Annotated in this window: 430 protein-coding genes, 8 tRNA genes, 1 other RNA gene, 4 pseudogenes and 1 riboswitch (2 of these 444 only partly in view); of the genes and pseudogenes, 259 read left to right on the forward strand and 184 right to left on the reverse strand. The window is 68.6% G+C overall.

Annotated features, from left to right (window positions below):
- Both flhB and TSH58p_RS15640 read left to right on the forward strand, forming a co-directional pair.
- Positions 1-295 carry the final stretch of a flagellar biosynthesis protein FlhB gene (gene flhB / locus TSH58p_RS15635; protein ID WP_109070593.1) on the forward strand. Its footprint begins 782 nt before the window's first position, so only the last 295 of its 1,077 coding nucleotides appear in the window; its start codon lies beyond the left edge, outside the window; its stop codon occupies positions 293-295.
- Positions 296-345: 50 nt separating this feature from the next.
- Positions 346-2,871, forward strand: a complete 2,526-nt coding sequence (locus tag TSH58p_RS15640) for a PAS domain-containing sensor histidine kinase (protein WP_109070592.1) — start codon at positions 346-348, stop codon at positions 2,869-2,871.
- A gap of 24 nt (positions 2,872-2,895) precedes the next feature.
- On the opposite strand, the gene TSH58p_RS15645 is transcribed toward TSH58p_RS15640, so the two are convergent.
- The gene (locus TSH58p_RS15645) at positions 2,896-3,399 is read right to left on the reverse strand and encodes a class I SAM-dependent methyltransferase (protein ID WP_109070591.1); all 504 of its coding nucleotides are present in this window, start codon (positions 3,397-3,399) and stop codon (positions 2,896-2,898) included.
- A 245-nt stretch (positions 3,400-3,644) separates the two neighbouring features.
- Between TSH58p_RS15645 and recA the strand changes: the two genes are divergently transcribed.
- A complete protein-coding gene (gene recA / locus TSH58p_RS15650; RefSeq protein WP_109070590.1) occupies positions 3,645-4,724 on the forward strand; it encodes a recombinase RecA in 1,080 nt (359 codons plus the stop codon).
- Positions 4,725-5,173: 449 nt separating this feature from the next.
- Positions 5,174-7,843, forward strand: a complete 2,670-nt coding sequence (gene alaS, locus TSH58p_RS15655) for an alanine--tRNA ligase (protein ID WP_109070589.1) — start codon at positions 5,174-5,176, stop codon at positions 7,841-7,843.
- A 23-nt stretch (positions 7,844-7,866) separates the two neighbouring features.
- Here alaS and TSH58p_RS15660 read toward each other — a convergent pair whose 3' ends face one another.
- Positions 7,867-8,271, reverse strand: a complete 405-nt coding sequence (locus TSH58p_RS15660) for a DUF962 domain-containing protein (protein ID WP_109070588.1) — start codon at positions 8,269-8,271, stop codon at positions 7,867-7,869.
- A 116-nt stretch (positions 8,272-8,387) separates the two neighbouring features.
- Between TSH58p_RS15660 and TSH58p_RS15665 the strand changes: the two genes are divergently transcribed.
- From TSH58p_RS15665 to TSH58p_RS15680, 4 genes are all read left to right on the forward strand, one after another.
- Positions 8,388-9,233 carry a MoxR family ATPase gene (locus TSH58p_RS15665; RefSeq protein WP_014240958.1) on the forward strand — a complete coding sequence of 282 codons (846 nt, stop codon included), beginning with the start codon at positions 8,388-8,390 and terminating at the stop codon, positions 9,231-9,233.
- Positions 9,234-9,588: 355 nt separating this feature from the next.
- Positions 9,589-10,587 carry a threonine/serine dehydratase gene (locus TSH58p_RS15670; protein WP_109070587.1) on the forward strand — a complete coding sequence of 333 codons (999 nt, stop codon included), beginning with the start codon at positions 9,589-9,591 and terminating at the stop codon, positions 10,585-10,587.
- Between the two features lie 111 nt (positions 10,588-10,698).
- Complete coding sequence (locus TSH58p_RS15675) at positions 10,699-11,037, forward strand: hypothetical protein (protein ID WP_109070586.1); 339 nt, start codon at positions 10,699-10,701, stop codon at positions 11,035-11,037.
- A 111-nt stretch (positions 11,038-11,148) separates the two neighbouring features.
- A complete protein-coding gene (locus TSH58p_RS15680; protein WP_109070585.1) occupies positions 11,149-11,646 on the forward strand; it encodes a DUF6803 family protein in 498 nt (165 codons plus the stop codon).
- Positions 11,647-11,695: 49 nt separating this feature from the next.
- On the opposite strand, the gene ccoG is transcribed toward TSH58p_RS15680, so the two are convergent.
- The gene (ccoG, locus tag TSH58p_RS15685; RefSeq protein ID WP_109070584.1) at positions 11,696-13,153 is read right to left on the reverse strand and encodes a cytochrome c oxidase accessory protein CcoG; all 1,458 of its coding nucleotides are present in this window, start codon (positions 13,151-13,153) and stop codon (positions 11,696-11,698) included.
- A 147-nt stretch (positions 13,154-13,300) separates the two neighbouring features.
- Positions 13,301-13,852 carry an HD domain-containing protein gene (locus TSH58p_RS15690; protein ID WP_109070583.1) on the reverse strand — a complete coding sequence of 184 codons (552 nt, stop codon included), beginning with the start codon at positions 13,850-13,852 and terminating at the stop codon, positions 13,301-13,303.
- A 67-nt stretch (positions 13,853-13,919) separates the two neighbouring features.
- Between TSH58p_RS15690 and TSH58p_RS15695 the strand changes: the two genes are divergently transcribed.
- The 4 genes from TSH58p_RS15695 (at position 13,920) to TSH58p_RS15710 (ending at position 18,497) form a co-directional block, all read left to right on the forward strand.
- Complete coding sequence (locus tag TSH58p_RS15695; RefSeq protein WP_109070582.1) at positions 13,920-15,113, forward strand: VWA domain-containing protein; 1,194 nt, start codon at positions 13,920-13,922, stop codon at positions 15,111-15,113.
- Positions 15,114-15,528: 415 nt separating this feature from the next.
- Complete coding sequence (locus tag TSH58p_RS15700; RefSeq protein WP_109070581.1) at positions 15,529-17,220, forward strand: methyl-accepting chemotaxis protein; 1,692 nt, start codon at positions 15,529-15,531, stop codon at positions 17,218-17,220.
- A 140-nt stretch (positions 17,221-17,360) separates the two neighbouring features.
- The gene (locus TSH58p_RS15705; protein WP_146205892.1) at positions 17,361-18,065 is read left to right on the forward strand and encodes a hypothetical protein; all 705 of its coding nucleotides are present in this window, start codon (positions 17,361-17,363) and stop codon (positions 18,063-18,065) included.
- Between the two features lie 111 nt (positions 18,066-18,176).
- Positions 18,177-18,497, forward strand: coding sequence for an antibiotic biosynthesis monooxygenase (locus tag TSH58p_RS15710; protein WP_109070579.1), 321 nt, complete (start codon positions 18,177-18,179; stop codon positions 18,495-18,497).
- Between the two features lie 22 nt (positions 18,498-18,519).
- Here the strand turns inward: TSH58p_RS15710 and TSH58p_RS15715 are convergent, their stop codons facing one another.
- Positions 18,520-18,999, reverse strand: coding sequence for a phosphate-starvation-inducible PsiE family protein (locus TSH58p_RS15715; RefSeq protein WP_014240946.1), 480 nt, complete (start codon positions 18,997-18,999; stop codon positions 18,520-18,522).
- Positions 19,000-19,249: 250 nt separating this feature from the next.
- Between TSH58p_RS15715 and TSH58p_RS15720 the strand changes: the two genes are divergently transcribed.
- From TSH58p_RS15720 to TSH58p_RS15735, 4 genes are all read left to right on the forward strand, one after another.
- On the forward strand, positions 19,250-20,695 hold the full coding sequence (locus TSH58p_RS15720; RefSeq protein WP_109070578.1) for an NADP-dependent isocitrate dehydrogenase: 1,446 nt from the start codon (positions 19,250-19,252) through the stop codon (positions 20,693-20,695).
- Between the two features lie 104 nt (positions 20,696-20,799).
- A complete protein-coding gene (locus tag TSH58p_RS15725; RefSeq protein ID WP_109070577.1) occupies positions 20,800-21,366 on the forward strand; it encodes an RNA polymerase sigma factor in 567 nt (188 codons plus the stop codon).
- The gene (locus TSH58p_RS15730) at positions 21,366-22,157 is read left to right on the forward strand and encodes an anti-sigma factor (protein ID WP_109070576.1); all 792 of its coding nucleotides are present in this window, start codon (positions 21,366-21,368) and stop codon (positions 22,155-22,157) included. The genes TSH58p_RS15725 and TSH58p_RS15730 overlap by 1 nt, the downstream gene beginning before the upstream one ends.
- A 175-nt stretch (positions 22,158-22,332) precedes the next feature.
- Positions 22,333-22,716: a GcrA family cell cycle regulator gene (locus TSH58p_RS15735; RefSeq protein WP_094302970.1), complete on the forward strand. Its 384-nt coding sequence runs from the start codon at positions 22,333-22,335 to the stop codon at positions 22,714-22,716.
- 103 nt (positions 22,717-22,819) lie between these two features.
- Here TSH58p_RS15735 and TSH58p_RS15740 read toward each other — a convergent pair whose 3' ends face one another.
- The 4 genes from TSH58p_RS15740 to TSH58p_RS15755 form a co-directional block, all read right to left on the reverse strand.
- Complete coding sequence (locus tag TSH58p_RS15740; RefSeq protein WP_109070575.1) at positions 22,820-23,428, reverse strand: exopolysaccharide biosynthesis protein; 609 nt, start codon at positions 23,426-23,428, stop codon at positions 22,820-22,822.
- 88 nt (positions 23,429-23,516) lie between these two features.
- Positions 23,517-23,897: an oxidoreductase gene (locus TSH58p_RS15745; RefSeq protein WP_109070574.1), complete on the reverse strand. Its 381-nt coding sequence runs from the start codon at positions 23,895-23,897 to the stop codon at positions 23,517-23,519.
- 157 nt (positions 23,898-24,054) lie between these two features.
- Positions 24,055-25,278 (reverse strand): NADP-dependent isocitrate dehydrogenase, encoded by a 1,224-nt coding sequence (locus TSH58p_RS15750; protein ID WP_109070573.1) that lies wholly within the window; start codon positions 25,276-25,278, stop codon positions 24,055-24,057.
- Positions 25,279-25,518: 240 nt separating this feature from the next.
- Positions 25,519-26,103 carry a TIGR00730 family Rossman fold protein gene (locus tag TSH58p_RS15755; RefSeq protein WP_109070572.1) on the reverse strand — a complete coding sequence of 195 codons (585 nt, stop codon included), beginning with the start codon at positions 26,101-26,103 and terminating at the stop codon, positions 25,519-25,521.
- 142 nt (positions 26,104-26,245) lie between these two features.
- Here TSH58p_RS15755 and TSH58p_RS15760 point away from each other — a divergent pair, with 142 nt between their 5' ends.
- Entirely contained in the window at positions 26,246-26,455 is a 210-nt protein-coding gene (locus TSH58p_RS15760) for a hypothetical protein (RefSeq protein ID WP_109070571.1), read from the forward strand.
- A gap of 170 nt (positions 26,456-26,625) precedes the next feature.
- A complete protein-coding gene (locus TSH58p_RS15765) occupies positions 26,626-27,702 on the forward strand; it encodes a LysM peptidoglycan-binding domain-containing protein (RefSeq protein ID WP_109070570.1) in 1,077 nt (358 codons plus the stop codon).
- Positions 27,703-27,721: 19 nt separating this feature from the next.
- Here the strand turns inward: TSH58p_RS15765 and TSH58p_RS15770 are convergent, their stop codons facing one another.
- Positions 27,722-28,186, reverse strand: a complete 465-nt coding sequence (locus TSH58p_RS15770; RefSeq protein ID WP_109070569.1) for a hypothetical protein — start codon at positions 28,184-28,186, stop codon at positions 27,722-27,724.
- A gap of 127 nt (positions 28,187-28,313) precedes the next feature.
- Between TSH58p_RS15770 and TSH58p_RS15775 the strand changes: the two genes are divergently transcribed.
- Positions 28,314-29,012, forward strand: coding sequence for a phosphatidylserine decarboxylase (locus TSH58p_RS15775; protein ID WP_109070568.1), 699 nt, complete (start codon positions 28,314-28,316; stop codon positions 29,010-29,012).
- Positions 29,009-29,917 carry a CDP-diacylglycerol--serine O-phosphatidyltransferase gene (gene pssA, locus TSH58p_RS15780; protein WP_109070567.1) on the forward strand — a complete coding sequence of 303 codons (909 nt, stop codon included), beginning with the start codon at positions 29,009-29,011 and terminating at the stop codon, positions 29,915-29,917. Before TSH58p_RS15775 ends, pssA begins: the two co-directional genes overlap by 4 nt.
- A 36-nt stretch (positions 29,918-29,953) precedes the next feature.
- Here the strand turns inward: pssA and TSH58p_RS15785 are convergent, their stop codons facing one another.
- The gene (locus TSH58p_RS15785; protein WP_109070566.1) at positions 29,954-30,292 is read right to left on the reverse strand and encodes a hypothetical protein; all 339 of its coding nucleotides are present in this window, start codon (positions 30,290-30,292) and stop codon (positions 29,954-29,956) included.
- A 257-nt stretch (positions 30,293-30,549) separates the two neighbouring features.
- On the opposite strand from TSH58p_RS15785, the gene TSH58p_RS15790 reads away from it, so the two are divergent.
- Complete coding sequence (locus TSH58p_RS15790; RefSeq protein WP_109070565.1) at positions 30,550-31,140, forward strand: GNAT family N-acetyltransferase; 591 nt, start codon at positions 30,550-30,552, stop codon at positions 31,138-31,140.
- Here the strand turns inward: TSH58p_RS15790 and prmB are convergent, their stop codons facing one another.
- Together prmB and arsC are read right to left on the reverse strand one after the other, a co-directional pair.
- Positions 31,141-32,082: a 50S ribosomal protein L3 N(5)-glutamine methyltransferase gene (gene prmB / locus TSH58p_RS15795; protein WP_109070564.1), complete on the reverse strand. Its 942-nt coding sequence runs from the start codon at positions 32,080-32,082 to the stop codon at positions 31,141-31,143. It lies immediately after the preceding gene.
- Positions 32,083-32,424 (reverse strand): arsenate reductase (glutaredoxin), encoded by a 342-nt coding sequence (arsC, locus tag TSH58p_RS15800; protein ID WP_109070563.1) that lies wholly within the window; start codon positions 32,422-32,424, stop codon positions 32,083-32,085. It abuts the gene before it with no gap.
- Between the two features lie 199 nt (positions 32,425-32,623).
- On the opposite strand from arsC, the gene serA reads away from it, so the two are divergent.
- Both serA and TSH58p_RS15810 read left to right on the forward strand, forming a co-directional pair.
- Positions 32,624-33,880 (forward strand): phosphoglycerate dehydrogenase, encoded by a 1,257-nt coding sequence (serA, locus tag TSH58p_RS15805; RefSeq protein WP_199230146.1) that lies wholly within the window; start codon positions 32,624-32,626, stop codon positions 33,878-33,880.
- A gap of 209 nt (positions 33,881-34,089) precedes the next feature.
- Positions 34,090-34,683 carry a hypothetical protein gene (locus tag TSH58p_RS15810; protein WP_146205891.1) on the forward strand — a complete coding sequence of 198 codons (594 nt, stop codon included), beginning with the start codon at positions 34,090-34,092 and terminating at the stop codon, positions 34,681-34,683.
- A 16-nt stretch (positions 34,684-34,699) separates the two neighbouring features.
- Here TSH58p_RS15810 and TSH58p_RS15815 read toward each other — a convergent pair whose 3' ends face one another.
- The 3 genes from TSH58p_RS15815 to carA form a co-directional block, all read right to left on the reverse strand.
- Positions 34,700-35,005, reverse strand: a complete 306-nt coding sequence (locus TSH58p_RS15815; RefSeq protein WP_247874086.1) for an HNH endonuclease — start codon at positions 35,003-35,005, stop codon at positions 34,700-34,702.
- 25 nt (positions 35,006-35,030) lie between these two features.
- Entirely contained in the window at positions 35,031-38,102 is a 3,072-nt protein-coding gene (locus tag TSH58p_RS15820) for a response regulator (RefSeq protein WP_146205890.1), read from the reverse strand.
- 236 nt (positions 38,103-38,338) lie between these two features.
- Positions 38,339-39,514 (reverse strand): glutamine-hydrolyzing carbamoyl-phosphate synthase small subunit, encoded by a 1,176-nt coding sequence (carA, locus tag TSH58p_RS15825; RefSeq protein WP_109070560.1) that lies wholly within the window; start codon positions 39,512-39,514, stop codon positions 38,339-38,341.
- A 443-nt stretch (positions 39,515-39,957) separates the two neighbouring features.
- Here carA and TSH58p_RS15830 point away from each other — a divergent pair, with 443 nt between their 5' ends.
- From TSH58p_RS15830 to TSH58p_RS15850, 5 genes are all read left to right on the forward strand, one after another.
- Positions 39,958-40,419, forward strand: a complete 462-nt coding sequence (locus TSH58p_RS15830) for a GatB/YqeY domain-containing protein (RefSeq protein WP_109070559.1) — start codon at positions 39,958-39,960, stop codon at positions 40,417-40,419.
- A gap of 38 nt (positions 40,420-40,457) precedes the next feature.
- Positions 40,458-42,392 (forward strand): DNA primase, encoded by a 1,935-nt coding sequence (gene dnaG, locus TSH58p_RS15835; protein WP_109070558.1) that lies wholly within the window; start codon positions 40,458-40,460, stop codon positions 42,390-42,392.
- 185 nt (positions 42,393-42,577) lie between these two features.
- Positions 42,578-44,539, forward strand: a complete 1,962-nt coding sequence (gene rpoD / locus TSH58p_RS15840; RefSeq protein ID WP_094302951.1) for an RNA polymerase sigma factor RpoD — start codon at positions 42,578-42,580, stop codon at positions 44,537-44,539.
- Between the two features lie 165 nt (positions 44,540-44,704).
- Positions 44,705-44,780 (forward strand) — tRNA-Ile (locus TSH58p_RS15845).
- A gap of 111 nt (positions 44,781-44,891) precedes the next feature.
- Positions 44,892-47,210 (forward strand): glycosyltransferase family 41 protein, encoded by a 2,319-nt coding sequence (locus tag TSH58p_RS15850; RefSeq protein ID WP_146205889.1) that lies wholly within the window; start codon positions 44,892-44,894, stop codon positions 47,208-47,210.
- On the opposite strand, the gene arsN2 is transcribed toward TSH58p_RS15850, so the two are convergent.
- Positions 47,179-47,691, reverse strand: a complete 513-nt coding sequence (gene arsN2, locus TSH58p_RS15855) for an arsenic resistance N-acetyltransferase ArsN2 (RefSeq protein WP_109070556.1) — start codon at positions 47,689-47,691, stop codon at positions 47,179-47,181. The two genes, TSH58p_RS15850 and arsN2, sit on opposite strands and share 32 nt — an antisense overlap.
- Before the next feature lie 143 nt (positions 47,692-47,834).
- Positions 47,835-47,911, reverse strand: a tRNA-Arg gene (locus TSH58p_RS15860).
- A 257-nt stretch (positions 47,912-48,168) separates the two neighbouring features.
- Between TSH58p_RS15860 and TSH58p_RS33130 the strand changes: the two genes are divergently transcribed.
- The 5 genes from TSH58p_RS33130 (at position 48,169) to nth (ending at position 54,273) form a co-directional block, all read left to right on the forward strand.
- Positions 48,169-48,615: a hypothetical protein gene (locus tag TSH58p_RS33130; protein ID WP_158282618.1), complete on the forward strand. Its 447-nt coding sequence runs from the start codon at positions 48,169-48,171 to the stop codon at positions 48,613-48,615.
- A 23-nt stretch (positions 48,616-48,638) separates the two neighbouring features.
- Positions 48,639-49,292, forward strand: a complete 654-nt coding sequence (locus TSH58p_RS15865; RefSeq protein ID WP_158282617.1) for a phosphatase PAP2 family protein — start codon at positions 48,639-48,641, stop codon at positions 49,290-49,292.
- A gap of 185 nt (positions 49,293-49,477) precedes the next feature.
- Complete coding sequence (locus tag TSH58p_RS15870) at positions 49,478-52,861, forward strand: DEAD/DEAH box helicase (RefSeq protein WP_109070554.1); 3,384 nt, start codon at positions 49,478-49,480, stop codon at positions 52,859-52,861.
- 108 nt (positions 52,862-52,969) lie between these two features.
- A complete protein-coding gene (locus tag TSH58p_RS15875) occupies positions 52,970-53,509 on the forward strand; it encodes a hypothetical protein (protein ID WP_109070553.1) in 540 nt (179 codons plus the stop codon).
- Positions 53,506-54,273: an endonuclease III gene (gene nth, locus TSH58p_RS15880; protein ID WP_247874085.1), complete on the forward strand. Its 768-nt coding sequence runs from the start codon at positions 53,506-53,508 to the stop codon at positions 54,271-54,273. Before TSH58p_RS15875 ends, nth begins: the two co-directional genes overlap by 4 nt.
- A gap of 143 nt (positions 54,274-54,416) precedes the next feature.
- Here nth and TSH58p_RS15885 read toward each other — a convergent pair whose 3' ends face one another.
- A complete protein-coding gene (locus tag TSH58p_RS15885; protein ID WP_109070552.1) occupies positions 54,417-54,677 on the reverse strand; it encodes a hypothetical protein in 261 nt (86 codons plus the stop codon).
- 191 nt (positions 54,678-54,868) lie between these two features.
- Between TSH58p_RS15885 and TSH58p_RS15890 the strand changes: the two genes are divergently transcribed.
- On the forward strand, positions 54,869-57,520 hold the full coding sequence (locus tag TSH58p_RS15890) for a glycosyltransferase (protein WP_109070551.1): 2,652 nt from the start codon (positions 54,869-54,871) through the stop codon (positions 57,518-57,520).
- A 65-nt stretch (positions 57,521-57,585) separates the two neighbouring features.
- Here the strand turns inward: TSH58p_RS15890 and TSH58p_RS34560 are convergent, their stop codons facing one another.
- The 5 genes and pseudogenes from TSH58p_RS34560 to TSH58p_RS34025 all read right to left on the reverse strand — a co-directional run.
- A complete protein-coding gene (locus TSH58p_RS34560) occupies positions 57,586-58,458 on the reverse strand; it encodes a hypothetical protein (RefSeq protein ID WP_109070550.1) in 873 nt (290 codons plus the stop codon).
- 102 nt (positions 58,459-58,560) lie between these two features.
- On the reverse strand, positions 58,561-58,902 hold the full coding sequence (locus TSH58p_RS15900) for a hypothetical protein (protein ID WP_109070549.1): 342 nt from the start codon (positions 58,900-58,902) through the stop codon (positions 58,561-58,563).
- An 87-nt stretch (positions 58,903-58,989) separates the two neighbouring features.
- Positions 58,990-59,439 carry a hypothetical protein gene (locus TSH58p_RS15905; RefSeq protein WP_038526988.1) on the reverse strand — a complete coding sequence of 150 codons (450 nt, stop codon included), beginning with the start codon at positions 59,437-59,439 and terminating at the stop codon, positions 58,990-58,992.
- Positions 59,440-59,670: 231 nt separating this feature from the next.
- Positions 59,671-61,560: a DNA topoisomerase gene (locus TSH58p_RS15910; RefSeq protein ID WP_247895506.1), complete on the reverse strand. Its 1,890-nt coding sequence runs from the start codon at positions 61,558-61,560 to the stop codon at positions 59,671-59,673.
- A gap of 72 nt (positions 61,561-61,632) precedes the next feature.
- A pseudogene (locus tag TSH58p_RS34025) lies at positions 61,633-61,875 on the reverse strand (hypothetical protein); the annotation flags it as partial.
- 80 nt (positions 61,876-61,955) lie between these two features.
- Here TSH58p_RS34025 and TSH58p_RS15915 point away from each other — a divergent pair.
- The 8 genes from TSH58p_RS15915 to TSH58p_RS15950 all read left to right on the forward strand — a co-directional run bounded on the left by TSH58p_RS15915 (position 61,956) and on the right by TSH58p_RS15950 (position 71,652).
- On the forward strand, positions 61,956-62,744 hold the full coding sequence (locus TSH58p_RS15915; RefSeq protein ID WP_247874084.1) for a serine protease: 789 nt from the start codon (positions 61,956-61,958) through the stop codon (positions 62,742-62,744).
- 112 nt (positions 62,745-62,856) lie between these two features.
- Positions 62,857-63,204 (forward strand): RidA family protein, encoded by a 348-nt coding sequence (locus TSH58p_RS15920; RefSeq protein WP_014240903.1) that lies wholly within the window; start codon positions 62,857-62,859, stop codon positions 63,202-63,204.
- A gap of 229 nt (positions 63,205-63,433) precedes the next feature.
- The gene (gene fusA / locus TSH58p_RS15925; RefSeq protein WP_109070547.1) at positions 63,434-65,578 is read left to right on the forward strand and encodes an elongation factor G; all 2,145 of its coding nucleotides are present in this window, start codon (positions 63,434-63,436) and stop codon (positions 65,576-65,578) included.
- A gap of 221 nt (positions 65,579-65,799) precedes the next feature.
- Complete coding sequence (locus tag TSH58p_RS15930; protein WP_247874091.1) at positions 65,800-66,348, forward strand: tetratricopeptide repeat protein; 549 nt, start codon at positions 65,800-65,802, stop codon at positions 66,346-66,348.
- Positions 66,349-66,468: 120 nt separating this feature from the next.
- Positions 66,469-68,025 carry a DegQ family serine endoprotease gene (locus TSH58p_RS15935; protein ID WP_109070545.1) on the forward strand — a complete coding sequence of 519 codons (1,557 nt, stop codon included), beginning with the start codon at positions 66,469-66,471 and terminating at the stop codon, positions 68,023-68,025.
- Positions 68,026-68,203: 178 nt separating this feature from the next.
- Complete coding sequence (locus TSH58p_RS15940) at positions 68,204-68,881, forward strand: winged helix-turn-helix domain-containing protein (protein WP_109070631.1); 678 nt, start codon at positions 68,204-68,206, stop codon at positions 68,879-68,881.
- 31 nt (positions 68,882-68,912) lie between these two features.
- The gene (locus TSH58p_RS15945; protein WP_109070544.1) at positions 68,913-70,310 is read left to right on the forward strand and encodes a HAMP domain-containing sensor histidine kinase; all 1,398 of its coding nucleotides are present in this window, start codon (positions 68,913-68,915) and stop codon (positions 70,308-70,310) included.
- 259 nt (positions 70,311-70,569) lie between these two features.
- Positions 70,570-71,652: an AI-2E family transporter gene (locus TSH58p_RS15950; protein WP_109070543.1), complete on the forward strand. Its 1,083-nt coding sequence runs from the start codon at positions 70,570-70,572 to the stop codon at positions 71,650-71,652.
- Between the two features lie 21 nt (positions 71,653-71,673).
- Here TSH58p_RS15950 and TSH58p_RS15955 read toward each other — a convergent pair whose 3' ends face one another.
- Positions 71,674-73,215 carry an MDR family MFS transporter gene (locus tag TSH58p_RS15955; protein WP_109070542.1) on the reverse strand — a complete coding sequence of 514 codons (1,542 nt, stop codon included), beginning with the start codon at positions 73,213-73,215 and terminating at the stop codon, positions 71,674-71,676.
- 128 nt (positions 73,216-73,343) lie between these two features.
- Here TSH58p_RS15955 and TSH58p_RS15960 point away from each other — a divergent pair, with 128 nt between their 5' ends.
- The 3 genes from TSH58p_RS15960 (at position 73,344) to TSH58p_RS15970 (ending at position 75,038) form a co-directional block, all read left to right on the forward strand.
- Positions 73,344-73,949 carry an ATP-binding cassette domain-containing protein gene (locus TSH58p_RS15960; protein WP_109070541.1) on the forward strand — a complete coding sequence of 202 codons (606 nt, stop codon included), beginning with the start codon at positions 73,344-73,346 and terminating at the stop codon, positions 73,947-73,949.
- Positions 73,950-73,953: 4 nt separating this feature from the next.
- Complete coding sequence (gene fetB, locus TSH58p_RS15965; protein ID WP_109469267.1) at positions 73,954-74,751, forward strand: iron export ABC transporter permease subunit FetB; 798 nt, start codon at positions 73,954-73,956, stop codon at positions 74,749-74,751.
- 74 nt (positions 74,752-74,825) lie between these two features.
- Positions 74,826-75,038: a hypothetical protein gene (locus TSH58p_RS15970; RefSeq protein WP_109069582.1), complete on the forward strand. Its 213-nt coding sequence runs from the start codon at positions 74,826-74,828 to the stop codon at positions 75,036-75,038.
- Between the two features lie 203 nt (positions 75,039-75,241).
- On the opposite strand, the gene TSH58p_RS15975 is transcribed toward TSH58p_RS15970, so the two are convergent.
- Together TSH58p_RS15975 and TSH58p_RS15980 are read right to left on the reverse strand one after the other, a co-directional pair.
- Positions 75,242-77,788, reverse strand: a complete 2,547-nt coding sequence (locus tag TSH58p_RS15975) for a PAS domain S-box protein (RefSeq protein WP_109069583.1) — start codon at positions 77,786-77,788, stop codon at positions 75,242-75,244.
- Complete coding sequence (locus tag TSH58p_RS15980; protein ID WP_109069584.1) at positions 77,785-80,841, reverse strand: chemotaxis protein CheB; 3,057 nt, start codon at positions 80,839-80,841, stop codon at positions 77,785-77,787. Before TSH58p_RS15980 ends, TSH58p_RS15975 begins: the two co-directional genes overlap by 4 nt.
- Positions 80,842-81,485: 644 nt before the next feature.
- On the opposite strand from TSH58p_RS15980, the gene TSH58p_RS15985 reads away from it, so the two are divergent.
- Positions 81,486-81,731: a hypothetical protein gene (locus TSH58p_RS15985; protein WP_109069585.1), complete on the forward strand. Its 246-nt coding sequence runs from the start codon at positions 81,486-81,488 to the stop codon at positions 81,729-81,731.
- 139 nt (positions 81,732-81,870) lie between these two features.
- Here TSH58p_RS15985 and sppA read toward each other — a convergent pair whose 3' ends face one another.
- Together sppA and TSH58p_RS15995 are read right to left on the reverse strand one after the other, a co-directional pair.
- Positions 81,871-83,622 carry a signal peptide peptidase SppA gene (sppA, locus tag TSH58p_RS15990; RefSeq protein ID WP_109069586.1) on the reverse strand — a complete coding sequence of 584 codons (1,752 nt, stop codon included), beginning with the start codon at positions 83,620-83,622 and terminating at the stop codon, positions 81,871-81,873.
- Positions 83,623-83,664: 42 nt separating this feature from the next.
- Complete coding sequence (locus tag TSH58p_RS15995; protein ID WP_109069587.1) at positions 83,665-84,237, reverse strand: peroxidase-related enzyme; 573 nt, start codon at positions 84,235-84,237, stop codon at positions 83,665-83,667.
- 214 nt (positions 84,238-84,451) lie between these two features.
- Between TSH58p_RS15995 and TSH58p_RS16000 the strand changes: the two genes are divergently transcribed.
- A complete protein-coding gene (locus TSH58p_RS16000) occupies positions 84,452-85,546 on the forward strand; it encodes a response regulator (RefSeq protein ID WP_109069588.1) in 1,095 nt (364 codons plus the stop codon).
- A gap of 9 nt (positions 85,547-85,555) precedes the next feature.
- Here the strand turns inward: TSH58p_RS16000 and TSH58p_RS16005 are convergent, their stop codons facing one another.
- The 4 genes from TSH58p_RS16005 to fabI all read right to left on the reverse strand — a co-directional run bounded on the left by TSH58p_RS16005 (position 85,556) and on the right by fabI (position 89,512).
- Positions 85,556-86,149, reverse strand: coding sequence for a hypothetical protein (locus tag TSH58p_RS16005; RefSeq protein WP_109069589.1), 594 nt, complete (start codon positions 86,147-86,149; stop codon positions 85,556-85,558).
- A 5-nt stretch (positions 86,150-86,154) separates the two neighbouring features.
- On the reverse strand, positions 86,155-87,231 hold the full coding sequence (gene aroC / locus TSH58p_RS16010; protein ID WP_109069590.1) for a chorismate synthase: 1,077 nt from the start codon (positions 87,229-87,231) through the stop codon (positions 86,155-86,157).
- A gap of 96 nt (positions 87,232-87,327) precedes the next feature.
- Complete coding sequence (locus tag TSH58p_RS16015) at positions 87,328-88,464, reverse strand: hypothetical protein (RefSeq protein WP_247873980.1); 1,137 nt, start codon at positions 88,462-88,464, stop codon at positions 87,328-87,330.
- A gap of 199 nt (positions 88,465-88,663) precedes the next feature.
- On the reverse strand, positions 88,664-89,512 hold the full coding sequence (fabI, locus tag TSH58p_RS16020) for an enoyl-ACP reductase FabI (RefSeq protein ID WP_109069592.1): 849 nt from the start codon (positions 89,510-89,512) through the stop codon (positions 88,664-88,666).
- Positions 89,513-89,648: 136 nt separating this feature from the next.
- On the opposite strand from fabI, the gene TSH58p_RS16025 reads away from it, so the two are divergent.
- Positions 89,649-91,013, forward strand: a complete 1,365-nt coding sequence (locus TSH58p_RS16025; RefSeq protein ID WP_109069593.1) for a YihY family inner membrane protein — start codon at positions 89,649-89,651, stop codon at positions 91,011-91,013.
- A gap of 34 nt (positions 91,014-91,047) precedes the next feature.
- Here TSH58p_RS16025 and TSH58p_RS16030 read toward each other — a convergent pair whose 3' ends face one another.
- A complete protein-coding gene (locus tag TSH58p_RS16030) occupies positions 91,048-92,064 on the reverse strand; it encodes a radical SAM/SPASM domain-containing protein (RefSeq protein ID WP_109069594.1) in 1,017 nt (338 codons plus the stop codon).
- A 137-nt stretch (positions 92,065-92,201) separates the two neighbouring features.
- Here TSH58p_RS16030 and TSH58p_RS16035 point away from each other — a divergent pair, with 137 nt between their 5' ends.
- The gene (locus TSH58p_RS16035; protein WP_109069612.1) at positions 92,202-93,338 is read left to right on the forward strand and encodes a sialidase family protein; all 1,137 of its coding nucleotides are present in this window, start codon (positions 92,202-92,204) and stop codon (positions 93,336-93,338) included.
- Positions 93,339-93,411: 73 nt separating this feature from the next.
- Positions 93,412-94,587 (forward strand): phosphoserine transaminase, encoded by a 1,176-nt coding sequence (locus TSH58p_RS16040; RefSeq protein WP_109069595.1) that lies wholly within the window; start codon positions 93,412-93,414, stop codon positions 94,585-94,587.
- Positions 94,588-94,647: 60 nt separating this feature from the next.
- Here TSH58p_RS16040 and TSH58p_RS16045 read toward each other — a convergent pair whose 3' ends face one another.
- Together TSH58p_RS16045 and TSH58p_RS16050 are read right to left on the reverse strand one after the other, a co-directional pair.
- Positions 94,648-96,123, reverse strand: coding sequence for a TrkH family potassium uptake protein (locus tag TSH58p_RS16045; RefSeq protein ID WP_247873981.1), 1,476 nt, complete (start codon positions 96,121-96,123; stop codon positions 94,648-94,650).
- 121 nt (positions 96,124-96,244) lie between these two features.
- Positions 96,245-97,951 (reverse strand): hypothetical protein, encoded by a 1,707-nt coding sequence (locus TSH58p_RS16050; RefSeq protein WP_146205852.1) that lies wholly within the window; start codon positions 97,949-97,951, stop codon positions 96,245-96,247.
- Between the two features lie 291 nt (positions 97,952-98,242).
- On the opposite strand from TSH58p_RS16050, the gene TSH58p_RS16055 reads away from it, so the two are divergent.
- The 4 genes from TSH58p_RS16055 (at position 98,243) to TSH58p_RS16070 (ending at position 103,595) form a co-directional block, all read left to right on the forward strand.
- Positions 98,243-99,406, forward strand: coding sequence for an ATP phosphoribosyltransferase regulatory subunit (locus TSH58p_RS16055; protein ID WP_109069597.1), 1,164 nt, complete (start codon positions 98,243-98,245; stop codon positions 99,404-99,406).
- 88 nt (positions 99,407-99,494) lie between these two features.
- Positions 99,495-100,787, forward strand: a complete 1,293-nt coding sequence (locus TSH58p_RS16060) for an adenylosuccinate synthase (protein WP_109069598.1) — start codon at positions 99,495-99,497, stop codon at positions 100,785-100,787.
- 203 nt (positions 100,788-100,990) lie between these two features.
- On the forward strand, positions 100,991-103,033 hold the full coding sequence (locus TSH58p_RS16065; RefSeq protein WP_109069599.1) for a serine/threonine protein kinase: 2,043 nt from the start codon (positions 100,991-100,993) through the stop codon (positions 103,031-103,033).
- Between the two features lie 34 nt (positions 103,034-103,067).
- Positions 103,068-103,595, forward strand: a complete 528-nt coding sequence (locus TSH58p_RS16070; protein ID WP_109069600.1) for a hypothetical protein — start codon at positions 103,068-103,070, stop codon at positions 103,593-103,595.
- Positions 103,596-103,633: 38 nt separating this feature from the next.
- Here TSH58p_RS16070 and rpoH read toward each other — a convergent pair whose 3' ends face one another.
- The gene (gene rpoH / locus TSH58p_RS16075) at positions 103,634-104,518 is read right to left on the reverse strand and encodes an RNA polymerase sigma factor RpoH (protein WP_109069601.1); all 885 of its coding nucleotides are present in this window, start codon (positions 104,516-104,518) and stop codon (positions 103,634-103,636) included.
- Positions 104,519-104,701: 183 nt separating this feature from the next.
- A complete protein-coding gene (locus tag TSH58p_RS16080) occupies positions 104,702-105,751 on the reverse strand; it encodes an RluA family pseudouridine synthase (protein WP_109069602.1) in 1,050 nt (349 codons plus the stop codon).
- Between the two features lie 46 nt (positions 105,752-105,797).
- On the opposite strand from TSH58p_RS16080, the gene TSH58p_RS16085 reads away from it, so the two are divergent.
- The 4 genes from TSH58p_RS16085 (at position 105,798) to TSH58p_RS16100 (ending at position 107,443) form a co-directional block, all read left to right on the forward strand.
- Complete coding sequence (locus TSH58p_RS16085; protein ID WP_109069603.1) at positions 105,798-106,124, forward strand: hypothetical protein; 327 nt, start codon at positions 105,798-105,800, stop codon at positions 106,122-106,124.
- On the forward strand, positions 106,121-107,185 hold the full coding sequence (locus tag TSH58p_RS16090) for a low specificity L-threonine aldolase (RefSeq protein ID WP_247873982.1): 1,065 nt from the start codon (positions 106,121-106,123) through the stop codon (positions 107,183-107,185). Before TSH58p_RS16085 ends, TSH58p_RS16090 begins: the two co-directional genes overlap by 4 nt.
- A 68-nt stretch (positions 107,186-107,253) precedes the next feature.
- Positions 107,254-107,329, forward strand: a tRNA-Glu gene (locus TSH58p_RS16095).
- Between the two features lie 38 nt (positions 107,330-107,367).
- Positions 107,368-107,443, forward strand: a tRNA-Glu gene (locus TSH58p_RS16100).
- A 77-nt stretch (positions 107,444-107,520) separates the two neighbouring features.
- On the opposite strand, the gene TSH58p_RS16105 is transcribed toward TSH58p_RS16100, so the two are convergent.
- On the reverse strand, positions 107,521-108,279 hold the full coding sequence (locus tag TSH58p_RS16105) for a class I SAM-dependent methyltransferase (RefSeq protein ID WP_109069604.1): 759 nt from the start codon (positions 108,277-108,279) through the stop codon (positions 107,521-107,523).
- 85 nt (positions 108,280-108,364) lie between these two features.
- Positions 108,365-109,375 (reverse strand): transglycosylase SLT domain-containing protein, encoded by a 1,011-nt coding sequence (locus TSH58p_RS16110; protein WP_109069605.1) that lies wholly within the window; start codon positions 109,373-109,375, stop codon positions 108,365-108,367.
- A gap of 622 nt (positions 109,376-109,997) precedes the next feature.
- On the opposite strand from TSH58p_RS16110, the gene TSH58p_RS16115 reads away from it, so the two are divergent.
- Entirely contained in the window at positions 109,998-110,702 is a 705-nt protein-coding gene (locus TSH58p_RS16115; protein ID WP_109069606.1) for a sigma-70 family RNA polymerase sigma factor, read from the forward strand.
- Between the two features lie 203 nt (positions 110,703-110,905).
- Here the strand turns inward: TSH58p_RS16115 and TSH58p_RS16120 are convergent, their stop codons facing one another.
- Complete coding sequence (locus TSH58p_RS16120; protein ID WP_035674837.1) at positions 110,906-111,070, reverse strand: DUF1328 domain-containing protein; 165 nt, start codon at positions 111,068-111,070, stop codon at positions 110,906-110,908.
- A 330-nt stretch (positions 111,071-111,400) separates the two neighbouring features.
- Here TSH58p_RS16120 and TSH58p_RS33135 point away from each other — a divergent pair, with 330 nt between their 5' ends.
- On the forward strand, positions 111,401-112,060 hold the full coding sequence (locus tag TSH58p_RS33135) for a hypothetical protein (RefSeq protein WP_158282585.1): 660 nt from the start codon (positions 111,401-111,403) through the stop codon (positions 112,058-112,060).
- An 18-nt stretch (positions 112,061-112,078) separates the two neighbouring features.
- On the opposite strand, the gene TSH58p_RS16130 is transcribed toward TSH58p_RS33135, so the two are convergent.
- The 3 genes from TSH58p_RS16130 to tldD all read right to left on the reverse strand — a co-directional run bounded on the left by TSH58p_RS16130 (position 112,079) and on the right by tldD (position 116,392).
- Positions 112,079-114,154, reverse strand: a complete 2,076-nt coding sequence (locus tag TSH58p_RS16130; RefSeq protein WP_109069607.1) for a YjbH domain-containing protein — start codon at positions 114,152-114,154, stop codon at positions 112,079-112,081.
- A 119-nt stretch (positions 114,155-114,273) separates the two neighbouring features.
- Entirely contained in the window at positions 114,274-114,798 is a 525-nt protein-coding gene (locus tag TSH58p_RS16135) for a glycine cleavage system protein R (RefSeq protein WP_109069608.1), read from the reverse strand.
- 160 nt (positions 114,799-114,958) lie between these two features.
- Positions 114,959-116,392 carry a metalloprotease TldD gene (gene tldD / locus TSH58p_RS16140; RefSeq protein WP_109069609.1) on the reverse strand — a complete coding sequence of 478 codons (1,434 nt, stop codon included), beginning with the start codon at positions 116,390-116,392 and terminating at the stop codon, positions 114,959-114,961.
- A 168-nt stretch (positions 116,393-116,560) separates the two neighbouring features.
- Here tldD and TSH58p_RS16145 point away from each other — a divergent pair, with 168 nt between their 5' ends.
- From TSH58p_RS16145 to TSH58p_RS16210, 15 genes are all read left to right on the forward strand, one after another.
- Positions 116,561-117,922 carry a DUF3422 family protein gene (locus TSH58p_RS16145; RefSeq protein WP_109069615.1) on the forward strand — a complete coding sequence of 454 codons (1,362 nt, stop codon included), beginning with the start codon at positions 116,561-116,563 and terminating at the stop codon, positions 117,920-117,922.
- A gap of 483 nt (positions 117,923-118,405) precedes the next feature.
- Complete coding sequence (coxB, locus tag TSH58p_RS16150; RefSeq protein WP_109069610.1) at positions 118,406-119,266, forward strand: cytochrome c oxidase subunit II; 861 nt, start codon at positions 118,406-118,408, stop codon at positions 119,264-119,266.
- A gap of 66 nt (positions 119,267-119,332) precedes the next feature.
- Positions 119,333-120,946, forward strand: a complete 1,614-nt coding sequence (gene ctaD, locus TSH58p_RS16155) for a cytochrome c oxidase subunit I (RefSeq protein WP_109069611.1) — start codon at positions 119,333-119,335, stop codon at positions 120,944-120,946.
- A gap of 82 nt (positions 120,947-121,028) precedes the next feature.
- Positions 121,029-121,958: a heme o synthase gene (cyoE, locus tag TSH58p_RS16160; protein WP_109469268.1), complete on the forward strand. Its 930-nt coding sequence runs from the start codon at positions 121,029-121,031 to the stop codon at positions 121,956-121,958.
- Positions 121,955-122,089, forward strand: a complete 135-nt coding sequence (locus TSH58p_RS34435; RefSeq protein ID WP_256380051.1) for a hypothetical protein — start codon at positions 121,955-121,957, stop codon at positions 122,087-122,089. The genes cyoE and TSH58p_RS34435 overlap by 4 nt, the downstream gene beginning before the upstream one ends.
- Before the next feature lie 45 nt (positions 122,090-122,134).
- A complete protein-coding gene (locus tag TSH58p_RS16165) occupies positions 122,135-122,758 on the forward strand; it encodes a cytochrome c oxidase assembly protein (protein WP_109469269.1) in 624 nt (207 codons plus the stop codon).
- 88 nt (positions 122,759-122,846) lie between these two features.
- Entirely contained in the window at positions 122,847-123,725 is an 879-nt protein-coding gene (locus TSH58p_RS16170) for a cytochrome c oxidase subunit 3 (RefSeq protein WP_247874335.1), read from the forward strand.
- A gap of 80 nt (positions 123,726-123,805) precedes the next feature.
- Positions 123,806-124,180: a DUF983 domain-containing protein gene (locus TSH58p_RS16175; protein WP_109469270.1), complete on the forward strand. Its 375-nt coding sequence runs from the start codon at positions 123,806-123,808 to the stop codon at positions 124,178-124,180.
- Positions 124,181-124,182: 2 nt separating this feature from the next.
- On the forward strand, positions 124,183-124,920 hold the full coding sequence (locus TSH58p_RS16180; protein WP_109469271.1) for an SURF1 family protein: 738 nt from the start codon (positions 124,183-124,185) through the stop codon (positions 124,918-124,920).
- 12 nt (positions 124,921-124,932) lie between these two features.
- Complete coding sequence (locus tag TSH58p_RS16185) at positions 124,933-126,429, forward strand: carboxypeptidase M32 (RefSeq protein WP_109469305.1); 1,497 nt, start codon at positions 124,933-124,935, stop codon at positions 126,427-126,429.
- A gap of 412 nt (positions 126,430-126,841) precedes the next feature.
- On the forward strand, positions 126,842-128,167 hold the full coding sequence (locus TSH58p_RS16190; protein WP_109469272.1) for a glycoside hydrolase family 5 protein: 1,326 nt from the start codon (positions 126,842-126,844) through the stop codon (positions 128,165-128,167).
- 357 nt (positions 128,168-128,524) lie between these two features.
- Complete coding sequence (thrC, locus tag TSH58p_RS16195; RefSeq protein ID WP_109469273.1) at positions 128,525-129,937, forward strand: threonine synthase; 1,413 nt, start codon at positions 128,525-128,527, stop codon at positions 129,935-129,937.
- Positions 129,934-131,190 (forward strand): pitrilysin family protein, encoded by a 1,257-nt coding sequence (locus TSH58p_RS16200; protein ID WP_109469274.1) that lies wholly within the window; start codon positions 129,934-129,936, stop codon positions 131,188-131,190. Before thrC ends, TSH58p_RS16200 begins: the two co-directional genes overlap by 4 nt.
- A gap of 27 nt (positions 131,191-131,217) precedes the next feature.
- Positions 131,218-131,808: a GNAT family N-acetyltransferase gene (locus tag TSH58p_RS16205; RefSeq protein WP_109469275.1), complete on the forward strand. Its 591-nt coding sequence runs from the start codon at positions 131,218-131,220 to the stop codon at positions 131,806-131,808.
- A gap of 119 nt (positions 131,809-131,927) precedes the next feature.
- The gene (locus TSH58p_RS16210) at positions 131,928-132,131 is read left to right on the forward strand and encodes a hypothetical protein (protein ID WP_109071253.1); all 204 of its coding nucleotides are present in this window, start codon (positions 131,928-131,930) and stop codon (positions 132,129-132,131) included.
- Between the two features lie 105 nt (positions 132,132-132,236).
- On the opposite strand, the gene TSH58p_RS16215 is transcribed toward TSH58p_RS16210, so the two are convergent.
- The gene (locus tag TSH58p_RS16215) at positions 132,237-132,812 is read right to left on the reverse strand and encodes a YqgE/AlgH family protein (protein WP_094302889.1); all 576 of its coding nucleotides are present in this window, start codon (positions 132,810-132,812) and stop codon (positions 132,237-132,239) included.
- Between the two features lie 158 nt (positions 132,813-132,970).
- On the opposite strand from TSH58p_RS16215, the gene TSH58p_RS16220 reads away from it, so the two are divergent.
- Together TSH58p_RS16220 and TSH58p_RS16225 are read left to right on the forward strand one after the other, a co-directional pair.
- A complete protein-coding gene (locus tag TSH58p_RS16220; RefSeq protein ID WP_109071254.1) occupies positions 132,971-135,055 on the forward strand; it encodes a protein-disulfide reductase DsbD in 2,085 nt (694 codons plus the stop codon).
- Between the two features lie 29 nt (positions 135,056-135,084).
- Positions 135,085-135,567, forward strand: a complete 483-nt coding sequence (locus TSH58p_RS16225; protein ID WP_109071255.1) for a peroxiredoxin — start codon at positions 135,085-135,087, stop codon at positions 135,565-135,567.
- A gap of 149 nt (positions 135,568-135,716) precedes the next feature.
- Here the strand turns inward: TSH58p_RS16225 and TSH58p_RS16230 are convergent, their stop codons facing one another.
- The 5 genes from TSH58p_RS16230 to ispH form a co-directional block, all read right to left on the reverse strand.
- Positions 135,717-137,315: an AMP-binding protein gene (locus tag TSH58p_RS16230; RefSeq protein ID WP_109071256.1), complete on the reverse strand. Its 1,599-nt coding sequence runs from the start codon at positions 137,313-137,315 to the stop codon at positions 135,717-135,719.
- 110 nt (positions 137,316-137,425) lie between these two features.
- Complete coding sequence (rnhA, locus tag TSH58p_RS16235; protein ID WP_109071257.1) at positions 137,426-137,917, reverse strand: ribonuclease HI; 492 nt, start codon at positions 137,915-137,917, stop codon at positions 137,426-137,428.
- A 4-nt stretch (positions 137,918-137,921) separates the two neighbouring features.
- Positions 137,922-138,905: a homoserine kinase gene (locus tag TSH58p_RS16240; protein WP_109071258.1), complete on the reverse strand. Its 984-nt coding sequence runs from the start codon at positions 138,903-138,905 to the stop codon at positions 137,922-137,924.
- A gap of 95 nt (positions 138,906-139,000) precedes the next feature.
- Positions 139,001-139,573 carry a Uma2 family endonuclease gene (locus tag TSH58p_RS16245; protein WP_109071259.1) on the reverse strand — a complete coding sequence of 191 codons (573 nt, stop codon included), beginning with the start codon at positions 139,571-139,573 and terminating at the stop codon, positions 139,001-139,003.
- 32 nt (positions 139,574-139,605) lie between these two features.
- Positions 139,606-140,586, reverse strand: a complete 981-nt coding sequence (gene ispH, locus TSH58p_RS16250) for a 4-hydroxy-3-methylbut-2-enyl diphosphate reductase (RefSeq protein WP_109071260.1) — start codon at positions 140,584-140,586, stop codon at positions 139,606-139,608.
- 228 nt (positions 140,587-140,814) lie between these two features.
- On the opposite strand from ispH, the gene TSH58p_RS16255 reads away from it, so the two are divergent.
- Positions 140,815-141,321 carry a hypothetical protein gene (locus tag TSH58p_RS16255; protein ID WP_247874159.1) on the forward strand — a complete coding sequence of 169 codons (507 nt, stop codon included), beginning with the start codon at positions 140,815-140,817 and terminating at the stop codon, positions 141,319-141,321.
- A gap of 72 nt (positions 141,322-141,393) precedes the next feature.
- On the opposite strand, the gene TSH58p_RS16260 is transcribed toward TSH58p_RS16255, so the two are convergent.
- The gene (locus TSH58p_RS16260) at positions 141,394-142,275 is read right to left on the reverse strand and encodes a hypothetical protein (RefSeq protein WP_109071262.1); all 882 of its coding nucleotides are present in this window, start codon (positions 142,273-142,275) and stop codon (positions 141,394-141,396) included.
- Positions 142,276-142,529: 254 nt separating this feature from the next.
- On the opposite strand from TSH58p_RS16260, the gene TSH58p_RS16265 reads away from it, so the two are divergent.
- From TSH58p_RS16265 to gcvPB, 5 genes are all read left to right on the forward strand, one after another.
- Positions 142,530-142,775 (forward strand): CDGSH iron-sulfur domain-containing protein, encoded by a 246-nt coding sequence (locus tag TSH58p_RS16265; protein ID WP_109071263.1) that lies wholly within the window; start codon positions 142,530-142,532, stop codon positions 142,773-142,775.
- Between the two features lie 248 nt (positions 142,776-143,023).
- Positions 143,024-143,123: riboswitch (glycine riboswitch) on the forward strand.
- A 174-nt stretch (positions 143,124-143,297) separates the two neighbouring features.
- Complete coding sequence (gene gcvT, locus TSH58p_RS16270) at positions 143,298-144,410, forward strand: glycine cleavage system aminomethyltransferase GcvT (protein ID WP_109071264.1); 1,113 nt, start codon at positions 143,298-143,300, stop codon at positions 144,408-144,410.
- 47 nt (positions 144,411-144,457) lie between these two features.
- Positions 144,458-144,832 carry a glycine cleavage system protein GcvH gene (gene gcvH / locus TSH58p_RS16275; protein WP_109071265.1) on the forward strand — a complete coding sequence of 125 codons (375 nt, stop codon included), beginning with the start codon at positions 144,458-144,460 and terminating at the stop codon, positions 144,830-144,832.
- Between the two features lies 1 nt (position 144,833).
- Positions 144,834-146,174, forward strand: coding sequence for an aminomethyl-transferring glycine dehydrogenase subunit GcvPA (gene gcvPA, locus TSH58p_RS16280; protein ID WP_109071266.1), 1,341 nt, complete (start codon positions 144,834-144,836; stop codon positions 146,172-146,174).
- Positions 146,174-147,751, forward strand: coding sequence for an aminomethyl-transferring glycine dehydrogenase subunit GcvPB (gene gcvPB / locus TSH58p_RS16285; protein WP_109071267.1), 1,578 nt, complete (start codon positions 146,174-146,176; stop codon positions 147,749-147,751). The genes gcvPA and gcvPB overlap by 1 nt, the downstream gene beginning before the upstream one ends.
- Before the next feature lie 125 nt (positions 147,752-147,876).
- Here gcvPB and TSH58p_RS16290 read toward each other — a convergent pair whose 3' ends face one another.
- The 5 genes from TSH58p_RS16290 to efp all read right to left on the reverse strand — a co-directional run bounded on the left by TSH58p_RS16290 (position 147,877) and on the right by efp (position 152,947).
- A complete protein-coding gene (locus TSH58p_RS16290; protein WP_109071268.1) occupies positions 147,877-149,196 on the reverse strand; it encodes a peptidoglycan -binding protein in 1,320 nt (439 codons plus the stop codon).
- A gap of 51 nt (positions 149,197-149,247) precedes the next feature.
- Positions 149,248-150,387: a flagellar motor protein MotA gene (locus TSH58p_RS16295; RefSeq protein WP_371732426.1), complete on the reverse strand. Its 1,140-nt coding sequence runs from the start codon at positions 150,385-150,387 to the stop codon at positions 149,248-149,250.
- 103 nt (positions 150,388-150,490) lie between these two features.
- A complete protein-coding gene (locus tag TSH58p_RS34565) occupies positions 150,491-151,282 on the reverse strand; it encodes an OmpA family protein (protein ID WP_109071270.1) in 792 nt (263 codons plus the stop codon).
- A 161-nt stretch (positions 151,283-151,443) separates the two neighbouring features.
- Positions 151,444-152,289, reverse strand: a complete 846-nt coding sequence (locus TSH58p_RS16305) for an inositol monophosphatase family protein (protein WP_109071271.1) — start codon at positions 152,287-152,289, stop codon at positions 151,444-151,446.
- A gap of 91 nt (positions 152,290-152,380) precedes the next feature.
- On the reverse strand, positions 152,381-152,947 hold the full coding sequence (gene efp, locus TSH58p_RS16310) for an elongation factor P (RefSeq protein ID WP_014240821.1): 567 nt from the start codon (positions 152,945-152,947) through the stop codon (positions 152,381-152,383).
- Between the two features lie 167 nt (positions 152,948-153,114).
- Between efp and epmA the strand changes: the two genes are divergently transcribed.
- Positions 153,115-154,167 (forward strand): EF-P lysine aminoacylase EpmA, encoded by a 1,053-nt coding sequence (gene epmA / locus TSH58p_RS16315; RefSeq protein ID WP_109071279.1) that lies wholly within the window; start codon positions 153,115-153,117, stop codon positions 154,165-154,167.
- Between the two features lie 27 nt (positions 154,168-154,194).
- Here the strand turns inward: epmA and TSH58p_RS16320 are convergent, their stop codons facing one another.
- From TSH58p_RS16320 to TSH58p_RS16350, 7 genes are all read right to left on the reverse strand, one after another.
- A complete protein-coding gene (locus TSH58p_RS16320) occupies positions 154,195-155,190 on the reverse strand; it encodes an MDR family oxidoreductase (RefSeq protein ID WP_109071272.1) in 996 nt (331 codons plus the stop codon).
- Between the two features lie 121 nt (positions 155,191-155,311).
- Entirely contained in the window at positions 155,312-156,658 is a 1,347-nt protein-coding gene (locus TSH58p_RS16325) for an OmpP1/FadL family transporter (RefSeq protein ID WP_109071273.1), read from the reverse strand.
- Between the two features lie 179 nt (positions 156,659-156,837).
- Positions 156,838-157,644, reverse strand: coding sequence for a TSUP family transporter (locus TSH58p_RS16330; protein WP_109071274.1), 807 nt, complete (start codon positions 157,642-157,644; stop codon positions 156,838-156,840).
- A 19-nt stretch (positions 157,645-157,663) separates the two neighbouring features.
- A complete protein-coding gene (thiE, locus tag TSH58p_RS16335; RefSeq protein WP_109071275.1) occupies positions 157,664-158,302 on the reverse strand; it encodes a thiamine phosphate synthase in 639 nt (212 codons plus the stop codon).
- A gap of 12 nt (positions 158,303-158,314) precedes the next feature.
- The gene (locus tag TSH58p_RS16340; RefSeq protein WP_109071276.1) at positions 158,315-159,244 is read right to left on the reverse strand and encodes a class I fructose-bisphosphate aldolase; all 930 of its coding nucleotides are present in this window, start codon (positions 159,242-159,244) and stop codon (positions 158,315-158,317) included.
- Positions 159,245-159,479: 235 nt separating this feature from the next.
- Entirely contained in the window at positions 159,480-159,725 is a 246-nt protein-coding gene (locus tag TSH58p_RS16345) for a hypothetical protein (RefSeq protein WP_247874160.1), read from the reverse strand.
- An 87-nt stretch (positions 159,726-159,812) separates the two neighbouring features.
- Positions 159,813-160,280: a hypothetical protein gene (locus tag TSH58p_RS16350; protein ID WP_146205906.1), complete on the reverse strand. Its 468-nt coding sequence runs from the start codon at positions 160,278-160,280 to the stop codon at positions 159,813-159,815.
- 95 nt (positions 160,281-160,375) lie between these two features.
- Between TSH58p_RS16350 and TSH58p_RS16355 the strand changes: the two genes are divergently transcribed.
- Complete coding sequence (locus tag TSH58p_RS16355; protein ID WP_014240811.1) at positions 160,376-160,720, forward strand: type II toxin-antitoxin system HicB family antitoxin; 345 nt, start codon at positions 160,376-160,378, stop codon at positions 160,718-160,720.
- 101 nt (positions 160,721-160,821) lie between these two features.
- Here TSH58p_RS16355 and gap read toward each other — a convergent pair whose 3' ends face one another.
- Both gap and tkt read right to left on the reverse strand, forming a co-directional pair.
- The gene (gene gap, locus TSH58p_RS16360; RefSeq protein ID WP_109469277.1) at positions 160,822-161,829 is read right to left on the reverse strand and encodes a type I glyceraldehyde-3-phosphate dehydrogenase; all 1,008 of its coding nucleotides are present in this window, start codon (positions 161,827-161,829) and stop codon (positions 160,822-160,824) included.
- A gap of 144 nt (positions 161,830-161,973) precedes the next feature.
- Positions 161,974-163,986, reverse strand: a complete 2,013-nt coding sequence (gene tkt / locus TSH58p_RS16365; protein WP_109069616.1) for a transketolase — start codon at positions 163,984-163,986, stop codon at positions 161,974-161,976.
- Between the two features lie 331 nt (positions 163,987-164,317).
- Between tkt and TSH58p_RS16370 the strand changes: the two genes are divergently transcribed.
- From TSH58p_RS16370 to pal, 16 genes and pseudogenes are all read left to right on the forward strand, one after another.
- Positions 164,318-164,542 (forward strand): hypothetical protein, encoded by a 225-nt coding sequence (locus tag TSH58p_RS16370; protein WP_035673986.1) that lies wholly within the window; start codon positions 164,318-164,320, stop codon positions 164,540-164,542.
- A gap of 3 nt (positions 164,543-164,545) precedes the next feature.
- Positions 164,546-164,860, forward strand: a complete 315-nt coding sequence (locus TSH58p_RS16375) for a cell division protein ZapA (RefSeq protein WP_109069617.1) — start codon at positions 164,546-164,548, stop codon at positions 164,858-164,860.
- Positions 164,861-164,873: 13 nt separating this feature from the next.
- A non-coding RNA gene (ssrS, locus tag TSH58p_RS16380) (6S RNA) lies at positions 164,874-165,033 on the forward strand.
- Between the two features lie 39 nt (positions 165,034-165,072).
- The gene (locus TSH58p_RS16385) at positions 165,073-165,681 is read left to right on the forward strand and encodes a 5-formyltetrahydrofolate cyclo-ligase (RefSeq protein ID WP_109069618.1); all 609 of its coding nucleotides are present in this window, start codon (positions 165,073-165,075) and stop codon (positions 165,679-165,681) included.
- Positions 165,682-165,693: 12 nt separating this feature from the next.
- Positions 165,694-166,515, forward strand: a complete 822-nt coding sequence (locus TSH58p_RS16390; RefSeq protein ID WP_109069619.1) for a TIGR00282 family metallophosphoesterase — start codon at positions 165,694-165,696, stop codon at positions 166,513-166,515.
- 201 nt (positions 166,516-166,716) lie between these two features.
- A complete protein-coding gene (locus TSH58p_RS16395; RefSeq protein WP_109069620.1) occupies positions 166,717-167,469 on the forward strand; it encodes a YebC/PmpR family DNA-binding transcriptional regulator in 753 nt (250 codons plus the stop codon).
- A 29-nt stretch (positions 167,470-167,498) separates the two neighbouring features.
- Positions 167,499-168,020 (forward strand): annotated as a pseudogene (gene ruvC, locus TSH58p_RS34040) (crossover junction endodeoxyribonuclease RuvC); the annotation flags it as partial.
- 75 nt (positions 168,021-168,095) lie between these two features.
- Positions 168,096-168,554 carry an endonuclease domain-containing protein gene (locus TSH58p_RS34045; RefSeq protein WP_247873994.1) on the forward strand — a complete coding sequence of 153 codons (459 nt, stop codon included), beginning with the start codon at positions 168,096-168,098 and terminating at the stop codon, positions 168,552-168,554.
- Positions 168,551-169,180, forward strand: coding sequence for a Holliday junction branch migration protein RuvA (gene ruvA, locus TSH58p_RS16405; protein WP_109069622.1), 630 nt, complete (start codon positions 168,551-168,553; stop codon positions 169,178-169,180). Before TSH58p_RS34045 ends, ruvA begins: the two co-directional genes overlap by 4 nt.
- On the forward strand, positions 169,177-170,268 hold the full coding sequence (gene ruvB, locus TSH58p_RS16410) for a Holliday junction branch migration DNA helicase RuvB (protein WP_109069623.1): 1,092 nt from the start codon (positions 169,177-169,179) through the stop codon (positions 170,266-170,268). Before ruvA ends, ruvB begins: the two co-directional genes overlap by 4 nt.
- Positions 170,261-170,740, forward strand: coding sequence for a tol-pal system-associated acyl-CoA thioesterase (gene ybgC, locus TSH58p_RS16415; protein ID WP_109069624.1), 480 nt, complete (start codon positions 170,261-170,263; stop codon positions 170,738-170,740). The genes ruvB and ybgC overlap by 8 nt, the downstream gene beginning before the upstream one ends.
- A gap of 5 nt (positions 170,741-170,745) precedes the next feature.
- The gene (gene tolQ / locus TSH58p_RS16420) at positions 170,746-171,468 is read left to right on the forward strand and encodes a protein TolQ (protein WP_109069625.1); all 723 of its coding nucleotides are present in this window, start codon (positions 170,746-170,748) and stop codon (positions 171,466-171,468) included.
- Position 171,469: 1 nt separating this feature from the next.
- Positions 171,470-171,952 (forward strand): protein TolR, encoded by a 483-nt coding sequence (tolR, locus tag TSH58p_RS16425; RefSeq protein WP_109069626.1) that lies wholly within the window; start codon positions 171,470-171,472, stop codon positions 171,950-171,952.
- 28 nt (positions 171,953-171,980) lie between these two features.
- Positions 171,981-173,126, forward strand: coding sequence for a TonB C-terminal domain-containing protein (locus tag TSH58p_RS16430; protein ID WP_109069627.1), 1,146 nt, complete (start codon positions 171,981-171,983; stop codon positions 173,124-173,126).
- 2 nt (positions 173,127-173,128) lie between these two features.
- Complete coding sequence (gene tolB / locus TSH58p_RS16435) at positions 173,129-174,481, forward strand: Tol-Pal system beta propeller repeat protein TolB (RefSeq protein WP_109069628.1); 1,353 nt, start codon at positions 173,129-173,131, stop codon at positions 174,479-174,481.
- Between the two features lie 148 nt (positions 174,482-174,629).
- Positions 174,630-175,106, forward strand: a complete 477-nt coding sequence (pal, locus tag TSH58p_RS16440) for a peptidoglycan-associated lipoprotein Pal (protein WP_109069629.1) — start codon at positions 174,630-174,632, stop codon at positions 175,104-175,106.
- 305 nt (positions 175,107-175,411) lie between these two features.
- On the opposite strand, the gene TSH58p_RS16450 is transcribed toward pal, so the two are convergent.
- The 6 genes from TSH58p_RS16450 to TSH58p_RS16475 all read right to left on the reverse strand — a co-directional run bounded on the left by TSH58p_RS16450 (position 175,412) and on the right by TSH58p_RS16475 (position 181,853).
- A tRNA-Thr gene (locus TSH58p_RS16450) sits at positions 175,412-175,486 on the reverse strand.
- Positions 175,487-175,648: 162 nt separating this feature from the next.
- Positions 175,649-177,631: a nucleoside-diphosphate sugar epimerase/dehydratase gene (locus TSH58p_RS16455; RefSeq protein WP_109069631.1), complete on the reverse strand. Its 1,983-nt coding sequence runs from the start codon at positions 177,629-177,631 to the stop codon at positions 175,649-175,651.
- Between the two features lie 71 nt (positions 177,632-177,702).
- A complete protein-coding gene (locus TSH58p_RS16460; RefSeq protein ID WP_109069632.1) occupies positions 177,703-178,656 on the reverse strand; it encodes an NAD-dependent epimerase/dehydratase family protein in 954 nt (317 codons plus the stop codon).
- On the reverse strand, positions 178,656-179,672 hold the full coding sequence (locus TSH58p_RS16465) for a glycosyltransferase family 4 protein (protein WP_109069633.1): 1,017 nt from the start codon (positions 179,670-179,672) through the stop codon (positions 178,656-178,658). Before TSH58p_RS16465 ends, TSH58p_RS16460 begins: the two co-directional genes overlap by 1 nt.
- Complete coding sequence (locus tag TSH58p_RS16470; protein ID WP_247873983.1) at positions 179,669-180,859, reverse strand: glycosyltransferase family 4 protein; 1,191 nt, start codon at positions 180,857-180,859, stop codon at positions 179,669-179,671. Before TSH58p_RS16470 ends, TSH58p_RS16465 begins: the two co-directional genes overlap by 4 nt.
- Positions 180,860-180,869: 10 nt before the next feature.
- Positions 180,870-181,853 carry an SDR family NAD(P)-dependent oxidoreductase gene (locus TSH58p_RS16475; RefSeq protein ID WP_109069634.1) on the reverse strand — a complete coding sequence of 328 codons (984 nt, stop codon included), beginning with the start codon at positions 181,851-181,853 and terminating at the stop codon, positions 180,870-180,872.
- Between the two features lie 191 nt (positions 181,854-182,044).
- Between TSH58p_RS16475 and TSH58p_RS16480 the strand changes: the two genes are divergently transcribed.
- From TSH58p_RS16480 to TSH58p_RS16490, 4 genes are all read left to right on the forward strand, one after another.
- Positions 182,045-182,383 carry a hypothetical protein gene (locus TSH58p_RS16480; protein WP_014240524.1) on the forward strand — a complete coding sequence of 113 codons (339 nt, stop codon included), beginning with the start codon at positions 182,045-182,047 and terminating at the stop codon, positions 182,381-182,383.
- Positions 182,384-182,398: 15 nt separating this feature from the next.
- On the forward strand, positions 182,399-184,384 hold the full coding sequence (asnB, locus tag TSH58p_RS16485) for an asparagine synthase (glutamine-hydrolyzing) (protein ID WP_348981724.1): 1,986 nt from the start codon (positions 182,399-182,401) through the stop codon (positions 184,382-184,384).
- The gene (locus TSH58p_RS33140) at positions 184,381-184,530 is read left to right on the forward strand and encodes a hypothetical protein (RefSeq protein WP_158282586.1); all 150 of its coding nucleotides are present in this window, start codon (positions 184,381-184,383) and stop codon (positions 184,528-184,530) included. Before asnB ends, TSH58p_RS33140 begins: the two co-directional genes overlap by 4 nt.
- 92 nt (positions 184,531-184,622) lie before the next feature.
- Positions 184,623-185,552 carry a DMT family transporter gene (locus TSH58p_RS16490; RefSeq protein ID WP_109069635.1) on the forward strand — a complete coding sequence of 310 codons (930 nt, stop codon included), beginning with the start codon at positions 184,623-184,625 and terminating at the stop codon, positions 185,550-185,552.
- On the opposite strand, the gene TSH58p_RS16495 is transcribed toward TSH58p_RS16490, so the two are convergent.
- Positions 185,521-186,000: a GNAT family N-acetyltransferase gene (locus tag TSH58p_RS16495; RefSeq protein WP_247873985.1), complete on the reverse strand. Its 480-nt coding sequence runs from the start codon at positions 185,998-186,000 to the stop codon at positions 185,521-185,523. The two genes, TSH58p_RS16490 and TSH58p_RS16495, sit on opposite strands and share 32 nt — an antisense overlap.
- Positions 186,001-186,232: 232 nt before the next feature.
- Here TSH58p_RS16495 and murA point away from each other — a divergent pair, with 232 nt between their 5' ends.
- The 4 genes from murA (at position 186,233) to TSH58p_RS16515 (ending at position 189,610) form a co-directional block, all read left to right on the forward strand.
- Complete coding sequence (murA, locus tag TSH58p_RS16500) at positions 186,233-187,537, forward strand: UDP-N-acetylglucosamine 1-carboxyvinyltransferase (protein ID WP_109069636.1); 1,305 nt, start codon at positions 186,233-186,235, stop codon at positions 187,535-187,537.
- Between the two features lie 44 nt (positions 187,538-187,581).
- Entirely contained in the window at positions 187,582-188,046 is a 465-nt protein-coding gene (locus tag TSH58p_RS16505; protein ID WP_109069637.1) for a DUF2948 family protein, read from the forward strand.
- Positions 188,047-188,059: 13 nt separating this feature from the next.
- The gene (locus tag TSH58p_RS16510; protein ID WP_094307333.1) at positions 188,060-188,479 is read left to right on the forward strand and encodes an OsmC family protein; all 420 of its coding nucleotides are present in this window, start codon (positions 188,060-188,062) and stop codon (positions 188,477-188,479) included.
- 99 nt (positions 188,480-188,578) lie between these two features.
- Positions 188,579-189,610 carry an SDR family oxidoreductase gene (locus TSH58p_RS16515; protein ID WP_109069638.1) on the forward strand — a complete coding sequence of 344 codons (1,032 nt, stop codon included), beginning with the start codon at positions 188,579-188,581 and terminating at the stop codon, positions 189,608-189,610.
- 4 nt (positions 189,611-189,614) lie between these two features.
- Here TSH58p_RS16515 and sugE read toward each other — a convergent pair whose 3' ends face one another.
- From sugE to TSH58p_RS16540, 5 genes are all read right to left on the reverse strand, one after another.
- Positions 189,615-189,932 carry a quaternary ammonium compound efflux SMR transporter SugE gene (gene sugE / locus TSH58p_RS16520; RefSeq protein ID WP_109069639.1) on the reverse strand — a complete coding sequence of 106 codons (318 nt, stop codon included), beginning with the start codon at positions 189,930-189,932 and terminating at the stop codon, positions 189,615-189,617.
- Positions 189,933-190,084: 152 nt separating this feature from the next.
- Positions 190,085-190,258: a hypothetical protein gene (locus TSH58p_RS16525; protein ID WP_158282587.1), complete on the reverse strand. Its 174-nt coding sequence runs from the start codon at positions 190,256-190,258 to the stop codon at positions 190,085-190,087.
- An 83-nt stretch (positions 190,259-190,341) separates the two neighbouring features.
- The gene (locus TSH58p_RS16530; RefSeq protein ID WP_109069640.1) at positions 190,342-190,887 is read right to left on the reverse strand and encodes a hypothetical protein; all 546 of its coding nucleotides are present in this window, start codon (positions 190,885-190,887) and stop codon (positions 190,342-190,344) included.
- Positions 190,884-191,456 carry a hypothetical protein gene (locus TSH58p_RS16535; protein ID WP_109069641.1) on the reverse strand — a complete coding sequence of 191 codons (573 nt, stop codon included), beginning with the start codon at positions 191,454-191,456 and terminating at the stop codon, positions 190,884-190,886. The genes TSH58p_RS16530 and TSH58p_RS16535 overlap by 4 nt, the downstream gene beginning before the upstream one ends.
- Positions 191,457-191,475: 19 nt before the next feature.
- On the reverse strand, positions 191,476-192,525 hold the full coding sequence (locus TSH58p_RS16540) for a hypothetical protein (RefSeq protein WP_146205854.1): 1,050 nt from the start codon (positions 192,523-192,525) through the stop codon (positions 191,476-191,478).
- 295 nt (positions 192,526-192,820) lie between these two features.
- Here TSH58p_RS16540 and TSH58p_RS16545 point away from each other — a divergent pair, with 295 nt between their 5' ends.
- The 4 genes from TSH58p_RS16545 (at position 192,821) to TSH58p_RS16560 (ending at position 196,786) form a co-directional block, all read left to right on the forward strand.
- Positions 192,821-194,596 carry a DUF3369 domain-containing protein gene (locus TSH58p_RS16545; protein ID WP_109069643.1) on the forward strand — a complete coding sequence of 592 codons (1,776 nt, stop codon included), beginning with the start codon at positions 192,821-192,823 and terminating at the stop codon, positions 194,594-194,596.
- 155 nt (positions 194,597-194,751) lie between these two features.
- A complete protein-coding gene (locus TSH58p_RS16550) occupies positions 194,752-195,315 on the forward strand; it encodes a SiaB family protein kinase (protein ID WP_247873986.1) in 564 nt (187 codons plus the stop codon).
- 26 nt (positions 195,316-195,341) lie between these two features.
- The gene (locus tag TSH58p_RS16555; RefSeq protein ID WP_109069732.1) at positions 195,342-195,740 is read left to right on the forward strand and encodes a DUF1987 domain-containing protein; all 399 of its coding nucleotides are present in this window, start codon (positions 195,342-195,344) and stop codon (positions 195,738-195,740) included.
- A complete protein-coding gene (locus tag TSH58p_RS16560) occupies positions 195,737-196,786 on the forward strand; it encodes a sensor histidine kinase (protein WP_109069645.1) in 1,050 nt (349 codons plus the stop codon). Before TSH58p_RS16555 ends, TSH58p_RS16560 begins: the two co-directional genes overlap by 4 nt.
- A 22-nt stretch (positions 196,787-196,808) precedes the next feature.
- On the opposite strand, the gene TSH58p_RS16565 is transcribed toward TSH58p_RS16560, so the two are convergent.
- The 6 genes from TSH58p_RS16565 to TSH58p_RS16590 form a co-directional block, all read right to left on the reverse strand.
- Complete coding sequence (locus tag TSH58p_RS16565; protein ID WP_109069646.1) at positions 196,809-197,540, reverse strand: response regulator transcription factor; 732 nt, start codon at positions 197,538-197,540, stop codon at positions 196,809-196,811.
- A 137-nt stretch (positions 197,541-197,677) separates the two neighbouring features.
- A complete protein-coding gene (locus TSH58p_RS16570; RefSeq protein ID WP_109069647.1) occupies positions 197,678-199,252 on the reverse strand; it encodes a SpoIIE family protein phosphatase in 1,575 nt (524 codons plus the stop codon).
- On the reverse strand, positions 199,249-200,061 hold the full coding sequence (locus tag TSH58p_RS16575; RefSeq protein WP_109069648.1) for an ABC transporter substrate-binding protein: 813 nt from the start codon (positions 200,059-200,061) through the stop codon (positions 199,249-199,251). The genes TSH58p_RS16570 and TSH58p_RS16575 overlap by 4 nt, the downstream gene beginning before the upstream one ends.
- Positions 200,062-200,172: 111 nt before the next feature.
- The gene (ftsH, locus tag TSH58p_RS16580) at positions 200,173-201,963 is read right to left on the reverse strand and encodes an ATP-dependent zinc metalloprotease FtsH (RefSeq protein WP_109069649.1); all 1,791 of its coding nucleotides are present in this window, start codon (positions 201,961-201,963) and stop codon (positions 200,173-200,175) included.
- Positions 201,964-202,151: 188 nt separating this feature from the next.
- Entirely contained in the window at positions 202,152-203,117 is a 966-nt protein-coding gene (locus TSH58p_RS16585) for a DnaJ C-terminal domain-containing protein (protein WP_109069733.1), read from the reverse strand.
- A 48-nt stretch (positions 203,118-203,165) separates the two neighbouring features.
- Complete coding sequence (locus TSH58p_RS16590) at positions 203,166-203,621, reverse strand: RT0821/Lpp0805 family surface protein (RefSeq protein ID WP_094302341.1); 456 nt, start codon at positions 203,619-203,621, stop codon at positions 203,166-203,168.
- Between the two features lie 181 nt (positions 203,622-203,802).
- Between TSH58p_RS16590 and pdxH the strand changes: the two genes are divergently transcribed.
- The 9 genes from pdxH (at position 203,803) to TSH58p_RS16635 (ending at position 213,682) form a co-directional block, all read left to right on the forward strand.
- Positions 203,803-204,414 carry a pyridoxamine 5'-phosphate oxidase gene (gene pdxH / locus TSH58p_RS16595; RefSeq protein WP_109069650.1) on the forward strand — a complete coding sequence of 204 codons (612 nt, stop codon included), beginning with the start codon at positions 203,803-203,805 and terminating at the stop codon, positions 204,412-204,414.
- A gap of 34 nt (positions 204,415-204,448) precedes the next feature.
- Positions 204,449-205,384: a cation diffusion facilitator family transporter gene (locus TSH58p_RS16600; protein WP_109069651.1), complete on the forward strand. Its 936-nt coding sequence runs from the start codon at positions 204,449-204,451 to the stop codon at positions 205,382-205,384.
- A gap of 161 nt (positions 205,385-205,545) precedes the next feature.
- Positions 205,546-206,937 carry a methyl-accepting chemotaxis protein gene (locus TSH58p_RS16605; RefSeq protein ID WP_109069652.1) on the forward strand — a complete coding sequence of 464 codons (1,392 nt, stop codon included), beginning with the start codon at positions 205,546-205,548 and terminating at the stop codon, positions 206,935-206,937.
- 216 nt (positions 206,938-207,153) lie between these two features.
- On the forward strand, positions 207,154-208,188 hold the full coding sequence (locus tag TSH58p_RS16610) for a methyl-accepting chemotaxis protein (protein WP_109069734.1): 1,035 nt from the start codon (positions 207,154-207,156) through the stop codon (positions 208,186-208,188).
- A gap of 99 nt (positions 208,189-208,287) precedes the next feature.
- Positions 208,288-208,521: a hypothetical protein gene (locus TSH58p_RS16615; protein ID WP_109069653.1), complete on the forward strand. Its 234-nt coding sequence runs from the start codon at positions 208,288-208,290 to the stop codon at positions 208,519-208,521.
- Positions 208,522-208,728: 207 nt separating this feature from the next.
- Positions 208,729-209,553, forward strand: a complete 825-nt coding sequence (locus TSH58p_RS16620) for an MBL fold metallo-hydrolase (protein WP_109069654.1) — start codon at positions 208,729-208,731, stop codon at positions 209,551-209,553.
- 81 nt (positions 209,554-209,634) lie between these two features.
- On the forward strand, positions 209,635-210,921 hold the full coding sequence (locus TSH58p_RS16625) for an SLC13 family permease (protein WP_247873987.1): 1,287 nt from the start codon (positions 209,635-209,637) through the stop codon (positions 210,919-210,921).
- Positions 210,922-211,071: 150 nt separating this feature from the next.
- Complete coding sequence (locus TSH58p_RS16630; RefSeq protein ID WP_109069655.1) at positions 211,072-212,088, forward strand: glycosyltransferase; 1,017 nt, start codon at positions 211,072-211,074, stop codon at positions 212,086-212,088.
- 10 nt (positions 212,089-212,098) lie between these two features.
- Positions 212,099-213,682 (forward strand): hypothetical protein, encoded by a 1,584-nt coding sequence (locus TSH58p_RS16635; protein ID WP_109069656.1) that lies wholly within the window; start codon positions 212,099-212,101, stop codon positions 213,680-213,682.
- A 110-nt stretch (positions 213,683-213,792) separates the two neighbouring features.
- Here the strand turns inward: TSH58p_RS16635 and TSH58p_RS16640 are convergent, their stop codons facing one another.
- The 4 genes from TSH58p_RS16640 to TSH58p_RS16655 form a co-directional block, all read right to left on the reverse strand.
- A complete protein-coding gene (locus TSH58p_RS16640) occupies positions 213,793-214,989 on the reverse strand; it encodes a GTP-binding protein (RefSeq protein ID WP_109069657.1) in 1,197 nt (398 codons plus the stop codon).
- On the reverse strand, positions 214,959-215,465 hold the full coding sequence (locus TSH58p_RS16645; RefSeq protein ID WP_109069658.1) for a Fur family transcriptional regulator: 507 nt from the start codon (positions 215,463-215,465) through the stop codon (positions 214,959-214,961). Before TSH58p_RS16645 ends, TSH58p_RS16640 begins: the two co-directional genes overlap by 31 nt.
- Before the next feature lie 243 nt (positions 215,466-215,708).
- A complete protein-coding gene (locus TSH58p_RS16650) occupies positions 215,709-217,742 on the reverse strand; it encodes a PhoX family phosphatase (protein ID WP_109069659.1) in 2,034 nt (677 codons plus the stop codon).
- A gap of 135 nt (positions 217,743-217,877) precedes the next feature.
- The gene (locus tag TSH58p_RS16655; protein WP_109069660.1) at positions 217,878-219,335 is read right to left on the reverse strand and encodes a deoxyribodipyrimidine photo-lyase; all 1,458 of its coding nucleotides are present in this window, start codon (positions 219,333-219,335) and stop codon (positions 217,878-217,880) included.
- A gap of 267 nt (positions 219,336-219,602) precedes the next feature.
- On the opposite strand from TSH58p_RS16655, the gene TSH58p_RS16660 reads away from it, so the two are divergent.
- Complete coding sequence (locus TSH58p_RS16660) at positions 219,603-220,091, forward strand: fasciclin domain-containing protein (RefSeq protein ID WP_109069661.1); 489 nt, start codon at positions 219,603-219,605, stop codon at positions 220,089-220,091.
- Positions 220,092-220,194: 103 nt separating this feature from the next.
- Here TSH58p_RS16660 and pdeM read toward each other — a convergent pair whose 3' ends face one another.
- The 6 genes from pdeM to TSH58p_RS16690 all read right to left on the reverse strand — a co-directional run bounded on the left by pdeM (position 220,195) and on the right by TSH58p_RS16690 (position 226,696).
- Complete coding sequence (gene pdeM / locus TSH58p_RS16665; protein WP_109069662.1) at positions 220,195-220,878, reverse strand: ligase-associated DNA damage response endonuclease PdeM; 684 nt, start codon at positions 220,876-220,878, stop codon at positions 220,195-220,197.
- Between the two features lie 5 nt (positions 220,879-220,883).
- Positions 220,884-223,364 (reverse strand): ligase-associated DNA damage response DEXH box helicase, encoded by a 2,481-nt coding sequence (locus tag TSH58p_RS16670; RefSeq protein WP_109069663.1) that lies wholly within the window; start codon positions 223,362-223,364, stop codon positions 220,884-220,886.
- Between the two features lie 519 nt (positions 223,365-223,883).
- Positions 223,884-224,723: a class I SAM-dependent methyltransferase gene (locus TSH58p_RS16675; RefSeq protein WP_109069664.1), complete on the reverse strand. Its 840-nt coding sequence runs from the start codon at positions 224,721-224,723 to the stop codon at positions 223,884-223,886.
- A gap of 2 nt (positions 224,724-224,725) precedes the next feature.
- Entirely contained in the window at positions 224,726-225,052 is a 327-nt protein-coding gene (locus tag TSH58p_RS16680; protein WP_109069665.1) for a hypothetical protein, read from the reverse strand.
- A 192-nt stretch (positions 225,053-225,244) separates the two neighbouring features.
- Positions 225,245-225,574: a hypothetical protein gene (locus TSH58p_RS16685; protein WP_236778094.1), complete on the reverse strand. Its 330-nt coding sequence runs from the start codon at positions 225,572-225,574 to the stop codon at positions 225,245-225,247.
- 156 nt (positions 225,575-225,730) lie between these two features.
- Positions 225,731-226,696: an alpha/beta fold hydrolase gene (locus TSH58p_RS16690; RefSeq protein ID WP_158282588.1), complete on the reverse strand. Its 966-nt coding sequence runs from the start codon at positions 226,694-226,696 to the stop codon at positions 225,731-225,733.
- Positions 226,697-226,966: 270 nt separating this feature from the next.
- Between TSH58p_RS16690 and TSH58p_RS16695 the strand changes: the two genes are divergently transcribed.
- Positions 226,967-227,512, forward strand: coding sequence for a MarR family winged helix-turn-helix transcriptional regulator (locus tag TSH58p_RS16695; RefSeq protein WP_109069667.1), 546 nt, complete (start codon positions 226,967-226,969; stop codon positions 227,510-227,512).
- 31 nt (positions 227,513-227,543) lie between these two features.
- Positions 227,544-228,713, forward strand: a complete 1,170-nt coding sequence (locus tag TSH58p_RS16700) for a DUF2336 domain-containing protein (protein WP_109069668.1) — start codon at positions 227,544-227,546, stop codon at positions 228,711-228,713.
- A 15-nt stretch (positions 228,714-228,728) separates the two neighbouring features.
- Here the strand turns inward: TSH58p_RS16700 and TSH58p_RS16705 are convergent, their stop codons facing one another.
- Complete coding sequence (locus TSH58p_RS16705) at positions 228,729-230,195, reverse strand: mechanosensitive ion channel family protein (RefSeq protein ID WP_247873988.1); 1,467 nt, start codon at positions 230,193-230,195, stop codon at positions 228,729-228,731.
- A 245-nt stretch (positions 230,196-230,440) separates the two neighbouring features.
- On the opposite strand from TSH58p_RS16705, the gene TSH58p_RS16710 reads away from it, so the two are divergent.
- The 5 genes from TSH58p_RS16710 to TSH58p_RS16730 all read left to right on the forward strand — a co-directional run bounded on the left by TSH58p_RS16710 (position 230,441) and on the right by TSH58p_RS16730 (position 234,454).
- Entirely contained in the window at positions 230,441-230,890 is a 450-nt protein-coding gene (locus tag TSH58p_RS16710) for a DUF4399 domain-containing protein (protein WP_109069669.1), read from the forward strand.
- A 41-nt stretch (positions 230,891-230,931) separates the two neighbouring features.
- Positions 230,932-231,510: a DUF4399 domain-containing protein gene (locus TSH58p_RS16715; RefSeq protein WP_247873989.1), complete on the forward strand. Its 579-nt coding sequence runs from the start codon at positions 230,932-230,934 to the stop codon at positions 231,508-231,510.
- A gap of 32 nt (positions 231,511-231,542) precedes the next feature.
- Entirely contained in the window at positions 231,543-233,108 is a 1,566-nt protein-coding gene (locus TSH58p_RS16720) for a DUF4384 domain-containing protein (RefSeq protein WP_109069670.1), read from the forward strand.
- Between the two features lie 110 nt (positions 233,109-233,218).
- Entirely contained in the window at positions 233,219-234,103 is an 885-nt protein-coding gene (locus TSH58p_RS16725) for an OmpA family protein (protein WP_158282589.1), read from the forward strand.
- A gap of 24 nt (positions 234,104-234,127) precedes the next feature.
- Positions 234,128-234,454, forward strand: coding sequence for a hypothetical protein (locus TSH58p_RS16730; RefSeq protein ID WP_109069672.1), 327 nt, complete (start codon positions 234,128-234,130; stop codon positions 234,452-234,454).
- 171 nt (positions 234,455-234,625) lie between these two features.
- Here TSH58p_RS16730 and TSH58p_RS16735 read toward each other — a convergent pair whose 3' ends face one another.
- Positions 234,626-234,862 (reverse strand): DUF1150 family protein, encoded by a 237-nt coding sequence (locus tag TSH58p_RS16735; RefSeq protein ID WP_109069673.1) that lies wholly within the window; start codon positions 234,860-234,862, stop codon positions 234,626-234,628.
- 356 nt (positions 234,863-235,218) lie between these two features.
- On the opposite strand from TSH58p_RS16735, the gene TSH58p_RS16740 reads away from it, so the two are divergent.
- From TSH58p_RS16740 to TSH58p_RS16750, 3 genes are all read left to right on the forward strand, one after another.
- On the forward strand, positions 235,219-236,403 hold the full coding sequence (locus tag TSH58p_RS16740) for a DUF4384 domain-containing protein (protein WP_158282590.1): 1,185 nt from the start codon (positions 235,219-235,221) through the stop codon (positions 236,401-236,403).
- A gap of 86 nt (positions 236,404-236,489) precedes the next feature.
- Positions 236,490-238,286, forward strand: coding sequence for an adenylate/guanylate cyclase domain-containing protein (locus tag TSH58p_RS34570; RefSeq protein WP_282183611.1), 1,797 nt, complete (start codon positions 236,490-236,492; stop codon positions 238,284-238,286).
- 145 nt (positions 238,287-238,431) lie between these two features.
- Positions 238,432-240,999, forward strand: a complete 2,568-nt coding sequence (locus tag TSH58p_RS16750) for an SUMF1/EgtB/PvdO family nonheme iron enzyme (protein WP_158282591.1) — start codon at positions 238,432-238,434, stop codon at positions 240,997-240,999.
- 145 nt (positions 241,000-241,144) lie between these two features.
- Here the strand turns inward: TSH58p_RS16750 and TSH58p_RS16755 are convergent, their stop codons facing one another.
- Positions 241,145-241,855: a Crp/Fnr family transcriptional regulator gene (locus TSH58p_RS16755; RefSeq protein ID WP_014240588.1), complete on the reverse strand. Its 711-nt coding sequence runs from the start codon at positions 241,853-241,855 to the stop codon at positions 241,145-241,147.
- 239 nt (positions 241,856-242,094) lie between these two features.
- Here TSH58p_RS16755 and TSH58p_RS16760 point away from each other — a divergent pair, with 239 nt between their 5' ends.
- The 5 genes from TSH58p_RS16760 (at position 242,095) to TSH58p_RS16780 (ending at position 247,377) form a co-directional block, all read left to right on the forward strand.
- Positions 242,095-243,729, forward strand: coding sequence for an acyl-CoA synthetase (locus tag TSH58p_RS16760; RefSeq protein WP_109069677.1), 1,635 nt, complete (start codon positions 242,095-242,097; stop codon positions 243,727-243,729).
- A 142-nt stretch (positions 243,730-243,871) separates the two neighbouring features.
- Positions 243,872-244,633 carry an SDR family NAD(P)-dependent oxidoreductase gene (locus tag TSH58p_RS16765; protein ID WP_109069678.1) on the forward strand — a complete coding sequence of 254 codons (762 nt, stop codon included), beginning with the start codon at positions 243,872-243,874 and terminating at the stop codon, positions 244,631-244,633.
- Positions 244,634-244,680: 47 nt separating this feature from the next.
- Positions 244,681-245,877 carry an acyl-CoA dehydrogenase family protein gene (locus tag TSH58p_RS16770; protein ID WP_109069679.1) on the forward strand — a complete coding sequence of 399 codons (1,197 nt, stop codon included), beginning with the start codon at positions 244,681-244,683 and terminating at the stop codon, positions 245,875-245,877.
- Positions 245,878-245,881: 4 nt separating this feature from the next.
- A complete protein-coding gene (locus TSH58p_RS16775) occupies positions 245,882-246,988 on the forward strand; it encodes a phosphotransferase family protein (RefSeq protein WP_109069680.1) in 1,107 nt (368 codons plus the stop codon).
- A complete protein-coding gene (locus tag TSH58p_RS16780; protein WP_109069681.1) occupies positions 246,988-247,377 on the forward strand; it encodes a DUF6285 domain-containing protein in 390 nt (129 codons plus the stop codon). Before TSH58p_RS16775 ends, TSH58p_RS16780 begins: the two co-directional genes overlap by 1 nt.
- Positions 247,378-247,617: 240 nt before the next feature.
- Here TSH58p_RS16780 and TSH58p_RS16785 read toward each other — a convergent pair whose 3' ends face one another.
- A complete protein-coding gene (locus tag TSH58p_RS16785; RefSeq protein WP_109069682.1) occupies positions 247,618-248,415 on the reverse strand; it encodes a ferritin-like domain-containing protein in 798 nt (265 codons plus the stop codon).
- Complete coding sequence (cysQ, locus tag TSH58p_RS16790) at positions 248,409-249,182, reverse strand: 3'(2'),5'-bisphosphate nucleotidase CysQ (protein WP_109069683.1); 774 nt, start codon at positions 249,180-249,182, stop codon at positions 248,409-248,411. Before cysQ ends, TSH58p_RS16785 begins: the two co-directional genes overlap by 7 nt.
- A gap of 120 nt (positions 249,183-249,302) precedes the next feature.
- Here cysQ and TSH58p_RS16795 point away from each other — a divergent pair, with 120 nt between their 5' ends.
- The 9 genes from TSH58p_RS16795 to bfr all read left to right on the forward strand — a co-directional run bounded on the left by TSH58p_RS16795 (position 249,303) and on the right by bfr (position 264,386).
- On the forward strand, positions 249,303-249,800 hold the full coding sequence (locus tag TSH58p_RS16795; protein WP_247873990.1) for a GNAT family N-acetyltransferase: 498 nt from the start codon (positions 249,303-249,305) through the stop codon (positions 249,798-249,800).
- Between the two features lie 156 nt (positions 249,801-249,956).
- Entirely contained in the window at positions 249,957-250,391 is a 435-nt protein-coding gene (locus tag TSH58p_RS16800; protein WP_109069685.1) for a bacteriohemerythrin, read from the forward strand.
- A gap of 352 nt (positions 250,392-250,743) precedes the next feature.
- Entirely contained in the window at positions 250,744-252,036 is a 1,293-nt protein-coding gene (locus tag TSH58p_RS16805; protein ID WP_146205856.1) for a hypothetical protein, read from the forward strand.
- A 180-nt stretch (positions 252,037-252,216) separates the two neighbouring features.
- Positions 252,217-255,540: a maltose alpha-D-glucosyltransferase gene (gene treS / locus TSH58p_RS16810; protein ID WP_109069687.1), complete on the forward strand. Its 3,324-nt coding sequence runs from the start codon at positions 252,217-252,219 to the stop codon at positions 255,538-255,540.
- A gap of 106 nt (positions 255,541-255,646) precedes the next feature.
- Entirely contained in the window at positions 255,647-257,911 is a 2,265-nt protein-coding gene (glgB, locus tag TSH58p_RS16815; protein ID WP_109069688.1) for a 1,4-alpha-glucan branching protein GlgB, read from the forward strand.
- A gap of 177 nt (positions 257,912-258,088) precedes the next feature.
- Positions 258,089-260,239 (forward strand): glycogen debranching protein GlgX, encoded by a 2,151-nt coding sequence (gene glgX, locus TSH58p_RS16820; protein ID WP_109069689.1) that lies wholly within the window; start codon positions 258,089-258,091, stop codon positions 260,237-260,239.
- Positions 260,240-260,326: 87 nt separating this feature from the next.
- Positions 260,327-261,364, forward strand: coding sequence for a two-component system response regulator (locus TSH58p_RS16825; RefSeq protein ID WP_109069690.1), 1,038 nt, complete (start codon positions 260,327-260,329; stop codon positions 261,362-261,364).
- Positions 261,365-261,589: 225 nt separating this feature from the next.
- Complete coding sequence (malQ, locus tag TSH58p_RS16830) at positions 261,590-263,779, forward strand: 4-alpha-glucanotransferase (RefSeq protein ID WP_109069691.1); 2,190 nt, start codon at positions 261,590-261,592, stop codon at positions 263,777-263,779.
- A 121-nt stretch (positions 263,780-263,900) separates the two neighbouring features.
- Complete coding sequence (gene bfr, locus TSH58p_RS16835; RefSeq protein ID WP_109069692.1) at positions 263,901-264,386, forward strand: bacterioferritin; 486 nt, start codon at positions 263,901-263,903, stop codon at positions 264,384-264,386.
- A gap of 19 nt (positions 264,387-264,405) precedes the next feature.
- Here bfr and TSH58p_RS16840 read toward each other — a convergent pair whose 3' ends face one another.
- The gene (locus TSH58p_RS16840) at positions 264,406-264,795 is read right to left on the reverse strand and encodes a hypothetical protein (RefSeq protein WP_109069738.1); all 390 of its coding nucleotides are present in this window, start codon (positions 264,793-264,795) and stop codon (positions 264,406-264,408) included.
- 213 nt (positions 264,796-265,008) lie between these two features.
- Positions 265,009-265,449 (reverse strand): hypothetical protein, encoded by a 441-nt coding sequence (locus TSH58p_RS16845; RefSeq protein WP_247873991.1) that lies wholly within the window; start codon positions 265,447-265,449, stop codon positions 265,009-265,011.
- Between the two features lie 525 nt (positions 265,450-265,974).
- On the opposite strand from TSH58p_RS16845, the gene TSH58p_RS16850 reads away from it, so the two are divergent.
- Both TSH58p_RS16850 and TSH58p_RS16855 read left to right on the forward strand, forming a co-directional pair.
- A complete protein-coding gene (locus TSH58p_RS16850) occupies positions 265,975-266,553 on the forward strand; it encodes a hypothetical protein (RefSeq protein WP_247873992.1) in 579 nt (192 codons plus the stop codon).
- A 98-nt stretch (positions 266,554-266,651) separates the two neighbouring features.
- Complete coding sequence (locus TSH58p_RS16855) at positions 266,652-267,977, forward strand: exonuclease domain-containing protein (RefSeq protein WP_109069694.1); 1,326 nt, start codon at positions 266,652-266,654, stop codon at positions 267,975-267,977.
- Positions 267,978-267,996: 19 nt separating this feature from the next.
- On the opposite strand, the gene TSH58p_RS16860 is transcribed toward TSH58p_RS16855, so the two are convergent.
- A complete protein-coding gene (locus tag TSH58p_RS16860; protein ID WP_109069695.1) occupies positions 267,997-268,464 on the reverse strand; it encodes a YaiI/YqxD family protein in 468 nt (155 codons plus the stop codon).
- 123 nt (positions 268,465-268,587) lie between these two features.
- Here TSH58p_RS16860 and ettA point away from each other — a divergent pair, with 123 nt between their 5' ends.
- Positions 268,588-270,264 (forward strand): energy-dependent translational throttle protein EttA, encoded by a 1,677-nt coding sequence (gene ettA, locus TSH58p_RS16865; protein ID WP_109069696.1) that lies wholly within the window; start codon positions 268,588-268,590, stop codon positions 270,262-270,264.
- A gap of 51 nt (positions 270,265-270,315) precedes the next feature.
- Here the strand turns inward: ettA and TSH58p_RS16870 are convergent, their stop codons facing one another.
- The 3 genes from TSH58p_RS16870 to TSH58p_RS16880 form a co-directional block, all read right to left on the reverse strand.
- On the reverse strand, positions 270,316-271,797 hold the full coding sequence (locus tag TSH58p_RS16870) for a pentapeptide repeat-containing protein (RefSeq protein ID WP_109069740.1): 1,482 nt from the start codon (positions 271,795-271,797) through the stop codon (positions 270,316-270,318).
- Positions 271,798-271,989: 192 nt separating this feature from the next.
- Positions 271,990-272,607: a phospholipid-binding protein MlaC gene (locus tag TSH58p_RS16875; protein ID WP_109069697.1), complete on the reverse strand. Its 618-nt coding sequence runs from the start codon at positions 272,605-272,607 to the stop codon at positions 271,990-271,992.
- A 93-nt stretch (positions 272,608-272,700) separates the two neighbouring features.
- The gene (locus TSH58p_RS16880; protein ID WP_109069698.1) at positions 272,701-273,477 is read right to left on the reverse strand and encodes a VacJ family lipoprotein; all 777 of its coding nucleotides are present in this window, start codon (positions 273,475-273,477) and stop codon (positions 272,701-272,703) included.
- Positions 273,478-273,886: 409 nt separating this feature from the next.
- Between TSH58p_RS16880 and TSH58p_RS16885 the strand changes: the two genes are divergently transcribed.
- From TSH58p_RS16885 to TSH58p_RS16915, 7 genes are all read left to right on the forward strand, one after another.
- Positions 273,887-274,870, forward strand: a complete 984-nt coding sequence (locus TSH58p_RS16885) for a metalloregulator ArsR/SmtB family transcription factor (RefSeq protein WP_109069699.1) — start codon at positions 273,887-273,889, stop codon at positions 274,868-274,870.
- Entirely contained in the window at positions 274,867-275,748 is an 882-nt protein-coding gene (gene metF / locus TSH58p_RS16890) for a methylenetetrahydrofolate reductase [NAD(P)H] (protein ID WP_109069700.1), read from the forward strand. Before TSH58p_RS16885 ends, metF begins: the two co-directional genes overlap by 4 nt.
- A 53-nt stretch (positions 275,749-275,801) precedes the next feature.
- Positions 275,802-276,281, forward strand: a complete 480-nt coding sequence (locus tag TSH58p_RS16895; RefSeq protein ID WP_109069701.1) for a DUF29 domain-containing protein — start codon at positions 275,802-275,804, stop codon at positions 276,279-276,281.
- Between the two features lie 53 nt (positions 276,282-276,334).
- Positions 276,335-279,826: a methionine synthase gene (metH, locus tag TSH58p_RS16900; protein WP_109069702.1), complete on the forward strand. Its 3,492-nt coding sequence runs from the start codon at positions 276,335-276,337 to the stop codon at positions 279,824-279,826.
- A 140-nt stretch (positions 279,827-279,966) separates the two neighbouring features.
- The gene (locus tag TSH58p_RS16905; protein ID WP_109069741.1) at positions 279,967-280,461 is read left to right on the forward strand and encodes a thioesterase family protein; all 495 of its coding nucleotides are present in this window, start codon (positions 279,967-279,969) and stop codon (positions 280,459-280,461) included.
- Between the two features lie 80 nt (positions 280,462-280,541).
- Positions 280,542-281,054 (forward strand): pentapeptide repeat-containing protein, encoded by a 513-nt coding sequence (locus TSH58p_RS16910; RefSeq protein ID WP_109069703.1) that lies wholly within the window; start codon positions 280,542-280,544, stop codon positions 281,052-281,054.
- 120 nt (positions 281,055-281,174) lie between these two features.
- Entirely contained in the window at positions 281,175-282,212 is a 1,038-nt protein-coding gene (locus TSH58p_RS16915) for a GGDEF domain-containing protein (RefSeq protein ID WP_109069704.1), read from the forward strand.
- A 24-nt stretch (positions 282,213-282,236) separates the two neighbouring features.
- On the opposite strand, the gene TSH58p_RS16920 is transcribed toward TSH58p_RS16915, so the two are convergent.
- Together TSH58p_RS16920 and TSH58p_RS16925 are read right to left on the reverse strand one after the other, a co-directional pair.
- Entirely contained in the window at positions 282,237-283,331 is a 1,095-nt protein-coding gene (locus TSH58p_RS16920; protein ID WP_109069705.1) for a nitronate monooxygenase family protein, read from the reverse strand.
- 117 nt (positions 283,332-283,448) lie between these two features.
- Positions 283,449-285,500: a molybdopterin oxidoreductase family protein gene (locus TSH58p_RS16925; RefSeq protein WP_109069706.1), complete on the reverse strand. Its 2,052-nt coding sequence runs from the start codon at positions 285,498-285,500 to the stop codon at positions 283,449-283,451.
- 223 nt (positions 285,501-285,723) lie between these two features.
- On the opposite strand from TSH58p_RS16925, the gene TSH58p_RS16930 reads away from it, so the two are divergent.
- The 3 genes from TSH58p_RS16930 (at position 285,724) to TSH58p_RS16940 (ending at position 288,611) form a co-directional block, all read left to right on the forward strand.
- Entirely contained in the window at positions 285,724-286,479 is a 756-nt protein-coding gene (locus tag TSH58p_RS16930) for a transporter substrate-binding domain-containing protein (protein ID WP_158282592.1), read from the forward strand.
- An 84-nt stretch (positions 286,480-286,563) separates the two neighbouring features.
- Positions 286,564-288,135, forward strand: a complete 1,572-nt coding sequence (locus TSH58p_RS16935; protein ID WP_109069708.1) for a methyl-accepting chemotaxis protein — start codon at positions 286,564-286,566, stop codon at positions 288,133-288,135.
- 119 nt (positions 288,136-288,254) lie between these two features.
- The gene (locus TSH58p_RS16940) at positions 288,255-288,611 is read left to right on the forward strand and encodes a zinc ribbon domain-containing protein YjdM (RefSeq protein ID WP_109069709.1); all 357 of its coding nucleotides are present in this window, start codon (positions 288,255-288,257) and stop codon (positions 288,609-288,611) included.
- Positions 288,612-288,702: 91 nt separating this feature from the next.
- On the opposite strand, the gene TSH58p_RS16945 is transcribed toward TSH58p_RS16940, so the two are convergent.
- The 3 genes from TSH58p_RS16945 to TSH58p_RS16955 all read right to left on the reverse strand — a co-directional run bounded on the left by TSH58p_RS16945 (position 288,703) and on the right by TSH58p_RS16955 (position 291,826).
- Positions 288,703-290,001 (reverse strand): TRAP transporter large permease, encoded by a 1,299-nt coding sequence (locus TSH58p_RS16945; RefSeq protein ID WP_109069710.1) that lies wholly within the window; start codon positions 289,999-290,001, stop codon positions 288,703-288,705.
- Positions 289,998-290,696, reverse strand: coding sequence for a TRAP transporter small permease (locus tag TSH58p_RS16950; RefSeq protein ID WP_109069711.1), 699 nt, complete (start codon positions 290,694-290,696; stop codon positions 289,998-290,000). The genes TSH58p_RS16945 and TSH58p_RS16950 overlap by 4 nt, the downstream gene beginning before the upstream one ends.
- 119 nt (positions 290,697-290,815) lie before the next feature.
- Complete coding sequence (locus tag TSH58p_RS16955; RefSeq protein ID WP_109069712.1) at positions 290,816-291,826, reverse strand: TRAP transporter substrate-binding protein; 1,011 nt, start codon at positions 291,824-291,826, stop codon at positions 290,816-290,818.
- 150 nt (positions 291,827-291,976) lie between these two features.
- Between TSH58p_RS16955 and TSH58p_RS16960 the strand changes: the two genes are divergently transcribed.
- From TSH58p_RS16960 to TSH58p_RS16970, 3 genes are all read left to right on the forward strand, one after another.
- Positions 291,977-294,007, forward strand: coding sequence for a sensor histidine kinase (locus tag TSH58p_RS16960; protein WP_109069713.1), 2,031 nt, complete (start codon positions 291,977-291,979; stop codon positions 294,005-294,007).
- Positions 294,000-294,602 carry a response regulator transcription factor gene (locus TSH58p_RS16965; protein WP_109069714.1) on the forward strand — a complete coding sequence of 201 codons (603 nt, stop codon included), beginning with the start codon at positions 294,000-294,002 and terminating at the stop codon, positions 294,600-294,602. Before TSH58p_RS16960 ends, TSH58p_RS16965 begins: the two co-directional genes overlap by 8 nt.
- A 132-nt stretch (positions 294,603-294,734) precedes the next feature.
- Complete coding sequence (locus TSH58p_RS16970; RefSeq protein WP_109069715.1) at positions 294,735-296,498, forward strand: sensor histidine kinase; 1,764 nt, start codon at positions 294,735-294,737, stop codon at positions 296,496-296,498.
- A 25-nt stretch (positions 296,499-296,523) separates the two neighbouring features.
- Here TSH58p_RS16970 and TSH58p_RS16975 read toward each other — a convergent pair whose 3' ends face one another.
- Positions 296,524-296,844 carry a hypothetical protein gene (locus tag TSH58p_RS16975; RefSeq protein ID WP_109069716.1) on the reverse strand — a complete coding sequence of 107 codons (321 nt, stop codon included), beginning with the start codon at positions 296,842-296,844 and terminating at the stop codon, positions 296,524-296,526.
- Between the two features lie 539 nt (positions 296,845-297,383).
- Positions 297,384-297,665, reverse strand: a complete 282-nt coding sequence (locus TSH58p_RS16980) for a bacterioferritin-associated ferredoxin (RefSeq protein WP_109069717.1) — start codon at positions 297,663-297,665, stop codon at positions 297,384-297,386.
- A 217-nt stretch (positions 297,666-297,882) separates the two neighbouring features.
- Between TSH58p_RS16980 and TSH58p_RS16985 the strand changes: the two genes are divergently transcribed.
- Complete coding sequence (locus tag TSH58p_RS16985; RefSeq protein ID WP_158282593.1) at positions 297,883-298,845, forward strand: dienelactone hydrolase family protein; 963 nt, start codon at positions 297,883-297,885, stop codon at positions 298,843-298,845.
- A 9-nt stretch (positions 298,846-298,854) separates the two neighbouring features.
- Entirely contained in the window at positions 298,855-299,814 is a 960-nt protein-coding gene (locus TSH58p_RS16990) for an SAM-dependent methyltransferase (protein ID WP_109069719.1), read from the forward strand.
- 8 nt (positions 299,815-299,822) lie between these two features.
- Here the strand turns inward: TSH58p_RS16990 and TSH58p_RS16995 are convergent, their stop codons facing one another.
- Entirely contained in the window at positions 299,823-300,878 is a 1,056-nt protein-coding gene (locus TSH58p_RS16995; RefSeq protein ID WP_109069720.1) for a patatin-like phospholipase family protein, read from the reverse strand.
- Positions 300,879-301,192: 314 nt separating this feature from the next.
- On the opposite strand from TSH58p_RS16995, the gene TSH58p_RS34440 reads away from it, so the two are divergent.
- Entirely contained in the window at positions 301,193-301,321 is a 129-nt protein-coding gene (locus TSH58p_RS34440) for a hypothetical protein (RefSeq protein ID WP_256380053.1), read from the forward strand.
- Between the two features lie 32 nt (positions 301,322-301,353).
- On the opposite strand, the gene TSH58p_RS17000 is transcribed toward TSH58p_RS34440, so the two are convergent.
- The 4 genes from TSH58p_RS17000 to TSH58p_RS17015 all read right to left on the reverse strand — a co-directional run bounded on the left by TSH58p_RS17000 (position 301,354) and on the right by TSH58p_RS17015 (position 304,203).
- On the reverse strand, positions 301,354-301,977 hold the full coding sequence (locus tag TSH58p_RS17000) for a LysE family translocator (RefSeq protein WP_109069721.1): 624 nt from the start codon (positions 301,975-301,977) through the stop codon (positions 301,354-301,356).
- Between the two features lie 19 nt (positions 301,978-301,996).
- The gene (locus TSH58p_RS17005; RefSeq protein ID WP_109069722.1) at positions 301,997-302,452 is read right to left on the reverse strand and encodes an Lrp/AsnC family transcriptional regulator; all 456 of its coding nucleotides are present in this window, start codon (positions 302,450-302,452) and stop codon (positions 301,997-301,999) included.
- Positions 302,453-302,502: 50 nt separating this feature from the next.
- A complete protein-coding gene (locus TSH58p_RS34680) occupies positions 302,503-302,796 on the reverse strand; it encodes a rubredoxin (RefSeq protein WP_109069723.1) in 294 nt (97 codons plus the stop codon).
- Between the two features lie 87 nt (positions 302,797-302,883).
- Positions 302,884-304,203 carry a pentapeptide repeat-containing protein gene (locus TSH58p_RS17015; RefSeq protein ID WP_109069724.1) on the reverse strand — a complete coding sequence of 440 codons (1,320 nt, stop codon included), beginning with the start codon at positions 304,201-304,203 and terminating at the stop codon, positions 302,884-302,886.
- Between the two features lie 428 nt (positions 304,204-304,631).
- On the opposite strand from TSH58p_RS17015, the gene TSH58p_RS17020 reads away from it, so the two are divergent.
- Positions 304,632-305,159, forward strand: coding sequence for a DUF882 domain-containing protein (locus tag TSH58p_RS17020; RefSeq protein ID WP_244439297.1), 528 nt, complete (start codon positions 304,632-304,634; stop codon positions 305,157-305,159).
- A gap of 85 nt (positions 305,160-305,244) precedes the next feature.
- On the opposite strand, the gene glmS is transcribed toward TSH58p_RS17020, so the two are convergent.
- Together glmS and glmU are read right to left on the reverse strand one after the other, a co-directional pair.
- Positions 305,245-307,071 carry a glutamine--fructose-6-phosphate transaminase (isomerizing) gene (glmS, locus tag TSH58p_RS17025; RefSeq protein WP_109069725.1) on the reverse strand — a complete coding sequence of 609 codons (1,827 nt, stop codon included), beginning with the start codon at positions 307,069-307,071 and terminating at the stop codon, positions 305,245-305,247.
- Between the two features lie 57 nt (positions 307,072-307,128).
- Positions 307,129-308,484, reverse strand: a complete 1,356-nt coding sequence (gene glmU / locus TSH58p_RS17030; RefSeq protein ID WP_109069726.1) for a bifunctional UDP-N-acetylglucosamine diphosphorylase/glucosamine-1-phosphate N-acetyltransferase GlmU — start codon at positions 308,482-308,484, stop codon at positions 307,129-307,131.
- A 306-nt stretch (positions 308,485-308,790) separates the two neighbouring features.
- On the opposite strand from glmU, the gene gph reads away from it, so the two are divergent.
- Together gph and TSH58p_RS17040 are read left to right on the forward strand one after the other, a co-directional pair.
- Positions 308,791-309,471: a phosphoglycolate phosphatase gene (gph, locus tag TSH58p_RS17035; RefSeq protein ID WP_109069742.1), complete on the forward strand. Its 681-nt coding sequence runs from the start codon at positions 308,791-308,793 to the stop codon at positions 309,469-309,471.
- Between the two features lie 145 nt (positions 309,472-309,616).
- Positions 309,617-309,910 (forward strand): hypothetical protein, encoded by a 294-nt coding sequence (locus tag TSH58p_RS17040; protein WP_109069727.1) that lies wholly within the window; start codon positions 309,617-309,619, stop codon positions 309,908-309,910.
- Between the two features lie 4 nt (positions 309,911-309,914).
- On the opposite strand, the gene TSH58p_RS17045 is transcribed toward TSH58p_RS17040, so the two are convergent.
- Positions 309,915-310,781, reverse strand: a complete 867-nt coding sequence (locus TSH58p_RS17045) for a DUF3108 domain-containing protein (RefSeq protein ID WP_247873993.1) — start codon at positions 310,779-310,781, stop codon at positions 309,915-309,917.
- Between the two features lie 165 nt (positions 310,782-310,946).
- On the opposite strand from TSH58p_RS17045, the gene TSH58p_RS17050 reads away from it, so the two are divergent.
- The 6 genes from TSH58p_RS17050 (at position 310,947) to TSH58p_RS17075 (ending at position 314,921) form a co-directional block, all read left to right on the forward strand.
- Positions 310,947-311,021, forward strand: a tRNA-Val gene (locus TSH58p_RS17050).
- Between the two features lie 132 nt (positions 311,022-311,153).
- Positions 311,154-311,228: transfer RNA gene (locus TSH58p_RS17055), tRNA-Val, on the forward strand.
- A gap of 232 nt (positions 311,229-311,460) precedes the next feature.
- Positions 311,461-311,625 carry a sugar tyrosine-protein kinase gene (locus TSH58p_RS17060; RefSeq protein WP_109068284.1) on the forward strand — a complete coding sequence of 55 codons (165 nt, stop codon included), beginning with the start codon at positions 311,461-311,463 and terminating at the stop codon, positions 311,623-311,625.
- Between the two features lie 177 nt (positions 311,626-311,802).
- Entirely contained in the window at positions 311,803-312,693 is an 891-nt protein-coding gene (panC, locus tag TSH58p_RS17065) for a pantoate--beta-alanine ligase (protein WP_109068283.1), read from the forward strand.
- Between the two features lie 140 nt (positions 312,694-312,833).
- Positions 312,834-314,327: an NADP-dependent succinate-semialdehyde dehydrogenase gene (gene gabD, locus TSH58p_RS17070; RefSeq protein WP_109068282.1), complete on the forward strand. Its 1,494-nt coding sequence runs from the start codon at positions 312,834-312,836 to the stop codon at positions 314,325-314,327.
- A 186-nt stretch (positions 314,328-314,513) separates the two neighbouring features.
- The gene (locus TSH58p_RS17075; RefSeq protein ID WP_247873847.1) at positions 314,514-314,921 is read left to right on the forward strand and encodes a flagellar basal body-associated FliL family protein; all 408 of its coding nucleotides are present in this window, start codon (positions 314,514-314,516) and stop codon (positions 314,919-314,921) included.
- 140 nt (positions 314,922-315,061) lie between these two features.
- Here TSH58p_RS17075 and TSH58p_RS17080 read toward each other — a convergent pair whose 3' ends face one another.
- Positions 315,062-316,447 (reverse strand): class II 3-deoxy-7-phosphoheptulonate synthase, encoded by a 1,386-nt coding sequence (locus TSH58p_RS17080; RefSeq protein ID WP_109068280.1) that lies wholly within the window; start codon positions 316,445-316,447, stop codon positions 315,062-315,064.
- Between the two features lie 216 nt (positions 316,448-316,663).
- Between TSH58p_RS17080 and TSH58p_RS17085 the strand changes: the two genes are divergently transcribed.
- Positions 316,664-318,007: an AmpG family muropeptide MFS transporter gene (locus TSH58p_RS17085; RefSeq protein ID WP_109068279.1), complete on the forward strand. Its 1,344-nt coding sequence runs from the start codon at positions 316,664-316,666 to the stop codon at positions 318,005-318,007.
- A 142-nt stretch (positions 318,008-318,149) separates the two neighbouring features.
- Here the strand turns inward: TSH58p_RS17085 and TSH58p_RS17090 are convergent, their stop codons facing one another.
- The 3 genes from TSH58p_RS17090 to TSH58p_RS17100 all read right to left on the reverse strand — a co-directional run bounded on the left by TSH58p_RS17090 (position 318,150) and on the right by TSH58p_RS17100 (position 321,220).
- Positions 318,150-319,046, reverse strand: a complete 897-nt coding sequence (locus tag TSH58p_RS17090; protein WP_109068278.1) for a manganese catalase family protein — start codon at positions 319,044-319,046, stop codon at positions 318,150-318,152.
- Between the two features lie 169 nt (positions 319,047-319,215).
- Positions 319,216-320,568, reverse strand: coding sequence for a glutathione-disulfide reductase (gor, locus tag TSH58p_RS17095; RefSeq protein WP_109068277.1), 1,353 nt, complete (start codon positions 320,566-320,568; stop codon positions 319,216-319,218).
- Between the two features lie 154 nt (positions 320,569-320,722).
- A complete protein-coding gene (locus TSH58p_RS17100) occupies positions 320,723-321,220 on the reverse strand; it encodes a flagellar basal body-associated FliL family protein (protein ID WP_109068276.1) in 498 nt (165 codons plus the stop codon).
- 362 nt (positions 321,221-321,582) lie between these two features.
- Between TSH58p_RS17100 and TSH58p_RS17105 the strand changes: the two genes are divergently transcribed.
- Entirely contained in the window at positions 321,583-322,746 is a 1,164-nt protein-coding gene (locus tag TSH58p_RS17105) for a nicotinate phosphoribosyltransferase (protein ID WP_014240665.1), read from the forward strand.
- 88 nt (positions 322,747-322,834) lie between these two features.
- On the opposite strand, the gene TSH58p_RS17110 is transcribed toward TSH58p_RS17105, so the two are convergent.
- From TSH58p_RS17110 to TSH58p_RS17120, 3 genes are all read right to left on the reverse strand, one after another.
- The gene (locus tag TSH58p_RS17110) at positions 322,835-323,167 is read right to left on the reverse strand and encodes a ferredoxin (protein WP_109068275.1); all 333 of its coding nucleotides are present in this window, start codon (positions 323,165-323,167) and stop codon (positions 322,835-322,837) included.
- A gap of 99 nt (positions 323,168-323,266) precedes the next feature.
- On the reverse strand, positions 323,267-324,565 hold the full coding sequence (egtB, locus tag TSH58p_RS17115) for an ergothioneine biosynthesis protein EgtB (RefSeq protein ID WP_109068274.1): 1,299 nt from the start codon (positions 324,563-324,565) through the stop codon (positions 323,267-323,269).
- Positions 324,566-324,741: 176 nt separating this feature from the next.
- Positions 324,742-325,338 carry a hypothetical protein gene (locus TSH58p_RS17120; RefSeq protein ID WP_109068288.1) on the reverse strand — a complete coding sequence of 199 codons (597 nt, stop codon included), beginning with the start codon at positions 325,336-325,338 and terminating at the stop codon, positions 324,742-324,744.
- A 199-nt stretch (positions 325,339-325,537) separates the two neighbouring features.
- Between TSH58p_RS17120 and TSH58p_RS17125 the strand changes: the two genes are divergently transcribed.
- The 4 genes from TSH58p_RS17125 (at position 325,538) to TSH58p_RS17140 (ending at position 331,395) form a co-directional block, all read left to right on the forward strand.
- The gene (locus TSH58p_RS17125) at positions 325,538-326,329 is read left to right on the forward strand and encodes a crotonase/enoyl-CoA hydratase family protein (RefSeq protein WP_109068273.1); all 792 of its coding nucleotides are present in this window, start codon (positions 325,538-325,540) and stop codon (positions 326,327-326,329) included.
- Positions 326,330-326,461: 132 nt separating this feature from the next.
- Positions 326,462-326,764 (forward strand): succinate dehydrogenase assembly factor 2, encoded by a 303-nt coding sequence (locus TSH58p_RS17130; RefSeq protein WP_109068272.1) that lies wholly within the window; start codon positions 326,462-326,464, stop codon positions 326,762-326,764.
- 10 nt (positions 326,765-326,774) lie between these two features.
- Positions 326,775-330,407 (forward strand): transcription-repair coupling factor, encoded by a 3,633-nt coding sequence (gene mfd, locus TSH58p_RS17135; protein WP_109068271.1) that lies wholly within the window; start codon positions 326,775-326,777, stop codon positions 330,405-330,407.
- 52 nt (positions 330,408-330,459) lie between these two features.
- Positions 330,460-331,395 (forward strand): ACT domain-containing protein, encoded by a 936-nt coding sequence (locus TSH58p_RS17140; protein ID WP_247873846.1) that lies wholly within the window; start codon positions 330,460-330,462, stop codon positions 331,393-331,395.
- A gap of 2 nt (positions 331,396-331,397) precedes the next feature.
- Here TSH58p_RS17140 and TSH58p_RS17145 read toward each other — a convergent pair whose 3' ends face one another.
- Positions 331,398-333,314 (reverse strand): AI-2E family transporter, encoded by a 1,917-nt coding sequence (locus TSH58p_RS17145; RefSeq protein WP_109068269.1) that lies wholly within the window; start codon positions 333,312-333,314, stop codon positions 331,398-331,400.
- A 158-nt stretch (positions 333,315-333,472) separates the two neighbouring features.
- Here TSH58p_RS17145 and TSH58p_RS17150 point away from each other — a divergent pair, with 158 nt between their 5' ends.
- Positions 333,473-333,916 (forward strand): PRC-barrel domain-containing protein, encoded by a 444-nt coding sequence (locus TSH58p_RS17150; RefSeq protein WP_109068268.1) that lies wholly within the window; start codon positions 333,473-333,475, stop codon positions 333,914-333,916.
- A 119-nt stretch (positions 333,917-334,035) separates the two neighbouring features.
- Here TSH58p_RS17150 and arfB read toward each other — a convergent pair whose 3' ends face one another.
- Positions 334,036-334,455, reverse strand: coding sequence for an alternative ribosome rescue aminoacyl-tRNA hydrolase ArfB (arfB, locus tag TSH58p_RS17155; RefSeq protein ID WP_109068267.1), 420 nt, complete (start codon positions 334,453-334,455; stop codon positions 334,036-334,038).
- A complete protein-coding gene (locus tag TSH58p_RS17160; RefSeq protein ID WP_109068266.1) occupies positions 334,455-335,108 on the reverse strand; it encodes a DsbA family oxidoreductase in 654 nt (217 codons plus the stop codon). The genes arfB and TSH58p_RS17160 overlap by 1 nt, the downstream gene beginning before the upstream one ends.
- A gap of 163 nt (positions 335,109-335,271) precedes the next feature.
- On the opposite strand from TSH58p_RS17160, the gene TSH58p_RS17165 reads away from it, so the two are divergent.
- Positions 335,272-335,730 carry a hypothetical protein gene (locus TSH58p_RS17165; protein WP_109068265.1) on the forward strand — a complete coding sequence of 153 codons (459 nt, stop codon included), beginning with the start codon at positions 335,272-335,274 and terminating at the stop codon, positions 335,728-335,730.
- Between the two features lie 30 nt (positions 335,731-335,760).
- Here TSH58p_RS17165 and TSH58p_RS17170 read toward each other — a convergent pair whose 3' ends face one another.
- The 3 genes from TSH58p_RS17170 to TSH58p_RS17180 form a co-directional block, all read right to left on the reverse strand.
- Entirely contained in the window at positions 335,761-336,153 is a 393-nt protein-coding gene (locus tag TSH58p_RS17170; RefSeq protein WP_109068264.1) for a hypothetical protein, read from the reverse strand.
- 65 nt (positions 336,154-336,218) lie between these two features.
- Positions 336,219-336,494, reverse strand: coding sequence for a hypothetical protein (locus TSH58p_RS17175; RefSeq protein WP_109068263.1), 276 nt, complete (start codon positions 336,492-336,494; stop codon positions 336,219-336,221).
- 86 nt (positions 336,495-336,580) lie between these two features.
- Complete coding sequence (locus TSH58p_RS17180) at positions 336,581-337,576, reverse strand: PHB depolymerase family esterase (protein WP_247873845.1); 996 nt, start codon at positions 337,574-337,576, stop codon at positions 336,581-336,583.
- A gap of 162 nt (positions 337,577-337,738) precedes the next feature.
- On the opposite strand from TSH58p_RS17180, the gene cobU reads away from it, so the two are divergent.
- The 6 genes from cobU to TSH58p_RS17210 all read left to right on the forward strand — a co-directional run bounded on the left by cobU (position 337,739) and on the right by TSH58p_RS17210 (position 344,609).
- Complete coding sequence (cobU, locus tag TSH58p_RS17185) at positions 337,739-338,263, forward strand: bifunctional adenosylcobinamide kinase/adenosylcobinamide-phosphate guanylyltransferase (RefSeq protein ID WP_109068262.1); 525 nt, start codon at positions 337,739-337,741, stop codon at positions 338,261-338,263.
- Positions 338,260-338,886: a cob(I)yrinic acid a,c-diamide adenosyltransferase gene (cobO, locus tag TSH58p_RS17190; protein ID WP_109068261.1), complete on the forward strand. Its 627-nt coding sequence runs from the start codon at positions 338,260-338,262 to the stop codon at positions 338,884-338,886. Before cobU ends, cobO begins: the two co-directional genes overlap by 4 nt.
- A 3-nt stretch (positions 338,887-338,889) precedes the next feature.
- Positions 338,890-340,347 carry a cobyric acid synthase gene (locus TSH58p_RS17195; protein ID WP_109068260.1) on the forward strand — a complete coding sequence of 486 codons (1,458 nt, stop codon included), beginning with the start codon at positions 338,890-338,892 and terminating at the stop codon, positions 340,345-340,347.
- Between the two features lie 375 nt (positions 340,348-340,722).
- Positions 340,723-342,804 carry an ATP-dependent DNA helicase RecG gene (gene recG, locus TSH58p_RS17200; RefSeq protein ID WP_109068259.1) on the forward strand — a complete coding sequence of 694 codons (2,082 nt, stop codon included), beginning with the start codon at positions 340,723-340,725 and terminating at the stop codon, positions 342,802-342,804.
- Between the two features lie 392 nt (positions 342,805-343,196).
- Positions 343,197-343,355, forward strand: coding sequence for a calcium-binding protein (locus tag TSH58p_RS17205; protein WP_109068287.1), 159 nt, complete (start codon positions 343,197-343,199; stop codon positions 343,353-343,355).
- 438 nt (positions 343,356-343,793) lie between these two features.
- Positions 343,794-344,609, forward strand: a complete 816-nt coding sequence (locus tag TSH58p_RS17210; RefSeq protein ID WP_146205820.1) for a hypothetical protein — start codon at positions 343,794-343,796, stop codon at positions 344,607-344,609.
- Positions 344,610-344,663: 54 nt separating this feature from the next.
- Here TSH58p_RS17210 and TSH58p_RS17215 read toward each other — a convergent pair whose 3' ends face one another.
- On the reverse strand, positions 344,664-345,389 hold the full coding sequence (locus TSH58p_RS17215; protein ID WP_109068257.1) for a DUF502 domain-containing protein: 726 nt from the start codon (positions 345,387-345,389) through the stop codon (positions 344,664-344,666).
- A gap of 166 nt (positions 345,390-345,555) precedes the next feature.
- Here TSH58p_RS17215 and TSH58p_RS17220 point away from each other — a divergent pair, with 166 nt between their 5' ends.
- Both TSH58p_RS17220 and TSH58p_RS17225 read left to right on the forward strand, forming a co-directional pair.
- A complete protein-coding gene (locus TSH58p_RS17220) occupies positions 345,556-346,605 on the forward strand; it encodes a type III polyketide synthase (RefSeq protein ID WP_109068256.1) in 1,050 nt (349 codons plus the stop codon).
- Between the two features lie 11 nt (positions 346,606-346,616).
- Positions 346,617-347,156, forward strand: a complete 540-nt coding sequence (locus tag TSH58p_RS17225) for an isoprenylcysteine carboxyl methyltransferase family protein (protein ID WP_109068255.1) — start codon at positions 346,617-346,619, stop codon at positions 347,154-347,156.
- Here TSH58p_RS17225 and TSH58p_RS17230 read toward each other — a convergent pair.
- Positions 347,128-347,541 (reverse strand): hypothetical protein, encoded by a 414-nt coding sequence (locus TSH58p_RS17230; protein WP_109068254.1) that lies wholly within the window; start codon positions 347,539-347,541, stop codon positions 347,128-347,130. The genes TSH58p_RS17225 and TSH58p_RS17230 overlap by 29 nt on opposite strands.
- Before the next feature lie 190 nt (positions 347,542-347,731).
- On the opposite strand from TSH58p_RS17230, the gene TSH58p_RS17235 reads away from it, so the two are divergent.
- Positions 347,732-348,439 carry a Crp/Fnr family transcriptional regulator gene (locus TSH58p_RS17235; protein WP_109068253.1) on the forward strand — a complete coding sequence of 236 codons (708 nt, stop codon included), beginning with the start codon at positions 347,732-347,734 and terminating at the stop codon, positions 348,437-348,439.
- A gap of 27 nt (positions 348,440-348,466) precedes the next feature.
- On the opposite strand, the gene TSH58p_RS17240 is transcribed toward TSH58p_RS17235, so the two are convergent.
- Together TSH58p_RS17240 and TSH58p_RS17245 are read right to left on the reverse strand one after the other, a co-directional pair.
- Positions 348,467-348,880, reverse strand: coding sequence for a response regulator (locus TSH58p_RS17240; protein ID WP_109068252.1), 414 nt, complete (start codon positions 348,878-348,880; stop codon positions 348,467-348,469).
- Positions 348,881-349,113: 233 nt separating this feature from the next.
- On the reverse strand, positions 349,114-349,848 hold the full coding sequence (locus tag TSH58p_RS17245; protein ID WP_247873844.1) for a Crp/Fnr family transcriptional regulator: 735 nt from the start codon (positions 349,846-349,848) through the stop codon (positions 349,114-349,116).
- 300 nt (positions 349,849-350,148) lie between these two features.
- On the opposite strand from TSH58p_RS17245, the gene TSH58p_RS33145 reads away from it, so the two are divergent.
- Entirely contained in the window at positions 350,149-350,433 is a 285-nt protein-coding gene (locus tag TSH58p_RS33145; RefSeq protein ID WP_146205819.1) for a hypothetical protein, read from the forward strand.
- A 122-nt stretch (positions 350,434-350,555) separates the two neighbouring features.
- On the opposite strand, the gene TSH58p_RS17250 is transcribed toward TSH58p_RS33145, so the two are convergent.
- Complete coding sequence (locus TSH58p_RS17250) at positions 350,556-353,165, reverse strand: glycosyltransferase family 2 protein (RefSeq protein WP_109068250.1); 2,610 nt, start codon at positions 353,163-353,165, stop codon at positions 350,556-350,558.
- Positions 353,166-353,605: 440 nt separating this feature from the next.
- Between TSH58p_RS17250 and TSH58p_RS17255 the strand changes: the two genes are divergently transcribed.
- The 3 genes from TSH58p_RS17255 (at position 353,606) to TSH58p_RS17265 (ending at position 354,499) form a co-directional block, all read left to right on the forward strand.
- Entirely contained in the window at positions 353,606-354,019 is a 414-nt protein-coding gene (locus tag TSH58p_RS17255; protein ID WP_109068249.1) for an HIT domain-containing protein, read from the forward strand.
- Between the two features lie 121 nt (positions 354,020-354,140).
- Positions 354,141-354,317 (forward strand): CsbD family protein, encoded by a 177-nt coding sequence (locus TSH58p_RS17260; RefSeq protein ID WP_109068248.1) that lies wholly within the window; start codon positions 354,141-354,143, stop codon positions 354,315-354,317.
- Positions 354,317-354,499 carry a hypothetical protein gene (locus TSH58p_RS17265; RefSeq protein WP_109068247.1) on the forward strand — a complete coding sequence of 61 codons (183 nt, stop codon included), beginning with the start codon at positions 354,317-354,319 and terminating at the stop codon, positions 354,497-354,499. Before TSH58p_RS17260 ends, TSH58p_RS17265 begins: the two co-directional genes overlap by 1 nt.
- 35 nt (positions 354,500-354,534) lie before the next feature.
- On the opposite strand, the gene TSH58p_RS17270 is transcribed toward TSH58p_RS17265, so the two are convergent.
- Positions 354,535-355,011 (reverse strand): OsmC family protein, encoded by a 477-nt coding sequence (locus tag TSH58p_RS17270; protein WP_109068246.1) that lies wholly within the window; start codon positions 355,009-355,011, stop codon positions 354,535-354,537.
- 124 nt (positions 355,012-355,135) lie between these two features.
- Complete coding sequence (typA, locus tag TSH58p_RS17275) at positions 355,136-356,962, reverse strand: translational GTPase TypA (RefSeq protein WP_109068245.1); 1,827 nt, start codon at positions 356,960-356,962, stop codon at positions 355,136-355,138.
- Positions 356,963-357,233: 271 nt separating this feature from the next.
- On the opposite strand from typA, the gene TSH58p_RS17280 reads away from it, so the two are divergent.
- The 4 genes from TSH58p_RS17280 (at position 357,234) to TSH58p_RS17295 (ending at position 365,398) form a co-directional block, all read left to right on the forward strand.
- Positions 357,234-359,162, forward strand: coding sequence for an autotransporter assembly complex family protein (locus TSH58p_RS17280; protein WP_247873843.1), 1,929 nt, complete (start codon positions 357,234-357,236; stop codon positions 359,160-359,162).
- Between the two features lie 113 nt (positions 359,163-359,275).
- Entirely contained in the window at positions 359,276-363,595 is a 4,320-nt protein-coding gene (locus tag TSH58p_RS17285) for a translocation/assembly module TamB domain-containing protein (protein WP_109068285.1), read from the forward strand.
- Between the two features lie 127 nt (positions 363,596-363,722).
- Entirely contained in the window at positions 363,723-364,421 is a 699-nt protein-coding gene (locus TSH58p_RS17290; protein WP_109068244.1) for a rhomboid family intramembrane serine protease, read from the forward strand.
- A gap of 92 nt (positions 364,422-364,513) precedes the next feature.
- Entirely contained in the window at positions 364,514-365,398 is an 885-nt protein-coding gene (locus TSH58p_RS17295; RefSeq protein ID WP_109068243.1) for an S-methyl-5'-thioadenosine phosphorylase, read from the forward strand.
- Between the two features lie 78 nt (positions 365,399-365,476).
- Here TSH58p_RS17295 and TSH58p_RS17300 read toward each other — a convergent pair whose 3' ends face one another.
- Both TSH58p_RS17300 and TSH58p_RS17305 read right to left on the reverse strand, forming a co-directional pair.
- Positions 365,477-365,890: a hypothetical protein gene (locus tag TSH58p_RS17300; protein WP_035674528.1), complete on the reverse strand. Its 414-nt coding sequence runs from the start codon at positions 365,888-365,890 to the stop codon at positions 365,477-365,479.
- 107 nt (positions 365,891-365,997) lie between these two features.
- Positions 365,998-366,921, reverse strand: a complete 924-nt coding sequence (locus TSH58p_RS17305; RefSeq protein WP_109068242.1) for a pseudouridine-5'-phosphate glycosidase — start codon at positions 366,919-366,921, stop codon at positions 365,998-366,000.
- A 149-nt stretch (positions 366,922-367,070) separates the two neighbouring features.
- On the opposite strand from TSH58p_RS17305, the gene TSH58p_RS17310 reads away from it, so the two are divergent.
- The 3 genes from TSH58p_RS17310 to TSH58p_RS17320 all read left to right on the forward strand — a co-directional run bounded on the left by TSH58p_RS17310 (position 367,071) and on the right by TSH58p_RS17320 (position 370,540).
- The gene (locus TSH58p_RS17310) at positions 367,071-368,057 is read left to right on the forward strand and encodes a ligase-associated DNA damage response exonuclease (protein ID WP_109068241.1); all 987 of its coding nucleotides are present in this window, start codon (positions 367,071-367,073) and stop codon (positions 368,055-368,057) included.
- Entirely contained in the window at positions 368,054-369,631 is a 1,578-nt protein-coding gene (locus tag TSH58p_RS17315; RefSeq protein WP_109068240.1) for a cisplatin damage response ATP-dependent DNA ligase, read from the forward strand. Before TSH58p_RS17310 ends, TSH58p_RS17315 begins: the two co-directional genes overlap by 4 nt.
- 135 nt (positions 369,632-369,766) lie before the next feature.
- Positions 369,767-370,540: a hypothetical protein gene (locus TSH58p_RS17320; protein WP_109068239.1), complete on the forward strand. Its 774-nt coding sequence runs from the start codon at positions 369,767-369,769 to the stop codon at positions 370,538-370,540.
- A gap of 15 nt (positions 370,541-370,555) precedes the next feature.
- Here the strand turns inward: TSH58p_RS17320 and TSH58p_RS17325 are convergent, their stop codons facing one another.
- The 5 genes from TSH58p_RS17325 to TSH58p_RS17345 form a co-directional block, all read right to left on the reverse strand.
- Positions 370,556-371,005: a GNAT family N-acetyltransferase gene (locus TSH58p_RS17325; RefSeq protein ID WP_109068238.1), complete on the reverse strand. Its 450-nt coding sequence runs from the start codon at positions 371,003-371,005 to the stop codon at positions 370,556-370,558.
- 8 nt (positions 371,006-371,013) lie between these two features.
- Positions 371,014-371,478 (reverse strand): DUF488 family protein, encoded by a 465-nt coding sequence (locus TSH58p_RS17330; RefSeq protein ID WP_109068237.1) that lies wholly within the window; start codon positions 371,476-371,478, stop codon positions 371,014-371,016.
- Positions 371,475-371,894, reverse strand: a complete 420-nt coding sequence (locus tag TSH58p_RS17335) for a hypothetical protein (RefSeq protein ID WP_109068236.1) — start codon at positions 371,892-371,894, stop codon at positions 371,475-371,477. The genes TSH58p_RS17330 and TSH58p_RS17335 overlap by 4 nt, the downstream gene beginning before the upstream one ends.
- Positions 371,895-371,968: 74 nt before the next feature.
- Positions 371,969-372,391, reverse strand: coding sequence for a hypothetical protein (locus tag TSH58p_RS17340; RefSeq protein WP_109068235.1), 423 nt, complete (start codon positions 372,389-372,391; stop codon positions 371,969-371,971).
- Between the two features lie 113 nt (positions 372,392-372,504).
- Entirely contained in the window at positions 372,505-373,017 is a 513-nt protein-coding gene (locus tag TSH58p_RS17345) for a ferritin-like domain-containing protein (protein ID WP_109068234.1), read from the reverse strand.
- A 128-nt stretch (positions 373,018-373,145) separates the two neighbouring features.
- On the opposite strand from TSH58p_RS17345, the gene TSH58p_RS17350 reads away from it, so the two are divergent.
- Together TSH58p_RS17350 and TSH58p_RS17355 are read left to right on the forward strand one after the other, a co-directional pair.
- Entirely contained in the window at positions 373,146-373,388 is a 243-nt protein-coding gene (locus TSH58p_RS17350; protein WP_109068233.1) for a hypothetical protein, read from the forward strand.
- A gap of 326 nt (positions 373,389-373,714) precedes the next feature.
- Positions 373,715-374,026 carry a hypothetical protein gene (locus TSH58p_RS17355; protein WP_247873842.1) on the forward strand — a complete coding sequence of 104 codons (312 nt, stop codon included), beginning with the start codon at positions 373,715-373,717 and terminating at the stop codon, positions 374,024-374,026.
- 194 nt (positions 374,027-374,220) lie between these two features.
- On the opposite strand, the gene TSH58p_RS17360 is transcribed toward TSH58p_RS17355, so the two are convergent.
- Entirely contained in the window at positions 374,221-374,664 is a 444-nt protein-coding gene (locus TSH58p_RS17360; protein ID WP_014240726.1) for a MucR family transcriptional regulator, read from the reverse strand.
- 537 nt (positions 374,665-375,201) lie between these two features.
- Here TSH58p_RS17360 and rpiB point away from each other — a divergent pair.
- From rpiB to TSH58p_RS17415, 11 genes are all read left to right on the forward strand, one after another.
- On the forward strand, positions 375,202-375,633 hold the full coding sequence (gene rpiB / locus TSH58p_RS17365) for a ribose 5-phosphate isomerase B (protein WP_109068232.1): 432 nt from the start codon (positions 375,202-375,204) through the stop codon (positions 375,631-375,633).
- Between the two features lie 54 nt (positions 375,634-375,687).
- A complete protein-coding gene (gene glyA, locus TSH58p_RS17370; RefSeq protein WP_109068231.1) occupies positions 375,688-376,998 on the forward strand; it encodes a serine hydroxymethyltransferase in 1,311 nt (436 codons plus the stop codon).
- 32 nt (positions 376,999-377,030) lie between these two features.
- A complete protein-coding gene (gene nrdR, locus TSH58p_RS17375) occupies positions 377,031-377,495 on the forward strand; it encodes a transcriptional regulator NrdR (protein WP_014240731.1) in 465 nt (154 codons plus the stop codon).
- A 160-nt stretch (positions 377,496-377,655) separates the two neighbouring features.
- On the forward strand, positions 377,656-378,774 hold the full coding sequence (ribD, locus tag TSH58p_RS17380) for a bifunctional diaminohydroxyphosphoribosylaminopyrimidine deaminase/5-amino-6-(5-phosphoribosylamino)uracil reductase RibD (protein ID WP_109068230.1): 1,119 nt from the start codon (positions 377,656-377,658) through the stop codon (positions 378,772-378,774).
- 113 nt (positions 378,775-378,887) lie between these two features.
- A complete protein-coding gene (locus TSH58p_RS17385; RefSeq protein WP_109068229.1) occupies positions 378,888-379,475 on the forward strand; it encodes a riboflavin synthase in 588 nt (195 codons plus the stop codon).
- Positions 379,472-380,596 carry a 3,4-dihydroxy-2-butanone-4-phosphate synthase gene (gene ribB, locus TSH58p_RS17390; RefSeq protein ID WP_109068228.1) on the forward strand — a complete coding sequence of 375 codons (1,125 nt, stop codon included), beginning with the start codon at positions 379,472-379,474 and terminating at the stop codon, positions 380,594-380,596. The genes TSH58p_RS17385 and ribB overlap by 4 nt, the downstream gene beginning before the upstream one ends.
- A 21-nt stretch (positions 380,597-380,617) precedes the next feature.
- Positions 380,618-381,082 (forward strand): 6,7-dimethyl-8-ribityllumazine synthase, encoded by a 465-nt coding sequence (locus tag TSH58p_RS17395; RefSeq protein WP_014240735.1) that lies wholly within the window; start codon positions 380,618-380,620, stop codon positions 381,080-381,082.
- A 33-nt stretch (positions 381,083-381,115) separates the two neighbouring features.
- Positions 381,116-381,688, forward strand: a complete 573-nt coding sequence (nusB, locus tag TSH58p_RS17400; protein ID WP_035674576.1) for a transcription antitermination factor NusB — start codon at positions 381,116-381,118, stop codon at positions 381,686-381,688.
- Positions 381,666-382,685 carry a thiamine-phosphate kinase gene (gene thiL, locus TSH58p_RS17405; RefSeq protein WP_109068227.1) on the forward strand — a complete coding sequence of 340 codons (1,020 nt, stop codon included), beginning with the start codon at positions 381,666-381,668 and terminating at the stop codon, positions 382,683-382,685. Before nusB ends, thiL begins: the two co-directional genes overlap by 23 nt.
- An 89-nt stretch (positions 382,686-382,774) precedes the next feature.
- Positions 382,775-383,233, forward strand: coding sequence for a hypothetical protein (locus TSH58p_RS17410; RefSeq protein WP_247873841.1), 459 nt, complete (start codon positions 382,775-382,777; stop codon positions 383,231-383,233).
- Between the two features lie 205 nt (positions 383,234-383,438).
- On the forward strand, positions 383,439-385,541 hold the full coding sequence (locus TSH58p_RS17415) for a sodium-translocating pyrophosphatase (protein WP_109068225.1): 2,103 nt from the start codon (positions 383,439-383,441) through the stop codon (positions 385,539-385,541).
- A gap of 115 nt (positions 385,542-385,656) precedes the next feature.
- On the opposite strand, the gene TSH58p_RS17420 is transcribed toward TSH58p_RS17415, so the two are convergent.
- Positions 385,657-386,124, reverse strand: coding sequence for an outer membrane protein assembly factor BamE (locus TSH58p_RS17420; RefSeq protein WP_109068224.1), 468 nt, complete (start codon positions 386,122-386,124; stop codon positions 385,657-385,659).
- 129 nt (positions 386,125-386,253) lie between these two features.
- On the opposite strand from TSH58p_RS17420, the gene TSH58p_RS17425 reads away from it, so the two are divergent.
- The 8 genes from TSH58p_RS17425 (at position 386,254) to TSH58p_RS17460 (ending at position 391,127) form a co-directional block, all read left to right on the forward strand.
- Entirely contained in the window at positions 386,254-386,805 is a 552-nt protein-coding gene (locus TSH58p_RS17425) for a ubiquinol-cytochrome C chaperone family protein (RefSeq protein ID WP_109068223.1), read from the forward strand.
- 131 nt (positions 386,806-386,936) lie between these two features.
- The gene (locus TSH58p_RS17430) at positions 386,937-387,545 is read left to right on the forward strand and encodes a DUF177 domain-containing protein (protein ID WP_109068222.1); all 609 of its coding nucleotides are present in this window, start codon (positions 386,937-386,939) and stop codon (positions 387,543-387,545) included.
- A gap of 105 nt (positions 387,546-387,650) precedes the next feature.
- Positions 387,651-387,836, forward strand: coding sequence for a 50S ribosomal protein L32 (gene rpmF / locus TSH58p_RS17435; protein ID WP_014240744.1), 186 nt, complete (start codon positions 387,651-387,653; stop codon positions 387,834-387,836).
- Positions 387,837-387,885: 49 nt separating this feature from the next.
- Positions 387,886-388,938 carry a phosphate acyltransferase PlsX gene (plsX, locus tag TSH58p_RS17440; RefSeq protein WP_094302201.1) on the forward strand — a complete coding sequence of 351 codons (1,053 nt, stop codon included), beginning with the start codon at positions 387,886-387,888 and terminating at the stop codon, positions 388,936-388,938.
- 4 nt (positions 388,939-388,942) lie between these two features.
- Positions 388,943-389,914, forward strand: a complete 972-nt coding sequence (locus TSH58p_RS17445) for a beta-ketoacyl-ACP synthase III (protein WP_109068221.1) — start codon at positions 388,943-388,945, stop codon at positions 389,912-389,914.
- A 138-nt stretch (positions 389,915-390,052) separates the two neighbouring features.
- Entirely contained in the window at positions 390,053-390,391 is a 339-nt protein-coding gene (locus TSH58p_RS17450) for an integration host factor subunit alpha (RefSeq protein ID WP_014240747.1), read from the forward strand.
- Positions 390,392-390,431: 40 nt separating this feature from the next.
- Positions 390,432-390,965, forward strand: a complete 534-nt coding sequence (locus TSH58p_RS17455; protein WP_109068220.1) for a MerR family transcriptional regulator — start codon at positions 390,432-390,434, stop codon at positions 390,963-390,965.
- Between the two features lie 85 nt (positions 390,966-391,050).
- Positions 391,051-391,127: transfer RNA gene (locus TSH58p_RS17460), tRNA-Pro, on the forward strand.
- A 252-nt stretch (positions 391,128-391,379) separates the two neighbouring features.
- Here the strand turns inward: TSH58p_RS17460 and TSH58p_RS34685 are convergent.
- The 28 genes and pseudogenes from TSH58p_RS34685 to TSH58p_RS17595 all read right to left on the reverse strand — a co-directional run.
- Positions 391,380-392,414 (reverse strand): annotated as a pseudogene (locus tag TSH58p_RS34685) (tyrosine-type recombinase/integrase); the annotation flags it as partial.
- A gap of 9 nt (positions 392,415-392,423) precedes the next feature.
- Complete coding sequence (locus TSH58p_RS17470; protein WP_158282538.1) at positions 392,424-392,786, reverse strand: helix-turn-helix domain-containing protein; 363 nt, start codon at positions 392,784-392,786, stop codon at positions 392,424-392,426.
- The gene (locus TSH58p_RS17475; RefSeq protein WP_109067696.1) at positions 392,779-393,534 is read right to left on the reverse strand and encodes a hypothetical protein; all 756 of its coding nucleotides are present in this window, start codon (positions 393,532-393,534) and stop codon (positions 392,779-392,781) included. Before TSH58p_RS17475 ends, TSH58p_RS17470 begins: the two co-directional genes overlap by 8 nt.
- A complete protein-coding gene (locus tag TSH58p_RS17480; protein WP_109067697.1) occupies positions 393,527-393,838 on the reverse strand; it encodes a hypothetical protein in 312 nt (103 codons plus the stop codon). The genes TSH58p_RS17475 and TSH58p_RS17480 overlap by 8 nt, the downstream gene beginning before the upstream one ends.
- Positions 393,831-394,637 (reverse strand): hypothetical protein, encoded by an 807-nt coding sequence (locus TSH58p_RS17485; protein WP_109067698.1) that lies wholly within the window; start codon positions 394,635-394,637, stop codon positions 393,831-393,833. The genes TSH58p_RS17480 and TSH58p_RS17485 overlap by 8 nt, the downstream gene beginning before the upstream one ends.
- A gap of 2 nt (positions 394,638-394,639) precedes the next feature.
- Positions 394,640-395,002, reverse strand: a complete 363-nt coding sequence (locus tag TSH58p_RS17490) for a hypothetical protein (protein ID WP_109067699.1) — start codon at positions 395,000-395,002, stop codon at positions 394,640-394,642.
- Entirely contained in the window at positions 395,002-395,742 is a 741-nt protein-coding gene (locus TSH58p_RS17495) for a hypothetical protein (protein WP_109067700.1), read from the reverse strand. Before TSH58p_RS17495 ends, TSH58p_RS17490 begins: the two co-directional genes overlap by 1 nt.
- Before the next feature lie 10 nt (positions 395,743-395,752).
- Positions 395,753-396,190, reverse strand: a complete 438-nt coding sequence (locus TSH58p_RS17500) for a hypothetical protein (RefSeq protein WP_109067701.1) — start codon at positions 396,188-396,190, stop codon at positions 395,753-395,755.
- A gap of 238 nt (positions 396,191-396,428) precedes the next feature.
- A complete protein-coding gene (locus tag TSH58p_RS17505) occupies positions 396,429-398,642 on the reverse strand; it encodes a DNA cytosine methyltransferase (protein ID WP_109067702.1) in 2,214 nt (737 codons plus the stop codon).
- Positions 398,643-398,644: 2 nt separating this feature from the next.
- Positions 398,645-399,127: a hypothetical protein gene (locus tag TSH58p_RS17510; protein ID WP_109067703.1), complete on the reverse strand. Its 483-nt coding sequence runs from the start codon at positions 399,125-399,127 to the stop codon at positions 398,645-398,647.
- An 8-nt stretch (positions 399,128-399,135) separates the two neighbouring features.
- Positions 399,136-399,513, reverse strand: a complete 378-nt coding sequence (locus tag TSH58p_RS17515) for a hypothetical protein (protein WP_109067704.1) — start codon at positions 399,511-399,513, stop codon at positions 399,136-399,138.
- Positions 399,513-399,851 carry a hypothetical protein gene (locus tag TSH58p_RS17520; protein WP_109067705.1) on the reverse strand — a complete coding sequence of 113 codons (339 nt, stop codon included), beginning with the start codon at positions 399,849-399,851 and terminating at the stop codon, positions 399,513-399,515. The genes TSH58p_RS17515 and TSH58p_RS17520 overlap by 1 nt, the downstream gene beginning before the upstream one ends.
- Positions 399,851-401,563: a hypothetical protein gene (locus TSH58p_RS17525; RefSeq protein ID WP_109067706.1), complete on the reverse strand. Its 1,713-nt coding sequence runs from the start codon at positions 401,561-401,563 to the stop codon at positions 399,851-399,853. Before TSH58p_RS17525 ends, TSH58p_RS17520 begins: the two co-directional genes overlap by 1 nt.
- 14 nt (positions 401,564-401,577) lie before the next feature.
- Positions 401,578-402,660: a recombinase RecT gene (locus tag TSH58p_RS17530; protein ID WP_109067707.1), complete on the reverse strand. Its 1,083-nt coding sequence runs from the start codon at positions 402,658-402,660 to the stop codon at positions 401,578-401,580.
- Positions 402,661-402,665: 5 nt separating this feature from the next.
- Positions 402,666-403,517, reverse strand: a complete 852-nt coding sequence (locus TSH58p_RS17535) for a PD-(D/E)XK nuclease family protein (RefSeq protein WP_109067708.1) — start codon at positions 403,515-403,517, stop codon at positions 402,666-402,668.
- 1 nt (position 403,518) lies between these two features.
- Positions 403,519-404,190, reverse strand: a complete 672-nt coding sequence (locus TSH58p_RS17540; protein WP_109067709.1) for a 3'-5' exonuclease — start codon at positions 404,188-404,190, stop codon at positions 403,519-403,521.
- Entirely contained in the window at positions 404,187-404,885 is a 699-nt protein-coding gene (locus tag TSH58p_RS17545) for a zinc-finger-containing protein (RefSeq protein WP_109067710.1), read from the reverse strand. The genes TSH58p_RS17540 and TSH58p_RS17545 overlap by 4 nt, the downstream gene beginning before the upstream one ends.
- Positions 404,882-405,097, reverse strand: coding sequence for a hypothetical protein (locus TSH58p_RS17550; protein WP_109067711.1), 216 nt, complete (start codon positions 405,095-405,097; stop codon positions 404,882-404,884). Before TSH58p_RS17550 ends, TSH58p_RS17545 begins: the two co-directional genes overlap by 4 nt.
- Positions 405,094-405,378 carry a hypothetical protein gene (locus TSH58p_RS17555; RefSeq protein ID WP_109067712.1) on the reverse strand — a complete coding sequence of 95 codons (285 nt, stop codon included), beginning with the start codon at positions 405,376-405,378 and terminating at the stop codon, positions 405,094-405,096. The genes TSH58p_RS17550 and TSH58p_RS17555 overlap by 4 nt, the downstream gene beginning before the upstream one ends.
- Positions 405,375-405,596, reverse strand: coding sequence for a phage tail assembly protein (locus TSH58p_RS17560; protein WP_109067713.1), 222 nt, complete (start codon positions 405,594-405,596; stop codon positions 405,375-405,377). The genes TSH58p_RS17555 and TSH58p_RS17560 overlap by 4 nt, the downstream gene beginning before the upstream one ends.
- The gene (locus TSH58p_RS17565) at positions 405,593-406,609 is read right to left on the reverse strand and encodes a phage Gp37/Gp68 family protein (RefSeq protein WP_109067714.1); all 1,017 of its coding nucleotides are present in this window, start codon (positions 406,607-406,609) and stop codon (positions 405,593-405,595) included. The genes TSH58p_RS17560 and TSH58p_RS17565 overlap by 4 nt, the downstream gene beginning before the upstream one ends.
- On the reverse strand, positions 406,602-406,991 hold the full coding sequence (locus tag TSH58p_RS17570) for a hypothetical protein (RefSeq protein ID WP_109067715.1): 390 nt from the start codon (positions 406,989-406,991) through the stop codon (positions 406,602-406,604). Before TSH58p_RS17570 ends, TSH58p_RS17565 begins: the two co-directional genes overlap by 8 nt.
- Before the next feature lie 6 nt (positions 406,992-406,997).
- Positions 406,998-407,174 (reverse strand): hypothetical protein, encoded by a 177-nt coding sequence (locus TSH58p_RS33150; protein ID WP_158282539.1) that lies wholly within the window; start codon positions 407,172-407,174, stop codon positions 406,998-407,000.
- A 5-nt stretch (positions 407,175-407,179) separates the two neighbouring features.
- Positions 407,180-407,422 carry a hypothetical protein gene (locus TSH58p_RS17575; RefSeq protein WP_109067716.1) on the reverse strand — a complete coding sequence of 81 codons (243 nt, stop codon included), beginning with the start codon at positions 407,420-407,422 and terminating at the stop codon, positions 407,180-407,182.
- 374 nt (positions 407,423-407,796) lie between these two features.
- A complete protein-coding gene (locus TSH58p_RS17580) occupies positions 407,797-407,988 on the reverse strand; it encodes a hypothetical protein (protein WP_199229998.1) in 192 nt (63 codons plus the stop codon).
- 546 nt (positions 407,989-408,534) lie between these two features.
- Positions 408,535-409,038 carry a helix-turn-helix domain-containing protein gene (locus tag TSH58p_RS17585; protein ID WP_109067717.1) on the reverse strand — a complete coding sequence of 168 codons (504 nt, stop codon included), beginning with the start codon at positions 409,036-409,038 and terminating at the stop codon, positions 408,535-408,537.
- A 49-nt stretch (positions 409,039-409,087) separates the two neighbouring features.
- A complete protein-coding gene (locus TSH58p_RS17590; RefSeq protein WP_109067718.1) occupies positions 409,088-409,372 on the reverse strand; it encodes a hypothetical protein in 285 nt (94 codons plus the stop codon).
- A 235-nt stretch (positions 409,373-409,607) separates the two neighbouring features.
- Positions 409,608-410,027, reverse strand: coding sequence for a helix-turn-helix transcriptional regulator (locus TSH58p_RS17595; protein ID WP_109067719.1), 420 nt, complete (start codon positions 410,025-410,027; stop codon positions 409,608-409,610).
- Positions 410,028-410,089: 62 nt separating this feature from the next.
- Between TSH58p_RS17595 and TSH58p_RS17600 the strand changes: the two genes are divergently transcribed.
- The 16 genes from TSH58p_RS17600 to TSH58p_RS17680 all read left to right on the forward strand — a co-directional run bounded on the left by TSH58p_RS17600 (position 410,090) and on the right by TSH58p_RS17680 (position 421,317).
- On the forward strand, positions 410,090-410,335 hold the full coding sequence (locus tag TSH58p_RS17600) for a helix-turn-helix domain-containing protein (protein ID WP_109067720.1): 246 nt from the start codon (positions 410,090-410,092) through the stop codon (positions 410,333-410,335).
- A 495-nt stretch (positions 410,336-410,830) separates the two neighbouring features.
- Positions 410,831-411,028, forward strand: coding sequence for a hypothetical protein (locus TSH58p_RS17605; protein ID WP_109067721.1), 198 nt, complete (start codon positions 410,831-410,833; stop codon positions 411,026-411,028).
- Between the two features lie 117 nt (positions 411,029-411,145).
- On the forward strand, positions 411,146-411,310 hold the full coding sequence (locus TSH58p_RS34070) for a hypothetical protein (RefSeq protein WP_247873795.1): 165 nt from the start codon (positions 411,146-411,148) through the stop codon (positions 411,308-411,310).
- Positions 411,311-411,372: 62 nt separating this feature from the next.
- On the forward strand, positions 411,373-411,768 hold the full coding sequence (locus tag TSH58p_RS17615; RefSeq protein ID WP_109067723.1) for a hypothetical protein: 396 nt from the start codon (positions 411,373-411,375) through the stop codon (positions 411,766-411,768).
- A gap of 1 nt (position 411,769) precedes the next feature.
- Positions 411,770-412,036, forward strand: coding sequence for a hypothetical protein (locus TSH58p_RS17620; RefSeq protein ID WP_109067724.1), 267 nt, complete (start codon positions 411,770-411,772; stop codon positions 412,034-412,036).
- 14 nt (positions 412,037-412,050) lie between these two features.
- The gene (locus TSH58p_RS17625) at positions 412,051-413,682 is read left to right on the forward strand and encodes a hypothetical protein (protein WP_109067725.1); all 1,632 of its coding nucleotides are present in this window, start codon (positions 412,051-412,053) and stop codon (positions 413,680-413,682) included.
- 4 nt (positions 413,683-413,686) lie between these two features.
- Positions 413,687-414,145, forward strand: a complete 459-nt coding sequence (locus TSH58p_RS17630) for a hypothetical protein (protein WP_146205802.1) — start codon at positions 413,687-413,689, stop codon at positions 414,143-414,145.
- Positions 414,142-414,408, forward strand: coding sequence for a hypothetical protein (locus TSH58p_RS17635; protein ID WP_109067727.1), 267 nt, complete (start codon positions 414,142-414,144; stop codon positions 414,406-414,408). The genes TSH58p_RS17630 and TSH58p_RS17635 overlap by 4 nt, the downstream gene beginning before the upstream one ends.
- A complete protein-coding gene (locus TSH58p_RS17640) occupies positions 414,405-415,775 on the forward strand; it encodes a DEAD/DEAH box helicase (RefSeq protein ID WP_109067728.1) in 1,371 nt (456 codons plus the stop codon). Before TSH58p_RS17635 ends, TSH58p_RS17640 begins: the two co-directional genes overlap by 4 nt.
- Complete coding sequence (locus tag TSH58p_RS17645) at positions 415,772-416,551, forward strand: hypothetical protein (RefSeq protein WP_109067729.1); 780 nt, start codon at positions 415,772-415,774, stop codon at positions 416,549-416,551. Before TSH58p_RS17640 ends, TSH58p_RS17645 begins: the two co-directional genes overlap by 4 nt.
- A complete protein-coding gene (locus TSH58p_RS17650) occupies positions 416,551-416,745 on the forward strand; it encodes a hypothetical protein (RefSeq protein WP_109067730.1) in 195 nt (64 codons plus the stop codon). The genes TSH58p_RS17645 and TSH58p_RS17650 overlap by 1 nt, the downstream gene beginning before the upstream one ends.
- Entirely contained in the window at positions 416,742-417,950 is a 1,209-nt protein-coding gene (locus tag TSH58p_RS17655; RefSeq protein ID WP_109067731.1) for a phosphoadenosine phosphosulfate reductase family protein, read from the forward strand. Before TSH58p_RS17650 ends, TSH58p_RS17655 begins: the two co-directional genes overlap by 4 nt.
- Before the next feature lie 3 nt (positions 417,951-417,953).
- Positions 417,954-418,454, forward strand: a complete 501-nt coding sequence (locus TSH58p_RS17660) for a GNAT family N-acetyltransferase (protein WP_109067732.1) — start codon at positions 417,954-417,956, stop codon at positions 418,452-418,454.
- Between the two features lie 247 nt (positions 418,455-418,701).
- On the forward strand, positions 418,702-419,718 hold the full coding sequence (locus TSH58p_RS17670; protein WP_109067734.1) for a DUF1376 domain-containing protein: 1,017 nt from the start codon (positions 418,702-418,704) through the stop codon (positions 419,716-419,718).
- 16 nt (positions 419,719-419,734) lie between these two features.
- A complete protein-coding gene (locus tag TSH58p_RS17675) occupies positions 419,735-420,325 on the forward strand; it encodes a hypothetical protein (protein WP_247895508.1) in 591 nt (196 codons plus the stop codon).
- Positions 420,322-421,317 carry a hypothetical protein gene (locus TSH58p_RS17680; protein WP_109067735.1) on the forward strand — a complete coding sequence of 332 codons (996 nt, stop codon included), beginning with the start codon at positions 420,322-420,324 and terminating at the stop codon, positions 421,315-421,317. Before TSH58p_RS17675 ends, TSH58p_RS17680 begins: the two co-directional genes overlap by 4 nt.
- 102 nt (positions 421,318-421,419) lie before the next feature.
- Here the strand turns inward: TSH58p_RS17680 and TSH58p_RS17685 are convergent, their stop codons facing one another.
- From TSH58p_RS17685 to TSH58p_RS17700, 4 genes are all read right to left on the reverse strand, one after another.
- Positions 421,420-422,235 carry a competence protein CoiA gene (locus tag TSH58p_RS17685; RefSeq protein WP_109067736.1) on the reverse strand — a complete coding sequence of 272 codons (816 nt, stop codon included), beginning with the start codon at positions 422,233-422,235 and terminating at the stop codon, positions 421,420-421,422.
- A 101-nt stretch (positions 422,236-422,336) separates the two neighbouring features.
- Positions 422,337-422,618, reverse strand: coding sequence for a hypothetical protein (locus TSH58p_RS17690; RefSeq protein ID WP_109067737.1), 282 nt, complete (start codon positions 422,616-422,618; stop codon positions 422,337-422,339).
- Positions 422,619-423,092: 474 nt separating this feature from the next.
- On the reverse strand, positions 423,093-424,238 hold the full coding sequence (locus TSH58p_RS17695; RefSeq protein WP_109067738.1) for a serine protease: 1,146 nt from the start codon (positions 424,236-424,238) through the stop codon (positions 423,093-423,095).
- A 55-nt stretch (positions 424,239-424,293) separates the two neighbouring features.
- Positions 424,294-425,388, reverse strand: coding sequence for a hypothetical protein (locus TSH58p_RS17700; RefSeq protein ID WP_162600042.1), 1,095 nt, complete (start codon positions 425,386-425,388; stop codon positions 424,294-424,296).
- A 777-nt stretch (positions 425,389-426,165) separates the two neighbouring features.
- On the opposite strand from TSH58p_RS17700, the gene TSH58p_RS17705 reads away from it, so the two are divergent.
- The 18 genes and pseudogenes from TSH58p_RS17705 to TSH58p_RS33155 all read left to right on the forward strand — a co-directional run bounded on the left by TSH58p_RS17705 (position 426,166) and on the right by TSH58p_RS33155 (position 441,900).
- Complete coding sequence (locus TSH58p_RS17705; RefSeq protein WP_109067740.1) at positions 426,166-426,876, forward strand: hypothetical protein; 711 nt, start codon at positions 426,166-426,168, stop codon at positions 426,874-426,876.
- A 1,318-nt stretch (positions 426,877-428,194) separates the two neighbouring features.
- Positions 428,195-428,509 carry a hypothetical protein gene (locus TSH58p_RS17710; protein ID WP_109067741.1) on the forward strand — a complete coding sequence of 105 codons (315 nt, stop codon included), beginning with the start codon at positions 428,195-428,197 and terminating at the stop codon, positions 428,507-428,509.
- 3 nt (positions 428,510-428,512) lie between these two features.
- Positions 428,513-429,043: a hypothetical protein gene (locus TSH58p_RS17715; RefSeq protein WP_109067742.1), complete on the forward strand. Its 531-nt coding sequence runs from the start codon at positions 428,513-428,515 to the stop codon at positions 429,041-429,043.
- Positions 429,040-429,348 carry a hypothetical protein gene (locus TSH58p_RS17720; RefSeq protein WP_109067743.1) on the forward strand — a complete coding sequence of 103 codons (309 nt, stop codon included), beginning with the start codon at positions 429,040-429,042 and terminating at the stop codon, positions 429,346-429,348. Before TSH58p_RS17715 ends, TSH58p_RS17720 begins: the two co-directional genes overlap by 4 nt.
- A 12-nt stretch (positions 429,349-429,360) precedes the next feature.
- Positions 429,361-430,071, forward strand: a complete 711-nt coding sequence (locus TSH58p_RS17725; RefSeq protein WP_109067744.1) for a hypothetical protein — start codon at positions 429,361-429,363, stop codon at positions 430,069-430,071.
- The gene (locus TSH58p_RS17730; protein ID WP_109067745.1) at positions 430,025-432,076 is read left to right on the forward strand and encodes a terminase gpA endonuclease subunit; all 2,052 of its coding nucleotides are present in this window, start codon (positions 430,025-430,027) and stop codon (positions 432,074-432,076) included. Before TSH58p_RS17725 ends, TSH58p_RS17730 begins: the two co-directional genes overlap by 47 nt.
- The gene (locus TSH58p_RS17735) at positions 432,073-432,312 is read left to right on the forward strand and encodes a hypothetical protein (protein WP_109067746.1); all 240 of its coding nucleotides are present in this window, start codon (positions 432,073-432,075) and stop codon (positions 432,310-432,312) included. The genes TSH58p_RS17730 and TSH58p_RS17735 overlap by 4 nt, the downstream gene beginning before the upstream one ends.
- Before the next feature lie 9 nt (positions 432,313-432,321).
- Positions 432,322-432,948: a phage portal protein gene (locus TSH58p_RS17740; RefSeq protein ID WP_162600043.1), complete on the forward strand. Its 627-nt coding sequence runs from the start codon at positions 432,322-432,324 to the stop codon at positions 432,946-432,948.
- Positions 432,949-433,196: 248 nt separating this feature from the next.
- Positions 433,197-433,445, forward strand: coding sequence for a hypothetical protein (locus tag TSH58p_RS17745; RefSeq protein WP_109069220.1), 249 nt, complete (start codon positions 433,197-433,199; stop codon positions 433,443-433,445).
- Complete coding sequence (locus tag TSH58p_RS17750) at positions 433,438-433,752, forward strand: hypothetical protein (RefSeq protein WP_109069221.1); 315 nt, start codon at positions 433,438-433,440, stop codon at positions 433,750-433,752. The genes TSH58p_RS17745 and TSH58p_RS17750 overlap by 8 nt, the downstream gene beginning before the upstream one ends.
- 17 nt (positions 433,753-433,769) lie before the next feature.
- A pseudogene (locus tag TSH58p_RS34690) lies at positions 433,770-433,931 on the forward strand (helix-turn-helix domain-containing protein); the annotation flags it as partial.
- Positions 433,932-434,517: 586 nt separating this feature from the next.
- Entirely contained in the window at positions 434,518-435,198 is a 681-nt protein-coding gene (locus tag TSH58p_RS17760; protein ID WP_146205844.1) for a hypothetical protein, read from the forward strand.
- Between the two features lie 378 nt (positions 435,199-435,576).
- On the forward strand, positions 435,577-436,062 hold the full coding sequence (locus TSH58p_RS17765; protein ID WP_109069224.1) for a MerR family transcriptional regulator: 486 nt from the start codon (positions 435,577-435,579) through the stop codon (positions 436,060-436,062).
- Complete coding sequence (locus TSH58p_RS17770; protein WP_247895509.1) at positions 436,046-437,806, forward strand: Mu-like prophage major head subunit gpT family protein; 1,761 nt, start codon at positions 436,046-436,048, stop codon at positions 437,804-437,806. Before TSH58p_RS17765 ends, TSH58p_RS17770 begins: the two co-directional genes overlap by 17 nt.
- A 250-nt stretch (positions 437,807-438,056) precedes the next feature.
- Positions 438,057-440,216: a phage tail length tape measure family protein gene (locus TSH58p_RS17775; protein ID WP_109069226.1), complete on the forward strand. Its 2,160-nt coding sequence runs from the start codon at positions 438,057-438,059 to the stop codon at positions 440,214-440,216.
- Positions 440,213-440,854 carry a hypothetical protein gene (locus TSH58p_RS17780; protein WP_109069227.1) on the forward strand — a complete coding sequence of 214 codons (642 nt, stop codon included), beginning with the start codon at positions 440,213-440,215 and terminating at the stop codon, positions 440,852-440,854. The genes TSH58p_RS17775 and TSH58p_RS17780 overlap by 4 nt, the downstream gene beginning before the upstream one ends.
- A 13-nt stretch (positions 440,855-440,867) precedes the next feature.
- Complete coding sequence (locus tag TSH58p_RS17785) at positions 440,868-441,197, forward strand: hypothetical protein (RefSeq protein WP_109469284.1); 330 nt, start codon at positions 440,868-440,870, stop codon at positions 441,195-441,197.
- Positions 441,198-441,315: 118 nt separating this feature from the next.
- Positions 441,316-441,900 (forward strand): hypothetical protein, encoded by a 585-nt coding sequence (locus TSH58p_RS33155; protein ID WP_146205845.1) that lies wholly within the window; start codon positions 441,316-441,318, stop codon positions 441,898-441,900.
- A gap of 140 nt (positions 441,901-442,040) precedes the next feature.
- Here the strand turns inward: TSH58p_RS33155 and TSH58p_RS33160 are convergent, their stop codons facing one another.
- From TSH58p_RS33160 to TSH58p_RS17800, 4 genes are all read right to left on the reverse strand, one after another.
- Positions 442,041-443,015, reverse strand: a complete 975-nt coding sequence (locus TSH58p_RS33160; RefSeq protein WP_146205846.1) for a hypothetical protein — start codon at positions 443,013-443,015, stop codon at positions 442,041-442,043.
- Positions 443,015-443,809: a HipA family kinase gene (locus TSH58p_RS33165; protein WP_162600024.1), complete on the reverse strand. Its 795-nt coding sequence runs from the start codon at positions 443,807-443,809 to the stop codon at positions 443,015-443,017. Before TSH58p_RS33165 ends, TSH58p_RS33160 begins: the two co-directional genes overlap by 1 nt.
- A 489-nt stretch (positions 443,810-444,298) precedes the next feature.
- Positions 444,299-444,604 (reverse strand): hypothetical protein, encoded by a 306-nt coding sequence (locus TSH58p_RS33170; protein WP_146205848.1) that lies wholly within the window; start codon positions 444,602-444,604, stop codon positions 444,299-444,301.
- Positions 444,605-444,632: 28 nt separating this feature from the next.
- Positions 444,633-444,842: a helix-turn-helix domain-containing protein gene (locus tag TSH58p_RS17800; RefSeq protein WP_109069230.1), complete on the reverse strand. Its 210-nt coding sequence runs from the start codon at positions 444,840-444,842 to the stop codon at positions 444,633-444,635.
- A gap of 159 nt (positions 444,843-445,001) precedes the next feature.
- Between TSH58p_RS17800 and TSH58p_RS33635 the strand changes: the two genes are divergently transcribed.
- Positions 445,002-445,329, forward strand: the start of a protein-coding gene (locus TSH58p_RS33635) for an AlpA family transcriptional regulator (protein ID WP_204165711.1). It continues 479 nt past the right edge of the window; 328 of the gene's 807 nt are visible here — the first part of the coding sequence; it begins with the start codon at positions 445,002-445,004; its stop codon lies beyond the right edge, outside the window.

A 445,329-nucleotide genomic window follows, 5' to 3' on the forward strand; every position in this document is an offset into this window, starting at 1 on the left:
GCCCGGTGCCGACGTGGTGGTGACCAACCCGACCCACTTCGCCGTCGCGCTGAAATACGACGCCCAGACCATGGGCGCGCCGATGGTGGTGGCGAAGGGCGCCGACGCCGTCGCCTTCAAGATCCGCGAGATCGCCGAGGAGAACGGCGTGCCGGTGATGGAGAATCCGCCCCTCGCCCGTGCGCTCTATGCCGCATGCGATATCGACGAGGAGGTTCCGTCCGAGCACTATCGCGCGGTGGCGGAAGTCATTACCTATGTCTTCAAGCTGAAAGGGCGCGCGGTGCGGAACTGAGGACCGTTCCCGGACCTTTCCTTGCGGCGAACGGCTGACCTGGAGTTCCGGTGGACGACACGACCTCATCCTTTGCCGACAGCGCTCCCGCCGGACGGCGCACCGATGGTGCCGCAGGGGTGGGGGAACGGCCCGGCGGCGCTTTCGCCACCGGGGTTCTGGCGGCCCTCCTTCTGGCCGGGCTGGTCGCGGCGGGGACCGGGGTGGTTCTCGACCGCGACCCCCTGGCCTGGGCCGGCCTGACCACCACGGGCGCGGGAGCGCTGGCCCTGGCGATCCGCATGGTCCGCGCGCGGCGGCGGGTAGCCCGCGTCGGCTCCCTGCTGGGCAGCGCGCTGGAGGGGCTTCCGTCGGGCCAGCTCGTCTGCGATGGGGCCGGGCATGTGGTGTTCGTCAACAGCACCTTCCGCTCGCTGACCGGCTGGAGCGAGGGGGAACCGCCGCTGCGCGCCCTGGAGCGCCAGTTCGCCGACGATCCGGACAGCGCCGACGCCTTCCGCCGCCTGTGCGAGCGGGTGAAAGGCGGCTATTCCGGTTCCATCGAACTCGCCATCCGCCAGCAGGGGCGCGCCGCCGAATGGCGCCGCATCCAGGGCCAGCCCATCGACGGGCACGCCGGGGCGGTGATGTGGCGCGTCGAGGACATCACCGCCCGGCGCGAGCTGGAGCAGGTGACCCGGCGCGAGCAGACCCAGCTCGTGGATTTCATGGACCACGCGCCGGTCGGCTTCTTCTCGGTGGACCAGGACGGCCATTTCCAGTTCGTGAACGCGACCCTGGCGAAGTGGCTGGGCTGCGCGCCGGAGGAGCTGGTCGAGGGCGGTCGCCGCCTTCACGACGTACTGGCCCACCCGCCCGCCGGCGCCGCTCCCTACGATCTCCTGGAGGGCGGCGGGCTGGAGCAACGCGGCGAGATCGCCATGCACGGGCTCCAGGGACGCCGCTTCCAGGCCTATGTCGCGCAGAGCGTGGTGAGGGGCGAGGACGCGCGGATCTCCCACACCCGCTCCGTCGTGCGCGACCTGACGCCGGAACGCGAGTGGCAGGAGGCCCTGCGCCTGTCCGAGCAGCGCTTCCAGCGCTTCTTCGAGGACGCGCCCATCGGCATCGCCCTGGTGGACGAAGGCGGGCGGCTGGCCGAATGCAACCAGGCCTTCCTGGCGCTGATCGGCAGCGAGGCCGGCAACGTCATCGGGCGGACCATGGCCGACCTGATCGTCCCGGCGGAGCGCGCCATGGTGACCGAGCGGCTGACCGCCGTGCAGGGCGGCGCCGATCCCGCCGCCCCGCTGGAGGTGCGGCTGACTGGTGGGCGCGAGCTGGTGGCCCAGCTCTACGCGCGGCGGCTGGGCGGGGTGGGGCCGGAAGGGGCGGCGGGGCTGATCCTGCATTTCATCGACATGACCGAGCGCAAGGGGCTGGAGGCCCAGTTCGCCCAGTCGCAGAAGATGCAGGCGGTCGGCCAGCTGGCCGGCGGCGTCGCCCACGACTTCAACAATCTGCTGACCGCGATGATCGGCTTCTGCGATCTGCTGCTGCTGCGCCACAAGCCGGGCGACCAGTCCTTCAGCGACATCATGCAGATCAAGCAGAACGCCAACCGCGCCGCCAACCTCGTGCGGCAGCTCCTGGCCTTCTCGCGCCAGCAGACGCTGCAGCCGCGCATCCTGAGCGTGACCGACGTCCTGGCCGAGCTTGGCAACCTGATGCGCCGGCTGATCGGCGAGAACATCGAGCTGAAGATGCTCCACGGCCGGGACATCGGCTACGTCAAGGTCGACCAGAACCAGCTGGAGCAGGTCATCATCAACCTCGTGGTCAACGCGCGCGACGCCATGGCCGGGGGCGGGCGGCTGACCATCGTCACCTCCAACCATGTGGTGGAGCAGGCGCAGCGCCGCGAGCACGAGACCATTCCGGCCGGCGAGTATGTATCCATCGAGGTGATCGACACCGGCTGCGGCATCCCCAGGGAGAATCTCCAGCGCATCTTCGAGCCCTTCTTCACCACCAAGGGCGTGGGGTCGGGCACCGGGCTGGGTCTGTCCACCGTCTACGGCATCGTCCGCCAGACCGGCGGCTTCGTGCTGGTCGAGTCGGAGAAGGGGGAGGGGACGACCTTCACCATCCTGCTGCCCCGCCACAAGGGCGAGGCCCGTCCCGACCAGGGCGAGCCGCGCGAGCGGCGCGGCAGCGACCTGACCGGCTCCGGCACCATCATGCTGGTCGAGGACGAGGACGCGGTGCGCGTCTTCTCCGCCCGCGCGCTGCGCAACAAGGGCTATCAGGTGCTGGAGGCCAAGAACGGCGAGGCGGCGCTGCAGCAGATCGGCACGGACGGCAGCCGCATCGACCTGCTGATCACCGACGTGGTGATGCCGCAGATGGACGGCCCGACCCTGGCCCGCCATGTCCGGCAGATGCGGCCCGACATGCGCGTGATCTTCATCTCCGGCTACGCCGAGGACCGGCTGGGCGAGATCGACGGGGTCGAGGTCGCCCACTTCCTGCCCAAGCCCTTCTCCCTGAAGCAGCTTGCCTCCAAGGTGAAGGAGGTCATCCGCGACGGCAAATAGCGGCGGGGGGAGCCGCGGCGGGGCCTATCCGACGCGCCAGCCGTGATAGGCCCAGCGTTCCGTTCCCGGCACGTCGAGGGCGTCCCACCCGTGACGCCCGGCGCCGATCGGGCGGTCCGACAGGACGAGCGCACCCGGCGCCAGGAACGGTTCGATCAGCCCGCCGATCCAGTGGCGGATGCCGTCCTCCTCGTCCTCCCGCGCGCTGCCGATGTCGGCGTGGGCCAGCCGAACCGCGCCGTGGAAGCGCTCCGCGGCGGCGGGCAGCGTGTCCCGGAAATCACCCAGGAACAGCCGGTCCTCGTCCGGCCGCAGGGAGGCGGGGACGCGCGCCCACAGGTCGAAGACCAGGATGTCGCGCGGCGGAAACAGGCCGCGCAGATGGTCGTAGGTGCGGCCTTTGCCCAGGCCGATCTCCATCACCAGGCCGGGTGTCCCCGCGACATGGCCGGCCGCCCAGCCGAGCGCCACGCGTTGCGTGGTGAGGCGGTCGATCATGCGGTCGAGCGTCGAGTGGGCAGTCTTCATGTCCGGCTTTTCGGGGCGTTGGTGGCGGGGCTTTTCATGTGAACCCGCCAGCCGGAATTCCGTTGCATCGCCATCGCATGGTCATTGCGCAGCGCCGGATCGTTCCTAACTTCCGACGAGAACATTCGCGGAACTTAGGGCTTTGCGCCGAGGAACAAAGCTGGTACATTCCCTCTCACCGAATGACCGTTGGTGAGATCGTTGGCCCTGGGGCCGCGGATGTGATCTAACAGGGGGAGACGGGCATGTCGTCCGCACAGCTTCGTTTGGTCGAGAAGGATTCCATGGATAAGCAGAAGGCCCTGGATGCCGCTCTGGCGCAGATCGAGCGCGCCTTTGGCAAGGGCTCGATCATGAAGCTCGGCGCCCGCGAGAACACGGTCGAGACGGAGGTCGTTTCCACCGGCTCGCTCGGTCTCGACATCGCGCTGGGCATCGGCGGCCTGCCGCGCGGCCGCATCATCGAGATTTACGGGCCGGAAAGCTCGGGCAAGACGACGCTGGCCCTGCACGCCATCGCCCAGGCCCAGAAGAACGGCGGCACCTGCGCCTTCGTGGATGCGGAGCACGCTCTGGACCCGGCCTACGCCCGCAAGCTGGGTGTCAACATCGATGATCTGCTGATCTCCCAGCCCGACGCCGGCGAGCAGGCGCTGGAGATCGCCGACACGCTGGTGCGCTCCGGCGCCGTCGACGTTCTCGTGGTCGACTCGGTCGCCGCCCTGGTGCCGCGCGCCGAGCTGGAAGGCGAGATGGGCGACAGCCACGTCGGCCTGCACGCCCGCCTGATGAGCCAGGCGCTGCGCAAGCTGACCGGCTCCATCTCCAAGTCGAACTGCCTGGTGATCTTCATCAACCAGATCCGCCTGAAGATCGGCGTGATGTTCGGCAACCCGGAGACGACCACCGGCGGCAACGCGCTGAAGTTCTACGCCTCCATCCGCCTGGACATCCGCCGCATCGGCGCGATCAAGGACCGCGAGACGGTGGTGGGCAACCAGACCCGCGTGAAGGTGGTGAAGAACAAGATGGCCCCGCCGTTCCGCGTGGTCGAGTTCGACATCATGTACGGCGAGGGCGTGTCGAAGGTGGGCGAGCTTCTCGACCTCGGCATCCAGGCCGGCGTGGTGGAGAAGTCGGGCGCGTGGTTCAGCTACGACGGCACCCGCATCGGCCAGGGCCGCGAGAACGCCAAGAACTACCTGCGCAACAACCCGGCCACGGCCGACGCCATCGAGGCGAAGATCCGCGGCAACGCCGGTCTCGTCGCCGACGCCATGATGGGCACCCCGGAGGCCGACGGCGAGGCTGCCACGCCGGAGTGATCCCGGACAGCAGGCCTGTTTCTCTGTGTGAAAGCCCCTCTCCGGTCCGCCGGGGAGGGGCTTTCGCCGTCTTGCCGGACGGCTGGAAAGACCTTACATTCAGGCTGGGCGGACGGGTGTTCCAGCACCCGTCCGCCGGCCCGGTCCTAGCGGTTCGGGATCTCAAGCAGCAGCTTGAGCGCCCGCAACAGCAGGATCAGGAGTTCGAGGATCTTTCTCATCCGTCGAGCCTCCTTATCGGCGGCGGGGCGGTGGCCCATTCCACCGCCCGTCCGCGCCGATGATCATGCAAATGTGTGGCGCTCCGTCCACGCGGCCTGTCGCCGCGCTGGAGCCTGTCGCGGGCACTCAGTGGACAGCCATCGCAAGTCACGTTAAAAGCACGGTTCGGCCGCGAACAAGGCCGCGCCGCCGATTGTAGCCGACCGTAGCCGGAGCCTGGACAGCTTATGAAGACCGCCAACGACATCCGCCGCACGTTCCTGGACTTTTTCGCGAAGAACGGCCACCAGATCGTGGAGTCGTCGCCGCTGGTTCCGCGCAACGACCCGACGCTGATGTTCACGAACGCCGGCATGGTGCAGTTCAAGAACGTCTTCACCGGGGCGGAGCAGCGGCCCTATTCGCGGGCGACCACCTCGCAGAAGTGCGTGCGGGCGGGCGGCAAGCACAACGACCTGGACAACGTCGGCTACACGGCGCGGCATCACACCTTCTTCGAGATGCTGGGCAACTTCTCGTTCGGCGACTACTTCAAGGACGACGCGATCGCCTTCGCCTGGAACCTCGTGACGAAGGAGTTCGGGCTGCCGGCGGACAAGCTGCTGGTCACCGTCCACAGCTCAGACGAGGACGCGGCGGGCATCTGGCGCAAGGTCGCCGGCCTGTCGGACGACCGCATCATCCGCATCCCGACCGACGACAATTTCTGGCGCATGGGCGATACGGGTCCCTGCGGTCCGTGCTCGGAGATCTTCTTCGACCACGGTCCGCACATCGCCGGCGGTCCTCCGGGCTCGCCCGACCAGGACGGCGACCGCTTCATCGAGATCTGGAACCTCGTGTTCATGCAGTATGAGCAGCGCGGTCCCGACGACCTGATCGCCCTGCCGAAGCCGTCGATCGACACCGGCATGGGTCTGGAGCGTCTGGCCGCCGTGCTCCAGGGCAAGCATGACAACTACGACATCGACCTGATGCGGGCGCTGATCGTGGCCTCCGCCGAGGCGACGAAGACCGCGCCGGACGGCGCGCACGCCGTCTCGCACCGCGTCATCGCCGACCATCTGCGCTCCTGCTCCTTCCTGATCGCCGACGGCGTGCTGCCGTCGAACGAGGGCCGCGGCTATGTGCTGCGCCGCATCATGCGCCGCGCCATGCGCCACGCCCACATGATCGGCGCTTCTGAGCCGCTGATGCACCGCCTCGTCCCGGCGCTGATCCAGCAGATGGGCGACGCCTATCCGGAGCTGAACCGCGCCCGCGCGCTGATCGTCGAGACGCTGAAGCTGGAGGAGACCCGCTTCAAGCAGACTCTGGAGCGCGGCCTGCGCCTGCTGGAGGACGAGGTCGGCCGCCTGGGCGAGGGCCAGCCGCTGCCCGGCGACGTCGCCTTCAAGCTGTACGACACCTACGGCTTCCCGCTCGACCTGACCCAGGACGTGCTGCGCACCCAGGGCCGTCCGGTCGATGAGGCCGGTTTCAAGACGGCCATGGACGAGCAGCGCCGCAAGGCCCGCGAATCCTGGGCCGGCTCCGGCGAGGCCGCGACCGAGAAGCTGTGGTACGAGCTGAAGGACGAGCTGGGCGCCACCGAATTCTTCGGCTACGACACCGAGGTCGCCGAGGGCAAGGTCACCGCCATCGTCAAGGGCGACGCCCGCGTCGAGCAGGCGTCGGCCGGTGAAGAGGTGCTGGTCATCGTGAACCAGACGCCCTTCTACGGTGAGTCGGGCGGTCAGGTCGGCGACGCCGGCGTGATCTTCTCCGCCGAGGGCACCGAGGTCGTGGTCTCCGACACCCAGAAGAAGCTGGGCGCCGTCTGGGCCCATGTCGGCACGGTCACCAAGGGCACGCTGAAGGTCGGCGACGTGGTGGAACTGCGGGTGGACACGGAGCGCCGCTCGGCCATCCGCGCCAACCACTCGGCCACCCACCTGCTGCACGAGGCGCTGCGCCGCCGCCTGGGCGAGCATGTCACCCAGAAGGGCTCGCTGGTCGCCCAGGAGCGCCTGCGCTTCGACATCAGCCAGCCGACCGGCCTGACCCCGGCGGACATCGCCGCGGTCGAGGACGAGGTGAACCGCCGCATCCTCGGCAACAGCGAGGTCGTCACCCGCCTGATGTCCCCGGACGAGGCCCGCGCGTCGGGCGCCATGGCCCTGTTCGGCGAGAAGTACGGCGACGAGGTGCGCGTCGTCTCCATGGGCGGCCCGCACGGCGAACTGGACCGCGACTACTCGATCGAGCTGTGCGGTGGCACCCACGTCCGCCGCACCGGCGACATCGGCCTGTTCAAGATCGTCGCCGAGGGCGCCGTCGCCGCCGGCGTGCGCCGCATCGAGGCGCTGACCGGCACCGGCGCCAAGGCGTGGCTGTCGGAGCGCGACCATCTGCTGACCGAGGCGGCGTCCGTCCTGAAGGTCCGTCCGGAAGACGTCCCGACGCGCCTCGCCGCCCTGGTCGACGAGCGCAAGAAGATGGAGCGCGAACTGGCCGAACTCCGTCGTCAGGTGGCGATGGGCGGCGGCGCCAAGGCGGACGGCGGCAACGAGGCCAAGGACATCGCGGGCGTCAAGTTCGCCGCCCGCGTGGTCGAGGGCCTGCCGGCCAAGGACCTGAAGCCGATGGCCGACGAGCTGAAGAAGCAGGTCGGCTCCGGCGTGGTCGTGCTGATCGCCTCCAACGAGGGCAAGGCGTCGATCGTCGTCGGCGTCACCGACGACCTGACCGCCAGGATCAGCGCCGTCGATCTGGTGCGCGTCGGCGCGGAGGCTCTGGGCGGGAAGGGCGGCGGTGGCCGTCCGGACATGGCCCAGGCCGGCGGTCCGGACGCCGCGCTGGCGCCCGCCGCCGTCGAGGCCATCGAGAAGGCCCTGGCGGCGAAGGCCGCCTCTTAAGAGTCTTCGGCGAAGGCCGCCTCCTAACCGCGCCTCTCCTCCGAGCGCACCGGCTCCAACACGGGGGTGGGTGCGTTCGGCGGATGCCGGCGGATCACGAGGCCGGGGCGGTCGGGGATGCCGTAGCGCCGGTATTCCCGCGCCAGCTGTCCGGTCAGGGCCAGCCCGGCCATGCGGACGTCGGCGGCCAGCGAGGCCAGCGGCGCGTCCAGCGTCTTGGGGCGGTTGCGCTCCACCAGGAAATGGCCCAGCCACGCCGCGCCATAGCCGACGAGCGGGGCGGCCACCAGCGCCCGCCAGTCGCGGCGGGCCAGCCCCACCCCCAGCAGCGCCGCCGCCGACAGTGTGCCGGCGACGTGCAGCGCCCGGTTCGCCGGGTCACGGTGCTGTTCCAGATAATCAGGCCAGAAATTCGGATCGGTCGCCATCACGGACTCCTTCCGCGGGGGAACGTCGGGCGGTCCCCGGCGGTTCCGTCTTGCATGACGCCCGCCGTGCTGGAAGGATGCGCGGGTCAACGAACGATACCGCGGAACCGACAGGCATGCGCTTCACCGGCACCGATTCCTACGTCGCCACCGACGACCTGATGGTGGCCGTCAACGCGGCCATCACGCTTGAGCGCCCGCTGCTGGTGAAGGGGGAGCCGGGCACCGGCAAGACCGTACTGGCCCAGGAGGTCGCCCGCGCCCTGAACAAGCCGCTGCTCGCCTGGCACATCAAGTCCACGACCAAGGCTCAGCAGGGCCTCTACGAGTATGACGCGGTCAGCCGCCTGCGCGACAGCCAGCTCGGCGAGGAGCGGGTGCACGACATCGGCAACTACATCGTGCGCGGCAAGCTGTGGGAGGCGTTCGAGGCGCCGGAGCCCCCCGTGCTGCTGATCGACGAGATCGACAAGGCCGACATCGAGTTCCCCAACGACCTGCTGCTCGAACTCGACCGCATGGAGTTCCACGTCTACGAGACGCGGCAGACGGTCAAGGCGGCGCGGCGCCCCCTCGTCATCATCACCTCCAACAACGAGAAGGAACTGCCGGACGCCTTCCTGCGCCGCTGCTTCTTCCACTACATCCGCTTTCCCGACCGCGACACGATGGAGCGGATCGTGGACGTCCATTATCCCGGCCTGAAGCAGGACCTGCTGCGCGAGGCGATGTCGCTGTTCTACAGCCTGCGCGAGGTGCCGGGTCTGAAGAAGAAGCCCTCCACCTCGGAACTGCTCGACTGGATCAAGCTGCTGATGGTCGAGGACGTGGACCCCGAGACCCTGCGCGCCAAGGACGCCCGCAGCCTGATCCCGCCGCTGTGCGGCGCTCTGCTGAAGAACGAGCAGGACGTGCATCTTCTGGAACGGCTGGCTTTTCTCGCCAAGCGGGAAGGGCGCTAGGAAGCGCTTGACCGCGGCCGGCCTTCTGGGGCAGCCTGAACCCATGCAATCGACCCCGCACCTGAACCGAATGCGAATTACCGCCCCGGCGCTCTGACAGAGGGCGCCGGACCGCGAGCGTTCGTTTTCGCAATCTGGTGTGGAGTGTGGCGTGTCCGTGCGCCCTGGGTCTTCCGGAACCCGCAATCCGGTCCATCACGATCCCCTGACCCGTTCCTTCTTGCGTCCGCAGCACCCTCTGGCGGAGCGAATGCGGGGCTCTGCGCGAATTATCGGCCCGGTCCGCTGACGCGGGCCGGGTTTCGCGCCTTCCTTTTCCGCCCCCGATCGTTCCCTCCGCCCGAGGATTCCCGCGATGCCGTCCGCGCACGCCACCCGTCTGCCTGCCTTTTCAACCCGCCGCGCCGCTGAAGACCGTAATACCGAAGGCCGCGCCACTGAAGACTGTCTGCCGTCCTGGCTCCCCCTCTCCGCCATCGAGGATGCCGCCGAGCGGCTGCACGGGCGGATCGTCCGCACGCCGCTGCTGCACGCTCCGACGCTGGGGCGTGACGTCTGGCTCAAGGCCGAAACCTTCCAGGCGACCGGCGCCTTCAAGGAGCGCGGCGCCCTGAACCGCCTGCTGCGGCTGACGGCGCTGGAGCGCTCGGCGGGCGTCGTCGCCATGTCGGCGGGCAACCACGCCGCCGGACTGGCGCTGCACGCCCAGCGGCTTGGGGTGGCGGCGACCATCGTCATGCCGGTCACCGCCCCGCGCTGCAAGGTGGAGCGGACGGAGGCCCTGGGCGCCGAGGTGGTGCTGTCCGGTTCGAATGTGGGGGAGGCGAAGGCCCGCGCGCTGCAACTGGCGGCGGAGCGGCGCCTGACCTTCGTGCATCCCTACGACGACCCGGACGTGATCGCCGGGCAGGGCACGGTGGGGTTGGAGGTGCTGGCCGACCGTCCGGACCTGGAGACGCTGGTGGTGCCGGTGGGCGGTGGCGGCCTGCTGGCCGGCATGGCGGCGGCGGTGAAGGCGCGCAAGCCCTCCGTCACCGTGGTCGGGGTGCGGCTGGCGCGCCGGCGGGGGCCGACGCTGGCCGACGGGATCGCGGTGGACGCGCTGGGCAAACTGCCGCAGGCCCTGCTGGCCGGCTTCGTCGACGCTCTGGTCGAGGTGGAGGAGGGGGAGGTTGCCGCGGCGATGCGCACCCTGCACGGCTCCTTCGGCATGGTGGCGGAAGGCGCCGGAGCCGCCGCGGTGGCGGCCCTGCTGGCCGGGAAGGCGCCGGCGGAGGGGCGGCGGACCGTCGCCGTGCTGTCCGGCCGCAACGTGGATTCCGACACTCTGGTGCGGACGCTCGCCGCCGCTTGATCGACATCAAAGACCGCAGGCTGGGACAGGACGCAGGATCAACCTGCGAGCGCATCGTCCGAAGGACGGTTGGCCTCGCAGGCAAAGCCGGTTGTCCCCGTGACTCGTCTGGTGTCCCTCCTCGCGCTTGTGGTTCTGGCCGTCGGGCTTCTCGGCGGTTCGGCATCCATGCGCATGCCGAACCTCTCGGAATCGCCTTGCGAATCCGCCGCGGCGCCGGAGGCCGCGGACTGCGACACCCACCATCCGACGGACAGCCCGGTTCCGGGAAAGACCCACGCGCACGGCACCGCCGGGTGCCTCTGCCTGAGCGGAGCCTGCGACCTGACCGGCCTGCCGGCGCGGATCGGCGTCCCATTCGGCCATCGCCTCGCGACCCTGCTTCCCGGCGCGGACGCCGAGCCCACCGCCGCCACCCACGCGCCGCCGCTGCCGCCGCCGCGCGTCTGACTCCCGCCGTTCCGTCGCTTTTCCCCCGACCTGCGGACGCGCCACGACCCGTGCCCGGATACCTGTCCGTCGAGGCACCGGCGCGCCCGCCGAACACGCGCGAGTCCTCCCATGACCATGACCCACTACATGGAACTGCTGGCCGTCAACCAGCCCTGGAATCTGCTGATCTTCATGGCGGTCCCCGTCATCCTGGCCGAGACGGTGGCGATCAGCGAACTGTACCTGCTCTACACCCGCGACTATGACGGCCCGGTGCGGCGGTTGAACCGCTGGGCCGGAATCACCGTCGGCGTCTATTTCACGGGCGTCTTCGTCCATCTGATGCAGAACGCGGTGGTTCCGCTGACCGTGTCCGGCGGCTGGCGCGGACCGGCGGACGTGCTGGCGGTGGGCTTCTATCTCGCCGGCATCGTCCCGCTCGGCGGCATCGCGCTGCTCGACCTCGGGCTGATCGGCCGGGGACGCGGCGAGCATGGCCGCATGGCGATCCACGCGGCTCTGGTCGGGCTGTTCCTGATCGTCGCGCACATCGCCATGATCTTCGGCATGCTGGACCCGACCCTGCTCACGGGTGCCGCCGCGGCTGGCGGGCACACCATGCACTGAACGGATGCTGACCGTCCCTCTCCCGCCTCGGGAGAGGGACGGTTCGCCGTCAGGGCGCCATGAACACGCTGCGGTGCCGGCCGACCTCGCCACTGGTCAGGTCGCGCGCCAGCACCGTCACGTCGGTGGACCCGGACGCTGCGCCCTGCGGCACGCGGACGAAGATGCGGTAGGTCGCCACCGAATCCGCCTCCGCGGCCAGGACCAGCGAACTCCCCGACTGGGCGTCCACGCTGGCGACCGACAGGTCGGCGTTTGCCAAACCCTCCACCGACAGGCGGTAGGTCCGCGCCTCGTGCGTCTTGTTGAGGATCTTGATGGTGTAGGCGTTCTGCACGTCGCCATTGGACTGCTGCACGTAGAGCGGGGCGCGGTCGCGCAGCACGCTGACGTCCAGCGTCGGGCGCAGCGCCAGGGAGATCGCGATGGCGCCGGCCACCACCAGGATGATGAGGGCGTAGATCACCGTGCGCGGGCGCAGCAGGCGCACCGGGGCGGCCTGGCCCTCCGCCTTGGCGACCTGGTTGGAGCGGGTGTCGAACAGAATCAGGTCGCCGGGCCGCCCGACCTGGGCCATCACGTCGTTGCAGGCGTCCACGCACAGGCCGCAGCCGATGCAGGAAATCTGCTGGCCGTTGCGGATGTCGGTGCCGGTCGGGCAGACATGGACGCACAGCTTGCAATCGATGCAGTCGCCCAGCCCCTCCGCCGTCCGCTCCTCCCAGCTCTGCGACTTGCGCAGCGGCGCGCGCCCTTCGCCGCGCCAGTCCTGGTAGGTGACGACGTAGGTGTCCTCGTCGACCATCGCGGCCTGGAAGCTGCGCCACGGGCAGACGTAGATGCAGATCTGCTCCCGCGCCCAGCCGGCGAAGAAATAGGTCGTGCCGGTGAACAGCCCGGCGAAGGCCAGGACCTTCCACGACACCTCGCCCGTCGCGATCTCGCGCAGCAGGGTCGGGGCGTCGTTGAAGTAGAAGATCCAGGCGCCGCCGGTGACCAGGGAAATCACTAGCCAGATGGCGTGCTTCGACGCCTTCAGCCCCAGCTTGCGCGCCGACAGCGGCGCCTTGTCCAGCCGGATGCGCTCGGTGCGCGGGCCTTCCAGCTTGCGCTCCACCCACATGAACAGGTCGGTCCACACTGTCTGCGGACAGGCGTAGCCGCACCAGATGCGGCCGAGCAGGGTGGTGGCGAAGAAGATGCCGAAGGCGCCGATGATGAGCAGGCCGGTCAGGTAATAGACCTCCTGCGGCCAGATCTCGATCCAGAAGAAGTAGGCGCGTCGGCCCACCATGTCGACCAGCACCGCCTGATCGGGAATGCCCGGCCCGCGCTCCCAGCGCAGCCAGGGCGTGACGTAGTAGACGCCGAGCAGAACGGCCAGCGCCAGCCATTTCAGGCGGCGGAAGCGGCCCTGGACGTCGGCGGCGTAGACCTTGGGGCGTTGCACGAACCAGCGCTCGCGCGGCTGGTCGGTGTCATGGGCGGCGGGGGAGGTGAGGGACATGGCGTGCGACCTTGCATTGACGCGACGGTCAACCTAGCCCCTCATTTATAAGCCTTCCGTGATGTAGTCACACTGCGGCAGATCAACCGCCTGCCATCAACCGCCTGCCATCAACCGCCCGCCATCAACCGCCCGGCCCGCCCGTGTTCAGACGGCTTCGCCGCGCAGTTCGGCCAGACCGTCCTCATAGGCGCGGTCGAACAGCGATTCCAGCCGGGCGTCGGTGCCGCGCAGGCCGGCGACGACCGCGTGCGCCCATTCGAAATACTCGATCTTGCGCTCCAGCGGCCAGTCGGCGGGCGGGCTGTGCGCCATGGAGCGCAGGTTGGACACCTTGTCGGCCAGCTTCACCAGCTTGGCGCGGGGCGACGCGGTGGGCGCCGCATCGATCTGCCGTTGCTTGCGCTCCGCCTTGCGCAGGCGCTTGTCGTCGGTGGTCTCGGCCACGACGCCGGCGACCTCCGCGCCGAAATGCTGCTCGATCTCCTCGTAGGAGGCGTCGGTGTCCTCCAGCGTGTCGTGCAGCAGGGCGGCGATCACCACCACCGGGTCCTTGCCCGCCGTCGCCTCGGCGCACAGGAACGCCACCTCCGACAGATGGTTGAGGTAGGGCTCGGCGCGCACGCCCTTGCGGCGCTGGTCGATGTGCTTGTGCGCGGCGAACTCCAGCGCGCGGGCGAAGTCGAGAAGGGCTGTCATGGCGTTCCTGGCGGGTCGGCGCTACGATATGGGCGGATGGGGGCGAAACCCCACGGGGGGAAGCGGCATGTTCACGGGTTTCTTCTTCGAACTGCGCAAGGCGGGCGTGCCGGTCTCGCTGAACGAGTACCTGACGCTCATGGAGGCCATGAAGCGCGGCACCGCCGCCTTCCGCGTCGAAGACTTCTATTACCTCAGCCGGGCCTGTCTGGTGAAGGACGAGCGCAATCTCGACCGCTTCGACCGCGTGTTCGGACAGGTCTTCAAGGGGCTGGAAGGGGCGGAGGGCGCCGCGGGCGACGAGATTCCGGTGGTCGACCTGCCGGAGGAATGGCTGCGCAAGCTGGCCGAACGCTTCCTGACCGAGGAGGAGAAGGCGCAGATCCAGGCGCTGGGCGGCTGGCAGAAGCTGATGGAGACGCTGGCGGAGCGGCTGGCCGAACAGAAGGGGCGGCACCAGGGCGGCTCCAAATGGATCGGCACCGCCGGCACCTCGCCCTTCGGCGCCTACGGCTACAACCCGGAGGGCGTGCGCATCGGCCAGAAGGAGTCCCGCCACCGCCGCGCCGTGAAGGTGTGGGACAAGCGGGAGTTCCGGAATCTGGACGATCAGGTCGAGATCGGCACCCGCAACATCAAGGTGGCGCTGCGCCGCCTGCGCAAGTTCGCCCGCACCGGGGCGGCCAGCGAGCTGGACCTGCCCGGCACCATCCGCGCCACCGCCAGCAACGCCGGCTGGCTCGACCTGAAGATGGTCCCGGAGCGGCACAACACGGTGAAGGTGCTGCTGTTCCTCGACATCGGCGGCTCCATGGACGATCACATCCGGCTGGTCGAGGAGCTGTTCTCCGCCGCGCGGGGCGAGTTCAAGCATCTGGAGCACTTCTACTTCCACAACTGCGTCTACGAGAGCGTGTGGCGCGACAACAGGCGCCGCCACGACGAGCGCACCCCGACCTGGGACGTGCTGCACACCTATCCCGCCGACTACAAGCTGGTCTTCGTCGGCGACGCGGCGATGAGCCCCTACGAGATCGCCTATGCCGGCGGCAGCGTCGAGCATTGGAACGAGGAGCCGGGACAGGTCTGGCTGCAGCGGATGCTGTCGGTCTACAGCCGCGCCGTCTGGCTGAACCCCACGCCGGAATCGCGCTGGGGCTACACCGAGAGCACCCGGATGCTGCAGCGGCTTCTCGGCGGACGCATGTACCCGCTGACCCTGCAGGGGCTGGATGCCGCGATGCGGGAACTGGTGCGGTAACGGCACCGTCCGGCGGCCACACCCGACAGATTTCGGTGCGCGCTGATTCGGACGACTCCGGTCGCCGTCCGCCGACGCATGTTCTTCTCAATCTCCGATTGATATTGTGGCGCGCAGATGTGCGTATTCACGCTGGATTGTCTCAGCAATTGAATGAATCTTCGGCCGTTTTCAGAGTCAAGACGTCCGAGTCGTTAAGTTAAGTATCTGAACATTCCTTGAGTTGGTATCTCTATGCGATACAAAACACGTCAAGTTTTCGTTTGTTTTAAACATTGATCGTCATTTTTGCGGCTTCCCGGCAACATTGAAAGGCAAAGGGGTGCCGAGAATCGTTCTGCCTTGAACGCATACGAGTGCATTACCGAGCATGGGCCTCTCGTTCACAGCATGCAGTCGATGAGGTCAGGGGAAAATGGAGGGTGTTCTTGCGCGCATCAGCATCAGCGGGAAAATCTACAGCGTTGTCGCGATCCTGGGAGTGGTGGCTGCCATCATTGGTGGTGTTGGCTCCATCGGAATGCAGACCTACGACGACAAGTTCGACCAGATCCAGAACTGGTCCCGGCGGGCGCTGATCAACGAGCAGATTAACGCTCTGATCTACAAGGTCGTCATGGACAGCCGTGGCATCTATGCCGCGGACGGAACGGCCGACGCCACGCCCTACGCCAAGAACATCCTCGGTGCCACCGGCGAGCTGGAAAAGCTCATGGGCAAGCTGGAGACCCTGCAGCCGCCGGAAAACAAGGCGGCCTTCGGCGAGGTCCAGCAGACGGCCCGCGCGTTCGTCCTGCACCGCAACGAGGTGGCCCGCCTCGGGATGGAGGCCGGCCCGGATAAGGCCCGCGAGCATGGCGACACCACCGAGGGCCGCGGCATCCGCACCAAGCTGGGACAGTTCATGGAGAAGGCCTCCGAACGCAACATGCAGGGCATCGAGAAGGCCAACGAGGAACTGACCGCGGTGAACAGCCTGATGACGACGCTCATGATGGTCGTCGGCATCGGCGGCGGCCTCGGGGCGCTGGCGTTGAGCGTCCTGGTCGCGCGCGTCGGCATCTCCCGTCCCATCGCCGGAATCACCGACGTCATGGCCCGTCTGGCGACGGGCGACACGTCGGTGACGGTCCCGGGCCTCGGCCGTGGCGACGAGATCGGCGGAATGGCCAAGGCCGTGGCGGTCTTCAAGGACAACGCCGTGGACCGCGAGCGCATGAGGGTTGCCGAGGAGGCCGAACTCCGGGCCAAGGAGCGGCGCACCCACGCCGTCGAGGAACTGGTGCAGTCCTTCGACCGGAACGTCTCCGGCATCCTGCGCACCGTCGCGTCGGCCGCCACGGAGCTGGAGGCCACGGCGCAGAGCATGCTGACGACCGCCGACCAGACCAAGGGGCAGGCGGCCAGCACGGCGGCCGCGGCCGAGCAGGCGTCGGTCAACGTGCAGACCGTCGCCGCGGCGACCAACGAGCTGAGCGCGTCGATCAACGAGATCAGCGGTCAGGTCACCCGCTCCACCAGCATCGCCAGCCACGCGGTGGGCGAGGCGCAGCAGACCAACGAACGGGTGCAGGGCCTCGTCGCGCAGGCGCAGCGGATCGGCGACGTGGTGAAGCTCATCACCGACATCGCCTCCCAGACCAACCTGCTGGCTCTCAACGCGACGATCGAGGCGGCCCGCGCCGGGGAGGCCGGCAAGGGCTTCGCGGTCGTGGCGTCGGAGGTGAAGAACCTCGCCAACCAGACCGCCAAGGCGACCGAGGAGATCGCCTCCCAGATCGCCTCCATGCAGGAGGCCACCGGCGGGGCGGCGGCGGCCATCAACGGGATCGGCGACACCATCGGCACCATCAGCGAGATCGCCACGATCATCGCCTCGGCGGTCGAGGAGCAGGGGTCGGCGACCGGCGAGATCGCCCGCAACGTGCAGCAGGCCGCGCAGGGCACCCATCTGGTGACCACCAACATCACCGAGGTCAGCGACGGCGCCACCCAGACCGGCTCCGCCGCCACCCAGGTGCGGGGCGCCGCCGGCGAGCTGTCGCGCCAGTCGGAGGTCCTGCGGACGGAGGTGGAGCGTTTCCTGGCGGGCATCCGCGCCGCGTAAGGGCCGCGTGAAGGGGGCGGGGGTGTGCGGGAACGCGCGCCCTCCGCCCATTCCCTCCTGAACGGACCGAACGGCGTTTGCTGGATCAAAATCCCGTTTTTATCGTCACCGCCAATTCGCATTCGAATGGAGGGGTGACCGTGGCGAAATCCTATCTGGCGTCCTGGAAGAAGGCGAAGGACGGCTTCGAGAAGGCGACGGGCAAGAAGAAGCCTGATCCCAAGAGCCGTTTCGGCAAGCTGTTCAGCAAGATCAGCTCGACCGGCCTGGAAAGCGCGCTGAAGAGCTACGACGCCGCAACCACGGTGAAGGACGCGCAGAAGCACGCCCGCGCCTTCCAATCGGCAGCCGGCAGCTACATCCCCACGCTCGACGCGGCGGGCAAGGCGGCCAAGCAGGACGGCGATGCGGTCTACGCCGAAGCCTGCGCCGACATGGTGGCGTCGTTGAACAAGATCGCCGGCGGCGTTGTGACGGATTTGGAACGGTTCGACGGCCTGCCGAAGACCATCGACGGCTATTTCAAGTCGCCATACTGGTTCAAGCTTCTGCACAAGGTCGCCAAGCAGGAAATGTCGCTCGAGAATGTCGAGCTGTACGACAAGATCCTGAAAGGCAAGCTGTCGAAGGCCGAGCCCGCGGAAGAGGCATACAAGGAATACGTGGCCGTCCGCTCACCCAAGGAAGTGAACATCGGATCGGGAACCCGGAGCGCCTGCAAGAAGTGCGCGGATCAGGGCGCTTGGACCGCCATGCCCTGGGACAAGGTGGCGAAGGATCTGGGCGTCAACCTGGCCGACACCATCGGACGCCTGCACAGCGCGCTCGCCAAGGGCGAGATCTGACGGCCGCCGGCCGGTTGATGTGATCAGGTTGATGTGATCAGGTTGACGGGGCGGGCCTCCGCCGTCACTTTGAGGGGCGGCCCTTCAAAAATGGTCTCGGGAGGCTCCGCCATGTACATCGCCATGAACCGTTTCCGCGTGCGTCCGGACTCGGAGCAGGATTTCGAGGACCTTTGGCTGAACCGCGAGGTCCATCTCAACAAGGTCCCCGGCTTCGTGGAGTTCCACATGCTGCGCGGTCCGCGTTACGAGGACCACCGCCTCTATTCGTCCCACACCGTCTGGGAGTCGGAGGCGGATTTCCAGGCCTGGACCCGCTCGGAGGAGTTCCGCGCCGCCCATCGCGGGGCGGGCGACCGCAAGCCGCTCTATCTCGGCCCGCCGCAGTTCGAGGGCTTCGAGGTGATCCAGACCGTGGGGCGCGAGGGCTGAACCGGCGCCGCCGCGCCTGCGGTCAACCTTTCAGCGCGTCCTCGTCGCCGATCAGGCGATGGGCGATGGCGACGGTGATGAGACCGGCGAGCAGAAGGCCGTATTGCCACAGGCTGGACCAGTCGCCCGTCTGCACGTCGCCCGCCACCGCCTGGACCGGGCGCACGATCAGTTGCCGCAGCAGCGTGATCATCGCCACCTCCAGGAAGACCCGCAGGTGGAAGCGGTTGGTCCGCACATAGTCGACCTCCGCGGAGATCAGCGCGGACAGGGTCCAGACGATGAACAGCACGCCGAGCGCGTGCAAAAAGCCGTGCGCCAACTGGTCCTTCTGGAAGGCCGCCCAGGCTTCCACGAAGAATTCCCAGACCACCATGGCGCTCGCGGCGACCAGGGCGATCGCCAGGACGACGTGCAGCAGCCCGTTGAAGGACTTCAGGGCGCGGATCAGGCCCTGTTCGAGAAGCGAGTTGGACGGGGCGCGGGGAAGCGATTGCAGCATCGGGGCGGGTCGCAAGGTCGAAGGGTGCGGGAAGATAGAAGCCCAACCCAGCGGACGCCCCCGCCGATTTGCGATTGCCGCCATGGGGAAAACGCAAGCATTGCAGATCAGCGTCAAGTCGCCGCATCAGTGGTCCCGGCTTTGCAGGTGGAAAAAAGCGCCGGCCATTGAACTTCGGCCCTGCTTTCGTCTAGGGTCGCTGCGGTCCCTCCGGCTTCGTTCCTTCGAGGGTTTCCCCAGGAGTGAATGGATGCGCGAAACCACCCCCATCACGGTCGCCCGCGGCGACGGCATCGGTCCGGAGATCACCGACGCGGTGCTTCACGTGATGGAGGCCGCCGGCGCCCGCCTGAAGGTGGAGGAGGTGCCGGCGGGCGAGCAGGTCTACCGCCGCGGCCATCTGGGCGGGCTGGACGCCGCCGGCTGGGGGTCGATCCGCCGCACCCGCGTCTTCCTGAAGGGGCCGATCACCACGCCCCAGGGCTACGGCAACAAGTCGCTGAACGTCACCGCGCGCACCACGCTGGGGCTGTTCGCCAACGTGCGGCCCTGCGTCTCGCACCATCCCTATGTCCGCACGCGGCACCCGCGCATGGACGTGGTGATCATCCGCGAGAACGAGGAGGACCTCTACGCCGGGATCGAGCACCGCCAGACCGACGACGTGATCCAGTCGGTCAAGCTGATCTCCCGGCCGGGGTCGGAGCGCATCGTCCGCTACGCCTTCGACTACGCCCGCGCCAACCACCGGCGCAAGGTGACGGCCTTCGTCAAGGACAACGTCATGAAGATGACGGACGGGCTGTTCCTGAAGATCTTCAACGAGATCGCCGCCGAATATCCGGAGATCAAGGCCGACCACCTGATCGTCGACATCGGCGCCGCCCGTCTGGCCGACCAGCCGGAGCGCTTCGACGTGATCGTGACGCTGAACCTCTACGGCGACATCGTGTCGGACATCGCCGCCCAGATCACCGGTTCGGTCGGGCTGGCCGGCTCCGCCAACATCGGCGACGCCTGCGCCATGTTCGAGGCGATCCACGGCTCGGCGCCGATGATCGCGGGGCAGGGGATCGCCAACCCGTCGGGCCTGCTGATGGCCGCGGTGATGATGCTGGTCCACATCGGGCAGGGCGACGTCGCGGCGCGCATCCACAACGCCTGGCTCAAGACCATCGAGGACGGCGTCCACACCGTGGACATCTTCAACCGCGGAGTCAGCCGCCAGCGCGTCGGCACCCACGCCTTCGCCGACGCGGTGGTGGAGCGGCTGGGCCAGATGCCGGTGACGCTTCCCACCGTCGGCTACGCCGTCACCGCGCGGGCCGCCTATGAATCCGGGGTGCGTCTGTCGCCCCGCCGCAAGGCGGTGAAGGAGCTGGTGGGGGTGGACGTGTTCCTGCACTGGCCGGGCGGCAACCCGGACGAGCTGGCCGGGCTGGTCCTGCCGGTGGGCACCCCGGCGCTGCGGCTGTCCAGCATCTCCAACCGCTCTCAGAAGGTCTGGCCGGAGGGCAACATCGGCGTCTTCTGCACCGATCACTGGCGCTGCCGCTTCCTGGCGCCGGAAGGGGTGGCGGTCGGCCATGCCGACATCGTCGAGCTGCTCTCGGGGCTCGCCCGCGCCGGGCTGGATTTCACCCAGACCGAGAACCTGTGCAACTTCGACGGCAAGTCCGGCTTCTCGGCCACCTGAACCGCGACGTGGTGGAAGAGATGTAAACCGCGAAGCGGGGGAATAATCGTCCCCGGCCGGGCGTCCAGACGGGCAGGACATCCTTCCAAGGGGAGCGCCGCCGCATGCCTCTGCCAAAGCCGCCTCCCGAACCTTCTCCAGCGAACGGCCCCCCAGCCACCCCCACGGTGGACGAGCGGGCCATCGCCGCGCAGGTGCCGCGGCTGCGCCGCTACGCCGCCGCGCTGGCCGGCAACCTGTCCGACGCCGACGACCTCGTGCAGGACTGCATCGAGAAGGCGCTCGCCAACCGGCACACGCTGCGGGACGTCACCCGGCTCGGCGGCTGGCTGCTGTCGATCCTGCACAATCTGCACGTCTCCGGCCTGCGCTGGCGCCGCCGCCGCGGGCCGGAGGTGCCGGTGGAGGATCTGGCCAACGATCTGGCGCTCAGCGCCGCCCCCGCCGACCGGGCGGAGGTGCGGGATTTCGTGCGCGCCTTCAACCAGCTGTCGGAGGAGCATCGGGCCGTGCTTCTGCTGACCGGATTGGAAGGGCTGTCCTACCGCGAGGCGGCGGAGGCGTTGGGCGTGCCTGTGGGAACCGTCATGTCGCGGCTGGCCCGCGCGCGGGAGCGGCTGCGCGTCCTGCTGGACGGCGGGACGGAACAGGCGGTGAGGAGGATCAAGTGATGGACACCGAACCGGACGCTCCGGTGACCGAAGCCGACCTGCACGCCTGGATGGACGGCGAATTGCCGGAGGAACGGCGCGGCGAGGTCGAGCGCCATCTCGCGGGCAACCCTGATCTGGCCCGCCGCTTCGACCGCTACCGCGCCCAGCGGACGATGCTCAAGGACACCTTCGGCCCGCTGATCGACCGCCCCCTGCCGGCGGCCCTCGTGCCGCCCTACGGCCGCGCGGCGGTCCGGCCGGCGGCGCGCCCGCGGCGATGGCTTCCGGCGCTGGCCGCCGCGGCGGTCCTGCTGGTCTTCGTCGCCGGCGGGGTGGGCGGCTGGTGGTTGCGCGGTTGGTCGGGCGGGGCGGGCGGCGGCGGCGCGGCCTTCGTCGCCGACGCGGTGGCCGCGCACCGGGTCTTCGCGGTGGAGGTCCGCCATCCCGTGGAGGTCGGGGCCGACCAGGAGGCGCATCTCGTGGGCTGGCTGTCCAAGCGCCTGGGCAAGCCCCTGCAGGCGCCGCGGCTGGCCGGGAAGGGCTACGATCTGGTGGGCGGGCGGCTGCTGTCCGACGCGCGGGGGCCGGCGGCCCAGCTCATGTACCAGGATGCGGCCGGTCGCCGCATCACCCTCTACATCCGGCCGGCCTCCGATGCGCCGGACACCTCCTTCCGGTTTGCCCAGGACGGCAACGTCCAGGCTTTCTACTGGCGGGACAACGGTTTGGCGTGGGCGGTAACGGGCGACCTCGACCGAGTGACCCTTTCGGCCATAGCCGAGGAGGTGTACGGCGCGTTGAACTCATAACACCCACAGACTTATGCACAGGAATGTTGCTCAAGCCCCCTATCCCTCTACCCGGCCATCTGGTAGGTTGGCCGGCGTTGGGCACAAAATATTGCGCCTTATGGAAAACGGCCGTCTGGTCGGAAGGTATATTGGTTAACCAAGTCACCGGTTACCGGACCACGGGAGACAGGGGATGAGTTGGACGGACGAACGGGTTCAGCAGCTTAAGGACCTCTGGGCCCAGGGGCTGAGCGCGAGTGAAATCGCGGACATCCTGGGCGACATCACCCGCAACGCGGTGATCGGAAAGGCGCACCGTCTCGGCTTGTCGGGACGCCCGTCGCCGATCAAGAAGAAGCCGACCCGCGGCGCGACGATCCTCGCTTTGACCGAGCGCATGTGCAAGTGGCCGGTCGGCGACCCGAAGCACCAGGACTTCCATTTCTGCGGCAAGCCCTCGCTGCCGGGCCTGCCTTACTGCGCCGAGCACGCGGCGGTGGCCTACCAGCCGGCGTCCTCCGGCAAGAAGCGCGACGAGGACCGCAACACCGGCGACCGCAACGTCGGCGCCGCCTAGACTTCGCCGGATTTCTCCGCCGGATTTCCGGAATTCGGGCGCTCTTCACGCGGGCGCCCGCCCGACGCGACCAGCGGCATGATCGCTTCGAGATCGGCGCCGATCAAATGGGCGCCGCGGTGATCGCCCACCAGCTTCCGGCGATCAGCATCGCCGACACTCCCGCCGCCGCCACGCCCAGCCCCAGACCGGCGGCGACCGCCAGACCGTCCTTCACGATCAGCCCCAGCGCGATCACCAGCACCGCCAAACCGGGCAGGGTGTTGCCGAACGGGATGGGCAGGGCGATCAGAACGCCCATCACCAATACGAAGATGCCCAGCGGCCGCAGCACCCCCTGATGGGTCAGCGACGGCCAGCGCGTGCGCAGCCGGGCCTCAAGCCGCTCGACCAGCGGCGTGCCCTTCTCCACGATCTTGTCAAGCGTGGTGCGCGCCACGCGGCGGCGGCCAAGCCAGCCCGGCACCTCCAAACGGTCGCGGCCGACGATCATCTGTATGGCCACCAACGCCAGCACCGTGCCGAAGATCAGACCCGCCGGCAGTCCCGGCGTCGGCACCACGGCGGGGATCGCCAGCGCCAGCAGCAGGAAACCCGGCGCGCGGTCGCCGAGATGGCCCAGGACCTCCCCCAGCGTCGGCTTGTCGCCGGTCATGCGCCCGCGCAGCTTTTTGAGCAGCGCGGACGCCCGTGCCGGGTCCTTCGTGTCCATGACCTGTCCCAACTCCCTGTTCCATCGTCGCCGCGTGGATGTGGTGGCGCGGTGGCGCAGAGGAAAGGGGGGCGGACACGGCGGGGGGTCAGTACTCCTCGACCTCGTGCTTCAGCTGGACGAGGCGGCCGCTCAGCAGCGACAGCATGAGCTGCACCAGCATCTCGTGGACGATCAGCGTGTGATTGTTGCCGCTGTCCTGCATGTGCTGGCGCAGCGCCTCGCGCACCTTCGGGACACCGGTCACGTCGATCAGCACGTCCACCGCCTCGCCGAGCCGGGCGAGGTCCATGAAGTCGGTCGTCGTGGCGACGCCGCGCTCGCGGGCGAGCCGCATGCCGGGCGCCTCGGCGTCGAGGTCGGCGACGCCGAGGATCTCGACGAAGGGAGCGTCCAGGAGCTGCGTCAGCAGGGGCGTTCCGGTTTCGCCGGCGCCGATCACGGCGATGCGGAAGATGTCCTTGGCCATGGGAAAAGTCTCGAGTTCCGGTTCATCAGGTCCGCGCCGGCATCGCGCCGCGCGGGCAAGAAAAAAGCGGGGAGCCGAAACTCCCCGCCGCAACCTTACATCGACCCGGCGTCCCGTTTGACCGGGACGCGTCGTCGCACCTGACGCGGAACTGGCGTTACGCCCAGGCGGCCATCTTCTTCTGCAGGTTCTCGTCCAGCTTGTCGAGGAACTGCTTGGTGGTCAGCCAGGGCTGCTCCGGACCGATGAGGATCGCGAGATCCTTGGTCATGAAGCCCGACTCGACGGTCTCGACGCAGACGCGCTCCAGCGTCTCGGCGAACTTCACGACGTCCGGCGTGTTGTCGAACTTGCCGCGGTAGGCCAGACCCTGCGTCCAGGCGTAGATCGAGGCGATCGGGTTGGTGGAGGTTTCCTTGCCCTTCTGGTGCTCGCGGTAGTGGCGGGTCACCGTGCCGTGGGCGGCCTCCGCCTCGACGGTCTTGCCGTCCGGCGTGATCAGCACCGAGGTCATCAGGCCCAGCGAGCCGAAGCCCTGCGCCACGACGTCCGACTCCACGTCGCCGTCGTAGTTCTTGCAGGCCCACACGAAGCCGCCTTCCCACTTCAGGGCCGAGGCGACCATGTCGTCGATCAGGCGGTGCTCGTAGACGAGGCCCTTGGCCTTGAACTGGGCGGCGTAATGCTCGTCGAACACCTTCTGGAAGATGTCCTTGAAGCGCCCGTCATAGGCCTTGAGGATCGTGTTCTTGGTGGACAGGTAGACCGGGTAGCCGCGCTCCAGGCCGTACATGAAGCTGGAGTGGGCGAAGCCCTCGATCGACTCGTCCAGGTTGTACATGCCCATGGCGACGCCGCCGCCGGGGAAATCGTACACCTCGTGCTCGATCGGCTCGCCGCCGCCTTCCGGCACCCACTTGATGGTCAGCTTGCCCTTGCCGGGAACGACGAAGTCGGTGGCCTTGTACTGGTCGCCGAAGGCGTGGCGGCCGATGATGATCGGCTTGGTCCAGCCCGGAACGTAGCGCGGAACGTTGGAGCAGACGATCGGCTCGCGGAAGACGGTGCCGCCCAGGATGTTGCGGATCGTGCCGTTCGGCGACTTCCACATCTTCTTGAGATTGAACTCCGTCACCCGCGCCTCGTCCGGGGTGATGGTCGCGCACTTGACGCCGACGCCGTACTGCTTGATCGCGTTGGCCGATTCGACCGTCACCCGGTCGTCCGTCTTGTCGCGGTTCTCGACGCTGAGATCGTAGTATTTCAGGTCGATGTCGAGGTACGGCAGGATCAGCTTGTCCTTGATGAACTGCCAGATGATGCGCGTCATCTCGTCGCCGTCGAGTTCGACGACCGGATTGGCTACCTTGATCTTCGTCATGGGTGCGAGTTCTCCCCGAACGGGTAGGGGTTGTCTTATGCTTGGACGCCGGGCGCGCTGTGCGAGGGCACGGGCCGGGGCGTCCATCCGAAGACGGGCCCCGGTTCCCCGGACGGAAACGGATGGCGGTTATATAGCACCGGGGCACTGCCGAAAGAAAGGACCGCGGGGCATCAAAACAGACGATATCGCGCTGAAAACGGCGCAATTTGCGCGATCTGGTCCTACCACTTGGCCTTTTCAGAGCTTTTGTGTGGGAATCTTCAACGCGGGCTCCGGTTCATGGGCCAGTGCGGCAAACACGTCATCCACGTCATCGACGACGGTGTACAGCGCGCGGTGCGCCGGCTGGGTGAAACCCTGCGCCACCGTATGGTCGATCAGGCCGAGCAAGGGGCGCCAGTAGCCGTCGACATCCACGATCAGCACCGGCTTGTCGTGCAGGCCCAGCTGCTTCCAGGTCAGGACCTCGAACGCCTCGTCCAGCGTGCCGAGGCCGCCCGGCAGCACCACGAAGGCGTCGGCCCGGTCGACCATCATGCGCTTGCGGGTGTGCATGCTGTCGACGACGTGCAGCTCGGTCAGGCCGGTGTGCTCGATCTCGGCGGCCTGGATGTGTTCCGGGATGATGCCGACGACCTGGCCCCCGGCGGCGAGCGCTGCGTCGGCGGCGATTCCCATCAGCCCGACCCGCCCGCCGCCGTAGACGAGCCGGATGCCCCGCTGGGCCAGCCCGTCGCCCAACATATGGGCGGCCTCCTTGTGGACAGCGGCGACGCGGCTGGATGAGCCGCAATAGACGCAGACGGAATTCAGGGCTTTCATCGCTCACCCTTTCTCGCCGGTTGGGTACACGTTCCGGTGACTGTTCCGGTGCGTCCGGCGGGGTCACCTAAAGCAAGGGAATAGCAAAGCCGGGGCGACGTCTACCCGGACATCGGACTTCAGCCCATCGGGAGGGATCATTATGGATTCGCGCGTCGTCAACGCCCTGGCCGCCATCTCGGTGGCCACGTTCCTGTTCCTCGGCTTCGGTGGCGGGATCGGCTTTCTGGTCGGCGGGGGCAAGGCGAACGCGGGCGGCGGCACGGCGGTTCAGGCCACGGAAACCAGCGTCTCCGCGGCCGACCTCTCCTCCGGCCGCCATTCCGAGACGGTCGCCAAGCTGGAGAAGTGAGTCTGGAGACGTGGGCGCGGGGACCGTCCCGCCCGACGGCGCGAAGGCGGTGCGCGGGTCCCGATGCGGCTATGCGTCTGCTCCATCGGCGGTGTTCAGTTCCACCGCCGCAATCTGCTATCCTTTCCGCAGGCCGGCGTGTCCGCCGGCAATGATGCGGCGGTGCTCCGGTGAAGCAAGCTCTCCTGTTCGGCGGTGCGGCGGCGGCGGCCGCCGCCGTGGTCGCGTATCTGGCCTTCGATCCGGCCCCCACGCCGGGCTCCCGCGCCGGAACGGCCGGGTCCGGAACAACCGTCGCGCTGGGCAGCGTGACCCCGGTCAAGCCGCCGGCCAACGCGCCCGCTCCGGCGAAGGCCGCGGAGGAGCCCGCCGGTCCACGCTTCGACATCGTGCGCGTCGCCCCGGACGGCGCCACCGTGATGGCCGGCCGCGCCACGCCGGGCTCCTCGGTGACCGTCCATGACGGGGAGCGCTCGCTCGGCTCCGTCAACGCCGACGCGCGCGGCGAGTGGGTCCTTCTTCCCGACCAGCCCCTGGCCCCCGGCGCCCGCGAACTGAGCCTGTCGGAGAAGGCGACCCCGGCCGCCGACCCGACTCCGTCGGAGCGCGTCGTGGTGGTCGTGGTGCCCGACCCGCCGCCCGCCACCGGCGGTGCGTCTTCGGAAGCGCCCACCGGGCCGCTGGCCGTCGCCATGCCGCGCGGCGGGTTGGGCGACGGGCAGGGCGGCAGCACCGTGCTCCAGGCACCGAAGGGGCCGGCCGCCCCCGCGACCCGCGGCGTGGCGGCCCCGCCGCCGCCGGGAGGCGTGTCGCTGGAAAGCATGGATTACGACGCTTCGGGGCAGGTCGCCATGGGTGGCCGGGCGCAGCCGGGCAGCGCCGTTCAGCTCTATCTCGACAATCTTCTGGTCGGGAGCGCCCACACCGACCCGAACGGCCAGTGGCGGCTGCGCCCGGAGCGCGCCGTGCCGCCGGGCGTCTACACGCTGCGCGCCGATCAGGTGACCGACTCGGGCAAGGTCACCGCCCGCGTCGAGCTGCCGGTTCAGGTGTCGGAGGTTCCGGCCAACCTGCCGGACGGTCGGTCGATGGTCGTCCAGCCCGGCAACAGCCTGTGGCGGATCGCCCGCTCCACCTACGGACACGGCGTGCAGTACACGCTGATCTACGAGGCCAACCGCGGCCAGATCCGCGACCCGGACCTGATCTATCCCGGCCAGATCTTCGCTCTGCCGGTTTCGAATTAGGCCGGTTTCGAACGAGGCTTTACAGATACGGGGCGAGCAGGCGCAGGAAGGGCCGTGCCTGCTGGAGCGCGACCACCGTCTGGTGGATCAGATCCTCCGGCGTCGCCTGCCCCTCGAACTCGGCTTCGGAGAACAGCAGGATCTTCTGGCCCTCCTGGACGAGGAAGCGCGTTCCCCGTCGGTCCTGGATGCCGCGCAGGATCGCCAGCAGCTGGCGCCGCCGCTCCGGCGACTGGGCGGTGTAGGGGATGTGGCCGATCTCCGCCCACACCTGCGAGCGCGACGTTTCCCCGTCGAAGCCCACGGCGATGCTGAAGGGCAGCCCGTCGGCCATGAAGTGCAACCGCGCCGGGCGCGGCGGCTGGGCGATGCCCAGGACGCCCTCGGGGGTCATCACGAAGGTGTCGGGGCTGAAGGGCAGGGCGGTCTGCGAGACCTGCGCGAGCGACGGCATGGCCTGAAGGCGGGCGGCGGGAACGGACACGGTGGCTCGCTCATTCCTGTGGTGTCGGTGGCGTCACTCTCCACCTTCCCTGCTAAAATTCTGTAAAGGGCGGGGGATGCTGTCTAGAATGCGCCGCTCCAACGATCCGAGGCTGAAGTAACCGGCGATGTCCGCCCTCAATACCGTAGTCGTTCCGATCCACCGCGCCGGCTGGCCCTTCATCGCCGCCTTCGCCGTGGTCTCCCTGATTCTCGGGCTTGCCGTGGCGAAGCCGCTGGGCTGGCTGGGTCTCGTGCTCACCCTGTGGTGCGTGTATTTCTTCCGCGATCCCGATCGCGTGACGCCGACGCGCCCCGGCCTGCTGGTCAGCCCCGCCGACGGGCGCGTGACCATGATCGTTCCCGCGGTTCCGCCGCCGGAGCTGGGCATGGGCGACAAGCCGCTGACCCGCGTCAGCATCTTCCTCAACGTCTTCAACGTGCACGTCAACCGCGTGCCGGCGGACGGCACGGTGGTCGCGGCGGAGTATCACAAGGGCACCTTCGTGAACGCCGCGCTGGACAAGGCCAGCGAGGAGAACGAGCGCGCCGCCTTCCGCCACCGTCTTCCCGACGGGCGTGAGATTGCCTATGTGCAGATCGCCGGCCTCGTCGCCCGCCGCATCCTCTACTGGGTGAAGGCCGGCCAGGAGGTCAAGGCGGGCGAGCGGTTCGGCCTGATCCGATTCGGCAGCCGCACCGACGTCTATCTGCCGGACGGCGTGGCCCCGCTGGTCTGCGTCGGGCAGACGGCGATCGGCGGCGAGACCGTGCTGGCCGACCTGACCACCACCGAACCGCAACGGCAGGGGGATGTCCGCCGATGAAGCGTCCGGTCTTCAAGCCGGCAGTGTTCCGCAAGCGCCGGGCGCGCCGTCCGCATCCGCGGCTGAAGGGGTTGTCGATCAACCATCTTCTGCCCAACGTGCTGACGGTGCTGGCGCTGTGCTCCGGCCTGACGGCCATCCGCTTCGCTATGCACGAGCGGTGGGAGCAGGCGGTGGTCTGCATCGTCATCGCGGCGATCTTCGACGCGCTGGACGGGCGGATCGCCCGCCTGCTGAACGGGCAGAGCAAGTTCGGCGCCGAGCTGGACAGCCTGTCCGACGTCATCAGCTTCGGCGTGGCCCCCGCCTTCATGATGTATCTGTGGGCGCTGAACGGCGCCGGCAGCCTGGGCTGGATCGCCGCCATGGCCTACGCCGTCTGCGCGGCGCTGCGGCTCGCCCGCTTCAACTCCCGCCTGGACGTCGACCTGCCGCCCTGGGCCTTCAACTACTTCACGGGGGTTCCCGCCCCGGCGGGCGCCGGTCTGGCCGTGCTGCCCATGGTCATCGGCTTCGAGGCCGGGCCGGACATCGCCGGCCACCCGGCCGTCGTCGTGCCCTGGACGCTGGCGATGGGCGGGCTGATGGTCAGCACGCTGCCGACCTTCTCCTTCAAGGGCATGCGGGTGCCGACCCAGTATGTGGTGCCGGGACTGGTCGGCGTCGGCCTGCTCGCCGCCTCGCTGGTCAGTCAGCCCTGGTGGACCCTGGCCTTCCTCGGGCTGGCCTATCTGGCGAGCCTGCCCTTCTCGGTGGCGCAGTTCCGCAAGCTGCAGCACGCCGCCCAGCTGATGCAGGAGGCGGAGGAGCCGCCGGCCGAGGAGGCCGTGGCCCCCGCTCCGGACGCGCCATCCTCGCCGGAAACGGCAAGGACGGCCGACGTCACGAAGACGGCCAACGACTGAACGGACAAAGACTGAGCGGCAGGCCCGCCGTTGCCGTCACTCGGCGGCGGCGGGCAGGTCCAGGGGGACGGTCCGCTCGGTCACGGCGACCGTCAGGACCATCGGGATCTGGCGCAGGCAATTGCCGACATGGTTCGATTCCGCGGTCACCATGCCGGTCACCTCGACCTCCACGGTCAGCGTTTCGCCCAGCAGGCGGCTGCTCAGCGACAGGGGGACAAGGCCGCGCTTGGCGAACAGCACCAGCACGCGGGGCAGGGTGCCGGGATCGGCGTCGGCCTGCACGGCGAAGCGGACGAGACGGTTCGGATCGGTCGGACGGGATTCGGCGGCGGGAGCCGCCAGCGTGACGGTTGAGAGCGTGACGGTTGACATGGATCGGTCTTGCCTAAGTCTTGAGTCGATGAGTGCAGGATCAGACCTGCAGACGTGCGAAAACCCCGGCTCTCACGCGAGAACCGGGCTGCTAATTCGCAGACCCAGGGTAAGGCAACGGTCCATCATGGGCGTCAGGATAGGGCGATGGGCGGCCATGGTCAATGGAGTCGGGGTGCGATAAACCCTCTCCCCAGAGGGAGAGGGGATATAGGCGGCGGCAACCATTAAATTCCATCCAACAGGACACGCGGGTCATGAATGACAACGGCATCCTCATCCGCCCGGCCGAGCCGGACGACGCGCCCGACCTGGCGCGGCTGATCGACATGGCCGGCGGCGGCGTCTACGAATTCCTGCTCGACGGGCTGGTGCCCGGCCAGACGGCGGCGGAGATGCTGGTGCCGGGGCTGGCGGGCACGTCGGGGTCGTTCTCCCACCGCCATTCGGGCGTGGCGGAGGTGGCGGGGCGCATCGTCGGGGTCGTCCACGCCTACCCTGTGGATTGGATCAAGACCCAGGACTACAGCGGACTGCCCGTCGACCGGCTGGCCCACATGGAGGATTTCAACCGCGTGCACGACTGGGGCAGCTATTTCCTGTCGGCGCTGGCCGTCGACCCGGCGTGGCGCCGCCAAGGCGTCGCCTCCCGGCTTCTCGCCTGGGTCTATGAGCGGGCGCGCCGCGGCCGGTTCGACCGGGTGACGCTGCATGTCTGGGCCGACAACGCCGACGCGCGCCGGCTCTATGCCAAGGAGGGCTTCGCCGAGATCGGCCGCGCCGACATCCCCTGGCACGAGCGGCTGCCGCACCAGGGGGGAAGCGTGCTGCTCCGGCGCGCGGTCTAGTTACCGGCCCGGCTTCAGCTGGTCGCGGGTCAGCCAGAAGACCTCGCCGAAGCTGTTGGCGGTCTCCACCCAGAAGAAGTCGAGGTCCGGGTACTCGGCCTCCAGGATCTCGCGGCCCGTGCCGAACTCGCAGAGCAGGCCGCCTTCCGGAGTCAGGTGCTTGGGCGCCTCCTTCAGGATGCGGCGGACGATGTCCAGCCCGTCCTCGCCCGAGGCCAGGGCCATCTGCGGCTCATGGCGGAACTCCGGCGGCAGGTTGGCCATCGCCTCGGCGTCCACATAGGGCGGGTTGGTGATGATGACGTCGTACTTGCGGTTCTTCAGCGGCGCGAACAGGTCGCCGTGGTGCAGGGCGATGCGGTCCTCGAACCCGCTGTCCGCCACGTTGCGCTTGGCCACCTCCAGCGCGTCGGCGGACAGGTCCACCGCGTCCACCTGGGCCTCCGGGAAGATCTGGGCGGCCAGGATGGCGAGGCAGCCGGAGCCGGTGCAGAGGTCGAGAACCCGCTCGACCTCCGTCGGGTCCTCCACCAGCGTGAAGTCGTCGCCGCCGATCAGGTCGGAGAACAGGATTTCCCCGATGTAGGAGCGCGGGACGATCACCCGCTCGTCCACATAGAAGGGGATGCCCTGGATGTAGGCCTTGTTCAGCAGGTAGGAGGCCGGCTTGCGCGTCTCCACGCGGGCGTGCAGCAGGTCGGCGACCTTGCGGCGCTCCGCCAGGGTCAGCCGGGCGTCCACATAGGGGTCGAGCTGGTCGATGGGCAGGCTCAGCCCTTCCAGCACCATGAACACCGCCTCGTCATGGGCGTTGGTGGTGCCGTGGCCGTAGTCCAGATCGGCCTCGTTGAAGCGGCTGACGCCGTAGCGGATCAGGTCGCGGACGGTGCGCAGCTCGGTCGCCGCGTCGGCGGGGGTGAGGTCCAGGGAGGGCTTGGTCACTTACAGGATCTCCAGAACGCTTTCCGGCGGACGGCCCACGCGGGCCTTGTCGCCCGTGACGACGATGGGCCGCTCGATGGCGGCGGGGTTGGCGGACAATGCGTCGATCAGGGCGTCGCCGTCGAGATCCTTGGCGATCCCGGCCTCCGCCGCCTCCTTGGCGCGCAGGATGTCGCGCGGGCCCTTGCCCAGCTTGCCCAGGATGGCCTTCAGCTCCGCCGGGCCGGGCGGGGTCTTCAGATACTCCACGACGGTGGGCTCGACGCCCCTGGACCTCAGAAGCTCCAGCGTCTGGCGCGACTTGGTGCAGCGCGGGTTGTGGTAGATGGTGACGTCGCTCATCCCGGTTTTTCCCTCGCTCTTGGCGGCCCAGTGATTGCCCGTGGCAGGAATACACCCGCCCCGCGTGCGGCGCCAACCCGCCATGCGGAATGGCGGCGGCAACGCAACATCCCTCGCGTGACAAGGCCGGCGCTTGGCATTACCTTGCGCGCTCGCATTATTGGCGGCCCGCCGCGTGCGGGGCCATTCATTTCGACGGATGCCGGCCGTGACGAAGCTCTCGCTCTCCAAGGACAAGATCAACATCCTGCTGCTCGAAGGCGTTCACGACAACGCCATCAACGAGCTGGCGCATGGCGGCTACGCCACCGTGGAGCGTCTGCCGCACGCGCTGGACGAATCGGAGCTGCTGGAGCGCATCGGGTCCGTCCACATGCTGGGCATCCGCTCGCGCACCCATCTGACCGCCAAGGTGCTGGAGGCCGCGACCCGCCTGTTCAGCGTCGGCTGCTTCTGCATCGGCACCAATCAGGTCGATCTGAAGGCCGCCCGCCGACTCGGCATCCCGGTCTTCAACGCGCCCTATTCGAACACCCGGTCGGTGGCGGAGCTGGTGATCGGCGAGATCATCATGCTGATGCGCGGCATCTTCTCGAAGTCGAACCTCGTGCATGGCGGCGGCTGGATGAAGTCGGCCAAGGACAGCTACGAGATCCGCGGCAAGACGCTGGGCATCGTCGGCTACGGCCACATCGGCACCCAGGTGTCGATCATGGCCGAGTCGATGGGCATGAAGGTCCGCTACTACGACGTCGTGAACAAGCTGGCGCTCGGCAACGCGCAGTCCTGCCACTCGCTGGAGGAACTGCTGGCGGTGTCCGACGTGGTGACCCTGCACGTCCCCGACACGCCGCAGACCCGCGACATGATCGGCGAGGCGCAGATCCGCGCCATGAAGAAGGGCGCCCACCTGATCAACGCCGCCCGCGGCAAGGTCGTGGTGATCGAGGCGCTGGCCGCCGCCCTGAAGGACAAGCATCTGCTGGGTGCTGCCATCGACGTGTTCCCGAAGGAGCCGGGCGGCGACAAGGAGGTGTTCGAGAGCGCGCTGCGCGGGCTCGACAACGTGATCCTGACCCCGCACATCGGCGGTTCGACGATGGAGGCGCAGGCCAACATCGGCACCGAGGTGTCGCAGAAGCTGATCGAGTATTCGGACAACGGCTCGACCATGGGTGCGGTGAACTTCCCGCAGGTCGGCCTGCCGGTGGTCCACGCCGGTTCCACCCGCTTCCTGCACGTCCACGAGAACCGTCCGGGCGTGCTGCGCAAGATCAACGAGGTCTTCTCGGGCCGCAACCTGAACATCGCCGCGCAGTATCTCCAGACCGACCCGGAGCTGGGCTACGTCGTGGTGGATGTCGACGGCGACGTGGACGAGAACGAGGTGGCGAGCGATCTGCGCGCCATCGAGGGCACGCTGAAGGCCCGCTTCCTCTATCCGGGCAAGCGCTGAGGCCCGGCATCGCGGCCCTTGCCGTCGGCGGGGGCCGCACCGACATAGGCGGAATGATCCTCCGCCCGTTTCGACCGCGTCTGCGCGCCGGCCTCCTGACGCTCCTGTTCCTGGGTGGGGGAGGGCTTGGCTTTTCGGCGCCCGCGGCCGCGCAAACCGCGACCGCACAGGGCGGGGTCGCGGCCTGTCCGGACTTCGCGCCGGCCCGCGTGGTCCTCGATCTGCAGATCGCCCCGCTGCGCACCGACTACAGCCAGTCGATCCGCCAACTGGCCCAGAAGCCGGGGCGGCGTCCCGTCGCGGGGCGGACCGCCAACTCCCACACGCTGGGGCTGGCGGCCATTCAATACAATCAGCAATGGCAGGCCGGCGTCATGACGGCGTCGCTGGGGCAGGGCCGCTACTGCGGCGCGGCGCAGACCCTGACCGTCACCTTCGGCTACGACGAGCGGACCGTCTATGTCGCCCGCGAACTGCCGCAGGGCAGCTGCATCCATGGCGAGGTGCTGGCCCACGAGATGCGCCACGTCACGGTGGACGAGCAGCTTCTGCGCGAGTATGTGCCGGTTCTGAAGCGCCGGCTGGAGGAAGTGGTCGGCCGCGCCCGCCCGGCCCAGGGGCGCTCCGAACGGCAGGTGATGGCGGCGATCGAGCAGCCGATCAAGGCGGCGATGCGCCAGTTGATGGAGGAGTTCGGGCGCGAGCGGAACGCGCGCCAGGCCGGCATCGACACCCCCGCCGAATACGAGCGCATCAGCCAATCCTGCAACGGCGAGATCAACCGCTACCTCGGGCGCGTCTGATCCACTGGATGCCGCGTCACCGCCGGCGCCCACGTCCGGAGGCGTGGCGGTCGATGAATTCCGGCGGCTTGCGGGACACCCAGCGCAGGAAGGCGGCGATGTCCGGGTGGGCACGCAGGCTGGCGATGGTGTGGTAGTGGTCGCGCAATTCCGCTTCGCTCAGCACCGCGTGGATCTTGGCGTGGCAGATGCGGTGCATGGTCACGGTGTCCCGCCCGCCATAGGTGCGCGGGATCAGATGATGCTCGTTCAGGCTGGGGCCGGGCACCATCGGGCGGCCGCAGAGGGGGCAGGGGGGAAAGGACGGGGCGTGCGGCGGCATGGAGCGTCCGGACGGGCGGCGGCCGTCAGGCAGGGGGCGGCGCGGGCAGGGCGGTGCGGATGCGGGCGACCAGCTCGTCGGCCTGATAGGGTTTCTGCAGGATGGGCAGCCCGTCCAGCGCCGAGGCCCGCTGGATCTCCGCATAGCCGGTGACCATCAGGACCGGCAGGCCGGGGCGCCGGGCGCGCAGCTCCCGCACCAGCTCCAGCCCCGTCATGCCGGGCATCGCGTAGTCGGTCAGCACGAGGTCCACCTCCGGTTCGCGGGCGAAGACGTCCAGCGCGTCGGGTCCGCTGGACGCCTCCATGATGCGGAAACCGGCATGCTCCAGAACCGTCGCGGTCGCCATGCGGACCAGCGCCTCGTCCTCCACCAGAAGGATGGTGGCGGGGCGGGGCGGGGCCTGGGCGGCGACCGGCGGCTCGGCGTCCCGGCCCTCCTCCTCCTCGGCGTCGGCCCGCGGCAGATAGAGCGTCACCGTCGTGCCGGCGCCCAGCCGGGTGGCGAGAACCACCGTCCCGCCGGATTGCGCGGCCAGCCCGTGCACCATCGACAGGCCCAGGCCGGTGCCGTGCCCGACGCCCTTCGTCGTGAAGAAGGGCTCGAAGGCGCGGGCCGCCGTCTCCTCGCTCATGCCGCTGCCGGTGTCGGCGACGGCGATGCACACGCAGTCCCCGGCGGCGAGGTCGAGCGGACGCCCTTCCGCCTCGTCCGGGCAATTGCGCGTGTGGATGGTCAGGGTGCCGCCCGCCGCCATGGCGTCGCGCGCGTTGATGGCGAGGTTGAGGATGGCCATTTCGAGCTGGTTCGGATCGACCCGCGCCGGCCACAGGCTGGGCTCCGTCTCCGTCACGATGCGGGTGGTGCCCCCCAGCGTGCGTTCCAGCAGCCCGCCCATGCCGGTGACCAGGGCGCCGACGTCGACCGTCTTCGGCTCCAGCCGCTGCCGGCGGGAGAAGGCCAGCAGATGCTGGGTCAGGGTGGCGCCGCGCTCCACCGCCTTCTCCGCCATGTCCAGGGCCTGGGGATGGCTGACCCCGCCGCTTTCCCCCGCGGCGCGCAGCAGGTAGAGCGAGGTGCCGATGGCCTGGAGCAGGTTGTTGAAGTCGTGGGCGATGCCGCCGGTGAGCTGGCCGATGGCCTCCATCTTGCGGGCCTGGTGCAGCGTCTCCTCGATCTCGCGCAGGGCCTGGCCGGTGCGCTCCCGCTCCTCGACGTCGCGGGCGACGTGATAGGCGCCGATGCGCCGGCCGCTGGAATCCAGGATGGTGCCGAAGGCCAGCTCATAGCGCTTGCGCTGCAGGGTGGGGTCGCCCAGCTCCTCCACGATGGTGAAGCGCTCCCCGCCGAGCGCGCGGCTCCACAGGGACTCCGCGGTGGCCTGGGCGGTGGGCAGATGCTCCATCATCTCCAGAAGGCGCTGGCCGATGGCCGGACGGTGGCCGTAGAGCGCCTCGACCTCCCGCTGGTAGGCGCCGTTGAAGAGGATGTAGCGGCACTCCTGGTCCACCGCGACGATCAGGTCGGTGGAGCTTTCGATGATCGCGGCGAACAGGCGGCGGTCGGAGGCGTGGCGGTCCACCAGCTCGCCCAGCTGCATCTCGTGGGCGCGCCGCCGCTCCGTCACGTCCTCCAGGATGCCGACGGCGCGGGTGGTGCCGTCCGGGTCGGTCAGGCAGGAGCCGCGCATGGCCAGCCAGCGCACCTGCCCGTCGGGCGAGCCGACGGGAAACTCCGCCTCCAGCTCGCCCTTCGACGGGTCGTCGCGGAAGAGGGCGGCGCGGATGGCGTTGCGGTGGTCCGCCGCGACGTTGCGGATCCAGGATTCGACCGAAGCGCCGTCGAGCACCGGGACACCCAGGAGGGCGGCGGTGTGGTCCGACCCGTGGAAGCGGCGGCTGCGCGTGTCGAAGCGCCAGACCCCCAGCCCGACGACCTCCATGACCAGCCGCTGCTGCGCCTCGCTGTCGCGCAGGCGGCGGGCCGCCCGGTTCAGCGCGCCGGCCACCGCGTTGACCTCGCGGATCGGCGTGGGGGCGGTCATCACCAGCGCGGCGTGCGGGCCGTCGCGCCCCAGCGCCAGGGCGGAGCCGGCGAGCGCCGCGACCGGGTCGGCGATGCGCCGCCCGACCGCCAGCGCCATCGCCAGGCTGACCAGCAGCAGGATGCCGCCGCCGCACAGCACCAGCGTGACCGAGCGGCGCATGGGCTCGGCGATCAGCTCCTGCGGGACGCCGACGGCGACGGTCCAGCCCGACAGCTCCGAGCGGGCGAAGGCGTTGAACAGCGGCGTGCCGTCCCGCGCCACGATGGCGAAGGTCCCGGAACTGGCCGAGGCGGTCCGGCGGAACACCTCGGCGGGGATCGGCGTGCCGGTGAAGGAGTCGGAGGCCGCGGTCCGGGTGATGACGACGCCCTGGCGATCCCACAGGGCGGCGACCCATCCTTCCGGAAGGCCCTGCTGGCGCAGCACCTCGATGAACATCTCGGCCGGGATGCTCATGGTCAGCACATGCTCCGAAGGGCCGTTCCGCGTGATGGGGAGGGCGACGGCGACCAGGGGGCGCTGGGCGACGGCGCCCGTGAAGATCTCGGAGATCTGGGTCTGGCCGCTGTCCGCCGTCCGCCGGATCAGGCCGGCCACCGCGGCGCGGGGAAGCGGCTCGCCGAAGGGGCGGCGCGTGTTGAGCATCTGCTGGCCTTGGGCGTTGCTCAGCATGATGTGGACGCCCTCGCGCCGGGACCCCTTGTGCTGAAGCAGTTCGGTGGCCTGCCGGTGGAAGGCGGCGAGATCGCCCTTGTCCAGATGGGGAGAGGTGGTCAGAACCTGGAGCGCCGTCTCCATCGCCATGAGTTCGCGGTCGACGGCGACGGCGAGCGTCCGCGCCAGATCCTGGCCGGACCGCTCGATGGCGGCGCTCTGCGTCTCGGCCATGCGGAAAACGGTCCAGCCGGCGAATCCCAGCATCGGCAGCAGCGCCGCCATGACCAGCAGCACCAGCCCGGTGCGGAGCGACAGGCCGCCGGTCCGGGGCTGGTCGTCGCCCGCCACGCTTTCGCCGGCGGGGGCGTCGTCATCCTGAGCGTGCACAGGCACGAAATGTCATGCTCCGGTATGAATAGCGCGAGACGCGTCCGTAACCATCGCAGAGTCCGGCGGCAAAGGACACACCTTTGACGGAGCAGGGTTTTTATCGAAAGGGGTGGAAATATCGGACAATCCGCCCGATCGGGTGACGGCGAGGGGGGAGCGATGCCCTCCCTGCGTCGGCAAAAGAAAAAGGAGCCGCAAGCGGCTCCTTTCCCGTCATCGTCCGGTGCGTGCGGCGGGCGTCAGGCCGGCTGCTTGCCGTCCATCAGCGCCACGAAGCGGTCGAACAGATAGTGGCTGTCCTGCGGGCCGGGCGAGGCCTCGGGGTGGTACTGCACCGAGAAGACCGGCTTGTTCTTCAGCCGGATGCCCTCGTTGGTGCCGTCGAACAGGCTGACGTGGGTCACCTCGGCGTCGGCGGGCAGGGTCTCCTCCATCACCACGAAGCCGTGGTTCTGGCTGGTGATCTCCACCCGGCCGGAGGCCAGGTCCTTGACCGGATGGTTGGCGCCGCGGTGGCCCAGCGGCATCTTCTTCGTCTTGGCGCCCAGCGCGAGCGACAGCATCTGGTGGCCCAGGCAGATGCCGAACATCGGCAGGCCGGTGTCCAGCAGGCCCTTGATCGTCGGCACGGCGTATTCGCCGGTGGCCGCGGGGTCGCCGGGGCCGTTCGACAGGAAGACGCCGTCCGGCTTGTGGCGCATCACCTCCTCGACGGTGGCGGTGCCCGGAACCACGGTCACCTTGCAGCCGGCCGCCGCGAGGCAGCGCAGGATGTTGCGCTTGGCGCCGAAATCGATCGCCACGACGTGGAAGCGCGGGCTCTCCTGCGTGCCGTAGCCGGCGCCGAGCGTCCAGGCGCTCTCATCCCAGCCGTAGGTCTGGCGGCAGGAAACGTCCTTGGCGAGGTCCATGCCCTCCAGCCCCGGCCAGCCCTTGGCCTTGGCGACCAGCGCGTCGAGGTCGAACTTGCCGTCCGGCGCATGGGCGACCACGCCGTTCGGCGCGCCCAGATCGCGGATGCGGCGGGTCAGGCGGCGGGTGTCCACCCCGGCCAGACCGACCAGCCCGTAGCTCTTCAGCCAGTCGTCGAGATGGCGGGTGGCGCGCCAGTTCGACGGGTCGGTGACGTCGGCGCGCAGGATCAGGCCGCGCGCGGCGGGGGTCACCGTCTCGATGTCTTCCGGGTTGGCGCCGGTGTTGCCGATGTGGGGGAAGGTGAAGGTGATGATCTGCCCGGCGTAGCTGGGGTCGGTCAGGATTTCCTGATAGCCGGTCATCGAGGTGTTGAAGCACACCTCGCCCACCGAATCCCCCACCGCACCGATGCCTCGGCCCTTGAAGACGGTGCCGTCGGCCAGAACCAGGACACCGGTGTAAGCGCCGGCATCGCCCGCCGGGAGAGTCGATTGAGCCATCCTTCAGACCTTATCAAGAGCCGCCGCGGGCCACATATTCCTGCTTCGCGGAACGTCGGCGCCGCGTCCCGTCCCGCTGGGCGCACGCGTCGTCGTCGGTCCGTGCCCCGCCATCCCGTTTCCTTGCGGTTCGGGTGTCTGAGCCTGGATCGATTAGTCGGGACGGGTGAGCCGGTCAACCGTATATGACGATTGGTACCCCGATTTCCAGCGGCGCGTTTGCATATTCGCCGTGCTTCACCGGTGGGGCTCGGCTGTTGGAGGGTGAGAAGCGGCCCTTCGGAATTGACGTGGCAATCCGGCGCAAATTTAGGAATATTACCGGTTCGCGCCGCGTCGCCCATGCCATGCCGCAAAGGGCCGGGCACGGCGCGGATGCTGCCGGGCGGCCGTTGATCGTTTCGACCTGACGAACACCACAGACGATACAAGGACACACAGCAATGCTGCGCACGCGCCTGAACGAGGCTTTGAAGCAGGCGATGCTCGCCAAGAACCAGCGCGCCGTCTCGACCGTGCGCCTGATCCTGGCCGCGCTGAAGGACCGGGACATCGCGGCGCGCTCGCGCGGCGTCACCGACGGCATCGACGAGGCCGAGATCCTCTCCATGCTGCAGACGATGATCAAGCAGCGCGGCGAGTCGATCAAGCTGTACGAGCAGGGCGGCCGCCTGGAGCTGGCCGAGCAGGAGCGCGAGGAGATCACCATCATCGAGGGCTTCCTGCCCAAGCAGATGTCGGAGGAGGAGGTGGCCGCCGCCGTGAAGACGGTGGTGGACGAGATCGGCGCCACCTGCATCAAGGACATGGGCAAGGTGATGGCGGAGCTGAAGGTCCGCTACGCCGGCCAGATGGACTTCGCCAAGGTCAGCGGCGCCGTGAAGCAGCAGCTGTCGGCCTGCTGACGGTGCGGTCTCCGATCTAGCACGGGAGCCGCCCGCCCATGGCCTTCCCGCCCCAGTTCCTGGAAGAACTCCGCACCCGCCTCGCCTTGTCGGACGTGGTGGGCAAGCGTCTGCGCCTGATCCGCGCCGGCCGCGAGTACAAGGCGCCGTGCCCCTTCCACAACGAGAAGTCGCCGTCCTTCTACGTCAACGACCAGAAGGGCTTCTTCCATTGCTTCGGCTGCGGGGCGCACGGCGACATCATCGGCTTCGTCATGCGCCACGACAACCTCGCCTTCCCGGAGGCGGTGGAGGCGCTGGCCGGCGAGGCGGGGCTGCCGGTCCCCCGCGCCACCGAGGAGGACAAGCAGCGCTATGAGCGGCGCAAGACGCTGCACGATCTGGTGGAGCAGGCCGCCCGCTGGTTCGAGCAGCAGCTCTACGCCCCGGCGGGCCGCGCCGGGCTGGAGTATTTCCAGCGCCGCGGGCTGGACACCGACGGCATGGCGCGCTTCCGCCTGGGCTTCGCCCCCGGCGATTCCGGCGCGCTGCGCAGCCAGCTGCTGAAGCAGGGCTTCTCGGAGGAGGACATGGTGACCGCCGGCCTGCTGAAGCGGCCGGAGGACGGGCGCACGCCCTACAGCTTCTTCCGCAACCGGGTGATCTTCCCGGTGACCGACCGGCGCGGCCGGGTGGTCGCCTTCGGCGGCCGCATCCTGGAGGGCGACGGCCCGAAATACGTCAACACCGCCGACACGCCGCTGTTCCACAAGGGCACGCTGTTGTACGGCCTGTCCCGGGCGCGGCAGGCGGCGGCGGACGGCAAGCCGGTGATCGTCGCCGAAGGCTACATGGACGTCATCGCGCTGGTCCGCGCCGGGTTCGAGGGCGCGGTGGCGCCGCTCGGCACCGCCCTGACCGAGACGCAGGTCCAGGAGCTGTGGAAGCTGATCCCCGACGCGGAGAAGGTGCCCTTCCTCTGCTTCGACGGCGACAACGCCGGGCGCCGGGCGGCGTGGCGGGCGGTGGAGCGCATCCTGCCGCACCTCGCGCCCGGCCATTCCGCCCGCGTCGCCTTCCTGCCGGAGGGGGAGGACCCCGACAGCCTGATCCGCCTGCACGGTCCCCGCGCCATGCAGGAGGTGCTGGGCGAGGCCATCCCGCTGTCCGAGGCGGTGTGGCGCATGGAGACCGAGGGCAAGCCCACCGACACGCCCGAATCGAAGGCGGCGGTGAAGGCCGCCCTGGACTCGCGGGTCGGGCAGATCGCCGACCGCGACGTGCAGTCCTTCTACCGCACCGAGATGCGCCGCCGCGTCGACGAGGCCTTCGCCCCGCCGCCGCGCCAGCGCAACGGCCGCGGCCCCTGGGTCCCGAACGGTTCCTGGCAGGGCGGGGGGCAGGGGGGCGGGCGTTTCGGCCAGCCGACGCGCCGTCACACGCCGGGCCTGCCGGGCCTGCGCACCGCGCCGCCGCCCGGCCACCGCCGCCGCAACCCCGGCAATCTCGCCGCCGCGCGGGAACGCGTTCTGCTCGCCGTGATCATTAACCACCCCGAACTGTTTGATGAGTTGGGCGAATCGTTGGGCATGCTGCCGTTTCCCGACCGGGAATTGGAGGAATTGCGCCAAGCGGTCATTGGATTGCTTGCTGAACGGCGGGAAAACGACTCGGGACTTGACGCCGCATCGCTTTGTCGCCACTTGTCTTCCGCCGGCTATGATACCATTGTCCGCTCTCTGCTCAGCGAGTCGACCTATGTCCATGCCGGCTTTGCACGCCCGGATGCGTCCTCCTTGGATGCGAAACGGGGGTGGTGGCCGACATGGCATCACCTGCATCACAGGCAGGTGATGGCCGATTTGAGAGAAGCGGAGGCGGCTTTGGCCCGTGACAACAGCGAGGCGAACTTCGCGCGGGTCGTGGCCCTTCAACAGGAGGTCATCAGGTCCGGAATGGGTATGACGGATGACGAGGATCTCGACGATGCCTAGCGGCCAGCGCCGCCGGGCGTGGTGCGGAAGGGAAGGGCCGGAGGGAATGAGACCCGGAAGGGTCAGACCGGACAGGCTCCGGTACGGTTCACAACCGGTTTAAGCAGGTGCGGATCGACAGCGGGGGGCCGCTGCGGTGCGCGCTATGGGTTTTTATTATGGGGTAATGCGGGGGCATCGATCGCATGGCCACGAAAGCTGCGAACAGCGTTGAAGTTTCCGAAGCCCGGGACGAGGCCGGCGACGGCCCGCTCATGGACGGCATGGGTCTTGCCGTCAAGAAGATGATCGCCCGCGGCAAGGAGCGTGGCTACGTCACCTATGACGAGCTGAACGCCGCCCTGCCGCAGGACACCTCGTCTTCCGAGCAGATCGAAGACACGATGGCCATGCTCTCCGAGATGGGCATCAACATCGTCGAATCGGAAGAGCAGGATTCGGAAGGCAACGCCAACGCCGACGGCGAGGGCGAAGGCCGGTCCGCCGGCAATCTGGACGATGACGACATCGGCCGCACCGACGACCCCGTGCGCATGTATCTGCGCGAGATGGGCTCGGTTGAGCTGCTGTCCCGCGAGGGCGAAATCGCCATCGCCAAGCGCATCGAGGCCGGGCGCGAGATGATGATCGGGGCGATCTGCGAATCGCCGCTGACCATCCGCGCCATCCTCGAGTGGCACGACGCCCTCATGGAAGGGAAGATGCTGCTGCGCGACATCATCGACCTGGACGCCACCTATGGCGGCGGCCCGGACGGTGAGGAAATCCCCGAAGGTCTGGCCGAGACGGTGGAAGCCGCTCCGGAGGAGACCGAGGAGGAGCGTCCGCCGCGTCCCGAGGGCGAGAGCGAGGAGGAAGGCGACGAGGACGGCGAGAACAGCCTGTCCCTGTCGGCCATGGAAGCCGCGCTGAAGCCGCAGGTCATCGAGACCTTCGAGAAGATCAAGGCCACCTACGACAAGCTGCACAAGCTGCACGAGGGCCGCATCGCGGCCATCCAGCGCGGCGAGGACGTGGCCAAGCAGTCGGACAAGAAGTACGACAAGCTCAAGACCGAGATGGTCGAGCTGATGAACACGGTGCGCCTGAACAACCAGCGCATCGAGCAGCTTGTCGAGCAGCTCTACGCCCTGAACCGCAAGCTGACCGGCTTCGAAGGCAAGCTGCTGCGCATGGCGACCGACTGCCGCGTGAAGCGCGAGGACTTCTTGAACCACTATTTCGGGCACGAACTCGACCCGAACTGGCTGGAGCGCATCCGCGGCCTGAACCCCAAGACCTGGGGCAAGTTCTACGACAAGTACGAGGCCGACATCCGCAAGACGCGCGACGGCGTGTCGAGCATCTCGGACGAGGCCAAGCTGCCGATCAGCGAGTTCCGCCGCATCGTCTCCACCGTCCAGAAGGGCGAGAAGGAAGCGAGCCGCGCGAAGAAGGAGATGGTCGAGGCCAACCTGCGCCTCGTGATCTCCATCGCGAAGAAGTACACGAACCGCGGCCTGCAGTTCCTGGACCTGATCCAGGAGGGCAACATCGGCCTGATGAAGGCGGTGGACAAGTTCGAGTACCGGCGCGGCTACAAGTTCTCGACCTACGCGACGTGGTGGATCCGTCAGGCGATCACCCGCTCGATCGCCGACCAGGCGCGGACCATCCGCATCCCGGTCCACATGATCGAGACGATCAACAAGCTGGTCCGCACCAGCCGCCAGATGCTGCACGAGATCGGCCGCGAGCCGACCCCGGAGGAGCTGGCGGAGCGTCTGATGATGCCGCTGGAGAAGGTCCGCAAGGTCCTGAAGATCGCCAAGGAGCCGATCTCCCTCGAAACGCCGATCGGCGACGAGGAGGATTCGCATCTCGGCGACTTCATCGAGGACAAGAACGCGGTGCTGCCGCTCGACGCCGCCATCCAGGCGAACCTGCGCGAGACGACGACCCGCGTCCTGGCCTCGCTGACGCCGCGCGAGGAGCGTGTCCTGCGCATGCGCTTCGGCATCGGCATGAACACCGACCACACGCTGGAGGAAGTCGGCCAGCAGTTCAACGTGACCCGCGAGCGCATCCGCCAGATCGAGGCGAAGGCGCTTCGCAAGCTGAAGCACCCGTCGCGGTCGCGCAAGCTGCGCAGCTTCCTGGACACCTGAGGGTTCCGGGGACGTCGGCGCCGCAGGCACTGCGGTCGTATGGAAAGCGGGGGACCTTCGGGTCCCCCTTTTCATTTTGGGTGCTTTCTTCATTTTGGTTGCGGCCTCCCTCGAACGGGGTTGCATAAGCTCCCGGTTCTGGGCACATTCGGCATCCCTTGGTGGGGGCCTGTAGTTCAGCGGTTAGAACGCGCCGCTCATAACGGTGTTGTCGTCGGTTCGAATCCGGCCGGGCCCACCAATCTTTCCAATGGGTTGCCGCCCAAAAGGTTGCCGCGCCGAAAAGCTGTCGGGACAGCAGCAATCCCCCTAGGCTGCTTTGATCGGTCAAGATGCGCGCGGGGGCTTCTCCATGGCGACGGTGCAGGAAGCGCTGGGGCTTGCGGTCGAGTATCACCTCCAGGGTGCACTGACGGAGGCCAGGGAGCTTTACGGACGAATCCTCGCCGTCGAGCCGGACCAGCCTCACGCGCTGCATCTTTCAGGCGTGCTCGACGGGCAGCAGGGCCGCCCCACGGAAGCGATGGCGCGGATTCGCCGCGCCATTGCCAGTGCGCCGGACATCGCCGACTTCCACGCCAACTTCGGCAAGCTGGCCGTGGCGATGGGCCGGACGGACGAGGCGGCCGCGCTCCACCGCCGGGCGCTGACGCTGCGCCCCGGCCACCCGGATGCGCTGGCCGGTCTGGCGCCGCTGCTGGCCGAAGGGCCTCCGACCGACGAAGCCGTGTCGGTGCTCCGGCAACTCCTCCGCCTGAGGCCCGAGGAGGGTAGCCTGTGCTTCTCCCTTGCGCGGATGCTGCGGGCGCGGGGGGAGGAGAGGGGGGCGGTGGCGGCCTATCGCCGTCTCATCGCGCTCGACCCGAGCCATGGCGCGGCCTGCAACAACCTGGGCAACCTCCTGCGCGCCGGCGGCGCCGTGGCGTTGGCGGCGACCTCCTTCCGCTGGGCCGCGCGGCTCTCGCCCGGCTCCGCGATGCTGCTGGTCAATCTTGGCGCCGCGCTCGCCGATCTCGGGCGCACCGAGGCGGCGATGGCGGCGTTCCGTCGGGCGATCGCCTGCCAGCCCGACAACGGCGACGCCTATTTCGGGCTGGGCAGCGCGTCATCCGGGCCTTGCCCGGCCGACCGTCTGCGGATGTTGAACCATGGGGTGCGCGCCGCCCCCGACCATGCGGGGCTGCTGCACGCCTTGGGGGTGCTCCACGCCAGCCGCGGCGAAGACGCTTTGGCCATCGGCTTCCTGACCCGGGGGGTGGAGGCCGCACCGTGGGACGCCGCGTGCCGGATGGCCTTGTGCGTCGCGCAACTCCGCCACGTCTACGCCGACGGGGCGGAACTGGGGTCCAGGCGCAAGGCCTACGCGCATCACCTCGCCGCGCTCGACGGGCTGATCGGCCCGGGCGCTCCGGCCGAGGCGCGGCGGAGCGCCGCGGACCTCGCGGGCGCGCATCTGCCTTTCCTGCTGGCCTACCAGGGCTTGGACAACCGGGCTTTGCAGAAAACCTACGGCGGCATCATGGCCGGGCTGATGGAGGCGCGTCTGGGGAGCCGCATCCCGGCCATCCCGGAAACGGCCCGTCCCCGGACGGTCCGGGCGCGGTTGCGGGTCGGGATCGTCTCGTCCTACTTCCACGACCATTCGGTGTGGCGGGCGATCCTGGCCGGCTGGCTCACCCAACTCGATCCGGAGCGCTTCACCCTTCTCGGATACCATGTCACCGGAGAGGAGGACGCCTGCACCGCTCTGGCCGCGTCGCGGTGCGCGGTGTTCCGGCGCGGCCTCGGCACCGTGGAGCGCTGGGCGGAGACCATCGTCGCCGACCGGCCCGACGTTCTGCTGTTCCCCGAGGTCGGCATGGAACCGATGACCCATCGGCTCGCGGCGCTCCGCCTCGCGCCGGTGCAGGCCGTGGCCTGGGGACACCCTGACACGACGGGGCTTCCCACGCTCGACCATTACCTGTCGGGCGACCTGCTGGAACCGCCGGATGGAGACGCCTTCTACAGCGAGCGCCTGCACCGCCTGCCCAACCTTGGTTGCTACGTCGAGCCCACGCGGCGACCCGTCGCGTCGGTCGCGCGCGGGCGGTTCGGCCTGTCCGACGGGGCGCCGGCCTTCCTGTGCAGCCAAAGCCTGTTCAAGTACCTGCCGCAGCACGACCATGTGTTTCCCGCCATCGCCGCCGCCGTGCCGGGCAGCCGGTTCCTGTTCTTCCGGCACAGCCAGCCCACCGTCACCCGCGTCTTTGAGGATCGGCTGGAGCGGGCCTTCGCTCTCCGGGGCATCGACAGCCGGGAGCGCTGTGTCTTCAGCGATCCGCTCGACCATGACGCGTATCTGGCGACGCTGCGGCTGATGGACGTCTATCTCGACAGCATCGGCTTTTCCGGCTTCAACACGGCCTTGCAGGCGGTGGAGGCGGGGCTTCCGGTGGTTACCCTGCGGGGGAACTTCATGCGCGGACGGCTGGCCGCCGCCCTGTTGGACCGCCTCGGCATGGCCGATGTGGTCGCCCAAAGTCCGGACGGCTTCATCGCCGACGCCGTTCGCCTGGGGCTCGACCCCGCGGCGCGGGCCATCCGCGGTTCCCGCCAGACCGCCGCTCTTCCCGTCGTCTATCGTGATCGTGCGACCATCACCGGACTGGAGCGATTTCTGACGGGATAGCCGTGGCGGCGTCCCTCGCGGCGGTTTCCGCCACGGGCGACGCAAGGTCGCGGCGCAGGCAGACGGCGCTGCCGGGGCAGAGGCTGGCGAATTGCGCGCTGGCCCGGACGTCCGGCGGGGCCTCGCTCCGTTCCGCACGCCTGAATCCGATGCGTTCGAAGAAGCCGGCGGCACCGATGGTCAGCAGCCACAGCCGGTCCAGGCCGAGCGCCATGGCCTCCCGGGAGATCGCATCCACGACCGCGTGACCGTTGCCCCGGCGGCGCCGTTCCGGCAGGACCACGACCGAGCGGAGCAGCCCGTCGCGCCCATAGACTTCCAGGCCGCCGTAACCCAGGAGCCCATCGGGGTCGTCGACGCGCCAGAAGCGCCGCCCTGCGTCGGCGATGTCCTGGTTCGGCAAGCCTTCCATGGCGAGAAGAGCCGCGAGAGCCGGCAACTCCGGCTTCGCCAGCGGCGTGACCGTCCGTGGTCCCGTCATGACGGCTTCCTCCCCTTCGGTCCGCCCACGGCGGGTGCGGACGATTTCCGAAAACTCCCGAAAACAAGAATAACGCCGTCGGATCAGCTGATCCAACCGCGTTCATCAATGCAGTAGGGAACAATCCTGCGGGAAGAGGAGAGTGGCGCGCCCGAAGAGATTCGAACTCCTGACCCCCAGATTCGTAGTCTGGTGCTCTATCCAGCTGAGCTACGGGCGCTTCTCTCTGCCGCGGCGTCGGCGAGGCCGTCGTCTGCGGTGGCGCGGTTTTTAATCGGGCCGTGGCCGGAAGGCAACCAAAATCGTCCGGCCCGTGAAATTTTTCCGGCAAGGGGATGTCAGCCCTTTGACGGACTACAGAATGGCGGCGGTTGGGCTTACCTTGGCGTGGAGAGCGACCAGCCAGAAGGGCATTTGAGAACAGCTATGGGCATGACGTTTCTGAGCCGCGCCGTTATGGGGCCGGCGGGGTTGCTGATGGCACTTTCCTTGTCGGCGGCGGCCGGTGCGGCCCAGGCGGCGGACGACCGGTCCGGCGCCGCGGTCCTGGTGTCCGCGGCCATCGGCAACGAGGTCGTCCAGATGGTCGAACTCGGCCCGAAGGTCATCCAGGTGACCGTCAACGACCGCGTCGTCTACGAGGACCGCGAGGGGCGCACCCTGTCCTTCGTGAACGCCTACAACATGGAAGGGCGCTGGCTGGTGCTGCTGCAGGAGAGCGTGGACGGCAAATGCGCCGCGCGCTTCCGCGTGCTCGACCTCGGCGGGGCCAAGCCCTCCGTCTCGCTGCCCTTCGGGACCTGCAGCGACGCGCCGAAGGTGGAGCAGGCCGACCGGACGCTGACCGTCTCGCTGCCCGTTTCCGATGGAAAGAGCACGGCGGCCTGGAACTACCGGGACGGGATGCTCGTTCGCATGCGCTGAACGGAAAGGGAGCCGCAAGGACCGTGGGACATCTGAACCTCTGGCACGTCAACAAGGCGATCTCGCTTCTCGGCAGCACGTCCTTCGTGCTGCCGGTGGCCGGCATCCTGATCGTGATGCTGTGGCGCCGCCATTCGGCCGTCTCGGCGGCGCGCTGGCTCGTCGTGCTGGGCATGCTGATGGGCTCGGTGGCGCTGCTGAAGATCCTGGGCCACGCCTGCGGCTTCCGCCTGTTCGACGACCGGCTGACCAGCCCCAGCGGACACGCCGCGCTTGCCGCGGCCGTCTATGGGGCGGTCGGTGTGATGGCGGCGCGCTCGCTGGACGGCTGGCGGCGCGGCATGGTGGTCCTGGGAGCCCTCGGGCTGGTGGTGGGCGTGGCGGCCTCGCGCATCCTGCTGCGCTACCATTCGGTGACGGAGGTGGTGGTCGGCCTCGGCCTCGGCGGGCTGGCGGTGGCCGCCTTCGCGCAGAGCTTCAACCGGATGGCGCCCTCCCGCCTGAACCTCAGCCCGCTGGTCCTGGCCCTGGTCGTTCTGTTCGGCGTCGCTACTTACGCGCTCGGCGACCGCACCAACGCGGAGCCGATGCTGAAGCATTTCGCCTATCTGCTGCGTGAGGAATCCCCGGTCTGCGGCCCGATGCCGCCGCTGAACAGTTTCCTGGAGCGGCTGTAGCGGGTGTTTTCCTTGCCGGATGCGGCCGTCGTCCATGGCTGGACTTCCCGGGACTTGGCAACCGGAATGTTTGCCTTGGGGCGTCGGTTGAGGGTTGAGAGCGGGCTTGCGACGGGGCATGGTGTGGGCTTATACCGACGCCCCCGTTCCTGACCCGTTCTGCTTTTCGGTATCCCTTCCGGCCCATGTCGCTGTTCGGCTCCCTTCCACGCGCCGCCGCCACCGCCAGCGCGACGGTCTCCTTTTCGCAGGAGGATCTGGCGCGCGTCTTCGATGCGAAGACGCTGCAGCGCGGGCGCACGCTCATCCTGACCGGGGCGGTGACGCTCCTGGAGGCGGAGGGGCGGATCGCCGCCACGGTGACCGACCTCGGGCGGACCCTGTCGGTGACGGTCGTCCCGGTGCGCGGGCGCAGCCGGGTGGTCTTCGACAAGAGCTGCACCTGCGGGCGCAACGCCTGCGCCCACATGGCCGCGGCGGCGCTGATGACCCTGGACGCCCGTCCCGAAGGGCGGCAGATGTCCCTGTTCGACGCGCCCCCGGCCGCGCCGCACCCCGTGCTCCAGGCGGTTCCCGACCCGGCCCCCGTGCCGCCGCCTCCTGCGGAGCCGACGCCTTCTCCTCCCCCACCGCCGCCGCCGCCCGAACCGGTGCTCAGCGTCCGCTGGACCCTGGAGCCGGGCAAGGACGACGCGGCGATGTTCGTCTCCGCCGTGATCGCGGTGGAAGGGGCGGGGGAGGGCGACGACGTATCCACCCCGGCCAGCCCGCGCGACGTGCTGGCCCGCGCGCCGCGCAGCCTGGACGGCGACGTGGACCGCGCCATCGCCCGGATGCTGGGCGGCGGCGGGGTGGTGCGCACGCCGGTCGCCAAGAGCCGCGGCGACGTGGTGGACCGCATCCTGCGCCGTCTGCTCGGCTGCGGGCGACTGCGCTGGCGCGGCGGAACAACGCTGGCGGAGGGGGCGGGGATGACCATCCGCGCCTTCCGCGACCCGGCGACGCGCAAGCTGCGCCCGACCGGCCTGCCGCCCGGCGCCGCGCTGATCAAGGGGCTGGGCTACTGGTGCGTCGATCCGAAGGCCGGCACCGTCTGCCCCGTCGAATTGCAGGTGGTGGAGGTGCCGAAGCCCAAGGCCGCCGTCCCGCCGCCCGCCGCGAAGGCGGTTCCCTCGAAGGCGGCGGCCCTGAAGGCCTCCATCCGGCCCGCGCCGTCCCGCTCCGCGCCGGAGCGCCCGGACTTTCCGGCGGCCTCGGCCTTCGCCGCGGGGATGCCCGGCGGCGTGCGCATAGGCTCCGACCCCGCCGCGACCATCATCGAGCGCGACCCGCGCGTCGTCGCCCGGCTGGGCCGGGTGGTGTCGCCGGACGGCGGGCTGGTGGACGTGCTGCGGCTGGCCTTCGACTATGGCGAGGAGGATTCGCCCTCGGAGATCGAGCCCGACGACCAGCGCCAGTTCGCCCGCGTCGAGGAGCCCGCCGGGGCGGTCTTCGTCCGCCGCGACAAGGCGCTGGAGCAGGGCGCGCTGGAGAGGTTGGCCGCCTTCGGCTTCGCCCAGGCGCGGATCGAGCCGCCCAAGGGCCAGTTGAACGCCCGCGGCACCCGCGTCCACTGGCTGACCGGCAAGGACGCCGACGAGCGGTGGTCGGCCTTCCTGACCACCGAGGTGCCGGCCCTGCGCAAGGACGGCTGGACCGTCGAGATCGGCGCCGACTTCGGCACCCGCGTGGTGGAGGCGAACGAGGAGGTGGCGGTCGCCGTGCGCGATTCCGGCGACGGCTGGTTCGACCTCGACGTCGGCGTGGAGATCGACGGGGAACGCCGCGCCCTGCTGCCGATCCTGGCGACCCTGATCGAGCGCGGCGGCATGGAGGCGACCCGCGTCATCGACGGGCGCGCCCATCTGGTGCTGGACGACGGCAACGTGCTGGCCCTGCCGGCGGAGCGGGTCGAGCGGCTGCTGAGCGTCCTGGAGTCCATGCTGGACAGCGGGCGGCGGCTGGACGACACGCTGAAGGTGCCGCTGACCGAGGCCGACGGGCTTCTGGACATCGACGACCTGATCGCCCGCCGCACCGAGGACACCGGCCAGATCGACCGCTACCTGCGGACCATCCAGGAGGAGGAGCTGCCGGCGGAGATGGACCCGCCGCCGGGCTTCCAGGGCACGCTGCGCGACTACCAGCGCGTCGGCCTCGCCTGGATGCAGGGGCTGCGGGCCAACCGGGTGGCCGGCATCCTGGCCGACGACATGGGGCTGGGCAAGACCGCCCAGACGCTGGCCCACATCGCCATGGAGGAGAAGGAGGGGCGGCTGACCGACCCCTGCCTCGTCGTGGTGCCGACCAGCCTCGTCCCCAACTGGGTGGCCGAGGCGCAGCGCTTCACGCCGCACCTGCGGGTGGTCGTGCTGCACGGTCTGGACCGGCACGAGAAGCTGGGCGACCTCGACCGCGCCCACATCGTGGTGACCACCTACGGCGTGGTCGGCCGCGACGTCGAGGTGCTGAAGCGCCGGGACTGGCATCTGCTGATCCTCGACGAGGCGCAGGCCATCAAGAATCCGGACAGCAAGGCGACCCGCGCCGTCTGCGCGCTGAACGCCCGCAACCGGCTCTGCCTGTCCGGCACGCCGGTGGAGAACAATCTCGGCGAGCTGTGGAGCCAGTTCGCCTTCCTGATGCCCGGCCTGCTCGGCGACCGCAAGGAGTTCGGGCGCCGCTACCGCACCCCAATCGAGAAGCGCGCCGACGGCACCCGCGCCAAGCAGCTGATGCGCCGCATCCGTCCCTTCCTGCTGCGCCGCACCAAGGAGGCGGTGGCCAAGGAACTGCCGCCGAAGACCGAGGTGGTGGTGCGCATCGACCTGGAACCGGCGCAGCGCGACCTCTACGAGACCATCCGCCTGTCGGTGAACGAGACGGTGCGGGCGGCGCTGGCGGTCAGCGGCGTGTCGCGCAACGCCATCACCATCATCGACGCGCTTCTGAAGCTGCGTCAGGTCTGCTGCGACCCGCGTCTGGTCAAGATCCCCGCCGCCGGCAAGGTGAAGGAGACCGCGAAGCTCGACGCGCTGACCGACATGGTGCTGGAGATGGTGCCGGAAGGCCGGCGCATCCTGATCTTCTCGCAGTTCACCTCCATGCTCGACCTCATCAAGCTGCGGCTGGAGGAGGCGAAGATTGGCTATGTCGAGCTGACCGGGCGCACGCTGGACCGTGCGGAGCCGGTCAACCGCTTCCAGAACCGCGAGGTGCCGGTCTTCCTCATCAGCCTGAAGGCGGGCGGGCGCGGCCTGAACCTGACGGCGGCGGACACGGTGATACACTATGATCCCTGGTGGAATCCGGCGGCCGAGGACCAGGCGACGGACCGCGCCTACCGAATCGGACAGGACAAACCGGTCTTCGTTTACAAGCTGATCGCCGCCGACACGGTGGAGGAGCGCATCCTCGACTTGCAACGGCGCAAAGGAAACCTGTCGGACGCAACCATCGAGGGCACCGGTCTCATCAGTGCACTTGAAGGCGGGGACATCGACTATCTGCTGGGTAAGGCGGCGGACTGACCGCACCCTCGGGGTTACCGCCCTTCCCGGTCTGGCCTTCGCGGCGTCATGGCATAGATCCTTGAGGACGAAAGCACTGCGTTCGTTTCCCTTGCAACGGGGAGGGCCATGGCATCGACGAAGCGGGACACCGCACCCGATCCGGAACGGCTCATCGGCGCGTGGCGCGATGCCGCCGCGGACGCCCGCCGTTGGCGTGACGATCCGGACCGCGTGGCCGCCCTGAGGGCGGCGCGCACCCGGCTGCATCAGCCGCCGCCACCACCGCCGCGCCCGCCCCAGCGGGTGCTGGCCGACGAGCTGCACGCCGCCCGCGCCGCCTGGGAGGAGGGGCAGGGGCTGGACGGCGCCGCCCGTGCCCTGGCCTACGCCAACCTCAAGCGCTGGGAGCCCGGCCTGTTCGGCTACAGCGAGACGCAGCGCTCCACCGCCGGCAAGATCGCCGCGTCGGAAGCGGCGGAGTCGCGGCGCGACGCGCAGGAGCGGGCGGAGGCCCAGGCCCTGCTCCGCGCCTTCCGCCGTGTCCAGGAGCGCGCGCGCAGCACCGCCCGCGCCGTTCAGGCCGATCCCCGCGCCCGCGCCATGGCGGCGGACGAGGGGCTGATGCTGCCGGACGGCGGCCGCTCCGGCGGCGTGACGGCGCCGTGAGGCGCCGCCTCAAGGCCAACGAAGACCAGGCGTCCTTCGCGCTGTCGCCCATTGCTTTGCCGGACGAGAAGCTGCTGGAGATCCACCGTCGGCTCTGCCTGATCTTCGGCTGTCCGATCGCCTATTTCCGCGCGCTCGACCCGCTCAGCGAACTGGTGTCGTCGCTGCTGTCGCACCGCACGCGCAACGCGGCGTCCGGGGCGGCCTTCCGCGCCTTGCGGGCGCGCTGGGGGGAGGGTTGGGCCGCCGTCCGCGACGCCGATCCGGGGGAGGTCGAGGCGGTCATCGCCGGGGTCACCTGGCCGGAACAGAAGGCGCCGCGCATCCAGGCGATCCTCCGGCGGATCACCGAACTGCGCGGCGAACTCTCGCTTGATTTCCTGGCGGAGATGACGGTGCCGGAGGCGCGGGCCTGGCTGCAGGCGCTTCCCGGAGTCGGCCCGAAGACCAGCGCCGCGGTGATGAGCTTCAGCAGCCTGCGCCGTCCCGCCCTGCCGGTGGACAGCCACCATCACCGCGTCGCGGTGCGCACCGGGCTGATCCCCTCCAGCGTGGCGGTCGGTCCGTCGCACACCGTCCTGGAGGCGCGGCTTCCCCAGGATTGGACGGCGCAGCAGATCTACGATCATCACGAGGTGATGATGCTGCATGGGCAGCGGGTCTGCTTTTACCGCAACCCGGCCTGTGAGCGGTGTGCGCTGCTGGATGTGTGCCCGGAGGGGCAGGGGCGTATGGCGGGCAGGGCGCCGGCGGAAGGGGCGTAGTCGCCCCTTGCCCCCACTCTCTTTGCCCCCACCCCCGGCCCTCCCCCGCTACGCAGGGGAGGGTGCCTTCCGCGAAGCGGCGTCCATTCCCTCCCCTGCGATAGCGGGGGAGGGTTAGGGTGGGGGCAAAGTTTGCAGAACGTTCAATTCACCAGCGGCGGGCGGCGCATGCCCGGCAGGGGGGAGGGGTTGCTGCGCTGCGGCCGTTCCCCGGTGGCGGCCTGCTCGGCGGCGTCGAGCATGGCTTCGGCCTGCTTCTGCACCGCGGCGGCGCGGGCCTGCTCCATGGGGTCGGTGCTTTCCTTCCGGACATAGCCGGCGGCCTGCTCGGCGAGGTCGAGGGTCTCGACCACCTCGTCCATCGTTTCCTCCAGCGCGGTCACATCGACCTTCTTGCCGGTCATTTCGTCGTCTCCCGTCGTTGCGGTTGGTGAAGCCAACAGGAGCGGGGCGTTCGCCGTTCCCAATTCGGTAATCCGTGCAGCCACCCGAAAAAAATCGGGAAGAGCGTGGGAATAGTTTTTTGCAGCGCACGTTCGTCTGTGTGTCCGGTGGCGCCCGCCACCCATCCTACCCAGGCTTGCGAAATCCCCACATGAGCAACCCGAAGCGTTCGATCCGGTCTGCGGCCTTGGCCGCGGCGATGCTCGCCGTGACTGCCGGCCACGCGTCCTTCTGGTCCTGGCGCAACGCGCCCACTCCTGTGGACGCCGTGCCGGGTCGCATCGAATCCGTCTCCTACTCCCCGTCGGGCCGCAGCTACGACCCGAACCACCAGCCGGTGGTCGACGCGGTGGAGCTGGACCGGGACATGACCGCCATCGCCGGCTTCGCCGACGGTGTGCGCACCTATTCCACGCTGGGCTCCCAGGGCGACGTCCCGGCCATCGCGGCCAAGCATGGCCTGGACGTCACGCTGGGCGTCTGGCTGAGCGACGACAAGGCCCGCAACGAGCGCGAGGTCGCCCGCGCCATCGTGCTGTCCCGCACCGTGCGCGGCATCGAGCGCGTCGTCGTCGGCAACGAGACTCTGCTGCGCGCCGAGCTGACCGACGCGGAGCTGGCCTCCTACATCCGCCGCGTCCGCGCCGGCGTGCCAAAGCACATCAAGGTCGGCACCGCCGACGTGTGGTCGGAGATCGTCAAGGCGAAGGAGACCATCGCGGCGTCCGACTACATGGGCGTCCACGTCCTGCCCTACTGGGAAGGCGTGCCGGTGGACAAGGCGCTGACCTGGATCCGCGACCGGCTGGACACCGTGCGCAAGGCGCATCCGGGCAAGCCGCTGTTCGTGGGCGAGGTGGGCTGGCCATCGGGTGGCGAGAACTTCCACGACGCCTACCCGACGCCGCAGGCGCAGGCCTTCGTCGTCCGCAACTTCGCCGCCGAGGCGGGGATGCTCGGCATCGACTACAACGTGGTCGAGGCGTTCGACGGTGTGTGGAAGTCCAGCATCGAAGGCTCGCCCGGCCCGACCTGGGGCGTGCTCGACGCCGACCGCGCCCCGAAATGGCCGCTGGCCGGCGACGTCCCGGCGCCCTGGGGCGACCGTGCGGGCGCCGCCGTGGCGCTGGCCCTCGGCCTCGCCCTGTCGGCCTTCGCCGCCTTCCGCCGCCGCACCAACATGACCTACGCGCTGGCCGCGTCGGTGGGCGCCAACATCGTCGGCTTCGGCGTCGGCTCGGCCGTCGCCGGCGCCTACGCCGAGTACTTCACCTTCGGCGCCGCGACCACCTGGGGCTCCGCCTTCCTGCTGGGCGCGCTGATGATGTCGGTGGCCTTCGCCGACCTGACCGAGGTGGCCCGCCGCCTGTTCACCGGCCGCGCCCCGGCCCTTCTGCCGCGGGTTCCCGCGGTGCCGGAGCACAAGCCGATGGTGTCCGTGCACATCGCCGCCTGCCGTGAGCAGCCGGACGTGCTGGCCGCCACGCTGACCTCGCTGGCCCGCGTCGACTATCCGGACTACGAGGTCGTCGTCCTCATCAACAACACCGAGGACGAGGCGCTGGTCCGCCCGGTCGAGGAGCTGTGCGCCGAGCTGGGCCCGAAGTTCAAGTTTCACTGGTACAAGCAGATTTCCGGTTTCAAGGCGGGCGCGCTGAACGCCGCGCTGCGCCACACCGACCCGCGGGCCGAGATCGTCGCCGTGCTCGACGCCGACTACACGGTCGAGTCGGACTGGCTGAACAAGCTGGCCCCGACCTTCGCCGACCCGCGCGTCGGCATCGTCCAGGCCCCGCAGGAGCATCGCGACGGCCATGAGACGCCGCTGAAGGCCGCCATGACCGCCGAGTACCGCCCCTTCTTCGACGTCGGCATGCAGGAGGGTCTGACCTCCCAGGCCTTCGTCTGCCACGGCACGATGATCATGCTGCGCCGCTCCGCCATGGAACAGGTCGGCGGCTGGTCGGAAGAGGGCATCTGCGAGGACACGGAGCTGGGCATCCGCATCCTGTCGGCCGGCTACCGCGCCGCCTACACCGACGAGCGTCTGGGCCAGGGCCTCGCCCCCGACAACTTCATGCAGTTCCGCAAGCAGCGCGACCGCTGGGTCTTCGGCTCCACCCAGATCCTGCGCGCCCACTGGCGGAAGTTCCTGCCCGGCGCCACGGAGCTGACGTTCGGCCAGAAGATCGGCTACCTGACCAACTGGGCGCGCTGGTGGTCGGACGCGGTGGGCGTGCTGGCCGCCGGTGCGGCGGTCACCTGGACCTTCGCGTCGCTGGTCCTGCCGCTGCACCTGCCGCCGGTCCAGGCCACCGCCGCGGTGCTGGGCGCCCTGGTCCTGCGCGCCGGGTCGAGCCTGCTGGCCTCGCGCTACGCCTCCGGCAACTCGTGGAAGGAGAGCTTCGGGGCCTGCGCCGTGGGCATGGCGCTGTCCACCACGGTGGCGCTGGCTGCGCTCCGCGGCGTGGTCCGCAAGCGCGACGCCTTCCGCGTCACCGCCAAGGGCGGCAAGCGGACCCAGGGCGCCTTCTGCGCCAAGCCGGAGGCCTGGCTGTCGGGTGCGCTGCTGGTCTCCGCCGTGACCGCGTGGTTCGCCAACCCGCTGGGCACCCTGTCGCTGGAGCTGTGGGCGATCCTGCTGACCGCGATGGCCGTGCCCAACCTGATGGCCGTGGGCCTCGCGATCGGCGACATGCTGCCCGCCGGCACCCCGCGCCCGGCGCCGCTGCCCGCCCCGCAGGGCGTGGTCCAGCCCGCCGCCGCGCCGGCCAAGGCCGCCAACGAGCCGGTCGCCGCGTAACCTCTCGACACCGAACGAAGAAAGCCCCCTTGCCGCCGGCAAGGGGGCTTTTCTTTTCCGGCGGTTCAGCGCTTGCCCTTCTTCCCCTGGATGCTGGTGATCTGCTGGGTGGCGAGGTTGCCCTGGCCGATGGCGGCGTTGAAGGCGCTGCCGACGTTGTTGAACTGGATGCCGCCGCTGGCCAGAGCCGCGGGCAGATGCGGCAGCGGGCCGAAGTTGCTCATCACCGGGTCGAAGAAGCCCTCGGGCGGCGGGCCGCCATTGCCGGTGGTGACGCCGGGCTGGGGCTTCGGCGCCGGAGCCTTGGCCTGCACGGGGGCCGGAGTCTGCACCGGTGCGGCGGCATGGGCCGGGGCGGGCGCCTGACCGACGGGGGCCGGCGCGGCGGCCTGTTCCGCGACATTGCCCCCAGCCACATTGCCCCCACCGCCCCCACCGCCTCCACCGCCGGCCGACCCGTCCGCGCCCTGGATGACGTACTGCTCCGTCACGTTGCTGTCGCCGAAGGACAGGGCCAGCGAGCTGTCGAAGTTGTTCACGATGAAGGGTGCGTCGATGAAGGTGAAGTTCGGCACGATGGGTTCCGGCGGCGGCTGGCGGCTGCCGGCCAGCGCCTGGCCCTTGTTGAAGCCGCCCAGGAAGCCGGCGTCGCCGCGGATCTTGGCGATGGCCTGCTGGTGCGTGGCCTGCCGGCTGACGTTGGGGTTGGTCACCGTCGCGCCCGGAGGCGCGCCGCGCCGGGCGGCGTTGACGAAGACGGGCTGGCGCGGCAGCAGGGGCGGCATCCCCATGCCCATGCCCATCGACATGCCGACCGCCGCGCCCAGCTGCGGGTTGACGGAGAAGCCGCCGGCATCCTGGGCGGCGGCAGTTCCGCCCAGCAGCGCCAGGGCGGCGAGGCCGGACAGCAGCGGCGCGAAGCGGCGGATGCGGATCATGGCGGGGCTCCTCTGTTCGGCGGTGTGCGCTGATCCTAGGGCGGCCAAGCGGGGAGCCGCTGTGAGGCGGGCCACAGGTGCCGTGATTTGTGCCCCCGCGCTTTACGCCTCTTCCTCAAAAGGGAAGTTCTTGCCGAAGGGATGGTCGGGCATCGGGGCGGCCTGCGGCGGCATCGGCATCGGCTTCAGGTCCGGCTGGGACGGGCCGCGGCGGCAGGCGGTGTGGCCGTTGACGGTCTCGCAGGTCAGCGCGCCCGGCCCGGTCACGCAGGTCGTCCGGTCGTTGACCGTCTGGCACGACAGCGAGCCCGAGCCACGGCTGCACACCGTCTTCCCGTTGACCGTCTGGCAGGCGAGATTTTCGGCGGCGGCGGTCTGCGGGGTTCCGGCCAGGGTCAGGATGGCGGCGAGCGCACCGAAGACCGGCAGGGCGAAGCGGAGCATGGCGGCAGTCCTCCCGTGAGGAATCCGGAAAGGGGCGCCGCCTTGCGGATCGGCGGCGCCGGATTGGGTGATCACTGGGCCTTGAGACTATTGGGCCTTCAGACCGAACAGATTCTGCCCGGCGGCGTTGCCGATGCCGGCGGCGACGTTGGTCGTCACCCCGACGTTGGTGTCGAGCAGGCCGCCCTTGCCGAAGCCGAAGGTGACGCCGGTGACGTTCTGCTTCGCCTTGTTGCCGATGCCGGCGGCGACGTTGGTGGCGACGCCGACGTTGGTGTTCACCAGCGACCCGCCGGTGCCCTGCTGCATGGTGAAGACGTTCTGCTTGGCCTTGTTGCCGATCCCCGCCGCGAGGTTCGTCGCAACGCCGACGTTGGTGCTGGAGAGCGAGGGTGCCGCGGCGAAGGGGCTGCCGAAGCCCGGCTGCATCATCATCGGGTTGACCGGCATGCCCCCGGTCTTGAGGTCGTTGGCGAAGGCGTGGGGGGCGGCGAGCAGCGTGGCGGCAGCGGCGGCGATCAGGGTCAGGCGGCGCATGGGCTGGGTCTCCTCCGGGGGTGTGGGGCCGTGTGTGGCTCGATGTCCGTGGAGGAGAGGGTAGGCGGACGCCGCCCCCGCCGCTGTGGTCTGGGCCACAGTCGGAGGGTGATTCGGGCGGTTTGTGGGAAGTCTTGCCCCCTCCCTAACCCTCCCCCGCTTCGCAGGGGAGGGGATCAATCTCCCTCCCCCGCCCAGCGGGGGAGGGCCGGGGTGGGGGCAAGCCGACGCTCAGCGCGCGTGCTGGTCCAGGAACTGGCGGCAGGAATCGAAGTCCTGGACCACCGCGTCCGGCAGTTCGACGCCCTTGCGGTCGGCGAGGCTGCGGGCAAAGGCGACCATCTTGTCGGTCGGGGCCTTGCGCCGCGCGCCGCTCGACGGTACCGCGGGGGCCGCCGGGAGGGCGTCGGCGACCGGGCTGATCGAGTCGGGGACCTCCGGCGCGGTCTTCGCCTTGCGGCTGCGCCGGGGCGTCTTCGGCGCTTCGCCGTCCACACCGACGGCGGCAACCGCCGTCTTGCGGCTGCGCGTGCGCGGCGCGGCACCGGCGGGGCGCGGGCTGGCGGAGCGACGCCGCCCGGCGCCCCGCCCGGCGCGGATCGGACCGCCGCGGACGCCGAGATCCACCGCGGGACCCCGGTTGCCGACCAGCACGCCGATCAGCCGCCCGGCCTCGTCGGCGATGCCGTCGATGACGCTGCGGAAGTCGGCGCGTCCCACGACCACCTCGTCCAGCCGCATCTCCCACAACGCGGTGGTGCCGGGATCGACCAGGGTGGGCGCGGCGCCGCGCAGCGTCTCGAACAGCTGCAATCCGGCGGGGGTGGGCACCAGCCACTTGCCGTCGGCGCCCAGCAGGTTCTGCCGCCGCAGGCCCTTGATGATCTCGGCGCGGGTGGCCGGGGTGCCGATGCCCTTGGCCTCCTTCAGCCGGTCGCGCAGCGCCGGGTCCTCGACGAAGCGCCAGGCGTTCTGCATGGCGTCGACGAGCGTGCCCTCGTTGTAGCGCGGCGGCGCCTGGGTCCGCTTGGCCTCGACCTTGGGGTCGGACAGGCGGGCGGGCTCCCCGTCGGCCAGCGGGGGCAGGGTCTGTTCCTCCTCCTTCTCGTCGGGCTTGCCGTCCGTCTCGGCGGAGCCGAAGGCCGCCTTCCAGCCGAGCTTCAGGGGGATGCGCCCGACCGCCCGGAAGACCACCGGTTTCCCCTCGACGGGCACGTCCATCAGGACGGTGGTCTGCCGGTACTCGTAGTCGGGCATGACGGCCGCGAGGTAGGAGCGGCAGATCAGCGCGTAGAGCCGCTTCTCGTCGTCGGTCAGCCGGTTCAGCCGGCTTTCCAGGTCGTCGAGTACGTTGACGTTGGGCACGATGGCGTGGTGCGACACGCCCTCCAGGGCCTTGTCGCAGAAATGGCCGGACTTGCCGCGGCGGATCACCGGGCGGGAAATGTCCAGATGGGCGAAGCCGCGCAGCCGGGTCAGCGCCCCGGTGATCGCCGGCACGTCGGCGATCTGGTTTTCCGACAGGTAGCGCGCCTCGGCGCGCGGGTAGGTGATGAGCTTCTTGCCCTCGCCGTCGTAAAGCTCCTGCGCGACCTCCAGCGTGCGGTCGGCGGTCCAGCCCCAGCGCTGGCCGCAGGTCTTCTGCAGCGCGGGCAGGTCGTAAAGCTTCGGCGGGGCCTGCCGCCGGTCCTCCACCGTCACCGACAGCGGGCCGCCGTGGCCGTCGGCGGCGCGGGCGATGGCCTCGGCGCGGGCGCGGTCCTTGATGCGGTCCTTCGGCGGCGGGGCGTGGCGCATCAGGAAGGAGCCGCCCGCGGCGGTGGCCGTCGCCACGACCTCGAAATAATCCTCCGGCTTGAAGTTGCGGATCTCCAACTCGCGCAGGCAGACGATGGACAGGGTCGGGGTCTTCACCCGCCCGATGCCGATCACGCCGCGCGTCCCCGGCGCCAGCAGCGTCTTGGTCGCCGTGCGGGTCAGGGACAGGTTGAAGATCTGGTCGGCCTGCTGGCGCGCCACCGCCGCCTCGTAGAGCGGGCGAAGCTCGGTGTTGGGCTTCAGCTTCGCGAAGGCGTCGCGGATCGTCTTGGGGTCCTGGGCGGTGAACAGGGCGCGCTGCACCCGCCCGCGGAAGCCCAGATGCTCCAGGATCTCCTGGCCGATCAGCTGACCCTCGCGGTCGCAGTCGGTGGCGAGGATGACGTGGTCGCAGCCCTTCAGCGCCGCCTTGATCGCCGCCAGCTTCGCCGTTTTGTTACCGCCGCTGTCCGGCCGGGTCGGGTAGAGTCCGTCCGGCTTCAGCAGGGTGGGCGCCCAGCGCTTCCAGTCCGGATTGACCTCGTCCGGTTCGGCCAGCCGCAGCAGGTGTCCCTCGGCCGGCAGGATGCGCCCGTAGCGATCCCCAGCGCGGCGCGCAGGTCCTTTGCCTGACTGGATTTTTCCGTGATGATGAGCGTGGCCATGACGGGCATGGTAAGACGAAAATGAAAACGTATCAAGAACGAGCGAGGGCCGTTTTGCGTGGACTTCTGGTCGCGGTGCCGCTTCTCCTGGCGGCCCTTCCGGCGGCGGCGCAGAACCCGCTGCTGCCGGGGATCGGGGCGAAGGACCGGCGGGTGGTGGTCGACGCCACCCACGCGCCGTGGAACAGCCTCGTCAAGGTGCAGAGCAATCTCGGCGCGCGCTGCACCGGGGTGCTGGTGGCGCCGCGCCGGGTCGTCACCGCCGCCCATTGCCTGCTGAACCGGGCGCAGCGCTTCCTGCCGGCCTCCTCCCTGCACGTCCTGTTCGGCTACGAGCGCGGGGAGTACCGGCAGCACCGCACCGTCGCCGCGCTGGAGACCGGCGGCCCCTATGACACGGAGCGGCGGCTCGACGGGCTGGTCGGCGACTGGGCGGTGCTGACGCTGGACGGCGACGCGCCGGAGGGGATGCCGCCGCTGCCGCTCGCCCGGGTCCCGCCGGACGCCGGCACGCCGCTGATGCTGGGCGGCTACAGCCAGGACCGGGCCCATCTCGTCACCGCCGACACCGCCTGCGCGGCGCGCGGCATCAACGACACCGACCGCGGGCCGCTGCTGGTCCACGACTGCGACGGAACGCGCGGGGTGAGCGGGGCGGCGCTGCTGGTGCGCACGCCCAGCGGGACTAGGGGCGGGGACGGGGGCGCGGACGGGACGGGGGAGGGCTGGGCGGTGGCCGGCATCGCGGTGGCCGCGGTCAGCGGTCCCAATCCCCGCAACATCGCCGTGCCGAGCGCCGCTTTCGTGGCCGCCGTGGAGGGAAATACGCCTTCTTTGCGGTGATGCACGGGCGCGGGGCAGCTTTGAGCGGTGGCGCCTCATTTTTTGCTAGGCCCCTGGGCGTGAATCGCATAGACGTACGCGCGTTCAAGACCCCGTAACCGGAGCCGTACCGATGTCGATCCAGCGCTTCCATTCCGGACCGCGCATGAGCCAGATGGTCATCCACAAGGACACGGTCTATCTGGCCGGCCAGGTGGCCAACGATCCGACTCCGGACGTGGAGACGCAGACCCGCCAGATCCTGGGCCAGATCGACGCCCTGCTGGCCGAGGGCGGCTCCGACAAGAGCAAGCTGCTGTCCGCCACCATCTATCTGACGGACATGTCCACCTTCGGCGCGATGAACAAGGCGTGGGAAGCCTGGGTCGATACGGCCAACCCGCCCGCCCGCGCCACCGTGGAAGCGAAGCTCGCCGCGCCGGAGTATCTCGTTGAAATTCAGGTGACGGCGGCCAAATAAGCTGCGTGACGGGGCGACCCGGCTCCCTCGGTTGGGGTTTGCCGGCGTGGCCCACCAGACTGTGAGGGCCGCGTGCTTCGAAAAAATCCGGAAGGCTTGACCTTCCGGATTTACAGAACGTTAATCACGCCTTAACAGATCATCCGTAAAACCCCGACCAACCTCTGCCGCCGGAGCGGACGACCGTCGTTGCGCTTCGATAGCTGCGTTACAGTAATGGATTCGCAACATGCCGCGCCAAACGCCTCTTTCTGACATCCGGAACATCGGCATCATCGCCCACGTCGATGCCGGCAAGACGACGACCACCGAGCGCATCCTGTACTATACCGGTCGTAAGCACACGATCATCGACGTGCACGAGACGAAGGACCTGAAGTCCTCGACCACGACCGACTACATGGAGCAGGAGCAGAAGCGCGGCATCACGATTCAGTCGGCTGCCGTCTCGACCTTCTGGCGCGGCAAGAAGATCAACGTCATCGACACCCCGGGCCACGTGGACTTCACCATCGAGGTGAACCGCTCGCTCCGCGTGCTCGACGGCGCGGTCGTCGTATTCGACGGCGTGGCCGGCGTGGAGCCGCAGTCCGAGACCAACTGGCGCCTCGCGGACAACTACAACGTCCCGCGCATCTGCTACGTCAACAAGATGGATCGTTCGGGTGCGAACTTCCAGCGTTGCGTCGGCATGATCAAGGCTCGCCTGAACGCCCGCCCGGTCTGCATCCAGGTTCCGCTGGGCTCGGAAGACAACTTCCGCGGCATGGTCGACCTGATCGAGATGAAGGCGTACGTCTGGTTCTCGGACGACAAGGACGCCAAGTGGGAAATCTGGGACATCACCGACGATCTGGCGAGCAAGCTCAACCTGACCGTCAAGGAAGACCTGGACAACATCGCCAGCATCCCGGCCCTGCGCGCCGAGCTGGTCGACACCGCGCTCGAGATGGACGACGCGGCGATGGAAGCCTACCTGGAGTCGGGTGAGGAGCCGTCGGCCGACGTGCTGCGCACCTGCCTGCGCAAGGGCACCATCACCAGCACCTTCACCCCGGTTCTCTGCGGCTCGTCCTACAAGAACAAGGGCGTCTGCCAGGTTCTGGACGCGGTCGTCGACCTGCTGCCGGCCCCGACCGACGTCGAGGCCATCAAGACGGTGGACGAGGACGGCAACCCGAACGGCGAGCGTCTCAGCTCCGACGACGCGCCCTTCGCGGCGCTGGCCTTCAAGGTGCTGAACGACACCTACGGCTCGCTGACCTTCGTCCGCGTCTATTCGGGCGTGCTGACCAAGGGCATGTCGGTCCTGAACACGACCCGCGGCAAGCGCGAGAAGATCGGCCGCATGGTCGAGATGTTCGCCGCCCAGGCCAACCCGATCGAGGAAGCCCGCGCCGGCGACATCATCGCGCTCGTCTCCCTGCAGGAGACGGACACCGGTGACACGCTCTGCGACGCCGCCCACCCGGTGATCCTGGAGCGCATGCGCTTCCCCGACCCCGTCATCAGCGTCTCGGTCGAGCCGAAGACCAAGGGCGAGCAGGAGAAGTTCTCCATCGCGCTCGGCAAGATGGTTCGCGCGGACCCGTCGCTGCGTCTGGAGACCGACCGTGAAACCGGCCAGACCATCCTGCGCGGCATGGGCGAGTTGCACCTGGAAGTGACGCTGGACCGTCTGCGCACGGAGTTCGGCGTGGAAGGCAACATGGGCAAGCCCCAGGTCGCCTACCGCGAGACGATCACCAAGCCGGTCGAGTACACCTACACCCACAAGAAGCAGACCGGCGGTTCGGGCCAGTTCGCCGAAGTCAAGATCGTCTTCGAGCCGCTGGAGCGTGGCGAGGGCTTCGTGTTCAAGGACGAGACGGTCGGCGGCACGGTGCCGCGCGAATACGTCCCGTCGGTCGCGAAGGGCCTGGAAATGCAGAAGGAAGAGGGCGTGCTCGCCTCCTATCCGACGGTCGACTTCCGTGCCCGCCTGGTGGACGGCAAGTACCACGACGTCGACTCGAACGCCCTGACGTTCGAAATCGCCGCCAAGGCCTGCTTCCGTGAAGCCCTCAAGCAGGCCGGCCCGATCCTGCTCGAGCCGGTCATGAAGGTCGAGGTCGTTACCCCGGACGATTACCTGGGCGACGTCATCGGCGACGTGAACCGCCGCCGCGGCACGGTGCTGGGCCAGCTTGAGCGTGGCACCAACATCGCCGTCGAGGCCCACGTGCCGCTGAACGAGATGTTCGGCTACATCGGCCAGCTCCGCGGCATGACCTCGGGCCGCGCGTCCTACACGATGGAGTTCAGCCACTACGAGCCGGTGCCGCGCAACGTCACCGACGAGATCGTGGCGGGCCGCAGCAACAAGGCCGCCTGATAAAGGCTGCTTGATAAAGGCCGCCCGGTAACGGGCTGCTTTCCGGGGAAGGGGTCGGCGAAGCGATTCGCCGGCCCTTTTTCTTTGTCCGGCGGGAACTTTGCCGGGGCCACCCCGGCGGGATGAGGGATTCTTCTTGCGGCGATACCGCTTTCGGATCAGTGTTGCCGGCATGTGACGCATCCCAGTTTTTGGGAATGACCCAGAGAATCCTCTTGCCCGTGGCCTTCCTGGCCCTTCTGCTCCTCGGCGCTACCGGCCCCGGTTCGCGGGCCTGGGCAGGGCAGGAGGACGCGCGACTCGGTGGCCTGTTCCAGGATCTGCGGACCGCCGGCGATGCGGTCGCGGCGGAAGCGGTCGAGGACCGCATCTGGGACGTCTGGCTGGAGCACCCCAGCGACGATCTGATCGTGCTGATGCACCACGGCGTGCAGAGCCTGAACGCCGACCGCTATGGCGAGGCGCTGGCCGCCTTCGATCAGGTGGTCGCCGCCGATCCGACCTACGCCGAAGGCTGGAACAAGCGGGCCAACGCCGAATACATGCTGGGGGATTACGACGCCGCGGTGCGCGACATCCGCCGGGTGCTGGCGCTGGAGCCGCGGCATTTCGGGGCGCTGGCCGGGCTGGGCCTCGTCTATCTCGCCATCGACCAGCCGGCCGGGGCGCTGCGCGCCTTCGACGCCGCTCTGGCCATCAACCCGCACCTCGACCGCGTCCGCCAGCAGGCCGCGACCATCCGCCTGCGCATGGCCGGCTCGGCCCTGTGAACGGCACGATGTTCTAATCCCTCCCTGAAAAACTTTTAATCCGCCCGCAAGCCCCCCGTGACTCGGCGCCCGCTACTTTCAGGGCAACGAACAACGCATGCCAGTCACGGAGAGCAACCGATGTCCACCCCCGCCAACGCCGGACCCACCCCGCGGTCGAGCCGGGTGCGGCGTACCATCGCCGCCGTCCTCCTCGGCACCACAGTGCTGACCGGTCCGTTCCTGATCGCCAACCAGTCCACCGCCGCGGCCGCCGAAAGCGCCGTGACGCAGAACATGCCGGGCAGCTTCGCCGATCTGGCGGCCAAGGTGTCGCCCGCCGTGGTGAACGTGTCGACCACCCAGCAGGCCAAGGCCGAGCGCGGCAACCCGCGCATGCCCGGCTTCCCGCCGGGGTCGCCCTTCGAAGAGTTCTTCCGCCAGTTCCAGGACCAGTTCGGCCAGAATGGCGATCAGGGCGGCGGTCCGGGCGGCGACGACCAGTCCGAAGGGCAGCCGCGCGGCAAGGTCGGCTCGCTCGGCTCCGGCTTCATCATCGACGCGGCCGGCTATGTGGTGACCAACAACCACGTCATCGACGGCGCCGACGAGATCAAGGTCACGCTCCAGGACGGGACGGAGCTTCCCGCCACGCTGGTCGGGCGCGACGCCAAGACCGACATCGCCCTTCTGAAGGTGAAGTCCGACAAGGCGCTGCCCGCGTTGGAGTGGGGAGACAGCGACGCCGCCCGCGTCGGCGACTGGATCATGGCCGTCGGCAACCCCTTCGGGCTGGGCGGCACGGTGACCAACGGCATCATCTCGGCCCGCGGGCGCGACATCCACAGCGGCCCCTACGACGACTATCTCCAGCTCGACGCCGCCATCAACCGCGGCAATTCGGGCGGCCCGACCTTCACCCTGGACGGGCGGGTGATCGGCATCAACACCGCCATCTATTCGCCCAACGGCGGTTCGGTCGGCATCGGCTTCGCCATCCCGTCCAACATCGCCAAGCAGGTCGTCGCCCAGCTCAAGGAGAATGGCCATGTCGAGCGCGGCTGGCTGGGCGTGAAGATCCAGGAGATTTCGCCGGAGATCGCCGAGTCGGTCGGCCTGTCCCAGACCAAGGGAGCCCTGGTCGCCGAGGTGACCCCGGACAGCCCCGCCGCCAAGGCCGGCGTGCGCCAGGGCGACGTCATCCTGGCCTATGGCGGCAAGCCGGTGAACACGCTGCGCGACCTGACCCGCCGGGTGGCCGACACCAAGGCCGGCGACACGGTGGACATGACCGTGGTCCGCAAGGGCAAGGAGTCGACCCTGACCGCCCACATCGCGCCGCTCCCCGCCGAGCAGCGCATGGCCGCCGCGGAGGGGACCGGCCCCGCCGCCGACAGCGCGGTGGAGACCGTCAAGGGGCTGAAGCTGGCCCCGCTGGATGGCGCGGCCCGCAGCCGCCTCGGCCTGGGCGAGGGCGTGAAGGGTGTGGTCGTCACCGCGGTGTCGTCGCAGGCCGGTGATCTGCCCGTCCGTCCGGGCGACGTGATCGTCAAGGTCGGTGACCACAGCGTGACCTCCCCCGCCGAGGTGACCAAGAGCCTGCACGAGGCCGAGAAGGACGGCCGCAAAGCGGTCCTGCTGCTGGTCAACCGCGGCGGCAACGAAAGTTTCGTCCCGCTGAAGCTCGGCAAGGCGTGACGCCGGAAAACACCGGCGATCCTCCCGTCGCCGGTGTGACGGGGTGGAGGGTGTCTGTCATGCGAACCCCCGCCGCGCGGACATCCTCCCCCTTCGTTTCGTTTGGCCCTTTCCCCTCCCCGGAGGGGCGGGGGCATTCACCTTTGGACTCGCGGAAGGATGCGGTAGACTCATGCTCATGAAAGTCCTCGTCATCGAAGACGACCAGCAGGCCGCCTCCTATCTGGCCAAGGGGCTGAAGGAGGCCGGGCATGTCGTGGATGCCGCCAACGACGGCAAGGAGGGGCTGTTCCTGGCCGGCTCCGAGCATTACGACGTCATGATCGTGGACCGCATGCTGCCGGGCCGCGACGGGCTGTCGCTGGTCGAGATCCTGCGCGCCACCGGCAACGACACGCCGGTGCTGTTCCTCTCCGCGCTGGGCAGCGTCGACGACCGGGTGAAGGGGCTGAAGGCCGGCGGCGACGACTATCTGACCAAGCCCTTCGCCTTCTCCGAACTGCTCGCCCGGATCGAGGTGCTGGTGCGCCGCCGCAGCGCCGCCCAGCCGCAGACCCGCCTGACGGTCGCCGATCTGGAACTGGACCTGCTGTCGCGCACCGTCCGCCGGGCCGGCAAGTCCATCGACCTGCTGCCGCGGGAGTTCGCCCTGCTGGAGTATCTGATGCGCAACGCCGGCAGCGTGGTGACCCGCACCATGATGCTGGAGAATGTGTGGGACTATCACTTCGACCCGCAGACCAACGTCATCGACGTGCACATCGCCCGCCTGCGCCAGAAGATCGACAAGGATTTTCCGACGCCGCTGATCCACACCGTGCGCGGCGCCGGCTACAGCCTGCGGGCGCCGCAATGAAGGCGGCGGCGAGGGGGGCAGGCGGGGGAGCGTGAAGGCGGCCATTCCCATCCTGCGCCTTCTGCGCACGACGCCGTTCCGGCTGGCCCTGCTGTATCTGGGCCTGTTCGTCATTTCGGTCGGGGTGATCCTGGCCGTCGTCTACCGTTCCACCGCGGGGTTCCTGGAGGAGGAGATCGGCGCCACCATCGCGCTGGAGGTCGCCGGGCTTCAGGACCAGTACCGCAGCGCCGGCCTGCGCGGGCTGGTCGATTCCGTGCGGGAGCGCAGCGGCTATTCGCACACCAACTCCATCTACCTGCTGACCACGCCGGGCGGGGTCATCCTGGCCGGCAACCTGTCGGGCTGGCCCGACGCCACGGCGGGGCCGGGCGGCTGGACCCATTTCAAGATTTCCGATTATGGCGGGGTGAACAACCGGCCCTCCACCGCGATGGCGGTCAGCTTCATCCTGCCCGGCCAGTTCCGCCTGCTGGTGGGCCGCGACATGAGCGAGCTGGACCAGCTCCGCGGGCGCATGGTCGTGTCGCTGCGCTGGGTCTTCCTGGTGACGGTGGTGCTGGGGCTGGGCGGCGGCCTGCTGCTGGCGCGCGGCGCCATGCACCGGATCGAGGCGATCAACCGCACCACCCACCGCATCATGGCCGGCGACCTGTCGGGCCGCGTTCCGCGCGGCGGCGGCGGGGACGAGATCGACCGGCTGGCCGGCAACCTGAACGCCATGCTGGACCAGATCGAGCGGCTGATGACCGGCATGCGGCAGGTCACCGAGAGCGTGGCCCACGACCTGCGCACGCCGCTGTCGCGCCTGCGCTCTCGCGTCGAACTGGCCTTGATCCGCGAGACCGACGACCCGGAGGTCTACCGCACCGTGCTGCAGGACACGATCCTGGAGGCCGACCGGCTGCTCGCCACCTTCACCGCTCTGCTGTCCATCGCCGAGGCCGAATCCGGCGCCAACCGCAAGGCGCTGGAGCCGGTGCGGCTGGCCGACGTGGTCCGGCTGGCCGCCGACCTCTACGAGCCGGTGGCGGAGGAGAAAAGCCTGACCCTGGTCACCGACATCCGGGCGGAGCCGACCGTGCGCGGGAACGAGCAGCTGCTCGCCCAGGCGGTGTCGAACCTGCTGGACAACGCCATCAAATACACGCCGGAGGGCGGGCGCATCACACTGCTGCTGGAGGGCGCCGAGCCGGGGCAGGCCGCCCGCGTCACCGTGGCGGACAACGGCCCCGGCATTCCGCCGGAGATGCGGGAGAAGGTGCTGGAGCGCTTCGTCCGGCTGGACGCCGCGCGGGCCTCGCCGGGGAACGGGCTGGGCCTCAGCCTCGTGGAGGCGGTGGCCCGGCTGCACGACGCGTCGCTGCGGCTTGAGGACAACGAGCCGGGCCTGAAGGTCGGCATCGTCTTCCCGCCGGATGCCGGCTGACGCTCCCGATAGGAGACGCTCCCGATAGGAGACGCTCCCCACAAGAAAAGAGCCCGCCGTTTCCGGCGGGCTTTTGAGGTGACATCAGCGAGAATGACTCCTTGGCGTCAGACATGATATGGGGCGCCAACCGTCCGCGCGCATTCGGATAAGCGTCTTAGCACGAAGGTGCTAGCGGGGTGGCGGTGCAACAGTTTCCTGCGGGGGGCGTTTGTCCATCGGACCGGCATGCCGGTGGCAAACACGGCGGGAAGAATCGATGGACGCGACCAGACAGGCTCCCATTCAGGCCCCCATCCAGGCCGGGGAGCCGGCAACCGCCGGGCGGAGCACCGCAACCGAACTGAAGCTGTTCACCTGGAAGATGCTGATCGCCGCCGGCGTGCTGGGGACGCTGTTCCTGGCCTGGCAGGTGGCCGACGCGCTGCTGCTGGTCTTCGCCGGCGTGCTTCTGGCGATCCTGTTCCAGCGCATCGCCGGTCTGGTGCGGCGCTACACCGGCCTTCCGCAGGGCTGGTCGCTCGGCGTCGTGCTGCTGCTTCTGGCGGTGCTTCTGATCGGCGGCGGCGTGCTGATGGGCCAGTCGGTGGTCAGCCAGTTCGACCAGCTCTCCCAGCAGATTTCCAGCGCCGTGCAGCAGCTTCCCGGCTCGCTGCGCGACCAGATCATGGAACAGGGGCGGGACGCCTCCTCCTGGCTGAACCGGCTGCAGAGCGTCGCGTCCAGCGTGATGTTCTTCCTGGGCGATCTGGTGGTGGTGATGTTCACGGCCATCTACCTCGCGGCCTCGCCCGGCGTCTACCAGCGCGGCGTCATCCTGCTGGTGCCGCCGCGCGGTCACGAGCGCGCGCGGGAGGTGCTGGACGTGATGGGGGACTCGCTGTGGAAGTGGCTGATCGGGCAGCTTTCGGCCATGGCCATCGTCGGCGTGCTGACCACCACGGGCCTGCTTCTGCTGGGCATCCCGAGCGCCCCGGCGCTGGGCCTGCTGGCGGCACTCCTGGAGTTCGTTCCGCTGATCGGCCCGTTCCTGGCGGCGGTCCCGGCGATCCTCATCGGCTTCGCCCAATCGCCGCAGGACGCGCTGTGGGTGGCGCTGCTCTACCTGACGATCCAGCAGGTCGAGGGCAACGTCGTCATGCCGCTGATGCAGAAGAAGGTGGTGGACCTGCCCCCGGTCATCACCATCGCGGCCATCGCGGCGGGGGGCGTGCTGTTCGGCCTGATGGGCATGTTCCTGGCCACGCCCTTCGCGGTCGTGATGCTGGTGCTGGTCAACATGCTCTACATCGAGGACAAGCTGGGGGAGGGGCGGCACTTCCCCAGCGAGGACAAGGCGTAGGGCGGCCCCCGATCCCGGTCCTCAGGCCGCCTCCGCCCCGGCCTTGGCGGCGTCGGCGGCGGAGCGCAGGGGAAGCTCCTTCAGGAACAGGGTCAGCACGAAGGACACCACCGCCAGCCCGGCGGCCAGCAGGAACAGCGTCGAGAAACCATGCTCGAACACCGACTGGGCGGCGGAACGGGCGCCGGGGGCCAGATTGGACAGGGCGGCGGGGCCGCGCTCCATCACCTCGCGCCCGCTGATGCCGGGCAGGCCGGCGGCGTTCAGCCGGGCCTCGACGTCGGCGGCGAAGACCGCGCCGAACACCGCCACCCCGACCGACCCGCCGAGCGAGCGGAAGAAGCCGACCGACGCCGTGGCCGCGCCCAGGTCGCGCCGCTCCACCGCGTTCTGCACGGCGACCGTCATCACCGGCATGACCAGCCCCAGCCCGATGCCCAGCGGAACCAGGATCAGCGTGGACCACAGCCCGCTCTCCGACACCGTCGGCGACAGGCCGAGCGCCAGATACATCACCGCCGCCAGCGCCAGCCCGGCCAGCGGGAAGACCTTGTAGCGGCCGGACTTGGAGATCAGCCGCCCGCCGCCCCCGGCGCCCAGCACCATGCCGAGCACCATCGGCAGCAGCAGGAAGCCCGACGTCGTGGCGCTGGTCCCGGCGACGAGCTGCGAACGCAGGGGCAGGTAGACGATGCCGGCGAACAGCACCATGGCCGACACCGCCACCACCGGATTGGCGACCGCCACCACCGGTTCCCGGAACAGGTGCAGCGGCAGGATCGGCTCCTCCACCCGCCGCTCGTGCCACAGGAAGACCCCGAGCATCATGAGGCCCAGGACGCACAGGCCGAGGATCGTCGGCGAGGTCCAGGGCAGGGCGACCCCGGCGCGCGACACCACGAACAGCAGCGAGGTCACCGTGCCCATCAGCAGCGCCGCGCCCAGATAGTCGATGGTCGGCTTCGCCCGCCCCGCCGGCAGGCGGTCGAGCGCCCGGCTGGTCATCAGCAGCGCCGCCGCCCCCAGCGGCAGGTTGATGAGAAAGATCCAATGCCAGCTCAGCCGTTCCGTGAAGACGCCGCCCAGCAGCGGCCCGGCCACGCTGGACAGGGCGAAGATGCCGCCGATGTAGCCCTGGTAGCGCCCGCGCTCGCGCGGGGCCACCACGTCGCCGATGATGGTGAAGGCCAGCGCCATCAGGCCGCCGCCGCCCAGCCCCTGGATGCCGCGGAACAGGATGAGCTGCCCCATGCTCTGCGCCAGCGCGCACAGCACCGACCCGACCAGGAACAGGAAGATCGCCACCTGCAGCACCCGCTTGCGCCCGTAGAGGTCGCTCAGCTTGCCGTAGATCGGCGTGGTGGAGGTCGAGGCCAGCAGATAGGCGGTGACCACCCAGGGCAGGTTTTCCAGGCTTCCCAGGTCGTGGGCCATGGTCGGCAGGGCCGTGGCGACGATGGTCTGGTCCATCGCCGCCATCAGCATCGCGAGCGCCACCCCGCTGAACACCCGCATGATCTCGCGGTGGGTGAAGACGGCGTGGTCGTTGGAGGCGTCGGTCATGGTCTCGGTTCAGGCCGGAATGAACGGTGGGGCGTACCATAGCCCCCGAGACGTTCCGCGCAAGGACTCCGCCATGAATGGCTGCTAATCTCCCCGCCCATCTTCCGGAATAGTCGCCGTAACCCGCCATGCTGAGCGTGCGCAACCTGTCCACGACCGTGCTGAAGCCCGCCAGTTTCCAACTGGAGGCCGGCGAGTGCGTCGCCGTGCAGGGGAAATCCGGATCGGGGAAATCCGTGCTTCTGCGCGCCCTGGCCGACCTCGATCCGTCGACCGGGGAGGTGCGGCTGAACGGTGAGCTGCGGGAGGACATGCCCGCGCCGCTCTGGCGCCGCCGGGTGACCTATGTGGCCGCCGAGTCGGGCTGGTGGGAGGATCGGGTGGGCGCCCACTTCGCGCGGCCGGACCGCGCCGCCGCGCTCGCCGGGGCGCTGGGCCTGCCGGGCGAGGTGATGGACTGGCCGGTCGCCCGCCTGTCCACGGGGGAGCGGCAACGGCTGGCGCTGGTCCGCGCGCTGGTCCAGGGGCCGGAGGTGCTTCTGCTCGACGAGCCGACCGGCCCGCTGGACGCCGAGGCGACGGGGCGGGTGGAGGCGCTGCTGCGCGGCGAGCTGGCCCGCGGGGCCGGGGTGCTGATCGTCACCCACGCGCCGGAACAGGCCGCCCGGCTGGCCCATCGGCATCTGCACGTCGCAGATGGCGTGGTGGCGGACGGCGTGGTGACGGAAGGGTAGGACGATGCTGGTATCCCTGCACTACACCGACCTCGCCGTGGCGGGGCTGCTCCTGCTGGTCAACGGCGGCCTGTCCATGGCGCTGGACCTGGGTCTGGCGCGGCCGTTGCTGGTGGCGGCGCTGCGGATGGTGGTCCAGCTGTCGCTGGTCGGGCTGGTGCTGACCCGGCTGTTCGCGCTGGAGTCGCCCTGGCTGACCCTGGGGGCGGCGCTGGTCATGCTGCTGTTCGCCGGCCAGGAGACGATGGCCCGGCAGGAGCGGCGGCTGTCCGGCTGGTGGTCCTACGGCATCGGCACCGGCGCGATGGGGACGGCGGCGGGGATCGTCCTGCTGCTGGGCCTGTCCACCGCGGTGCGGCCCGATCCGTGGTGGGACGCGCGCTACGCCATTCCGATGCTCGGCATGGTTCTGGGCAACGCGATGAGCGGGGTGGGGCTGGCCCTCCACACGCTGACCGCGACGGCGGCGCGGGAACGGTCCGCGATCGAGGCGCAGCTCGCGCTCGGCCGCTCCCGCTGGACGGCGCTGCGGCCCATTCTGCGCCACGCGCTGCGCACCGCGCTGATGCCGACGATCAACAGCATGGCGGCCATGGGGGTGGTGGCCCTGCCCGGGATGATGACCGGCCAGATCCTCTCCGGCGTCGATCCGGGAGAGGCGGTGAAGTACCAGATCCTGATCATGTTCCTGATCTCCGGCGCCACCGGGCTCGGCGTGCTGGCGGCGTCGCTGGCGACGGTGCGGCGGCTCAGCGACCGGCGGCACCGGCTGCGGCTCGACCGGCTGGTGCGGCGTCGCTGAGCGGAAGGAACCCGGACGGTCTCCCCGCCGTTGAACCCGTTTGGCATCCACCAACGGCGGCGGGGGAGCGGGTCATGGCGCACATCGTGGAAATCCGGAACGGCGCGATCGTCGGCAACGACGAGCCCACCGATGAGTATCTCCCCGTCGGAACCCACATCGCCCAGGCCGACGGCTTCTATCTCAGCTTCGGCATGGATGTGGAAGGCCCCTACGCCCGCAACGACGCCGAGGAGCGGCTGAACCACCTGAAGCGCGCCACCCAGGCCGATCTGGAGCGTCCCTAGCCTCTAAAGCGAACTTCCGTTCGCTTTCGATCCACATCGCCTCATTCGCCGGCTCTCAGCGGATGCCGATGGCATCCGCCTGCCGCCAGCGGGAACGATGGTCCCGCGAGAGGCAGGCTTCGGCCGCATGTGCGGCCAGGAGCGCCGTGGCCACATGTGCAGGCGGGACTGCCGTCGCGGTCCAAAGCGGATTGCGATCCGCTCTAGGTCGGCTCCGTCTCGGCGTCGCGGTGTTCCAGGCTGGCGCGCACGGTGCGGCGCAAGTCGTCGGGCTGGATGGGCTTGTGCAGCAGGGCGCATTGCGCGCCGACGGCCTCGCGCAGCCGGTCGGACGAGGTGTCGCCGGTCAGCAGCACCCCCGGCAGGTCGGAACCGAAGCGGCGGCGCAGCGTGTCCATCAGCATCAGCCCGGTGTCGCCGTCCGGCAGGCGGTAGTCGGTCAGCACGAGGTCGGGCACCAGCGTGCCGTCCACCAGCTCCAGCGCCTCCGCCACCGAGCCGGCCTCCGTCACGCGGTAGCCCCAGCCGTCCAGCATCAGGGCCAGCGCCATGCGGATCACCGCGTCGTCCTCGACCAGAAGGACGGAGGCGTCGCCGTCCGCCTCGCCGCTTGCCGAAGCGGAGTCCTCCGGGGAGTCGCCGCAGTGCCGCTGGTCGAGAATGGCCCCCTGCGGCAGGGTGACGGCGAAGCAGGACCCCTTGCCCGGCGACGAGGTCACCTCGATGGTGCCGCCCAGCATGTGGACGAGGCGCCGCGCGATGCTGAGCCCCATGCCCAGCCCCTCCCGCCGGTCGCGGGCGGCGTTGCCGATCTGGTAGAAGTCCTGGAAGATCCGGTCGATCTGGTTCTCCGGAATGCCGATGCCGGTGTCCCATACCTCGAACCGCAGGGCGCCGCCGCGCCGCCGCGCGCCGAACAGCACCCGGCCCTGCCGCGTGTAGCGGATGGCGTTGGTCAGCAGGTTGCGCAGCACCCGCTCCAGCAGCCCGCCGTCGGTGCAGGCGCCCAGCCGCACCGGCACGGTGCGCAGCGTCAGCCCGGAGGAGGCGGCGACCGCCCGGAACTCCCCGTGCAGCCGCTCCATGATCGACCCCACCTCGACCGGGGCGCTGTGGGGGGTGACGAGACCGGCCTCCAGCTTGGAAATGTCCAGCAGGCAGTCGAGCAGCCCGCCGAGCGAGGCCACCGTGTCGCGGAGCTGGGTGGCGATGCGCCGCGCGTCCTCCGGGATCGGCTCCTTCAGCAGCAGCCCGGACAGCAGGGTCAGGGCCTGGGCCGGCTGGCGCAGGTCGTGGCTGGCCGCCGCCATGAAACGCTCCTTGGCGTCCAGCGCCACGTTCAGGTCGCGCTCCATCGACTTGATGGCGGAGATGTCGGTGACGCTGGACACCACCGCCTCGGGCCGTCCGTCCGCGCCCGGCACCGGATGGCTGGAGACGCGCAGCCAGCGGGTGGGGGCCGCCGCCTCGTCGCCCTCGGCGATGCCGACGATCTGCTCGACCACCGGCTTCCCGCTGTCCACCGCCTTGGCGGTGGGCGGCAGCCCGGTCAGCCGGGTGCCGTCGGCGCCGATGAAGCGCCGCCGGGCCGCGCGGCCCGTCCGGTCTCCCGGCTTGCGGCTCTCGAAGGGGCGGGCAAGGGGATCGAGCAGCACGCCCGCCGGGCCCGCCATCAGCCGTTCCGCCATGGCGTTGGCGACCATCACCGTGCCGTCGCCCGAGCGCATGACCAGCCCTTCGGACAGGGATTGGACCAGCGTGCGGTGCCGCCGCTCGCTCTCCGCCAGCGCCTGTTCCGCGGCGCGGCGGGCGGTCACGTCGCGGAAGGCCACCACCGCCCCGGTGATCGCCCCGTTCTGGTGGATCGGGGAGACGGTCAGCTCCGCCACGAAATCGTCGGCGCCCTGGCGGCGCAGGCGCCCGTCGGTCACCTGCCGGACCAGCCCGTCGGCCAGCGACAGCGTCAGGGCGCGCCTTCCTTCTTCCTCCGCGTCGCCGCCGACCAGCGCCGTGAAGGAGCGGCCGACCAGCTCGCTGGCGCCGAAGCCGGTCATCGACTGGGCCGCGGCGTTCACGAAGGTGACGGCGCCGCGCGCATCCAGGCCGCAGATGCCGTCGGCCACCGCCTGAAGGATGTGATGGTAGGCGGCCCGGGTGCGCTCGGCCTCGTCGCGGGCGTCCTGAAGCTCGCTGACCCAGGCGTTGCGCTCCGTCACGTCGGTGATGGTCAGCAGGACGTCGCCCTTGTCGACACCGTCCGGTCCGGCCTCCAGCTCGACGACCCGGGCGTCGGTCAGCCCGTCGATGGCGCTGTGGGCGCCGACGAAGGCGTATTCCTGGCGCGTCCATTGCCCGGAATCGCGCAGCCGGGCCAGCGCCGTGAACAGGCGCCCATGGTCCAGCGACTCCACCATCAGGGTCAGCGGGCGGCCCTTCAGCCGGCGCAACGGCAGGCCGAACTGCCGCTCCGCGGCGACGTTGGCCTCGCAGATGATGCCCGCGGCATTGACGGTGAAGCAGGCCAGCGGCACCGACTGGAACAGCTGGAGATACTGGATGCGCGAGGCTTCCAGCGCCTGCTGTGCGGTGCGCAGCTCCTCGTTCTGGATCTCCAGCTCGGCCTGATGCACGTACAGTTCGTGCAGGACTTCCTTGAGCGTGGTCGCCGAGACCTCCGCCCCTTCGAAGCCGCCCGAGTTGAGAGCCTGTTCCGCGCGCTTGCGAAGCCGTTCGTTGCGGAAGCCGTTCACGCCGCGCCCCCGGCCACCGTGTCCTTTGTGTCCTTGTCGGGGAGCGCGCCCTGCCGGCGCTGGCCGTTCCGCCGTCCGCTCGCGCGCAGTTCCATCAGCTTGCGGTTGGTGATGTCGATGTGGCTGACCACCGCTCCCCCTGACAATCCGGCCAGACGGCAGGCGTGCATCATGAACCAGCGCTCCTCCTTGTCCGAATGACAAGGGTATTCGATGGTGAACTGCTCGATGTCGCCGGACAGGATCCGGCGCAGCCCGTCGTTCACGGCACGGGCGATGTCCTCGCCTTCGGTTCCTTCCTCGGCGTTGCAGACATCAAGATAATTGGTCCCCGGACCACAACGTTCCAGCGCCTGGGCGCCGTTCTTCTCGCCGAACGTGCGCCAGGCGTGGTTGACCATGGTGATGGCGCCGTCGGAATCGATCACCGCCACATGCTCCGGCAGGCTGTCCAGCACCGTCTGGAGCCGGTGCTCCGCCGCCTTGGCAGCGGTGACGTCCACGAAGGTGACGACCACCCCGGCCACCTGGTTCTTCTCGGTCAGATAGGGGAGGATCCGCGTCTGAAGCCAGCGGTCGCCGCGCACCGGGACGTGACGCTCAACCGGGGTGTGGTCGTGGAAGACCCGCTCGATGTCCTTGAGGAAATCCGGGTAGTCGATGTTGGTGGACAGGTGCGAGATCGACCGCCCGACGTCGCGCGGGATGATGTTGATGAAGCGCGCCGCCGCCGGGGTGAAGCGCCGGATCACCATGCCGCTGTCCAGGAAGACCGTGCCGATCTCGGTCGAGCGCAGCAGGTTGTCCAGGTCGTTGGTGACCTCCGTCAGCTCCTCCACCTTCGCCTGGTACTCGGCGTTGACGGAATACAGCTCCTCGTTGACGGATTGCAGCTCCTCGTTGGTGCTCTGCAATTCCTCGTTGGAGGCGAGAAGCTCCTCGTTGGTCGCCTGCAGTTCCTCGTTGGCGGTCTCCAGCTCCTCGATGGTGGCCTGGAGGTTCTCGCCGCGCGACACCAGCTCCTGCTCCAGCCCGCGGATGCGTTCCGCGGTGTCGGTGTCGAAGTCGAAGTCGCTGTCCGGCAGGGCCAGCGCCGGGGCGCTGGGGTCGAGCACGATCAGCGCGAAGCGCCGGCCGGTCTTGCGCGCGACGAAGGGCTTCACGCGCAGGCTGACGGCGGGCAGCCCCTCGCGGTCCTTCACCGGGATGTTGGACAGGGCGAACTCCTCGCCGGAGCGGAAGGCCCGCGTCAGCGCGGTCCCCACCACCATGGAGACCGAGGAGGGCAGCAGCTTCAGCGCGTTCAGCGTGGCCTCGCCCGGCGGCACCTTCAGGATGGACGACGCCTCGCCGAACACATGCATGATGTTCATCTGCTCGTTGACCAGCAGGCTGGGCGGCACATAGGCCCGCATCAGGGTCGAGATCGCCTCGTCGATGGCGGCCCCTTCCTCCTGCGCCTGCGACAAGGTCTCGTCGCCGTGGCGGTGCACCGGGGCGGCGACGGTGGGAACGAGCAGCCGCGACAGCCGGTGGGACCCGGTGCGCAGGCTCTGGAACAGCTTGTTCCGGCTGTCCAGGACGTGGAACTCGGCCGACAGGTCGCCCAGCGTCTCGCTGGTGCCGAGGAACAGGAAGCCGCTCTGCCGCAGTGCGTACTGGAACAGGCTGAGCACCTTCCGCTGAAGCGGCGAGTCCATGTAGATCAGCAGGTTCCGGCAGCTCACCAGATCGATCTTGGTGAAGGGCGGATCGCGCATGATGTTGTGGGCGGCGAAGACCACCATGCGGCGGATGTCGCGCGACACCAGATAATGGTCGCCGCGGGCGGTGAAGTAGCGGCTCAGCCGTTCGTGCGACACGTCCTCCGCGATGGAGCGCGGGTATTCGCCCAGGCTGGCGATCTCGATGCTGTCCTGGTCGATGTCGGTGGCGAAGATCTTGACGTCGAAGGACCGTCCCATCCGCTCCTGCGCCTCGGCGAAGAGGATGGCGATGGAATAGGCCTCTTCGCCGGTGGCGCAGCCGCAGACCCAGACGCGCACCATGTCGGTGGGGCTGCGCTTGGCCAGCAGGGTGGGGATCACCCGGTCGGCAAGGGAGGCGAAGGCGCCCTCGTCGCGGAAGAATCGGGTGACGCCGATCAGCATCTCCTTGTAGAGGCTGACCGTTTCGGCGCTGTTGCGGCGGAGCAGGGCGGCGTAGTCGCTCATCGAGTCGAGGCCGGCGGTGTGCATCCGCCGTTCGATCCGGCGCAGCAGGGTCGCCAGCTTGTAATGCGAGAAATCCACCCCGGTGACCGAGCGGATGGCCGCCACGATCTGCGCCAGCGGATCGTTGTCGCGGTCCTGCGGGCGGGGCGGGGCGGGCAGGTTGCGCGACAGCACCCGGCCGGCGTGTTCGATCAGGCAGCCCGGCAGTTTGTCCGGCGTCTTCACGGCGTCCACCTGCCCGGTGGCGATCGCGCTGCGCGGCATGCCGTCGAACTGTGCCGATTCGGGGTCCTGCGCCGCGGCGAAGCCGCCCGCCGACTTGATCGCCAGCAGGCCGCGCGTGCCGTCCGACCCGGTGCCGGACAGCACCACCCCCAGCGCCCGCGGCCCCTGGTCCTTGGCGAGAGCGGTGAAGAAGATGTCGATGGGCAGGCTCATGCCCCCGGTCGTGTCCTTGGCGGTCAGGATCAGCCGCCCGTCCTCGATGGACAGATGCTTGGCGGGGGGCAGCAGATAGACGGTGTTGCGCTCCACCGCCATGCCGTCGGCGGCCTGCACCACCGACATGGCGGTGTGCTTGGCCAGCAGATCGACCATCAGGCTCTTGTGGACCGGCGACAGGTGCTGGACCACCACATAGGCGAGGTCGCTCTCTCCCGGCACATTGTCGAAGAAGCGCTGGAGCGCTTCCAACCCGCCGGCCGACGCGCCGATGCCGACGATGCAGCAGACCCGATCCCGGCTTTCCGGGTAGGGGCCATAGACGGAAACCGTGTCCTCACCCTCGTCGGGTTGCGTGGGGGCGTCGGCGATGGGGTGATCGTTGTCTTCTGATTCCACGGAGCACTTCGGATCTGCGGGAGTAAAGGACGGTCTACTGAATTATTTGCCGTCGCACCGTGACATTCAAACCCTCCCTTGCGCGGCGCCTTTCCTTTTCCGTACGCGCCGGCAGCTTTGAAACGGCGAAGGGTCTAGCGGCTATATAGGAAGCGTTCCTGCCAGTCAATCCGGACAATCCGCCCCCTGAAGGTCCGCACAGCGCCGGCATTCCAAAGATCAGGCGCGGGGCGGGGCCCGCGCCGTCTTTAACGTTTCGCATATGACCAATGGATTTTTCATGATGCATTTAGCGAAGATCGAATTCGGTTTCCACGGACCGATCATCCGAGACTTTCGAATGTGTCGTAGTTTTCCATATTTTTTCCTTTCCAATGTCCTGGTGTCGGCTGCGTGAATTCATTGCGCCGCGGTGCCTCGCTCCTCTTTCCGAGAGACGGGCTTCATGGTGGGGGTGAAAGATAAAAATCGATGGGATTTGCCACCAGCGCACAGCTTACCCAAAAAGTATGATGTGATACGGGCACAACACTGTGCAGGATCTGTTGCCTCGTTCGCTTATGTCGCTTTACGCGATTGGCGCTTTGCGCAATCTTTAATCCGTAGCCACTAATCATGAAAAACGTAGGAAAGGAGTGCGCCAGATGGAGCGCGAGGACGAATGTGCTCTCGACCGATATATCGCGGCGATTCCGCTTAACCTGAGAGTAGTGGCCAGGGCTGCTTACGAGGAGCTGTCGAACAATCCCTTCCTGCCGGTCTTTTCGAAGGACGAAATCGCGCGGTTGGTCTGCTCGCCGGGATTTCAGAGTTACTTGGAAAGTGAAAACAGGACCAACGCCGGTCCGCTGATGATGCTCTGTTCAGCGGGGTTTGCGACGCGCCATTGACGACGTCCGCCCTATGACGACGCCCGCCCTATGACGACGCCCGGTTGACGAGGCGCCATCGTCACGACGCAACGCAGCCACTCTTCTGCAGGCCGGCGGTCGCCCCGCCGGCCTGAATTTTATCCCTTATCCAGGAGTCCTACGGTTCCAGTCCCAGCGGCGGCATGCGCGCCTCCACCGCACCGCCGCGGGCCGCCTTGACCAGCGGGGCGAGTTCGGCCAGCGCCGGCCGCAATCCGGCCAGCACCGCCACGGCTTCCACCAGATCGCCCTTGCCCGAGGCGAGGTCGAGGATTTCGCGGAGCAGCGGCTTCGGGCGCGGGTAGGCGGTCACGGTGACCGGATCGTCCGGCGCCAGCTTCGCCGCCTGCTTGGCGAGCGTCAGCGCGGTGGCGACACCGCCCAGTTCGTCGATCAGCCCGAGGTTCTTGGCCTGGGCGCCCGTCCACACGCGGCCCTTGGCGGCGTCCCGCGCCTGTTCGGGGGTGAGGTGCCGGGCCTCCGCCACGCGGGACAGGAAGGTGGAATAGCTGCTGTCGATGATCGCGTTCAGCCGCTCCTCCCCGGCGGGGCCGAAGGGGCGGAAGGGCGACCACAGGCCGGCGTTGGGCGCGGTGTCGAGGACGCCCCAATGCACGCCCAGCCGCTCCGACAGGCCGCCGACCGACATTTTGCCGGCGACCACGCCGATGGAGCCGGTGACGGTGGCCGGGGAGGCGACGATGCGGTCGGCGGCCAGGGCGATCCAATAGCCGCCGGACGCCGCCGTGCCGCCCATGGTGGCGATCACCGGCTTGCCCGACTGGCGGGCCTTGACCAGCGCGCGGCGGATCGTCTCGGACGCGGTCACGCTGCCGCCGCCGCTGTCGATGCGGAACAGGATGGCCTTGACGTCGGGATCGTCCACCGCGTCCTCGATGGCCGACACGATCGTCTCCGACCCGGCGGTGACCTCGCCCAGGCCGGGCTTGCCGCTGTCTCCGCCGGTGATCGTGCCGGTGGCGTGGATCAGTGCGATGGTCGGGCCGCTGCGGTTGGGCGGGCCGGCGATGCCCAGATAGTCCGCCGCCTCCATGGTGTCGGTGCCGGGCGCGGCCCCGGCGCGGCGCAACGCCTCCTCCCGCGCCTCGTCGGCGTAGCCCAGCCGGTCGACCAGCTTGGCGTCCAGGGCCTCGCGGTCGATCAGCGGCGCGCGGTCCATCGCCGCCTTGACGGCGGCGGGGGGAAGGCGGCGGCTCACCGCCACCCCGTCGACGATCTGGTTGGTCAGGTCGCCGAGCAGCGATTCCATCATCTCGCGGTGGGCGGGCGTGAAGTCCGTCCGCATGACGCTGTCGGCGAGGCTCTTGTACTCCTCGCGCTGGAACACCTGGGGCTGGATGTCCAGCTTGTCCAGGGCGCCGCGGGCGAAGGGGATCTGGGCCGACAGGCCGGTCAGGCCGAGCAGGCCGAGCGGCTGCATCCACACCTCGTCGAAGGCGCTGGCCAGCAGGTAGGAGCGGTTGCCCGCCCCGGTGTCGCCGTAGGATTCGGCGAAGGCGATGGCGAAGCGGCCCGACGCGCGGAACCGCTCCACCGCCGCCCGCAGTTCCTGCACCTGGGCGAAGCTGGCGCCGTCGCCGCCGAAGCGGGCCAGCACGCCCTTCACCCGCGGGTCGCCGCGCCCCCGCTCCAGCGCGTCGAGCACCTCCTGGAAGGTCGTCTCATGGCCGAGGAAGCTGCCCAGCCGGTCCACGCTGCCTTCCGCCAGCGGGTCGCGGAGGTCCAGCTCCAGCACCACGGTGTCGGGCAGGGAGGGCTCATGCCGGACCGTCAGGACGACCCCGGTGACCACGGCGGCCACCACGAGGAAGCCGATTAGGGCGAACAGGCGGACAAAGAACCTCAGCATCCGGGGGGCTCCGGTGGTTGCGCGGCGTCAGCGGTCCAGCGTTCAGCGGTCCAGCGTGTGGTAGTCGTGGTTCGGCAGCATGTCCACCGCGGAGGCGACGCGGTTCGACATGTTGTAGAAACCGGCGGTGTCGGCGATGTCGAAGATCTCCTCGTCGCCGAAGCCGGCGTCGCGCAGCGCCTGCCGGTCCGGCTCGCCCATCGTCCAGGGCTCCTTGGTCAGCTTCCACGCGAAATCGAGCATGGCGCGCTGGCGCGGCTCCAGCTTGGCGGCGCGGTAGTTGAAGGCGAGCATCTCGCCGAGTTCCGGATCGCCGGACAGCTTGCGCACCGCCTGCCCGTGGGCGACGAGGCAGTAATAGCAATGGTTGGCCGAGGACACGACCACGGCGATCATCTCGCGCTCCAGCTTGGACAGGCCGCTCTCGCCGACCATCAGCTCGTTGTAGAGCTGGGCGAAGGTGCGCAGCTTCTTCGGGCGCAGGCTGTAGGCGCGCAGCACGTTGGGGACGAAGCCCAGCTTCTCCTCGCACTTGGCGAAGAGCGCCGCCATGTCCGGGTCGAGGTCGGGCGTCTCGGGAACGGGCAGGGCCATGACGTGATCGGGCTGGGGCATCGCGGTGGTCTCCTCCGGTGTGTTGCGCCGTTGCGGTCGATGCTGTTTTGGCCGACAGGGTAGCCGGGCGGCGGCGCTTCGCAAAGCCCCACATCCGGTCAGGATGCCTGGAGCTTCGCCGGGGAGTTGCAACCCTGCCTTTCGTACGTTGTGTCTCGCCAAGGGCCGCCGCTCATGCGAAGACTTGACCCGTTGCAACGCAGTGGTTCCAGCAATGAACGATCCGGGCGGCAAGGGCGCGCCCAGGCTCGGCCTCCTCTCGGTTCTGGTGGTCGAGGACAGCGCCTTCATCCGCAACGTGCTGACCGCCACGCTGCGCACCATCGGGGTCGGCGCGGTGCATGCCGAGCCCGGCGGGGCGGAGGCCATCCGCTTCCTGGAGGAGCGGCGGGCCGCCCTGCCGCCCGGCACGGCGCCGGTGGACGTGATCATCTCCGATCTGGTGATGCCGGAGGTGGACGGGCTGATGCTGCTGCGCTGGCTGCGCTGCAGCCCGAGGTCGCCGGACCGCTTCCTGCCCGTGCTGATGCTGTCCGGCGCCGCCGACCGCCATTACGTGGAGCAGGCGCGCGACCTGGGCGCCACCGATTTCATCGCCAAGCCTTTTTCGGCGGCCATCATCGCCAGCCGCCTGCTGGCCGCCATCGCCCGGCCGCGGCGCTTCGTGCTTGCCAAGGGCTATTTCGGGCCGGACCGGCGGCGGACGCAGCGGGCGGTGGCGATGGATTGCCGGATGACCGGACCCCGCGAGATCCTGGTGGTGCACAGCGCGTCGAAGGCGGCGGGCATCGACCGCTTCCCCGTCGTCCATTTCGACCTGCCCAACCGGCTGGGCGCCAAGATGGGCATCGCGCCGAAGGACCCCATGCCGACCCTGCCCGAGGAGGTGCTGGCGGCGGCGGAGGCGGAGATCCAGAACCGGGCCGGCGACTACGCGACCTGGATCGCCGGGGAGGTGGACGAACTGGCCCGCCGCGTCGACCGGCTGCGCGAGGAGGCCGCCGTGGTCCCGGCGCTGATGGCGCAGATCAACCGTTCCGCCCACGAGATGCGCGGGCAGGGCGGCATCTTCGGCTACCCGCTGATCACCCGGATCGCCAAGTCGCTCTACGAGGCGACGCAGGGCGGCTTTCCCGCCGTCACCGGCAACGAACGCCTGCTGCTGAAGGCCCATGTGGACGCCATCAAGGCGGTGATGACCGGGCGGATCAGCGGCGACGGCGGGGCGACCGGCCAGCAGCTTCTGGCCTCGCTCGACCGCGCCAAGAAAAAGTACGCCAAGCCGGACGGCGAGGGCGACCCGGCCTGAACGCCGCCGCTACTTCCAGCGGATCCCCGCTTCGCGGCGGATCTCCTCCATGCGCTCCAGCGCCGGTTTGAAGCCGTTCAGGGAAAAGCGCACCTCCGCCTTGCCGCCCGCCGGGGCGGAGCCGACGGCGGCGACCTCCTTGCCGGGAGTCAGCCGTTCAACCAGCTTGGCGTTGGTCTCCGGATCGAGCACCGCGCAGGTGTTGGTCTCCCATTCGAAGCGTTCGCACGGGTATTCGGGGCGGAACAGCGCCCGGTCCACCCAGACGCGGACGATCTTCGACAGGTCCATCGTCCGCTCGTCCAGCCGGAAGCGCATCCCCTCCAGCCAGCGCTCGCTGGAGCGCAGCCAGACGAGGCGCGACCGCCGGTCGCTGCCGGGACGGGAGAGCAGCTCGCATTCGACGCGGCGCGGCTCGCTCCAGACCTGGCAGTAGAGGCGCCAGTCCTTGAAGGTTTCCGCATGCTCCCGGTAGGCCGGGGCCTGGGATTGGGTCTGGGATTGGGCCTGGGATTGGGCTGCGGCGGGAAGGGCGGCGATCAGCAGGAATCCCGCGATCACGCCGCCGCGCCATGCCGCCGCGATGCGGCCCGGTCCCCGCATCGGGCTCAGCCCCGCGCGTAGGCGCGGTGGCGCAGCAGATGGTCGGCCAGAACGCAGGCCATCATCGCCTCGCCCACCGGGACGGCGCGGATGCCGACGCAGGGGTCGTGACGGCCCTTGGTCAGGATGTCCGTGTCCTTGCCTTGCAGATCGACCGTCTGGCGCGGGGTGAGGATGGAGCTGGTCGGCTTCACCGCGAAGCGCACCACGATGTCCTGCCCGGTGGAAATGCCGCCGAGGATGCCGCCGGCCTGGTTCGAGAGGAATTCAGGTTCGCCGTCGGAACCGGAGCGCATCTCGTCGGCGTTCTGCTCGCCGGTCAGGGTCGCGGCCTCGAAGCCGTTGCCGATCTCCACGCCCTTGACGGCGTTGATCGTCATCATGGCGCGGGCGAGATCGCCGTCCAGCTTGTCGTAGAGCGGGTCGCCGAGCCCGGCGGGCAGGCCGGAGGCCACGACCTCCACCACGGCACCGATGGACGAGCCGCTCTTGCGGATGCCGTCCAGATAGTCGGCCCATTCGGCGGCGGCCTGCGGGTCGGGGCAGAAGAAGGGGTTGTTGTCGACCTCCGCCCAATCCCAGCGGCTGCGGTCCACCTTGTGCGGGCCGATCTGCACCAGCGCGCCGCGGACGGTCACGCCGTCGCCCAGCACCTTGCGCGCCACCGCACCCGCCGCCACGCGGCAGGCCGTCTCTCGCGCCGAGGAGCGCCCGCCGCCGCGGTAGTCGCGGATGCCGTACTTCTTCCAGTAGGTGTAGTCGGCGTGGCCGGGCCGGAACTTGGCGGCGATCTCGCTGTAGTCCTTGGAGCGCTGGTCGGTGTTCTCGATCATCAGCGAGACCGGCGTGCCGGTGGTCTGGCCCTCGAACACCCCCGACAGGATCTTGACCTGATCGGGCTCCTGCCGCTGGGTGGTGTAGCGCGACTGGCCGGGGCGGCGCTTGTCGAGCCAGGGCTGGATGTCCGCCTCGGTCAGGGAGAGCAGCGACGGGCAGCCGTCCACCACCACGCCGATCGCCGGCCCGTGGCTCTCGCCCCAGGTGGTGAAGCGGAAAAGCGTTCCGAAGCTGTTGCCGGCCATGGCGAGGACTCCCGATGCGACACGATGTTACCGCAAGTTTCGCGGTCGAGCGCGTTTCTTGCGGCGTTTCGGCCGGCGCGTCAAGCGCGAGGGGACTTAAAACGCACCCTTCTGCTCACGCCGGCGGTCGAGCGCGACTTCGAACTGGCGCAGCAGCTTCTGCGTGGCTTCGAAATAAAGCTTTCGCTGCGGGTTGTTCTTCATGCAGCGGGCGTCCAGATGGGCGACGCTGGTCAGTGCCGAGACGCAATAGCCGAGCAGCCAGTAATGGGAGCGGATCTTGCGCAGATAGTCGCGGAAGGGCTCGGGCTGGCCGGCCATGAAGGCGGAGAAGCTCGCCTCGTAATCGGCAAGGATCTGCCGGATGTCCATCAGCGTGGTTTCCAGCAGCTTGACCACCTTCTCGATGTGCATCAGAAGCTGGGTCTCGTAGGGCTTGTGCATGCGGATGTCGACCGGGATGCACTCCCGCGACTTCAGCCAGTTCAGGATGACCCGGGCCCGCGGCGCGATGCGGCGAAGCTGGTATTCGTAGAAGGTCGTGCCCTTCCAGGCGCTGAAGATCTGGTCCGCTTCGCTGCGGTCGATGCCGAAGGCCGAGACGAACAGGCCGGCTTCCTCCAGCTCCGGATTCCAGATCGCTTCGAGAAAGCGCTCGATGCTCTGGGCGCCGTTGCCGCCGCCGTCGATGGCCTTGCGGACGATGGGTTCGATGCGCGCCCGGATCAGGCGGCGGAGCTGCTGGTCCTCGGTGTCGCTGATCGCCCAGTGACGCTTGTCCACCGGCACCTTCTCGCCTTCGAAGCAGGCCTTCAGCAGGAAGGCGTCCAGCGAAGGCACGCTGTCGATCAACGTGAGGGTGCGCAGGTCCGCGGCCGCGGCTTCGCTGTTGGCCTCGCCGATGCCGAACTGTTCGGCCAGCAGGATGTTGCTGTTGCGGGCGCGCAGATAAATGGCGAGGCCGCCCGCTTCGGTGTGTTCGACGCTGTGCGGAATGTAGATGCCGGTCTCGACCGGGCGCGATGCGGCGTCGCCATCCTCATCCTCGTCGGCGATGGGGTTGGCGTAGTCGTCGGCGTCTTCGTCGAAATTCGGATACTTGAACAGAATGGCCTTGTTCAACCCGCGGGCACGGAACAGGCGGTTCTCTTCGGGGATCTCGCGGGTGATGGTGATCAAATTCATCGAGACGCTGGAGCCGCCGTAGAGAATTTGCTCCAGAATCGGGGACACCGAATCCGATTGCCGCCGTGCACGCATCCGACTGTCACCTTCCGCAACCTTCCGTAAGTGTGAAGAATAGCGGTATGCTGCGGCGCGCAAAAGTAGGTAATACGACGTTCGGTAAAAAATGTCCCAAATTGGGTAAGGGCGTTTCCGGCGGGCGTTCCGGAACGAACCGGACGCGCCCGCCGTCGCCAGAAGCCTTGGATCAGGCGGGTTTCGCCGCGCCGCCCAGCGACCCCAGGAGCTGCGACACCTCGGCCGCCGCGTCCACCGCGACCATGCCGACGGTGTGGTAGCCGGAGTCGACGTGCATCACCTCGCCGGTCACGCCGGTGCCGAGGTCGCTCAGCAGGAACAGGCCGGCGCCGCCGACCTCGCCGATGGTGACGTTGCGCTTCAGCGGGGCGTTCAGCTCGTTCCACTTCAGGATGTAGCGGAAGTCGCCGATGCCGCTGGCGGCCAGCGTCTTGATCGGGCCGGCGGAGATGGCATTGACGCGGATGTTCCGACCGCCCAAATCGACGGCCAGGTAACGCACGCTCGCCTCCAGCGCGGCCTTGGCGACGCCCATCACGTTGTAGTGGGGCATCACGCGCTCGGCGCCGTAATAGGAGAGGGTGAGCAGGCTGCCGCCGTCCTTCATCAGCGGGACGGCGCGCTGCGCCACCGCGGTGAAGGAATAGCAGGAGATGTCCATGGTGCGCAGGAAGTTGGCCCGCGTCGTGTCGAGATAGAGACCGTCCAGCTCGTTCTTGTCGGAAAAAGCGATCGCATGAACCAGGAAGTCCAGCTTGCCCCATTCCTTCTCGATGGCGGCGAAGGTCGCGTCGACGCTGGCCTCGTCGGTGACGTCGCAGGGCAGCAGCAGCGGGGCCTTCACCTGATCGGCCAGCGGCTTCACGCGCTTCAGCAGCGCGTCGCCCTGGTAGGTGAAGGCCAGCTCGGCGCCGTGCTGCGCCAGCGTGGAGGCAATTCCCCAGGCGATCGAACGATCGTTCGCCACGCCCATGATCAGGCCGCGCTTGCCGTCCATGAGCGGCTTCGGGTTGGACATCCGTACCTCGTGCATCCAGAGTATGCTTTGAAAAGTGGGCCGCATCCTACACGAAAGACCGGCCCGGTCAAACCAAGGCGGGAGGCGTCCTGTGGCTGAAACCGAAGGCACTTCGAAAGGGGCTTGGAACCCCTTTGTGCGCGTTCGGGAAATCGGCGGCTTCATCGCCTATTCCTCCATGCGCTTCTACAACGACAACTGTTTCCAGACCGCGGCCTCGCTGACCTACACCTCGCTGCTGGCGCTGGTGCCGCTGATGACCATCGGCTTCGCGATCTTTTCCGCCTTTCCCGCCTTCAACGCGCTGCAGTCGCGCATCCAGACGCTGCTGTTCAAGAATCTCGTGCCGGAGAACAGCGACGCCATCCTGCAATATCTGGCGGCCTTCATGGCCAACGCCGGGCAGATGCCGGTGTTCGGAATCATCGGGCTGGCGATGTCCGCGGTGCTGCTGATCTGGACCATCGAGGGGTCCTTCGCCACCGTCTGGCGGGTGCGGGAACCGCGCTCCTACGTGACCCGCATCCTCTCCTTCTGGGCGGTGGTGTCGCTGAGCCCGCTGTTCGCCGGCGCCAGCCTGTCGCTGTCCAGCACCCTGTGGGCGGTGCTCCAGTTCGCCCATCTGGAGGGCTTCGCCGACCCGCTGGTGGGGATCGGGGCGATCCTGCCCTTCATGCTGCAGCTGGTCGGCTGCACGCTGCTCTACGTCATCATCCCGAACCGGGACGTCGGCTGGATGGACGCCGCCTGCGGCGGGGCGGTCGCCTCGCTGCTGCTGGAGACGTCCAAGGCGGGCTTCGCCATGTACATGAAGGAGTTCCCCGCCTACCAGACCATCTACGGCGCGCTGGCGACCGTGCCGATCTTCCTGTTCTGGCTCTACATCGCCTGGTCGACGGTGCTGTTCGGCGCGGTCATCACCGCCTCGCTGCCCGAATGGCGGGCCGGCAAGATCACCCGCGGCGGGCCGGAGGGGCTGCTGCCCGCCCAGCGGCTGGGGCTGGCGCTGGCCGTCCTGCACGAGCTCCTGGAGGGGACGCGGCTCGGCGTGGGCCTGCGGCGGCGGACGCTGGTCGGGCGCGTGCCGGTCGGGACGGTGCTGATCGACGGCATCCTGGAGCAGCTTCGCGACGCCCATTGGGTGGCCCACACCACGCACAACGCCTGGGTCGTCACCCGCGACCTGAGCGAGGCCACGCTCTACGACCTGATGAAGGCTCTGGGCATCGGCCTGCGCGGCTCCGTCCGCGGGCTGGGCGGGCTGGAGCTGCCCTGGCAGGACCGCACCGCCCAGCTTCTGGAGCAGGCGGAGCGGACCCAGGAGGACATTCTCGGCGTGCCGATCAAGGACCTGCTGTCCGACCGGCCGCTGGAGGCGGGACCGCTCGAAACGGGGCCCCTGGAGACGGGAGCGCGGGAGCCGGAGCCGGAGCCGCGGGACACCGGGGCGGCGGGGGAGGGCTCCGGTGCGGTGCCGCTGCGCGCGAAGCGCTGGCCCTGAACGCTGGCCCCAAACACTGGTCTTGTGCCGACGCTCAAGCCCGGTATTTGGCGATGAGGTCCGCGGCGAAGCCGTCCAGGTTGTTGTCGGCGGGCAGGGTCTGGACGTAGGAGCAGCCGCGGCAGGCCTCGATCTCGTCGCGGCGGCCCTCCAGATGCTTCAGCCGGAAGTCGCGCAGGCGCTCGCCGTTCCAGATGTCGCGCAGCGACTCCTCGGCGACGTTGCCGACGATGGTGCCCATGCGCCAGTCGGCGCAGCAGACCGACACCTCGCCGTTGAAGTTGATGGCCAGCTTCAGGAAGGGTTCGGAACAGACCTTGCGGGCGGTGTCCGGGGCGGCGGCGAAGGCGCTCTCCTCGGCCAGCGCCTCGCCGTGCAGGGGGTGGACGAACAGGCTGTCGGCGATCGGCGTGAAGGTGTCGATGAAGCTCTGCCGCTCCTCCCCCGTCAGCTCCACGTTGATGATCTTGCAGTGCAGGTGGAAGTCGCGGCCCAGCTCCGTCTTGCGGCGGTAGAGATAGGCGACATTGTCCACGATGGTCTGGAAACGGTCGAAGCGCCGGGTGATGCGCTTGTACATGGCGTCGCTGGCCCCGTAGACGGAGACGCGCATGGCGTCCAGCCCGGCGGCCAGCAGCGCGTCCGCCCGCTCCGGCGTGAGCAGGGAGCCGTTGCTGGTCATCTCGACATGGCGGGCCAGACCCTGCGACTTCAGACGATGGACCATGTGCTCGATCCGCGTGTTCACCAGCGGCTCGCCGTCCTTGTAGAGGTGGACGGATTTGATCGGCGCGTCGAATTCGGCGATGTCGTCGGCGATCTTGCGGAACAGGTCGAACTTCATGGCGCCGCGCGGACGCCCGATCTCCTTCAGCAGATCGGAGTTGCCGGTGGCGCAGAAGACGCAGCGGAAGTTGCAACCGTTCGACGGGTCGATCAGCAGCGAGAAGGGGGTGGTCAGCGGCAGCACCTGCGACAGGTCGTTGCGGTCGCGGTGCCGGCCGTAGGGAATGTTCGCGGGGGCGGCCGCTTCGGTGCTCACTTCGGTCATGACCTTCGCCGGGCAGGGCTGCGGAAAGCGTTTGACTAGCAAGGGACCACGCGCACCGTAAAGGAATCCTTCATTCCGGCAACCGGACAGTGGCCGGACGTTTCCAATGCCGCGTGCGCCAGGCGGAATTCAAAGGCATGCTCGACACTCTTTCGCATCGTATCGTCTACAGCGACCGGCGCTTCTACGCGTCCTTCCCGTCCGCGGCGACTCTGGCCGACGGGCGGGTGCTGGTGGCCTTCCGGCGCGCCCGCGATCACCGCTGGCTGCACGGGGAGCCGGCGGAGGGCGGCGGCGACTTCACCAGCGTCGACCATGTGGATTCGCGCTCCCACCTCGTGATCCAGCGCTTCACCCCGGATTTCGAGCCGGAGGGCGCGCCGCAGCCCTTGCCCACCGATCCGGAGGCCGGCGACCAGGACCCCAGCCTGCTGGTCCTGCGCTCGGGGCGGATCGTCCTCGGCAGCTTCGGCTGGTACCCGATGTCGGCGCGCCACGGCCTGCGGCTGCGCGAGAAGGGCGTCCACCTGCTGGGCAACGCGGAGACGTCGGGGACCTTCTTCCTGTTCTGGGGCGGCAGCACCCGCGTCAGCGACGACGGCGGGCGGCACTGGTCGGCCCACCGCTACCTGCCGGAGTTGCCGGACCAGGGGCCGATCCTGCCCGGCCTGCGCCCGATGCTGGGCGGTGCGGTGCGCGGGCGGGCGGTGGAGGCGCCGGATGGCACGCTGCTGATGGCGACCTACACCGGCGGCCCCTACACCAGCTACCTGTTCGCCTCCCGTGACCGGGGGGAACACTGGGCTCTGCGCAGCACCATCGCCCGCGACCCGGCGGGCCGCGCCGGCTTCTGCGAGACCGCGCTGCACCTGACCGCGGACGGGCAACTGATTGCCTTCCACCGCACCACCGGGCTGGGCGACCGCCTCGCCACCTCCGTCTCGCACGATCTGGGGGAAAGCTGGGCGCCGTGGATCGAGAACGCCGTCATCGGACACCCCTACGACGCCTGCCCGCTGCCGGACGGGCGGCTGCTCGTCGTCTACGGCCACCGCCACCAGCCCTACGGCGTGCGCGCCCGCGTCTGGGACAGCCGGCGGGAGACGCTGGAGAGCGCGCCGGAGATCGTCCTCCGCGCCGACGCGCCGTCGCCCGACGTCGGCTATCCCTGGGCGACCGTGCTGGCGGACGGGCGGGTGGCGGTCTGCTACTACATCTGCGACGCGGCGGGCGTGCGGCACATCCAGGCGACGCTGCTGCGCGTGAGCGGCTGATTGACGGGCTCCCGCGCACCTCCTATCGTCCCCGGCCATACCGCAATCCCGTGTTTTGGGGAGTAGAGTGTCCATGAAGCCCGCCCGCCGGCCGTCGAACCCGCTGTTTTCCTCCGGCCCCTGCGCCAAGCGGCCCGGCTGGTCGCTGGACGCCCTGGACGGCGCGCTGCTCGGCCGCTCCCACCGCTCGAAGCCGGGCAAGGCGAAGCTGAAGGAGGTCATCGACCTGACCCGCGCCGTTCTGGCGATCCCCGGCGACTACCGCATCGGCGTCGTCCCCGCCTCCGACACCGGGGCGGTGGAGATGGCGCTGTGGAACCTGCTGGGTGAGCGGGGCGTGGACATGATGGCCTGGGAGAGCTTCGGCAAGGAGTGGGTGACCGACGTCACCAAGCAGCTCCGCCTGTCCGACGTGCGGACCATCCAGGCCCCCTACGGCGAACTGCCGGACCTGTCGCAGGCCGATTTCAGCCGCGACGTGGTGTTCACCTGGAACGGCACGACGTCGGGCGTGCGGGTGCCGGACGGCGACTGGATTCCGGCGGACCGCGAGGGGCTGTCGATCTGCGACGCGACCTCCGCCGCCTTCGCCATGGACATCCCCTGGAGCAAGATCGACGTCGCCACCTGGTCCTGGCAGAAGGTGCTGGGCGGCGAGGCCGCGCACGGCATGCTGGTGCTCAGCCCGCGCGCCGTGGCGCGGCTGGAGAGCTTCCAGCCCGACCGCCCGCTGCCCAAGATCTTCCGCCTGACGACGGCCGGGAAGGATGGCGGCGCCAAGCTGATCGAGGGCATCTTCGTCGGCGACACCATCAACACGCCGTCCATGCTGTGCGTGGAGGACGCCATCGACGGGCTGCGCTGGTCGCTGTCGGTTGGCGGCCTGACCCAGCTCATCCGCCGGTCGGAGCAGAACCTGCGCATCGTCTCGGAGTGGGTGGCGGCCTCGACCTGGGCCGGCTTCCTGGCGGACGATCCGGCGACGCGCTCCTGCACCTCGATCTGCCTGCGCTTCACCGACCCCGAGGTCACCGCCCTGACGCCGGAGGCCCAGGCGGATTTCGCCAAGAAGCTTTCCGCGCTGCTGGAGAAGGAGGAGGCCGCCTTCGACGCCGGCTCCTACCGCGACGCCCCTCCGGGCCTGCGCCTGTGGGGCGGCGCCACGGTGGAGAACGAGGACATGGAGGCGGTCCTGCCCTGGCTCGACTGGGCCTTCGCCACGGTCAAGGCGGAAACCTTCGGGCGCTGAACCGCCTGTGGTTTCAAAGGAAGGCCGCGCCATTCAGGCGCGGCCTTTTTCGTTTCCCGCTCAATCCCGCCAGAAGCTCGGCAGGATCAGCACCAGCACGGTGAAGACCTCCAGCCGGCCCAGCAGCATGGCGAAGCTCAGCACCCATTTCGCCGCGTCGGGCAGGGGGGCCATGGTGCCCGACGGGCCGACCACCGGCCCCAGCCCCGGCCCCGCGTTCGCCAATGCCGAGGCGACGGCGCTGGCCGCGCTCAGGTAATCCACGCCCATCGCGGCGACCAGGAGCGACAGGATGCCGAAGGCCGCCATGAAGGCGAAGGCGAGGTTGATGACCGAGCCGACCACATCCTCGTCCAGCACCTTGCCCTGGTAGAGCGGGACCAGAACCCGGTTCGGCTTCAGCATCCGCTGCATCTGGTTCAGCATCGACAGGGCCAACACCTGCCAGCGGAAGACCTTGATGGACCCCGCCGTCGACCCGGTGCAGCCGCCGATGAAGTAGAAGAAGAAGAAGGCGACGATGGCGAAGCCGCCCCAGGTCGAATAGTCGGTCGAGATGAAGCCGGTCCCGGTGATGATCGAGGTGACGTTCACCACCGAATGGCTCAGCGCGTCCGGGAAGGGCAGGCCGACCACGGTGAAGGCCCACAGGGTCATGGCGATCCCGGCCACCAGCAGGATCGCCAGCAGCGCGTTCACCTGGCTGTCGCCGGAGAGCGGCGCGTTGCGCTGGCCGCGCAGCAGGCGGATGTACCAGGTCAGCGGCAAGGCCCCGCCGATCATCGAAAAGGTCGCCACCCACAGCACCGCGTCGGAATTGAACCAGCCGAGCGAGGCGTCCTTGGTCGAGAAGCCGCCGGTGGCGATGGAGGCCATGGCGTGGTTGATCGCGTCGAACCACGTCATCCCGGCCAGATGGTAGGCGACCGCCGACAGGACGGTCAGAGCCAGATAGATCATGGCGATGGCGCCGGCGGTGTCCTGCACCGTGGCGAAGGGCTTGTCGCCCTTGTCGGAGGACTCGGTGCGGAACAGCTGCATGCCGCCGACCCGCAGGATGGGCAGCACCGCGATCGCCATGACGATGATGCCGACGCCGCCGAACCAGTTCAGCAGCGAGCGCCACAGCAGGACCCCCGGCGGGGCGTCGTCCAGCCCGACGATGACCGTGCCCCCGGTGGTCGAGAGGCCCGACATCGCCTCGTAATAGGCGTCGGTGAAGGACAGGCGGGCGGCGGAGATCATGAAGGGCAGGGCGCCGAAGGCGGCCAGCACGCACCAGGACAGCGTGGTCAGCAGGAAATGCTGCTTCACGGTGAAACGCGCGTGCTCCTTGCTCGACGTCGCCAGGACCATGCCGCCGCTGACCGCCAGCGTCGCCGCGCTGGACCCGACGAAGGCCGTCCAGTCGCTGTTGCCCGCCGCGGCGTCCGCCAGGGCGGGCGCCAGCATGCCCAGCCCAAGGATGGTCAGAAGGAAGCCGATGATGTGGAAGACCGGTCCCAGCGCAATTCCATTGCCGACGCCATTGCCCAAGGCTGTGCCCTTCGTCGCCGCGGGGGCCGGTGGCGCCCCGTCTTTTCCCGATGTGATGCGCTGATTATCCAAAGGGGCGGGTGCTGTCCATCCGCATCGGAGCGGCCGGCCCGTCCGAGGCTCACACGAAACCGGCTTCTCCCAACATGCGGTAGAAGTCGCGCAGGGCGCGCTGCTGCGCCACCGCATCGGGCAGATCCTCGACATATTTCCGGTCGAAGTGCGGTTGGCGGAGATGCTCGACCACGCGGCGCCGGACCATCTCCAGCGCCCGCCGGCTGCGCAGGATTCCCGGCGCGCAGACCTGCAGCAGACGGTTCGCGCGCAGCCGCAGCGCGTCGCCGGGGTCGTCCAGCCGCTCCACCACCCGCTCCTCGGTGATGTAGGCCACCAGGAGCGCGTCGAGGTCGCCGGTCAGGCGGGTCCGCGCCTCCTCCGGCAGCGCCGACTCGGCGGCCTGACAATAGAGCAGGGTCAGCGCTTCCAGATTGTCGCGGGGCGGCAGGCGGGAGTGGATGAAGCGGCCGTAGCCCGCCGGGGTGCCGGTCAGCGCGTGGAGCAGCCGGGCGATGTCACCGGCGTGCCCATGGCCGAGGTCGGAGTCGGCCAGCGCCAGCAGGAAGCGCACCCGGTCCCGCGCGTCGGGGATGCGGCCGGCCACCTCCGCGATGGCCTGCTTGCGGCCCGGCGCCCCGCCGCCTTCCAGGAAGCGCAGGTAGCGCAGGACCAGCGCCTCCGCCATCGGGCCGCCGCCGGCCGGCCCGTCGGGGCCGAGCGTGCGCTTCAGGATCTCCTGGAAGGCCTCCATCTCCAGCGACGGGTCGGAGCGGTAGAGCGGCTGCGTGCCCTTCAGCTGCCGGCGCACCAGATCCAGGATGACCAGCCGCGTCTGGTCCAGGTCGTGGAAGGCGAGAAGCTCGTTCAACTGGACGGCGCGGTCGTCCTCCGCCCGCTTGGCGGGGGACAGGCGGCCCCGCGACAGGTCGATCAGGTTGCACAGCGCCTCCGCCAGGCTGCCCTGGGCGCCGAGAAGCTCCTGCGCGACCGAAGGGGCGCCCAGGACGTCGGCGATCACCCCGTCGAGCAGCCCCAGAGGGCGGTCGGCCGCCGCCCCGTCCTCCCGCGCCAGTTCCCCCAGGAAATCGAGCTTGGCCAGCCAGTTGCGCATCTGCACCAGTTCGCGCGACAGCACGACGCGGGCGAGGAAGTCGCGCTCCTCCGCCGGCAGGCTCGAATCCAGCCGGTCGAACATGGGGCGGAAGCCGGTGGCGGCGATGGCCGGCAGGTCCTTGCGGGCGGCGGCGGCGCGCGCCCGGTCGGTGAGTTCGTGCATCAGCCGGTTCAGCGCGTCGCGCCGCCCGCGCCCGTCCGTCCCGGCCTTCTCCGCCTGGAGGGCGGCGACCCGCCCGACCGCGGTGGGCACGAGGTTGTCGGTGTTGAGCAGCCGCGCCAGTTCCGCGTGGTTGTGCAGCACCTCGGTCGGGGTGACCACCGCGCGCTCCACGTAGTTGCGCAGGACGCGGTTCATCGTCATGCGGCTCTGCACGCCGTAGCAATGGTCGAGCGTCAGGCAGAGCGCCGGCGCCTCGTCGATGGCGGCGGCCACCATGCGTGAGACCTGGCGGAACTCCACATGGACTTCCGTCTCGACATGGCGGCCGTCCGGGCGCCGCCAGTCGCGCACCACCCGCATGCCCTCGACCCTGCCGCCGGCCAGCGCCTTGCGGCCGAAGGCCAGCGCCTCCGCCTCGGTGTCGAAGCGGGCTTCCAGAACCCAGTGGTCCTGGGCGTAGATCTGCACTTCGTAACTGGCGGACGGGCGTGCCATGGCGCCATTCCCCGCTGCTGCCGGCACGGTTCGTACACAGGATGCCGGAGGTTTCGCACCAAACTCAACAAAGATTCGACTGGAATACAATTCTGTTTCGAACCTTTCCGGACGGGCGCCTGTCGTCGGCGCAGGGGAGACGGGCACGGGCTGCGGGGCTTTTCCGTTTGCATGAGGAAGGGGGGTGGGGTATTGACCCGCTCCGTATGCCCGAGCGCCGCATGCCCACCGGACTTGCGGGCTCTCGCCATGCCGACGGTTTGCCACTTATTCGACGAGACGACGCAGGCCATGCCCGCTGATTCCCTGAGCTCCGCCCTGTTGCCCGCCGGACTGCACGACGTGCTGCCGCCCGAAGCGGCGCACGAAGCGGCGGCGGTGGCGCACCTGCTGGCGGACTTCACGGCCCACGGCTATGAGCGCGTCGAGCCGCCGCTCGTCGAGTTCGAGGACAATCTGCTGTCCGGCTCCGGCGCCGCCATGGCGAAGCAGACCTTCCGGCTGATGGACCCGCTGTCGCAGCGCATGATGGCCGTGCGCGCGGACATCACCCCGCAGATCGTGCGCATCGCCACCACCCGCCTGAAGAACGGCGCCCGTCCGGTGCGGCTGTGCTACGCCGGGCCGGTGCTGCGCGTGAAGGGCTCGCAGCTGCGTCCCGAGCGGCAGATCACCCAGGTCGGCGTCGAGCTGATCGGCCCGCTGGAGGCCGAGGCGGACGCCGAGGTGATCCTGCTCGCCGCCCACGCCCTGGAAGGGGTGGGGGTGCGGCACCTGTCGGTGGACCTCTGCGTCCCGACCATGGTGGCGCGGGTCTGCCGCGGCCTGGGGCTCGGCGAGGAGGAGACCGCCCGCCTGCGCGAGGCGCTGGACAAGAAGGACGCCGCCGCGGTGACGGCGGTCGGCGGGCCGGCGGCCTCGCTGCTGCACACGCTGATGACCGCCTCCGGCCCGGCCGAGCGGGCGATGGAGGTCCTGTCGGCGCTGCCGCTGCCGGAAACGGCGGAGAAGGACCGCCGCCGCCTGACCGACGCCCTGCGCCTGCTGCGCGCCGCCCGCCCCGATCTGACGATCACCGTCGATCTGGTGGAGCATCGCGGCTTCGAGTACCAGACCGGCCTCAGCTTCACCCTGTTCGCGCGCGACGTGCGCGGCGAGCTGGGGGCGGGGGGCCGCTACCGCGCCGGCGTGCGTCCGGGCGTGGAGGAGGAGGGCGAGCCGGGGACCGGCTTCACCCTCTACATGGATACGCTCCTGCGCGCCGTTCCGGCGCCGGAGCCGGCCAAGCGCGTGTATGTGCCGCATGGCACCTCCTGGGCCGCGGCGGGCAAGCTGCGCGCCGAGGGCTGGGTCACCGTGGCGGGGCTGGCCCCCGTGGCGGACGCGGCGGCGGAGGCCCGGCGGCTGGACTGCGGCCATCGGCTGGACGGCGGCACGGTCACGCCGCTGACTTGAGACTTCACGAGAGGCGACCCCCGCGCCGCGGGGGCGCCTTTGCATGGGCAACGTTTTCTTTCTGCCTTCTTTTTTTGCGGAGACACACATGGCCAACGTGGCGGTGGTCGGCGCCCAGTGGGGCGACGAGGGCAAGGGCAAGATCGTCGACTGGCTGTCCAGCCGGGCCGACGTGGTGGTGCGCTTCCAGGGCGGTCACAACGCCGGCCACACGCTGGTGATCAACGGCGTGACGTACAAGCTGAGCCTGCTGCCTTCGGGCGTGGTTCGGCCCAACAAGCTGTCGATCATCGGCAACGGCGTCGTCTTCGACCCCTGGGCCTTCATCCGCGAAGTGACGGCGATCAAGAGCCAGGGCGTGGACGTGTCCCCCGCCACGCTCCAGGTCGCCGAGAACGTCCCGCTGATCCTCCCGGTCCACAGCGCGCTCGACAAGGCGCGCGAGGAGGCCCGCGGCGCCGGCAAGATCGGCACGACCGGCCGCGGCATCGGCCCGGCCTATGAGGACAAGGTGGCGCGCCGGGCCATCCGCCTGTGCGACCTCGGCGACGAGGCCGTGCTGAAGGAGAAGGTCGACGCCCTGCTGGCCCACCACAACCTGCTGCTCCGCGGCCTGGGTGCCCAAGAGATGAAGCCGGCGGACCTGCTGGACCCGCTGCGCGAGATCACCCCGCAGGTGCTGCCCTACGCGTCGGTCGTCTGGAAGACGCTGGACGAGCTGCGCCGCGCCGGCAAGCGCATCCTGTTCGAAGGCGCGCAGGGCCAGATGCTCGACATCGATCACGGCACCTATCCCTTCGTCACCTCCTCCAACACGGTGGCCGGCAACGCCGCCGCCGGCAGCGGCATGGGCCCGCGCGCCGTCGGCTATGTGCTGGGCATCTGCAAGGCGTACACCACCCGCGTCGGCTCCGGCCCGTTCCCGACGGAGCTGTTCGACGACGTCGGCGAGCTGATCGGCCAGCGCGGCAAGGAGTTCGGCGTGGTCACCGGCCGCAAGCGCCGTTGCGGCTGGTTCGACGCCGTGATGGTCCGCCAGGCCGTGAAGACCGGCGGCATCGACGGCATCGCCATGACCAAGCTGGACGTGCTGGACGGCTTCGACGAGATCAAGGTGTGCGTCGGCTACCGTCTGGACGGGCAGGAGCTGGATTACTTCCCGGCCAACGCCGGCGCCCAGGCCCGCGTCGAGCCGATCTACGAGACCTTCGAGGGTTGGAAGGACAGCACCCAGGGCGCCCGCTCCTGGGCGGAGCTGCCGGCCCAGGCGGTGAAGTACGTCCGTCATGTCGAGGAACTGATCCAGGCCCCGGTGGCCCTGCTGTCCACCAGCCCGGAGCGCGACGACACCATCCTGATGAACGACCCGTTCCAGGATTGAGGTTTGTTGGGCGGTCGCCTCGGCCCCCCCCTCCCGGCCTCCCCCCGCTATCGCAGGGGAAGGAGAAAAGCCCTCCCCTGCGAAGCGGGGGAGGGTTGGGTGGGGGCCCGGGGCGACCACTTCCCACCGCGTTAACAATTTGTTTGCCCTTTTCGAGCGACTAAGGCTGGCACACGCTCGCAGGCTCCGGGGATTCGAACGCCATGCCATCCGATGCCATGACCGCAGCCGCCGCGGATCGGATGATGGCCAACGCCGAACCGGTCAAGCTGGCCGAGCGGTACGAAATCCACCCCAACGCGCCGCTCGCCGCGCTCAACGCCATCGGCGGCAACGCCTACACGGCCAAGCCGCTGCGTGACAAGCGCTCCGAAGCCTTCGCCATCATCGGCCACGGCGCCACGCTGGCGCGCACCGACATCGCCGCGACCATCGCCAGCCTCGACAACCAGGCTCACATGCGGCTGCTCGACTGGGGCATGGTGGACTGGCCGGCGAGCCAGGGGCGCCGCCTCTGCATGATCTTCGAGCGTCCGGCGGGCAAGCGGCTGATGAACAGCCTGACCGAAGCCACGGACCCGATCCCCGAAGACCATCTGACCCGCCAGATCATCCATCCGCTGGTCGCGGCGCTGAAGGAGCTGTCGAGCCGCGGCGTGGTCCATGGCGCGATCCGCCCGACCAACCTCTACTACCGCGATCTGGCCTCCAGCAGCCTGATGCTGGGCGAATGCCTGTCCACCCCGCCGGGCTACGGACAGACGGTCCTGCTGGAGACGGTGGAGCGCGGCATGGCCTCGCCGGCCGGGCGCGGCACCGGCACCATGGCCGACGACCTCTATTCGCTGGGCGTCACGCTGCTGCTCCTGCTGCTGGGGCGCAACCCGGTGGGGGCGGCGGAGGACGAGGCGATCCTCCAGGCCAAGATCGAGCGCGGCTCCTACCCGGCGCTGGTCGGCCAGATGCGCCTGCCGCTGGCCATCAGCGAGGTGATCCGCGGCCTGCTGGTGGACGATCCCAAGCAGCGCTGGACGCTCCAGGACCTCGACCTCTGGGTCGCCGGGCGCCGCCTCAGCCCGAAACAGCCGCAGGTGCCGCGCCGCGCCGCCCGGCCGCTGGAGTTCCAGGGGCAGGACTACTGGCACTGCCGCACGCTGGCCCGCGCCTTCGCCCGCCATGTGGCGCCCGCCGCCACCGTCATCGAGGGCGGCGAGCTGGACAAATGGCTGCGCCGCTCCATGGGCGACGACGCGCGGGCCGAGGCGGTGGCGAACGCGGTGCAGACCGCCTCGACCACCGGCAAGGGCGGCAGCATGGCCGAGCGGCTGGTCGCGCGCGTCTGCATGGCGCTGGACCCCGGCGCGCCCATCCGCTACCGCGGCAAGGCGATGATGCCCGACGGCATCGGCACCATGCTGGCCGACGCCTTCCTGCGCGGCGAGTCGCCGCAGCCGTCGGCCGAGGTGCTGGCCAACCAGCTTCCCATGTTCTGGGTGAGCGTGCAGAGCGACTTCCGGCCGGAGTTCGTGCCGATGGTGCAGAACTTCGATCAGGTCCGCGGTCTGCTGGACCGCACGGGCCACGGGCTGGGGGTGGAGCGGGTGCTCTACGAGATGAACCCCACCATGCCCTGCATCAGCCCGCTGGTCGCCAAGCAGATGCCGACCAGCCCGGCGGAGCTGCTGCGCGCGCTCGACTGGATGGGGGCGGGGAGCGAGCGGCACAAGGACCCCATCGACCGCCACGTCGCCGCCTTCCTGGCGGTGCGGCACCGGCGGACCGACGAGATGCTCTACACCCAGCTCGGCTCCAGCATCGAGCCGATGCGCCGGGTGATCGCCATGCTGACCATCCTGGCCGACGTGCAGGCGCGCACCGGCACCGACGGGCTGTCGCACCTCGCCGCCTGGGTGGTCTCCCTGCTCGATCCGGCCTTCCGCCGCTTCCACAGCCGGCCGCACCAGGACAACGTGCGCAAGCAGGCCGACTCCGCCGCCCACAACGGGCGCCTCGGCGACCTGCTGAAGATCGTCGACGATCCGGAGGCGCTGCGCCGCGACAAGCTGGAGTTCGAGGCCGCCCAGATCGCCTACCGCGAGGCCGACGCCGAGATCAACAAGCTGCGGCAGAGCATCGGCGACCGGAACAGCATCATCGAATCCTCGGGCCGGCAGGTGGCGGCCATCGTGTCGAGCCTGCTGTCGACCCTTCTGGTCGGCGGCATCATCCTCTTCTTCGCCTTCTGACGGCGGCCTTCAAACCAAGGATCGGGTGGCACCCATGGCGCGCGGCGGCAAGAGCGGCGGAAAGAAGAAGAAGCGCAAGGGCAGCATGCTGACGCTGATCCTGCTGATCATCCCGGCGGGTCTGGTGGTGCTGCCCACCTCGATCCTGTTCGGCATCGGCATGATCCCGACCATCGTCGCCTACGTCACCGACCGCGACCCCGAGAAGTCGGCGCCGATCACCGTCGGCGGGCTGAACTTCTGCGGCTGCATGCCCTACGCCATCGAGCTGTGGAAGCACAACCACACCATCGGCGCCGCCGGCAAGATCTTCATGGACCCGCTGGCCTGGCTGGTGATGTACGGCGCCGCGGCGATCGGCTGGGCGCTCTACTTCGGCATTCCGCCGATGGTGGCGAATTTCGAGGTGATGCGCGCCGAGAAGCGGGTGAGCGCGCTGAAGGACGTGAAGGTCGGGCTGGTCCAGGAATGGGGGCCGGAGGTCGCCGGCGACCTGTTCGACGAGGCCGGCGGCCTGTCGCCGGACGAGCAGGACCAGTTGGCCGAACCCGCGGGGGCGTGAGGGAGTGCCCTCTCCCCGGAGGGGAGAGGGCTAAAAGATCAGCCGGCCAGCTTCTGCTCCACCGCGGCGTTGCGGATGGCCTTCTGGAGCTTCTCGAAGGCGCGCACCTCGATCTGGCGCACCCGCTCGCGGCTGATGCCGTACTTCTGCGACAGGTCCTCCAGCGTGGTCGGGTTGTCGCGCAGGCGGCGCTCCACCAGGATGTCGCGTTCGCGCTCGTTCAGGTTCTCCATGGCGGCGGTCAGCAGCTTGCGCCGCTTGCCCAGCTCCTCGCTCTCGGCGAGCGAGATTTCCTGGTTCGCCGTCTCGTCGACCAGCCAGTCCTGCCACTCGCCCTCGCTGTCGGCGCGCAGCGGCGCGTTCAGCGAATGGTCGGGGGCGCCCAGGCGGCGGTTCATGTTGACGACGTCCTGCTCCGGCACGTCGAGCGTCGTGGCGATGTGGCGCACCTGCTCGGGCGACATGTCGCCCTCCTCGATGGCCTGCATCTGGCCCTTCAGGCGGCGCAGGTTGAAGAACAGCTTCTTCTGGGCCGCCGTGGTGCCCATCTTCACCAGCGACCAGCTGTGCAGGATGTATTCCTGGATGGCGGCGCGAATCCACCACATGGCGTAGGTCGCCAGCCGGAAGCCGCGGTCGGGGTCGAACCGCTTCACCGCCTGCATCATGCCCACGTTGCCCTCGGAGATCAGCTCCGACAGCGGCAGGCCGTAGCCGCGGTAGCCCATGGCGATCTTCGCCACGAGCCGAAGGTGGCTGGTCACCAGCTTGTGCGCGGCGTCCGAATCCTCGATCTCCTGCCAGCGCTTGGCCAGCATGTACTCCTCCTCCGCCGCGAGCATGGGGAACTTGCGGATTTCCTGGAGGTAGCGCGAGAGGTTGCTTTCGGAACTGATGACCGGAACGCTGGATATCGTCGCCATGTTGGACCCTCTCCGACGGCTGTTGTTCGTGCCTTCTCACGGGCACACGGCCGTTCACTGTTCTGCGCCGCCTCGCCGTCCGCTTGCCCGTTCGATCCGCCGGGGATGGTCCCGGATGCAAGCGTGAGCGTGGGCGGCTGTTGACGCGAAGAATAACCGACTTCTGCGCGCGGGTATAGTGGATTACAGCGATTCTAAGAAATCTGACAAATCTTTAATATCCGTGGGTAGCGGCGCCTGGAAGCGGACCGTCTCCCCTGTTGCGGGGTGCCGGAAGGTCAATCCCACGGCGTGCAACGCCTGCCGTGGAAAGCCAACAAACCGCTCGCGATGGGGTTCCGGCAGGGCTGAGGCGTGCTTGCCGCCGGCGCGTCCGGCACGCCCCTTGCCGTAGAGCGGGTCGCCCACGATGGGGTGGCCGATGTGCGCCATGTGCACGCGGATCTGGTGGGTGCGCCCGGTCTCCAGCGTGCATTCGACCAGCGCCAGCGCGGTGCCGAAGGAGCGGACGACGCGGTAGCGGGTGGCCGCGTGCTTGCCGCCGGTGACCACGGCCATCTTCTTGCGGTCGGTGCTGCTGCGCCCGATGTTGCCCTCGATCCGCCCCTCGCGGGGGGAGGGGACGCCCCAGACGAGCGCCTGGTAGGTGCGGCTGAGCGTGCGGCCGGAGAACTGTTCCGTCAGCGCGTGGTGCGCGCGGTCGTTCTTGGCGACGACCATCAGGCCGCTGGTGTCCTTGTCGAGCCGGTGGACGATCCCCGGACGCCGCACGCCGCCGATGCCCGACAGGCTGTCGCCGCAATGGGCGAGCAGGGCGTTGACCAGCGTGCCGTCCGGATTGCCGGCGGCGGGGTGGACCACCATGCCCGCAGGCTTGTCGATCACCAACACGTCCTCATCCTCATAGACCACGTCCAGGGGTATGTCCTGGGCCTCGGGCTGTGCAGGTTCAGCTTCGGGTATGAAAACGTCGAAAGTTTGTCCGGGCTTGACCTTCACGGACGGGTCGGTGACCGTCCGCCCGTCGCCGTCCCGAACGCAGCCCTTCTCCAGCAGCGCCTGCACGCGCGACCGCGACAGGCCGGGAAGCCCCGCCGCCAGGGCCTTGTCGAGCCGCTGGCCGACGGCGTCGTCCGGAACGCTCCAGCGCTGCCGCGCGCCTTCGCCGGTTTCGCCGTCCGGCGTTCCGGTGTATTCGTCCTCATCGTCGTCGATTTCGGTGCGTTCGGGCATCGTTCGGCAAAACTCCTCACATTCGCGCGAGAGTGGACCCCAAACCGTGCAGTTCCTCAAGGCACTCATCGTCATCATGGGCGTGATGATCATCGCCGGCTTCGCGTTCCTCGGCGTCGAACTCTACAAGCGCATCAACGATCCGGAGCGCCGGTCCGGCGCCGACGCCGAGCGGGCCGCCCTGTCCACGGGCCGGACGGAGGAGGTCACGCTGGGCCTGCCGGCGGGCGCGCGCATGAGCGACCCGGTGGCGGTGGGCAACCGCGTCGTCTTCCGCGTCACCATACCGGACGCCGCCGACCGTCTTTATGTGATGGACCCGCGCACCGGCGCCATCGCCGTGACCGTCACCGCCGGAGCCGCCGCGCCATGACCGACGCCATGCTGACCGACGCCTTCCTGTACGACTTCCGCAGCGACAATGTGGCCGGCGCCGCGCCGGAGGTGGTCAACGCCCTGGCCGCGGCCGCGGTCGGGTCCGCCGACCCCTATGGGCTGGACCCGCTGACCGCCAGCGTGACCCGCCGCCTGTCGGCCCTCTTCGAGGCGGAGGTGACGGTGTTCCCGGTCGCCACCGGGACGGCCGCCAACGCGCTGGCCCTGTCGGCCCTGGTCCCGCCCTACGGCGCGGTCTACTGCCATCAGGAAAGCCACATCAACGTCGACGAGTGCGGCGCGCCGGAAATGGCGACCGGCGGGGCCAAGCTGGTGCCGCTGGCCGGGGAGGGCGGCAAGCTGACCCCCGCCGCCCTGACCGCGGCGCTGGCCGGGGCGGGGATCGGCGTGGTGCACCGGGTGCAGCCCGCCGCCCTCAGCCTGACCCAGGCGACGGAGGCCGGCACGGTCTACCGGCCGCAGGAGGTGGCGGCCCTGTCCGACGTCGCGCACGCCCACGGGATGGCCGTGCATATGGACGGCGCCCGCTTCGCCAACGCGCTGGCCCGGCTGGGCTGCGCCCCGGCGGAGGTGACCTGGAAGGCCGGGGTGGACGTGCTGTCGCTGGGCGGCACCAAGGGCGGCTGCCTCGCCGCGGAGGCGGTGGTGTTCTTCAACCCGGCGCTGGCCGAGGATTTCGGCTTCCGCCGCAAGCGGGCGGGGCATCTGGTGTCCAAGGGCCGCTTCCTGTCGGCGCAGCTCGACGCCTGGCTGGCCGACGATCTGTGGCTGCGGCTGGCCCGCCACGCCAACGCCATGGCCGACCGGCTGTCGCAGGGCCTCGCCGTCCTGCCGGGGGCGGAGCTGGCTTATCCGGTCGAGGCCAACGAAATCTTCGTGCGCCTGCCCGCCGCCGTGGCCGACGGGCTGGAGGCGGCGGGCTACCGCTTCTACCGCTGGGAGGGGGATCTTCTGCGTCTGGTCACCGCCTTCGACACGCCGCAGGCCGTCGTGAATTCTTTTCTGAAAATCGCCAAGGATCTGTCAGAAAAGGCTTGATCGGGCCGGGTGGGTTCGCTAAAAACCCGCCACGCCGACGACGCCACGTCGTCAGACGACGAAAGACTGTCCCCTTCGTCTAGAGGCCTAGGACACCGCCCTCTCACGGCGGTAACAGGGGTTCGAATCCCCTAGGGGACGCCACTTTCGTTCGGCTGGCAACCGAGCATCGCCCGATGAAGGTCCCCTTCGTCTAGAGGCCTAGGACACCGCCCTCTCACGGCGGTAACAGGGGTTCGAATCCCCTAGGGGACGCCATCCTTTCCGGCATCAACGATCCACGGCCCGCCTCTTGGCGGGCCGTCGTCGTTTCGGCGCCGTTTCGGGGTGCCCCGTCAGGTCTTGCGGATCAGGAAGGACATGGAGTCCGCCGTCTCGTAGAGCGGAACGCCGCAACGGCAGGCCAGCGCCGCGTAGTCGTAATCGTTGCCGCCGCATTTGTAGCAGCGCAGGGGCAGCCGTGTGCGCCGGTACAGCTCGATCCCGGCGATGTCCGCGTGCAGCGCCTTCACCTCCTCCACCGTGAAGAAATCCTTCGACGCCAGGCCCGCGGCCATCGCGTCGGTGAAGGGACGTCCCGCCGCCCGGATGTGCTGGAGGGCGAGCAGGACCTGAAGGCTGGTGGCCGGCGGCTGGGGGTAATCGGCGCAGTAGGCGCGGTAGAGGCTGTGGTCCGGGTGCGAGGTGTGGATGTCCTCCAGGATGTACAGGCCGCCGCTGCGCAGATGGGGCAGGGACTGGGTCAGGCACCACGCCTGATGCTGAGGGATGTGGCTGCCGTCCTCGATGATGAGGTCGAACTGGATGTTGTTGGCCCGCAGGCTGCGCCCGATGTGTTCGGGATCGTTCTGGTCGAACCGCACATACTGGATTCGCTCGTCCTGCGGCCATTCCGGCTGCGGTTCGAGGATGTCGGCGCCGATGATGAAGGCGTCCGGGAACTGGGAGCGCAGCCAGCGGATCGAATCGCCCCGGAACACCCCGTATTCCAGGATGATCCGCACCGGGCCCAGCGTCTGGAAGGCCTGACGGTAGGCGTCGATGTACTGGTGCCAGTAATGCTTGTCGGAGTTCGTTCCGTCCGCGCTGCTCATCGGTGGTCCCCGCTGTCGGCGATGCCGCATCATACGGGAAATCGCCGGGCGGGGCCGCCGAATTGAGCGCGGTCGGTGGGAGGCGTCAGCGTTTCGAAGCGCCGCCGGAGCGGGAGACGCTCAATTCGGCGACCTCCTCCTGCTTCGCGGCGGGCAGGCCGGCGGAGCGCACCACGCCGGGGTCGTGGGGATGGACGCGGCGCGGGTAGACGCTGTGGACCTTCACCACATAGTCCTGTGTCTCGCGGTAGGGCGGGACGCCCTTGTACTGGACCACGGCCCCTTCGCCCGCGTTGTAGCCGGCCAGCGCCAGCGTCACGTTGCCGTCGAAATAGGCCAGCAGCCAACGCAGATACTTCATGCCGCCGCGCAGGTTCTGCTCGGGGTCGAAGGGCTTGGTCACGCCGAAGCGCTCCGCCGTCTCGGGGATGAGCTGCATCAGCCCCATGGCGTTCTTTTCCGACACCACATCCACGCGGTAGCCGGATTCCACGGCGATCACCGCCAGCACCAGATCCGGGTCGAGCCCGTAGCTGGGGGCCATCTTGGTCACCATGGCGCGGATTTCCTTGGGCGGCATGCGGATCACGCCCCAGCGCACGCTCGGCGGTTCGCAGCGGTCAGGCGCCTTGCTTGCCGCGGCCTTGCCCGAGGCGCTGGCCGGCTTGACCATCTGCGCCGCGTCCTCGTTGCCCAGCAGGGCGGCGCGGCGCAGCCAGGAACGGCCAAGCTCCTCGTCCTTCGACACCGCGCCACGCCCGGCCATGTGCATGCGTCCGGCGCGGTAGGCGGCCTCGGCGTAGTCCTGGCGGGCCGCCCGGCAATAGAGGGAGAGGGCCATCCGCTCGTCCCGGTTCACGCCTTTGCCGACCTCGTAGCGCATCGCCAGCTCATACTGGGCGCGGGGGCTGCCCTTGCCGGCCAGCGCCTCCAGCGCGCGGATGGTGCGCTCGGTCGTGCTTTGGAAGGCGGGAGGCTGGGCCGCCGCCGTCTGAACCGACGCGTCCTGGGCCATGGCCGGAGACGCCGTCAGAAAGGACGCGATCAGCCCGCCGGCGGCCAGGGCCGCCGCGCTTTTCACCGCCTTGACGCGCATTCCTCCGATTGGTGAGGCCGACCGGTCTTTCGGCGTATGCGGGAAGATCGCCGCCTTAGCGCCAACGTCCGGCTGTCCACGAAAGACGTAATGCGATATGGTTCCGGCCAACAGAGGAAGCGGAACACAATGAAATAAGACTTCCGCTAAGGGACGGAAACGCCGCCTATACAGAGAAGAAGAACCGCTGGCAGCGGACCTGCGGATGGATGAATGAGCGAATTCATCGTTGGCCATAGACATGGCTATCCCGCAAAGGAGATTTGAGGTCGGTTGGTGAAAGCCAGCCGGCCTTTTCCTTTTGAGCAAAGTCATGAAGCCTCCCATATGTCCGGAGACGATACCTCATCCCCGATCGAATGCTATGGGAGCAATCGGACGATCCATGGCATGTTAGGGGTAATCTCGCCAAATTGTGAAGGGGCCTAGCCTTTTTCCCAACTGGCAGCCCCTGTGGTGCGCCATTACGTACTGATGGACCGACGATTGTCGTTGGAGAATCCGGTTATGCCCCGCGCGCTTTCGGCGCAAGGCGGGGACCGGAGCGATGGTTCGGGCGTTTCCAGACGCGCCCGGAGTGATCGGGACATCTTTCGGTACACAGGGAGGCAGCGTTCCACCGATGGCGAACCACGTCGCGAGTTCCTTGCGCCGTCCGGCAAGCAGCCCCGCGCCGCTTGACCCCGTCGCCCTCAAGCCGGTGATGGGAAGCCGCCGTGCGGACGAGGACGAGTTGAACGTTGCGGTCGAAGCCGAGGACGGCGTCGAAGCCGACGATCCGGCCACCGACGAGGCGGCGGAAACGCCGTCGGCGCCGCTGGCGCCCCCCGACCCGGCGATCATCGCGCAGATCGAGGCGGAAATTCCCCGCCTGCGCCGTTTCGCCCGCGCCATGGTGCGGGACGCCACGCTGGCCGACGACCTTGTCCAGGAATGCCTGGAGCGCGCCCTGTCGCGCCTGCATCTCTGGCGGCCCGGCAGCAATCTGCGCGCCTGGCTCTTCACCATTCTGCGCAATCTGCACATCAACGGCATCCGCCGCCGTCAGGCGGTCGTGGACATCGACGGCGAAGGGCAGGCGGCGATCGGCGCCGCCCATGGCGGGCAGTTCGTCCGGCTGGAGCTGCGCGACCTGAAGCGCGCGCTCGGCCTGCTGCCGACCGAACAGCGCGAGGTGGTCCTGCTGATCGGGCTGGAGGGCATCTCCTATGGCGAGGCCGCCGACATCCTCGGCATCTCCATCGGCACCGTGAAGTCGCGCCTGTCGCGCGGACGGCGCGCCCTGCGCCAGCTCATGGAAGGGAACAGCCCGACCGACGAGGACTGACCCGGTCCTCGTGCCGTCTCCTTCCACGCCGGGCGCACAGAGAAACCGGCAACGCTCCGGATGGGGCGTTGCCGGTCAGGTGCGAGGCTAACATCGAGAGGCTTTCGGGGTACTCACGCGTCCGGCCTGTCGAGACATGCAAGGCGGAACGCGGGCGCGCAGCGGGAAACGCCCGCCCGGATGGTTCCGGGCGGGTGCCGGGTCTAGCGGCGCCTGACCAGGCCCAGAATCAAACTCGCCGCGAACAGGATCAGGAAGAGGAAGAACAGGATTTGCGCTATGCCTGAAGAGGCCGAGGCAATCCCGCCGAAACCGAGTGCGCCGGCGATCAGCGCGATCACGAAGAAAACAAGTGCCCAATAGAGCATCCTAACCTCCCTCGCTCGGTCCGAAGCGCGTTACGGCTCGTCCGGCGCGCAGTCTGTTGAACGTCCTACTCTGTGAAGAGCGTGTCAGTATTGTGCAGAACACGGCGCCGCTCGGAAAGGTTCCCCGGCCCCGCTCCGGTAAAGAGCTTTTTTTGGGTAGGGTCGGTTCCAAAAGGGGGAGGGGCATCCCGATAACGCTGGCTTGACCGCAACAACCGCCGACGAGCGCTGTTGTCGGGGTCGCCAGCCTGCTTGGTTCCGGCCGGGCGGGCGAAAAGGCGCAGCACCGCTCCGCTGGTGCGAGACGCCGTATCGAGAGAAGAGGATGCCATGAACGCCAAACTGTCCCTCGCCGTTCTCGCCGCGACCCTGGCCGCCGCCCCCGCCGCGATGGCCCAGACCTACCAGAACAACGCACCGCAGGTCCCCTACGAGCGCTCCAGCCCGTCGGGGCTGCCGACCACCAGCCCGCAGGTGGAAAGCCTGCCCGGCGAGCGGGCCGACCCGTGGAGCGATCGGACCCAGAACCAGACGCCCGACGGCCGCATGCCCGACCGGGTGACCAGCGGCAGCGCCGAGTCCACCGTCGGCGCCGGAACCGCGGGCACCTATGGCAGCACCGGCACCTATGGCAGCACCGGCACCTATGGGGCGCCCGGCACCTACGGCTCGACCGGGAACATGAACAACACCATGCCGAACAGCGGCGCCATGGGGACCACCGGGTCGGGCACCGGCACCATGCAGGGCAACCGGCAGGTCATCATGAACGTCGACCCGAACACCGCCCAGCGCGCCGAGCGCGGCCAGAACCGCAAGGAGCTGATGCAGACCTCGCTGCTGAACTACTTCAGCGCCGCCGGCTTCACCTCGGTCCGCGACTTCCGCAAGCAGGGCGAGAACTATGTGGCGGAGGCCCAGTCGGCCAACGGCACCTGGAGCACCGTGCTGCTCGACACCAACACCGGGACGATCTCCGAAATGCGCTGACCCCCGGTCCGCGGCGGCTCAGTCCATCAGCCGCGGCCATGATCCGGTCAGGCGGCCGTAACCCGCCGTGACCGACGCGTCGTACAGGGGCAATGGCTGGCGCAGCCGTTGCCCCGCGTCGCGCCCGAGAGTGCGCACCGCGGTCGCCAACCGTCCGTCCGGCGGCCAGGAGCCTCCGGGGCCGAAGGGCACCGTCAGCGCGATGCCCTGTTCCAGGCGCCCGCCATAGCGGCTCTGCGCGCCCTCCGGACCTTCGGTCCACGTCACATGGGCGGACAGGCCGATGCCGCCGTCGAAGGCGCGCATCAGTTCGACCGTGCCGCCCCAATCCCCGCCGAGATAGCGGCCCAGCCGCAGCACGCCCGTGGTGACGGCCCCCGGCGCTTCCCAATAGACGCTGGCGTGCCCGGTGTTCCGCCCGCTTTCCGGGGCGAGGCGCAGCGCATCGTCGGGCGGGCGCTTCCAGACACGGTTGAGGTCGAGCCCGAGCGCCCAGCGCGCCGCCAGGGGATGGTACAGCGCCTCGCCCCCCACGCCGCCGAACATCTCCTCCATATGGCCGAGGGACAGGCGCGTGCTCCAGCTTTCCGAAGGACTGGCCAGCCACGCCGCGTACAGCCGCTCCACGGCGGCTCTGCGTTCGGCGTAGCGCGGCAGATCGCTGCGCACCGGTTCCGCCGCCGGAATGGCGTTGGTGTCGAGGAAATGGAGGTTGTGGCTGACGTTCAACCGCAGCCCGCCGCTGAGGACCAGCCCGCGCAGCGGTTCCGCCGTCAGCATCGCGTCGCCGTAGGTCCGCTGCACCAGCGGCGCGCTCTGTTCGAACAGGCTGACTTCCGCGGTCGGGGTGACGGTCAGGGCGAGGCGCGCCGCCCAGTCCGGCGGAGGGCCGGCGGCGCGGTCCAGGCGGGCGGTCCGCCAGATCTCCTCGGGGCTGCCGCGCTTGCCGGCCGCCTGCTCCACGGCGCGGCGCGACAGGGTGAGGGCGGAGCCGTCCAGCCCGCTGCTGCCGGTGACGACGGTCAGCCATTCGACCTCCGGCGGCGCGCCATCGGCCAGCAGGCGCGCGGCGCGCCCCACCTCCCGCGCCAGCGGCGCGGTGCCGGCGCCCGCCGGGTCCAGCCACAGGGCGGCGCGGTCACCGCTGACCAGCGCGGAGCGGGCGGGCAAGCGGTGAAGCCGGGCCAGGGCCGCGATGTCCGGGGCGGGCATGGCGGCGTCCGGCGACGCGGGACGGGCGCTGACCGCCGGTGGAGGTGTGCGCGGGGTGGTGTCCGCGTCCTCCCGCGGGTCGAAGCGGGCGGCGAGGCGCAGCATGGCCCGCGATCCCTGCTCGACGCCGGCCCCCACCTCCAGCCAGCGCCAGGGGCGGTAGGCGAGGCCGGCGTTCAGCGGCAGGCCGGGGCGGAAATTCGGATCGTCCTGCTGCTGGGCGCGGAAGCTGTCGGCGCTGTACTCCAGCTTGACGCTGAGCCCCTCAAGCGGCGTGTGCCATTCGACGCCGCCGAACAGGGCCACGCGCTCCCCGGTGAACCACGCCTCCGGCCCGCGGGATGACGCCTTCGCCGGGTCGCGGTCGCGCTTGAAGCGCCCGCCGAGGAAGCGCAGCGGGTTGCGGGCGTGCCCGTAGTCGCCGAGCCCGCCCCAGCCGATCCCCAGGCTGAGATCGGCGTCCCACCAGCGGCGCGAGACGACCAGATACTCCCCCGCGAAGCGGCCCTTGCCCGGCAGGTCCAGCCCGCTGCCGGTGACGTCCCGCCCGCCGACGGCCAGCGCCGGCCGCCACGGCCCCTCGCGCAGCAGGCGCAGCTTGGCGTCCACCCCCGGTTCGCTGAGGCCGTGCCAACTCGGGTAGGTGCTGTCGCGGAAGGTGATCTCCAGGCCGGGAAGAAGCTGCGCCCCGGCGAAGACATGCCGGTGCAGGCCACCGAGGGCGGTCAGTCCGGCGGCGACGGTGCCGTCCGGCAGGCCGCGCGCCGTCGGCGTCTGTAGCAGCCCGACGGTTCCCCAGTCGGACAGGCTGGGCGCAAGCCCCTCCGCCCGCGCGGGCAGGGCGGCGAAGGACAGCGCCAGGACGAGGAGAACGCGGTTCACGCCATGGTGGAGCTTGTCGGGAGGAATTCCCGATCCATGGCATTGTCATGCGTATGAATGCAACCCTAATCCCTCTCCCCGGAGGGGCGAGGGGATAAGCGGAGTGGGCGAATGGACCGCTACAGCGGTTCGGCGACGCAGGTCAGGCCCATGGTCTCCGCGGTGTTGGCGATTGCGGACAGGCAGATGCCGGCGCGTTCCGGCGGGATCGAGACGGCGAAGCGGATGGCGTAGCGCCCGCCCTCGCGCTCCGGCAGGGTCTGGGCGTCCAGCCGGACGATGTTCGCCTCGAACTGGGTGAAGATTTCCGACAGGCGGGCGATCAGGCCGGGCTGGTCGCCGCCCGACACCTCCACCCGGTGGGTGATGCGGGCCAGCGGGCCGGGGTTGGGGTCGAAGTCGAAGGGGGTGACCTTGATCTGCGCGCCCGCCAGTTCGGGCAGGCTGGCCAGCCCCTCCTGCACCTCCTCGACCGGGACGCCGTCCGGCAGTTCGCAGACCGCCGAGAACTCCGCCCCGGACCCCATCACCGCGAAGGTCGCGTCGCGCAGGTTGGCCCCCAGCCCGAACAGATGGCCGGTGACCGCCGAGACGAGACCGACGCGGTCGGGGCAGAATGTCGAAACCAGCGCGAGGGACGACACGGGCGGAATCTCCGATGCTGAAGCCCTCTCCCCCTGGGGAGAGGGTTGGGTGAGGGGGCGATGCGCCCGGCAGGGCGAAGAAAGACGCCGGATGAGTCGACGTGGCGCCTTCGGCGCCCCCCTCATCCTGACCTTCTCCCCAGGGGGGAGAAGGGAAACATCAGGCCGCCGTGCCGCCCACGGTCAGGCCGTCCAGGCGCAGGGTCGGCTGGCCGACGCCCACGGGCACGCCCTGGCCGTCCTTGCCGCAGGTGCCGACGCCGGGGTCCAGCTTGGTGTCGTTGCCGATCATCGACACGCGGGTCAGGCTGTCCGGGCCGTTGCCGATCAGGGTGGCGCCCTTCACCGCCGGGCCGAGCTTGCCGTCCTCGATCAGGTAGGCCTCGTTGGCGGAGAAGACGAACTTGCCGCTGGTGATGTCCACCTGCCCGCCGCCGAAGTTCTTGGCGTAGAGGCCCTTCTTGACCGACTTGATGATCTCCTCCGGCTCATGGGCGCCGGGGCGCATCACGGTGTTGGTCATGCGCGGCATGGGATGGCAGGCGAAGCTCTGGCGCCGGCCGTTGCCGGTCGGGCGCATGCCCATCAGCCGGGCGTTCATGCGGTCCTGCATGTAGCCGACCAGGATGCCGTCCTCGATCAGCGTCGTGCACTGGCCGGGGGTGCCCTCGTCGTCCACGGTGATCGAGCCGCGGCTGTTCTCGATGGTGCCGTCATCCACGATGGTGACGCCCGGCGCGGCGATGCGCTGGCCCATCAGCCCGGCGAAGGCCGAGGTCTTCTTGCGGTTGAAGTCGCCCTCCAGCCCGTGGCCGATGGCCTCGTGCAGCAGGATGCCCGGCCAGCCGTTGCCGAGAACGACGGTCATCTCCCCCGCCGGGGCGGGAACCGAGGACAGGTTGACGAGCGCCGAGCGCAGCGCCTCGTCCACGAAGGCGCGCCACGTCTCCGGCTGCATGTAATGCTCGTAGGTGACGCGCCCGCCGCCGCCGTAGCCGCCCGACTCCATGCGGTCGCCCTCGGCCACCACGACGGAGACGTTCAGCCGGACCAGCGGGCGCAGGTCGGCGACGCGCACGCCGTCGGCGCGGATGATCTGCACAGCCTGCCACTCGCCGCTGATCGAGCAGGAGACCTGCCGCACCCGCGGGTCCTTGGCGCGGGCGTAGGCGTCGATCTCCGCCAGCAGCTTCACCTTCGCCTCGAAGGGGACCAGGGGCAGGGGATTGTCCGGGATGTAGAGCGCGCGGTTGGTGCCGGCGGGCGGCTCGGCGAAGGTGCCGGCGTGTCCGGCCTGGACGGCGCGCACCGTCGCGGCGGCGCGGCGGATGGCGTCCTCGGACAGGCTGGAGGCGTGGGCGAAGCCGGTCGCCTCGTCGGCGATGGCGCGCAGGCCGAAGCCCTGGGTGGTGTCGAAGCTGGCCGCCTTCAGCTTGCCGTCGTCCCAGCCCAGCGATTCGCTCTGCGAATATTCGAGATACAGTTCGCCGTCGTCCGCCCCCCGCAGCGCGTCGGCCACCACCCCCTCGACACGGGAACGGTCCAGGCCGGCGCGGTTGAAGAACAGATCGTCGGTGACGGCAAGCGCGCTCATGGGGACTCCGGGGTATCGGTCTATCGTAGGACAACGATGCGGCACCGGCGCTCTCGCACCCGCACGCGCGATGTGGTCTAAGAACAGACTTATAGTGTGGCGACGGGCGGTCCATCCGGCAAGGCTCGTCGTCTGTGGCGGAAGGGGCTTGGAAGGGGAATGGCCGCGATGACCGACGACGCGCTGGCGATGGGCCGCACCGGCAACGGGGACGCCGCCCGCTCCCTGGCCCACCCCCTGAAGAACCACGCCCTGCGCGTGACCCTGACCAACGAGGTGCACACCCGCCCGCCGGAGGTGCTGTCCACCCCGGTGCGCGCCACCATGCTGGCGATGCTGTCGGGGGAGGGCGCGTCGGAGGCCGACCGGCTGCATCTGGAGAAGCTGTGCGACTGGGCCGGCGTGCCGCGCCCGCCCGCCGGGGCCACCCATTACAGCGGCTCCTTCGGCAGCTTCCGCCTGAAGTGGGAGCGGCACACCGAATTCTCCACCTGGACCGTCTTCCGCCCCAACACCACGTCCCGGGCGGGCGTGCTGGTCGATCCCTTCCTGGACCCGGCGCTGAACGCGGTGCCCAAGGAGTGGCTGGCCGAACTGCCGGGCGAGCTGATGGTCGGCGTCCATGTCGCCGTGCTCGACGCCGAATCGCCGGAGCCCTCGGCCAACATGCTGGCGGCGATGTTCGGCTCGCCAAGCTACATCGGCACGCGGATCTCCGGGCGGGCGGCGACGGCCTGGACCGACTTCCGCATCCATGGCGACGGCTTCTCGCGCATCCTGATCGCCGACCACGCGATGACCTCCAACCAGGCGGGCCGCGTCGTGCAGCGCCTGCTGGAGATCGAGACCTACCGGGTGATGGCGCTGCTGGCGCTGCCGGTGGCGCGCGGCGTGCTGCCGCGCATCGGCCCGATCGAGGCCGATCTGGCCGACCTGACGACCCGCATCGCCACCCTGCGCGGCCTGGACGACGAGCGGGAGCTGCTCGACCGGCTGACCCTGTTGGCCGCCCAGACCGAGCAGATCGCGGCGGAGACCGCCTACCGCTTCGGCGCGGCGCGCGCCTACTACAACCTCGTGGAAAAGCGCATCGTCGAACTGCGCGAGATCCGCATCGAGGGCCTGCCCACGGTGGGCGAGTTCATGGACCGCCGCCTCGCCCCGGCGATCCGCACCTGCGAGGCGGTGGAATCGCGCCTGCAGGCCCTGTCGCAGCGCGTGGCCCGCGCCAGCGACCTGCTGCGCACCCGCGTGGAGATCGCCGTGGAAGGGCAGAACGCCGAGCTTCTCCTCTCCATGGACAAGCGGGCGCAGCTCCAGCTCCGCCTTCAGGAGACGGTCGAGGGGCTGTCGGTGGTGGCGATCAGCTACTACCTCGTCGGCATCGTCGGCTACGCCGCCAAGGGGCTGAAGGGACTCGGCATGAAGGTCGATCCCGACCTGCTCGTCGGGCTGATGATTCCCATCGTCATCGCCTTCGTCTGGTCCGGCGTGCGCCGAATCCGCAAGGTCATCACCGGCGGACACTGACGGCCGCGGAGCTTTTCAGGCCTAACACGGTGGAGTGATACCGCAACGCGAACGGCGGCCGGATGGTGCGCCGCGCGCAAGGTCCCTTGCGTTCCACACCAGGGACGTGCAAGCCTAAAAACTTGATTTTCCGAGACAATTCGCTATACCATCAAACCGCGACAGCTTGTCGCAGTGCGAAGCCGATACGGAAACTCAACTTCTGTTCTGATGCGGGCTTGAAAGCGGCATTGCGCCTATGTCCTTCGTGTAGGGACACCTGACTTGTACCCAAGCGCAGTGCAGGGTTAAGCTCGCGCTGCGGGGACCGCGCCGCCCTCAAACGGCACGATCCCTGCATAGACCGGCACCGCCGCAACGCCCGGCTGCGCAACCGCTCGACAGGGGTGGAACGCAGCCGAGAAACAGGGGCGAAGGCGGGTCCGGCGGGAAGGGACGACCGCCGTCCGCGACCGTGGGCGGCGGGCAACGAAGAGGGTGGGGATGAAGACGCAGACCCTGAACGCTGCCGTTCTGGCGGCGCTGACATCTTTGTGTGGATTTGCCGCGACTGGTTCCGCCGCCGAACCCCACCCCTGGCAATTGGGGCTTCAGGAGGCGGCCACGCCGGTCAAGCACGCCATGGACTCCTTCCACGACCTGCTGACGGTGATCATCGTCGCCATCGTTCTGTTCGTGGCGGGCCTGCTGGCCTGGGTGGCGCTGCGCTTCAACGCCAAGAAGAACGCCGTGCCGTCCACGACCTCGCACCACACGGTGCTGGAGATCGCCTGGACGGTCATCCCGGTCATCATCCTGATCGTCATCGCGGTGCCCTCCTTCAAGCTGCTCTACCAGGCGGAGCGGGTGCCGGAGTCGGAGATGACCATCAAGGTCACGGGACGGCAGTGGTACTGGGACTACGAGTATCCCGACCACGGCAACATCGCCTTCTCCAGCTACATGATCCAGGATTCGGAGCTGAAGCCCGGCCAGAAGCGCCTGCTGGAGGTCGACAACCGCGTGATCCTGCCGGTCGGCACGACGGTGCGCGTGCTGGTCACCGCCGGCGACGTCATCCATTCCTGGGCGGTGCCGAGCTTCGGCGTGAAGAAGGACGCCGTGCCGGGCCGCGCCAACGAGACCTGGGTGCGGATCGAGAAGGAAGGCGTCTATTACGGCCAGTGCTCCGAGATCTGCGGCATCAACCACGGTTTCATGCCGATCGCGGTCGAGGCCGTGTCGAAGGAGGCCTTCAACCAGTGGGTTGAGAAGGCCAAGACCGCTTACGGGACCCCCGACACCAAGCGCGACGTCGCCCAGATGCCATCGGCCGGGCTGCCGTCCGCCGGGGCCGTCCAGTAAGCCTCACGCTTTGGATGCAGCGGCACCTCAAAGAAAAATCATTCCGCCGACGCGAGGGTTAGAGACATGGCAAACGCCAATCCGGGGGAAGCGCAGGGACACGGCCACGGGCATGACCATGACCACCACATGCCGGGCTTCGTCGAGCGTTGGTTCTTCTCCACGAACCACAAGGACATCGGAACGCTCTACCTGATCTTCTCGGTGATCGCCGGGCTGATCGGCGGGTTGTTCTCGGTCATCATGCGGCTGGAACTCCAGTCGCCGGGCATGCAGTTCGTCAGCGACGGGCAGGTCTGGAACGTGCTGATCACGGCGCACGGCCTGATCATGGTGTTCTTCGTGGTGATGCCCGCCCTGATCGGCGGCTTCGGCAACTGGTTCGTGCCGTTGATGATCGGCGCGCCCGACATGGCCTTCCCGCGGCTGAACAACATCAGCTTCTGGCTGATCGTCCCGGCCTTCCTGCTGCTGCTGGGCTCGGCCTTCGTGGGGCAGGGCGCCGGCACCGGCTGGACGATCTACCCGCCGCTGTCCTCGCCGCTGGGCCACAACGGCCCGTCGGTGGACATGGCGATCTTCGCCCTCCACCTCGCGGGCGCCTCGTCGATCCTGGGCGCGGTGAACTTCATCACCACCATCTTCAACATGCGCGCGCCGGGCATGACGCTGCACAAGATGCCGCTGTTCGTCTGGGCGATGCTGGTGACCGCCTTCCTGCTGCTGCTGGCCGTGCCGGTGCTGGGCGGCGCCATCACCATGCTGCTGACCGACCGCAACTTCGGCACCAGCTTCTTCAACCCGGAGGGCGGCGGCGACCCGATCCTGTTCCAGCACCTGTTCTGGTTCTTCGGCCACCCCGAAGTCTACATCATGATCCTGCCGGCCTTCGGCATCATCAGCCACATCGTCTCGACCTTCTCGCACAAGCCGGTGTTCGGCTATCTGGGCATGGCCTACGCGATGGTCGCCATCGGCGTGGTCGGCTTCGTGGTGTGGGCGCACCACATGTACACGGTGGGCCTGGACGTCGACACCAAGGCCTACTTCACCGCCGCCACGATGATCATCGCGGTGCCGACGGGCGTGAAGATCTTCTCCTGGATCGCCACCATGTGGGGCGGGTCGATCGAGTTCAAGGTGCCGATGCTGTGGGCGCTCGGCTTCATCTTCCTGTTCACGGTCGGCGGCGTGACCGGCGTGGTGCTGGCCAACGGCGGCATGGACATCGTGCTGCACGACACCTATTACGTCGTCGCGCACTTCCACTACGTGCTGTCGCTGGGCGCGGTCTTCTCGATCTTCGCCGGCTGGTACTACTGGATCGGCAAGATGTCGGGGCGCCAGTATCCGGAGTTCTGGGGCAAGGTCCACTTCTGGACGACCTTCATCGGCGTGAACCTGGTCTTCTTCCCGCAGCATTTCCTGGGTCTGGCCGGCATGCCGCGCCGCATCCCGGATTACCCGGACGCCTACGCCGGCTGGAACATGATCTCCTCGTTCGGCGCCTATCTCTCCTTTGCGTCCACGCTTCTCTTCGTGTGGATCGCGTACAAGACCCTGCGCAGCGGCGAGAAGGTCGAGGCGGCCTATTGGGGTCCGCAGGCGGGCACGCTGGAGTGGACCGTGAGTTCGCCCCCGCCGTTCCACGCCTTCGAGACGCTGCCGCAGGTGAAGTGAACGATCGTTTGTGACCATGACGCCGGGGGAGCCGGGAAGCTCTCTCCGGCCAGAGAGCCGAAAAGCCAGAGGATAGTGAAGTATGACGGACCTGAGCATTGAACGGGTCTCGACAGGTCCGGTCTCCGGATCGACGCCGGGTGACTACATCGAACTGCTCAAGCCGCGGGTGATGTCGCTCGTGGTGTTCACCGGGCTGGCCGGCATCGTGCTGGCGCCCGGTCACATCCACCCTGTGCTGGCGGCGGTGGCGGTGCTGTGCATCGCGGTCGGGGCCGGAGCCTCGGGCGCCATCAACATGTGGTACGACCGCGACATCGACGCGGTGATGACGCGCACCATCCGCCGCCCGATCCCCTCGGGGCGGGTGGAGCCGGAGAACGCGCTGGCCTTCGGGGTGATCCTGGCCGCGGCGTCGGTCGTGGTGATGGGGCTGGCGGTCAACTGGGCGGCGTCGGCGCTGCTGGCGATGACCATCGGCTTCTACGTCTTCATCTACACGATGTGGCTGAAGCGGCGGACGCCGCAGAACATCGTGATCGGCGGGGCCGCCGGGGCCTTCCCGCCGATGATCGGCTGGGCGGCGGTGACGGGCGGTGTGGAGTTGCCCTCCATCCTGCTGTTCCTGCTGATCTTCCTGTGGACGCCGCCGCATTTCTGGGCGCTGGCGCTGTTCCGCAACGGCGACTACACGCGCGCCGGGGTGCCGATGATGCCGGTGGTCGCCGGTCCGGAGGCCACCAAGCGGCAGATGCTGGCCTACACGCTGGTCCTGCTGCCGGTCGCCGTGGCGCCGTATTTCCTGGGCATCGGTGGCCTTGCCTATCTGATCGGGTCGAGCCTGCTGGGCGCCTTCTTCGTGCTGTGCGCGGTCCGCGTGCTGCGCGCCACCGACGACAAGCCGGCCAAGCAGATGTTCGGCTTCTCGATCCTCTACCTGTTCCTGCTGTTCGCCCTGCTGATGGGCGAGCATCTGGTGAGCGGAATCCTGACGACCGGAGGCGGGGCATGACGATCATGGACGAATCCCACGAGGAACGCCGCAAGCGGCTGCGCGGGCGCAACTACGCGGTGCTGGCCGCGCTGATCGGGCTGGTGGTGATGTTCTACGTCATCACGCTGGTGCGGATGGGCGGGCACTGACCACGGGACGTTGAGCGGACAAACGGCAGGGGAGGAAACGGCGCCATGAACGACCGGCCTGAAAACGACAAGGGGCTCCGGCGGAAGAACCGCCTGTTCATGGCCGGGCTGTTCGGCCTCGTCTTCGGGATGGTCGGGCTGGCCTACGCCTCGGTGCCGCTCTACGCGCTGTTCTGTCAGGTGACCGGCTTCGGTGGCACCACCCAGCGGGCCGATGCCGCGCCCGCGCGGCAGGTCGACCGCGTCATCAAGGTCCGCTTCAACGCCGATGTGAACCAGTCGCTGCCCTGGCGCTTCAAGCCGGAGCAGAAGGAGCTGACGGTGAAGCTGGGCGAGATGGGGCTGGCCGCCTATCAGGCCGCCAACCGGACCGACCGGGCCACGGTGGGCACCGCGCTCTACAACGTCACGCCGGACAAGGTCGGCAAGTATTTCAACAAGATCGAGTGCTTCTGCTTCACCGAGCAGGTGCTGGAGCCCGGTCAGTCGGTGGACATGCCGGTGGCCTTCTTCGTCGATCCGGCGCTGGCCGACGATCCGGCGATGGAGGACGTGACCACCATCACCCTGTCCTACACCTTCTTCCGCGCCAAGGACGAGACGCAGGTGCTGGCGCAGCACGCGACGCAGGCCGCGGGTGCGAAAGGCACCGGGACCACGGCGAACTGAGGACGCGATTCAAAAAGAGACAGTCTGAACGAGAAAATAGGGCTGAACGAAGAAATCGGGCGAAACAAACCGGGGTTGGAAAGAGACGATGGCCGACATCACGCACGCGCAAATGCCGCATCCCCCAGCCTCCGCGCACGGCGCGGGCGAGGGCTCCGGCATCCCGCATCCCTACCATCTGGTGAAGCCGAGCCCCTGGCCTCTTCTGGGCGCTTTCGCGGCCGGTCTGTTCGCGACGGGCATGGTCATCTACATGCACGGCGGCGGGTGGCTGCTGGCGGCCCTCGGCTTCGCGTCCATCCTGGGCGTGATGTTCGGCTGGTGGCGCGACGTCATCAAGGAGGCGGTGCGCGAAAAGGCGCACACCCCGGTGGTGAAGATCGGCCTGCGCTACGGCATGGCGCTGTTCATCGCCTCGGAGGTGATGTTCTTCGCCGCCTTCTTCTGGGCCTTCTACGACGCGGCGCTCTATCCGAAGGTGTTCGCCGAGAACCCGCAAGGCGTCTGGCCGCCGCCGAACATCACGGTGCTGGAGACCTTCCACCTGCCGCTGATGATGACGCTGATCCTGCTGCTGTCGGGCGTCACCGTCACCTGGGCGCACCACGCGATCCTTGAGGGCCGCAACAAGGAGGCGTCGCGCGCGCTGGGCCTGACCGTCCTGCTGGGGGTGATGTTCACCTTCTTCCAGGGCTGGGAATACGCCCACGCCGCCTTCGGCTTCACGCAGGGCATCTACCCGTCGACCTTCTACATGGCGACCGGCTTCCACGGCTTCCACGTCATCATCGGCACCATCTTCCTCGCGGTCTGCTGGTTCCGCACCATGAAGGGCCACTTCACCCCGCAGAGCCATTTCGGCTTCGAGGCGGCGGCCTGGTACTGGCATTTCGTGGACGTGGTCTGGCTGTTCCTGTTCGTGTCGATCTACTGGTGGGGATCGCTGGGCGCCGCCAGCGGCCACTGATCCCATCCCTGTCGCCTTGCGAAGCCCTTCTCCTCCACCGGGGGAGAGGGGCTTGCCGTTCCCGGAGGGAGGCGAGTCGTTTGAGCACCTATTACACCAGCCCGTCGCCCCTGACCGCCGGCCTGCGCTGCGCCTGCCCGCGCTGCGGACGGGGCAAGCTGTTCGACGGCTACCTGACGGTCAACGAGCGCTGTTCGGTGTGCAACCTGAACCTCGCCCGGCAGGACAGCGGCGACGGGCCGGCGGTGTTCCTGATCTTCATCCTGGGCTTCCTGGTCGTGCCGGTGGCGCTGTGGGTGTCGATGACGGTGGATTGGCCGCTGTGGCTGCACGCCATCGTCTGGAGCATCGTCGTGCTGGGGCTGGCGCTCGGCATGCTGCGCCCGGCCAAGGCCTATGTCGTGGCGCTCCAGTACCGCCACCGCCGCAACGAGCTGGAGGACCCGGACGAGTGACCATGACCGCCGCCGAACCCCGCCGCTTCCGCCCCTCGCTGTGGGCGACGCTGATCACCGTGCCCGCCGTCCTGGTCATGCTGGGGCTGGGGACGTGGCAGATGCAGCGGCTGGCGTGGAAGGAGGATCTGGTCCGCCGGGTGGAACAGCGGCTGCACGCCGCCCCCATTCCGCTGCCCACCGCCATCGCCGATCCGGAGACGCTGGAGTTCCGCCCGGTGACCGTCAGCGGGCGCTTCCTGAACGACAAGGACCTGCTGCTGGTCGCCCGGCCCCGGCAGGGGCAGGCGGGCTACGAGCTGCTGACGCCCTTGCAGCGCCCGGCGGAGGACGGCGGCGGCGTGGTGCTGGTCAACCGCGGCTTCCTGCCCATGGACAAGCGCCCCCCGGCCAGCCGCCCGGAGAGCCGGGTCGAGGGGCCGGTGACCGTCACCGGTCTGGTCCGCCTGCCGCAGCCCGCCGGCTGGCTCCAGCCGGGCAACCGGCCGGGGGCGGAGTCCTGGATGCGGCTGGACCCGCCGGCCATGGCGGCATCCGCCGGGCTGGAGACGGTCGCCCCGCTGGCGGTCGAGATGACCCCGGACCCGGCGCGCGGCAACGCGGCGCTGAACGGGATTCAGCCGCTGGTCGAGCTGCCCAACAACCATAGGCAATACGCGTTCACCTGGTATAGCCTCGCCGCGACGCTGGTCGTCGTCTATGTGCTGTCCCAACGCCGGAGGACCGGTCCGGCATCCTAGGAGTTGCGCTTCATGACCGCTGCCTATCGGGAATTGGAACGCCGTTTCGCCCGCATCGCCGCCATCGGCGACGCTCTGGGCATCCTGAGCTGGGACAGCCAGACCATGATGCCCGACGGCTCCAGCGACGGGCGGGCGGAGCAGACCGCCACCCTGACCGTGCTGGCCCACGAGCTGCAAACCGACCCCCGCGTGGCCGACTGGCTGGCGGAGGCGGATGGTGTCGGCGGGCTGGACGCGTGGCAGGCGGCCAACCTGCGGGAGATGCGGCGCACCCACCGCCACGCCACCGCCGTTCCCGGCGATCTGATCGAGGCGACCAGCAAGGCCATCTCCGCCTGCGAGATGACGTGGCGCACCGCGCGGGCGGAGAGCGACTTCGCCATGCTGCTGCCCAGCCTGTCGGAGGTGCTGCGCCGCGTGCGGGAGTGCGGGGAGGCCAAGGCGGCGGCCATGGGCCTGTCGCCCTACGACGCCATGCTGGACGAGCACGACCCCGGCGCCCGGTCGGAGCGGATCGATGCCCTGTTCGCCGGGCTGGCCGGCTTCCTGCCGGAGCTGATCGGGCGCGTCCTCGACCGTCAGGCCGCCGAGCCGGCGCCGCTGCGGCCCGTGGGGCCGTTCGCCGTCGCCAACCAGAAGGCGCTGGGCGAGCGGTTGATGCGCGCCGCGGGCTTCGACTTCACCCGCGGGCGGCTGGACGTGTCGCTGCACCCCTTCTGCGGCGGCGCCACCGGCGATGTGCGCATCACCACCCGCTACGACGAGGACGACTTCACCAAGGCCTTGATGGGGGTGATGCACGAGACGGGGCACGCCCTCTACGAGCAGGGCCGCCCGCGCGACTGGCTGCGCCAGCCGGTCGGGCTGGCCCGCGGCATGGCGGTGCATGAGAGCCAGTCGCTGATCGTGGAGATGCAGGCCTGCCGGTCGCCTGAGTTCCTGTGCTGGCTGGCCCCGGTCGCGCAGGAGGCGTTCGGCGGCTCCGGCCCGGCCTGGGAGCCGGACAACCTGCGCCGCCTCTACAGCCGGGTGGAGCGCGGCTTCATCCGGGTGGACGCCGACGAGGTGACCTACCCGGCGCACATCATCCTGCGCTACCGGCTGGAGACGGCGCTGATCGCCGGGGATCTGGCCTTGGCCGACCTGCCGGGCGCCTGGAACGACGGCATGAAGGAACTGGTCGGGGTGGTGCCGCCGAACGACCGGCTGGGCTGTCTTCAGGACATCCATTGGCCGTCCGGCGCCTGGGGCTACTTCCCCAGCTACACGCTGGGCGCCATGACCGCCGCCCAGCTGTTCGAGGCCGCGGCCAAGGCCGATCCGGACATCCGCCCGGCGCTGGCGCGCGGCGACCTCGGGCCGCTGGTGGCGTGGCTGGGCGTGAACGTGCACGGCAAGGGCTGCCTCTACGCATCGGGCGACGAGTTGCTGACGGCGGCGACCGGGCGTCCGCTCGACGCGGCGGTGTTCCGGCGCCATCTGGAGCGCCGGTATCTCGGCGCTTGAGCGGAGCCTTGCCCCCACCCTGACCCTCCCCCGCTTCGCAGGGGAGGGGACCGCTCTCCCTCCCCTGCGTCAGCGGGGGAGGGCCGGGGTGGGGGCGAGTAGGACGCCAAGTCGTGTTCTCTGGATCGAAAGAATCCGCAAAATCCGCCGAACGCAAAAGGCTGGCCGGTAACCCTCCTTCGTTTTCGAACGCCGCCGCACGCCGTCGGGCGATCGATCGGAAAAACAGCCTCAAGGCAGCGCAAGCACTCGACGCGCCTTCATTGTCTCAAATGTCTTCAAAATCCGCTCTTCCAGACATGGTCACACATGCCTTGGATTGCCGGAATTAAGCAACATTCCCGGCAATATTTCATTAACCATAAACCGCCAGCCTCCGGCCCAACGCGAATGGCAACGAGGGCTGAGCACAATGGGCATCGCCAAGGGCTTCCTGCACACGGACGGCAACCAGATCGTCGATTCGTCGGGTCAGAACGTCAAGCTGACGGGCGTCAACTGGTTCGGCGGCGAGGGCTTCGTCTTCAACCCCAACGGCATGGACATGCGCGGTTACTGGGGGATGATGGAGCAGATGAAGGAGCTGGGCTTCAACACCATCCGCCTGCCGTGGAGCGACGCGGCGCTGGACGCCGACCGGGCGACGGGCATCGACACCTCCAAGAATCCCGACCTCGCGAACAAGTCCCCGCTTGAGGTCATGGACAAGGTTATCGACTACGCCGGGCGCATCGGCATGAAGGTCATCCTCGACCACCACCGCTCCAGCGACGGTGCGTCGGCCAACGAGAACGGCCTGTGGTACGACGACAAGTACCCGGAGTCGAAGATGATCGAAAACTGGAAGATGCTGGCCGAGCGCTACAAGGGCAACGACACGGTCGTCGGCGCCGACCTGCACAACGAGCCGCACGGTCAGGCCACCTGGGGCGGCGGCGACAAGGCCACCGACTGGGCCTGGGCCGCGGAGCGCATCGGCAACGAGATCCAGTCCGTGAACAAGGATTGGCTGCTGCTGGTCGAGGGCGTCGAAATCCACCAGAACCAGTGGGAGTGGTGGGGCGGCAACCTGCGCGGCGCCAAGGACCGTCCGATCGAATTCGACAATCCGGGCAAGCTGGTCTACTCGGTCCACTCCTACGGCCCGTCCATTCATGAGATGGAGTGGTTCAAGGCCAGCGACTACCCGAACAACCTGCCGGGCCAGTACACCGACAACTGGGGCTGGCTGCTGAAGGAGGACAAGGCGCCCGTGCTGGTCGGCGAGTTCGGCGGCAAGCTGGAGACCGACCAGGACAAGGCCTACATGGCCAAGCTCATCGACTACATGAACGGCGACCTGGACGGCAACGGCACCAACGACCTGGGCGCCGGCAAGGAAGGGGCGAGCTGGACCTACTGGTCGTGGAACCCGAACTCGGGCGACACCGGCGGCATCCTGAAGGACGATTGGCAGACGGTCGACCAGACCAAGTACAACGCCATCAAGGAAGGCCTGTTCGACGGCGTCAGCCCGGCCAAGGCCGCCTGGGCTCCGGCGAAGGCGCAAGCTTTGGGCGAGGGCGACATCAACGTCCTGTCCCACACGGTGAACCAGCCGCAGCCGGTGGACCACAGCACCGCCGCGTCGGTGGCCGCCGCGCTCGCCGCCCAGACGGTGGAGCTTCCGCCGGTCGATGCCGCGCACGATCCGTCGGCGCTGCACCACGACCCGCTGGACGTCCACACCGGCGCCTGATCGGCGGGCGGAGTGATTGCCCTCGCCTCTCCGGGGAGAGGGAGGGGACCCACCGCGTCAGCGGTGGGGAGGGTGAGGGGGCCGGTGCGCCTGCGGCGCACCGCCAAGGGGCACTCTGCCCCTTGGCAATCCCCTGGCATGGGCTGATGCCCATGCTGCCCCCTCACCCTAACCCTCTCCCCAGAGGGGAGAGGGAATGACGGGAGCGATTGTCGCGAGAGTGTATTGCATAAGCGTATTGCATGAGAGGGAACCCGCCGCTTGCACGGCGTGTGGGAGGGCGCTAACTATGCCCGTTCCACAAGAGTCGCCGGCCCGCCACAGCGTCGGCCACCTTCAGGCGTCGGAGAGTGTGCGTTGAAGTACGTCAGCACGCGGGGCCAGGCCCCGGTCCTGGGTTTCGAGGAAGTCCTTCTGGCCGGTCTCGCGCGTGACGGCGGCCTCTATGTCCCGGAAAGCTGGCCGCAGTTCTCGGCCGACGAGATCCGCGCGATGCGCGGGCTTCCCTACAGCGAGATCGCCGTGCGCGTCATGCTGCCCTTCCTGGGCGGCGCCATCGCCGAGGACGACTTCCGCGCCATCGTGAAGGACGCCTACGCCAGCTTCGACCACGCCGCGGTGGTGCCGCTGGTGCAGCTCGACCAGCGCACCTGGGTGATGGAACTGTTCCACGGCCCGACGCTGGCCTTCAAGGACGTGGCGCTGCAGCTGCTCGGCCGCCTGTTCGACCATGTGCTGGCCAAGCGCGGGGAGCGGGTGACCATCGTCGGCGCCACCTCGGGCGACACCGGCTCCGCCGCCATCGAGGCGTGCCGCGACCGCCAGAACGTGGACATCTTCATCCTGCACCCGAAAGGCCGCACGTCGGAGGTGCAGCGCCGCCAGATGACCAGCGTCCTGTCGGACAACGTGCACAACATCGCGCTGCACGGCACCTTCGACGACTGCCAGGATCTGGTGAAGGCGCTGTTCAACGACATGGCCTTCCGCGACCGGATGGGCCTGTCGGCGGTGAACTCGATCAACTGGGCGCGCATCATGGCCCAGATCGTCTATTACTTCGCCGCCGCGGTGGCGCTGGGCGCGCCCGACCGCAAGGTGGCCTTCACCGTTCCCACCGGCAATTTCGGCAACGTCTACGCCGCCTACGGCGCGCGGGCGATGGGCCTGCCGGTGGAGCGGCTGATCGTGGGCTCCAACGCCAACGACATCCTGGCCCGCTTTTTTGCCAGTGGCACCATGTCGGCGGCCCCGGTCGTGCCCACATTGAGTCCCAGCATGGACATCCAGATCTCCTCAAACTTCGAGCGGCTGCTGTTCGACCTGCTGGGCCGCGACGGCGCCGCCGTGCAGGCCGCCATGGACGGCTTCCGCGCCGACGGCAAATTCGCCGTCACCGACGCGCAGCTGGCCGAGGCGCACGCGATCTTCGCGGCGGGCCGCGCCGACGACGCCCGGACCATGGACGTCATCAAGGAGGTCTGGGAGAAGACCGGCGGCTATCAGGTCGATCCGCACACCGCCGTCGGCATCCATTCGGCGGCGAGCGCCCCGGTCGATCCGTCGGTGCCGGTGGTGGTGATGGCCACCGCCCACCCGGCCAAGTTCCCCGACGCGGTGGAGACGGCCACGGGCCGGCGCCCGGTCCTGCCGCCGCGCCTCGCCGACCTCTACGAGCGGGAGGAGCGGCTGTCGGAGCTGCCCAACGACGTGGCGGCGGTCCAGGAGTTCGTCGTCGCCCGCGCCCGCGCCGCCAAGGAGGCCGCATGAGCATCCGCGTGACCACGCTGCCGAACGGGCTGCGCGTCGCCACCGACACGATGCCCGGCGTGCAGTCGGTCTCGCTCGGCTGCTGGGTCGGGGTCGGCACGCGCAACGAGTCCGCGAGCGTCAACGGCGTGGCGCATCTCGTCGAGCACATGCTGTTCAAGGGCACCGAACGGCGTTCCGCCTTCCGCATCTCCGAGGAGATCGAGAATGTCGGCGGCCAGCTCAACGCCTACACGACGCGCGAGCAGACGGCCTATTACGCCAAGGTCCTGCACGAGGACAAGGCGCTGGCGCTCGACCTCATCGCCGACATGCTCCAGAACTCCGTCCTCGACAGCGATGAGCTGGCGCGCGAGCGCACGGTGGTGCTTCAGGAGATCGGCCAGGCCGCCGATACCCCCGACGACATCATCTTCGACCATTTCCAGTCCACCGCCTATCCGGGGCAGGCGCTGGGCCGGCCGGTGCTGGGGGCGGCGGAGATCGTCGGCGCCCTGTCGCGGCCGGCGCTGGTCGACTACATCGACGGCCATTACGGCGCACCGGGCATCGTCCTGGCCGCCGCCGGGCGGCTGGAGCACGACCGGCTCGTCGACATGGCCCTGTCGGCCTTCGACGGCCTGTCCTCCCGCCCGGCGCCGGAGTCCGAGGACGCGCGCTACACCGGGGGCGACTTCCGCGAGGCGCGGGACCTGGAGCAGATGCACCTCGTCCTCGGCTTCGACGGGGTGGGGGTGCACGACCCGGACTACTACGCCCATTCGGTGATGTCGACGCTGCTTGGCGGCGGCATGTCCTCCCGCCTCTTCCAGGAGGTGCGGGAGAAGCGCGGGCTGGTCTATTCCATCTACACCTTCTCCGGCGCCTACCGCGACGGCGGGCTGTTCGGCGTCTACGCCGGCACCGGCGAGGACGAGGTGGCGGAACTGGTCCCGGTCGTCTGCGACGAGCTGATGCGGGTGACCGAGGACGTGACCGACGAGGAGGTGGCCCGTGCCGCCGCCCAGCTCCGGGCCGGGACGCTGATGGCGCTGGAAAGCTCCATGTCGCGCTGCGAGCAACTCGGCCAGCAGCTTCTGGTCTACGGGCGCCCGGTGCCGGTGGAGGAGATCGTCGAGAAGATCGGGGCGGTCGACCGCGAGGCCATCGTCCGCGTCGCCAAACGCCTGCGCGAAAGCCGCCCCACCGTGGCCGCGCTCGGCCCGATCGGGCGGCTGGAGGAGTATGACCGCATCGCCGCGCGGTTCCGGTAGGGGACGCGCCAGGGTGGGAGGGGCAGCATGATCCGCCTGCTCGGCAGTGGTCTCATCAGCCCGCCGTCGGTCCGGCTCGACGGGCCGATCTGCTACATCCGCCCGCCGCTGCCGCGGGACTGGCGGGAATGGGCCGATCTGCGTGCGGATTCCCGCGCCTTCCTCACCCCCTGGGAGCCGACCTGGCCGGCGGACGCCCTGACCCGCGCCGCCTTCGGGCGGCGGCTGCGGCGGCAGGCCCAGGAGTGGCGCGACGACCAGGGCTACAGCTTCCTCGTCTACGACCGTGCGACCGACCGGCTGGTCGGCGGGCTGGGGCTGACCAACCTGCGGCGCGGCGTGGCCCAGATGGCGACGCTCGGCTATTGGGTGGGGCAGCCCTACGCGCGCAACGGCTACATGTCCGGCGCGACCCGGCTGGTTCTGGATTTCGCCTTCGGGCAGTTGGGGCTGCACCGGGTCGAGGCCGCCTGCCTGCCGACCAACGCGCCCAGCCGCGGCCTGCTGGAAAAGGTCGGCTTCACCCACGAGGGTTACGCGCGCGGGTACCTGCGCATCGACGGGGTGTGGCGGGACCATGTCCTCTACGCCATCCTGCGCGAGGAGTGGCGGGGCTAACCCGTCCGGTCGGGGCGCCCCGACCCCAATTCCCAGGGTTTTGTCCCGCCCGGCTTAACCCGCGGTTAAGGGAGCGGGCGCAGGCTGACGGCATGCCCTTCCCATCGCGCGAGGCGGATATGTCGTTGAACCCCACCTGGACGAAAGAAAATTCCCTGACCTACGCCGTCGAGCTGGACGGACGCCGCGTCGATCTGCGCTATGAGGCGTCGGGCTTCCAGAGCGGCTGGGCGGTCTATGCCGGCAACAAGCTGGTCGAGCGGTGCAGCGAGCTGATGCAGGCCCGCGGCCTTGCGATGGCGATTGCCAGCAAGACGCCCTGAATCCTGATTTTGGGATCCTGATTTTGGGATGCTGATTTTGCGGTGAAGCCCCGCCGCGTGCCGTGCGGCGGGTGTATGGTCCAAGCGACAGAGCGGCGAACGCCGTCAGGCGTGCCCGGCTTCCGCCGACAGCATGGAGAGGCTGACGCCGAGCTTGGCGATCGAGCGCTCCCATTTGGTGTCCAGTTCGGGATCGAACAGCAGCGACTCGTCGCAGGGCACGTTCAGCCAGCCGTTGGCCTGGATCTCCGCATCCAGTTGCCCCGGTCCCCAGCCGGCATAGCCGAGCAGCAGGATGTTGCGGCGCGGCCCGCGGTCCTCGGAAATCGCGCGCAGGATGTCGATGGTCGCGGTCAGCGCCACCTCGTCGTCCACCACCAGCGTGCCGTCCCGCACGTAATCGGTCGAATGCAGGACGAATCCGCGCCCGGACTCCACAGGCCCGCCATAATGGACCGGCATGTTGGCCACCGGCTCCTGGATTTCGATCTCGAGCTGTTCCAGCAAATCCTCGAAAGTGACCGACCCGAACAGGCGATTGACGACGAGGCCCATGGCGCCGTCTTCGTTGTGGGCACACATGTAGATCACGGTCCGCTGAAAACGCGGGTCCGTCATGCCCGGCATGGCGATCAGCAACTGGCCGGTCAGATAGTCCGAGGACTTGGTCAGGTGCGGCATGGGCGCTATCCTTGTGTCGGGGGACGGGTGGACCGTTGGGCGGCCCGCCCGAAGCCGTCTTCGCCCGAGTGTGACAGCACGGGCCAAGCTTTGTCATCCATATACAGCCAGGGCCGATGGGCGGCCCGCTGCGTCTTGATATGAGAACAGTCGGTGCGATGAAAAGGTTTGTTCCATTCCTGCTCGCCATCCTGGCCTTGGCCGCACCCGGAATGGGGAGGGCGGAGACCGGCGCCTGGGTCAAGTCCGGCCCGGTGGAGGCCCGGCTCGTCGCGTCGGTGCAGGGGGTGGGCGATCTCGCCAAAATCCCGCTGGGCCTGGAGGTCCGGCTGGAGCCCGGCTGGAAGACCTACTGGCGCACCCCCGGCGACGCCGGATTCGCGCCGCGGCTGGACTGGTCGGAGTCGCGCAACCTCAAGGCGACGGAGCTGATCTACCCGGCGCCGCACCGCTTCACCGTGCTGGGCTTCGAGACGGCGGGCTACGACGCGGAAGTGCTGTTCCCCATCGCCGCCACTCCGGCGGAGCCGGGCAAGCCGCTGGACCTCGCGCTGAAGGCGGAACTGCTGGTCTGCTCGACCATCTGCGTGCCGGAGATGGTGGCACTCTCCCTGTCCATCCCCGAGGGACCGGCGGCGCCGGGGCCGTCGGCCAACGACATTGCCCGCGCCCAGTCCCTGGTGCCCGGCGACGGGCGGGCCTCCGGCCTGACCGTCACGGCGGTGCGCGGCCAGGGCGCCGCGCTGGAGGTCGAGGTGACCGCCCGCGAGCCGATGGTCGCCCCCGACGTGTTCGTGGAGACCGACCCGCCGGTGACCTTCGCCGCGCCCAAGCCCCAGTTCCTCGACGGCGACCGGCGGGCGATCCTGCGGCTGGACGCGACCGACCCGACGCCCGGCCTCGACCTCGCCGGGCGGGCGATGACGCTGACGGTGGTGGACGGCAACCGGTCGGTGGAGGCTCCGGCGACCGCCGCGGCCGGGCTGGGCGGAGGCGCCGGGGCGGCTCCGGCGGGGCTGCTGGCCATGCTGGGCGTCGCCCTGCTGGGCGGGCTGATCCTGAACCTGATGCCCTGCGTGCTGCCGGTGCTGTCGCTGAAGCTGTTGTCCATCGTCCAGCATGGTGGACGGGCGCCCGCGGCGGTGCGCGCGGGTTTCCTGGCCTCGGCGGCGGGCATCCTGACCTCCTTCCTGATCCTCGCCGGGGCGCTGGTCGCGGTGAAGGCGGCGGGTGGTGCGGTGGGCTGGGGCATCCAGTTCCAGCAGCCGCTGTTCCTCGTCTTCATGGTCGTCCTGGTGACCCTGTTCGCCGCCAACCTGTGGGGCCTGTTCGAGCTTCCGCTGCCGCGCGCCATCGCCGACCGGATGGGCGGGCCGGAGGGACAAGGATTGGGTGGACAGTTCGTCACCGGCGCCTTCGCCACGCTGCTCGCCACGCCCTGCTCCGCGCCCTTCCTGGGGACGGCGGTGGGCTTCGCCCTGGCCCGCGGGGCGCTGGAGGTGTTCGCCATCTTCGCCGCGCTCGGCGTCGGGCTGGCGCTGCCCTATCTGCTGATCGCCGCCTTCCCGCGCGCCGCGCGCCTGCTGCCGCGCCCGGGGCGCTGGATGGTGGCGCTGCGCCGGGTGCTGGGCGGGGCGCTGGCCCTGACCGCGCTCTGGCTGCTGTCGGTGCTGGTCGTGCAGGTGGGCGAGGTGCCGGCGCTGGCCGTCGCCGTGCTGATGGGCGGGCTGGTCGCCTCGTTGTGGCTGGGCCGCCGGCTGGCGGAGACGGCGCGCTGGGCCGGGGCGGCGCTGGCCGGGCTGCTCGCCGTGGTCGCCTTCGCGGTGCCCGCCGTCTTCGGCCCCTCGGCCGGGGCGGCTCCGGTGGCCGAGAGCGCGGCGGCGCGCTGGACCGTCTTCGACGAGGCGGCGATCCGCGAGCAGGTGGCCGCCGGTCGGATCGTCTTCGTGGACGTCACCGCCGACTGGTGCATCACCTGCCAGGCGAACAAGAAGCTGGTGCTGAACCGCGGCACCGTCGCGCAGCGGCTGGAGGACGCCGGGACGGTGACCGCCATGCGCGCCGACTGGACCCGCCCGGACGAGTCCATCGCCCGCTATCTTGCCCGACACGGCCGCTATGGCATTCCCTTCAACATCGTCTATGGTCCGGGGGCTCCGGAGGGCATCGCGCTTCCGGAACTGCTGACCGAGGGCGCCGTCCTGGACGCGCTCGACCGGGCATCCGGCAAGATCAAAAGCTGAAACACAAAAAATTTGGGAGTTCAGGAGACATGACCATTCAAGTGGGCGAGGCCATCCCGTCCGTCACGCTGAAGCATCTGACCGACAACGGGATGCAGGACATCACCACCGACGCGCTGTTCAAGGGCAAGACGGTGGTGCTGTTCTCCGTGCCGGGCGCCTTCACCCCGACCTGCTCCGCCAAGCATCTGCCGGGCTTCGTCCAGAAGGCCGAGGACCTGAAGGCCAAGGGCGTGGACGACATCGTCTGCCTCGCCGTCAACGACCCCTTCGTGATGCGCGCCTGGGGTGAGAAGAACGGGGTCGGCGGCAAGGTCACCATGCTGCCGGACGGCAACGCCGCGCTGACCCAGGCGCTGGGCCTGACGATGGACGGCACGGGCTACGGCCTCGGCCTGCGCGGCCAGCGCTTCGCCCTGGTCGCCAAGGACGGCAAGGTCACCCACCTCGCCGTGGAGAAGCCGGGCCAGTTCGAGGTGTCCTCGGCGGACGCGGTGCTGGGGGTGTTGTAAGGGGGCTTAACCCTCTCCCCTCTGGGGAGAGGGTGGCCCGGAGGGCCGGTGAGGGGGGTGGGCTTGTGCCGGACGTTCCGCCGCGCGCAACCCCCTCACCCTAACCCTCTCCCCGGAGGGGAGAGGGGATCATTGGTACGCTTTTCCGTTCACCCCACCTTCGTGCGGTCCCAGGTGGTGTCGGCCACGCCGCGTTCCCGCAGCTTCGCCTTCTGCACCTTGGCGGTCGGCGTCTTGGGGAAGGCGTCCACGATGTCGATGTAGCGCGGCTGGGCGTAGCGCGGCAGTTCGCGCTCGGCGAAGGCCGCCACGGCCTCCGGCGTCAGGGCGGCGCCGGGTGCCGCGACCAGGGCGACCATGATCTCGTCCTCCGCCCCCGGAATGCCCGCCGGCACGGCGTAGGCCGCGACCTCCGCGACGCCCTCCAGCCGCGACAGCACCGTCTCCACCTCGTAGGACGAGACGTTCTCGCCGCGGCGGCGGATGCAGTCTTTGATGCGGTCGACGAAGGTGACATAGCCCTCCGCGTCCATCACCGCCGCGTCGCCCGTGTGGAACCACAGGTTCCGCCACGCCTCCACCGTCTTGTCGGGCATCCGGTGATAGCCGGACAGGAAGCCGAAGGCCGCCTTCGGGCGCACCATGACCTCGCCGACCTGGCCGCGCGGCACCGGGATGTCCGTCTGCGGGTCGCGGATCTCCACCTCGAAATAGCGGTCGTAGACCTTGCCGCAGGTGCCGGGGCGCGGCTTGCCCATCTCGGCGTAGAGCGGGATGTTCACCTCGGTCATGCCGTAGAGGCTGATGACGTCGCGCACGCCGAAGCGCTCGCGCAGCACCCGCTCGGTGTCCGCCGGGTTGGGGGCGGCGCCGACGAGGCGCAGGGGATGGTCCCGGTCGTCCGGGCGCGGCGGCTGGGCCACCACGAAGGCGGTGACGGCGCCCAGCGAGTTGGTCACCGTGCAGCCGTGGCGCCGGATGTCGTCGAGCCACGCGGACGCGCTGAACCGCTCGCGCAGCACCGCCGACCCGCCGGAGATCATCGCGGCGTAGAGCTGCATGTAGAGCCCGTTGGCGTGGAACAGCGGCAGGCAGATGTAGAAGCGGTCCTCGTCGGTCAGCGCGAAATTGTCGATGGAGCCCAGCCCGAACAGAAAGCCGTGGCCGTGCGGCATCAGCACACCCTTCGACAGGCCGGTGGTGCCCGACGTGTACATGATGCAGGCGTCGTCGCCGGCGCGGGGCAGGGGGCCGTCGTAGGGGGCGGCGCCGCGCCAGCCTTCCAGCGCGGTGTGCGGCGATCCGGCCACGGCGCCGGGCACCACCAGCCCACGCAGGGCGGTCAGGCGGGGTGCGATGTCGGTGATGCGGTCGGCCAGGGCGGCGTCGACCACCGCCAGGGCGGCCCCGGCGTTCTCCAGCTGGTGCTCCAGGAAGCCGCCCTTCAGCTCCGTGTTCAGAGCGACCATGACGGCGCCCAGCCGCCCCAGCCCCAGCCACACGCGCACGAAATCCAACCCGTTCGGCAGCATCACCGCCACCGTGTCGCCCGGCTTCACGCCCAGCCCGGCAAAGAATCCGGCGACGCGGGCAGCCTGCTCCTGCGCCTCGGCGTAGGTCAGGGACTCGCCGTCCTTCTCCTTGCCGCCGATCATCGTGACGAAGGTCTTGCCGCCGCGTTCGGCGGCCTGATGGGCCAGCACCTCGGGCAGCACCCAGCGGGCTTCGTTCCGCAAATGCGGATACATCTCGGTCTCCTCCCAACGATCTTTCGTCGTTCGTTATCGGAGGGAGCCTAGCGGGACGGCGGGTCCGCCGTCCACAAACCCTTGAGGATGGTCACCGTCCGCCGGACGGGTCAGCCCCGCGCGGCCTGCCGGACGTCGGCGACGCCCTGGCGGGCCAGCGCGTCGGCCCGCTCGTTCTCCGGATGGCCGGCGTGGCCGCGGACCCAGTGGAACTCGATGCGGTGCTGCCGCTTCGCCTCGTCCAGGCGGCGCCACAAATCCTCGTTCTTCACCGGCTTCTTGTCGGCGGTCTTCCAGCCACGGGCCTTCCAGCCGTGAATCCACTGGGTGATGCCGTTCTTCACATACTCGCTGTCGGTGTAGAGCCGCACCTCCATGGGCCGCTTCAGCGCTTCCAGCGCCTGGATGGCGGCCATCAGCTCCATGCGGTTGTTGGTGGTCGCCGGCTCGCCGCCGTACAGCTCCTTCTCCACCCCATTGTAGCGCAGGATGGCGCCCCAGCCGCCGGGGCCGGGGTTGCCGCTGCACGCGCCGTCGGTGAAGATGTCGACGGTCTTCGGCGCGCTTTTCTCACCGCCGTTGGTGTCCGTGCTGTCCGTCATGGCGTCAGACCTGATAGCTGCCGCCGTCGTCGAGCGCGTAGTCGCCGAGCCCGCGGACGGTCTGGTGGAAGCGCAGCTTGCGCAGATATTCCAACGGGTCCTTCGGGCGCACGAAGGCTCCCGGCGGATGGTTCAGCCAGTCGTAGAGGCGGGTCAGCAGGAAGCGCAGGGCGCTGCCGCGGCACAGCCAGGGCAGGGCGGCCAACTCCGCCGGCGACAGGGGGCGGACCTTCTGATAGCTGGTCAGCAGCATCCGCGCCTTGGTGGCGTTGAACGACCCGTCGACCTCGAAACACCAGGCGTTCATGCAGATCGCGATGTCGTAGGCCAGGAAATCGTTGCAGGCGAAGTAGAAGTCGATCAGGCCGGACAGCCCGTCGCCGCGGAAGAACACGTTGTCGGGGAACAGGTCGGCGTGGATGACCCCGGACGGCAGGCCAGCGGGCCAGTTGGCCTCCAACGCCGCAAGCTCCGTCTCCAACGTCGCGCGCAGGTCGCGGGCCACCTCGTCGGCGCGCGGCGCGCATTTGCCGGCGAGATCCTTCCAGCCGTCCAGCGACAGGGCGTTGGGGCGCTCCATCCGGAAGTCGGCGACGGCCAGATGCAGGCGGGCCAGCGCCGTTCCCAGTTCCGCGCAGTGGTGCGGCGTGATGCGGCGCGGCCACATGCCGGCCAGGAAGGTGACGATCACCGCCGGACGCCCGGCCAGCTCGCGCAGGGCCTGCCCGTCCGTTCCCTGGACCGGCAGCGGGCAGGCGATGCCCTTGTCGGCCAGATGCTCCATCAGGCCCAGGAAGAAGGGCAGATCCTCCCGCCGGGTGCGCTTCTCGTAGAGCGTCAGGATGTAGGGGCCGCGCTCCGTCACCAGGAGGAAGTTGGAATTCTCCACCCCCTCCGCGATGCCCTTGCAGGACAGGACGGCGCCCAGATCGTACTGGGCGATGAAAGCGTTCAGCTCGTCGTCGGTGACTTCGGTGTATACGGCCATGCCAGCGCCTTACCGGGATTCGGAGCGCCGGTCAATGGTGGCGCGGCCGTTCACCCCTGGGCCGCTCGCACTTGTGCCGCTCGCACTTGAGCCGCTCACAGGGCGATGCCGTCGTAAAGCGCCGCCAGGGGAAGCTCCGCCCCGATGGAGGCCAGCGGAAGGGTGGCGTCGTCGGTGAAATCCTCGACGATCCAGCGCCGCCCGTCGCGGCGCCAGAGCTGCGCCCGGACGGCGCGGCTGTCCACCAGCAGAACCTCCTGCACCGAGGGGATCTGCATGTAGTCGGGCACCTTGGTGCCGCGGTCGTGGCTGGCCGTGCTCTCCGACAAAATCTCGACCACCAGCACCGGATTCGGCGTCGAGCGCTGGCCGGGCTGGTGGGGCGAGCAGGTGACGGCGATGTCGGCCTCGTAGAAGCGGTCGGCGCGGTCGTCGCGTTCGATGGCCGTTTCCGTCAAGACTCGACAGGGTGGGCGGAGACGCATGCCGATAGCGATGATGATCGCCGCCGTCAGTCGGCTGTGCGCCTGGCTGCAAGGGCTCATCGCCCGCGGTCGCCCGCCGACCAGCTCATAGCGCGTATCCGGCTCCTGCCGGTCGGCCCAGGCGAGGAATTCGTCGATGTCCATCTTCTGGATAGCCGGCTTCTGGATGGCGGGCGCGCCCATGAACGTCTCCTCCGCGAGGGCCGGTCCCCGGATTATGCGTCCGCCGGGATCGGACGGGAAGGGGTGCCACCGTCCAGCAGCGACTTTGGCAGCTTGAAGGTGATGTCCTCGAAGGCGGTGCGCAGTTCCTCCACCGTGACGGCGTAGCGGGAGCGGGCGGCCTCGATGACCTCCTCCACCAGCACCTCGGGGGCCGACGCGCCGGCGGTGATGCCCAGCGTGGCGACTCCGTCCAGCGCCGACCAGTCGATGTCCGCCGCGCGCTGGACGAGCTGGGCGCGCTGGCAGCCGTGGATCTTCGCCACCTCGACCAGCCGCTTGGAGTTGGAGGAGTTCGGCGCGCCCAGGACCAGCAGGGCGTCCACCTTCGGCGCGATGGCCTTCACCGCCTGCTGGCGGTTGGTGGTGGCGTAGCAGATGTCCTCCTTCTTCGGCCCGCCGATGGACGGGAAGCGGGCCTGGAGGGCGGTGACGATGCTCGCCGTCTCGTCCACCGACAGGGTGGTCTGGGTGGCGTAGGCGAGATTCTCCGGGTCGTCCACCTGGACCGTCGCCACGTCCTCCACCGTCTCCACCAGAACCACGGCGCCCTGGGGAAGCTGGCCCATGGTGCCGATGACCTCCGGGTGGCCGGCGTGGCCGATCAGGACGATCTGGCGCCCCTCGTTGAAGTGGCGCTCGGCCTCGCGGTGCACCTTGCTGACCAGCGGGCAGGTGGCGTCGAGGTAGAACAGGCCGCGCTGCTCCGCCGCCGCCGGGACCGACTTCGGCACGCCGTGGGCGGAGAAGACCACCGGCACGCCGTCGGGCACCTGATCCAGCTCGTCCACGAAGATGGCGCCCTTGGCCTCCAGGCTCTGCACCACGAAGCGGTTGTGGACGATCTCGTGCCGGACATAGACGGGGGCGCCGAACCGCTCCAGCGCCACCTCCACGATCTGGATCGCGCGGTCCACGCCGGCGCAGAAGCCACGGGGGGCCGCGAGCAGGATGGTCAGGGGCGTCTGGGTCATGCGCGTCGTTCCGGTGTCTCGAAAAAAGGGGCCGTATGGGTTCGTACGTTGGAGCGGCGGCGTGGCCTTGTGCCGGCCCCACCGCTTCTCTAAAGTCGTGGCAGAACACACCCTTCCAACCGTTAGGCCAGACCGATGGACCGCCGCCGCGACCGTAATATAGGAACCCCCGCCCGGAAAAGCCCGCGGGCGCTTGCATTCGCGAGTCTCGGTGCAGGGTTCGGCGTCTTGGCGCTCACCGGCTGCTCCGGACTCGGGGGCGGCAGCAGCGCGCCGGCGGACGCGGCCTTGGCCTGTCCGAAGGTGTCCATCGTCCGCGATCTGGCGGAGGTCACCCAGTTCCGCAACGGCGGCGGGCGCGACCTGACGGACGTGACCTCCCGCGCGGCGCTGGCCGACTATTCCGGCAACTGCGACTACACCAGCGATGGCGTCACGGTGAACGTGAACGTCTTCCTGATCGCGGAGCGCGGGCCGGCGATGCAGGGCAACACGGCGAACTACCGTTATTTCGTCGCCGTCGCAAAGCCGGGCGAGGAGACGCCGACCACCAAGACGGAGTTCGACACCTCTGTGACCTTCGATGCCGGCAAGCTCCGCTCCGGCAGCCGCGAGGAGCTGGCGCCGAAGATCCCGTTGCCCAAGGACGCCAATGGCAAGGATTGGAAGATTTTCCTGGGCTTCCAGTTGACGCCGGAGCAGCTGGCCTTTAACCGGGCGCAGGTGAAGCAGTAATCATGAATTTCGCGGGTGCCGATAAACGATCAGCACCCGCAGCATGCTTTTCTAAAGTCGAGAAGAGCGCTATCAGCCGACTTTTGCGGCGGTGAACCAAGTATAGGTTTGTCCTCCCTGGAGGTATGGGCTGGAACCTGCCGAACACCAACCGCGAACGTCAACATAGTCGGCAATGCCGTTCAGGTAGATGATATCGGAAACTCCAACAGAACAAACATAGTTTGCCGCGTTCGTATCGATGCCGTGCATCGAGTGAGTGGCGTTATTCTTGCTAAGATAAGCGTAGATGAGTGATCCACTGGCCAGATTACGGTATTCTAGGTTCGCTTCAATCGAATAATACCCAGGCGACTTGGGCTGGAAGCGATGGTTGGTCGCGTCAAAACCGTTACCCAAATCGAATGTGGTGGTCGAAAAGTTAACGATGAAGTTGCTATTGAGTGGGGTGGATTGATTTGTGCCGCCAAGATGGGCGCGGCATGTTACGGAAGTCTGCTGCGGTGTCTGGTCCGTCAGCGCCCGTTCATCCACGATCACACTGTTATCGATTTTCTGCGTGATGCTTTCCATGAACACCCGCGCCACCGGTAACTTGCCGGTGGGAATGGCCGGAGGGGTCAGGCTGTTGTTCGTGCCGGTCACGATGCTGGCGGCACCCGTGGCGCGGTCGATAACCACCCGGTCGATTCGAAACCCCGATGCCGGCGGTGCAAAGGACTCAATGACTTGGGCATTCACTTCCGTCAGGGTGGTGCCGTTCAGCAGATAGCCGGGGTCGAGCGCGATGGTCAGGTCCGGCAACACCTGGGCATGCGGGGCGAACGGCCCGACGATGCGCTGGGCGACGGCCCAGTTGGCGGTGCTCTGCGGCATATCGGTCGGGTTGAAGGTCTGGACGGCCATGGAAAGCTCCTTGGAAAATTGGCGGTGCAGCGGGGTGTGGTTCGGCATGGGTGCTCGCTGCGGGTGTATTTAGGATTATAATCCTTATTTGGGGTTTGGAAGTTTATGGTTCTTTCATTAGAAGATTAAATTCCTTGACGCAACATGCTGCCAGCTGACGCTTCCCGCATTCGATTCGCTTGGAAGCGGGCCGACGAGTTGCTGGAACGATGCTTGGCAAAGGACGCTTGCGTCGTGTCACGGGTCGGTTAGCCTTCGATGGCGCGCATAAGAATCAGCAGTCGAAGAAAAGGGGAAGGCTCATGCCCAGCGCACCGGTCGCCGCGACCAAGGAACCCATCATCATCGAGTTGGAAGCCGGCAAGACCTACTGGTGGTGCCGGTGCGGGCGCAGCGCCAAGCAGCCGCTGTGCGACGGCAAGCACGCCGGCACCGGGCTGGAGCCGATGAAGTTCGCTCCCGCCACCTCCATGAAGGCCCGCTTCTGCGGCTGCAAGGCGACGAAGAAGCCGCCCTTCTGCGACGGCAGCCATCTGGACCTGAAGTAGGTCCAAGCGGACGTGGACGGTTCTCGTGGAGACGGCGAAATCCGTGTTCAAGTCCGTGTGAATCCGTTGTCTGCGACGGTGGTGGAGACGCTTCCGATTCCCGCCGGGACCTGCGCCTTCACGGATTCCGCGGATTGGGGCACAGATTCCTTGCCGCACGTCCGCGTGTTTTGGGCGGCCGTCGGGAGCTTCATCGAACCCCGATTGACATTCCCGAAGCTCCCGGTAGGTTAGATCATACAAGCCGACGATCCCTCGCGGGAGAGATCACGGTCCGGTTCGCCGGACAGTGGCGCCGAAGGAGCAACCGCCCCGGAAACTCTCAGGCAAAAGGACCGCAAGGGGGATAAGGCAACTCTGGAAAGCAGCCCGGCTTGCGCATCGCAGGCACGGCTCACCGAAGGAGTAAACCGGTTGTTGAGGGTTGGACCCCGCCGGTGAATCTCTCAGGTCCAGGACAGAGGGGGCAGGACTCGCGCCAATCCCGGCGCGGGTTGTGCGACCCTATGTCGGAGGACCCGCGTGATCGAGGCTTCTGAGTCCCTCAAGACAACGCCGCTGCACAGCCTCCATCTGGAGCTGAAGGGCAAGATGGTGCCCTTCGCCGGCTACGACATGCCGGTGCAGTACCCGCTCGGCATCCTCAAGGAACACCAGCACACCCGCGCCAAGGCCGGGCTGTTCGACGTGTCGCACATGGGGCAGGTGCGCCTGACCGGCGAGGACCCGGCCGCCGCCCTGGAGTCGCTGGTTCCCGGCGACATCAAGGGGCTGGCCCGTGGGCGCATGCGCTACACGCTGTTCCTGAACGAGCAGGGCGGCATCCTGGACGACCTGATGGTCACCAACGCCGGCGACCACCTGTTCCTGGTCGTCAACGCCGCCCGCAAGGACCATGACGTCGCCCACATGCGCGAGCGTCTGAAGGGCAAGGCCGAGGTGGAACTGCTGGACGACCTCGCCCTGATGGCCCTGCAGGGGCCGGAGGCCGCGGCGGTGCTGGGGCGTTTCATCCCCGAAGCGGCCACCATGAAGTTCATGAGCTACCTGCCGGCCACCTTCAATGGCGTCCCGGTGATCATCACCCGCTCCGGTTACACGGGCGAGGACGGCTACGAAATCTCCTGCGACAAATCCGACGCCGAGACCATCGCCCGCGCCCTGCTGGCCGAGGACGAGGTGGAGGCCATCGGGCTGGGCGCCCGCGACTCGCTGCGGCTGGAGACCGGGCTCTGCCTCTACGGCCACGACATCGACGAGACGACGACTCCGGTCGAGGCCGGCCTGGAATGGGCGCTGTCCAAGCGCCGTCGGGAGGAGGGCGGCTTCCCCGGCCACGCCATCATCAAGGACCAACTCGCCAACGGCGCCCCGCGCCGCCGCGTCGGGCTTCAGCCGGAAGGCCGCCAGCCGGCCCGCGAGCACACCGACGTCTGCGACGCGGATGGACAAAAGATCGGCGAGGTGACCAGCGGCGGCTTCGGCCCCACCGCCTCGGCCCCGGTCGCCATGGGCTATGTGGACCGCGCGCACGCCGCCGTGGGCACGCCGGTCCAGCTCATGGTCCGCGGCAAGCCGCTGGCCGCCAAGGTCGCCGCCATGCCCTTCGTGCCGCAGCGCTACTACCGCGGCTGAGAATCACACGCGGGCAATCCAAGAACCGTTTCGAACAGGGGATAACCATGACCATCAAGTACACCAAGGACCATGAGTGGGTCCGCGTCGAGGGCGACATCGGCACCGTCGGCGTCAGCGACCACGCCCAGCACCAGCTCGGCGACGTCGTGTTCGTCGAGCTGCCGGACGTCGGCCGCCAGCTTGCCCAGGGCAAGGAAGCCGCCGTCGTGGAGTCGGTGAAGGCCGCCAGCGACGTGTTCGCCCCGGTCTCCGGCGAGGTGATCGAGGCCAACGCCGATCTGGAGAACGACCCGTCGCTGGTCAACGCCGGGGCCGAGACCACCGGCTGGTTCTTCAAGCTGCGCCTCAGCAACCCGTCGGAGCTGGACGGGCTGATGGACGAAGCCGCCTACAAGGCCTTCGTGGAAGGGCAAGCCTGAGATGCGTTACCTGCCCCTGACCGAGGCCGACCGGCGCTCCATGCTGGAGGCCATCGGCGTGCCGTCGGTGGACGAGCTGTTCCGCGACGTGCCCGAGGCGGCCCGCCTCTCCGGCCCGATCGAGGGGCTGTCCAACCATATGGGCGAGCTTGAGGTCGATCGTGCCCTGTCGGCGATGGCGGGGAAGAACCTGCCCGCCGGCAGCGTGCCGAGCTTCCTCGGCGCCGGTGCCTACCGTCACCACATCCCGGCGACGGTGGACCATCTGGTGCAGCGCGGCGAATTCCTGACCGCCTACACCCCGTACCAGCCGGAGGTGAGCCAGGGCACGCTGCAAGTCCTGTTCGAGTTCCAGACCCAGGTCTCGCTGCTGACCGGCATGGACGTCGCCAACGCCTCCATGTACGACGGCGCCACCGCCTGCGCGGAAGCCGTGATGATGGCCAACCGCGTCACCCGCCGGAAGAAGGCGGTGCTGTCCGGCGGCCTGCACCCGCATTACCGCGACACGACGACGACCGACGCCCGCTTCATCGGCTTCGAGACGGTGGTGATGCCGCCGGCCCCGACGGGCGGCGAGGACCTGTTGGCCGCGGTCGACGGCGACACCTCCTGCGTCGTTGTGCAGAACCCGGACGTGTTTGGCCATGTCCGCGACTACACCGAGCTGGGCCGGGCCTGCCAGGCCAAGGGCGCCCTGCTGATCGTCGTGGTGACGGAGGCCGTGTCGCTCGGCCTGCTGACCCCGCCGGGCGAGATGGGCGCCGACATCGTGGCGGCGGAAGGCCAGTCGCTGGGCAACGCGCTGAACTTCGGCGGTCCCTATGTCGGGCTGTTCGCGGTGAAGGAGAAGCTGGTCCGCCAGATGCCGGGCCGTCTCTGCGGCCAGACGGTGGACGCCGACGGGCGGCGCGGCTTCGTGCTGACGCTCTCCACCCGCGAGCAGCACATCCGCCGCGAGAAGGCGACCTCCAACATCTGCACCAACTCCGGCCTGTGCGCGCTGGCCTTCTCGATCCACCTCAGCCTGCTGGGCGAGGAGGGCTTCACCCGGCTCGCCGAGATCAACCACGCCAAGGCCGTGCAACTGGCCGACAAGCTGGCGGCGGTGACGGGTGTCGAGATCGTCAACGGCAGCTTCTTCAACGAATTCACCGTGAAGCTGCCGAAGCCCGCGGCGGAGGTCGTGGAGGCACTGGCGCAGCGCGGCATCCTGGGCGGCGTTCCGGCCTCTCGCCTGTTCGGCGGCGGGCTCGACGATCTGCTGATCGTGGCCGCCACCGAGACCAACACCGAGTCCGACATGGACGCCTTCGCCACCGCCCTCGCCGAGGTTCTGTGATGAGCATGAACAACCAGGGTCGCCCGACTCATATCTCCGGGGGCATCCAGAATTCGGACAGCGCCGTTCCGGAGACCGTCACCGGCAACCGCGGCCTGCAGATCGAGGAGCCGTTGATCTTCGAACAGGACAGCGCCGGACGTTGCGGCGTGGATCTGCCGGAGGTCCCGGCGGTGGGCTCGCGCTTGGGCGCGGTGAAGCCGCGCGGCCGGATCGGCCTGCCGGGCCTTGCCGAGCCGCAGGTGGTCCGCCACTACACCCGCCTGTCGCAGAAGAACTACGCCATCGACAGCGGCCTGTACCCGCTCGGCTCCTGCACGATGAAGCACAACCCGCGCCTGAACGAGAAGATGGCGCGGTTGCCGGGCTTCGCCGACGTGCACCCGCTCCAGCCCGAAAGCACGGTGCAGGGCGCGCTGGAGCTGATGGCGGAGCTGGGCCGCTGGCTCGCCACCCTGACCGGCATGGCGGCGGTGACGCTGGCCCCGGCGGCGGGCGCGCACGGCGAGATGTGCGGCATCATGGCGATCCGCTCCGCCCATGACGCCAAGGGCGATACGGGGCGCACCAAGATCCTCGTCCCGGAAAGCGCCCACGGCACCAACCCGGCGACCGCCGCCGCCTGCGGCTACGCGGTCGAGGCGATCCCGGCGACCGAGGACGGGCGCGTCGATCTGGAGGCGCTGAAGGCCAAGCTCGGCCCCGACGTCGCCGGCCTGATGCTGACCAACCCGAACACCTGCGGCCTGTTCGAGCGCGACATCATCACCATCGCCGAGGCGGTGCACGCGGCGGGCGCCTATTTCTACTGCGACGGCGCCAACTTCAACGCCATCGTCGGGCGGGTGCGCCCGGCGGACCTCGGCATCGACGTGATGCACATCAACCTGCACAAGACCTTCTCCACCCCGCACGGCGGCGGTGGTCCGGGCTCCGGCCCGGTGGTCTTCGCGGAGTCGCTGGCTCCCTACGTCCCGGTGCCCTACGTGGTGCAGGGCAAGGACGGCGCCTTCCGTCTGGTGGAGCAGGCCGGCGACGGCCCGGCCTTCGGGCGGATGAAGGCGTTCCACGGCCAGATGGGCATGTTCGTCCGCGCGCTCGCCTACATGATGAGCCACGGCGCCGACGGGCTGCGGCAGGTGGCGAACGACGCGGTGCTGAACGCGAACTACCTGCTGGCCCGCCTCCAGGACGTGATGACGCCCTCCTTCGCGGGGCCGTGCATGCACGAATGCCTGTTCGACGACCGCTTCCTGAAGGGCACGGGGGTGACCACGCTCGACATCGCCAAGGCGCTGATCGACGAGGGCTTCCACCCGATGACCATGTACTTCCCGCTGGTCGTGCACGGCGCCCTGCTGATCGAGCCGACCGAGACGGAGTCGAAGGCCAGCCTGGATCAGTTCGTCACGGCGCTGCGCGCGCTGGCGGAGCGGGCCAAGTCGGGCGATGTGGCGTATTTCCAGGGCGCCCCGCGCCTGACCCCGCGCCGCCGCCTGGACGAGACCGCCGCCGCCCGCAAGCCGGTGCTGCGGTGGACGCCGGCGGTGGAGCCGGAAAAGGTCGCGGCGGAGTAAGGTTTTGCCCCCTCCCTAACCCTCCCCCGCTGCGCAGGGGAGGGGACAAAATTCCCTCTCCTGCGCAGCGGGGGAGGGAAGGGGCCCACGGCGCAGCCGTGGGAAGGGTGGGGGCAACGCGCCCCTCACCGCTGATCCAGCTTGACCTCGATCCGCCGGTTCCGGGCCAGCGCCTCGTCGCTGGTGCCGGGATCGAGCGGCTGATACTCGCCGAAGCCGGCGGCGGCCAGACGACCCGCCGGAATCCCCTGGTCGATCAGATACTTCACCACCGAGATCGCGCGTGCCGCCGACAGCTCCCAGTTCGAGGCGAACTGGATGCGCACCGGGCGCGAGTCGGTGTGGCCGTCCACGCGCAGCACCCAGTTGATGTCCGGCGGGATGGTCCGGCCGATCTCGATGAGCGTGCGCGCCAGTTCCGCCAGCCGCTGCTTGCCCGCTTCCTCCAGGGTCGCCGAGCCGGAGGGGAACAGAAGCTCCGACTGGAAGACGAAGCGGTCGCCGACGATGCGCACGTCGGGCCGGTTGCCCAGCGCCTCGCGCACCCGCCCGAAGAACTCCGAGCGGTAGCGGGCGAGGTCCTGCACCTTGGCGGCCAGCGCCTGATTGAGCCGCGAGCCGAGTTCGGCGATCTGGACCTGCTGCTCCTCCGCCTTCTTCTCCGAAATCTCCAGGGCGGCGCCGATGCGGGCGAGTTGCTCGCGCAGAGCGGCCATCTGGCGGTTCAGCAGGTCGACCTGCTCGTTCGCCTTGCCGGTCGCCCCCTGCTCGGTGGACAGCGACGCCATCAGCTCGGTGATGCGGATGTCGCGCTTTTCGATGTCTTTCTGCGCGAGCATCGTCTTCTCGTCGGCGCTGGCGAGCCGCGTTTCCAGCGCCTTGGACCGGTCGCGCTCCCCGCCCAATTCGGCCAGAAGGGCCTGGCGCTGCTCCTCGGTCAGCCGCTGCTGCGCGGCGGCGGCGGCCAGTTCGCCCTCCAGCCTGGTCCGGGCCTCGCGCAGCGCCTTCAGGTCGGCCTGGAGGCTGGCGGCCTCGGCCAGCTTCAGCTCGATGGTCTCCTTGTCGGCGCGGACCGTGCGCTGCAACTCCTCGGCCGCGCGGATGGCGTGGTCGAGGTCGCCCTGGAGCGTGGCGATGCGGCCGGTCATGGTGTCCCGCGCCGCCACGGAGCCCTGAAGCTCCGCCGAGAGCTGGGCGACGTTGATGCGCAGGTCGGCGTTGGCGTCGCGCTCCAGCGCCAGCAGGTCGTTCAGCTCCGCCACCTTGCGGTTCAGGCTGCCGAGCTGCTCGTCACGCCCGGTCAGGGCGGTCGCCATGTAGAACTGGGCGACGACGAAGATCATCAGCAGGAAGATGACCACCATGACGAGGGACGACAGCGCGTCCACCCATCCGGGCCATGCGCTGGCCTCGCGATGGCCGTTGCGGCGGCTGATGTTGGGCATGGCGGGATGTCCCTCCGGACGGACAGGGGGAAGGCGCCAGCGCTGTTCCGATCAGCGCTGTTCCGATTCTTCGGCCAGGGCGGCGATGGTGCGGGCCAGCAGCTTGATCTCGCTGCGGATCTCCTGCACCGCCTGGACCCGGCCCGTGGAGGATTCCTCGACCATGCGGGCGAGGTAGATGTCCATGTTGCGCAGATGCTGGCGCGAGGCGTCGTCGAAGCCGCCGATGGCCGCGTCGGACAGCCGGTCGAGCAGCCCCTTCATCTCCAACTGGCTCTCGCCGAGGCGCAGGAGGAGTTGCTGTTCGGCGCGCATCTGGTCGGTCAGCGTGCTCAGCCGCTCGGTCAGGGCCATCAGGTTGGCGTTGGCCGACCGGCGGCCCTCCTCGGCGGTGGCGACGGTGCGCTGGAGCGAATCCAGGTTCTCCGCCGTCTGTTCCAGCAGCGCCGTCAGATAGGCCGGCATCGACTGGTCGCCGGTCTCCAGGCTGCCGCCGGCCCCGCTCGAGAGGCGGGTGGCGCCGGACAGCCAGTCCTCGACGTCCTGGAAGAAGCGGTTGTGCGCCTGACTGGCCTGAAGCTCCAGGAAGCCCAGCACCAGCGAGCCCGCCAGACCGAACAGCGAGGAGCTGAAGGCCGTGCCCATGCCGGTCAGCGGCGCTTCCAGCCCGTGCTGGAGGTTGCTGAACATCGCCCCGACGTCGCCGCCCTGCACCGACAGCCCGCCGATCACCGAGCCGACCGACTGCACCGTGTGCAGCAGGCCCCAGAAGGTGCCGAGCAGGCCGAGGAAGATCAGCAGACCGATCAGGTAGCGCGACAGCTCCCGCGACTCGTCGAGCCGCGAGGCGATGCCGTCGAGCAGGGAGCGCATCGACAGCGCCGACAGGGTCAGCCGGCCGCGCCGCTCCCGCAGCATGCGCGCCATCGGGGCGAGCAGCACCGGTTCCGGCGCGGCGGTGGCGGGGTTGCCGGACTGGAAATGCTCCAGCCACGCCACCTCGGGCCGCAGCATCAGCACCTGGCGGAAGATGAACAGGATGCCGGCGAGCAGCGTGCCGAGGATCAGCCCGTTCAGCGCCGGGTTGTTCATGAAGGCGGCGCGCAGGGCCGGGAACAGCAGGGCCGTCACGCTTCCCACGACCACCAGGAAGAGGATCATCCGTGTCAGGAAGCGCTCCGGGCGCGTCATCGGGGAAGGCTCCTCGAGAGGGTGGGACGACGGGGCGATGGCGGCCATGGGCACTCTCGTCCAGGGGAAGGGGCAGGCGTCGGTACGGGTTACAGAGAGCAGCTCACTGGTTCAGGAACTCCACGTCCAGCCGGTCCGGCGCGCCGCCTGCCGCCTCCATCCCCATGGCGCGGATGTCCACGCGCGTGCTGGCGATGCCGGCGGTCCCGAGCCGCTCGCGGACGGCCAGGGCGCGGGCGAGCGACAGCTGCCGCGCCTCGCGCGCCGTTTCCGGCGTGCCGCTGGCGTAGGAGCGGATCTGCAGGCGAAGCTGCGGGTTGGCGTTCATGCGCTCCGCGATGGCCTCGAGCCGCGCCTGGGCCGGTTCGGGCATGGCGGTGGCGGCACCGTCGAACAGGACGGTCAGGGGCTCCATGCGGGGCAAGGCCGGCGCCGCGGGCGCCTTCGGAGTCGGCGGCGGCAGGGCGGCGGTCTGCGTCCGGTCGGGCGGCGGGGGCGCCGCGGGGCGGTTGGAGGCCGGGACCGGCGGCGCGCCTTCCGGCAGAGCCGGCGGGGGCGGGGTGGGACCCACGGAAATCTGCGGCAGATCCGGCGCCGTCATCAGGGTCGGGGCCTTGAAGACCGGCGGGGCCGGCGGGGCCGGCGGCGGGAAGATGTCGGGCCGCGGCGGGATCGGCAGCGGCAGCGCGTTCTCCAGCGTCAGCCCCCCGGCATTGGCGGGGGCGGCCGGGGCCGGAAGGGCGGCGCTGGTCTGGGGCGGCGCGCTGCCGGGCGAGGAGCAGGCGGTCGCGGCCAGGGACAGAGCCACGGCCGCGGCGGCGGGAAGGACGCGCAGGGGCACCGGCCGCCCGGCGGGGGCGTTCGGAGAACGGCTCAGGCGTCCGACAATCCTCATGGTGACCAGCGCATTGTTCCCAGTTGCACGGAAAAGCGTTGGTACCATAGCCCTTCGATCGGCGTAGGGACAACGCCCTTTGGGCCGCGCGGCGTGTTTCCCCACCAAAGCGCGGCCCTTGCTACCCCAACGTCATGAAGGGCTTATGGCTCGGCCGGAGGTCAGCCCTGACCGGCGTCCGCCGCCCCGGCGGGGGCGGAGCGCACCTTGCGTTCCGTCGCGCCGCGCAGGATCTTGGCGATCGGCAGATGGAAGTGGGCGTTGGCCGCCAGGATCGTGCCACCGAACACCGGGTTGCGCCCGCCGCCGATCTCGCCGACGAAGCCGCCGGCCTCCGTCACCAGAAGCTGGCCCGCCGCGGCGTCCCAGGGGGCGAGCCCGCGTTCCCAGTAGCCGTCGTAGCGGCCGGCCGCGACATAGGCGAGGTCGAGCGAGGCGGCGCCGAATCGGCGGATGCCCGCGACCTCCTTCATGAGCGCCTCGGCCTCAACCAGGAAGCCGGCATGGTCGCCGCGGCCCTTGAAGGGAATGCCGGTGGCGATCACCGCGTCGGCGAGGTTGCGGCGCTCCGACACGCGCAGGCGCTGGTGGTTGAGGAAGGCGCCCTGGCCCTTCTCGGCCCAGAACATCTGGTCGTGCACCGGCTCGTACACGACGCCGGCGACGATCTCGCCGTTCTTCTCCGCGGCGATGGAGATCGCCCAGTGCGGAATGCCGTGCAGGAAGTTGGTGGTGCCGTCGAGCGGGTCGACGATCCAGCGGGCGGTCGGGTCGCTGCCCTTGCTGGCGCCCGTCTCCTCCATGAGGAAGCCGAAGTCCGGGCGGGCCTTCTGCAGCTCTTCGCGCAGCAGCTTTTCCGCCTTCATGTCGGCGGCGGACACGAAGTCCGCCGGGCCCTTGCGCGAGACCTGGAGGTGCTCGACCTCGCCGAAGTCGCGGACAAGGCCGCGGGCCGCCTTTTCGGCGGCGCGGACCATCACGTTGATAAGGGCGGAGCGGGTGGCCATGGGCGTGCTTTATCTCGTGCGGAACCGGAAAAAGAATACACCGGCCCCCGCCTTAAGCGAGAGCCGGTGCGCAGAAAATCAGTCAGGACGGTCAGTCCTTGGCGCGCTCGACATACTCGCCGGTCTGGGTATCGACAACGACGCGGGTGCCCGACTCGATGTGCGGCGGCACCAGGATCGACACGCCGTTCTCCAGCTTCGCCGGCTTGTAGGAGGAGGAGGCCGTCTGGCCCTTCACCACCGGGTCGGCCTCGGTGATCTGCAGGGTGACCTTGCCGGGAATCTCGACGCCGAGCGGCGCGCCTTCGAAGGACTGCACGGTGACTTCCATGCCGTCCTGCAGGAACACCTTCTGGTCGCCGATGATCTCGCCGGGAATGGCGGTCTGCTCGTAGCTTTCCTTGTCCATGAAGGTGTAGCTGTCGCCTTCGGCAAACAGGAAGGTCATCTCGTGCTCGTCCAGGCGGGCGCGCTCGACCGTCTCCTGGGTGCGGAAGCGCTCGATCGACTTGTTGCCGGTGCGCACATCCTTCATTTCAAGCTGGATGAAGGCGCCGCCCTTGCCGGGCTGGACGATGGCGGTCTTCGTGATGACCCAGAGCTTCCCGTTATGCTCCAGCACATGGCCGGGACGCATCGTGTTGGCGTTGACCTTCATGACATACTCGTGATTTCCAGGAGACAGGCGGCGCGGAACCTAGCAGCTTGCCGGGCCGGTGGCAACGCCGGGCGGGGCCCAAACGGCGTTCTGCGCCTTCTTTGTCCGTTTTCGCCGCCGTTCCCACTCTGCTAAGCAGCGTCATCGCTCCGTCAGTGAAGGCCATCATGTCCACCGTCACGCCTGCCTGGGCTCCCGAGACCTTCGCCCGCCGCCGCCCCCATCTGGCCGTGCGCGGCCGCGTGCTGGGCGCCGTCCGCCGCTTCTTCGAGGAGAACGCCTTCCTGGAGGTGGACACCCCGGCGCTTCAGATTTCGCCGGGCATGGAGCCACACCTCCAGGCCTTCGCGACGGAACTGGTGGGGCCGCACCCCGACGACCGGCTGCGGCTGCACCTGCACACCAGCCCCGAATTCGCCATGAAGAAGCTGCTGGTGGCGGGGCTGCCGCGCATCTACCAGATCGCCCACGTCTTCCGGAACGGCGAGCGGTCGGCCACCCACGCCCCGGAATTCTCGATGCTCGAATGGTACCGGGCGGGGGAGGGCTACCGGACGCTGATCCGCGACTGCGAGGATCTGGTGCGCGAGGCCGCCGTCGCCGCCGGGCGGACGCGATTCGATTTCCGCGGCATGACCTGCGACCCCTTCAAGGAGTGGCGGGTGCTGACCGTGCAGGACGCCTTCCGCGAGTACGCCGGGATCGACCTGCTGGAAACCTTCGACGGCAGCCACGACCCCGACCCGGCCCCGCTGGCCGCCCTGGCGCGGCGCATCGGCATCGCTCCGCACGACGGCGACCGCTGGGAGGACATCGTCTTCCGCATCATGTTCGACCGGATCGAGCCGCATCTGGGCGCGGGCGTGCCCTGCGTGCTGACCGACTATCCGGTCTGCATGGCCGCCCTGTCGCGTCCCAAGCCGGAGGACCCGCGGCTGGCCGAGCGGTTCGAGCTGTACGCCTGCGGCCTGGAACTCGCCAACGCCTTCGGCGAACTGACCGACGCCCGCGCCCAGCGCACCCGCTTCGCGGCCGACATGGACCTGAAGGAGCGGATCTACGGCGACCGCTTCCCGGTGGATGAGGATTTCCTCGCCGCGCTGGAGCATGGGATGCCGGAATGCAGCGGCATCGCGCTGGGCTTCGACCGGCTGGTCATGCTGTGCAGCGGGGCGGAGCGCATCGACGAGGTGCTGTGGCTGCCGGTGGCGGGGGGCTGACCCCGTCCGCCGCCGGCGTCCGTGCCATCAGGCGGTGACGTCGATCACCACGCGGCCGCGCACCTGACCGGCGAGGATCTGGCCGGCCAGCTCCGGCAGCTTCGACATCGGCTCCACCGTGTACATCGCCTTGAGGTGGTCCTTGTCGAGATCGCGGGCCAGCCGCGCCCAGGCGCGCTCGCGCCGTGCTGCGGGTGCGGCCACCGAATCGACGCCGATCAGCGCGACGCTGCGCAGGATGTGCGGCAGCACCGTGCCGGGCAGGTCGGCGCTGCCCGCCAGCCCGCAGGCGGCGATGGCGCCGCCCCAGACGGTCTGCGACAGGGCGTTGACCAGCGTGATCCCGCCCACCGAATCGACGCCGCCGGCCCAGCGTTCCTTCTGGAGCGGCGGGCCTTTCTCCTGCAAGGCGGCGCGGTCGATGAAGCCGGTGGCGCCCAGGCCGGACAGATACTCGTGGGTCTCGGGCCGTCCGGTGGAGGCGGTGACCGGGTAGCCGGCCTTGGCGAGCAGGGCGACGGCGACGGAGCCGACGCCGCCGGCCGCTCCTGTGACCAGAACCTCCTTGCCGCCGGGCTGGATGGTGCCCCAATCCTCCAGCGCGTCGACGCAGAGCGCCGCGGTGTAGCCGGCGGTGCCGATGCCCATCGCCTCCTCCGGCGAGAAGGCGTCGGGCAGGCGGGTCAGCCATTCCGGCTTCACGCGCTGGAACCGGCTGTAGCCGCCCCACTGGGTTTCCGACAGGCCCCAGCCGTTGACGATGACCGTGTCCCCGGCCTTCCAGTCGGCCGAGCGCGACTCAACGACCGTGCCGGCGAGGTCGATGCCGGCGACCATCGGCAGCTTGCGGGCGATCCGGCCCTTGCCGGAGACGGCGAGGCCGTCCTTGTAGTTCAGGGTGGAGAAGGCGACCTCGACCAGCACATCGTGGTCGGGCAGGTCGGTCAGGCTGAGCGGCTTGAAGCCCCCTTTGGGCTTGCCGTCGGCGTCCTCGATGACGAAGGCGGTGAAGGTGTCGGCCATGCGGTGCTGTCTCCCGGATCGCGTTTTTGATTGGGGGAAAGCCTAGCACGGACGCGGCGACGGGCAAGGGGCGGGGATGGTGGAGCGACGGACAGTCCCCGCGCGCTCCACCATGCGTGGATCAGAACGTGATCTTGGTCTGGAGCGCGATCACGTCCACATGGGCCTTGTAGTCGGCGGACAGGTTGCCGCGGAAGGCGTCGCTGCCCGTCAGATTGTCGCGCAGGTCGATCTTGGCCTTGTTGGCGAAGATGTGGCTGTAGCCGATGTCGGTCCGGATGCTGTCCGTGATCTGGTAGCCGGCGCCGATCGACACCCAGTAGCGGTCCTCGTCCGGGATGCGCGGCGTGCGGTACTGGTCGCTGACCGGGGTCTGGTCATAGGCCACGCCGAAGCGCAGGGTCAGCTTCTCGTTCCACTTGTAGGCCGCGCCCAGCGCGAAGAACCAGGAGTCGTCCCAGTTCTCGTCGGTCACCGTGTCGGTGCGCAGCGGGTTGCGGTAGCGGATGCGCAGCTCCTTGAAGCGCGACCAGTTGGTCCACTGCGCGTCAGCCATCACGGCGAAGGAGCTGGTCAGCTCGTGATAGGCGCCGAAGGAGATGATGTCCGGCGTGGCGACCTTCGCCCGCACCGGCGAACCGGCGAAGCTGGCGCGCAGCGCCGGCACGGCGGGAACGCCCTCGAACTTCGAATCGCCGTCCAGCTCGTGGAAGACGGAGGAGCGGTAGGAGACGCCGAAGCGGCTGCCCTTGACCGGCTCGTACAGCATGCCGGCGGTGAAGCCGACGCCCCAGTCGTCGCCCTTGACCTCGCCGACGCCGTCGCGCGAGCCCGGCGCGATGGGGACCCCGGTGGCCGCCAGGATGGAGCCGAAATCCACGGCCTGGCTCAGCCGGGCCTTGGCGTACTGGAACTGCAGGCCGCCGGCGATCGTCAGGTCCGGCATCAGCCGGTAGGACACGGTCGGGGAGATGTTGATCGTCAGCAGGCTGGAATGGATGCCGTGGTAACGGCCGGTCCAGCTTTCCGGATAGTCGGTGGACAGGCCCCAAGGCGCGGTGATGGCGAGGCCCAGCTTCACGTCCGGCGACACCGTGTAGGCGAGATAGCCCGACGGAACCACCGCGTCCATGCCGATGTCGCCGGGGTCGGAGGTGCCCAGGATGGTGCTGCCGCCCAGCCGCGTGGCGCGGGTGCCGCGGGCGTTGCTGGTCTTCGAGGTCGGGAACACGCCGCTCAGCACGCCGACCGCCTGATTTCCCTCGATGGCCCCCAGGGCCGCCGGATTGAAGAACAGGCCGGTGGCGTCGCCCATGCCGTTGGCGGTGGCGCCCGCGAAGGAGGTGCCCTGACCCGAGGCGCTCTGCTCCTTCAGCAGATAGCCGGCGGCGCCGGCCGGCAGCGGGGCCGCGATGGCGACGGCGGCGGCAGCGGCGAGCAGATTCCCCTTCAGAGACCATTTGGACATGCGTTTCTCCCCAATTTCGTTATTTGACGCAATGATACACAGATTGACGTTAACGTAAAGTGGCCCCGCTGAAAAAATGTTGGGCCAACAAAGTATGCGCCCGCAGGTGTGCATGGGGGAGGGAAATGCCCGCTACGGTCGATTCGCCGCGGTGTGGAAAAGCGAAGTTTCGGGGGCGTTCAGCCCAGCCAGCCGGCGACCATGGCCATGCCGGCGCCGATCACGCCCTGGGCGTCGGTCCAGATCAGCTTCGCCGTGATGGCGATGGACGCGACGACCAGCATGGGCCGGACGATGGCGGCGCCGTTGCGGATGACCATGTGCGCGCCGATCTGCGCGCCGATCATCTGCCCCAGCCCCATCAGCAGCCCGGCCATCCAGGCGATCTGGCCGCCGGCCAGGAAGAAGAGGAGGGCGGCGATGTTGCTGGTGAAGTTCAGCACCTTCGTGTGGGCGGTCGCCTTGCGCAGGTTGAAGCCGAGCAGCGAGACGAAGGCGATGGCGAAGAAGGTCCCCGTTCCCGGCCCGAGGAAGCCGTCGTAGAAGCCGATTCCCGTCCCGGCGAGCAGGGCGAATCCACGCTCCCCGATGCGCTGCTGCGCGTCGATCTCGCCGGCCTTCGGGGAGACGAGCAGCCAGACGGCGATGCCGATCAGCAGCACCGGGATGACGTTGCGCAGGAATCCAGGGTCGATCATCTGGACGATGACGGCGCCCGCGGCGGAACCGGCGAAGGTGCAGGCGATCATCACCGCCATGTCGCGCGGCTTCACCTCTCCGCCGCGGGTGAACTTCACCGCGGCGGAGAGGGAGCCGAAGCTGGATTGCAGCTTGTTCGTCGCCAGCGCCTGGGCGGGCGACAGGCCGGCCCAGAGCAGGGCGGGGAGGGTCAGAAGCCCGCCGCCCCCGGCGATGGCGTCGACGAAGCCCGCGACAAGGCCGACCGCGAACAGCGCGGACAGCGTCTCGATGGAAAGGGGGTCCATGATTCGGCGGCGGCCTTCGTCACCCTTCGGCCGCGGCGATGGCGGCGTTGAACGCCTTCACGGCGGCGCCCGGCCCATCGGGATGATTCCACACGGCGCCGACCACGGCCAGGAAATCGGCCCCGGCGCTGACCAGCGGTCCGCAATTCTCCTGGGTGATCCCGCCGATGGCGACGCAGGGGACCTCCATCAGCTCCGACCACCATCGGAGCAGTTCCGGCTCCGCCTTGAAGGCGGCGTCCTTGGTGGTGGTGGGGAAGAAGGCGCCGAAGGCGACGTAGTCGGCCCCTGCCTCGCCCGCTTCCATGGCGAGATGGCGGCTGTCGTGGCAGGTCACCCCGACGATGGCGTCGTTGCCGACGATCCGCCGCGCCTGGGCGTAGGGCGTGTCCTGCTGCCCCACATGCACGCCGTCGCAGCCGGTCTCGCGGGCCAGTTCGGGATGGTCGTTCAGGATGAAGGCCACCCCGCGGTCCTGGGCGATCGGGCGCAGCGCGTCGCAGGCCCGGCGCACGGCGTCGTCGGAGCAGTCCTTCAAACGCAACTGGACGCAGGCGACATCGCCCGCGTCCAGCGCTTCGGTCAGTTTCGGCGCGAACGCCGCCGGCTCCAGGGCCGGCGGCGTCACGAGGTAGAGCCGGCAGGCGGTTTCGGTCAACCGAGGCGATCCTTACTCTTTGCCCTGGTAGATCTTCATGATCCGGTCGAGCAGCTTGAGGGCTTCGTCGCGCGGGCGCTGGAAGGCGTTGCGGCCGATGATCGAGCCGTTGCCCCCACCGTCGCGGATCGCGCGGGCGTCCTCGAACACCGCGTCCTCGCCCTTGGTGGCGCCGCCCGAGAAGACCACGATGCGGCGGCCGTTGAAGGCGCACTGCATGATGTGGCGGACGCGGTCGGCCTGGGTGGCGATCGGGATGTTCTTGGACTCGTAGACCTTCTTGGCCTCCGCCTGCTCCAGATGGGCCGACGGCAGCTTCACCTTGATGATGTGGGCGCCGAGCAGCGCGGCCATGTGGGCGGCGTAGCCGATCACGTCGATGGCCAGCTCGCCGTCCTTGGAGATCGTGCCGCCGCGCGGGTAGGACCACAGAACGGTGGGCAGGCCGACCGACTTGGCCTCCTTCGACAGCTCGCGGATCTCCTCGTACTGGTCGTACATGGCGTCCGAGCCGGGGTAGATCGTGAAGCCGATGGCCGAGCAGCCCAGGCGCAGCGCGTCCTGCACCGAGGCGGTCACCGCCTGGTCGGCGTCTTCCTTCTGGCGCGACAGGCTGTTGGCGCTGTTCATCTTGAGGATCAGCGGGATCGAACCGGCGAAGGTCGAGGCGCCGGCCTCCAGCGAGCCCAGCGGGGCGGCGTAGGCGTTGCAGCCCGCGTCGATGGCGAGCTGGTAATGGTAATGCGGGTCGTAGCCCGGCTCGTTCGGCGCGAAGCTGCGCGCCGGGCCGTGCTCGAAGCCCTGGTCGACGGGGAGGATCACCAGCTTGCCGGTGCCGCCCAGCTTGCCTTCCATAAGAATGCGGGCAAGGTTGGCCTTGACGCCCGGGGTGTCGCTTTCGTAGTTCGCAAGAATTTCCTTAACACGACGAGTGAGCTTCATCTGGCTCTTCCCCTTGGGGTTTCTGTCGGAAATGCGGCCCTCATAGCCCAGCGCGGGACTCTTTGCAACGTCGGCAGGGGTGTAGTGCGCGCGCCCCTCGGCGGCAAAAGGGTCTATCCGAGAGGTCGGATTCGGGAATCGCCGAAGGGCGAGGCCAGCGTCGCAGACAAGCCGTTTGTCGCAGACAAGCCGTTTGTCGCAGACAAGCCGTTTGTCGCGGACGCGCCGTTTTTTGTCACAGAACGGACTGGACGATGACGTAGAGGCCGTAGCCGGCGCCCACCGCCACGACCCAGGCCCCGGCGGCCAGACCGGCCCAGACGACGAGCAGCCGGGCGCCGCGGATCTTCTCCACCGGCGGCGTCGGAAAGCGCGATCCGCGCGGAAGCCCGTCCGGCCTCTCCGGATGGAGAAGGGCCGGTTCCTCACCCTTCAGCGGTGTCGCGTCCGCCTGGGGCCGCAAAGGCGTGGTCGTGGTCATGGGGGTGGTACCGCATCGTGATGATGAAACCAGCATACACCACTTTTGATCGTGCGGATTCGGGGAAAAAGCGGTATCGCCTTGGGACTATTCCGTGACATGGCCATCGTCCTGCCCGCTCAGCCAGTCCCGGCAGGCGCGCCGGGGATCGCGGACGCGGCGCAGGTCGAGCGCGTCGGGAAGCGCCGTCAGCAGGTGGGCGCCGCGCTGTGCGGCGATGTCGGCCAACCGCTCCGCAACGTCGGCCCGTCCGCTGAACAGCAGCATGGCGACTCCCGCGGACAGCGCGCCCAGAGCATCACCGGGCCGGTCGGCGCAGTCGAGCACCGCTGTCATCGCAACCGAGGGGTGCCGGGCGGCGGCGCGCGCGACGACCTCGCGAAACCAGCCGGCTCCGGCGGAGGCCGCCGCGCCGGGCGCGCTGACCAGCAGAAGGGGAACGCCGAGGTCCGCCGCAGCGGCGCAGGCGATGTCGGCTTCGGTCAGGCTGTGGATGCGGATGGGGCGGGGATGCGGGGGCGGGGCGGTCATGGCGGGAAAAAGCGGGGCAGGCATTCCCTCATCCCGATTCCGGGAATTGAGGCAGGTCAAACCGCAGGGGCGGAGGCGAGGCTATCCTTCCAACCCACGCATCCCTGGGGTCGCCGCCGATGATGGACTATAAGGGCTACAAGGCCCAGATCGATTTCGACAACGACGCCGGCATCTTCGTCGGCGCCGTCATCAACACGCGCGACGGCATCACCTTCACCGGCCGCTCGGTCGATGAGCTGCGCAGGGCCTTCCGCGAGGCGGTGGACGATTATCTGGCGATGGCCTGCGACATGGCGGGCAACACCGAGCAGCCCTATTCCGGCAAGCTCGCCATCCGCGTCAACCCGATGCTCCACCGCGCCATCGCCACCTGCGCGGAACGCGAGGGCAAGAGCGTCGCCGCCTGGGTCGCCGACCAGTTGACGCAGGCCACGGGGATCAACGCCGTCAAGGCGGGGTGACCACGTTTCCGCCACAGCGGTCCCGTCGTGACGGCAAGGTCATGAAAAAAGGGCGCCCCGTTCCGGGCGCCCTTTCTCTTTCTCCGCAAGCCGCGTGGGGCTTACTTGGCGTTGGCCATGGCGACCGCGGTGTCGCTCATGCGGTTGGAGAAGCCCCACTCGTTGTCGTACCAGGTCATGATGCGGACGAAGTTGCCGTCGATGACCTTGGTCTCGTTCAGCGCGAAGATCGAGCTGTGCGGGTCGTGGTTGAAGTCGGTGGAGACCAGATCCTCGGTGTAGGCGCCCAGGATGCCCTTGAGCGGGCCGTTGGCGGCCTCCGCGATCGCCTTGGTGATCTCCTCGACCGAGGTGGCGCGCTTGGCGGTGAACTTGAAGTCGACGACCGAGACGTTCGGGGTGGGCACGCGCATGGCGGTGCCGTCCAGCTTGCCCTTCAGCTCCGGCAGCACCTTGCCCACGGCCTTGGCGGCACCGGTCGAGGTCGGGATCATGTTCAGCGCCGCGGCGCGGGCGCGGTGCAGGTCCTTGTGGTTGGTGTCGACGATGCGCTGATCCCCCGTGTAGGAGTGGATCGTCGTCATGAAGCCCTTCTCGATGCCGATCAGGTTGTTCAGCACGAAGGCCACCGGGGCCAGGCAGTTCGTGGTGCACGACGCGTTCGACACGATGCGGTGATCGGCCTTGAGCTGGTCGTGGTTGACGCCGTAGACCACCGTGATGTCCTCGTCGGTGGCCGGGGCGGAGATCAGCACCTTCTCGGCACCCGCTTCCAGGTGCTTGGCGGCGTCGGCGCGCTTGGTGAAGATGCCCGAGCATTCCATGGCGATCTGGATGCCCAGATCCTTCCACGGCAGCTTGGCCGGATCACGCTCCTGCACGACCTTGATCGAGTGGCCGTTGACGATCAGCTCGCCGTCGCGGGTCTCGATGGTGCCGGGGAAACGGCCGTGGACGCTGTCGTACTTCAGCAGATGGGCGTTGGCCTTGAGGTCGGCCAGGTCGTTGATCGCCACGACCTCCACGTCGTTGCGGCCGCTCTCGTAGATGGCCCGCAGAACCAGACGGCCGATGCGGCCAAAACCGTTGATCGCTACCCGAACAGCCATTGTTTTTCCTCCAGTCTGGCATTCCCCGACCCCGAACCATCCGGCTTGGGGCGGTAACTCCCGGCCCCGGATGTGTGGTCCGGGGCGGTGATTGTCAGCCCCGGACCGTCGGCCCGGAGCCCGATCCCGCGAACGCTCGCTCTTTTACAGGCGCGCCTTGGCCGCGGCGACCACGGCCTCGGCGGTAATGCCGAAGTGCTTGTAGAGTTCCTGATAGGGAGCCGACTCGCCGAAGCCGCTCATGCCGACGAAGGCGGTGGCCGTAGCGCCCGGATAGCCCAGCCAGCGGTCCCAGCCCTGGCGGATGGCCGCCTCGACCGCGACGCGGACGCCGCTGCCCAGAACCGACGCCTTGTAGGCGTCGTCCTGCGCCTCGAACAGCTCGAAGCTCGGGATCGACACCACGGCGGCGCCGATGCCCTCGGCCTGCAGAGCCTTGCGGGCCTCGGCGGCCAGCGAGACTTCCGAGCCGGTGGCGAGCAGCGTCACCTTGCGCTCGCCCTCGGCCTCCAGGATCACGTAGCCGCCGCGGGCGGAGCGGTTCTCCGCCGCGTGCTCGGTGCGCAGGGTCGGGACGTTCTGGCGGGTCAGCGCCAGGACGGACGGGCCGTTCACGCGCTCCAGCGCGATCTGCCAGCACTCCGCGGTCTCCACGGCGTCGGCCGGGCGCAGGGTCAGCAGGTTCGGGATGGCGCGGAGCGCGGCCAGATGCTCCACCGGCTGGTGGGTCGGGCCGTCCTCGCCGAGGCCGATCGAGTCGTGGGTCATCACGAAGATCGAGCGCTGCTTCATCAGCGCAGCCAGACGGATCGACGGGCGGCAGTAGTCGGCGAACTGCATGAAGGTGCCGCCGTAGGGAATGACGCCGCCGTGCAGCGCCATGCCGTTCATCACGGTGGCCATGCCGTGCTCGCGCACGCCGTAGCGGACGTAGCGGCCGTTGAACTCGCCGCGGCCCTTCACGTCGGCGGTGTTCTTCGCCTTGGTGTTGTTCGACGGGGTCAGGTCGGCGGAGCCGCCGATCATCTCCGGCACCGCCGGGACCAGCACGTCGAGCACGTTGCCCGAGGCGACGCGGGTCGCCCAGCTCGGCTTGTCCTCCGACACCTTCTTCTTGAAGGCGGCGATCAGCTCGTCCAGGCCGGCGGGGACGCCGCGGTCCATGGCCGCCTCGAACGCCTTGCGGGCGGACGGGTCGAGCGCCGCGACGCGCTCCGCCCAGTCGGCGTAGGCGGCGTCGGCGCGGGTGCCGGCGGCGCGCCAGGCGTCCAGCACGTCCTGCGGGACGACGAAGGCCTCGTGCGGCCAGCCGAGATTCTCACGGGTGGCGGCCACCTCGTCGGCGCCCAGCGGCGAGCCGTGGCAGCCGTGGGTGTTGGCCTTGTTCGGGGCGCCCTTGCCGATGATGGTGCGGCAGGCGATCAGCGTCGGCTTGTCGGAGGACTGCGCGGCCTCGATGGCCTTGGCGACGGCGTCCGGATCGTGGCCGTCGACGGTCGCCGTGTTCCAGCCGTAGGAGCGGAAGCGGGCCGGCGTGTCGTCGGTGAAGCTGAGGTCGGTCGAACCGTCGATGGAGATGTGGTTGTCGTCCCACAGCACGATCAGGCGGTTCAGCCCGAGATGGCCGGCCAGCGAGCAGGCCTCGTGGCTGACGCCCTCCATCAGGTCGCCGTCGGAGGCGATGACGTAGGTGAAGTGGTTGATCAGGTCGTCGCCGAAGCGGGCGTTGGTGATGCGCTCCGCCAGGGCGAAGCCGACGGCGGTGGAGACGCCCTGGCCCAGCGGACCGGTGGTCATCTCGATGCCCAGCGACGGGTCGACCTCCGGGTGGCCCGGCGTCAGGCTGCCGAGCTGGCGGAAGCGCTTCAGCTCGTCGATGGTCATCCGCTCATAGCCGGTCAGATAGCCCAGCGAGTAGATCAGCATCGAGCCGTGGCCGGCCGAGAGGATGAAGCGGTCGCGGTCGGCCCAGGCCGGCTGCTTCGGGTTGAACTTCAGGAAGCGCGTGAACAGCACCGTGGCCACGTCGGCCATGCCCATCGGCATGCCGGGGTGGCCGGACTTCGCGGCCTCCACCGCGTCCATGGACAGCGCGCGGATGGCGTTCGCCATGGTGGTGATGGGGGCGGGCGGGGTGGCGGCGGAAGCAGCGGACATCGGGCAGGGTTCCTGAAGAATGTTCCCGTGGGCAGGCGGGCAAGTCGAACGGGGTTGGGCCGAACGGGGTCGGGCAACACCGATTGGGCGGGAAACCAGGGGTTCCCGCAGGACGCGCGCACCATGCAGAACCCGTGTCCGCAGGTCAACACGGGAATGGGGATGGCGGCCCGGCTTTCCGTGCATTCTGGGGGGCCATTTCCACCGCAATCCGCGGCGTAATTCCGGTTGACGGGGCGGTGTGGTGGGCCCAACTGTAGCGCTTCGCATTTTATGCATGTGCGAACTGCTGCCCGTCCGCCGTCCATCCGTCCGTCAAGGTTCCCCGCCCATGGATTCCCTGAAAGCCGCGCTCGACCGCCTCTCCAAGGCCGTGGATCGTCTGGAGCATGCCGCGTGTGCCCGCGAGGAACGGGTGGCCAAGCGCGAGCAGGAGCTGGGCGAATCCCTGCGCGAGGCCCGCATCGAGCAGGCGCGCGCGCAGGAGAACGCGGAAACCGTGTCGAAGCGTCTGGAGGCGGCCATCGGCCGTCTCGAAGCGGTTTTGGAGAACTGAGCCATGGCCCAGGTGGACATCGAGGTGAACGGGCGCGCCTACCGCGTCTTCTGCCAGGACGGCCAGGAGGCCCGCCTGCGTGAGCTGGCCGCTTTCGTGGACGCCAAGCTGAAGCAGGTGACCGGCGGCGGAAAATCCGGGTCGGAGGCGCAGATGCTCGTCCTGACCGCCATCGTCATGGCCGACGAGATGCAGGACGTGATGGCGGGCCGTGGCCTCGCCCCGCTGTCCACGATCAACGAGGCCGAGGTGGCCGCCGCCGTGGACAATGTCGCTTTGCGCATCGAAGAGGTTGCCGCGCGGCTCGAGCGCGCCTAAGTTAGCTCCTGGAAGGTCGCTGCCTGGTTCGTCAGGTCGCAATAATCCCCAGGGCCGATAATCTTAGACTCTCGGGAGCTGTCCCTGTCCGGACCTTGGTCCGGTTACACGGCGCCCACCTGCTCTGCAGGTCATGGAGGATAAGCAATGCCAACGGCCGAGGCGGCGCCTTCCGCCTTTCCCCTGACATTCCCCCACCTGTCCAGGCGACGATGACCGACCCGCGCGCGGCCAAGGACGCCGCCCGAGCCCAGGCGCGCGCCCGGCGCGACTCCCTCAGCGACGACCGGCTGCGCGCTTTTGCCGCGGACTCCTTGCGCGACCGTTTCCTGGAGGAGCTGGTCCGGCCGGGGCTCGTCCCGGACGGCCCCATCGCCGGCTACTGGCCGCTCGGCTCGGAACTCGACGTGCGGCCTTTGCTGCTCCATCTTAGGACGGGTGGGCGCTCCATCGCGCTTCCGGTTTCCGGGCCGCGCGGGCAGGCGCTGACCTTCCGCGACTGGGACCCCGTGCTGCCGCTGGCCGCCGGCCGCTACGGCATCCACGAGCCGGCCGCCGACCGCCCCGAGGTGGTTCCCGCGGTGCTGCTGGTGCCGATGCTGGCCTTCGACCGCAGCGGGCACCGGCTGGGCTACGGTGCCGGCTACTACGACCGGACGCTGGACGCCCTGCGCGCCGCCCGGTCGCCGTCCGATGGCCCGGTCCTGGCGGTCGGCATGGCCTTCGCCGCCCAGGAGATGGACGCGGTGCCCTGCGGGGCGCACGATGAGCGGCTCGATTGGATTCTGACGGAGCGCGAGACGCTCCGCTTTACGCAGTGAAGGTTGGGGACGATGCGGCTTTTGTTTCTCGGTGATGTGGTGGGGCGGACGGGACGCGACGCGGTGATCGCGCACATGCCGATGCTGCGCGACCGGTTGGACCCCGACCTGACCGTGGTCAACGGCGAGAACGCCGCCGGCGGCTTCGGCATCACCGTGAAGATCGCCGAGGAGTTCTTCGCCGCCGGCGTGGACGTGGTGACGCTGGGCAACCATTCCTGGGACCAGAAGGAGCTGGTCGCGGCGATCGACCAGCAGCCGCGCATCATCCGCCCGCTGAACTACCCGGAAGGCACGCCGGGGCGCGGCTTCGTGCTGCTGCAGGCGCGGGGCGGGCGCAAGGTGCTGGTGATGAACGTGATGCTGCGCCTGTTCATGGACCCGATGGACGACCCCTTCGCCGCGGTGGACCGGGTGCTGCGCGCCCACCGTCTGGGCCCCAACGGCGCTGACGCCATCCTGGTCGACGTCCATGGCGAGGCGACCAGCGAGAAGATGATCATGGGCCATTTCTGCGACGGCCGCGCCTCGCTGGTGGTCGGCACGCACAGCCACGTCCCGACGGCGGACCATGTGGTGATGAAGGGCGGCACCGCCTATCTGACCGATGCCGGCATGTGCGGCGACTATGACAGCGCCATCGGCATGAAGAAGGAGGTCGCCATGGCCAAGCTGATCCGCAAGCTGCCCACCGAGCGGCTGAGCCCGGCGGAAGGCGAGGCCACCGTCTGCGGCTGCTACGTCGAGACGGACGACCGCACCGGCCTCGCCACGAGCATCCAGCCGGTTCGGCTGGGCGGGCGGCTGAGCCAGTCCGTGCCGGTCCGGGGCTGAGGGGCGCTGCCGCTCCCGGCCCCGCGGGGCGCAAAAGGGGCGCCCCAATACTGCCATATTGACTTTCTATATGGGTAGGTGTCGTCTCCGGCGCCGAAGGCGTGCGGTGGCGCACAAAGGCTGGTACATGTGTCCCACCGCTTACCAAGCTGTTTCACAAGACCTTTGTCTCTTTGAATCCATCTGGGGCTCGTTCGACGCATGGCCGGTCATAGCCAATTCAAGAACATCATGCACCGCAAGGGCGCGCAGGACGCCAAGCGGTCGAAGATCTTCAACAAGCTCGCCCGCGAGATCACCGTGGCGGCCAAGGGCGGCCTCCCGGACCCGGCGGCCAACCCGCGCCTGCGCGCCGCGATCACCGCGGCCCGCGTGCAGAACATGCCGCGCGACCGCATCGACCGCGCGATCAAGCAGGGAACGCCCGGCGGTGGCGACGACGCGAACTACGACGAGGTGCGCTACGAGGGCTACGGCCCCGGCGGCGTCGCGCTGATCGTCGAGGCGCTGACCGACAACCGCAACCGCACGGCGTCGGAAGTGCGCTCCGCCTTCACCAAGTACGGCGGCTCGCTGGGCGAGACGAACTCGGTCAGCTTCATGTTCAGCCGCGTCGGCGCGATCTACTACCCGGCCAGTGCCGCGGCGGCGGACGCCGTGTTCGAGGTGGCGCTGGAAGCCGGTGCTGAGGACGTGGCGTCCGACGAGAACGGTCACGAGGTCACCACCACGGTGGAGAATTTCGCGATCGTGCGCGACGCGCTGGAGGCCAAGTTCGGCGGTGCGGAGAGCGCGCGCCTGACCTGGAAGCCGCTGAACACCGTCGCCCCGTCCGAGGACGCCGCCGCCAGCCTGCTGAAGCTGCTGGACGTGCTGGAGGACAACGACGACGTCCAGACGGTCGAAGGCAACTTCGACATCTCCGACGAGCTGATGCAGAAGCTGACGGCCTGATTTCAGGTCGCGGAGCGGAGGAAACCGGGGTGCTTGGGCAGGCCGGAAGGAGCGGGGCGGCGCAACAGCCGCCCGTACGCCTGTTGGGGCTGGACCCCGGCCTCCGCCACACCGGCTGGGGCGTCATCGACGTGTCCGGCAACCGGCTGACCCATGTGGCGGACGGCGCCGTCCATTCCGACGACGGCCGTCCGCTGGCCGAGCGGCTGTGCCAGCTCCACGAGGCGCTGACGGCGGTGCTGGAGCGCTACCGCCCCGACGAGGCGGCGGTCGAGGAGACCTTCGTCAACAACAACGCGGTCTCCACGCTGAAGCTGGGGCAGGCGCGGGCGGTGGCCCTGCTGGTCCCGGCGCTGGCCGGTCTGTCGGTGGCGGAATACGCCAACAACATGGTGAAGAAGGCCGTGGTGGGGCAGGGCCGGGCCGACAAGACGCAGGTGCAGGCCATGGTGCGTCTGCTGCTTCCCGGCTGCGCCATCACCACGCCGGACGCCGCGGACGCGCTGGCCGTGGCGATCTGCCACGCGCATCACCGGCAGTCCCTTCTGTCCTGGACGCCGGCCTCGCCCCTCTCCCCCCCGGGGAGAGGGCAGGGTGAGGGCGCGCAACTCCTGGCGCGCGGCAAAATGGGCAGCGTTTCCCCCTCACCCCAACCCTCTCCCCGGGGGGGAGAGGGGGAGTGGGGAAGCCTGGCGCACAAGAAGCCGTCCGAAGTCCAGACCGTTCGGGCGCGTCAGTTGCGGCGTGATTCCACCGACGTCGAAAAGCTGCTGTGGCAGCGGCTGCGGAACGCCCAGATGGGGGCGAAATTTCGCCGTCAGGAACCGATATTGGGTTTTACGGTGGATTTCGTGGCCCACGACCATCGTCTGGTCATCGAACTGGACAGTGGACAGCATGCGGATCGCGTCGAACAGGACCAGCGCCGGACCCGCATGTTGGAACAGGCCGGCTTCCGCGTGCTGCGCTTCTGGAACAATGAATTGAACGACAACCTGGATGGCGTCCTTGAAACGATCAAGGCCCGTCTTGATGAAACCACCATTCTGCGGCGTCAGCCGTCCGGCAAGGAGTCATTTCCATGATCGCCAAGCTCACCGGTGTCGTGGATTCGGTCGGGACCGACTGGGTGGTGGTGGACGTCAACGGGGTCGGCTATCAGGTCGCCTGCTCCAACCGCACGCTGTCGCGCATGGCGGTGGGGGAGCGGCGGGCGCTGGTCGTGGAGACCTTCATCCGCGACGACCGGATCACCCTCTACGGCTTCGCCGACGCCGGCGAGCGCGACTGGTTCCGGCTGTTGACCACCATCCAGGGCGTCGGCTCGCGCCTCGCCCTGTCGATCCTCGGCGTGCTCGATCCCGACCAGCTCACCCGCGCCATCGCCGCGCAGGACAAGACGGCGCTGACCCGCGCCGACGGTGTGGGGCCGAAGGTGGCCGCGCGCATCGTCAACGAGTTGAAGGACAAGGTGGGCAACCTCACCCTCGGCGCCTCGGCCGCCGCCGCTCCGGCGGCGGGCGGCAAGGCGGCGCCGGCGGCGGGCGGCCCCGACAACATGGTCATGGCGGACGCCGTCTCGGCCCTCGTCAACCTCGGCTATGGCCGGTCGGAGGCGTTCGGCGCCGTCGTGGCCGCCGGGCGCAAGCTGGGCGACGGGGCCGGCGTGTCGGAGCTGATCCGCCATGGCCTTAAGGAACTCAGCCAATGACCGCCGACCAGAACGGCTCCGATCCCGACCGGCTGGTGCAGCCGGGGCGGGGCGCCGGCGACTCCGGCGAAGCCTCGATCCGTCCGCTCTCGCTCGCCGAGTTCATCGGCCAGCGGCAAGCGCGCGAGAACCTGTCGATCTTCATCCAGGCCGCGCGTGCGCGCGGAGAGGCGCTGGACCATGTGCTGCTGTTCGGGCCGCCGGGCCTGGGCAAGACCACGCTGGCCCAGATCGTCTCGCGCGAGCTGGGGGTGGGCTTCCGCGCGACCTCCGGCCCGGTCATCGCGCGGGCCGGCGACCTCGCCGCGCTGCTGACCAACCTGCAGCCGCACGACGTCCTCTTCATCGACGAGATTCATCGCCTTAATCCCGCCGTGGAGGAGGTGCTCTATCCCGCCATGGAGGATTTCCAGCTCGACCTCATCATCGGCGAAGGCCCGTCGGCGCGGTCCATCCGGATCGACCTGCCGCCCTTCACGCTGGTCGGCGCCACGACGCGCTCGGGCCTGATCACGCGCCCCCTGCGCGAGCGGTTCGGCATTCCCGTGCGGCTGCAATTCTACGAGCCGGACGAGCTGGAGTTGATCGTCCGCCGCGCCGCGGCCGTGTTCAACATGCTGATCACGCCGGAAGGGGCGCGGGAGATCGCCAACCGGTCGCGCGGGACGCCGCGCGTGTCGGGGCGGCTGCTGCGCCGGGTGCGCGACTTCGCCTCGGTGGCCGGTGTGCCGGAGGTCGACGCCCGCATCGCCGACGCCGCCCTGACCCGGCTGGAGGTCGACCGGCTCGGCCTCGACAGCATGGACCGGCGCTATCTGGGCATCATCGCCAACAACTACGGCGGCGGCCCGGTGGGCGTGGACACGCTGGGCGCCGCACTCGGCGAGCAGCGCGACGTGCTGGAGGAGGTGGTGGAACCCTACCTGATCCAGCAGGGCTTCCTGCAGCGGACCCCGCGCGGGCGCATGCTGACCGACCAGGGCTTCCGCTATCTGGGCCTCAACCCGCCCTCGGCGCCGACCCGCCAGTTCGACCTGCTGGACCGGCTGTCGGAGGCCAACCCGGACCCGGAGGACGACGATGCCTGACGGTCTTGGGACGGCGAATCTCTCGGGCTGGTTTGACGAGAACGCGCAGCACAGGCTGGTGCTGCGGGTCTACTACGAGGACACGGACGCCGGGGGGCTGGTGTATCACGCCAACTACCTGCGTTTCTTCGAACGGGCGCGCACCGAGATGCTGCGGCTGACCGGATTCACCAACGCCGGGCTGGCCGAAAGCGACGGTGTGTCATTTGCGGTACGACGGGCGGAGATCGATTTTGTCGCTCCCGCAAAGCTCGAGGATACGCTTGAAGTGGTGACGCGAATCACCGATACCGGCGGTGCCTCCTTCGCAGTTGCACAACTTGTCCGTCGCGACGGCCGTGACCTCGCGCGGGCGGTGATTCAGCTGGCGATGATCAACCTGGCCGGCGACCGGGCCGGACGTCCCGCGCGCCTTCCGGCGCCGGTCCGCGAGGCGCTCATCGATTTGTACAAAAGGCAGAAGCGAGACTGACTGCGATGGATCTGAATTCCGCCCAGGTGGTCGGGGCCGCGGCGAAGGCTCACGACATCACAATGTGGGGCCTGTTCTGGCAGGCCGACCTGATCGTCAAGGTCGTGATGCTGATGCTGCTGGTTGCCTCGGTGTGGTGCTGGGCCATCATCATCGAGAAGCTGATGCGCATCCGCCGCCTGAACGCTCAGGCGGACGCCTTCGAGGAGAGCTTCTGGTCCGGCGGCTCGCTGGACGCGCTGTACGACCGCATCGGCCAGAACCCGGCCGACCCGATGTCGGCGACCTTCGCCGCCGGCATGCGCGAGTGGCGCCACGCCGCCGACCGCGGCATCGGCTCCATGAAGGGCTCGCTGCAGCAGCGGGTCGAGCGCGTCATGTCGGTGACCATCGGGCGGGAGATGCTGCGCGCCGAGCGCTACATGACCTTCCTGGCGTCGGTCGGTTCGACGGCCCCCTTCATCGGCCTGTTCGGCACGGTGTGGGGCATCATGAACTCCTTCACCTCCATCGCCGCGTCTGGCAACACCAGCCTCGCCGTCGTCGCCCCCGGCATCGCCGAGGCGCTGTTCGCCACGGCGCTGGGTCTCGTGGCCGCCATTCCCGCCGTGATCTCGTACAACAAGTTCACCACCGACCTCGGCCGCTACGCCGACCGGCTGGAGACCTTCTCGGGCGAGTTCTCGGCGATCCTGTCGCGCCACCTCGAGGAGCGGGGAGCCGCCTGACATGGGAGCCCAGCTCGCAGGAAAGGGCGGCCACGGACGGGGCCGCCGCCGCGGATACCGCGCGATGGCCGACATCAACATGACGCCCTTCATCGACGTCATGCTGGTGCTGCTGATCGTCTTCATGGTCGCCGCACCGCTGCTGACCGTCGGCGTGCCGGTCGATCTGCCGAAGACCAACGCCGCCCCGCTGGAGGCGCAGAAGGACCCGCTGTTCGTGACCGTCCAGGCCGACGGCCGGGTCTATGTGCAGGAGACGGCGGTGGAGACGGCCAACATGGTGCCGCTGCTGATCGCCGTGACCAACAACAACCCAGACGCCCGCATCCTGGTGCGCGGCGACGCGAAGATCGCCTACGGCAAGATGCTGGAGGTGATGGGCACCATGAGCGCCGCCGGCTTCAAGAAGGTCGGGCTGGTCGCCGAGATGCCCAGCGGGCCGGGCGCCACCGGGCCGCGCGTCGGCGGCTCGGCGCAGCGCTGAGACGCCACGGCGAGTTGAAGGCTGACCCATGCGCAAACCCCTGATCGCCTCGGCAACGCTGCACGTCGCGCTGGTCGCGCTGTTCGTGCTCGGCATGCCGCCCAGCGATCGCAAGCTGGACATCCCCGAGTCCATCCCGATCGAGATCGTGGACATGGGCGAGGTGACCCAGGCCGCGCGCGTCGACAAGGGCGAGCCCAAGCCGTCGGCGCCGAAGCCGCCGGTGCCCGAGGCCAAGCCGAGCCCGCCGGCCCCCGCGCCGCCGGAGCCGGCCAGCGAGCCTCCGCCCCCGCCGCCGCCCCGGCCCGAGCCGAAGGTTCCGGAACCGCCCAAGGTTGCCCAGGTGACGCCGCCCCCGGCGCGCGAACCGCCGCCGCCGCCCAAGCCGGCGCCGCCCCCGCCGCCGCCCGATCCGGAGCCGGCGCCGGTGGTCAAGCCGCCCGAGCCCAAGCCGGAACCGAAGCCGCAGCCTCCGAAGCCGGAACCGCCCAAACCGGAACCGCCGAAGCCTGAGCCTCCCAAGCCCGAGCCCCCGAAGCCGGAGCCGAAGAAGCCCGAGCCGCCGAAGCCGGAACCGGCCAAACCGGAACCGCCGAAGCCCGAGCCCAAGAAGCCCGAGCCGGCCAAGCCGGAGCCGCCGAAGGCCGAGCCGAAGAAGCCGGAGAAGCCGCCGGAGAAGACCGACGCGCTGGCCGATCTTCTGAAGAATGTTCAGAAGAACGCCCCGGCCAAGCCGGCGGCCTCGGAGAGCAAGGCCGACGCCAAGCCGACCCAGCAGGCCGCCGCCTCGTCGGCGCCGTCGGGAGCCGCGAAGGCGGTGAACGGACCGGACAAGCCGTTCAAGCCGTCGGGCCGCGCCATCGACGGCATCCGCGGCGCGGTGAGCAAGAACTGGAACTTCGACCCGGGCCGCAAGGACGCCGGGAACATGCAGGTGGAGATCATCGTTGAGCTGGGCCGCGACGGTTCGGTCCTCAACGCGACGATCAACGAGAGGTACCGCTCCCGCTACATGTCGGACGCGGCCTTCCGGGCATCGGCCGACGCCGCGCTGCGCGCGGTGAAGCGGGCCAGCCCCCTGCCCATCAGCGAGTTCTCCGGCGACTTCACGCCCGCCCGGTATGAAGAGTGGCGTTACTTCGTGTTCAATTTCGACCCGAGGGACATGTTCTGACGATGACGAAGAAGACGAGGCTCCTGCTGAAGGCCGCCGGTTGCGCCGGCGCCCTGCTGCTCGCCCTCGGCGTCGCGGCGCCCGCCCCGGCCCGCGCCGAGGTGCGAATCGACATCACCAAGGGCGTGGTCGAGCCGCTGCCGATCGCCATCACCAGCTTCGCCGGTTCCGGTGGGCGCGAGGCGCAGGTCGGCTCGGACATCTCCAAGGTGGTCGCCGCCGATCTGGAGCGGTCGGGCCTGTTCCGCCCGCTCGACCCCAAGGGCTTCCTGCAGACTCCGGACCAGCTCCGCTCCGGCGAGCCGCGCTATCAGGACTGGCGCGCCGTCGGCGCCCAGGCGCTGGTCGCCGGCAACACCACCGCGATGGGCGACGGCCGCATGAAGGTCGACTTTCGCCTGTGGGACGTCGCCGCCGGCCAGTACATGCAGGGGCTGAGCTACACCGCGACCGCCGACAGCTGGCGCCGCATCGCCCACATCGTCGCCGACGCCATCTACAAGCGGCTGACCGGCGAAGAGGGCTATTTCGACACGCGCATCGTCTATGTGGCCGAATCCGGCCCGGCCAACGCGCGCAAGAAGCAGCTCGCCATCATGGACCAGGACGGTGAGAACCATCAGTTCCTGACCGACGGCAAGAACCTCGTCCTGACGCCGCGCTTCTCGCCGGCGACCCAGGAAATCACGTACATGTCGTACTTCAACAAGAAGCCGCGCGTGTACCTGTTCAACATCGACAGCGGCCGCCAGGAAGTCCTCGGTGACTTCGTCGGCATGACCTTCGCCCCGCGCTTCTCGCCGGACGGCAACAAGGTCATCATGAGCATGGCGCAGAACGGCAACACCGACATCTACGCCCTGGACCTGCGCACCCGCCGGCAGACCCAGCTCACCGATTCGCCGGGCATCGACACCGGCCCCAGCTACTCGCCGGACGGCCAGCGCATCGTCTTCGAGTCGGACCGCGGCGGCAGCCAGCAGCTCTACATCATGAACGCGGACGGCTCGGGGCCGAAGCGCCTGACCTTCGGCGAGGGCCGCTACGGCACGCCGGTGTGGTCGCCGCGCGGCGACCTGATCGCCTTCACTCGCCAGCGCGGCAGCAACTTCGCGCTCGGCGTGATCCGTCCGGACGGCACCGGCGAGCGCATCCTGACCGAGTCGTTCCACGTGGAAGGCCCGACCTGGGCGCCGAACGGCCGCGTGCTGAGCTTCTTCCGCGACGTTCCGGCCGGCGACGGCCGCGGGCGAAGCGCAAAGCTCTACACGATCGATGTGACCGGCGCAAACGAACGCCGTGTGATCACTCCGCTCGACGGCTCCGATCCCGCATGGTCGCCCTTGATTCCCTAGTGGAGTAGCCCTATTTTGCGCGCGCAAGAACGACGCTCAAGACGAAGGCCGGAAGTCGGTACTTCCGTCGGGGTCTGGCGGAAGTCGGCGGCGTTCTTCCTCCACAATCCGGTCAAAACATCTCGTGTCGCTTAGGGGGTCATTTAACATGCGTATCAAGTATCTGAGCCTGATCGCGGCTGTCGCTCTGGTTGCCGCTTGCGAAACCGCTCCGAAGGATGCCGGCAACGCCAACGCCACTGGCGCCGCCACGTCCAGCCAGATCCGCCCGGGCTCGCAGGAAGACCTGGTCGTCAACGTCGGCGACCGCGTGTTCTTCGGTCTCGACCGCTACGACCTGGCTCCGGAGGCTCGCGCCACCCTGGACCGTCAGGCTTCCTGGCTGAAGCAGTACCCGAACGTCACCGTGACCATCGAAGGCCACGCCGACGAGCGCGGCACCCGCGAGTACAACCTCGCCCTGGGTGAGCGTCGTGCCAACTCGGTGAAGAACTACCTCGTCGCCGGCGGCATCAACGCCTCGCGCGTCAAGGTCATCTCCTACGGCAAGGAGAAGCCGGCGGTCCTCGGCTCGAACGAGGCCTCCTGGGCGCAGAACCGCCGTGGCGTGACCGTCGTCGACTAACGACGGCGCCCGTCCGGGTTCCAAGGGAAACGCCGCTCCGGAGCGATCCGGAGCGGCGTTTTTCTTTTGGGGTATGGGGGAGGGGGCCTGAGCTTGGCGAGACCTTGCCCCCACCCCGACCCTCCCCCGCTGCGCGGGAGAGGGGGCCTTATGCGAAGCGGCATTTGTTCCCTCCCCTGCAAAGCGGGGGAGGGGTAGGGAGGGGGCAAGCCCGATCCGCACCCGAACGCAGAACGCAAAAAGCCACGCAAGCCGGGCAACGGCTGCGCTTCAGCATTCTCGAAGAAATTACGAAGAGGGGAGGATGGTGCTGCCAGAGAGGATTGAACTCTCGACCTCTCCCTTACCAAGGGAGTGCTCTACCACTGAGCTACGGCAGCGCCGGGACGGTTGTGCTGGCCGGGAAGAACTTGCGGCCAACCGTCGAAGTGGCGCGGGTTATGCCACAGGCTTTGCGCCGATGCAAGCGGTGAAGTGCCTTTTCAGCAAAGAAAAATGGGCGGGGAAATCCCCGCCCATGGACATGTCCGCGTCCCCGTCAATCAGTCGGAGCCGCCCTGGTTCAGCGCCCCGGCCTCGCCGGCCGCCGCGGGGTTGCCGAAGGCGCTGGGCGGCGGCAGGACCGCCTCGGCGCGGAAGTCGGGGACGATGTTCGACAGGATCGTCATCACCCGTGCGGCGTCACCGGCCCGCGCGGCCGTTTCCAGCTCGCCCAGCGCGCGGTTGATGAGGGCGTAGTCGATGACCCGCGGGGAGGCGAGGAACACGCCGTCGGCCTCCGTGCGCGTCGGCGCCTCCGTCGAGGTCAGGATCTCCTCGAACAGCTTCTCGCCGGGGCGCAGGCCGGTGAACTCGATCTTGATGTCGTGGCCGGGCCGGTAGCCGGCCAGCCGTATCATCTGCCGGGCGAGGTCGACGATCTTCACCGGCTCGCCCATGTCGAGAACCAGCACCTTGCCGCGCTCCTCCAGGCGGGCCACGCCGTGGGCCGACGCCTGGAGCACCAGTTCCACCGCCTCGCGCACCGTCATGAAGTAGCGGCGCATGTCGGGGTGGGTGACGGTCAGCGGGCCGCCCTTGGCGAGCTGGCGGGTGAACAGCGGCACCACCGACCCGCTGGAGCCCAGCACGTTGCCGAAACGGACCGTCATGTAGCGGGTCGCCGTCTCGCCGCCGTCGCGCGGCGGCAGCATGTCGAGCGCCTGGCAGTAGCACTCGGCGAAGCGCTTGGTGGCGCCCATCACGCTGGTCGGGCGGATCGCCTTGTCGGTGGACACCAGGACCATCGCCTGGCAGCCGTTGGCCCGCGCCGCGTCGGCGACGTTGCGGGTGCCGATGACGTTGGTGAGCGCGCCTTCCGCCGGGTTGGCCTCCACCAGCGGCACATGCTTCAGCGCCGCGGCGTGGAACACCATATGCGGGCGCTGCGCCTGGAACAGGCGGAAGATGCGGTCGCGGTCGCGCACGTCGGCGATCACCGCCTGGAGCGCCAGGGCCGGGAAGCGCTCCCGCACCTCCATCTCGATGCTGTAGAGGTTGAACTCCCCGGCATCGACAAGGGTCAGCGTCTCCGGCTGGAGGGCGGCGATCTGGCGGACCAGCTCGCTGCCGATGGTGCCGCCCGCTCCGGTCACGACGACGCGCCGGCCGGTGACGAGGCTGGCGATGGCGCCGCGGTCGAGAACCGCCTGGGGGCGGCCCAGAAGATCCTCCAGCGCGATCGGGCGCACCTCGATCTTGCCTTCGCCCAGCGCCGACTTGAACTCGGTCAGGCTGGGCAGCCGGGCCATGGACAGGCCGAGCGATTCCGCCTGTTCCAGCAGGTCGCGCAGGACGGTGCCGGGCACGTCGGCCTGGCCCTTGGCGACGATCAGGCGCTGCGGGCGGTCGCCGCGCTGCGCCAGATCCTCCACCACGCGGGGCAGGTCGTCCGGGCCGCCCAGAACGGGCACGCCGCGGATGGCGTGGCCGATGCGCCGGTTCTTGTCGTCGAGCAGGCCGACCACGCGGTAGGCGGCGCCGGCGTTCTGGTCCAGCGAGCGGATGAACAGCTCCGCCGCGTCGCTGACCCCCAGCAGAAGCACCGGGATGCGCGGCACCCCCGGTTCCCGCTCGTGCAGGCCCAGCCGACGGTCCTTCAGCAGGCGGTAGGCGAAGCGCGGCCCGCCCAGCAGGACGAGCTGCACGAACCACAGGATCACCGGCAGGGAGCGCGGCAGGGCCTCCAGCCGGGTCAGCAGGAACATGACCGCCAGGAAGCACAGCACGACCGTCGTGACCGCGCGCAGAAGCTGCGCCAGGTCGGGAACGGAGGCGTAGCGCCAGATGCCGCGGTACAGCCCGGAGAAGCGGAACACCACCGCCGCGATCAGCACCAGGATGGGCAGTCCCGTCAGCAACGGGTCTCTGTATTCCTGAAACGCCTGCTCGCCCACGCGCAGATACAGAGCCACGACCAGGGCGGCGGCGGTCATCGTCAGATCGTGCAGGTAGACGAGGGACGCCCGCGGAGACGGGATACGCATGCGCTTTACCTTAGACTATCGCTTCGCCGGGGGCGCTCCCCTTCGGGAAATCCCAGGCCCATCTTGGCCGTTCAGCCGCGCACAGCTTTGAACCATTCGGCGGTCAGGCGCAAGCCGTACGCGGGGTAGCAGGGCGGGCGCCAGTTCAGCGCGCGGCGGATGGCCCCGTCGTCGATCACCAGCGAGCCGGCGACGCGGTCCAGCATGGCCTCCCGCCGGGCCAGCCGCGCGGCAAGGGCCAGCAGGGACGGCGGGACGGGGAGAAGGCGCGCGGGCTTGCCCAGCGCCTCCGCGATGGCCCGCACCAGCTCCGCCGTGGACATCGGGCGCCCGTCATGGACCAGGAACCGTCCGCCGGCCGCCTGCGGGTGGGTCAGGCACTCCTGGACGGCGTCGGCGAGATTGCCCACGAAGATCAGACTCCGCCGGTTTTCCAGGGCGCCCAGCGGCAAGGGGATGCCGCGGTCCACCGCCTGCATCAGCCGCAGGAAGTTGCCGCCCACGCCGGGGCCGTAGACCAGCGGCGGACGGATCACCACGACCTCCAGCCCGGTGCGGGTCGATATCTCGGCCAGCGCCCGTTCCGCCTCCAGCTTGGAGATGCCGTAGGGGGAATGCGGATCGGGCTCCGTCTCCTCGCTCAGCTCGTCCGGGCGGCTCTCGTCGGCCAGCGCCTTGACGCTGCTGAGATAGACCATCCGCTTGACGCCCGCCGCCGCGGCGGCCTCGGCCAGCACGCGGGTGCCGGCGGTGTTGACGCGGCGGAAGGCGGCCAGCGGGTCGGATTCGCGGTCGCGCATGACGTGGACGCGGGCGGCCAGATGGACCACCGCGTCCATGCCCTGGAGCGCGTTGCCCCAGGCGGTGGCCGGGCCGATGTCGCCGATGGTGACGGTGTCCGCGGCGTGCGGCACCGGAACGTCCGGGCGGCGCACCACGGCGCGCACGCTGTGCCCGCGTTGCGCCAGCAGGGGGATGACCGTACGGGCGACGAAGCCGGTGGCCCCGGTGACCAGGACGCGCATCACGCCGCCGCCCGCACAGGCCGCGCCAGCAGGGCCAGCAGCAGCACGACCGCTGCGACCCCGGCCGGCAGAACCGCCCAGCCGAGCGCCAGCGACGCCACGGCCAGCAGCAGCAGCGTGGCGTTCAGCGCCAGAACCAACCGCACCACCTGGGCGTGGGTGCGTCCGCGCTGGGTGGCCTTCTGATAGAAGTGCTCGCGGTGGGCCTGCCACACCTTCTTCCCCTCGGCCAGCCGGCGCAGCAGGGTGAAGGTGGCGTCGGCCAGGAAATAGGCGGGGATCAGCAGCGCCGCGACCCAAAGCCCCGATGCCGCCAGGGCCAGCAGCAGCCAGCCGAGCGTGAAGCCCAGCGGCACGCTGCCGACATCGCCCATGAAGAGCTTGGCGGGGTGCCAGTTCCACATCAGGAAGCCCATCGCCGCCCCCGCCGCCGCCAGCCCATAGAGCGTCAGCGCCGGATCGAGCGCGCCGAGCGTAGCCACCAGCGCCAGCCCGGCGCCGATCGACGCCGCCTCGCTGCCGGCCAGCCCGTCGATGCCGTCCATGAAGTTGAACAGGTTCACGAACCACAGCCAGCCGACCGCGGCCACCAGCCGGTCGGCCCAGAAGGGCAGCAGTCCCTGGAAGACCAGTCCATCGCCGGGCAGGGCGCCCCCGGGAAGCGCGGTGAGCCCCGCGACCACCGCGGCGATCTGGGCGAGGAATCGCGGCGCCGGACCCAGCCCGCGCCGGTCGTCCATCCAGGACACCGCCATCAGCGCCACCGTTCCGGCCAGGATCGGCAGCGCCCGCAGCGGATGGTCCGCCGTCATGGCGATGAGCGTCCAGACGGGCAGCAGCGTCAGCATGACGCCCCAGCCGCCGCCGCGCGGCGTCGGGATGGAATGGCTGGAGCGGTCGTTCGGATGGTCGAGGATCGCCTTGCGCCGCAGATAGGCGAGCACGCGCCCGGTGAGCAGCCAGGACAGCGCGAAGCTGCCGGCCAGGGCGAGGAACAGGGCCAGGGGGCCGCTCATGATGCCTCCGCGACCGGGGCGGCGGCGGGCCGGGCGGATGCCAGCAGCCGATGGTACAGCTCGACCGTCTTCGCGCCCACCCGGTCGGACGCCATGTCGGATTCGACCAGACGCCGGCTGGCCGTGCCGAAGCGCCGGCGCAGGGCGGCGTCGCGCACCAGGGTTTTCAGCGCGTCCGCCAGGGCCGCCGCGTCGTCGGGCGGGACCAGCAGGGCGTTCTCGCCGGCGTGCGCCACCTCGCGGCAGCCCGGCACGTCGGTGGCGACGATGGCCCGTCCGCAGGCCGCGGCCTCCAGCAGGCTCTTCGGCAGCCCCTCGCGGCGGGAGGCCAGAACGGCGATGTGGCAGCGTGCCCAGACCTGCCGCACGTCGGCGCAATGGCCGGGCAGCTCGACGCCGGGCAGGGCGGCCCAGCGGTCCAACTCGGCCTGCGTCACGGAGGTCGGGTTTTCCGGATCGGGTGTGCCGGCCAGCAGGAGCCGGACGTCCAGCCCCCGGCCCCGCAGCATCTGCTGAGCCTCGACCAGCGGGCCGACGCCCTTGTCGGCCAGCAGCCGGGCGACGCAGCCCACCGTCACCGGCGGCTCCGGCGGCTCGGGAAGCACCTGATAATGGGCGGTGTCCACGCCGGAGCCGCGGATGATCCAGGCGCGCTCGTCGGGCAGCAGCCCGGCGGCCACCAGCGTCTTCCGGTCGTCCTCGTTCTGCAGGATGGTCAGGCTGTTCGGGCGCTTCAGCACGGTGCGCAGGAGCGGGCGGGCCGCGGCCCCGGCGACGCGGGACTTCAGCCCGCCGGTGCCGAGGAAGGCGGAGCCCAGCCCGGTCAGCGCGTTCACCACCGCCGGCACCCCGGCCAGCCCGGCGGCCAGCCCGCCCAGCAGCACCGGTTTCATGGCGACGTGGTGGACCAGATCCGGCGCCTCCCGCCGGTACAGCGCGGCGATCTCCGCCACCGCCGACAGGGCGCCCGCCGGGTTGATGCTGCGCCGCTGCCAGGACAGCGGCAGCACGCGGAAGCCCTCCGCCTCGATGCGGGGACCGTGCTTGTCGACGCGGGTGGCGACGGCGACCTCGAACCCGGCCTCACGGGCGGCGCGGGCCATGGGCAGGCGGTGGGACCAGAAATACCAGTCCTCCGTCACCAGATAGATCAGCTTGCGGCCGGCGTTTGTGGGGCTGGTGCTCACGGGGCGGGCCTCAGGCAATGCCGTGATAGTCCTTGTACCACGCGATGAAGCGGGGCAGGCCGACGTCGATCGGCGTCTTCGGCTCGTAGCCCAGGTCGCGGCGGCTCGCCTCGATGTCGGCGGTGGTTTCCGGCACGTCGCCCTTCTGCAACGGCTCCATCACCTTCACCGCCTCGCGGCCCAGCGACTCCTCGATGATGCCGATGAAGCGCATCAGATCCTCGGTCCGGTTGTTGCCGAGGTTGTAGACGGTGTGCGGCGCGCCGTTGACGTCGGGCGTCGCCGGGCGGTCCAGCGCCGCCAGCACGCCCGCCGCGATGTCCTCGACGAAGGTGAAGTCGCGCTTCATCCGCCCCTCGTTGAAGACGCGGATCGGGCGGCCCGCCATGATCGCGTCGGCGAACAGGTAGGCGGCCATGTCCGGACGCCCCCAGGGGCCGTAGACGGTGAAGAAGCGCAGGCCGGTCGCCGGGAACTTGTAGAGGTGGCAGTAGGCGTAGGTCATCATCTCCGCCGCCTTCTTCGTCGCGGCGTAGATGGACATGGGGGAATCGACGCGGTCCTCCACCGAGAAGGGCATCTTCTTGTTGGCACCGTAGACGGAGGAGGTGGAGGCGTAGACGAAATGCTTCAGCTTCGGCATGCGCCGGGCGGCTTCCAGCATCGCCACCTGCCCGGTGACGTTGGCGTCCACATAGGCGTAGGGATTCTCCAGCGAGTAGCGCACGCCGGCCTGGGCGGCCAGATGCACGACGCCGGTCGCCTGCGCGAAGTCGGGGTCCAGCGCCTCGATGGCGGCGCGGTCGGACACGTCGGCCTTGACGAAGCGGAAGCCGGGGCGGGCGACGAGGCGGGCCAGCCGGGCTTCCTTCAGCGCCACGGAATAGTAGTCGTTGAGGTTGTCGATCCCCAACACCGTCTCGCCGCGATCCAGCAGGGCCGCCGCGACGTGCGAGCCGATGAAACCGGCCGCGCCGGTGACCACGATCGTCATATCCACCATCCTTGACCGGCCTGCGCCAGCCAGACGCTTGCCTCAAACGTAACGCGCGCGCGTCAACAGCCCGTCTTATGCCCGACCCGGGGACCGGACGCCAGTCCGCAAACATCCTCCACCGCTTGACAGCCGCCGGGCGCACCCGATCTACTGCCGCAACCTTAATCACGTTGCCGAGCCGGACAGCCATGCCGCCGAAGAAGAATCCCGCGAACCTCAACCCGTTGCAGCTCAAGACGCTGACCCTCCTTCAGGAACTCGCCCGTCTGGAGCAGAAGCCGGTCGAGGGCGAGGAGGGGGCCTTCCAGGTCACCAACCTGCCGCACGCCCATGGCAACCATTTCCATCTGGGCAGCGCCGTCGTCGCCTCCCGCGACGCCACCGGCCTGACCAACGAGGCCGTCTGGACCATCCTCGAGCGCAAGGGCATGCTGCGCCGTGACGCCGGCTACGGCGTCGTGACCGCCGAGGGCATGGCCTACGAGACGGGCCTGCGCGACAGCATCCTGCACCGGTCCGACCACTAAGGGCGAGGGCGCGCCGTGTGTGGAATCTGCGGCTTCCTGGCCGGCCCCAGCCCCGGCTCCGGAGCGGGCTCCGTGCCCGGGCTTGAAGCCACAGCACGGCGCATGGCCGACACCATCGCCCACCGCGGCCCCGACGGGGACGGCGTGTGGGCGGACGGGGAGGCCGGGATCGCGCTCGGCCACCGGCGGCTCGCCATCTTGGAGCTGTCACCGCTCGGCCGCCAGCCGATGGAATCGGCGGACGGGCGCTGGGTGATCGCCTACAACGGCGAGATCTACAATTTCCAGGATCTGCGGGCGGAACTCGAAGCCGCCGGCCACCAATTCCGCGGCCATTCGGACACCGAGGTCCTGCTGGAGGGCTGCGCCGCCTGGGGCGTCGAGCGCACCGTGCGCCGGCTGGTCGGCATCTTCGCCTTCGCCCTGTGGGACCGTCGTGAGCGCACCCTTTATCTGGTCCGCGACCATCTGGGGGTGAAGCCGCTCTACTGGGCGCGGATGGGCGGTGCGCTGCTGTTCGGCTCCCAGCCCAAGGCGCTGCGCGCCCATCCCGCCTTCGCGGCGGAGATCGACCGCGACGCGCTGTCCGCCTATCTGCGCTTCAGCTACGTCCCGGCGCCGCACAGCATCTACCAGGGCGTCCACAAGCTGGAGCCGGGCAGCATCCTGACCGTCCGACCGGGGCGCGAGCCGGAGCGCACCGTCTATTGGAGCGCGGGCGAAGCGGCGCGCGCCGGCATCGCCGACCGGCTGTCGCTGTCCGACGCCGAGGCGACGGATGCGCTCGAATCGCTGCTGAAGGATGCGGTCGGGCGGCAGATGATGGCCGACGTGCCGCTGGGCGCCTTCCTGTCCGGCGGGATCGACAGTTCCACCGTCGTCGCGCTGATGCAGGCGCAGAGCGCGCGGCCCGTGCGCACCTTCACCATCGGTTTCGGCGAGGACGGCTACGACGAGGCGGTGCACGCCCGCGCGGTCGCCGCCCATCTCGGCACCGAGCACACCGAGCTTCGGGTGGAGGCCAGCCACGCGCTGGAGATCATCCCCAAGCTGGCCGACTGGTACGACGAGCCCTTCGCCGACAGCTCGCAGATCCCGACGCTGCTGGTGTCGGAGATGACCCGGCGCTCCGTCACCGTGGCCCTGTCCGGCGACGGCGGGGACGAGCTGTTCGCCGGCTACAACCGCTACCTCACGGCGCCCGCCCTGTGGCGGCGCATGGCGAGCCTTCCCGCCGGTCTGCGGCGCGGCGCCGCCGGGCTGATCCGCGCCGTCCGGCCCGCCGGATGGGACGCGCTGGCCGGGCTAATCCCCGAGGGGCGGCGCCCGCGCCAGACCGGCGACAAACTGCACAAGCTGGCCGGCGTTCTGGATGCCGCCGGGCCGGACGCCATCTACCGCCGTCTGGTCAGCCAGTGGCAGGACCCCGACGCGCTGGTCCGCGGCGGGCGGGAACCGCATGGCCCGGCCTGGGACGACGGGCTGGCGGCGGGCATCCCCGATTTCGTCGAGCGCATGCAGCATCTCGACAGCGTCACCTACCTGCCGGACGACATCCTGGCCAAGGTGGACCGCGCCAGCATGGGCGTGTCGCTGGAGGCGCGCGTGCCGCTGCTCGACCACCGGGTGGTGGAGTTCGCGTGGCGTGTGCCGCCCTCGCAGAAGCTGCGCGACGGCAAGGGCAAGTGGCTGCTGCGGCAAGTGCTCTACCGCCATGTCCCGCCGGCTCTGGTGGAGCGGCCCAAGGCCGGCTTCGCCATTCCGCTGGACGGCTGGCTGCGCGGCCCGCTGCGCGACTGGGCGGAGGATCTGCTGGACGAGGGGCGGCTGCGCCGGGAGGGCTTCCTCGACCCCGCGCCGATCCGCGCCTGCTGGGCGGAGCATCTGGCGGGAACCCGCAACAACCAGCACCGGCTCTGGAACGTGCTGATGTTCCAGGACTGGAACCGCCGCTGGGGCAGCGCCGCCGCCCCGGTCCCGCTTGCCGCGAGCGCCGCATGACCACGGAAGACCAGACCAAGACTCCCGCCGCCGTCCCGCCGAAGAAGGACGACAAGCAGGACCGGCTCGCCGCCCGCCTGCGCGAGAATTTGCGCAAGCGCAAGGAACAGGCGCGCGGGCGGGAAAAGGACGGCCAGCCGGGCTGACCCCTCGGTGTCCGTGACGCATTTGCCGCATCGGTTCGGCGCGGGGCGCACGCTATCGTTGCCGCCGATCCGGAACGGGGCAGGGCAGGGTTATGGCGGTTGATCCGGCGCGGGCGCGCCTGTGGGGGTATGGCTGCATCGTCGCCTCCGCGCTGCTGTTCGGCGTGGCCGGGACGGCGGCCAAGATGATGTTCGTCGCCGCCATGCCGCCGCTGGTCATGATCGCGGTGCGCGCCATGGTGTCCGCCGCCGCCCTGGCCCTGATCATGCTGGCGCTCGGCCGGCCGATCCGGGTGCGGCGGGTGGACCTGCCGTTCCTGGGCGAGCTGGCGGTGTGGCTGACGCTGGTCAACCTGACCTTCTTCTACGCCATCGCCCTGACCAACGTGGCGCTGGCGCTGATGCTGGAATACACCGCGCCCATGCTGATCGTGGCCGCCGGGCTGCTGCTCGGCACCCACCGGATGAACCGGGCGGTCGCGCTGATCCTGGCGGGCAACGCCGCCGGCTGCTTCCTGCTGGTCGGCGCCTACGACCCGGCCCTGTGGTCGGGCAACGCGCTGGGGGCGGCGGTGGGGATGCTCTGCGCCGTGTCCTTCGCCGCCTACAACGTCCGCTGCGCCCACGGCCACCGGCGGGGGCTGGACAGCTGGTCGATGACCTTCTGGCCCTTCTTCCTGTCGGCGCTGTTCTGGCTGCTCGCCACCCCGGCCATCGATTACGCGGCGGTCGAGGTGACCTGGGAGACCGTGGGCTTCGTGCTGTTCATCGGCGTCTTCGGCACGGTGGCGCCCTACTGGCTCTATCTGGAGGGGCTGAAGACCATCGAGCCGTTCCCGGCGACGGTGATCGGCATGCTCGATCCCGTCTTCGCCGGGGTGACGGCCTTCCTGCTGCTGGGCGAGAGCTTCGAGCCGCCCCAACTGGCCGGGATGGCGGTGGTCTGCGCGGTGATCGTCTTCCTGAAGCGCAACGAGGCCGCCGTGCAGGCTATTCCCCGTCCCGCGGCAGAGCCTTCCTGAGCCAGATCTGCGTGTGCCCCGGCGGGTAGCCCTCCATCTCCGCCCACACCTCGTAGCCCTGCTTGCGGTAGAAGCCCGGCGCCTGGAAATCGTAGGTGTAGAGGCGCGACCAGCGGCAGCCGCGTTTCACCGCCTCCTCTTCCGCGGCGGCGAGCAGGCGGGCGCCGAGACCGCCGCCGCGCCGCCTGTCATGGACCCACAGATAGTCCACATACAGCCACTCCCAGTTGGTGTAGCCGGTCAGGCCGGCCATCAGCGCCCCGTCCGCGTCGCGGACGGTGATCATGATCTCCCGCAGGTCGTAGGGGGCGGTGAAGCGCTCGTTGAAGGCGCGCAGTGCGCCGTGGATCTGCTTCACCTCGTCCGGGTCGAGCCGTCCGGAGAGGGAGAGGGTCAGCCCGGCCATCATGCTGTCCTGGGTGTTGTCCCGGGCGCTGTCCTGTGTCACGCGGTCCGTCCTTTCAATTGCGGCGGGAGAAGGGCTTCCATGAGAAAAAGCCTCAATTCCTTCCCTTGAGCGCGCCCGCATGCTCCGCTACAACGCCTGACAGATTCAATCCCCGTAAGACCCGAGGAGTCCGCCGACGACGGGCCTGTCGCCGGACCCTCGGACCCGCAAGATGGCCTAATCCGCCGGGCTTCGGCCTTTTCGACAGCATCTGACCGGACAAGACAGCTTCATGGACAAGATCCGCATCCGCGGCGGCAAGCCCCTTCACGGGTCGATCACGGTCGGCGGCGCCAAGAACGCGGCGCTGCCCCTGATGACCGCGGCGCTCCTCACCGACGGGACGCTGACGCTCACCAACCTGCCGATCCTCGCGGACATCAACACGCTGTGCAACCTGCTGCTCCAGCACGGCGTCGCGATCCACATGGCCGGGGCGGGCGGGGATTGCGCCGGCCGCGTGGTGGAGTTCACCGCCCGCGACATCACCAACACCACGGCCCCCTACGACCTCGTCCGCAAGATGCGGGCGAGCGTGCTGGTGCTCGGCCCGCTGCTCGCCCGCTGCGGCGAGGCCAAGGTGTCGCTGCCCGGCGGCTGCGCCATCGGCGCGCGCCCGGTGGACCTGCACATCAAGGGCCTGGAGGCCATGGGTGCGGACATCCGCATCGAGGGCGGCTACATCGTCGCCAAGGCGCCGCAGGGCGGCCTGCGCGGTGCGGAATACGTGTTCCCCAAGGTGTCGGTGGGCGCCACCGAGAACCTGCTGATGGCCGCCACGCTGGCCCGCGGCACCACGGTGCTGGTCAACGCCGCCCGCGAGCCGGAGGTCACCGACCTCGCCGAATGCCTCGTCAAGATGGGCGCGAAGATCACCGGCATCGGCACCGACCGGCTGACCATCGTCGGCGTGGACCGGCTGGACGGCGCCCGCCACATGGTGGTGCCGGACCGCATCGAGACCGGCACCTACGCCATGGCGGCGGCGATGACCGGCGGCACGCTGGACATCCTGAACACCCGCCTGGACCTGATCAAGGCGGCGGTGACCGCCCTGGTCCCGGCGGGCGTGGAGTTCACGGAGATCGAGACCAACGGCCAGACGGGCATCCGCGTGTCCCGCGCCAACGGCGAGCTGGTCGGCGTGGACGTGATGACCGAGCCCTATCCCGGCTTCCCCACCGACCTTCAGGCCCAGATGATGGCCCTGATGTGCACGGCCAGGGGTGCAGGCATGATCACCGAGACCATATTTGAGAATCGGTTCATGCACGCGCCCGAGCTGACCCGCATGGGAGCCCGCATCACGGTGCACGGTTCCTCCGCCCTCGTCCGGGGTGTGGAGCGTTTGACCGGCGCGCCCGTTATGGCGACGGATCTCCGCGCGTCGGTGTCGCTGGTCCTGGCCGGTCTTGCGGCGGAAGGGGAGACGACGGTCAACCGCGTCTATCACCTCGACCGCGGCTACGAGCGGCTGGAGGAGAAGCTGGCGGCCTGCGGCGCGGACATCGAACGCATCCGGGCGGAGGACGACTGACGGCGTCCTGCGCCTGCTCAGCCGTCCACAGCGAAGGGAAGCTCATGTCCGCCACGCCGATCCGCCTGCGCGCCCAGGATGCCGAGGATCTGAAAGTCGTCTCCGCCTGTCTGCAGGACGCCATCCTGCCGATCGGCGACATGTGCTTCCTGCCCGAAGAGGCGCGCTTCGTGCTGGTGGCCAACCGCTTCAAGTGGGAGACGGCGGGCAAGCGCCGTCCCGGCCCCACCGCCGACGACGATCACCTGAACCCCTTCGAGCGCGTCAATTGCGGCGTGCGGATCGAGGGGGTGAAGGCCGTGAAGCTGCGCGGCCTCGACATGAAGGACCGCGCGCAGATCCTGGAGCTGCTCTCCGTCGAGGCGGCGGAGGGCGCCCTGATCCTGAATTTTGCCGGCGGCGCCTGCATCCGGCTGGAAAGCCCATCCTGGACCTGCTTCGTGGAGGATCTGGGCGAGCCCTGGCCGACCGGCTGCAAGCCCTGCCATCCATTGGAAGACGAACAATAATCGGGAGACCGCCATGAAGGCGCGGGTGAAGTGGGTTGATGGGCGGATGTTCGTCGGCGAGTCCGGCAGCGGCCACGCCGTGGTCATGGACGGCGCGCCGGAGGCGGGCGGGCGCAACCTGGGCATCCGTCCCATGGAGATGCTGCTGATCGGCATGGGCGGCTGCACCGGCTTCGACGTGGTGATGATCCTGGAGAAGGGCCGTCAGGCCATCACCGACTGCGTGGCCGAGATCGAGGCCGAGCGCGCCGAGACCGACCCCAAGGTCTTCACCAGGATCCACGTCCATTTCGTGGTGACCGGGCGCGGCCTGGACCCGGCGAAGGTGGAGCGCGCCATCGCCCTGTCGGCGGAGAAATACTGCTCCGCCTCGATCATGCTGGGCGCCACCGCCGCGATCACCCACGATTTCGAGATCGTCGAGGCGCCGTAAGCGTAACGGCGTCACCGGACCCACGTTGGCGGAACCGGCGGGCTTCGGGCGGGTTGGGACAGCGTCGATGCTCGTCCCAGCCCATGGAGCCCTGCCGCCATGCCCACAAGCCCCATTGCCGGCCGGACCCGGCCCGTCGTCGTCGTCACCGGAGCGTCTGCCGGGGTCGGGCGGGCGACGGCGCTCGCCTTCGCGCGGGAATGGGGTGCGGCGGTCGGGCTGATCGCCCGCTCCCGTGACGCTCTGGAGGCGGTGGCGGCGGAGATCGAGCGGCTCGGCGGCACGGCGCTGGTGCTGCCCGCCGACGTGGCCGACGCCGAAGCGGTGGAGGCCGCCGCCGACGAGGCCGAGCGGACGCTCGGTCCCATCGACGTCTGGGTCAACAACGCCATGGTGACGGTGTTCGGCCGCATCCGCGACCTGACGCCCGAGGAAATCCGGCGGGTGACCGAGGTGACCTATCTCGGCTCCGTCCACGGCACCATGGCGGCGCTGCGCCGCATGCTGCCGCGCGACCGCGGCCTCATCCTTCAGGTCGGGTCGGCGCTGGCCTACCGCTCCATCCCGCTCCAGGCCGCCTATTGCGGCGCTAAGAGCGCCATCCGCGGCTTCATCGACAGCCTGCGCTCGGAACTGATCCACGACGGCAGCCGCCTGCGGGTGACCATGGTCCATCTGCCCGCCGTCAACACGCCGCAGTTCGACTGGGCGCGCAGCCACATGCCGCGCCGGGCGCGGCCGGTCGGCGCCATCTTCGACCCCGACGACATCGGCCGCGCCATCGTCCGGGCCGCCGCGGACCCCAAGCGGGAACACTGGCTGGGCTTCACCACCGCCGAGGCAATCCTCGGCACCCAGGCGCTTCCCGCCTACGCCGATTACCGGGTGGCCTTCACCGCCTTCGAGGGGCAGGAAACGGAGGAGGCGGAAGCGCCGGGCCGGCCCGACAACCTGTTCGAGCCGGTGTCCGGCCTGCACCGCACGCACGGGCGCTTCACCGGGCAGGAGGAGCGCCTGTCGCTGAACACCATGGGAACCGCGGCGCGCGGCTTCGCCTTCCTCGCCGGCCTTGCCTTGGCCGGAGGGATCGGCTACGCCGCGCGCGCGGTCCTGCGGAAGGAGCGCGCCTGACGGGTCAGGGCGTGATCAGCTTCAGCCCGAGGATGCCCGCCACGATCAGCGCGATGCAGCCGAGCCGCAGGATGTCGGCGGATTCCCCGTAGAGCCAGATGCCCAGGATGACGGTGCCGACCGTTCCGATGCCGGTCCACACGGCGTAGGCGGTGCCGAGCGGCAGCGACTTCAGCGCCATCCCAAGCAGGGCGAGGCTGATGACCATCGAGGCGACGGTCAGGGCGGTGGGAATGGGGCGGGTGAACCCCTCCGTCTGCTTCAGACCGACGGCCCAGCCGATTTCAAAGAGGCCGGCAAAGAACAGGATGACCCAGGACACGGAACACCTCCGATGGATTGGAGGCAGGGTCGTCCCCGCCGAACTCCCCACGCCCGGTGCGGGCGTGCCGTGGTGAGGTCGTCCTCACGGGAGGGCGACCGGGATATAGGGATGCGGGCGGTCCGGTCAAGACCCGTGGCCAAGCCCTGTGCTCAAGCGCCCTCCCAGCGATGGCCGCTGTCGGTTTCGCACAGCATCGCGACTTCGCGGCGGGGGCAGCGGCGGTCGTCCAGCGGCAGGACCGTGAAGCCGGGCGCGGGGCGTTCGCGGGTGGCCGGCTGCGACGGGGAGGAGGGCTGCGGGGGCGTTGCGGTGCGGCGGAGCATGGCGGTCACCAGGGCGGGAGGGGCGTTCGATCCACTCTAGCCGCGGCGTTCTCCCCGCGCTGTGGCGGGCCTCACAAGGCGCGTCAGGCCCGCTTGCGCTCCGCCGCGTCCTTGGGCAGGAACAGGCGGCAGGTCAGGACCGGCCCGATCTCGTAGCCGTTGACGCGCGGGAAGCGCTGGGCAACGCGATCCAGCGCCTCCTTCTGGTTGGCGGCGACGACCAGATAGGCCCGCCCGTCGCGCCAGGAGGCGGCCATGGCGCCGCTGGTGTAAAGCGCGTCGGGGGCGCGGCGCACCGTCACCTCCCAGATGGTTCCGGGCCGCGCCTCCAGCCGGTCGAAGACATGGAAGAGTTCCATAGGCGCCTGCTGGACCGCGTCGAGCTGCCGTTCCAGGACTTCCACCTGCCGCTTGGCCTCGACCAGCGCCTCCTCCAGGCCCCCCAGCGTTCCGCGCGTCGTCTCCAGCGTCTTCCGAGCCTCCTGGAGGCGCTGCTCCATGGTCCGGATGTCCTTTTCGGCGGTGGCGATCTCGTCGCGCGCCGCTCGGACGCGGCGTTCGCCCATCCGGTTCACCAGGACGCTGGTCGCCAGAAGCAGCAGCGCCGCGTAGAGGATGATCGCCGTCATGGGGAGACCGGCCGTGCGCCGTCGTTGGCCCCGCTTGCCGCCGGGATCAACGGGATCGTCTCGGGCCGCGAGGACAGGACGCCGTTGCGCGCGCTGAAGGCGCGCTGGAGCATCGCCGCCGCGGCGTCCGGCGTGTCGGCCCAGACGCGGGCGATGTTCCGGCGATCCCAGATCGCCCGCGCGAACAGCATGCGCCGGGGATCGAGCCGGGCGAAATCCGGGACGGTGCGCAACTCGCTCTCATAGCGCTGGGCGCCGCTCTGGGCGTCGCCGATCTCGTGCACCAGGGCGATCTTGGACGCCTTCACCGACGCGATCAGGCCGGTCAGGCGCCCGCGCTCGGCGGTCAGCCGGTCGAGGGCCTCCTGCCGGGCGGCGCTTTCGGCCCGGGCGTCCTCGATCCGGCGGTCGAGGGCGGCGAGGTCGGCGGCCTGGGCCTCCAGCTTCCGCCGCACCAGCGCCTTGCGGCTGCCGGAGGCGGTCAGGCGCGAGGCCTCGTAGACCACGGACAGGCCGAGCGCGCCGACGCACAGGACCAGAACGGCGAGGGCGAAGGTGTCCATGTTCATCGCATCACCATCCGAGCCATCAGCGCACACCCGGAGCGCCGGGCGCGTCCACCGCCCCGGCCATGGGGAGCCCCAGCCGTTCGGCGGACGCCGGGGACGGGGATTGTCCGGACCGCCGCGCGGCTTCGAACAGGTCCCGCAGGCCGCGGTCGGAACCGCGCGCCGGGCCGCCGCCAAGCGCGGTAAGGTCCGAAACGCCGCCGTCCGTCTCCTCGCTGTGCGCCGTCAGCCACGCGGCGGCGGCATCGACCAGCGGCAGGGGCAGCAGCGCGCGAAGCGCCGCGCCGAGCAGAGGGTCGCGGCGGGTGTAGAGACCGGCCACCGCGAACAGGGCCATCGCCTCCGGCGGGACGCTGTCGCTGGCCAGGGCGCCGCGCACGCAGGCCAGCAACTCGTCGATCTCCATGTCCGGCGCCCGCCCGCCCAGCGTCCGCCATCCGTCGGACAGGCGCAGCGCGGCGGCCAGCGTGTCCACGTCCATGCCGTCCAGCGGCCGGAGCATGGCCACTCCGCCGGGAATCGCCAGGGTGCTGGCGGCGCGCATGCGGTGGGTGTTGGCCTCCTCCAGGAACAGGGCGAGCGCGGTGGGGTCGGTGCGCAGCGCGTCCAGGACGGCCAGCGAGCGGTCGCGCAGGACGTCCGCCCAATCCACCATCTCCGGCGAGGCGAGCACCCGGTCGAGGGCGCCGTTGACCAACCGGTTCTCCAGACGGTTCTGCACGGTGGCCGGCAGGTCGTCCATGCGCCGCGACAGGGCCGGCCACCAGCCGGCGGTGTCGAGGACGCGGATGCAGCCGGGCAGCGGCTCCGCGACCGACAGCAGGACCGGATCGCGCAGCATCACCGGTTCCAGCCAACGCGCCCAGAGGCGGCGCGTGTGCGCCTGCCGCCGGCTGGACAGCAGGCCGAGGAGCATGGCGCGCACCGGCAGTCCGACCGTCCGGTCCGCGGCCCGCGACGCACCGGGATGGTGGTCGAAGCGCGAGAGGAACCGGCGGAACGCCGCGTAACGGCCGGTGGGCGCACCGTCCAGATTCGTGCCGTCCAGGGTCGTGGCGTCCGAGGTCATGCCGTCCAGGTCCCTACCATTGGAATCCCCATTTTTGAGGTCCCCGCCCTTGAGGTCCATGTCCATACGCGGGCAAACTCCCTCGTTTTCGGAGAGTATAAAAGATTAAAGTAATACTTGGGTATTCATCAAAGGGCAGAATCGGCCCAAATTCGTGCTAGGTGCCTCTAATGCATGGCGTTTTGTGACAATTTGCTACAGCCCTGGACGGGTCGGCTTAGGTCTCGTACCGCTTTGGTGCCTTCCTTGTCCGTCGATGCGGAACCATTTGGGTAGGTCGTGCGTGGAGGAGAGCATGGGCCAGGATATGGACGAAGGTCTGGACGACGAACCGTTGTTCGGACCCGACGACGGCTTCGCCGACGACTCCGCGGCCAACGCCCGGCCGGCGGACCCGTGGCCCGTCCTGGTGGTCGACGACGATCCCCAGGTCCATACCATGACCGAGGTGCTGCTGCGCGATTTCGAGTTCGAGGACCGGCCGTTCGAGGTGGTCAGCGCCCTGTCGGCCGCGGCCGCCCGGTCGCTCCTGCTGACCCGCCCGGACATCCCGGTGGCGCTGCTCGACGTGGTGATGGAGACGGACGACGCCGGACTGCGTCTGGTCCGCTTCATCCGCGAGGACCTGAACAACCACCGCATGCGCATCATCCTGCGCACCGGCCAGCCCGGACAGGCGCCGGAGCGGGACGTGGTCGTCGCCTACGACATCAACGATTACAAGGCCAAGAGCGAACTCACCGCCCAGCGTCTGTTCACCACGCTGGTCAGCGGCCTGCGGGCGTGGCGCGACATCGTGACCATCGAGCGGCACCGCCAGGGGCTGGAGCGCATCCTCGCCGCCTCCGCCCCGCTGTTCGAAACCCGCTCCATGCGCACGCTGGTGGAAGAGCTGGTGGACCAGCTCAGCAAGGTCGTGGACCACAGCGGCGGCGCCGTTCTGGCCTGCCGCATGGTGGACCGCGGCGACGGCAAGACGCGGGCCACCGTGGTCGCCGGTTCCGGCCGCTTCGCGCGGTTCGTCGGGCGGCCCGCTTCCGACGCCCTGGAGCCCGACCTGACCGCGCAGGTGGTCGCCGCTTTCGAGACGCAGCAGAGCAATTTCGGGTCGGCCCGCTGCATCCTCGCCTTCCGCACGCGGGAGCACGGGACGACGGTCTTCGCCCTGGAGCGCAGCGAGCCCTACCGCGAAGACGATCACCGGCTGCTGGAGCTGTTCTGCGCCCGCGTCATCATCGGCTTCGACAATGTGTGCCTCTACGAGGACCTGGTGGCGCTGAACCAGTCGCTGGAGCGGCGCGTGAGCGAGCGGACGGCCGAGCTGGCCGCCAACCAGGCCGCCCTGGTCGCCGCCAAGGAGCGGGTGGAGCGGGCTCTGGAGGCGGAACTGGTCGCCCGCGAGCAGCAGCGCCAGTTCGTCACCATGGTCAGCCACGAGTTCCGCACGCCGCTGGCCATCATCGACAGCGCCGCCCAGATGCTGACGCTGCGGGCGGAGCGGGAGACGCCGGACTCGCTGGAACGGCTGCGCGTCATCCGCAGCAGCGTCCAGCGCCTGACCGGGCTGATCGACACCCATCTGACCGACGAGCGGCTTCAGGCCGGAACGCTGAGGGTGCAGCGGGCCGAGGTCGATCTGAGGGCGCTGCTGCGCTCGGTGACGGAACCCTTCCGCACCGCCTACACCGGCTGCGACTTCCACCTGGATCTGGACCGGCTGCCGTCCGTGGTCTTGGCCGACGGGCATCTGCTGGGCATGCTGTTCAGCAACCTGCTGAACAACGCCTTCAAATATTCGGACGGCGACTGCCGCATCGCCGTGCGCGGCGAGACCGACGGCTGCGTGGCGGTGGTCGAGGTGGCCGACCAGGGGCGTGGCATTCCGCAGCACGAGTTGCCCCTGCTGTTCGAGCGGCATTACCGGGGAACCGGTTCGGCCGGCGTGCCGGGGACGGGCATCGGGCTGCACACGGTGCGGCAGATCATCCTGCTGCACGGCGGCTCGATCAGCGCCGAAAGCACGGTCGGGCAGGGCAGCGTCTTCCGCGTCCGTCTCCCGATGAAAAGCTGACCGCGTCCGGTCCGCCGCCGCCCTCCCTTGATAATCCTTCCAGCGCGGCGGGCGGAAATGTAACGTGCTCATAACAAGGCCGACGCGATTGCCGGACACCGCTCCGGACCCTTCCGACGCGGCGGGCGGCCTTTTCGCACTCCAACGGAAGAACCGTGGACTCCACCATGCTCGCTCAGCAATATGCCGGGATCAAACGGGACCTCGACGAGAAAGGCATCATTTTCTCGTTCAGCGGCTATCTGTCCGAGGGGATACTCTATTCCTTGGGAGAGGCGTTGCGGGAGAAGATGACCCTGGAGGAAACCGACGGCCCGACGGTCCGCCGGGTCTTCGCGGTCTTCGTCGAGCAGATGCAGAACATCATCCGTTATTCGGCCGAGAAGATGACCGGCGCGCGCGAGAAGCCGGTCGAGCTGAGCGCCGGGATGGTCACCATCGGCATGGAAGGCGGGAAGGTCTTCATCGTCTGCGGCAACACCGTCTACAACGCCGATGTGCCGCGCCTGCGCGACCGGCTCGAATATCTGAAGGGCTTGGACAAGGACGCCCTCAAGACCTATTACCGGGAGCAGCTGCGCGAAACCCCGGAAGAGGGCGCGCGGGGCGCCAACATCGGGCTGATCGAGATCGCGCGCCGCGCCAGCGAACCCATCGAGTATGATTTCCTCGAAATGGACGAAGGCAAAAGCTTCTTCTGTCTCAAGGCTCGGATCTGAGAGCGGCTGTGGACATCCGGACGACCATGGAATCCCTGAAATTGCCCGCGACGGGCCGGACGCCCGAAGTCGATTTCGACTTCGCCCAGGGCGTGCTCCGCCTCAGCGGCGAGTCCTATCCCGACGACGTCGCGACCTTCTTCGGCCCGATCTTCGGCGCGCTCCGCGCCTTCCTCGCCGAGGCGGGCGGCCACCCGATCCGCTTCGACATGGAACTGCTGTATTTCAACAGCTCCAGCGCCAAGGCCCTGATGAACATCTTCCAGATGCTGGAGACGGCGGCCGGCAACGGGCGCAGCATCTCCGTCACCTGGTGCTACGAGGAAAACGACGATTCGATGCAGGAGCTGGGCGAGGATTTCGCCGAGGACCTGCACCACGTCGCCTTCACCCTGAAACAGATTCCCGCAGACGGGGCGCCATGACCTTCAACCTCTTCGCCGCTGAGGAGCAGGCCATCGAGCAGGCCCGCCTTCTGGGGGAGAGGCTGGGCGCCGCCGCGCCCGAACTGCGCGCCGACTTCGAGGCGCTGGTCGAGGCGTTCCAGCGCAGCACGCGCGAGCAGCGCCGGCTGGTCCGGGTCAGCGACCGGCTGCAGGCGCAGCTCGGTTCGGCCAACCAGGAGCTGGAGCGCCGCCGGCAGGAGGCGGAGACCGCGCTGGCCGACCTGCGCGAGGCGCAGGAGGCGATGGTCCGGGCCGAGAAGCTGGCCTCCCTGGGCGCCCTGGTGGCCGGGGTGGCGCATGAGATCAACACCCCGGTGGGCATCGCCGTGTCCTGCGCGTCGCATCTGTCCGACGCCACCGCCGGGCTGCGCCGGCGCGCCCAGTCCGGCGAGCTGAGCAAGGCGGACTTCTCCCGCTATCTGGCCACGGCCACGGACACCACGGCGCTGATCCTGACCAATTGCGAGCGGGCGGCCAAGCTGATCGCCAGCTTCAAGCAGGTGGCGGTGGACCGCGCCAGCGCCGAGCGGCGGGCGGTGAATCTCAACCGCTACATCCAGGAGACGCTGGTCAGCCTGGAACCGAAGCTCCGCCAGGGCCGGCACAGCATCTCCGTCTCCTGCCCGGACGGGCTGGTGGTGGACAGCTATCCGGGCGCGCTGTCGCAGATCCTGACCAACCTCGTGATGAATTCGGTCACCCACGCCTTCGTCGACGCGCAGGGCGCGGAGGGGCAGGGCGGCGTCCTGTCGGTCACGGTGCAGGAGCCGGAGCCCGGCACCGTGCGGCTGGTCTACACCGACGATGGCCGGGGCATTCCGGCGGACCATCTGCCCCGCATCTTCGACCCCTTCTTCACCACCCGGCGCGGCGAGGGCGGCAGCGGACTCGGCCTGCACATCGTGCACAATCTGGCGGTCGGGGCGCTGAAGGGGACGATTTCGGTGGACAGCGCGCCGGGGCAGGGAACGCGCTTCGTCCTGACCTTTCCGACGAGCACCCCTCCGGACGACGCCTCCCCCTGAAGCCTGTCAGAGCACCCGGGTGTCAGACCACTCGGACCGGGGCGGAGAACACATAGCCCACGCCGTGGACCGATTTGACCGGGGCGGTTTCGCCGATGGCGTTTTCCACCTTGTGGCGCAGGCGCCCGACCACCGTGTCGATCGAGCGGTCGTCGGGGTTCCAGCGGCGATTGTAGAGCGCCACCGAGATCTGGTCGCGGGTCGCCGGCTGGCGGGCCTGCCCGGCCAGCAGCGAGACCAGCTTCATCTCCATGCTCGTCAGGCTCACCCGCACGCCCGCCGGGCTGGTCAGCGCCCAGGCCGTGGCGTCCAGAATCCAGCTCGCCTCGTCCGTCGCGGGCGGGCCGGAGGACTGCGGGGACAGCGGCGCGGTGGCGCCGTTGCTGGTCTCCAGGCGGCGGAGCAGGGCCTTGGCCTGGGCTTCCAGCTCACGCATCTCGACGGGCTTCACCAGATAGGCGTCGGCGCCCAGTTCCAGCCCGACCACCCGGTCCACGGTGGAGCCGCGCGCGGTCACCATGATGATTCCAATGGCGGGATTCTCGCGCAGCCGCGTGGCGATCTTGAATCCGTCCTCGCCCGGCAGATTGACGTCCAGAACAACCAAGGACACCGGCCGTGAGGCGATCTGTTCGTCCAGTTCGCGCCCACTCTTCGCTCCGACCGCATCGAAGCCGCAACTGCGCAGGTATTCGATCATGTCACGTCGCAGAGACGCCTCGTCCTCGACGACAACGATCGTAACGGCCGCCATCCCCTCTGCTCCCCCGTTACCGGTGCTTATTGTTCATAGGGCCGGCGCGGAAACTATATGAATTCGAATGGTAGGTCGAGCGACTTCGGCCCGCGACGGCCCCCTGCTGCACTATCACGCAATCCTCGCACGGGTAGTTACGCGATTTCCCACAGTGTGTTCCGCGTCGGGGCCGCCGGGTCGCCGGCCAGCCGGACGCGGAAGCCGATCATGGTGATGTCGTCGCGCTGCGGGCGGTCGCCCTGGAAGCCGGACAGGCTGGCCTCGATGCGCTCCTTCTGCCGGTCGAGCGGCAGGGCGCTGCACTCCTCGACCACGCCGTGCAGCCGGCGCTTGCCGAAGCTTCGCCCCCGTTCCCCGCCGCACTGGTCGGTCAGCCCGTCGGTGCAGATGTAGAAGGTCTGGTCGGGCAGCAGGTCCAGGCTGTGGTTCGTGAAGGCCGGGGTGGGGCCGGACGCGCGGTAGCCCAGGCTGCGGCGTTCGGCGCGGATCTCGGTCAACCCGTCCGGCCCGGCGATGGCCAGGGGCAGGCGGGCGCCGGCATAGACGAGCCGCCGCCGCGCCGGCTGGACATAGCACAGCGCCAGATCCAGCCCGTTGTCGAAACCGCCCTCCCAGCTCGCCGCGTCGCCGTCCTGGTGCAGAGCCGCCCGCACCTTGCCGTCCACCATGGCGAGCAGCGACGCGGGATCGGCGGCGCCCATGCCGTCCACCACGTTGTTCAGCACCGCGCTGGCCGTCATGGTCATGAAGGCGCCGGGCACGCCGTGGCCCGTGCAGTCGGCGACACCGATCAGGAAGCCGTCCTCGACCTCGCGGTAATAGTAGAAGTCGCCGCTGACCACGTCGCGCGGCCGCCACAGGACGAAATGCTGGGCCAACCCGCCCTCCAGCACCTCCGGTTTCGGCAGGATCGAGGACTGGATCAGCTGGGCGTAATTGATGCTGTCCATGATGCGGCGGTTGATGTCGGCCAGCGCCTCCGTCCGCTCCTGGACGCGGGATTCCAGGGTCTGGGTGTAGTCCTGGACCGTCTCGGCCATGCGGTTGAAGGTCTTGGTCAGGACGCCGATCTCGTCCTGCCGCTCGGTGGCGAGGCGGGCGCTGTAATCGCCGCGGGAGACCGCCTGGGTCGCCTGGGTCAGGCGCCGCAGCGGGCGGAGCACGACGCGGTTCAGCATGACGCTGATGATGGCGATCGCGGTGACCAGGGACAGCAGGAGCAGCCCGACCACCGGCAGCAGCGCGTCCAGCGTGTTCCGGTGGATCTCCGCCGTCGAATAGAGCAGGCGCAGCGTTCCCACCTGCCGGGTCACCCCGTCGCGCCCCCGCAGATCGATGACCTTCTCGACGGTGGTGGAGTCGGCGGCGGTCCTCGGGTCGCCGGACACCGCCATCGGCTCGCTGCGCCCCGGCTCGAAGACGGAGACGGCGAGAATGGCCGGGTCGCGCTCGCGCAGCGAATCGATGATGTTGCGGACGGCGCGGTCGTCGATTTCCCAGATCGGGTTGGCCAGCGCGTCCGTCTGCATGGCGGCGACCAGCTGCGCCCGCTTGGTCAGCGCCGAGAACTGCTGATGCTCCACTACGTTGGCCGAAACGGCGACGGCGACCACGCCCACGGCGGCGGCGGTGACCAGGATGATGCTGCCGACGCGGGTGATCAGCGAACGGTCGCGCCGTCCGTCGGCGAGGGAACGCAGTTCGGTCACGGGGCGATTCCCTGCCGGGTCCACAGCGCGGACAGGGCGCCGCTGCGCTCCAGCCGGTCGAGCGTTCCGTTCACCCAGGCCACGCCGACCGGACCGTCGTGGCGGACCAGGATGGTGTGCTCGTAGATCTGGTCGGTGCGCTCGGACACCAGGAGCAGCGGCGCCATGTCGGGGTTGGCCTTCAGGAACTGCGCCAGGAACGAGCGCGTGACGATGGCCAGCGCGGCGCGCCCGGCGGCGACGCTGCGCACGTTGCCCTCATGCGTGACGGTCAGCCGGGTGTTGAAGCGCTTCTCCAGGATCTCCGGATCGGCGGTCATGCCGGCGAAGGCGTAATGGTAGCCGAGCCTTCCCAGGATCGTCTTGTCGTCCAGCCGGTCGAAGTAGCTCTGGTCCATGCCCGGACCGGACTTGGCGACGAACACCTCCGCGTCGCGGAGATACACCCGCGAGGCCTCCACGGGGCGCCCCTTCCAGCCCCAGGCGAGGCTTTCGAAGGCGATCATGTCGAAGCGGCCCCGCTCCATGTCCTCGTAGCGCCGCTGGGGAGAGGTGCGGACCAGCTCGAAACGGAAATCGCTCTGCTCCGCGTTCAGCAGGTCGAGCAGGGCCTGCGTGACGCCGCCGCCGGATTCGGTGATATAGGGAGGGAACTCGTAGCCACCGACCTTGACGGTCACCGGAACGGTCGCGGAGTCGGCGGTCTTGGAGTCGGCGGTCGCCGCAAGGCCGGACGACGCAAGGCCGCCCGCCGCCCATCCGGCGAGCGCCAAGGCCAGTATCGTCCGGCGGGCAACCGCTTCTGCCATCCTCAGCCCCGATGCTGATCGCACGGCTGTGCGAAAAATCTACGGCATTTTACCAATGTATGCGCGTATGCAGCAATGTTTGTCGTTGAATGTGAACGAGAAATTTCGCGGTCAGGCCGCTTCCGTTTCCCGTTCTTCCTCCGCCAGCGCGCCGATCTCCTCGCCGCTCAGCGTCTCGCGCTCCAGCAGGGCGGCGGTGATCCGCTCCAGGGCGGCGCGGTCGGCGGCCAGGATGCGGCGGGCGCGCTCCATCCCCTCGTCGGTGATGCGCCGGACCTCCTCGTCGATACGCCAGGCGGTGCGTTCCGAGCGCACGACGGCGGGGTCGTTGCCGGCGTGGGCGACATAGCCGATGGCGTCGCTCATCCCCCAGGCGGTGACCATGCGGCGGGCGAGGTCGGTGGCGGCGCGGAAATCGGCCTCCGCCCCGGTGGTGACGGCGTCCGGGCCGAAGACCAGATCCTCGGCCGCCCGTCCGGCCATGGCGACGGCGATGTCGGCCAGCAGCTTGGCGCGCGACACCGACACGCGGTCGCCCTCCGGCAGCCGCACGACCATGCCCAGCGCGCGGCCGCGCGGGATGATCGTGGCCTTGTGGATGGGGTCGGCCTCCGGGCAGCGGATGGAGACCAGGGCGTGACCGGCCTCGTGATAGGCGGTCAGGCGCCGCTCGTGGCTGGAGAGGGCGAGGCTGCGCCGCTCGTTGCCCATCAGGACGCGGTCCTTCGCCGCCTCGAAATCGGCCATGCCGACGATGACGCGCCCGTTGCGCGCGGCGGACAGGGCGGCCTCGTTGGTCAGGTTGGCCAGCTCGGCGCCCGAGAAGCCGGGCGTGCCCCGCGCCACCGTGCGGACGCAGACGTCGGGGGCGAGGTGCAGCCGGCCGGTGTGGACGCCCAGGATGGCCTCGCGCCCGGCCACGTCGGGCAGCGCGACATGGATGTGGCGGTCGAAGCGGCCCGGCCGGGTCACGGCGGGGTCCAGCATCTCCGCGCGGTTGGTCGCGGCGATCACCACCACCTCGCCGCCGCCCCCGCTGCCGTTGACGATGCCGTCCATCTCGACCAGGAGTTGGTTCAGGGTCTGCTCCCGCTCCGAATGGGAATTGGATTCGCCGCGCTTGCCGGCCAGGGCGTCGACCTCGTCGATGAACAGCAGGCAGGGGGCGGCGGCCCGCGCCGTCTTGAAGACGCTGCGCACCCGCGCCGCGCCCAGCCCGACGAACATTTCCACGAAATCGGAGCCGGAGACGGTGAAGAAGGGCACCCCGGCCTCGCCCGCCGCGGCCTTCGCCAGCATCGTCTTGCCGGTGCCCGGCGGGCCGACCAGCAGGATGCCCTTGGGCACGCGGGCGCCGGCCATGGCGAAGCGGCGCGGGTCGCGCAGGAACTCGACGGTCTCGCGAAGCTCGTCCTTCGCCTCGTCCACCCCGGCGACGTCGGCGAAGACGGTGCCGGTGTCGCGCGGGCGGACGCGGGTGGCGCGGTTGCCGCCGAGGAACTGCCCGCCGCTGAGCAGCAGCGCACCGATCAGCAGGCCGATCACCAGGAAGGGCGCCAGCTTCTCCAGGACGGAGACGGTGCCGGAAACCAGCCCGCCGGCCTCCTCCTCGAAGGCGATGGCGATCTTCCGCCCGCGCAGCTCCTTCAGCAGGTCGTCGGTGACCGGAACGATGGCGCGCAGCCGCTGGCCGTCCGGCGTGACGGCGTGCGCGCCGTCGCCGCGGAAGGTGACCGAGGCGATGTCCCCCCGTTCCGCCGCCGCCACCAAGTCGCTGTAGGTCGCGATCTCCTCGGCGCCGTCGCGCGCGTAGTCGGTCCAGGCCGCGAAGGCGAACCAGCCAAGCAGAAGCGCAGCAACAACGGCGAGGGCGGTCAGGTACTTTTTCGGGATCGGCGGCATGGCGTCCTACGAAAGCAGCGAAAACCGTTTCCGGCACATCACCGCCATTGATGAAGGCGCCACCGCCCCGCATCAACCGCATTCGGTCCAGGACTTTTCTTTGACATACAAGTGACGAGAGGGTTAACGGTCTGTTTGCCCCCTCCCTAACCCTCCCCCGCTTCGCAGGGGAGGGGACCGATGTGGATTCACTCCAGGCCGGCCTTCTTGCGCACGTCGTAGCTGCGCGTCCTCGACCATTCCTCCATGAACTTGACCAGCTCCGCGTCGGGCGGGTCGGGGAGGACGACCTTCAGCTTCACATACTGGTCGCCGGCCTGCTTGGTGGCCTGGTTCATCACGCCCTTGCCGCGCAGCCGCAGGGTGGAGCCCGTGTTGGCCCCCGGCGGGATCTTCAGCGCGACCGGGCCGCTGATGGTCGGCACGCGGATGGTGGCGCCGAGAACCGCCTCGTTCAGGGTGATCGGCACCTCGACATGGATGTCGGAGCCCTGGCGGGTGAAGAAGGGGTGCGCCTCGACATGGACCTCGACGATGGCGTCGCCGGCCCCGAAGCCGCCGGCGCCCGGCAGCCCCTGGCCCTTCAGCCGCAGCTTGGCCTGATCCTCCGTCCCCGGCGGAACGGTGACGTCGATGCTCTTGCCGTTGGACAGGCTGATGCGCCGCTTTGTGCCCTGCGCCGCCTCGACGAAGGGCACGGAGACCGAATAATTGATGTCGCTGCCGCGCGACCGCGAACCGCCGCCGGCAGCCCCGCCCGCGCCGCCGCCGCCCGGGCCGCCGCGCTTGCGCCCGCCGCCGAACAGGTCGGAGAACCAGTCCTCGCCGCCGAAGAAGGAATCGTCGCCGGCGCCGGCGCCGCCGGCACCGCTGTAGGCGCGGCTGCGCCCGGCGTTGGCGCGGGAGCGGCCGCCGAAGCCGTGGTGCCGCTCCTGGCCGGAGGCGTCGATCTCGCCGCGGTCGAAGCGGGCGCGCTTGTCGGAATCGGACAGCAGCGTGTAGGCCGCCGAGATTTCCTTGAAGCGCTCCTCGTTCGCGGCGTTGCCGGGCTTCAGGTCGGGGTGGAACTCCTTGGCGAGCTTGCGGTACGCCTTCTTGATGTCGTCGGCGCTCGCGGAGCGGGTGAGGCCGAGGATTTGATAAGGGTCACGCATGCGTTCCACGGACAGAGTTATTCCACCCCGAAGCCCGGGGATGAGGCGTTACGAATTGGCGACAATCTTCCACGTACCGTCGGCCTGTTTGCAAGCGGTTCCGTAGGCCAATTCGGTCTGGCTCTTTGTGGTTACCGTTTGGTGGAACTCCCGGCAGTACTGGCCGGCGTTGTTGTAGCCTTCGCGCGTCGTGGTCAGCGAGCCGTAATGGCCAGTCGCCGGGTTGGTCCAGCCCACCTTGTCGCCGACCGGGGCGGCATAGGCGCGCTTGGCCGCGGTCTCGGCGGCGGCGGCGTCCGACGGCTGGATCGCCGCGCCGCCGATGAAGGCGCCGAGCAGCGGGCCGGTGCCCGAGGACGCGACCTTGCCCGACGCGTTGCCATAGGTCGACGAAATCCGGCCGCCGACGGTTTCCGCGTTCTTGGTGGCTTCCTGCGAGGTGCTGACGCAACCCGCAAGCAGGGCGATCGCCATCGCCGCCGGGACGAGCTTCTTCACGAACATCGATGCTGCCTCGAAAGGTTGGGAGCCGGCATGCCTTGCTTCTGGCGCACCGGTGGACACTCATATATGCGAGGCTATCCTATCTGTGAATTGGGCATATTTGTGAACTGGGAAGACGCCGGAAACGGCGCCGAAACTTGACGTTGAAACTTTGGGCCTACGGCCGCGCGAAGAGGGGACAATGAGCGAATCCAACGACCGGGACCCGTACGCCCTGTTCCAGGACTGGATGGACGAGGCCACCCGCAGCGAAATCAACGATCCCAACGCCATGGCGCTGGCCACCGCGGACGCGCAGGGGGCGCCGTCGCTGCGCATGGTGCTTCTGAAGGGTATCGATCCGCGCGGATTCGTCTTCTACACCAACACGGAAAGCCGCAAGGGTGAGCAGCTTCTGGCCAACGCCAACGCCGCGCTGTGCTTCCACTGGAAAACCCTGAAGCGCCAGGTCCGCGTCGAGGGCGCGGTGGAGCAGGTGTCCGACTCCGAGGCCGACGCCTACTTCGAAAGCCGCCCGCGGGAGAGCCGCATCGGCGCCTGGGCGTCGCAGCAGTCCCGCCCGCTGGAAGGCCGGTGGGAATTGGAGAAGCGGGTCGCCCAGTTCGCCGCCAAATTCGGCCTGGGCGCCGTTCCCCGCCCGCCGCACTGGACCGGATTCCGCATCCTGCCGCGGCGAATCGAGTTCTGGCAGGATCGCCCCTTCCGCCTGCACGAGCGGATCCTGTATCTGCGCGAGGGCGACCCGGCGGCGCAGGAGCCGGCGCGCTGGACGACGGAGCGTCTTTTCCCGTAAAGGACCGGTGTCGTCATCACATAAGAAGACGCTCATGAGCGAAGCGCGTTCGCACCGGCTGCGCCGTTACGCCACCTACGCCAGCGTGTCGGTGTCCCTGGCGCTGATCCTGGCGAAGCTGGCGGCCTATCTGGCCACCGACTCGGTCAGCATCCTGTCGTCGCTGATCGATTCCAGCACGGACATGATGGCCTCGGTGGTGACGCTGCTCGGGGTGCGGACGGCGCTGCGCCCGCCGGACGAGGCGCACCGCTTCGGCCACGGCAAGGCGGAGGCGCTGGCCGCGCTGGCCCAGGCCGCCTTCATCGGCGGCTCCGCCCTGTTCCTGACCATCGAGGCGGTGCGCCGTCTCATCACCCCGCAGCCGGTGGGCGAGGGGGCGGTGGGCATCGCCGTGATGCTGCTGTCCATCCTGCTGACCGCCGGCCTGATCACCTTCCAGCGCCATGTGGTGACGGCCACCGGCTCGGTCGCGGTGGGGGCGGACCGGCTGCACTACTCCGGCGACCTGCTGATGAACGCGGCGGTCATCCTGGCGATCCTGCTGACCGGATGGACGGGCATCAGCGCCTTCGATCCGCTGTTCGGTCTGGGGATCGCCGCCTTCCTGCTCTACGGCGCCCGCAAGGTCGCCAGGGAGGCGCTGAACGTCCTGATGGACCGGGAGCTGCCGGCGGAGGAGCGGGAGCGGATCGCGGCGCTGGTGATGGAGCAGAAGGACGTCGCGGGGATGCACGATCTGCGCACCCGCAGTTCCGGCGTCGGCGCCTTCATCGAGCTGCATCTGGAACTCGACCCGTCGCTGACCGTCGCCAGGGCGCACGACATCACCGATCGCGTGGAGGCCCGCCTGAAGGAGGCCTTCCCCGGCGCCGAGGTCCTGATCCACCAGGAGCCCGCCGGTCTTCAGGACGACCGGCTGGACCATCGTATTGCCGAGGGCCAAGGCACCGAGGGCGGTGACGCCTGATGGTTTTTCCGCCATCGGTTGCGGGCAAGTTACCGGTGCGCAATAATTGATCACATTGTCTTTTAGAATGACCCTTCCTCCGTTGCGCATTTGTAAGGGTTCGGTAATAATTGCATTGGATTTTAGCGCTCTGCGCATTCTTGTGAACGGATGGCTGAAAAATGGACAGTGCGTTCGGCGGCCGCTCTCATCTGATCGCGGACATTGCCACCGAAGCGGGCAATCTCGGCATCGAGATCGCGGACATCGCGGGCCATGTGGAGGAGGTCAACGGCCGCCTCGGCCATCAGGCCAATGTTTTCGCGCAGTTGCGCGGCACCGGAAACAAGATGTCGGAGAGCACGCAGCGCATCTCCGCCGCCGCGACCGTGGCGCGGTCCGTGACCGAACAGGCCCGTCAGGAAGTCGAATCCTCCCATGACCGGGTTCAACGGTCCATGGACGACATCCATGCCCTCGTCGCCGCGGTGGGGGGCATCGAAGGGCAGATCGCCGGCCTCCAGGAGGCGCTCGACCGCGTCGGGCGGGTGGCCAAGGAAATCTTCGTCATCGCCAAGCAGACCAACCTGCTGGCGCTCAACGCCACCATCGAGGCGGCCCGCGCCGGAGAGGCCGGGCGCGGCTTCGCCGTGGTGGCGAACGAGGTCAAGGCCCTGTCCAAGAAGACCAGCGAGGCGACGACGGAAATCGACGCCACGCTGAAATATCTCAACGACCAGGCGCAGCGCCTGATGGCCGAAAGCGCCTCCAGCGCCGGCAAGGCCCGCGCGGTGAGCGAGGGCACCACCGCCATCGGCGCCGTCATCGAAACCGTCGGCCGGGCCATGTCGGAGCTGAACGGCGAGACCGACAAGATCGACGCGGCCTCCTCCGAGATCGGCGCCAACTGCGAGGAGCTTCAGCACGAGATCGACGACCTCGCGGTCGGCGTGCAGCTGTCCAGCGACAATCTGGCCCAGGCGCGCGACCGCGTGAACACGCTGGTCGGGATGAGCGAGCGGTTGATCGGCATCACCGCCGAGCTGGACGTGGAGACGGTGGACACGCCCTTCATCCGCATGGTCCGCGACGCCGCGTCGCGCATCTCCGCGGACTTCGAGGACGCGCTGTCGCGCGGCGAGGTGCGCGAGGGCGACCTGTTCGACAGCAGCTACCAGCCCATCCCCGGCTCCAACCCGCAGCAGCACATGACCCGCTTCACAGAGTTCTGCGACCGCGTGCTGCCGAGGGTGCTCGACTCGCTGCTGGGCCAGAGCGAGCGCATCGTCTTCTGCGTGGCGGTCGATTCGAACGGCTATCTGCCGACCCACAACCGTAAGTTCAGCCAGCCCCAGGGTGTCGACCCCACCTGGAACGCGGCCAATTGCCGCAACCGCCGCATCTTCAACGACCGGGTCGGCCTCGCCGCCGGGCGCAGCACGAAGCCGTTCCTGCTCCAGACCTACCGGCGCGACATGGGCGGCGGCAAATACGCCCTGATGAAGGACGTGTCGGCGCCGATCACCGTGCGCGGCCGTCATTGGGGCGGCCTGCGTCTGGCCTACAAGGTCTGAACGGCGGCAAGCCCGCCGTCCGGGGCTGCGCCGTGACGCCGATGGCGGCGGCGCCGCTCGGACAGCGTTGAATTGGGTACCATTGAGTGTTGCAGTTTCATGATTGCATCCATTGAATGCGGCCGGGGTGGGTTGCGGATGGTCGGCTGAACCGGAAAAAATGGTCGTTCGGTCATCCACGGGCGTCATCACTGATGATCCTGGGAGGTGATGTTCATGCCCGAGCGAATCGTGGCTTTGTCGCGCGCCGTGTCCGATCTCGCCACGCGCAAGATGGATGAGATCCAGTCCGTTACGAACACGACCAAGATCCTGGCGCTCAACGCGCTGATCGAGGCGATGCGCGCGGGGGAGGCCGGGCGCGGCTTCGCCGTGGTGGCCCAGGAGGTGAAGGCCATTTCGGAGCGGATCACCGGCATCGGCGACGAGTTGCGCACCCAGATGGCCGTGCAGACGAGCGAGTTGAACACGCTCGGCAACAGTCTGGTCTCGCAGCTGCGCGGCGGGCGGCTCGCCGATCTGGCGCTCAACATGATCGACATCATCGACCGCAATTTGTACGAGCGGTCCTGCGATGTGCGCTGGTGGGCCACGGACCGCGCCGTGGTGGACTGCGCCGCCGATCCCTCCGAGGCCAACCGCCGTCACGCCGCGCAGCGGCTGGGTGTCATTCTGGGCGCCTACACGGTCTATCTCGACCTCTGGGTCGTCGACGCCAAGGGCACGGTTCTGGCGAACGGGCGGCCCGACCGCTACCGCCGTCCGGTGGGCGCATCGGTCGCGTCGGAGTCCTGGTTCCGCGAGGCGATGGCGACCCGCAGCGGCACCGATTTCGCGGTGGCCGACATCGGCTCCAACGACCTTCTGGACCGTGCGACCGTCGCCACCTACGCCACGGCCATCCGGGCCGGCGGGGAGGAGAACGGCTCGATCATCGGCGTGCTGGGTGTCTTCTTCGACTGGCAGCCCCAATCCCAGGGCGTGGTCGACTCCGTCCGCCTGACCGACGAGGAGCGCTCCCGGACCCGCTGCCTTCTGGTGGACAGCCGTCACCGCGTGATCGCCGCGTCCGACCGCAAGGGCGTCCTGACGGAAAGTTTTCCGTTGCGTGCCGGCGGCCACGGGCAGGGCAGCTATTCCGACGACCAGGGGCGCGTGGTCGGCTTCGCCGTGACGCCGGGCTATGAAACCTACAAGGGGCTCGGTTGGTTCGGAGTGATCGTCCAGAACTCCGTCAGTCATTGCGAGTAAGCGTGTCGGATTGCAGCAATTCGAATCTTTTGAAGGTCGCGTCTGAAATGTTAGCGAAACACCACCGTGGTGCAGTTGAACCACGGAAAGGTGTTTCGCATGCAGGCTCTCAGGCAGATCGTGACCGTACCGGAACAGGAAGACGACCTCGTCGCGGAGGCGATCCGCGACGTGCTGGTGGCGGATGTCATCGATCAGGCCACGAAGGATCGGCTGGTGGACGGGCTGACCGTTCTGAAGGCCGGGCTTCCCTGCTCGGACGCCGGCTGCACCGGGTGCTTCCACCGCCGATCCTGCGAGCGTTTCATCGAAAGCATCCTGTGGACCAGTTGATCGTGCACCGACCGGCCCAAGGCCACCGACCGGGTCCAATCCGGAAGGAGGCGGGCTCCCTCTTTGGAGCCGGCGGGGCTGTGACGGTGATCACCGCGTAAACCGAAAACCATGCTAAAATGCCGTCTTAACGGTGCCCCCCGCCTGCGGTTCGATCCGCGGCTCGATGTGGCGCGGCGCACCGGAGACTGGCGTCTTGAGGGCGGTATGGGCTTTTCGGTGACCTTCTGGGGGGTTCGGGGCACGGTCCCTTGCCCGCTGCCGTCCCATATGGGCTTCGGCGGCAACACGAGTTGCGTGGAGGTTGAGGCCGGCGGCCAGCGCATCGTCATCGACGCCGGAACCGGCATCCGCATGCTCGGAAAGCGCCTGCTGAAGGAGGGCGCCACCGAGGCGACCCTGCTGATGAGCCACACCCATCTCGACCACATCTGCGGCTTTCCCTTCTTCGCCCCGGCCTACAGCAAGGGTTTCCATCTGCGCATCGTCTCCGGCCATCTGACCGGCACCCCCGGGACCGAGGCGGCCATGGCGCGGCAGATGGAGCGCCCCCTGTTCCCGGTGCCGATGCGCACCATGGGGAGCAACATCGTCTTCGACGAGATCAGGGCGGGCGACCGTTTCGCGCTGGGGGAGGGGGTTCAGGTCCGCACGGCGCTGCTGAACCATCCGGACGGCGCCACCGGCTACCGCATCGAGCATCTGGGCAAGGCCTTCGCCTATGTGACCGACACCGAGCATGTGCCGGGCCATCCCGACCGCAACATCCTCGACCTGATCGACGGCGCCGACCTCGTGCTCTACGACAGCACCTACACGGACGAGGAGTGGCAGAACCGCATCGGCTGGGGCCATTCGACCTGGACCGAGGGGGTGCGGCTGGCGCAGGCCGCCGGGGTCAAGCAACTGGTCCTGTTCCATCACGACCCCGACCACGATGACGCCGCCATGACCGCCATCGAGGCGGCGGCCCAGGCGGTGTTCCCGGACTGCTTCGCCGCGCGGGAAGGGATGACGGTCACGCTGGCCTGACCCTGGCTTGGCGCCTATGGCCTGACCCGGTGCCGGGCCGTTATAGAGGGGCTTCCTCCACCCCGCAGCGAACCCCTCTCCATGCCCAATTCCTTCCTGGCCGTCCCGCCCATGACGCTGACGGTCGTCGCGCTGTTCGTCGTCACCTATGTCGGCATGGCGCTGGGGCGCTTTCCCGGCCTGCGCATCGACCGCACCGGCATCGCTCTGGTCGCGGCCATCCTGCTGCTCGCCGTCGGGGCGCTGGAATCGGGGCAGGTGACGGAGGCCATCGACTTCCCGACCCTGTTCATCCTGTTCGGGCTGATGGTGCTGTCGGCCCAGTACGCGGCCAGCGGCTTCTACGACTGGTGCGCCCTGCGGGTGGCCCAGGCGGCGCGCTCGCCGGCCCGGCTGCTGGCGGTGACGGTGGCGGTGGGCGGCGGCCTGTCGGCGGTGCTCGCCAACGACGTGGTGGTGTTCGCCATGACGCCGATGCTCTGCGTCGGGCTGCTGGCCCGCCGGCTGGACCCGCGACCCTACCTGATCGGCCTGGCCGGAGCGGCGAACGCCGGCTCGGCGGCGACGGTGATCGGCAACCCGCAGAACATCCTGATCGGCCAGATGGGCCATCTGGACTTCTGGCGCTTCCTGGCGGTCTGCGGGGTGCCGGCTCTGGTCGGCCTGCTGGTGGTCTATGCCGTGGTGTGGCTCGCCTGGCGAGGCCGCTTCGGCGAGCCGGACGACGGTGCGGCGGGCGATGGTGCAATGGGGCAGGGCGGGGCGGAGCCGGTGGCGCTCGACCGGGCGCAGCTCGGCAAGGCGGTGGTGGCGACCCTCGTGCTTCTCGGCCTGTTCACCACCGACCTGCCGCACGAGATCGGCGTGCTTCTGGTCGCCGGGGCGATGCTGATCAGCCGGCGGCTGGCCTCGCGCGGCATGCTGGGCATGGTGGACTGGCACCTGCTGGTCCTCTTCGCCGCGCTGTTCGCCATCAACCACGCCCTGAAGATGACCGGCCTGCCCGCCGAGTTCGTGTCGGGGCTGGAGGCCGCCGGCTGGCTGCCCGACCGGCTGGCGGTGATGACTCCGCTCGCGCTGGCGGCGAGCAACAGCATCGGCAACGTGCCGGCGGTGATCCTGCTGCTCGCCGCCTGGCCGTCGCCGCCGGAGGGGGCGCTCTACGGTCTGGCGATCCTGTCCACGCTGGCCGGCAACCTGCTGATCCCCGGCAGCCTCGCCAACATCATCGTGGTGGAGCGGGCGGCGGCCTCCGGCGTCCGGCTCGGCTTTGTGGAGCACGCCAGTTGCGGCATCCCGATGACCCTTTTGTCGATGGGATTCGCCGTTTTGTGGTTGTGGGGCACCGGCTGGATGCGTCTGAGCTGATTTTTCTCCTTATGGGCTATGCGAATGGTGCCGCCCCTCTCCGTCCGGGGCATTGCCCTCTCTTCGCAAAGCAAAAAACTTGGGGTGGCCTCTTCGAGGCACAGCCCCAAGGCACCGATGCCCAAAGCTCAGACGAAGGACGGAAACCGCATGTCAGAAGCCCAGACGCCCCGGACGCTGGACACCGGAGCCCAGGAACGGCCTCGGGAAACGCCCTGGGAGACGCCGGTCGTCGCGGTGGTGGTCACCCACAACCGTCTGGCCCTGCTGAAGACCTGTCTGGCGGCCATCCATGGGCAGGAGCCGCGGCCCGACCGCATCGTCGTGGTCGACAACGGCTCCAGCGACGGCACCGCGGAATGGCTGGCCGGGCAGCGGGCGGCGATGCCGGAGCTTCTGGTGGTCCGGCAGGCCAACATCGGCTCGGCCGGGGCCTATCACACCGCCTTCGCCACGGCGCTGGAACTGGGCGCCCGCTGGATCTGGAGCACCGACGACGACGGCATCCCGGCGCCCGGCGCGCTGGCCGAACTGCTGCGCCAGGGGGAGCGGCACGACCTCGACCTCGTCGGGCCGACCGTGGTCGCGGCGGAGGACCGCGGCGATCTGGCCTTCACCATGCAGGGCTTCACCAAGGCCGACGCCTTCGCCGCCGCAGCGCAGGACGGCATCGTGCCGGGCGCCATCGCGCTGTTCAACGGGACCCTGCTGCGCCGCCGCGTGTTCGAGCGGATCGGCAACATCAAGCGCGAGATGTTCATCTGGGGCGACGAGTGGGAGTTCACGCTGCGCGCCCGCCGGGCCGGGCTGCGCGACGGGACGGCGGTGCACGCCCTTCACGTCCACCCGCGCAACCGCCGCACCCAGCGCCCGCTGGCCGGCGGTTTCCTGGGCACGGTGGAGGAGATGCCCGAGAACCGCGCCCCCTATTTCTTCCGCAACATGGGCTACATCCACGCGACCTACGAGCGCAAGTCCATCGCCCGCATGATGGTCAAGTACACGCTCTACTACCTGCTGCACCGGCGCGCCGACGTGAAGGGGCTGCGCGGATTCTGGACCCATTACCGGGCGGGCCTGCACAACCGCTATCCGGAGGATCTCCAGGCGTCGCCCACGGCTGCTGCCCCCGCCGCTCCGCCCCAGTCCGTCCCGAAAAGCGTCTGAGGGGGGCCGCATGTTCAGGGATTTCATTCTCGACGGGCGCGCGGCGTCGCGCGCCGAGTCCGTGTATGTCTGGCCCGCCGCCCTGCTGATCCTGGTGGCGGCCTCCGTCCCCGTCTGGATGTTCGAGATTCCGGCGCTGGGCGACTACGTCAACCACGTCACCCGCATGTACGCCCTGGCCCATCTGGACCAGGACCCGGCGCTGGCGCAATTCTACATGGTGCGCTGGGCGATCATCCCCAATCTGGTGATGGACATCGTCGTGCCGCCGCTGGCCAAGCTGATTGGGGTCCACACGGCGAGCCGGCTGTTCGTCACCGCCAGCTATCTGGTGCTGGTCACCGGCTCCATCGCGCTCTACCGCGCCGTCTGGGGCCGGGTGGAGCTGGGGCCGCTGGCCGCCGGGCTGTTCCTCTACACCCTGTCGACCTACATGGGCCTGTTCAACTACCTGTTCGGGCTGGGGCTGGCGCTGTGGGGAATCGCCGGCTGGATCGTGATGCGCGAGCGGGCGCCCTGGCAGCGCGGGCTGGCCTCGCTCGGCATTGTGCTGCTGCTGTTCATCTCGCACCTGTTCGCGCTCGGGCTCTACGGGCTGACGCTGCTGGCCTTCGAGGGCTGGCGGCTGTGGCAGAGCGGCGGCTGGCGCGACCCGCGGCGGGCACTGCCGGACGCGCTGGCCTTCGGTCTGCCCTTCCTGATCGTGCCGCCGCTTCTGCTGATGAGCCCGTCGTCGGGCTTCGCCGACGCGGTGCTGTGGGTCGGCACGGCGAAGCTGATGGGCTTCGACTTCCTGTTCGGCGGCTACGCCGACACGGTCGGCTATGTGACGGGCATCGCCGTCGGGCTGGGCATCGCCTGGGGGCTGTGGAGCGGGTCGTTGCGGCTGCATCCGGTCGGCGCCATCACCATCGCGCTGGGGCTGGTGGTCTATGCGGCGATGCCGCTGGTCCTTTTCGGCTCCTGGTTCGCCGACAGCCGCCTGCCCATCGGCATCGCCTTCGTCGCGCTGGGCTTCGTGCGCTGGGAACTGTCGACCTCGGCCATGCGGGCGGGCTTCCTCGCGGTGGTGGTCGCGCTGTCGCTGCTGCGCAGCGCCGACGCCGGGGTGGGGCTGGCCAAGGTGGACCCGTTGCTGGAGGAGGTGCGCCATTCCCTGCAGCGGATTGAGCCGGGCAGCACGGTGCTCGCCACCTACGCCGACGAGACGCTGCACAAGTCGATCTTCCGCGCCACCCAGTTCACCGACGACCGCGCCCTGTCCTTCGGCCTGCACCACGCGCCGGTGCTGGCGCTGATGGAGCGCTCCAGCCTCGTGCCCATCGCCTTCACCCATCCGGGCAAGCAGGTGCTGCTGCTGAAGCCGGACTATGCGGACCTGGACGGCGACTTCACCTACATGCCGCGCATCGGCTACGTCGCCGACGCGGTGCGCCAGCCGGGGCTGCGCGACAACCATTACTGGGCCGACTGGCCGCGGCGCTTCGGCTACGTCTATGTGCTGTTCAGCGAGCCGGGCCGCGCCAACCCGGTGCCGGAGCATCTGACGCTGGTGCAGGAAGGGCGGTACTTCCAGCTCTACAAGGTGAAGTGAGCGGGGGCGGTTGCCCCCACCCTAACACTCCCCCGCTTTCGCAGGGGAAGGGACCATTCTCCCTCCCCTGCGAAAGCGGGGGAGGGCCGGGGTGGGGGCAATGACGTCCCTCAGGCCGCTCCCTCGCCCCAAACGAACTGGTCGAACATCGGCTGGATCACCGCCTCGCCGATGTCGCGGGTGATGAAGACGATCTTGGAGCGGTGATCCTCGCCGGGCCATTCCTGGAGCTGCACCGGCGGGTGGAACATGTGCTGCACGCCGTGGACGACGACCGGCAGCGGGCTTTCCTTCACGTTCAGCAGCCCCTTGATGCGCAGCAGGTTTTCCCCGCCGGTGGCGATCAGCGCCTCCATGAAGTCGACGAAGTTGTTCCACGGAATCGGCTCGTCCACCACCATGCAGAAGGCGCGGATGTGGTCGTCGTGCCGGTTGGTGTCGTGGTGGTGGTGATCGTGCCCGCAATCCGGGCCGCAGGCATCGCCATGCCCGTGGTCGTGGTGATGGTGGTCGTGCCCGTGGTCGTGCCCGTGATCATGGTCATGCCCGTGATCGTGATGATGGGCCTGCTCGTCGCGGTACGCCTCCTCGCGGAGCCAGCGCGCCACGTCGGGGCTCTTGGTGTCGGGATTGTAGAGGCCGGCGTCGAACAGCTGCTTCGGGTCCACCTCGCCGAAGGCGGCGGGGATCTGCGGGGCCGCCGGGTTGATGGCCGACAGGCGTTGGCACAGGGCAAGCGTCGTATGGGGCGTGGCGAGGTCGGTCTTGGTCAGCACGATGCGGTCGGCGACGGCGGCCTGCTTCACGCTCTCCGGCTGGCGGTCGAGCTGGCTGGCGCCGTGCACCGCGTCCACCGTGCTGATGACGCCGTCCAGGCGGAAGCGGGCGGCCAGCAGCGGGTCGCTCATCAGCGTGTGGATGATCGGGGCCGGATCGGCGAGGCCGGTGGTCTCCACCACCACCCGGTCGAACTCCGGGATATCGCCGCGCACGCGCTTCAGGAACAGGTCGCGCAGCGTGTCGACAAGGTCGCCGCGGATGGTGCAGCACAGGCAGCCGCTGTCCATCAGCACCATGTTCTCCGACGCCTTGGCGACCAGCAGATGGTCCAGCCCGACCTCGCCGAACTCGTTGATGACCACGGCGGTGCGGGCCATGCCGGGATGGTGCAGGAGCCGTTGCAGCAGCGTGGTCTTGCCGCTGCCGAGGAAGCCGGTCAGCACCGAGACGGGCAGGCGGGGCGCCGGCGGAGCGGCGGGGGTCGGGGCGGCGGCGGTCACGGGGTCTTCTCCTGGCAATCGGTGCATGTGCCGCGCACCTCGACGGTGGGGCGGCTCACCTGGAAACCATGCTCGGCGGCGATGGTGCCGATGGCGGCGCGGATGCGCGGGTCGTCGATCTCCACGGCGTTGCCGCAGGTCTCGCACACCAGGAACTGCCCGGAATGGACGGCCCCCGGCGCCGCGCAGCCGATGTAGGCGTTCAGCGATTCGATGCGGTGGACCAGCCCGTGCTCCACCAGGAATTCCAGCGCCCGATAGACGGTCAGCGGGGCGGTGGCCTTGCCCTCGCGCTGGCTGAGGTCTTCGAGGATGGCATAGGCGCCGCGCGGCTTGTGGCTGTTCCAGACCAGTTCCAGGACCTGCCGGCGGAGCGCGGTCAGCCGGGCGCCGCGTTCCGCGCACAGGGCGTCGGCGCGCATCAGCGCGTCGGCGATGCAATGCGCGTGGTCGTGCCCGTGAGCGGGGGGCGGGCCGGCGGTGTGATGCGGGTTGGCGGTCATGGCGTTATCTTATTACATCGCCGGACGCCGACACCAGACAAACCGGACAAAGAAGAAGGGCGGCCCCGGACGCGGGGGCCGCCCTTTCAAGGCGTGTCGTTGGGTAATGGGACGGACGCCCGGCCGGTGATACGGACGACGCCTGGGGGCTTCGTCCGTATCACCCTTTCAATCAATGCTGTCGCATCGATCTGTCGGGTCCGACCCTTGGCGGATGATGGAAGCCATCATCCGCCAAGGGATTCAGAGACCGATCACGCCGCCGTCCTTCTTGGTGATGGCGACCACCGACGGGCGCGGCGGCATGTTGGGCTTGAAGTCAGGCCAGCGGGTCGCCGGGTCCTCGAAGGAGGAGAGCTTGCCCTTGAAGCCTTCCCACTGGTCCACACCATCGGTGGCCGGGTGCTGCACGGCGACGAACAGGGTCTTGTCGTCGGTGGTGAAGCAGGGGCCGCACATCTCCGCACCCACCGGCACGCGGTAGAACATCTTGGACAGGCCGCGCAGGTCGCCCTCGGTCTCCACGGCCCAGACGCCGTCGGCGGTGCCCGACGCCTTCTTCCAGTTCTCGCCCTGGTCGGTGGTGATCCACAGGCGGCCGCGGTGATCCACCGCCGCGTTGTCGGGGCAGGAGAACCAGCCGTTGGCCGAGGTGTCGGCGTGGAACTGCGCGCCGACCTTCTCGTCCGCCGGGTTGCCGCCGCGGACCAGGATGGTCCACTCCGCCTTGGTCGAGGCGTGGTTGCCGTTCTCCGGCAGGATCTCGACGATGTGGCCCCAGTTGTTCTCGGCGCGCGGGTTGGTCGCGTCCACCTGCTCCGGCTTGCGGCGGGAGTTGTTGGTGAGGATGACGTAGACCTTGCCGGTCACCGCGTTGACCTCGATGTCCTCCGGGCGGTCCATCTTGGTGGCGCCCAGCGCGTCGGCGGCGAGGCGGGCGTTGATCAGGACGGTGGCCTGGTCGGGGAAGCCCTTCTCGGCGGTCAGCGGGCCCTGGCCATGGACCAGCGGCAGCCATTCGACCGAGGCGTCGGCCTTGAACTTCGCCACATAGAGGGTTCCGGTCTCCAGGATGTCCATGTTGGCGGCGCGGTTCTTCGGGTCGAACTTCTTCGCCGCGACGAACTTGTAGACATAATCGAACCGCTCGTCGTCGCCGGTGTAGGCGACCACGGTGCCGTCCTTGCCCAGCGCGATCTGGCAGGCCTCATGCTTGAAGCGGCCGAGCGCCGTGCGCTTCTTCGGAGTCGAGGTCGGGTCGTAGGGGTCGATCTCGACGATCCAGCCGAAGCGGTTGGACTCGTTCGGCTCCTTGGCGATGTCGAAGCGGTCGTGGTGGACGCCCCAGTTGTACCACTCGCCGGGGAAGCCGTAGCGCTTCAGCACCTTGGCGTTCGGGTTGCTGTCCTCGACCTTGCCCCAGAAGTAGCCGTTGAAGTTTTCTTCCGCCGACAGCCAAGTGCCCCACGGCGTCATGCCGCCGGAACAGTTGTTCAGCATGCCGCGGACCGTCGTGCCGGTCGGGTCGTAGCTGGTCTTCATCAGGGCGTGGCCGGCGGCCGGGCCGGTGATGGCGCAAGGCGTCTCGCCGGTGATGCGGCGGTTGTAGCGGGAGTCCGCCACCGTCACCCACTTGCCCTTGACCTTGCGGATCTCGACGACGGTGCCGCCGTGGGCGGCCATCTCGATGTCCACCAGCGCCTTGGTCATGCGGGCGAACTTGTCCTTCTGCTGCTCCACGCCGACGCCGGGGAACATGACCTCCTCGTCGGTGTACTCGTGGTTCACGCAGAGCAGGGCGCGGTCCGGCGACTGCGAGCCGAGCGGCAGCGGGGCGTAGCCGACGAAGTCGTTGTTGTAGCCGAACTGCTTCGACTGCGCCTCGGCCGACTGGTTCATTGGGTCGAAGGCCGGCGCGCCGGGCACCACCGGGTCGCCCCAGCGGATCAGGATGTCGGCGTTGTAGCCGGATGCCACGTGATGGTCGGCGTCGACGCCGTGCGCCACCTCCTGGAAGGAGAAGCTGGCCTTGGCCGGGCGCGGAGCACCGGTCACGGCGGCCTCGGCCTTGCGCGGCGAAGAGAGCAGGGCGGCCGGGCCGATCAGGGCGCTGACCGCCGCACCGCTCAGCATGCCGCGCATCATGTCGCGGCGGCCGAGGCGGGCGTTGATGACGTCGCCCATGGTCGGGTTTTCGGACGGGTTGGAGCCGATGTCCTCGCGGCCCTCGAAGGTCAGGTACTTGGTGCCCTTCTGGGGCAGGTCATGCGTGTCCATCGGTGCGCCTCGTCTCTTTCCGCAAATTTATCTGGGTTGGGCGGGCGCACCTTACCGGGGGCCTGTGACGGTTTCTTTGCACTCCCATGAAGGCGGAATGAAAACACACGGCCGGGTTTCACGGCTCGGCAACGATCAATCGCCGGCTTTCTTGATCTCGTTGAAGGCGGCCAGCGCGCGGTCGCGGGCGCCGCCGTGGTCGACGATCGGCCGCGGATAGTCCTTGCCGAGCGTGATCCCCGCCTGCCGCAGCGCCTCGTCCGGCGCCTCCCAGGGCTTGTGAATCCAGCGGCTGGGCAGCTTGCCCAGTTCCGGCACGTAGCGCCGGACATAGGCGCCCTCGGGGTCGAACTTCTCGCCCTGGAGGATCGGGTTGAAGACGCGGAAGAAGGGGGCCGCGTCGGCGCCGCAGCCGGCCACCCACTGCCAGTTGCCGGCGTTGTTGGCGATGTCGGCATCGACCAGCGTGTCCCAGAACCACGCCTCGCCCTCCTGCCAGGGGATCAGCAGGTCCTTGATGAGGAAGGAGCCGACGATCATCCGCACGCGGTTGTGCATCCAGCCGGTCTGCCAGAGCTGCCGCATCCCCGCGTCCACGATGGGATAGCCGGTGCGCCCGCGCTGCCACGCGCGCAGGCCCGCCTTGTCCGTCCGCCAGGGGAAGCGGGCGAAGCGCGCGTCCAGCGGCGTGTCCGGAATCCCCGGCTCCTCGCGCAGCAGATGGTGGTTGAACTCCCGCCAGCCGAGTTCCCGCAGGAAGGCCTCGGCGCCGGCGGCCAGCTCATGCCGCTCGGCCGCGGCGTGGCGCGCGGCGTGCCAGATCTGCCGCGGCCCGATCTCCCCGAAGGCGAGGTGCGGCGACAGGGCGGAAGTCCCGTCATGGTCCGGGCGGTCGCGCTCCGTCGGGTAGGCGGCGACCGGACCGTCCAGGAAATCGGCCAGACGTTCGCGCGCCGCCTCCTCGCCGGGCACCCAGCGCTCGCGGAGGCCGCCGGCCCAATCGGGCGCGGTGGGCAGCAGGCCCCAGTCGTTCAGCGACTCGCTGGACACCGGCTTGGCCGGCGGAGTCAGCTTGGCCGGCGCGCGGGTGGGGCGCGGCGGCTCCGGCATGGACAGCAGCGCCTTCCAGAAGGGCGTGAACACCCGGAAGGGCGTGTCGGACTTGGTGCGGATGCTTCCCGGCTCGTAGAGCAGGGCGGCGTTGTGGGGATGCACCGTCAGGCCGCGCCCGGTCAGCCGCTCGCCCACCCGGCGGTCGCGGGCGATGGCGGTGGGGCCGGCGCGCCGGTTGCACAGGACCGTGTCGGCGCCGGTTTCCTCCGCCAGCGCCGCCAGCACGGCGGCGGGGTCGCCGCTGCGCAGCACCAGGGGCGAGCCGAGCTTGGCCAGCGCCTTGCCCAGCCGCTCCAGGCTGCCGTGAAGCCACCAGCGGGAGGCGGCGCCGGGAAGCCAGGGATCGTGGGCGTCCTTTTCCCGGATATAGACCGGGATGACCGGCGCCCCATCCTCCGCCGCGGCGTTGAGCGCCGGGTTGTCGGCAAGGCGAAGATCGTTGCGGAACCAGACGAGGATGGGGGATTGATCGGTCTTCATCGGCCAACTTTAAGGAAATGGACAGAAGAACGGGCATGCCAAAACGCCGCAGCCAATGACCACGGTCAATGGCTCTTGCTACGCGGCGCCGATTGCTCCGGATCACCACGACGGCAAAAATTTTTCCTGGAAAAGTCCTATTGACGGCGATTTCCCCGCCGCTATTTCCGCCTTCGTTGCCACGACGTGGAACCGGAGGCACGGCGGCCGACGGCGCCGGTTCCACGGTCGGGGAGGAAAGAGACGCCATCCAATGGAGGAAATGACATGTCCCGCCTGTCGCGGCTGCTGACCGCCGCCACCGTCGCCCTGCCGCTGTCCTTCGCCACCGTCGCCGCGAAGGCGGCGGACATCGTGGACACCGCCGTCGCGGCGGGCCAGTTCAAGACGCTGGTCCAGGCCGTCCAGGCCGCCGGTCTTGCGGACACCCTGAAGGGCAGCGGTCCCTTCACCGTCTTCGCCCCGACCGACGAGGCCTTCGCCAAGCTTCCCGCCGGCACCGTCGAAAATCTTCTCAAGCCGGAGAACCGCGAGAAGCTCCGCTCCGTACTTACCTATCATGTGGTGTCGGGCAAGGTGACCTCGGCCGATATCGCCGGCAAGACGGCATCGCCGAAAACCGTGCAAGGCACCACCGTGGACATCGACGCGACGAAGGGCGGTGTGATGGTGGACAACGCGAAGGTCGTGAAGCCCGACATCATGGCGTCCAACGGCGTCATCCACGTGATCGACACGGTCATGATGCCGAACTGACGTTCTGCTTTTTCTTGAGGTCCCTCCTGCCGGACGTTTCACCGCCGGTTCCGGCAGGACCACTCGCCCGGAGAGTTCCCCCGACTCTCCGGGCTTTTTCTTTTTACGCCTTATCCGGGGACAGGCGGCTGCACGGGAAGCGGTGGACCTTGCCGCGGGCCAGCAGATGCACCTCGAACCGCGCCGCCAGCAGGCCGGACACCGCCGGGTCCAGCACGTTCAGCCCGCCCGCGAAGGCGCCGAAGGCCGGCAGGATCAGTTTGCCCCCGTCGAAGGCGAAGCAGCGCTCCCGCACCCGCCGGCCCGGCACGACGACGGCGGCCACCGGGTGCAGATGCCCCGACAGTTCGCCGACGGCGCCGGGCACCGCCTCGTGCCGGAAGGTCAGCGGGCCGAGCGCCAGCTCGTCCAGGATGCGGCCGCCGAACCCCTCCGGCGGTTCCGGGTCGTGGTTGCCGGTGACCCACAGCCAGTCCGCCACCCGCCCGGTCAGGTCGCGCAGCCGCGCCACATCCCCCGCCTCCATGCGGCTCGCCGCCCGACGGTCGTGGAAGCTGTCGCCCAGGCAGATCACCCGCTCCGGGGCCAGCCGCTCCACCAGCCCGGCCAGCCGGTCGAGCGTCGCCCGCGTGTCGTAGGGCGGCAGCATCCGCCCGCGCGCCGCGAAGGCGGAGCCCTTCTCCAGATGCAGGTCGGCGACCACCAGGGTCCGCTCCGCCGGCCAGACCAGAGCGCCGGAAGGATCGGGGGCCAGCGCGGCGCCCCGCAGGGTCATCGTCGTGTCCATGTCCCTCACAACGTCAGCCGGCCCTGAGCATCACGGGGCGCATCACGGGTCGCATCCAGCTCCGGCATCGCCTCGGCCACCAGATCGGCGGCGGCCTGCTCGAGAAGCTCGTCGGTGGCGGAGCCGTCCACCCGCTCGCGCCCGATCTCCAGGATGACCGGCACGGCGAGGGGGGAGATGCGGTCGAGGTCCTTGTGGGTGATGCGGCCCTTCACCCGTATCAGGAAATCCGACAGGCGCCGCACGTCGGTCAGCCCGCCCGCCGCGTCGGCGCGGGTGGCGCGCAGCAGCACATGGCCGGGGTCGTGCTTGCGCAACACGTCGTAAATCAGGTCCGAGGAGAAGGTGACCTGCCGCCCGGACTTCTCCTGTCCGGGATGGCGGCGGTCGATGACCCCGGTGATCAGCGCCACGTTGCGGAAGGTGCGCCGCAGCATCGAGGACTCGTCCATCCAGGCTTCCAGATCGTCGCCCAGCATGTCCTGGTCGAACAGGTCGTCCATATCCTTGGGCGTGCGCAGCGACCACACCGCCAGCACGTAATCGGTGGCGACGAAGCCCAGCGGGCCGCAGCCCATCCGTTCCATCCGGCGGGTCAGCAGCATCCCCAGCGTCTGGTGCGCGTTGCGCCCCTCGAAGGCGTAGACGACGAGGAAGCGCTTGCCCGCCTTGGGGAAACTCTCCACCAGCAGCCCGTCGCGCGCCGGCAGGACGGAGCGCCAGCGCTGCAGCCGCAGCCATTCCTGCACGTCCTCCGGCAGGCCGGGCCACTGCGCCGGGTCGGCCAGCATGGCGCGCACCCGGTCGGCCAGCGCCGTGGTCAGCGGCAGCCGCCCGCCGGCATAGGCCGGAACCTTCGGCTCCCCGCTGCCCCCCTTGGCGACCTGCGCCTCCATCTCGCGGATGCCGAGGAATTTCAGCAACTGGCCGGCGAAGACGAAGGTGTCGCCGGGGGTGAGGCCCTGGATGAAATGCTCCTCCACCTCCCCCAGCACCGGGCCACGGCTGAGGCGCACGCGCAGCATGGCCTCCTGCGTGATGGTGCCGACGTTCATGCGGTACTGCCGCGCCACCGCCGGTCCGGCCACCGCCATGCGCCCGTCCTCGCGCAGCTTGAGCCGATGGAAGCGCTCGTAATTGCCGAGCGCGTAGCCGCCGGTCGCCACGAAATCCAGCACGTCGTCGAACTCGTCCCGCGCCAGCCCGGCATAGGGGGCGGCGCAGACCACCTCGTCATACAGGTCGTCGGGCCGGAAGGGCTCGGCGCAGGCCATGCCGAGCATGTGCTGGGCCAGAACGTCCAGCCCGCCGGGGCGGGGCCGCTCGCCGTCCAGGCTCATGGCCGCCACGGCGTCGAGCGCGGCCCGGCATTCCAGCACCTCGAACCGGTTGGCGGGGACGAGCAGGGCTCGGCTCGGCTCGTCCAGCCGGTGGTTCGCGCGGCCGATGCGCTGGACCAGCCGGCTCGCCCCCTTCGGCGCGCCGATCTGCACCACCAGATCGACCGCCGCCCAGTCGATGCCGAGGTCGAGCGAGGAGGTCGCCACCACCGCCCGCAGCTTGCCCGCCGCCATGGCGGCCTCGACCTTGCGCCGCTGCTCGGCGGCCAGCGAGCCGTGGTGGAGCGCGATGGGCAGGGTGTCGTCGTTGAGGCGCCAGAGTTCCTGGAAGACCAGCTCCGCCTGCGCGCGGGTGTTGACGAAGACCAGCGTGGTGCGGTAGGCGCGGATGCGCTGGTACACCTCCTTCAGCGCGTGCATGGCCATGCGGCCGGACCAGGGCAACCGCTCGCGCGTCGTCAGGATCTCCACTTCGGCGGAGGCGCCGGCCCGGCCGGTGACCAGCCGCACGTCGCCGCCATTTGCGTGCCCGGTCTTCGAGAGCCAGGCGAGCAGCTGCGCCGGCTCCGCCACGGTGGCCGACAGTCCGACCCGCCGGGCCTGCGGCGCCAGCCGGGACAGCCGCGCCAGCCCCAGGGCCAGCAGGTCGCCGCGCTTGGTCCCGGCGAGCGCGTGCAACTCGTCGATGATGATGCAGCGCAGGTGCCGGAAGATCGTCGCCGCGTCGGCGTAGGCGATCATCAGCGCCAGACTTTCCGGCGTGGTCATCAGGATGTGCGGCGGGTTGGCCCGCTGCCGCCGCCGCTTGGATTCGGGCGTGTCGCCGGTGCGGGTCTCGGTGCGGATGGGCAGCCGCATCTCGGCGACGGGCTCCTCCAGATTGCGCTGGATGTCCACCGCGAGCGCCTTCAGCGGCGAGATGTAGAGCGTGTGCAGCCCCTCGCGCGGGCGCTCCGCCAGATCGATCAGCGAGGGCAGGAAGCCGGCCAGCGTCTTGCCGCCGCCGGTCGGCGCGATCAGCAGGGCGCTGTCACCGGCCGCTGCCGCTTCGACCATGGCGAACTGGTGCGGGTGCGGCGCCCAGCCCCGCGACCGGAACCAGCCCTGGACGTTGGCGGGGAGAAGCGGGGTGGGGAATTCGGGCATGAGGGACCGGGAGAATCGCTGAGACCGGAAAGAATAGTGCCACGAATCGAACGGAGCAAGAACGGGAGCGCTTTTGCGTCCCGTTGACGGCTTTCGGGGCTGTGGTATTTTGTGAAGCAAGGAGGTGATGCGCCTTCGGTCTCCTGGAGGCGGAGCCGGTTTCCCGACCCCGCCCCTTGGTTCCTTAGCGATCGTGGTCCTGGTTGAAGCCCGCTTCGAACTCGAACTTCATCCGGAACCAGAAACGTCGGAACCACGTCTGGTACCTTTTCAAGCGCATCACCTCCTCTCGGATGCCGGACGGGTAGGGCCCGCCAGCACGCAACATCCAAAGGAATGCGTGGGCGCGGTCAACCGGGGATAGGGCTCGGCGGGATGGCTGCGGCACTTGGGCGCGTGGTCGGTGGGGGCGGAGTCTTGCCCCCACCCTGACCCTCCCCCGCTCTCGGCGGACCGAAGGTCCGCCTGCCGCGTCAGCGCAAACCTTCGGTTTGCGCGAGAGCTTCACAGGGGAGGGAATTAGGCGCCGGTCACGATGCGGACGTGGATGGGCAGGGGGATCGTGCCGCCTTGCGCCTGCGCGTCGAAGCGGCGGGTCACCTCGGCGTCAAGCTCGGCGCGCTGCCCGGCGGTGAGGGCGTGCAGGCGGTGGCCGAAGCTCATCTCCAGCGTGGCGCGCCAGAAGGGCTGGCCCTGGGGGGCCTTGCGGACCGGGGTGATGTCGGTCTCGCTCACCGTGGCGAAGCCGGCGGAGCGCAGGGCCTCCGCCAGAAGGCCGGGGGCGGCGAAGCGGAACAGCGGGTCCAGGCTGCGGTCCTCGCCCAATTGGGCGGCGACGGCGTCGCCCACCGTGTCGAAAAGGGCGTTGCCGGCGCGCGGCCCCCAGACCATGAAGGCCGCCCGTCCGCCGGGGCGCAGCACGCGCCGCAGCTCGGCCAGGGCCGCCGCCACGTCGGGGACGAACATGACGCCGAAGCGGCAGGTCACCCGGTCGAAGCTTGCCGCGGCGAAGGGCAGGGCGGTCATGTCGGCGGCGGCGAAGGCCGGGCGCGTTCCATCGGCGATCCCCGCGGCGCGGCGCCGGGCGCCGGCCATCATGCCGGGCACGAGGTCGCTGCCCACCACCAGCCCTTCCGGCCCGACGCGCAGCGCGGCGCTCAGCGCCGGTTCGCCGGCGCCGGAGGCGAGGTCCAGCACCCGGTCGCCCGCCGTCACCCCGGCGGCGTCCAGCAGGGGTTGGTTCAGCTTGTCGGCCAGATCGGCCATCGGGTCGGCCCAGCGGTCCCAGGCGTCGGCGCTGGCCGTCCAGCGGGCGCGCTCGCCGTCGCCGTCGATGGGGCGGGAAGACAAATCGGGCATGGTCAGTGAAGGAGCCTTGCGCTGCCGGTGATGCGGGGGGCGGAGTCCGCGTCGCGCAACCGCTCGTTCAGCGCCGCGACCTCCTCCGCCAGCTTGAGGTTCGCCTCGGTCAGGGACTGGATGCGCCCCTCGGCGGCCTGCTGCTGGGTGTTCAGGGCGGCGACATTCTCCGCCAGCCGGCGCATCTGCTGGGCTTGGCGGGTGCCGCCCTCGTTGACGCTGCGGCGGATCGAGCCGACGGCGGCCAGGACGATGACGCTGATCGTCGCGCCCGACAGGAGGGCGGCGATGGCCAGAGTCCAGATCCAATCCTCCGATGGCAGTTCCATGGCCGAAGCCGCCCCCCACGTTGCGTCCAGACCATCGGGCGTCCGGACCATCGGGAACGACCGTCCGGTGGACGAAGGGTTTCAGCATCCAATGAAATGTCGAGCGGGTCAAGCCGGGCACCGGAACGGCAAAAGGCCCGGCCGTTGCCGGCCGGGCCTTCTTCGTCGCGAAACGGGTGTTGCGCTCCGCGGTCAGGCGACGGTGTCGTCGACCGGGCGGGTGGCCTTGGCGCGCATGTCCTTCAGGTGGTCGCCGAAGGCGCGCAGGACCGGCATGATCCGCTGCATCTGGTCCGACGTGACGTGGGCGTCGGTCTTCAGGACGATGGTCGGCGCCTCCGACATCAGGCGCTTGGAGCGCATCGGACCGACCTTGTCGTCCATGAACATGGACAGCCCCATCAGGATGCCGAGCGTCACGTCATCGGGCGCCTTGGGCAGAGCCAGCACGTCGTGCAGCTCGTTGAGGAGGGTGTAGGCGACGATGGACGTGCGTTCGATGGTGTCAACGTCGGCGGCCATGGACATCGGCGTAATCCTTGAGGCGCTGAAAGTGTGCGATATGGCCGAAGGTTAGCGCTCGGATCGTAACCAAACTGTTAACCATCCCTCACCCGAGTCGCCACGAGTCGCTTTTTTCGAGTCGCAATCCCCGGTCGCCGAATCAGGAGAGTCGACTCATGAGGCCGCGTGAGCCGACTCGGTGGTCATCGCCCGCTCCACCCGCTCGATGGCGGCCATCACCGCCTCGGGGCGGGCGTGCTGCGGCATATGCCCGGTTTCCGCCAGCAGATGCAGCGTCGATCCGGCAACCGCGTTGTGCAGGCGCACCGCGTGGGCGTGGGGATCGACGATGCGGTCCTCCCGTCCCGCGACGACGGACATCGGGCAGCGGATTTCGGGGTAGCGGGGGGCCATCGCCGCCACACCGGGAATCAGCGCGGCCAGTTGGGCGGCGGCGGCCTCCAGCTGCGTCGGGCGCAGCAGAAGGTCCGGAGGCAGCTGGTTATAGCGGGGCGGCACGGGGTTCGGCTCGAAGATGCGGCGCATCAGCGCCGGCAGGATCAGCCGGTCCAGCGGCGGCAGGACGGTGTGGCTGAGCAGCGGCCCGGCGGCGGGAATGGCCGGCCCCATCAAGGGGAGAAAGTCGAACCGTGGGGTCGGATGGGTGAAGGCCGAGAGGATGACCAGACCGCCGATCTCCTCCGGGAAATCCAGCGCCCAGGCCAGCGCCACCGCCCCGGCCAGCGAATGGCCGACGACGATGGGGCGCTCCAGCCCCAGCTTGCGGGCGGCGGCGCGCAGCAGCGCGGCCTGGGCGGCGGGACCGGCCTCGCGCCGCGGCGTCGCCTCGCTGTAGCCATGGCCGGGCCTGTCGAAGCAGACGCAGCGCCGATGCCGGGCCGCCTCGTCCAGAAGGCTCAGCGCCCAGTCGTCGGCGGTGGTGCCGTTGCCATGCAGGAACACCACGGGGGGCGCCCTGCCGTCCTTCGGTCCCTGATCGAGATAATGCAGGCGGGTGCCGCCGACGCTCATGAAATGGCCGGTCGGCGGGTGCTCCCGCTCCGCCCGGTTGGTGCGCCGGCGGGTGTCCAGCCACAGGCCGGCCAGCAACCCGGCCGTGAGTGCCAAGCCGTTGCGCATCAGCGGACCCTCCGGCAGCGCGCTTGCGGCGTGTCGGAATAGCGTGTGGACTGGGGCATGGCCGGGCTCCTCCGGGTTGCAGGGACAGGGGAGCAACAGGAGGTGGATGGGGCGGTTCCGACGCGCAGGGCCGCCATGTCTCAACATTGTTTCCACAAATTAAACTAAAATCTTATCATTCTTCGGACACAAGGACGGGTGAACCGTCCGCCGTTCGGAATTGGAACGACGCCATACCATGAAGGTTTTTTCCAAAGCGGGAGTATCGCGATGAGCGCCGCCGCCAAGCAGCAGCCGACCCCAGCCGTGCCGGCCAGCACCGTGCCGGACAGCGCCGCCCCGGCGAGCGCGTCCCTGCCCGCCGTCTACACCGACCTTGGCCGCATCATCGAGAGCATGACCCGGCGTTTCCTGGACGTGCTGCGGATGGAACTGGCGCGCATCGGGATCGACGATCTCAGCCCCGGCCAGGCCCTGATGCTGATCAACATCGGCGGCGAGGAGCTGTCGGTGCGCGATCTGCTGGAACGCGGCTACTATCTCGGCTCCAACGCCTCCTACAACCTGAAGCATCTGGTGGAGGCCGGCTATGTCGACCGCTCCGCCTCGCAGCGCGACCGGCGCACGGCGCGGCTCCGCCTGTCGGAGCGCGGCCTGAAGCTGTGCGAGGCGCTGCGCGGGCTGGAGGCGGTGCGGGGCGAGGCGCTGATCCGCACCGACGAGGAAGCCGCCGATCTGGAGACGACTTACCGCACGTTGCGCCGTTTGGAGCGGGCGTGGAGCGATCTTATCCGCTACGATACGCCGGAGTACTGATCCCGAGCGTCCGTTCCGGAAGACCCAGCGCATGTCAAAGCGGTCCCTCAGCCAGAAGGATGTCGAACGCCTGCTGGCCGCACCCGACGCCCAGGCGCGCATCGACACCATGACCCATCTGGTGCGCGACCTGGAGGCGGGGGACCTGGCCGAGGCGGAACGGGCGCTGGCCATGGACATCCTGCAACGTTTCGCCGCCGACGCGGTGACCGCCGTGCGCGAGGCGGTGGCGTGGCAGATCCACAACTCCTCCCTGCTGACGGAGGGGCTGGCGGAGAAGCTGGCCCGCGACGTCGACCGGGTGGCCTTTCCCATCCTGCGCCACGCGGAAAAGCTGAGCGAAGGCTTGCTCCTGGACATCCTGCGCGAACGGCGCCCGGCGAAGGAGCTTGCCATCGCCGGGCGCCGCTCCGTCTCGCCCGCGGTGTCCGACGCGCTGGTGCGCAACGGCAACGTCATCGTCATCACCGAGCTTCTGCGCAACCGGGGCGCGGTCATCGCGGAACCGTCCCTGCACAGCGTGCTGGACCGCTGGGGCGGGGTCGCCACGGTGAACGAGGCGGTGGCGGCGCGGCCCGACCTGTCGGCGGCGGTGGTCGAGAAGCTGATCCTCTTCGTGTCGGAGGAGATCCGCAACCGGCTGATCCGCACCCACCGGCTCAACCCCCGTCTGATCGGCGTCCTGGTCGAGCGGGCGCGGGAGGCGGCGACCCTGCTCCTGCTGAAGCCGCTGACCCCGCGCGAGGCCGACGTGGAGCTTCTCGCCCGCCACCTGCTGATCCGTGGGCGGCTGTCGGCGCCGCTGCTCTTCCGCGCGCTCTGCGCCGGGGAGATCGCGCTGTTCGACGCCGGCATGGCGGTGCGCGCCAACCTGCCGCCGGAAAACGCCCGTCAGCTCGCCTGGGACGGCGGGCCGCACGCGCTGAAGGGGCTGTTCGCCAAGGCCGGCCTGTCCTTCACCCTGCTGAAGCCTTTCCGCGTCGCCATCGCGGTGGCGAAGGCGCTGGACTACCGGGGCGGCGACGAGGGGCGCGAGCGTTTCCAGACGGAGGCCATCGCCACCCTGTTCGACGCCTGCGGCAACAGCCAGGACCGCGAGATTGACGACCTGCTGCTGCAACTGTTCGACCAGACCTCGGCGGAGGTCATCGAGAAGGCGCTGGAGCAGGCGGGCATGCCCTTCTCCCCCCTGAACAGCTGACCCACAGGTTCTGACTCACAGGCTGAAGAAGGTCTTCAGGCGGGCCAGCAGGTCATGCTCGGCCGTCGCCTGGGTCACGGCGGCGGGGACGCTGGCGCGGCGGTGGGCGTCGTTGCGGCGCTGGCGCAGGCCCATCAGGTCGGCCAGCCGGGCGGCCAGCTCCGGACGGCGGCGCAGGATGGGGTCGAGCGTTTCCTTGTCCAGCTCGTAGACCACGGCGTCGGTGTTGGCGATCACCGACGCGCTGCGCGGCTGGCCGGTCAGCAGCGACATTTCCCCGAACACATCGCCCGGCCCCATGTGGTCGAGCAGGAGCGTCCGCCCTCCGAAAGCTCCGCGCACGTCCAGCGCGCCCTCGGCCACCAGGAAGAGGGAGGTCCCGGTCTCGTCCTGGCGCACCACCGCCTCCCCGGCGGCGACGTGGCGCAGGTGCATGCCGGAGGCCAGCTCGGCGATCTCCTCCGGGCGGAAGGCGGCGAACAGGTCGACATGGGACAGCAATTCCTGTCCCAGCCCGTTCGCCGAACAGGCGGGCGCGGCGGCGCGGCGGCGGCGCATCTCCTGCTTCGGGCTGGCCGGCTCCAGCCCGGCGCGGGCCAGATGCTCCAGGATGGTGGTCGCCACGGCGTCGCGGGTCGCGGCCAGCCGGGAATAGTCCGCCACCCAGAAGCGCGCCTGATAGGTGACGCCGTTCAGCGTGATCGATTCCACCACCACGTCGGGCCGCGGCTCGGTGGGGACGGCGTCGCAGCAGACGATGGCCGACAGGATGATCCGCTTGGCGCGGGCCACCGGCACCTCGGCGTCGAGGGTCACCGGCACGCCGGCGCGGAAGCCGCTGCCGGGCTGGCTGTAGTTGGTGATGCGGTTGCCCGCGGCCAGGCCGTTCGGGACCACCAGCGCCGTGCCGTCCAGCGTGACCAGCCGGGTGGCCCGCCAGTTGATCTCGTCCACCCGCCCGGTCACGCCGGGGGTCAGCTCCACCCAGTCGCCGATGCGGTAGGGGTGCTCGACGTTGAGCGCGATGCCGGAAAAGATGTCGGCGATCATGTTGCGCAGCGCGAAGCCCAGCACCGCGATCACCACGCCGGAGGTGGCGACCAGCCCGGTCACCGGCTGCCCCAGCACGAAGGCCAGGATGCCGAGCACCGCCAGCCCGTAGAGCAGCGCGCGCAGCAGGTCGGTGAGAAGGCGCGGCATCGGCGTGGCGCGGGGGTGGCGCGCCACCACGAGGTCGATGACCCGCGACCCCAGCCATGCCGCCGCCAGCCACGCCACCGCGCCGAGCAGCGAGGCCAGCGCGTCCGCCACCATGACGCCCGCGATGGGGGTGATGTGGCCGGACAGCCAGGGCCGCTGCCCTGCCAAACCGGCCGCCCCGAGGGTCAGCAGGGCCGGGACCAGCAGATGGCGCAGGCCGTGACGCGGCGGCGCGCCGGTGGGGCCGATGGGAAGCGGGGCGAGGCGGGATGAATCGGGCATGCGGGACCGGCAACCTCCTGCCCCGTGACCTTCGCACCGGGAGCGGAACCGTCAAGCCCAAAATAGGAATAGGCGGCGAGGCCTCCGTCTTCGCGCAAAGTGGGGTGGCTGGGGAATGCCTTCGCCCCTTAATATTCGGAGGGTGGGGAGAGAAAGGATGAGGTCCGAAAAACCGCGAACATTGTCCGCCCACCAAGCATAAGATTGAAACTCCCAAAGAGAAGAGCCAGAAGAGCGAGGTGTCCATGCCTCATGCCGCCATGATCGTGGCGGCCGCGCTGCTCCTGTTGCCGGGCGCGGCGTCGGCCCAGAACAGCAATTCCCAAGGCACGAATGGGCGTGAGAAGGCACCGGATGGGGCGCGCGCCTACATCATGTGGCCATCCAACGGGACGACCGTTCCGGGCGGCAAGCTCTGGGTCCGCATGGGCTTGCAGAACATGGGCATCGCCCCGGCGGGCATCCGCAAGGAGGACACCGGGCACCACCATCTGCTGGTGGACAGCGACCTCGCCACCTACGACGAACCCATCCCGAACACCAAGCAGTCGCTGCATTTCGGCGGCGGCCAGACGGAGGTGCGGCTGGAACTGCCGCCGGGCCGGCACACGCTCCAGATGATCCTGGGCGACGCGGACCATGTGCCGCACGACCCGCCGATCATGTCGCAGAAGATCACCATCATCGTGCCTTAGAGGGCATCGTGCCGCAATAACAGCGCGACAGGGAGGACGTCATGATGCGCAGCGCCGCGATCACGGTTTTTCTGGCCGTCCTGCTCGCCGCCGGACCGCTGGCCGCGCAGTCGTCGCCGGAGGCCGACCCGCTCGACAAGCCGCTGTCCGACACCACCAACACGCCGCAGCCCGCCAGCCCGGGGCACGAGCATGAAAGCACGCCCTCCACCCCCGACGCGGCGAAGTCCGGACGGACGGCGTCCCCGAAGGACGCCTATCTCTACATCGGCTGGCCCAACGACGGCGAGGTGGTGAAGGGCCGCTTCAAGGTGTGGTTCGGGCTGCGCAACTTCGGCGTCGCCCCGGCGGGCGTGCGAAAGGACAACACCGGCCACCACCACCTTCTGGTGGACGCCGACCTGCCGCCGATGGACGAGCCGATCCCCAACAACCGCAATTACATCCACTTCGGCAAGGGCCAGACGGAAACCTACCTGGAACTGCCGCCGGGGCGGCACACGCTCCAGCTTCTGATGGGCGATGCGGAGCACATCCCGCACGACCCGCCGATCGTGTCCAAGAAGATCACCATCACCGTGCGTCCGGGCGGCGACAGCACGCGCGTGTCGGTCCGCTGATCCAGTCGGGTGAACGTCCAGGGAGTGAGGCCATGGCATTTGTCCAGTGCACCGGTTTCGCGAAGGTGGCAGCCGCCGCATCGCTCCTGCTCCTGGGGGCCTGCGTCACCTCGGGCGAACAGGCGACCCTGGTCCAGAAGCCGAAGACCCCGCCCGTGCGCACCGTGTCCAACTTCAGCGAGGCGTTGCGCTGCATGGACACGCTGATGTGGAACCATGGCAAGCGCGACATCTTCATCACCTCCAACGGCATCCCCGACGCCACGGGCCGGGTGGCGGGCGGCACCAAGGAAATGCTCATCACCGCCGTGTCGCGCATGTCGGAGCGGTCGAACGCCTTCCGCTTCGTCGATTTCGAACCGACGCTGGACGACGTGAACGCGCTCTACTGGATGATCGGGGTGCAGCCCAACTTCCGCGCCCCGTCCTATTACGTCCGCGGCGCCATCACCCAGCTCGACGACAACGTGGTGAGCGAGGCGGCCAGCGCCGGCATCTCCCTGCCCACCGTCGATCTCGGCATCTCCGCCGATCAGGTGATGTCGGTGATCTCGGTGGACCTGAACATCGGGGAGCTGGCGACCCGCCAGATCATCCCCGGCCTGTCGGCCAGCAACTCGCTCGCCATCATCTCGTCGGGCAAGGGGGCGGACGCCGGGGCGGTGATCGGCAAGGCCGGCCTGTCCTTCAACGTCTCGCTCAACAAGTCCGAAGGGCTGCATCAGGCGGTGCGCACCCTGATCGAACTCAGCACGATCGAGGTGCTGGGCAAGATGACCCGCACCCCCTACTGGCAATGCCTGGGGATCGACCAGACCAACCCGGCCTTCGCCGGGCAGGCGCGCGACTGGTTCGACGGCATGGCGCCGTCGCAGCGCGTCGCCTACGTCCAGCGCGTCCTGCTGGCCGAGGGCTATTACGACGGATCGGACAGTGGACAGCTCGACGAGCGCACCCGCGACGCGATTTCCCGCTACCAGGCGGACAACGACCTGATCGCCACGGGGCGCATCGACTTCGACCTCTATCAGCGGATGCTGGCCCAACCGAGTGGGCAAAAGGGGCCGGGGGCGCCGCGCCTGCAATCGGTGTCGAACGCGGGTGGGGAGGGGCTGCCGCGCGCCGCGCCGGCGCCGGCCGGGGCGCCGCCCGATCTGGTCCTCAGTTCCGACCGAGGGCCGCAGCCGCGCTACCGCGCCGGGGAGGCGCTGGTGGTCAAGGTGCAGCCGACGGCCAACGGCTTCGTCTACTGCTACTACCAGGACGCCGCCGGGTCGGTGGCCCGCATCTTCCCCAACCGCTTCCAGCCCGACAGCTTCGTCCAGGCCAACCAGCAGGTCGAGGTCCCGCCGGGCGCGCAGAAGCCCTTCAACCTGCGCATGGACCGTCCCGGCGCCTCCGAGACCATTGCTTGCGTCGTCTCGCCCGACGAACTCGGGACCCGCATCGCCGACCGCTACAAGACCGAGGACCTTCAGCCCATTCCCGGCGCCACCCTGGCGGACGTGGTGGGCGCCTACGGCAGCATCCAGGGGACCAACGTGCGCAGCCGGCAGATGGCCGTGCAGGTTCTGCCCGCCGTGTCGGCGCAGCGGTAAGAGCAGGAAGTTGTGGGCCGGCTCACAGCGTGGGGGCGGGGAACGGGGGTAGAGAAGGGGGCAGCAGAACACCACGCCAGATCATGGCGCCGAATCATGGGAGACCACCGATGCCGCGACCGACCTCCAAGACCATCGCCCGACGGCTGAACGGCGTGGCGCTTCCCGTTCTGGCCCTGCCGATGATCGCCCTGGCCTGCATGGCGGTTCCGGCGCGGGCGCAGACCGTCGAGGGCTCCGGCGGCAACCGGGTCATGATGTTCGAGCGCCCGCCGACGGTGGAGGAACTGCGCGAGGCGGTGAAGCCAAGCCCGGCGCCGGCGGACGGCACGGAACAGCCCAAGATCCGCACCCGCAGCATCGAGATCATCGGCGGCGGCATGAACAGCGCCAACCGCCCGCGTCCGACCGACAGCGTGAACTACGGGGCGCCCGCCCAGCAGCAGGCGACGCCGCAGCCGGGCTACAGCCCGCCGAGCTACAGCCAACCGACCGCCCCGGTGGCGCAGCCGGAACCGGCGCCCCAGCCCAAGCCCAAGCGCGCGCCCGTGCAGGAGGCCGCGGCCCCGCCCGTCGCCCCGCCGCCGGCCGCCCCGCGCCGCTCCAGCGGCGTGCAGCCGGCCACCCTCTCCGCGCCGGAGACCCCGGCGGAGACCCGCCCGACCAACGGCTTCGGCTTCCGCATCAACTTCGCCTTCAACTCCGCCGACGTCCCGAAGGAGTTCTATTCCTACGTCGACGCGGTCGGCGGGCTGATGTCGCAGGACCCGCAACTCCGCCTCGTCATCGAAGGGCACACCGACGCCGTGGGAAGCGAGCAGTACAACCTCGCCCTCTCCGAGCGCCGGGCCGTGTCGGTGGGCGAGTATCTGGTGCGCGTCCATCACATCGAGCCGCAGCGCATCGCCATCGCCGGCCTGGGCAAGAGCCAGCCGCTGACCCCCGACCCGACCGACAGCCGCAACCGGCGCGTCGAGTTCCGGCCGATCCAGTGACCGAGAGGGAAGGGAGGGCGCGCCATGATCCGGAAACTCCTTCTCCTGGTGGCGATCGCGGCGCTCCCCCTCGTCGGGGGCGCCGCCGACGCGACGGTGGTCCGCAAGAAGAGCAGCGACGCGGGCGTGCAGCCCGGCGGCATCGACGTCGGGGTCCCCAAGGGCCGCGTGCGCATCCAGTGCTGGCAGGACGGGGAGAAGATCATCGACGAGACCGATCTGAACGTCCTCTCGCTCAGCATCGCCAGCCAGTTGAATTCGTTGCGTTTCCGCCGGGCGGGCGAGCCGGAGAACAGCCTCGCGGTGGTGACGCGGAACCGGACGGCGTGTTTGCTGAGCCCGAAGGGATGATGAGTGGGTGAGTGTTGCCCCCTCCCTGACCCTCCCCCGCTTCGCAGGGGAGGGAATTGGTGCTGCGCGCACCAAAAAAGCCCTCCCCTGCGAAGCGGGGGAGGGAGGAGACCCACGACGTGGGGAGGGTGGGGGCAAGACCTTGGCCCCCAAGACCTTGCCCCCGACTCCTCAATGCACGCTGACCAGCTCCATCCCATGCTCCTGAAGCGTCGCCCCGGCCGACGCGCGATCGGTGTCCAGCCACAGGCAGGTGCCGTTCGCGGCGTACACGGCGTAGGCGGGCAGGCCGTCGATCTCGACCGACCGCAGATAGGCGACCTCCAGGATTCCATGACGGGCGAAGCGGTCGTCGAACCCGTCGGCGAAGCCCTGGGCGGCGTCGGCTTTGGTGCGGCGGGCGGTCATGGTCGGTCTCCTCGGGCGCTTGGGGCGGACCAACGGGGCGCCGGTCCTGCCCGGCACTCTACGGGGCGGGGCCGGGCCGCGCTGTGGCGCCCGCCACACTCAGTACGTCGGAGGGCCCCCAACTCCTGCGCAACTTTGTGCTGCGTCTCACAGCGGCGGCCGCCGTCCGCCGTCTAGCCTCGGGGGGCCGGCATAGGGCCGGCGCGCATCATTTCGGAGGTCCGACCATGCCCGTACGTTCACGGCGCCAGCCCTTCTTTGGGCCGGGTCCGCAACCCCGCTGTTCCCCCTTCGCCGCCTGGACAGGCGTCCGGGAAACGCCAATGATTCCACGATCCCCGCCGGTGGAGGCCAGCATGGCGCACAGGACCCTGAGCGGACTCGCGGCGGCGGCCCTGACGCTGGCCGCCTTCGGGGCGGTCGGCTTCACCGCCGGCCGCGCGGCGGCGGAGCAGGCGGTGGTCGTCGCCTCCACCGCCCCCGGCTACGCCCAGGGGCAACTGGTCCCCGACGGCGCCGCGGTCAGCGTGCCGGACGGCGCCAACGCCATGTTCCTGTTCGCCAACGGGCGCATGCTGCGGGTGAAGGGGCCGTTCGACGGGCCGCTCGACCGCATGCCCGACGCCTCGGGCTGGACCGGCGTCGGCAGCCTCGTCGGCGGGGAGCGCTTCTTCCAGACCGACCTTGGCGCCGCCCGCGCGGTCGGCACCCCGATGCAGAAGGGGGAGGAGCAGGTCTTCACCCTCGACCCGGGCCGCGCCGGAACCCAATGCGTCAAGTCCGGCGGCACGGTGCTGCTGCGCAAGCCCGCCGACCCGGCGCTGATCCCGGCCACCCTGCGCGCGGAGGGGCGCGAGGCCGCCGCCACGCTGCGCTGGGACAAGGGAGCGGCGGTGCCCTGGCCGCGCGAGCTTCCGATGAGCGACGGCACCGCCGTCTCCGTCGCCGGGCCGGACGGGCGGGTGCGCCACAGCCTGACCCTGCGCGTGATCGCCGCCGAAGGCATCGGGGCGGGGCAGGGCGCGGAGTTGGCCGTCCGGCTGGCCGGCGCCGGCTGCGCGGCGCAGGCCGCGGCCCTGCTCGACCCGGTGCGGGACAGCGTGGCGCCGCTGAATCTCTATCTCGCCACCGACCGCGGCCTCTACCCGACCTACCGGTCCGGCGAGACGGTGACGCTGGTGCTCCAGACGAACCGGGACGCGCATCTCTACTGCTACCTGCGCAACACGCGCGGCCAGCTGACGCCGATCTACCCGCCGGGGCCGTCGGCCAGTTCGCTGGTCGAGGGGCACCGCACCCTGACGCTGGCCGGTGACAGCATGCCGGTGCCGCTGCGCGCGGCGGAGCGGTCGGGCAGCCTGTCCGCCGACCAGGAGGTGCGCTGCTTCGCCGCCGGGCGCGATCTCGGCGCCGACCTGCCGGGGCGTCAGGACGCCTTCCGGCCCCTGTCCGACGAGGCGGCGGCCCGGCTGGAGCGGACGCTCGCCTCGCTGAAGCAGACCGAACTGGTGATGGCGCAGGTGATCCTGCGCGTGGAGTGAGGGCGCCGCCGTTGGGGACATCGGAGGGCAGGCCGGGTTGGGCGAAAGCCCCGTGGCTGGCCAAAGGGCTGGTGGGATTGGCTGCGGTGGTCGGCGTGTCGGCGGCGGCGCTGGGGCTGACCCGGCTGGTGCCGCCGCTGCGCTCCGCCGACGAGAGCTTCCGCGACCTCGCCATCGCCTATTTCACGCCGCCCGCCCCGCAGCATCCCGGCATCGTGCTGGTCACGCTGGGGGAGGACCTGTTCGCCACGCTGGCCTGCCGGTCGCCGGTGGACCGCGGCTTCCTCGCCGATCTGGTGGGAACGCTGGAGGGGGCGGGGGTGCGGGCCATCGGGCTGGACATCCTGTTCGACCAGCCGACCCTGCCCGCGCTCGACGAGCGGCTGCGCCAGCGCATCCAGCGGGCCAGGGTGCCGGTGGTCGCCATCACGGCGCTCGGCGACACGCCGCTGACGGAGGAGCAGCGCCGCTACCTCGGGCGGTTCCTCGACGGCATTCCGCACGGCCACGCCAACCTCGCCAAGGACCGGCTGGACGGCACCGTGCGCTGGCATGTGCCGCAGGGACCGGATGGGCTGCCCAGCTTCCCGGCGCGGATGGCCCAGGTTGCCGGAGGGGCGGCCGGGATGGAGGTCCCGGCGGAGCCCTTCCGCATCGACTGGCACGCCCGCCCGTCGCCGGACGCGCCGCCCTTCCCGACCTATCCGGCGGACATGGTGGGGATGCTGCCGCGCGGCTGGCTGGCCGGGCGGATCGCCGTGGTGGGCACCGTCCTGGTCGGGGTCGACCAGCACCGCACGCCGCTGTCGGTCGCCGGCCTGTCGACGCCGGGGGTGGAGATCCAGGCCCACGCGCTGGCCCAGATCCTCGACGGGCGGACCAGCCGCGACCTGTCCACCGGCTGGGTCGTCGCGCTGGTGCTGGCGCTGAGCGCCGCGGGGGTGGCGCTGGCGCTGGCCGGCTGGCCGGTGTGGGTTCTGGTGCCGGCCAGCCTGCTCGGGCTGCTGGCGCTGTGGGCGGCGGCGCTGGCGCTGTTCGCCCAGGGCGGGCCGCTGGTGGCGATGATGGCGCCGTCCGCCGCGTGGCTGGGCGGCATCGCGGCGATGACCGCGCATCTGTCGCTGAAGGAGCGCACCGACCGCCGCAGCCTGATGCAGCTGTTCGCCAACCACGTCTCCCAGCCCGTCGCCGACGAGATCTGGCGGGAGCGCGCGACCTTCCTGGCCGGCGGGCGTCCCCGCCCGCAGGAGCTGACCGCCACCGTCTTCTTCTCCGACATCGAGGGCTTCACCACCGTCTGCGAGGCGCTGGAGCCGGAGCCGCTGATCCGCTGGCTGGAGGGCTATCTCGACGCCATGGTGCGGGTGGTGGCGGCGCATGACGGGATCGTGCTGCGCTTCATCGGCGACGCCATCCTGGCGGTCTTCGGCGCCCCCGTCGCCCGCACCACCCAGGCGGAGATCGACGCCGACGCCGAGCGCGCCGTGCGCTGCGCCATCCAGATGGGCCGTGAGCTTCAGGAGCTGAACCAGCGCTGGCAGGCGGACGGGCTGCCGGCCATCGGCATCCGCGTCGGCATCCACACCGGGCCGCTGGTGGCGGGCAGCCTGGGCGGGCTGCGGCACATGGAGTATTCGCTGCTCGGCGACACCGCCAACACCGCCGCCCGGCTGGAGGCGCTGGGCAAGACGGTGGACATGCGCTCCTCCCCCCATTGCCGGATCGTCATCGGGGAGCCGACCTGGACGGCGGTGCGGGGCAAGGTGGCCGGACTGCCGGTGGGCGAGATGGCGTTGAAGGGCAAGCGCAAGGCGGTCCGCGCATGGCTGGTCCTCGACCGGGAAGGGGAGGAGGTGCGGCCCGCGGCGGAGGCGGGAGAGTGACCGGGCCTTCTCCGTATTCGGGATTAGGCTGAATGAACGCTTGGTGCGCAGGAATCGAAATATTAAGATCGGGTAATTGGCAATTTTATGCCGATAGGTGCCGGGTATGGGGTGCGCAACCGCCTTCCCACCATGGAGCCGGCCGATGTTCGACGGACCCTTGATGCAGCATTGTTCGGGCAGGGACCTCTGGTCGCTCGCCCCGATCCTGCTGTTGCTGGTCCTGCTCGGCTGGGCACCGGGCGCGGCCGCCCAATCCCCGTCCTCCCAGCCTCCGCCGACCCAGGCCGCCCAATCCCCGGAGAAGCGCATCGCGCTGGTCGTCGGCATCGGCAAGTACGAATTCGCCCCCGAACTCCAGAACCCGGTGAACGACGCCAAGGCCATCGCCGAGGCCCTGCGCAAGCTGCAGTTCGACGTGGACGAGAAGTTCGACATGGACAACCGCGGCTTCGAGCGGGCGCTGCGCGACTTCGGCATCCGCGCCTCGCAGGCCGATGTGGCGGTGATCTTCTACGCCGGGCACGGCATCCAGGTGGGCGGCAACAACTACATCGTCCCGGCGGACGCCAAGCTGGAGCGCGAGCGCGACCTCGTCTACGAGGCGATGCCGCTGAACCTGATGATGGGAGAGCTGTCGCAGGCGCGCAAGCTGGGCATCCTGATGCTCGATTCCTGCCGCAACAACCCCTTCGTGGACCGGCTGAAGCAGGCCGGGCAGAACCGCATCCAGGTCAATTACGGCTTCGCCCGCGTCGACGACACGCCCAGCGACACGCTGGTCGCCATGGCCACCCGCGCCGACCAGCTGGCCGAGGACGGGCAGGGCGACCACAGCCCCTACACCGACGCGCTGCTCCAGCACCTCCAGACGCCGGGGCTGGAGCTGAGCCTGTTCTTCCGCAACGTGCGCGACACCGTTCGGCAGGCGACCAACGGGCGGCAGGAGCCCTACATCTTCGGCTCGCTGGGGGCGGCGCCCTTCTACTTCAACCCGCGCCCGCCGAACCGCCCGCCGGTGCTCGGCGAGATCCGCCCGCTGGAGCTGTCCGACCGCGCCGATGCCGAGCCGCTGCGCGTCGGGCGTCCGACCGATCCCGACGACGACCAGCTCTTCGCCCAGATTTCCGGCCTGCCGCGCGGCGGCAGCGTGCGCATCGGCGACCGCATGGTGCTGATCGGCGACTACCTGACCGTGGAGCAACTGGCCGCCACCAGTTTCAAGCCGGACGCGACGGTGGTGGGGGACGCCGGGCGCTTCGACTTCGCGATCATGGACGGGCGGGGCGGGGTGGTGCGGGGCGGGGTGGCGATCACCATCAAGCCGAGCAACCGCCCACCGGTCGTCGCCGGGGCGCGCACCGTCCGAGCCCTGCCGAACCCCCTGACCATCGAGGCGCCGGTGGACCCCGACGGCGACCCGCTGACCGTCACCGTCACCGCCGTGCCCGACCGCGGCAAGGTGCGCGACGGCGCCACGCTGATCCGCCCCGGCGACCGGCTGCCGGCCGAAGGGCTGACGCGGCTGACCTTCGACCCGGAGCAGGAGAGGGCTGGGGCGGCCGGCGCCTTCTCCTATCAGGTGGAGGACGGCAAGGGCGGCAAGGCCAGCGGCACGGTCACGCTGGAAATCGCCGCGCCGGGAGCCGCTCCGGCGGCGCCGGCGCTGGAGGAATCGCTGTGGCAGATGGTCAAGGGCAGCCGCGAGTCCGCCGACTTCGAGGCCTTCCTGCGGCTGTTCGGCAACGGCACCTACGCCAAGCCGGCGCGGGAGAGGCTGGGCGCGCTCGCCCCCGCCGCCAAGCCGCCGGAGGTCGCCGCGGCGCCTCAACCGCCGCCACCGGCCCAGTCGGCCCCGCCCCAGCCCCCGGTCGTCGAGGCGGCGGCCCCGCCTCTGCCGCCCCAGCCGTCGCCCCAGCCGGCTCCCGCGCCGGAGCAGGTGGCCGCGGCGCTCCCGACCGGCAACGGCAACAGCGCGGTGCGCAACCACAGCAAATCGGCGAGTTTCCAGGATTGCCCGGATTGCCCGGTCATGGTGCGCATCGCGCCCGGCAGCTTCAGCATGGGCAGCGACCAGGGCGACCGCTCCGAACGTCCGGTGCACAAGGTGACGATTGCCAAGCCCTTCGCGCTCGGCGCCTACGAGGTCACGGTGGCCGAATGGCGCGCCTGCGTCGAGGGGGGCGGTTGCACCGGCGGCATGCCGCGCATGACCAAGCCCACCGACAGCACCCCGATCCACAACATCTCCTGGCTGGAGGCCCAGGCCTACGCGAAGTGGCTGAGCCAGAAGACCGGCCAGCGCTACCGCCTGCCGTCGGAGGCGGAGTGGGAATACGCGGCGCGCGGCGGCACGACCGGCCGCTACTGGTGGGAGGGGCAGACGGGGACGCTCGCCAACTGCAAGGACTGCGGCGGCGCGCAGGAGCGGCTGACCCCGGCCTCGGTCGGCAGCTACAAGCCGAATCCCTTCGGGCTGCACGACATGAACGGCGGGGTGGCGGAGTGGGTCGCCGATTGCTGGCACCCGGACTACGCGGGCGCGCCCACGGACGGCAGCGCCTGGACCTCGGCCAACTGCCGGGAGCGCGTGCTGCGCGGCGGCTCCTGGCGGGGCGGCCTGACCGACATCACCGACACGGCGCGGCTGTTCTACGATCCGGACGTGCGGTACCTGAACAACGGGGTGAGGGTGCTGCGGGAGTTAAATTGAGAGGTGGTTGAGTGGGGCCCCCACCCCGGCCCTCCCCCGCTAACGCAGGGCAGGGAGATTTTGGCGAAGCCAGCGACAGTCCCCTCCCCTGCGCAGCGGGGGAGGGTTAGGGTGGGGGCCAGTGGTGGGGGCACGACGCGACACCTCACCCATTCGCCTCGGCGATCTCCTCCAGCGCGTCGCGGTCGAGCAGGGTGATCCGCCCGGACTCCACGGCGATCACGCCGTTGCGCTGCCATTCGCCGAGCAGCTTGTTGATGCTCTCCCGCGAGACGCCCACCAGACATCCAAGCTGCTGCTGCGACAGCTTGATGTCCAGCTTCAGCCCGCCCGGCGCCGGCTTGCCGAACACGTCGGCCAGCCGCATCAGCGCGCGGGCGAAGCGCGACGACGCCTCCAGGAACAGCGTGTCCTCCAGATGCTCGCTGGTCTGGCGCAGGCGCTTGCACAGCACCGTGATGAGCTGGAGCGCCACCGCCGGGCGCTCGTTGAGCAGCGGCACGAACTTCGAGCGGTCGAGCACCAGCAGGTCGGTCTCCTCCAGCGCCACGGCGTCGGCGGTCCGCGGTTCTCCGTCGAGCAGGGCGATCTCTCCGAACAGGCCGCCCTTGTTGATGATGTTCAGCACCAGCTCCTTGCCGTCGGTGGAGTGGGAGCAGATCTTCACCCGCCCGCGGATGACCGCCATCATGCTGTCGCCGGGGTCGCCCTTCTGGAAGATGACCGCGCCGGGCCGGAAATAGGCCAGCCGGGCGCTGGCGGCGAGGCGTTGCAGTTCCGGCTTCTCCAGATGCTTCAGCAGGAAATGCCCGGACAGCACCAGTTCCTTGTCGAACGCGATCCGCACCGTCGTCATGGTCGCCCCCATACGGCTCGATGCCGGACAGTGTAGCGGGCGGACGGCCCGCAACCGCGGCGCCAGAGGCGGTAACGCGCTCGCCCGCCCCTGCCACGTTCTTGCGGGCATAGGGGAGGGGACCGACCAAAGGTGAATCTTGTTCTGCCCAATGGTTCGTGACTACCATCGTCAGCAAGGCGTTCGATGAAAGGCGCCGGCCCAAAAACAGGGACCGCAGAACAGGGAAGGAGACGAGCGTGGACGCCACCACTCCGTCCGCAGACCTAGCCAGGCGCACGGCCAACCATGTGCCGCTGACGCCGCTGGACTTCCTGCGCCGCTCCGCGATGGTCTATCCGGACAAGACCGCCGTGGTCTACGGCCCCCTGCGGCGGAACTGGGCGAAGGTGGAGCGCCGCGCCCGTGCGCTGGCCTCCGCGGTGAGCCGGGCCGGCGTCCGGCCGGGGGAGGTCGTGTCGGTCCTGGCCTTCAACACCCCGGCGATGCTGGAGGCGCATTTCGGCATTCCCGGCGCCGGGGCGGTGCTGAACGCCATCAACACGCGGCTCGACCCGCCCGCCGTCGCCTTCATCCTGGAGCACGCCGAAAGCCGCCTGTTCCTGGTCGACCGCGGCCTGTCCACGGTGGCCCGCGCCGCGCTGGAGCGCATGGCGGCCCCGCCGCGGGTGGTGTGGATCGACGACCCGGCGGCACCGGACGCCGACCCGGTGGGCGAGCTGGAGTATGAGGATTTCCTGAGGACCGGCGACGCCGGCGCCCCCTGGCGCGCGCCGGAGGACGAGTGGGAGTCCATCGCGCTCAACTACACCTCCGGCACCACGGGCAACCCCAAGGGCGTTCTGTACCATCACCGCGGCGCCCATCTGAACGCGCTCGGCAACGTCATCACCTTCGGGCTGCGGCCCGACAGCGTCTATCTGTGGACGCTGCCCATGTTCCACTGCAACGGCTGGACCTACCCCTGGGCGGTGACGGCGGTGGGGGCGACCCATGTCTGCCTGCGAGCCGTCGACCCGGCGGCGATCTTCCGCCTGATCGCGGAGGAGAAGGTCACCCACCTCTGCGGCGCGCCGGTCGTTCTGACCATGCTGATCCACGCGCCCGACGCCGTGAAGCGCGGCTTCGACCACGGCCTGGTGCAGGTGGCGACCGGCGGGGCGGCACCGCCCAGCGCGGTGATCGCGGGCATGGAGCGGATGGGCTTCCGCCTGACCCACCTCTACGGCATGACGGAATGCTACGGCCCCTCCACCGGCTGCGCGTGGCAGGAGGCCTGGGCGGAACTGCCGCTGGAGGAGCGGGCGGTGAAGATGGCCCGCCAGGGCGTGCCGAACGTCACCATGTCGGAGCAGACCGTGCTCGACCCTGACACCGGCCGGGAGGTTCCCGCCGACGGCGAGACGCTGGGCGAGCTGGCGCTGCGCGGCAACACGGTGATGAAAGGCTACCTGAAGAATTCGGCGGCGACCGACGAGGCGCTGCGCGACGGCTGGCTGCACACCGGCGACCTCGCCGTGCTGCACCCCGACCGCTACGTCGAGATCAAGGACCGCGCCAAGGACATCATCATCTCCGGCGGCGAGAACATCGCCTCGCTGGAGGTGGAGGAGATCCTCTACCAGCACCCCCACGTCATGGAGGCCGCCGTCGTCGCCCGTCCCGACCCGAAGTGGGGCGAGACTCCCTGCGCCTTCGTCACGCTGAAGCCGGGATCGGAGGGGCGGGTGACGGAGGCCGAGGTGATCGGCTGGTGCCGCGACCACCTCGCCCATTTCAAGGCGCCCCGCAAGGTGGTGTTCGGCGCCTTGCCGAAGACTTCCACGGGGAAGATCCAGAAGTTCGTGCTGCGCGAGCAGGCGAGGGGGTTGTGAGGAGCGCGGTCCCATCGGAGCCCCCCTCCCAACCTCCCCCCGCTGCGCAGGGGGAGGAGCTTGTTCCCTCTCCTGCGAGGCGGGCGAGGGTTAGGGAAGGGGCCCGACGCATGAACCCCATCCTCATAAACTCAGGACCCCCATGATCCTCACCCTCACCAACCGCACCGCCCTGGTCACCGGGGCCTCCTCCGGCCTGGGGCGCCACTTCGCGGGCGTGCTGGCCGCGGCGGGCGCCCGCGTCGCCCTGGCGGCAAGGCGGCGCGAGAGCCTGGACGCCGCCGTCGCCGAGATCGAAGCGGCGGGCGGACAGGCCATCGCCGTGCCGCTGGACGTCACCGACGCCGCCTCCGTCCGCAACGGCGTCCGCGAGGCGGCGGGGGCGCTCGGCGGGCTGGACATCCTCGTCAACAACGCCGGTGCCACCGTCGCCAAGCCCGCGCTCGATTACGCGGAGGAGGACTGGGACCGCGTGATCGACACCAACCTGAAGGGCGCCTTCCTCACCGCGCAGGAGACGGCCCGTGTGATGAAGGAGCGGGGGCGGGGCGGGTCGATCGTCAACATCGCCTCCATCCTCGGGCTGCGGGTGGCCGGCCATGTCGTGGCCTACACCGCGTCGAAGGCCGGGCTGGTGCAGATGACCCAGGCGCTGGCCCTGGAATGGGCGCGCCACGGCATCCGCGTCAACGCGCTGGCCCCCGGCTACATGGAAACCGACCTGAACCGCGATTTCCTGGCGACCGACGCCGGGCAGGCGCTGATCCGGCGGGTGCCGCAGCGGCGGCTGGGGCGGCTGGCGGACCTCGACGGGCCGCTGCTGCTGCTCTGCTCCGACGCGTCGGCCTACATGACCGGGGCGGTCGTGCCGGTGGACGGCGGGCATCTGGTCAGCACCCTGTAAGAAAAAAGAAAACGGCCAAGAAAGAACGACGGAGAGGACCCGAACCGATGGACTTCAGCCTGCCCCCGCCGATCGAGGAGTTCCGCCGCCGCGTGCGCGCCTTCGTGGAGGAGCGCATCCTGCCGCTGGAAGCGGACCCGGCCTCCTATGACGAGCACGAGAACATCGTGCCCGCCCTGCTGGAGCGCCTGCGCGGGGAGGTCAAGGCCGCCGGGCTGTGGGCGCCGCAGATGCCGACGGAGCGTGGCGGGCAGGGGCTGGGCATCGTCGGCATGGCCGCCGCCTACGAGGAGATGAACCGCTCGATCTTCGGGCCGGTCTGCTTCAACTGCGCCGCCCCCGACGACGGCAACATGCAGCTTCTCAACAAGGTCGCGACCGAGGCGCAGAAGGAGCGCTGGCTCCAGCCCATCGTCGACGGCACGGTGCGCTCCGCCTTCGCGATGACCGAGCCGCATCCCGGCGGCGGCTCCGACCCCTCGATGATGAAGACGCGGGCGGAGCACAAGGGCGACCGCTGGGTGATCACCGGCCACAAGTGGTTCATCACCGGGGCGGGGGAGGCGCAGCATTTCATCCTGATCGCCCGCACCTCCGACGACACGCGCAAGGGGCTGACCGCCTTCCTGTTCGACAAGGACCAGCCTGGCTGGGAGATCGTCCGCCGCATCCCGATCATGGGGCCGGAGGAGCATGGCGGCCATTGCGAGCTGCGCTTCGACGGGCTGGAGGTTTCCGACGAGAATGTCCTGATGACCGTCGGCGACGGGCTGAAGGCCACGCAGATCCGCCTCGGCCCGGCGCGGCTGACCCATTGCATGCGCTGGACCGGCCTGTCGAAGCGGGCCATGGAGATCGCCGCCGCCTATGTGCGCGAGCGCGAGAGCTTCGGCACCACGCTCGCCGGGCACGAGGGCGTGCAGTGGATGATGGGCGACGTCGCCATGCAGATCGAGATCGGCCGGCTGCTGGTCATGAAGGCGGCGTGGCAGCTCGACCGCGGCGACTTCGCCCGCAAGGAGGTGTCGATGGCCAAGGTCCATGTCGCCGAGACGCTGCACAAGGCGGTGGACACGGCCATCCAGCTCTGCGGGGCCAGGGGCTATTCGAAGGACACGGCGCTGGAGTGGATGTACCGCTATGCCCGGCAGGCCCGGCTGGTCGACGGGGCGTCGGAGGTCCACAAGATGGTTCTGGCGCGGTTCTACATGGACGAGGGTGACGGCTTCTGGGCCTGGGGGTGACGGGATGGGTGCACTGATCGACGGGGAAAGCCGGCCGCGGCTGGAATCGTGGCTGGCCGGGGCGACCGGCGCGACGCGCGTGTCGGTGGCCGACGAAGGCACCCTGGGCGGGGGAGCCATCTCGCTCAACCTCGCGGTGACGCTGGACATCGACGGCGGACCGCAGGCCGGGCGGCACGCCTGCGTGCTGCGCGCACAGCCGGGTGGCGGCGCCGCGGCGGCGTCCGGCATGAAGGCCAGCATCTCCAAGGCGCAGGAGTTCGCCGTTCTGCGCGCCGCCTTTGGCGCCGGGGTGGCGGCGCCGGAGCCCATCGCCGCCTGCGGCGACCCGGCGGTTCTGGGCGCCGACTTCTACATCATGCGGCGGGCCGAGGGCATCGGGGCCGGGCACAAGGTGGTGAAGGCCGACCAGCCGCAGCGCGGCCTCGCCCGCGAGCTTGGCCGCCAGCTCGGCCGCCTGCACAAGGCCGGGCCGGACACGCCGGGGCTGGAGAGTCTGCCGGTGCCGGCCGCGTCGCCGGCGCTCGACTGCGTCCACGCCTACCGCGACTGGCTGGGCGATCTGGCGTTGCGCGACGCCGTGCTGGCCTGGGGCTTGCGCTGGCTGGAGATCCACGCGCCGCCGCCGGGCGAGCTGGTGCTGTGCCACCGCGACTACCGCACCGGGAACTATCTTGTGAAGGACGGGGGTCTGACCGCCATCCTGGATTGGGAATTCGCGGGATTCAGCGATCCTATGGAGGATCTCGGCTGGTTCTGCGCCCGCTCCTGGCGGTTCGGTCGCCACGACCGCGAGGCCGGCGGTCTGGCCGGGCGGGAGGACCTCTACGCCGGCTACGAGGAGACGTCCGGCCGCCGCGTGGACCCGCAGCGGGTCGCCTATTGGGAAACCGCCGCCTACATGCGCTGGGCGGCCATCGCGGTCCTTCAGGGGCGCCGCCACACTTCCGGCGAGGAGCCCTCGCTCGAACTGGCGCTGACCGGTCGCATGCTGCCGGAGATCGAGTTGGACCTGCTGCGCCACATCCACAGCCTGGGGCTGACGGCATCGTCCCCGGCGGCGGTGGCAGCCGAGCCGTCCGGCGATGCCGACGAAGAAAGGGTCGCCTGATGCGCACCAGCCCGAACGCCCAGGAACTGCTGGGCATCACCGCGGAAACCTTTCGGACGGACCTGCTCCCCCACATCCCGCCGGCCCAGCGCTACACGGCGCTGATGATCGCCAACGCGCTCGGCATCGTGCAGCGCGAACTGGCCGGCGCCGATGGGGCCGGTCACGCCATGCTGGCGGCGCTGGCCCTGCTCTACGGCGAGGACGCCGACGACAGCCTGTCCGGCGCCGACCTGCGCCAGCGGGTGGAGGCGTTGCAGCACCGGCTGTGCATCGAGATCGCCGCGGGCGACTTCGACCATGACGGCCAGGACGTGCTGATGGAATGCCTGGAGGAGATCGTCCAGGCCCGGCTGGGCATCACCAACCCGAAGCTGTTGCGGGGGTAGGGAGTGATACCCCCTCGCCCCGCTGGGGAGAGGGTGGCCCGGAGGGCCTCTCGCGCTGGCCGAGGGCCAGCGCTGACGGCGGCAGGCGGATGCTTATGGCATCCGCCGAGAGCCGGTGAGGGGGCGCCCGTCAGGGCGGATCAGGAAACCGGTTGATAAGCAGGTCGCCTGCGGCGCCCCCTCATCCTGACCTTCTCCCTAAGGGGGGAGAAGGAGCAGGCGCGGAGGTGAAAGCCCCTGTCACTCCGCGATCGGCTCGTAGAATTCCGGGCCGAAGTCGGCGGCCTGGCGGCTGGTCACGTTGAAGGGCTTCTTCAGGCCGCCGCGGAAGTACCGCTTCACCAGATCCTGCCACGTTTCCACCGGGTCCACGCCGCGCTTGGCGCAGAGATGGCCGAACCAGCGGCGCCCGGCGGCGACATGGGTGATCTCCTCGTCGTGGATGACCTGGAGAAGCGCGGCGCTCTCCGCGTCGCCGAACTCGCGCAGGCGGCGGACGGTCTCCGGGGTGACGTCGAGCCCGCGCGCCTCCAGCACCATCGGCACCACGGCCAGCCGGGCGGCGAGGTCGTGGGCGGTGGTCGTCGCGGCCTGCCACAGCCCGTCATGGGCCGGCAGTTCGCCGTAGCCGGACCCGAGCTGGTTCAGCCGCTCCTCCAGCATCTGGAAATGCCGGGCCTCGTCGTCGGCGACCTGCACCCAGTCGTCGGTGAAGCCCTTCGGCATCCCCTCGCCGACGAAGCGGCACACGATGTCCCAGGCGAGGTCGATGGCGTTCAGCTCGATGTGGGCCAGCGCGTGCAGCAGGGCGACGCGGTTCTGCGCGCTGCCGCCGCGCCCGCGCTTGGGCATGTCGCGGGGCAGCATCAGGGGCGGGCGCTCCGGGCGGGCGGGGCGCTCCGGCGGGGCCAGCGTGCCGAACGCGGCGATGCGTCCGTCGCGCCAGCCCGCGGCGTACTCCCGCGTCAGACGCACCTTCTCCAGCGGCGCCGCGGTGGTCAGCACCGCGACGGCCGCGTCACACAGCGTCGTCACCATCCATACGCAACGAAATGGGGGTTCGCGATGTCGGCCTTGCCGTAGAGGAAGGGCGAGCCGTCGGGCTGCTCCACCCGGCCGCCGGCGGCGGCGAGGATGGCGTGGCCGGCGGCGGTGTCCCACTCGCTGGTCGGACCGAAACGGGGGTAGAGGTCGGCCTTGCCGGACGCCACCGTGCAGAATTTGAGGGAGCTGCCGCAGGTCACCCGGTTCTTCACCGTGTAGCCGGCGAGGAAGCCATCCAGCTCGCTGCCGCTGCCGTGGGAGCGGCTGGCGACCACGGTCAGGCCGTCGGGCGGCGGCTTGCGGACCTGGATCGGGTAATCGTGGCGGCCTTCCACCCAATGGACGGCGGTGCCCGGCCCGCAGGCGGCGTAGAGATCGCCGGTGGCCGGCGCGTAGACGACGCCCAGAACCGGGCGCCCGCCGTCGATCAGCGCGATGTTGACGGTGAACTCGCCGTTGCGGCTGATGAATTCCTTGGTGCCGTCGAGCGGATCGACCAGCCAGAAGCGTCCGCCGGAAATGTCCGGCCGGTGCCCGGCGGCCACGGCCTCCTCCGCGACAACCGGAATGCCGGGGGCGATGTGGTGCAGGGCCGGCGTGATGACATGCTCGGCGGCGAGATCGGCCTGGGTGACCGGGCTGCCGTCGACCTTTGTGGCGGCGTCGATGCCGTCGTTGTAGAAGCGCAGGATCACCTGACCCGCTTCGTGGGCGATGGTCCGCACCTTGGGCAGCAGGCTCGCCGCGGCGGTGTCGGTCATGGGTGGTCCTCCGGTCGGCTGGTGTGCGAACGGCCACCATAGCGCGCCCGGATGGTGGGCTGGAAGGCTGGAAAGGGCGGGGAGGATGGGAGATTGCGGATGAAAGCGGGATGGCGCGCCATGGAAGCGACGGACCTGGACCGTGTGATGGCCATCGCCGAGATCGTGCACCCCGATTACCCGGAGGACCGCGCCGTCTTTGCCGAGCGTCTGGCCCTTTATCCGGAGGGGTGCGCCATGGCGGAAATCGATGGGGCCGTGGCGGACGGGGACTGCATCGGCTACATCGTCATGCATCCGGGGCGGCTGGGCGTTCCGCCGCCGCTCGACTCGCCGCTCGGCGCGCTGCCGGAGGGGGCGGATTGCCTTTATCTGCACGACGTCGCCCTGCTGCCCGCGGCGCGGGGGCTGGGGTTGGGCGTGGCGGCGCTGGAGCGCATGGACGCGCTGGCGGCGCGGCAGGGTTTCCGCTGGCTGGCCCTGACCTCCACCCCCGGCGCGCGGGCCTTCTGGGACGCGCAGGGTTTCCTGCCACACGACGGTGGGGCCGGTCTGGCGGCCAAGCTCGCCTCCTACGGCGGCGGCATGACCTACATGACCAAGCCGGTGACAGGCTGAGCCGGCGCATTGGATGAATTTTGCCGCAAATTGAATCCTTTTCACGGGGCGTGGATTCGATTTGCGGCAAGTTGTCCGACCCCGGCGCGCGGTTCCGGATGTTATGTTGCGGCCTTTCCCACACCTTCAGCGCGGCCTTTCGCCGTCAGGCCCCCCATGCAGCCATCTGTCCGTTTCCCGTGGAAGACCGAATACACGGTTGGAAACGAGTCCATCGACGAGCAGCACCGGACGCTTCTGGAACTGGCCGGGCTGCTGCACATGGCGGTGGCGGCGGGGCAGGGCTACAAGATCATCCAAAGCGCCTTCGCCGCCCTGGTGAAGTACACGGAGGAGCATTTCTCCGCCGAGGAGCGCTTCTGGACCGACGCCAGGAGCGGCGCCGTCGAGAAGCACAAGCGGCTGCACCGGCAGATCACCGAGGAACTGCTGGCCCTGCGGTTCGAAGGGCCGTACGGCGTCGTCTTCTGCACCCCCAACGAATTGACCAACTGGGTCGAGCACCGCCTGATCGCCCATTTCATCGAAGAGGATCAGGGCGTCTACCGCAGCCTGACCCAGGGTGCCAAGCGCAAGCGGACCTCCGCCTGACCGCCGTTTCCGGCGCCGCTTTTCCCCGACGTCACGGTCGCCCGCTCCCGACGGGGCGGCCGGCTTCATGGTCCGCTTCATGGTCCGCTTGATGGCCGGCTCGCGACGCGAACCGCCGGCACAGCTTTGCCTGAATGGCCCTGACCGGGAAATTCAATGCAAATGTATTTAAAAGAATCAATTTCCATTTCAAAAATTATCATGGCTAGTGTTTCGCTGTGCCCTGACCGATGACGCAATAAATATAAATGAATGCAATTCATGTGATCGTTATCTACGCTTGTATGATTTGCAATATAATCAAATGAAGGCGAGCGGATGGGGTTTATCAAACAAAAAATGAGGGAGCGCCATGACCGAACTCTATAAACTGCCGCCGTCAACGTCGGTGGCCTATCCGTCCAGCCTTCCGTCGGGAACAGTGAAGCTGTACGCCGATCAGAACTGGAACAGCGACAGCCTGACCATCACCACCTCGGGCGCGATCGAAGGCGTGCAGAGTTCCTTTGCCGGGACCAACCTGAACGACCGGACGACCTGGGTTGCCTTCAACCTGCCGGAAGGGGTCGTCCTGACCCTGCTGGAGCACAAGACCACCCCGCCCGCCGGCCAGCCCTACAGCTTCAACGGCTGCGGGCGTTGCGTCGATCTGATCGGCAACGGCACGACGCAAACGGTCGATGTCGAGAAGCTCGGTGCCAACGACTGCCTGTCCGCTTACATCTGGCGGCGCGTGGACGTGAACACCGGCGTGTTCCAGCTGTTCGACGGACTCAACTATGCCGACAACCGCAACACCTTCTTCCTCTGCGAATGGCCGATGGGTTCGGTGCTGTCGCTGGCGGGCTGGTACATCTGCGACCGGGCGGCGTCGATCTATTTCGGCGGGCTGACCGCCCAGCAGGTGTCGCTGTACGACGGCGGGCAGGGCGACGGGGAAACCATGTCCGTTGCCGGCTGGCTGAGCATGGACGGCATTCCGGACCTGCGCAGCAACTCCTTCGTCGACAAGGAGGCGTCGTGGCGGTGGGATCTGCTGACTCCGGTCCATTCGGAGGTCGAGCCCTTCTCGATCACTTCGCCGGTGCCCACCAACCCGTCGAGCACGATCTCCAGCTCCATCTCCGGAACCAACCAGGGAACGGCGACGCTGTCCGACACGGTGTCCGTCACCAGCGGAAAATCGCAGTCGCTGACGCTGTCGGTCACCGATTCCTACACCATCGGCTATGTCCAGGAGGTGCGCTTCACCTACGGAATCGGTCTGACCGGCGAGGTCGAGGTCGGCTGCACCTTCTCCATGTCCTACAGCTACACGGGCACGAAGGAGACCTCGGTCACCAACTACTACGAACTGGCGGTCAGCCAGACGGTCGAGATCCCGGCCGACTGCCGCTACAGCTCGACGATGACGATCCTGATGGCCGAAATCCCGCCGACCTCCTACAGCACGCCGGCCGTCTTCTACTACACCCAGCCGGTGCCCGGTTCGACCTACGATCCGGCGATGAGCGCCGAACTCGGCAAGACCGTCTACGCGCTGCGCCAGACGGTGACGGGCTATATCAACGGCGGCGTCTCGGTGGATGTCCGGAGCAGCACGGAAACCCAGCCGCTGACCGTGGCGGCGCTGGCCGACGCCTGACGCCGGAACCGCCCGCGACGCGGGTCCGCCATCGCAGGTTTAGCGCCCAACGTTGCCTTTGCCGTGGAACGGACCCAACTCTAACTGGTTTATGATGTGGCGCGGCTGCCGGATGGGCGCGGGATTCCCCGCCCGCCCGGCGACCCCGCTCCACCAGACCAGCGGAGCGACGGCGGCGGTATGAAGAACTCGGACAATGGCCGGATCGATCGGAACGACACGCTCTGGTACAAGGACGCGGTCATCTATCAGCTTCATGTGAAGGCGTTCTTCGACGCCGACAACGACGGCATCGGCGACATCGCCGGCCTGACGCAGAAGCTCGACTACATCCAGGAGCTTGGCGTCACCACGCTGTGGCTGTTGCCCTTCTACCCCTCGCCGCTGCGCGACGACGGCTACGACATCGCCGATTACAAGGCGGTCAACCCGTCCTACGGCAATCTCCAGGACTTCAAGCGGTTCCTGCGCGAATGCCATGACCGCGGCCTGCGCGTGATCACCGAGCTGGTCATCAACCACACCTCCGACCAGCACCCGTGGTTCCAGCGCGCCCGTCAGGCCAAGCCGGGATCGAACCACCGCAATTTCTACGTCTGGTCCGACACCGACCAGAAGTACCAGGGCACGCGCATCATCTTCTGCGACACGGAAAAGTCCAACTGGACCTGGGATTCCGAGGCGCAGGCCTATTTCTGGCACCGCTTCTACTCGCACCAGCCCGACCTGAACTTCGACAACCCGAAGGTCCTTCAGGAGGTGCTGAACGTCATGCGCTTCTGGCTGGACATGGGGGTGGACGGGCTGCGGCTCGACGCCGTGCCCTACCTGAAGGAGCGCGAGGGCACCAACAACGAGAACCTGCCGGAAACCCACGACGTCCTGAAGGCCATCCGCACGGAGATCGACAAGGGCTATGGCGACCGCATGCTGCTGGCCGAGGCGAACCAGTGGCCGGAGGACGTGCTGCCCTATTTCGGCGACCTGGAGAAGGGCGGGGACGAATGCCACATGGCCTTCCACTTCCCGCTGATGCCGCGCATCTACATGGCCGTCGCCATGGAGGACCGGCACCCCATCGCCGACATCATGCGCCAGACCCCGGACATCCCGGACGAGTGCCAGTGGGCCATCTTCCTGCGCAACCATGACGAGCTGACGCTGGAGATGGTGACCGACCGCGAGCGGGACTATCTCTGGGATTTCTACGCCGCCGACCGGCGCATGCGGATCAACCTGGGCATCCGGCGGCGCCTCGCCCCGCTGCTCCAGAACGACCGCCGCAAGATCGAGCTGTTGAAAAGCCTGCTGCTGTCCATGCCGGGCACGCCGGTGCTCTATTACGGCGACGAGATCGGCATGGGCGACAACATCTATCTCGGCGACCGCGACGGCGTGCGCACGCCGATGCAGTGGTCGCCCGACCGCAACGGCGGCTTCTCCCGCGCCGACCCGGCACGGCTGTATCTGCCGGCGATCCAGGACCCGATCTACGGCTTCCAGGCCATCAACGTGGAGGCGCAGCAGCGCAGCCCGTCGTCTCTGCTGAACTGGATGAAGCGGCTGATCGCCGTCCGCCAGCAGCACAAGGCCTTCGGGCGCGGCCGTTTCCAGCTTCTCTATCCCGGCAACCGCAAGGTTCTGGCCTATCTGCGCTGCCATTCGACGGAGGAGGGCGACGAGGTCATCCTCTGCGTGGCCAACCTGTCCCGCTCCGCCCAGGCGGTGGAACTGGATCTGAAGCAGTTCCGCGGCCGTGTGCCGGTGGAGATGCTGGGCCGGACGGTCTTCCCGCCGGTCGGCGATCTGCCCTATCTGCTGACCATCCCCGCCTACGGCTTCTACTGGTTCGCGCTGGCCGCCGAGGCGGCGCTGCCGTCCTGGCACGAGACGATGCCGGAGCCGGTGCCCGACCTGCTGACCATCGTCGTGCGCGACGGCTGGCAGAGCCTGATCAGCGGCCGTGCCGGAGAGGAGCTGGCGCGGGACATCCTGCAGGCCTACCTGCCGCAGCAGCGCTGGTTCGCCGCCAAGGACCGCCGCATCGAGAGCGCGCACATCCCGATGTTCGCGCGGCTCGGCGGGCCGGGCGACGGCTTCATGATGGTGCGGGCCGACGTGTCCCTGGCCGGGGCCAAGCCGCAGTCCTACTTCCTGCCGCTCGCCATGAGCTGGGAGGAGAACGCCGGCAACACCGGCTGGCCGCTGCTGCCCTTCACGCTCGCCAAGGCCCGGCGCGGCCCGCGCACCGGCGCCATCTACGACGCCATGCAGGCCGACGCCTTCACCCGCAGCCTGCTGACCGCCCTGCGCGAGGGGCGGGAGGTTCCGGCGTCGAGTGGGCACCTGCGCTTCTCCCCCACGGCCTGCATGGCCGACCTCGCGGTGGACGACGACACCGAGATCCGCCGCCTGGGCGTGGAGCAGAGCAACAGCTCCATCCTCGTCGGCAGTCAGGCCGTGCTGAAGGCCTTCCGCCGCCTGACCCCCGGCGCCCATCCGGAGCTTGAGGTCGGTCGCTTCCTGACCGAGGTGGCGGGCTTCCAGAACACGCCGCCGTTGCTCGGGTCCGTCGAGCATGTGGCGGAGGACGGCACGCCGACCGCGCTGTTCGTTCTCCAGGGCTATGTCCGCAACCAGGGCGACGGCTGGACCAGCACCGTCGATTCGCTGGTGCGCGATCTGGACGACATCCGTCTCGGCCTGTCCCACGATCCGGAGGAACCGACCGAGGGCGAGCCCTTCGGCATGCACGCCGCCATGATGGCGACGCTCGGCCAGCGCACGGCGGAACTCCATTGCGCGCTGGCGAAGCGGACCGGCGACCCGGCCTTCGATCCGGAACCGGTGACCGCCGACGACCTGAAGGGCTGGGGCGAGGCCGCCCGCCGTCAGGCCGAGGCCGCCTTCGCCGCGCTGCCCGGCGCCCTCGACCGTCTGGCCCCGGCCGTGCGCGAGCAGGCGGAATCGCTGCTGGCCCGCCGCACCGACGTGATGAACCGGCTGGCCGAGCTGGCCGACACGCCGCCGCAGGGCGACAAGACCCGCATCCACGGCGACTACCATCTGGGGCAGGTGCTGCGCGCCCAGAACGACTGGTACATCATCGACTTCGAAGGCGAGCCGGCGAAGTCGCTGGAGGAGCGCCGGGCCAAGCACAGCCCGCTGCGCGACGTGGCGGGGATGCTGCGCTCCTTCAACTACGCCACCTGGGCGGCGCTGTTCCGGATCGACGAGACCGGCGTGCTGGAGGAGGCCGGCGCGGTCATGGAGGCGGCGCTGGATTGGGAACGGCGCAGCATGCAGAGCTTCCTGGAGGCCTACCGCGCCGCCATGGGGGCCTGCCCGGACGTGCCGGACGGAACCGCCGCCGACCGCCGCCTGCTGGCGCTGTTCCTGATGGAGAAGGCGCTGTACGAGATCGCCTACGAGGCCGCCAACCGGCCGAACTGGATCGGCATTCCGGTGAAGGGCGTGCTGGGGCTTCTGGACGGCGAGTCCTGAGGCGCAACCCGAAACGCGGCATAGGACGCCGCGGGCGTGGTGTGACAAACGCCCCGGCGCTATGTTCACACCCCAAGAACGAGCAAGGGTAGGGGAAAGTCAGCCGATGCCGAACGACATCCGAACGGGAAACCGTGCCAAGGCGCAGGAAGCGTCGCCGAAGGCCGTGTCGCCGTTGAGCGGCGGCATCGAGGCCATCGTCCGCGCCGACCACGGCGATCCCTTCGCGATCCTGGGCATGCACCAGACGGGCAAGGACCAGCCCGTCGAGGTCCGCGCCTTCATCCCCGGCGCGGAGAAGCTCTGGGTGGTCGACAGCCTGTCGGGCGATCCGGTGGGCGAGGCCGACAAGGTCCATGACGAGGGCTTCTTCGTCGCGGTGCTGCCCGACCGCAAGGAGCGCTTCCGCTATCGTCTGCGCGTCCAGTTCCCGCTGGCGACGGTGGAGTTCGAGGACGTTTACCGCTTCCCGTACGTTCTGGGCGAGCTGGACATCCATCTGCTGGCCGAGGGCACGCACCTCAAGAGCTTCGAGCGGCTGGGCGCCCACCCGCGGGAGATCGATGGGGTGGCCGGCGTGGCCTTCGCCGTCTGGGCGCCCAACGCCCGGCGGGTCAGCGTCGTCGGCGATTTCTGCGACTGGGACGGGCGGCGCCTGCCGATGCGCAAGCGCGTGGAGGCCGGCGTGTGGGAGATCTTCGTGCCCCACGCCACCGCCGGCCAGCGCTACAAGTTCGAGATCAAGGGGGCGGGCGGCGACCTGCTGCCGCTGAAGTCCGATCCCTACGCCTTCCAGGCGGAGTTCCGTCCGCAGACCGCGTCCGTCGTGCATGGGCTGCCGTCCTACGACTGGCAGGACACCGAGTGGCAGCGGACCCGTTCCGCCAGCGCCGACCTGACCGCGCCGATCTCCATCTACGAGGTCCATCTCGGCTCCTGGGCGCGGGTGCCGGAGGAGGGCGACCGCTTCCTCACCTACCGCGAGCTGGCCGACCGGCTGGTGCCCTATGTGAAGGATCTGGGTTTCACCCACATCGAGCTGCTGCCGATCACCGAGCATCCCTTCGACGGATCCTGGGGCTACCAGCCGATCGGCATGTACGCGCCGACCAGCCGCCACGGCACGCCGGAGGACTTCAAGTTCTTCGTGGACGCCTGCCACGCGGCGGGGATCGGGCTGCTGCTCGACTGGGTGCCCGGCCATTTCCCGACCGATCCGCACGGGCTGGGCTGGTTCGACGGCACGCACCTCTACGAGCACGCCGACCCGCGCCAGGGCTACCACCAGGACTGGAACACGCTGATCTACAATTTCGGCCGGACGGAGGTGCAGAACTTCCTGTTGGGCAACGCGCTGTTCTGGCTGGAGCATTACCGGCTGGACGGGCTGCGGGTCGACGCCGTGGCCTCCATGCTCTACCTCGACTACAGCCGCAAGGCCGGCGAGTGGGTCCCCAACCGCTTCGGCGGGCGCGAAAACCTGGAATCCATCGCCTTCCTGAAGCGGATGAACGAGCTGACCTACGGCCACCACCAGGGGATCATGACGGTGGCCGAGGAGTCCACGGCCTGGCCGGCGGTGTCGCGGCCCGTCTATCTCGGCGGGCTGGGCTTCGGCTACAAGTGGAACATGGGCTGGATGCACGACACGCTGGAGTACATGGCGAAGGACCCCATCCACCGCCGCTACCACCACCACCAGCTCACCTTCGGCCTGATCTACCAGTTCTCGGAAAACTTCGTCCTGCCGCTCAGCCACGACGAGGTGGTGCACGGCAAGGGCTCGCTGATCAACAAGATGCCGGGCGACGACTGGCAGAAGTTCGCCAACCTGCGCGCCTATTACGGCTTCATGTTCGCCCATCCCGGCAAGAAGCTGCTGTTCATGGGCGGCGAGTTCGGCCAGTGGCGCGAGTGGAGCGAGACGCGCAGCCTGGACTGGCACCTGCTGGAGGAGCCGCTGCACCATGGGCTGCATGCGCTGGTGCGCGACCTGAACCGGATGTACCGCGGCCTGAAGCCGCTGCACCAGACCGACTGCGACCCGGCCGGCTTCGAATGGATCGAGGCCAACGACAGCGACAACTCCATCCTCGCCTTCCTGCGCAAGAGCGGGGAGGACCCGGAGCACCATGTGGTCGTGGTCTGCAACTTCACCCCGCTGCCGCGCGACGGCTACCGGGTCGGCGTCGCCCTGCCGGGGCGGTACGAGGAGGTGCTGAACACCGACGCGCCGGAGTATGGCGGCAGCGGCGTCGGCAACGCCGGGGGCGTGGAGAGCGAGGAGACGGAATGGCATGGCCGCCCGCATTCCATCAGCCTGACCCTGCCGCCGCTGGGCACGCTGGTGCTGGAGCGCAAGGCCGGGTAGGGGCAGCGTTTCGATCAAAGGGAGAAGGGAGGAGCGGCGTTCCGCACTTGACGTGACCGGCGTGCCGCTCCTTTATTGCAAGAGGTGGCTATCCGCTTCGGCTAGGTCAGCCGCTGCGCCGACGCAAGCCGCTTGCGGTTCCGCCCGATCTCCAGCGCCCCTGGTGAGTCTGCCCTGATGTCCATCTCCACCGCCACGCGCACCGCCGTCTGGCCCGGCAAGCCCTATCCCCTCGGGGCGAACTGGGACGGGTTCGGGGTCAACTTCGCCCTGTTCTCCGCCCACGCCGAGAAGGTCGAGCTGTGCCTGTTCGACCAGACCGGCCAGCGTGAGGTCGAGCGGGTCGTCCTGCCGGAGCACACCGACGAGGTCTGGCACGGCTATCTGCCGGAGGCCCGGCCGGGCCTGCTCTACGGCTACCGGGTCCATGGCCCCTACGAGCCGCTGGCCGGGCACCGCTTCAACCCGAACAAGCTGCTGCTCGACCCCTACGCCAAGGCGCTGTTCGGGCCGTTCCGCTGGTCGGACGCCCATTACGGCTACCGCGTCGGCTCGACGCGCGAGGACCTGTCCTTCGACCGGCGCGACAACGCCCGCGGCATGCCGAAATGCCGGGTGGTGGACCGCGCCTTCACCTGGGGGCACGACCGGCATCCGGCGATTCCCTGGTCGGACACGGTGATCTACGAGACTCATGTCGGCGGCTTCACCATGCGCCATCCGGAGGTGCCGGCCCCGCTGCGCGGCACCTTCGCCGGCATGTCCACCCACGCGGTGATCGACTATCTGAAGGCGCTCGGCATCACCTCGGTGGAGTTCCTGCCGGTGCAGTCCTTCGCCGACGACCGGCATCTGGTCGGGCAGGGCCTGCGCAACTACTGGGGCTACAACAGCGTCGGCTTCTTCGCGCCCGAGCCGCGCTACATGACCACCGGCGTGCTGTCGGAGTTCAAGACCATGGTCGCCCGCCTGCACGAGGCGGGGATCGAGGTCATCCTCGACGTGGTCTACAACCACACGGGCGAGGGCAACCATCTCGGCCCCACCCTGTCCTTCAAGGGCATCGACAATCTCAGCTACTACCGGCTGCTGCCCGACAGCCCGCGCTTCTACATCAACGACACCGGCACCGGGAACACCCTGAATCTCAGCCACCCGCGCGTTCTCCAGATGGTCATGGACAGCCTGCGCTACTGGGTGACGGAGATGCACGTCGACGGCTTCCGCTTCGACCTCGCCACCGTGCTGGCGCGGGAGCCCTATGGCTTCGACCCCGGTTCGGGCTTCCTCGACGCGGTGCGGCAGGACCCGGCGCTGGCCGACGTGAAGCTGATCGCCGAGCCGTGGGACGTCGGTCCCGGCGGCTATCAGGTCGGCAATTTCCCGCCGGGCTGGGCCGAGTGGAACGACCGCTACCGCGACACCGTGCGCCGCTACTGGCGCGGCGACGACGGGATGCTGCCGGAACTGGCCGGGCGCATCGCCGGCTCGTCGGACCTGTTCGAGAAGCGCGGGCGGCGGCCCTGGTCGTCGGTGAACTTCGTCACGGCGCACGACGGCTTCACCCTGCACGACCTCGTCTCCTACAACGACAAGCACAACTGGGCCAACGGCGAGGACAACCGCGACGGCCATTCCGCCAACCATTCCTGGAACCATGGGGTGGAGGGCGAGACCGACGACCCGGCGATCCGCGAGGCTCGCGCCAAGCAGAAGCGCAACCTGCTGGCCACCCTGTTCCTGTCGCAGGGCACGCCGATGATGCTGGCCGGCGATGAGATCGGCCACAGCCAGAAGGGCAACAACAACGCCTATTGCCAGGACAACGAGACCTCCTGGCTCGACTGGGCGCGGCTGAAGGGCGAGGGCGGGCCGATGCTGGCCTTCGTCAAGCGGCTGATCGCGCTTCGCAAGGCCCATCCGGTGCTGCGCCGCCCGGTGTTCCTGCACGGCCGCCGCACCTCCGCGGACGGGCTGAAGGACATCGTCTGGTACACGCCGCAGGGGGTGGAGAAGTCGGCGGAGGATTGGCGCAACGGCCATGCGCGCTGCATCATGCTGCTGCTGAACGGCCATGCCGGGAGCTACACCGGGGTGGACGGGGCGCCGCAGGACGACGGGGTGCTGCTGATCGTGCTGAACGCCCACACCGACACGGTGAACGTCACCCTGCCCGAGGTGCCGGACGCGCGCGGCTGGCGCTGCGTGCTCGACACCCGCGTGGCGGACGGGGCCGGCGACGGGCGGATGCAACTCGCCGGGCGGACGATGCCGGTGGACGGGCGGACCGCCCTGGTGTTCGTGCAGGTCGAATCGCCCGGTCGTTGATGCGGGTCAATAGGCGGTATTTTCCGCCTGTGCTAACGTCGAGGCCGGGGGCGGCTCCTCCACCTCCGGTTTTCGCGGAACCGACGCATGCCCGACTACGACTTCTCCCTGGTTGACGCGGCCATCATCGACACGCAGTCCAACGGCCAACGCGTCCTGCGCGAGGTGCTGGCGCGGCTGGGAATGAAGCGGACGGGCGTCCACAACTCGGTCCAGGACGCGACGGAGGCGATGACCGCGGCGACGCCGGACCTGATCCTGCTGGACACCGACGGGGAGGAGGCGGAGGCGCTGCGCCTCATCCGCCGCCTGCGCAACGAGCCGGACACCCGCAACCCCTATGCCTGCATCGTCGCCACGACGTGGCAGCCGACGCCGCTGCTGGTCATGCGCGTCACCAACGCCGGGGCGGACGACCTGCTGGTGAAGCCGGTCTCGCCCAAGAAGGTGCAGGACCGGCTGGGCGCCCTGATCGAATCGCGCAAGAAGTTCGTGGTCACCGCCGACTACACCGGCCCCGACCGGCGCAAGTCGCCGCGCGAGGGCGCCCAGGTGCCGCTGCTCGACGCGCCCAACACGCTGCGGCTGAAGGCGACCAATCGCTGGGCCCACATCAACGCCCGCCAGCTCATGGCCGAGGCCAACCACTTCGTCAACGAACAGAAGCTGCTGCGCATCAGCGTGCAGGTCGCCTTCCTCATCGAGTTCGCCGCCCCCGGCCTGACCGCCCGCCCGCCGGAGCGCATGGCGGTGGAGCATCTGGCCCGCGCGCCGGCCTTCCTCGACGACCTGCTGCGCCGCCTCGACGATCTGAGCGAGCCGGGGCCGGCGGAGTCCGTCGCCAAGTCCCTGAAGATGATGGCGGAGCGCTTGCGCCTTCAGGCCGAATCGGGTGCCGTCGCGGAGGAGGAGCTGGAGCGCGTGCGCGCGCTCGCCCGCGACCTGATGCAGGCGGTGGATGCGGCCCGCTCCCTGGAGGCCATGATGGCGGAGGTCGCCGCCGCCGTGACCGGCTACCGCACCCGCCTGGAGCAGATGGCGCAGGCCAAGGCGGAGGCCGCGAAGGCGGCGCTGGTCGTGTCCGCGGCGAATGGCGATGCCGCGAAAGAGGCGGTCGGGTCGTGAACCCGCGAATGGTGAGCCGCTGACGGCGACGGCCGGATCATCCAGGGTTGCGGCGCGTTGTCACCCTTGCCCCGTCGCCGCGCGCGAAAGCGTTGCGGTCAATATGAAAATTCGAATGTTCGGGGCTGGACGGAATCGGCCCGACGCGCAATGCTCGCGCGCAGGCCGTTGCGGCCAGGATGACGCCACCAAGACGCCACGACCGATAACCGCGGGGACCCCTGAATGAGCGATCTCGACCGGCTTGCCGAACGGCTTGGCATCGAGCCCTTCTACCATGACATCTGGGGCAACCGGCGCGAGACCTCCGACGCGACGAAGCGCGCCCTCGCCGCCGCCATGGGCTATCCCGCCGGCAACGGCGACGAGTTGGCGACGAGCCTGCACGCGGTGGAGGATCGGGCGTGGCGGCGCATGCTGCCCCCCGTCCTGGTGATCGACGAGGGCGCGCCGCTCAGCCTCGCCCTGGCCGTCCCGGCCGGGCTGGAGGACGCCGAGCTGACCTGGACGCTGACCGAGGAGGGCGGGCTCGCCCACCGCGCGTCGCTGCGCGTCGGCAACCTGCCGCTGGCCGAGCAGAGGGTGCTCGACGGCGTGGCTTACGAGCGGCGGACGGTCTCCACCCGACTGCCGCCGACCCTGCCGCTCGGCTATCACCGGTTGTCGGTGGTGATCCGGCCCCAGGGCGTGGGGGGCACGCTGGAGGGCGGTACGGTGCTGATCGTCGCGCCGCAGCGCTGCCTGACCGTGGAGGACGTGGTTCCCGGCGGGCGGACCTGGGGCATCGGGCTGCAGCTCTACGCGCTGAAGAGCGGCGACGACTGGGGCATCGGCGATTTCGACGACCTCGGGCGCTTCGCCGAGACGGCGGCGGGGCTCGGGGCCGGGCTGGTCGGGCTGAACCCGCTGCACGCGCTGTTCCCGGCCGACCCCAACCACATCGGCCCCTATTCGCCAAGCAGCCGGACCTTCCTCAACATCCTCTACATCGACGTGGAGCGGGTGCCGGAACTGTCGGCCACGCCGCAGGCTCAGGCCCTCATCGCGTCGGAGGAGTTCCGGCAGCGGCTGGCCGCCGCGCGGGCGACGGAGCTGGTGGACTACCCCGCCGTCTCCGCCCTGAAGATGCCGGTTCTGGAGGCGCTGCACGCCACCTTCCGCGCGCTGGGCGAGAGCGACGCGCGGCGCGAGGCGTTCGAAACCTTCCGGCGGGAGATGGGCGAGCCGCTGCGCCGCCACGCCGTGTTCGAGGCGCTGCACGAGCATTTCTACCGCCGCGACCCGTCCCAGTGGATGTGGCGGACGTGGCCGCCGGCCTTCCAGCATCCGGACAGCCCGGAGGTCCAGGCCTTCGCCGCCGAGCAGGCCGAACGGGTGGCGTTCTTCGAGTATCTGCAATGGGAGGCCGACCGCCAGCTGGGCACGGCGGCGGAGCGCGGGCGCCGGGCCGGGCTGCCCATCGGCTTCTACCGCGACCTCGCCGTGGCGGCGCATCCCGGCGGCGCGGCGGCCTGGGGCGAGTCGGACATCCTGGTGCAGGGCGCCAACGTCGGCGCGCCGCCGGACCAGTTCAACATGAAGGGGCAGAATTGGGGCCTCGCCCCTCTGTCGCCGGTGGGCCTGCGTGAATCGGCCTATGGCAGCTTCATCGCCATGCTGCGCGCCAACATGCGCCACGCCGGGGCGCTGCGCATCGACCACGTGATGGCGCTGCAGCATCTGTTCTGGATTCCGGCGGACGGCAGCGACGGCGCCTATGTCGAATACCCGTTCGAGGATCTGCTGCGGATCATCGCTCTGGAAAGCCGGCGCAACCGCTGCATCGTCATCGGCGAGGATCTCGGCACCGTGCCGGAGGGCTTCCGCCCGGCGCTGGAGCGGGCCGGCATCCTCAGCTACCGCGTGCTGTATTTCGAGCGCAGCGCCGACGGCGGATTCAAGGCGCCGCAGGAGTATCCCGCCGGGGCCATGGTCACGGTGACCACCCACGACCTCGCCACCTTCAAGGGCTTCTGGACCAACCGGGACCTCGACTGGCGCGCCCGGCTGGACCTCTATCCCGACGAGGCGGCGCGGAACAAGGACGTCTGGGACCGCGGCGTGGACCGCTGGTGGATGCTGCAGGCGCTGGAGCGGGAAGGTCTGCGCCCGGCCAGCTACCCGAACAACGAGGGCTCGCAACCCTTCTCGCGCGCGCTGATGGAGGCGGTGCACCGCTACCTCGCCCGCTCGCCGGGCCGCATCGCCATGGTGCAGATCGAGGACGCGCTGGGCGAGGTGGAGCAGCCGAACCTGCCGGGCACCGTGGACCAGCACCCCAACTGGCGCCGCCGCCTGGGCGTGCCGGTGGAGGCGATGGCCGAGGACGAGGGGCTGCGCCGGCTGGCCGAGGCGGTCCGCGGCGAGCGGCCCTGAAGCCAGCCGAACCGGAAGCCGATTGCGATCCTGCGCTATTGGCTTACACTTGGCGCCAGTCGTCGGGCAAAAGAACAGCGCGCCGCGCCATGCCGCGCGGCCAATCAAGACGGAGGGGTAGATGAAAGGTGATCCGAAGGTTATCCGGCACCTCAACACGATTCTGACGAACGAGCTGACGGCCATCAACCAGTATTTCCTGCACGCCCGCATGTTGAAGAACTGGGGCCTGCACCGGCTGGCGGGCAAGGTCTACGAGGAATCCATCGGCGAGATGAAGCACGCCGACAAGCTGATCGAGCGCATCCTGTTCCTGGAAGGTCTTCCCAACCTTCAGGACCTGCACAAGCTGAAGATCGGCGAGGACCTGCCGGAGATGTTCACCGCCGACCTGGGCATCGAGAGCCACAACCGCGGCAATCTGCTGGAGGCCATCGCCGACTGCGACGCGGTGCGTGACTATCAGAGCCGCGAAATCTTCCGGGAGATCCTGGAGGACACCGAGGAGCACATCGACTGGCTGGAGACCCAGCTCGACCTGATCCAGCGCGTGGGCCTGACCGCCTACCAGCAGGAGCAGATCTACGGCGACGATTCGTCGTCCTGACCGACCGTCAAAGGGCCGTCTAGACGGACATCCCAGCCGACGCACCGGCCGCATAGGCCGCGGCGTCGGCCTTGCGGTAGGCGTTGATGGCGGCGGACCAGGGTTCGATGTGCAGCCCGCTGCCCATCGCGTCCTGATGAATGCTCTGCGCGATGAACCCGGCGTTTGGCATCGCGCTGAGGCGCGGCGACGTCCCGGTCACCGGCCCGTCGCCGGCCTCCGCGTCGTCCAGCGCGAATTTCGAGGAACCGGCGCGGCCGGCGCGGTTGCCTTCCGCTCCGCCCAGTTCCGCCCGCTGACCGCTTTTCAGCGCGTCGTCGGTGGCCGAGATATCATCGGACCGCCGGCGTTCCTGTTCCCCCGGCACGTGCCGGATCGGCTGCACCGCGATGGCTTCGCTGGCCAGCATCTGCCGGATGCGGTTCATCCCCGACAGGGACGGCGCGCCGGATGGCGATGGAAGGGACGGGATGCTGGACACGGGGACGCGACGGGTTGTGGAAGGTCCTGGTCCCGCATGGTATCAGCGCAAACCTTCCCGATGCCTTAAAAAAGTGGGGCAGGGGAGCGGCGCCGTGGTGGTTGCCCGTCCGACGGCGCCGAGGGTTGCGGTTCGAAGGGCTTAAGCCCCCTTGCGGCCACGGACGTTGCGGCGGACGACCGATTGCGCCTCCACGACCAGATCGCTGCCGCCCAGCACGCGGGTGAACAGCGCCTTCACCGTCGCCTGTCCATGCACCGTCAGCACGCCGCTGCGCGTGTCGTCCTCGATCTTCAGCACCGCGGCGTGGGCGCCCAGGAAGCTCTTGGTGAAGGCGTTGTCGAAGAAGCTGCGGATGTGGCCGTCCCGCTGGTCGTCGAACATCACCCGTCCGCCGGCCAGCGCCGCCGCGTCCACCGCCTGCGCCAGTCGGGCCTGCACCGCGTAGCCGCGCACCGTCTCCAGCGTGTAGCCGGCGCCCACCGCCAGGGGCAGGCCGAGCGCGATGATCAGGGCCAGCGCGAGCCTGCGCCCGGACCGCCGTTCCTGCCGATGCTGGAGCGCGTAAGGGTGGTAGACCATCACCATCGCCGGACCCAAAAAATGTGAAGGAGAACGCAAGACCAAATCTGCCAAAACGGCCTTAATGAGCGATTAACAGCATCCAAATAAGTCTTTGAATCTTTAAAAACGAGATAACGGGGGCGTGTGTTTGTTCGCGTTCATTCTCATAATTATTTTGAGTTGCACGAAGCTTTCGAGTGATATGAGGGAAAAATGGTTCGAAATTCGTATTAAAAAATTTTGATTTGGGGATTTTTGATCGGGCCTGCGGGGCGAGGCCGCCAGGGAAGATAAGGATTTCGCGCCGCATCGGAAGGGGAAAAAAGAAGGATCGGCCATGCGGCTGGGGGATGATCCGAAGGGACGTGGGAATAAAGCCGTCCACACCAGCGTCCAGGAAGCACCATCGTCCGAAAAACAAGTCAGGGGAGGGCATCCATGGACCGCGACATCTTTGGGGCTTGCGTCGGCGCTGCAATTTCCGCGGTCGTGCTGCTGTCGGCAGCCCCGGCACCGGCGCAGACATCCGCAGGTTCCGCGGGCATGAGCTTTTTCATCACCAGCGTCGGGCCTGGGAAAGGCGCCGATCTCGGTGGCCTGGAGGGAGCGGACCGCCATTGCCGGCAACTGGCCCAGGCCGTCGGTGCGGGAAACCGCGACTGGAAGGCCTATCTGTCCACCCAGGCGGCGGATGGCCGGCCCGCGGTGAACGCCCGCGACCGCATCGGCGCCGGTCCCTGGCAGAACGCGAAAGGGCAGGTGATCGCCCGCAGCGTGGAGGACCTGCACGCCACCAACGGCCTGACCAAGCAGACCGGGCTGACCGAAACCGGCGAGACGGTCAAAGGCCGCGGCGACACCCCCAACACCCACGACATCCTGACCGGCAGCCAGCCGGACGGCACGGCCTTCGCCGGGGCGGAGGACCGCACCTGCGGCAACTGGACCCGCAGCGGGACGGAGGGCGCCGCCATGGTCGGCCATCACGACCGCATCGGGCTGAGCGACGACCCGCCGGCCAAATCCTGGAACAGCTCGCACCTGACGCGGGGCGGCTGCAGCCAGGACGCCCTGAAGGGCACGGGCGGGGCGGGGCTGCTCTACTGCTTCGCGGCGGATTAGCGGGGCAGGAGCGGGAGGGCTGACCCGCCCGCTCCCTTTCCGCTTGCCTCCGGGGGCGCTACAGTCCCGACTTCCTGACGGTGTGTGGAGGCGGCCCGATGCGGGGCGGGGCGTGGCGTTCGGCGGTGCTGGGCTTTGCGGTGGCGGGCATGGCGCTCGCCTTCCTGGGGGTGGAGATCGGGCGGCTGGCCGTCGCCGATCCCGAGCGTTCCCTGCTGGACATGGGGGCCGTCGGGCTCGGCGTGCTGGCGCTGTGGATGGCCTTCGCCCGGCTCAACCGCCATTTTCGCGATCTGGGACGGCTGCGCGAGACCCTGTCGGGGTGGCGCGGGCGCAGCGCCGCCTCCCTCGCCGCCGACGCGAAGGAGGATGAGGCCGGCGACCTCGCGCGGGCGGCGGCGGAGGCGCTGCGCCATGGCCGCCACGGCGAGAGCCGCCCGGGCGAGCGTCTGGCGGGCGTGATCGCCGCGCTGGAGGAGCCGGTGGTGGTGCTGGACGATTTCGGGCGGATCGACACGCTCAACCCAGCGGCCTCCGCCCATCTCGGGCTGGCGGCGGGGGCCGACATCTACGACCACCTGTCGCGCCCCGAGTTGTTCCGCGCCATCGAGCGGGCGCGCGAGGACGGCCAGATGGTCTCCGCCCTGCTGCGCCGCGCCCAGGGGGGCGAGGTGCCGGTGCGCGTCAAGGATCTGGGGCTCCAGTCGGGGATCGCCCTGGTCTTCCCGGCGAAGGCGGGGGAGGCGCAGCCGCTGCTCTCCGGCGAGCGGCTGCTCCTGCGCCCCAACGCCCGTCCCGTCCATCTCGGCGACGAGGACCCGCTGCTGGCCCTGCCGATGGTCAGCCTGTGGGTCGCCACCGCCACCGGGCACGCGGAGGAGGGGGCCGTCGTCGCGGTGGGCACGGTGCGGATGGTCGGACCGCGCGTCTTCCGCAGCCTGTCGCTCGACCTGTTCGTCGATCCCGGCGCGCCGATCCCGGCGGAGGGCACCGCGATCCACGGCGTGACCACGGCGATGGTGGAGGGCGCCCGCCCCTTCGCCGCGGCCTGGCCGGTGATCGCCGACGCCCTGCGCGGCTGCGCGGTGGTCGGCTGGGGGGTGGACCGGGCGCTCGGCACGCTGGCCCGCGCCTGCCGCGACGCCGGCCTGCCGGAGCCGGAGACGCCGCCGACGCTCGACCTCGCCCGGCTTGCCGCGGCGCTCGACCCGGCGCTGGAGGGGGCTTCGCCGGACCGTCTGGCCGCCGCCTTCGGCGTCGCGACCGACCGCCGCACGGGCCCCTTCGCCCCCGCCCTGGTCGAGGCGGAACTGGCGGCGGCGCTGCTGACCCGGCTGGACCAGCGGGGGATCGCCACGCACGGGCAGGCGCGGGCCATCGCCGCTGGTCAGGCCGCCGGTCAGGCCGACGCGCTGCCGGAGTGAGCCTCGCCGGACCGGCGCCTTACCGCCATTTCGGCCGCCGCCCGGCCTTCAGCGCCTGCACCGCCTGGTCGAGCGTCTGCAGGAACTTCGACTTGTCCTGCTGGCTCATCGGCTTGTTGCCGCCGCTGACCACGCCCATGTCGCGCAGGTCCTGCATCAGCGCGCGGGTGGCGATGGCCGAGCCGATGCTGTCCTCGGTGAAGGGGCGGCCGGTCGGGCCGATCACCACGGCGCGCTTCTTGACGCAGCGGTCGGCCAGCTGGATGTCGGCGGTGACCACGATGTCGGCCTCGGTCGCGTGCTCGGCGATCCAATTGTCGGCGGCGTCGAACTCCGACCCGACGACGACCAGTTCCGACAGGCATTCGCCGGGCAGGCGGAGCGGGCCGTTGCTGACGATCCAGACCTTGATCCCGTTGCGCCCGGCCACCCGGTAAATTTCGGACTTTACTGGGCAGGCGTCGGCATCCACATAAATCTCGACCACCCGTCCTCCCTCCTTCGCCGTTTCATGCCGCGTCCTTATGCGCTAAAACCCTGGGCGAGCGAAGTGGCGCCGCGGGTGGCGTCCTGGATTTTTCCTTTTTGTGCAGAAGGGTCGGAGCGGCGCATGGCGTCCTATCAATATGTCTATGTGATGAAGGGCCTGTCCAAGGTCTACCCCGGCGGCAAGAAGGTTCTGGACAACATCTGGCTGTCCTTCCTGCCTGGCGTGAAGATCGGCGTCCTCGGCGTGAACGGCGCCGGCAAGTCGACGCTGATGAAGATCATGGCCGGTCTGGACAAGGACTATTCGGGCGAGGCCTGGGCCGCGCAGGGAGCCAAGGTCGGCTACCTGTCGCAGGAGCCGCAGCTCGATCCGACGAAGACGGTGCAGGAGAACGTCCTGGAGGCCCTGGCCGAGACCAAGGGCCTGCTGGACCGCTTCAACGCCGTGTCGGAGGCGATGGGCGACCCGGACGCCGACTTCGACGCGCTGATGGCCGAGCAGGCCGAGCTTCAGGAGAAGATCGACGCCGCCGACGCCTGGGACATCGACCGCACGGTCGAGATCGCCATGGACGCGCTGCGCTGCCCGCCGGGCGATTCCGACGTGACCAAGCTGTCCGGCGGTGAGCGGCGCCGCGTCGCGCTGTGCAAGCTGCTCCTGGAGAAGCCCGACCTGCTGCTGCTCGACGAGCCGACCAACCATCTGGACGCCGAGTCCGTGGCGTGGCTGCAGAAGCACCTGGAGGACTACAAGGGCACCGTCGTCCTGGTCACCCACGACCGCTACTTCCTCGACAACGTGACGGGCTGGATTCTCGAACTCGACCGTGGGTCGGGCATTCCGTGGGAGGGCAACTACTCCTCCTGGCTGGAGCAGAAGCAGAAGCGCCTGGAGCAGGAAGGCCGCGCCGAGGAGGCCCGCCAGAAGCAGCTCGCCACCGAGCTGGAATGGATCCGGCAGTCCCCGCGCGCCCGTCAGGCCAAGAGCAAGGCCCGCATCTCCGCCTACGAGACGCTGCTGGCCGAGAGCGGCAAGGAGACGACGGGCGAGGCCCGCATCGTCATCCCGACGCCGCCGCGCCTGGGCAACGTCGTCATCGAGGCCGAGAGCATCAACAAGGGCTTCGGCGACCGCCTGCTGATCGACGGCCTGTCCTTCCGCCTGCCGCCGGGCGGCATCGTCGGCGTGATCGGCCCGAACGGCGCCGGCAAGACCACCCTGTTCCGCATGATCACCGAGCAGGACGGGCCGGACGCCGGCACCTTCCGCGTCGGCGAGACGGTGAAGCTGGGCTATGTCGACCAGAGCCGCGATTCGCTGAACCCGAACAAGACCGTGTGGGAGGAAATCTCCGACGGGCTGGACATCATCGACCTCGGCAAGAAGTCGATGCCGAGCCGCGCCTATGTCTCGTCCTTCAACTTCCGCGGTCCGGACCAGCAGAAGAAGGTCGGCCAGCTGTCCGGCGGTGAGCGCAACCGCGTCCATCTCGCCAAGATGCTGAAGTCCGGCGCCAACGTGCTGCTGCTCGACGAACCGACCAACGATCTGGACGTCGACACGCTGCGCGCGCTGGAAGAGGCGCTGGAGAGCTTCGCCGGCTGCGCCGTGGTCATCAGCCACGACCGCTGGTTCCTCGACCGCCTCGCCACCCACATCCTGGCCTTCGAGGGCGACAGCCATGTGGAGTGGTTCGAGGGCAACTTCGAAGCCTACGAGGCCGACAAGAAGCGCCGTCTGGGCGAGGATGCGGTGAACCCGCACCGCATCAAGTACAAGCCGCTGGTCCGTTCCTAAGCGGCTCCGGCAACCTCCCTCTCCCGTCCCGGGAGGGGGAGCGTTCCCCGGTCATCCCTCCAGCTTCTGATGCTCCAGGAAGGCGGTCTTCAGGAGCTGCTTGAGGTCGTCGCCATACTGGTGGAAGCGCACGGACACCTGTCCCTTCCCGGCGCCCTTGTGCACCACGACCATCCGCGCGGTGGCCATGATGTCGTCCCGTCCGGTGATGGACAGGCGACCTTCGATCGTCTCGCCCTCCTCGAACCGATCGTCCGGAGCGTAGAAACTGACGCCGCCGATCGACCAGTTGCGGGAGGAATGGGCGCCACGGTCGGTCTGAACGATCAGACAGGGCTGTGCGTAGCGCTTCTGCGCCCGCCGTTCCTCCGGCGCCGGAGGCGGCGGTGGCGCGGTGTCCTCCGACACCGTGATCCCCGTGCCGTCGAGCTTCGCCCCGCCCAGCTTGGCGGAGCGCAGCACCGCGCCTTCCATCCGGGCTTCGCGCAGGTCGGCGCCGGTCAGGTTGGCACCGTCGAAATTGGCCGGCCAGGGGCGGTCGCCGGACAGGCGGGCGGGCCGGGCGTCGGCGCGGGCCAGAACGGCGCGCGCCAGCCCGGCGCGGCGCAGGTTGGTGCCGTTCAGGCAGGCCTCCGTCAGGTCGGCCCCGATCATCTCGGTGTAGGAGAGGTCGGCCATCTCCAGGCTGGCCTTGCGCAGCCGCACGCCCATCAGGCGGCAGCGGCGCAGCCGGGCGGCGGCGAGCACGCGCCCCGTCAGGTCGGCCCCGATCACCGACACGAGGTCGAGGTCGAGATGGCGGCCCTCCGCTCCCTGGCTGTTCACCCACCGCTCATGCTCGGCGACGGCCTCCAGGAAGGCGCCCGACGGCATGGGCTTGTAGGCCGGCTTGACGATGGCGTTCTCGGGTAGGGAGGCGGGCAGGTAGTTGCGGTCGAGCGTCGCCTCGTCGATGGTGGTGCCGTCGAAGGTCACGCCGTCCAGCGTGGCGCCCCAGAAATCGGCGCCGACCAGGACGGCCGCGGTCATGTCGGCGCCCGTCAGGTCGGCGTCGTTCAGGTCGGCGCCGCTGAGGTCGCAGCCGGTGAAGTTCGCGCCGGCCAGGATGGAGCGCTCCATCTTCGCCTCGGTCAGGCGGGTGACGCCGTCGCTGCGCGGCTTGTCGCCCGTTCCGCTCATCAGCGATCCGGCGCGGAAGTCGGCGCCGCGCAGGTTGGCGTCGGTCAGGATGGCCCGGTGCAGGTTGGCGCCGCGCAGATCCGCCCCGATCAGGGTCGAGGCGGTCAGGTTCGCCCCCTCCATGTCGGCGCCGAACAGGTCGGCCTGCGAGAGGTCGGCCCGGACGAGGCGGGCGCCGACCAGATTGGCCCCGGCCAGCTTCGCCCCGTTCAGGTTCACCCGGTCGAGGTTGAGATTCGAAAGATCGCGGAAGCTGAGGTCGGCCCGCCGCCCGCCGCGGCGCGTCAACCACGTCTGGTGGGCGAGGATGATCGCCTTGATCTCGTCGATCTCGTTCGGAGTCCGGTCGGCCATCGGATGGGGCGCCCGCTGCTGCAACACACAAGAGAGGCTTCGGGCGCGACCATACCTCTTCCGGCGGAGTTCGTCACGGAAACGCCGTTCGGACCTTCATGAAAAAAGAAGCCATGAAAAGGCGCACATGAAAAAGGGCCGCCCGAAGGCAGCCCTTGAGATGGCCTGGTTCCAGGCGCGCGGAGCAGCGGATCAGCCGGCGCTGCCAACCTTCTGGCGGAGCGCCTGGAGCAGCCCTTCGACCCGTCCGCCGTTCTGGCCGATGACGGAGGCGAACTCCTGCCGCTGGGTCACGCCCATGCTGACGCCCTCGACCACCACGTCGATGATCTTGTAGGCGGTGTCGCGCTTGCGCACGCGCCAGTCCACATTCACCGGCGGGCCGCTGGGGCGGACGATCTGGGTGGAGACCATCGTGTCCGCTTCGCCTTCCACGCGGGACCCGGTGATCCGGAAGGTCTCGCCCGAATACTCGACGAAGCGGTCGGCGTAGGTGTTGACGATCAGCCGTTCGAACAGCTTCTGGTATTCGTCGTGCTGCTGCGGCGTGGCGGCGTTCCAGTAGCGGCCCAGCACCCAGCGCCCGATGTAGGCCACGTCGAAGCCCTGGTAGAGCAGGCTGCGGAAACGCTGCACCGCCTGCTCGCGCGACAGGCTCTTGTTCGAGAAGGTGGCGACGGCCTCGTTACCCAGCGATTGGATGAACGCGGTCGCGCCCGGATCAGCCGATTGCGCGGCGGCGGGACGGGCGGCCCAGCTGCTCACCGCGAGCAGGGCCGCGCACACGAGAAACAGGCGACGTGTCAGCATGGCAAGGCAAAAGTGGCTGCCGCGGGGGCTTTGTCAACACTCAATCGGTTAAAGGATCGAGCGCGGACGGTCGCACCGCGGCAGGCCTCCTCCTTATTTCTTGGCGGGTTCGTCGAAATCGGGGAATTCCGGCGTCGCCGGCGCGATGTCGTTGGCGATCGCCGCGCGGCGCTGCTGCGCGTACAGGCTGCGGGCCGTCGCGTAGAAGTCCAGGGAGTTCTTGCGCAGGTCGTCGATCTCGCGCAGGAGCTGCGAGCGGCGGTCCAGGCCCGCGGCGGCGGTCCGCCCGTACATCGCGTTGTCCGCCCCGGCGGCGTTGGTGCCGATGCGGAACGGGTCGGCCAGCGTGTCGACGCCGTAGCCCAGCGTATCGCGGACGTTCGACGGGCCGAGGAACGGCAGCACCACGTAGGGCCCCGGTCCGACGCCCCAGACGCCCAGCGTCTGGCCGAAATCCTCCGGACGGTCGCCGATGCCGGCCTCCGTCGCCACGTCGGCGAGGCCGCCGATGCCGAGGATGGTGTTGGTCATGAACCGGCCGGTGGCGACCTGGGCGCCCTCGAAATCGCCCTGCAGCAGGTTGTTGGCGATGTAGAGCGGGCCGAGCAGGTTCTGGATGAAGTTGTGCACCGCCTGGCGCAGCGGGTCGGGGACGACGCCCACATACACCTCCGTCGCCGGGCGGATCAGCAGGATGTCCGCGGTCTCGTTGACGGCGAAGACGAATCGGTTGGGAATCTCCAGCGGATCGCTGACCGTGACGTCGGCTTCGTTGCTGCCGGGCGCGGTTGCGCAGCCCGCCATGCCGAGGGCGACGACGGCCACGGCGGCCGAGCGAAGAAGGGAGCGGGAGAGGTTGGCCAGCTTCATCGGCGACGGCTCTTTCTGGGGACACGACTTTGGGCGGGGCATCCGTTTCCGCGGCCCCGTCGCGCCACGTCCGAAGGGCTGGACCCCTCGCCGGGCGGCAACGGACGCTGCCGGACAGGACATCGCCCGGAAAATCCGTGCGATCCCTTTGTTCCGTGCCTAACACAGGCGCCGCCTTTTGACCAGCGTGCCACGCGAGGTCACCATACGGATACCGCCCTATGTGGTAGGATTGCCGCGCCCTTCGCGTCGCGTCCGGGTGTCGCGTCGGCCGGTGCCCCCCGATTGGAAGGGGGGCCGGTGAAAACGTGTTTACGCTGCATAAAGATATCTTTATATCTGTATCCAGCATGGCGGGCCGCGGTGGCCGGCCGGCCCTTCGGGGCGTTTCAGGACGGTGCCGGCGGTCATGGACGAACTGCTTGCGACATTGAAGGCGGCGGCGGAGACCACGCGGCTTCGGCTGCTGGCGCTGTGCGCTCATGGCGAGCTGACGGTGACCGAGCTGACCCAGATCCTGGGGCAGAGCCAGCCGCGGGTGTCCCGCCATCTGAAGCTTCTGTGCGACGCCGGGCTTCTGGACCGTTTCCGGGAAGGCACCTTCGCCTTCTACCGCCTGACGGAACGCGGCGCCTCGGCCGAGCTGGCGCGGGTGCTGGTCGACGCGATCCCGTCCGACGACCCGACGCTGACGCTGGACCTGGAGCGGCTGGAGGCGATCAAGCGCAGCCGGTCCGAGGCGGCGGCCAGCTATTTCCGCGAGAACGCCGCCCGCTGGCATGAGATCCGCTCGCTCCACGTTCCGGAACGCGAGGTGGAGGAGGCGCTGCTGCGCCTGATCCCCGCCGACGGGATCGGCGATCTGCTGGACATCGGCACCGGCACCGGCCGCATGCTGGAGGTTCTGGGTCCGCGGGCCCGGCGCGCCGTGGGGGTTGACCAGTCGCGCGAGATGCTGTCGATCGCCCGCACCAAGCTGGAGGACACGGCGCTCCGCCACTGCCATGTCCGGCAGGCGGACATGTACCAGCTTCCCTTTCCGTCCGGTTCCTTCGACGCGGCGGTCGTCCATCAGGTGCTGCATTTCGCGGAGGCGCCGGCCGATCTGCTGGCCGAGGCGGCGCGGGTGCTGCGGCCCGGCGGCCTGCTGCTGGTGGTCGATTTCGCTCCCCACGCCCTGGAGTCCCTGCGGGCGGAGCACGCGCACCGCCGGCTCGGTTTCTCCGACGCGGAGGTCGCCGCCTGGTGCCGCCACTGCGGTCTGGACTGCGGTGCCGTGGTGCATCTGCCGGGCGAACCGCTTACCGTATCCATCTGGCCGGCGGTGCGCGCCGCGAAGGGCGCATCCCCGGCCGATCCCTCCATCCTCTCCATCAGCGGAGCCCAGTCATGACGTCCGGCACCCCGTCGGTCAGCTTCGAATTCTTCCCGCCCAAGACGGAGAAGATGGAACAGAGCCTGTGGCAGGCGATCCAGCGCCTCGCCCCGCTCGGCCCGTCCTTCGTCTCGGTGACCTACGGGGCCGGCGGCTCGACGCGCGAGCGCACGCACAACACGGTGACGCGCATCCAGAAGGAGACGGGCATCCCCGCCGCCGCCCACTTCACCTGCGTGGGCGCGACGCGCGAGGAGATCGACGCCATCGCCCGCACCTATTGGGACGCCGGCATCCGCCATCTCGTGGCCCTGCGCGGCGATCCGCCGGAGACCGAGGGCGGGGTGGGGGGGCGCTACGTCCCGCATCCCGGCGGCTACGCCTACGCCGCCGATCTGGTGGCGGGGATGAAGAAGGTCGCCGACTTCGAGATTTCCGTCGCCGCCTATCCGGAATCCCATCCGGAGGCGCCGAGCGCGCAGTTCGACCTCGACAACCTGAAGCGCAAGGTGGACGCCGGGGCGACGCGGGCGATCACCCAGTTCTTCTTCTACAACGACGCCTATTTCCGCTTCCTCGACCGCTGCGCCGCCGCCGGCATCACCGTGCCGATCGTGCCCGGCATCCTGCCGATCACCAACTTCGCCCGCGCGGTGGAGTTCGCCGGCAAGTGCGGGGCGGCGATGCCCCAGCGCTTCGCCGAGACCTTCGAAGGTCTGGACGCCGATCCGGAGACCCGGCAGCTCGTCGCCGCGACCATGGCGGCGGAGCAGTGCCAGGCGCTCCAGGCCCAGGGCATCCGGGACTTCCATTTCTACACGCTGAACCGCTCGGAGCTGACGCTGGCCATCTGCCGGATGCTGGGCGTCAAGGCGAAGCAGCCGGCGGTGTCCTGACCGCCCCCCTGTGCTAGGGTGTTGCGGATGATCGCGGTCGCGGAGGAAGGGCCATGGACAGCCGGATCGGCTACGACGACGACTTCTACGCCTGGACCCAGGAACAGGCCCGCCTTCTCCGCGAAGCCGCCCGCGAACGCCTCAACACGCCCATCGACTGGGAGCATGTGGCGGAGGAGATCGAGGGCATGGGGCGTTCGGATGCCAAGGCGCTCGGCAGCGCTCTGAAGCGGGTGATCGAGCATCTGCTGAAGCTCGAACATTCGCCGGCCTCCGATCCCCGGTTGGGGTGGCGGGAATCGGTGGTCGATCACCGCATCGCCGCCTGGGACGAGATCGACGCCAGCCCCAGCCTTCGCAGAAAAACGGACCTTGCCCGCGCCTATCGGGACGCCCGCCGCCTGGCGGTCCTCGGCCTTGCCCGCGACGGCATTTCCGATGGCGCTGTTCCGCAGGACTGCCCCATACGCTGGAGCAGGTGCTTGACCACGACTGGTGGCCCACGAACCGCCATGGCCTTGAATAACCGCTGAACTCCCGACCTTTTCCGCCCGACCTTCCTTCCGAAACGGACCAGACCCTTCCCATGCCGCACATTCTCGACACTCTCCGCGACCGCGTCCTGCTCTGCGACGGCGGGTTCGGCAGCCGCATCCAGGCGCTCGACCTCGATGTGGAGAAGGACTACTGGGGGCACGAGAACTGCACCGACATCCTGCCGCTGTCGCGCCCGGACATCGTGCGGGAGATCCACCGCGGCTATTTCGAGGCCGGCGCGGACATGGTGGAGACGGACACCTTCGGCGCCTCTCCGGTGACGCTGGGCGAGTTCGGCATCTCCGAGAAGGCGTTCGAGATCAACCAGCGCGCGGTCGAACTGGCGCGCGAGGCGGCTGAGACCTTCAAGGATGGGCAGCCGCGCTTCGTCATCGGCTCGGTCGGGCCGGGCACCAAGCTGCCCAGCCTGGGCCACATCCCCTATCAGGACCTTGAGGACAGCTTCTTCGTCCAGGCGGCCGGCCTGATCGCCGGCGGCGCCGACGCCATCCTGGTGGAGACCTGCCAGGACCCGCTGCAGATCAAGGCCGCCGTCAACGGCATCAAGCGCGCCCGCGCCGAGGCCGGCTCGGACACGCCGGTCTTCGTCCAGGTGACGGTGGAGACCACGGGCACGCTGCTCGTCGGCACCGACATCGCGGCGGCGGCCACGGTGATCCAGGCGCTCGACGTGCCGCTGATGGGCCTCAACTGCGCCACCGGCCCGCTGGAGATGAGCGAGCATGTGAAGTGGCTGACCCAGAACTGGCCGGGCCTCGTTTCCGTGCAGCCGAACGCCGGCCTGCCGGAACTGGTCGACGGCAAGACTCACTACCCGCTGCGCGCCGACGACTTCGCCCATTGGCTGGAGCGCTTCGTGACCGAGGACGGGGTGAACCTCGTCGGCGGCTGCTGCGGCACCAACGTCCCGCACATCGCGGCGGCCAACCAGATGCTGCGCAAGCTGGCCCCGGCCGGGTCGCACCGCCCGAACCCGAAGGGCCGCACGGTCCATTGGGTGCCCGCGGTCGCCTCGCTCTATTCCCAGGTCACGCTGCGCCAGGAGAACGCCTTCTTCGCCATCGGCGAGCGCTGCAACGCCAACGGCTCCAAGAAGTGGCGCGAGCTTCAGGAGAGGAACGACTGGGACGGCTGCGTCGAGATGGCGCGCGAGCAGGTGAAGGAAGGCTCGCACACGCTGGACGTCTGCACCGCCTTCGTCGGCCGCGACGAGGTGGCGGAGATGCGGGCCGTCGTGCAGCGCTTCGCCGGCTCGGTCACCGCTCCCCTGGTCATCGACTCCACCGAATACATCGTGCTGGAGAAGGCGCTGGCGCTCTACGGCGGCAAGGCGATCCTCAACTCGATCAACTTCGAGGACGGCGAGGAGCCGGCCCGCAAGCGCCTCGCGCTCGCCAAGAAGTTCGGCGCGGCGGTGATCGCGCTGACCATCGACGAGGAGGGCATGGCGAAGACGCCGGAGCGCAAGCTCGCCATCGCCAAGCGCCTCTATGATCTCGCGGTCAACGAGTTCGGTCTGCCGGCTCACGACCTGCTGTTCGACCCGCTGACCTTCACCATCGCCACCGGCAACGAGGACGACCGCAAGCTGGCCATCTGGACGCTGGAGGGCATCGAGGCGATCAGCCGCGAGATGCCGGGCTGCCAGATCATCCTGGGTCTGTCCAACGTTTCCTTCGGCCTGAACGCGGCGGCGCGCCACGTGCTGAACTCGGTCTTCCTCGACCACGCGGTGAAGCGCGGCATGACCGGCGCCATCGTGCATGTGTCGAAGATCATGCCGCTGCACCAGATCCCCGAGAAGGAGGTCAAGACCGCCGAGGACCTGATCTTCGACCGCCGTGCGGAAGGGTACGACCCGCTCCAGGCCTTCATCGCCCTGTTCGAGGGCCGCAAGGCGGCGGACGCCAAGAAGAAGGCCCGCGCCGAGACGGTCGAGGAGCGGCTGAAGGAGCGCATCGTCGACGGCGACCGCACCGGGTTGGAGGACGATCTCGCCGAGGCGATGAAGACCCACCCGCCGCTGGAGATCATCAACACCTACCTGCTCGACGGCATGAAGGTGGTGGGCGAGCTGTTCGGCGCCGGCAAGATGCAGCTTCCCTTCGTGCTCCAGTCCGCGGAGACCATGAAGGCCGCCGTGGCGTGGCTGGAGCCGCACATGGAGAAGATGGACGGCCAGCAGAAGGGCACCATGGTGCTGGCCACCGTGAAGGGCGACGTCCACGACATCGGCAAGAACCTCGTCGACATCATCCTGACCAACAACGGCTACAAGGTCGTCAATCTGGGCATCAAGCAGCCGGTCGGCGCGATCATCCAGGCGGCGAAGGAGCACAAGGCCGACGCCGTCGGCATGTCCGGCCTGCTGGTGAAGTCCACCGTCGTGATGCGCGAGAACCTGGAGGAGATGACCCGCGAGGGGCTGGAGGTTCCGGTCCTGCTCGGCGGTGCCGCGCTGACCCGCGCCTATGTGGAGACGGACTGCGTGGCCTCCTACGGCTCGGGCCGCGTGGCCTACGCGGGCGACGCCTTCGACGGGCTGACCCTGATGGATCAGGTGGTGGGCGGCAGCTTCGACCAGCAGCTCGCCATCCAGCAGGCCAAGCGGGCGGGCCGGGCGGTCAACCGCCGCCGCGTGCTCGGGCAGGCGACGAGCGCCACCGTCGGGCCGGTGGACAAGGACGCCGCCCGCGCCCGCCGCGCCCGGCTGGCCGAAGGCGTGCCGGTGCCGACGCCGCCCTTCTGGGGGCCGAAGGTCATCGAGCATGTGCCGCTGAAGACGCTGGTGACCTACCTGAACGAGCGCATGCTCTACCAGCTCCAGTGGGGCTACCGGAAGGACGGCAAGTCCTTCGAGGAGTTCAAGGAGTGGGCGAAGAAGGAGCTTCGCCCGGTGCTCGACCGCATTCTTCAGATCGCCGCGAAGGAGGAGATCCTGCGGCCCCAGGCGGTCTATGGCTACTGGAAGGCGGCGGCCGACGGCGACGACGTCATCCTGTTCGCCGAGGACGGGACCAGCGAGGTCGCCCGCTTCACCCTGCCGCGTCAGGCCAAGGAGGACGGGGAGTGCATCGCCGACTTCCTGCGCGACGTGAACGACGGCGAGCGCGACGTGCTGGGCCTGCAGATCGTCACCATGGGCCAGCATTGCGCCGAGGTGGCGCGGGAGTGGTTCGCCGAGAACCGCTACCAGGACTATCTCTACCTGCACGGCCTGTCGGTGGAGATGACCGAGGCGATGGCGGAATACGTCCACGCCCGCATCCGCGCCGAGCTGGGCTACGGCGCCGAGGACAGCCGCGACAAGGAGAAGCTGTTGCAGCAGGCCTACCGCGGCAGCCGCTACAGCTTCGGCTACCCGGCCTGCCCGAACCTCGCCGACCAGGAGCAGCTCTTGAAGCTCCTCGACGCCGGGCGGATCGGCGTGGAGATGTCGGACGAGCACCAGCTCCACCCGGAGCAGAGCACGTCCGCCATCGTCCTGCACCACCCGCGGGCGAAGTATTTCAGCGTGTGATGCGGATCGTCTGAGCCGGGGCATCGCCTCCTTCCCCGTTGCAAGGGGAAGGAGGCACCTCCGGGACCGGTCCTGACCCCCTCTGGCTGGCCATGCAAGCCGGTTCCCAAAGAGCGGCGGCATCGCTTATGCTTGACGGCATGAATCATTCGCCCACCCCGCTTCACCTGCACCGGGAAACCGTCCGCCCGGAGTGGATCGACTACAACGGCCACATGAACGTGGCCTACTATCTGCTTGCCTTCGATCACGCGACCGACGCCGTGCTCGACCATTTCGGGATCGGCAAGGCCTATGCGGAGGGCGAGGGGCGGTCGATGTTCGCGGTGGAGGCGCACCTGACCTACGCCCGCGAGGTGACGGAGGGCGACGGTCTGACCTTCGCCTCCCTGGTCCTGGGCGCGGACACCAAGCGGCTGCATCTGTTTCACGAAATGCGCCACGAGGAGGACGGCTTCCTCGCCGCCACGGCGGAATTCGTTCTGATCCATGTGGATCTGGCGGAGCGCCGGTCGGTTCCGCTGGCGCCGGACACCGTGGAGCGGCTGGCCTCCACCGCGGCGGAGCACGCGGCGTTGCCCGTTCCACCGCAGGCCGGGCGTTCGGTCGGGCTGCGGACGCCGAAGGGGGCGTGACGGTAAGTCGCTGCCCGCCACGGTCTTTTGTTGCGCCGGACCCTTTGTCATTCGGCCTGCGCGACACTATCTGTTGGCGCATGAAGACGACAATTTTCGCCGCCTTCGCGGTACTTTCCACCTTCCTGGGCACGGCCCTGGTCCCCTCCGCCGCATTGGCCGAATGCACCGACCCGGCGCAGCCGAAGGTGAACTGGCGCCGCTGCTATTTCGACGGGCGCGATCTGTCGTCTGTGAAGCTGGCCGGGGCGATGTTGCGCGACGCCACCTTCCAGCGGGCCACGCTGAAGGACGCCGACCTGTCGGAGACCGACGGTTACCGCGCGAAATTCTTCAGCGCCACCATGCCGGGGGTAAAGCTCGACGGCGCACGCCTGATCGAAGCCGATTTCACGCGGGCCGACCTCACGGGGGCATCCCTGAAGGAAACCGACCTGCGCAACGCGAAGCTGGTGAACGCCATTCTTCAGAAGGCCGACTTCACCGGGGCGCGGCTGGGCGGGGCGGACCTGCGGCACGCCGACCTGTCGGGCGCCACCTGGATCGACGGCACGACGGTCTGTGCCGAGAAATCCGTGGGCCAATGCAATTGAGGAACTGGCAAGTAAATTTCCTCTCAATTGTAATATAATAACCCATCTGGAAAGTCGCTTGCCCGTCTCTTTCCCGCTGCGGTAGCCTTTTATTCAAAGCGCAGTGGAAAGGCGGGCAGGATGGCGGGCGATCAGGATTTCGAGACGGCGCGGATTCTCGCGAGCCGCGCCATGGATCGGATCGCCGTCCATGGGCTGTTGCCGAACCCGGAGAACTTCACCCTCTGGTACGCCTATTTCGGCGGGCAGAACCCCGACCTGACCCGGGCCATCGAGCTCGCCCAGCGCGACGGCGCCACCTTGTCGCAAGGCCATTGCGACGAGCTGTACAAGCGCTTCTTCACGCTCGACGCCGAGGCCCAGGCCATCCGCGAGACGTCGGAGCGGGCGCGCGTCGCCTTGGGGCGCATCCTCGACCAGTTGGGCAGCGTCGGGTCGGAGACCGATCGCTATGGGCAGACGCTGGCCGGCTTCCGGGGGGAGCTGGACCAGCCGATGAGTCTGGCCGAACTGCGCGCCATGGTGGCGGCCATCGCGGCGGAGACGACCGCCATCGTGGATCGCCAGACCCGCCTGCAAAGCCAGCTCATGGAATCCAGCCAGCAACTGGCCGAGTTGCGCGTCGTTCTGGACTCCGCGCGGCGGGAGGCGATGACCGACGGGTTGACCGGCATCGTCAACCGGCGCGGTTTCGATCTGGCGCTGGCCTCCGCCGCGGAGGAGGCGATGCAGACCGGCATGCCGATGACCCTGCTGATGGTGGACATCGACCATTTCAAGCGCTTCAACGACGTCCACGGCCATCTCGTCGGCGACCATGTGCTGAAGCTGGTCGCCAAGGTGCTGACCGAGGGGGTGAAGGGGCGCGACACCGTCGCCCGCTACGGCGGGGAGGAGTTCAGCGTCATCCTGCCCCACACCGCGCTTGCCAACGCGCTGAAGGTGGCCGAGCAGCTCCGCGCCTCGGTCGGGTCGCGGCAAATCATCAACCGGACGCGCAACGCCAATTACGGATCGGTGTCCCTGTCGGTCGGCGCCGCGGAATACCGGCCCGGCGAGGATCTGCTGGCCCTGCTGCGCCGCGCCGACGAGGCGCTCTACACCGCCAAGCGCGGCGGGCGCAACCGGGTCTGCGCCGAGGCCACGGTGGCGGGCTGACCGCCGCCCGTCCGATAGCTCCCGTCAGATAACTCCCGTCAGGCGCCGGACCGCGGCGTCGGTTTCGTCCACCAGCCGCGCCATCAACTCCGCCGCCGTCTGCCGCCGCGCGAGGCGGACGCCCTGTCCGGCCCACAGCGACAGGAACTCGGCGCGCCCCTGCTGCGCCGCGGCGGTGCGCATCGGGCGGGTCAGCGTGTTCTGGAGGGGGAAGGGAAGGGCGTCGCCGTCCGCGATGTCCTCCATCACGCGGTTGACGATCCCGCGCGCCGGGCGGCCCGAGAAGGCGCGGGTCACCCGCGTCTGCGTCTCGCAGGCGTCGAGGATCGCCTGTTTGTGCGCTTCGGGGATGCCGGCCTCCGCGCAGGTCAGGAAGGCGGTGCCCATCTGCACCCCGGCCGCCCCGAGCGCCAGCGCCGCCGCGATGCCGCGCCCGTCCATGATGCCGCCGGACGCCAGCACCGGCAGGTTCACCGCGTCCACCACCTGCGGGACGAGCGCCATGGTGCCGACCAGCCCGGCGGCGAAATCGACCTCTCCCGAGCCCGTGGCGAAGCTGCCGCGGTGTCCGCCGGCCTCGGCGCCCTGGGCGATCACGGCGTCCATGCCCGCCCGCTCCAGCGCCGCCGCCTCCTCGACGCTGGTCGCCGTGCCCATCAGGAGCGTGCCCCGCGCCTTGATGGCGGCCAGCGCATCGGCGGGCGGGATGCCGAAGGTGAAGCTGAAGGCCGACGCTCCGCAGTCCAGCGCCGCGGCCAGTTGGGCGGCGAAGCCGTCGGCGCCGATCACCGGTATCCCGGGGGCGGGCAGGCCGAGGTCGGCGTGGTAGCGCGCGATGCGGGCGACCGCCGCGTCCATCCATCCGGCGTCCGGCGCGGCGGGCGCGGGCAGGGGGGCGAACAGGTTGATCCCGAAGGGGCGGGAGGTCCGGGCGCGGATTGCCCGCGCCCGCTCGGCGATCTGGTCCGGGGACAGATAGGCCGCCCCGATGAAGCCGATGCCGCCCGCCTCTCCCACCGCGGCGACGAGGTCCGCCGTGTCGGCGCCCCCGGCCATCGGAGCCTGCACGATGGGGTGGGACAGGCCCAGGCGCTGGGTCAGTGTGGTGTGAACCGGCATAGCGCCGCCCTCCGCTTTCGATGATCCGCAGAGGGAGGCTAGGGCAGTCCGGCCATCGTGAAAAATGATTTGTTCAGATGGGACGGATCATGTCCGGTGATGGGTTCCGGGAACCGCTCAGGCGGCGCGCAGCCACACCGCCGTGTCGTGGAAGGCCGCACCGCCCGCCGGCGGAATCGGCTCGGGCGAGGTCAGGGTGTTGATCCCGATCCCCTCCAGGAAGGCGCTGTTCGGCCAGATGCCTTCCACGATCACCACGCCGCGCGGCACCCCGGCGAAGGGCTTGGCGTGGACGACGACGCTGCCCAGCCCGTTGCCGAGGCGCACGGCGTCGCCGTCGGCCAGGGCGAGGTCCGCCGCGTCCTCCGGATGGATCAGCACGGTGGGGCGGCCTTCGCGGCGCTGGGCGGTCACCGTCTCGGTGAAGCTGGAGTTCAGGAACTGCCGCGCCGGGGCGGTGACGAGGCGGAAGGGATGCTCGGCGTCCGCCGGGCGGCCTGGAGTCATGTGGTCCGGCAACTCCGGCAACTGGCCGGCGCCGTAGGGGCCGAGCGCCGCCCAGTCCGGCGCGAAGCGGAACCGCCCGTCCGGGAAGGCGAAGCCGTTCAGGAAGTGCGAGGTCTCGAAATCCGGCTGGGCGTCGATCCAGCGCTGCTCCGTCAGGGTGGCAGCGTCGCTCAGGCCGGAGGTCTTCAGCATGGAATCGATGATCTCCAGCGCGCTCATGCCGAAGCCCGGATGCTCGGCGCCGACGCGGCGGGCGAGTTCGGAGATCACCCAGTGATTCTCGCGCGCCTCGAACTGCGGCTCGATCACCTTGCGGCCGATCAGGATGTGCATCTGCCCGCCGCCGCGGTAGAGGTCGTCATGCTCCAGGAAGGTGGTGGCGGGGATGACGATGTCGGCCAGTTGCGCCGTGTCGGTCATGAACTGCTCGTGCACCGCCACGAACAGGTCGTCGCGCAGGAAGCCGCGGCGCACGCGGGCGCTGTCCGGGCAGATCGCCGCCGGGTTGGTGTTCTGGATCAGCATGGCGGTGACGGGCGGGCCGCCGGCGATGTCCTCGCCGGTCAGCACCGCGCCGATGCGCGACTGGTCGAAGCCGCGCACCGACGTGTCGAGCCGGTCCAGCCCCTCCGACAGGGTGCGGTCGATGCTGTAGATGCCCGACGAGCAGTAGAGCGCCCCGCCGCCCTTGTGCGCCCAGGCGCCGGTGATCACCGGCAGGCAGGACACCGCGTGCATCTGCGCCGCCCCGTTGTGGGCGCGCGTCAGCCCGTAGCCCAGCCGCAGATAGCTGCGCCTGGTCGTGCCGTAGAGGCGGGCGAAGCCGACGATCTCCTCCACCGTCAGGCCGGTGATCGCCGCCGCCCATTCGGGCGTGCGGGTGGCGAGATGGGCTTCGAGCCGGTCCGCCCCGGCGGCGTAACGGTCGAGATAGGCGCGGTCGGCCAAGCCTTCGCGGAACAGGACGTGCATCACCGCGCAGGCCAGCGCGCCGTCGGTGCCGGGGCGCAGCATCAGGTGCAGGTCCGACACCTCCGCCGTGCCGGTGCGGTAGGGGTCGATGGTGACCAGCTTCGCCCCGCGGCCCTTGCGGGCCCGGCTGACGTGGGTCATCACGTTGACCTGGGTCGCCACCGGGTTGCCGCCCCAGTTCACGATCAGGTCGCTGTCGGCCATCTCGCGCGGGTCGGCGCCGCGGATGTCGCCGTGGCCGGCCAGCCAGCCCATGTTGGCCGGCGTGTCGCACACCGTGCTGATCTGCCGGGAATAGCCCTTCGCGTGGCGCAGCCGCTGGATGCCGCCGCGCTGCACCAGCCCCATGGTGCCGGCGTAGAAGTAGGGCCAGACGGCTTCCGCGCCAAGACGCCGCTCGGCGTCCAGGAAGGCGTCGGCGATGCGGTCGAGCGCCTCGCCCCAGCCGATCTCCGCCCATTGGCCGGAGCCCTTGGGGCCGGTGCGCCGCAAGGGCGTCTTCAGCCGGTCGGGGGAATGGACGCGCTCCGCGTAGCGGCTGACCTTCGCGCAGATCACGCCCGCCGTGTAGCTGTTGGCGGCGGCCCCGCGGACCTTGCCGATGCGGTCCGGCGCGACCCGCTCCACTTCGAGGGCGCAGGTGCTGGGGCAATCGTGCGGGCAGGCGGTCGGCAGGAAGACGGAGTTCACGGAAGGACGCCTCGGCGGGGGAAAAGCGGTGATCAGCTTATGTCCGGCGTCCGGCATTCCGCAACCGGTCAGGATTGTTTAAGGACTGCCATCAGATTTCAATATTGCAGCCCTATCCTTGTGGAGGCGCGTCCAGGAAAGATGTATGTTTCCAGAAAAATACTCGCATAAGGCGGCGTGTGCGCCGCGGCGAGCGCGGAACGACACAGCAAGGGGAAGCCGTATGATCGCGAATGTTGCCGCAGGCGCCCGGCGGACGCTGCGGGCCGGGGTGTTCGCCAGCCTGATCGGAGCCATGGTCGGAGCCGTCGCCGGTATGGCCGCTCCGGGAATCGCCGCGGCGCGGGCGGACGGCGTGAAGCTCGGCTATGTGGAATTCCCGCCCTACACCCAGACCGACGGCGGGGCCGCGAAGGGCAGCCTGATCGAGGCGTTCGACAAGGCCGCCAAGGCGGCCGGGATCGCCTACACCGCCGAATCGGCCCCGGCCCGCCGCCTCTTCTCCGGCGTCGCGGACGGCGATTTCAACATCTTTCTGGGCATCCGCACGGTCAAGGAATTCGACGGCACCACGCTGATCAGCGCAGCGCCGATCGCCCGGATCGAGCTGAACGCCTACGGCATCGGCGAAGCCCCGGCGGTCAAGGCGAAGGAGGATCTGTCGGGCAAGGCGGTCATCGCGCTCAACGGCTACTCCTACGGCGGCTGGCGCGCCTGGATGGAGGACCCGGCCAACAAGGTGCAGATGGTCGACGCGCGCACCGCCGATCAGGCGCTGCAGCTTCTCCAGGCCGGGCGGGCGCCGACGCTGCTGCAGTACTCGCTGCCGATGCAGCAGGCGCTGGGCGGGAAGACGCTTCCCGACCTGAAGGCCACGCCGGTCCAGAGCCTGGACGTCTACATCGTCGTGTCGAAGAAGACACCGGATGCCGAGGCGGTTCTGGCGAAGCTCGAAGCCGCGTTCAAGGCGACCCAGTGACGCCACCCCTGTGATGCCGCCGGGGGCGCCGCTGGGCGCCGACCGTTTGGCGACCGGTTGTTCAGAAAGAGAAAAGGGCGGATCATGACGGACGGCGGACATCAGGGCGGCGGTGTGGGGCTGCGCCTGCGGGCAATGCTGCTGATCGGCGGCGTGCTGCTGGTCTATCAGGTGCTGGCCATCGCCTGGGGCGTGCACAGCTCGGCCAACCAGGCCAAGGAGACGCTGGCGGCGCGGGCCGACATGGTGGCCGCGCTCCAGGCCCGCGCGGCGGCGATCCCGCTCTACGACTTCGACACCGAGCAGGTGCGCGAGGTCGCCAAGGCGCCGTCCTCCGACCCCGACTTCCTCGGCGCCCAGGTGCGCGACGACAAGGCCAAGGTGGTGGCCGAGGTCGGCGACACCAAGGCCGCGAAGGGCTTCATCGAGGTGGTCAAGCCGATCGTCGGCGGGCAGGCCGGGCAGCGCAAGACCATCGGCGAGTTCGTCCTGCGCCTGCGCACCGACCGGGTGGAGGCGCGGGTGACCGCCGACGCGGCGACCCAGATCGCCGTGGGAGCGGTCGCCTTCCTCGCCATCATGGCGGCGCTCTACCTCGTCGTCTCGGCGATCACGCGCCCGCTGATGCAGATCACCGCCATGGTCGGCCGGCTGGCCCAGGGCGACTACGCGGTCGCCGTGCCCGCCCTCGACCGGCGCGACGAGATGGGGGCGATGGCCCGCACCATCGACATGCTCCGCCAGAACGCCCAGCACCGCCAGCAGCTGGAAGCCGAGAAGCTGGCCCGGCAGGCCGAGGAGGCGCAGAGGGGCGAGCGGCTGACCCGACTTGCCGCCGCCTTCGACCGCTCGGTCCAGGCGACGGTCGGCGAGGCCTCCACCGCCGCCTCGCAGATGAAGGGCAGCGCCGGCAGCATGCTGGAGAGCGCGCTGCGCGCCGACCAGTGCAACGCCTCGGTGGCCGGGGCCGCCGACGAGACCAGCCGCACCGTCCAGACCGCCAGCGCGGCGGCGGAGCAGCTCACCCAGTCGATCCGCAGCATCGCCGAAAGCGTGAAGCAGTCGGTCGCCATGTCCGCCCAGGCCATCGAGCGCGCCGACGCCAGCCGCAAGACGGTGGAGGCGCTGGCCGCCGGCGCCGCCAAGATCGGCGAGATCACCAGCCTCATCACCTCCATCGCCGGCCAGACCAATCTGCTCGCCCTGAACGCGACGATCGAGGCGGCGCGGGCCGGGGAGGCCGGCAAGGGCTTCGCCGTGGTGGCGAGCGAGGTGAAGAATCTCGCCAGCCAGACCGCCAAGGCGACGGAGGAGATCGCCACCCAGATCGGCGCCATCCAGTCGGTGACCCAGGACACCGTCTCCGCCATCGGCGCCATCACCGAGACCATCGGCCAGCTCAGCCAGCGCTCCGCGGAGATCGCCGCTTCGGTCCAGGAGCAGTTGGCCGCGACCGGCGAGATCGCCGAGAAGGTCCGCACCGTGGCCGGCGAGGCCGACACGGTGACCCGCAGCATCGCCGTCGCCTCCGGCGCCTCGTCGGAGGTGGCGACGGCGGCCCGCGAGTCGGTGGAGGTCGCCCAGACCCTCCAGGCGCGCTTCGTCGATCTGCGTGACGAGGTGCAGAAGTTCCTGGCTTCGATCAAGGCGGCGTAAGCGGCCTGGGATGACGCGCAACGTGCCTGCGGCGGGAGGAAATGCCCGCCGCGGGCAAGTTGCGTTTCCGGATTTCGCCTCGCCGCACTAGGATGCCGCTCCCGAACGGCGAGGATGATATGGACGACGGTTTGAAGTGCCCGAAATGCAACTCCGAGCATGTCTATCAGGACGGCATGCTGTGGATCTGCCCCGAATGCGCCCATGAATGGAACCCGCAGGCCGAAGGCGGCGCGGGTGCGGAGGCTGCGGCGGATCAGGGCGTGCGGGACGCCAACGGGAACGCGCTGAGCGACGGCGATTCGGTGACGGTCATCAAGGATCTCAAGGTCAAGGGCTCGTCCCTCGTCGTCAAGGGCGGCACCAAGGTGAAGAACATCCGTCTGGTCGATGGGGCCGACGGCCACAACATCGCCTGCAAGATCGACGGCATCGGCGCGATGAACCTGAAGTCGGAATTCGTCAAGAAGGCGTGACGCCACCCGGCTTCCCCGGAAAGAGAAAACCCCTCGCCGGAGCGCTCCGGCGAGGGGTTTTCCTTATGGGCCATCGCCCGAGGCTTGGGGATTACATCATCCCCAGCGCGCGCGGCAGCCAGGTGGAGATGATCGGCACGTAGGTGATCAGCACCAGGAAGCCCAGCATCGCCAGCAGCCACGGCCAGACGGCCACGGTCAGCTCGGTGATGCCCATCTTGGTGATGCCCGACGCGACGTAGAGGTTCAGGCCCACCGGGGGGTGGCACATGCCGACCTCCATGTTCACGACCATCATGATGCCGAAATGGACCGGGTCGATGCCCAGCTTCATGGCGACCGGGAACAGGATCGGCGCCATGATCAGCACGATCGACGACGGTTCCATGAAGTTGCCGGCCATCAGCAGAAGGATGTTCGTCACCAGAAGGAAGGCGATCACGCCCAGACCCTGGCTGACGATCCAGTCGGCGATGGCCTGCGGGATGTTCTCCGACGTCAGCACGAACGAGAACAGCACCGCGTTGGTGATGATGTAGAGCAGCATCGCCGACATGCTGGCCGAGGACAGCAGCACCTTCGGCACGCCGCGCAGCGGCATGTCCTTGTAGACGAAGACCGCGATGATGAAGGCGTAGACGGCGCTCATCGCCGCGGCTTCGGTCGGCGTGAAGACGCCGGAGTAGATGCCGCCGATGACGATGACGATCAGCGACAGGCCCCAGATCGCTTCGCGGAAGGCCTTGAAGCGTTCGACCAGGCTGGCCTTCGGCAGGCGCGGGTAACCGAACTTGCGCGCGCGGTACCAGGTGACGCCGCCCAGAACGAAGGCCAGCATCAGGCCGGGGATGACGCCCGCCATGAAGAGCTGGCCGACCGAGGCGGAGTTCGCGGTGCCGCTGGTGGCGACGCAGTACATCACCATCACGATGGACGGCGGGATCAGGATGCCCAGCGCGCCCGAGGTGGTGATGACGCCGGCGCCGAACTGCTTTGGGAAGCCCTGGGCGACCATCGCCGGAAGCACGATGGAGCCGATGGCCACCACGGTCGCCGGGCTGGAGCCCGACACCGCCGCGAACAGGGCGCAGCCCATCACGCCGGCGAGGCCGAGGCCGCCGTGCCAGTGGCCGACCATCGCCGTGGCGAAGTTGATCATGCGCCGGGCCACGCCGCCGTGCGTCAGGAAGTTGCCGGCAAGGATGAAGAACGGGATCGCCATGATCTCGAACTTCTCGATGCCGGTGAACAGCTTCAGCGCCACGGCCTCGATCGGCACATGGGTCATGGTGAAGAGGAAGGTCAGAACCGTCAGGCCGAGCGAGATCGAGATCGGCATGCCGGTCAGCATCAGCACCAGCAGCAGGCCGAAGATGATGGCGGCGTTCATCGGTCGTTCTCCTTCGGTCCCTTGCCAGTGGCTGGGCCAGTGGCCGGGCCGCTGCCGGGCTTGCGGCCTTCATGATGGGCGATGTCGTGCGGGTGCAGGTTGTCGTCCATCTCGTACCAGTTGACGTCCTGCGCGGCGCGCTGCGGGTCGGTGGTGTCCTCCTCCAGACCCTCGACATGGCCGTGGTCGTGGTGCGGAAGCTCGCCGGTGCGCAGGAAGTTCACCATCACCTGAAGGAAGCGGAAGCACATCAGGTAGGAGCCGAGCGGGATCGCCAGATAGATGATCCACATCGGCCATTCGAGGTCCGCCGACACCTGCTCGGTTTCCGACATGTGCCAGACGAAGGTGGAGCCCATCGTGCCGACCACGCCGGTGAAGGTCGCGCCGGCCAGCAAACCGAACACGATGAATTTCGCGCGCAGGGGGGTGGACAACTTGTTGATGAGGACGTCCACACCCACATGGATGCCGGTGCGGACACCGTAGGCGGCACCGAACTTCGCCATCCAGACGAACATGTAGATGCACAGCTCCTGCGCCCAGGCCAGATTCCAGTGGAGGATGTAGTCCTGGATGAGGGGGAAACCGGCGGCGTAACGGTGGGCGACGGAGATGAAGATGATCGTCGTCGCCGCAGCCATCAGGAAGGCGATAAGAATCTCCTCCAGATGGTCTAGGATTTTCATGGGCATGGTGGCTCCGCGCGCAGGAGGAAGCGCCCGCGTCGAATGCGCGGGCGCTTGCCGAGGGCTGTGCGTTGGTCTTGCTTGATTGGACCGGGCGGCCGGGCCGCCCGATCAGACGCTCTTGATCACTCGCACTTGGCGGCGTCGGTCTCGGTCTTGATGCTCGCCAGCAGTTCCTTGCCGACGCGCGACGCCATGTCCTCGTGGACCGGCAGCATCGCCTGGCGCCACGACGCGCGCTCTTCCTTGGTCAGCTCGTAGAACTTGGTCTTGCCGGAGGCCTTCATCGCCTCCAGCGCCTTGTCGTTCTCTTCCTGGGCGATGTTGTTGGCGTACTCGGTCGCCTCCTTCATCGCGCCGTCGAGCTGGGTGCGGACGTCGGCCGGCAGGCCGTCCCAGAACTTCTTGTTCACGATGACCGCGTAGCCCAGATAGCCGTGGTCGGAGAGCGTGGCGTGGCTCTGCACCTCGTGCATCTTCTGGGTGTACATGTTGGACGGCGGGTTCTCGGTGCCGTCGACGACGCCGGTCTGCAGCGCCTGATAGACCTCGGAGAAGGCCATCACCTGCGGCAGGGAACCGAGCGCGCGCATCTGCGCGTCCAGCACCTTCGACGACTGGATGCGCATCTTCAGGCCCTTGAAGTCCGCCGTGGCGTGCAGCGGCTTGTTGGCGCTCATGATCTTGAAGCCGTTGTCCCAATAGGCCAGACCGGTGATGCCCTTGTTCTCCAGCTTCTGGAACAGCTGCTTGCCGATCGCGCCGGTGGTGACCTTCACCAGGGCGGCCTTGCAGGGGAAGATGTAGGGCAGGTCGAAGATCTCGAATTCCTTGGCGCCCAGCGGGCCGAACTTGGCCAGCGACGGGGCCAGCATCTGCACGGCGCCGAGCTGCAGGGCCTCCAGCTCCTCCTTGTCCTTGTAGAGCTGGCTGTTCGGGTAGACCTCGACCTTCACCTTGCCGGCGGTGCGCTGCTCGGCCAGCTGCTTGAACTTCTCGGCGCCCTTGCCCTTCGGAGTCTCCGGAGCGACGACGTGGCTGAACTTGATGACGATCGGCTCCTGCGCGGTGGCGGCGGTGGCGGCCATCAGGCAGCCGGCGGCGACGGTGGCGCACAGCAGCGAAGCGAACTTCATAGGGGTCATCCTCCACTTGTTGTTGGTCGGACTGATGGTCCGACCTTTGATATTCTTTCATTGTTCGATAATTTCTCCCCCGACGCTATTGTGGAAATCCGTAGCTGTGAACGTGACATATTGGTTGCCGTGCCAACACCTCTCCCCCCCATGACCAGCGGTGCGGCCAGCGCCGCCCACGGTCTCGGTCAGCGCGGCCCGGTGCAGGCCATGCCCATCGTGGCGATGGCGCTGGTCGTTCTTCTGTTCGGCATCTTCCTGTGGGTGCTCCACCGCAGCGAGCGGGAGGAGGAGACTCTCACCCTCATCAAGGACGTGCTGTGGGTGGAGCAAAACCTGCATTTCCAGCTCACCTCCGACGAGGAGAAGCTGCAGTATCTCGCCGAATCGCTGGGGCGGGAGGACACCACGCCGGTGAACTATTCGGTGATGGCGCGCCACATCGTGACGGTGAACCCGGCGATCCAGCGCGTGGTGCGGCTGGACCCGCAGGGCCGCCCGGTGCGGTCGGAGCCGCCGGTGGAGGATGGGCCGGCGCTGGACGACGCCTTCGGACCCAGCCCGCGCGCCGACGCCTTCCTGATCGCCCGCTCCTCGGGCCGCCGGGCCTATTCGGCGCCCTACCGGCTGGGGGCGGCGGACACCGCCTTCGAGATCGTCATCCCCATCTTCCGCGGGCAGGAGTTCGCCGGCGCGCTCGCCGGTGTGCTGTCGATCGACGCCCTGCTGACCCATCATGTGCCCTGGTGGTTCGCCCAGCGCTACCAGCTGGAGGTCATCGACCCCTATGGGGCGGTGCTGGGGACGAAGTCGCGCATCGCCATGCCGGAGCCGCGGCGCAGCCACGTCGTGCCCTTCGATCCGCCGGGGCATGGGCTGACCCTGGTCGCCACGCTCCATCAGCTGTCCGGCAATCTCGGACGCAACATCCTGATCGCCGCCATCTTCGCGCTGACCGTCTCGGCCCTGTGGAGCCTGTGGGCGGTGCGCCGCCACATCGCCCGGCGCATCCGGGCGGAGGAGGCCCTGCGGGCCGAGCACGCCTTCCGCAAGGCGATGGAGGACAGCCTGACGGTGGGCATGCGCGCCCGCGACCTGGACGGGCGCATCATCTATGTGAATCCGGCCTTCTGCCGCATGGTCGGCTGGTCGGCGGAGGAGCTGGTGGGGGCCGGACCGGTGATGCCCTACTGGCTGCCGGAGGATCTCGCCCACACCGAGGAGGTCTTCCGCGCCGTCCTGGCCGGCAACGCCCCGGCCAACGGCTTCGAGCTGCGCTTCCGCCGGGCCAACGGCGAGCGGTTCGACGCGCTGATCTACGAGGCCCCGCTGATCGACGCCAAGGGGCGGCACACCGGCTGGATGGGCTCCGTCCTCGACATCACCGAGCGCAAGCGGGCGGAGGAGCTGGCCCGCCAGCAGCAGGAGCGGCTCCAGCAGACGGCGCGGCTCATCACCATGGGCGAAATGGCCTCCACCCTGGCGCATGAGCTGAACCAGCCGCTGTCGGCCATCGCCAGCTACTGCACCGGCTGTCTCAACCGCCTCCAGGCCGGCAGCATCCGGCCGGATGAGCTGGCGACGGCGCTGGAGAAGCTGTCCGGGCAGGCCAAGCGGGCCGGCCAGATCATCCGGCGGATTCACGACTTCGTGCGCAAGAGCGAACCGAACGTCGCCCCCTGCTGCCTGTCGGAGATGCTGGAGGATTGCGTGGCCCTGATGGAGGCCGATGCCCGCCAGCAGGGGGTGAAGCTGGTGCTGGAGGTGGGGCGCGGCCTGCCGGCGGTGATGGCCGACCGCATCCTGCTGCAGCAGGTGGTCGTGAACCTGATGCGCAACGGCATCGAGGCCATGGCGGCGACCCGTCGCGACCGCCGCCGCCTGAGCGTGACGGTGCAGGCGCTGGACGGGGTCGTCCTGACGCGCATCCAGGACCGCGGTTGTGGCATTTCACCCGAAAATGCGGAAAAACTGTTTTCTCCCTTCTTCACCACCAAGACCGAGGGCATGGGCATGGGCCTGAACATCTGCCGGTCCATCATCGAACACCATCAGGGGCGCCTGTGGTTCGAGCCCGCGGCGGAGGGCGGCACCGTGTTCCTCTTCTCCCTGCCGGTCCTGTCGGAGCCGTCGGTCACGGGCGAGGCGGAGTCGCATGGTGTGAGAGCCGGCAATGTGTGAGCCGAAGCTGCACATCGTCGACGACGACGAGGCGATCCGCGACGCCCTGGGCTGGCTGTTCCAGTCGCGCAACGTGCCGGTGGCCTCCTGGCCGTCGGCGGAGGCGTTCCTCGCCGACTACGATCCCGCCATGTCCGGTTGCCTTCTGCTGGACATCCGCATGGAAGGGATGAGCGGGTTGGAGCTGTTCGACCGGCTGAGCGCCATGGGCTGCCGGATGCCCGTGCTGTTCCTGACCGGCCATGGCGACGTGCCCATCGCCGTGTCGGCGCTGAAGAAGGGCGCCCGCGACTTCGTGGAGAAGCCCTTCAACGACAACGATCTGGTCGACCGGGTGATCGAGGCGCTGGCCTTCGACGCCGGGGAGCGGGCGCGGCAGGCCGGGCAGGCCGGCGTCGCCGCCCGGCTGGCGACCCTGACCCAGCGCGAGCGGCAGGTGATGGGGCTGGTGGTGGCCGGCAAGCTGAACAAGGTCATCGCCGACGAGCTGGGGATCAGCATGCGGACCGTCGAGGTGCACCGCGCCCATGTCTTCGAGAAGATGGGGGTCAAGACGGCGGTGGAACTCGCCCGGATCCTCGCGGCGGTGGGGTGAGCGCGGGGGGACGGACAACCGGCGGGCTTGACAGGCGGGCGGATGCGCGCGACCCATTGGAGGGGGAAGCGCGCCGCCTTTCCCTGTCCAGTCCGAACGCCATTCCGTTTCCGTCAACGGTCGGAGAGTGCCTTGCGACTGCCCTCATCGACGCTTGGTCTGGGGCTCGCCGCCATCGCCCCGCTGCTGCTGTTCCTGGCGGTGGTGGTCTGGATTCTGGATCTCCGGCAGCAGGACGTCCTGGCGGCGGAACTGGCGGCGCAGGCCCGTTCGGTGATGGTCGCCATCGACCGGGAACTGGAAAGCAAGGCCCGGCCTCTTGAGCTTCTGGCCGCGCTGAGCCGCAGCACGGTGAACGATCTCACCCTGCTGAAGTCGGAAGCGGCGGAGGCCGTGCGCAGCCAGCCGGGCTGGCTGGCGATGGGGCTGGTGCAGGTGGCGGACATGTCCTTACTGTTCCACACGCAGTACCCGCTGGGCGCCTCCTTGCCGCCGCCGCGGCTGGACGATGTGACCCGACAGGTCGCCGCCACGCGCCGGACGGTGGTCGGCGGCGTCCTGCCCCCGGGCGGGCCGCCGGGGCGTCCGGCGCTGATCGTCCGCGCGCCGATCCTGGACCCGGACGACCCGGCGGGAACGCCGGTCCGGCATGTGCTGTCGCTGGCGGTCGGGCTGGATGGTTTGGACACCGTGCTGCGCGGGTCCGGAATTCCCGCGGCGTGGACGGTGTCGGTCGTCGACCCCGCCATGGTCATCGCCGCGCGGTCCCACGACCCGGAACGGCACGTCGGCCAAAGGGTCAGGGATTCGATGGTGCCCCGGCTGACGGGGCAGAATCAGGGGCTGTTCTCAGGAACGACGCGGGAGGGGCACGAGGCGCTGGTTCTCGTTCACCGGTCGCAGCAGACCGGCTGGTCGATCATCGTGGCCGTTCCGTTCGAGCAGATCAGCAGCCAGTTGAACCGGACGCGCACGACCATCCTGGCCGGCGCGGCGGGCGCCGGTCTGGCGACGCTGGTGTTGTCGCTGGTGGTGACGCGCCATGTCCGCCGCCGCCGCCACGCGGAACGCGAGGCCCGCATCGCCCGCGAGGCCATGCTGGCGGAGCAGCGCCGCCGGCTGGAGGCAGAGAAGGAGCACGCCGAGGCGGCCAATCTGGCCAAATCCGATTTCCTGGCCAACATGAGCCACGAGTTGCGCACCCCGTTGAACGCGATCATCGGCTTCAGCGAGGCTCTGCTGTCCGGCCTGTTCGGCCCAAGCCCGCCGAAGCACCAGGATTACATCGCCAGCATCCATGCCTCCGGCCAGCATCTGCTGTCGCTGGTCAACGACGTGCTGGACATGGCGAAGGTCGAGGCGGGGCGGCTGGAACTCTATCCGGAACCGGTTCCGGTCGCCGTTCTGCTGGGCGAATGCCTGGAGCTGATGGAGGCGCTGGCCGGTCAGAAGGGCGTGCGGGTGGAGCATGGGCCCGTCGAGCCCGGCCTGACGGTGATGGCCGACGCCATCCGGTTGCGGCAGGCCGTTCTGAACCTGCTGTCCAACGCCATCAAATTCACGCCGGCGGGTGGGCGCGTGCGAGTGGATGCGGCGCGCGGCGAGGGGGGCTGCGTGGTTCTGACCGTTGCCGATTCCGGCATCGGCATGTCGCCGGAGGACATCCAGATCGCGCTGGAGCCCTTCCGTCAGGTGACCAGCTACATGACCAAGGCCCATTCCGGCACCGGGCTGGGGCTGCCGCTCGCCAAGCGTTTTGTCGAGGCCCATGGCGGGCGGCTGGACCTGAACAGCACCCCTGGGGAGGGCACGGTGGTGCGCATCATGCTGCCCGGCGCGCCGCCGGCCAGCCCGACGGCCGGACCGGGTGCCGTCCTGCTGATCAAGGCGGGCTAGCCGGTCCGGAGGCGGCGGCCGTCGGTCAGGCCGCCACGCGTTTCAGGCGGGCTTCCATGCCGTCGAGGCCGTCGATCAATTCCGCCGCCGTCTGGTCGGCGATCGCCCGGGCGAAGGGCCAGGCGTCATCCGTGGCGATGCGCGCCGCTTCGACGCGGGCGGACAAACGGTTGTGCTGGCCGCGCAGGGCGTCCAGCGTGCGTTCCAGCGCGTCCCGGCTCATGCCCTCGTGACCCTCAAGACCGAACCGCTCCACCTGCGACCGCAGCCGGTCCAGCCGGTCGGCGGTCGTCTGAAGCACGGTACGGCATTTCGCGTCATGGGCGTGCCGGTTGCGGCGGCTCATCTCTCGCTCCTCCCTTCGGATCGCTCGGGGCCCTTCGGCCGGATGTCCGGCCGGCGTTCCAGATTGGCTCCGCGTACTGGAAACCTGTTTTCAAAATTATGTGCATTGCAAAAATTCATTGCTGCATCGCCAAAATAAGAACGCCGCCCGGCTGCCTTTCATAGACGTATGAAAAGCAATTCCAGTTCCAAAGGACTTGATTTTTGTGTGTCCCGTCCAGTCAGGAGCGTTCCGTGACGCTCCGAATGCTTCGGATTTCTTGAATCCGGTTGGACTCTTTCTGCACGATCAGCCCTGTCCCGTCAAGCGGGTCAGGGGTATAAGTCTATGGCGATTTGTCGCAGCCGAAAGGGAGAGTCCGATTGGCGGAAAGCCAAGGAAAACGGCGAAACAGACCGTTCCTTTTCCAAACAGGCGGTGCGCATTCCGGATTAAAACGGCGCTCAATGGTTATCGGGCGCCGATTTCTGTTCTTCCGCCGTGCGGGACTGCGAGGTGCCGTTGAAGAGACTTGGCGGGATAGGGAAGGGCGATGCCCGTCACTCCGCCGCGACGCCGTAAGGGAAGCTTTCGGCGTTGGCCGGTTCCGGCAGCCGGGCAGGCTGCTGCGTCGTGGCGTGGCCGGGGACGGCGTGGCTGGGGCAGGCTTCGCACTGGTTCGCGCAATGGCTTTGGGCCATCTCCCGCATCATCGGAACGCATTTGCCGCACTGGACCTGACGCTCATAATGCCGGAAGACGGAGGCCGGGGTGCGGGCGCCGTTCTCGAGCGCCTTGGTAACCTGCTTGTCGTTCAGCGCGTGGCAGATGCAGACGTACATGGGCCCCCGGCATCGGTGCGTGTTGTGCGGTCGTGCTGGGGGGCAATGTGCTGCGACTGAGAATGATTGTCAATTGATCTGAATCATGACGACCAAATTTGAGCGGATTGCGACGGAATGTCACAGCTCGATCGAACGGGGGTGACGACTACCTCCGTCGTCGATGCCTTTCTTCAAGCGGTGGGAGGATGCGGTGCGGCGAATGGGATGGTTGCTGATGGCCGGAGTCGCGGTCCTCTGGGCCGGCGCTGCGGCGGCGGAGGTGGGCATGCGTGCGCTGGCCTTCACCGACCCGGCGGATGGCGGGATCGCCCGCGTGATGGTCTGGTATCCGACGGACGCGCCGGAAACGCCGGTGGAGCGCGGTCCCTTCACGTTTCCGGTGGCGGAGGGGGCGCCGGTGAGCGACGGCCGCCATCCGCTGGTGATCGTGTCGCACGGGTCCGGGGGCAGCGCCTTCGGTCACGCGGACACGGCCATCGCGCTCGCGCGGCGCGGCTACATCGTCGCGGCGGTCCATCACCGGGGCAATGCCTTCGACGACAACCGGGACGCCGGCACGGAACGGATGTGGCGGAACCGCCCGGCCCAGCTTTCCGCCGCGCTCGGCCACGTCCTGGCGGAGCCGGTGTTGGCGGGCCGGATCGACGGCGGGCGCGTCGGTGCCCTCGGCTTCTCGGCCGGCGGCTACACGGTTCTGGTGGCGGCCGGAGGCGCGGCGGAACTGGAGCGCATCGCCGCCCATTGCCGGACCCCTCCGGCCGGCGAGGAGTTCTGCCATCTTGGGAACGCGCGGGCGGAAGGCCGTGTCGAGGGGGGCGGTCCCCGCGTCCGTGCCGCTGTCCTGATGGCACCGGTCGGCGTCCCTTTCTCCAAGGACGGTCTCGCCGGGGTGGCGATCCCCATCCGCCTGTACCGGGCCGAGCGGGACGAGCAGATCGCGGCCGCCCAGGTCGAGGACCTGCGCGACCGGCTGCCAACGCCGCCCGAATACGAGGTCGTGCGTGACGCCGGGCACTTCGCCTTTCTGATGCCCATTCCGGCCGCCATCGCGCCGGAGGTCGGGCCGCCCGCCTGGGACCCGCCGGGCTTCGACCGGGCGGCCTTTCACGAGCGTCTGAACGGGGAGATCGCCGATTTCTTCGACCGCGCTCTTGCAATCGAACGCCAGGGGCGCTAGCCCCTCGGCATGAGCGACACATCCGACACTTCGGCCGCCCGTCCGGCACCGGCGCACACCCCCCTGGGGCAGACCATCTACTTGGCGCCCGACGGCTTCGTGCAGGACCTTGTGGCCGAACTGGGCGACGTGGCGGCGGTGGAGGACCGGCTGGTCTTCGCCGACGGGCCGGCGCGTCCGGCCGCCTGGGCGCAGAACATCTGGCACGACCCGGTGCGGATCGAGTTCGCGTCGATCAAGGAGGGCGCGCGGGCCCTGCGCTCCATCCAGCGCAATTGGGCGCTCTGGACGCTGCGCCATCACCGGCGGGCCAGCCTGATCCAGGAAAACCTGCCCCATGTCTCGGCCAAGCCGGTGGTCTTCCCGTCGCCGCTGCCGACGGCGCCGCTGGGCTCATGGACGCTGCTGGACGAGAACACCATCGTCGCGGCGGCGCGCTGTTCCAGCCCCTACCGCCACGGCGAGGTCGCCTTCGTCGAGAACCGGACGGTGCCGCCCAACCGCGCCTATCTGAAGCTGTGGGAGGCGCTGACCCTGTTCGGGGAGCAGCCGGGGCCGGGCGACCGCTGCATCGACCTCGGCGCCTGCCCCGGCGGCTGGAGCTGGGTGCTGCACGAGCTGGGCGCCAGCGTGGTCAGCGTCGACAAGGCGCCGCTCGACCCGGCCATCGCCGCGCTGCCGCGCATCGAGTTCCGCCAGGAGAGTGCCTTCGGCCTGAAGCCGCAGGATGTCGGGCCGGTGGACTGGCTGTGCTGCGACGTCATCTGCTACCCCACGCGCCTGCTGCGGCTGGTGAACCAGTGGATGGAGAGCGGGCTGGCCAAGCGCTTCATCTGCACGCTGAAGTTCCAGGCCGAGACGGACCACGAGACGGCCCGCGCCTTCGCCGCGATCCCCGGCGGCCGGGTGCTGCATCTCCACCACAACAAGCACGAGCTGACCTGGATGTGGCCGGCCGCTCCGGTCTGATGAGGTGACTACGCCCGGCGCAGGGCGAGTTCCAGCGCCGGCTTGAGGATCGACGCGGCGCCGTAGCCGATCTCCACCACCTCCTCCGCGCGGTCGAACTCCAGGATGCCGATGTGGGCGAGGCGGGGTGCGATCAGCACGTCCGGCGGCTCGCCGGCGAGGCGGGAGCGGGTGATGCGGTCCTGCATGATGTCGATGGACCCGGCCATCACGTCCATCACGTTTGGCGGAACGTTGGAGGCCGGGGAGCGCGTCAGCTGGTCGGCGAGGAAGCGCGTGCGCGCCGCCGGGCGCCGCCCCATCCAGGAGGCGATCTGCGAGGTCAGGGTGGAGAAGACCGGCGAGGTCGCATCCCCCGCCGGCGCCATCGCCACCTCCGGCACGGGCTGGGTCTCCTGCATCCGGGCCTGCTGCGTCTGGGATGCCTGCATCTGGGCCGGCTTGGCCTCCGCGGCCTTGCGCAGCTTGGCGGCCCCGCGTCCGGAGGGGCGGCTCAGCGGCGACAGCTCGCTGTTCAGGTTGACCGCGATCACCACGTCCGCCCCCAGCGCGCGGCAGAGCGACACCGGCACCGGGTTGACCAGCGCGCCGTCCACCAGCCAATGGTCGTCGCGCCGCACCGCCGGGAACAGGCCGGGCATGGCGGCCGAGGCCTGCACCGCGCTGAGCATCGGGCCGTCGCGCAGCCAGATCTCCCGCCCGGTGCTGAGGTCGGTGGCGACCGCGGCGAAGGGCTTGTGCAACTGCTCGATGGTGACCTCGGTCCGGTGGTTGCGGAAGCGGTCGAAGGTGCGGTCGGCGGCCAGCAGCCCGCCGCGGCGGAAGGTGAGGTCGATGATGCCGAGCATCCCGAGCCAGCCCATGCTCTGCGCCCAGGCCTGCAACTCGTCCAGCTGGTCCGTCAGGTAGGCCGCGCCGACCACCGCGCCGATGGAGGTTCCGCAGATCACGTCGGGCTCGACCCCGATCTCCTCCAGCGCGCGCAACACGCCGATGTGCGCCCAGCCGCGCGCCGCCCCGCTGCCCAGGGCCAGTCCGATCTTCAGTCCGCTCACCGCCAGCACCTCGTGTCTTGTGGGCTTGGTCAGGCTTGTCCGGCGCCGACGCGTCGATGGGTGTCCAAAGGGATTTGGGGCATCGGACCGTCGGCGGAAACCCTTCCATCCGGGGGACGCGGGACGCGCCCGGGGGCCTCCTCATGGGGGATGCCGAAAATTGTACCCGCTTTTGCCCTCTATTTGACTTGCATCAGTTTTTCTTCCGATTACCTGTGGCATTGCGATGGATGAAAGAGTTTCCGGGCGACGTTAACCAAACATCAACTGGAAACGTCCAATGTCGCACTCAGCACGGACAATCAGGGATGGCGGAGGTTGCCATGGCCCAGGATCTCAAGAGTTTCAAGAAGGATTGGCAGCGCTGGTCGGCGGCGGAAAAGCTGACGGCGGTGGCCATTCTGATCGTCGCCGCGGTCGCGCTGGGCGGTCCGGTGACCATTCTGTTCTGATTTGCTCCGGGTGACCGGCGTATCCCGTCCCCTCACAGGAGAGAGGCGAGGGCCGCGATCCCGAACACTCCCAGCACCGCACCCGAGACGCGGTTGATCCACAGCATGGCGGCGGGCGTGACCCGGCGCCGGAACGCCCCGACCGAGGCGCTGAGCCCCAACCACCACATCGCCGAACCGGTGAAGACGCCCGCGACCAGCAGGGCGGCGACGCCGGTGCTGCTCCCGTCCCCCGCCGACACGCCGAGCCCGCCGAACACCGCGGCGAAGCTGAGGATGGTCGCCGGGTTGGCCAGGGTCAGGGCGAAGGTGGAAGCGTAGGCCCCGGCCAGCCCACCGCCGCCGCGGGCCTCCGCGGCGCGTTCCGCCGGGCGGGCGCGCAGCGTGCTCCAGCCCAGCCACAGCAGCATCAGCCCGCCCACCAGCTTCAGCGCCACCTGCGCCCCCAGCAGGGCGTCGGTGACCAGCGCCACCCCGAAGCCGGCGATGGCGCCATAGACCGCGTCCGCGCTGGCCGCGCCGAGGCCGCTGGCGAAGCCGTGCGCCGGCCCGTCGGCCAGAGTGCGCCGGATGCACAGAAGCCCGATCGGCCCGACCGGGGCGGCGATGCTGAATCCGATGATCAGGCCCTTCAGCAGGGCGGGCAGCGTGTCCATGGCGGATGCTCCGGCTGGGTCAGTCTGATTCGATGGGAAGGTTCGGCGTTTCCTTGACCGAGGACAGCGCGATCACGGTGTGGGAGCGCACGACGCCGGGCAGAGCCTTCAGCCGGTCGGACAGGAAGCGTTCCAGCGCCCCCGTGTTCGCCACGCGCACCTTGAGCAGATAGGACCAGTCCCCGGTGACGTGGTGGCATTCCTGAACCGCCGGCGTGGCGCGCATGGCGTCGCGGAAGGGTGCGTCATGCTCCGGGCGGTCGAGCAGCACCTCGACGAAGGCCAGCACGTCCAGCCCGGCGGCCTTGGGGGACAGCCGCGCCCCCCAACCCTGGATCACGCCGTTGGCCTGCAGCTTCTTCAGCCGCTCGTTCACGGCGGACACCGAGAGTCCGGCCGCCGCCCCGATGTCGGCGTAGGAAGCGCGTCCATCAGCCTGGATGTGCGCGATGATTTTGCGGTCTGTATCGTCCATAACCGCAATAGTTACGGAATATGAATGGTATGACAAGGTGGTTTTTCTGCTCAGCCGCCCATCCGGCGGAAATCCGGCTTGCCGGCGCCGCAGCGCGGGCAGAACCAGTCCGCCGGCAGGTCCTGGAAAGCGGTGCCCGCGGGCGCACCGTGCTCCGGGTCGCCGTCGCGGGGGTGATACTCGTAGCCGGGGCAGTCGCCGCCGCCGCACCGCCAGACTTCGGACAGGCGCGGATCCTCGGCCCGCGCGGGGCGGACGAACAGAGCGAGGATGACGGCAGGGATGACGGCGGCGATCCGGCGCAGGGCGCCACGCCGGGGAAGGGAGCGGGGAAGGCTGGGCATGGCGGACCGTCCGGCGGATCGAGATGCCGCACTATGCGCCGCGTTCCTTTGCGGGATGATGACGGTGGTGGAGCGAAGGGGAGCGGGTCAGCGACGCCGCGGCGCCTTGCCCTTGAGATGGGCGCGCTGGAGCTTCGCGCCGGTCAGATCCGCCCCGTCCAGGTCGGCGTTCTCCAGATCGGCGTCGGTCAGGTTGGCCTGCACCATGCGGGAATCGGTCAGCATGGCCTGCCGCAGGTCGGCGCCCATCAGATTGGCGGCCCAGGAGCGGCCGGTGGACCGTCCGCTGGGGTCCTTGATTTCCGCAGGCCCGAGATTGACCCGCGTCAGGTCGGCGCCGGTCAGGCGGGCGAAGCTGAGGTTGGCGCCGGACAGGTCGGCGCCCATCAGGTTCGCGTGTTCCAGATTGGCGCCGGACAGGTCGGCCATCATCAGCCGGGCGCCGGTGAGCGCCGCGTCGGACAGGTTGGCGCCGCGCAGCGAGGCCGCGCTGAGATTGACGCCGCGCAGATCGGCGCGGCTGAGGTCGGTGCCGTCCAGGTCGGCGCGCTCCCCGCGCTGGCCGACGCTGTCGATCCAGCGCTCGTGGTCGAAGATCGCCCGCTGGATTTCCGACCCCATGCTGTCGATCGGCCGGGTCAGGCAGGCGGAGCCGAGCTTGGCCTGCGAGAGGTCGCAATCGACCATCCGCGTGCCGACCAGATCGGCGTTGTCGAAGGTGCAACCGTCCAGCAGGGCGCCGGTCAGGTTGGCCCCGTTCAGCCGCGCCCCGGACAGGTTGGCGTCGGTCAGCACCGCGCCGGACAGGTCGGCGTTCTGAAGCACCGCCCCGCACAGGTCGGCTTCGGTCAGGTTGGCGCCGGCCAGCACGGCGCCGGTCAGATCGGTCGGGATTCCACCCTCCGCCGTGACGCCGCCCTGAAGGCGGGCCAGGGCGGTCCGGTGGGTCTGCCGTGTGGTCTCGGCGTCCTGGACGTCCGGATGGGCGTCCGGCCCGGTGCCGCGGCGGGCGGTGCCACCCGGTTCCAGCGTGCCGGCGCGCAGGTCGGCGTCGCGCAGATTGGCGTTCGAGAAGTCGGCGGAGCGCAGCCGGGCGCCGCGCAAATCCGTCTGCATCAGGTTGGCGCGGGTGATGTCCGCGTCGCGCAGGTCCACGCCGAACAGGTCGGCGCCGGCCAGATTGGTGCCGCTGAGCCGGCAGCGCGCCAGCTTCGCCCCGACCAGCCGCGCCCCGCGCAGGTCGCGCTGCGACAGATCGGCGCCCTCCAGGTCGGCCAGCGCCAGATTGGCGCGGGCGCCGCCCGGCTGGCCCTTGATCCAGCGGGCGTGCCGGTCCAGAACCTCGGCCAGCTGGTCGGGCCGAAGATAGGAGGGTGCCGGCGCGGGGGCTGTGGCGACGGGGGGCACGGGCAGGAATCTGACGGGTGTTGTTTTCGCTACCCAAACTATGGAGGTAGATTCCTTACCGAAGGCTAAACGGTAAAAATCGCGGCAGTACCCTTTATGGTTGCCGCTTTTTGCCCCGGCCTTGTCACGGGCGGTTCCGGCGGGGACTCGGGCGAATCGGGAGCGCGGCCCGCCATGTTTCACCCCTGTAACGTGGCGCCCGGTCCTCCCGACGCGGGTATGCTCCCCCCGGCAAGGTCAGGAAACGCGGGCGTTTTAAAGACGTTAACCATTGGTTTCTTGACAGAAGCGGGGGCTCTGCCGCCAAAAGGCATCGGACAAAAAGGGGGGCGCTCTATGCGCCGCCCCGTTCGGGACCCCATGGAGGCATGATGACCGAGGCCAAATTCCAACCGACCCCAGCAGCCAAGCTCGGCCGGAGGGAACTGTTGCGCATCGGTCTGGCGACGGCCGCCGCCGGGATGGTGATGGCTCCGGAGGTGTCGGAGGCGGCGCTGCGCGCCCCGCCGCGGCAATTGGTCCTGCTCAACCTCCACACCGGCGAACGGGTGCGCGCGGAGTACTGGTCCAAGGGACGCTACCAGCGCGACGGGCTGCGCGAGATCAACCACCTGCTGCGCGACCATCGCACCGGGGCGGTTCATCCCATCGACCCGAAGCTATTGGACCTGCTGCACGCGCTGACCCGCAAGGTCGGCAGCAAGACGCCGGTTCACATCATCTCCGGTTACCGCTCCCCCGAATCCAACGCGTGGCTGCGTGAACAGGACGGCAGCGGCGTCGCCCAGAACAGCTTCCACATGCAGGGCAAGGCCATCGACCTGCGGGTGCCCGGCCTGCCGTTGCGCACCCTGCAACGCGCGGCGCTCAGCCTGCGCGGGGGCGGGGTGGGCTATTACCCAGAGAGCAATTTCGTCCATGTGGACGTCGGTCCGAAGCGCCAGTGGGCATCCTGACCGGCCCTCCGTGAGGAAACGAAAAAGCCCCCGCCGGTCGGACGGGGGCTTTTTCTTTGGCGGAACCTTGTTTGACTGGGTCGCCTTACTCGACGGTGACCGACTTGGCGAGGTTGCGCGGCTGGTCGACGTCGGTACCCTTCAGCACGGCGACGTGATAGGCCAGCAGTTGGACCGGGATGGCGTAGAGCAGCGGGGCGACCAGCGGGTCGCAGGCCGGAAGCTCCAGCGACCAGCGGACCTTGTCGGACAGCTTGTCGATGCCCTTTTTGTCGGCGATCAGCAGCACCTTGCCCGACCGCGCGCAGACCTCCTGGACGTTGGACACGGTCTTTTCGAACAGGTTGTCCGACGGCACCAGGACGATCACCGGCACGCTCTCGTCGATCAGCGCGATGGGGCCGTGCTTCAGTTCACCCGCCGCATAACCTTCGGCGTGAATGTAGCTGATTTCCTTGAGTTTCAGCGCACCTTCCAGAGCCAGCGGGTACATCGCGCCGCGGCCCAGATACAGCACGTCGCGGGCCTCCGCGACCTCCTGCGCCAGTTCGTGCAGACGCTCGTCATGGGCCAGCACGTCGGCGGCGCGGGCCGGCACCTCGCGCAGGGCCTGGGCGATCTGCTGCATCCGCTCCGCCGGGATGACGCCGCGGGCGTGGCCGACCGTGACCGCCAGACAGGCCAGCGTGGTCAGCTGCGTCGTGAAGGCCTTGGTCGAGGCGACGCCGATCTCCGGACCGGCCATGGTGTAGAGCACCGCGTCGGATTCGCGCGCGATGGTGCTTTCCGGCACGTTGACGATGGACAGGATCTTCTGGCCCTGGCGCTTGCAGTAACGCAGCGCCTCCAGCGTATCCAGCGTCTCGCCCGACTGGCTGATGAACAGGGCCACGCCGCCTTCGGGCAGCGGCGCCTCGCGGTAGCGGAACTCCGAGGCGATGTCGACCTCGACCGGCAGCCGGGCCAGCGTCTCGAACCAGTATTTCGCCACGACGCCGGCGTAATAGGCGGTGCCGCAGGCGACGATGGTCAGCTTCGTCGCCTTGGCAATGTCGAAGCTGGTCTCCGGCAGGGTGATGCGGCCGGTCTCCGGGTTGATGTAGGCGTTCAGCGTGTCGCCGATGACCTGCGGCTGCTCGTAGATTTCCTTGAGCATGTAGTGCCGGTAGCCGTCCTTGCCGATCAGCGCGCCGGACAGGGCGGTGGTCTTGACCGGACGCTCCACCACCGCGTCGCTGGCGTCGTGGATCACGGCGGCGGTGCGGGTCAGCTCCACCCAGTCGCCGTCCTCCAGATAGCAGATGCGGTTGGTCAGCGGCGCCAGCGCGAAGGCGTCGGAGGCGAAATACATCTCCCCCTCGCCGTAGCCGACGGCCAGCGGCGTGCCGTGGCGGGCGCCGATCAGCATGTCCTCCTGGCCGGAGAACAGCAGCACCAGCGAGAAGGCGCCGGTAAAGCGCTTGAAGGAGGCGGAGGCGGCCTCGATCGGACCCAGCCCTTCCTTCTCCATATAATAGGTGACGAGGTGGGCGATCACCTCGGTGTCGGTGGCGCTTTCGAAGACGTAGCCGTGCTCGATCAGCTCGGTCTTCAGCTCCTGGTAATTCTCGATGATGCCGTTGTGCACCACGGCCACGCGGTGGGTGGCGTGCGGGTGGGCGTTGTTCTCGGTCGGGCCGCCGTGGGTGGCCCAACGGGTGTGGCCGATGCCGATCACACCCGGCAGCGGCGCTTCGCGCAGCTTGGCGTCGAGGTTGATCAGCTTGCCCTCGGCGCGGCGGCGCTCGATGCCGCCCTTGACCAGCGTGGCGACGCCGGCGCTGTCGTAACCACGGTATTCGAGGCGGCGGAGACCCTCGACGAGACGGGGGGCCGCGTCATGCGTGCCGATGATGCCGATGATGCCACACATGAACCTGCAACTCCTGAATGATGGCCGGGGCCGGGTGAACGGTCAACCGGGGCAATCTTACGCCTTTTTCGCTTTCTCGTTTTGCTTCCGTTCGCGGAAACGCTTGGCCCAGCCGGTGTAAGCCTGCTGGCGCCCGCGCGCAACGACCAGAGCGTCGCCCTCCACGTCGGTGGTGACCACGCTGCCCGCCCCGACGATCGCGCCGTCGCCCACCCTGACCGGGGCCACCAGCGCGGTGTTGGAGCCGATGAAGGCCCCGGCGCCGATGTCGGTGTGGCTCTTGGCGTAGCCGTCGTAATTGCAGGTGATGGTCCCGGCGCCGATGTTGGCCTTCGCCCCCACCCGCGCGTCGCCGATGTAGGTCAGGTGGTTGACCTTGGCCCCGGCCTCGATCTTCGCGTTCTTGATCTCGACGAAGTTGCCGATGTGGGCGTCGGGGCCGATCTCCGCCCCCGGACGCAGGCGGGCGTAGGGGCCGACCTGGGCGCCGCTGTCCACCCGCACCTGTTCCAGATGGCTGAAGGCCTTGATCTCCACCCGGTCGGCGACGACCACGCCGGGGCCGAACACCACATGCGGGCCGACGATCACGTCGCGGCCGAGGCGGGTGTCCACGCAGAAGGTGACGCTGTCCGGGTCGGTCAGGGTGGCGCCGTTGTCCATGGCGGCCTTGCGCAGGCGGCGCTGGATCAGCTTCTCCACTTCCGACAGCTCGGCGCGGGAGTTCACACCGACGACCTCCGCCGGGGCGGCCTCGACCACCGCGCAGGCCATGCCGTTGCTGCGGGCGATCTGCACCACGTCGGTAAGGTAATATTCGCTCTTGGCGTTGCTGTTGCCGATGCGGCTGATCAGGTCGAACATCCGCGCGCCGTCGAAGGCCATCAGCCCGGCGTTGCACAGCGTGACCTGCCGCTCCTCCTCCGAGGCGTCCAGATACTCGACAATCTTCTCCAGCCCGCCGCGGGCGTTCAGGATCAGGCGGCCATAGGCGCCGGGATCGTCGGGCCGCATGCCCAGGACGACCACCGCCGGGTCGCCCGGCTGGCGCCGCGCGGCGACCATGGCGCGCAGCGTGTCCGGCGTGACCAGCGGCGTGTCGCCGTAGAGCACCACCACGTCGCCGTCGAATCCCTCCAGCAGGCCGAAGGCGGCGCGCACGGCGTCGGCGGTGCCGCGCTGCTCGTGCTGGACGGCGGTGGGGTAGGGGGCGACGGCGTCGGCCACATTGTCCATGCCGGGGCCGACCACCACGACCACATGGTCGGGGTCGAGCGCCCTCACCGCGGACAGCACATGGCCGACCATCGGCTGGCCGGCGACGCGGTGCAGGACCTTCGGCAGGTCCGACTTCATGCGGGTGCCTTTGCCGGCGGCGAGAATGACGCAGGCGAGCGGGCGGTGCTGAGTCATCGGATATCCCTGCAGTATTGGGTGTGGGTTATAGCGGACGGGTGGAAAAGCGTGCGCATCAATATCCGGGCAAAAGGTGTGTCCTCAAGCATTGAGTGCCACATCCGACGCCGGGACCCCAAGTCAACTTTTGTGTCAATCTGACATACACGATGCGCGGCCCGAGGGTGTACGCACCCCGCGCCATCGGCGCCGAAGGGCCTATGCCTGGGGTGAATCGCGGGAACAGGGGCTCGCCGCCAGGGGAGGGGCGTGCTATCGAAAGGGGTATCCGCCCGTCTTCGCCTCATCATGGGACTCCTGCCGATGTCTGCCACGCCCGCCGCCATTCCCTTCTCCGCGGTCGTTTTCGACCTGGACGGCACGCTGATCGACAGCGCGCGGGACATGACCCGTGTCCTCAACCGCACCCTGTCCCGCTTCGCCCGGCCCACCGTCAGCGAGGAACAGGTGCGCGGCATGGTGGGCGACGGCTCGGCCGCCCTCGTCCGGCAGGCCTTCGCGGCGACCGGCGAGGCCCTGGGCGACGAGGCGCTGCGGACGGTCCTGGCCGATTATCTCGACGCCTATTTCCAGGACGACGAGCCTCCGGTGCTCTATCCCGGCGTCCCCGAAACCCTGGCGGCGCTGGCGGAGAGCGGGGTGAAGCTGGGGCTGTGCACCAACAAGCCGGAGCGGATCACCCGCAAACTGCTGGAGGGGCTGGACCTGTCGCCGCTGTTCTCCGCGCTGGCCGGTGGCGACACGCTGCCGGTGAAGAAACCGGACGGGCGCCATCTGTCCTGGGTGGTGGAGGCGCTGGGCGGCGGCACCGCCGCGATGGTGGGCGACAACCGCAACGACGTGGCGGCCGCCCGCGCCGCCGGGGTGCCGGTGGTGGCGATGACCTACGGTTATCCCCGCATGCCGGTGCAGGAACTGGGCGCCGACGTCCTGCTCGATCGCTTCGCCGACCTGCCGGACGCCCTGCGGCGGCTGGGCGCCTGAGTGACGGACCGCGTCGCCGGGGGCAGCGGGGTCTTCGCCGTAGGTCTCCTTCTTGTCATGGTTAACGAGAGATTAACGGTGGCTAACGAAAGGTAAATGTAGTTGGATGGGTGCATCGAATGGTGGTGAGCGAAGGAGACACCCGATGGCCCAGATCCTTGCCTTCCCCGGTAAGACCCAGACCGGCAAGACCCTGTCCGCCGACGCCCTGTCCGCTGACGCTCTGTCCATCGAGGCCAACACCGCCAACCGCACCCCGGCCAACAGCCAGATCGACTCGGCGACCGCCGACTTCGACCGGATGATGGCCCATCACAGCGACCTCCAGCGCAAGATGGCCGAGTTCAACCGCCTGTGCGAGCAGGCGCTGGCCGAGCGGCCGATGGCCGAACTGCTGTACCACCCCACCGCCTGCAGCGGCAGCGTCGGGCGCGCCTGATTCGTCAAGGCGTCCCGGCGGGACGCTCCGCCGTCCGGTCGGTCTTGCGGGCGGCGGTGAGATGGACGACGACCCCGCCGAATCCGCTGTCGGTCTCCAGCCGGACGGGCAGGGGCGGGCCGGCCCCCTCCACCGGGGCGATCCAGAGATCGACGGGTGGGCGTTCCTCCCGGCCTCCGCCGCGCTGCCAGAAGGCTTGGCGCGGCGTGCGCTCGTAACCGGCGATCGGCTTGTGGGACACCCGGCATTGCCGCGCCGCGCCGGAGAACACCGAATGGCGCGACGTTCCCACCATGGTCATTCCCCGGTCCGTGAAGATCATGTCGTAGCGGCGGCGCCCGTCATAGATGGGCACCGTGCGCTGGCATCCCTCGCCATGCAGCCCGGCCAACAGCATCTCCAGGACGCCGCTCAGCGGATCGCGGGTCTGTCGGGTGAGATCCTGGGGAACGGGGTCGCGGTCCTCCTCCTCCGGGGGCGGGGAGACCTGTGTGCGGACGCTGCCGTCCGCGGCGTAATCCAGGGTGACGGTCCGGGGGGAGCCGCGCAGGACGCCGGACTGGGTGTGGCGGATCGGGGCGACGCCATCGGGGCGGACCGTGCCGACGCTGAGCGATTGGGTTTCCCAGGGAAAAAGACGCCCCAGAAAGCCGTCCGTCGCGGCGTTGACCTGGACGCTGTATCGGCCTTCGGTCAGGGTCAGCTCCGCCCGCGCGTCGAGCACGGCAACGCCGCCGACATGGACGCGGTAGTCCAAGTGCCAGCGCTGCGCCTGGGCGGGCAGGGGGAGCAGCCCGGCGAGCGCCGCGCACAGCCCGGCCGCGAGGGCGGCAGAGGGAAGTCTGGCGGGAAGCGCGGTCCGGTGCGTCATGTCCATGGGCTCATCGGGGGCTCCGGGCGGAAGGGTTTCTTTGATATTGGTGTGAAACAGGTGCTTGACAGGAGGGGGCGGGGCCTTTAGAAACCCGCCTCACCGCAGCGGCGGCAACGACGCGACAGCGAAACGAGCCTGATGCCGACGCGGTTTTACTGGGATGGGCGCATAGCTCAGCGGGAGAGCACACCCTTCACACGGGTGGGGTCGTAGGTTCAATCCCTACTGCGCCCACCATCCCAAAGTCCGGTGGTTCATGGGCTTTGCGGATGGTACCATCCCTTCCACCACAAGGGCCGGTCAGGATCGGGGTCCATCGGGCCTCGCGTTGCCGTCTCCGCGGTGCGTCAGCGGTTGTTTCTTTGGGATGGGCGCATAGCTCAGCGGGAGAGCACACCCTTCACACGGGTGGGGTCGTAGGTTCAATCCCTACTGCGCCCACCATCCCAAACACCGCCCCTTCTCCGAAACATCGTTGGAATTCGCCAGTAACAAGCCGTCGCCCCGGTTGCGCGACCATGTTCTGCGGCGTGAATACCACAAAAAACCTCCGCTCAATCGCGCGTGCCTTTTTGAGACGAACGCCGCCGCAGTTGATTCAGATCAGCTACAGCCTGAGGGGTTTTCGTCTATCGCTTCCAGCATCCGATTTGCTCAATCATCTGGAAGCAGTGACATGGAAGATACGCGCGTGACCCTTCTCGCCCTCGGCCTGCTGGTCGTGGCGCTCGTCGTGATCCTCGGTTCGGTGGTCCTGTCTCCGGCCACCCTGGTCCTCCTGGCCACGCTCGGCGCCTGGGTGAACCTGACCTATCTGGTCGCCGTCACGCTGATGCGTTGACCCCGCCCGCGGGCGGGGCGGGCTTGGCGGCCCAATCCGCCCGCAGGTTCACCTGCAGGCCCACCTGCAGGATGGAAAAATTTCAAATTTGAGCGCTGCCGGTTAATTCCATGACTGGACAGCGCCGGGCCGGCGGTTTATCCCAGCGCCGTTTATGACGCCTGTGGAGCACCCGCCATGACCTCCCTCGCCGCCGCCCGCCTGCCGGAGTCGGAACAGCCCCTGCCGGTCGTCCGCAGCGTGGACGATCTCCGCGCCCAGGTCTCCGCCTGGCATCGCGACGGCAAGACGGTGGCCCTGGTGCCGACCATGGGGGCCCTGCACGACGGCCATCTCGCCCTGGTGCGCCGCGCGCGCGAGCTGGCCGACCGGGTGGTCTCCAGCGTCTTCGTCAACCCGACCCAGTTCGCCCCGCACGAGGACTTCGACCGCTACCCGCGCGACGAGGCCGGGGATTCGCGCAAGCTCGCCTCGGCGGGCTGTCATCTGCTCTACGCCCCCACGGTGCGCGCAATGTATCCGGAGGGCTTCGCCACGGCCATCTCGGTCGGCGGCCCGGCGGAGGGGTTGTGCGGCACCTTCCGGCCCCAGATGTTCGGCGGCGTCGCCCTGGTCGTGACCAAGCTGTTCCTCCAGGCCCAGCCCGACGTGGCGGTGTTCGGGGAGAAGGATTACCAGCAGCTCATGGTCATCCGCCGTTTCGCCCGCGATCTCGACATCCCGGTGCGGGTGGAGGGGCTTCCGACGGTGCGCGAGACCGACGGGCTCGCCATGTCCTCGCGCAACGCCTACCTGTCCGCAGACGAGCGCGCCCGCGCGCCGGAGCTGAACCGCGCGCTTCGCGACGCCGCCTCGGCGCTGGCCGGCGGCGCGGAGGCCGCCACGGTCCTGGAGGCGGTGCGGGCGCGCATCACCGCCGCCGGCTTCGGCTCCATCGACTATGTCGAGCTGCGCGACGCCGACACGCTGGCGCCGGTGACCCGCGCGGAGCGGCCGGCGCGCCTGCTGGCCGCCGCCTGGATGGGCAAGGCCCGCCTGATCGACAACGTGCCGGTCCTTCCGGCGTAACCGCCGGCGTTCCATCCCCGGTTCGCACGCCTGCCCACGCCACGGGAAGCATCGCAGACCGGGCGTGGTGCCCTATACTCTCTGCCGAACCCGCGGCCGACCGCGAGGCTGCGCGCAAGAAACGAGGGAAGGAAGGCACCATGCCGTATGATTCCGTGGACACCGCCCGCCGTCTTGGGTTGAAGGACGCCGAGCTGCTGCGTTTCCAGGGCTTCGTCGATGGCCGGTGGATCGACGCCGACAGCGGCAAGACCGTGGAGGTGACCAACCCCGCCGACGGCAGCGTCCTCGGCAGCGTGCCGATGATGGGCGCCGACGAGACGCGCCGGGCCATCGAGGCCGCCGAGCGCGCCTGGCCGGCCTGGCGCGCCCTGACCGCGAAGGAGCGCGCGAAGGTCCTGCGGACGTGGTTCGACCTGATGATGGCGAACCAGGAGGATCTCGCCCGCATCATGACGGCGGAGCAGGGCAAGCCGCTGGCCGAGGCGCGGGGCGAGGTGGCCTACGCCGCGTCCTTCATCGAATGGTTCGCGGAGGAGGGCAAGCGGGTCTACGGCGACACCATCCCGCAGCATCTGCCGGGCCGCCGCATCGTCGTGACCAAGGAGCCGATCGGCGTCACCGCCGCCATCACGCCGTGGAACTTCCCGGCGGCGATGATCACCCGCAAGGCCGGCCCGGCGCTGGCCGCCGGCTGCCCGATGGTCATCAAGCCGGCGACCGCCACCCCGCTGACCGCGCTCGCCATGGCGGTGCTGGCGGAGCGGGCCGGCATCCCGGCGGGCATCCTCAGCGTCGTCACCGGCTCTGCCCGCGCCATCGGCGGCGAGATGACCGGCAACCCGACGGTGCGCAAGCTGACCTTCACCGGCTCCACCGAGATCGGCAAGGAGCTGATGGCCCAATGCGCCGGCACGGTGAAGAAGGTGTCGCTGGAACTGGGCGGCAACGCGCCTTTCCTGGTCTTCAACGACGCCGACCTCGACGAGGCGGTGAAGGGCGCCATCGCGTCCAAGTACCGCAACACCGGCCAGACCTGCGTCTGCGCGAACCGGCTGCTGGTGCAGTCCGGAGTGTACGACGCCTTCGCGGCCAAGCTGGCCGAGGCGGTGAAGGCGCTGAAGGTCGGTCCCGGCCTGACCACCGAGGGGGCGCAGCAGGGGCCGCTGATCGACATGGCCGCGGTGGAGAAGGTCGAGGATCACATCCGCGACGCCACGGAGAAGGGCGCCCGCGTCGTCCTGGGCGGCAAGCGGCATGACCTGGGCGGCAGCTTCTTCGAGCCGACCATCCTCGCCGACGTGACCCCGGCGATGAAGGTGGCCCGCGAGGAGACCTTCGGCCCGGTCGCTCCGCTGTTCCGCTTCGAGACGGAGGAGGAGGCCGTGCGCATGGCCAACGCCACCGAGTTCGGTCTGGCCGCCTACTTCTACAGCCGCGACATCGGGCGCGTCTGGCGGGTGGCGGAGGCGCTGGAATACGGCATCGTCGGCATCAACGAGGGCATCATCTCCACCGAGGTCGCCCCCTTCGGCGGCATGAAGGAAAGCGGCATCGGCCGCGAAGGTTCCAAGTACGGCATCGAGGATTACTTGGAAATCAAGTATTTGTGCATGGGCGGCATCGGCGGCTGAAAGCCGGCCGCTGATTTCAAGTAAAAAAGCGGGGCCGGTCGCGCGACGCGCTTTGACCGGCCCCGCTTTTTTATCTAGAATAAATCATCGTTAAATTTACCCATGCCCCCATCAGGGGAATGATGGGGGAAAGGCGGCCCGGTGCGGTTCCTGCTGCGGCGCTCCGATGGGGAGTCGGTGTCCCTGATGCCCGTCCTCATCGCGGTGGCGCTGGTGCTGCTCGCCGCGCTGGGCACCTGGACCGTGGTGTCGGGCAAATCCGGCGCCCGAAGCGCCGGTGGCGACCGCAACGCGCAGAAGACCTACGCGTCCCTGCCGACGATGACCTTCACGCTGGGGGGCAGCGACGCGCGTCTGGTGGACATCCGCGTGCTTCTGGAGATCGAGCCCACCGGGGACCCGAATCCGGCCACGCCCTTCGTCCCCCGCATCGCCGACCAGATGGCCGACCGTCTGCGCCAGATCGAGCCGAGCCAGTTGAGCGGGGCCGAGGGCGCCAACCTGATCAAGAGCACCGTGGCGAGCGTGATGAAGCGCGAGGCGCAGACCATCCGGGTGCGCGAGGTGCTGCTGGAGCGGATGGTGGTGCGGTAGGGGCTCGCACCGCTTGCCCCCACCCTAACCCTCCCCCGCTTCGCAGGGGAGGGAACTGCCGCCGCTCCGCAGAAGGCACCCTCCCCTGCGATAGCGGGGGAGGGCCGGGGTGGGGGCAGCAGTGCCCCCAGGAAAACGCCTTACTCCGCCGCCGCGCGGCGGTCGGCGTCGCGCTTCAGACGGGCGCGCTTCAGCTCTTCGGCCAGCAGGAAGGCCAGTTCCAGCGCTTGGCTGGCGTTCAGCCGCGGGTCGCAGGCGGTGTGGTAGCGCAGCGCCAGCTTGTGGTCGGTGATCGCCTGGGCGCCGCCCGTGCACTCCGTCACGTCCTGGCCGGTCAGCTCGAAATGGACGCCGCCGGCGTGGGTGCCTTCGGCCTCGTGCACCGCGAAGAAGTCGCGCGCCTCCGACAACACCTTCTCCACCGGGCGGGTCTTGTAGCCGCTGGAGGACTTGACGGTGTTGCCGTGCATCGGGTCGCTGGACCAGACGACGACGCGGCCCTCGCGCTGCACCTTGCGCAGCAGGGGCGGGAACTTCTCCGCCACCTTGTCGGCGCCCATGCGGACGATCAGGGTCAGGCGGCCCGGCTCGTTGGTCGGGTTCAGCAGGTCGATCAGGCGGATCAGCTCGTCCGGATCGGTGGTCGGGCCGCACTTCAGGCCGATCGGATTCTTCACGCCGCGCAGGAACTCGACATGCGCGCCGTCCGGCTGGCGGGTGCGGTCGCCGATCCACAGCATGTGGGCCGACACGTCGTACCAGTCGCCGGTGGTGCTGTCGACGCGGGTCATCGCCTGCTCGAACGGCAGCAGCAGCGCCTCGTGGCTGGTGAAGAACTCGGTCTCGCGGATCTGCGGGGTGGTCTGGGCGGTGATCCCGCAGGCCGCCATGAAGCCCAGCGTCTCGTCCAGCCGGTTGGCGATCTCGCGGAACTGCTCACCCGCCGGCGAGCGCTCGACGAAGCCCAGCGTCCACTGATGGACCTTGTGCAGGTCGGCGTAGCCGCCCTGGGAGAAGGCGCGCAGCAGGTTCAGCGTGGCGGCGGCCTGGGTGTAGGCCTGCATCATGCGCTCCGGATCGGGAACGCGGGCGTCGGGCGTGAAGTCGAAGCCGTTGATGATGTCGCCGCGGTAGGACGGAAGCTCGATCCCCTCCAGCACCTCGGTGTCGGCGGAGCGCGGCTTGGCGAACTGCCCGGCCATGCGGCCCACCTTCACCACCGGAATGGCGGCGCCGAAGGTCAGCACGACGGCCATCTGCAGCAGGACGCGGAAGGTGTCGCGGATGTTGTTCGGGTGGAACTCCGCGAAGCTCTCCGCGCAGTCGCCGCCCTGGAGCAGGAAGGCGTTGCCGGCGGCGGCGGCGGCGAGGCTGTCCTTCAGCCGGCGCGCCTCGCCGGCGAAGACGAGCGGGGGATAGGAGGACAGGCGCTGCTCCACCGCTTCGACCTTGGACGGGTCCGGATAGGTCGGAAGCTGCTTCGCCGGCTTCGACCTCCAACTGTCGGGGGACCAACGCTCAACCATGACGCCCGCTCTTTCCTTGTGCTAAGGGTTCCCCAGCCGGCCGGATGACGGCCGGAGGGGTACTCTGTATAGCGGTCGCCGGGAAATTTTTCCATAGTTTCGACCGCAACTTCCGCAATGGATGATGCGGCCCGTCGCCCGAAAAAGCGCGCTGGCCGGGGCGTCCGGCCGCGGCCTATACAGACGGATACGCAGGTGTGCGGAAGGGTTGAGCGGGTGAAACCATCCTCCTGGGGTCAGGCGGCCTCCGTCTATCTTGACCGGCGCGTTCTGGCCATTCTGTTCCTCGGCTTTTCCGAAGGGCTGCCGCTGGCGCTGACCGGGTCCACCCTGTCGGTCTGGCTGCGCGAGGGCGGCATCAGCAAGACGGCCATCGGACTGTTCGCGCTGGTCACCATGCCCTACGCGCTGAAGTTCGTCTGGGCGCCGCTGATCGACCGGCTGCGGCTGCCGGTGATGACGCGGCTGTTCGGGCGGCGGCGCGGCTGGGCGCTGGTGGCGCAGGCCGGGCTGATGGCGGCCCTGATCGGGCTGGGCAGCACCAACCCGGTCACCGACCTGTGGTGGACCGCCATGCTGGCCGTGGTGGTGGCCTTCTTCTCGGCCAGCCAGGACATCGTGGTCGACGCCTACCGCGTCGAGGTGCTGGAGGAGCACCAGCAGGCCGCCGGTGCGGCCATCCTCGTGCTCGGCTACCGCTTCGGCATGCTGGCGGCGGGGGCGGGGGCTTTGTACCTCGCGGAGTTCTTCGGCTGGCACGTCGCCTACTACGTCATGGCCGGGCTGGTCGCGGTCGGCATGGTGACGATCCTGCTGAACCGCGAGCCGAAGGTCGCGGATTCGGCGGAGTCCAGGGCGCGGGAGCAGCATGTGGCCGACTGGCTGGCCGCCCGCCCGCACCTGACCGGCTGGAAGGCGGACCTGCTGGCCTGGGTCTACGGCGCCGTCGTGGCGCCCTTCGTCGAGTTCATGACGCGCCCGGCCTGGGCTGCGATCCTGCTGTTCATCGCCTGCTACAAGCTGGGGGACGTGCTGGCGGGGGTGATGTCGGCGCCCTTCTACGTCGATCTCGGCTTCGAGAAGACGGAGATCGCCAACGTCACCAAGCTGTTCGGCCTGTGGGCGACGATCATCGGCGGGCTGATCGGTGGGGTGCTGGTCGGGCGCATCGGCGTGCTGCGCGGGCTGCTGGTCGGCGGGCTGATGCAGATGCTGTCCAACCTGGGCTACGTCATGCTGGCGCAGGTCGGGCACGACCTGTCGGCGCTTGCGGTGACCGTGGCGCTGGAGAATGTCTGCGGCGGCATCGCGACGGCGGCCTTCGTCGCCTATCTGTCGAGCCTGTGCAACACGGCCTACACGGCCACGCAATACGCGCTGCTCAGCAGTTTCTACAAGCTGGGCGGGGACCTGTTCGGCGCCTCGTCGGGCTGGCTGGCCGAGCGGATGGACTGGAGCAGCTTCTTCCTGCTGTCCACCGGCGGAGCGGTGCCGGGGCTGCTGGTGCTGCTGTGGCTGATGACGCGGCCAAGGCGGGACGAGGCGGCGGTGAAGGCCTGATTCCTTCTCCCCTCCGGGGAGAAGGTCAGGATGAGGGGGCGGCCGTGAGGCCGACCACGTTGTCTCATTGCAGAGCGTGGACGCCCTGGCGGGCGCCCCCTCACCCCAGCCCTCTCCCCAGGGGGAGAGGGGGATTGAGATGTTACTTGACCGGGGTCATCTTGCCGGAACCGGGGCCGGCGCCGAGGTCGGCGCCCGTCACCGGGTTCACGTCGGTTCGCGACATGGTGCGCTTGGCGGCCTCGTTGACGGCCTTCATCTCCTCCGCCGCCAGCCGGACGGAGGGGTTGCCGTCGCCGCCGCTGACCGGGGCCTGGTCGGGGGTGACGTTCACGAACTCCCACTGCTCGCCCTGGTTCCACGGGCCGCGGGAGTCGCCGTCGCCCTGGCTCATGTTGTAGTACTTGTCGGTGTATTCGGGATTGCCCGGCAGCTTGCCCGGCGGGAAGTTGTTGTCGATCGAATAGAGCGCCTTCTCGAACATCTTCTGGTGCGCGATCTCGCGGGTCATCAGGAAGGTCAGCGCGTCCTTCACGCCCGGATCGGGGGTGATGTTGATGAGACGCTCATAGATGATCTTGGCCCGCGATTCCGCGGCGATGTTGGAACGCAGGTCGGCGGTCGGCTCGCCGATGCTGTCGATGTAGCCGGCGGTCCAGAGCTGCCCCGCGGAGTTGGTCAGCGCCGGGCCGCCGCCGTAGAGCAGGGCCAGCGTGTGGCTGCCGTTGCCCTTGGCGATGTCGGCGTAGAGGTCGGTGACCTCCTCCGCGCCCTCGGCCAGCTTGCCCTTCACGCCCTTGGTCAGCATGGCGACGATGCTGCCGATGATTTCAAGATGGCTCAGTTCCTCGGTCGCGATGTCGATCAGCATGTCCTTGCGGCCAGGGTCCTCGTCGGCCAGGCCCTGCGTGAAGTAGCGCAAGGCCGCCGCCAATTCGCCCTGGGGGCCGCCGAACTGTTCCAGCATCAGGCTGGCCAGCTTCGGGTCCGGTTCAGCGACGCGGACCGTGTACATCAGGTTCTTGTTGTGCATGAACATGCGTAGGAGCCCTTCCGGAGCCTGGATGAAGGATGGAGGACGGCGGCATCCGCGGGGGTGCCGGACCGCCGCCATGATCGCCGCCGCCATCGTCGTGTGCCCTCAACACCGGCTTCTTAGAAGCGTTCCAGGAAATCAGGCTCCTGACCTTTGGTTTAATGTTCGATCGTTAGGACACCTTCTCGCGCATCAGGACGAACTCCTCCGCGGTAGAGGGGTGGAGAGCGATGGTGCGGTCGAAATCTTTCTTTGTGGCGCCGCAGTTGAGGGCGATGCCCAGCCCCTGGACGATCTCCGGCGCGTCCATGCCCATCATGTGGCAGCCCAGCACGCGCTGGCTCTCGCCGTCCACCACCAGCTTCATCAGGACGCGCTCGTCGCGGCCCGACATGGTGTGCTTCATCGGGCGGAAGCCGGCCTTGTAGATGTCCACGGTCGCGTATTTCGCCCGCGCCTCCGCCTCGGTCAGGCCGACGGTGCCGAGCGGCGGGATGGAGAAGACGGCGGTCGGGATGTTGGCGTAGCTGATGCTGGTCGGGTTGTCGTTGAACAGCGTCTCCACGAACGCGCGCCCCTCGGCGATGGCGACGGGGGTCAGGGCCATGCGGTCGGTCACGTCGCCGACGGCGAAGATGTTGTCGACGCTGGTGCGCGAATACTCATCCACCCGGATCGCCCCGGCGTCGTCCAGCGCGACGCCGGCGGCTTCCAGCCCGAGGTCGCGCGTGTTCGGACGGCGCCCGGTCGCCGCCATGACGAGGCCGGCGGAATGCTCCCGCCCGAGCTGGTCGGTGACGGTGAAGCCGCCGGGGCCTTCCTCGACCTTCACCGGCTGGGTGCGGGTGAGGATGTTGATGCCGCGCTTGCGCATCTCCTGGGCCAGGGCGACGCGGATGTCGTCGTCGAAGCCGTTCAGAAGCTCCTCGCCGCGGATCATGATCGTGACCTCGGCGCCCAAGCCCCGGAAGATCCCGGCGAATTCGACGGCGATGTAGCCGCCGCCCAGGATGATGACGGAGTGGGGCAGGGTGCCGAGCTGCAACGCCTCGTTGGAGGTGACGGCGTGCTCGATCCCCGGAATCTTGGGCAGCGCCGGCCAGCCGCCGGTGGCGACCAGGATGTTCTTCGCGGTGTAGCGCTTGTTCGCGACCTCCACCGTGTGGCGGTCGATCAGCCGTCCGAAACCGGTGTGCAGGGTGACGCCGGAGTTCTCCAGCATCTTGATGTAGATGCCGTTCAACCGGTCGATCTCGGCGTCCTTGCGCCCGATCAGCGTCGCCCAGTCGAAGGCCGGCATGGTGGTCGACCAGCCATAGGCGCTGGAGTCCTCGAAGGCGTCGCGGAACTGGGCGGCGTAGACCAGCAGCTTCTTCGGCACGCAGCCGCGGATGACGCAGGTGCCGCCGACCCGGCTGCCTTCGCAGATGGCGACCTTGGCCCCCATGGACGCGGCCCGCCGGCTGGCCGCGACGCCGCCGGAGCCGGCACCGATGGTGAAAAGGTCGAAATCGAACTCGGCCACGGCCGTCTCCTTGCAATCCCAAGAGCAATCCCAAGAGCCATAGCGGCCCACGATCCGAACGGGACAGGAGTGTTCCCCATTCCGGCACGCCTGTCGAGCGTTGGCCGAGGGGGCGGATCGGGGTGGCGGATCGGGGTGGCGGGCTGGCCTTCCCTCAGCGCATGACGAGTTCCTGGACCAGCACTTGCCGGATCTTCATCGCGCCGAGTTCCTTCGCGGCGGTGCGCATCACCGCGTCCTTGATGTAGAAGGCGCCGTTGCGCCCGCGCAGCTCGCCGGGGTCGGTGTCCAGCATCACATTGGTCATGGCGCTGGCGATGCGCGGCCCATAGCTTTCCACCGTCTTGACGGGGGCGGTCGGCTCCATGTCGAGCACCACGCGGACCCGCAGCTCGCGCAGCCGGTCGCCGTCGCTCAGCGTGAAGATCATCGCCGGCAGGCGGGCGTAGTTGGCGGCGGTGCGCAGCGTGTCCCCCACCACGCGCCCGGCCTGGGCCGTGCCGGGCTTCAGCAGGAAGGCCCCGCCGGTGCCCGCGGCGGCCAGCCCGGCCATGGTGCAGAGAAGCCCGACCACCACACGGCGGCCGAGACGGTCCAGCGTCGAGGGGGGCGCCGCAATGTTCGGCGCGTTCTGGCGGATTGTCCGGCTCATGCCGACCTCGTCGCTTTTCCCGGCACCGAAAGGGGAGGTGCCTGTTCTTGAGTGTATGGTGGATGGATAAAAGGAAGGCGTCAAATACAGGTATTTTATACTTTTTGGCGAGAGCGCATTACAGAGAGGAACTGCGCATCTCTTCTCATCTTCTTTGCGTTTGAAATGCGCCGGATTTCGTAGCGTATTTTTGGTAAATCACCATTGCTTGCGGCGGTTGGCCGTTGCGGATGAAGCCTCTTCCACCGGAGGGCCGGGGCGTATAATGCTGGTTTCTCTATCGGATTGCCGTTTCCGCGGTGGGGGCGGCCTCCGGACGTGACCGTCGCGAAGGGCAAGAGCGGGAAGACAAGGACATCGCCATGGACGAGACCAGGAACCAGCCGCCGGCCAGTCACACGCCCGCCAGCCATCCGCCCGCGTCGGCCATCACCGAATGGACCGACACCTATTTCAAGCGGACCAAGGAAGCGGTCGGGAAATTCGGTGACAAGAAGGTCACCTACGCCATCTTCATGCGCCGCCCGGTGGTCTGCGCGCCGCGACTCGCCATCGAATGGCTGGAGGCGGTGGCGCGGGAGCGCGGGTTCGACCTCGACATCGTCCTGAACTATCCGGAAGGAAAGTGGGTCGGTGCGGGCGAGCCGATCCTCTACATCACCGGCTCCTTCTATCATCTGGTCGACACCGAGACGATCATCCTGCAGAAGCTCGGCCCCGCCTGCGTCGGCGCCTACAACGCCTTCACCATGTGCGCCGACCTGCCGAAGACCGCCTTCCTCGCCATGGAGGCGCGCCACTGCGCCGGCACGGAGATGGAGGAGATGATGGCCTACGCCGCCTCGGTCGGGTCGGACCGGGCGAAGCGCAAGGTCGGCGCCAAGGGCTTCATCGGCAACGCCACCGACGCCACCGCCCATTTCTTCGGCCAGAAGAAGGGCATGGGCACGATGCCCCACGCGCTGATCGGCTACGCCGGATCGACCGTGCGCGCGGCGGAGATGTTCCACGAGACCTTCCCCGAGCTGCCGCTGACCGTCCTGGTCGATTACTTCGGGCGCGAGGTGACCGACGCGCTGGAGGTCTGCCGCCGCTTCCCCGGCCTCGCCGCGCAGGGCAAGCTGGCGGTGCGGCTCGACACGCCGGGCGGGCGCTTCCTGGAGGGGCTGGACCCGCCGGGCTCCTACGCGGTGCTGGAGCGGCACGCCCCCCATTCCATCCGCGGCTACCGCGACGAGACGCAGCTCCGCTACCTGATCGGCACCGGCGTGTCGGCCGCGGCGATCCATTTCATGCGCGAGAAGCTGGACGAGGCCGGATTCCCGGCGGTGAAGATCGTCGCCAGCTCCGGCTTCGGCCCGGCGAAGTGCCGCCTGATGGCGGAGGCCAACGCCCCCGTCGACATCATCGGCACCGGCAGCTATCTGCCCGAACGCTGGACCGAGACCTACGCCACCGCCGACATCATCGAGTACGACGGCGAGAAGCGCGTGAAGGTCGGCCGCGAGTTCCTGTTCCGCAAGTAGCATCGTCGTTCCACGCACGTCGTTCCGCGCACATCGTTTCACACAAGGAAAGCCCCTCCGCTGGCCATGCCGCGGAGGGGCTTTGCGTTCAGCGGGTCAGCACCATCACCAGCCGTTCGACCGGCGTGTTGTTGACGAGGTGCGAGTCGACGATCTCGTCGATGTCGGCGGGCGTTTCCGGGCGGTACCACAGGCCCTCCGGATAGACCACCATCAGCGGCCCGGCGGAGCAGAAGCCGAGGCAGCCGGTCCAGGCCATGCCGACGTCCAGCAATCCCTTGGCCTGGATGCGCTGGCCGAGCTGTTCCCACAGCGGGTGGGCGTTCTTGGCGGCACAGCTCCCACGCGGATGACCGGGCGGGCGCTGTTGGGAGCAACAGAAGACGTGGTGGCGGAACACCTGGGGCAGATCGAGAGACATCGCAGGCTCCAAATTCCATAATTTAAATATGGTTATAGAGCCTGCTGCGGTGCAGCGCCACCGTTTAAAACGATTCCAATATCCCAGGCGCCCTCGATATCAGGCGTCTTCGGCCAGCCGCAGGCCGGTGAAGGACAGGCGGGATTCCGGCCTCAGGTAATGCCGGGCCGTGGGGTTGGCGTGGTCGAAGGGGGTGACGCAGCTGCCGCCCCGCAACACCATGCGGTTGATCATGAAGCGGCCATGGACGGCCTCGTCCACCCCGTCCGGCAGGCGGTAGCCGGGATAGGGGGCGAAGGGGCTGCGCGTCCATTCCCACACGTCGCCGAACAACTGCCAGGGACCGTCGCCGTGGCAGGTGCTGGGGCGCGGGTGGCGGTGGCCGGTGCCCAGCAGGTTGCCCATGCTGTCGCAGCGGGACGCCACGGCCTCCCATTCGGCCTCCTCGGGCAGGCGCTTGCCGGCCCAGCGGGCGAAGGCGTCGGCCTCGAACCAGCTGACATGGCAAACCGGTTCGGCGGGATCGAGCGGACGCATGCCGTAGAGCGTGAAGATCTGCCACGCACCGTCGCGCCATTCCCAATAGAGCGGAGCCTGCCATCCCTCGGTCTGCACCGCCTCCCAGCCATCGGCGAGCCAGAGCGAGCGCTTGGCATAGCCGCCGTCCTCGATGAAGTCTCGGAAGGCGCCGCAGGACACCGGCAGGGCGGCGAGGCGGAAGGGCTCCAGATGGACGCGGTGGCGCGGCCCCTCATGGTCGAAGCCGGCCCAGGCCTCGGTCCGCCCGATCTCGACGAGGCCGCCTTCATGCCCGATCCAGCGTTCCGGCTGCGGCGGAGCAGGCACGGTCTGCGGCGGCTGGTCGTAGGCGGGGCGCAGCGGGTTGCTCCAGAAGGCGTGCTTGATGTGGGTCAGCAGCCGTTCCTGGTGGCGCCGCTCGTGGGTGATGCCGACGACGACGCGGTCGGCGATCTCCGGCAGGTCCGCCTCCTCGGCCTGGTTCAGCAGGTGCAGCACCGCGGCGTTCACATGGTCGCGGTAGCGCATCACCTCCGCCGCGTTGGGCCGGGACAGCAGGCGCAGGGTGGGGGAGGGAAGCTGGTGGCTGCCGAACCGGTCGTCACGGGCGGCGAACAGGGTCAGGAAAGCCGGGTCGAAGGGGCGGTAGCCGGGATTGCAGGGCACCAGGACGGTGGTTTCGAACAGCCACGTCGTGTGGGCGAGGTGCCATTTGGCCGGGGCGCCGTCGGCCACCGACTGGACCATCAAGTCCTCGGGCGACAGGGGAGCCGCGAGTTCGGCGGTGCGGGCGCGGATCTTCTGGAAACGGGTGGAAAGCGCTTGGCGAAGGGCGTCGCCGGACGGCTGGGCGTGCATGGCGAGATGGGTATCGGGCACGGGGGAACCTCCCTGCGGGAGCGGGTTTTCCGCGGCGGGAACGGCGCGGGGGCGCGCCCGGACCATCGCCGGAGGAACAACAGGACCATTGTGCCGTATGGTCCAACCATCCTGGGTGGCGCATCGGAGGGGGGTGTTCTCCGAATTCGCGCATTATACCCGCAATAGGGCTGTGGTTATGCGTCCACCACCAGATGCGGACGGAAGGCGCCTTCGAGCGTCAGAAGAAGGCGCAGATACACGGCGACGCGGCGGGAGGTCGTCGTCCGCTGCTCCAGGCAATCGCGGAGCTGGTTGGCGAGCGCCACATTCTCCGCCGTCTGCCCCGGCGGAAGCGCCGGATGCGTCGGCGCCGCCATGCCGACGATGTGGTCGTGGTCGGCCGGATGGGCCGCGACGGCCTTTTCGAGGAGCGTCGCCGCGATGCGTTCGATGTCCTCATCCGCCGGCGGCGGCTGGGCGAGGTTGGGGGCGAGGTGGGGCGGCGGACGGCGGTTGGCGAGCTGCGCGCGCAGATTCTGCTTGATGCGCGCCCGCTGCCCGGCGTTCAGCGTGTCCAGCTCATCGATCTCGTCGAACAGCAGGTCGTAGAGGCGCCGCCGCTTGTGGTTGGCCTCGTCCTGGTCGCGGCGCTCCTGCTGCTCGCGCTCCTGCTGTTGCAGGTCCTGCCGATTCTGCCGCCGTTTCCTGCGGTCGGTCGCGCTGCCGGTGCGCTCGACCACGCCGGCCGAGCGGACCAGAGGTTCCGGGCGTCCGATCGATCCGTCGGTCATGGCGACCTCCACCGCGAGTGGCTGGGACTGTTCAGTGTACCAACTGTCGCGATTCTGTCAAGGTGACGCTTTGGCGGGAGCGCGGCGGCCCCGTTTCAGGTGAGCGCTGCTCACCCGAAAACGCGGCGTACTCGTTTGTCAGGGGCGTGGCTCGGGCTCGACAGTGGGGCATCGCAAACGCCGGCAAAAGGAACCCGCCATGCCCCTGACGAACCAGCTCGCCGCCCCCGCCACCCCCGTCCTGTGCGTCACCGCCGGGGGAATCGCCACCCTGACCCTGAACCGCCCCGCCAAGCTGAACGCCATCAGCACGGCGCTCGCCGCCATGATGCTCGACACGCTGGACGCGCTGGAGGCCGACGCGGCGGTGCGGGCGATCATCGTCACCGGCGCCGGGGAGCGGGCCTTCTCCGCCGGGGCGGACATCGCGGAGTTCACTCCGGCCGTCCGGCGGGGACCGGAGGCGGCGGTGCGCGCCTTCCGGCCCGGCCAGACGCTGTGCGCGCGGATCGAGGCCTTTCCCAAGCCGGTCATCGCCGCGGTCAACGGCATCTGCTACGGCGGCGGCTGCGAGATCCTGGAGGCGGCGCACCTCGCCGTCGCCAGCGAGCGGGCGACCTTCTCCAAGGCGGAGATCAGGCTCGGCATGATGCCGACCTTCGGCGGGACGCAGCGGCTTCCCCGCAACGCCGGGCGCAAGCGCGCGTTGGAATGGCTGCTGACCGGCGACGCCTTCCCGCCGGCGACGGCGCTGGCGGTGGGGCTGGTCAATCAGGTGGTGGCCCATGACGCGCTGCTGCCCGCCGCCTTCGAACTGGCGGGGCGGATCGTCCGGCATTCCCCGGCGGCGGTGTCCGGCATCCTGGGGGCGGTGACCCGCGGGCTGAACATGACCATCGGCGAAGGGCTGGCGGTGGAGACCGAGCGCTTTGCCCGGCTGGCGCCGGGGGCGGACCTGCGCGACGGGTTGGAGGCGTGGCTGGCGCGCTGAATCACGCTCCTTCCGGGGGATCGTCCGGCGTTTCGGTTTGCGCGGGGGCGTGCCGGTGTGCAGGATGCGGGGGTGGATGTGGACCGCTCCGCCCCCTATCTTCCGGGGCCGGGGCTTTTTGGCGTGGATGGCATGAGCGACGAGAACACCCTGTCCGAGAGCGGCGAATCCCTGGAAAACCGGCGCAAGCGGCTGCGCTTCCGGTCGTGGCACCGCGGCATGCGCGAGATGGACCTGCTGATCGGCAGCTTCGCCGACGCCCATGTCCCGGACTTCGACCACGCGCAGCTCGACCGCTACGAGGCGCTGCTCGAACTCAGCGACCCCGACCTCTACAACTGGTACGCCGGGCGCGAGCCGCTGCCCGCCGAGCATGACACCGACGTCATGCGGCTGTTGACCACATTCCGCTACACGCCCCGTCAGGGGTCCTGAGGCCCGATCCTTGCCCAGCTTCGAACAGTTGCAGCCGGGACGCTCCGGCCGCCTTCTGGTCGGCGGCGCCCCCGCCGGTCATGACGCCCGCGTCCTCGTCGACCTCGCCAAGCGGGCGGGGAGTGCCGGACTTCTCCACGTCGCGCTCGACGACACCCGCGCCGCCCAATTGGCGGAGGCGCTGGCCTTCTTCGCGCCGTCGCTGGAGGTGCAGGTCTTCCCGGCCTGGGACTGCCTGCCCTACGACCGCGTGTCGCCCAACGGCGGCATCGTGGCAAAGCGCATCGACACGCTGACCCGCCTGCTGGCGCGCAAGGCGGACGCGGCACCGCTGGTCGTGCTGACCACCGTCAACGCCATGGTGCAGAAGGTGCCGCCCCGCGCCGCCTTCCGCGACGCGGTGTTCTCGGCACGCTTGCGCGACCGGATCGACCTGGAGAAGCTGCAGCGCTATCTGGCCGGCAACGGCTACACCCGCGCCCAGACGGTGCGCGAGCCGGGCGAGTTCGCCGTGCGCGGCGGCATCATCGACCTGTTCCCGCCGGGCACCGACGAGCCGTTGCGCCTCGACCTGTTCGGCGACGAGCTGGAGGCCGTGCGCAGCTTCGACCCCATGTCGCAGCGCACCACCGACAAGCGCGACGGCATCGACCTGAAGCCGATGTCCGAGGTGTTCCTGGACGAGGCCGGCATCGCCCGCTTCCGCTCCGGCTACCGCGAGCTGTTCGGCGCCGTCACCGACGACGACCCGCTCTACGAGGCGATCAGCGCCGGGCGCAAGTACGGCGGCATGGAGCATTGGCTGCCGCTGTTCCACGAGACCATGGAATCGCTGCTGGCCTACATGCCCAAGGCCATCCTGTCGCTGGACCATCAGGCGACGGAATCGCGCGATTCGCGCATCGCGCAGGTGGTGGACTTCCACGCCTCCCGCGAGAGCATGATCGTCATCGAGAAGCGGACGGGCTCGCCGGTCTACAAGCCGGTGCCGGTCGGCATGATGTTCCTCGACGCCCAGGCCTGGGACGACCTGTTCGCCGCCCACGCCGTGGCGCAGCTCCAGCCCTTCGGCACGCCGCCGGGGATCAAGGGCACGCTGGACGCCGGCGGCCGCCGCGGCCACGACTTCGCGGAGGAGCGGGCGCGGCCCGACGTCAACGTCTTCGAGGCGGTGAAGGACCACATCCGCGCGCTGCGGGCCGACGGGCGGCGGGTGCTGGTGGCCGGCTATTCCGCGGGGTCGCGCGACCGTCTGATGACGGTGCTGGGCGACCACGGCATTCCGGGGCTGGAGCCGGCGGAGAGCATCGAGGACGTCCGCCGCTTCGACCGCAACATCATCGGCATGATCGTGCTGGGGATGGAGCACGGCTTCACCTCCGCCGACATGGCCGTCATCACCGAGCAGGACATCCTCGGCGACCGCCTCGTCCGCCCGGCGGCGAAGAAGAAGCGCAAGGCCGCCAACTTCATCGCCGAATACACGGCGCTGGCGTCGGGCGACCTCGTGGTGCACATGGACCACGGCATCGGGCGCTACGACGGGCTGGAGACGCTGGAGGTGTCCGGCGCCCCCCACGACTGCCTGCGGCTGATCTACGAGGGCGGCGACAAGCTCTACGTCCCCGTCGAGAACATCGAGGTGCTGACCCGCTACGGGTCGGAGGACGCCCACGCGCAGCTCGACAAGCTGGGCGGGGCCGGCTGGCAGGGCCGCAAGGCCCGCGTCAAGAAACGCCTGAAGGACATGGCCGAGGCGCTGCTGAAGATCGCCGCCGAGCGGATGCTGAAGAAGGCCGACCCGGTCTACACGCCGGAGGGCGTCTATCAGGAGTTCGCCGCCCGCTTCCCCTACCCGGAGACGGACGACCAGCTGAGGGCCATCGAGGAGGTCTTCACCGATCTCGGCTCGGGCCGTCCCATGGACCGGCTGGTCTGCGGCGACGTCGGCTTCGGCAAGACGGAGGTGGCTCTGCGCGCCGCCTTCCTCGTCGCCATGAGCGGCCAGCAGGTCGCCGTGGTGGTGCCGACCACGCTGCTGGCGCGCCAGCATTTCAAGACCTTCACCACCCGCTTTGCCGGGCTGCCGCTGCGCGTCGTCCAGCTGTCGCGCATGGTGACGCCCAAGGAGCAGACCAAGGTCAAGCAGGAGCTGACGGAGGGCACCGCCGACATCGTGATCGGCACCCACGCGCTGCTCGGCAAGGGCGTGCAGTTCAAGCAGCTCGGCATGGTCATCGTGGACGAGGAGCAGCATTTCGGCGTGAAGCAGAAGGAGCGGCTGAAGGAGCTGCGCGCCGACGTGCACGTCCTGACGCTGACCGCCACGCCGATCCCGCGCACGCTCCAGATGGCGCTGTCCGGCGTGCGCGAGCTGTCGCTGATCGCCACCCCGCCGGTGGACCGTCTGGCGGTGCGCACCTTCGTGTTGCCCTACGACCCCGTGGTGGTGCGCGAGGCCATCCTGCGCGAGCATTACCGGGGCGGCCAGACCTTCTACGTCTGCCCGCGCGTCGAGGACCTGCCCAAGGTCGCCGAGCGGGTGCGTGAGCTGGTGCCCGAGGTCAAGGTCGTCACCGCCCACGGCCAGATGCCGGCCAGCGAGCTGGAGGAGGTGATGACCGCCTTCGACGAGGGCAAGTTCGAGGTGCTGCTCGCCACCAACATCATCGAGAGCGGCATCGACATCCCCAACGCCAACACGCTGATCGTGCACCGGGCGGACATGTTCGGTCTGGCCCAGCTCTACCAGATCCGCGGGCGCGTCGGCCGGTCGAAGGTGCGCGGCTACGCCTACCTCACCTACGCGCCGAACAAGGCGCTGACCGGCACGGCGCAGCAGCGGCTGCACGTCATCGAGACGCTGGACAGCCTGGGGGCCGGCTTCCAGCTCGCCAGCCACGACATGGACATCCGCGGCGCCGGCAACCTGCTGGGCGAGGAGCAGTCCGGCCATGTCAAGGAGGTCGGCGTCGAGCTGTACCAGCACATGCTGGAGGAGGCCGTCGCCAACGCCCGCGCCAACATGGACGGGCAGGTGCCGAGCGGTGCGGAGGACCAGCCCTGGACCCCGCAGATCAACCTGGGCACGCCGGTGCTGATCCCGGAGGACTATGTCCCCGACCTGACGGTGCGCCTGTCGCTCTACCGCCGCATCGCGGAGCTGGTGGACCGGGCGGAGATCGACGGCTTCGCGGCGGAGCTGATCGACCGCTTCGGCAAGCTGCCGGGCGAGGTGGAGAACCTGCTCGACGTCGTGACCATCAAGCAGCTCTGCCGGCAGGCGGGGGTGGAGCGGGTGGACGCCGGACCGAAGGGCGCCGTTCTGACCTTCCGCAACAACAGCTACGCCGAGCCGGCCAAGCTGCTGACCTACATCAGCCAGCAGATGAGCCTGATGAAGCTGCGGCCCGACCACAAGCTGGTCTACACCCGCGAATGGGCCGACGAGGCCCAGCGGGTGCGCGGCGTCAACCGGCTGATGAGCGATCTGGCGCAGATGGCCGGTGGCGGCGCCGTGCCGAAGGGCGAGGCGCCGCCGCCGCCGCCGCCGCCGCCGCCGCCGCCGCCGCGGCCCAGCGCGCTGAAGGCCGGATCGAAGTTCGGGCGGAACATCCCCTCGCGTCCCTTCGGGCGGCGCTGAGGCGATGAGAAAGGATGGAGGGCCCAAGGATATCGGGTCCAAGGACAGGGGCTTGGCGAAGGCCCTGGCGCTCGGCGGCGACCGGCGGGCCTTCGGCAACATTCCGACGGTGGCGGAGGCGGTGGCCGCCGACCCCGCCCGCTTGCCGGAACTGGTCGCCTGCCTGTTCGACGGTGACGCCGGGGTGCGCATGCGCGCCGCCGACGCCTTGGACCGGGTGTCGCGCGGCGACGCCCGCCCGCTGGACGCCTTCGCCGAACGTCTGCTGACCGAGGCGGCGGCGATCGAGCAGGCCGAAGTGCGCTGGCGGCTGGCCGCGATCCTGCCGCGCCTGACCCTGAGCGAGGAGCAGCGTGGGCGCGCCGTGGCGCTTCTGGAGGACTGGTTCGAGAACCGGGCCAGCCGGATCGTGCAGAGCGCCGCGCTTCAGGCCATGGTCGATCTGGCGGCGGACGATCCGGAGCTTCGCCCGGTCGCGGCGGACATGCTGGGCCGGGCCATGCGCTCGCGCATCCCGTCGCTGGCCGCTAGAGCCAAGCGCATCCTGAAACCGTTCGAGGTGGACCGCGCCACGCTGGACGCCGCCCTGCTGCCGGAGACCAAGCCGCTGACCTTGTCGGTCCTGCCCGACCGGCTGGCGGTGGCGCGGCTGGCGCCGGGGGACGGGATGCCCGGCTGGCTCGACTGGAGCGACCCGCTGGTCAGCGCCACCCGCACGGGGGAGGAGCTGTCGATCCTCTGCCGCGAATCCCGCGTGCCGGACGGCGTGACGGCGGAGCGCGGCTGGCGCGCCTTCAAGGTGGCGGGGCCGCTGGATTTCTCGCTGTTCGGGGTGCTGGCGCGCATCGCGGTGCCGCTGGCCCAGGCGCGGGTGCCGATCTTCGCCATGTCCACCTACGACACCGATTACATTCTGGTGCGGGACGAGGACGTGGAGCGCGCCGCCGACGCGCTGAAGCGGGTCTGCACCGTCGTCGCGCCCTCCTGACCTTATTCCGGCCGGGCTTTCTCCGCTTCGGTGGCCTCCGGCTTGCTGTCCTCCGGCGTGCTGGTTTCCGGGGCGGCGGCGACCACGCCCAACTCCTCCAGGTGCATGAGGGCGCTGGCCAGGCTGGTCGCGACCCGGTCGGCGGCGGTCTGGGAGGTGGCGTGCTCGGGCGCTTCGGCTTCCGGGTGCGCGCTCCACAGGCACAGAAGGATCGGCACGTTCGGGCCGAAATGCAGGCGCATGCGGCGCACCAGCCGCCGGGCGTGGGACAGGGCGGACGGGTCCAGGTAGGACAAGGCCACCGCCGACACGCCGGTCGGGGCGAGGGCGCCGATGGCGCGGACCGACACCGTTTCGCAGGCGATCACCTCCGCGCGCAGACCCCGCGGGCGCAGCGTGTGGGCGAGCAGCCCCGCCGCCGCCTCGTCCAGGTCGTTGCGGGCGCCGATGCACAGGATCAGCGGCGCTTCCGCCGCGGCGGGCGGCATGGTTTCGGCCAGCTCGTCGACCAGGGCCGTCATGCCCTCGGCCACCGCCTGCCGCCCCTCCGGGGTCAGGCGGCTGCGCTGCCGGTCCTGCTCGGCCAAAGACAGGGTGGGCAGCAGAAGGCCGTGCCCGGTCTCCGTCAGGCCGCCCTTGCTCATCCGCTCCTCGGCGATCTCCATGGCCTCTATGGGATCGCGGGCGAGCAGGCGCTGGTACAGCTTGGCCTCGTCGGGCAGCACCGGGCGGTCTCCCAGCATCACCTCCAGGAAATGCAATTGCGGCACGTGCCGCCCCAGCACCACGAGGCAGACGGTCAGCGGAGTCGCCAGCAGCAGGCCGACCGGCCCCCACAGGGTGGTCCAGAACACCGCGGCGACGATGATCGCCAGCGACGACAGGCCGGTGGCGGAGCCGTAGAGCCAGGGCTCCACCACGTTGTTCGAGAACAGCTCCACCGCCACGAACAGGGCGATGCAGAGCAGCGGCAGGGTCCATCCCGCATCGACCGCGAAGGACAGCAGGATCGGGAAGGTGGCGGCGATCGCCGGTCCCAGGAAGGGGATGAAGCGCAGCACCGTCGCCAGCAGCCCCCACAGCAGCGGGTTGGGCACGCCGAGCAGCCACAGACCGATCCCGATGGGCAGGCCGTAGGTGACGTTGACCACGCACTGCATCAGCAGATAGCGGCTGACCCGCTCACCGGCGTCGTTCATCGCCTCCGTCGTGCGGCTGAGGTCGCCGGACCCGGCCAGCCGGATCAGCCGGTCGCGCAGATCCTCGCGTTGCAGCAGCATGAAGATGGTGAAGACCAGCACCATGCCCGCCGTGGCGACCGGCGCCATGGCCGGCCCCAGCACGTCGCTGATGATGGTCAGCGCGTCGGACCCGTTCTGCTCGATCCGCACGGGCACCGGTTCCCGCGCGGCGCCGGGGGCGGGCAAGGCGTTGGCCGGAGACGTGGCGGCGGGCGGGGTATCCCCGGTCACCTGCTCCAATCCCTGCTTCAAATCGCGGAAGGCTTCGGTCGCCTGCTGCACCACCCCGCCGCTGCCCGCCGACGCGGCGCTGGATCGCAGCGAAGCCAGCTTGGCGTGAATGTTCTGCTGATAGCTGGGCAGGTTGTTGGCGAGGTCGGCGATCTGCCCGCCGACCACCGTACCGAAACCGGCGATGCCCGCGAAGACCAGCACCACGACGGCCAGCACCGACGGCACCCGGCCAAGCCGCAGCCGCTCCAGCCGGCTGACGATGGGCGCCAGGACGAAGGTCAGCAGCACCGCCAGGGCGATGGGGACCAGGATGTCGCTTCCCAGATAGAGGGTCGCCACCACCAGCGCGATGACCAGCAGCGTCGTCTGGGTGGAGGCGGGCGGGGCGGCCTTCGGCACCGGAATGGGGCGGGCCTGCAACCGGCGGGCGGTGTCTTCGGCCATGATCTGCGGAGCCTCGGGGGAGAGTTGAGACAGTGCAGAACGCGGGCGGACACGGCGCGTTCCGGCGCCACCCAGCGCAATTTCCCCGCGGCACCGTGACGATTGCGGTTTACGGCCTGTTTAAACCCGCGTGGTTATCTCGTCAGAAGGAGGGGGCTATGCGTAAGGTTGCTGTTCCGGTCCTGTCGGCGGTCGCGCTTCTGGCTTTGGGGGGCTGCGCCGAGACGTCGAGCTGGTTCGGTGGGGGAAGCGAGCAGGCGTCCCGTCCGATGTCCGAACAATCGCTCCAGACCGCCTCGCGGATCGAGCCGCAGGCCATGCTGGGCAAGTCCGTCGTCGCCTATGACGGGCAGAAGGTGGGGCAGGTCGAGGACGTTCTGTTCAACCGCAGCAACCGTCCGAGCCAGCTCGTGGTGTCGACCGGCGGCATCATGGGCATCGGCGGCCGCAACGTGGCGCTCGACATCGACAACGTGCGCTACAACCAGCAGCAGGACGCCATCGTGGCGACCCAGTTGACCAAGGACCAGTTCGCCAACCTGCCGGAGTTCCAGTATGGCGGGAACATGATCTCGCTGAGCCGCCAGAAGACGCCGCACTAAAGCGAATTTTCATTCGCTTTAGAGTCATATGGCCTCATTCGCCGGCCGGGCTTCGTCCGCGCTTGCGGCCGGGACCGCAGTCGCGGTCCAAAGCGGATTGAAATCCGCTTTAAACGGCCTCAGTCGTCCGGCTTGCCGGACCGCAGACGCTTGATGTCGGACCTCTGACCCTTGGCCTCCAGGCGGCGCTTCTTGGAGCCAAGGGTCGGCTTGGTCGGGCGCCGGCTCTTGGGAACCACAGTCGCGTCGCGGATCAGGTCGATCAGCCGCTCCCGAACATCCTCGCGGTTGCGGAGCTGGCTTCGGTAGGTGTCGCCGACGATGATCAGCACGCCCGCCGCCGTCATGCGCGAGCCGGCCAAGCGGACCAGCCGGGCCTTCACGTCGTCGGGAATGTTCGGCGAGGCCGCGACGTCGAAGCGCAACTGGACCGCGCTGTCCGTCTTGTTGACGTGCTGGCCGCCGGGGCCGGAGGCGCGGATGAAGCTTTCCTGAAGCTCGCTCTCGTCCAGGCTGATGCGCGGGGTGACGCGGATCATCAGTCGGCCGCCGCCGTTACGCCTTCCTGCTCCTCCACCCCGAGGTCGAGAAGGGGGAGGAAGCTGGCGGGCTCCTGGGCGCCGGACAGCGCGTAGCGCCGGTTGAAGATGTAACAGGGAACCGCCTGAAGGCCGAGCTGGCGCGCCGTGGCGTCGGCGTTGAAGACCGCCGTGGTCTCCGCGTCGCCATTCAGCAGATTTTTGATGTCCGTGAAATCGAAGCCCAGCCCGGCGGCGGTCGCGGCCAGCGTGTCGCGGTCGCCGATGTCCAGCCCGTCCACGAAATAGGCGTGGAACAGGGCGTCGGCCATCCGGTCGCCCAGCCCGTGACGGGCGGCGATGCGGATCAGCCGGTGTCCGTCGAAGCTGTTCGGCGTGCGCCGGATGCGGTCCAGCCGCAGAGGCAGGCCGTCGCGCTCCGCCGTTTCCTCGACCACCAGATGGATCTGCCGCGCCCGCTCGGTGCCGCCGAACTTGGCCGCCAGATAGGCGCTGCGCTCCATCCCGCCCGGCGTCATGTCCGGGTTGAGCTGGAAGGGCTGCCAGCGCAGGTCCACCTGGACGCGGGGCCGGTCGGCCAGCGCGCGGGCAAGCCGCCGCTTGCCGATGTAGCACCAGGGGCAGATCAGGTCGGCGTAGGTTTCGATCAGCATAGGCCCACTATCCTCCATTCCCGCCCCGCCGCGCAACCGCCCTGCCCGTGGGGCACCCCGCCGCGTTTGGGGAGCCGTTTCTGCAACCCTTTGTTAACCCTTGCCGCCCGAGAGTCGCGGGGTTCCGCGGACGAGGGTCCGCGGCGGTCGGAGGCGTGCGGCGATGGCGAATTCCTATGTGGACGGCAAGGTGCGCGACGCGCTGGTGGCGGCCAAGGGGAGCCGGGCGACCGCGCAGAAGCTCCTGATGGCCTGGGCGGTCGAGGACCCGCAGCTCCTGCTGGGCATCTCCCAACCCTTCCTGAAGGCGATCGCTGCGGCGGCCATCGAGCGGGGTGTCCGCCCCTCGGCGCCCAGCCGGTCTGCGCCTGCCGCACCGGGCCGGTCCCGCGGTCCCGCGGATTCGGCGCTGAGCAAGGAGGCGCTGGCCGACGTGCTGAGCCGTCTCGGCCGCGATCCTGGAGAGGACGCGCCGCCGGCGCGTGGCCGCACCGGTTCACCCGCCCCGGTCAAGTCCGCCACCATGGTGGTTCCCGCCGGCAAGGGCGGGCAGGGTGGCGTCACCCATGAGAAGGCGATGATGACCCTCGCCAAGGCCTTCGTGGCGAAGAAGATGCGCTGAGGTCCGGCGCGGAGGTTTGCGCCGCCCGGCTTATTGCTCCGCCGCGGTCATCATCCGTTCGATCCAGCCCGGCTGACGCGGTTCCGGCCGGATGTCCGGCGGCGGGCTCGCCAGGGCCGTGTGGCCGTTGCGGTGGGGGTCGGGGATGTGGTGGCAATCCACATCGGCCAGAGTCTTGTAGCAATAGAGGCGGGAACGGTCGACGTAGACCTTCTCCGGGCAATAATGACCGGTTTCCGAGAAGGAAACGGATGAGCAATCGCGCCCGGTCGCCGCGGACACCAGATGATCGCCGAGCGTCTTCTTGGTGCTGGTGACGGAGGCGAGATCGGCGCCGACGCTGGCGACCATCATCGGCCCGCTGCAGGCGCCCAGAGGAAGGGCCGCCAGCGCCATCACCGCGATTGACCGAGCGAGCCTCATCACCTCTTGCACCCCATCCCGTGTTCGAGTCCGATTCCAGGCAAACCTCATTAAGAAGCCATGAATCAGCGCAGCAGCGTGCAGATTCGCGATCGGCACTGCACCAGCACGAAGGTGTCCTTGTCCTCCGTGCAGCCCACCTTGAACACCGTCTGGCCGGAGCGGCCGGTGACGTAGCTCATCACCTCCACCTTGGCCGGCGTGCAATTGCCCAGCGACTTGGCGGCCTCCTTCGCCTCGGCCTGCCCGGCGGAGACGTTGGCGGCCTGGACCGTCGGCGACACCGACAGGCACAGCGCGAGGGCGCCGAGGGCAGCGAGGCGGGGTGCGGTGACGCGCATGGCGGGTTCGGTGGACTGGTGGGTGCTGAAGCAGTTTATGGCACGGGCGGCACGAATTCGGTTGTGCAAAAGTGGTAACCGCGGACTCACGCGCGTTCCGGCATCGCGGGGTGCCGGTGGGACAGGAAGAAGCGCAGCATCTCCCGGGCGGCGTCCGGTCCCTGCGGGTCGGTGTAGGTGCCGTCCGGGCTGCCGCCGGACCAGGCGTGGCCGCTGCCTTGGACGGTCCATTGTTCGAACAGCGCTCTGCCGTCAGGGTCCTTGTGGATGGTGCGGCTGTAGCGGCGTCCGCCGGGCGCCTGTCCGTCCTCGGTCTCGGCGCTCAGGCCCTCCGCGTTGGCGGTGGCCTGGGCCATCACATGATCGCCGTTGCGGGGATGCACGACCTTGTCCGCGTCGCCGTGGAACACGATGGCGGGAACCACCGGAGCCCCCGCCGCCGGGCGCTGGCCGGTCGAGGACCCGGCCTTCATCGCCAGCAGGGCGGAGGGCACGCCGCTCGCCGAACCGTAGGGCAGGCCGGAATGGACGCCCACCGCGGCGAACAGGTCCGGGTGGGTGGTCGCCAGGACCATCGCGGCGGAGCCGCCCGCCGAAATCCCGGCGACGTAGACGCGCTGCGGGTCGGCCCCTTGCTCCGCCACGACCTGCCGGGTGGCTCCGGCGATCAGCGCCGGTTCGCCGCGGTCGCGGCGCTGGTGGTCGGGGTTGAACCAGTTCCAGCACTTCTTGTCGTTCGCCGCGGGGGTCTGCTCCGGATAGAGGACGAGGCAGCCGGATTCCTCGGCCAGCCGGTTCATGCGGGTTCCGACGGCGAAGTCCTCCGCAGACTGGGTGCAGCCGTGCAGCATGACCAGCAGCGGGCGCGGTCCCACCGCAGCGCCCTTCGGCACGAACAGGCGGTAGGCGAGCGAGCCGGAGTCGCCGGTGAAGACCCCGGAGCCCATCGGCTCCGCCACCGGCACCGGTCTCGGCGGGGGCGGAGGGACGGGCGTGCCGCGGCGGAACAGCTTGCCGGCGAGGCGCCGGAGGAAGGCTGCGGCGCGGGCCAGGGCCGGGCGGGGCCGGTTGGTGTCGGTCACGGTCGGCGGCTCCGGGTTCGTTCGGGAGGCAAGGCGGCGGATGGTACGGGACGGAGGTGGCGGAGGACAACCGCCATGGCGGTTTGCGCCGGGCCGCCAACTGCGCTAACCATCCGGTTCCGCCAGCGCCCGTCCGACAAGCCTCCAGGTGGCCCGACCGTCATGAGCACCGACATCACCCTGGTTCTGGGCGGCGCCCGCTCCGGCAAGAGCCGCTACGCCGAGGGGCTGGTCACCGCATCGCCCGGCCCGCGGGTCTACATCGCCACCGCCCAGGTCTGGGACGCCGAGATGGCCGACCGAGTCGCCCGCCACAAGGAGGACCGCGGCCCCGGCTGGACCACGGTGGAGGAGCCGCTCGACCTGCCCGGCGCGCTGCGCCGCCACGCCGGCGCCGGGACGACCGTGCTGGTCGACTGCCTGACGCTGTGGCTGTCCAACCTGATGATGGCGGAGGCCGACGTGCCCGCCCGTTCCGCCGATCTGCTGGCCGCTCTGGCGGCGGTGGAGGGGCGGGTGGTGCTGGTTTCCAACGAGGTGGGGCTGGGGATCGTGCCGGACAACGCGCTGGCCCGCCGCTTCCGCGACCATGCGGGGCGGCTGCACCAGGACATCGCCGCCGTGGCCCGGCGGGTGGCCTTCGTCGCCGCCGGGCTGCCGCTGCTGCTGAAGGGAGAGACGCCATGACCGAAGACGCCGACCGGAACGATGCCGACCAGAACGAACGCCACGCCGAGAAGATGAAGCGGCGCAAGGCGCTGCACGACCGGGTGATGGCCAGCAAGACGCAGGAGAAGGGCCTGCTGATGGTCAACACCGGCAACGGCAAGGGCAAGTCCACCGCCGCCTTCGGCCTGATCCTGCGCGCCGCCGGGCACGGCATGCGGGTGGGGGTGGTGCAGTTCGTCAAGGGCGCCTGGTCCACCGGCGAGACGGTGGCGCTGGAGCGCTTCGACGACCTCGTGGACTTTTACACGATGGGCGAGGGCTTCACCTGGGAGACCCAGGACCGCGAGCGCGACATCGCCGCCGCCAAGGCCGCCTGGGCCAAGGCGCAGGAACTGATGGCCGACCCGAAATACAGCCTCGTCGTGCTCGACGAGCTGAACATCGTGCTGCGCATGGGCTACCTGCCGGTGGAGGAGGTGCTTCCCGTGCTGACCGGGCGGCGCGAGGGGCTGCATGTGCTGGTCACCGGCCGCACCGCCAAGCCGGAGCTGATCGAGGCCGCCGATCTGGTGACCGAGATGACCCTGGTCAAGCATCCCTTCCAGGCGGGCATCAAGGCCCAGCCGGGCATCGAGTTCTGAGCCATGCCGCGCGCGATCATGCTTCAGGGCACCGGCTCCGATGTCGGCAAGTCGCTGCTGGTGGCCGGGCTGTGCCGGGCGCTGGTCCGCCGCGGCCTGACCGTGCGGCCCTTCAAGCCGCAGAACATGTCCAACAACGCCGCGGTCACCGCCGACGGCGGCGAGATCGGGCGCGCCCAGGCGCTCCAGGCGCGGGCCTGCGGGGTGGCGCCGTCCGTCCACATGAACCCGGTGCTGCTGAAGCCGCAGTCGGACATCGGGTCCCAGGTTGTGGTGCGCGGCGTCGTCGAGGGAACGGCGCGGGCCGGCGATTACCAGTCGCGCAAGGGACGGCTGCTCCCCACCGTGCTCGACAGCTTCGCGCGGCTGAAGGCCGAGGCGGACGTGGTGGTGGTCGAGGGGGCGGGCAGCCCGGCCGAGGTCAATCTGCGGGCCGGAGACATCGCCAACATGGGCTTCGCCACCGCGGCGGGCGTGCCGGTGGTGCTGGTGGGCGACATCGACCGCGGCGGGGTGATCGCCAGCCTCGTCGGCACCCACGCCCTGATCCCGCCGGAGGAGCGGGCGCTGGTCGCCGGATTTCTCATCAACAAGTTCCGCGGCGACGTGCGGCTGTTCGACGGCGGCCTGTCGGTCATCGCGGAGCGCACGGGCTGGCGGAGCTTCGGCGTCGTGCCCTGGCTGGCCGACGCCGCCCTGCTGCCGGCGGAGGACGCGGTGGCGCTGGACACCTGGAAGACCCGTTCCGGGGGGCGGCTGCGCGTCGCCGTGCCGATGCTGTCGCGCATCGCCAACTTCGACGACGTCGACCCGCTGGCCCAGGAGCCGGACGTCGCCCTGTCCATGGTGCCGCGCGGCCAGCCGCTGCAGGGCGACGCCGATCTGGTCATCCTGCCGGGCAGCAAGGCGACCATCGCCGATCTGGCGGTGCTGCGCGCCCAGGGCTGGGACATCGACTTGGCGGCGCACCGCCGTCGCGGCGGGCGGGTGCTGGGCATCTGCGGCGGCTACCAGATGCTCGGGCGGCGCATCGCCGACCCGGACGGCATCGAGGGGCCGCCGGGCGAGGCCGAGGGGCTGGGGCTGCTGGACGTGGACACCGTCCTGAAGGGGCCGAAGGTGCTGGAGGAGGCGACCGGCGTCGACACCGCGACGAGAACCGCGGTCGCCGGCTACGAGATGCACATGGGCCGCACCGAGGGGCCGGACCGCGCCCGCCCCATGCTGACCCTGGCCGGCGGGCGGACGGACGGCGCGGTGTCCGCCGACGGGCGGGTGATGGGGTGCTACCTGCACGGCCTGTTCGGAGCGGACGGCTTCCGCGCCGCCTTCCTGACCGGGCTGGGGGCCGAGGCCTCCGGCCGCTCCTACGCGGCGACGGTCGAACAGGCGCTCGACGCCATCGCCGCCCGGCTGGAGGAGCATGTGGACATCGACGCCCTGCTGGCCGCGGCGCGGTGAAGGGAAGGGGCGGCGATTCATGAAACCGATTTCATGATCCCGCAACGCTGGGGTCAGGCGGGCGACGCTACAACTTCAGTCATTGACGACGTTTGATTACTGGCGAGTCATCCACCGGCGGTTCCCGCCGCCGGCCACACACGATCCGGAATGTTCCCGCATACCCTCGGATCGTTTCTTGCGGCGGTGTGCATTGGGTTTTTGCCTTGGATCGGCGTCCCCCGCCTAGGCTTCCCCCCAAACCCTTGCACACCGCCGTCTTCTTTTCTCCCCCCGGCCATCTTCGGAAACCGCCGCGCTTGACGCGGAGCCCCCTCGGCGGGCTTGAATGGGTGCCACAGGCCCCATAGCTCCCCCTGCCGAGACCCCATCCCCGTGCGTCCTGTCGTTCTCTTCCCCCTGTTCCGCCCGGTGACGGCGCTCCCCGGCCTCGGTCCCCGGCTGGGCAAGCTCGTCGAAAAGCTGGCCGGTCCGCAGGTCGTGGACCTGCTGTGGCACCTGCCGTCCGGCGTCATCGACCGCCGCTACGCCCCGAAGATCGCCGAGGCGCCGAACGGGCGGATCGCCACCATGACGGTGCGCATCGATTCGCACGCGGCCCCGCACAATTCCCGCCATCCCTACAAGGTGCGCTGCACCGACGAGACGGGCGTGCTGGAGCTGATCTATTTCCATGTGAAGGGCGATTGGCTGGAACGGCAGATGCCGGTCGGCGCGACGGTGGTGGTGTCCGGCAAGGTGGAGTGGTTCCACGACACGCCGCAGATCACCCACCCCGACGCCGTGGTCCCGCTGGACTCGAAGGACGAGATCGAGGCGGTGGAGCCGGTCTATCCGATGACCGCCGGACTTCCGGCCAAGACACTGCGCAAGGCCGTGCGCGCCATGCTGAACGACGTGCCGGAGCTTCCGGAATGGCAGGACGCCGCGTGGCGCGCCCGCAACGGCTGGCCGACCTGGCATGAGTCGATCCGCCGCGCCCACACGCCGGAGGACGAGGCCGACCTCGCCCCGACCAACCCGATCCGCCGCAGGCTGGCCTATGACGAGCTGCTGTCGAACCAGCTTGCCCTGACTCTGGTCCGCATGCAGCAGCGCCGCCTGTCGGGCCGCGTCATCCAGGGCGACGGGCGGCTGCGCGCCAAGGTGGCTGCGGCGCTGCCCTTCTCGCTGACCAGCTCCCAGGCCGGCTCCCTGGAGGAAATCTACGAGGACATGGCGGCGGAGCGGCGGATGCTGCGCCTGCTCCAGGGCGACGTCGGCAGCGGCAAGACGGTGGTCGCGCTGATGGCCATGCTGAACGCGGTGGAGGCCGGTCATCAGGCCGCCCTGATGGCGCCCACCGAGATCCTGGCCCGCCAGCACGCCGAGAGCCTCGCCCCGCTGTGCAAGGCGGCGGGGGTGGACCTCGCCCTGCTGACCGGGCGCGACAAGGGCAAGGCGCGGCAGGCCGTGCTGGACCGGCTGGCCTCGGGCGAGCTGCCGCTGCTGGTCGGCACCCACGCGCTGTTCCAGGAGGACGTCGCGTTCAAGGACCTTGCGCTGGCGGTGATCGACGAGCAGCACCGCTTCGGCGTCCACCAGCGGCTCCAGCTCTCCGCCAAGGGGCGGGCGGTGGACGTGCTGGTGATGACGGCGACGCCGATCCCGCGCACGCTGACCCTGACCGCCTACGGCGACATGGACGTGTCGCGCCTGACCGAGAAGCCGGCGGGGCGCAAGCCGATCCAGACCGTGACCATCGCGCTCGACCGGCTGGAGGAGGTGGTCCACGGCATCCACCGCAAGGTGCAGGAGGGCGCGCGGGTCTATTGGGTCTGCCCGCTGGTGGACGAATCGGAACAGACCGACCTCGCCGCCGCGACGGAGCGCCACGCCTTCCTGCGCGCCACCTTCGGCGACCGGGTGGGGCTGGTCCACGGCAAGATGCGCGGGCCGGACAAGGACGCGGTGATGGCCGCCTTCCAGGCCGGGAACCTGGACGTGCTGGTCGCCACCACGGTCATCGAGGTCGGCGTGAACGTGCCCGAAGCCACCGTCATGGTGATCGAGCACGCCGAGCGCTTCGGCCTCGCCCAGCTTCACCAGCTCCGCGGCCGGGTGGGGCGCGGCGAGAAGCCGTCGTCTTGTCTGCTGATGTTCGACCCGCAACTGACGGAGACGGCGCGCGCCCGCCTGAAGACGATGCGCGACACCGAGGACGGCTTCGTCATCGCCGAGGAGGATTTGCGGCTGCGCGGCGCGGGTGAGGTGCTGGGCACCCGTCAGTCCGGCCTGCCGGAGTTCCGCATGGCCGATCTGGCGGTGCACGGCGACCTGCTGGCCGCCGCCCGTGACGACGCGAAGCTGATCGTGGACCGCGATCCGGACCTGTCCGGCGAACGCGGTCAGGCGCTGCGGACTTTGTTGTATCTGTTCGAACGGGACGCTGCGGCAAAGACGCTGCGGTCGGGGTAGGAGCGCAGATCAAGACCCCGTTTTCATAGGCGCAAACCATTGATTTTTCTTGGTCCGATCAAAATCTTGATCGGCGCCTCAAGTCTGTTCTCCAGCAAGCTTCTCAAGCCTGACGTGCGCGCGCTTTTTCGCGTGAGCCTGCCCGTCGCCGAGTCTCCAAAGAGTGCCTCTCTTTCAATGCATCACCACTGCCAAGTCGGCAGGAGAAATTCTCGTCTACACTCCTTCAACGAAATGCGATACATACGCAAATATTCAAATAATTTATTTCCGTGTCTAATGATTAGATAACTAATGTTTGGTGCACTTTGGCGTTTTTCCCTTGGAAATTGTTTCCATGTCGGATAATAATGAGTCATCATTAATGTAATCATAAATTGAATGAGTTCGCCATGGCTGTTATTATTGGAGCGGCGGGCGCGGATTATCTGCCTGGAACCGCCGGGGAGGATAGTATTGTTGGCCTTCAAGGAAACGACGAAATATACGGCGGCGGCGGAGATGACTGGATCTACGCCGATGATGGAAACGATTACGCTGATGGCGGCTGAGGCGCTCTCGCGCACTCGTCATGGAACAGCCTGTTCGCCTGAGTAATTATTGGAAGATAGTAATTGAACATTGGCAATATTGATCAACGCTTGTACGCAGGTCGCGTGAGAAATTCAAAGAGCCTTGTCGGCTGGGCGTTGATCAATGTTTGATTTTGGCAAAATGTGTCCTGAATTTATTAAGGCATATGTATGTGGTTTTGCGTGTAACTGGTGTCTTCATGATCCTATTGTTTATAATTAGCGCAATGTCCCTTTTCCTAACTGGCGAGGAATCCGGCGATGAGCATTTCCGATGTCTCCTCACAACTGGGCGGATCAATCCAACGCACATCGTCTTCCGTTCCGTCTCCGTCTCCGTCCGCTTCGTCGGCGTCAGGAGGCGGAACAGGGCGGGCGATCGGTGGGACCACCGGAGGGATTGCGGACAGTGTGTCGTTGAGCCCTCTGGCCTCTTCTCTGCGTGATGAGTCTTTGACCGCGTTCAATGCGCTGTCTGCCGAAACACGGACGCAGTTGTCGTCGTTGGTCGACAGCGGCAAGCTGACCGGCGAAGACGTCCATAATGCGCTCAAACAGCGGCTTAAAGAGTCCCGTCTCACGGCGTACTCGGCGACGTTTCGCATGGCTCACAATGATAATGCGGGGCTTTTCTCCAGCGACGACACCACGTCGGATGATTTCAGAAAGGCTCTCAGCGCGACCAGCGCAAAGCGAGAGGAGCTTATGGGAAAGCTGTCCCTGCTGGATCAGCGTGGTCAGGGAGCGTCAGAGCAGTATGGGGAGATATCGACCTCACTGATGGCGCAGGGCACCAACCCGGCGCTGTTGCTTGCTCAATCCGGTAACCAGCGTATGATTCTGGATCCCTTCCAGGGCTTCAGCATCACGCAGCCCGCCGATTCGCGGATGGCGTACACACGCAAGGAAGCCGATGCGGCTTATAAGTTGAAGGATGCCGGGGTTGACCTGTCGTCCATCGACAAGGCCCTTCGCTCTCTCGGAGAGCGTGATGCGGCTTCTCTGATTGCCGAGCGGACGGGGCAGCCATCCACCCATACGGTTGCGCAGGACCGTGAATTCACGTCGGACGATTCGTTGTTTCCCTCGATCTCCCTTCCTGCATCCCAAGCCAGGACGGACGCTCCGGTGATGGGCCAGCGGGTTCAATTGCGCGAAGAGGTCATGGCGGCGTGGGAAGCGATGCAGAAGGGCGGAGTTGGTGCCTTCGAGGACGCGAAATCCGTTCAGTAATACCGTGAAGGCATCCGTGTGAGCTACTGAGCGGGTTGAGGGCGCTGGTGACCGTCAGGCGCTTTTGCGCTCCCGATCCAGCTTGTGAAGCTGCGGCGGGGGCTTGCGGTCGGGCGGGGTGACGATGCCGCCGGACATCACCAGCTTCAGCCCGTCCTCCACCGTCATGTCCAGAACGGTCACCTCGCGCCGCGGCAGGATTGCCAGATAGCCGGCGGTCGGCGGGGCGCAGGGGATGAAGACGTGCACCATCTCCTCCTCGGAGATCTTCTGAATCTCCGGGTGGGCGGCGCCGGTGATGAAGCCCAGCGACCATATGCCATTGCGCGGGAACTCCACCAGCACCACCTCGCGGAAGGCCTTGGACTTCTTGGCGAGCACCGTCTCGACGATCTGCTTCACCGCCCCGTAGACGGAGCGGACAACCGGCATGCGCTCCACCACGCCCTCGCCGATGCGCACCACCAGCCGCCCGACATAGCCGGCGGCGAAGGCGCCGATCAGGGTCAGCACGATGATCAGCGTCAGCACCCCGATGCCGGGAATCGAGAAGGGCAGGTAGTTTTCGGGATTGTAGGCGGAGGGGATCAGCGGACGGACATGCCCGTCGATGAAGGCCAGCAGCCACCAGCCGAGATAGACCGTGACCGCGATCGGCGCCGTCACCAGAACACCCGCCAGGAAATAGGCGCGCAGCCGCCCCATCAGCCCGATGCCGGCGGGCCGGTGGGACGTGCTCTCGTCCGCCGCGTTCTGGCTGTCCTGCTCGTTCCGATCCACCGCCCCACCCCCGAAAATCCGATGCCCGATATAGTGATACAGGACATGGCTCCTGCTCAATCCACATCGACGTATCGGGGGACGGGAAAGAGTCGTGGGGGAGAAAGCGAAGGAACTCCCTCCGGGGGGCTGGTCCGCCACCCCTGCGCGCATCACATCGCTGAGGATGACCCATCCCCCCCGCGTCCTCTCGCTCGCCACGGCCCTGCCGCCCCATTGCCTCAGCCAGGAGGAGGCGCTCGGCGTCGCACGGGCCGTCTTCGCGCCGCGGATGCGCGATTTCGAGCGGCTGGTGCCGGTCTTCGCCAACACCGGCATCGAGACGCGCCACGCCATCATGCCGATCGACTGGTACAGCGAGCCGCACGGCTGGCCCGAGCGCACCGCCGCCTTCCGCGACGGCGCCCTCGCGTTGCTGGAAGAGGCGGCGGGGCAGGCGCTGATCCGCGCCGGTTTGGGGCCGCAGGACGTGGACGCCATCGTCTGCGCCTCGACCACCGGCATCGCCACCCCCAGCCTGGAAGCGCTGCTGCTGGAGCGCATGGGCTTCCGTCCCGACACGGTGCGGCTGCCGCTGTTCGGGCTGGGCTGCGCCGGCGGCGTGCTGGGGCTGACCCGCGCCGGGCAGATCGCCCAGGCGATGGCGGGGCGGACGGTGCTGTTCCTGGTGGTGGAGCTTTGCACGCTGGCCTTCCGCGCGGCGGAGGCGACCCCGACCAACGTCGTCGCCAGCGCCCTGTTCGCGGACGGTGCCGCCGCGGCGGTGCTGCGCGCCGATGGGGAGGGGGAGGGACCGCGCCTTGTCGATGGGGCGGAGCACACCTGGCCGGGCACGCAGGACGTGATGGGCTGGCGGGTCGAGGATGACGGGCTCGGCGTGATCTTCAGCCAGAGCATCCCGACCCTGATCCGCAACCGGCTGGAGCCGGTTCTCGACGGCTTCCTGGAGCGGCGGCGGCTGGCCCGCGGCGATCTCGCCGGGCTGATCGTCCACCCCGGCGGCGCCAAGGTGCTGCACGCGCTGGAGGAGGTCTGCGCCCCGGTGTCCGCCGGTCTGGACGACGCCTGGGCGGTGCTGCGCCGCTGCGGCAACATGTCGGCGGCCAGCGTGATGTTCGTGCTGGAGCGGCGAATCGCCTCCGGCGCCCGCGGCCCCCACCTGATGACCGCGCTCGGCCCCGGCTTCACCGCCGCCCTGGCCCAGATCGACCTCTAGGAGCGCTTGGAATGGAGACGCTGCCGCTGGGCTGGCCCCACGTCATCCTGCTGCTGGTCGCCGCCCAGCGTCTGGGCGAACTCGTCGTCGCGCAACGCAACACGCGCCGCCTGCTGGCCGAGGGCGCGCAGGAGGTCGGGGCCGCCCATTACCCGCTGTTCGTCGGGCTGCACGCCGGCTGGCTGGCGCTGCTGTTCGCCGTCGTCCCGGCGGACGCGCCGATCAACGGCTGGCTGCTCGCTCTGTTCGTGCTGTTGCAGGCCGGGCGGGTCTGGGTGATCGCCACGCTGGGGCGGTTCTGGACCACCCGCATCGTCACCTTGCCCGGCGCCCCGCTGGTCCGGCGCGGGCCGTTCCGCTGGGTCCGCCACCCCAACTATCTGGTCGTGGCGGGCGAACTGGCCGTGCTGCCCCTGGTCTTCGGGGCGTGGTGGATCGCGGTGCTGGCCACGCTGCTGAACGTGCCGCTGACCCTGCACCGCATCCGTGTCGAGGATGGCGCGCTGTCCGGACGGCGCGCGCTCAGGTCAGCAGGAAGCACAGCATCGTGACGCAGCCGGCGATGGCCGCCCCGTCGAGGTGGTTCGGGAAGGCGTGCCAGAAGGACTCGCGGGGCTCCGGCTCCGAGCGGTCCATCTCGTCCAGCCACAGGCCGGCGGGCAGGCCGCCGTTGGCGCGCTCCGCCAGGGCACCGGACAGATGGGCCATCGAGACCGCCAGATAGCAGAACTTCACGAAGTTCAGGACGAAGTACATCGGCCCGCCGGCCTCGGCGATGGGGTCGGTCACGCCGCCCATGGCCGCCACGGCGGTCGCCATGGCGATGGCCGCGGCGAAGGGGATGGCGACGACCGACAGCAGGCGCTGCGAATCCACGCGGCCGGCGTTGGGAATCAGGCTGCGGGGAACGGGGCCGGAGGGCAGTTGGAACGACATGGCTCTCTCAATTCCGGTGGGCGCGTCCCGTCCGTTCTGCCGCTTTCAGGGTTAACGGGACGTTAGCGACACCCGTTGGAGGGAGGCGGTTCCACCTTTGCGCAGGCGCGGCTATGCTCCGCCCCATGGCTTGAGGCCGTCGACCAAAGAAGCTGCCGACCAACCGCTGCCGACCAACCAAGGAGACATCGTGCCCGCCGACGCTGGACCGTCCCGGCTGGATGGAATCACGCTGCTGAGCCCGCTGTCCGTGGAGGAGCGCGCCGCCGTGGCGCGCCAGTGCCGCTGGCGCCGCTTCCACGCGGGCGAGCAGATCATCGACCATCAGGGGGATTCGCGGGACGTCGTGCTGGTGGTCGAGGGGAGGGTGCGGGTGCTGAGCCATTCCCCGGCGGGCCGCGAGATCAGCTTCGACGACATCGAGGCCGGCGGCTTCCTGGGCGAGATGGCCGCCATCGACGGGCTTCCCCGCTCGGCCTCCGCGGCGGCGCTGGCGGACGGGACCCTGATCGCCTTCCTGGCGCCCCGGCCCTTCCAGGATCTGGTGTCCGGCCATCCGGAACTGGCCATGGCGGTGATGAGGCGGCTGTGCCGGGTCGTCCGCATCGCCACCGACCGTGTGATGGAACTGTCCACGCTGGGTGCCAACAACCGCGTTCACGCCGAACTGCTGCGGCTCGCCAAGCGGGGGCGGGTGGAGGGGCAATCGGCCGTGATCGCTCCGATCCCCGTCCATGCCGACATCGCCAGCCGGGTCAGCACGGCCCGTGAGACGGTCGCCCGGGTGTTGAACGATCTCGCCCGCGACGGGCTGGTCGAGCGGCGGGCCGACGCGCTGGTCGTCCGTGACCTGCGCCGGCTCGAAGCTCTGGTGGAGGATGTCCGGGCCGGCGTCTGATGATCGGCCGGCGCCGGAGACGGCCGGTCAGTCCGAGCGTCCCAGGACGGTCAGGATCAGGGCGCGCAGCGATTCGGGATCGTAGGGCTTGGGGAGGAAATGCCAGCCGGCGTCGCGGATTTCCGCCTTGGTGGCCGCGGATTCGTCACCAGTGGTGATGATGACGGGGAGATCCGGACTGATCTCCGCCAGGACCGCCCTGACCGATTCCGGCGCTTTGCCGTGCCGTCCAAGATGATAGTCGGCGACCAGGATGTCGGGGAGCGCCCCGCCGTTCAGCGCGTCCAGGAGCGCGGCGGGGGTCGGGGCGCTGACCAGCAGCATTCCCCAATCCTCGAACAAGGTTTCCATGCACAGGCACAGCACCATGTCGTCCTCCATGAGGGCGACCGTCAGTGTACCGGAGCTGGTGGATCGGCCGGCGAGGGGGGCGTCGGTCATGCATTATCCAATGAACAACGGGGGACCAGTGAACAGCAGGACGGCGATGCCGGCTGCCCGATCCCCTCCGTCCGGTCTGTTTGGGAAAGCCGTCTCGGGGTGGCCGCCGTCCGTTCGGTGGTCTGCCCGCCCAGTTATCTGAGCAGGCAATTTAGATTCTATATCGGACGGCGCGCCACCGCATTGTCATAGGTTAATCGGACGAGGATATCGCAGGGAAACCGATGATCCGGTCAGTCCCCCGCGCGCTTGCGGTCGGATTTGGCGTCCAGCGCGTGCTCCAGATGTTTGGGCGCCTTGATCAGGTGCAGGTACAGCTCGTCGAACTGGCCGACGGAGGCGAGCTGCTTGACGTCGTGGACCGTGATCTGCTGGCCGGCCAGATCGATCAGCCCGATGTCGCGCAGCCGGCGGAGCGTCCGGTTGATGTGAACGATGCTGAGCCCCAGCGCGTCGGCCAGGATCTCCTGGGTGACCGGCAGGGTGAAGCGTCCCTCCTCGACCAGCCCGACGATGCTCAGCCGCCGCAGCAGCTCCACGATCAGGTGGGCGGTGCGCTCCAGCGCGGTGCGGCGCCCGACGCTGAGCAGGCGTTCGGCGATGATCGCCTCCTCCTTGGCGCCCGACCAGGCGAGGGCGGCGGCCAGACGGGGGAAGAGCTTGAACAGTTCGATGATGCGTTCCGGCTGGAAGTTGGCGACCTCCGCAGGAGTCAGGGTGGTGACGCCATGGTCGGCCGTCTCGAACAGGTTGCAGTAAAAGCCGATGATGTCGCCGGGCAGGACAAAATTGACGACCTGCCGCCGCCCGTCGGGAAGTGCCTTGTGACGGATCGCCCAGCCTTTGCGCATCACGCGCACGCAACCGTAGCGTTCGCCCTGCTGGAGAAGATCGGATCGCGCGCCGTGCCGGGTAACATTTCGCTCCAATTCGTTGAGGAAACTCTTCTCCTCGTCTGTCAGGCTCATGTAACTGGTAATCTTGCGCCCCAGTGGAGATGACGGTATGTTGGCCTGGGCGCGGGTCATTTCTCTTCCAGCCTTTGATCGTCCAATTGTTATGGCCCCGAAGCGAGTGCCACTGCCAGCCCAATTCCGGGCGGCCTCGAACGATTAAGCCAAACGATAAAACCATCTATAACATAGGTTAATGGGGGTTAGATTTTCTCGACCGGACAGGTGAGGGATCATATACAAAACTGTTGGTGGCATTGGCCGTATGGGGTTTTGAACGGCCGGCGGTGGTAACAGATCAGTGCGGGGGGCGGCATGGCGGCGGAGCGGGATGCGGCGGGACTGGCTGCCCTCTCGATTTGTGAATCCCTTATGCTCGCATTGGTGGAACGCGGCGTGTTACGGCTCGAAGAAGCGCATGCCGCGCTCGAAGACGCCGCCGCCGCCCATCAAAATCGCGACCCGAAGGGTGAGGACCCAAATCTGCACCGCTTGGCGCTGCAGATCGTCGAACGCCTGATGATCCAGGTGAACGCCACCCATCCGGCGTCGGCGCATCTCGGGGTGGGGCAGTTGGCCGACGGCGGTTCCCAGGACTGACGAGGCGCAGCGGAAGCCGGCCGGACGATATGAGCCGGACGATATGAAGAGAGCCCCGCCAATCCGGCGGGGCTCTCTTCGTGTTTGCGATTGGGGCCGGCGAACCGGCGGGCGGGGGGCGGTCAGTCCGCCCCGGCCCCGGCGGTTTCCGTGGGCTGCGGGCGCTGCTTGCCCAGCCCGATGTTCGGGAAGGCGTTGATCAGCGCGGTGATGAAGGCCGACAGGTAGGGCAGCGACTGCACCACCAGCAGGCCCGACCACATGAAGGCGTCGCGGTTCTCGTGGCCGAACACCAGCACGATGGCCAGAGCGGCGCCCCACAGGCCCAGCAGAAGCGCGATCTCCTCCCGCGCCATCAGGAAGGCCTGCATCAGCGCCGGCTGGTTCTCGCACTTCGGCGTGCGGACGAAGGGGCGGCCCGAGGTGAACATGCCCAGCCACATGGCGCGGCCCACCGTGTGGGTCAGCGCCATGCCGGCGATGGCCGCCCCCACCTTGTCCCAGAAGCCGCACTTCACCCGCGCCTCGTACAGCCACAGCGAGGCGCCGACCTTGAAGGCGAAGACGCTGAGCGTCGGGATCATGAAGACGCTGGGCGGAAACTCGAAATACTTCGGGAAGGCGAGCAGCCCGAGCGACCAGATGATGCCGGCGATGCCGAAGATCATGTGCGCGGCGTCGGCGAACCAGGGCAGCCAGCCGGTGATGAAGTGATACTTCTGCCCGGCGGTCAGGCGCGGGCCGCCCGGCAGCAGGTCGCGCCAGTGGTGCTTGAGGATCTGCACCGCGCCGTAGGCCCAGCGGAAGCGCTGCGTCTTGTAGGCGGAGAAGCTGTCGGGGACGAGGCCCTTGCCGTAGCTCTCCGGCATGTAGACGGCTTCGTACTTGTGCTCGAACAGGCGCAGGCCGAGGTCGGCGTCCTCGGTGATGCACCACTCGCCCCAGCGGCCGACCTCCTCCAGCGCCGACTTGCGGATGATGGTCATCGTGCCGTGCTGAATGATCGCATTGCGCTCGTTGCGCTGGATCATGCCGATGTGGAAGAAGCCGGCGTACTCCCAGTTGATCATCCGCTGGAACAGATCGTGGCTCCAGTCGCGATAGTCCTGCGGCGACTGCACGAAGCCGACCTCCGGCCGGTCGAAATGCGGGATCGTCGCCTTCAGCCAGTCGGGATGGACCTGATAGTCGCTGTCGATGACCGCGATGTGCTGGGCGTCCGGCGCCGTCTGGGCGAGGCCGAAATTCAGCGCGCCGGCCTTGAAGCCCGGCCAGTTGTCCAGGTGGAAGAAGCGGAACTTCGGGCCCAGCTTGCGACAGTACTCCTCGACCGGGCGCCACACCGCCGGGTCCTTGGTGTTGTTGTCGAGCAGCAGGACCTCGTAGTTCGGGTAGTCCAACCGGGCGAGCGCGTCCAGCGTCTCCATGACCATGTGCGGCGGCTCGTTGTAGCAGGGCACATGGATGGACACCTTCGGCGCGTTGGGCAGGGGCGCGGCCGAGCAGGGCTGGAACTTGCGCTTGAAGCGGTCCTGCCAGACCACCTCGGTCAGCTCAAGCCCGTCGATCAGCATGACGGCGAGCAGGACGAGCTGGCAGAAGACAAGGATCCCCCAGGCGATTTCCGTGGTGGTGGCGAGGCCGGCGACGCTGGCCGCGGTGAAGGTGAAGACCAGCACCGAGGACACGCCCTGGATCATCGCGCCGTAGAAGACCTGCCCGCCGAACTTCAGGTCGCCGCCGCGGCGCCACAGGAAGAAGACGAGCGGCAGGAAGCCCACGGCAATGGAGATGCCGCACAGCAGCGGCCAGTTCCGCAGCTCCGTCACCTCGCCGATCATCGGGAACTTCGGCTTGCGCCACGCGTCCCACAGGCCCCAGCTGGTGCCGGCGGTGCCTTCGATCTCCCGCTTCCAGGGCTGGTCGAAGGCCTCCATGATGAAGTAGTCGAGCTTGTTCTGCGCCGCGACGTTCAGGAAGGTGCGGATGAACTTGGCCTGGTTGACCTGGCTCGCCTCGGCGCCGCGGCGCCACGGGCCGTCCGCCGGCCAGCCGATTTCCGAGATCAGGATGTGCTTGTTCGGGAACTTGGTCTTCAACTCGTTGTAGCGGAACATGGCGTAATCGACCGACTGGTCGGCGGGCACGCCTTCCCAATAGGGCAGCAGGTGGACGGCCAGGAAGTCCACGGCGTCGGCCAGTTCCGGATGCTCCAGCCAGACGTGCCACGGCTCCGCGGTGGAGACCGGGACGTTGACCTTCTTCTTCACGCGCTTGATGTATTCGATGGCCTGCGGGACGGTGACGTCGGCGCGCAGGATCGCCTCGTTGCCGACCAGGACGCGGCGGACGTTGTTGTTGTCGCGCGCCAGCTTGATCAGGCCGTTGATCTCCGGCTCGTCGATCTCCGGCTTGCCGGCGATCCAGGCGCCCGCGGTGATCGGAATCCCGTACTTGCGGGCGATGGGCGCCGTCTGCTCCGACCCGTCGGTGGTGGAGTAGATGCGCACGCCCTTGACCGACCCCTCCAGGGCCTTCATGTCCTTCTCGATGTCCTCCGCCGAGGCCTTGTCGCCCTTGGACGGGCTCTTGTCCGGGTGGAAGGGCGTGTAGCCGACGCCGCTGATGGCGCCGCCCCAGGACCGTTCGGCGACCGGGCGGTTCCACAGCGCCCAGACCCCGATGTTGCCCAGGATCACGAGAAGAAGAGCCGCGATCGCCGACTTGCGCATGACCGTCTTTCTTTATCCCAAACGTCTGCCGGCCGTCCTGGCTCTGTCCGCCCCGGCCGGGCATCTTTCAATTCAGCGAAGGGGTTCAACCGGGTCGGCGCGCAGGGGGACTCGCCGCCCCGACACCGCCTTCGGACCGAACACCCGTACCCACACCCTGGTTGCAGGACACGTCCAAATTCCGCCGCGCGATCCGCATAAGCCGGAGGACCGAACGCCACCGACCGGACCATCACCGGACCGAATAAAGATCGTGCGGCAGTTTATACATTTTTCCTAGTCCCGCAACCAGTCCCACTCCCACGGGCGGATGCCCCAGCCCTGCGGAAGCGGCAATCCCCACTGGACGAACGCATCCGATGCGCGCTTTCTTCCCCCGACGCCGCAAGGAAAACCTTACGGGCCCAAGGGAAGACAGCGAAGGGAAGACACGGAACCCCATGACGATGTTCCATCTCCACGACCGTTTGCAGGCCGATACCGCCCTGATCGCCGAATGGCCGCTGTGCCGCGTCCTGCTGATGGACAACCGGGTGTGGCCGTGGCTGATCCTGGTTCCGGCCCGGCCGGACCTTACGGAAATCCACCAGCTGTCCCAAGAGGACCGGCACCGTCTGGTGGACGAGATCGCCCTGGCCTCGCGCACGCTGGAAACCCTGTTCGCCCCGGACAAGATCAATGTCGGGGCCTTGGGCAATCTGGTCCCGCAGCTTCATATCCATGTCATCGCCCGCTCCAGGACGGACCCGGCGTGGCCGGGGCCGGTGTGGGGATCGGGCTTCGCGGAGCGCTACAGCCCGGAGGAGCGGGACAGCCTGATCCGAACGATCGGGGAGGGGTTGGACCAAAAGTGAGGCGCAACGGCGCCGAACGCGACGGTCCCCACTCCCTTTGCGGGCAAGCCAGGGCGTGACGTTTCCCGTGCCGCCCTGTTTATGCTCCCTGAAACATTCACCGATCAAAGGAGATGGCACCATGAACACCGATCGCATCACCGGTGCCGGCAAGGAACTCAAGGGCGAGATCAAGAAGCAGACCGGCGATCTGACCGGCAATCAGGAGCTGAAGGACGAAGGCCGCGCCGACAAGGCCGAGGGCAAGATGGACAAGGTCGTCGGCAAGGTGAAGGACATCCTGCGCGGCGACAAGTGATGGGCGCGGAGGAGCGGGGGCATCGCAAGGACGATGCCCCGTCCGACGCCGCGCAGCGGATCGAGGACAAGCTCATCGAGGAAACCGGCCAGGCCTCGGGCGACCCCGACAAGCCCGTCCAGGAGAAGTTCGATGAGCTGGGCGAGAAGCCCGACATCAAGAAGAAAAGCTTGAGGGACTAGGAATCGCCCCCTTCCATCCGGAAGGGGGTTTTTCTTTATGATCCGACGCTGATCCGCGCCTCGACCCGCACCGGAAAGTTCACCGAATTGGCGATGAAGCACTTCTCGTGGGCCTCGTGGTGCAGCGCCACGGCCTTTGCGGAATCGCTGCCGGGGGCCAGGGTGACCTGGGGGCGCAGGACGACATCGGTGAAGCGCCCGCCGCCGTGGGACTCCTCGGCCATCGTGCCGGAAGCCTCGTCCGTGTAGGCGGTCACGGTGACCCCGTTCACGGCGCACAGATGCAGGTACCACAGCATGTGGCAGGCCGAGAGCGATGCCACGAGCATGTCTTCGGGATTGTAGCGGGCGGGATCGCCGCGGAAGGCCGGGTCGGACGAACCGGGGATCGGCGGCTTGCCGGGCGCGGCGATCTCAAGATCGCGGCTGTAGGCCTTGTAGCCCGAGGTTCCGGTTCCCTGGTTGCCCGTCCAGGTGACCGTCGTGCCATACTGGTGTTCGCGCCCTGACATTGGTCCCTCCGAGTGCTTTTCCGGGAGGGTAACCGCGGACACCGGTCCTGAAAAGAAAGCGGGCCAAAAAAAACGGGAGGGCCGAAGCCCTCCCGCGATCTCAACGCTGCCTTGCCCGTCAGCCTCAGCTGGCTTCGGCGGCGCGGGCGTGGCGCTTGCGCTCGTTCGGGTCGAGGTAGCGCTTGCGCAGACGGATGGACTTCGGCGTCACCTCCACCAGCTCGTCGTCGCCGATGTAGGACAGGGCGCGCTCCAGCGTCATCTGGATCGGCGGGGTCAGGCGGACCGCCTCGTCCTTGCTGGTGGTGCGGATGTTGGTGAGCTGCTTGCCCTTGATGACGTTGACCTCGAGGTCGTTGCCGCGGGTGTGCTCACCGATGATCATGCCCTGATAGACCGGAACGCCCGGATCGATCAGCATCGGGCCGCGATCCTCCAGGTTCCACAGCGCGTAGGCGACCGCGGTGCCGTCGGCGTTGGAGATCAGCACGCCGGTGCGCCGGCCGGCGATGGTGCCCTTGTAGGGAGCATAGCCGTGGAAGAGCCGGTTCATGATGCCGGTGCCGCGGGTGTCGGTCAGGAACTCGCCCTGGTAGCCGATCAGGCCGCGCGACGGGGCGTGGAAGACGATGCGGGTCTTGTTGCCGCCCGACGGGCGCATCTCGATGAGGTCGGCCTTGCGCTCCGCCATCTTCTGCACGACGGTGCCGGAGAACTCCTCGTCCACGTCGACGACGACCTCTTCGATCGGCTCAAGGCGCTGACCGTTCAGCGGGTCGGTCTTGAACAGCACGCGCGGGCGGCTGATGGCCAGTTCGTAGCCCTCGCGGCGCATCGTCTCGATCAGGATGCCGAGCTGCAGTTCGCCGCGGCCGGCCACCTCGAAGGCGTCGCCGCCCTCGGTGTCGGAGATGCGCAACGCCACGTTGCCTTCGGCCTCGCGGAACAGGCGGTCGCGGATCATGCGGCTGGTGACCTTGTCGCCCTCGCGGCCGGCCAGCGGGCTGTCGTTGACCGAGAAGGTCATCGCCAGGGTCGGCGGGTCGATCGGCTGGGCGTTTAGCGGCTCGGCCACGTCCGGCGCGCAGATGGTGTCGGCCACGGTGGTGGTGGTCAGGCCGGCCAGGGCGACGATGTCGCCGGCGTGCGCCTCGTCCACCGGAACGCGCTCAAGGCCGCGGAAGGCCAGCACCTTGCTGACGCGGGCGTTCTCGATCAGCTTGCCGTCGCGGCTCAGCGACTTGATGGCCATGTTGACCTTGACGCTGCCGGTCTGGATGCGGCCGGTCAGGATGCGCCCCAGATACGGGTTCGCCTCCAGCGTGGTCGCCAGCATGGTGAAGGGAAGATCCTCCTCCACCTTGGGCGGCGGGACGTGGTCGCGGATCAGCTCGAACAGCGGGGTCAGCGTCTCGCGGGCGCCGTTCTCCAGGTCCGTGGTCGCCCAGCCGTTGCGGCCCGAGGCGAACAGGGTCGGGAAGTCGAGCTGCTCGTTCGAGGCGTCGAGCGAGGCGAAGAGGTCGAACACCTCGTCATGCACCTCGTGCGGACGGCCGTCGGGGCGGTCCACCTTGTTGATGACGACGATGGGGCGCAGGCCCAGCTTCAGCGCCTTGCCCAGAACGAACTTGGTCTGCGGCAGCGGCCCCTCGGCGGCGTCGCAGAGCAGGACCACGCCGTCCACCATGGAGAGGATGCGCTCGACCTCGCCGCCGAAATCGGCGTGGCCGGGGGTGTCCACGATGTTGATGCGCAGGTCGTTCCACAGGACCGACGTGCACTTGGCCAGGATGGTGATGCCGCGCTCGCGCTCCAGATCGTTGGAGTCCATGGCGCGTTCGGCGACCTGCTGGTTCTCGCGGAACGAACCGGCCTGCTTGAGGAGCTGATCGACCAGGGTCGTCTTGCCGTGGTCGACGTGCGCGATGATGGCGACGTTACGAAGATTCATGTGTCGGGGACTCTTAAATCCGCTCTGGGGCTTCCGTTGCGCAATGCCGCCCCGACACCGCGGCACGTCGGCCGCGCACAACAAAAAAACCCTCCGAGATCGATCGGGGGGTTCTGCCGGGGAAACTGTTGCGACGCAATATAATGATCCGGCTTCATAACGCAAGCGGCGTGATGGTGGAAACTCGCCCAAAGCGCCTATGCGGAATTTCCTTGCGTCACGGCAACCGAATCATTGGCGTCTGCGTCTCGGAATCCCACATGGTCCGGTGATGACCCGCCGCGTTTCCGCTTCCTGCCTCGCCGTCATTCTCCTGTCCAGCGCGCTTGCCGCCGTGCCGGGCGACCCGTTGCGCGCGCAGGACCCTGCGCCGGACGCCACCCCGCCGCCCGCGGCGCGGGACGGGTCCGGGCAGGACGACCCGACGCCCGACGCCCCCGGTCCGCAGATCCCCTACGAGGTGGAGTTCACCGGGATGGAGGACGACGAGCTGCGCGACCTGCTGCGCGACAGCTCCTCGCTGGTCAGCCTGAAGGACGACCCGCCGCCGTCGGTGCTGGGGCTGGAGCGTCGCGCCGACAACGACCGCGACCGCCTGCAGACGGCGCTGCGCTCCGCCGGCTTCTACGACGCCGTGCTGGACATCCGGGTGGACCCGGCCCAGACGCCGGCCAAGGTGACCGTGGCGGTGACGCCCGGCACACCCTACCGCTTCAAGACCGTCACCATCGCCTCCACCGACAGCGCGCCGCTGCCGGGCGGGGAGGTGACGCCCGCCGACATCGGCCTGCCGGTGGGCGAGCGGGCGCGGGCGCCGCAGGTGGTGGACGCCCAGTCCGCGCTGCTGCGCCGGATGACCGACCGCGGCCATCCCTTCGCCACCGTCGCCGAGCGGCGGGTGGTGGTCGACCACGACGACCACAGCATGGACGTCACCTTTTCGGTCGATCCCGGCCCGCTGGTGATGTTCGGCGACACCAAGATCGACGGGCTGGCCAGCGTCGACGAGGGGCTGATCCGCGGGCGCCTGCCCTGGAAGCAGGGCGACATCTACAGCCCGGCCAAGGTCGACCGGGCGCGCCAGCAGATCGCCCAGCTCGACGTGTTCGACACGGTGCGGGTGCGGCTGGCCGAGGAGCCGGGGCCGGGCGGCGTCACGCCGGTGGACGTCACCCTGGCCGAGAAGCTGCACCGCTTCATCGGGGCCAGCGCCTTCTATTCGTCGGAGGACGGGGTGGGCGGCTCGGCCTATTGGGGCCACCGCAACCTGTTCGGCGGGGCGGAGCGGCTGAGGCTCGGCGTGGAGGTCGGGCGAATCGGCGGCGACAACGGCGCCGCGCAGGGGCCGCGCGGCAGCCTGGACCTGCCGGACATCCGGCTGTCCGCCAACTTCCGCAAGCCCGACTTCCTGGCGCCGCGTCAGTCGCTGATCCTGGATTTCCAGGTCGCGTCGGAGCAGCCGCCGGCTTACGACCGCGTCGCCACCATCGGCTCGGCCTCGCTGGAGCGGCAGGTGACCGACCAGCTCAAGATCTCCTACGGCGTGTCGGGGGAGCGCGGGCGGGTGCGCTCCAATCTGCGTGAGTACCAGACCGGCTTCATCGGCGTGCCGCTGGGCATCGCCTGGGACGGCTCGGACAATCTGCTGAATCCGTCCAGGGGCTACCGGGCCTCGCTGCTCGCCACCCCCTGGTTCCCCTACGCCGGCGACACCGATTCGATCTTCACCAGCTTCCAGATCAACGCGTCGGCCTACCGCGATTTGTCCGACGACGGGCGTTACGTCGCGGCGGCGCGCATCGGCGTCGGCAGCACGGTGGGAGCCTCGCTGGATCAGGTCCCGCCGGACCATCGCTTCTATGCGGGCGGCGGCGGGTCGGTGCGCGGCTACGGCTTCCAGAAGGCCGGTCCGCGCGACATCTACGGCGATCCGACCGGCGGGCGGTCGCTGTTCGAAGCCGGGCTGGAGCTGCGCGTCAAGGTGACGGAAACCATCGGCATCGTGCCCTTCGTCGACGCCGGCACCGTCTTCGACAGCGCCTTTCCGGACTTCAAGGAGCCTCTGAAGGTCGGCGCGGGCATCGGCGCCCGCTACTACACCGATTTCGGGCCGCTGCGGGCCGACGTCGCCTTCCCGCTGAACGCCGACTCCGGCGACGCGAAGTGGCAGCTCTATCTCAGTCTGGGTCAGGCTTTCTGATCCGATTCTTCAACGTGTGATTCCAAAACAGGTCGCATTTTTGCCACTTGGAATGGGATCGCCTCTGCTCTTTCCCGTTATACCATTCGGGGAGTGCCGCAACGGGGTGCGTGGTGTCGGGTCTGCGTCGTCTGATCGTCCTTTTTCTGGCCATTGCCGCCCTGACCGGTGCGGTCCTGACGGATGCCGCCCGCGCGGCGGACACCGAAGGGGGCGGCTGGGGTCCGGCCAACGCCGTCCGGCGCTGGATCGCCCAGACCATCGAGAAGGCGGTCAACGGCCCCGACCTCCAGGTCAGGATCGGCACCATTGGCGGCGCGGTCCCCATCAACTTCACGATCTCCGACGTCACCGTCGCCGACCGCGAGGGGGTGTGGCTGCGGCTGGAGGAACTGCGCGTCAACCTCGCTCCGACCGCGCTGCTGACCGGGCGGGCCAAGGCCGACGCGATCGAGGCGCAGCGCGTCATCGTGGAGCGCGCGCCGCTGCCCTCCGAGGGGCCGGAGCCGCCGCCCGACCAGGGGCCGACCTCCCTGCTGCCCAGTCTGCCGGTGGGCGTCGCCGTGGACAAGCTGGCCATCGCCGAGCTGGTCCTGGCGGAGCCGCTGATCGGGCAGGAGGCGCGGCTCAAGATTGACGGGTCTCTGGACCTTGCCTCCGGCGGTTCCTCGCTCGAAGCGCATCTGAACGTGGACCGGCTGGGCGAGCAGCCGGGCACGGTGGCGCTCGACGTCGCCTTCAACCCGGACGACAAGCGGCTCGACCTGAATCTGAAGGCGTCGGAGCCGGCGGGCGGGCTGATCGCCACCGCGCTGAACATTCCCGGCGCGCCGCCGGTCAGCGCCTCGCTGGACGGGCAGGGCTCGCTGGACGACTGGAAGGGCACCTTCACCGCGGCGGCGGAGAACGCCGCCCGGCTGGCCGCCGACGCCACAATCAAGGCGGTTCCGGAGGGGCACGCCGTCACGCTCGCAGCGACCGGCGACGTCGCGTCGCTGCTCGGCCCCGACATCGCGCCGCTGGCCGGGCCGCAGCCGGTGCTGAAGGGCACCGTGGTGGTCGCTTCGGACGGCGCCCTCACCCTGCAGCCGGTGGCCGTCGAGACCGCCGCCGCCACGGCCAATCTCTCGGGGCGCGTTGGCGCCGACCGCCGCAGCCTCGACCTGCGCTACGAGGTTCAGGCGGGGCCTGACTCCACCCTGCACGGCTTCGCCCCCGGCATCGCCTGGCGGGAGGGCACCGTGTCGGGCACCGCCCAGGGCACGCTGGACGCGCTGACCGTGGGGGTCGAGGGGCTGATCCGCGACCTCGCGGCCGACGATCCCGCCCTGGCTTCGGTCGCCGGGCCGGAGGTGCGGCTGGACGGGCGGGCGCGGATCAACGCCGACACCGGTGCGGTGGGCATCGAGGGGGTGACCCTGACCACCGCGGCGGCCAGCGCCGGGGCGCAGGGCAGCGTGACCGGCTGGGGCCAGACCGCCGACGTGACGGTGTCGCTGAACGCCGACGACCTGTCGCGCCTCTCCGCCCTCGCCGGGCAGCCGCTTGCCGGGTCGCTGGCTCTGGCCGGGCCCGTGCGCCGGCAGGAGGACGGCACGCTGACCGCCGGCCTCAGCGGCGCGTTGCGCGGACTGGAGACCGGAACCCCCGCCGACGGCGTGCTGGGCCGCGACGTCAGCCTGGGTGCGCAGGCGGTGATGGAGCCGGGCGGCGCCATGCGGCTCACCGACCTGACAGTGGATGGCCGCAACGGGCGTCTGACCGGCGCGGCGGCCCTGGTGGACGGGGCCGTGGACGCCAAGACCCGGCTGGAGATCGCCGACCTCGCCCCGGTGGGCACCGCCGCAGGGACGGAGATGGCGGGCGGCCTGACGCTCGACGCGACGGCGAAAGGCCCGCTGGACGCGCTGGTGGCGGAGGCGGCGTTGCACGCCCGGAACCTCGCCGTGCAGGGGCGCCGCTTCGGCGACACACGGCTGAACGCCACCGCGCAAAATCTTCCAGGCGCCCCGCAAGGGCGCGTGTCGGCCCGCACCGAACTGGCCGGCGCCGGACTGACCGCGGACGCCGCCTACGCGCTGGAAGGGCAGGCGCTGCGCATCAGCGACCTCGCCGTGGCGAACGGGCCGAACCGGATCACCGGCGCGGTGCGCGTCGCGCTGGACGCCATGACCGCGACCGGCAAGCTCGACGGCAACCTGCCGCAGCTCCAGGCCCTGTCGGAGCTGGCCGGCGTGCCGCTCACGGGGGCGGCGGGCTTCACCGTCGCGCTCGACGCGCCGAACGGCAAGCAGGCCGCCAACCTGACCGCCAACGCCACCAACCTGCGCGTCGAGGGGGAGGGCGGGCCGCTGTTCGCCGCGCGCCGCCTGACCGCCAACGCGGATGTCGCCGACGCGCTGGGCAGCGCCCGCGGCAAGGCGCGCGTGGAGCTTCAGGACGGAGCCGCCGCCGGCAACGACCTGTCCCGCGTGACGGCCAGCGTGGACGGCTCGCTCGCCAAGGCCGCCTTCCGGGCGGAGGCCGCGGGGGCCGGGCGCGACCCGCTGGCGCTCGATCTGGCCGGGGAGTTCACGCAGAACGGCACCCTGAACCGCATCCGGCTCGACCGGCTCCAGGGCCGTTACAGCGGCGAATCCTTCCGGCTGACCCAGCCCGCCGCCATCGCCCTGGGCGAGCGGCGCTACGAGGTCTCCGGCCTGAGGCTGGTCAGCGGCAACGCCCAGCTTGCCGCCGACCTCGGCCTGAACGGCGAACGCCTGTCGGGCGAGCTGCGGCTGGACCGCGTGCCGATGGCGCTGGCCCGGCTGGCCAACCCGACCCTCCGGCTCGACGGCACGCTGAACGCCCAGGCGACGCTCGGCGGGACCGTTCGCCGCCCGCAGGCCGACGCCACCGTGCGCGTCGCCAACCTGAAGGCGCAGCAGACCACCCAGGCCGGCGTGCCGGGCCTGAACGCCACCGTCAACGCGCGCTGGCGCGACGCCCGCGTATCGGTGGACGGCGACGTCGCCACCGGCAACAACGCCGGCCGGGTGACCCTGACCGCCGCCGCGCCGCTGGCGATGGACCCGGACACGCTGGCCTTCTCGGTGCCGGAGCGCGGACGGCTGGAGGCGGCGCTGCGCGGCGCCATCGACGCCTCGCTCGCCAACGACCTGCTGGCGGCGAGCGGCGACCGGGCGCGCGGCACGCTTCGGCTGGACGTGAGCGTCGACGGCACGGTGGCGGCGCCCCGGCTGGGCGGCACGGTGACGCTGGCCAACGGGCGCTACGAGAACCGGGCGAGCGGCGCCATCATCAGCAACATCGACGCCCGCATCGTCGGCGACGGCGACGTCTTCACCATCCAGAGCTTCCGCGGGCGGACCACCAATGGCGGCGAGATCAGCGCGCGCGGCGTGATCCGTCCCGCCGCCGCGGACCCGCAGCAGCAGCTCGACCTCGCCATCCAGGCCGACCGGGCGCGGCTGGTGCAGAACGATCTGGCGGCGGTCACCATCGGCACCAACCTCACCCTGACCGGCAGCTTCCTGAATCCACGGCTGGCCGGCCCGGTGCGGATCGAGCGGGCGGAAATCCAGATCCCCAACCAGACCCCGCCCAACGTCGTGGACCTGAAGGTCGTCGAGGTCGGGAAGGGCCGCAAGGCGCAGCCGGTCAGCCTGAAGAACGGGCAGGCGGGGAATGGGCAGGCCACGGCGCCGGAGCCGGCCTTCGCGATGATCCTCGATCTGACGATCAGCGCGCAGAACCAGATCTTCGTGCGCGGTCGGGGGCTGGAGGCGGAGTTCGCCGGGCAGCTCGCCGTCACCGGAACCTCCAGCCAGCCGCTGGTCAATGGGCGGCTCAACATGCTGAAGGGCGAGTTGGACATCCTGGCCAAGACCTTCGTGTTCAAGCGCGGCATCATCGAGTTCGACGGCGGTCCCACCATCGACCCGCGGCTGGACTTCCTGGCGGAGGCCTCGGCCAACGACGTGACCGCCCAGATTCTGGTCACCGGCACCGCCGGGCAACCGAAGCTGGAGCTGACCTCCCCGCAGGGTCTGCCGCAGGACGAGGTCCTGTCCGCCGTGCTGTTCGGCAAGTCGGTCGGCAACCTGACCGCGGTGGAGGCGGTCCAGCTCGCCCAGTCGGCGGCGACTTTGGCCGGTTTCGGCGGCGGCGGACCCGGCCTGATCGGCAACCTGCGCCGCGGCCTTGGCATCGACCGGCTTGAATTCACCGGCGGCGCCGACGGCAAGGGCGGGGCGGTGGAGGCCGGGCGCTACGTCAGCGACCGCGTCTATGTCGGGGTGGAGCAGGGCATCGGCGCGAACCAGAGCCGCGCCACGGTCGAGGTCGACATCACCAAGAACATCAAGGCCCAGGCGGACGTCGGCGCCGATTCCGACACCCGCGTCGGCGTCAAGTGGGAGTGGAACTACTAGGGCGGCGCCCGCTTTTCTCCGGTCCATGCGCTGCTTTCGGGCGCTGGTCATCGGCGCAAGAGCCCCCATATCGAACAAGGATGAAGGCCGGGCCGCCAAGGCTCCGGTCATCGGCGAAGGGGGAGCGGTGCGCGCTGCCAGAAGGATTCCCTACGTCAACCAGGGCATCGTCCTGGCCTGCACGCTGGCCTTCGTGCTGGGCCTGCCGCCGGAATCCCTCGCCTTCGTCCCCGCCTACTTCTTCGGGACGGTGGAGACGGCCGGTCCGCTGCCGACCTGGGCGGTGTGGCGCGGGCTGTTCGGCCATGTCCTGATCCACAGCGACATCGTGCATCTGGTCAGCAACATGCTGGCGCTCTGGGCCTTCGGTGGTGCTGTCGAGCTGGCGATGGGCAGCCTGCGCTACCTGCTGTTCTTCCTGCTCTGCGCCGCGTCGGGGGCCGTGGTGGAGGGGGCGCTGGCCGTCGACCCCATGGCGCCGCTGGTCGGGGCGAGCGGGGCGATCTGCGGGGTGATGGGGGCCTTCCTGCTGCTGCACCCGCAGGCGACGCTCGGCGTGACGCCGGGGCCGCGCGTTCCCGCCTCCTTCGTGGTGGGCAGCTTCCTGGCGATCAACGTGGCGATGACGCTGATGCCGCCGGCTCCGGACTCCGGCCTGGGCGACGTGGCCTGGGCCGCCCATCTGGGCGGGTTCGGCGCGGGGATGGCGCTCGTCGCCCTGTTCCGCCGCCCCGGCGTGGCGCTGTGGAGCGTCGCGCGCCTGGGCACCGCGGCGAAGGCCGCGGTTTATCTGACGCTGGTCGTGGTGCTCCTGCGCACCCTGTGACCGCCGCTGCCGTGACCGCCTCTGCCGTGACCGTTGCCTTTGCCGGGCCGTGGCGGAATACTGCGCCCTCCCATTGACGGAGGCATGTGACTATGGCGGAAACCGGGACCGCGCCGGTGCTCGGCGTGATCGGCGGCAGCGGCGTCTACGACATCGACGGGCTGGAGAACCAGCGCTGGGTGAAGGTGGAAACCCCCTTCGGCGACCCGTCGGACGAGCTGCTGACCGGCGAGCTGAACGGGCAGAAGCTGGTCTTCCTGCCGCGCCATGGCCGCGGTCACCGCATCCCGCCGTCCGAGCTGAACTTCCGCGCCAACATCTACGCGCTGAAGGCGCTGGGCGTGACCGAGATCCTGTCGGTCTCCGCCGTCGGTTCGCTCAAGGAGCATCTGCCGCCGGGCACCTTCGTGGTGATCGACCAGTTCATCGACCGCACCTTCGCCCGCAGCAAGAGCTTCTTCGGCACCGGTCTGGTGGCGCATGTCGCGCTGGGCCATCCGGTCTGCGGACGGCTTGGCGACCTGATCGAGGAGGCGCTGGTGGAGCTGAAGGTCCCGCACCAGCGCCGCGGCACCTACATGGTCATGGAAGGCCCGCAATTCTCGACCAAGGCCGAATCCGAGCTTTACCGGAGCTGGGGTTGCGACGTGATCGGCATGACCAACATGCCGGAGGCCAAGCTCGCCCGCGAGGCGGAGATGTGCTACGCGACCGTCGCCATGGTCACCGACTTCGACTGCTGGCATCCGGAGCATGACCACGTCACCGTGGACGCCGTCATCCGGGTGGTGGTGGCCAACGCCGACAAGGCCCGGTCGCTGGTCAAGACGCTCGCCCCGAAGCTTCAGGTGCGCGACGGGCTGTGCGCCCAGGGCTGCCACACCGCGCTCGACCACGCGATCATGACCGCGCCGGACAAGCGCGATCCGGCGATGCTGAAGACGCTCGACATCATCCTCGCCCGCGCGCTGGGCTGAGGGCGCCAGCACAAAAAGCCGCGGGACCCGGCGTGCGTCCGGGTCCCGCGGCTTTTTCTTTGGATCGGGCGGAAAGCCTCAGTGGCGGGTGCGCGCCGGGGTGACGTAGACGCCGTCCCAATCGACGCCGAACAGGGCGTCGTCGCCGGCCTCTTCCACCAGCTCGTCATAATCGCTGATGTCGATCAGGCCGAAGATCGAGGCGGTGCCCGAAGCGTCCAGATCGCAGGTGATGACGCGGCCGGCGAACTCGACGGAGGTGAAGAACACTTCCGGCAGTTCCATGCTGTCGAGGTCGGCGGACACCGCGCACTCGATCTCGTGGACGAGGCGCGAGGAGAGGGAACCCCGCAGTTTCGCCGCCTGGGAGGCCCAGACGATCTTCTTGACCCGCGCAGCCGGGCGGTTGTCGGTTTCGCCGATGCCCTCGTCGGGCTGGGCGGCCATGGCGATCATCCGGGAAACCAGGTTCGACGGGCTGGGCGCACGCATAGAGACCTCCGCTGAAGAACGAGCGCAGATTCACCCGACGTCGGTTAACGGGGACTTAAATCCGCTCGTCACGGATGGCTTACCTCTTATGCGCAATGGCCTATGACCTAGCGTGCCGCCAGCGCCGCGTAAGCCGCGGCGAGCCGTGCCGCGGTCACGGCGTTGTTCCGGATCAACGCCATGTTCGCGGTCAGGCTGCGCCCGCCGGTGATCCGCTCCAGCGCCGCGAGGAGAAAAGGCGTGACGGATTTTCCCGTGATTCCATGATGTTCCGCATCCTTTAGCGCCTGCGCGATGGCCTGCTCCATGGCCGCACCGTCCAACGCGTCGGCCTCCGGGATGGGGTTGGCGAGGACCACGCCACCCTCCAGCCCAAGCTCCCATTTGGCCCGCAGGATGGCCGCCACCTCGTGCACGTTGTCACAGCGATGAGAGACGGGCAGACCAGAGTTGCGGCTGTAGAAGGCCGGAAACGAGTCCGTGCCCAGCCCCAGGACGGGAACGCCGCGGGTCTCCAGCACCTCCAGCGTCTTCGGCAGGTCGAGAATCGACTTCGCGCCCGCGCAGACGACGCAGACGCTGGTGCGGGCCAGCTCGTCGAGATCCGCCGACACGTCGAAACTGGTTTCGGCGCCGCGGTGCACCCCGCCCAGGCCGCCGGTGGCGAAGACGGCGATCCCGGCCAGCCGCGCGGCGATCATGGTGGCGGCCACGGTGGTGGCCCCCAGCGCCCCGGTCGCCAGCGCGACGGGCAGGTCGCGGCGGCTCAGCTTCATGACGCCGGTGCCGCCCCTGGCGAGCCGTTCGAGCGCCTCGCCGTCCAGCCCGACGCGGATGCGCCCGTCGAGAACGGCGATGGTCGCGGGAACCGCCCCCTCGGCCCGCACCGCGTCCTCCAGCGCCGTCGCCGTTTCCAGATTCTTCGGGAAGGGCATGCCGTGGGAGATGACGGTGGATTCGAGCGCCACCACGGGCCGGCCCTCGGCCAGGGCGGCGGCGACCTCGGGCGTCGGGGACAGGCGGTCGTGCATGGTCGGAGTCTCCCTCGTTTTCCCGCATCCTGCGCCGTGGTTCGCGCCGGCGCAACCGGAGGAATCGGAATTTTGTCCTTTCGCGAGGACGGCCTATATTGCAGGGCATGCCTGGACAAAGCCTCTCCCGCCCCCCCGCCGAACGTTGGATGAAGGTCTGCCCCGAGGGACTCTATGTCGAGCCCGGCGGCTTCTACGTCGACCCGCTGCGCCCGGTGGAGCGCGCGGTCGTCACGCACGGCCATTCCGACCACGCCCGGCCCGGCCACGCCCATGTGCTCGCCACCGCCGGAACGCTCGCCATCATGCGGCAAAGGCTGGGCGAGGGGGCGGGCGCCGCGGCGCAGACGCTCGACTACGGCGAGGCGATCCGCATCGGCGACGTGACGGTGCGGCTGGTCCCAGCCGGCCATGTGCTGGGCAGCGCGCAGGTGGTGCTGGAGCATGCGGGAACGCGGGTGGTGGTGTCCGGCGACTACAAGCGGCGCTTCGACCGCACCTGCGCCCCGTTCGAGCCGGTGCCCTGCGACGTCTTCATCACCGAGGCGACCTTCGGCCTGCCGGTCTTCCGCCACCCCCCGGACCTGGGGGAAATCGACAAGCTGCTGCACTCCCTGTCGATCTTTCCTGAGCGCAGCCATGTCGTCGGGGCCTACGCGCTGGGCAAATGCCAGCGGGTGATCTCCCTGCTGCGCGCCGCCGGCTATGACCGGCCGATCTACCTGCACGGCGCGCTGGAGCCGATCTGCAAGCTCTACGAGGGCTTCGGCGTGCCTCTGGGCGAGCTTCGCCCGGCCACCGTCGCGGCGAAGGAGGAGTTGAAGGGTGCCCTGGTTCTGGCCCCGCCCGGCGCGGTGGCCGACCGCTGGGCGCGGCGGCTGACCGACCCGGTGGTGGCGATGGCCTCCGGCTGGATGCGGGTGCGCCAGCGGGCGCGCCAGCGCGGCGTCGAGTTGCCGCTGGTCATCTCCGACCATGCCGATTGGGACGAGCTGGTCCAGACCCTCGACGAGGTCGCCGCACCCGAGGTCTGGGTGACCCATGGCCGGGAGGAGGCGCTGGTCCACCACGCGACCCGGCGCGGCATCCGCGCCCGCGCCCTGGCCCTGGTCGGCTTCGAGGAGGAGGGGGCATGAAGAATTTCTCCTCGCTGATCGACGGGCTGGTCTTCATGCCGGCGCGCAACGGCAAGATCCGCCTGCTGGCCGACTTCTTCGCCACCACGCCGGACCCCGACCGCGGCTGGGCGCTGGCCGCCCTGACGGAATCGCTGGTCTTTCACGAGGCCAAGCCGGCGGCCATCCGGCAGCTGGTCGCCACCCGCGTCGATCCGGAACTGTTCGCCCTGTCCTACGACTATGTCGGCGACCTCGCCGAGACGGTGGCCCTGATCTGGCCGGAGCGCCCGGAGCGGGCGAACAGTCTGCCGCCCTCCATGACCGAGGTGGTCGAGACGCTGCGCGCGGCCAAGCGCGGGCAGGTGATGGGGCTGGTGGAAGGCTGGCTCGACACGCTGGACTCCTCCGGCCGCTTCGCGCTGCTGAAGCTCATCACCGGCAGCCTGCGGGTGGGCGTGTCGGCGCGGCTCGCCAAGACGGCGCTGGCGGACTGGGGAAAGGTCGATCTCGGCGACCTCGAGGAATGCTGGCACGGGCTGACCCCGCCCTACGCGGACCTGTTCGCCTGGCTGGAAGGAAAGTCCGACCGGCCGGCGGCCGGGAAGGGCGCCGGCTTCCGCCCGCTGATGCTCTCCCACCCGCTGGAGGAGGAGGACATGGCGGCGCTCGATCCGGCCGACTACGCCGCGGAGTGGAAATGGGACGGCATCCGCGTGCAGCTGGCGGCCCGCGGCGGCGAGCGGCGCATCTACAGCCGCACCGGCGACGACGTGTCCGGCGCCTTTCCGGACATCGTGGATCACATGAATTTCGACGCCGTGCTGGACGGCGAATTGCTGGTCGCCCGCGACGAGGGCGCGATCGCGCCCTTCAACGACCTTCAGCAGCGCCTGAACCGCAAGACGGTCACCGCGGCGATGCTCAAGGAATTCCCCGCCTGGGTGCGGCTCTACGACATCCTGTTCGATGGCGAGGAGGATCTGCGCGGCCTGCCCCTCACCGAGCGGCGCGCCCGGCTGGAGCGCTGGCACGACGCGGTGCGGCCCCGGCGGATGGACCTGTCGCCGCTGGTGCCCTTCGAGGGCTGGGAGGCGCTGAAGGGCTTGCGCGAGGGCAGCCGGGAGAACAGCATCGAAGGGCTGATGCTGAAGCGCAAGGACAGCGTCTACGTCGCCGGACGCCCCAAGGGACCCTGGTTCAAGTGGAAGCGCGGGGCGCTGACGCTCGACACCGTGCTGATGTACGCCCAGCGCGGGCACGGCAAGCGGTCCAGCTATTATTCGGACTTCACCTTCGGCGTCTGGCGCGGCGAGGAGCTGGTGCCGGTCGGCAAGGCCTATTTCGGCTTCACCGACGCGGAGCTGGTGGAACTCGACCGCTGGGTGCGCAACCGCACCACCCGCCGCTACGGCCCGGTGCGGGAGGTCGAGCCGGGGCTGGTGCTGGAGGTCGCCTTCGACAGCGTGCACCCGTCGAACCGCCACAAGAGCGGTCTGGCGATGCGCTTCCCGCGCGTCCACCGCATCCGCTGGGACAAGCCGGCGGCGGAGGCCGACCGGCTGGAGACGCTCCAGGCGATGGTCGTGGGGTAGGGCAATGGGACCGGCAGGACCGCTTCTTCCATTTTGAACCGGGTCCGCGTTGACGCCGGCGGGACGGCGCTTAGTCTTCTGCAACCGTTCGCTGCGGTCGAGCGGGGTGGAAGACATCAAGCCGGAGACCAGACCATGCCGTTCGCCGCCGCTCCCGAATTCAAGAAACACAAGGCGAAGTGCGAGGCCGAGGCGAAGAAGATCCCCAATTCGGGCGACGCCCTGGCGGTGGTGAAGAAGTCCGGCGATGTGGAGAAGGCCGCCGCGGCCTGGGACAAGGCCTACAAGGCCGGGGACGCCAAGGCGCTGCGCGAGGCCCTGGCCGACCTGCTCCAGGCGACCAAGATCTTCCGGGCGAAGCTCAGCGCGGTCATCGTGAAGGCGCAGAAGGCGAAGAACGAGGGCGCCGTCGAGGTGGCGGCCGACATGCTGGGCGGCACCATGAACGTCGAGCAGATGGCCCAGTTGGAAAGCCTATCCGCCCTGAAGAAGCTGGAGAAGGCCGGCAGCGGCAAGGAGATGCCCGCCACCACCTTCTTCGCCGACTGGACCGCCGCCAAGAAGATGTTCGAGGCGCTGACCGGCAAGAAGAAGCCCGCCGAGGGCTTCCTGCTCGCCTTCCGGGCGTCGAGCGGGCTGGAGAAGGCGACGAAGGCGCTGGACGCCGCCACGCGGGCCAACGACGTCGACGCGCTGCAAAAGGCGATCAAAGGGTTCGAGAAGGCCGGCAGCGATTATTTCGCGACTGTGAAGAAGAAGGCCAAGGTCTCCGTCGCCGCTGACGACACCGATATCCCCGACGAGTCGGCGGAGGCCTTCAACTACGATCAGGCGCTGGCGATCCTGCTCAAGAACCTGAACGTCATCCGCAAGGAGGCCGGCGACATCCTGGCGGAGGCCAGGAAGTAAGCAGAGTTTCTCGCCCTATCGGCTCAGCCGCATGTCGATGTGGTCGATGCCGACATCATCGTAAATGTCGCTGACGCGCCGGAAACCGAAGCTGCCATAGAAGCTCTCCAGGTAAAGCTGCGCGCTGATCTGCACGTCCTGCTCCGGCCAGTCCCGGGCCAGCCGCTCCAGGCATTCGGCGACCAGCCGGCGGCCCAGCGCCTTGCCGCGCCACGCCGGAGCGACCGCCAGACGCCCGAAGGAGGTGGTGCCGGTTTCCGCGTCCGGCCCGAAGACGCGGGCGTAGCCGACCGGCGTCGGCGCGTCGCCGTCGTAAAGCGCCAGATGCTGCGCCACCGGGTCGCGGCCGTCGAGGTCGGGGAAGGGCGAGGCCTGCTCCACGACCAGAACGCTTTGGCGGAGATGGAGCATGTCGTGAAAGGTGCCGGCGGACAGGTCGGCGAAGCGGTACCAGCGGGAGTGCATGTCAGCCCCTAGAAGGCGATGTCGGTGGGATTCAGATGCTCCACCATGAAGCCGAACCGGCGGTGAAGGGCCTCGCCGACGCGAAGCCGGTGGCAGAGGTGCGGCGACGCCTCGAAGCAGAGCAGGCAGGCCGGCTTCTCCCGCGCCAGGGCGGCGGCGCGGCTCAGGTCATGCTCCGCCTCCGGAGTCTGCATCTTCGCTTCGACGATCGACCAGAATCGGTCCATGTCGCCCTGGTGGGCGGCGACGCGCCCCTCCTTGGGCGTGCCCAGCCCCTTCAGATGGACGTAGGCGATTCCGGCCTCCTCCAACCCGGCGGACAGCGGCCTCTTGGAGAAGCCGGCGCGGCGGGAGAGGGGCAACTCGCGCACGTCCAGCAGGACGCCGACGCCCCGCGCCTTCAATGCGCGCAGAACGGAGTCGAAGGAGGCACCCTCGTAACCTATGGTGTAGAGCGGCGGGAGGCTGCTCATGACGGGGAGGGCAGGGCGTTGCGGATCATGTATTCCCCGATGTCCTTGGGCTTCACCTTGACGTCGGTCAGCGGCTCGTCGGCGGACATCGCCTTGGCGACGAGAAGGCTGTTCTGCACGTTGGTCAAGGTGATGCGGAAGACGCCGGAGGCGCCTTTCAGCTTCGGGTAGTAGGTCGGATCGATGACCTTCTCCTTGCGCATCAGCCGCTCGATCAAAGCCTCCTCGTCGAGGTCCGGCACCTCCTGGCTGTGGATCAGTCGCCAGTCGCCTTCGCCCGCCCAGCCGGCGTCGATGGCGTTCTTGGCGGCGTCCTTGTCGGCGGCCACGCCCAGCTTGAAGATGTGCTTTCCCTGTCCGACGTCGGACGCCCATTTCGTCAGCGCGGCGCTGCGCGCCACATACACCATGGCCATTCTTGCATGTCCTCACCGGTCAGGCGGCCATGCTGCCGCGAAGCGGCCCGTGAGGCAACCGGAAGGAGGAGGGATCAGGGAAAGGAGGATTGCCGGGACAGCGGCGTGATGAGGATGCGGCTGACGACGTCCTTGCCGAACAGCTTGACGCTCTCCTCGTCGATCTTGCGGCGCAGGGCGGGCATGTTGGCGATGTTGCCGCGGACGATCCATCCCTCCTCGATGCCCAGATAGACCGCGCGCAGCGTGGCGTCGTGCAGCCGCGGGATGGCGACCTGGACCTCACCCAGCCGGGTGGCGTTCGCCACCTCAAGCATCACCTCGATCTGGGTGTAGCGCTCCACCTGCCCGCGCGTGATGATGGGCACCATCACCGGCTTGATGCGGACGGAGGGCGGCAGGGCCGCCGGCCCCTCCGCCGCCCGGGTCGCCGTGGTCGAACCGGCGATGGTAGCGGCGATGAGAAGGGAGCCGAGGAAGGACGCGACCCTGCGCATGGGCGGGCACCGGAAAAATCGATTGGGTGACCCCGATAGTAGGGGCTCGACCGCCCGCCTTCAATGGTGCCCGCTGTAACAAGAGATTCGGCTTATGACCCGGCGTGCCGTTCTCAGGCCGCCTTTTGACCCCCGGCCTGGATCGCCTTCTTGTTCACGTCATTGATTGCCAGCATGTTCAGCTTCTTGTCGGTTTCCTTCTCCTCGTTCAGAGTCTGCTCCAGCAGATCCGCCACCTTGGTGAGCCCGCAGGCGGAGGCGTAGGCGTGGACGGTGCCGTAGCTGGCGATCTCGTAATGCTCCACCTTCTGGGCGGCGGCGATCAGGGCCGCGTCCTGAACCTCCGGGGCGAGACCCATTTCCATGATCTCGCGCGCCTCGCTGATCAGCCCTTCCATCGCGTCGCAGTGCTTGCCGCGGGTGCGGGTGTCCAGCTCGTCGAACACCTGCTCAAGCCGTTCGATCTGGCCGCGGGTCTCCTCCAGATGGGACTCGAAGGCCGCGCGGAGCTGTTCGGAATGAGCCGCCTTGGCCAGCTTCGGCAGAGCCTTGGTGAGCTGCTTTTCGGCGTGGTAGATGTCGCGGAGTTCTTCGATCAGCAGATCCTGCATGGTCTTGGCAGCCATGGTGCCGGTACTCCCTTGCTGTGTTCGTCGTCCGCCAACAACAGGACGTAGCAGACGGGGTTCCGGTGCGGTTGCGCTGTGCTAAGGTGGAATCGGGGCCGGCGAAGGCCGGCGATGGAGAAAAAGCGATGGTGGGCAATCGGGCGCCTGGAAAAGGCCAGACGGCTGGAAACGGCGCGGGAAACGGCGTCGGCGAGGTGCTGTTCGAGTTCCAGCGGGTCGGCAGCTACCTGAAGGTGATGGCCATCGATCCGGTCACCGCGACGGAAGTGTCGGTCGTCGGGCCGGCCACCGGCAGCCTGGAACTGCTGAAGCGGACCGCGATCAGCAAGCTCCAGTTCGTCCTGAAGCGCGACGCGGCCAAACGCTGAGCGGCTCCGGAAATACAGACGCCAAGAAGCGCGCCCTCCCGGCGGGGCGGGGGGCGCGGCTAGTCTTGGCTTCTGCTGATGGTGAGCACTGACATCCCGGTGCCGGACCTGCGGAACCGGTCCGGGGGTGAACTGCTCGACTCCGACTCTAGACCTATGCCGCGCCGTGGGCACTGGTGCATCGGATGTAACGCCGCTAGAAAGCATTCCACGAACGAACGGTCCGCCTGAAACCCGGGACAGCGCTTTCCGGGCACGGCGGTCCTGACCGAATGCGGAGGGAGACGATCGCAATGCGTTGCGTGACGGTCTTGCGGAGAATGCCCGTGCTGTTGAGAGAGACCCTGAAGCCGGCGGCCACGCTGCTGGCGCTCGCCGTGACGCTGCAAAGCCCGGCGTTGCGGGCGGAAACCACCATCATCTGCACGAAGCCCGGCGTCCCGCTCTGCATGAGCGACACCACCACCTTCGTCAGCGCGGACAAGATGGCCGCCTGTCAGTTCGAGGTGAAGGAGTATGTGGACAAGACCATGGACTATCTGCGCTGCCTGAACGAGGAAAACACCAGCACAGGGCAGGAACTGACCCGCAATGTGGACCGGTTCAACTGCCGCCTGTCGGGCCGCAACTGCGGGTGATGCCCGGAGCGGGGCGGGAGCGGGCAGGGAAGGCGCGGCGGCGATTGCAAAGCCCGTCCGCGCGACGGTCCGAATGATCCGGGGCCGGAACGGCATCAGGACGAAGCGACAGGGCAAAACGACAGGGTGAAACGACACAGGGCCGGCTTCCCAACGGGGAGGCCGGCCCTGTTCGTTCAGGACGGTGCTGGCGCTCAGCCGGCCTTGCGGCGCGTCTGGCGACCGGAGCTGCGGCCGAGGCCGATGCGCTTCGCGAACTCGGAACGCTGCGCCGCGTAGTTCGGCGCGACCATCGGATAATCGGGCGGCAGGCTCCAGCGCGCCCGGTATTCGTCCGGCGACATGTTGTAGGTGGAGCGAAGATGGCGCTTCAGCATCTTCAGCTTTTTGCCGTCCTCCAGGCACACGATGTATTCGGGCGTCACCGACTTGCGGATCGGCACGGCGGGCTTCAGGGGCTCCGAAGGAATCTCTCGGGGCTGCGTGTTCAGCCCGGTCAGCGACGAGTAGACCGTGTTGATCACCTCGGGAATCTGCTGCGCCGGCAGAACGTTCTTGCTGACATATGCGGAGACGATGTCCGCGGTCATCCGCAGAAGCTCGTTATCGGGCACATCGGCGCGAAGCTGGTCACTCATTGCCATTAGTCCTGATTTTTCATTTTGTCCCTAGCAACCAAGTTGCACAGCGTGATTTGGGTGTCAATATAATTTCGAAAGCAGCGAATTAAGTTATTTGCGATCTGCATGAAGTTACAAGGCGCCGCAAATCAGATGTCCCTGGAAATGGCCGGCCTGGGGCTGCACTGCCCCGCGTTTAGGCATCGTCTAGTGAGGGGAAGCTAGGCAAGACCATGGGAATCGGGCACCGCAACTGACCGATTCGTGGTGTGAGACCGAATCGCTCAACATGCTTACTGGCCGTTAACGTCAACGGGCGCGGGAAATAGAGAAACATTTGTTCTCGGCATGTATCGCGGGTCATGCCGTGCTTCACCGCGCCGGTACCCCGCATTCCCTCTTTTGCGGTTCTGTGCCCGGCGCAAAGCCCCTGTGCGTTGTGTCCTTCTGGCGGTTCGGGGCGACATCTGGTAGCTTGCGCGCCGTGCCGCCGTCCCCGCCGGGTGTTCCCACCGGGCCGGCGCCATTCGTATTCGTGCACGGAGTTTTTCTTTCATGACCACCATCGCGATCGCGTCCGATCACGCGGGGTACGAGATGAAGGCCCAGATCGCCTCCTGGCTGGCCGGCGCCGGCTACGAGGTGCTGGACCTCGGCTGCAACGGTCCGGAATCGGTGGACTATCCGGATTTCGCCACGGCGCTGGCCGGCGCCATCAACGACGGGCGCGCGGCGCGCGGCGTCTTGATCTGCGGCAGCGGCATCGGTATCAGCATCGCGGCGAACCGCCATCCGGGCATCCGTGCGGCCCTGGTGCATGACGTGACGACCGCCCGCCTCGCGCGCCAGCACAACGACGCGAACGTGGTGGCGCTGGGCGCGCGCATCATCGGCGCGGAGATCGCGAAGGACTGCGTGGACGCCTTCCTGACGACCGATTTCGAAGGCGGTGAGCGGCACAGCCGGCGAATCGCCAAGATGGGATGAGACGGCCCTTCATCCGGCCCGTGACTGCTTTCTGAACCAAGGACCTGCCCTGCCATGACCGTGACCAACGCCGACCCCCGCGCCGAGATCGGCCGCTTCTTCGCCGCCTCGCTCGCCGAGACCGATCCCGAACTGGCCCGCGCGGTGCGCGACGAGCTGGTCCGCCAGCAGGAGCAGATCGAGCTGATCGCGTCCGAGAACATCGTCTCCCAGGCGGTGCTGGAGGCCCAGGGCTCGGTCATGACCAACAAGTACGCCGAGGGCTATCCGGGCCGGCGCTACTACGGCGGTTGCGAGTATGTCGACGTGGCCGAGACGCTGGCGATCGAGCGCGCCTGCAAGCTGTTCGGCTGCGGCTTCGCCAACGTCCAGCCGAACTCCGGGTCGCAGGCCAATCAGGCGGTCAACCTCGCCCTGCTCCAGCCGGGCGACACCATCCTCGGCATGTCGCTGGCGGCCGGCGGTCACCTGACCCACGGCGCCGCGCCGAACCTGTCGGGCAAGTGGTTCAAGGCCGTTCAGTACGGCGTGCGCCGCGACGACCACCTGATCGACTTCGACGAGGTCGAGCGTCTGGCCCGCGAGCACAAGCCGAAGCTGATCATCGCCGGCGGCTCCGCCTATCCGCGCGTCCTCGACTACCAGCGCTTCCGCGCCATCGCGGACGAGGTCGGCGCCTACTTCATGGTCGACATCGCCCACTACGCCGGCCTGATCGCCGGCGGCGTCTACCCGAACCCGTTCCCCTACGCCGACGTGGTCACCACCACCACCCACAAGACGCTGCGCGGCCCGCGCGGCGGCATGGTGCTGACCAACAGCGAGGAGATCGCCAAGAAGATCAACTCGGCGGTCTTCCCCGGCCTCCAGGGCGGCCCGCTGATGCACGTCATCGCCGCCAAGGCGGTGGCCTTCGCCGAGGCGCTGCGTCCGGAGTTCAAGACCTACGCCAAGAGCGTCCTGGACAACGCCCGCGCCCTGTCGAAGGTGCTGATCGAGGGCGGGCTGGACATCGTGTCCGGCGGCACCGACAGCCACATCGTGCTGGTCGACCTGCGTCCGAAGAACCTGACCGGCAAGGCCGCCGAGGCGAGCCTGGAGCACGCCGGCATGACCTGCAACAAGAACGGCGTGCCGTTCGACCCGCAGAAGCCGATGATCACCTCCGGCGTCCGTCTGGGCAGCCCGGCGGCCACCACCCGCGGCTTCGGCGTGGCCGAGTTTGAGCAGGTCGGCCGCCTGATCGTCGAGACGCTGGACGGTCTGGCCGCCAGCAACTCCGGCGACAACGCGGCGGTCGAGGCGAAGGTGCGGGAGGAGGTGCGCGAGCTGTGCCGCCGCTTCCCCATCTACCCGACGCTGTAATCATCAAACCCGACTAGGGGGATAGGCCGGACATGCGCTGCCCGTTCTGCGGACACGAGGACACCCAGGTCAAGGACTCGCGACCGACCGAGGACAACTCGGCGATCCGCAGACGGCGGTTCTGCCCCAGTTGCAGCGCGCGCTTCACCACCTTCGAGCGCGTCCAGCTCCGGGAGCTGACGGTGGTGAAGAGCACCGGCCAGAGGGAGCCTTTCGACCGCGAAAAGCTCCTGCGCTCCATGCGCATCGCCCTGCGCAAGCGCCCGATCGACGCCGACCGCATCGACCGGGTGGTGAACAGCCTTGTGCGCCAGCTCGAATCCTCCGGCGAGAGCGAGATCCCGTCGAAGCAGATCGGCGAGATGATCATGGTGGCGCTCCAGACGCTCGATCAGGTCGCCTACATCCGCTACGCCTCGGTCTACAAGGACTTCCGCGAGGCGTCGGACTTCAACGAGTTCGTCGAGCAGCTCGCCCCCGAAGCCCAGAACGGGTAAGGGCGGGAGCGTCCTTCTTCCTCCCTTTCCCCTCTGGGGAGAGGGGCGGGGTGAGGGGGATGTGCTTTTGCCGAACGGGACCGATATTGCCGGCCCCCTCACCCTAACCTCTCCCCAGAGGGGAGAGGGGATGCAACCATGGTGGGGAGGAGGCGTGCCCATGGCGGACGAAGCCATCCATCCCGACGACATCCGCCACATGCGGGCCGCGCTGGCCCTGGCGGCGCGCGGGCTCGGCAACACATGGCCGAACCCGGCGGTGGGCTGCGTCATCGTGCGCGATGGCGTGGTGGTCGGGCGCGGCTGGACCCAGCCGGGCGGGCGGCCCCACGCCGAGACGGAGTCCCTGGCCCGCGCCGGTGGTGCCGCGCGCGGTGCGACCGCCTATGTGACGCTGGAGCCCTGCAACCATTACGGGAAAACGCCGCCCTGCGCTCTGGCGCTGGTGGAGGCCGGAGTGGCGCGGGTGGTGGTCGCCTGCGGCGATCCCGATCCGCGGGTGGCCGGCGGGGGTCTGGAGCGGCTGCGCGCCGCCGGGATCGCGGTGGACACCGGCGTCTGCGAGGACGAGGCGTGGACGCTCAACGAGGGCTTCTTCCGGCGCATCCAGGACGACCGCCCGCTCTACACACTCAAGGCGGCGACGACGCTGGACGGGCGCATCGCCACCCACAGCGGCCAGTCGCAATGGATCACCGGGCCGACGGCGCGGGCCTGGGGGCACCGGCTGCGCGCCACCCACGACGCGATCATGGTCGGCATCCGCACCGCCCTGGCCGACGATCCGGAGCTCACCTGCCGCCTGCCGGGCTTGGCCCATCGTTCGCCGGTGCGCATCGTGGTCGACAGCCGGCTGCGCCTGCCGCTGACCGGGAAGCTGGCCGTGGGGGCGCGGTCCGTGCCGACCTGGGTCGTCACGCGCGAGGACGCGGAACCCGGCCGTCTGGCCGTCTTCCAGGATTGCGGACTCGAGGTGATCCGCGTGCCCGCCGACTCCGCCGGCCTGCCGGATCTGGTCGAGGCGAGCGCCGCCCTGGCCCGACGCGGCCTGACCCGCGTGCTGGTGGAGGGGGGCGCCACGCTGGCGGCCTCGCTGCTGCGGGCCAATCTGGTGGACCGGCTGGAATGGTTCCGCGCCGCCTCGGTCATGGGGGGCGACGGGCTGCCGGCGGTCCATGCCTTCGGGGTGGATGGGTTGGAGCGCATGGCGCTGTTCCGCCGGACCGACCTGCGTCCGGCCGGCGAAGACCTCGTGGAAAGCTACGTCCGCCGCGGTTGAGCGGCCCGCGAGTCCGCTCCGTCCGGCACCGTGCCGGGCGCAACAGTCCGTTGCGTGCCACGCCGTGCGGATGAATCTTTCACACGATTGAAAACCTGCTAAATTGCCGGCCCATGTTCACCGGAATCATCACCGATGTTGGGCGCGTTCGGGCCGTGGAACGGCAGGGCGACACCCGGTTCACCGTCGAGACCGCCTTCGCTATGGAGACGGTTCCCATCGGCGCGTCCATCGCCAACAACGGCGTCTGCCTGACCGTGGTCGAGAAGGGGCCGGGCTGGTTCGCCGTCCAGGCCTCCGCCGAGACCCTGTCGAAGACGACGCTGGGCGGCTGGGGCGAAGGCACCCGCATCAACCTGGAGCGCGCGCTCAAGGTCGGCGACGAGTTGGGCGGGCACATCGTGTCCGGCCATGTCGACGGCGTCGCCACCGTGGTCGATGTCCGCCCCGACGGCGAATCCAAGCGGTTCACCTTCGAGGCGCCGGCCAATCTGGCGAAGTACATCGCCGCCAAGGGCTCGGTGGCGCTGGACGGCGTGTCGCTGACGGTGAACGAGGTCGATGGTGCGCGCTTCGGCGTGAACATCATCCCGCACACCCAGGACGCGACCACCTTCGGCGCGCTGAAGGCCGGGGATCGGGTGAACCTGGAAATCGATATGCTCGCGCGGTATGTGGCGCGGCTGGCAGGGCAGGAATGACGTCCGAGTTTCACGAGTATCTGTCGCGTCCCGAGGAGATTATCGAGGAGGCGCGCCAGGGCAAGATGTTCATCCTCGTCGATGACGAGGACCGCGAGAACGAAGGCGATCTGGTCATCCCGGCCCAGTGCGCGACTCCCGAGGCCGTGAACTTCATGGCGAAGTACGGGCGCGGCCTGATCTGCCTCGCCATGGACCAGAACCATATCGAGCGGCTGCGCCTGCCGCTGATGGCGCAGCAGAACGGCACCCGCCACCAGACCGCCTTCACCGTCTCCATCGAGGCGCGCGACGGTGTGACCACCGGCATCTCCGCCGCCGACCGCGCCCGCACCATCCAGGTCGCCATCGACCCGACGGCCGGCCCGGACGCCATCGTGACGCCGGGCCACGTCTTCCCGCTGCTCGCCCGCGACGGCGGCGTGCTGGTCCGCGCCGGTCACACGGAAGCCTCGGTGGACATCGCCCGCATGGCCGGCATGACCGCGGCGGGCGTGATCTGCGAGATCATGAACGACGACGGCACCATGGCCCGCCTGCCGGATCTGGTGAAGTTCGCGCAGTTCCATGGGCTGAAGGTGGGCACCATCGCCGACCTGATCGCCTACCGCCGCCGCACCGAGACGATCGTCGAGCAGAAGCTGGCGGCGACCCTGGACAGCCGCTTCGGCGGGCGGTTCCAGATGTACGTCTATGTGAACAAGGTGGCCTACGCGGAACACATCGCGCTGGTGCGCGGCGACATCTCCGGCGACGAGCCGGTGCTGGTGCGCATGCACGCCCTCTCGGTGCTGGACGACGTGCTGGGCGACCGGAGCGCCGCGCGCGACGGGGAGCTTCAGGCCTCCATGGAGATGATCGCGCGGGAAGGCCGCGGCGTCATCGTCCTGCTGCGCGAGCCGATGGCGAACAGCCTGACCGAATCGGTGATGGCGCGGCTGGAAGGCCACGACAACCCGACCCCCGCGCTGCGGGATTATGGCGTCGGCGCGCAGATCCTGCTGGACCTGGGCGTGCGCGACATGGTTCTGCTGTCGAACCGCAAGAAGTCCATCATCGGGCTGGAGGGGTACGGCCTGACCGTGCTCGGCCACCGCCCGATTCCCCTGCAAGACCAGTAACCGCCAGCCGAGCGACCCGAGATGACCGAAAAGCCCCATCTGATGATCGTGGAAGCCCGCTTCTACGAGGACATCGCCGACGAGCTGGTGAAAGGCGCCATCGCCGAGATCGAGAAGGAGGGCGCCACCTATCAGCGCGTCTCGGTCCCGGGATGCCTGGAGATTCCGGCGGCGATCCTGTACGCCCTGCGCTCCATGGACTTCTTCACGGCGCGCAAGCGTTTCGACGGCTATGTCGGGCTGGGCTGCGTGATCCGCGGCGAGACCACCCATTACGACATCGTCTGCAACGAGAGCGCCCGCGGTCTCCAGGACCTCGCGCTGCGCTACGCGCTGGCCATCGGCAACGGCGTGCTGACGGTGGAGAACCGCGAGCAGGCCTGGGCGCGGGCCTCCGTGACGGCCAAGAACAAGGGCGGTTTCGCGGCGCGCGCCTGCCTTGACATGATCGAACTCAAGCGCCAATTCCGCCTCTATCCGCGGTGACCCCGCGGTGCAATTCCTGACTGTATGAGCATCATGAGCAACGACGACGCGGCTGGCCGCGCGAAACAGAAGCGCGGCTCCCGGAACCGGACGGGTGGCGGATCGGCCAAGGCCCGGCGCAAGGCCGCGCGCCTTGCCGCCGTTCAGGCCCTGTACCAGATCGACCTGAACCAGATCGAACCGACCGGCATCGCCGTGGAATCCGTGATCGGCGAGTTCGTCAATCACCGGCTGGGCGAGGAGATCGACGGGGCGAAGTTCGTCACCGCCGACCCGCAGCTGTTCGCCGACATCGTCCGCGGCGCCGCGCACCGCCGGACGGAGGTGGACGGCATGCTGGCCTCGGCGCTGGAGCCGCGCTACGCGCTGGACCGCCTGGAACTGCTGATGCGCGCCATCCTGCGGGCCGGCGCCTACGAGCTGTTCGTCCACAACGACACGCACCCGCGCATCCTCATCAGCGAGTATGTGGACGTCGCGCACGCCTTCTTCGCGGCGCGCGAGCCGGGCATGGTGAACGGCGTGCTCGACCATGTGGCCCGCGCGCTGCGGCCGGACGAACTGGCCCAGCCGGACCCCAGCCGTGACCAGTCCAAAGACCGCTAGGGAAACGACCGGCAAGCCGCTCGGCGAGTTCGGGCGGATCGACCGCTACTTTAGGCCGCTGGCGTCCGGTTTTCCGGGCGCCCGCGGGCTTGCCGACGACGCCGCCGTGTTCGGCGTTCCACCGGACCAGGAACTGGTCGTCACCACGGACGCCATGGTGGCGGGCGTCCATTTCTTCCCCGATGACGCGCCCGGCGACATCGCCGCGAAGCTGCTGCGCACCAACCTGTCGGACCTCGCCGCCATGGGCGCGGCCCCCTACGCCTACACGCTGGTCACCGCCCTGCCGAAGACGGTGGGCGAGGACTGGCTGGCCGGCTTCGCCGCCGGTCTGGGCGAGGATCAGGCCCGTTTCGGAATCGCCCTGGCGGGCGGCGACTCGGTCTCGACCTCCGGCCCGATCACCCTGTCGGTGACCGCCTTCGGTCTGGTGCCGAAGGGCGGGGCGGTGCCGCGCTGGGGCGGGCGCCCCGGCGACCGCGTCTACGTTACCGGCACCATCGGCGACGCCGCGCTCGGCCTGCGGATCGCCTATGGAACGTTGGAGGTGGCCGACGACTCGGCGCGCGCCGTGCTGCTGGGGCGCCTGCGGCGGCCCGATCCGCGGACCACGCTGGGGCCGCGTCTGGTCGGGCTGGCGACCGGCGGACTCGACGTGTCCGACGGTCTGGTCGCGGATCTCGGCCATCTGTGCGAGGAATCGGGCTGCGCCGCCATTCTGGAGTCGGGGCTGGTGCCTCTCTCGGGGGCCGCGAGGTCGGTGATCGGCGACGATCCGGTGCGTTTCGCCATGGCGCTGACCGGTGGCGACGATTACGAACTGCTGTTCACCGCCGCGGACCACTCCGCACCGGCGCTCGCCGCCCTGTCGGCGGAGACCGGCGTTGCGATGACGGCCATTGGCCGTCTCGTGGAGGGACCGGCGGGAGACGTCACGGTGACCGACCCGCATGGGCGGGTTCTGGACCTGCCGACTCGCGGTTGGAACCATTTCTAAACGCGCCATTATCCCGCGACTCCGCTTAACGCAATCGAAAGCAGGGCGGCGCTAGGCTCGGCCCGTTCCGTTTCCGGGAAAGGGTGGGCGTGATCAAGGCCGTCATATTGCTGGTTTTGGGCCTGCTGCTGCTGGGCGGCGCGGGCTTTGGCGGCTGGATGATCTACAACAAGTATTTCGTCGAGCATGACGAGTCGGCCCCCAAGAAGGAGGAGCCGCCGCCCAAGCCGCCGACGGGATTCGTCCGCATGGCCCCCCTGGTCGTTCCGGCCATCGGCACGCGCAAGGTCGAGCAGTTCGTGACCGTGGTCGTCACGCTGGAGGTTGTTCTCGACAAGGTTCCCTATGTCCAGGCCCGCCAGCCGCTCGTCTTCGACCGCTGCCTGTCGGCGCTCTACGCCGGCGTCGACGACCGGTCGGTGATGACCGGAAACTTGGTCAACATCATTGCCGTAAAAGAAAAACTCGCCGCCGCGGCCGCGAAAGTGGTGGGCGAGGGCGTGGTGCAAAATGTTCTTGTTCAGGTGGTTACACAGCGCAATTTGTAACCGTTCTTAAAAAATCCTATCCGAAAGTCAGGAGCGCCTCGGCCAAATCGCCGCGCCTATTCGCACGTGGCGGCTGTTGCATTGTGCCATTCTCTTCGGCATCCTTTTCGTGAACAACTCGCCCGTCATCCACCTTCGTTTGTACGGGTCGTTTTCACGACAAGGCGGTAATCGGGCCCGAAACCATAAGAATTTGGGGGAACCGATGGCAGCAGCGTTCGTCATCATCATCGCCAGCGGCCTGTTGGCCCTGGCGTATGGGTACTACGCGGGCAGACAAGTCATGGCGGCCTCCGCCGGTTCCGACCGCATGCAGGAGATCGCTGCGGCCGTGCAGGAGGGCGCCCGAGCCTATCTGAATCGCCAGTACACCACCATCGCCATCGCCGGCGTGGTCCTTCTCATCATCCTCGGCGCGTTCCTCGGCCTGCATGTGGCCGTTGGCTTCCTGATCGGATCGGTCCTGTCGGGGGCCGCCGGCTATGTCGGGATGAACGTGTCGGTGCGGGCCAACGTGCGCACGGCCCAGGCGGCGACCCAGGGGCTGGCCCCGGCGCTGGACATCGCCTTCAAGGCGGGCGCGATCACCGGCATGCTGGTGGTCGGGCTGGGCCTGCTCGGGGTGGGTGTCTATTACGGCATCCTGACGATGATCTACCGCGTGACCGACCCGATCGAGGTCCGCGCCGTGCTGGAGGCCCTGGTCGCCCTCAGCTTCGGCGCCTCGCTGATCTCCATCTTCGCGCGGCTGGGCGGCGGCATCTTCACCAAGGGCGCCGACGTCGGCGCCGATCTGGTGGGCAAGGTCGAAGCCGGCATTCCGGAGGACGATCCCCGCAACCCCGCGGTGATCGCGGACAATGTCGGCGACAATGTCGGCGACTGCGCCGGTATGGCCGCCGACCTCTTCGAAACCTACGCCGTCACCATCGTCGCCACCATGCTGCTGGCGGCGATTTTCTTTTCGGGCGAGGTGATCCGTCTGCTGCTCGTCTACCCGCTGGTCATCGGCGCCGTCTGCATCGCCGCCTCCGTCGCCGGCACCTTCTTCGTCAAGCTGGGCAGCAACAACAACATCATGGCCGCCCTCTACAAGGGCCTGGCCGCCACCGCGGGCATCTCGCTGGTGCTGATCCTGATCGTGACCGCGATCATGTTCGGCTTCACCCGGCCCATCCCCCTGAACGGCGGCGGCTACGTCACCGGCGGCAACCTGTTCGTCTCGTCCCTGGTCGGGCTGGGCGTGACCGGCCTGCTGGTGTGGATCACCGAATACTACACCTCAACCGCCTTCCGGCCGGTGCGCAGCGTCGCCCGCGCGTCGGAGACCGGGCACGGCACCAACGTGATCCAGGGTCTGGCGGTGTCGATGGAGGCGACGGCGCTTCCCGTCCTGGTCATCTGCATCGGCATCATCATCGCCTATGGGCAGGCCGGCATCTTCGGCATCGGCATCGCCGCGACCACCATGCTCGCCCTGGCCGGCATGGTGGTGGCCCTGGACGCCTACGGCCCGGTGACCGACAACGCCGGCGGCATCGCGGAAATGGCCGACATGCCGAAGGACATCCGCGTGACGACCGACGCGCTGGACGCCGTCGGCAACACCACCAAGGCGGTGACCAAGGGCTACGCCATCGGCTCGGCCGGTCTCGCCGCGCTGGTGCTGTTCGCCGCCTATGTGCAGGATCTGAAGCACTATTTCCCGAACGTGACGGTCGAGTTCCGGCTGGACGATCCCTATGTGGTCGTCGGGCTGCTGATCGGCGGCCTGCTGCCCTATCTGTTCGGGGCGATGGGCATGACCGCGGTCGGCCGCGCCGCCGGATCGGTCGTGGTGGAGGTGCGCCGCCAGTTCCGCGAGATCAGCGGCATCATGGAGGGCACCGCGAAGCCCGACTACGGCCGCGCGGTGGACATGCTGACCCGTGCCGCGATCAAGGAAATGATCATTCCGTCGCTGCTGCCGGTGCTGGCGCCGGTGGTCCTGTACGTCGTCATCGCCGCCATCGCCGGTCAGGCGCAGGCTTTCGCCGCCTTGGGCGCCATGCTGCTGGGCACCATCGTGACGGGGATCTTCGTCGCCATCTCGATGACCTCGGGCGGCGGCGCCTGGGACAACGCCAAGAAGTACATCGAGGAGGGGAACCACGGCGGCAAGGGCTCCGACGCGCACAAGGCGGCGGTGACCGGCGACACCGTCGGCGACCCGTACAAAGACACCGCCGGCCCGGCGGTCAACCCGATGATCAAGATCACCAACATCGTGGCGATCCTGCTGCTGGCGATCCTCGCCCAGATTGGCTGACAGGGCATTGATTGGCAGGGCATTGATTGACAGGGGATCGGCTGATCCCGAATCGATGCCAAAAGAAAAGCCCCGCGGAAGCGGGGCTTTTCGTGTCTCTGCAAACCGGTTGGCGTCAGCGGCCGGGGCCGCGGTTGCGTGAGTCCTTGGCGGAGAAGCGCCCGACGTTGCCGAGCATCTGTTCGAGGAAGCTCATCTCGCGCCCGGCGGTCGGGGTGCTGCGGTCGACGATGTCGATCCGCTGGCCGTCGGTGGCGTCGAGCTGCTTCATCTCCTTCACCACGCCGGCGTCGTCGAAATGGACGACGACGACGCGGCGCTCCATCACGCTCGGCTCGAAGAAGGCGAGCTTCTCGGTCTTCTGGCCGATGTAGTACCAGACATTCTGGTCGAAGGTTCCCACGGAGGTCGGCGTGCCGAGAATGTCCGCCACATCCTCCCGTCGCGACTGGCCGGCCTTGATCTCGGCGATGCGGTCGGGGTCCGCCATGTTGCCGCGGGTCGCCACGGTGGGCGAGCACGCGGAGACGGCGAGACCCAGAAAGGCGAAGGCGCACAGCGCCGAAGGAATCGATCTCGTCATGGTGCTCAGGCTATGATGGCGCGGGCGGACCGCCGGACCCTTGCGGCAGGCCGGACTCCGCCCGCAATGCCGGGACAATCGCATCGCGCGGTTTGTCCTGTCAACGAAACTCCGAGCGAGAGAGAAACCGTGCTTGACCGCCTGTTCCGGCGCCGGCGTGAAGCCCGCGCCGTCGCCGATTTCTATCTCACCATCGCGGCGCAGGCCCGACAGCCGGCCTTCTACCGTGACCTTGGCGTTCCCGACACGCTGGACGGGCGCTTCGACATGGTGGTGCTTCACGTCTTCTTGGTGATGCGCCGCCTGAAGGGGCAGGGGGCCGCCGCGGCGGACCGCTCGCGCCTGCTCTTCGAGGCGATGATCGACCATTTCGAGAAGTCGCTGATGGAGCAGGGGGTGGGCGACAGCGGAGTCGGTCGGCGCATCAAGACCATGGCGCGCGGCATCGCCGGCCGGATCGAGGTCTACGACCGCGCGCTCGCCGACGAGGGTGGTCCGGCCTTGGAGGTCGCGCTCGACAACAACGTCTACGGCACGGCATCGGAGGTGCCGCCGCGCCAACTGGCCGTCCTGGCGGCCTATGTCCGGCGCGAGGCCGCCGGGCTGGAGGCGCAGCCTCTGGAGTCGCTGATGGCCGGTGAGGTCCGCTTCGGCCCGCCGCCCGGCGCCGGGGCGGACTGACCGGGTCCATCGAGTCCCTCCGTCATCCGGACCCGTCAATTGGACTTGCCTTTCCCGGCGTCCGAATTCATCTGACACTGAGACGAAGGCGCCCGCCGCAGAACGGGCGCTGTGACAAGGAACTGCCAGACATGCGCAACGCGTCCCCAAACTCCGCCGGCCCCGCGCCGGAATTCTCGCGCATCGTCCGCGCCGACGCCGTCCATCGCGACGGCGACCTGATCGAGACCATCGAGGCGACGGAGGCCGAGCGCAAGGCGCTGGCCGAGCGGTTTGAACTGGAGGAAATCGGACGGCTGACCGCCCGGGTCCGCCTGCGCTCCGTGCGCGGCGGCCAGATGGTGCGCGTCGAAGGGGAGGTGGAGGCCGACGTGGTGCAGACCTGCGTCATCACGCTGGAACCGGTGCCCGCCCAGGTTTCCGACCGGTTCGGCGCGCTGTACGCGCCGGAGTCGATGGTGACCGGCGAGGACGACGAGATCGAGATCGACCCGAACATCGCCGAGGAGGATATTCCGGAGGCCATGACCAATGGGCGTATCGACATCGGTGAGCTGGCCGCCCAGCATTTGTCCCTGGCGCTCGACCCCTATCCTCATGCAGAAGGCGTGGCGTTCGACGGATACAGCGAAGGCGAAGACGAGGAGGAGGGCCCGGCCCCCGCCGATGATGATGCCGGCGCCGATCCGGAGAAGCCGAACCCGTTCGCCGCGCTGGAACGTCTGAAACGACAGAATTGAGGGCGGAACGGGCTTGCCCTTCGGGGGCAATTGCCGTATTGAATGCCGCTCGCGTCAGGCGGCCCCTCTTCGGGCCGCCTTTTACAATGAAGAGAGTTTACGGCCATGGCTGTTCCGAAGAAGAAGACCTCCAAGTCGCGCCGCAACATGCGTCGCTCGCACCACGCTCTCCCGACCTCGTCCTACGCCGAGTGCTCGAACTGTGGCGAGCTGAAGCGCCCGCACCATGTCTGCGGCTCTTGCGGTCACTACGACCAGCGCGAAGTGGTTCAGAGCGCTCCGGCGGCCTGATGGCGGTTTGGTTGGCCGCCCTACGTCCTAGCCAGGGAGCCTGTCCGCGGTGAGCCAGCGCCTGACCATTGCCCTTGATGCCATGGGCGGTGACAAAGGACCCGACATGGTGATTGCCGGGGCGGATATCGCCCGCGAGCGTCACCCGCAGGTGCATTACCTGCTGTTCGGGGACACCGCCCGCATCGAGCCGCTGCTCGCGCAGCGGCCCGCCTTGAGAGCGGTGGCCGAGGTGCGCCACACCCCGGACGCCGTGGCCGGCGACGCCAAGCCGTCGGTCGCGCTGCGCGCCGGACGCCAGTCGAGCATGCGTCTCGCCATCGATTCGGTGGCGGGCGGGCAGGCCGCCTGCGTGGTGTCCGCCGGCAACACCGGCGCGCTCATGGCCATGGCCAAGTTCGTGTTGAAGACGATTCCCGGAATCGACCGTCCGGCGATCGCCTCCTTCTTCCCGACCCTGCGGGGGGAGAGCGTCATGCTCGACCTCGGCGCCAACACCGAATGCCAGCCCGAGAACCTCGTGCAGTTCGCCGTGATGGGCGCGGTCTTCGCGCGCACCGCGCTGAACCTGTCCGAGCCGACCATCGGCGTGCTGAACATCGGTTCGGAAGAGGTGAAGGGGAACGAGGTGGTGCGCGCCGCCGCGACCCGTCTGCGCGAGATGCCGCTGCCGGGGCGTTTCCATGGCTTCGTCGAGGGCAACGACATCGCCACCGGCACGGTGGACGTGATCGTCACCGATGGCTTCACCGGCAACGTCGCCCTGAAGACCGCCGAAGGCACGGCGAAGCTCTTCACGGAGTTCCTGCGCCGGACGTTCCAGTCCTCCTGGACGGCGCGTCTCGGCTACCTGCTGGCCCGCGGGGCCTTCAAGCGCTTGAAGCAGCGCACCGATCCGCGCCGCTACAACGGCGCCATGTTCCTTGGCCTGCGCGGCGTCTGCGTGAAGAGCCACGGGGGCACCGACGCCATCGGGTTCGCCAACGCCATCGGTGTGGCCTACAATCTGGCGGCAAACGGTTTCAACGACCGAATCAAGGAAGAGATGCAGCGTCTCGGCGACGCCAAGCCTCTTCCCGACACGAAGGCGGCGGCGGTCTAACATCATGGTCAAGCGTTCCCGAGTTCTCGGCTGCGGTTCCTATCTCCCGGCCAACGTCGTCACGAATCGCGACCTCGAAGCCCGTGTGGACACCTCGGACGAGTGGATCGTCCAACGCACCGGCATCAAGTCGCGCCACATCGCTGCCGACGGGGAACTGACCTCCGACCTCGCCATCGCCGCGGCGGCCCGTGCGCTGGAGCATGCCGGGGTGGACGCCGCCAGCATCGACTGCATCGTGCTGGCGACGACGACTCCGGACAACACCTTCCCGGCCACCGCGACCAAGGTGCAGGCGGCTCTGGGAACCAAGGGCTTCGCGCTGGACATCCAGGCGGTGTGCGCCGGATTCGTCTACGCCATGTCCATCGCCGACAACTTCATCCGCATCGGTCAGGCCAACCGCGCCCTGGTCATCGGCGCGGAGACCTTCTCCCGCCTGCTCGACTGGAAGGACCGCACCACCTGCGTCCTGTTCGGCGACGGGGCGGGGGCCGTGGTGATGGAAGGCTACGACGCCGCCGGGACGTCGGCGGACCGCGGCGTGTTGTCCACCCACCTGCATTCGGACGGCGCCCAGTACGGGCTGCTCTACGTCGATGGCGGTCCTTCGACCACAGGGACGGCGGGGTATGTGCGGATGAACGGCCAGGACGTGTTCCGCCACGCCGTCAGCAAGCTGTCCTCGGTCGTCGAGGAGGCTCTGGCCGCCAACGGCCTGGAGCCGTCGGCGGTGGACTGGCTGGTGCCGCATCAGGCCAACCAGCGGATCATCGACGGCATCGCCCGCAAGCTGAAGCTGCCGACCGACAAGGTCGTGCTGACGGTGGACCGCCACGGCAACACCTCCGCCGCGTCGATCCCGCTGGCGCTGTGCGAGGCGGTGCATGACGGCCGCGTGAAGCGTGGCGACCTGATCCTCATGGAGGCCATCGGTGGCGGCCTGACCTGGGGTGCGGCCATGGTGCGCTGGTAGGCGGCGCATCCGCCTTGCTTCTCCGGATGGCTGCGTTTGCTGCGCTGCTCACGACGACGCGATCCAAGCTTTTGAATTGACCGGGTTCTTTCCCCGGATTACGGTTTTTCCCCTATGGTTTCGGGGGGGAAGCGAACCATGTCACAGAACACCGTCACCCGCGCGCAGCTCAGCGAAGCGGTCTACCAAGAGGTCGGCCTGTCGCGCAACGAATCCGCCGATCTGGTCGAAAGCGTCCTGGAGGAGATCTCCGACGCCCTGGCCCGCGGCGAGATGGTCAAGATCTCGTCCTTCGGCAGTTTCCAGATCCGACAGAAGGGGCAGCGGGTCGGCCGCAACCCGAAGACCGGCGAAGAGGTGCCGATCCTGCCCAGGCGTGTCCTGGTCTTTCGGGCGAGCCACGTCCTGAAGAACCGCATCAACGAGGTCGTGGAGGCGGAGGAAGCCGAGGCGCAGCGCGTGAAGGCGGTCTCCTGATCCGCCGCACGGAGCGGCCGAAAACAAGGGTTTCCCGGATATGAAGGCGCGCGGCACCACGAAGTCCGCCACGGCGTTCCGCACGATCAGCGAGGTGTCGTCCGACCTGGACGTGCCGCAGCATGTGCTGCGTTTCTGGGAAGGCAAGTTCCCGCAGCTCCGCCCGCTCAAGCGCGGTGGAGGGCGGCGCTACTACCGCCCGGAGGACGTGGAACTGCTGCGGCAGATTCAGAACCTGCTGTATGGCGAAGGCTACACGATCAAGGGTGTCCAGCGCCTCCTGAAGGACGGGAAGGTGGACGACGATTCGGGCGTCCGCAGGAGTCTGGAGGACGCGCCGGACGAACCGGATGCTCCCCAGAATGCTTCCGAGGATGCCTCCGCAGATATCTTTGACCCAGGCCCGGACGAGGCCTCCGTGGCTTTGGCCGCCGTGGAGAATGGCGCTCCGATCGTTGCACTCGACAGCATGTCGGACACCATCCGGCAGGCCATCGCCCAGGCCCTCGATGAATTGAGGGAGGCGCGGCTTCTGCTCGCGATGGGGGAGGGGAAAGAAATTCGGGAAGTGTGAAAAAAAGTGAACTGTAGCGCTTGCGTTGGACCAAGGTCCCGGCTATAGTCCCGCTCCCTTCCAGAACGAAGGGCGGTCCGTCGAACGGAGCGTAGCGCAGCCTGGTAGCGCATCAGACTGGGGGTCTGGGGGTCGCAGGTTCAAATCCTGTCGCTCCGACCAAGTTCTGGAAGATGAAAAGGCCTCTAAGTCCAACGACTTAGAGGCCTTTTCCATTTCCGAGTTAGGGGGGCCCGAGACGGCCTCGGTCACGGCTGTGTGGAACTCTTGTGTGGAAGTCGGTTGGGGCGGGCCGTTGACCACCGCCTTCGTGACCCGGATCGTCGCGGCTTCGACCGCCGAGCGGGCGGCAGTGTCCGCGACACGCAGGTACCGCCGGGTGGTCTCATAGCTCTTGTGACGGGCGAGCTGCTGAGTCACCGCCGCGGGAGCGACGTGAGCCACTGCGGTCACGAACGACGCCTTCGTGTCGTGGAAGCGGTGCTTGACGCCGGCAGCCTTGCAGGCTGTGCGCCATGCACGCTTTGGGTTCTTCACCGGCTGGCGCTTGCCCTTCTCGCCGTGCTGGTAGGTGAACAGGTGCTCGACCTTCCACTCCTTCGCTTGGGCGACCAGCCGGGACAGAAGTTCGATCGCTTCCGGGTTGGCCGGCACCGCTTCGGCGCGCTTCGCTTTGGTCGATTCGGCATCCAGCCAGACGCAGCGATTCACGAAGTCGATCTGCTCCACCATCAGGCTGAAGACCTCCCCCTTTCGGAATCCCATGAGCCGGGCCAGCATGATTCCATCGGCGAGGTGCTGGGGAGCGGCGGTCATGATCGCCTGGAGGTCGTCATCGGAGACGGGCCGGGGCAGATGCTCGGCCTCGGCCAGCTTGGGCACCTTCGGCATCTCGGGCAGGAGAGGGCGGCCGGCGCCGTCCTTCAGGCTGTGGGCGATGGCCAGGGCCTCGCGTAGCGTCACGAGGTATCGGTTGATGGTCGAGTCGGCACGTGTCCGCCCGTCTTTCGACGGAGCGTAACGGGCGGCCTTCTCTTCCGGGGTGCGGGCCTTGGGACCGCCGCGGTAGATCATCACCGGCTGGGCGCGTGCCCAGGCTATGTACTCCCAGATGCGCTGTTCAGTGAGGTCGGTGATCGGTGTGTCGGGATCGAAGTATGCTCCCAAATCGGCGACATACACCTGTTTGTTAGGCCAGTCCTTCAGAGCCTTCTTGCGGGTGGCGTAGGCCATGAACATCTGCGAGACCGTGAATTCGACCGGTGCCGCGGGCACTGGCGCTTCCTTCAACGCCGCCGCCTTGACCAGCGCTTCTATTCGCTTGGCCTCGGTCTTTGTGGCGGCGTGGGCGCCGGTGTCCGGATCTACGCAATAGCCCGCGTAGCGCTTCCCGCTCACGCGCAGGTCGTAGCGCCAGCGTTCACGAGAGCTGTCGAAGAAGACGGTCATGGCTGTTTCTCAACGCGAGATAGGTTTGAAGATGATGCCAAGGGCGGCGAGACCCGCAAGCGACTCTTTGTGGGCAGCGTCGTTTCTGCGCCTCGGGGCGGTCGGCGGAGCCTTGGCTTTGCGCTCGCCTGCGGTGACGATGGCCCGCCGTTGCTGGTAATCTTGGATCGACGACACATAGATGCGGACGCCGCGCTTGCCGAGTCGGTAGCCGAGAAGCTCCCCGGACACCACCAGCTTGCGAATCGTGCTTTCGTCCGCGCCCATGACCGTGGCGGCCTCGGTCACGGTGACGGCCCGTTCGACGCCAGGCAGAGATGAAGCCAGAGCCGGATCGGCCGCGACTCGGAGATGGGACTGCCGTTCAACCAATCGCCACCTCCCGCGCCTCCAGCTTGTCAATGTTCGTCCGGTGGACGGAGAAGGTCAGGGCGACCACCCACGGGTTGGCGGCCCATGCGTCGGCGCCGTGGAGGCTTGTCCAGAGCCGGGCGAACACATCGCGTTCATCCTCGATGCTCGAGCCCTCCGGCATGCCGATGTTCACGGCATCCTCCCGCCACTGGAGCCATTCGTCCGTGATGGCGCCCTCGGCATAGACGTCCTTGCGGGTGGTGTCCTGGAGGCGCTCGACCCGCACCTGCTCGACCACCAGCGTCAGGCGTGAGGCCCAGCGGGGCATGTGGATGGAGGGCTTCCATGGCCCGGTATACTGGGCGCAGCCGTGTTCCTTGTGGTGCAACTCGCCGTTGGCGTAGGCCAGCGTGGCGCCGTCAGCCGCATACTCCACACCGAGAATGCCGGGACCGGCGTAGGCGTCGGATGTGGCGAAGTTCTCCCGCACCCACAGCCGATCCCTGGGCTGGAATCGCGGCCTGATGTCGAAGCTGCCGCACAGGTGTCCAGCCGGCCGGTTCTGGAAGAGGGGTCCGGTCCATGCCTCGAAGGCTCGGCGCACCGGGGTCCGCTTCTCGACCGGCAACCACGACTCCTCGCCGAGCATGTAGTTGATCCCGCACTCGGCCGGCGGCTGCGGGACGAGTCGGCGCGTCTGCGTCTTCCTGCTGTCGAGGAGCGCCCGAACCATCGGCGCGCTGAAGATGATCGGGACGTCACGCATCGGTGGCCTCGATTCGATCGGCGATGCCCCGGACACTCGCCGCGCCCAGCTCGAACGCCTCGATCATCGCCCGGACCTGCCGGATGGCGTCTTCCAGGTGCATGCGGCGGTGGGGGCGATCTTCCAGCACGGCCAGCAGCTCGCAGGGCGCGAGACCACCGCGTTCGGCCAGCCGTTCGAGGGTCTGGCCGTGGTTGATCTGCGCCTGTGCCCTATGGGGCGCGACAAGGCTCCAGGGGATCGACCGGGGAGCATCCGCCGGCGGGCGGGCCGGGTAGAGGATGGGGAAGGTTCGGTCAGCCATGGGAAGGCTCCTTCGTCTCGACCGGCGCGGTTTCCCGCAGCAGATCCTCCAGGTCGAATCCGTGCTCGGCGAGCAGGCCGGGCAGCCGGGCGGTGCTGTCGCCCAGCAGGAGTCCGGCGGTGGCAGCGCTGGTCATCGCGTCGTGGAGGCGAGCCAGGATCGCGGCATGGAGCCGGTGCATTTTGCCACCATGGTCGTGGGCCTGCCCAACCGCCCACATCAGGACGAAGGTCCACGTCTCGTAGAGCGACAGGGCGAGCTTGCGGGGGAGGGCATCGGACGCCGGCTGGGAGAGCAGGGCGGCGAGCTTGCGGAAGTCGCCGAAGGTCAGCGGGCGGCCCTTCTTGCCTGCCTCCCCGGACCGCAGCCACCAATCCGCCGACGCGCGAAGGACAGCGGCATCATCCGGCATGTCGATCTCGGCCATCCCGGCGGCGGCGACGAGAAACGGCTCCAGCGCCTCCCGCATTCCGGCCTCTCGCGCCTGGGATGCGGAGAGGGAACCTTGCAGGCTGGATACTTCCGAATATGCGGCGTTTCGCTCAGTGACACAGGTCCGTGCATACGTGCGCAGGTATTCGGCCTCCTTCCGTAGCCGGTCCCGCTCGGCCAGGGCGCACTCCAGGCGGGTCGCGACCATTTCGGCGAAGTTTCCGACGCTGAAGTCGGCGTAGAGGGATGCGCCCTTCCTGCTGAAGCAGTCCGGGTGGTGTCCGGTGTCGGAGCAGAAATCGTTCCAGGCATCCTGCATAGCATCGCGCAGGCGGTCGCTCAGCGGGGCGGTGTCGGTGGTGGTCATGGTCATTCCCCCAGGACGCGGATCATGGTGGGGACCGCGTACGGGTGGCGCTCCGCCAACCACTCCGCCGCCTCGTCGTTGAATTGTGCGAGCCTCTGCCGACCGATGCTCACCAGTTCCGCCGCGGGCTTCCCGAGCAGCGTGGAAACGGCCTCGTCGGTCAGGTTGACGTCGTCGTAGGTCCCGGCGGCGCACCAGAAATCGGCTATCCATCTGGTCCGCTCGTCCGTGGACATGGCCCGGATGCGCGCCTCATCACTGGCCGGGAAGCGCCCGACGTCGGCGAAGCCTTCCATGCCGCCGGGGCAGTTGTCGTCCACGACGAGGGTAATCACGATGTGCGTGGTGTCGGTCTGGGTGGTCATCACTTCGCCTCCCCTGCGGAGGTGGAGGGGGCGGAGGGGAGGGGCCGAACCTCAACCCGGAGAGCGTCCCAGACGGCCTGGAAGGTGACCCACTTCGGGGCCGGCGTGTCCATCGTGAGCGTGACCGTCAATGGGCCGCCCGGCTCCTCACTGGCGGAGATGCTTCCCAGGGTGCCGTTCCACCCCATCCCCTGTGCCGTGGGCGTGACAGACCACCCGTGGAACCACGCGAAAGCGCAGTAGGCCGCCACGTCGCGCGGGTCGCCCTTGTGGACGTGCTCGACCAGCTTCGACACCAGCTCGTCGCGCCAGGCGTCCCGACGCCACCCGTCGCTGTAGCCGTACTTGGCTTCGGCCAGCCGCAGCTTGGCGGCCAGGGCTTCGGCGAAGGCGCAGACCAGCTTGGCGGTGTCGGAGTGCAGGCCATCCGGCATGGGGATGTAGCCGAGCGGGAGCGGGGCGGGTGCTACGGCGCGAGCGGTGGAGAGGGCCACCGGATCAGCAGGCCAGAACTGCCGCGCCCAATCGCGGAGGATGCGGTATCCGTCCTCCATCGTCGGCGCGTCGTATATCTCCTTAAGGAGGCTCTGAAGGCCGAGCATTTCCTTGCGCAGGAAGGCCGGATCGTCGGCGGGGGATGCCAGGGCGGTCTCCTGCACGGAGGAGCGCCTCGGCGCCTCGTCCCAGACATGCCCCTGGCGGTCTTCTTCGTCGTCCCAGATGTCATCGATATCGGGCATGGGTTTCTCCTCAGGCCGCAGGGACGGTGGACAGCGAGGGCAGGCCGGCAGATCCAGCCGCCGCCAGCCGCTCGACGACCTCCGGGCCGGTCCACCGCGGCGCGTTGTCGGGGTGGGTCAGGCCGAAACTCTTCAGGACGATGCGAATCGCCCTCATGGCATTAGGCGTCGGCTGCCCGCTGTAGCTGGTGAAGCTCCAGTCCCACATGTTCTTGACCGCTGTCGCTGCGCGCCGGGGAGCTTCCGGATCCGGGGCGCCACCCAGCGACACGCCGGTCGGCAGATGGGTCAGCACATGCCGCTCGGTGTCCTGGTCTTGGTGGACACCGAAGAAGCCTCGGGCCTTGCCGCTGACGGTCGCCCACCCCTTCGTGGTGATGATGCGGTACTCGGCATCGGTCCAGGTGCGGTGACCGATGGCGTCCGAGTTCAGGGGCTTGGTGTTCATGTCGAACTCCTTACGCCTTGGGGGCGCCGATCAGGGCGCGCGGGCGCGAGCCGGAGGGGAGGTTGCCCGTCGAGATGCCCGACCGGTCACGGGCAGCAGCCAGCAGGTCGCGCCGCCGCTGCGGGGTGATCTGGCCGGCGGCGAACGCCCGGTCGATCCGGGTGCGCAGGGCCTGGAAGGCGTCGATGCGCTGGGAGAGCAGGGACGCGGGCGGGATGAGGTTGTGGGCTATGGCCGGTCACTCCGCCGCGATCTGGCTGCTGGTGTCGACGGCGAGCGCGATCTCCAGCGGCTGGACCCAGATCCGGTCGCTGCTGAGCAAGAAGCTCTCGCCAGACCAGGCGAGCAGAAGCGTGCGGCCCATCACCGACGCCATGGCCGCGGCGGCATCGGGAGGGACCATGTTGCCGATGTGCTCGCGCCACGCCGCATCGCTGCTGCCGGCCAGCGTCAGGCAGGGGTTGTCGAGATCCACGAGGCTCTGGAGCGCGGCAAGCTCCAGCGTCGTGAACGGGCGGTGCCACGTCCCATCGGTGGCCTGGATGACCGCGACCATCTTCTGGTCCGGGGCGGGCAGGCCGCTGATCGGATCTCCAGCGACTTCCCGCGGGTCCGCAACGGACCAACGGCCGTTGTTGTTCTTCGGGTGGCCCGTCACGGCTCCGCTGGTTTCATCCCATCCCAGCACGCCGTAATGCCCGCCCGTCGTGTAGGCCTCCTTCCCATCCCGGAAGCAGTCGGGCCGGGGATCGGCGACCGAGAAGGTCCCGTTGGGCGGCAGGGACTCGCCCGCAACGGCGCCAGTGGGCTCGTCCCAGGTCCGCACCCCCAGCGCTCCGTTCCGGCGGTCGGTCGAGCAGCGCGGGTCCGCCACCGACAGGGCGCCCGACGTGAAGCCGTGGGAGGATGACGCGCTCCCGGTGATGGTCGAGGACGGATCGCCGTACGGGATCACCCGGAGCTTGCTGGTGTGGGCGTTCGGGTTCCACTGGCACCGCGGGTCGGCAACGGTGAAGGTGCCGTTTCCCGGTCGCGCGGCGCCGGTCACGGTGCCGGCGGGCGCTTCCCACGGCCCGACGCCGTAGACGCCGTGGTGCAGGCCCTCCACCCGCGGGTCAGCAACGGCCATTCCTCCCGAAGTCGGACCCTGCCCGGCGGTGATCGTGGCGGAGGGCTCACCCCACCGCACGACGCGGTAGACGTTGTTGAACCGGCCGCGCTCGTTGTAGCGCGGATCAGCGACCGAATGCGGCCCCTGCCCAGGCGACTTCACATTGATGATGGCGCCGGTCGGCTGGTCCCAGGTGCGCACGCCATACTGGCCGTACTGATCGGCGCCCTCCGGGTGCCGCGGGTCCGCCACGCTGAAGGCCCCCGCCCCGGGGCGAGCGTTTCCGGTAACCGTCCCGGACGGGCTCTCCCAATCCTGAACCCCGAGATATCCGGTGCCTTCGCGGGTGCTGGTGGCGCGCGGGTCGGCCACGCTGAACCGTCCGGTGGTCGGGCCGGCGTTCCCTGTGATGGTCGGCGCCGTCCCCTCCCACGGCAGTACGCCGAGGATATCGTCCCGCCACCGGCCCGCCGGCACGATCCCATAATCGGCCAGCACGCCGTCTTCGACACGCAGCCGGTTCAGCGACCGCCAGTCCGAACCGGCCTCGACGAAGGCCAGGCGAACCCACGTCTTCCAGTGCAGGGACGGCACACGATGCATTGGCCCGGCCAGCGGATCGCCGGGCAGGGGCAGGCGCTCCAGCACCTCGCCGACACCGCGCAGGCGACGCTTCGGCGGCTCGTAGAGGAACGGCGGCACCTTCGCCATGTGGCGGGCCACCATGAGGAACCGCTTGCGGCTCTGGGCCAGCCCACCGATCTCACCGCAGTCGTGGGCGGTCTCGGCGACGGCATAGCCGTAGCGGTGCAGCATCTTGATGATCTTGTCGAGCAGCCCGCGGCTGCGCTGGGCGATGCGGGGCACGTTCTCGAACAGGATCAGTTCGTTCGGATCGTCGCCCCAAGCTTCCAGCGTCAGGAAGACAGCCCGCAGCGCCAGCTCGTTGAGCGCGATGTACTTCGGCGCCTGCGCCGTCTTGGTGGAGATGAGACCGCTGTTCCCCTTGCAGGGGGTGGACATGAAGACGATGTGCGGGCGCTCGTTGCCGGCGGCGCGGCGGAAATCCTCCGCCGTTGCCGGGCGCCAATCCGCCGGCGGCTCCTTCCCATGGAAGGCGATGTACTGACGCCGGTCGAACAGGTCCAACACCGTGCCCTTCACGCCGGTCACCCTTTCCAGCGAGGTCGTGGCGACGGGATCGACGTCGACCGAGCCGATGCAGCGGAAGACAGCCTCCATCTTGCCGACGCGGGCCGTTCCGCGGTTGAAGCCCTTCACGCCGCCGCCGATGCCGCCGCAGACGTGAAAATGGCGGATTTCCCTGAATTCGGTCAGCATCGTCACGCCCCCGGCGCAGCGCGGTTGTCCACCGCCGTGCGCTCGTCTTCAGGCGCCGTCATGTGCGCGGCATGCAGGATTCCCGTGGCCTTCAGCGAGTCGTAGGCGTCCAGATCGTGCACCTCAGCCACATAGGGCAAGGTGGCCGGGCGCGGCTGCTGGCCAGCCTTCCGGGCCAGATCGTGGGCATGTTCGTCGGGGTGCGTCTCGAAGGTCGGCGGCAGGTCGACCAACTCCGCCAGCACGTAGGCTTTCGCCGTCTCGTCCCAACGCTTCAGCTGGTATTGCACGATGTCAGGGAAGGCGACGCGGCCGTCGGGGTGCACCTGCTCCAGTACCGTGGCCTCTCCGGGCGGCGGAGCCATGGTAGCGCAGGCGCGAAGGTGGCGGTTGGTGTGCCGGACCTCCTGTGTCGGCTCGAAGGGGCTGTTGAGATGCCGGCCGGTCGCGGTGATGCCGGTGCGGTGGGTCAGTTCGTCCATCATCGGCACCTTCAGGAGGTCAGGTCGTCGTGGGTGCCGGCGGGGCGGGCGTCGCCGTCCACCACGTCGAACTCGGCATCCACGCTGGTTTTGTCGGGGGCGGGGAGGGCCGGGCGGACCTCCTCTGGCAGGTTCCATCGGTCGCTGGCCCAGCCCCTGGCGCATTCCTCGGTGCAGGGCCGGTAGGCGAAGAGGGCTTGGCCCGCGTAGAACTCGGTCAGGATCGGGGTGTCGGCCCCCGGACCGAACACGTCGATCCGGAGCATCTTGGTGCCGAAGCGCTCGACCTCACGGGCCAACCCGTAGCGGGTCCGGTGGCCAAGCAGCTCGACCTTCGCCCATTCGGCGGCCGTGGCGGCGGTCGCGGGGGTGCTGGGGGTGGCGTCCATCACGCGGTCTCCCCGGTGGCGCGGTTGTCGGCGACGGACGCGATGATGAAAAGGCTGATCGCGGCGACGCTGGCGGCCATGAACATGCCGGCGGCGGCCATGCCGATTACCAAGGTGAAGACGATGGACCGGCGCAGATAGCGCTGGGCGCGGGTGGAGGGGGTGGGCCGCTTCTCGGACGCGAGCATGACGAACGCGCCGAGGAAGTAGAGGCCGACGAGCCCGTAGGCGGCGAAGAACGCAACGTTCTCCGCCCACACGGGGAGGCCATGAACCGCCATCAGGAAAAGGGCGGCGGCGGTCATGGCTTCGATGGTCTTGATGATCGCGGCGCCCATCAAGCAGCCTCCTGCTTGGCGGCCTTCACCTCGGCCAGCGGTCGCGCGATGCCGCCGTCGATCCAGTAGGACATGCCCATGCCCGCGGCCTGCAGGTCCGGCACGAGGTCGGGCTTGCCGAAGGTCATGCACACCACGGCGGCGACGTCGGCGGCGCGCAGCATCTGGATCAGACCGCCGCGCCCCAGATGATCCAGCACGTCGGCGGCGTCGATGATGACCAGCCCATGCCCTTCCACCTTGGCCAGGGCGACCTGCAGGACGGCGCGCACGCGGAACTGGTCGCTGGAGAGCTGGGGTCCGAGACCGGACAGCAGCGGGTAGGCTCGCCCGCCATAGGTGACGGACAGATCCGGCTCGATCCGGACCGGCTGCCAGCCGGCGGCAGCGCACAGTTCAGCCAGCGGGCCGCCGTTGAAGGTGTCAAGCACCTTCAGCAGCTTCGCCTTGCGCAGGCCTTCCGGCGAAAGCAGGGTCTGCACCAGCGCGTTCACGGCCAGCTGCTTGGACAGCTCGTCCGCTTCCAGCTTCGCCTTCAGCGCGGAGTGCCGGCGCTGCGCCAGAGCCAGCCGGTCGCGCGCAGCCTGGACATCGGAGGCGCTGCCGGTGCCTCCCTTGGCCTTCAGGGCGGCCAGCTGCTGGGCGGCGTCGTGGGCCGCCTGATGCGCACGCTGGGCATCCGCCGCGGTCTGGTTGGCGGCGTCGAGCCGATTCTTGGCGTGCGAGGCGTTGCCGGCGGCGATGTTGATGGCCGTCTGGCGCTTCTTCAGCTCGACATCGGACAGCGTGGCAGCTTGGACCAGTTCCATGGTCGGGCCGTGCCCGTTTACCTGCAGAGCCGCTTTGCAGCAGGGGCAGGCGAGGGCGTCCGGCTGCTGTGCCGGGGGCAGATCGTCCAGTTCCCGCTTGGCGGACTTGTAGGCGACCTCGGCTTGCGACGCGACGACCTCCGCATCCATCGACGCCTTATGCAGGGACTCGACGTCGGCGGAGGCGGCGGTGAGGCGGTCGATCTCGGATTGATCCACCGCGGCGCCGGCGATGGCCTTCTCCAGGTCAAGCTGGTTCTCGCCAACCACCGACGACAGATCGTCCAGTTCGGCCTCGGTCAGATCGGCGGTCCAGTCCTTCGGGAGCCAGCCCTTGGCCTTCTCCGACCCATATTTCTCGCCGGTCACGCCCTCCCACCGGCCCTTGAACCGGGCGCCCTTGTCCTTCACGTCGGCGGCCTTGCCGTCCCAGCCGATGGCCTCGATGTCGGCCCAGACCTTCTCGACCACAGGAGCCGGAATCCCGGCATCGGTGAAGGCCTGCAGTAGGTCGTCCTTGTCGGGCGCGGTGTGGAGCGCCCTGGCAAGGAAGGTGGCGCGATCCTGCGGCTTCATGTCCACCAGATGCTCCAGCCCGGCGGCGTGGGCGTTGATGGCCGGCGGCGTGCCGTCGGTGATGAACTCGCACTTCGGCCAGGAGGCCGTGGCCTTGCCGGACTCGGACTGCACCACCGCATAGGCCGTTGAGCAGCCGGCGCGGACCAGTTTCCCGCCGTCCTTCTTCAGCAGCCCGCCGAGCTGGACGGTGCCGGTCAGCGCTGCGGCGAGGCCCTTGGCGATGCTGGACTTGCCCTGGCTGTTGCGGCCGGCGACCAGCGTGATGCCTTCGATCTCCAGGTCGGCACGCTCGACCACCTGGAAGTCCCGGATATTTGCTTTCATGGACGTCTCCCGGATCAGGTGGCGGCGAACAGGCTGGCGGCGTCCGAGGGCGGGGCGTCCTTCGGTGTGGCTGACTTGTTGCGCGGGGCGGGCTTGTCATCGGTCGCTTGGCCGCGCTCGACTTCGGCAGCCTCCCGTTCATTCTGCTCGTCCACCGCGAATCCCGAGTTGAGGTCCTCTTCAGGCTGGTGCTCGATAGCCGCGGAGGAGACGTCAGCCACGCTCATGTCCACGCCATCGGAGAAGGCGGCGTAGTTCACACCGCCCGTGTCGCTCATCGCGTCGAGCTGGACCGCGTTGGCGAACTCAATGGACATCGGCAGCACCTTCGAAATGCGCCGAACCATCGTCTTGGCCGCCATCTCGTGTTCGTGAGCCACCCAGGGCGATGCGTCGAACGAGCGCATCTTCCAGCCGTCCTTCTGGGGGTTTCGCTCCGCATCCCGCTTGGACGCGAGGGCGGCCTGGAAACCCTGCGAGTTGTCGCGGATGCGGAGCACACGGGCATAGGGCAGCACCTCGAAGGCCTGCCCATCCTTCAAACTGGCGTGGGCATAAGCCCAGATCGGCGGACGGCCCTGGTTGTCGCCGATGGGGACGTGCCGCAGATGCATGTTCGAGCCGTACTCGAAACTGAACTCGTCGGCAGGCATGTCGGCGTAGGCGCCGTAAACCACATCGGCGTGGATCGACACGAGATTGCCGGAGCGGCGGGCGAGGTCGATGAAACCGCGGTAGCCGATGATGAGATTGACATCGACCCGATCCGTCACCCACTGGTTGCCCTGCTTCCGCTTCTTCTCGAAGGGGATCAGGTAGGCGTGGCCGAGGGGGGTGTTCGGCTCCAGACCGAACGAGGCGCACGCCATCATGGAGCCAAGCAGCGTGACGGGCTCGCATTCGGCCAGCTTCGGCGTCTTGTAGACCGCTTGCGCCATGACCCGGAGCATGCGTTCTGGGTTGAGGTGGCGCGGCACGAGTTGCTGGAAGCGCTGAACCGTCTTGGGCGACTGGAGAAGCTTCTGGATGGTGTTTTGTTCATTTCCCGCGGGGGCCGCGAGAGGGGGGCGTTGCCCGGAAGCGAGCTGCTGCGCCATAGGAATCACTCCTCGCTCATATGCTCGCGGCAGAAGGATGTCCCGTGCGCGGGGCACCACTTCGCGGAGCAGAGCTTGCTGTTGGGATTGGCGGGGAAAGCCCAGGCGTCGCCGGGCAGAACGCCCACGCTGGGGTTGCCCAGGCGGAACGACTTCAAGTCGTCCTCAATGTGACGAAGCACGGCGATGGCCGCGGTCTCGGCGGCGGCCAGGTCGTGCTTGATGATCTGCGCGTCCGGCTGCGGCTTCTTCAGCGGCGCGCGCTGAATGAAGTCCTCGCAGGCCTCGGTCACGTCAATTCCGTTGGAGCGCGCCAGCAGGCTGTAGCTGCCGAGCTGCGGCTTGTGGTTGGAGCGGGCCTTGCCGGTCTTCAGGTCGCGCACCCGGCCCGGCTCGCGGGCGATCACGTCGCTCTGGCCGGACAGGATGATGTCGGCGGTCACCTGCGCCTCCAGCCGCTCCTCGACGATCAGCGGCTGGATGTCGGGCGCGATCTGGGCGCGGTAGACCCGTACCATCCGCTCCGCCTGCTGCTCGGCCTCGTTCAGCGCCGGCGTCTCGCGGTCATAGCCGATGCCCTTCGCCGCGGTGGTGCGCAGGCTGTCGATGGCCGCGTCGGTGGCGGTCGAGATCGGCGGCAGGCCGCCCGTCTTGGCCTTCTCCTGCAGGATCACGGCGGCGCCGGCGTGAACCGCCGTCCCGACCGCGGCGCCGATGCCGTTCGGGAGTTCGCGCAGCCTGTAACCGGCGGCCAGCACCTCGCGGCGGAACAGCTTGGCGGCGCTGCGGCGGGGGCAGTCCGGATAGCCGGACAGCGAAGACGAGCGGACGATGGTCGGTTCGAAGGGGGCGCTCATCTCACAGCACCCCCGTCAGGTCGAGGCCGGCGGCGCTGACCTTCGGCGCCGGGGCCTTGGCCGGAGCAGCCTTGGCTGGAGCCACGCCCAGCCCCTTCAGGTGCCAGTAGACCCGCGCGCAGGCGCGGACATCAACCATGGCATCGTGCGCCCCGTCGAGATCCTCGCCGAAGAAGTGCCGGATGCACTCGGCGAGGCTCGGGGACTTGGGCTTGTTGAAGCCGGCGGCCCGCATGCGGTCGGTGGGGGGCAGGTTCACCAGCCGGGTCGCCGCCGTCATCGTGCAGACCTTCGGGAGGTTCTCGCGGGCGGGCTCCTTCCCGGCGCGTAGGAAAGCGATGCGCATCAGCCGGACGTCGAAGCTAATATTGTGGGCCACCAGCTCATCGGTCAGGGCCATCAGCGCGTTGAACTCGTCCAGCGCATCGGCGAGGGGGATTCCCTCGTCCATGGCCCGCTCGAAGGAAATGCCGTGCGTCTCGAACGCCTTCTGCGGCATGCTGGTGTAGCCGGAGGGGCGGACGATGACGTTCATGCTGCCCGAGACGTCGCCGTCGGCGCGGCTCAGCAGCGCGGCCAGCTGCACGATGTGGGGCTGGTCGGGATGGGTCGAGCGCTCGGACCAGAGCGGCAGGTCCGTCGTTTCGGTGTCAAAAATCAAGGCGGCGGTCATGGGGCCTCGGAGGGCTGGGCCGCGCGCGGGTACAGCGCCTGATTGGCGCAGGCCATCCGCTTGCGGTTGTTGGTGGGGGAGTGCAGGAACAGCGTGTCGCCTTTGATCCGAACGAGGACCCAAGTCCCGGCGCCCTTCAGGCGGATGGGATGGCCGACCAGGGCGGGCAGCGCGTCAGCCGGGATCGGCTTCAACGTCGCCTCCTCCGCCTGCAGCTTCTTCCACCAGTCGCGAACGGTCAGGGGCGTGGCGCGCCGGGCGATGCCGTAGAAGGCGCGCAGCGTTTCGATGTCTGTGATCTTGCCGATGTGGCAGGCGTCCCGGCTCATGCCGAGATGCGCGGCGACGTAGGCATAAGCCCGGTTCCGGGCGGCATCCTGGATACGCTTGAAGGCGACCACGCGGGCGGCGCCAGTCTCAGCGACTTGGTAATGGTGCGGCGCCGTCTGCCACAGCCGGTCGAACACCTGATGCGCCATCCGGCGGGCGCGGCGCAGATCCGCGGCAACGGGGGCGCCCTGCGGCGTGCCGTCGGGGTGCGCGCTCATCAGCCCGCCACAGCCGGCGGCCCGGCGGTCGCACAGATAGGTGAAGGGGTTCGGCGTCTTGAAGGTGCTGGGGGTCGGCTGCAGCCGCATCGGCGCGCCGCAGTCCGGGCACTTCAGGGCGGGCATGGTGGGGGCGGCGGGCTTCATGCGGGCACCTTCTCGCCCAGCACCTCGGCGATCAGCGCATCCACCTCGGGCCGGGCCAGGATGTCGACCAGCAGCTGGGCGAGGCGGTTGTGTCCGTCCGGGTGGTCGCAATTCAGGCCGGTGATCAGCAGGGAGGCGCCGTTGCGCCGGATCAGCGCGGCGTCGAACTGCCCATCGGCGGGTTCGATGGCGTAGGTGGAGGGCATGGTCATTCACCCTTCGCGGAAGGGATTGGGGAAGGTTCGACCGTGCGGACGCTGCGTTCCATCAGCAGGTCGGTCGCGGCATCGATCTGGGCCATGCTGGTCCACCAGCTGGCCGTCGGAACCGAAAGCCCTCGCTTGTTGATGGGCTGCGTCCCCTCAATGAGTGCCTGTGCTTCGCCGATTGCCTTGCGGAGTTCCGCGTCGCTGCAATCCCGCAGCTCGCGCCGCATTTCGAGGTAGGCGTTGCAGTAGATGCCCGAGGAGGTGGTGAGGCGCTTTGCCATCATCTGTTCCCCTTCCGAAGAATCCATCCGACGCGGTTGCCCGGCGCAAAGCGTCCGTGGGCAGCGGCGTAGGCGAGCTTGAGCTGGTCGCGCGCCTCAATCGGCAGCTTCGGCTTGCGGGCGAAGAGGGTGCAGGCCTGCTCCGGCGGAGCGGTCAGCGGCTCTGGGGCGGCGTTCCGCTTGGCGGCGGCGAAGGGATTGGAGGGAGGGCGCCCGGTCATGACCGCACCGCCGGCAGGGCGTCGTGCAGCACGCCGTCGAGCATGCGGCCGGCGGACTTCTTGCCGACGCGCTCCATCAGCGCGTCGCCGCGCCGGAAATGTCCATCGTTCTCGCCCGCCGGCTTGACGATCCGCACGCGGCCGGCGCGCATGTCGCCGCCCAGGTCACCACCGGGGACGGGCTGGGTCGGCGCCCATTCTCCCCACTGCTTCATCAGGAACGGCACGCCAGCGGCGGCGCACTGGTCGCGCAGGGACCGGAACCAGTCAGGATGCGACGGACGAGCCTTCGGGCCGGACTCCCCGCCAGCGATCACCCAATCCACAAAGCGAGCATGAGCGCTAACCAGTGCCTGTCGCTTCAGCCCGCATTCAGCGCCGGCTGCCTTGGCCTCCCGATAGCTGTGGTAAGGCCCCTTCCACCAGCCATGCACCGGCCAGAGATAGTTGGAGATGTTCAGCGGCCCAAGCAGCGGTTCGCAGGACAGGAACCGCACGGCGGCGGGCGTTGCCAGCAGATGCGGGATGCGCGCCTCGGCCATGGCCTGGTTCTCGACCGTGGTGCCGAGCCAGACGTTGGGCAGCGGCCACTGAACAGGCGGCGCCCCCTTGTCAGCCAGCCAGTGCTCCCCGCAGCGCGCCGCCCGGTCGGCATAGTCCCGCGCCACCTTGGGGCGCTTGGTCAGCAGCAGCCAGTCGAGATGCGGCGTTGCCGCGATCAGCGCGAACAGGTCGTCTCGCCACTCGTCGGGCACCTCGGCGTCGAAGACGTCGGCCAGCGAGGCGCAGAACACCCGGTACCGGACGCCCAGCTTGGCGGCCTTCCGGTTCCATGAGAGTGGCTGTTTCCAGGTGCTTCCCGCGGCGCGGGTCCGGGAATCGAAGGACTCGCCCAGCCGCCCCTCGACCAGCGTCTTAGCATAGCAGTTGTCGCAAGCGGGGGAGAGGGCGCGGCAACCCCGCCACGGATTGAACGTGCTGTGGCACCACTCAATTTTGCTGTTCTCACCCATGGTCCTGCTCCATGGCTCCCGGCGTGCTGCCGGCTGTTTCAGCTTCAGCGTCCTGCTCGGCCATCCGGCGCCAGTTCGCTTCCTGCTCCCGCGCCCGAACGTGCTGCTCGTGCTGGAAGTGCAGTTCCTTCCTCGCGTCGGTCAGCGAGTACGAGCGCCTGAGTTCCGGGTCTTCGAGCGGCGAGGACTTCGGGTAGGCGCGCAGCAGCTTGCAGATGAAGGCCATCCGCAGTGCCGTGTTGCGGAACCGCTCGGCCCGCCCCGCCCAGCGGTCGGCCGCCGCCGTCGGGTCGGTGGTGTAGCTGCAGCGCTCCAGGGCCTTCACCCGTCCGCGGGTGTGGGCCATGTCGTCGGCGGCTTCAGCCTCGTTGATCGGGTCCATGGCTGGTCACCCCGCCTGCAGGCCCAGCGCGATCGCCGCGCGGCGCTGGATCAGCGGGTCGGCGCCGTTCTGGGCCATGTGGAGGAGGCTGTCCCGGACGTAGCTGCTGGTCACCGGGCCGCCGTGGCGGAGGGCCGTGGCGCACAGCCAGAAGAAGGTGGCGCGGTTGGAGACCTGGGCCATGGCGATCAGGCCTCCGGCTTGCCGATGCGGACGGTGCCCGCGCGGCTGTCCACGGCCTCGACGAAGCGGAAGGTGTTCCGCCCGCTGGCGTTGATCGTGATCTGGTCGCCGATGCGCAGCGCGTCGGACGCACCGTCGAAGTAGCTGGGCTCGTCAACCTGGGTGAGGTCGTGCTGCGTCGCGTAGTGCCAGAGCGTGAAGCTGTTGGCGTAGGCCAGGACGCTGAGGTCTTTCGGGGCGTAAGCCATGGGGAAAGCTCCTGAATTCGGCTGGCGACAGCAGGCGGTTTCCCCTGCTCTCGGCAACCGGCGGGGCGGTGGATGGGACCGCCCCGCTGGCCCTGCGAATCGCACTCACACGAATGAAAAAATCTCTTCGTCTGGTGCTGCGCCGGTTGCGGCCCGGCGCGGGCGCTGTGGCTATAAGGACATCTCGACCTCCCTGCTGGCGGTGGGGGTGAGAGAGCCGGCTTCTATCTCCGCGCCGACGCCGGCCACATGCCCACCTCGGTCCTGCGCGATCCGTAGTTTTCCCGGTGGGCTGACACGCCGCGGCTCTCTCACGCCCTTAAGCCCCGCGACGGGCTTTCACCGTCCACGGGGCTGTTCGGTTGCCGCCCGGATCAGACGGCTTCGAGCACGTCGGTTTCCCACCAGCACTCCTGGGCGCGGCCGTCGGCGGCCTTGTAGTGGACCAGGGCGGAGGTGACGCCGCTGGCGACGATGCTGAGACCGCGCACCGCGCCGGTTTCGCTGCTGGCCTTGATCTTCACGGTGTCGCCGATGCTGAAGGGAAAGGTGATCGGGTTGCTCATGGGGGCCTCGTGCTGGGGCTGGTTGAAGGGTGAGGGGCATCCACAGTTTTGCCTTTCGGCCTAGCGGTCCGGTGGCGCTGCCGCGCTCCCACTACCGCACTGGTAAACTCCGCTGGTTAGCCGGCGCCGACACCCAGCAGGCGTGGTGAACCTCGTCACGCCCCTCTACGGCCCCAAACCCCTGCGGCCGGACCGTTAGGGGCTGGAGCGCGCCGGGGCGCGGGTATGAGCGGCGGTCACGCCTTCTTCGTCTGGACGTGACCCCTGAAGACCCGCTTGCGGGCGCGGTGGGCCTGATAGCGCGGGTCGATGCGGGACTTGCGGCGGGCGCGGATCGCTTGGCGGCAGGTGGACATGGGCGATGGCCTCTTGGTGGGGCCGGTGGAGGTCCCGGGGAGCGCCCGCAGGGACGGAAAGGACGCTCCCCGGTGCGCCGGGATCAGGGGATCAGACCCCGGCGGTCTCGTCGGTCGCCCACCAGCCGGGGAAGGCCCGGCACAGGGCGGCCAGAAGGTCGCGTTCCTGTTTGCTGAAGAAGCCCATCGGTCAGGCCGCCGGCTGCTCGGCTCCGGACTTGCCGACAGCCTTGACCAGCTCGAACATGCGCTTGCGGACCGTGGCGTCGGGGATGCGGTAGTAGGCGCGAACCAGCTCCAACGTCTCGCGCTTCGCCATCGGGTCCGGTTCGTAGGCGCCGAGGTCCTGGCCGCTGGTGTCCGCGTCGTCCTCGACCTTCGCCGCGTCCGCGTCCGCCGGCATGTCGTCGAAGAAGAAGGACACCGGCACGTCCAGGGCATGGGAGAGCATGAACAGGCGGCTGGCGCTGATGCGGTTCGCGCCGCGTTCGTACTTCTGCACCTGCTGGAAGGTCAGGCCGATGGTCTCGCCCAGCTTCTCCTGGCTCAGACCCAGCAGGGTCCGGCGCAACCGGACGCGGGCGCCGACGTGCACGTCAATCGGGTGGCCTTCGGAGGCCTTCGGGCGGCCGGCGCCCCGGGCGGAGGACGGGGCCGCTTCGGTGGCGATGCGGTTGGACGAGACGGCGTTCATGAGCAGGCTCCTGTTCGGTGCTTGTGGGTGAAAGGAAGGGATAGGGGCGCTACGCGGCGCTGCTGGCCGCCGGGCAGGCGAGGGCCATCGACTGCTTGAAGAGCCAAGCGCGTGCGTCTTGAGCGGTGTTGAAGAACTGGCCGTCCGCATCGATCCGCAGCTTGGTGGCGGTGTCGGGCGTGACGGGGAGGCGCACCGACCGTTGCTTTCCAGCGGCATCCTCGATGAAAGCCAGCATCGTGCCCGCCTCTTCGTGGTGTGGCTGGATCACCAGGGAAGCGGCGCCCATGCAACGGGTCAGGCGGCTGGCGGCGCAGTGATCGGTGGAGGACATGCGGTTTCCCTCATCAGGACCGCCGCCGGGCTACCCCGTTCGGTCGGTTGTGAGGGTGATCATCACCAGACAGGTGAATTTATGTCAATAGACTTATTCACCTGATGGGTGAATTATTTCGTCGCCTCGGTCGTGGCGACGATCTGATTGGTGAAATGTGCAGCAAGCTGCGGGCATAAAAAAGCCGGACATCACGCGAATCCGCGATGCCCGGCTTACGGCTCTAAGGTGCCATTCAGGGCGTGGTTTCAGCCGGTCGCTCGGCAAGCTGGGCAGCGGCCATGTCGCGAGCGTACTCAAGCAACTTGGCGCGACGACGCTCGTCCAAGCCTTCGTAGATGCGCGTCAACTCGTCCGCACTCGAATTTGCAATCGAAGGACTCTTGAAGAGTTCCCAAGTTTCAACGCCAAGCGCCTGGGCGAACTTGGCGGCCCATTGATCGCTCAAAGGGCGTTCGCCTTTCTCAAGCCGGTTTACCTGCTGATAGGAGGTGCCAACGAGGCCGGCTAGATCCTTCAGCGTCATCTTTCGCTCCTGACGTAGATCGGCCAGCCTGTTCGGAACCATAACCAACTCCAATTGCTCATGTAACGTTGATCGATCATCACCAAATTGGTGAATTTTTGCAAGCCACTTCACCAAACCGTCACCCATTAGGTGATTTTTTGGCCCCTTTCGGATTGACCCGAAGTTCACCTGTGTGGTGAATTGGTGGGATGAAGCTCACCGAATACCGACAGAAGCGCAAACTGACCCTCGCTGAATTCGGCGAGCAGATTGGCGCGAGCGCTGAGACCGTCCGTCGCTATGAGGCCGGTCTGCGCTATCCCGACCCCGTGATGATGGAACGGATCATCTCGGTCTCCAAAGGCAAGGTTTCCGAACGCGATTTTCGCGAGATAGCGCAGCAAATGGCTGCGCGTCGCGCCGAGCGGCAGCGGTCTCGATCCGCTGCCGCCTGACCTTCCCGCCCTTCTCCTCCCTGTGGGCGGGCGACCTGGGCGGGGCTGGCGCTGTAGCGCTGCCCCGCCTCCTTCTTCCCGAAGGACGTCCGATGAAGATCTTCACTCCCGCCGAGATCGCGACCATCAAGCACCACGCTGACAAGCGCGTGAAGGTCCAGACGCTGGCCAACTGGTTTGGCGCGACAGTGTGGGAAATCCGCGGCGCTCTCGCCGTGGCACAGACGGCGCCGTCCGGGGCGCCCAAGGCTGGCGGCGACGCCAGCGGCGAAAATGCCGGAATCGCAGCCGCGACTGAAGAAGCGACGGGGCAGCCTCTGCAAAGGCTCGATGAAGTGCCGCCGCTGCGGGAGGCCGATGATCCTGCTGGACCAGCAGAGGGCATGGCGAATGAGCAAGGCCAATCGAGCCGCCCCACCCCCACCGATTCCCTGGGCATACCGTCGCAGGGCGACCATGGCCGCGAGCCGGCCAGCCAGCAGAAGGACAAGCGACATGTCGAAGGTCAAGGAGACCGAGTTCAAGAAGGGGCAGAGGGTGGTGTTTCAGACCACCAGCACGTCGGGCGGCCTGACCGCCGAGCGGACCGGAGCGGTGGTGCGGGCCAGCACCGAACGGGGCCGGATCGCGGTGAAGGAGGACGGCGGCGAGGTGGTGCTGAACCCCTTCCTGAAGCACGTTCGGGCGGCCTGACCAACGACGAAGTGGGGAGCATCGATGCCGAAGAACCCGCTGCCGCTGCGTCGCCCCTCCCTTCCTCCGACGCGCCCACTGGACAGCTTCAGCCCGAGGACGCGGACGGACGTAGCGTTGGACCGGCTGTCGCAGCCGTGCCCGCTCGTCCCCCGCGTGTTCGCCGCGAACGGGTTCCTGCGGGACCGGCTGCACTTCCTCCTGGGCATCCAGCCGCAGGGCGAGATGTCGGATGCGGCAGTGGATGCGACGGTTCGGCTGAACGGCCGGCGCGTAAGCTGAGGGCAGGCCTCGCCACTGACATCGACCCGGACCGCCTGCGCGCCCTGCTGATCGACCAGGGCATGACCTATGAGGAGGTCGCCGATGCGCTGGGCACCACCCGCAACGTGGTGGCTGGCCGCGCGCAGCGCCTGGGCATCACGAAGGGCACCGGCGTCGGCGGCCACAAGCGCCGCATCACGCACGGGCGCCGCGCGACGTCGACCCCCGTTGAGCAGCATCCCCAACCCGCGGTACTCGACCCGAAGGTGCCGCACGGCTGCCGCTGGATCGATGGCGAGGTCGGTCAGCCCGGTAAGAGCTGGTCCTACTGCCAAGCCAAGCCGCATCAGCCGGGCTCGTCCTGGTGTGCGCATCACCATGGGATCGTCTACGGGCGCACCAAGTCCAACACGTACCTGGAAGACATTCGCGTCTCCGCGCCCGGCCTTGGGCGTGGCGGAATGAAGGTCGGGTGACGTGATCCGCACCACCTTCGCCCCAGCACCAACAGCCCTCGTCCAGCAGGTTGCCGCGCAGGCGCCGCTGGGCGCTGTCGTGATTCTGCTGGGGCGACCTGTTCGCATCGTTCGCCGCATCGCCTGCATGCGTGGCGAGCTGATGATCATCGAGGAGACGACCGCTGTCGGGCGCGCGCTGCCCGGTCAGTACGGCCTCTGGCCGGCTGAGGTCGTCGATGAGGCGTGGGCCATGCAGGCAGCCCGCCTCCGTTCCCCCACCCTCTGAACCTGGAGTCCACGATGGCACGCAAGGCCAAGGACAACCCCACCAACATGGCGGACGACGACGTCGCCAACACGCTCCGACAAGCATCGAGCGATCTGGTCGACGCGCAGGAGGCCCTGGAAGCCGCCCGCGCGCCGATCAAGGAAGCCAAGGGCCTCATCAAGGCCACCGGCGTCGACTTCGACATCTTCCGGCTCTGCCACGGCATCCGTCACCTGGACGATGACGCCCAGCGGCAGAAGCGCATCAAGAAGCTCCACGTCGCCATGCACGCGCTGCTGGGGGATGTGGTGAAGCTCGACCTGTTCGGCTTCACCACCAGCATCAAGCCGGCGGTGAAGAAGGCCCTGCAGCAGGCCAGCGACGATCTGGCCAAGGCCGAACCTCCGGCCCCGCCGCCCGAGATGGAAGATGCGGACGAGACCGATTCATCTGACGCGCCCGACGCCGAAGCTCCGCCCCAGGCGCCCGACGACGAACCGGTCTCGGAAGACCCGCCCCCGCTGGCCGCCGCGGAGGACATGCCCGAAGGCGCAGGATTCGCATTCAACAACGGCAAGACGGCCGGCAAGCAGGGTCATGGCTCCGACGCCAACCCGCACGACGCCGAGACGCCGGAGCATGGGCTGTGGGAGCGCGGCCGGGTGGCCGGTGCCGCCTGGGCGGCGCGGTTCTACAACGGCGAGATCGCGGATACTGGCAATCATGCGGTGATGTGTTGGGACGAAGGCGGCATCGTCGTCTTCCGCCACGCCGACGCCGAGCTGGTCGCCCGCTGTGCCGATGCGCTCAACACCGCGCAGGCCGCCGCCGACGAGATGCTCTCTCCGGCGCAGATCCGTGAACTAGTTCACCCCTGCCTCGCCGATCCGGAGGGCAGCTTCGGCGTGGTGTTCGAGGGCAAGTTCGCGCCGGATGCGGAAGAGCAGGTGCCCGCCGCCCCGGCTGCCGAGAAGGTCAAGTTCACCGGCAGCGCGAAGCAGCAGCGTATCGAAGCCTACTTCTTCGGCTACGACGGCGCCGCCGCGGGCACGCCGCTGGAGGTGCTGACCAAGGGGCGCCGCGGCGAGCCGAAGGCGAAGATCGAGGCGGGCTATCGCGACCAGCAGGCCGGAGCCGAGCCGAAGCACGAGCGCCCAGCGGCGAAGGCTCCGGTGGCGGAGCGGACCGCCAGCGAGGATACGGAGGCCGCCACGGACACCGAAGGGCAGGGCGAGGCGAACGACACCGAGCCGAACTTCGATGACCAGGGCGTGACCGACGCGGAGAACGGCGGCGCCGAACCGGCCGATGAGCCGGGCGAGGCCGACCAGCAGGGCGACGATGAAGCCGGGCAGGCGGAAGCCATCGCCACCGCCGAGCCGGAAGCCTGGGACCCCGAGCAGGGGCGCGTCGGCGTGCAGGAGATCGAGCCCAACCATTGGGTGGTGTTCGACCAGAAGGAGCGCCAGCCGCTGGTCGACGCTTCCGGTCCGAAGTCCGGCGAAACCTGGGCGAATCAGGTGAACAGCCACTTCGCCGACCGGCTGGCCGACGTGTCGCGTGCGGAACTCGTCAATGCCTGCACGACGCTGGCGATGGGCAGGCTGCTGTCGCCTCCGCTCAACCACCCAACCATCTCCAGCAACATGTTCGCGGCGGTCTGATCCGATGGCAGCCCCGCAACAGAAATGGGTCTGGGGCGAACTCTTGGCCCGGTTCGTCGTCCCCGGCGAACCGGCCGCCAAGGGGAATAGCCGTGAGATCGTCCAGTTTGGCGATCGGGCCGCGCTGCGCAAGGGCGACAAGGCTCTGGGTTTCGAGGCGGTCGCCGGCCTGCATGTCCCGAAGTGGGAAGAGCCGTACGACGGGGACGTGGGCGTCTCCCTGCGCATCTTCTACGCCAGCCGCCGGCCCGATCTGGACGGGAGCCTCGTTTACGACGCCCTGCAGAACCGCACGACTTGGATCGGGAAGGGCAAGGAGCGTAAGGCCCGCGTCGAGAAGCGGCTGATCGTCAACGACCGCCAGATTCGGCTGAAGCACGAAGAGGGGTTCGTCGATCCGGCCCGCCCGCGGGTAGAGGTCGCCGTCTACAAGGCGACGCTGATGCTGGCAGGTGCGGCATGAAGCTCCCCCGCATCACCTATCACTCCGACGTCCAGCCGCTGCCCGGCTCGTACATCGTCCCGCAGGGGCCGCGGGCGCGCCGCGCCTATCTGGTGCTGACCAGCCGTGAGGTGAAGGCGCGCCAGCCGCGCAAGAACAAGGTGTGGGCGCTGGAGGTGGAGCGCCTCGGTCAGGCCGCTGTGCCCGCGGACGCCGTGACGCACCCGATCTACTGGTTCTCGCGCGATCGCAAGCCCCGGCCCGGCCAACGGAGGGGCGCATGAAGCTCCGTCCCTATCAGCAGAAAAATGCGGACGAGATTCTGGCGTGCTTGGCGCGCGGCGTTCGGGGAACTCTGTATGCCCTCCCGACAGCTGGAGGGAAGACCGCCACAGTGGTGCGCGGCGTCATCCGCGAGGTGGTCAACCTCGGCTGGCCGACGGTCTTCTTGGTCCATCGCCGGGAACTGCTGCACCAAGCCGTGCGCACTCTAGCTCGCGTTGGCATCCAGGCTTCGGTGGTTGACCAAGACCATGATCTGGACCCCCTGGCGCTGGTCCACGTCTGCTCCATCGACACGCTGAAGGCCCGCAAAAAGCGGCTGGCCGGCTGGCTGCTCACCATCAAGCTGGTTGTCGTGGACGAGGCCCATCATGCCGTGGCCGCTGGCTGGCAGGCTCTCTTGGAGGATTTCACGAACGCCCTGATTCTTGGCGTCACCGCCACGCCGTATCGGGGTGACGGAAAGCCGCTCGGCGTTCTGTTCAATGAGGCTGTTCGCGGCCCGTCCGTGGCGGAACTCACCCCCCGTTGGCTGTGCCCAGCTGAGGTGTGGGAGCCTTGGAGCCCGGACACCTCGGGCGTTCCGATCAGTCGTGGCGATTTCGCGGTCGGTGAACTCGACCGTCTCATGAACAACGACAAGATCACCAAGATGGCGATGAACGCCTATGCCGCCCGCATGCCGGGCGAGCCGGCCATCGTCTTCTGCGTCTCCATCGCCCATGCGCGCCGCGCCGCAGCAATATCTGCGGCCTACGGGTGGCGCGCCATCGCCGTTGACGGGGAGATGTCCGACACCGACCGCGATTCCGCCATTGATGGGCTCGCCTCCGGCTACTACCAGCACCTCATGTCGTGCCAGCTCGTCAATGAAGGGACCGATATTCCGGTCGTGTCCGGCGCCATCAATCTGAGGCCAACCAAGTCGACGCAGCTCAAGAAGCAACAGGATGGCCGCGTTCTCCGAACCCACTTCGGCAAGACGCGATCTTGCATCATCGATATGGCTGGCGGCGCCAACCTGCACGGTCTGCCTGACGCTGATCTGCTTTGGACCCTGGAAGACGGGCTAATCCCCATCCGCCACCGCACGATCCGGTGCCCGAAATGCCATCGCCGTTTTGAGCCCGGCCCGTTTTGCCCGAGCTGCAGCATGGCCTTCCCCCACTGGCGGCAGACGACACTCCCCGTCCTGGCCGGCGTGTCGGAGCACATCTTGAGAAAGCTCCCAACGCAGGAACTGGAGCGGTTCGTCGCAAGCGAGATCGACATTCGGCATATCGCGCGTGCGAAGGGGCTCGCCAACTCCTGGATCTACCACGCCTCCCAGCGCCTGCGCGAGCGGCAGAATGAACGGAGGCGCGCATGACCACCGCCGCCGACATCAAGGCCGCCCTGCGCCGCGCCTACGCGGCCCCGGCCTACGCCATCCTGTTCGAGGTCGCCAGCTCGACCGGTGCCAACATCCGGCGCTACGCCGACGCGGTGGCCATGTCGCTCTGGCCCAGCCACGGCATGCACGTCACAGGCTTCGAGATCAAGGTCTACCGGGGCGACTGGCGCCGGGAACTGGCTGATCCGACTAAGGCCGAGAGCATCGCCGCCTATTGCGACTATTGGTACGTCGTCACGCCCGAGAACAGCGTCATCGCCGATGCCAAGGAGCTGCCCGCCGCCTGGGGCTGGAAAGTGCTCGGCGCCGACGGCGTGATCCACACCAAGAAGCAGGCGCAGCTCACCGAGGCCAAGCCGCTCGACCGGCTGTTCGTTGCCGCCATGCTGCGCAACGCCCACAAGACCGACGAAGCGCAGATCGAGGCCGAGGTTAAGAAGCGCCTCGGGCCACTGGTGGAGCATGAGGTGGACTGCCGGACCAGGCAGTACCAGCACCTGAAGGAGTTCCGGGACAAGCTGTCCGGCCTGCTGGGTGAAGACGAGGCGCGCTACTTCCGCGACACCGAGCTGCTGGCGGCCGTCGCCGCGGTTCACAAGTCCGGCCTCCTGAAGTCCTGGGGTGGCCTCTCCACCGTGCTGTCCGCCTCGGAGTCCTTGCTCGACGCCATCGAGCAACTGCGCGGCGTGCTGATCGAAAACGGGTTCCGCGATCCGGAGCCGAAGAAATCCAACAAACGGAGAGGCTCGTGATGTCCCGCGGAACCCAAACGGTTGCGGCGGCGCGCCCGGTGATCTTCGACGTTCCCGGCAAGCCGCTTGCGCTCGCCCTGATAGGTGAGAGCGGGCAGCTGCAGGCTGTCAAACTGGAGCCGCTCGACGCCCTGGCGCTGGCGGTGGACCTCACCACCTCGGCCCGGCGCCGGCTGGCGGGAGGTGGGCTGTGAGCCGCGCCCAAGCAACCCTCTTCGACGGCGCCCGCCTCCACAAGGACGACGCGGTCGAGCTGACCATCCAGAGCCTGATTGCTCATGCCTACGCCCATGATCATTGGGGGCTGGCGTGGAGCGGGGGCAAGGACAGCACGGCCATCCTCACGCTGTTGGTCCACCTGATCGACACGGGCAAGATCCGTCGCCCGAAGACGCTGACCGCCTTCTATGCCGACACCCGCCAGGAACTGCCGCCGCTGGCCATCGCCGCGCTGCGCATCATGGACCAGATCCGGGCGCGCGGGATCGCGGTGCAGGTGGTGACCGCGCCGCTCGACAAGCGGTTCCTGGTCTACATCCTGGGCCGGGGCGTGCCGCCGCCGAACAACAACACGCTCCGCTGGTGCATGCGCCAGATCAAAGTCGACCCGATGACCGCGGCCATTGAGCAGCAGCTCGCCGCCATCAACGGCACGTTCCTGATGATCACCGGCGTCCGCATGGGCGAGTCCGCCGCCCGCGACCAGCGGATTGCGCTCAGCTGCGGCAAGGACGGCGGCGAGTGCGGGCAGGGCTGGTACCAGCAGGTGCTGCCCAACGCCAAGGGCATCCGGGGCCGCATCGCCACGCTGGCGCCCCTGCTGCACTGGCGGGTCTGCCACGTCTGGGAATGGCTGATGTTCGACGCCCACGCCGCCGGCTGGGCCACGGCCGACATCGCGGACGCCTATGGTGGGGACGAGGCGGAGGAGATCAACGCCCGGACCGGCTGCGTCGGCTGCCCGCTGGCTCAGAAGGAGAAGGCGCTGGAATCCATCCTGAAGGCGCCGAAATGGGGCTATCTCGCGCCGCTGCAGGGGCTGAAGCCGCTTTACCGGGAACTGCGGGAGCCGAAACACCGGCTGAAGAAGACCGGGCTGAACGCGGACGGCTCCTTGGCTCGCGCCAAGAACCGGCAGCGCATGGGTCCGCTGACCTTCGAGGCCCGGTTGATGGGGCTCGACCGCGTTCTCGGCATCCAAGCCGCCTGCAACGTCGAGGCTGCTCGGCTCGACCGGCCGCGCATCGACCTGCTGAACGCGGAGGAGGAAGCCCGCATCCGCGAGCTGATCGCTGCCGGGACCTGGCCGAACGGCTGGGAGGGCGACGAACCGACCGGCGACGTCCCCCTCGACATGATCTACGGCGACGGCTCCGTCCAGCCGCTGCTGGTGAGGTGAGCCATGACCGCGCTGACCCGCAACATCTCCATCCGCGCCCTGGCCCGTGACGACGTGCCGGAGGTGATCGACCTCCTCCAGTCCTGCCACCGCCGGCCCGATGGCACGGTGCCCCCGCGCTATGGCGAATCGGCCCTGCGCAGAATGCTCTATGACGCGACGGCCGCCATCTGCCCGCACGGCTCCAACGTGCTGGTGGCGGTGGTCGACGGCGACATCGTCGGCGTGGTGGCTTACCGCTCCGCCTTCATCTCGGCGCTGGGCTGGGAGATCGCCTATTGGGGCACGTCGCCCCGCCACCAGGGGCACGGCGTCGGCGGGCGCCTCCTCGATGCGGCGCTCACGCAGATCCGTCACGCCGCTGCGCCCGACCACTTCGTGTTGGTCCGCACCGCCCATCCAGCCGCCTTCGCGCGGCGTGGGTTCCATCCGTTGCCCGATGATGCAGCCCTGATGCGTGCGCAGGTCCGGGGCTTGCGGTTGGCCACGCTGGAGAATGCGTGATGGCGGGGCGCCGCTACTTCCCGTCCCCTCGCTGGACAGCTGGCCAGAAGCGCCGCGCCGAGCGGGATCACCTCGCCGGCAAGGTCGAAGCTGTCACGGCGCCAACCGTCGGGCGGAGCGTCGCCGCGGTGCGGACGAAGATTGCCCGCATGGGCTTGCCCAAGGCGCCGACCGACAGCCGCCAAGGCTCGCTGATCGCTGACGGCGGCCCGGCCAGCCGCTTGACCCCAACCCCTGAGAGGCGGTCATGAACACGCCTTTGCAGCCTGATCCTCTCGTGCCGTCGGATGTTGATCTGCGGGACTTCCCGCACACGCCCTTGTTCCGGCACGCGTTGTTCAGCTCGACCTTCCACGCCCATGCCACCGCCGAGGAATGGCGGGCCGGGGTCACGCTCTGGCTGAAGTCCTGGGATCAGGTGCCGGCGGGGACCCTGCCGGCGAACGACGTCGACCTCTGCCGCCTCGCTGAGCTTGGCCGCGACATGCGGACATGGCTGGAGGTGAAGGAGATGGCGCTGCACGGGTGGTTCCTGTGCTCCGATGGCCGCCTTCATCACCGCGTGGTGGCTGAGGGCGTTTTGCACGCTTGGAAAAAGAAGCTGGAGCAGCGGTGGAAAACCGTGTGCTCCCGCATCCGAAAGGCTAACCAGCGCGCCGAGAGGCTGGGTGAGCTGAAGCGGCCTCTGCCGACCTTCGAACAGTTCTTGGCCCAGCGGGATGCCGATTCCCGCGCTCGCGCTCAACAGCAGCCCGATCATGCCGCTGATCTGGCTGATGCCGCCGTGCCGTCGGCGGATGAGGTGGACGAGCTGGATCAGGACGAGGATGGAGAGGAGGCCGAGGACGATGGTCTGGACGAACCGGCGGGCCATGTCGACGCGCCTCCGGACCCTGCGCCCCCCAAGCCAAAAGCGGAACATGTCCGCATCGGTGAGACGGTCGCCGCGATCATGGGCGTGGCTGACAACCCCAACTGGTTCGGGGATTACGGGCGCGTCATGGCGTGGCTCAAGCAGGGCGCCGACGAAGAGCTGATCGTTGGCACGGTCGCGCGGGTCATGGGCGAGCGCAGGAAGGGGCAGGGGCCGCCCAGGTCGCTGAACTACTTCGATGACCCCATCGCACGGGCCATCGCCGACCGCTCCCGTCCGCTTCCCGAGGTTTCCGATGTCCAACGAACTGATTCCGGCCGCCGCCGCGCCACACCTCCCAACCGATTTGAGGCCATCGTTGAGCGGGACCTTGCGGGAGGCTCTGGCTGATCAGCAGAACGGTGCGATGGTCGACGGGGCGTGGGTGATGCGCCCTTCAGACTGGAAGCCGCCCGCGGTCATCCCACTGGAGACGCAGCAAGAAGCCGCCACCGCTGTGGCATGGCTCCGCGATCGGTCGGCCCCGGTTCCTGTGGATGTTGCCGAGCGATGGGTCGCGCACCTCGCGAAGCGCATGGCCGGGGACATGCCGTCTGAGACGAAGCTGGCCACCGCCGTGACGGACATCGTCGAGGAGGGCTATCCGGCGGCCATGTTCCAAGACCTGGAGATGCTCCGACGTGTCGCCCGCCAGTTCAAATGGTTCCCCGGCTGGGCCGAGCTCGCCCCGGCACTGGACGCCGAACGCGACCGTCTGCGGCAGGCCTTCGAGCGGCTGGCGGTGATCGCCCGCGGTGGAGAGGTTCGCCGCCGACCAGGCAACCAGAACCGCCGGCAGCAGGACGACAGCCCGGCAGGTCCGCGCTCCATGAGCGAAAGCACGGAACGGCTCATGGAGGAATTCTGGGCAAAGAACGGTGGGCGCCCGGTGCGCCGGAAACCGGCCGAAACCATCGACAACGAGCTTGACGACACCAGCGTGGGGAACGCGCGATGAGCAAGAAGAAGACCAAGGCCCGAGTGCGTGACGCCCAGGCTGCCGCGCCGTCCGCCCCGCCTGTCCCAGCGTTTTGGGGCGCCGCTCCGGACCGGCTGTTGAAGAACCTGAATGTGCCCGGTGTCTACACGTTCCGCGGCCCTATCGATGGACGCGAGACCGTCCGCCATTTCCGCGTCTCGCAGGTCGCTGGCGGACTGCTGCTGACGGATGCGACCGAAGCTGTGGCGCTGGAGCTGGTCGAGCACGCCCGCCAGAAGGTGGACGCGTCTGCAGCCGCAGAGCGCGCCCGCGTTGCCCTTATCGGCGCCCGCAGCCCGAACGAGATCCGCGCCGCCCGTGGCGACGTGGTGGCCGAGCAGACCATGAAGGCCGGTGTGACCCGCGGCCGGGCGCTGACCTCGCTCGGCACCCTCCAGCAGCGCCACCTGCTGACCATGCGCCAGTTTGAGGCGGGCGACCGGCTGGCGCAGGACGTCAAGACGGTGGCTGGGGCGCGAGAGGCGCGGGACGATGCGGCGCCGGAATATTCCCCGATCGGCGGCCGAGCTTGGGAGGATTTCGCCGTCGCCGCGGGCCGGAACCTGGAGCTGGTTAAGCGGGCGTGCAGTGACTTGCCTTGGTACGACGGCATCAGCCTGTGGACAATCGTGGAGGACATCGTGATCCATGAGAAAACCATGCGCGAAGCCGCAGGTGGCCGGTCCGCTGTTCAACAGGCCCGCGCCAAGACCGCGCTCCGCATCGCCCTGGACGTGGTGGGCGACATCTATGAACTGCCCGCGGACATCAAGCGGACACGCGTTCTGTTCAACGGCGTTCCCGTGGAGATGCGCTACTGCGAAGACATCGACGGCCTCAACGAGGAGGGGGAGCCGAGGATCATCCCGCGCGCCATCAAGCTGAAAGGCAAGCGGTGGGTAGAGACGGCGCCTACGATGCAGAAGCTCTACGATCGGGCGAAGAAGCGCCTATCCTCGTGCTTGGATTAGTCGAAGAAAAACGAAGACGCATGAACATCCAATGCGGATTGGAGCGGTTGTGCTGTATTGCAAGTCTGCCGCACGCTGCTCCAATTCGCTCTGTTCCGAGCATCACGATAGCAAGGGCACGAGAGTGGCATACGTTGCAGATGGGAACGGCAGGTTACGGAAGGTTGATGCCCTCCTGAACTTTAAAACTGGCTTTAACTGACTAGAGCCAAAAGGTCCACGTAAGGATAGGTCTATCCATCTTTTTGATGTATACAAATAACCGGCGCTGCTGTTATAATTTCCATCGCTATCGTACCACTCTTTCGATTCTTTTTCTATGCGATGAGGTAATCTCGTTGCCATCCAGATGGCGTCTTTGCTGGCATCGTAATACGGCATTGTCTTGGAGAAGATGAAATCTAACATCCAAGTTTCCATGGCGTGCTGCGTGTATTTTTGAACCAGCAAACCATTCTCATCATGAGTTATTACTGCGTTCATTTTAAGCACCGGAAGCCACATGACCGCAGTGTCAAGGCGTGCATAATCCCTGGTTCGGGCTAAGAGATTACTGATACCTACCTGGGTGTTCTGCACTTCGATCGCTAATCGCTTTCCAGCCTGATTGGTCACCAGCACATCTGCTCTGCGATCTTCTTTGTCTGCCCACATTGGGAGCTCGAGATCTACTTCAGCATCTACATGGTAGCCGAGGTTCTTGAAGAGCCGCGCCATAAAATTCTTTGCTTTTAGGTGCTCAGCACTTTCCTTGGCAGCAAAGGGGCAGGCCGATCCTCGCTTGTGAGCGAAGTGGTGAACCTTGATATACCCCTGTTTGACAATGACGGGTTCATTGCATGCTGGGCACCGGTAGTCGCCGTTCCTTGGAGCGCCGAGTGCTAGAACCCTTACGCCGCTATCAACCGCAACCAGCATGATTCTTCCAAATTCTTCAATTTGGAGAATGCGGCGGAAGATGGCAAATGTCTAGGATGAAAAACTCTACGATGTTGCCCCGAGAGCCGCGCTGGGGAGGGCTATTCTACATCCGGTTGGCTGGTCAGCAGCTTTCGCACCTTTGCCGGGATCGGGCGACCGCTTTCCTGTTCGGGATGTCCCCAGCGGAACACGTCGGCTCTGGTGTACTTGGTGCCCAGCTCGCCGTTCAGCCAGTTCATGGCGCTCAGCCACCCGCCTACGCTCTCCACCCAGGCGGTGTAGTAGGCGACGTCAAAATCCTTGGTTCGCTCCCGCGATGTGTGTGCGGGCTCCACATACAGCTCAAACGGAATTACCGCAGTGCTGTTGGTCAGCACCACCGAGGGAGGCAGGCCATGCTTGCGGGCGAAATTCTAAAGATCGGAGAGGGCGCGGATCGTCTTCATGGTAAAAACCCTATGGTGTGTTGCGTCGTATTGCAATGGAACGCCCAAGAGTCCACAGAGCCTAGCGGATCGGGTTCATGAGACGAATAGCGGTGCCTTCTGGAACCGACAAGCGATGCCGATCAAAGGTTATTTCCACGCCCCGTGGAAAAAAGCCCTTGCAGTTATCCGTTTTTTTTCGCACCAACGTCAAGTCCATCAGTCTGGGAGCGGGAGCGGGCCGGAGCATGACGTCGAAGTCAGCCGCGTTGGTGCATCCACCAGAAGCAACTCGAAATCGCAAAACGTCCTGTCCAATATACGCTTCCCACACCGTCTCCACAGACTCGGAGGCGGCGGTCGCAGCGGCAATCGTAGTCAATAGGCAGGCGGTCACAATGACCGCCTGCCCTATGTACCGACATGGGTTCACGGTTTCAGTGCCTTTTCGAGCCTGTTCGCAAGTGTGACATCCTCACCTCTGCATCCGTCAATAGGGCAACGCTTAGAAATAAAGCACGGCGAATTTATTTTGAAATCATTTTCGCCGCGAACCAATATGCCTTCAATCAGCAATTCTCCCTGGGACAAACGGGCCGTGTTAAACACCGCTGACCCGGAATTCCCTTGGTAAGTATCGAGATTAGCCACGAAAAACCCACGTTTAGCGTTTAGGGAACGCACTGCCGCTCCATCGGCGATTTTGACCGGAAGTCCCAACGGATACCCGATCACGGTCACCCCTTCACCTACGTTGATGGGCGGAGAGGACGACGCCCGAATGGTTACCTGCGGCGCGTCGATCTCCCTATCCACCTGAACGATCCGCCAGTCGCTGCCAATGCCTGGTTCCAATTCGCCACCGACGATCTTTTCGCATTTGTACACGTTCTTGGCGGCAATCCCCTGCTCTGGCTGTGGCTTATCATTGGTTTTGTAGAAGCCGAAAACAAACCGGGTGTTATTGCAGCTTTCCTGATCGCGAATGCAGTGGCCGGCGGTGGCGATCAGGTTCCTGCCGACCTTGAAGCCGGAGCAAAACGCTGGATTGGGTTCATCCCAGAACGGCTCCTCCGGCTCCTTCAGTGATTCCGCCTGTTTGGGAGTGCACAAGCCGCGCCCGGACGGACCATCGAGGACGTTTCCGCCCGGCAGATCATAGAATTGGCCATCGGCTCGCGCCAATACGTTGGCGGCATTGACCAAGGCGGCCGTCGCGTCCGCAGCCCTGCGCTGATTGGGCGTCGTCCTTGAATGCCCATAGTTTTTTCGGTCGTCACCACCATAAATGGCCTTACTTTCCAGTCCGTAGATACTTGTTGCCGCCCGGGCCCCTTCCCGGAGAAAGTCGTTAAGGGCGTCCTCTACTGCGCGCTGCTCGTGAACGCTAGCGCCATCCGGCTTCGGCGCTCTCGTGGTGTCCTCGATGCGGCCACGAATATTTCGCAATGTATCAGTCGCATCGCGTAGCGTCCGTTCCGTTGTCCTTCCAATGTCGTTTCCTTGGGCAAATGCCGGGTGGCAAACGGCGCACGCCATGCCGATAATAAGGCCTGCTACGACCAAACGACTCATCAGAACCTCCCGTCGTTGCACCTTCAATTAGGACATCGAGCAACGGCGACATCGGTCATCCCGATGTCACCACGCTCGAGAGCGCGGCTCCGCACGAACCGACAATGGCCGGAGGACCGGCAGTCAGATTGATCCTTGAGAAATGCTCTGGCCTGAAGGGCTCGTTACGCCCTGCTATGCGTGCCTTAATGTTGGCGTCACGCATGGCGGTAAGCGCGGCCGCAGCCGATTCCTCCACCCGCGTGGTCGCAGCCGAGCATGCCCGCAGCTTTATGATGGCGTCGGCGAACTTAGTATCCGCTTCGTTGTTGGCGGTCACCTCCTGCTGCCGCTCACTCTGTTCAGCTGCTTGCCTGCGCTCGGGGATTACCAATTCCTGCAACGCCGTGGTCGTCTTGGTCTTAACGGTCTGGTCATTTAGAACCCGTCCAAGGAACGCAATGAACTCGCTGGCAGATTCGGTTTCGGTAACGAGCACACTTGCCGTCATGGGCTTGACGGCGTCCGTCTTGCTGAGCTGAAACCATGGCGACTCGAAGGGCATGGAAACTGCGCTAGAGATGCCATCCTCACGCGCGTCGACAGAGGTCCTGAACATGCGAGGCTCCTGGCGGGAAATGCCCCCGACTTTGATCGTCGCGGCCGGAGCCTTCTCAAGGCTTGGATCGGATCCAGGCGCATGAAGCGACATGAAGACGGCGACTTGCCGGGACTGGCCGGTTCGGAGCAAACGGGTTCCGATGGGCTCGTCAAGCATGACCACGACCGGCTCTATGGTCAGGGCCGAATTGTCGGAGGAGGCGCGGAAGATTCCTTCGAAGAAGAAGTCTGGCCTTTCGGCAAGCCAAAGCCCGTTGTCAATTACTGCCTTGCGCTGATCCACTTTCCATGTTGCCCCCTCCGCATCGTTCGCACGGTGGCCGGACCATTCCGGCAGCGTGTCTAAGGCATGTTTGGAGGGGGAGGTGAGGAATTTGCCTCGTGCAATCTGAACGCAACGAGGGAAGTTATCCTTAGATGTTTCGAAGTTCCGGCTGGCAAAAACCTTCCATGTCCTTTCGGATGCGGCGTCGGTCAGTGCTTGCCCTAAATAGTTGACGCCCTGCGAAATGGCACTGGCTCCAATAGCCGCCAGCACACCACCGAACATCTTCGTCTGCGTCTCTTGGGGGACAAAGGCACACGGCCCGAGCGCAGCCTGCGTTGTATAGATGACGCCGTCAGGCACTGCTTGGTCGGCGGCGTTGTGAGAGGCACATGCCGCAATAATTGTAGCCGAGATGACGAGCGACGCTGTTCGACACCACATGCCTCCCTCCGAATCAGCTCTGTTCCGTGAGAGTTACAGATTAGGGTGGTATGATTGATCTAGCAAACTGAAGTTTAAGACGTTCATATCGACAAAATGCATATAGTGAGAGTGGACCTTTTGGTCAAATGTCGGAAACGAAAGTTCTATGCAATGAAATGCCACTGTTTCGTGTTGGGCGCCGACGAGTTGCAGTGGCCTCTCCCCGGTCAGCGCCCGGATTCAGCTGACGACCGCATCCGCAAGGTCTCGTTAATCGCCGCAGGTCGCGTTGTCGCCGGTCCGCGGGAGATTCTTCCCGCGAATGTGCCACCAAGAGAGTAACGCTAACCCGTCGACCTGCGCGACGCCCAGGGCCCGGCCGTCGCAGGCGACGTATAGGACGCGCATCGGGAAAGACCCGCCGGGAAGCTGTCCAAGCCGCTCCGGCGGTTGTCGCTACCGTGGTGGAGGATGCGGCTCCGGTTTCCAGGCGGAGATGACGTGCGCTACTAAGGGCGCCCAGCTCGTCCACCACTCCGCGTCTGTCTGCCCGCTCGACCTGGAGGGCTGCGACGGCGAGGCGAATCCAGCGCGGGGCCGGCGGAAGCGATCACCCTGGCCAAGGTGCCGCAATGGGTGCTGGAGAAGGTCCGGGCCGCCCTGGTGACGCTGCAGGACGTCGCCGACCGCATGCAGCACCTGCGCCGCAAGCTGGGGACGCGCTACGTCGCTGAGGCGTGGGAGTCGACCTTCGAACGGGAATGCACGTCGCCGCTGGCCTTCCTGGTCCGGTTCCGCGCGTCGGCCCTGAAAGAGCGGGTGGACTCGGAAGCGGCGTTGCGCGCGCTTGGTGGCGTTCCTGACACCGCCTTGACGCCGGCGGAGCTGGACTATTTCCGCCCGCGGGGGACTGAGAAGGAGCCGGCAACGGCGGACCTGCTGCGGCTGCAGGCCTTCGCCGCGCGCCACGGCATGCAGCCGGGTGACGTTGCTGGCCCGCTGTCGGTGCTGTCGTCGCGCTATCTGGCGCGGCGGAATCGCATGGCGCAAGCGGTGGAGACATTCCGGGCCGCGACGATGGACGAGCTGTGCAACGCGCAGAACCCGGAGACCTACGCGACGTGCGGAACGCTGGTGCCGGCGGATGATGGGGCCGGGCCGGTTCGGTATGAGGCCCTGGCAGCGCCGGACGATGGAACCTTTGCCGCCTTCATGCGCGAGACCTTCGGGCCGCGCTGGGCAGTCGGACGGAAGCGGCGCGGCTGCGATCGGGTTTGGATCACCAAGCGCCAGTACAACGCGGCTCGGCAGGCGTGGGAGGCTCGGCAGGCTGACCAGCTCCGGTGAGCACCAAATGTTGTGGTGCTGGCCGATTGGGCGAATCGGCGTATCGGTTACGACTCGGCGGTGGTCGCGGTGTGCGAAGCATGCCGGGGAGGGCCATTGATGGCCGGGTGAAGCCCCGCAAATGTCTTGTGGATAACTTTTTGCCGGGCTGATGTCCCATGAGACATTGGCGTTTGTCCCATAGGACAACGGCACTTGTCCCGTGAGACATCGGCCAATGTCCCATAGGACAACCGGCTTTGTCCCATAGGACAGATTTTGCGGCGCTGTCTAATGCGATTGGTTCGCACGGGAATGTGGATTGTTTATTGTCGCGGCGTGGTTGTGTCCCATGGGACAATGCCCGATGTCCCATAGGACAAGTGCGAATGTCCCATAGGACAAAGCCCATTGTCCCATGGGACGTCACACGGTTGTCCCATGGGAAAACGGCTCCAAGAGAAGAGAAGAGAATCTATTTGGTGGTGGTGGTTGCGCGCGTGCGCGTGCCCATACGTGCGCGTGGGAGACCCCCAGCGCTGGCGATTTCGCTTGACCTGCAGCGACGACATCGGCACGAATTTGGAACCCTTGGGGAAGGGTGCCTGGACAGATCCTGAAGCACCCTCGTCGCTGTTCGTCACTGGTCACAGCACCTGCCCATCGTCCGCCCGCCCGGTTCGTCCGTGGCGGGTTTTGTCGTTCTGGTAACCGCTCGCCCAGGTCGGCGACGTAACCCCCTCGCTGTTGGCCCTGGTGCCCAGCTCGTCCGCCCTACCGTCTCCGCAGGATCATCGCCCATGCGCCTCTCCGCCGTGGATGCCTTCGCTCGTCCTGCGCTCCGCTGGAGTGCCGGTGGAGAGCTGCAGCGCTGCATCGGGGTGCTGACGGGGCTGTTTGGGGAGGATGGAGCGCGTGCGATGGCGCTGGTGGGTGAGGTAGCGCGGAGGGGCGCCGTGGAGTGCCTCGAAAGCGCTAGACGTGTCCGGGTCCTTCCAGGGGCAAAAGACCCGGGGGCAGCACCGGCCCCATGTCGCGAGGATTTTCCGGCCCTGGTTTCAATGAAACCGCCGTGTTTCGGAACCCAGAGCCGCGTGAAGAACGGCGTGTAGCCATTTGGCAACAGTGACTAATCCGCCACTGAGCCCACACCGCCAGAGTTTCCAGCCCTTCCAGTTTCCACCCGTCTGCAGCCACGGGCGGCGAGTTTCCCGGCAGCCACCGGGAAGGACGCGACCGAACGGTTTCCCGATCTTCATCGGGTCCGGCGGTCGCCTTTGCGTGACCCCCTGACCGCGTCCGGGGCGTGGCTGCGCCGGACCCGATGGAGACCATTCGCATGACGATCCGTCCCGACACCGACGACCTCATCGGCTTCTTGAACGGCCTGCTCGACCATGACCGTTACGCGGTGCAGGAACTGATGGGCATTCGCGTCGCCTGCAACGAAGCGATGGCGAACCACCCGACCGTCCAAGTCGCTGCGCACCCGCACCCGCATGTGCCCCCCGGACAGTTTCGCACCGGCATTCTGGGAATCCTGAACGGGTACGCCGGTGTGTTCGACAACGGGCCGCGCGCCGGTTGGGGTCCGATTACCGCGGTGTACGAGGACGGGCGTTTGGTGCGGTTCGAGCGGACGGTGGAGGGCTGAACCATGTCCACCTCCGAATTCACCCACAGCTTCTTCGGGCACCCCGTGATGGCGGTGCTGAACCTGCTTGGCCTGCGCCGGGCTGCCGCCTGGGTGCATGACGTCGCCCTGCCAGTTCCGGTCGAGCCCGTCGCCGAGCCGACCGCCGAACAGCACCCCACCATCTTCGCCTGCCAGATCCTCGACCTTCAGGACGGGCGGGGCACGCTTCGCCTGGAGTGGCAGGAGCCGACCGGAAGCGGTGGCGGCGCTTTCGCACGGTCCATCAGCGACGCGATGGGAACGGCCAAGGAAATGGCCATGCTGCTGAGCGGTGAGCGTGAGGAGGAGCCCATCATCCCGGTCGAGACCTGCGAAGCCTGGGTCGAGCGCGAGTGGTTCTGGTGGGTGGTGAAATACCGGCGCAAGCCCGGCGCGGTCGACGTCACTATGGCTGCCCGCTTTCCGCTTCGCTCGTCGGCGCTGGCTGTGGCGGCGGCGGTCAAGACGACTCACCGCGATGGGGTCGAGCTTGGGATCGGGTGCGCAAAATGACCGCCTTCCCTCCGATGCCCTCCCTCCCGCCCATCGTCATGCAGGAGCTGCGGCGCGAAGCGCTGAAGGCCGCCCTGCAGTTGGACGGCCTGCCGGACAAGAGCCTGGGCACCGTCATGAATGCGGCGAAGGTGGTGGAGGGCTTCATCCTCTTCGGCGATGCCGAGCATGCATGGCGTCACGCCGGCTTCCGCAGCGTGGCTGACGCCATCGCCGCTGAACGTGCTGCTGGGCGGGCGGCAACCCCCGATGATGTCGCGGCCTTGCTTCCGGCTAATGTCGCAACGCTGCGCCCGAAGGGCTGATCGGTTTCACCCATGGCCCGCGAACGGCCCCAGACCAGCGCGAAGGAGTTCATCGACCGCTTCAACTCGCTGGGGATCGTCGGTGACGATGATCTGCCGGTGACGGTGACGAAGGGCACCGTGTCCAAGCTGGTCAACGGGCAGGAGATGCCGCTGCTCGGCGTCACCTTCACCGCCACCATGCGCTGGCTGGCGGACAACACGGACCCGACGAAGCCGAAGTCGAAGCTGGGCACCGCGGCGCAACGGTGGTTGAGCGGGCAGGGAGCAGCACCAATCCCGCCGATCCCGAAGGCTCCGGGAGAGACGCCGGCGCGTCAGGCCGAAAAGCAGCCGACCGTGGCGGTGCTGCCGATGGAGGAAGGCATTTCGGCCGGCGGCCGGAACTCAACGGTATCCGAGTCCCGGCGCGAAAAAGAACGGCTCGACGTCGAGCTGAAGAAGCGCGAACTGGCGAAGCACGACCGCGAGCACATTCCGCGGGCGGAAGTGGAGGTGGCGGTGGATGCCGCTATCACCGAATTCCGCGGCCAGTTCGAGGGGTTCGCTGGGCTGCTGGCCCGTCAGGTCGCTGGCAAGACCGATACCGAGGCCTACACCCTTATCCAGGCTGAGGTTCGCCGGCTGCTGGAGCGGTTGAGCACGAACCTGCGGAAGGCCGCGATCGGGCTCGTCGATGAGCTGCACGACGGTGGGGCCGTCGATGAACCGGAAGGCGAGTGACCTTCTCAACCGGATGGCGGCGGCTCTCGATCCGCCTCCGGAGATGGAGCCCGACGAGTGGGCCGAGGAGAACATCGTCCTTCCCAAGAAGGAGGGGATGCCCGGCCCTTACCGCATGGCCCACACGCCGCAGTTCATCCCGTTTGTGCGCGCGTTTTGGGACCCGCGGTGGCGCCGCATCGTCTTCGTCTGCGGCGCCCAGGAGGGGAAGTCCCGAGCCGTCCAGGCGGTGATCGGCAAGAAGCTGGACCATGAGCCGGCGCCGGTCATCTACTACGGCCCGACCAAGACCTTCGTCGAGCGCACCATCGAGCCGCGCATCGTCGAGATGCTGAACTCCTCCAAGAGCCTGAAGGGTAAGACCCTCTGGGGGAAGAAGCAGAAGAAGACGCTGAAGGTGGTCAGCGGCGCGCCGCTGATCCTCAGTTGGGCGAGTTCCGGTTCCGAGCTTGCTGGTCAGGAAGCCGCGTTGGTCTTCATCGACGAACGTGACCGCCTGGCCGACGATATCGACGGCGAGGGCGATCCGGTCGAGCAGGGTGAGGCGCGTATCGGCTCCTACGCCAACGGCAAGATCGGGATCATCTCGACGCCAAAGACGGGCGTCATTTGGAAGGAGCGGCATCCCGAAACGGGGTTGGAGCATTGGGCAATCGCCGACCTAAAGAAGGTCAACAGCCCGATCATCAAGCTCTGGTGGGAAGGTTCGCGCCATGAAATGGCGTGGCCCTGCCCAGAATGCGGCGACTACTTCATCCCGCACTCTGGGCTGCTGGATTGGGACGGAAAGGCTGACGGCACGGCGACGTCCGCTCAGGCGGCCCGCACGGTCAAGATGATCTGCGGATGCTGCGGGGTGCCGATAGCCGAGACGCACAAGGAGTGGATGTGCGATCGCATGATGCCGGTCGCGCCGGGGCAGCGGGTGGAGCCGGATGGAACGGTGGTGGGGCCTGACCCCGACACCGATTGCTTCTCGATCTGGTCCAACGGGCTGATGTCCAAGTTCAAGTCCTGGGCCAAGCTGGTTCGTCGGTGGCTGTCCGCCCTGGCGTCCGGTGAGCCTGGGAAGGTGCAGGGCGTCGTCAACACGGGCTTTGGCGAACTGCACGCCGTCTCAGGCGACGCCCCGAAGCACTCGGCGGTCACGGACTGCAAGCTGCCCTACAAGCGGGGGCAGGTGCCCTACGGCGTCCAGCGGGTGGTTCTGACGGTCGACGTGCAGAAGCGCGGCGTCTATTGGGTGATGCGCGGCTGGGGCGCTCGGCGGGAGTCCTGGCTGATCGACTACGGCTATCTGCCGGGCGAGACGGACGGCGCCGAGGTCTGGGACGACCTGGAAGGGATCGTCCGAGCAGCGCTGCCCGGCAACACCGGCGTCAACCTGCTGCTGATCGACTCCGGCTACCGGCCCGGCAAGCCGGCGGTGGTGCCGGAAAATGCCGTCTACGATTTCTGCCGGCGGTTCAGCCGCTCGTTCGCCCGGCCCATCAAGGGCGAGCGGTACCTGACCGGCAACAAGTGGTTCACCACCGCGGATAACGACGTTGACAGCCGGGGCAGGGTGCGGAAGTCCGCCGGCCTGATCCTGCACCGCCTGAACACGCATGAGTTCAAGAGCCGCGTGTTCGAGAAGATCACGCGGCGCAAGGAACTGGCTGGCGGCTGGCATGTGCCGGAGGACGTCGACGACGTCTATGCCAAGCAGATCGTGTCGGAGACCTGCCGGTGGGTGGGCGGCAAGCCGATCTGGGACGAGCTGGGCGCCAATCACTATCTCGACGCCGAGATGATGCAAGAGGCGGCGGCGGAGATCCTGAAGTTCCGCCTGCTGCCGCCGCTGCCGCCCGCGCCGGATGGGGCCGAAACCGATGAGGGCGCAGACGTCGAACAGCCGACCAGCGTGCCCCTGGTGGAAAGCGTCCAGCAGATCGTCGCTCCGCCGTCCGCTCCGAAGATCCGCCCGAGTTCCTGGCGCACCCCGAACATGAGGCCACGCCGATGAGCAGCTTCACCCAAGCCGACCTCGATGAAGTCGAGCGGGCCATCTTCAAACTGGCCACCGACCCCCTTGCGCGTCCTATCCGAGTCCGTGGCGCGGACGGGTCCGAGAACGAGTTCAGCCGCGTCACTCTGCCGGAACTGCGCGCTCTGCGCGACCAGATCGCGGCGGCGGTGGCTGGCCAGCAGCGCACGAGTTGGCGATGCGCCAACGTGGCCCGCTTCAGCCGGGGATTCTGACGCATGCGTATGAACCCGCTCGACCGCGCGATTGCCTTCGTGTCGCCGCGGGCCGCGCTGCGTCGCGTCCAAGCCCGGGCCGCGCTGGAGCTGACGGTCCGGACCTACGAAGCGGTGTCGGCGGCACGGGCGAACGGTCGGCGTGCCCCGGCCACCGGGCCGAACTCGGAATTGCGCGGCGGGGCCTTCCTCCGGCGCTTGTCGCGCGAAGCGGTACGGAACGCCGGCCCGGCCCGGTCGGCGGTGTCGAAGCTGGTGACCAACATCGTTGGCACCGGGATCATGCCGCGCGCAGCCACTGGCAATGAGAAGCTGGACAAGGCGCTGAACGACGGCTTTGCGCAGTGGTCGCGCGAATGCCTCGCGGGGACGCGGGGCGGGAACTTCGTGACGCTCCAGGTGCTGGCCGGCCGCTCGATGGTGGAGGGCGGAGAAACCCTGACGCGCCGCCGGACACGACAGGACCGTGATGGGCTGTTCGTTCCCGTCCAGGCTGAGCTGATGGAGCCGGATCTACTGGACGAGCAGAAGACTGTCGCGCTCGACAACGGCTACATCTTCCAGGGAGTGGAATTTAGCCCGACTGACACCCCGCGGGCCTACTGGCTGTTCGATGCCCACCCAGGCCAACCCTGATATTATCGTTTATAAACAATAAGTTAGGCCCTCTTGGACCCGTCCGGAGGGCCTTTTTCACATGCGACAAGGCCATTCGCCAAAAACCAAGGCGATACAAGGCGTTACGGCGCGCCCACGCGACAACGGCGCGACATGGACGCGACATGGACGCGACAAGAGACAGCCCCTCGAACGGGGCATTTTGACCAGGGTTGGGCGCCCGAAATCCGGCCCCTCCCACGCGACCCTCACCATGGAGAAGTATCATGAACGCACAGCCGTCCGCTGAGGCGGGCACCCTCGTTTGGGGCTTGGGCAACATCGCCAAGCACCTGGGCATCACGAAGCGGCAGGCCCATTACCAGCACGAAAAGGGCAACCTGCCGACCTTCAAGCCGCCCGGCACGAACAAGATCGCCGCGCGCCGGGAAAGCCTCGATGAGCTGGTGAAGGGGTGGGAGGCCGCCGGCCGGACCGACGGCGCCGGCGCTGAGAAGGACCCCGGCCATGAGTGACCCTCTGGTGCGGGTGTCCGGTCTATCCCTCCTCGATGGGGAACCGGACGAGCGGGGGCGCCTGCCCCTCGCGTGCCTCGACGTGCTGGTGGGGGGCGTGTGGCTCCACCGCTGCACGCTCGTCCGAGCCGAGGGCGGAGAGCTGGCCGTCCAGCCGCCCGCGGTCTTCGGCAAGGCGTTTGCCCGGCGAGCGGAGCGGGGAACCGATCATGCGGCCTGGGCAGCGGTCAACGCGGCGGCGCTGGCCGCTTACCGAACGGCAGGGGGCACGGAGGCCGCCGCGCCCGGCGCCGGGCCGGATGAGTGAGTGTCCGTGTCATGACCATGGTGTGGAACACGGACCTCAAGAGCACACCGAAGTTCGTGCTGCTTCGGTTGGCAGACTTCGCGGCCGATGATGGCGGGAAGGTTTTCCCTGGTGTGAAACGGGTAGCGAGGGACACCGGCCTGTGTCTCCGCGCTGTGCGGGACGCCTACCGTGTGTTGGAGGACTGCGGGGTGCTGGTGATGGTGGCTGCGGAAGATCCCGCAAACCACCTGCCTAGGGAATACCGGATCGACCTCGACCGCCTCCGTGAGCTTGCCGTTGCGAGTTCGCCGACCGCTGATGAGTTGGACATTCCGACCACACCACCCCCGGCACCAGATGCCGTACCCCCCGGCATCTCCTGCCTCCCTCCCCGGCACCAGATGCCGCACCCCCCGGCACCAGATGCCGTACCCCCCCGGCACCAGATGCCGCCAATCCATCATAAAGAACCACCAAGAATCCAGAATCAGACTCTATCGCTCGACCTGGGGGGCGAAGAGGCGCGACTGCCGCCCCCTGAACCGGACATCGAGGCCGCGTTCGCCGAGTGGTGGGCCGCCGTCCCACGCAAGGTGGCGAAAGGGGCGGCGTTGCGCGCCTACCGATCCGCCCTGAAGCACGCCACGCCCGCCGACCTCCTGGCCGGCATCCGCCGCTATGCGGACGAGGTGCGGGGGCGGGAGGAGCGCTTCATCGCACACCCTGCAACGTGGCTGAACGGCCAGCGCTGGCTTGATGAGCCGGGCCGGCAAGGAGTCGACCATGCCCAACGTGACCAAGCTTCCCGCCCCATCAGGAACGGGTTCGTCGCCGTCGCTCTCGAAGAGGCTGAGCGACGCCACCAAGACGCCCCAAACGATCCTGCCCGATGGGACGGCCCAACCCTCGACTTGGACCCTGCCGGAGACGGTGGCGCCTGACCTGCAGCGGGAGGCCGCAGCGGCGTTGCCGGCGCTGGCCGAGTGGATGGGGCCGGCGGACGAGGACACCGTGCGCCGCTGGCTGGCGGACCTGGGCGTTCTGGTTGCCGGGACGATGGGCGTGGAGGAGGCGCGGGCCAAGCTGGCGGCCTACTCCCGCCTGTTGGCCGACGATTACCCGCGTCTCGCGTTCACGGAACGCACGCTGATCGCCGCGGGCCGCCGGTTCAACACGTACTTCCCGACGTTCGGGAAGGTCGCGGAGTTCTTGGACGAGCTGGCGGTGGAACTGCGCACGAAGGTCAACCGCGTGCAGGCCCTGGCCGTGCCGCCACGCCAGCGCCAGCGGGACGCCGAGGACGAGCCGGTGAGCCTGGAGCAGCGCCAGCGCATGGGCGAGCTGTTCGGCATTCTCGGCAAGGCCCTGACCTCCGGGGACTGGAGCGCGGTGGACGCGGAGTGCCAGCGGATCGAGGCGCGCGGGAGCCGAGATGGCGTAGAGCCGCCTGGGGCGCTGCTGTAGCGCGTTCTGCGCTGTAGGGGTGTCCGAGTGGCAGGGGAAAGCCAGAGCCACGCCAGCGGTCACCGGAGGCGCGCGGAAGGGGTATCCAGGGCTCGGGACAGCGTGCGGGTCCTTCCGAGAGGGCGAAGACCCGGGGGCAGCACCCGCCCCATGTCGCGAGGATTTTCCGGCCCTGGGTTCAATGAAACCACAAGGTTTCGAAACCGCCGGCCGATGACAACCCATTGACTCTGCGTGTGAAACAGCCCGTGCGCCACGGCGCGGCAGTTTCCAAGGCCGCGGTTTCCTAGCGAAAGCAGCAAAAACAGTTTCGTTGACCCGTTCTTTGAGAAGCGTTACGTCTGAACCAGATTAGGACTCCAGACCTGAGGGGATGACATGGACCCGACCCAGACTTTCACCGCCGGACAGGTCGAGGACCTGACCGGCCTTTCCTCCGAAACTTTGCGCGTTTGGCGCCGTCGCGGCTTCATCCCGCCGAACCCGGGCGGTGGGTGGGCGCGGTACACCTTCAGCTCCGTCGTTCTGATCGGCGTTCTTCAGGACCTGACCGCGAACCACCGCCTCGACGTCAGTGAGGCGCATGACAAGTTCGTGCGCGGCGCTGGAGGGATCTACATCCGTGAGGCTGCGGACGCGGCCCTGAACGGCCAGCCGGACATGTGGGTGGCGGTGCTGACCGGCGACGTGGACGAACACGACGGACGGGCCTGGACCGTCACGACGACCGACAACCCGGCGACGATCTTCACCGGCATGCAGTCGCCGCGCAGCGTCGTGGCGGTGAACGTTGGCGATGTCGCCCGCAAGGTCCTGGCCCGCATCGAGCGGGTGGAGGGCAGCGACGATGACGACGCCGAATAACGACCCGGCCAGCGCCGTCAGCACGCGGGCCGGGTCGCTGGCGCCGTCCACCTTCAACGCCGACCGGCGCGAGGTAGAGGTGACCGCTTCCTCCGGCGCCGACGTGCGGCGCGTGGGCATGCGGCCGGATGCGACTTGGGGTGCCTGGAGGGAACGCCTCGACGTTGCCGGGGTGGATCTCTCCCGCTTTACCGGCGCGTCCGTCCTTCGCGACCATCGGCCGTCCACCGATGCCGTTGTCGGTTCGGTTCTCAGCGCGCGGAAGTCCGGCGGAGAACTCCGCGCCATGCTGACCTTCGATACGACCGACGCGGGCGAGCTGGCGTTTCAGCAGGTTCAGCAGGGCTCAATCCGCCAAGTCTCGCTGGGCTACTTCGTGCAGGAATGGGCCGCTGGCCCCTCCGACGACATCGCCGAGCCGCTGTTCATCGCGCGGCGCTGGCAGCCCGTCGAAATCTCCATCGTCGCAATCGGCGCCGATCCTGCGGCGCGCACCCGAAGTGTAGAGGGAATCACCATGACCACCCAGACCACCCCGGCGCCGCAGCACCAGCCCGCTCCCGCCACGGACAGCCGTGCGGAGCTGCTCGACCACATCCTGTCGCGGGCGACCTGCCCGCAGCTCGCGCTTCCGCCCGACATGGTTCAGCGCGCGGCGGCGGACCCGAGCATGACGATCCAGCGCTTCAACGAGATGGTGGTCGATCACGTCGCCGCCCAGCCGTCGAACCAGCGCAACATCAACCCGCACATTCAGATGTACGACAGCCACGATGATCCCGTGACGACGCGGGCGTTCATGGCCGAGGCCCTGGCCGCGCGCTTGGCGCCCGGCCTGGTCAAGCCGGGCGACCGGGCGCGGGAATATATGGGCTGCTCGGCCATGGGCATGGTCGGCGAGCTGCTGGCCGCGCGCGGCGAGAACGTGAACCGGCTGAACCACAAGGAGATGATGAAGCGGGTTCACACCACCAGCGACTTTCCGCTGTTGCTGGAAAGCGCGGCGAACAAGGTGCTCCTGGCGCAGTACGCCGCGGCCGCGCCGACGTATCGGCTGTGGGCGGCCCGGCGCGGCTTCAACGACTTCAAGCCGGCGAAGTTCCTGCGTGTGGGCGACTTCCCGAGCCTCAAGCCCATGGCCGAGGTTGGCGAGCTGAAGTACGGCACAATGAGCGAGAACCGGGAAACCGTGTCGGCGAAGGAATACGCCAGCGGCATCATCTTGAGCCGGCAGACCCTGGTAAACGACGACCTGGGCGCGCTGGGTGATTACGCCATGATGATTGGCGTCCGCACCGCCGCGGACGAAAACCGGATGGTCTATGGGCTGCTCAACAGCAACCCAACGCTCGCTGACGGCAAGGCCCTGTTCCATGCCGCGCACGGCAACCTCGCCGCCGGCGCGGCGATCAACGTCGAAAGCGTGGGAAAGGCCGTGGCACTGCTGCGGAAGCAAAAGAGCCTCGACGATATCCCGCTCAACCTCGCCCCGCGCTTCCTTGTGGTCGGTCCGGACGGCGAGCTGGCCGGGCGCCAGCTCCTGGCCGCCATCGTCGCGAACCAGTCCAGCGCCGTGAACCCCTGGGCCGGGCTGATGGAGCTGGTGGTGGATGCGAACATCGAGGGCACGGCGTGGCACCTGTTCGCCGACCCGTCGCTCTGCCCTCGATCGTGTTCGGCTACGTCGGCGACGCGGAAGGGCCGCAGATCCTCACCGAAGCCGACTTCGATACGCAGGCGGTGAAGGTCCGGGCCTCGATCGACTTCGGCTATGGCGCCATCGACCACCGCGGCGCGGTCAAGAATCCGGGCGCCCCCTCAAGCTAAGGGGCGCTGCACAGAATGCGCGGCGATCTCGAGGGCGACACGGCCAGCCCAACAACGGAAAGCCCAATCCCTCCGCGCAACCGACTGGGGTCGGTGTCATGGGGTCAATTGGGCAAGGCCTCTCCTACCTCCGGCGCCGTGGCGCCACCCACCTTCGCAGGTGACCCATGAGCGACATTCGCATTGCGGAACTGACCGTCGACAACAAGAAGGCGATGGCCGCCCTTGGCGACGTCGCCAAGGTCATGGACTCGGTCGGTGGGGGGGCGGAGACCAACACGAAACGCCTTGCCGGGGTGACGCGCGAGTTCGGCGCCCTGGCCCGTGCCAGCGGGGTTTATGTCGATGCGTCCGACCGCATGGCCCGCGCGACGGAGCAGGCGGACAGGGCGCTGGCGAAGAAGCTGATTACCGAAACGCAACACGCCAGAATCCTCGAAACCGCACGGCTCAAGTACGACGAGACCGCCGCCGCCAGCGCGCGGGAGGCGAAGGCCGTTGAGGACCTCACGCGCCGTCTCGACCCGGCTGCGGAACGCACTCGCCAGCTCGCTCATGACCAAGAACTGTTGAACCGCGCGCTGGCCGGTCAGGTTAGCGGAGTCAAGCTGTCGGAGGAACGGCACGCCGAACTTTCACGCCGCCTGCAAGAGACCGGCGCCGCCACCACCGTCGCCGCCGTGGGGGCGGGACGAATGAAGGGTGCCATGGGCAACTTGGGGCTCCAGCTCCAGGATGTGGCGGTTCAGGCGCAGATGGGAACCAGCGCCTTCACGATCCTGGCGCAGCAAGGTCCACAGGTCGCCTCCGCCTTCGGTCCTATGGGCGTGGCTATCGGAACGGTGGTGGCGGTGGCATCGGTCGCCGCCGGGGTTCTGTTCAAGCTGGGGGACGAGACAGGAAAGTCGGCGAAGGAAATCGACACCTTCGGCGACGTGCTGGGCGTGTTCGAGGGGCGGGCGCGCGAGACAGGGAAGTCGGTTGACGACCTGTCCGACCGATACCGCGCACTCGGTGGCGAACTACGCGCCCTCTCGAAACTGGCCCTGCAAGCTGACCTTGCCACCCTGACCGAGAAGCGGACGAAGGACCAGAAAGCTGCATGGGACACGATCCGCAACGCAACGATGGCCGGCGTGCAGGACGCGCCGGCAGCGCTGAGCGCCCTGCAACAGCTCGGCAGAGATAAGGACCTCACCGCCTTCCTGGGCAAGCTCCAGGCACTGAACGCACAAGGTGCGGTGAAGCTGATGCGCGATGAGGACGTGCGCGCCCTCTTGGAGACGGGGGAGGCGATCCGCGTTGCCGAGGCGCGTATGGCCGATCTGGAAGGCAGGGCGACCGAGGCGCAGAAGGCGCTGTTGGGCTATGCCGAAGCAGCGCGGGAGGCCGCGAAAACCAGCCGCGATCTGGCTCTTGCGGAGGGACAGGCCGCCGCGTCGCTGTTCGTGCAGGAAGATGACCTCGACGCCAAGATTAAGGCGCTGAAGGGCGGTGAATCCGCCATGCGGGCCTATGCCCAAGAACAGGTGAAGGTTACCGCCTACAAGAAGGCGTTTGATGACGCAATCACTTCCGGAATGCCGATCCTCTATGCCCAAGAGACGGCGAACCGGATTGCAGCGAAGGCGGTGGAGGCATACCGGCTCGAACAGCAGCGGGGAGTCGACGCCACCAACCGCGCAGCCGCCGCACAGGCCGAGGGTGCCCAGAAGGTCGCCGCTGCGCATGGGGTGTCTTCCGCCGCGGTGCGGGAGGCGACGATTCAGCAGCAAGCGATGGTCGAGGCCGCGCGCAGCACCACCGAATCCTATGATGCGATCGTTGTCCGGCTGCGCAAGATCGATGAGGCGCAGCGCGCGGTTCAGGCCGCGCAATTCAGGGCCAGTATGCGCGATCAAGCCGCCGACGCCGAGCGGCTGGCGAACGCCTGGGCCAAGGGTGGTGCAGCGGCGGCCCGCGAAGCGGCCCTGGCGAACGAGGTACTGGCGGAGGCCCGCAAACGCGGGCTGGACGCTGAGCGAGACGCCGCACAGGTGCGCTCCATCACCGAAGATATGGCGGGCCGCGATCTGGCGCAGCGACAGCTCCGGTTCACCCAGATGGCGGACGAGCAACGCCAGCAAGTCGAGATGGCGAACGCCGAATTCCAGATGCTCGGCATGAGCAACGCGGCCCGCGCTGAGCAAATCGCGATCATCCAGAAGATGAACGACCTGAAGGCGTTGGGTGTGGACATGACCGACGCCGGCACCGACGCATTCATCACAGACGGCGAAGGCGATGATGTCGCCGTCACCGCCATCTTCGAGGAGGCCCTTCAATGAGCTGTTGCAACCTCGCCTTCAGCGCCGACCGGATCATCTGCGTGACGGACACGCTCGTCTATAACCTGAAGGGCGACCCGCTGCGCCTGTGCGATACGAAGGCCCGTGTTTCCGATAATCGGGGTTTCGCGGTCACCTATCGCGGGATCGAGATGGTGGGCGAACCCATCGTCCAGGCGCTGGCCGTGCACGATGACGTGATCCACGCCGTCGAAGGCACGCGGACCATGTTGGAGGGCCTGCCGCTCGATGACGCGCCGGTCTTCATCGCGTCGCGCGGGATCGAATTCACGATCTTCGGCAAGAACCGGGATGGTGGGCTTGCTGTGGCCCGCGTGGTCCGGGAGCCGGGGGAACCGGTGTGCACGACCTGGCTTGCGCCGTCCGTGCATCTGATGCCGGCGCCGCCCGCCGCGGTGAAGCTGCCCGCGGAAGCGGACGTTGACCGGCTGGTCAAGCTGAGCCTCGCGCAGTGGAAGGCCAAGGCCCACTACGCGAACTGGGGCTGCATCGGCGGGCAAATGACCCTCACGACCGCGACCGCCGCCGGGGTCGCGCAAACCGTCATCGGGACCTATCCCGACTATGCGGAGCTGTCCGCCCGGTTCGGGCGGGTGGAGCGGCGCCATGCTGCGTAGCGAAGCGCGGCGCATGGCCCAGCGCGTCGAGAGGGATGCAACTCGCACCGGTCTCAAGGTGACGGAGCGGATCAACGCCGTTCTGACGATGGATGTGCCGTACGAAGAGAAGATTGCAGCTCTGAAGGAGGCCGAAGAGAAGGGTGAACGTGAACTCACGTGGGTAATCGACAGAGCGTGCAAAATTCTTCGTGAGCAAGGCGTTGATACTCTGGACATCGGCAAATACAGGGGTGGCGCCTTTTCGTCCGTCTACCGGATGAAGGAGAACGTCCGGAAGGTCAGGGACATCATCGAGGAACAGCGAGTGGTTGACGGCATTTGGAGCGATGCCCTGGAGTGACGTCGCTTCGAAGCCTGCCGCGGACCCGGCTGGGGCGGGCCTGTAACACACCTTGACCGCCCTGTGTTGCGGCCTGTAACACAGGGTGTGTTACGCACTGTGTTACAGGTGATCCGCCATGGCGACCCCGACCATTTCAGTTCGCGTATCTCCAGAACATCAAGGGCTTGTCCGAGACGTGGCGGCCCGGCTGAAGGCCGATCCCGGCTTTGCTGACGTGCTGCGCGCCGCGCTGGGGGAGGGTGTGACACAGCCTGTCATACAGCCTGTGACACAGCCTGTGTTACGGCTTGGATCGCGGGGTGTGTTGCAGGCCGCAACACAGGTGGACGGCCAGCCCGCGCACCAGATCCAGCCCGATCCCACACCCGAAGGCCAGCCCGATCCCGCGGCCGGCGCTATAGCCGATGTCCTGCGCCGTGTGGAGGTGCTGGAGGCGCATGTGGCGGATCTCCGGGGCAAGGCCGGCCGGCAAGCCAAGGTGGCCAGCCAACAGCAACGGCTGATCGCCGCCGCGGGCCTGGAAGGCGTCATGACCCGCCTGCAGTATGCCGCGCATATCGGCGTGTCCAACCCGACGCTCACGCGCTGGGTGAAGCGGGGAATGCCGGTGCGGGACGATGGGCTTCTCGATATCGAGGCGGTGGAGAGCTGGCGGAAGGCGAACGAGTCCCGGCTCCTGGCGGAGAGGGTGAAGGGGTAGGGGGTGACCGGGCCGGCAACCGGCCCGAGCATCTACAGCACCGACGAGAGGCCGGATGAGTTGCTGATGGTGTGAGGGAGCGGTTCTGGTGGAATCGCCACTTGACGAATCCACCGATCCCGCAAAGATCACCGAGGTGGTCAGTGAGCTCTATTTTCCGTCTGCTCGGCCATCAAAATATGCTGCGCCATTACCTTTACGGACGACAGAGGGCGTATTCTGATTTCTTCTTGATCGGCTTGCTTCTCCAACTCATGCAAGGCTTCAGCGATGTTATCAAGCTGCTTGTCCGTATAATTGGGATCGCTCTCGCTTGGCCTAAACACAAAAAGTTCATGATCTAGATAAATTCCAGTCATTTTGCGAGATCTGTCGCGATCAACTTTTAGATCCCACAACCTCGTCTTCACATTTTTTGCAGCGTTGAACGGCCTTAATGCATTAAGCGTGCAAAAATTTGCAACAATGCGTGATCCTGAGAAATCGATATTTACGGTGTGAGATTTCTGTCGTGGCCGTGAGCGATATTTTTGATCAAAGCTTGGCCTAAGATCCAAGCGGAAGAAGTCGGCAAGTCCAGGACGGATCGCCGCAACTTCCTGGGCAACCCTGGCGGGGAGCTGATCTTGTATCGTTAAGTCGTTTTTGCTTGCCACTTCTAAGACAGTTTCGCTTGTCTCAGCGATTTCTGTGCTGGCAATTTTGGGCCGATAGAGTGACGAGCGGACTTGTAGCCAAGACTCTGCTATGGCTTCTAAGCTTTCCCCAGCACCTTCTAACGCTTGCCCCACTGTTATCCCGGCTAGCGTACTGATTGGATGAGTTAGAGCGTCGATGCCACGTTTGGAGATATCCTCCTGAAGTTCATCCAGGGACGCATCAATGAGGAACAGTAACCCTTCGGCTTCTTCTGCATATAAGCAATGAAGCCTATCGAGACCGCTTGCCCGTACAACGGCAAATCCATCTTCAGAGGCAACCAAAATGCCAACAGTGAGGCGTTCACCTGATCCAATTATAGGTTCTAGGTAGACAGGCGCCCATTTTGCCCTCGTTAAATCAGAGGGTAATGGAATTTCGTCTTCCGACAACATATTAATTCGAAGTTCGGACATCAGAATAACCCGTATGGCGACGCTTGACGGCTTCCCACATGCGGAACGATAGGCGCTCGATCTCTTAGGAAAGAAATCATTGAAGCTCCATCGCTTTCTGTCAAGAGGTCTAAGGCGCGACTTGCCTGCGCAATGGCAGTAAGGTCGAGTGCTTTGACGTGGGTGGGCATCGCGCTGCATGCGGCGATGAGCACGGATGTGCGAGGCTTATCCAGGTAGGGGCAAAACCAAAGTGCGAGTTTATTTTTATAGGATTCACTTGGGTTGAGATTTTTCGCGACCCAATTAGGTCCGGTCAAGCATTGTCCGTGATCAATGAGCCAAATGTCAGTGCCTCCACCGAATAATATGTTTCCGAGATTTCTGTCTACATTTGCTACCCAGGTGTCGAACGCAAAAGCCGTCCCATTTCCTGGCCAGCGTGCAAGTGCATCAATAAGCCTCTGTGGAATACGTGTGCCAGTCCAATGTCTTTTCAGCGGTGGCGTGCCTTGTCGCTCTGTAGCAAACATAAACTTATAGCTGCCGCGAGACGGTCCTTTGCGCACTGGTAAAACAGATGAAGTGGCCGCTGCAATAAAATAAGGAGGAACTGGTAGTCCCAATGCAGTGGCCAAAGCTGCGCCAAAAAGTTCGTTGGCCAACTCTTTCGGTGGTAGATCCTTAAGTATGGCATGGACCGGCGGTTTGCCTTTCCCGACGAACAGCTGCCCCAACCAAGTGTCGGTGACATTTCCGTCTTTATACGGTGTTGCTCCAGGAAGCACGCTTGCTATTGGAGTCATTTGTCTCATCTACTGTGATTGATTTGCTGAAGGACGAGAGGGGTTGGAAACAGTTCGTGGTGGCTGCATCCCTTCCAGAATAGATGAACACTCCCCCGGGTCCTTACCGGGAGGGCGAGTGGAGCGGCGAATGCTCCACTGAGGCGAGTATGTGACCCGTATGGGAGAATGTCTAGCGCGGAACTATGTCGTTCGAATGCATCCTAAACTCAGCTTCTGCCCAAGGTTCAGTCCGAGCGAGTGTGTTCAGCTTTGATGTATGCACATGTTTCAGCGCCGGGGTGTCGCCTCAACCGACACCCCTCCAGCCGCTACCCGATAAATCGCGCTCCGGCGGCCTGTGAGTGCGTTCTGCGGGGAGGGGCTGCTGTGGGGCAGCCCCTCCTCCTTGGGCGCGCTGAGCAGGCTGCTGAGGGCGAGCTATGGGATAGCGTGGCTTTCGCCGGGGGCGTGTTCCAAAAGTAGAGGCCCGACAAAGCGGTTTATCGTGGTCGCCTGTCAAATAATTTCCAAAATATCAGTCCGTTTTGGAACTTCAAGGATAGATATCCTTCTTATGCTTGGCTTAAACCAAGGGTTATTGGCGCTGAACTCTTTAACATGTTCTACGCACTGGTTGTAGCTTGTTGCGTTATCGCTAAAATATAAAGTTCTTTGTTCTATGGTAAATCCCCTATTTTTAAAAAACTTATTAATATCCGTATACAGATTTGTGTATGACTCCGGATCGTTTTGCGGTTTTACTTTGGTGTATTGAAGCTTTAGTGTGCTTTTATCCATTTCAATGGCTATGGCATAACGCATTATATCCTCGCAATGGCTGGATGACGTTTTACAGACTGCCCTTCCTCAACCGTACCCCCGCGCCCCCACCATTCTCCGGGATGAACTCGACCCCGGCAGTCTCCAGGGCGGCCCGGATTGCTGCGAGGGTGGCTGGCTTCAGCTCTTCACCACGCTCAAACCTCGAAATGGTTTGCGTCGAGACGTTGGCCGCTTCGGCCAACTCCCTCACCCCGAGGCCCGTGGCGACGCGGGCCATCTTGCATTGGACAGGTAGCACCGTCACAACCCTGTTGTGATTTTGGTTGACGGGTTATGTTAACAGTGTTGTGATTGTGGGGCAAGAGAAGCGGCCGAACGGGGTGCGGCAACACTCCGCCCGGCCTGACCACAACCCGACCTGAGTGGAGATCGGATCATGGCTGATTCCGTCAATACCACACCTTTGCCCGGCACCGGCCGCCGGAAATCGGCTGGCGCCCTGGTGCCTACCAAGCCCGCCGACCTGCCGCCCCTGACCCCCGACCAGCTGAACGATCAAGATGGGGAGCCGCGGGTTTCCGATTTGGTTCTGGCCGAGCGGCTGGGCTTTGATAAGCCACACAACATCCGCAAGCTGATCGAGCGGAACCGGGCGGAGCTGGAAACCTATGGGGCGCTGGTGGAAGCTACCGGGGTTTTCTCCACGGTGGAGAAAACCTCTGGCGAGGTTTCCGACCGGCAATCGGAAACTCCCAATCGTGGCG

It is taken from the genome of Azospirillum sp. TSH58 (assembly GCF_003119115.1).
Lineage (GTDB): Bacteria > Pseudomonadota > Alphaproteobacteria > Azospirillales > Azospirillaceae > Azospirillum.

Bases quoted from the DNA above. Each gene is read 5' to 3' on its own strand.
- TSH58p_RS15645 (WP_109070591.1), bottom strand. From the start codon at position 3,399: ATGAAGACTGCCCACTCGACGCTCGACCGCATGATCGACCGCCTCACC.
- recA (WP_109070590.1), top strand. From the start codon at position 3,645: ATGTCGTCCGCACAGCTTCGTTTGGTCGAGAAGGATTCCATGGATAAG.
- alaS (WP_109070589.1), top strand. From the start codon at position 5,174: ATGAAGACCGCCAACGACATCCGCCGCACGTTCCTGGACTTTTTCGCG.
- TSH58p_RS15660 (WP_109070588.1), bottom strand. From the start codon at position 8,271: ATGGCGACCGATCCGAATTTCTGGCCTGATTATCTGGAACAGCACCGT.
- TSH58p_RS15665 (WP_014240958.1), top strand. From the start codon at position 8,388: ATGCGCTTCACCGGCACCGATTCCTACGTCGCCACCGACGACCTGATG.
- TSH58p_RS15670 (WP_109070587.1), top strand. From the start codon at position 9,589: ATGCCGTCCGCGCACGCCACCCGTCTGCCTGCCTTTTCAACCCGCCGC.
- TSH58p_RS15680 (WP_109070585.1), top strand. From the start codon at position 11,149: ATGACCATGACCCACTACATGGAACTGCTGGCCGTCAACCAGCCCTGG.
- ccoG (WP_109070584.1), bottom strand. From the start codon at position 13,153: ATGTCCCTCACCTCCCCCGCCGCCCATGACACCGACCAGCCGCGCGAG.
- TSH58p_RS15690 (WP_109070583.1), bottom strand. From the start codon at position 13,852: ATGACAGCCCTTCTCGACTTCGCCCGCGCGCTGGAGTTCGCCGCGCAC.
- TSH58p_RS15695 (WP_109070582.1), top strand. From the start codon at position 13,920: ATGTTCACGGGTTTCTTCTTCGAACTGCGCAAGGCGGGCGTGCCGGTC.
- TSH58p_RS15700 (WP_109070581.1), top strand. From the start codon at position 15,529: ATGGAGGGTGTTCTTGCGCGCATCAGCATCAGCGGGAAAATCTACAGC.
- TSH58p_RS15710 (WP_109070579.1), top strand. From the start codon at position 18,177: ATGTACATCGCCATGAACCGTTTCCGCGTGCGTCCGGACTCGGAGCAG.
- TSH58p_RS15715 (WP_014240946.1), bottom strand. From the start codon at position 18,999: ATGCTGCAATCGCTTCCCCGCGCCCCGTCCAACTCGCTTCTCGAACAG.
- TSH58p_RS15720 (WP_109070578.1), top strand. From the start codon at position 19,250: ATGCGCGAAACCACCCCCATCACGGTCGCCCGCGGCGACGGCATCGGT.
- TSH58p_RS15725 (WP_109070577.1), top strand. From the start codon at position 20,800: ATGCCTCTGCCAAAGCCGCCTCCCGAACCTTCTCCAGCGAACGGCCCC.
- TSH58p_RS15730 (WP_109070576.1), top strand. From the start codon at position 21,366: ATGGACACCGAACCGGACGCTCCGGTGACCGAAGCCGACCTGCACGCC.
- TSH58p_RS15735 (WP_094302970.1), top strand. From the start codon at position 22,333: ATGAGTTGGACGGACGAACGGGTTCAGCAGCTTAAGGACCTCTGGGCC.
- TSH58p_RS15740 (WP_109070575.1), bottom strand. From the start codon at position 23,428: ATGGACACGAAGGACCCGGCACGGGCGTCCGCGCTGCTCAAAAAGCTG.
- TSH58p_RS15745 (WP_109070574.1), bottom strand. From the start codon at position 23,897: ATGGCCAAGGACATCTTCCGCATCGCCGTGATCGGCGCCGGCGAAACC.
- TSH58p_RS15750 (WP_109070573.1), bottom strand. From the start codon at position 25,278: ATGACGAAGATCAAGGTAGCCAATCCGGTCGTCGAACTCGACGGCGAC.
- TSH58p_RS15755 (WP_109070572.1), bottom strand. From the start codon at position 26,103: ATGAAAGCCCTGAATTCCGTCTGCGTCTATTGCGGCTCATCCAGCCGC.
- TSH58p_RS15760 (WP_109070571.1), top strand. From the start codon at position 26,246: ATGGATTCGCGCGTCGTCAACGCCCTGGCCGCCATCTCGGTGGCCACG.
- TSH58p_RS15775 (WP_109070568.1), top strand. From the start codon at position 28,314: ATGTCCGCCCTCAATACCGTAGTCGTTCCGATCCACCGCGCCGGCTGG.
- pssA (WP_109070567.1), top strand. From the start codon at position 29,009: ATGAAGCGTCCGGTCTTCAAGCCGGCAGTGTTCCGCAAGCGCCGGGCG.
- TSH58p_RS15785 (WP_109070566.1), bottom strand. From the start codon at position 30,292: ATGTCAACCGTCACGCTCTCAACCGTCACGCTGGCGGCTCCCGCCGCC.
- TSH58p_RS15790 (WP_109070565.1), top strand. From the start codon at position 30,550: ATGAATGACAACGGCATCCTCATCCGCCCGGCCGAGCCGGACGACGCG.
- arsC (WP_109070563.1), bottom strand. From the start codon at position 32,424: ATGAGCGACGTCACCATCTACCACAACCCGCGCTGCACCAAGTCGCGC.
- serA (WP_199230146.1), top strand. From the start codon at position 32,624: ATGCCGGCCGTGACGAAGCTCTCGCTCTCCAAGGACAAGATCAACATC.
- TSH58p_RS15815 (WP_247874086.1), bottom strand. From the start codon at position 35,005: ATGCCGCCGCACGCCCCGTCCTTTCCCCCCTGCCCCCTCTGCGGCCGC.
- carA (WP_109070560.1), bottom strand. From the start codon at position 39,514: ATGGCTCAATCGACTCTCCCGGCGGGCGATGCCGGCGCTTACACCGGT.
- TSH58p_RS15830 (WP_109070559.1), top strand. From the start codon at position 39,958: ATGCTGCGCACGCGCCTGAACGAGGCTTTGAAGCAGGCGATGCTCGCC.
- dnaG (WP_109070558.1), top strand. From the start codon at position 40,458: ATGGCCTTCCCGCCCCAGTTCCTGGAAGAACTCCGCACCCGCCTCGCC.
- rpoD (WP_094302951.1), top strand. From the start codon at position 42,578: ATGGCCACGAAAGCTGCGAACAGCGTTGAAGTTTCCGAAGCCCGGGAC.
- TSH58p_RS15850 (WP_146205889.1), top strand. From the start codon at position 44,892: ATGGCGACGGTGCAGGAAGCGCTGGGGCTTGCGGTCGAGTATCACCTC.
- arsN2 (WP_109070556.1), bottom strand. From the start codon at position 47,691: ATGACGGGACCACGGACGGTCACGCCGCTGGCGAAGCCGGAGTTGCCG.
- TSH58p_RS33130 (WP_158282618.1), top strand. From the start codon at position 48,169: ATGGCACTTTCCTTGTCGGCGGCGGCCGGTGCGGCCCAGGCGGCGGAC.
- TSH58p_RS15870 (WP_109070554.1), top strand. From the start codon at position 49,478: ATGTCGCTGTTCGGCTCCCTTCCACGCGCCGCCGCCACCGCCAGCGCG.
- TSH58p_RS15875 (WP_109070553.1), top strand. From the start codon at position 52,970: ATGGCATCGACGAAGCGGGACACCGCACCCGATCCGGAACGGCTCATC.
- TSH58p_RS15885 (WP_109070552.1), bottom strand. From the start codon at position 54,677: ATGACCGGCAAGAAGGTCGATGTGACCGCGCTGGAGGAAACGATGGAC.
- TSH58p_RS15890 (WP_109070551.1), top strand. From the start codon at position 54,869: ATGAGCAACCCGAAGCGTTCGATCCGGTCTGCGGCCTTGGCCGCGGCG.
- TSH58p_RS34560 (WP_109070550.1), bottom strand. From the start codon at position 58,458: ATGATCCGCATCCGCCGCTTCGCGCCGCTGCTGTCCGGCCTCGCCGCC.
- TSH58p_RS15900 (WP_109070549.1), bottom strand. From the start codon at position 58,902: ATGCTCCGCTTCGCCCTGCCGGTCTTCGGTGCGCTCGCCGCCATCCTG.
- TSH58p_RS15905 (WP_038526988.1), bottom strand. From the start codon at position 59,439: ATGCGCCGCCTGACCCTGATCGCCGCCGCTGCCGCCACGCTGCTCGCC.
- TSH58p_RS15920 (WP_014240903.1), top strand. From the start codon at position 62,857: ATGTCGATCCAGCGCTTCCATTCCGGACCGCGCATGAGCCAGATGGTC.
- fusA (WP_109070547.1), top strand. From the start codon at position 63,434: ATGCCGCGCCAAACGCCTCTTTCTGACATCCGGAACATCGGCATCATC.
- TSH58p_RS15935 (WP_109070545.1), top strand. From the start codon at position 66,469: ATGTCCACCCCCGCCAACGCCGGACCCACCCCGCGGTCGAGCCGGGTG.
- TSH58p_RS15940 (WP_109070631.1), top strand. From the start codon at position 68,204: ATGAAAGTCCTCGTCATCGAAGACGACCAGCAGGCCGCCTCCTATCTG.
- TSH58p_RS15950 (WP_109070543.1), top strand. From the start codon at position 70,570: ATGGACGCGACCAGACAGGCTCCCATTCAGGCCCCCATCCAGGCCGGG.
- TSH58p_RS15955 (WP_109070542.1), bottom strand. From the start codon at position 73,215: ATGACCGACGCCTCCAACGACCACGCCGTCTTCACCCACCGCGAGATC.
- TSH58p_RS15960 (WP_109070541.1), top strand. From the start codon at position 73,344: ATGCTGAGCGTGCGCAACCTGTCCACGACCGTGCTGAAGCCCGCCAGT.
- fetB (WP_109469267.1), top strand. From the start codon at position 73,954: ATGCTGGTATCCCTGCACTACACCGACCTCGCCGTGGCGGGGCTGCTC.
- TSH58p_RS15970 (WP_109069582.1), top strand. From the start codon at position 74,826: ATGGCGCACATCGTGGAAATCCGGAACGGCGCGATCGTCGGCAACGAC.
- TSH58p_RS15985 (WP_109069585.1), top strand. From the start codon at position 81,486: ATGGAGCGCGAGGACGAATGTGCTCTCGACCGATATATCGCGGCGATT.
- sppA (WP_109069586.1), bottom strand. From the start codon at position 83,622: ATGCTGAGGTTCTTTGTCCGCCTGTTCGCCCTAATCGGCTTCCTCGTG.
- TSH58p_RS15995 (WP_109069587.1), bottom strand. From the start codon at position 84,237: ATGCCCCAGCCCGATCACGTCATGGCCCTGCCCGTTCCCGAGACGCCC.
- TSH58p_RS16000 (WP_109069588.1), top strand. From the start codon at position 84,452: ATGAACGATCCGGGCGGCAAGGGCGCGCCCAGGCTCGGCCTCCTCTCG.
- TSH58p_RS16005 (WP_109069589.1), bottom strand. From the start codon at position 86,149: ATGCGGGGACCGGGCCGCATCGCGGCGGCATGGCGCGGCGGCGTGATC.
- aroC (WP_109069590.1), bottom strand. From the start codon at position 87,231: ATGGCCGGCAACAGCTTCGGAACGCTTTTCCGCTTCACCACCTGGGGC.
- fabI (WP_109069592.1), bottom strand. From the start codon at position 89,512: ATGTCCAACCCGAAGCCGCTCATGGACGGCAAGCGCGGCCTGATCATG.
- TSH58p_RS16030 (WP_109069594.1), bottom strand. From the start codon at position 92,064: ATGACCGAAGTGAGCACCGAAGCGGCCGCCCCCGCGAACATTCCCTAC.
- TSH58p_RS16035 (WP_109069612.1), top strand. From the start codon at position 92,202: ATGCTCGACACTCTTTCGCATCGTATCGTCTACAGCGACCGGCGCTTC.
- TSH58p_RS16040 (WP_109069595.1), top strand. From the start codon at position 93,412: ATGAAGCCCGCCCGCCGGCCGTCGAACCCGCTGTTTTCCTCCGGCCCC.
- TSH58p_RS16050 (WP_146205852.1), bottom strand. From the start codon at position 97,951: ATGGCACGCCCGTCCGCCAGTTACGAAGTGCAGATCTACGCCCAGGAC.
- TSH58p_RS16055 (WP_109069597.1), top strand. From the start codon at position 98,243: ATGCCCGCTGATTCCCTGAGCTCCGCCCTGTTGCCCGCCGGACTGCAC.
- TSH58p_RS16060 (WP_109069598.1), top strand. From the start codon at position 99,495: ATGGCCAACGTGGCGGTGGTCGGCGCCCAGTGGGGCGACGAGGGCAAG.
- TSH58p_RS16065 (WP_109069599.1), top strand. From the start codon at position 100,991: ATGCCATCCGATGCCATGACCGCAGCCGCCGCGGATCGGATGATGGCC.
- TSH58p_RS16070 (WP_109069600.1), top strand. From the start codon at position 103,068: ATGGCGCGCGGCGGCAAGAGCGGCGGAAAGAAGAAGAAGCGCAAGGGC.
- rpoH (WP_109069601.1), bottom strand. From the start codon at position 104,518: ATGGCGACGATATCCAGCGTTCCGGTCATCAGTTCCGAAAGCAACCTC.
- TSH58p_RS16080 (WP_109069602.1), bottom strand. From the start codon at position 105,751: ATGCCCGAACGCACCGAAATCGACGACGATGAGGACGAATACACCGGA.
- TSH58p_RS16090 (WP_247873982.1), top strand. From the start codon at position 106,121: ATGACCGACGCCATGCTGACCGACGCCTTCCTGTACGACTTCCGCAGC.
- TSH58p_RS16105 (WP_109069604.1), bottom strand. From the start codon at position 108,279: ATGAGCAGCGCGGACGGAACGAACTCCGACAAGCATTACTGGCACCAG.
- TSH58p_RS16110 (WP_109069605.1), bottom strand. From the start codon at position 109,375: ATGCGCGTCAAGGCGGTGAAAAGCGCGGCGGCCCTGGCCGCCGGCGGG.
- TSH58p_RS16115 (WP_109069606.1), top strand. From the start codon at position 109,998: ATGGCGAACCACGTCGCGAGTTCCTTGCGCCGTCCGGCAAGCAGCCCC.
- TSH58p_RS16120 (WP_035674837.1), bottom strand. From the start codon at position 111,070: ATGCTCTATTGGGCACTTGTTTTCTTCGTGATCGCGCTGATCGCCGGC.
- TSH58p_RS33135 (WP_158282585.1), top strand. From the start codon at position 111,401: ATGAACGCCAAACTGTCCCTCGCCGTTCTCGCCGCGACCCTGGCCGCC.
- tldD (WP_109069609.1), bottom strand. From the start codon at position 116,392: ATGAGCGCGCTTGCCGTCACCGACGATCTGTTCTTCAACCGCGCCGGC.
- TSH58p_RS16145 (WP_109069615.1), top strand. From the start codon at position 116,561: ATGACCGACGACGCGCTGGCGATGGGCCGCACCGGCAACGGGGACGCC.
- coxB (WP_109069610.1), top strand. From the start codon at position 118,406: ATGAAGACGCAGACCCTGAACGCTGCCGTTCTGGCGGCGCTGACATCT.
- ctaD (WP_109069611.1), top strand. From the start codon at position 119,333: ATGGCAAACGCCAATCCGGGGGAAGCGCAGGGACACGGCCACGGGCAT.
- cyoE (WP_109469268.1), top strand. From the start codon at position 121,029: ATGACGGACCTGAGCATTGAACGGGTCTCGACAGGTCCGGTCTCCGGA.
- TSH58p_RS34435 (WP_256380051.1), top strand. From the start codon at position 121,955: ATGACGATCATGGACGAATCCCACGAGGAACGCCGCAAGCGGCTGCGC.
- TSH58p_RS16165 (WP_109469269.1), top strand. From the start codon at position 122,135: ATGAACGACCGGCCTGAAAACGACAAGGGGCTCCGGCGGAAGAACCGC.
- TSH58p_RS16170 (WP_247874335.1), top strand. From the start codon at position 122,847: ATGGCCGACATCACGCACGCGCAAATGCCGCATCCCCCAGCCTCCGCG.
- TSH58p_RS16180 (WP_109469271.1), top strand. From the start codon at position 124,183: ATGACCGCCGCCGAACCCCGCCGCTTCCGCCCCTCGCTGTGGGCGACG.
- TSH58p_RS16185 (WP_109469305.1), top strand. From the start codon at position 124,933: ATGACCGCTGCCTATCGGGAATTGGAACGCCGTTTCGCCCGCATCGCC.
- TSH58p_RS16190 (WP_109469272.1), top strand. From the start codon at position 126,842: ATGGGCATCGCCAAGGGCTTCCTGCACACGGACGGCAACCAGATCGTC.
- TSH58p_RS16200 (WP_109469274.1), top strand. From the start codon at position 129,934: ATGAGCATCCGCGTGACCACGCTGCCGAACGGGCTGCGCGTCGCCACC.
- TSH58p_RS16205 (WP_109469275.1), top strand. From the start codon at position 131,218: ATGATCCGCCTGCTCGGCAGTGGTCTCATCAGCCCGCCGTCGGTCCGG.
- TSH58p_RS16210 (WP_109071253.1), top strand. From the start codon at position 131,928: ATGTCGTTGAACCCCACCTGGACGAAAGAAAATTCCCTGACCTACGCC.
- TSH58p_RS16215 (WP_094302889.1), bottom strand. From the start codon at position 132,812: ATGCCGCACCTGACCAAGTCCTCGGACTATCTGACCGGCCAGTTGCTG.
- TSH58p_RS16220 (WP_109071254.1), top strand. From the start codon at position 132,971: ATGAAAAGGTTTGTTCCATTCCTGCTCGCCATCCTGGCCTTGGCCGCA.
- TSH58p_RS16225 (WP_109071255.1), top strand. From the start codon at position 135,085: ATGACCATTCAAGTGGGCGAGGCCATCCCGTCCGTCACGCTGAAGCAT.
- TSH58p_RS16230 (WP_109071256.1), bottom strand. From the start codon at position 137,315: ATGTATCCGCATTTGCGGAACGAAGCCCGCTGGGTGCTGCCCGAGGTG.
- rnhA (WP_109071257.1), bottom strand. From the start codon at position 137,917: ATGACGGACAGCACGGACACCAACGGCGGTGAGAAAAGCGCGCCGAAG.
- TSH58p_RS16240 (WP_109071258.1), bottom strand. From the start codon at position 138,905: ATGGCCGTATACACCGAAGTCACCGACGACGAGCTGAACGCTTTCATC.
- TSH58p_RS16245 (WP_109071259.1), bottom strand. From the start codon at position 139,573: ATGGGCGCGCCCGCCATCCAGAAGCCGGCTATCCAGAAGATGGACATC.
- ispH (WP_109071260.1), bottom strand. From the start codon at position 140,586: ATGACCCAGACGCCCCTGACCATCCTGCTCGCGGCCCCCCGTGGCTTC.
- TSH58p_RS16260 (WP_109071262.1), bottom strand. From the start codon at position 142,275: ATGCCGAACCACACCCCGCTGCACCGCCAATTTTCCAAGGAGCTTTCC.
- TSH58p_RS16265 (WP_109071263.1), top strand. From the start codon at position 142,530: ATGCCCAGCGCACCGGTCGCCGCGACCAAGGAACCCATCATCATCGAG.
- gcvH (WP_109071265.1), top strand. From the start codon at position 144,458: ATGACCATCAAGTACACCAAGGACCATGAGTGGGTCCGCGTCGAGGGC.
- gcvPA (WP_109071266.1), top strand. From the start codon at position 144,834: ATGCGTTACCTGCCCCTGACCGAGGCCGACCGGCGCTCCATGCTGGAG.
- gcvPB (WP_109071267.1), top strand. From the start codon at position 146,174: ATGAGCATGAACAACCAGGGTCGCCCGACTCATATCTCCGGGGGCATC.
- TSH58p_RS16290 (WP_109071268.1), bottom strand. From the start codon at position 149,196: ATGCCCAACATCAGCCGCCGCAACGGCCATCGCGAGGCCAGCGCATGG.
- TSH58p_RS16295 (WP_371732426.1), bottom strand. From the start codon at position 150,387: ATGACGCGCCCGGAGCGCTTCCTGACACGGATGATCCTCTTCCTGGTG.
- TSH58p_RS34565 (WP_109071270.1), bottom strand. From the start codon at position 151,282: ATGAGGATTGTCGGACGCCTGAGCCGTTCTCCGAACGCCCCCGCCGGG.
- TSH58p_RS16305 (WP_109071271.1), bottom strand. From the start codon at position 152,289: ATGGCCACCCGCTCCGCCCTTATCAACGTGATGGTCCGCGCCGCCGAA.
- efp (WP_014240821.1), bottom strand. From the start codon at position 152,947: ATGAAGGTCAACGCCAACACGATGCGTCCCGGCCATGTGCTGGAGCAT.
- epmA (WP_109071279.1), top strand. From the start codon at position 153,115: ATGTCCACCGTCACGCCTGCCTGGGCTCCCGAGACCTTCGCCCGCCGC.
- TSH58p_RS16320 (WP_109071272.1), bottom strand. From the start codon at position 155,190: ATGGCCGACACCTTCACCGCCTTCGTCATCGAGGACGCCGACGGCAAG.
- TSH58p_RS16325 (WP_109071273.1), bottom strand. From the start codon at position 156,658: ATGTCCAAATGGTCTCTGAAGGGGAATCTGCTCGCCGCTGCCGCCGCC.
- TSH58p_RS16330 (WP_109071274.1), bottom strand. From the start codon at position 157,644: ATGGACCCCCTTTCCATCGAGACGCTGTCCGCGCTGTTCGCGGTCGGC.
- TSH58p_RS16340 (WP_109071276.1), bottom strand. From the start codon at position 159,244: ATGAAGCTCACTCGTCGTGTTAAGGAAATTCTTGCGAACTACGAAAGC.
- TSH58p_RS16345 (WP_247874160.1), bottom strand. From the start codon at position 159,725: ATGACCACGACCACGCCTTTGCGGCCCCAGGCGGACGCGACACCGCTG.
- TSH58p_RS16350 (WP_146205906.1), bottom strand. From the start codon at position 160,280: ATGCCTGCCCCGCTTTTTCCCGCCATGACCGCCCCGCCCCCGCATCCC.
- TSH58p_RS16355 (WP_014240811.1), top strand. From the start codon at position 160,376: ATGATGGACTATAAGGGCTACAAGGCCCAGATCGATTTCGACAACGAC.
- gap (WP_109469277.1), bottom strand. From the start codon at position 161,829: ATGGCTGTTCGGGTAGCGATCAACGGTTTTGGCCGCATCGGCCGTCTG.
- tkt (WP_109069616.1), bottom strand. From the start codon at position 163,986: ATGTCCGCTGCTTCCGCCGCCACCCCGCCCGCCCCCATCACCACCATG.
- TSH58p_RS16370 (WP_035673986.1), top strand. From the start codon at position 164,318: ATGGATTCCCTGAAAGCCGCGCTCGACCGCCTCTCCAAGGCCGTGGAT.
- TSH58p_RS16375 (WP_109069617.1), top strand. From the start codon at position 164,546: ATGGCCCAGGTGGACATCGAGGTGAACGGGCGCGCCTACCGCGTCTTC.
- TSH58p_RS16385 (WP_109069618.1), top strand. From the start codon at position 165,073: ATGACCGACCCGCGCGCGGCCAAGGACGCCGCCCGAGCCCAGGCGCGC.
- TSH58p_RS16390 (WP_109069619.1), top strand. From the start codon at position 165,694: ATGCGGCTTTTGTTTCTCGGTGATGTGGTGGGGCGGACGGGACGCGAC.
- TSH58p_RS16395 (WP_109069620.1), top strand. From the start codon at position 166,717: ATGGCCGGTCATAGCCAATTCAAGAACATCATGCACCGCAAGGGCGCG.
- TSH58p_RS34045 (WP_247873994.1), top strand. From the start codon at position 168,096: ATGGGCAGCGTTTCCCCCTCACCCCAACCCTCTCCCCGGGGGGGAGAG.
- ruvA (WP_109069622.1), top strand. From the start codon at position 168,551: ATGATCGCCAAGCTCACCGGTGTCGTGGATTCGGTCGGGACCGACTGG.
- ruvB (WP_109069623.1), top strand. From the start codon at position 169,177: ATGACCGCCGACCAGAACGGCTCCGATCCCGACCGGCTGGTGCAGCCG.
- ybgC (WP_109069624.1), top strand. From the start codon at position 170,261: ATGCCTGACGGTCTTGGGACGGCGAATCTCTCGGGCTGGTTTGACGAG.
- tolQ (WP_109069625.1), top strand. From the start codon at position 170,746: ATGGATCTGAATTCCGCCCAGGTGGTCGGGGCCGCGGCGAAGGCTCAC.
- tolR (WP_109069626.1), top strand. From the start codon at position 171,470: ATGGGAGCCCAGCTCGCAGGAAAGGGCGGCCACGGACGGGGCCGCCGC.
- TSH58p_RS16430 (WP_109069627.1), top strand. From the start codon at position 171,981: ATGCGCAAACCCCTGATCGCCTCGGCAACGCTGCACGTCGCGCTGGTC.
- tolB (WP_109069628.1), top strand. From the start codon at position 173,129: ATGACGAAGAAGACGAGGCTCCTGCTGAAGGCCGCCGGTTGCGCCGGC.
- pal (WP_109069629.1), top strand. From the start codon at position 174,630: ATGCGTATCAAGTATCTGAGCCTGATCGCGGCTGTCGCTCTGGTTGCC.
- TSH58p_RS16455 (WP_109069631.1), bottom strand. From the start codon at position 177,631: ATGCGTATCCCGTCTCCGCGGGCGTCCCTCGTCTACCTGCACGATCTG.
- TSH58p_RS16460 (WP_109069632.1), bottom strand. From the start codon at position 178,656: ATGCGCGTCCTGGTCACCGGGGCCACCGGCTTCGTCGCCCGTACGGTC.
- TSH58p_RS16465 (WP_109069633.1), bottom strand. From the start codon at position 179,672: ATGAGCGGCCCCCTGGCCCTGTTCCTCGCCCTGGCCGGCAGCTTCGCG.
- TSH58p_RS16475 (WP_109069634.1), bottom strand. From the start codon at position 181,853: ATGACGATCGTGGTCACCGGCGCGGCCGGTTTCATCGGCTCGCACGTC.
- TSH58p_RS16480 (WP_014240524.1), top strand. From the start codon at position 182,045: ATGCCGCCGAAGAAGAATCCCGCGAACCTCAACCCGTTGCAGCTCAAG.
- TSH58p_RS33140 (WP_158282586.1), top strand. From the start codon at position 184,381: ATGACCACGGAAGACCAGACCAAGACTCCCGCCGCCGTCCCGCCGAAG.
- TSH58p_RS16490 (WP_109069635.1), top strand. From the start codon at position 184,623: ATGGCGGTTGATCCGGCGCGGGCGCGCCTGTGGGGGTATGGCTGCATC.
- murA (WP_109069636.1), top strand. From the start codon at position 186,233: ATGGACAAGATCCGCATCCGCGGCGGCAAGCCCCTTCACGGGTCGATC.
- TSH58p_RS16505 (WP_109069637.1), top strand. From the start codon at position 187,582: ATGTCCGCCACGCCGATCCGCCTGCGCGCCCAGGATGCCGAGGATCTG.
- TSH58p_RS16510 (WP_094307333.1), top strand. From the start codon at position 188,060: ATGAAGGCGCGGGTGAAGTGGGTTGATGGGCGGATGTTCGTCGGCGAG.
- TSH58p_RS16515 (WP_109069638.1), top strand. From the start codon at position 188,579: ATGCCCACAAGCCCCATTGCCGGCCGGACCCGGCCCGTCGTCGTCGTC.
- TSH58p_RS16525 (WP_158282587.1), bottom strand. From the start codon at position 190,258: ATGCTCCGCCGCACCGCAACGCCCCCGCAGCCCTCCTCCCCGTCGCAG.
- TSH58p_RS16530 (WP_109069640.1), bottom strand. From the start codon at position 190,887: ATGACGGCGATCATCCTCTACGCGGCGCTGCTGCTTCTGGCGACCAGC.
- TSH58p_RS16535 (WP_109069641.1), bottom strand. From the start codon at position 191,456: ATGAACATGGACACCTTCGCCCTCGCCGTTCTGGTCCTGTGCGTCGGC.
- TSH58p_RS16540 (WP_146205854.1), bottom strand. From the start codon at position 192,525: ATGACCTCGGACGCCACGACCCTGGACGGCACGAATCTGGACGGTGCG.
- TSH58p_RS16545 (WP_109069643.1), top strand. From the start codon at position 192,821: ATGGGCCAGGATATGGACGAAGGTCTGGACGACGAACCGTTGTTCGGA.
- TSH58p_RS16555 (WP_109069732.1), top strand. From the start codon at position 195,342: ATGGAATCCCTGAAATTGCCCGCGACGGGCCGGACGCCCGAAGTCGAT.
- TSH58p_RS16560 (WP_109069645.1), top strand. From the start codon at position 195,737: ATGACCTTCAACCTCTTCGCCGCTGAGGAGCAGGCCATCGAGCAGGCC.
- TSH58p_RS16565 (WP_109069646.1), bottom strand. From the start codon at position 197,540: ATGGCGGCCGTTACGATCGTTGTCGTCGAGGACGAGGCGTCTCTGCGA.
- TSH58p_RS16575 (WP_109069648.1), bottom strand. From the start codon at position 200,061: ATGGCAGAAGCGGTTGCCCGCCGGACGATACTGGCCTTGGCGCTCGCC.
- ftsH (WP_109069649.1), bottom strand. From the start codon at position 201,963: ATGCCGCCGATCCCGAAAAAGTACCTGACCGCCCTCGCCGTTGTTGCT.
- TSH58p_RS16585 (WP_109069733.1), bottom strand. From the start codon at position 203,117: ATGCGTGACCCTTATCAAATCCTCGGCCTCACCCGCTCCGCGAGCGCC.
- TSH58p_RS16590 (WP_094302341.1), bottom strand. From the start codon at position 203,621: ATGTTCGTGAAGAAGCTCGTCCCGGCGGCGATGGCGATCGCCCTGCTT.
- pdxH (WP_109069650.1), top strand. From the start codon at position 203,803: ATGAGCGAATCCAACGACCGGGACCCGTACGCCCTGTTCCAGGACTGG.
- TSH58p_RS16600 (WP_109069651.1), top strand. From the start codon at position 204,449: ATGAGCGAAGCGCGTTCGCACCGGCTGCGCCGTTACGCCACCTACGCC.
- TSH58p_RS16605 (WP_109069652.1), top strand. From the start codon at position 205,546: ATGGACAGTGCGTTCGGCGGCCGCTCTCATCTGATCGCGGACATTGCC.
- TSH58p_RS16610 (WP_109069734.1), top strand. From the start codon at position 207,154: ATGCCCGAGCGAATCGTGGCTTTGTCGCGCGCCGTGTCCGATCTCGCC.
- TSH58p_RS16615 (WP_109069653.1), top strand. From the start codon at position 208,288: ATGCAGGCTCTCAGGCAGATCGTGACCGTACCGGAACAGGAAGACGAC.
- TSH58p_RS16620 (WP_109069654.1), top strand. From the start codon at position 208,729: ATGGGCTTTTCGGTGACCTTCTGGGGGGTTCGGGGCACGGTCCCTTGC.
- TSH58p_RS16625 (WP_247873987.1), top strand. From the start codon at position 209,635: ATGCCCAATTCCTTCCTGGCCGTCCCGCCCATGACGCTGACGGTCGTC.
- TSH58p_RS16630 (WP_109069655.1), top strand. From the start codon at position 211,072: ATGTCAGAAGCCCAGACGCCCCGGACGCTGGACACCGGAGCCCAGGAA.
- TSH58p_RS16635 (WP_109069656.1), top strand. From the start codon at position 212,099: ATGTTCAGGGATTTCATTCTCGACGGGCGCGCGGCGTCGCGCGCCGAG.
- TSH58p_RS16640 (WP_109069657.1), bottom strand. From the start codon at position 214,989: ATGCACCGATTGCCAGGAGAAGACCCCGTGACCGCCGCCGCCCCGACC.
- TSH58p_RS16645 (WP_109069658.1), bottom strand. From the start codon at position 215,465: ATGACCGCCAACCCGCATCACACCGCCGGCCCGCCCCCCGCTCACGGG.
- TSH58p_RS16650 (WP_109069659.1), bottom strand. From the start codon at position 217,742: ATGGACACGCATGACCTGCCCCAGAAGGGCACCAAGTACCTGACCTTC.
- TSH58p_RS16655 (WP_109069660.1), bottom strand. From the start codon at position 219,335: ATGAAGACCGATCAATCCCCCATCCTCGTCTGGTTCCGCAACGATCTT.
- TSH58p_RS16660 (WP_109069661.1), top strand. From the start codon at position 219,603: ATGTCCCGCCTGTCGCGGCTGCTGACCGCCGCCACCGTCGCCCTGCCG.
- pdeM (WP_109069662.1), bottom strand. From the start codon at position 220,878: ATGGACACGACGATGACCCTGCGGGGCGCCGCGCTGGCCCCCGATCCT.
- TSH58p_RS16670 (WP_109069663.1), bottom strand. From the start codon at position 223,364: ATGCCCGAATTCCCCACCCCGCTTCTCCCCGCCAACGTCCAGGGCTGG.
- TSH58p_RS16675 (WP_109069664.1), bottom strand. From the start codon at position 224,723: ATGCCCGATTTGTCTTCCCGCCCCATCGACGGCGACGGCGAGCGCGCC.
- TSH58p_RS16680 (WP_109069665.1), bottom strand. From the start codon at position 225,052: ATGGAACTGCCATCGGAGGATTGGATCTGGACTCTGGCCATCGCCGCC.
- TSH58p_RS16685 (WP_236778094.1), bottom strand. From the start codon at position 225,574: ATGGCCGCCGACGTTGACACCATCGAACGCACGTCCATCGTCGCCTAC.
- TSH58p_RS16690 (WP_158282588.1), bottom strand. From the start codon at position 226,696: ATGCGCAACGGCTTGGCACTCACGGCCGGGTTGCTGGCCGGCCTGTGG.
- TSH58p_RS16695 (WP_109069667.1), top strand. From the start codon at position 226,967: ATGAGCGCCGCCGCCAAGCAGCAGCCGACCCCAGCCGTGCCGGCCAGC.
- TSH58p_RS16700 (WP_109069668.1), top strand. From the start codon at position 227,544: ATGTCAAAGCGGTCCCTCAGCCAGAAGGATGTCGAACGCCTGCTGGCC.
- TSH58p_RS16705 (WP_247873988.1), bottom strand. From the start codon at position 230,195: ATGCCCGATTCATCCCGCCTCGCCCCGCTTCCCATCGGCCCCACCGGC.
- TSH58p_RS16710 (WP_109069669.1), top strand. From the start codon at position 230,441: ATGCCTCATGCCGCCATGATCGTGGCGGCCGCGCTGCTCCTGTTGCCG.
- TSH58p_RS16715 (WP_247873989.1), top strand. From the start codon at position 230,932: ATGATGCGCAGCGCCGCGATCACGGTTTTTCTGGCCGTCCTGCTCGCC.
- TSH58p_RS16720 (WP_109069670.1), top strand. From the start codon at position 231,543: ATGGCATTTGTCCAGTGCACCGGTTTCGCGAAGGTGGCAGCCGCCGCA.
- TSH58p_RS16725 (WP_158282589.1), top strand. From the start codon at position 233,219: ATGCCGCGACCGACCTCCAAGACCATCGCCCGACGGCTGAACGGCGTG.
- TSH58p_RS16730 (WP_109069672.1), top strand. From the start codon at position 234,128: ATGATCCGGAAACTCCTTCTCCTGGTGGCGATCGCGGCGCTCCCCCTC.
- TSH58p_RS16735 (WP_109069673.1), bottom strand. From the start codon at position 234,862: ATGACCGCCCGCCGCACCAAAGCCGACGCCGCCCAGGGCTTCGCCGAC.
- TSH58p_RS16740 (WP_158282590.1), top strand. From the start codon at position 235,219: ATGGCGCACAGGACCCTGAGCGGACTCGCGGCGGCGGCCCTGACGCTG.
- TSH58p_RS16750 (WP_158282591.1), top strand. From the start codon at position 238,432: ATGTTCGACGGACCCTTGATGCAGCATTGTTCGGGCAGGGACCTCTGG.
- TSH58p_RS16755 (WP_014240588.1), bottom strand. From the start codon at position 241,855: ATGACGACGGTGCGGATCGCGTTCGACAAGGAACTGGTGCTGTCCGGG.
- TSH58p_RS16765 (WP_109069678.1), top strand. From the start codon at position 243,872: ATGATCCTCACCCTCACCAACCGCACCGCCCTGGTCACCGGGGCCTCC.
- TSH58p_RS16770 (WP_109069679.1), top strand. From the start codon at position 244,681: ATGGACTTCAGCCTGCCCCCGCCGATCGAGGAGTTCCGCCGCCGCGTG.
- TSH58p_RS16775 (WP_109069680.1), top strand. From the start codon at position 245,882: ATGGGTGCACTGATCGACGGGGAAAGCCGGCCGCGGCTGGAATCGTGG.
- TSH58p_RS16780 (WP_109069681.1), top strand. From the start codon at position 246,988: ATGCGCACCAGCCCGAACGCCCAGGAACTGCTGGGCATCACCGCGGAA.
- TSH58p_RS16785 (WP_109069682.1), bottom strand. From the start codon at position 248,415: ATGGTGACGACGCTGTGTGACGCGGCCGTCGCGGTGCTGACCACCGCG.
- cysQ (WP_109069683.1), bottom strand. From the start codon at position 249,182: ATGACCGACACCGCCGCGGCGAGCCTGCTGCCCAAGGTGCGGACCATC.
- TSH58p_RS16795 (WP_247873990.1), top strand. From the start codon at position 249,303: ATGGAAGCGACGGACCTGGACCGTGTGATGGCCATCGCCGAGATCGTG.
- TSH58p_RS16800 (WP_109069685.1), top strand. From the start codon at position 249,957: ATGCAGCCATCTGTCCGTTTCCCGTGGAAGACCGAATACACGGTTGGA.
- TSH58p_RS16805 (WP_146205856.1), top strand. From the start codon at position 250,744: ATGACCGAACTCTATAAACTGCCGCCGTCAACGTCGGTGGCCTATCCG.
- treS (WP_109069687.1), top strand. From the start codon at position 252,217: ATGAAGAACTCGGACAATGGCCGGATCGATCGGAACGACACGCTCTGG.
- glgB (WP_109069688.1), top strand. From the start codon at position 255,647: ATGCCGAACGACATCCGAACGGGAAACCGTGCCAAGGCGCAGGAAGCG.
- glgX (WP_109069689.1), top strand. From the start codon at position 258,089: ATGTCCATCTCCACCGCCACGCGCACCGCCGTCTGGCCCGGCAAGCCC.
- TSH58p_RS16825 (WP_109069690.1), top strand. From the start codon at position 260,327: ATGCCCGACTACGACTTCTCCCTGGTTGACGCGGCCATCATCGACACG.
- malQ (WP_109069691.1), top strand. From the start codon at position 261,590: ATGAGCGATCTCGACCGGCTTGCCGAACGGCTTGGCATCGAGCCCTTC.
- bfr (WP_109069692.1), top strand. From the start codon at position 263,901: ATGAAAGGTGATCCGAAGGTTATCCGGCACCTCAACACGATTCTGACG.
- TSH58p_RS16840 (WP_109069738.1), bottom strand. From the start codon at position 264,795: ATGCTGGCCAGCGAAGCCATCGCGGTGCAGCCGATCCGGCACGTGCCG.
- TSH58p_RS16845 (WP_247873991.1), bottom strand. From the start codon at position 265,449: ATGGTCTACCACCCTTACGCGCTCCAGCATCGGCAGGAACGGCGGTCC.
- TSH58p_RS16850 (WP_247873992.1), top strand. From the start codon at position 265,975: ATGAGCTTTTTCATCACCAGCGTCGGGCCTGGGAAAGGCGCCGATCTC.
- TSH58p_RS16855 (WP_109069694.1), top strand. From the start codon at position 266,652: ATGCGGGGCGGGGCGTGGCGTTCGGCGGTGCTGGGCTTTGCGGTGGCG.
- ettA (WP_109069696.1), top strand. From the start codon at position 268,588: ATGGCGTCCTATCAATATGTCTATGTGATGAAGGGCCTGTCCAAGGTC.
- TSH58p_RS16870 (WP_109069740.1), bottom strand. From the start codon at position 271,797: ATGGCCGACCGGACTCCGAACGAGATCGACGAGATCAAGGCGATCATC.
- TSH58p_RS16875 (WP_109069697.1), bottom strand. From the start codon at position 272,607: ATGCTGACACGTCGCCTGTTTCTCGTGTGCGCGGCCCTGCTCGCGGTG.
- TSH58p_RS16880 (WP_109069698.1), bottom strand. From the start codon at position 273,477: ATGAAGCTGGCCAACCTCTCCCGCTCCCTTCTTCGCTCGGCCGCCGTG.
- TSH58p_RS16885 (WP_109069699.1), top strand. From the start codon at position 273,887: ATGGACGAACTGCTTGCGACATTGAAGGCGGCGGCGGAGACCACGCGG.
- metF (WP_109069700.1), top strand. From the start codon at position 274,867: ATGACGTCCGGCACCCCGTCGGTCAGCTTCGAATTCTTCCCGCCCAAG.
- TSH58p_RS16895 (WP_109069701.1), top strand. From the start codon at position 275,802: ATGGACAGCCGGATCGGCTACGACGACGACTTCTACGCCTGGACCCAG.
- metH (WP_109069702.1), top strand. From the start codon at position 276,335: ATGCCGCACATTCTCGACACTCTCCGCGACCGCGTCCTGCTCTGCGAC.
- TSH58p_RS16905 (WP_109069741.1), top strand. From the start codon at position 279,967: ATGAATCATTCGCCCACCCCGCTTCACCTGCACCGGGAAACCGTCCGC.
- TSH58p_RS16910 (WP_109069703.1), top strand. From the start codon at position 280,542: ATGAAGACGACAATTTTCGCCGCCTTCGCGGTACTTTCCACCTTCCTG.
- TSH58p_RS16915 (WP_109069704.1), top strand. From the start codon at position 281,175: ATGGCGGGCGATCAGGATTTCGAGACGGCGCGGATTCTCGCGAGCCGC.
- TSH58p_RS16920 (WP_109069705.1), bottom strand. From the start codon at position 283,331: ATGCCGGTTCACACCACACTGACCCAGCGCCTGGGCCTGTCCCACCCC.
- TSH58p_RS16930 (WP_158282592.1), top strand. From the start codon at position 285,724: ATGATCGCGAATGTTGCCGCAGGCGCCCGGCGGACGCTGCGGGCCGGG.
- TSH58p_RS16935 (WP_109069708.1), top strand. From the start codon at position 286,564: ATGACGGACGGCGGACATCAGGGCGGCGGTGTGGGGCTGCGCCTGCGG.
- TSH58p_RS16940 (WP_109069709.1), top strand. From the start codon at position 288,255: ATGGACGACGGTTTGAAGTGCCCGAAATGCAACTCCGAGCATGTCTAT.
- TSH58p_RS16945 (WP_109069710.1), bottom strand. From the start codon at position 290,001: ATGAACGCCGCCATCATCTTCGGCCTGCTGCTGGTGCTGATGCTGACC.
- TSH58p_RS16950 (WP_109069711.1), bottom strand. From the start codon at position 290,696: ATGCCCATGAAAATCCTAGACCATCTGGAGGAGATTCTTATCGCCTTC.
- TSH58p_RS16955 (WP_109069712.1), bottom strand. From the start codon at position 291,826: ATGAAGTTCGCTTCGCTGCTGTGCGCCACCGTCGCCGCCGGCTGCCTG.
- TSH58p_RS16960 (WP_109069713.1), top strand. From the start codon at position 291,977: ATGACCAGCGGTGCGGCCAGCGCCGCCCACGGTCTCGGTCAGCGCGGC.
- TSH58p_RS16965 (WP_109069714.1), top strand. From the start codon at position 294,000: ATGTGTGAGCCGAAGCTGCACATCGTCGACGACGACGAGGCGATCCGC.
- TSH58p_RS16975 (WP_109069716.1), bottom strand. From the start codon at position 296,844: ATGAGCCGCCGCAACCGGCACGCCCATGACGCGAAATGCCGTACCGTG.
- TSH58p_RS16980 (WP_109069717.1), bottom strand. From the start codon at position 297,665: ATGTACGTCTGCATCTGCCACGCGCTGAACGACAAGCAGGTTACCAAG.
- TSH58p_RS16985 (WP_158282593.1), top strand. From the start codon at position 297,883: ATGGCCGGAGTCGCGGTCCTCTGGGCCGGCGCTGCGGCGGCGGAGGTG.
- TSH58p_RS16990 (WP_109069719.1), top strand. From the start codon at position 298,855: ATGAGCGACACATCCGACACTTCGGCCGCCCGTCCGGCACCGGCGCAC.
- TSH58p_RS34440 (WP_256380053.1), top strand. From the start codon at position 301,193: ATGGCCCAGGATCTCAAGAGTTTCAAGAAGGATTGGCAGCGCTGGTCG.
- TSH58p_RS17000 (WP_109069721.1), bottom strand. From the start codon at position 301,977: ATGGACACGCTGCCCGCCCTGCTGAAGGGCCTGATCATCGGATTCAGC.
- TSH58p_RS17005 (WP_109069722.1), bottom strand. From the start codon at position 302,452: ATGGACGATACAGACCGCAAAATCATCGCGCACATCCAGGCTGATGGA.
- TSH58p_RS34680 (WP_109069723.1), bottom strand. From the start codon at position 302,796: ATGCCCAGCCTTCCCCGCTCCCTTCCCCGGCGTGGCGCCCTGCGCCGG.
- glmS (WP_109069725.1), bottom strand. From the start codon at position 307,071: ATGTGTGGCATCATCGGCATCATCGGCACGCATGACGCGGCCCCCCGT.
- glmU (WP_109069726.1), bottom strand. From the start codon at position 308,484: ATGACTCAGCACCGCCCGCTCGCCTGCGTCATTCTCGCCGCCGGCAAA.
- gph (WP_109069742.1), top strand. From the start codon at position 308,791: ATGTCTGCCACGCCCGCCGCCATTCCCTTCTCCGCGGTCGTTTTCGAC.
- TSH58p_RS17040 (WP_109069727.1), top strand. From the start codon at position 309,617: ATGGCCCAGATCCTTGCCTTCCCCGGTAAGACCCAGACCGGCAAGACC.
- TSH58p_RS17045 (WP_247873993.1), bottom strand. From the start codon at position 310,781: ATGACGCACCGGACCGCGCTTCCCGCCAGACTTCCCTCTGCCGCCCTC.
- TSH58p_RS17060 (WP_109068284.1), top strand. From the start codon at position 311,461: ATGGAAGATACGCGCGTGACCCTTCTCGCCCTCGGCCTGCTGGTCGTG.
- panC (WP_109068283.1), top strand. From the start codon at position 311,803: ATGACCTCCCTCGCCGCCGCCCGCCTGCCGGAGTCGGAACAGCCCCTG.
- gabD (WP_109068282.1), top strand. From the start codon at position 312,834: ATGCCGTATGATTCCGTGGACACCGCCCGCCGTCTTGGGTTGAAGGAC.
- TSH58p_RS17075 (WP_247873847.1), top strand. From the start codon at position 314,514: ATGCCCGTCCTCATCGCGGTGGCGCTGGTGCTGCTCGCCGCGCTGGGC.
- TSH58p_RS17080 (WP_109068280.1), bottom strand. From the start codon at position 316,447: ATGGTTGAGCGTTGGTCCCCCGACAGTTGGAGGTCGAAGCCGGCGAAG.
- TSH58p_RS17090 (WP_109068278.1), bottom strand. From the start codon at position 319,046: ATGTTCATGCACAACAAGAACCTGATGTACACGGTCCGCGTCGCTGAA.
- TSH58p_RS17100 (WP_109068276.1), bottom strand. From the start codon at position 321,220: ATGAGCCGGACAATCCGCCAGAACGCGCCGAACATTGCGGCGCCCCCC.
- TSH58p_RS17105 (WP_014240665.1), top strand. From the start codon at position 321,583: ATGGACGAGACCAGGAACCAGCCGCCGGCCAGTCACACGCCCGCCAGC.
- TSH58p_RS17110 (WP_109068275.1), bottom strand. From the start codon at position 323,167: ATGTCTCTCGATCTGCCCCAGGTGTTCCGCCACCACGTCTTCTGTTGC.
- TSH58p_RS17120 (WP_109068288.1), bottom strand. From the start codon at position 325,338: ATGACCGACGGATCGATCGGACGCCCGGAACCTCTGGTCCGCTCGGCC.
- TSH58p_RS17125 (WP_109068273.1), top strand. From the start codon at position 325,538: ATGCCCCTGACGAACCAGCTCGCCGCCCCCGCCACCCCCGTCCTGTGC.
- TSH58p_RS17130 (WP_109068272.1), top strand. From the start codon at position 326,462: ATGAGCGACGAGAACACCCTGTCCGAGAGCGGCGAATCCCTGGAAAAC.
- TSH58p_RS17145 (WP_109068269.1), bottom strand. From the start codon at position 333,314: ATGGCCGAAGACACCGCCCGCCGGTTGCAGGCCCGCCCCATTCCGGTG.
- TSH58p_RS17150 (WP_109068268.1), top strand. From the start codon at position 333,473: ATGCGTAAGGTTGCTGTTCCGGTCCTGTCGGCGGTCGCGCTTCTGGCT.
- arfB (WP_109068267.1), bottom strand. From the start codon at position 334,455: ATGATCCGCGTCACCCCGCGCATCAGCCTGGACGAGAGCGAGCTTCAG.
- TSH58p_RS17160 (WP_109068266.1), bottom strand. From the start codon at position 335,108: ATGCTGATCGAAACCTACGCCGACCTGATCTGCCCCTGGTGCTACATC.
- TSH58p_RS17165 (WP_109068265.1), top strand. From the start codon at position 335,272: ATGGCGAATTCCTATGTGGACGGCAAGGTGCGCGACGCGCTGGTGGCG.
- TSH58p_RS17170 (WP_109068264.1), bottom strand. From the start codon at position 336,153: ATGAGGCTCGCTCGGTCAATCGCGGTGATGGCGCTGGCGGCCCTTCCT.
- TSH58p_RS17175 (WP_109068263.1), bottom strand. From the start codon at position 336,494: ATGCGCGTCACCGCACCCCGCCTCGCTGCCCTCGGCGCCCTCGCGCTG.
- cobU (WP_109068262.1), top strand. From the start codon at position 337,739: ATGAGCACCGACATCACCCTGGTTCTGGGCGGCGCCCGCTCCGGCAAG.
- cobO (WP_109068261.1), top strand. From the start codon at position 338,260: ATGACCGAAGACGCCGACCGGAACGATGCCGACCAGAACGAACGCCAC.
- TSH58p_RS17195 (WP_109068260.1), top strand. From the start codon at position 338,890: ATGCCGCGCGCGATCATGCTTCAGGGCACCGGCTCCGATGTCGGCAAG.
- TSH58p_RS17205 (WP_109068287.1), top strand. From the start codon at position 343,197: ATGGCTGTTATTATTGGAGCGGCGGGCGCGGATTATCTGCCTGGAACC.
- TSH58p_RS17220 (WP_109068256.1), top strand. From the start codon at position 345,556: ATGACCCATCCCCCCCGCGTCCTCTCGCTCGCCACGGCCCTGCCGCCC.
- TSH58p_RS17225 (WP_109068255.1), top strand. From the start codon at position 346,617: ATGGAGACGCTGCCGCTGGGCTGGCCCCACGTCATCCTGCTGCTGGTC.
- TSH58p_RS17230 (WP_109068254.1), bottom strand. From the start codon at position 347,541: ATGTCGTTCCAACTGCCCTCCGGCCCCGTTCCCCGCAGCCTGATTCCC.
- TSH58p_RS17240 (WP_109068252.1), bottom strand. From the start codon at position 348,880: ATGACCGACGCCCCCCTCGCCGGCCGATCCACCAGCTCCGGTACACTG.
- TSH58p_RS17245 (WP_247873844.1), bottom strand. From the start codon at position 349,848: ATGAGCCTGACAGACGAGGAGAAGAGTTTCCTCAACGAATTGGAGCGA.
- TSH58p_RS33145 (WP_146205819.1), top strand. From the start codon at position 350,149: ATGGCGGCGGAGCGGGATGCGGCGGGACTGGCTGCCCTCTCGATTTGT.
- TSH58p_RS17250 (WP_109068250.1), bottom strand. From the start codon at position 353,165: ATGCGCAAGTCGGCGATCGCGGCTCTTCTTCTCGTGATCCTGGGCAAC.
- TSH58p_RS17255 (WP_109068249.1), top strand. From the start codon at position 353,606: ATGACGATGTTCCATCTCCACGACCGTTTGCAGGCCGATACCGCCCTG.
- TSH58p_RS17260 (WP_109068248.1), top strand. From the start codon at position 354,141: ATGAACACCGATCGCATCACCGGTGCCGGCAAGGAACTCAAGGGCGAG.
- TSH58p_RS17265 (WP_109068247.1), top strand. From the start codon at position 354,317: ATGGGCGCGGAGGAGCGGGGGCATCGCAAGGACGATGCCCCGTCCGAC.
- TSH58p_RS17270 (WP_109068246.1), bottom strand. From the start codon at position 355,011: ATGTCAGGGCGCGAACACCAGTATGGCACGACGGTCACCTGGACGGGC.
- typA (WP_109068245.1), bottom strand. From the start codon at position 356,962: ATGAATCTTCGTAACGTCGCCATCATCGCGCACGTCGACCACGGCAAG.
- TSH58p_RS17280 (WP_247873843.1), top strand. From the start codon at position 357,234: ATGACCCGCCGCGTTTCCGCTTCCTGCCTCGCCGTCATTCTCCTGTCC.
- TSH58p_RS17295 (WP_109068243.1), top strand. From the start codon at position 364,514: ATGGCGGAAACCGGGACCGCGCCGGTGCTCGGCGTGATCGGCGGCAGC.
- TSH58p_RS17300 (WP_035674528.1), bottom strand. From the start codon at position 365,890: ATGCGTGCGCCCAGCCCGTCGAACCTGGTTTCCCGGATGATCGCCATG.
- TSH58p_RS17305 (WP_109068242.1), bottom strand. From the start codon at position 366,921: ATGCACGACCGCCTGTCCCCGACGCCCGAGGTCGCCGCCGCCCTGGCC.
- TSH58p_RS17310 (WP_109068241.1), top strand. From the start codon at position 367,071: ATGAAGGTCTGCCCCGAGGGACTCTATGTCGAGCCCGGCGGCTTCTAC.
- TSH58p_RS17315 (WP_109068240.1), top strand. From the start codon at position 368,054: ATGAAGAATTTCTCCTCGCTGATCGACGGGCTGGTCTTCATGCCGGCG.
- TSH58p_RS17320 (WP_109068239.1), top strand. From the start codon at position 369,767: ATGCCGTTCGCCGCCGCTCCCGAATTCAAGAAACACAAGGCGAAGTGC.
- TSH58p_RS17325 (WP_109068238.1), bottom strand. From the start codon at position 371,005: ATGCACTCCCGCTGGTACCGCTTCGCCGACCTGTCCGCCGGCACCTTT.
- TSH58p_RS17330 (WP_109068237.1), bottom strand. From the start codon at position 371,478: ATGAGCAGCCTCCCGCCGCTCTACACCATAGGTTACGAGGGTGCCTCC.
- TSH58p_RS17335 (WP_109068236.1), bottom strand. From the start codon at position 371,894: ATGGCCATGGTGTATGTGGCGCGCAGCGCCGCGCTGACGAAATGGGCG.
- TSH58p_RS17340 (WP_109068235.1), bottom strand. From the start codon at position 372,391: ATGCGCAGGGTCGCGTCCTTCCTCGGCTCCCTTCTCATCGCCGCTACC.
- TSH58p_RS17345 (WP_109068234.1), bottom strand. From the start codon at position 373,017: ATGGCTGCCAAGACCATGCAGGATCTGCTGATCGAAGAACTCCGCGAC.
- TSH58p_RS17350 (WP_109068233.1), top strand. From the start codon at position 373,146: ATGGTGGGCAATCGGGCGCCTGGAAAAGGCCAGACGGCTGGAAACGGC.
- TSH58p_RS17360 (WP_014240726.1), bottom strand. From the start codon at position 374,664: ATGAGTGACCAGCTTCGCGCCGATGTGCCCGATAACGAGCTTCTGCGG.
- rpiB (WP_109068232.1), top strand. From the start codon at position 375,202: ATGACCACCATCGCGATCGCGTCCGATCACGCGGGGTACGAGATGAAG.
- glyA (WP_109068231.1), top strand. From the start codon at position 375,688: ATGACCGTGACCAACGCCGACCCCCGCGCCGAGATCGGCCGCTTCTTC.
- nrdR (WP_014240731.1), top strand. From the start codon at position 377,031: ATGCGCTGCCCGTTCTGCGGACACGAGGACACCCAGGTCAAGGACTCG.
- ribD (WP_109068230.1), top strand. From the start codon at position 377,656: ATGGCGGACGAAGCCATCCATCCCGACGACATCCGCCACATGCGGGCC.
- TSH58p_RS17385 (WP_109068229.1), top strand. From the start codon at position 378,888: ATGTTCACCGGAATCATCACCGATGTTGGGCGCGTTCGGGCCGTGGAA.
- ribB (WP_109068228.1), top strand. From the start codon at position 379,472: ATGACGTCCGAGTTTCACGAGTATCTGTCGCGTCCCGAGGAGATTATC.
- TSH58p_RS17395 (WP_014240735.1), top strand. From the start codon at position 380,618: ATGACCGAAAAGCCCCATCTGATGATCGTGGAAGCCCGCTTCTACGAG.
- nusB (WP_035674576.1), top strand. From the start codon at position 381,116: ATGAGCAACGACGACGCGGCTGGCCGCGCGAAACAGAAGCGCGGCTCC.
- TSH58p_RS17415 (WP_109068225.1), top strand. From the start codon at position 383,439: ATGGCAGCAGCGTTCGTCATCATCATCGCCAGCGGCCTGTTGGCCCTG.
- TSH58p_RS17420 (WP_109068224.1), bottom strand. From the start codon at position 386,124: ATGACGAGATCGATTCCTTCGGCGCTGTGCGCCTTCGCCTTTCTGGGT.
- TSH58p_RS17430 (WP_109068222.1), top strand. From the start codon at position 386,937: ATGCGCAACGCGTCCCCAAACTCCGCCGGCCCCGCGCCGGAATTCTCG.
- rpmF (WP_014240744.1), top strand. From the start codon at position 387,651: ATGGCTGTTCCGAAGAAGAAGACCTCCAAGTCGCGCCGCAACATGCGT.
- TSH58p_RS17445 (WP_109068221.1), top strand. From the start codon at position 388,943: ATGGTCAAGCGTTCCCGAGTTCTCGGCTGCGGTTCCTATCTCCCGGCC.
- TSH58p_RS17450 (WP_014240747.1), top strand. From the start codon at position 390,053: ATGTCACAGAACACCGTCACCCGCGCGCAGCTCAGCGAAGCGGTCTAC.
- TSH58p_RS17455 (WP_109068220.1), top strand. From the start codon at position 390,432: ATGAAGGCGCGCGGCACCACGAAGTCCGCCACGGCGTTCCGCACGATC.
- TSH58p_RS17475 (WP_109067696.1), bottom strand. From the start codon at position 393,534: ATGCGTGACGTCCCGATCATCTTCAGCGCGCCGATGGTTCGGGCGCTC.
- TSH58p_RS17480 (WP_109067697.1), bottom strand. From the start codon at position 393,838: ATGGCTGACCGAACCTTCCCCATCCTCTACCCGGCCCGCCCGCCGGCG.
- TSH58p_RS17485 (WP_109067698.1), bottom strand. From the start codon at position 394,637: ATGACCACCACCGACACCGCCCCGCTGAGCGACCGCCTGCGCGATGCT.
- TSH58p_RS17490 (WP_109067699.1), bottom strand. From the start codon at position 395,002: ATGACCACCCAGACCGACACCACGCACATCGTGATTACCCTCGTCGTG.
- TSH58p_RS17495 (WP_109067700.1), bottom strand. From the start codon at position 395,742: ATGCCCGATATCGATGACATCTGGGACGACGAAGAAGACCGCCAGGGG.
- TSH58p_RS17500 (WP_109067701.1), bottom strand. From the start codon at position 396,190: ATGAACACCAAGCCCCTGAACTCGGACGCCATCGGTCACCGCACCTGG.
- TSH58p_RS17505 (WP_109067702.1), bottom strand. From the start codon at position 398,642: ATGCTGACCGAATTCAGGGAAATCCGCCATTTTCACGTCTGCGGCGGC.
- TSH58p_RS17510 (WP_109067703.1), bottom strand. From the start codon at position 399,127: ATGATGGACGAACTGACCCACCGCACCGGCATCACCGCGACCGGCCGG.
- TSH58p_RS17515 (WP_109067704.1), bottom strand. From the start codon at position 399,513: ATGGACGCCACCCCCAGCACCCCCGCGACCGCCGCCACGGCCGCCGAA.
- TSH58p_RS17520 (WP_109067705.1), bottom strand. From the start codon at position 399,851: ATGGGCGCCGCGATCATCAAGACCATCGAAGCCATGACCGCCGCCGCC.
- TSH58p_RS17525 (WP_109067706.1), bottom strand. From the start codon at position 401,563: ATGAAAGCAAATATCCGGGACTTCCAGGTGGTCGAGCGTGCCGACCTG.
- TSH58p_RS17530 (WP_109067707.1), bottom strand. From the start codon at position 402,660: ATGGCGCAGCAGCTCGCTTCCGGGCAACGCCCCCCTCTCGCGGCCCCC.
- TSH58p_RS17535 (WP_109067708.1), bottom strand. From the start codon at position 403,517: ATGAGCGCCCCCTTCGAACCGACCATCGTCCGCTCGTCTTCGCTGTCC.
- TSH58p_RS17540 (WP_109067709.1), bottom strand. From the start codon at position 404,190: ATGACCGCCGCCTTGATTTTTGACACCGAAACGACGGACCTGCCGCTC.
- TSH58p_RS17545 (WP_109067710.1), bottom strand. From the start codon at position 404,885: ATGAAGCCCGCCGCCCCCACCATGCCCGCCCTGAAGTGCCCGGACTGC.
- TSH58p_RS17550 (WP_109067711.1), bottom strand. From the start codon at position 405,097: ATGACCATGCCCTCCACCTACGCCATCGAACCCGCCGATGGGCAGTTC.
- TSH58p_RS17555 (WP_109067712.1), bottom strand. From the start codon at position 405,378: ATGATGGCAAAGCGCCTCACCACCTCCTCGGGCATCTACTGCAACGCC.
- TSH58p_RS17560 (WP_109067713.1), bottom strand. From the start codon at position 405,596: ATGACCGGGCGCCCTCCCTCCAATCCCTTCGCCGCCGCCAAGCGGAAC.
- TSH58p_RS17565 (WP_109067714.1), bottom strand. From the start codon at position 406,609: ATGGGTGAGAACAGCAAAATTGAGTGGTGCCACAGCACGTTCAATCCG.
- TSH58p_RS17570 (WP_109067715.1), bottom strand. From the start codon at position 406,991: ATGGACCCGATCAACGAGGCTGAAGCCGCCGACGACATGGCCCACACC.
- TSH58p_RS33150 (WP_158282539.1), bottom strand. From the start codon at position 407,174: ATGGCCCAGGTCTCCAACCGCGCCACCTTCTTCTGGCTGTGCGCCACG.
- TSH58p_RS17575 (WP_109067716.1), bottom strand. From the start codon at position 407,422: ATGGCTTACGCCCCGAAAGACCTCAGCGTCCTGGCCTACGCCAACAGC.
- TSH58p_RS17580 (WP_199229998.1), bottom strand. From the start codon at position 407,988: ATGAGCAACCCGATCACCTTTCCCTTCAGCATCGGCGACACCGTGAAG.
- TSH58p_RS17585 (WP_109067717.1), bottom strand. From the start codon at position 409,038: ATGAACGCCGTCTCGTCCAACCGCATCGCCACCGAAGCGGCCCCGTCC.
- TSH58p_RS17590 (WP_109067718.1), bottom strand. From the start codon at position 409,372: ATGTCCTCCACCGATCACTGCGCCGCCAGCCGCCTGACCCGTTGCATG.
- TSH58p_RS17595 (WP_109067719.1), bottom strand. From the start codon at position 410,027: ATGGGTGACGGTTTGGTGAAGTGGCTTGCAAAAATTCACCAATTTGGT.
- TSH58p_RS17600 (WP_109067720.1), top strand. From the start codon at position 410,090: ATGAAGCTCACCGAATACCGACAGAAGCGCAAACTGACCCTCGCTGAA.
- TSH58p_RS17605 (WP_109067721.1), top strand. From the start codon at position 410,831: ATGTCGAAGGTCAAGGAGACCGAGTTCAAGAAGGGGCAGAGGGTGGTG.
- TSH58p_RS17615 (WP_109067723.1), top strand. From the start codon at position 411,373: ATGACCTATGAGGAGGTCGCCGATGCGCTGGGCACCACCCGCAACGTG.
- TSH58p_RS17625 (WP_109067725.1), top strand. From the start codon at position 412,051: ATGGCACGCAAGGCCAAGGACAACCCCACCAACATGGCGGACGACGAC.
- TSH58p_RS17630 (WP_146205802.1), top strand. From the start codon at position 413,687: ATGGCAGCCCCGCAACAGAAATGGGTCTGGGGCGAACTCTTGGCCCGG.
- TSH58p_RS17635 (WP_109067727.1), top strand. From the start codon at position 414,142: ATGAAGCTCCCCCGCATCACCTATCACTCCGACGTCCAGCCGCTGCCC.
- TSH58p_RS17640 (WP_109067728.1), top strand. From the start codon at position 414,405: ATGAAGCTCCGTCCCTATCAGCAGAAAAATGCGGACGAGATTCTGGCG.
- TSH58p_RS17645 (WP_109067729.1), top strand. From the start codon at position 415,772: ATGACCACCGCCGCCGACATCAAGGCCGCCCTGCGCCGCGCCTACGCG.
- TSH58p_RS17650 (WP_109067730.1), top strand. From the start codon at position 416,551: ATGTCCCGCGGAACCCAAACGGTTGCGGCGGCGCGCCCGGTGATCTTC.
- TSH58p_RS17660 (WP_109067732.1), top strand. From the start codon at position 417,954: ATGACCGCGCTGACCCGCAACATCTCCATCCGCGCCCTGGCCCGTGAC.
- TSH58p_RS17670 (WP_109067734.1), top strand. From the start codon at position 418,702: ATGAACACGCCTTTGCAGCCTGATCCTCTCGTGCCGTCGGATGTTGAT.
- TSH58p_RS17675 (WP_247895508.1), top strand. From the start codon at position 419,735: ATGGTCGACGGGGCGTGGGTGATGCGCCCTTCAGACTGGAAGCCGCCC.
- TSH58p_RS17680 (WP_109067735.1), top strand. From the start codon at position 420,322: ATGAGCAAGAAGAAGACCAAGGCCCGAGTGCGTGACGCCCAGGCTGCC.
- TSH58p_RS17685 (WP_109067736.1), bottom strand. From the start codon at position 422,235: ATGCTGGTTGCGGTTGATAGCGGCGTAAGGGTTCTAGCACTCGGCGCT.
- TSH58p_RS17695 (WP_109067738.1), bottom strand. From the start codon at position 424,238: ATGAGTCGTTTGGTCGTAGCAGGCCTTATTATCGGCATGGCGTGCGCC.
- TSH58p_RS17700 (WP_162600042.1), bottom strand. From the start codon at position 425,388: ATGTTCGGTGGTGTGCTGGCGGCTATTGGAGCCAGTGCCATTTCGCAG.
- TSH58p_RS17710 (WP_109067741.1), top strand. From the start codon at position 428,195: ATGACGATCCGTCCCGACACCGACGACCTCATCGGCTTCTTGAACGGC.
- TSH58p_RS17715 (WP_109067742.1), top strand. From the start codon at position 428,513: ATGTCCACCTCCGAATTCACCCACAGCTTCTTCGGGCACCCCGTGATG.
- TSH58p_RS17720 (WP_109067743.1), top strand. From the start codon at position 429,040: ATGACCGCCTTCCCTCCGATGCCCTCCCTCCCGCCCATCGTCATGCAG.
- TSH58p_RS17725 (WP_109067744.1), top strand. From the start codon at position 429,361: ATGGCCCGCGAACGGCCCCAGACCAGCGCGAAGGAGTTCATCGACCGC.
- TSH58p_RS17730 (WP_109067745.1), top strand. From the start codon at position 430,025: ATGAGCTGCACGACGGTGGGGCCGTCGATGAACCGGAAGGCGAGTGAC.
- TSH58p_RS17735 (WP_109067746.1), top strand. From the start codon at position 432,073: ATGAGCAGCTTCACCCAAGCCGACCTCGATGAAGTCGAGCGGGCCATC.
- TSH58p_RS17740 (WP_162600043.1), top strand. From the start codon at position 432,322: ATGAACCCGCTCGACCGCGCGATTGCCTTCGTGTCGCCGCGGGCCGCG.
- TSH58p_RS17745 (WP_109069220.1), top strand. From the start codon at position 433,197: ATGAACGCACAGCCGTCCGCTGAGGCGGGCACCCTCGTTTGGGGCTTG.
- TSH58p_RS17750 (WP_109069221.1), top strand. From the start codon at position 433,438: ATGAGTGACCCTCTGGTGCGGGTGTCCGGTCTATCCCTCCTCGATGGG.
- TSH58p_RS17760 (WP_146205844.1), top strand. From the start codon at position 434,518: ATGCCCAACGTGACCAAGCTTCCCGCCCCATCAGGAACGGGTTCGTCG.
- TSH58p_RS17765 (WP_109069224.1), top strand. From the start codon at position 435,577: ATGGACCCGACCCAGACTTTCACCGCCGGACAGGTCGAGGACCTGACC.
- TSH58p_RS17770 (WP_247895509.1), top strand. From the start codon at position 436,046: ATGACGACGCCGAATAACGACCCGGCCAGCGCCGTCAGCACGCGGGCC.
- TSH58p_RS17775 (WP_109069226.1), top strand. From the start codon at position 438,057: ATGAGCGACATTCGCATTGCGGAACTGACCGTCGACAACAAGAAGGCG.
- TSH58p_RS17780 (WP_109069227.1), top strand. From the start codon at position 440,213: ATGAGCTGTTGCAACCTCGCCTTCAGCGCCGACCGGATCATCTGCGTG.
- TSH58p_RS17785 (WP_109469284.1), top strand. From the start codon at position 440,868: ATGGCCCAGCGCGTCGAGAGGGATGCAACTCGCACCGGTCTCAAGGTG.
- TSH58p_RS33155 (WP_146205845.1), top strand. From the start codon at position 441,316: ATGGCGACCCCGACCATTTCAGTTCGCGTATCTCCAGAACATCAAGGG.
- TSH58p_RS33160 (WP_146205846.1), bottom strand. From the start codon at position 443,015: ATGTCCGAACTTCGAATTAATATGTTGTCGGAAGACGAAATTCCATTA.
- TSH58p_RS33165 (WP_162600024.1), bottom strand. From the start codon at position 443,809: ATGAGACAAATGACTCCAATAGCAAGCGTGCTTCCTGGAGCAACACCG.
- TSH58p_RS33170 (WP_146205848.1), bottom strand. From the start codon at position 444,604: ATGCGTTATGCCATAGCCATTGAAATGGATAAAAGCACACTAAAGCTT.
- TSH58p_RS17800 (WP_109069230.1), bottom strand. From the start codon at position 444,842: ATGGCCCGCGTCGCCACGGGCCTCGGGGTGAGGGAGTTGGCCGAAGCG.